Source organism: Nocardioides eburneiflavus, assembly GCF_004785795.1.
GTDB lineage: Bacteria > Actinomycetota > Actinomycetes > Propionibacteriales > Nocardioidaceae > Nocardioides > Nocardioides eburneiflavus.
Map to the genome: position 1 here is coordinate 392,756 of NZ_SRRO01000001.1, position 453,300 is coordinate 846,055.

Genomic DNA, 453,300 nt, shown 5'->3' on the forward strand with positions numbered 1-453,300 from the left:
GCACGACGTGCTGGTCGAGACCGCCTCGTCCTACACCGGACGCTGAGCCTCAGCTCGTCGAGCCGAAGCGCCACTCCAGCCGCGAGACGTACGCCTCCCCGGGCCGCAGCACCGCAGAGGGCCACTCGGGGCGGTTGGGCGAGTCGGGGAAGAGCTGGGGCTCGAGCGCGACGCCGTCGCCCTGGCGGTAGCGCCCGCCGCTGGTGGCGCGGCGGGAGCCGTCGAGGAAGTTGCCGGTGTAGACCTGCAGGCCCGGCTGGTCGGTCCACACCTCGGCGCTGGTCCGGGTGGCCGGCGAGGTGAGCACCGCGGCCCGGCGCAGCCCACTGCCGCGCACGACGTAGTTGTGGTCGATGCCGCGGGCGTCGGCGACCTGCGGGTGCTCTGTGCGCACCGCGGGCCCGATCAGCGTCGGCACCCGGAGGTCGAACGGCGTGCCGGCGACCGGGGCGTGGCCGCCGAGCGGGATCCCGGTCGCGTCGACCGGCGTGAGCTCGTCGGCCTCGACGAGCAGCTCGTGGCCGTCGACCGTGCCGGAGCCCTCGCCGGCGAGGTTGAGGTAGGCGTGGTTGGTCAGGTTGACCACGGTGGCCGCGTCGGTCGTGGCCTCCATCGTCACGCGCACCGCCTCGCCGTCGACGACGTAGCGGACGGTCGCGGTCACCTCGCCGGGGAAGCCCTGGTCGCCGTCCGGGCTGACCAGCGACAGCACGACCTCGTCGGCGTCGTGGGCGACGACGTCCCAGAGGCGTACGTCGAAGCCGTCCGGGCCGCCGTGCAGGCTGTTGCCCCGGTCGTGGGTGCGCACCTCGACGTCACGGCCGTCGAGGCTGAAGCGGCCGCCGGCGATGCGGTTGGCGTAGCGGCCGATGGTGCCGCCGACGTAGTCGCCGCTCGCCAGCCGCTCCGCGACGTCCGGGTGGCCGAGCACGACGTTGCGCCGCTCGCCGTCGCCGCACGCGACCACCAGCCGGTGGACCGTCGCGCCGAGGGTGAGCACCTCGACGACGGGGCCGGGCTCGGCCCCGATCGTCAGCAGGCGCACGTCGCGCCCGTCGGGCAGCTGGCCGAACGTCTGGTCCTGGGGCACGGCACCATCCTCGGGCATCGCGGCGGGCGGGCGGGCAGGTGGAGCGGCCGGCCGGGGCTGATCCTCACACCCTCCCCGGCCGGCCAGCCTGGGTCAGCGCAGCCTCAGCCGCGCCGAGTCCTTCGAGCCGGAGAGCGTCTCCGAGCGACGCGTCACGACGCGCACCACGTAGGCGCCCGGCCGCTCCGGCGCGACCCGCCACCGGGCGCGCCCGGCGGCGGAGAGGTCGAGCCACCTGGCCTTCAGCACGCGGCCGTTGCGGAGCAGCACGGCGCGCACGCGCTCGGGCGCCTGTCCGGCGGGGTCGGTGACGACCCGCACGCGAGCCGCGAGCCGCGTCCCGCCGGCCGTGCGCTCCACCCGGACCCGGGTGCTCGACCCTGCCCGGACCACGCGCAGCGGCACGGTCGCCGTCGACGCGGCGTGGCTCGCGCTGCCGTCGTACCTCACCTCGAGGTCGTGGCCGCCCACGCCCATCGCGGTGGTGTCGAGGACCAGCCGTACGCGGCCGTCCACGAGCTCGCCGGTGCCGACGAGCCGGTCGCCACTGACGACCCGGACGGCGCCCGCGGGCACCCCGGTCGTGCCGGCGACCCGCACCACCACGGGCACTTCTGAGCCGAAGCGCGCGACCTTGCGCACCGAGGCGGCGACCGAGGTCACCACCTGCTCGCCACCCACGGGCGGGAGCGACAAGGTGTTGGCGGGCTCGACGTTGCCGGCGCGGTCGACGGCGCGGTAGGCCACCGCCCGGGCCGCACCGGCCGCGACCGGGCCGGCGTACGTCGTCCAGGCACCCGACCCGACGCGGGTCTCGACCCGCAGCAGGCCGGAGGTGGCGTCGGCGGCGCGCACGGTCACGCGTCGCTCGGCGTCGTAGGTCGCGCGGCTGACCGGGTCGGTGGCGTCGATGCGCACCTCGAGCGAGGTCGTCGCCGACTCGTTGCCGGTGGTGTCGACCGCACGGGCCCGGACCGTGTGGGTGCCGTCGCCGGCGACCTCGGCGGACGCGGATGCGCCGGCGGTGGTCGCCCACGGGGAGCCGTCGACCGACGTCGACACGCTCTCCACCCCGGAGGCGTCGGTGGCGGTGGCGGTGGCGAGCACCGGGTCGGTGACCCACCATCCGGCCGTCCCGCCGGGCGTGCCGGCGGACAACGTGACCACGGGGTCGTCGGCGTCGGTGACGGTGACCGTCACGACCGGCCGGTCGGCCGACCCGCGCACGACGGTGCCGGTCACGGTGAACGTGCCGGGAGCGGCGTACGACGCAGGGTCGACGTCGTCCCACTGCACCGCGACCTGCTCGGTCGACCCGTCGCCCAGCTCGGCCGAGACCGTGGCGGGCAGCGCGGGCGCGGTGCCCTCACGCGTGGTCACCGCGGCGTCGGCGACCGACTCGACGAGCAGGTCGGGCTGGTAGGCCGCGCGCATCGTGTCGAGCTCGGCCTGCGTCACCGGGATCACCGTGCCGTGGCGCGGGCTGCTCGGCAGGTCGGCGGTCGGCACGGACTGCCAGCTCCCGCTGTCGATGTCGTCGGTGCGGAACGCGAGGTAGCCGCGGCCGCCGTGGTAGCTCGGCTGGTCGATGAACATGTACCACCGGTCGGCGACCTCGTTGTCGGCGAAGACCGTCGGGCCCTCACCCTGGGTGTAGGTGCCGCCCCACGGGTTGGGCTGGCCGACGCCGACCTGGTCGCGCACCAGCTGCCAGCCGGGCGTCGACGTGGTGGTCGGGAGCGAGCCGCTGACGGTGGCGCGCAGGTCGGTCGAGCGCTCCTGGCGCGGCGTCATCACGGCCTCGTCCTTGACGAAGCGGTGGAAGGTGTCACCGTCCTGGACGATCGTGGCGTCGATCATGCCGCGGCCGGTGCCGCGCTTGACGTCGATCCACGGCCGCGGCTCGCTGAAGGTCACGAAGTCGCGGGTCGTGGCATAGACCATCCGCTGGTAGGACGTGTTGATGTCGCGGTTCGTCGTGTCGGCGGTGGGATAGAACGCGGACGCCCAGTAGACGACGTACTCCCCCGCCTCCTCGTCGTAGAACGCCTCCGGTGCCCAGGTGTTGCCGGCGAGGTCGGAGGAGACCTTGACGTGGCGCTGGTCGGACCAGTTCACGAGGTCGGTGGACTCCCAGACCTCGAGGTACTTCGAGCCCGTCTCCTGCGCCTCGCCGAAGTCGACGGCCGGGTAGGCCTTGAGGTCGGTGGCCAGCAGGAAGAACCGGTCGCCCTCGGCGGAGCGGATGATGAACGGGTCGCGAAGGCCCTTCGTGCCGAGCTGCGACTCCAGCACGGGCCTGCCGTCGTTGAGCACGTCGTAGTCGAGCGGGTCGTTGCCGCGGCTCGCGCCGAGGAAGATCTTCTCGCCGTCGTCGGTGCTCTCACCGGCGAAGTAGGCGAAGGCGTACGCCTCGTAGTCCGCCGGCGCGGGCAGGGGGCGTACGCGCACGGTGATCGAGCGCGTGGCGGTGGCGTCGCCGAGGGTGCCGGTGACGGTGAGGGCCACGTCGACCGGGGCGCTGCCGTGGGCGGGGCGGGTGACCTCGCCGGTGGCGGTGACGACCGCCGGGGCGCTGCTCGCCCAGGTGAACGTCGTGCCGTGCAGGCCGGAGGCGGGCAGGGTCAGGTTGCCACGCACGTCGTCCGGGTGGACGAGCGCGACGGCGTCGACCGCGGCCTGCGCCTTGCCGGCGTCGTCCTGCTCCTCGGCGAGCACGGTCACCGCGAAGGGTCCGGCGGCGCGGGAGACGTCGCCGCGGGTGACGGTCGCGGTCAGCGTCGCCGCGCCGTCAGGGGCGCCGTACGCCGGGCGGTGCACGGTGCCGTCCGCCTCCACCACGGAGGCGTCGCTCGTGGCCCAGGAGATCGTGGTGCCGCGGGTGCCCGTCGTCGGGAGCACGAGGTCGGACGTGACGGCGGTGGTGTCGCCGAGGTCGAGGTCGGCGGCGTCCGCCTCTGCCGCGGCGGTGTTGGTGTCGGCAGCGCTGGCCGAGGCCTCCTCGCCGGTCAGGGCGCGGGAGTAGAGGCGGAAGTCGCGCAGCCGGCCCTTGAAGGACAGGTCGCCGCTGTAGGCGGAGCGGCCCAGCACGTTGCGGGTGGTGGTGCCGTCGGGCTCCCCGAGCAGGCCGGGGTTGGTGGTGAGGTTCGTGTTCGAGGCGACCAGGACGCCGTCCTCGTACACCCGGGCAGCTCCCGGTGCGCCCGGCGTGCCGCCGTCGATGCTGAAGGTGATGTGGCGCCACTGCCCCGTCGGGACCCGCCCGGGCCGAGACGCGCTCTGCTCGGTGGCGAAGCCGCCCTCGGCGATCGTCGAGCGCAGCCGGTTGGAGCTGTCGTTGGTGGTGAAGAGGTACCCCGTGCCGTTGGGGAAGGTCGCGGAGTTGCCGAAGTTGTACATGAACCAGTTGCCGCTGGTCAGGCTCGGGTCGACCCACACGTCGAAGTCGACGGTGACGTCCTCGAGCCCGGACAGCAGGTTGTTCGGCAGGGTGATCGCGTTGCCCGAGCTGTTGCTCCCGCCGCTGAAGACGAAGCCGTCGCCGCCGTTCCACGTGGCTGCGCCGGTGACGGTGCCGTCACGGCCGTTGCCCGACGAGTCGGCCGCGACGGTGCCGGACGTCTCGTCGAGGTTCCACCAGCCGACGAGGCCGGTCTCCAGGTCGGCCGCGGCGCTGGACGCCGGGGCCGTCCCGGCGACCAGGCCGGCCGTCGACGCTGCCAGCGCGAGGGCCCCGGCGATCCACGTGCTCGTCATGTCAGTTCTTCCCTTCGAGGCGGGTGACCCGCAGGACGGTGCTCGCCCGCGAGGGTGCGACGCCCGGCGAGCCGGCGTACGCGACGGTGATGCGGTGGGTGCCCGGGGCGAGGCCGCGCAGGACGAGCCGAGCCTTCCCCTCGCGGAGCGCGACGGTCCTGGCCCGCGACGTCCCGGCGCTGCGGACCGTGACCCGCACCCTGCCGGGGGCGGCGACGGCAGCACGGACCTTGGCCACGACGACGGCCTTGCGGGCGGACGGCGAGCGGTGCTTGACGACGACGTCGGTCCGCGTCCTCGCCCTCGCGACCTCGAGGGCCACCGTGTCCTGCGACGACGCGTGGGTGGCGTCGCCGGCGTAGCGGACGGTCAGCGGGTGGCTGCCGACCCCGAGGTCCGCGGTGTCGACGCGAAGGGTCGCGCGGCCGTCGACGAGGGTGCGGCTGGCGAGCGCGCCCGACCCGTCGGCGATCGTGACCGCCCCGGTCGGGGTGGAGCCGTCGGCGGTGACCGTCACGGCGACGGTCGCCGTGCGGCCGAGCCGTACGCCCTCGTCGTCCGTCACGGCGGCGGTGGCGGTCGCGGCGAGCTGCGCGCCGGCCGCGGGGACCCGCAGCTCACCGGCCTGCTCGACGTTGCCGAGGCGGTCGACGGCCCGGAAGCCGACCACGGTCGCGGAGCCACCGACCTGCACGCGCGCGGCGTACGCCGTCCACGGGCCGTCGCCGAGGCGGTAGTCGACCCGGTCCACGCCGGAGCCGGCGTCGGCCGCGGCGAGGGTGACGGCGCGGCCGTCGAGGGTGGCCCGGGTGACCGGGGCCCTGGCGTCGATGCCCACCGCGAGCGGGCGGACCTCGCCGACGTTGCCGGCGGCGTCGACCGCGCGGACGGCGACCGTGTGCAGCCCGTCGCCCGACACGGTGACCTCGCCGCTCGCGCCCTCGACGGTGGTCCAGGGGCCGTCGTCGACAGAGACCTCGAGCCGCGCGACGCGACGGTCGTCGGTGGCGCCGACCAGCACGGTCGCGGGCTCGGCATGCCAACCGTTGACGCCCTCGCCGGCCACCTCAAGGCGGTCGACCACGGGGGCGACCGCGTCGGCGGTGTGCATCCGGATGAAGGTCACCGAGGAGGCGGGGAACTCGTAGTCGAACGACTCGCCGATCCCCTCGATCTCACGCACCCGCGGCTTGATCGCGTTCGGGTTCGCCTTGGTGTTGGTGGCCCCGGGTGCGCCGCTCAGCGTGGTGACGGTGGCGGTGCCCTCGATGCCGGCGTCGCCGATGTCGATGCGGGTGCGGGCGGGCCGGGTCGAGGTGTTGACCACCTTGGCGACGAGGTCGCCGGTCCTCACGTCGCGGGTGACGACCTGGTGCACGTCGGCCGGCGGCGCGGGCTGGTCGTACTCCATCTGCAGCTCGCCGTCGAGCCAGAGCTCGACGTGGGTGCCGTCGACGACGACCTTGACCCGGTAGGTCTGCCCGGTGGTGACGCTGCGGCCCTCGAGCGCCTTGACCTCGCCGGCCGCGCCACCCGTGGCGCGCTGGAGCACCGAGCGGGTGTTGTTCCAGCCGCCGAGGTTCCACCAGTAGAAGTCGTTGGTGCCGGTGGCACCGAAGCCGACGAGAAAGCCCTCGGAGCCGGCGGTCTTGGTGGCGTCGAGCTCGAGCGTGTAGTTGCTCCAGTCCTGGTCGTAGGCGCCGGTCGGGATCGACCGCGCGTCGGTGACCGAGGTGCTGGTCTGCGCGTAGCGGTCGCCGTCCACCGCCCACGTGCCGGCCTGGGGCGACCACTGCCCGGCGTCGGCGAACTCGTCGGAGAAGAGCGTCTCACCGGTGTCGTTTGAGGTGACCGTCACGTTGTCGTACGCCGCGGCGGTCGCCCACGTCGAGAGGAAGACGCCACCGGTGATGGGCTGCACGGCGTCGGCCGGCCCGTCGTACGTGCTCGGCACGACCTCGTCGCCGACGTTGGTGCCGAAGAGCTTCTGCACCTCCCAGTTGGGCGTCTCCCACGACTCGTCGTTGTCGAACCAGATGGCGTCGGGGTTCCACTGCACGTGCGACTCGTTGGCGAGCAGCGGGGCGTACGACGCGAGCCGCACGACGTCGGCGTTGCGCTGGAGCGCGGTGATGTACGACGCCTCGGCGAGCGCGTTGTAGAGCGTGTTGCCGCGCGAGGCGTACTCGCCGAGGAACACCAGCGGGTCCTCGCGGTCGTAGGAGTCGTAGCGGAAGTGGTTCTCCAGGAACCACTGCGGGTCGCGGTAGTAGTGCTCGTCGACGAGGTCGACGTCCTGCTCGCGGTTGAAGTCCCACAGGGTGTCGAAGCGGGCGCCGGAGGAGTCCGGGCCGGAGTTGGAGATGATCTGGATGTCGGGGTACCTCGCCTCGATGGCGTCGCGGAAGGCCGGGAAGTTGGCCTCGAAGGTCGTGGTGTTCTCCTCGTTGCCGAGGCCGATCATGTCGAGGCCGAAGGGCTCCGGGTGGCCGAGCTCGGCGCGCCTGGCGCCCCACTCGGTGTCGGTGCCGCCGTTGGCGAACTCGATGAGGTCCACGGTGTCGTCGACCCAGCGCTCGATCAGCTCGGGGTCCTTCATCTCCGGGATCCCGGCGCCGCCGCAGCCGTTGGCGCCGACCGAGACGACGGGCAGCGGCTCGGCACCGAGGTCCTCGGCCATCTGGAAGTACTCCAGGTAGCCGATGCCGTAGGACTGGTTGTAGCCCCAGAAGTTCCAGTTGGTGGGTCGCTCCTCGACCGGCCCGATGGTCTCCTTCCACTGGTAGGTGCGGCGGCGGTCGGTGAAGCCGCTCTCCTCGTAGGTGCGGAAGGTGCCGACGTTGGTGACGCAGCCGCCGGGGAAGCGGAGGAAGCCGGGCTCCATCGCCGCGACCTTCTCCATCAGGTCCTTGCGGAGCACGCTCCTGCCGTTGACCGGGCCGACCCAGCGGTCGGTCGGCATCAGCGAGACCATGTCGAGCCCGACGACGGACGGGGCGCCGGCGAGCACGGCGAGCCGGCCCGCGTCGGTGGTGGTCGCGGCGGTCAGTGTGAAGGGGTGCTTCTTCCACGTGCCCGACCCGTCGAGCGCGATCACCGCGGAGGCGATGGTGGCGTCGCCGGCGGCGTTCTCCAGGCGCACGGTCAGCTGCTGGGCGGTCGTGCTGCGCGCCCAGACGTAGCCCTCGTACGTCTCGCCCGCCTTGACGGCGAAGCCGTTGTTGTACCCGACGTTGCGGATGCCGTCGCCGGCCGCGGCGGCGGTCAGCCGCAGGTGGTTGCGGTTCATCGCGTTGAGGCGGGTGGCGTCGTCGACCACCGCGGCGGTGGTGCCGGAGCCGCTGCGGTCGAGCACCTGCCAGGCGGTCATCCCGGTGAAGGAGCCGTTGTCGGAGGAGTTGAACTCGAAGGACCGGTTGCGCACCAGCTCGGCGTAGAGCCCGCCGTCGGCGGCGTAGTTGATGTCCTCGTAGAAGATGCCGAACATGTCGTCGTTGATCTCGGCGCCGGTGCCGTCGCCGTCGACGGTGAGCGTCGCGGTGCCCTCGCCGACCTCCGACAGGAGGAACCGCACGGCGTCCGCCTCCGCTCCGGTGACCAGCGCGCCGTCGTCGCTCGAGGTGACGTACGCCGCGGGGTCGGCCGCGTCGCGCAGCACGACCTTGCCTCCGCCCGCGTCGGTCAGGCGCAGCGGCGTGGGCTCGTCGTCGACGGCGCCGACCTCCAACGCTCCGTCGCGCAGCACGACGGGACCGTCGTCGGTGGTGAGCCCGGCATCGGCGGCCCGCATCCGCAGGCTGGCGGTGGGCTGCTCGGCGCTCAGGCGCAGCGCGGTGCCGTCGAGGACGACGTACGGCTCCTCGCCGTCGGCCTGCAGCACGAACGGGCCCGACGGCGTGACGTCGGCGCCGGCGCCGTGCTCGATGGTGAAGGAGTCGAAGGCGGCCGGCAGGACGGTGCCGTCCTGCGCGGCCAGCGCGTAGAGGCCGACCTGGGTGGTGTCGAAGGAGACGTCGGTGGTGGCGGCGGTGACCCACGCCGCCCCGTCCCAGAAGCTCGAGGTGAGGGTGTCGCCCACGCGCTGGAGGCGCAGCCGCTCGGCGCTGGAGGCAGGGCGGTCGGCGAAGGCGACGGCGCTGAAGACCGCCCCGGTCTCGAGGTCGGTCTCGACCGCGATGCCGGACGGCGAGAGGTTGCCGACGAAGGTGAGCCCGGAGCGGAGGTAGTTGTCCATGTCCTGCCAGGCGATGAGGCCGGCGCCCTGGTAGACCTTCGCGACCGCGGCGGACACCTCCGCGGTGGCGGTGAAGTCGCCGGCCGGGACGTCGAGGACGACGACGTTCTTCGCGGTGTTGTTGCCCTGCCAGGTGTCGCCCGGCTGACCGGCGATGCGCAGCGCGCCGCCCGTGACGGACAGGTGCGCGGGGTCCGGGTTCACCACGCTCCACCGCCCGTCGAGCGACGATCCGTCGAAGGTGTCGGTCCAGCTCACGTCGCCCTCGGCGGCCGACGCGGGGAGCGTCGCGCCGGTCGTGGCGGCCAGTCCGGCGACGAGCAGTACGGCGGCGGTGAGGGCGGCGGCCGGGCGGTGGAGCAGGGTCATGGCGGTCCTCGAGGTCCAGGGCCGTCACGCGGATGTGACGGGCACCACAGCGAGAGTGTTAGCGCTCACAATCGGTTCGTCAAGGGTCCGTCCCGCTTTCGGATGGCACCGTTGACGAATTGGGGTGACCGTGGTCACACTGCGTCTGTTAACGCTCACATGCCGAAGAGGACCCCATGACCGACGTCGACCAGTCCCGCACCCCATGCCCGCTCGTCCCGTCCGCCGTCGCCGTCGTGCTGGCGGTGCTGGCCGGCCTCCTGCTCGTCCTGCCGTCGGCCCCCGCCACCGCGGCCGACCCGGACGACGTCACCGACGGGCTGCTCCTGCGCTACGACCTGACCCAGGAGTCCGGCACGACCGTGGTCGACTCCTCGGGCAACGGCCGCGACGGCACGCTGAGCGGCGGCGGCACCTGGACCGGCACCAACGGGCTGGTCCTGGACGGCGTCGACGACCACGTCAAGCTGCCGAACGACCTGATGGCGGGACTCAGCTCGATCACGGTGTCGACCGACGTCTACATCGAGCCGAGCCAGGCGGGCAACTACTTCATCTGGGGACTCGGCAACCCGGCGACGACGGCGCCCTCCGGCAGCGGCTACCTCATGGCGACGGGCAACACCTTCCGCGCCTCGATCACCAACCAGTGGTGGAACAACGAGCGCAACACCGCACCCTCTCCGGGCCGAGCCCTGGCCCGCGGCGTGTGGAAGACCGTCACCTACACCCAGACCGGCACCACCGGCACCCTCTACGAGGACGGTGTGCAGGTCGGGCAGAACACCGCCGTCAGCTGGCTGCCCAGCGCGATCGGCAACGGCACCACGACCAACAACGTGCTCGGCGAGTCCAACTACGCCGTCGACAACAGCCTCAAGGGCAAGGTCAAGAACTTCCGGATCTACGACCGCGCCCTGACCTCCGAGGAGGTCGCGGCAATCTCGCTGACCGACGCCGACCGCCTCGCCTCCGACACGGCTGCCCTGTCGCTCGGCGACCTGTCCGGCGTGACCGACGACCTCACCCTCCCGGCCGCCGGCCCCTACGGCTCCAGCATCGCGTGGGCATCCAGCGACCCCGCCGTCATCAACGGCAGCGGTGCCGTCACCCGCCCCGGCCCCGGGGAGGACCCGGTCGTCGTGACGCTGACCGCCACCCTCACTCGCGGCTCGGAGACGACGACGAAGTCCTTCGACGCGACCGTCCTGCCCGACGAGGGCGACCAGGCCAAGGCCGACGAGGCGGCGGCCGCGATCGAGCTCGTCCACCCCGACGACGTGCGCGGCCACCTCACCCTGCCCACCGAGGGCGAGATGGGCGCGAGCATCAGCTGGGCGTCCTCCGCGCCCGCCATCGTGGCGCCCGACGGCATCGTCGACCGCCCCGCGCCCGGCGCCGGTGACGCGAACGTCACCCTCACCGCCACGGTCACCGTCGGCGCGGCCACGGCGACCCGCGACTTCCCGCTCACCGTGCGCGAGGCGCCTGCCCCCGCGCCGTACGCGGGCTATGCCTTCAGCTACTTCACCGGCAACTCGATCGCCGGGGAGAAGATCTACTTCGCGGCCAGCCGCGGCAACGACGCGCTGCGCTGGGACGAGCTCAACAACGGCGAGCCGGTTCTCGAGTCGACGTACGGCGAGCTCGGCCTGCGCGACCCGTTCCTCATCCGCTCCCCCGAGGGCGACCGCTTCTTCCTGATCGCCACCGACCTCTCGATCGGCCGCAACGGCAACTGGGACCGCGCCCAGCGCCAGGGCAGCCGCTACCTCGAGATCTGGGAGTCGACGGACCTCAGGAACTGGTCCGAGCAGCGCCACGTGCTGGTCTCCCCGCCGACCGCGGGCAACACCTGGGCGCCGGAGGCGTACTGGGACGAGGACCTGCAGCAGTACGTCGTGTTCTGGGCCTCGAAGCTCTACGCCGAGGACGACCCGAACCACACGGGCGGCACCTACAACCGGATGCTCTACGCCACGACGCGCGACTTCGTGACCTTCAGCGAGGCGAAGATCTGGCAGGACATCGGGTCCTCCCGCATCGACTCGACCGTCATCAAGGAGGACGGGACCTACTACCGCTTCACCAAGGACGAGGGCGCCGGCACCACCGGCTGCTCCGACATCATCCAGGAGAAGAACGACTCGCTCACCGAGCCCGACCTCGTCGGGTCCAAGGCGTGGGCCTTCCAGGACGGCTGCATCGGCCGCGACGCCGGCACGTCCGCGGTCGAGGGCCCGACGGTCTTCAAGCGCAACCCCGGCGACACCTCCGGCGGGCAGTACTACCTGTTCGTCGACGAGTACGGCGGCCGCGGCTACATCCCGCTCACCACCGACGACCTGGACGCCCCCGACTGGAAGGTGCCGGCCGACTACAAGCTGCCGGCCAGCCCGCGCCACGGCACGGTGCTCCCGGTGACGCAGGCCGAGCTCGACGCACTGCGCGCCGACCTGCCCGCTCCCCCGCCGCCGGTGCAGAGCGACGAGGACGGCCTGGTCGCACACCTGCCGCTGACCGGCGACGCCGAGGACGTGAGCGGCCACGGCTACGACGGCACCGTCACCGGTGACGCGACCTTCGCCGACGGTGCGCTCACGCTGGGCGGCTCGACCGGCCACGTGGAGCTGCCCGACAACATGATGACCGGCCTCGACGACATCACCGTGTCGACCGAGGTGTGGGTCGACCCGGCCCAGTCCGGCAACTACTTCGTGTGGAACCTGGGCAACACCGGCACCGACGGCGTCGGCAAGGGCTACCTCTTCACGACCGGCAACAGCACCTATCGCGCGGCGATCGCGTCCGGCAACTGGACGACCGAGCAGGGCATGAGCGCGGGCTCGGCGCTGCAGCGCGGCGCGTGGAAGACGCTGACCTACACGCTGGGCGACGGCGTCTCGACGCTCTACCTCGACGGCCGGCAGGTCGCCCGCAACGCCAACGTCACCCACCGTCCCGGCGACATCGGCGACGGCGTGACGACCGCCAACTACATCGGCCGCTCGGCCTACGCCGGCGACAACCGGCTGCGCGGCAAGGTGCGCGACTTCCGGATCTGGTCCCGCGCGCTGTCGGGCGCCGAGGTGGCCGAGCTCGCCGCCGGCCCGACCGACGTGCTCGGCGTCGAGCTCGACTCCCTCAAGGTGCCGGCGATCATCGACGCTGCCGCCGGGGAGATCACCCTCCCCGTGCAGCCCGGCACGAACCTGACCGCCCTCGCCCCGGCGTACGCCGTGGCGGCGGGTGCGACGGTGACGCCGGACGGCCCGGCCGACCACAGCTCCCCGGTGTCGCTGACCGTCACCAACGGCGCGGAGAGCCGGGTCTGGACGGTGACGGCGGTCGAGATGCGCTCGCCGGTGCTGCCGGGTCTCTACGCCGACCCCAACATCGCGGTCTTCGACGGCACCTACTACATCTACGCCACCTCCGACGGCTACCCCGGCTGGGGCGGCAAGGAGTTCTACGTCTGGAGCTCGACCGACCTCGTCGACTGGACGCGCTCGGAGGAGCCGATCCTCACCCTCGACGGCGCCAACGGCGACGTCCCGTGGGCGAGCGGCAACGCGTGGGCGCCGACGATCATCGAGCGCGACGGGAGGTTCTACTTCTACTTCTCCGGCCACAACACCGCGCTCAACCGCAAGACGATCGGCGTCGCGGTCGCGGACAGCCCGACGGGCCCGTTCACGGCGCAGCCGCAGGCGATGATCCTCAACAACGAGGCCGTCACCTCGGGCCAGGCCATCGACCCGGCCGCCTTCCGCGACCCGGTGTCGGGCAAGCACTACCTCTACTGGGGCAACGGCTCCCCGGTGATGGCGGAGCTGGCCGACGACATGGTCTCGCTGAAGCCGGGGACGATCTCGGCGATGTCCGGTCTCACCGGCTATCGCGAGGGCTCGTTCATGAACTACCGCGACGGGACCTACCACCTGACCTACGCGATCGACGACACCGGTTCGCCGAACTACCGCGTCGGCTACGCCACCTCGACGTCACCGACCGGGCCGTGGACCTACCGCGGGCTGATCCTGGAGAAGGACGAGTCGCAGGGCATCCTCGGCACCGGCCACAGCTCGATCGTGCAGGTGCCGGGAACCGACGAGTGGTACATCGCCTACCACCGCTTCGCGGTCCCCACCTTCGACACGCCCGGCGGTGACGGGACCCACCGGGAGACCACGATCGACAGGCTCACCTTCGGTGCGGACGGGTTGATCGAGAAGGTCGTGCCGACGCTCGCGTCGGTGGACCCGCTGGCCTACACCGACGGCCCGGTCACGGCGTCGGTCTCCGACGAGGGTGCTGACGGGTGGCACGGCGCGGACGCCGCGCTGACTCTGGCGGGCTCGGCCCCGACCACGCAGTACCGCCTCGGCGACGGCTCGTGGACGGCGTACGACGGCCCGGTGCAGCTGCCGGCCGGCTCGTACGACGTGGCGTGGCGCGCGCGCTCGGCCAACGGCGTCTGGAGCGAGGTCTGGACGCGCTCGGTCAAGGTCGACGACACTCCGCCGGTGGCGTCGGGGTCGGTGTCGGGTGAGCGAAAGCTTTCACTCACGGCCACGGACGACTCGTCCGGCGTCGCGGTGCGCGAGTACCGCCTCGACGGCGGCGTCTGGGCCGCGTGGACCTCGGCCGTCCAGCTGGACGGTGCCGCGCACGCCATCGACGTACGGGCGAGCGACGTCGCGGGCAACACGTCGGCGGTCACCTCGTTGTCGGTGGCGGCGGCGCCCACCACGCCCACCGACCCGAGCCCGGTGCCCGCGGCTCCGGTCTCGACGGCGCCCCCGATCGTCGCCGGCAACCCGGTCGTCGGCCGGACGCTCACCGCCGTCGCCGGCGGCTGGGACCAGGGCGGCCTGACGTACGCCTACCAGTGGCTGCGCGACGGCGTGCCCGTCGCGGGTGCGACCTCGGCGTCCTTCCCCCTGGGGGCGGACGACGTGCGGCACCGGCTGTCGGTGCAGGTCACGGCCTCACGTCACGGCGGTGCCGCAGGGGTGGCCCGGTCGGCGGAGACGCGGGCCGTGGTGAAGGCACCGTCCCGCGTGAAGGTCTCGCTCGACCGCACCCCCAGCGCTGGCGACCGCACCAAGGTCGTCGTACGGGTGCCCGTGGTCCCCGCCTCCGTCGAGGCGACCGGCCGCGTGGTGGTCCGGGTCGACGGCAAGGTCGTGCGTCGCGTCCGGCTCGACGACGGGAAGGCCGTGCTCCGCCTGGCCTTCACGGCCGGGAGGCACACGCTGAAGGTGTCGTACGGCGGGTCGGACTCGGTGACGGCAGCCGCCCGCAAGGCCACTGTGCGCGCCGGCCGCTGATCAGACCAGTCGTCGCGCGGCGATGACGGCGACGTCGTCGTCGCGCGACGGGTCACCCACCCGCTCCACCACTGACGGGACGAGGCCGGGCAGCGGTGTGCCCGCCAGGGCCGCGGCTGCACCGGCCAGGCGTTCCTGGCCGTCGGTGATGTCCTCCCCGCGGCGCTCGATCAAGCCGTCGGTGAACGCGACGACGGCCTCGCCGACGCCGAGGCGCATGTGCTCCTCGGTGCGGCTCCGGGCACCGACGCCGAGGGGCGGCCCGTCGGCGAAGGCGAGCTGGTGGGCGGACCCGTCCGCGCGCAGCAGCACGGGCGGCGGGTGTCCCGCGTTGGCGACCGTCAGGGTGTCGGTGCGCGGGTCGGCGAGCAGGTAGAGGAGGGTGACCAGCTGATCGGAGCCGTGCTGCTCGAACATCGCGTCGAGCCGGTCGAGGACCAGCGCAGGGCGGGGGTCCAGCACTGCGTACGCCCGCACCGCGGCGCGGACCTGCGCCATGGCCGCGGCCGCGCCGACGCCCCGGCCCATCACGTCGCCGATGAACAGCACGAGCCGACCGTCGTCCAGCTCGACGACGTCGTAGAAGTCGCCGCCGACCTCGGTGCGACCGGCGGGGCTGTAGTGGTGAGCGACCTCCCACCGCGACGAGGTGTCGAGGGCGTCGGGGAGCACCGCACGCTGGAGCTGCACGGCAGCCGCGAGCGTCTGGCTGTGCAGCTCGGCGTTGTCCAGGGACACGGCTGCCCGCTTCGCCAGCTGCTCGGCCAGCACGAGGTCGTCGAGCGTGAAGTGGCGCTCCGACTCGGCCGTCACCCAGGTGATCACCCCGAGCACGCGGCCGCGTGCCACGAGCGGCACGGTGACGGCGCTGCGGAGGTGGAGGGCGCGAGCGATGGCCGCGTGCTCCTCGTCGACCGCCGCGGCCGCAATCATCTCGTCGGTGATCTCGGCGATGAGCTCGCTGCGCCCGGTGCGCAGGACCTGCCACGGACCGTGCGGCCCGTCGGGGTCTGGGGGATAGCGCTCGGCGAGCTCGTGCGCGAGCTGCACCTTGTCGGGGTCGACGTGGGCCACGGCCAGCCGCCGCAGCCGACCGTCGTCGACGACGTCGATCGCGCACCAGTCGGCGAACATCGGGACGGCCAGGCGGGCGACGTTGCCGAGGGTGACCTGGTAGTCGAGGCTGCTGGCCAGCTCCGTGGCCGCCTCGGCCAGGAACGCGAGCTTGGCAGCCTGCCGACCTGCGTCCTCCTGCGCGTTGATCCGGCCGATGCTCTGGGCGCAGGCGCTGGCCAGGATGTCGAGGAGCTCGACCTCGGCCTCGTCGAGGTGGCGTGCGTCGGCGAAGGCCAGCCCGATGGCACCGATCACGGAGCCGCCGGCAGTCAGCGGCAGGGCCACGACGGTCTGGGTACCGCGGTCCGGCATGTCGGTGAAGCGTCGCGTGATCGCCTGCCGGCCGGTGACGACCAGGCGGGTCCCCGTCCGGATGGCCTCGGCCGACGGCGTGCGGACGGTGAGCGGGAAGGTGCTCCACGTCTCCTCGTCACCGGCGCGACCTCCGTTGAGGGCCATCAGCCGGACGGTCCGCCCGTCCGGGCTGAGCAGGGTCACCGAGGCGACGTCCGCCCCGACGGCCTCTGCGCCGTGCGTGACGACGGCCTTGCAGACCCCTTCGACGGTGTCGGCGTCGACCAGCTCGCCGGTGACGCGCGCAAGGCGGGTCAGCCGTTCGGACAGGGGCGCGGGGCCGTCGGGGCCGATCACCGGGTCATCATCGCGCCATCGGCGTCCCTCGGGGCAGGATTCGCGAACACCTCACCCCCACGGGGTACGTCCCCGCCGTACGCTCGGCAGGTGAACGCTGCAGCCGGGTCCGATCCGGCGGTCGCAGGGCCCACCCACGCGTGGGCCGAGCAGGCGCTGGACGCACTCACCTCGCTGCCCGGCGTACGGCGGGCCGGGCTCGCCCTGCTCGAGGGCGGCGGCCGGCGCCTGAACTTCACCTCGGCCGAGCACACGGGACAGCGCCCCGCGACCTGGTGCCGGGTGGACGCCTACGACGACGTGCCCCTCAACACCGCGGTGCGCACCGGCCGCGCCGTCGTCGGCGACCTCGAGCAGCTCGGGACCAGCCACCCCACCTTCGTCGAGCGCCAGCACGGGACGGAGACGGTGGCGCTCGCGGCCGTGCCGATCGTGGCGGGCGGGCACACCCTCGGCGCGTACGTCCTGTTCTACCGACGGTCCCCCGGCTTCGAGGACCACACGGTCGGCGAGCTGGTGGAGCTGGGCGCCCGGCTGGGCGAGGCGCTCCGCAGCACGCGGGTCACCCCGAGCGCCGGCCTCGACGGCGACCCCCGCGCCGGGATGCGTACGCCGCCGGCGGGCGCACGGGTCGCGCTGTTCAAGGTCGCCAGCGACCCGGCGGCCGTCGGTCCGGCACGTGAGGAGCTCCGGGCGACGCTGTCCGCGTGGGGGGTCGACGAGGAGCTGGTCGACACAGCCGTCCTCTGCTTGTCGGAGCTCGTCACCAACGCCGTGGTCCACGCCGACTCCGGGTGTCACGTGCAGGTCACGTGGGACGCGGGCACGCTCACGGTGGAGGTCCGCAACCCCGGCAGCCCGCCCGACCTGCCCGAGCCGGACGCGAGCGATCCCCTGCAGGTCCACGGCCGCGGGCTCCAGCTGGTCGACGCCCTCTCCAGCCGGCGCGGGGCCGAGCGGGACGCCGACGGCTTCAGCGCGTGGTTCGTGATGGAGCGGTGAGGGGGACGCCGCCGAGAGAGCTCCACGAGAGGGGGGCGTGCGAGGCTTGTGCTTCGAACACTTGTTCGATAGACTGAAGCATGTCCATCACCAGCCCCGCACGTCAGCCGCTTCCCGCGGCCGATGAGGCGTCTGCGACCCAGGTGCTGGCGCTGGCTACCGGAGCGCTCCGCTCGCGCCGCCTCGCCGAGGTGGAGGAGCTCCGGCTCGGGATCCGGTGGGCGGAGGTCAACGGCCACCCTCGCGACCACCGCGACCCGATGGTCACTCCGGGCGGCGACGGCACTCCCCCGGTCCGCGAGCACGCGATCCCGGAGCTGGCCATGGCGCGCGAGACGCACCCCGCGACCACCCGGGCGCTCGTCGCCGACGGGCTCGACCTCGTCCACCGCCTCCCCCTGACGTGGGCGGTGGTCGAGGCCGGCCAGTGCGAGCCGTGGGTGGCGCGCAAGGTCGCGGTCCTCTCGCGCGCACTGCTCGACGACCAGGTGGCGAAGGTCGACCGGGCCGTCGCCAGGGCCATCGCCGGGCACGCGCCGTCCACCGTGCTCGAGATCGCCCGGGCGAAGGTCATCGAGGCCGACCCCGAGACCCACCGGGCGGAGCGCGAGCGCTCGCGCCACGAGCGCTACGTACGCCTGTCCCGCTCGGACGAGTTCGGCTACCGCCACCTGATCGCGCGGGTGACCGCCGGCGACGCCGCCTGGCTCGACGCCATGGTCGACCGCGTCGCGGACATCCTGGGCACCACGATGGGCGCCGACCACAACCACGACGAGCTGCGGTCGATCGCCCTGGGCTGGCTGGCCCGGCCGGTGGACCTGCTCAAGCTCCTGCTGGAGCACACCGACACGGAGACCGACAGCCCTTCCGCGGCCGCACCCGCATGGGCGATCGACGACCTCGCCGACACCGTCGGCCGGCTCGCAGCGATGCCCGCGCGGCGCCTCGCCCGGCTCCGGGGTCGCGGGCAGCTGTTCGTCCACCTCACCGACGAGGCGCTCCGCACCGGGACCGGCGTGGCGCGCGTCGAGGGCGTCGGCCCCATCGACGTACGCCAGCTGCACGAGGTCCTGGGCCACGCGGACGTCACGGTCACCCCGGTCCTCGACCTGCGGCTGCGCCGTCGCGTCGACGCCTACGAGCACCCCGAGGTGGTCAAGGACCACGTCTGGCTGCAGACGGGCGGCGACTGCTTCCCGTTCACCCCGCGCTCGGCCACGCGCGACCGCGTCGACTTCGACCACGCCGTCCCCTACGACGACACCGGCCCACCGGGGCAGACCGGCCCCCAGAACTCCGGCCCGCTGCGCCGGCGCCACCACCGCACCAAGACCCACGGCGGCCTCACCACCCGCGTCGTCGGTCCCGGCCGACACCTCTGGCGTACGCCCCACGGGCAGGCGTTCCTCGTCGACCACACGGGCACGAGACGGGTGACCGGTGATGAGGCAGCGGCCCTGGCCGGGGCCATCGAGGATGGTGTCGAGCTCTACTTCGGCGCGGCGTCGGTGCGAGAGTGGAGCGGTGATCAGTGACGAGCGGTTCGACGGATTGATGGAGCTGGTGGTCCACGGCTTCGAGCTCGCTGGCGTGGCAGTCCTCGTGCTCGGAGCCCTCGGGGCCTTCGTCCACGCAGCGCTCGTGGCACGCCATCAGAGCGCGACGACTGCCTACGAGACTGCCCGCCGGAACGTCGGTCGTGCCATCCTGCTCGGACTGGAGCTGCTGATCATCGCGGACATCGTCCTGACCATCACGGTCGACGCCACGCTCGACAGCGCGCTCGCCCTCGGCCTCATCGTGGTCGTCCGGACCTTCCTCAGCTTCTCGCTGGAGGTCGAGCTCGAGGGCACCCTTCCGTGGCGTCGGCGGTCGCCCACGAGTGGCAAGGAGCCCGCCAGCAGCGCCGGCGCCCAGGAAGGTCATCAGCCCGCCCGCGGTGCTGGGCCGCGGTGACGCCGTGTCTCAGGTCCGTTCCACCAGGTCGAAGAAGGTGGCGAGCTCGTCAGCAAGGAGCTCCGGCTCCTCCATCGCAGCGAAGTGTCCGCCGCGCGGCATGACGGTGTAGCGGGTCAGGTTGAAACGTCGCTCGATCCATCTGCGGGGCGGCAACGCGCCGATGTCGGCAGGGAACCACGTGAACGCTGTAGGCACCTCCACCCACGCAAGGCGAGGTGAGAAGCAAGTTCTCGCGTTCGTAGTAGTCACGAAACGACGTCGAGATGGTGTTGGTGAACCAGTACAGCGATGCCTGGGTGATCAGGAAGTCGTCGCTGAACCGTGCTGACACATCGCCGTCGCAGTCACTCCACGCCTGGTACTTCTCCAAGATCCAGGCCAGCAGTCCGCTCGGGGAGTCACCCAGACCTTGGGCCAAGGTGAGCGGACGAGTGCGTTGCTGGTGCGCGTAGCCGCCTTCACGCGACTGCCAGTCCGCCTCAGCGGCGAGGAAGTCGCGCTCCTCGTCGGTCACGTCGACGTCGCCATCCTGCAGCGCATTCTCGACGTCACACAGATGCAGTCCGATCACGTGCTCCGGGTGCGCTTGGGCCAGCCACGACACATGCCGTGATGAGAGATCGCCACCATGCACGCCGTAGCGCTCGACACCCAGCACATCGTGCATCAGGCGGTGCCACAGCTCATGGGTAGGCGGCGAGTTCTCGAGGCTGACACGTACATCGGAGAAGGCGAACCCGGGCAGCGACGGAACGACCACCGTGAGACCCCGCGCCGCCAACCGCTGCGCCAGGTCGACCATCTCCAAGAACGTGCTCGGCCACCCGTTGCCCAACAGGAGCGGCCGCGACGTCGACGCACCTTCACTCTCGAAGTACAGGTAGTGGACTCGACCACCCTCGATCTCGGCGAAGCGGTGTGGAAGCCGGTTGATGACGTCCTCCTGCGCACGCCAGTCATAGCCGTCGATCCAGTACCCGACCAGCCGTCGGAGCACCGAGCCGTCAACGCCCGCCTGCCAGCCAGCCACGGGCCATGACCGCGGCCACCGCGTGTGCATAGACGAGCGTGCAGATCCTCGAGGTCGGCCTGCGGCACGTTCAACACCTGTCCCGCCACCCCGCCACCACGGCCCTTCTCTACCATCGCGCCAACGTAGCCGACACGCGCGCGGACCAGCCGCTGACGGTGTACGGGCCTGCCGAGATCCGCACCCACGCGACCAGCGGCCGCGAATTACACCCTTGTTCTTCACTCATCGGCGTGGCGCACTTGACATCAGCCCCATACGATCACCCGGTGCAACAACAGCCCCATTCGTCACAGACGTCACACCGCGTACGCGCAGCACTGCCGGCACTGCTGCTGCGAGCCGTACGCGGTGCGGGTCGTGCGACCACGTTGCTCACCGGCGTGCTCGCGCTGGTCCTGCTCGTCGTGCCGACCACCGTCGACAGGATCAGCCTGACCACGTCGACCTACCTGTGCTCCGGGTACGCCAACTGCCAGGCGGCCGGGTACGGGCACGCCGGCTACCGCCAGGCGGCGTCCACGTCGTACTGGCGCATGTACACCGGGCACAACTGCACCAACTACGTCGCCTATCGGCTGATCCAGTCCGGCATGCCGGACGTCAGGCCGTGGGAGGGCAGCGGCAACGCGTCGAACTGGGGCGCGGCGATGGCGAGCATCACCGACCAGACGCCGACGGTCGGGTCCATCGCCTGGTACAGGTCGAACGTCTCACCGGCGGGATCGAACGGCCACGTCGCCTACGTCGAGCAGGTCATCTCCGACACCGAGATCATCGTCTCGGAGGACTACTGGGGCGGGGACTTCCACTGGCGGCGCGTCACGAAGTCCGGCGGAGGCTGGCCCTCGGGGTTCATCCACTTCAACGACCGCGTGCTCGCGCCGACGACGGCCCCTGCCATCGTCGGGACCCCCGCCGTGGGTGCGCCCCTCGAGGTGGCTGCCGGCGCGTGGACGCCCACGCCGAGCAGCATCACCGTCCGCTGGCTCGCCGACGGGGCCGCCATCCCGGGCGCCACCACGGCCACCTACGTCCCGACGCCCGACGTGAAGGGCAAGGCCCTCACCGCCGAGGTGACGGCGGAGCTGAGTGGCTACTCGGCTGGACGAGCGGTCCTCGCCACTGCTCCCGTCGCCCCCGGCAGGTTCCAGCCCACCGTGCTGCCCACGATCCAGGGCGTCGCGGAGGTCGGTCAGACGCTGACGCTCACGCCGCCGTCGTGGTCGCCGCAGCCCAAGAAGTACAAGACCCAGTGGTACGCCGACGGAGCTGCCGTCCCGGAGGCCACGGGGGCGTCCCTCGTCCTCACCCGGGCCCACCTCGGGAAGAGCATCAGCGCACGCACGGTGGCGAGCGCGAGCGGCTACAAGAAGTCGAGGGCGACCGCGGCCCCGACCACGCCCGTGCTGGCCAAGCCGGTCACGCTCACCAGCCCGTCCCGGGTGAAGGGCCGGCCCGTGGTGGGGCAGAAGCTGGTCGCCCGGGCCGGGACCACGAAGCCCGGGGACGCAACCGCGACGTACGCCTGGTTCCGGGACGGCCAGCGCATCGCCAGGACCACGAAGCCCACCTACACGGTCCGCCGCGCGGACCTCGGCCGCACCCTGTCGGTCCAGGTCACCCTGTCCCGACGGCACTTCCGCAGCACCACGGAGTCGGTCACCGTCGCAGCGGTGACGACCAGGCCCGAGGTGAAGGTGCGCGCCGACGCCACGCGCAAGCGGGTCGCGGTGGACGTTCGCGTACGCGCTCCCGGTGCGTCGAAGCCGGACGGGGCGATGACGGTCAGCGTCGGCGGCCGCACCGTCGAGATCCAGGTCGTCGGTGGAGCGGCGCGGGTCGTCCTGCGCGACCTCCGTCCCGGCGTGAAGCCGGTGGTCGTGCGCTACGCGGGGACCGACATCGTACGGCCTGCCGTCGCGCGTGCGACCGTCACGGTTCCGAAGGGCGGCAAGCGGTGAGGCAGAGGAGCGACCCGTGATCGAGCTGGCCGAGGGCCAGGAGCTCACCCTCGCCACTGCGGACGGCGAGCCCCTGACCACGGTGCAGATGGCCGTCGGCTGGGACCACTCCCCGACGGCAGGCTTCATCGGCAGTGGAGCGGCACCCATCGACCTCGACGCCTCGGCCGTGCAGTTCGCCGGCGACCAGTTCTTCGACCTCGCCTTCTTCAACCACCTCGCGACGCGCGACGGCTCGGTGGTCCACCTCGGCGACAACACCACCGGCAAGGGCACGGGTGACGACGAGGTGATCACCGTGGACCTGGGTCGGGTCTACCCCAAGGTCGACTCGATCCTGTTCCTGGTCACCAGCTACCAGGGGCACTCGCTGGAGTACATCCGCAACGCCTACTGCCGGCTGGTCGACGACGACGGCACCGAGCTGGCGCGCTTCACCCTCACGCTCGGGGTCCGGGAGACGGGGCTCGTCATGGCGAGGCTGTTCCGCGACGGCTCGAGCTGGAAGCTCGGCGCGATCGGGACCGGCATCGCCCTGAGGACGCCGACGGACTCGATCGAGGCGCTCCTGCCGTTCGTCCAGGGCTGACGGTCCGCTCGCCCGTCTCCGATCTCGGGATACGTGCCCCCGGCCGCTGACGCCGCGTCAAGGAAAATCGTTTTGGCGATCCTCTTGACATGAGTGAGTGTGGTCACCCACACTCGAGGTCACCACGCTGGCAAAACGATTGGGCACATGATGGCGAAGCGGATCTCGATCAAGGACGTGGCGCAGCGCGCCGGCGTCTCGGTGACCACCGTGTCGCACGTGCTCAACGACACGCCGGGCAAGCGCATCAGCGACGACACCCGCTCCCGGGTCCGCCGAGCCGCTGACGAGCTCAGCTACCAACCCAACGGCGTGGCCCGCAGCCTGCGTCTCCAGCGCTCCCAGATCCTGGCGATGGTCAGCGACCAGATCGCCACCACCCCCCACGCCGGGCTGATCATCCTCGGGGCCCAGGAGGCGGCGTCCAAGCACGGGTGGCTGCTGATGCTCGTCAACAGCGGCGGGGACCGCGAGACCGAGCGTGCCGAGATCCAGGCGCTCCAGCAGCGTCAGGTCGACGGGTTCCTCTACGCGTCGATGTACCACCAGGTCGTCGATGTGCCGCCCGAGCTCGGCGACTCTCCCCTGACGTTGCTCGACGCACGGTGCGACGACCAGCGCATTCCCTCGGTCGCACCCGACGAGGTGCAGGGCGGGCAAGCGGCGACCCAGCTGCTCCTCGACATGGGGCACCGCCGGATCGGGCTGATCAACAACGTCGACGACATCCCTGCGACGGAGGGCCGCCTCGAGGGATACCTCCGCGCGCTCCGTGAGGCGGGCCTCGAGCCGGACGACGACTTGGTGGTGCGTGATCTCAGCGAAGCCTCGGGCGGCTACCGCGCCGGCCTGGCCCTCCTCGACCGCGCCCCTCGCCCGACCGCGATCTTCTGCTTCAACGACCGCATGGCGATGGGCCTCTACCAGGCCGCCGCCGAGCGTGGCCTCCGCATCCCGGAGGACCTGTCCGTCGTCGGCTTCGACAACCAGGAGCTGATCGCCGACGGGCTGCGCCCGGGGCTCACCACCGTGGCCCTGCCGCACTACGAGATGGGTGCCTGGGCGGTGGAGACCCTCATCCGCCGCCTCGGGGATCCCGACATCGCTCCGGAGCAGGTCCTGCTCCGATGTCCCGTCGTCGCACGGGCCTCGGTCGGCCCGCCCGCCGCGAGCACCAGCAGCCTGACGACGTAGGTCGCTCGACAAGCTCCACAGCCCGCAGCGCAGCCCGGCAGCCCCCGGGCCGGACGGGTGCGCCCGCACCCGCCCGAACCATCCTGAGAGGAACACCCATGTCCCACACATCCACGTCCCGGTCCCGCCACATCGCCCTGACCACGGCAGTGGTCGCGGGGCTCGCCCTCACGGCCTGCTCCGCCGAGAGCGAGGGCAGCGGCGCCACCACCAAGGACGGTGTCACCACCCTCAGCCTCTGGACCCACAACGGTGGCAACGAGGCCGAGCTGGCGATCAACGAACGCGTCGTCGAGGAGTTCAACGCCAGCCACGACGACATCAAGGTCGAGATCGAGTCGTTCCCCCAGGACGCCTACAACGACGCCGTCACCGCTGCCGCTGCCGCCGACAAGCTGCCGTGCGTCCTCGACATCGACGCGCCCAACGTGCCCAACTGGGCGTGGGCCGGCTACCTCGAGCCGCTCGGTCTCTCCGACGACCTCTTCGACGGCCAGCTGGAGAGCACGCTCGGCGTCGTCGACGACGAGGTCTACTCCTTCGGCCACTACGACGTGGCCCTCAACCTCGTCACCCGGCGCTCGACCCTCGAGAAGTACGACATCCGCGTGCCCGACATGGACCAGCCCTGGACGGCTGAGGAGTTCGACGAGGCACTGGCGAAGATCAAGGCAGGCGGCGAGTACGCCTATCCGTTCGACCTCGGCACCGCAGGTGGCGGCGAGTGGATCCCGTACGCCTACTCCCCGATGCTCCAGAGCTTCGGCGGGGACCTCATCGACCGGGACGGCTACACCACGGCCGAGGGCGTCCTCAACGGACCGGAGGCCCTGGACTGGGCCACCTGGACCACGGGCGTCGTCGAGAAGGGGTACGCGGCCAGGAAGTCCGGCGCTGACGCCACCCTCGACTTCGTCAACGGGAAGACCGCGATCATGTGGTCCGGCAGCTGGGCCGCCGTGCCCGTCACCGAGAAGTACGGCGACGACGCGCTCTTCCTGCCTCCGGTCGACTTCGGCAACGGCCCGAAGATCGGCGGCGGATCGTGGCAGTGGGGCCTGAGCTCGGACTGCCCGGCCCTCGACGCCGCCCGCGAGTACCTCGAGTTCTCCGCGAAGACGGAGTACTACGTCGACTACGCCACGGAGCTCAGCCTGATCCCGGCGAAGGAAGAGGCCGCCGCCGAGGTCCCTGACTTCGCACCGGACGGCCGGTTCCGCGACTTCTACGACTACGCCTCGGAGTACGCCGTCCTCCGCCCGGTGACGCCCGCCTACCCGTTCATCTCCTCGACGTTCCAGAAGGCCTACGCCGACATCCTGGCCGGCGGTGACCCGCAGCAGGTCCTCGACAAGGCCGTCAGCGACATCGACACCAACATCCAGCAGAACGGCGACTACGAGTTCTGATGTCCGAGACCATTCCCCACGCCGCCCCCGACACCTCGCCGCCCAGCCGGCACCGTGCCACCACCGCCCGCCGACAGGCGACACCGACCGCCCCGCGGGGGCGGGGTCGACGCCGACACCGGGGTGAGACGCTGGTCGGTCTGGCGATGACCACTCCGGCGGTCGTCCTCCTGCTCGTGTTCTTCGTCGTCCCGGTCGCCCTGATGTTCGGACTCGCGTTCACCAACGCGCGCCTGATCTCACCGCGTCCAGCGGAGTTCACCGGCACGGAGAACTTCACGACGCTCTTCGGTGACTCCCTGTTCTGGGCCTCGTTGCGCAACACCGCGTACTTCGCCGTCGTCGTGGTCCCCGTCCAGGCGGGCCTCGCCCTCGTGCTGGCGCTGCTCGTCAACGCGAAGGTCCGGGGACGCAACTTCTTCCGAACGGTGTACTTCCTCCCGGTGGTCACCTCGATGGTGGTGGTGTCGCTGCTCTGGCGGTTCATCTACGAGCCGGACGGCCTGCTCAACCAGCTCATCAGCGCGATGTCCCTCGGGGCGTGGGACGGCACCGACTGGCTCAACAACCCCTCCACGGCGATGCCCGCGATCATGCTCATGTCGGTCTGGCAGGCCGTCGGCTTCCACATGGTGATCTGGCTGGCCGGCCTGCAGACCATCTCCGCCGATCTCTACGAGGCCGCCGCGCTGGACGGTGCGTCCGGCTGGCGGCTCTTCCGCCACGTGACGTGGCCCGGACTCCTGCAGACGCGGACCTTCGTCCTGATCACGATCACCATCGCGGCGTTCAGCCTCTTCACGCAGATCAGCGTCATGACGCAGGGCGGGCCGCTGGACAGCACCACGACCGTGGTGTTCATGGCCGTGCGCACCGGCTACGAGCAGCACGCCACCGGGTACGCGGCTGCGGTCTCACTCGTCTTCTTCGTCATCGTGCTGACCATCTCCCTGGTGCAGCGCTTCCTCACCCGAGAGAAGGACTGACCCATGGCCGTCGCGAATCCGAGCACCCAGCCCCTCGGGCGGACGCTCTCCCTCCAGGCCGTGCGGGTGCTGCTCCTGCTGGTCTTCGCCTTCCCGATCGTGTTCATGTTCGTCTCGTCCTTCAAGCCGGACGCCCAGATCTTCGCCGACCTCACCTCCTGGCGCGCCTTCGCGCCGGTGGGCGACATCTCCCTCGACAACTACCGTGGCGTCTTCGACCGGGTGCCGGCCGGCAGGATGCTGATGAACTCGGTCGGGATCTCGACGATCACCGTGGTCCTCGGCATCTTCATCAACTCCCTCGCAGCCTTCGCGCTCTCCCGGATGCAGTGGCGCGGGCAGCGGGTGGTCCTCACCGGCATCATCGCCACCCTGATCGTGCCGTTCGAGACCTTCGCCCTGCCGCTGGTGTGGTGGGTCAACAAGTTGCCCTGGCTGGAGGTGCAGGGATTCAGCCTGGTGCTGACCGACGGCTGGCTCGACACCTACCAGGTGCAGGTCCTGCCGTTCGTCGCCAACGCCTTCTCGATCTTCCTGTTCTACCAGTACTTCTCGAGCATCCCGAAGGAGCTGGACGAAGCGGCCCGCGTCGACGGCGCGAGCTGGTTCGGCATCTACCGCCGGATCATCATGCCGTTGTCCGGCCCGGCCGTGGCGACCGTCGCGATCCTCACCTTCCTGCCTGCCTGGAACTCCTACCTCTGGCCCCTCATGGTGGTGCAGAGCGAGGAGTACCGGCCGGTGATGGTGGGCATCCAGTACTTCTTCCAGCTCAACGTGGCGTGGGGCCAGGTCATGGCGTACGCCTCGATGATCACGGTCCCGGTCCTCGCCCTCTTCCTCGCCTTCCAGCGTGCCTTCATCGGCAGCATCGCGTCAGCCGGGGTCAAGGGTTGAGCGCGCGACCACACCTTCAACGTCCCCTCCCCATGCGTCAGGAGCTCTTCGTGTCCGACGAGGCCGTGCGGCCCGCCTTCCACTTCACCCCGGCCCGCAACTGGATGAACGACCCCAACGGGCTCGTCTGGTACGACGGCGAGTACCACCTGTTCTTCCAGTACAACCCGTTGGGCAGCGGCTGGGGCAACATGTCCTGGGGTCACGCTGTCAGCCGCGATCTACTCGACTGGGAGGAGCTCCCGGTCGCACTGGAGCACACGCCGACCGAGGCCGTGTTCTCCGGCAGCGTGGTCGTCGACCGCGCCGACACCTCCGGCCTCGGCGGCGACGACTCCCCGGCGATGGTGGCGGTCTACACCAGCCACGACCTCCTCACCGGGCACCAGGGGCAGTCGGTCGCGTGGAGCACCGACAAGGGGAGGACGTGGACGCGCCACCCGAAGAACCCGGTGCTCGACATCGGCTCCACGGACTTCAGGGACCCGAAGGTGTCGTGGTACGCCGAGGGTGGCTACTGGGTCATGGCAGTCGCGCTCGCGATCGAACGCGTCGTACGCCTCTACCGCTCGGACGACCTGCTCGTCTGGACCCACCTCAGCGACTTCGGTCCGGCCGGCTCCGTGGACGGCGTCTGGGAGTGCCCAGACCTCTTCCCGGTCGCCGTCGACGGAGATCCCGCCCGCACGCGCTGGCTGCTGGTCGTGAGCGTGCAGGAAGGCGCGCCAGCCGGAGGATCGGGTACGCAGTACTTCGTCGGCGACTTCGACGGCACCACCTTCACCGCCGATCCGTCGACAGAGGACGTGTCGTGGGTCGACCACGGCGCCGACTACTACGCCGCGGTCTCGTTCAACGACGAGCCGCACGGCCGTCGGCTGCTCATCGCCTGGATGAGCAACTGGGACTACGCCAGGCAGGTACCCACCCACCCGCACCGGGGCGCGATGTCGACGCCCCGCGCCTACGAGCTGCGCACCGCAGGGGGTCGGCTCGTCCTGGCGCAGACACCGGTCGTCGAGGGGCTGCCGGGCCCGGTCCACCAGGTCACGTCGCAGCCCGTGTGCGACGGCGTGCATCCCCTGCCTGAGGACTTCCGCGCCACCAGCACCGTGCTCACCCTGGAGCTGGACCCCGGCACGGCCTCCCGGTGCGGGCTCCACGTGCGCGCCGGCGACGGCGAGCGCACGGTGGTCGGGTACGACGCCGGCGAGCGCACGCTGTACGTCGACCGGACCAGGTCGGGCGACACCGGCTTCCATCCCGGCTTCGGCGCCGTCCACAGCGCTCCGCTCGACCTCGCCGCCGGAGAGCCGCTGGTGCTCGAGATCCACGTCGACACGACGTCGGTCGAGGTCTACGCCGACGGTGGACGCGTCGTGATCACCGACCAGGTGTTCCCCTCACCCGGCAGCGACGGTATCGCGCTCTTCGCCGAGGGCGGCAACGCCCACCTGCGCCGCCTCACCAGCGCGCGTGCACCTGCTCCCGGACCCGCCGGTCGTACAGGTCGCGCACGCCCTCGATGAACGAGGAGGGCAGCTCCCCGACCGACCCGGCAGCGGCGTTGGCCGACGCCTGCGAGACGTTGCGCGCCCCCGGGATCACCGTCGAGACGCCGGGCTGCCGGATGATCCACGCGATGGCGGCCTGCGCGGGCGTGACGTCGGCGAGGCCGGCGTCGGCGACCAGGGCCGAGAACTCCCGCGCCGCCTCCACGCCCGTGGCGTAGTCGACGCCGGAGAAGGTCTCGCCGACGTCGAAGGCGCTGCCGTCGCGGTTGTAGGTGCGGTGGTCGTCCTCGGCGAAGGCGGTGTCGAGGTCGTAGTTGCCGGAGAGCAGGCCCGAGGCCAGCGGCACGCGGGCGATGATGCCGACCCCGGCGGCCTCGGCCGCGGCCAGCACCTCGTCGAGGGGCTTCATCCGGAAGGCGTTGAGGATGATCTGGATGCTCGCGACATGGGGCCGGGCGATCGCGCTCAGCGCCTGGGCGCAGGTCTCGACGCTGACGCCGTAGGCCGCGATCACGCCCTCGTCGACGAGGCGGTCGAGCACGTCGTACGTCGCGTCGTCGTCGATGACCTCGCTCGGCGGGCAGTGCAGCTGCACCAGGTCGATCGTGTCGACGCCGAGGTTCTTCCGTGAGCGGTCGAGCCACTGGCGGAAGTTGGCCTCGACGTAGTTCGCCGGGACCTGGTCCATCCGGCGCCCCATCTTGGTCGCGACGGTGAACCCGGCGTCCGGGTGGGCCGCGACGAAGCGTCCGACGAGCTGCTCGCTGCGGCCGTCGCCGTAGACGTCGGCGGTGTCGTAGAACGTCACGCCGGCCTCGGCGGACGCCTCCAGCACGGCCAGGGCGTCCGCCTCGCTGACGTCGCCCCAGTCGGCGCCGAGCTGCCAGGTGCCGAGGCCGACGACCGAGACCTCGCGGCCGGTCCTTCCGAGGATGCGGTGCTCCATCTGCGACATGACCACAGTCCTACAGTCCCTCGGCAAGCCGGTGGTAGGCGGCGTTCCACCGCAGCTCGCGCTTGAAGGTGCGCGGGGTGGTGTCGTCGTCGATCACGACCAGCTCGACGCCGGTCATCTCGGCGAAGTCCTCGAAGACCTCCACGCCGACCGCCTTGGACAGCACCGTGTGGTGCGGCGCCCCGGCCATCAGCCACGCCTCGGCCGACGTCGACAGCGACGGGCGCGGCTCCCACACCGCGCACGCGACGGGGAGGTTCGGGAGGTCGGCGTCGGGCTCGACGACGTCGATGTCGTTGACGGTCAGGCGGAACCGGTCGCCCAGGTCGGACAGGCCGGCCACGACCCCGCGGCCCGGGTCGGCGGTGAAGCGGAGGCGTACGGGGTCCTCGCGGCCACCGATCGACAGCGGGTGCACCTCGAGCGAGGGCTGCTTCGTCGTGATGGTCGGGCACACCTCGAGCATGTGCGCGCCGAGGATCTTCTCCTGCCCCGGGACCAGGTGGTAGGTGTAGTCCTCCATGAACGACGTGCCACCGGGCAGGCCCGCGGCCATCGTCTTGGTCGCCCGCAACAGCACCGACGTCTTCCAGTCGCCCTCGCCGCCGAAGCCGTAGCCGTCCGCCATCAGCCGCTGGACCGCGAGGCCCGGCAGCTGGCGCAGCCCGCCCAGGTCCTCGAAGTTCGTCGTGAAGGCTCCGAAGCCGCCCGCGGTGAGGAACTCGCGCAGCCCCAGCTCGATCCGCGCGCCGTAGCGCAGCGAGTCCTCCCGCTCCGCGCCCGGCAGCAGCTCGGGCGCCACGGCGTAGGTGTCGGCGTACTCCTGGACCAGCTTGTCGATGTCGGCGTCGGCGACGTCGTCGACCAGCTCGACGAGGTCGTTGACGCCGTAGGTGTTGACCGAGACGCCGAAGCGCAGCTGCGCCTCGACCTTGTCGCCCTCGGTGACCGCGACGTCGCGCATGTTGTCGCCAAAGCGGGCGAGCCTGAGGTGCGACAGCTCGTGACGGCCCAGCGCGGCGCGCGCCCACAGCGCGACCCGCTGCACGACGACCGGCGAGTCGACGTGGCCGGCGACGGTCTTGCGGGCGACGCCGAGGCGCGACTGGATGTAGCCGAACTCCCGGTCTCCGTGCGCGGCCTGGTTGAGGTTCATGAAGTCCATGTCGATGGTCGACCACGGCAGCTCCATGCCGGCCTGCGTGTGCAGGTGCAGCAGCGGCTTGCGCAGCGCGTCGAGCCCGGCGATCCACATCTTCGCGGGGGAGAAGGTGTGCATCCACGCGATCACGCCCACGCACGCCGGGTCGGAGTTGGCGTCGAGCATCTGCCGGTGGATCGACGCCGCGTCGAGCAGCACCGGCTTCCACACCACCCTCACCGGCAGGTCGCTGCCACCCAGGCGGTCGGCGATGGCTTGCGACTGCGACGCCACCTGGTCCAGGGTCTCCGGACCGTAGAGGCCCTGGCTCCCGGTCAGGAACCAGACCTCGGGGGTGGGTGCGGACGTCATGCTCATGAGGGCTTCCTTCGTGTGTGAGGGACCGGCACGATCAGCGCTGGCCGTAGACGTTCTGGTAGCGGTCGAACAGTGCGTCGACGTGGTGCTGCCCGATGGCCACGGGCTCGCCGAGCTGACGGGAGATGTGGACGGTGCGGGCGACGTCCTCGCACATCACGGCCGCCTTGACCGCCGCGCGGGCGGTCGGGCCGATCGAGAAGACGCCGTGGTTCTGCATCAGCACCGCCGCGGAGCGGCTGCCGCGCAGGGTGTCGACGATCCCGCGGCCGATGGAGTCGTCGCCGATGATCGCGAACGGTCCGACCGGGATCTCCCCGCCGAACTCGTCGGCTCCCATCGTCAGCACGCACGGCACCGGCTCGGCGCGTGCGGCCCAGGCCGTGGCGTAGGTCGAGTGGGTGTGCACCACCCCGCCGACCTCGGGCATCTCGCGGTAGACGTACGCCTGCGCCTCGGTGTCCGAGGAGGGGGCGTGCTCGCCCTCGACCACCTTGCCGGCAAGGTCGCAGACCACCATGTTGTCGGGCGTGAGGTCGTCGTACGACACCCCGCTGGGCTTGATCACGAGCAGGTCGTGGCCGGGCACCCTCGCGGAGACGTTGCCCGCGGTCCACACCACGAGCTGGTAGCGGGTGAGCTGCTCGTGGAGCGCACACACCTCCTGGCGCAGCGCGCGGATCGTGTCGGTCACGTCGGCGACGACGGTCATCTCAGGCACCCTTCCTCGCAACAGCGTCCCGGCGGATCGCCTTGAGCCGCCGCATGGTCGTGGTCGCGCGGCCGAAGTGGTCGTGCAGCGCGACGTACTGCTCGAACAGCGGGTCGTACGCCGCGGCGCGCGCCTCGTCGGGCACGAAGACGTGGCGCCGCACCTTGCCCATCTGCTTGGCAGCGGCAGGCACGTCGTCGTACGCCCCGGCGGCCACCGCGGCGTGGATCGCGGAGCCGAGCGCGGGGCCCTGCTCGGAGTCGATGACCGACAGCGGCAGCCGGGTGACGTCGGCGTAGACCTGCATGAGCAGTGCGTTCTTCTGCAGCCCGCCGGCCACGATGAACTCCTCGACCGGCACCCCGCTGTCGCGGAAGGTCTCGACGATGACGCGGGTGCCGAAGGCGGTGGCCTCCAGCAGCGCGCGGTAGACGTCCTCGGCACGGGTGGCGAGGGTCTGCCCGACGACGAGCCCGGAGAGCTCGTGGTCGACGAGCACCGAGCGGTTGCCGGAGTGCCAGTCGAGCGCGACCAGGCCGTGCTCCCCGATCTCCTGCTGCGAGGCGAGGCGGGTCAGGTGCTCGTGCACCGACTCCCCGGCGGCCGCGGCCGCCTCGACGTAGGACGCGGGCACGCCGTGGTCGACGAACCAGCCGAAGATGTCGCCGACCCCGCTCTGGCCTGCCTCGTAGCCCCAGAGCCCGTCGACGATGCCGCCGTCGACGACGCCGCACATGCCGGGCACCTCGCGCAGCACCTCGGCGTTCATCACGTGGCACGTCGAGGTGCCCATGATCGCGACCATCTGGCCGGACCCGACGGCCTGCGCAGCGGGCGCGGTGACGTGGGCGTCGACGTTGCCGACGGCGACCGCGATGCCCTCGGGCAGACCGGTCCACGCGGCCGCCTCGGCAGTCAGCGTGCCGGCCTTCTCGCCGAGCGCGCCGATGCTGTGCTCGAGCTTGTCGGTGACGAAGTCACCGAAGCCCGGCGAGAGGGCGGCGAGGAACTCCGGCGACGGGTACGCCCCGTCCTGACGGATGCCTTTGTAGCCGGCCGTGCACGCGTTGCGGACGTACGTCCCGCAGAGCTGCCACACGATCCAGTCGGCGGCCTCGACCCAGTGCTCCATCCGGTCGTAGAGGTCGCGGTCCTCCTCGAAGAGCTGGAGCCCCTTGGCGAACTCCCACTCCGAGGAGATCAGCCCGCCGTAGCGCGGCAGCCACGGCTCGGCGCGGTCGCGCGCAAGCTGGTTGATGCGGTCGGCCTGGCCCTGGGCGGCGTGGTGCTTCCACAGCTTGACGTAGGCGTGCGGCCGGTCGGCGAGGCCGTCGACCTCGTTGAGCGGGGTGCCGTCGGCGAGCGTCGGCACCATCGTGCAGGCGGTGAAGTCGGTGGCGATGCCGATCACCTGCGCCGGGTCGATGCCGGCCGCCTCCACGGCGGCCGGGACGGCGACGCGCAGCACCTCGCGGTAGTCCTCGGGCACCTGCAGCGCCCACTCCGGCGGCAGCAGCACCTCGGTGCCCGGCAGGGCCCGCTCGAGCACGGCGTGCGGGTAGGGGTGCACGCCGGTGCCGAGCTCGGCGCCGTCGGAGACGCGTACGACGACCGCGCGTCCGGACAGCGTGCCGTAGTCGACGCCGACGACGTACTGCTCAGATGACATCAGGAGGTCCTCTCGACGGGTGCGGCGCTGCTGGCGCGCACCACGAGCTCGGGCTTGATCAGTCGGTCGGGGCCGGCCTCGCCGGCGAGGGCGGCGCGCAGGATCTCGATCGCGCGGCGGCCGACGGCCTCGAAGTCCTGGCGGACCGTGGTCAGCGGCGGGATCAGGTACGCCGCCTCGGGGATGTCGTCGAAGCCGACGACGCTGACGCCGCGGGGGCCGGTCGGCACGGCGCGGCCGGCCTCGCTGAGCGCGCGCAGCAGGCCCAGCGCCATCTGGTCGTTGGCGCAGAAGACGGCCGTGACGTCCTGGCGCTCCGCGATCCCGCGGCCGAGCTCGAAGCCGCTGGCGGCCGACCAGTCGCCGGTCACGTGCTGCGAGGGCCGCAGCCCCGCGGCGTACATGGCGTCCTGCCAGCCCCGGAGGCGGGCCCGCGCCTCGGTCCACTCCTGAGGACCGGCGAGGTGGACGATGTCGGTGTGGCCGAGCTCGATCAGGTGCCGGGTGCCGAGCTCGGCGCCGGCGACCTGGTCGACGCCGACGGTCCAGCGGGCGTTGGCGGGGTCACCCTCGACGACGATCACCGGGACGCCCCACTGCTCCTGGGCCCGCGCGACCTCGACGGCGTCGTTGGTCGCGTGGATGAGGACGATGCCCTCGACGCCCTGGTTGCGCAGGTGGTCGATGGCGTCGACGAGCTCTTCGCGCGTCATGCTCTGGAGGTTGACCGAGCTGACGAAGTAGCCCGCGTCGCGCCCGGCCGCCTGGATGGTGCGGTGCACCGTCGACGGTCCCCAGTAGCCGCTCTTGGAGCCGATCACGCCGATCGTCGCGGACTTGCGGGTGACCAGCGCGCGGGCCGCGGTGTTGGGACGGTAGCCGAGCTGCCGGATCGCCTCCTCGACCTTCTCGCGGGTGGCGGGGCGCAGGTTGTCCTGCCCGTTGATGACCCGCGACACGGTCTGGTGCGACACCCCGGCCAGCCGGGCGACGTCGGCCATCACGGGAGTACGCCGGACGGTGGGCTCGGCCTCGATCATGCGCGTCGCCTGGTGGCGAAGCGCTGCACGATCACGAAGGCCAGGAGCAGCACGCCGGTGATGATGCGGATCCAGTAGGAGCTGAGGGTGCCGTCGAAGGAGATGAGGGTCTTGATGATGCCGAGCACCAGCACGCCGAGCAGCGAGCCGATCACGTAGCCGCGACCGCCGGTGAGGAGCGTGCCGCCGATGACGACCGCGGCGATGGCGTCGAGCTCCATGCCGATCGCGTGCAGGCTGTTGCCCGAGAGGATGTAGAGGGAGAACAGCAGCCCGGCCAGCGCGGCGCAGAAGCCGCTGATGACGTAGACGCCGACCTTGGTCGCCGCGACCCGCAGGCCCATCAGCATCGCCGAGGCCTCGTTGCCGCCGATGGCGTAGACCGTGCGGCCGAAGCGGGTGCGCGCCAGCACGTACGCCGCGACGGCGACCGTGGCGAGCGCGATGATCGCGGTCCAGCGGACGTAGTAGTCGCCGAGGTAGACGGTCCTGAACGCGAGCTCGGTGAAGGTGGGGTCCTTGATCGAGATCGACTCGACGCTGATCAGGTAGGTGATGCCGCGGGCGAGGAACAGCCCGGCGAGCGTCGCGATGAACGGCTGGATGTCGAAGTAGTGGATGAGCAGGCCCATCAGCAGCCCGAGCAGCGTGCCGGTCGCGAGCACGGCGGCCATCGAGGCGTACGGCGACCAGCCGAGCTCGAGCGTCTTCGCCGCGATCATCGTCGACAGCGCCACGACCGAGCCGACCGACAGGTCGATGCCGCCGGTGAGGATGACGAAGGTCATGCCCACGCCGAGCACGATGAGGAAGGCGTTGTCGATCAGCAGGCTGAGGAGGACCTGGGGGTCGGTGAGGCCGTCATAGCGCATCCCGCCGACGCCGAAGAGACCGACGAAGAGCGCCGCGGTCGCGATGATCGGCAGGTAGCGGTTCGGTGGACGGTAGGTCCGCACCCGGTCCCAGGTCGAGGCACGATCCGAGGAAGGGGGGACGGTGATGGCGCTCATGCGGTGACTCCGTTCGCGAGTGTTGGGGCGCCCGGCCGGCGTACGCGCAGCAGGGCGCGCGCCTTCGGCGACTGCAGGAGGCACACGGCGATCACGACGACCGCCTTGAAGAGGTAGTTGACCTCCGAGGGGATCCCGATGTTGGGGATGGTGCGGGCCAGGGCGGCGATGAACAGCGCCCCGACGAAGGTGCCGGCCAGGGAGAACCGGCCGCCCATCAGCGAGGTGCCGCCGATGACCACCGCGAGGATCGCGTCGAGCTCGATCCACAGGCCGAGGCTGTTGGCGTTGACGGAGTTGGTGTTGGCCGCGATCACCAGGCCGGCCAGTCCGGCGCACAGCCCGGAGAAGGCGTAGACGGTCCAGATGATGGTGCGCGCCCGGACGCCGGCGAGCCGGCTGGCCTCGGGGTTGATGCCGACCGCCTCGATGAGCATGCCCAGGGCCGTACGCCGGGTGAGCAGGGCGGTGAACACCACCATGCCGACCGCGACGAGGAACGCCAGCGGGAGCGTGAGGACGAAGCCGGAGGCGAGGTCGCTGAACCACGGGTTGTTGACCGTCGTGATCTGGCCATCGGTGATCGCCATCGAGATGCCGCGCCCGGCGACCATGAGGATCAGCGTGGCGATGATCGGCTGGATCCCGAGGACGGAGACGAGCAGGCCGTTCCAGGCGCCGAGGACGATGCAGACGACGATCGCGTAGGTCATGGCCATGACGGCGGTGCTCAGGGCGGCCTCGTCGGCGGCGCCGATGATCCGGGTGCAGGCGACGGCTGCGGCGATGGCGGCGATCGCGCCGACGGAGAGGTCGATGCCGCGGGTGGCGATGACCAGGGTCATGCCGAGCGCGACGAGCATCACCGGCGCGCTGTTGCGCATGATGTCGATGACGTTGCCGTAGAGGTGACCGTCCTGCATGCGCACGTCGAGGAACGCCGGCTTGGCGATGACGTTGACAGCCAGCAGCACCAGCAGCGCGAGGACGGGCCACAGGAGCTGGTGGCGAAGCACGCGCTGGGCGAGGGTCGGGTTCTCAGGCACGGGTCTCTCCCTCCCGGGCCTCGCCCGCGATGATCTCGAGGACGTCGCGGACGCTGACGTCGTCGTTGGTCTGCTCGTGGATCTTGCGGCGGTCGCGCATCACGACGAGCCGGTCGCTGAGGCGTAGTACCTCCTCGAGCTCGGCGGAGATGAAGACGACCGAGAGGCCCTGCGCCGCGAGCTCGGCGACCTTGGCCTGGATCTGCGCCTTGGCGCCGATGTCGATGCCGCGGGTGGGCTCGTCGAGGATGAGGATCTCCGGCTCGGTGATCAGCCACCGGGCGAGCAGGACCTTCTGCTGGTTGCCGCCGGACAGGTGGCGCATGAGCGCGTGGGGGTCGGCTGGCCGGATGTCGAGGGCCTCGATGTAGTCCTTGACCAGGCGGGTGCGCGTCGCCTGCGGGATCGGCCGCAGCCAGCCCCGCGACGCCTGGAGCGCGAGGAGCATGTTGTCGGCGACGGTGAGGTCGCCGACGACGCCCTCGGCCTTGCGGTCCTCGCTGGAGAAGGCGATGTTGCGGTCGATCGCGTGGCGGGGGCTGCGCAGCTTGCGGCGGTGCGAGCGGACCGCGAGCTCCCCGCTGTCGGCGGTGTCGGCGCCGAAGAGCAGGCGCGCGAGCTCGGTGCGGCCCGAGCCGAGCAGGCCGGCGATGCCGACGACCTCGCCCTCGAAGAGCTCGAGGTCGGTGGCCTCGAGGCTGTTCCTGCGGCCGAGGCCGACCGCCTTCAGCAGCGGGGTGCCGGACCCGGACTCCGTGTGGGGTGCCTCGCGGTCGAGACGGTCGAGGACCTCCAGCTCGCGGCCGATCATGAGGCGTACGAGCTCGAGCTGCGTCGTGTCGGCGACCATCCGCTCCTCGACGAGCCTGCCGTTGCGCAGGATGGTCATCCGGTCGGCGATCTCGTAGATCTGGTCGAGGAAGTGGGAGACGAAGACGATCGCCACGCCCTCGTCGCGCAGGCGGCGCATGACGGTGAAGAGCTTCTCCACCTCATCCGCGTCGAGGCTCGAGGTGGGCTCGTCGAGGATCAGCACCTTGGCCTCGACGTCGACGGCGCGGGCGATCGCGACCAGCTGCTGCACCGCGATGGGGTGCTCGTCGAGGACCGTACGGGGGTCGATGTCGATGCCGAGGTGCAGGAGGGTGCGGCGGGCGCGACGGTTCATCTCGCGCACGTTGATCGAGCCGAACCGGCGGGGCTCGCGGCCGAGCAGCATGTTCTCCGCGACCGTCAGGTTCGGGACCAGGTTGACCTCCTGGTAGACGGTGCTGATGCCGGCGGCCTGCGAGGCGGCCGGCGAGTGGAACTCGTGCTGCTCACCGCCGACGAGCACGGTGCCCGCGTCGATCGTGTAGACGCCGGTGAGCGCCTTGATGAGGGTCGACTTGCCGGCGCCGTTCTCGCCCATGAGGGCGTGCACCTCGCCGGGGAACAGCCGCACCGAGACGCCGTCGAGGGCGCGCACGGCTCCGAAGGTGATGGAGATGTCGCGCATCTCGATCACCGGCTGCGCCTGCGCCTCGGGCCGGGCGACGGTGTCGGGCTGCGTCCTCATCTGGGTCATCTCGTTCCTCTCTGGGTGGTGCCGTGCTCCCGAGGCCGCACCCCCGGGGTGCGGCCCGGGGGTGCGGCTGATCCGTGGATCAGTACTGCCGGTCGGGCAGGACCTCCTTGGCCTGCTCCTGGGTGAAGGCGCTCTCCTCGGTCACGACGCGCTCGGGGACCTCCTCGCCGTCGAGGACCTTCTTGGCCAGGTCCATCAGCTGGGGACCGAGCAGCGGGTTGCACTCGACGATGTAGTTGATCTTGCCGTCGGCGAGGGCCTGCATGCCGTCCTTGACCGCGTCGATCGTGATGATCTGGATGTCCTTGCCGGGCTCGAGGCCGGCGGCCTCGATGGCCTCGATGGCACCCAGGCCCATGTCGTCGTTGTGGGCGAAGACCACGTCGATCGAGTCGTCGGACTGCAGGAAGGACTCCATGACCTGCTTGCCGCCGTCGCGGGTGAAGTCGCCGGTCTGCGACGCGGTGACCTCGATGGTGTCGTCCGCGGCGATCTTGTCGGCGAAGCCCTCTGCGCGGTCGATCGCGGGAGCGGCACCGGTGGTGCCCTCGAGCTGGACCACGTTGACGGTGCCGTCACCGTCGACGTCGGCCTCCTTGGCGTTCTCGACGAGCCACTCGCCGGCCTTCTCGCCCTCGAGGACGAAGTCGGAGCCGAGGAAGGTCTCGTAGAGGGAGGTGTCCTCCACGTCGACCGCGCGGTCGGTGAGGATGACCGGGATGCCGGCCGCCTTGGCCTCCTGGAGGACGGCGTCGAAGCCGGTCTCCACCACCGGGCTGAAGGCGATGACGTCGACCTTCTGCTGGATGTAGGAGCGGATCGCCTGGATCTGGTTCTCCTGCTTGCCCTGGGCGTCGGTGAACTTGAGGTCGATGCCCTCGGCCTCAGCCGTCTCCTGGATGGACTTCGTGTTGGCCGTGCGCCAGCCGCTCTCCGCGCCGACCTGCGCGAAGCCCATCGTGATCGTGCCGTCGTCGTCGCCGCCGGAGCCCGACTCGGCGTTGCTGCTGCCGCAGCTGGTGAGAGCGAAGGTGCTCAGAGAGATCGCCGTTGCGGCGACCAGGGTCTTCTTCACCACTGTCTTTCCTCCACATCAAAGGGGCTGTCTCGCCCGTGTGACCGGTGTCACGTGCCACGAGTGTGAGCGCTAACATTCCGCTCGTCAAGCCTTCTCAACAGAATCTCTCACACCAGATGTGAACGTTCACCCAGAACGGGCACGAGGCAGGAGCCGTGATGGAGACGCTCGCCCCGGACGTACGCGGCCACGGCCTGCGCCCGCTGCGGCGCGGCGCCGGGCTGCCGGTCAGGCGCATCGCGCAGCACCTCGGCGTGCGCGAGTCGACGGTCTACAACTGGGAGTCAGGCCGCGTCCGGATCCCCGGCGACCACCTGCCCGGGCTGGCGTCGCTGCTCGGCACCTCGCCCCCCGTCCTCGTCCCGGTGCTGCGCTCCTCTCCCCCGCCCGTCGCGCGCGGACCGGTGCCGCCGCTGCGGCGGCTGCGGCGGCGTACCGCGTGCCGGTCGCGCGGGTGGCCGCCCTCGCCGGGGTGCCGAGCAGGCGTTCGCGCGAGCGGCTGGAGCGCCTCCACGGCCTGTCGGCCGGTGCGTTGCTGGCGGCCTACCCGGGCGGTTGAGGGCGGGCGGCGGTGGACCGGCGGACCGTCAGCGTCGGCATGATCGGGTCGAGCGTGGCCTCGTCCTCACCGCGCACGGCGCCGAGCGCCAGGCTCAGGGCCCGGCGGCCGAGCTCGGCGAAGTCCTGGGAGACCGTGGTGAGCGCCGGCCAGTAGTAGGCCGACTCCGGCACGTCGTCGAAGCCCACGACGCTCACGTCGTCGGGCACCCGGCGACCGCGCTCGTGGAGGGCGTTGAGGAGACCGAGCGCCATCGGGTCGTTGCCGGCGAAGACCGCCGTGACGTCGGGGTCGTCGGCGATGAGGAGCCCCGCGCGGTGGCCGCTCTCCGGTGACCAGTCGCCCTCGAGCTCGGGGCCCGGCAGCAGCCCGCGCTCCTCGTGCGCGCGGCGCCAGCCGGCCCGGCGCTGCTCGGCCTCCACCCAGTCGGCCGGGCCGGCGACGTGGGCGACGTGGCGGTGGCCGAGGTCGAGCAGGTGGCCCACGGCGAGCTCGGCGCCCGCCTGCTGGTCGATGCCCGCGGACAGGGGCGTCCCGGCCACGACGCCCTGCACCGTCACGATGGGGATGGAGAGCTGGAGGGACTGCGTCATCTCGGCGGCCTCGCGGTGCGCGACCGCGACGACGATCGCCTCGACGGCCTGGTCGAGCAGCCGCTCGACGGCGTTGTCGAGCATCTCGGCGGAGAACTCGGGCAGCCCGACGAGCGAGACGTCCCAGCCCTCGGCGTAGCCCGCCTCCTGCACGCCCAGCGCGATCATGCTCGGCCCGTGCAGGCCGAGGTGCGCGGTGACCATGCCGATGCGGCGGGACCGGTTGGTGGCGAGGAGCCGCGCCGCGAAGTTGCGCCGGTAGCCGAGCTCCTCGATCGCGGCGAGCACCCGCAGGCGCGTCTCCTCCTTGACCAGCGAGGCGTCGTTGAGCACGCGCGACACCGTCTGGTGCGAGACGCCAGCGACCGCGGCTACCTGCGCCATGCTCGGCGACCTGCCTGCTCCTCGACGGCTGCCGTTGTCCCCCATGCGCGCATCCTAGGGCGAGGGACGAGTCGTTCGGGTCAGTCCTTCTCGAGGGCGAACTCGACGGTGCCGTTCCAGCCGTCGACCTTCCACTGGCCGTCGACCTCCTTGAGCCAGAACTCCTGCGTTCGGTCTGCACGACTGACCGCGGGCGTGCCCTTGTTGACGAAGTTGAACCTGGCGCCGGTCTTCATGGTCACCCAGACCCGACCATCGGTGGACAGGTCGATGTCCAGGCTCTTGACGGTCCGGTCGAACATCAGCGGCACCGTCGGGTCGGTGGGCCGCATGGCCTTGTCGTACATCCCGTACGTGGTCCAGGACATCATGTCGTTCCACGCCTCAGTGCCGTCGGCCTTCTTCTCCCGGAAGTAGGTCTTCACGGTGCTCGTCCAGTCGCGGGCCGCGTCGGCGGTCATGTCCCTGCGGGCCGACAGCATCCACCGCGTCGACTCGGCGCGTCCCTTCTTGCCGTCGTGGACGAAGCTCCGCTCGTTGAAGGTGTGGTCCCGCGCGATCCGCAGCATCAGGTCGCGGACCTCCTCGCCGGCTCCAGGCCCCTTGAGACCGTCGACGCGGTCCTCGATGACGACCTTCCTGACCTTCCACTCCCCTGCCGACAGGACCGGAGCCTCGGGCTCGGGTGATGGGGGCGTGCTCGCCGCGCCTGCGGCGGGCCCTCCGTCTCGAGCGTCGCTCTCCGACACGTCGGGGCTGCACGCGGACGCCCCGGCGAGCACTCCCACCACCAGCACGGCGGCGAGCCGCCTCCGCGCTGCCCCTCGTCGTACTGCCCGGTTCACAACTTTGGCGCGCGCAAGCACAGCGGAGTCCCCCACTCGACATGGTCGCGCGAGTCGCGACCGGCGAACGGATGTCTACCTGAGGACGTCGGTTCCGCGAGGAGAAACGAGAGTGTTGGAACCCGGCCGAGACCCGGGCGCCTCGCCTTTCCGCCGATCGGCGGAAAGGAGAAGGGCCCCATCGAGGTCGAGGACCCGTGCCCTGGAAACGGCCCCCGTGCAGCCTCTGCTAGCGTCACTGCCGTCCACACGGGAGTCCGCGGAAGCGGGCTGAGAGGGAGCTGGAACCGCTCCGACCGTCGTACCTGATCCGGGTCATGCCGGCGAAGGAAGTGAGTTCCACATGGCTCTGCCACGCATCTTCTGCCTGGTCTCCTCGAGAGACGACCTGTCGCTGCTGTCCGACCTCGCCGAGGCGGGGGTCGACGGCTTCCAGGTCCGCGACAAGGACGTCACCACCCGCGAGCTCGTCGAGCTGACCCGCGTCGTGCAGGCGGCCGTACGCCCCGCCGGAGCGACGGTGGTGGTCGACGACCGGCTCGACGTGGCGCTCGCCACCGGGGCCGACGGCGTGCACCTCGGCGCCGACGACCTCCCCGTCGGGCTCGCGACGCGGGCGGCGCCGCACCTGCTGGTCGGCGCGACCTGTCGCGACCGGTCGGACGTCGAGCGCGCCGCGGCGGCCGGGGCGGCGTACGCCGGCTTCGGCCCGGTCTTCGCGACCTCGAGCAAGTCGGGCCTGCCGGACCCGCTGGGACCGGGCGCGGTGGCGGCCGCCTGCGGCGTGCTGCCGCTGGTGGCCATCGGCGGCATCGACGCCGGCCGGGTGGCTCCGGTCCTCGACGCGGGTGCGCACGGCGTCGCGGTCCTGGGCGCGATCTGGCGCGAACCCGATCCCGTGGCAGTGGCGAAGGAGCTGGTGCGGGAGCTCGGCTGATGCGCGTGCACGTCCTCGGCGCCGGCATCGTCGGGCTCGCTTGCGCCGACGAGCTCGTCGCCCGCGGCCACGACGTCGCGGTCGTCGACCCCGCACCCGGCAGCGGTGCGTCGGCCGTCGCGGCCGGGATGCTCTCGCCCGGCGGGGAGGCCTGGCACGGCGAGCCCGACGTCCACCGGCTCGGCGCCGCGAGCGCCCGCCTGTGGCCGGCGTACGCCGCGCGGCTGGGCGTGCCGCTGCACGACCACGGGACCCTCGTGGTGGGCCACGATGCGGCGGACCGGCTCGACGTCGAGGAACAGGCCGAGGTGCTGGGAACTCTGGGCGTCGACGCCGCCGTGCTGACGTCGGCCCAGGTGCGTCGGCTCGAGCCTGCGCTGGGGCGGGTCGCCGGAGGACTGGTGCTCGACGACCGCGCCGTCGACCCGCGGGCCGTGGTCGCCGCTCTCCTCCGCCGGCTGCGTGAGCGGGTCCACGCCCGTCCCCCGCTCACCGCCGCGGACGCCGTCGTCGTCGCCACCGGCTCCCGCCTCCCGGCGCCCTGGACGGGGCTGGTGCGAGGCGTGCGCGGCGAGGTCGTGCGGCTGCGGACCGATGACCCGCCGCGTCACGTCGTGCGGGGCTGGGTGGCTGGCGAGCCGGTCTACGTGGTGCCACGCGCCGGCGGCGAGGTGGTCGTCGGCGCGACGGTCGAGGAGCACGACGCGGGTCCGGTGCCGACGGCCGGCGGCGTGCTGCGGCTGCTGCGGGCCGCCCGAGTCCTGCTGCCGTCGCTCGACCGCGCGGAGGTGCTGGGCTGCGACGCCCGCGACCGCCCGGCGACGGCGGACCACCTGCCGCTCGTCGGCCCCACCCCTGACCCCCGGACCTTCCTCGCCGCCGGGCACTTCCGCCACGGCGTGCTCCTCGCTCCCCTCACCGCGCGGCTCCTCGCCGACGCGGTCGAGGGCGCCGACCCCGATCCCGCCGTCGACCCGCGACGGCTGCTCGACCCAGGAGGACCGCAGTGCACCTGACCCTCAACGGCGTCGCCCGCGACACCGACGCCGTCACCCTGCTCGACCTCGTCGGACCCCTCCCCGACGGCCAAGCCGTCGCGGTCAACCACGAGGTCGTCCCGCGCAGCGAGCACGGCACCCGGCTGCTGGTCGACGGCGACGTCGTCGACGTGGTGACGGCGGTGGCCGGCGGATGACCGCCCCGACGAGCGACCTGGTGATCGCCGGCCGACCTCTGTCCTCGCGGCTCCTTCTCGGCACGGGCGGGCTCCCCCGCCCCGACCTCGTCCAGCCCGTGCTGGAGGCTGCGCGGCCCGGACTGGTGACGGTCAGCGTGCGGCGTACGTCGAGCTCCGCCCCCGGCGGGCTGCTGGCCCTGGTGCGCGAGGCCGGGGTCCCCGTCCTGCCCAACACGGCCGGCTGCCTCTCGGCGCGCGAGGCGGTGACGACCGCCGAGCTGGCGCGTGAGGCGCTGGGCACCGACTGGGTGAAGCTCGAGGTGATCGGCGACGAGACCAGCCTCCTGCCCGACGCCGTCGAGCTGCTCGAGGCCGCGGCCGAGCTCGTCGGGCGGGGCTTCACCGTGCTGCCGTACACGACGGCCGACCCGGTCCTCGCCCGCCGTCTCGCCGACGCCGGCTGCGCGGCGGTGATGCCCCTCGGGTCCCCGATCGGGTCCGGGCTGGGCATCCTCGACCCGTACGCGATCGAGGCCGTCGTCGCTGCAGTCGACGTGCCGGTCGTCCTCGACGCCGGGATCGGCTCCGCCTCCGACGCGGCGCGCGCGATGGAGCTCGGCTGCGACGCGGTCCTCGCCGCCACCGCGGTGACGCGGGCGGTGGACCCTGTGGCGATGGCGCGCGCCCTCCGCCTGGCCGTCGAGTCGGGCACCGCGGCCCGTGGCGCCGGCCGGATCCCGCGGCGCACCACGGCCCGCTCGGCCAGTCCGCTCGAGGGGAGGATCGCGTGATCCCGCGGCTGGTGCTGCTGACCGACCGGTCCCAGCTCCGGCTCGGCCGCGGGCTCGTCCGCACCGTGCGGGAGTGCGTCGACGCCGGCCTGCGCGCCGTGGTGGTCCGCGAGCACGACCTCGAACCCGGTCAGCGGCACGCCCTCCTCAGCACCCTCGCGGCGATCGACGGCCTCACCGTGGTCTCGTCACGGATCCCCGACGACTGCGCCCACGGCCTGCACCTCGCGGCCCACCAGCCCGCACCGGCCGACGGCTGCTGGGGCAGGTCGTGCCACTCCCGCGCCGACGTCGCCCGTGCCGCCGGGCAGGGCGCGTCCTGGACGACCCTCTCGCCGTACGCCGTCAGCGCCAGCAAGCCGGGCCACGGCCCCGCGCTCCCCGCCTCCGCCTGGGCCGGGCACGCGCTGCCAGTGCTCGCCCTGGCCGGGATCGACGCGACCAACGCGGCGGCTGCCGTCGCGGCCGGTGCCCACGGCGTCGCGGTCATGGGAGCGGTCATGCGGGCCGAGGACCCGGCCGCCGTCGTCGCCGCCCTGCTGCGGGAGCTGCCGAACACCCCACGACGTTCTTCTCCTCCGCTGCGCTCCCCCGAACAACGCCGCAGGGACCCCGGGTGCTGACCCCGCCCGTGGTGCTCGCCGTCGCCGGCACCGACAGCGGCGGGGCCGCCGGACTGGCCGCCGACCTCGCGACGATCGGGCACCTCGGCTGCCACGCCGCGTGCGCGGTCACCGCGGTGACCGCGCAGGACACCACCGGCGTCCAGGCGGTCCACGAGGTGCCCGTCCGGGTCGTCGCGCAGCAGGTCGGCGCGGTCCTCGGCGACCTCCCGGTCGCGGTCGTGAAGACCGGCATGCTCGGCACCCCCGCCGTCGTCCGCCTGGTCGCCGACCGCCTCCGCCACCTCCGGATCGTGGTGGACCCGGTCCTCGCCGCCACCAGCGGCGCGGTGCTCGGCGACGCCGGCGTCGCGGCGGCGTACGTCGAGCACCTCCTCCCGGCCGCGCTGGTCGCCACCCCCAACCTCGACGAGGCCCGCACCCTCACGGGCCACGACGCACCGGCGCCCGAGCTCGCCGCGCGGCTCGCCGACCTCGGCTGCGCGGTCGTGCTGACCGGCGGGCCCGAGTGGCGTCCCGGGTCGACCACCGCCACGTGCACCGACTGGCTGTGCGAGGCCGGCCGCACCGCGACGGCGCTGCGGCACCCGGCCGTCACCACGACCGCCGACCACGGCACCGGCTGCACCCACGCCAGCGCGCTCGCCGCGCGGATCGCCCACGGCGACGCCCTCGAGGACGCCGCGCGCGCCGCCGCGGCGTACGTCTCGGACCGCCTCGCCGACAGCAGCAGCTGGCGCCTCGGGCGCGGCCGCGGCCCCGTCTCCCACCTCTCCCCAACCCTTCCAGGAGGAACCCGCATGACCGTCCACCCCGCCCACGAGCGCGTGCTCACCGGCCACCTCGGCGTGCCCGTCACCCGCGTCCGGCTCACCAACGGCGAGACCTTCGACCGCTACTGCACCTCCGGGCCCGGCGCCGCCCCCGAGGTGGGCCTGCCCCCGCTGCGCGCCGACTGGATCGCCGCGCGCGACGACACCGAGGCGTACGCCGGCCGCGAGCCCGAGCTGCTCGACAACGGCCGCTCCGCCGTACGCCGCGGCGGCGCCCGCGAGGAGTGGCCGGGCGGCCGGCGCCCGCCGCTCCGGGCGCGCGCCGGACGCACCGTCACCCAGCTCCACTACGCCCGTCAGGGGATCGTGACGCCGGAGATGGCGTACGTCGCCGCACGCGAGGGCTGCGACGTCGAGCTGGTGCGCAGCGAGGTCGCCGCCGGGCGGGCGATCATCCCCGCCAACGTCAACCACCCCGAGAGCGAGCCGATGGTCATCGGCCGGCGCTTCCTGGTGAAGGTCAACGCGAACATCGGCAACAGCGCCGTCACCTCCTCGATCGCCGAGGAGGTCGACAAGCTCACCTGGGCGACGACGTGGGGCGCGGACACCGTCATGGACCTCTCCACCGGCGAGGACATCCACACCACGCGGGAGTGGATCCTGCGCAGCTCGCCCGTCCCGATCGGCACGGTCCCGCTCTACCAGGCGCTGGAGAAGGTCGGCGGCGAGGCGGACCGGCTGACGTGGGAGGTCTTCCGCGACACCGTGGTGGAGCAGTGCGAGCAGGGTGTCGACTACATGACGATCCACGCCGGCGTGCTGCTGCGGCACGTGCCGCTCACGGCCCAGCGGGTCACCGGGATCGTCTCGCGCGGCGGGTCGATCATGGCCGGCTGGTGCCTGGCGCACCACGAGGAGAACTTCCTCTTCACCCACTTCGACGAGCTGTGCGAGATCTTCGCGGCCTACGACGTGGCGTTCTCCCTCGGCGACGGCCTGCGGCCCGGCAGCGTCGCCGACGCCAACGACGCCGCTCAGATGGCCGAGCTGCGCACCCTCGCCGAGCTCACCGTGCGCGCGTGGGAGCACGACGTCCAGGTGATGGTCGAGGGCCCCGGGCACGTGCCGCTCGACCTGGTGGAGGAGAACGTACGCCTCCAGCAGGAGTGGTGCCACGGCGCGCCGTTCTACACGCTCGGGCCCCTCGCCACCGACGTCGCGCCGGGCTACGACCACATCACCAGCGCCATCGGTGCCGCCGCGATCGCCATGCACGGCACGGCGATGCTCTGCTACGTCACGCCCAAGGAGCACCTGGGCCTGCCGAACCGCGACGACGTGAAGACCGGGGTCATCACCTACAAGCTGGCCGCGCACGCCGCCGACGTCGCCAAGGGCCACCCCGGCGCGCGCGAGTGGGACGACGCGCTGAGCCGGGCGCGCTTCGAGTTCCGCTGGCACGACCAGTTCGCGCTGTCGCTGGACCCCCCGACCGCGGAGTCGTTCCACGACGAGACGCTCCCGGCCGAGGGCGCCAAGACCGCGCACTTCTGCTCGATGTGCGGCCCGAAGTTCTGCTCGATGCGGATCAGCCAGGACGTGCGCGAGCGCTTCGCCGAGAAGTCGGCGGAGTTCCTGGAGCTGGGCGGGACGGTGTACGTCGACGGCGCTCGATGAGGGGCCTACGCCTGGCCCACCAGCACCACGTGGAGCGTCCGCGGGCCGTGCACGCCCTCGACCCGGTCGAGCTCGATGTCGCTGGTGGCCGACGGGCCGCTGATCCAGGTGAGCGGCCGGGCCGGGTCGAGGAGCGCGATCGCGTCGGGGACGTCGGCGACGACTCGGCTGGCGTCGACGATGCACACGTGCAGGTCGGGGACCAGCGTGATCGCGCGGCGGCCCTGGTCGGGGCCGTGGTCAAGGACGATGGTGCCGGTCTCCGCGATGCCGACGGCCGCGCGGGTCACGACGGCGTCGAGGTCGTCGAGCTCGGCTGCGGTGAGGCCCTGGCGCCGTCCTGAGCCTGTCGAAGGGTCGACGACCGCGCCCGTCACGTGCAGGCCGAGCCCGGGAGGCACGACCGCGCGCGCCGAACCGAGCACGTCGCGGACCACCTGCTCGACCTCGTCGGCGGCGCACCGGGTCACGACCGCGCGGTAGTCGGCGACCCGCTCGGCGAAGAGGCCGGCGAGGTCGCCGCGGTCCGGCACGCGAGGGGCCGGAGGCACCTCGACCACGGGCGACACGCCGTCGAGGGCCGAGCGGACACGCCGCAGGATGTCGTCGCGGGCGCTGGTTTCGGGGTCCCCGCGGCGTTGTTCGACGGAGGAGCGAAGCGGGGGAGGAGAAGAACGTCGTGGGGTGTTCAACTCCGGCCCCCGTCCGTGCGGTCCCACCACGCGCGGAACGACTCGGTCGGCGGCACGGGCAGGTCACGGGCCCCGGTCCACCCGGCCGCGGGACCGGGGAGGCGGCCGGTGGCCGCGCGCCCGCCCGGGAGGGTCGTACGGGAGAAGCGGCCGATGACCCGACCGGCCAGGCCGGAGACGCGCTCGGCCCACGCGAGGCGGCGCGAGTCGGAGAACGCCCAGGCAGCGGCCTTCATCGCCACGGCCTCGGGCGTGAGCACGCGGTCGCCGCGGTGCGAGTCGACGACCGCGGCACGCTGGTCGACCAGCACCGACGGGATGTCGATGCGCACCGGGCAGACCTCGAAGCACGCCCCGCACAGCGAGGAGGCGTACGGCAGGGAGGCGGTCTGCTCGTCGGAGACGCCGTGGAGCAGCGGGTTGAGGATCGCGCCGATCGGGCCGGGGTAGACCGAGCCGTACGCGTGCCCGCCGACCCGCTCGTAGACCGGGCACACGTTGAGGCACGCCGAGCAGCGGATGCAGCGCAGCGCCTGGCGTCCGACGTCGTCGGCCAGCGCGCGGGTGCGGCCGTTGTCGAGGAGCACGACGTGCACCTCCCGCGGTCCGTCGCCGGACGTGACCCCGGACCAGGTCGAGGTGTAGGGGTTCATCCGCTCGCCGGTCGACGAGCGCGGCAGCAGCCGCAGCAGCGGGTCGAGGTCGGACCAGGTCGCCACGACCTTCTCGATCCCGACCACGCTGATGAGCACCTCGGGCAGGGTCAGGCACATCCGCCCGTTGCCCTCGGACTCGACGACCACGAGGGTGCCGGTGTCGGCGACGGCGAAGTTGGCACCGGACACGGCGACCTTCGCGCGGAGGAACTTCTCGCGCAGGTGCTCGCGCGCCGCGGCGGCGAGGACGGCCGGCTCGTCGGTCAGGGCGGGCGGGGCGGGGCGGCCGACATCGCCCATCCGGCGCAGGAAGACCTCGCGGATCTCCGCGCGGTTGCGGTGGATCGCCGGCACCAGGATGTGGGAGGGCAGGTCGTCGCCGAGCTGCACGATGAGCTCGGCCAGGTCGGTCTCCCAGGCCGCGATGCCCTCGGCCTCGAGCGCCTCGTTGAGGCCGATCTCGGCGGTGGCCATCGACTTGACCTTGACCACCTCGTCGGCACCGTGGGCCTTCGTGACCGCGGCGACGATCGCGCACGCCTCCTCCGCGTCGCGCGCCCAGTGCACGGTCGCGCCGGCGCGGGTGAGTGACTCCTCCAGGGTCTCGAGGTGGGTGGCGAGGTCACGGAGGGCAGCCTCCTTCACGCCGGCACCGGCGAGCCGCAGCTCCTCCCAGTCCTCGACCTCAGCGACGACCGCGGCTCGCTTGTCGCGGATGACGTGGGTGGCGTGGGCGAGGTTGCGGCGCAGCTGGGTGTCGCCGAGCGCCTCGCGGGCGGCGGCCGGGAAGGCGGGCATCCCGACGAAGGTGCCGCTCATCCCTCGTCCTCCTCGGTGGATGCCAGCACCTCGGCCAGGTGCATGACCCGTACGCCCGCGCGCTGGCGCGACAGCATCCCGCCGACGTGCATCAGGCACGAGCTGTCGCCCGCCACCAGCACCTCCGCGCCGGTGTCGCGGACGTGGCGGGCCTTGTCGGCGCCCATCGCGATCGACGTGTCCGCGTTCTTGAGGGCGAACGTGCCGCCGAAGCCGCAGCACTCGCTCGCGTGCGGCAGGTCGGCCAGCTCGATCCCGCGTACGGCCTCCAGCAGCCGGCGCGGCCGGTCGCCCACGCCGAGCATCCGCAGGCTGTGGCACGTCGGGTGGTAGGTCACGCGGTGCGGGAAGTAGGCGCCCGCGTCGGTCACGCCCAGCACGTCGACGAGGAACTCGCTCAGCTCATACGTCCGTGGCGTCGTCTGCGCGACCGCCGCCACCAGCGCCGGATCACCCGACCGCTCGGCCACGATGGAGTGCTGGTGGCGAGCCGACCCCGCGCACGAGCCCGACGGCGTCACGATCGCGTCGTAGCCCGCGAACGCGTCGACGAACGTCCGCACCACCGGGACCGCCTCGTCGAGGTAGCCCGTGTTGACCATCGGCTGCCCGCAGCACGTCTGCGCCCGCGGGAAGTCGACCTCGACGCCGAGACGGCGCAGCAGCCGCACGACGGCCTTCCCCGTGTCGGGGAACATGGCGTCGTTGACGCAGGTGACCTGGAGGGCGACCCTCACGCGCTCGATCCTTCCACGCGCGGGTCGGCGGACGTGCTGCCCCGCCTCACCGGTGCGCGGCGCGCCACTCCCGCCACCGACGGTCGAGGTCCCGTGAGTTCTCCTGCACGAACCGGAAGTAGTCGCGGGTCTCCTCGACCCGCTCGCGCCCGGCGGACCCCTCCGGCAGCAGGTCGACGGCCTCCTGGACGGACTCGATGATGACGTCCAGGACGGGCAGCCGGGCGGCCTGGATCGTGCTCCAGATGTCGCCGTCGCGGACGCGGAACAGGTCGCCTCGACCGGCCGGGTTCCGTTCGCGCACCACCAGGTGGGTGTCGGCGAGGTACCGGACGGCACCGGAGATGGCGGCCGGGGACACGTCGAGCCCCTGCGCCAGCTCCGCAGCGGTGTAGGCGGACTGGTCGTCGGCCAGGATGTAGGCGAAGACCCGTGCGGGCATGCGTGGCAGACCCATCGTCTCCAGGGTCTGGCCGAGCCGTTCGACGGCACGCGCGAGGTCGCTCACGGGCCTCACTATATAGCCTTCACAAGTTTGTGAAAGTTGTGCGACACTCGGGACATGGCTGTCATCGAGCTCCACGACGTCGTCAAGACCTTCGGCACCACCCACGCACTCGACCACCTCGACCTCACCGTCGAGCAGGGCGAGGTGCACGGGTTCCTCGGCCCCAACGGCGCCGGGAAGTCCACCACCATCCGGGTCCTCCTCGGCCTGCTGCGGACCGACTCCGGCACCGCCAGCATGCTGGGCGGCGACCCGTGGCGCGACGCCGCGACGCTGCACCGCCGGCTCGCGTACGTGCCGGGCGACGTGTCGCTGTGGCCGAACCTGAGCGGAGGAGAGGTCATCGACGTGCTCGCCCGGATGCGCGGCGGGCTGGACGAGGCCCGGCGCGCCGAGATGCTCGAGCGCTTCGACCTCGACCCGACGAAGAAGGCGCGCACCTACTCCAAGGGCAACCGGCAGAAGGTCGCGCTGGTCGCCGCGCTCGCCAGCCGCGCCGACCTCTACCTGCTCGACGAGCCCACGTCCGGCCTGGACCCGCTGATGGAGGCCGAGTTCCAGGAGGCGATCCTCGAGCTCAAGGACGAGGGCGCCACCATCCTGCTCAGCTCCCACATCCTGGCCGAGGCCGAGGCCCTCGCCGACCGCATCAGCATCATCCGCGCCGGACGGGTCGTGCAGTCCGGCACGCTGGCCGAGCTGCGCCACCTGACCCGCACCACCGTCATCGCCGAGACCGACCGGCCGGCCACGGACATCGCAGCGGTGCCGGGCGTCCACGAGCCCGAGCTGCACGGCAACCGGGTCACCTTCGACGTCGACTCCGACCACCTCGACGCGGCGGTGACCGCGCTCGCCGCGCTCGGCGTACGCTCCCTCGCCGCCCACCCGCCCACGCTGGAGGAGCTCTTCCTGCGCCAGTACGGCGACGAGGTGACCGTATGACCACCCTGGCCACGAGCCCACCCACCAGCTCGGTCACCGGCGTCGGTCACCTGCTGCGCCTCGTCCTGCGCCGCGACCGGGTGCGCCTGCCGCTGTGGGTCGTCGGCCTCGGCGGGACGATCGTCGCGAGCGCCCTGGCCGTGCCCCCGCTCTACGACACCCCGGAGAAGATCGCGGGGTACGCCCGGACCGTCGGCGCCAGCCCGGTGAGCTACCTGATGTCGGGGCGCCAGGTCGGCCTGGACACCCTCGGCGGCATCGTCGCCAACGAGATCTCCCAGGTCGCCCAGCTCGGCGTGTGCCTGATGGTCGTGTTCCTCGTGGTGCGCCACACCCGCGCCGAGGAGGAGTCGGGGCGCGCCGAGCTGCTCCGCTCCACCGTGCTGGGTCGCCACGCCGCCACCCTCGCGGGGCTGGTCTACGGCGTCGCGGCCGCGCTGCTCATCGGCGCCGTCACGACGACCTCGATGCTGGCGGCCGGGCTGGACACCTCCGGCAGCCTCACGTACGGCACCGGGCTCGCCCTGCTCGGCGTGGCGTACACCGCCGTCACGCTGGTCGCCGTCCAGCTGTCCACCTCGGCCCGCGGGGCGCTCGGCCTGGCCGGCGCGGCCGTCGCCGTCGGCTACCTGGTGCGCGGCCTCGGGGCGATGGAGGACAACGCCCTGGTCTGGCTCTCGCCGTTCGGGTGGGCGCAGGGCATGGACGCCTTCGGCGACGAGCGCTGGTGGCCGGCCGCGCTCCTGCTCGCCCTCACCGCGCTCCTGCTGGGCCTCGCAGCCCGGCTGATGGCGCACCGCGACTTCGGCGGAGGGCTCCTCCAGACCCGGCCCGGCCCGGCCCGGGCCGGCTGGCAGCTGAGCACGCCGTTCGGCGTGGCGACCCGGCTCCAGCGCGGCCTGCTGATCGGCTGGGCGGTCGGGCTGTTCCTGCTGGGCCTGCTCTACGGCGCGGTCATCCCCACCGTCCCCGACCTCATCGCCTCCAACCCGGAGATGGCCGACGTGGTCGGTGCGGGAGGACAGGACGCCGAGGACGCGATCGTCGACGCCTTCCTCGCCTACATCTTCCTGTTCATGGCCGTCATCGCGTGCGGTTTCGTCGTCGCCTCCGTCCTGCGCCTGCGCGCCGAGGAGGAGGCCGGACGTACGGAGTCCGTGCTCGCGACGCCGGTCAGCCGGACGTCCTGGATGGCCGCGACCACCGCGCTCGCGCTGGTCGCCGCGGCCAAGCTGACCGTGATCATGGGGCTCGGCCTCGCCGTCGGCTACGGCCTCGGCAGCGGCGAGTGGGACCGGGTCCTCCCGCAGGTCGGCGGGCAGCTCGCCTACCTGCCCGGCACCCTCGTCGTCGGCGCGCTCGCGGTGGCGCTCTTCGGCCTGCGCCCCCGCGCGACCGGGCTCGCCTGGGCGGCCGTCGCGCTGATCGCCCTGCAGGTCATCCTCGGCCAGCTCCTCGGACTGCCCGACGCCGTCCAGGCGATCTCGCCGTTCTGGCACCTGGCCGCGGTGCCGGTCGAGGACTTCGAGGTCGTCCCGTACGTCTCCCTGCTCCTGCTCGCCGGCGCCCTCGTCGCAGCGGGGCTGTGGGGCTACCGGCGGCGGGACGCGGTCGCGGGCTGACGCTGCGCCGAGGCTGCTGACGCGCAGCCGTGGCCCTGCACGCGCCCCCTGAGGAGCCGGTCGCCGGTTCGTATACGGTGCCGCTCGTGGAACTCTCGTTGTGGATCATCGTCGGGCTGCTTCTCCTCGTCGGCGCGGCGCTCCTCGCTCGGGCCGGCCGACGCGCCGAAGCCGCGATCGCCCTGGGGGTCCTCGCAGCCATGGTCGTCTGGCTGATCGCGTTCGGCTGACGCCCTCGCCGAGAACTTCGGATCAGCCCTCAACGAAACGACCTGCCTCGCCGTCAATGTCGTAACGGCAAGCAAGGAGGGCGCGTGCGTCAGAGCAGATCAGGCTCGGACTTCGAGGAGTTCGCGAGGCAACAGACCCCGCAGCTCCTCGTGCTGGCTCGAGCCATGACGGGCAACAACGACGAGGCATGGGACCTCGTCCAGGAGTCGTTGGTCCGCATGGCCGAACGCTGGGAGAAGTCGTCCTTCGATGTCCCGGAGGCCTATGTGCGCACCGTGATGGCACGACTCAACGTCGACCGGTTCCGGCGACTCAGGCGAGAGATCCTGCGTACGCCCCACAGCCACCGCGACGAGGTCGAGGTGGTCGTGTCCGACACCCCCTTGGCAGGGTGGCTGGTGGAGAGCCTTTCCGACCTGTCGCCCAACCAGCGCACGGTGATCGCCCTGCGCTTCGTCGAGGACCTCCCGGTGTCCGACATCGCCGAGCGGCTGGGCTGCTCGGAGGGAACGGCCAAGAGCCACCTGTCGAGGGCCCTCGCCCGTCTTCGAGCATCGCTGCCCGAGCAGCGCCCCGAACATGTCCGACCGAGAGGGAGTGTCCAGTGAGTGACCGCGACGTGCAGGACCGGATCGTGCTCCAGGCGTTCGACGAGCTGCGCCAGTCCCCGACCTTCTCCCCGGACCCCGTCCCCTCGGTGCGCCGGTCGGTGTCGACGCGGCGACGTACGCGTCGGCTCGCCGCGGGTGCCACCGTCCTCGCGGCCGCGAGCGCCGCCTTCGCCGTTGCGGGGCCGTTCGCGCTCCGAGGGGACGTCCCGGTCCCCGTTGCGACCCAGCCGCCGAGCCCCGCGTCACCCGTCGACACCTCGGTGGAGCTGTCGCACCCCGGCGCGCCGAGCGCGCTCATCAGCGACGTCTCGGCAACCTGTGAGTCGTCGAAGTCCCAAGGCCGCGCCATCGCGCTCCTCGTCGTCCAGTCGCACGGTGCCGACGATGCGGTCCTGCGCCTCCAGGGCGACGCGACCGGGCTGGTCGGTGGAACCCGGCTGGCGCTCCCGCTGGACGACACGGGTTCGTCGGCCGGGGAGCCGCCTGCCCTGTTCGAGCTCTTCGCCGCACTCCCCCGAGCCACGGCCGGCCCCGTCGAGGCGAGCAGCACGAGCCCGGCGTCACGAGGAACGGTCGAGGTGGTCACGGCCTCATGCGTCGTCGGCGAACCGGTGGAGCTCAAGTTCGACGTGTGGCTCGGAGCGGAGTCGGGCGGCGAGCGGATCCATGTCGAAGGTCGTGCAGTCGGATCGGTGACGCAGTAGCAGGGACCCCCTCTCGACGTGTCGCGCGGCGAGTCCTTGACTTTCTCGAGAAAGAACAAGATGCTCCGATCGCTGCTTCGACCCAGGGTCGGGGAGGCACTTGTTGCGCAAACCCCACGGGGGGGTCTCGGGTTCCGACGCGACTCTCAATTCTTCATCTCGGGCTTGTTCGACCGCGCCTTGATCCGGGTCGATGCCGCATTCAACGAAACGGCAGGGGAGACCCTGCGTGACCGAAGAAGGTGGCTACTTGAAGCAAGTACGGAGAGTGACGGGCAGTGCGCTGCTCATCGCCAGCCTGCTCACCGCAGGCGCCATGATCCCGGCCGACGCGGCTGGGAACGGCAAACCAGAGATCACCTCTGCCGACGCCTCTGAGATCCAGCAGGCGGCACGCCAGCAGAAGTCGAAGAAGGCCAAGGACGTCGAGGACGCATTCATCCTCGAGCAGTCTCGCCAGGGCAACGCCGTGGATGCGGCAAGCCTCAGCACGGCCGAGGTGGACGGTGCCGTGGTGGTGTGGGAGGACGGCGTCGACGTGACGGCTCTCCAGACCGCCACCACGGAGGCGGAGTCCGGACCGACGGTCGAGATGGCCGTGGAATCGGCTCCCGCAGACCTCGCACCCGCGTCGAAGGTGTCGGGCAACGGCCTGGGTGTCGAGGCCATGACCGGCCGTAGCGGCGGCTCGTGGAACGGCGGCTACTGCACGACCACCGTCGTGTCGTCGCAGACCCTGACGCAGTGCTTCGAGCGTCTGGAGATCGTCAACGACGGCACCTCCACCCGTCAGACGTACTTCTACAACCGGTGGGCGACCGCCACCGGCCAAGCGGTCGACTGGAGCACCGACTGGAAGCCTCGCAAGATCGACATCCAGTCCCGTCCCTGGGCCGGCAAGCGCGGGGACTTTGCCACCCTGCTCAACTACTGGCCGAAGTCCGGCCAGAACACCTGCTCCACCAACTCCTTCAGCGTCGGCGTGGGCAACTTCAGCGCGACCGTCCCTGTGTGGAACTGCGAGGGCATCACACCCGAGCCGAACGCGACCAACATCAAGATGGGGGTCATCTGGTCGGGCGGCGCCGTGTTCGACCAGCGCTCAGAAGGCGCGGACTTCGCCATGGCGATGACGACCTTCAACAAGCCGGCACCGATGGGCGACTACGGCTACGCCAAGTTCTGCAAGAACACGGATGCCAACTGCGAGGGCGTCCTCCGCAAGGATGGCTGGTGACCTGACGTGATGTCCCGGTGGCGACGAACCATCGTCAGGACGGCTCTCGTCACCGTCGTCACGACGGGAGGCGTCGCGTGCACGGCCGACAAGGCCGAGCGCGCGGCGCCTCCCTCCCCGGCGGAGGAGTCGACGACGGACGCGTGCGCGGGTGTGCGCGCCCAGGCCGCGTGCCGCTCGATCACCCTGTCCGACGGACGCGTGGTGCGCTACGCCGTCGTGCGGCCGAGCACGACGGCTGAGGGCGACCTCACCCAGGGCACCGTCATGGACCTCGGCGGCCCCGGGGTCGCACTCTTCGGCGCCGACTGGCCCGGGGAGGCGCTCCAGGCCGTCACCGACCGCCTCGGCACACCGGTCGTCATCCTGGACGAGCCGTGGACGCGGACCCCGTACCCAGCGGGCTGCCGCCAGGCAGCGAGGGCCTGGTACGAGACGCTCCACTCCGGCTCGTCGAGCTCGGGCGCCGAACTGGCAGACGCGTGCGACCTGGGGAAGGGCTTGTGGGGGTGGACCCCTGCGGCCTACGACGAGGCGATGCAGGCCGCGCTGGAGGAGGAGGGTCTGACCTTCGAGCGGTTCGTCGGTGCGTCGTTCGCGGGAGTCCGGCTCGGCTACCTCAGCCGCCAGCCCGACGAGGTCGTCCTCGTCAGCCCGTACCCGTCGGAACAGTCCGCGACCGAGTACCTCACGACGCGCCTCGAGGCCGTGCAGGCGTTCTGCTCCGCCGCACCCGCCGGCGAGACCTGCCGAGGACAGGTGCCCACCGGCGAGGCGGCCAAGCGGTCGATCGAGGTGACACCGTTCGACGTCGGCGCGGCCTGGCTGGGCACCAACTACCAGCGTCGGCCCGTCGCCTTCAAGAAGATGATGGCCGACGAACCCACCGCCGAGGTGCTCGGCGCATTGTCCGACGCCGTCACCGGCCGTTTCGGCGTCACCGACGTCTCACCGGCCACGTTCGCGTACTTCGACGAGGCCTGCGCCTCCTTCGCGCCGTGGGAACCCGAGGTGACGAGCCGGCTCGCGGCAGCGACCTTCCTGCAGCAGTGGCACGCGGTCTGCGCGCAGGTGGACCCCGCGCCCGGGCCCACGAGCACCGCCGCGCCGGCCGCCGACCAGGTGTGCGTGGTCTCCTACCGTGGGGACGCGGTCGTTCCCTCCGGCCGGAGCCAAAAGTCCTGGCAGGGTCGGGCAGACCAACGACGCGTCCTCCCCGGCGTCAACCACGGCGTGATCGACACAGGCGCCCTGGACGCGTGCACCTGAGCATCACCACCGTGCCTCGTCGGGCGTCTGGGTGGCGCGTGCCGGTCGGAACAGGAGACTCCCCCGGGGTCTCGGGTCCCCGGGGGAGTCAGAGCCGCCTGTCGGAATCGAACCGACGACCTAGTCATTACGAGTGACTCGCTCTACCGACTGAGCTAAGGCGGCGTGGCCTGCCGAGCACGCTCGGTGGACCGCGGGCGAGTATACGGAGCGCCTCGGCCCGGACCGAAATCACGGGTGTCCCGGGACGCGCTACGTTCGGGGGCGACCCCATCGCACACCCAGGAGGCACCATGCCCACTCGCACAGCACGCACCGCATGGAACGGCGGGATCCAGGACGGGTCCGGCCAGGTCGAGCTCTCCAGCTCGGGCGTCGGCACGTTCGAGGTGAGCTTTCCCAAGCGCGCCGCCGAGGACGCGGACGGGACCACCAGCCCCGAGGAGCTCGTCGCGGCGGCGCACTCCTCCTGCTACGCGATGTCGCTGTCGGGCATCCTCGGCCGAGCCGGCACGCCGCCGCAGTCGCTGGAGATCCGCGCGGACGTCTCGGTGGGCCAGGACCCCGCCGGCGGGCTGAAGCTCACCGGCATCGCGCTCACGGTACGGGCCGAGGTCGAGGGCATCGACGAGGCCGCGTTCCAGGAGGCCGCCCAGCAGGCCAAGGTCGGGTGCCCGATCAGCAAGGCGCTCGCTGCCGTCGACATCACGCTCGACGCGGCGCTGGAGGCCTGAGCCCCCGAAGGCCGGGCTGACGAGCCGACGACCTCGGTACCATCCGAGGCATGAAGCTCTCGGCGCGCAAGGCTCTCACCAAGGCCCAGACGCAGCTCCTGCTCCACCGCCGCTGGGCCTAACTGCGCTACCTGCACCTCCGAGCGGGCCTCGTCGAGGCCAACCGGGACCAGAGCATCGAGACGGTGCTCGCAGTCGGATGTGGGCGCGGCGTGGCCGAGACAGCGCTCGCCATCGACTTCCCGCACCTGCACTTCCACCTCACCGACGTCGCCTCGGACCGCACTCCGAACTACCAGATGGCGCAACGCATGGTGACCGAGTGGGAGGTCCCCAACGTCACCTTCGGCGTCATGGACATCTTCGCGCCCGCCGACAGGCGATACGACCTGGTCACCACGATCGAGGTGCTCGAGCACCTCGAGGACGACGACACCGCCGCGAAGGCACTGGAGGGCCTCGCCAACCGGGCCGTGTTCACCCTCGTGCCCTTCGCCGACGCGGCCGCCAACGCCGACGAGAACAGGTTGCGCCGCGTCTGGGAGAACAACGAGCACTTCCGAGTGGGGTACGACGAGGCGCGGTTGCGCGAGCTCTTCCACGGCGTCGCCACCGTCCGGGGCACCTACTGGGCAGACGCCGGCCTGGGACTTCGGCTCTACCTGCAGGACGCGAGCGTGGAGGAGATCCGCGAACGTGCCGCGGAGCTCGTGCGTCAGGCCCGCGAGGACGTCAGGTCGACCATCCCCACCAAGGTCTCCCAAGCCGCCGGCATCTGGTCCCTGTCGTATCCCTGAGGCAGCGCCTTGCGCGCGGAGGCCGGGGCTCAGCAGGCGGTGCCGTCGGCGGGCACGTCACCGTCGAGGAGGTAGTCCTCGACGATCGAGTCGACGCACTCGTTGCCGGCGTTGTAGGCCGTGTGGCCGTCGCCGTCGCGCTCGACGAGCACCCCGGAGTCGAGCTGCGCCGACAGGGCTCGGGCCCACTTCAGCGGAGTGGCAGGGTCGCGGCTGGTGCCGAGGACCAGGATCGGCGCGGCGCCCTCGGCGCGGATGTCGAGCGGCTCCTCGCTGGAGGTCACGCCGATGCCGCGGCAGCCGGCCATGCCCCAGGCGAAGATCCGGCCGAAGGTCGGCGAGGCCTCCTCGAACTCGGCGAAGAGCGACGGCACCCGGCCGAACGACACCGAGGTCGGGTCGTCCAGGCAGTTGATGGAGTAGTTGGCCTCGATCGAGTTGTCGGCGTAGGAGCCGTCGGGGTTGCGCGAGGCGTACGCGTCGGCGAGGTCCATCAGCGCCGAGCCCTTGCCCTCGAGCGCCGAGGCCAGCGCCAGGCTGAGCAGGGACCAGTAGTCGCGGTTGTAGAGCGGGGTGATGATCCCGTAGAACGCGTTGCCGACCGTCAGGTCGCGGTCGCCGGCGGGCAGCGGCTCGTCCTCGATGTCGGCGAGCAGGCCGTCGATCGTGGCGAGGCCCTCGTCGACGGTGTCGCCGAGGAAGCAGTTGTCGGTGGAGTCGAGGCAGTTCTGCACGTAGGCCCGGAGTGCGGTCTCGAAGCCGGCGGCCTGCTCCAGCGCGAGCGACTGCGGGTCGAGTCCGACGTCGACGGCGCCGTCGAGGACGAAGCGGCCGACCTTGTCGGGGAACAGCTCGGCGTAGGTCGCGCCGAGCTTGGTGCCGTAGGAGGCGCCGAAGTAGCTCAGCTGCTCCTCCCCCAGCGCCGAGCGCAGCACGTCCATGTCGCGCGCGGCCTCGGCGGTCGTCACGTGCCCGACGACCGGCCCGGAGCCGGCGACGCACTTCTCGCCGAACGACAGCACGGACGCGCGGTAGGCCGCCTGCTCCTCGGCCGTGTCGGGAGTCGGGTCCCCGCCGAGGTAGGCGTCGAGCTCGGCGTCGCTGAGGCAGTCGACCGGCGCCGACCGCCCGACGCCGCGCGGGTCGAAGCCGACGATGTCGAAGCCGTCGAGCAGCGGCTCGCGGAACACCTGGCTGCCGGCAGCGGCGTACGTGGTGCCGCGCGCGCCGGGACCGCCGGGGTTGACCACGAGGGAGCCGACGCGGGCGCCGCGCGCGGGGATCCGCAGCAGCGCCAGCTCGATGCTCTCGCCCGCGGGCTCCGCGTAGTCGACCGGCACGGTGAGGAAGCCACAGTCCTGGTCGCCGTCGGCCTCGCAGGGCTGCCAGTCGATGCGCTGGGAGTAGAGGTCGGCGAGGGCGGGGTCGGGCGCCTCGGTGACCGTCGCCGGCGGCGGGGTGGTCGGCGACGGCGTCGGACGGGCGGGCGGCTCGTCGGGCGTGGCGCCCCGGATCGCGAGACCGACCGCGACGAACGTGGTGAGCGCCAGCGCCAGCACGGCGAGCACCGCGACGACCCGGCGCATCAGCGACCCCCGGGCAGCCGCAGGGCGACCGTCATGGACTCGAGGGCCAGCTGTGGGGGCACGTTGAACTCCAGCATCTGCTCGCGGGCGGTGAAGATCGCGTCGATCATCTGCAACAGCTGCTCGGGCGACGCGGCTCGGGCAACGAGGGCGACGTCGCCGCGCAGCTCCTCGTTGACCAGCATGCCCGGGGCCCCGACGGACAGCGCGATGGCGTCGCGGTAGACCGAGACGAGGTCCATCAGGGCACGGTCGATCACGTCGAGCACCCGTCGCTTGGCCTTCTGCTTCTGCAGCTTCTCCAGGCCGCTCAGGGCGGCACGGTAGGACCGGCTCGTGGTGTCCTTGCGCTCGCTGCCGAAGATCGCCTGGAGCTCCTCGAGCTCGCGCCTCTCCGCCGTGGCGGTGATCGCCTCGGTCTCCTCCTTGGCAAGCTCGGCGAGGTTGGTCGCGGCGGTCATGCACGAGCCCAGCGACGTCAGGCGGGCCGGGATGCTGATCACCTCGCGACGGCGCGTACGCGTCTCCTCGTCGAGCGCCAGCGCGCGGGCTCGGCCGATGTGGCCCTGGCTGGCGCGGGCGGCGAAGCCGGCCATCGTCTCGGAGATGCCGTCGTTGCGGTGGAGGAAGGCGGCCACGTCGTCGGTGCCGGGCGTCGAGAGGGTGAGGGTGCGGCAGCGGGAGCGGATGGTCGGCAGCACGTCCTGGACCGTCGGCGCGCACAGCAGCCAGACCGTCTTGGGGGTCGGCTCCTCGATCGCCTTGAGCAGCGCGTTGCCGGTGCGAGGGTTCTCCGGGGTGCCGAGGCGGTCGGCGTCCTCGATGACGACGATCTGCCAACGCCCGATCGCGGGGAACTTCGCCGCCGACTGGACGAGGTCGCGCATGTCGTCGACGTAGAGGACGGAGGTCTCGGACTTCACCCAGGTGATGTCGGGGTGGGAGCCGCTGATGCCGAGCCGGCAGGCCTCGCACGCGCCGCAGCCCGTCCGCTGCTCGCACTGGAGCGCGGCCGCGAAGGCGCGGGCGACGTTGGACCGGCCCGAGCCGGGCGGGCCCGTGAACAGCCAGGCGTGGGTCATGCCGTGGCCGCCTGCGGCCTGCTGGAGGACCTCGATGGTGGGCCGCTGGCCGACGAGGTCGGACCAGACGGAGCGGGTCGGCTGCGTGGTCGGCGTGGTCATCGGCGCTCCAGCATCGGCTCGATCCGCTCGCGGATCGCCGCGGCGATGTCGTCGATCGCCGCCCGCGCGTCGAGGACGACGTAGTGGTCGGGGTCGGCGGCGGCGAGGTCGAGGAACCCCTGCCGCACCCGCTGGTGGAACTCCAGCGACTGGCCCTCGATGCGGTCGCGCTCGTCGAAGCGGCCGAGCCCCGCCTCCGGCTCGAGGTCGAGGACGACCGTGAGGTGCGGACGCAGGTCGCCAGTGGCCCACCGCGCGACGGCCTCGACCTCGGCGACGTCGAGGGTGCGGCCGGCGCCCTGGTAGGCCAGGGTCGAGTCGACGTAGCGGTCGGTGATCACGACCTCGCCGCGCGCCAGCGCCGGCACCACGACGTGGTCGACGTGCTCGGCCTTGTCGGCGGCGTAGAGCAGCGCCTCGGTGCGGTCGGACAGCTCGCCGGTGGCCGGGTCGAGGACGATGCGGCGCAGCTCCTTGCCGACCGGGGTGTCGCCGGGCTCGAAGGTGAGCAGCACGGTCTCGCCGCGCTCGACGAGCCAGTCGTGCAGCAGGCGCGACTGGGTGGACTTGCCGGCCCCCTCGCCGCCCTCGAAGCACACGAAGAGCCCGGTCTCCGAGTACGCACCTGGGTTCACGTCGCACACCCTACGGGCGGGCGCCCACAGTGGGCGCTGTCCGTACGACGGTCAGCCGCCGTGGGCCTCGCGCCAGCCCGCGAACAGGCTGCGCTCGCACCTCAACCACCCAGAGCTGGATCAGGCCTTCTTCGCCGTCTTCTTGGCCGGGGCCTTCTTGGCAGCGGTCTTCTTCGCGGCCGCCTTCTTGGCAGGAGCCTTCTTCGCACCCTTCTTGGCAGCCTTCTTGGCCGGACCGCGCTCGCGACGCTCGGCGAGCAGCTCGGCGGCGCGCTCGAGGGTGATCGACTCGACCGTGTCGTCCTTGCGGAGGGTGGCGTTGTACTCGCCGTCGGTGACGTACTCCCCGAAGCGGCCGGCCTTCACGATGACCGGCTGCCCGGACACGGGGTCGTTGCCGAGCTCCTTGAGCGGCGGGGTGGCCGCGCCGCGGCCGCGCTGCTTGGGCTGGGCGTAGATCGCCTTGGCCTGGTCGAGGGTGATGTCGAAGATCTGGTCCTCGGAGGTGAGGCTCCGGGAGTCGGTGCCCTTCTTGAGGTAGGGCCCGTAGCGGCCGTTCTGCGCGGTGATCTCGGTGCCGTCCTCGTCGGTGCCGACGATGCGGGGCAGGTCGAGCAGCTTGACCGCCTGCTCGAGCGTGACCGTGTCGAGGGTCATCGACTTGAAGAGCGAGCCCGTGCGCGGCTTGGCGCTCTTGGGGGCGTCGTCGGGCAGCACCTCGGTCACGTAGGGGCCGAAACGACCGTTCTTGGCGACGATCTGCAGGCCGGTGTCGGGGTGGTTGCCGACGACCTGCTCCTCGCCGGCGGGGTTGGCCAGCAGCTCCTTGGCCTTGGCGACGGTGAGCTCGTCGGGCGGGAGGTCGTCGGGGACGTTGGCGCGCACCGGTGAGGCGTCGCCGCCGTCGGGGCCGGGACCCTCGACGTACGGCCCGTAGCGACCGACCCGCAGGTCGATCCCGTCACCGATGGGGAAGGTGGCCATCTCCTTGGCGTCGATCTCGCCGAGGTCGGTGACCAGCGTCTTGAGGCCGACGACGTCGCCGGAGCCGTAGTAGAACTCGCCGAGCTCGGTGGCGCGGTCCTTGCGACCACCGGCGATCTCGTCGAGGACGTCCTCCATCGAGGCGGTGAACTCGTAGGACACCTGCCGCGGGAAGTGCTCCTCCAGCAGCCGGACCACCGAGAACGCCAGCCATGCCGGCACCAGAGCGGTGCCCTTCTTGTAGACGTAGCCGCGGTTGAGGATCGTGCCGATGATCGACGCATAGGTCGACGGGCGGCCGATCTCGCGGTCCTCGAGCTCCTTGATGAGCGTGGCCTCGGTGTAGCGCGACGGCGGCTTGGTCTCGTGACCCTCGGGGCTCAGCGTCGCGGCCGAGACGGCCGCGCCCTGGGTGAGGTTGGGCAGGCGGGTCTCGGCGTCGTCGCGACGCTTCGAGGCGTCGTCGATGTCCTCGACGTAGGCCTTGAGGAAGCCGTGGAAGGTGATCGTGCGGCCGCTCGCGCTGAAGACCACGTCGCGACCGTCGGCGGCGGCACCGCCGATGCGGATCGTGACCGAGTTGCCGACGGCGTCCTTCATCTGGGACGCGACGGTGCGCATCCAGATCAGCTCGTAGAGACGGAACTGCTCGCCGGACAGGCCGGTCTGGGCAGGCGTACGGAACGTGTCGCCGGCCGGCCGGATCGCCTCGTGCGCCTCCTGGGCGTTCTTGACCTTGGACGCGTAGGTGCGGGGCGAGTCGGGCAGGTACTCGGCGCCGTACAGCTCACGCACCTGGTCGCGCGCGGCACCGACCGCGGCGTCCGAGAGCGTCGTGGAGTCCGTACGCATGTAGGTGATGAAGCCGTTCTCGTAGAGCCGCTGCGCAACCGACATCGTCACGCTCGCGCTCATGCCGAGCTTGCGGCTCGCCTCCTGCTGCAGCGTCGTGGTGCGGAAGGGGGCGTACGGGGAGCGGCGGTAGGGCTTGGACTCGACCGAGCGGACGTCGTACGTCGTGTCGCCGAGGCCGGACGCCAGCGCCTCGGCGTCGGCGCGGGAGAGGTGGACGCGTCGCTTCGCGCCGGTTGAGCCCGTCGAAACCAGCTCGCCGGTGTTGTCGAAGTCGGCGCCGCGGGCCACGCGCACGTCGTCGATGCTGTAGAGCTTGGCGGGGAACATCCGCGGGTCGTGGCCGGTGCCGGCGTCGAAGGTGGCGTCGAGGTCCCAGTAGGAGGCGACGCGGAACTTCATCCGCTCGCGCTCGCGGTCGACGACCAGGCGGGTCGCCACCGACTGCACGCGGCCGGCGGAGAGGCCCGACATGACCTTCTTCCACAGCACCGGGGAGACCTCGTAGCCGTAGAGGCGGTCGAGGATGCGGCGCGCCTCCTGGGCCTCGACGAGGTCGTCGTTGATCTCGCGCGGGTTCTCGACCGCGGCGAGGATCGCCGGCTTGGTGATCTCGTGGAAGACCATCCGGTGGACCGGCAGGCCCTTCGGCGGCTTCAGCTCGTCGAGGAGGTGCCACGCGATGGCCTCACCCTCGCGGTCCTCATCGGTGGCGAGGTAGAGGGCGTCGGCGTCCTTGACCAGCTTCTTCAGCTTGGCGATGTGGCTCTTCTTGTCGCGGGGCACGACGTAGTAGGGCTCGAAGCCGTTGTCGACGTCGACGGCCAGCCGCCCCCAGGGCTTGTCCTTGATCTTGGCCGGGGTGTCCGCGGCGTTGTTGGGCAGGTCGCGGATGTGACCGATCGAGGACTCGACGACGTAGTCCGAGCCCAGGTAGCCGCCGATGGTGCGGGCCTTGGCCGGGGACTCGACGATGACGAGCTTTGCCACTTCTGTTTGCTCCCTCTTCTGCTGCTGCGATGTTGCTCAGCGCCGCAACGGTAGCGCCACATCCCGATAACGCCACTCCGCGGACCAGATCGTCCACGCCCACCGACCAGCGCGGCGCACCTCCGTACGGCGCCCGGATCGGGCCGCCAACCGTCCACAGGCGCGGCGCAGGCGCCGCTCTCCACAAGGTCTCGCGGATGCCGCGGCCCGCTGTCGGCCCGCCCGACGACCGTGGGTGGCGCGATCCCACTTCCCGGCACCACCCACCGACCCCAGGAGCACGAGATGTACGACGACCGCTGGTCTCCCACGACCCACCACGACCAGGACCTCTGGGGCGGACGCCCCTGGGGTGGACCGTCGCTGCTCGCCGACGGCGGTCGGGTCAGCCACCTCGTCTTCCTCGACGGGAGGCTGGTGGACGCCTGGACGGAGAGCCCGGGCGACGGCCCGTACGCCTCCCTCGCCCGCGAGCACGACGCCGAGCGCCGGCCGCAGGTCGTCCAGGCCCCACCTGCGCCCCCGCGGCACGAGCAGGTGCTCGGGTGGCTCGACGGCCTGGTGGGCGGCCGCGACGCCCTGCTCTCCCCCGACCTCGAGCCGCCACTGCGTCGCTGCCTGCTGCTGCTCCGCGACCGAGCGCCCTGGCTGCCGGAGCGCACCACCGCCGCACGGATCGCCGCCGGTGTCGTCTGGCTCGTCGGCAAGGCCAATGCGGCGATCGGCCCCGCGGGACCGGTGACCCAGTCCAGCATCGCCACCCATCTCGGCGTCTCGTCCCTCGGGTCCCACGGCGGCACGGTGTCCGGGCACGTACGCCGGCTCGGCTGGGCGTCGCCCCAGCCCTGACCGGGCTGACCGGGCGGTTCCTGGACATCACTGGGGTGGAACCGCCCGGTCCGGCTGGTCCGTCAGAAGTCGAGACCCTCCAAGTAGCGGAAGCCCGTGTTGGCGGTCGACGCGGGCCGGAAGTCCGGGGTGTCGTTCTCGACGATGTACTCCTCGACCTGGTGCTTCTTGAAGATGGCCCGGAAGTCGATCACGCCCAGGCCGAGGTCGGCCATGTCGCCGGGCGTCTGGCCGTAGAGCGCGGACGCGTCGACACCGTGACGGTCCTTGACGTGGTACTGCCGGACCTCCTGGGGAGCCGACCGGATCACGTCGTTCGAGAAGGCGACCGGGTCCGGGACGCCGAGGTTGACACCCGCGGCGTAGACCCAGTAGAGGTCGACCTCGAGGTGCACGACCTCGGGGTCGAGCTCGGAGGTGAGCACGTCCCAGGGGGTCGTGCCGTCTTCGAACTCGGTCGTGAACTCGTGGGCGTGGTTGTGGTAGCCGTAGCGCAGGCCACGGCTCCGTGCCTCCACCGCCTCGGAGTTCATCTGGTCGGCGAGGTCCTGCCAGGCCGCCTTGTCGGGAGAGTCGAAGTAGGGCACGTTGATGAACTTCTGCCCGAACGTGTTGGCGTCGTCGAGCTTCTTGTCGAGCGCGGCGGCGTCGCGGTTGCTGACGCCGTCGTGGCTGGACGAGGCCCAGATGCCGCGGGCGTCGAGCTCGGCCTTGAGCTTGGCGGCCGTGTCGAGACCGGCCGCCGGGTAGAGGCCGGCCCGCTCGACGCGCTCGTAGCCGAACTTCTCGAGCTGGTCGAGCATCAGCCTGACGTTGACGTCGGAGGTCATCGCCGAGCGCAACGTGTAGAGCTGGATGCTGATCCGGTCCGCCCGTACGCCGTGGCGCGGGCCCTTGCCCGGGTGCTCGTCGCGACCCGTGCGCGCTGCGAGTGCCGGTGCGCCGGCACCCAGCACGGTGGCTCCCGCCACGCCCGCCACGGCGCCGCGCAGCAGGCCGCGCCGACTGGCGCCCTTCCTCTCGAGCGACTCGCGCAGGGCGGCGTCGCCGTCATGTCCGAAACACATGTGCTGCCTACTTTCTGGGGGTTTCTCGGGGTGGGGGGTGTCCGGCTCAGCCGGCCGGCTCGAGGACGACCTCGGCGGACCCGCTGAGCGGGGGCTCGGAGCCGGCGTCGGTGTACTCGGCGACGAAGACGGTTGCGAGGTCGTCGGTCGCCGGGTCGTGGCCCTCGGGCACGGTCGTGGTGAGCGAGCCCGTGCAGCCGAAGGCGGTGGACTGCGGGTGGCCGTGCGTGTCGTGGCCCAGCACATAGGTCACGCTGACCCGGCTGCAGTCGACGTCCTGGTCGTCGGTGACCCGGACCTCGTACGTCACGGTGTCGCCGAAGCTGAACTCCTGGCCCGCCACTGGGGTGACGAGCTCGACGACCGGGGCCTGGTTGCCCACGACGATGTCGACGTCGGCCGAGGCGCGACGCCCACCGCGGTCGGTGACGGTGAGCGTGGCGCGGTAGCTGCCGTCCTCGGCGTAGGTGTGGGTCGCGTCAGCCCTGCGGCTGTCCACCTTGCCGTCGCCGTCGAAGTCCCAGGCGTACGTCAGCCGGGTGTCGCCGTCCGGGTCGGTGGTGTCGTCACTGGAGAACTCGACCGTCAGGGGCGATTCGCCGGCCGTCGGCTCGGCCTCGATGGCCGGGACGGGGCTCCGGTTGCCGCCCGCGCCGAGGAAGTCGATGCGGGACAGCTGCGCGTCGGGATTCTCGGCGAAGTAGCCGTCGCCGTACTCCAGGACGTAGAGCGCGCCGTCGGGCCCGAACTCCATGTCGATCGGGTTGTCGGTGACGACGTCGGCGACGACGTCCTCGATGGCCGCGACCTCGCCGTCGTCGACGTGGAGGCCCTTGATGTAGTCACGGGTCCACTCGTAGAACAGCGGGGTGTCGTCGTAGCGCTTCGGCCAAGCGACGGGGTTGCGGCCCTTGGTCGCCTTGCGGTCGTACTGGTAGGCCGGGCCGGCCATCGGGCCGATGCCGCCGGTCTCGAGCTCGGGGAACTCCTCGGAGAGCCCGTACGTGTACCAGACCTCCGGCTGCTCGACCGGGGGCAGCTCGCGCAGTCCGGTGTTGTGGACCGAGTCGTTGACCGGGGCGGCGCAGTCGAACTTCTCGCCGCTGGTGCGGGTGGCGAAGTCGAAGTCGTCGTAGGCCAGCTCGGCGGTGGCGCAGTAGGGCCAGCCGTAGTTGCCCGGCTCGTCCACGATCGCCCACTTGCCGTGGCCGGCGGGCCCGCGGTCGGGGTTCGCCGCACGGGCGTCGGGCGAGTAGTCGGCGACCCAGAGGTCGTCGGTGTCGGGGTCGATCTCGATGCGGAACGGGTTGCGCCAGCCCATCGAGTAGATCTCGGGCCGGGTGTCCGGGGTGCCGGGCTCGAAGAGGTTGCCGTCGGGGATCGTGTAGCCACCGCCGGGCTCGGGCGTGATGCGCAGGATCTTGCCGCGCAGGTCGTCTGTGTTGGCCGCCGTGCGCTGGGCGTCGAAGGCGGGGTTGCGGTCGGCGCGCTCGTCCAGCGGCACGAAGCCGTCGGACTGGAACGGGTTGGTGTCGTCGCCGGTCGAGAGGATCAGGTTGCCGTCGGAGTCGAAGACGATGTCGCCGCCCACGTGGCAGCAGATGCCGCGGTCGACGGGGACGTCGAGCACCTTCTGCTCGGAGCCCAGGTCGACCCGGCCGCCGGAGTAGCGGAACCGCGCGACGGTCAGGTGGCCCTCGAAGGGCGCGAAGTCCGCCGCGGTGCCGGTCTCCGGCGCGTCGCCCTCGTTGATCGAGGCGGTGGCGGGGTCGTCGGCGGGGGTGTCGAGCGGCGGCGAGTAGTAGAGGTAGATCCACGTGTTCTTCTTGCCGTCGTAGCCCGGGTCGAGGGCGATGCTCTGCAGGCCCTCCTCGTCGTGGAGGTAGACCGGGATGCGGCCGGCGATGCTGTTGACGCCGGTCTCGGCGTCGTTGTGCCAGATGACGCCGGCGCGCGTGGTGTGCAGGACGTCGCCGTCGGGCAGGACCGCGAGGTCCACCGGCTCGCCGGGACGGTCGTTGAGCGTGACCTTCTCGAACGCGTCCGCGGGCGGTGGGGGCGGCGTGTCGTCGTGGCCCTCGTGGGCGGTGGCCGACGTGGTCACGGCGAGGAGCGGCAGGCAGAGGGCGGCGCCGACGGCGCCCGTGAGCCCTGCGCGAAGGGGGTGCGACATGGGGTTCTCCTGTTCCCGAGTGGCGAGGAGGTGGCCGGAGGGCCGACAAGCAACGTAGGCACGTGACCCCCGTCACGTCAACGATCAGGCGTCTTTTGCTCGCCTGTCGACACAAGTCACCCGGTGCGTCGGATCAACCGAGCCGGAGGAAGCCCTCCCCCACCAGCTCGCGCACGACCGGGACGTACGCCGCCCGCAGCGCCTCCTCGTCGCGCTGCAGCAGCGTGGCGAGCGCGCCGAGAAGCTGCCCCAGCGTGAGGTCGCCGTCGCTCGCGCCGACGAGGGCGGCCTCGACCGTGTCGGCCGTGCGCGCGCGGCGGAAGCCGCGCTGCTGGCGCAGCACGATCGCCTCGGGGTCCTCCGCACCCGGCCGCCCGACGGTCTCCTGCTGGACGTCCTCGCGGGCGTGCAGCGTGGTCGCGAGCAGGGCGTCGTCGTCGAGGCCGCGCAGGCCCGACGCCGCGTCGCCCCAGGCGTGGATGGCCGGCCCGATCGGCTGCTCGACGTCGTACGGCCACTCGAGGAGCTCGTGCCGTCCCGCCAGTCCGGACCCGCCGCGGCGGACGTTGATCCAGCCGAACCCGATCCCCTCGATGCCCGTCTGCTCCAGCCACGACAGCCACGTGTCGTAGCGCGCGGCGTAGTCCGGGCCGCCGTGGTGCCCGCTGTCCTTGAGCCAGAGCTCGACGTAGGCCGCGGGGTCGAGCACCTCGCGCTGCACGACCAGGGCGTCGCAGTCCTCGCGCAGCCAGGAGCCGAGCCGCTCGTCCCACGGCCGCCCCTCGACGATCGCCCAGTTGGCCAGCACCTGCAGCCAGCCGTCCTCGGCGAGGTGGTCGGGACCGGTGCGCACGATGTGCTCGACGACGCGGTCGCCGGGCAGCCCGGAGTCGCGGTAGACGAGCCGCTCGCCCGTCGCCGGCGAGATGACGAAGGGCGGGTTGGTGGCGACGAGGTCGAACCGCTCCCCCGCCACCGGCTCGAAGAACGACCCGTCGCGCACGTCGACCGCGATGTCGTTGAGGGCGCCGTTGAGCCGCGTCATCCAGAGCGCCCGGGCGTTGACGTCGGTCGCGACGACCGTGTCGGCGTGGGTGGCGAGGTGGAGGGCCTGGACCCCGCACCCGGTGCCGAGGTCGAGCGCGCGCTCCACCGGCTCACGCATCGTCAGCTGGGCGAGGCTGGTCGACGCGCTCGAGATGCCGAGGACGTGGTCGGGACCGACCGCGACCGGCGCCCCGTCGAGGCCAGGCGTGAGGTCCGAGACCACCCACAGGTCGCGCTCGACGCCGGCCTCCGAGACGGCGTACGGACGGCAGTCGGTGCGGGCGGCGACCTCGCCGACGCTCTGCTCCAGCAGCCCGGCGTTGCAGAGGCGGTCGACCAGGCCGGGCAGCGCCCGCTCGGCGTCCTCGCGCGGCACCGGCGCCTGGAGGAGGAAGAGCCGGACCAGCGTGTCGAGCGGCCCGCCGGAGGTCGTACGCCGCAGCGCGGGGAGCGTCTCGTTGCGCCCGAGCGCGCGGTGGGCGTCGTCGCCGATCGCCTCGGCGACCGCGTCGTAGGTGAAGTCGGCGGCGAGCAGGGCATCGCGCAGCGGGCCGGTGAAGTCGAGGTCGGACGACATGGGGCCAGCCTCCCACCCGACCGGACGCCGACGGCCCGTCACCTCGAGGGTGACGGGCCGTCGGTGTCGACCGGGTCGTACGGGGTCAGGCGTGGTGCGGGCTGAACGACGACGAGCCGGTGTTGTCGCCGTCGTCGGCGATCACGACCTCGCGGCGCTTCGAGACGACCACCGCGCCCGCGATGATCGCGACCGCGACGAGCGCGATCACGATGCGCAGGACGTCGTTCTGGTCCTCGCCCACGCTCATCGACACGATGGCGCTGGCGATGAGCAGCGAGACCAGGTTCATCACCTTGATGAGCGGGTTGATGGCCGGGCCGGCGGTGTCCTTGAACGGGTCGCCGACGGTGTCGCCGATGATCGTGGCGTCGTGGGCGTCGGAGCCCTTGCCGCCGTGGTGGCCGTCCTCGACGAGCTTCTTGGCGTTGTCCCAGGCGCCGCCCGCGTTGGCCAGGAAGACGGCCATCAGGGTGCCGGCGCCGATGGCACCGGCGAGGAAGCCGGCCAGCGCGGTCACGCCGAGGCCGAAGCCGACGGCGACGGGGGCCAGGACGGCCAGGATGCCGGGGGTGACCAGCTCGCGCAGCGAGTCGCGGGTGACGATGTCGACGACCTTGCCGTACTCCGGACGACCGGTGCCCTCCATGATCCCGGGGATCTCGCGGAACTGGCGGCGCACCTCGAAGACGACCGCACCGGCGGCGCGGGCGACCGCGTTGATCGCGAGGCCGGAGAAGAGGAACACCACGGCCGCACCGAGCAGCACGCCGACGAGGACCGAGGGGTTGAAGACCTCGAAGCTGAGCAGGCCCACCTCCTCGGCGGTCGGGCTGGCCTCGGCGAGGGCCTCGGCGACCGACGTGGCGTACGACCCGAACAGCGCGGTCGCGGCCAGCACGGCCGTCGCGATCGCGATGCCCTTGGTGATGGCCTTGGTGGTGTTGCCGACGGCGTCGAGCTCGGTGAGGATCTGCGCGCCCTCGGGGCTGACGTCGCCCGACATCTCGGCGATGCCCTGCGCGTTGTCGGAGACCGGGCCGAAGGTGTCCATCGCGACGATGACGCCGACGGTGGTCAGCAGGCCACAGCCGGCGAGCGCGACGGCGAACAGCGACACCGTGAGGGTCGCGCCGCCGAGGAGGTAGGCACCGAAGACGGCAGCGCCGATGACCAGCGTGGTGTAGACGGCCGACTCGAAGCCGACGCTCAGGCCGGACAGGATGACGGTCGCGGGACCGGTGAGCGAGGTCTTGCCGACGTCCTTGACGGGCCGGTACTCGGTGCCGGTGTAGTAGCCGGTGAGGGCGAGGATGCCCGCGGCCATGACGATGCCGATGACCACCGCGGCGCTGGCGATGAAGCGCGGGTCGCCGTCGATGTCGCCGAAGGCGGGTCCGAACTCGGCGAAGTCGCCGGGCAGGTAGACGTAGGAGAGGACCACCGACGCCAGGGCACCGACCGCGGCCGAGATGTAGAAGGCCCGGTTGATGGTGGTGAGGCCGTTCTCCTCGGCCTTCGGCTTGGTGATGTAGATGCCGAGCACCGCGGTGAGCGCACCGATCGCGGGGATGAGCAGCGGGAAGACGAGGCCCTTGTCGCCGAAGGCGGCCGCGCCGAGGATCAGCGCGGCGACCAGCGTGACGGCGTACGACTCGAACAGGTCGGCGGCCATGCCGGCGCAGTCACCGACGTTGTCGCCGACGTTGTCGGCGATGGTCGCGGCGTTGCGGGGGTCGTCCTCGGGGATGCCCTGCTCGACCTTGCCGACGAGGTCGGCGCCGACGTCGGCGGCCTTGGTGAAGATGCCGCCGCCGACACGCATGAACATGGCGAGGAGGGCGGCACCGAAGCCGAACCCCTCGAGCACGACGGGCGCCTCGTCCTTGAAGAGCAGGACGACGACGCTCGCGCCGAGCAGGCCCAGGCCGACGGTGGCCATGCCGACGAAGGCGCCCGTGCGGAAGCCGATCGTCATGGCCGGGTCGCGGCCCTCGGACTCGGCCGCCGCGGCCACGCGCAGGTTGGCGCGCACCGCCAGGCTCATGCCGAGGTAGCCGATCGCGGCGGAGAAGCCCGCGCCGACGAGGAAGAAGATGGAGCGCCCGACGCGGACGGCCATGTCGTCGGCGGGCAGCGCGAACAGGACCACGAACGCCACCGCGGCGAAGATCCCGAGCGTACGGAACTGGCGCTGCAGGTAGGCGTTGGCGCCCTCCTGCACGGCCTGGGCGATGGTCTTCATGTTGTCGGTGCCCTCACCCGCGGCCAGCACCTGCGACCTGAACATCGCGGCCATCCCGAGCGCGCCGAGCGCGATCAGGGCGACGACGACGACCAGGACGAGGTTGCCACCTTCGAGCTCCGGCTGCGCAACGACCGCGGGCAAGATCCCCGTCATTCGTGTCCTCCTCGGACTTTGAGCTAAGCACTGGAAACAGATCCGTGAACGCGCCGGAGTCTACGCAGACGTGACCCAGATCACGGGGCAGGGTGACCGACACCACACCGGACATCTGGTCCAGCTCCGGGTTCGAACGTGACAAATCCCCTCCGTGCACGTCCAGAGGGGTGACCCGCCGACCTGGGCGGAGGGAACGCGGTCAGGCGCTGGGGGCCGAGCCGACGGTGTCGTGGATGGTGAACACCTTGGCCAGTCCGGTGATCCGGAAGATCTTGAGCAGGCGCTCCTGGGTGCACACGAGGTCGAGCGAGCCGTCGTGGGCGCGCACCTTCTTGAGCCCGCCGACCAGCACGCCGAGGCCGGTGGAGTCGAGGAACTCGACAGCCTCGAGGTCGATGACGATGTCGTAGGTGCCGGCGCTCACCAGGTCGGTGATGCAGTCCCGCAGCTTGGGTGCGGTGTAGACGTCGATCTCGCCGCCGACGGCCACGACGGCACGACCGTCCACCTCGCGTGTCGCAAGGGTGAGATCCACGACTGCTCCCCGGTCCCCGAACTCGTTCGGACAGTGCGGTGCGGGCACGCCTGTGCCCCTGTTCCATTCCGGGTGGTATCAAACCACGAGTCACAAGTGTTCCGCAGGACTCCTCTCCACATCCCCGCACGATGGCCGTCCCCGGCCTTTGCCAGACTGCGTCGGTGAGCCCCTCCCGTCCCGGCGCCGTGCCCGCGGTGGACGCCCTGGTCCGTCGCCTCGTCGGCGTGCCCGGGCGCGAGGACCGGCTGCGCCACCTGGAGGTGCTGCCCGCGCGAGAGGCGGTCCACGAGGACTGGCCCGCCTGGGTGCCCGACGACGTCCGCGGGGCGTACGCCGCCCACGGCGTGGCGCGCCCGTGGCGGCACCAGGTGGTGGCTGCCGACGCGGCCCACGCGGGCGACCACGTGATCGTGGCGACCGGCACGGCCTCGGGGAAGTCGCTCGCCTACCAGCTGCCGGCACTCTCCGCGATCCGCGCGGCGCGCGGGCCGCGCGGGGAGCGCGGTGCCTCCGTGCTCTACCTCGCGCCGACGAAGGCGCTCGCCCACGACCAGCTCGCCGGCCTCGAGTCGCTCGGCCTCGACGTACGCCTCTCCGCGCACGACGGCGACTCCTCGCGCGAGGAGCGGGACTGGACGCGCGACTTCGGGGAGTACGTCCTCACCAACCCCGACATGCTCCACCGCTCCCTGCTGCCGTCGCACCACCGGTGGGCGCGGCTGCTCGGCTCGGTGCAGTACGTCGTGGTCGACGAGTGCCACCACTACCGCGGGGTCTTCGGGGCGCACGTCTCTCACGTCCTGCGCCGGCTGCGCCGGGTGTGCGCGATCTACGGCGCGCACCCGACCTTCGTGCTCGCCTCGGCGACGGTTGCCGAGCCCGAGGTGACCGCCGCCCGGCTCACCGGGCTCGACGTGGTCGCGCTGACCCGCGACGACTCGCCCCGCGGCGAGGTGTCGCTGCTGCTCTGGGAGCCGCCGTTCACCTCGCACGCGGGTGAGAACGGGGCGCCCGTGCGACGGGCCGCGTCGTCCGAGGTCGCCGACCTCCTGGCCGACCTGGTCGCCGAGGACGTACGCACCCTCGCCTTCGTCCGGTCCCGGCGCGGCGCCGAGCAGGTGGCGCTGACCGCCGCCGACCTGCTCGCCGAGGTCGACCCGTCACTGCCCGGGCGGATCGCGGCCTACCGCGGGGGCTACCTGCCCGAGGAACGCCGAGCCCTCGAGGCGGCGCTGCGGCGCGGGGACCTCATCGGGCTCGCGGCCACCAACGCGCTCGAGCTCGGCATCGACATCAGCGGCCTCGACGCCGTCCTGGTCGCGGGGTTCCCCGGGACGCGCGCGGCCTTCTGGCAGCAGGTCGGGCGCGCCGGGCGCGGGGCGCAGGACGCGCTCGGGATCCTGGTCGCCAAGGACGACCCGCTCGACACCTACCTGGTGACGCACCCGGAGATGCTCATCGGCGCCCCGGTCGAGGCGTCGGTCTTCGACCCGTCGAACCCCCACGTCATGGGTCCGCACCTCTGCGCCGCGGCGCAGGAGCAGCCGCTCACCGAGGCCGACCTGCCGTTGTTCGGGCCGACCGCGCGCGAGGTGGTCGACGAGCTGGTCTCGCTGGGGCTGCTGCGCCGCCGACCGCGCGGGTGGTTCTGGACGGACCGCTCGCGCGCCGCGGACCTCGCCGACATCCGCTCGGCCGGCGGGTCGCCCGTGCAGCTCATCGAGGCCGACACCGGGCGCGTGGTCGGCACCGTCGACGCCGGCGGCGCCCACAACCAGGCCCACCCGGGCGCGGTGTACGTCCACCAGGGGGAGACCTGGCTCGTCGAGGACCTCGACCTCGAGCACCACGTGGCCGTGATGCGCCGCGACGACCCGGCGTACAGCACGACCGCCCGAGAGGTCACCGACATCAGCATCGTCGCCACCCGCGAGCGCCGGTCGTGGGCAGGCTGCGAACTCGCGCTCGGTGAGGTCGACGTGTCACACCAGGTGGTCTCCTTCCTCAGACGGCGCCAGCCCGGCGGCGAGGTGCTCTCGGAGGAGCCGCTCGACCTGCCCGAACGGACGCTGCGCACCACCGCGGTGTGGTGGACCATGCCGGACGACGTCGTCGCCGAGGCCGGACTGGCCGCTCTCGACGTGCCGGGGGCCGCCCACGCCGCCGAGCACTGCTCGATCGGGCTGCTCCCCCTCTTCGCGACCTGCGACCGGTGGGACATCGGTGGCGTCTCCACCGCCCGGCACGCCGACACCGGCCTGCTCACCGTCTTCGTGTACGACGGCCACCCGGGCGGGGCCGGCTTCTCCGAGCGCGGCTTCCACACGGCCGCCACCTGGCTGTCCGCGACCCGTGAGGCCATCGCGAGCTGCGAGTGCACGAGCGGGTGCCCGTCGTGCATCCAGTCGCCCAAGTGCGGCAACCAGAACAACCCGCTCGACAAGGCCGGGGCCATCTCTTTGCTCGACGCCCTCCTCGCGGGTGCACCCCGCGAGGACGGAGGGGGCTAGATTCGGACCCATGGTGATCCTCGGTCTTGGCCTCATGATCCTCGGCGCGATCGCCGTGCTGTCCGCGCTCTTCGTCAGCGAGCCCGGCACCGGCGGCGAGCTCCTCGGCTTCGAGGTCACGACGCTGGAGTCGTTCCTCGTGGGTGTCGCAGCGGGCGCCGCCATCCTGTGGGGCTTCGCGCTCCTCAAGTGGGGCACCAAGCGGACCATCGCCCACCGCAAGGAGCGCAAGGAGCTCACGAAGCTCAACGAGAAGCTCGATCGGGTCGAGGCCGAGCGCCGCGACGAGGACCCCGAGCGCCGCGACACGGTCTGAGGCTCACCCGGGACCGGCACGCGCCTCGGCGCTCACCCGGACCTGCGACCACCCCGACGCCCACGGCAGATCCGGACCACGGACGGACACGACGACGCTGACCACGTCGGCGTCGAGCCGGCACAGGTCGACCGCGGCCTGATTGGCTGCGGCCACGCGGACCGCCTCCGCGCAGGCGTCACCGGTGACCGTCGCGCCTGCGAGCGCCGAGAGGTCGGCGGCCGCCTGGGCACGGCGCTGGGCCACGACCAGCCCCCCGGCCGCGCCGAGTCCGACCATCACGAACATCAGCACCCCGGCCATCGCCACCACCACGACCGTCGCCGCACCCGAGTCGTCGTGCCGGCTCACGACTGCTCCACCACCGCGACGGACTCCGAGGAGACCGTGACGCCCGGCAGGGCGCCCAGGAGCCCGCCCGGCCCGGTGACGCGCGCGGAGGTCGTCACCACGACCTCCGCGTCGCCGACGTGGACGGTGACCCGGGCCGACTCGGGAGCGATCCGCAGGGCCACCGCCTCGGCCGAGGCGACGTCGTCGCCCCGGGCCACGATGCGGGCGGCCTCCCGGGACGCGTCGACCACGCGCACCTGGGCCGCGCCGACCGCCAGCATCCACACGAGGCCGGCGGTCAGCGCGACGAGCAGCGGGATGCCCAGCGCGAGCTCGGCGGTCGCCGCACCCCGCTCCTCCCGACAACGCCTGTGCATCAGCCGATGCCGAGCAGACCCATGACGTGCTTGAACAACCGCTCCAGCAGCTGGTCGCCGAACGCCCCGGTGAGCAGCGTGTAGAGGAGGCCGGCGAATCCCGCCCCCGCCGCGGTGCCCACGGCGTACTCGGCGGTGGTGATGCCGGACTCCGGCCTGTCGTGACGCTGGACCTTCATCGATTCCCCTGTCGTCGCGGGGCTCCCGACGAGCCCCGTTCGTCACCACCATGGGGCCGCTGGCCACCATCCGCAGCCACGGCCGCCGCGCCCTGTGGAGGACCGGTGGGTCAGGGTTGCTGTGGACGGAAAGTGGTCGGGTCAGCGTCACGCGGCACTAGCCTCGCCGTCGTGGACGAGGTGCAGATCGTGCGGATCGGGCCGGACGAGTGGTGCGAGTTCCGAGAGGTGCGGCTGGCTGCCCTCCGCGATGCGCCGGGTGCGTTCGGGGCGAGCTACGCCGACTGGGTCGAGGCAGACGAGAGCCGGTGGCGCCAACGGCTGTCCGACGTGCCGTTCACCCTGGTCGCGCGCAGCACCGACGCGCCGGTGGGAGTGGTCTCCGGCGCCGAGTCCGGGGACGCCGTCGAGCTGATCTCGATGTGGGTGGCGCCCGACCACCGCGGCACCGGGCTGGCCGGCCGCCTTGTCGGGCAGGTCGTCGCGTGGGCCGCGGGCAGGGGGCGCGACACCTTCCTGATGGTCCGCGACGACAACGAGGCCGCGATCCGTTCGTATGCTCGCGCCGGGTTCGTGGACCTCGGCATCCCCGACGGATGGCCGCCGGACGCGCCGCCCGAACGCCGCATGCGGCACAGCAGCTCCTGAGCAGCGACCGCGCACACGGTCATGGAGCGACACTCCCGAACAACGAGGCCACCGTCGGCACCACGCCGAGCAGCATGAAGGCCGGGAGGAGGCAGACGCCGAGCGGCACGGCGGCCGCCACACCGACCCGGCGGGCTGCGTCCTCGGCCCGGGCCAGCGACTCGCGCTCGAGCTCGTCGGCGAGGCGCTCGACGGCCTGGACCACCGAGGCGCCGGAGACCTGCGAGCGCACGAGGACTCGTGCCAGCGGCGCCAGGCTCGCGTCCTCGGCGACCGCCGCCCACGCGTCGGTGCCGGAGCCCCAGCGGGCACGCTCGACCACCAGGGCGAGCCGGTCCGCGGCCGGGCCGGGGAGGGCAGTGCAGACCTGTGCCAGGCCAGCGACCGGCTCGGCCCCGGCACGCAGGGTCGAGGCGAACAGGTCGACGAGGTGGGGAAGGGTCCGCTCGACCTCCTCGCGCTCGCGTCGGGCGGGCGTGGTCTCCGCCCCGGCGAGCATCCGGCGGGCGACCACCGTCGCGACGACCCCCACGACGAGTCCGGCGACCCCTCCCACGAGGAGCCACGCGCCGATCGCGACGCCGACGACTGCCAGCGGGCGCAACCCGGGGCCCGACGAGCCCCGGGTGCGCACCGACCTCGGAGGTGAGGGGACGAGCACGGTGACGGCCGCAGTCGCAAGGGCCACGCTGAGCCAGGTCACGGTGCGGCCGCCCGGTCGGCCAACCGCTCGATCCACCAGAGCCCGGCGCCGTTGAGGCCGACGCCCACAGCAACGCAGACCCAGCCGACCGGGGTGCCGAGCAGGAAGGACCACGGGTCGGACCCTGCGCCGGAGCCCATCAGCAGCACGACCAGCGGCAGGCAGGCGACGAGGCGGGCGGTCGCCCGCGCAGACGCCAGCTCGGAGTCGACGAGACGACGCGTGCGTCGTCGGCCCCGCAGGCCGCGGGCCGTGCGCTCGAGCGCGGCCGCCAGTCCGCGTCCCGAGTGCTGGGAGACCTGCCACGCGCCGGCGACCCAGCGCAGGTCTGCGGCACCGCGTCGCTCCGCCGCCACGCGTCGCATCGCCTCGGGGACGTCGGCGCCGAGCCGCAGCGCGTCGACGACCCGACCGAGCGGCGGCCACCGCTCGGCCGCGGCGGACAGGGCGGCATCGGGCGGACGCCCGGCGGCGAGGTCGGCGGCGAGGAGGTCGCACACCTCCAGCACCGCTGCTTGGTCGGCGACAGCGCGCCTCCGGGCGGCGTACGGGGAGGGCGGCCGCCGCGGTGGCGGTGGCCGCCGCGTGGAGCTCGACCGGACCGGCGGCAGGAGGGTCGCGACTGCGGCGGCAGCCAGCAGGGCCGCGACCACCGCCGCCGGCGACTCGCTCACCGCGTCACCGAGCCCAGACGAGTGGCCAGGGTGCCGGCGGCCGGGCCGCGCACCACGCGGTCCGGCTCGAAGGTCGCCGCCGTCCGCAGCACCACCAGGCCGGAGTCGTCGCGCTCGGGGACGCCGAGCTCGAGGATGCGGCGGCGCCCCTCGCGACCGCGGCCGAGGTGGATCACCACGTCGAGGGCCGAGGCGAGCTGGCTGTGCGCGGCCGCTCGCGGCAGGCCCGCGGCGAGGGCCAGGGCCTCGATCCGGGCCGGCACGTCGGCGGCGGAGTTGGCGTGGAGGGTGCCGCAGCCGCCGCCGTGGCCGGTGTTGAGGGCGGCGAGCAGGTCGACGACCTCCGCGCCGCGCACCTCCCCGACGACCAGGCGGTCGGGCCGCATCCGCAGCGCCTGTCGGACCAGGGTCTGCAGCGAGACCTCACCGGCACCCTCGATGTTGGCGGGGCGACCCTCGAGGGCGACCACGTGCGCGTGCTCGGGCCGCAGCTCACTGGCGTCCTCGACCAGCACGATCCGCTCGCCGGGGTCGACGAGCGACAGCAGCGCCGACAGCACCGAGGTCTTGCCGGTGCCGGTGCCACCCGTGACGAGGAACGCGCAGCGCGAGTCGACGACCTCCTCCAGGAGGAAGGCGCCGTCCGGTGGCAGAGCTCCCGCCGACACCAGCTCGGGCAACGTCCACACCCGGCCCCGCGGCACCCGCAGCGACAGCACCGTCCCCGAGCGGGCGACCGGCGCCAGCACGGCGTGGAACCGGGTGCCGTCGGGGAGGCGTACGTCGGCGTGCGGCGTGGCGTCGTCGAGCCGCCGCCCCGCCGAGGCGGCCAGCCGCTGCGCGAGGCGGCGCACGGAGGCGTCGTCGGGGAAGGTCACCGACACCCGCTCGAGCCCGACGCCGCGGTCGATCCAGACCTCGTCGGGGCCGTTGACCAGGACGTCGGTGACGTCGGGCAGGCGGAGCAGGTCCTCCAGCGGGCCGGCTCCGAGCACGTCGCGCCGGAGCAGGTCGTGGACGGCGAGCACCGTCGCGTCGCCAACCGGGGACCCCGACGCCCGGAGCGCCTCCGCGACCCGGTGCGGGGTCAGCTCGCCCGCGGTGCCGGCCAGGCGTCGGCGCACGTCGTCGAGCACCGCCGTCGGGACGGGGGCGCTCATGCTGCCTCCGCCAGCAGGTCGCGGGCCGCCCTCGCGAGCGGACCTCGCGCGGCGAGCGGGCCGAGGCCACGGTCGACCGACGCGGCGAGGCCGCGCTGGTCGGCCACGGCGGCGACGACCGGCAGGCCCGTCACGCGCTCGGCGTCGGCGTCGCCGAGCCCTCCCGGGCGGACCACCAGTCCCGCCCTCCCGGCTCGGCCGACCTCGGCGACCAGGCGGGCCGTGGCCGCCAGCCCGGGCACCGTGGCTGGGGTGACGACCAGGAGGTCGTCGCACCGGTCGACCAGCTCGACGAGGTCGGGTCCGCCCTGGCGGGCGAGGTCGAGCACGACGAGGCCGTGGCCCCGCACCGCGGCCGGCAGGATCCTGCGGGCGGTGGGCACGTCGAGACGTCGCCGTGGACCCGACCAGGTGAGGACGCCGAGGTCGTCGCACCGGGGAACGCCCTCCCGCAGCGCCCCGGCGCCCAGCCGCCCCGACGTCTCGGCGAGCGCCTCCCACCGCACCCCGCGCACGTCCTCCATCCCGACGAGACGGTCGAGGCCCGGCCCCAGCGGATCACCGTCGATGAGCAGCGTCGGCGCCCGGCGCGCGTGCCACTGCGCGAGCGCGCACGCCAGTGTGGTCGCTCCGGCGCCGCCCGTCCCGCCCACCACTCCCACCAGGCGGCCCGGCGAGCATCGCTCGCCCACGTCGGCGAGCGCGTCGGACAGCCACGGCGCCCCGTCGGGCAGCTCGACCACCGAGTCGGCGCCCAGCGCCACGGCATGGCGAAAGGCTGCCTCGTCGGGCGGTGCCCCGACGAGGTGGACCCCTGGCCGCCTGGGCGGCCCGAGGGCGGCGACAGGCTCGGCGAGGTCGGACCCCACGAGGACCAGGTCGGCCTCGCGCCAGGTCGCGAGCGACAGGCCCGGCTCGGCGCAGACCTCCGCGCCGATCCCCGCCGCCGCGCAGAGCGCGACGACGGACTCGTGGACGGACGGGGATCGGGTGATCAGCAGGACTGCCATGCGAGGAGCGTCCGTGCCGGCACCGACGGCGGGCAGCACCGACGGCCCGCGGCTGTGGAGAAGTGCCTACGGGGGCGGCCTGTGGACGCCTGATGGCCCACGACGGCGGCCGTCCGGCGCCTACGATGGCCGCATGACCCGCCCGACAGCGGCCTTCTTCGACCTCGACAAGACGATCATCGCCAAGTCGAGCACGTTGGCCTTCAGCCGCGAGTTCCAGGCAGGCGGACTCATCTCGAGGCGAGCGATGCTGCGCTCGGCGTACGCGCAGTTCATGTTCTTCACCGGCGGCGCCGACCACGACCAGATGGACAAGATGCGGGAGTTCATGTCGCAGCTGTGTGCCGGCTGGGACGTGGCGACGGTGCGCGAGATCGTCCACGAGACCATCACCACCATCGTGGAGCCGCTGGTCTACGACGAGGCGGTCACCCTCATCGAGGAGCACCGGGCCGCCGGTCGCGACATCGTCATCGTCTCCGCGTCCGGCGCAGAGGTCGTCGAGCCGATCGGGCAGCTGCTCGGCGCGGACCGGGTCATCGCGACGCGGATGGAGATCGTCGACGGGAAGTACACCGGCACCATCGACTACTACGCCTACGCCGAGGAGAAGGCGCGCGCGATCGAGCACCTCGCCGAGACAGTCGGCTACGACCTCGACGCCTGCTACGCCTACAGCGACTCGGTCACCGACGTGCACATGCTCGAGGTCGTCGGGCACCCCTTCGCGGTGAACCCCGACAAGGAGCTGCGCCGCATCGCCGACTCCCGGGAGTGGCCGGTCCTGCTGTTCGTGCGCCCCGTGGCGCTGCGCCGCCGCCTGCCCGCTCCACCCACCGGGCCGACCCTGGCCGCGCTCGCCGTCGGTGGCGCCGTCGCCGCGGGCGGCGTGCTGTGGGCCAACCGGCGCAGGCGGATCGCCGACGCCTGAGCGACACCCACCGTCCCCCGGCAAAGTCAAGGCTTGAAGGTGCCACCGGGCCGGACTAGAACTGGAGGTAGAACTCCACAGCAGCACGTGGTCCAGGTACCCACGCGGCGATCCACCCATCCGATGGGGTGCTTGCCGATCGGGATCTGCCCGAGGCAGCAATTAGACAATGCACGCTTGGTAGCCAGGCATCACGTGTCAGCGGCGGCACCCGATCCTTCGTGAGCGGGTGCCGCTCGCATGTCCGGGGTTACCGCCGCAGGGGCGAGGCCTCGGCCCCCGCCGCGAACGCCTCGGCGCCGTAGAGCGCCCAGGCGTGCACCCCGCGCGGACCGCCGTCGGCGTAGGCGCGCAGGTTCGACTCGTACGCCGCGCGCTGCGCCAGGTGCCCGGCCTCGGGCACCACGAGGGACTTGGCGTCCACGCCGCGGGAGACGAGGACGAGGCGCTCGAGGGCGCGGGCGACGATCCCGTTGTGCGAGGCGAACGGCGCCGCCGTGGCGACGTCGGCGTGGGCCACCGCCGCGACCAGCAGTGCAGGGGCCTGCGTGCCCGACAGCAGGAGCTCCGAGACCCCGCGCAGCCGGTCGGCGGAGGCGGCGTCGCGCGGGCGGCCCAGCTCCTCGGGCGACAGCGACGAGGAGGCGACCACCGTGTGGAGCCGCGCGATCGCCTGGAGCGGCGCGGTCTTGAGCAGCGGCGCCAGCGCGAGCATCGAGGCGGACAGCCGGACGGCGTCGGCGGCGATCTCGTCGGCCTCCCCCACCCGTACGTCGTCCAGCGTCGACGTCGACCCCTCGAGCACCGCGCTCGCCTGCGCGCCGCGCAGCAGCGACTCGGCGGTCAGCTCGGGGGACGTACGCCGCAGGCCGCGGTCGCGCAGCATCACGTCGATCCCGTCGCGGGTGGCGGCGTAGGCCGAGCTGACGCCCTCGAGGTCGGTGAGCCAGGCGAGCGGGTCGGTCATGGGAGGAAACGGTAGCCGCGACAACCATTGCGGCCCGAACGGCGTCGTACCGGCGAACACACGTGCACGACACGACAACGGGGGAACACATGAACCGCACCATCGCGCTGACGGCTGCGACCGGACTCGGCCTGACCCTGCTCGCGCCGTCCGGCGCCGTCGCGACCGCCGCTGCCGGCACCTGCCAGGGCATGCCGGTCACGCTGACCGGCACCCCCGGGCAGTCGCTGACCGGCACCGACGGGCCCGACGTGGTCGTGACCAACGGCGCGATGATCGTGAGGACCCTCGGCGGCGACGACGTCATCTGCGTGACCGGCGGGCCCTCGCAGGTGTACGCCGGGGCGGGCGACGACAGCGTCGACGCGTCCACCTCCACGAGGTTCGGTGCGCAGGTGCGCCTCGGCCCGGGCAGCGACCGGTTCCGGGGCTCGACAGGCTTCGACGTGGTCCACGCCGGCGACGAGGCGGTCCCGGGCGTCGCGCCGGCCGCGGACACGGAGCGGGACGTCATCGACACCGGACCGGCCGGCCGGATCCGCGACCACGTCGACTCGGGCCAGCCGGGAGCGCCCAACGACGACCAGGTCCGGATGGGTGACGGCTGGCTCAGCTGGGCGGGGATCCCGACCGCTGCGACGTACGTCGACGGCGGCCGCGGCAGCGGCCTCGGCATCCAGCCGGCCGCCACCGAGTCGGTCACGATCGACAGCGCCGTCGGCACGCTCGCCGTCGACGCCCAGCCCGTCCTGTCCTTCGACGGCTTCACCGAGTACACCGTGAACGCATCCCTCGGCCTGGCGGACCTCACCTTCCGCGGCGGCCGCCGCGCGGAGACCCTGAACCTCGACCTGGGCGACGACACCCCGCACCGCGTGCGGATGGGCTCGGGCGCCGACCACCTGCGCTTCATCCGGACCGACGCCCTACCGGACGGCGGGCTCTACGACGGCGGCCCCGGCCGCGACGAGCTGACCCTCGCCCTGCCCGACGAACGGGACCTCGACCTCGACCTGCGCAAGGGCACCCTCTCGACCGGACAGCGGTCCGCCGAGGTCACGGTCCCGGCACGACGCTTCGAGGACGCCACGATCATGGCCCGCCACGTCGAGCTCCTCGGCACCCCGGCCCGCAACAGGCTCGTCGTCGGCGCGTGCCGGTCGCGCGTGGACGGTCGTGACGGCCGCGACGTGCTCTCGACGTTCGAGCAGTTCGACGAGGACGCAGAGCTGGCGTGCAAGCCGCGCGCCCGGCTGCTCGGCGGACGCGGCAACGACCGGCTCACCGGCAGTCGCGGACCCGACGTGCTCCTGGGCGGCCCCGGCCGCGACCGCGCCGACGGCGGCAAGGGGCGCGACGTGTGCCGGGCCGAGGTGCGCAAGCGGTGCGAGGTGCGCCGCTGAGCGTCGCTTGTAGCCTTGCGGCGATGAGCGACGAACCCACCTCCGGCCCCGCCCCCGTCGACCGCGCGCGGTCCTTCGGCACCGTCGCCGAGGCGTACGACCGCGGCCGGCCGGCGTACCCCGCCGACGCGGTCGCGTGGCTGGCCGGGGGCGAGGCGCGGGTCGTCCTCGAGCTCGGCGCGGGCACCGGCAAGCTGACCCGCGAGCTGGTCGACCAGGGGCACGCGGTCTTCGCGACCGACCCCGACGAGGCGATGCTGGCGGTGCTCCGCGAGCGGGTGCCCGAGGTGAGCGCCAAGGTCGCCACGGCCGAGGAGATCCCCGCCAACGACCGGTCGGTCGACGTGGTGGTGGTCGCGCAGGCGTTCCACTGGTTCGACCACGACGTCGCGCTACCCGAGATCGCGCGCGTGCTCAAGCCGGGCGGGCACGTCGCGCTCGTGTGGAACAGCCGCGACGAGCGGATCCCGTGGGTGCGGCGGATGGGCGCGATCCTGGGCCGCCAGGACCTCGACACGTCGTCGGCCGAGCGCCTCGTGCACAGCGACCTCTTCGGCTTCATGGAGGAGGCGACCTTCAAGCACTGGCAGGAGATCGACCGCGAGACGATCCAGGACATGGCGCGCTCGCGATCGAGCTTCGCGGTGATGGACGACGGGGAGCGCGAGCGCCACCTCGCCGAGGTGCTCGCGTTCTACGACGACTACGGCCGCGGCATGGACGGGATGCGGATCCCCTACGTCACGCGGTGCTACCGCGCCGTCGTGGTCGACCGGGACGAGCAGACAACTTCGGCCACCGACGAGCCGTCACAGGAGGGACCGGTCGTGAGCGACGGCACCGACACCGACATGTTGCTCATCGACTTCCGCTGACTGAACCGCTCCGCTCGGGGGAAACCATGCGCCGTACGACGACACTGACCGCTGCCGGCCTCATCGGACTGGCCCTGCTCACCCCCACGGCCGGGAGCGCCGCAGACGAGTCCTGCCTGTGGGAGCCGGCCACCCTCGTCGGCACGCCGGACCACCCGCTCGTCGGCACCGACGGCCGCGACGTCATCGTCACCAACGGCGCCACCGAGGTCACCGCGCTGGGCGGCGACGACCGGATCTGCGTGACCGGCAAGCGGCACCCGTGGATCGCTGTCGACGCCGGCGCGGGCAACGACGTCGTCGACGGCCAGCACCGGTCGGGCCAGCCTGTCTTCGCCGACCTCGGCACGGGCACCGACGTGTTCGTCGGCGGCGACGACGACGACCGCGTCACCCTGGCCTACCCCGACGCGGGTGGCGGCCCAGACGTCGTGACAGGCGGCGACGGGGACGACACGATCCAGCTCCAGACGGGGCCGGGCGACGCGCGCGTCGACAACGCCCTCGGGACCTTCTCCTCCTCGGGCGCGGCCCTCGCGCGCTGGTCGGGCGTGGAGGAGTTCTGGCTGGCGGAGCCGCCGAGCCCACGCGCCCTCACCTTCGTCGGCTCGCGCCGGCGCGACACCGTGGTCGACGACGCTCGGACTCCCAGCGTCGTCCACGTCACCCTCGACGTGGGCGCCGACGCGTACCGGTCGCGCACCGCCCCGCTGCCCGGCAGCTCGATCAGCGGCGGGGTCGGGTCGGACCTCATCGAGGTCGCCTCGCCGACCTCCGGCCTCCATCTCGACCTGCAGCGCCAGCGGATGGTCGTGGACGACACGACGGCGTACACCGGTCGACGACAGGCTTCGAGGACGCCAACCTGTTCGCGCGGCAGGTCCTGCTCGAGGGCGACTCCGGGCGCAACGAGCTCGGCTTCACGGCCTGCCGAGCGGTCGTCAAGGGACGGAAGGGTTCCGACACGGTCCGTCGCGAGCACGACAGCACCTTCGACACCGATTTCGACTGCCGGGAGTCCGCGCGCATCCACGGCGGTCCCGGCAGGGACATGTTGAGCGGCACACGCGGCGCCGACACCCTCATCGGCGGCCCGGGGCGCGACCGGGCCGACGGCGGCACCGGGCGCGACCGCTGCAGGGCGGAGCGCATGGAGCGCTGCGAGCGTTGAGGCGCCTCCGCGACTAGTGTCGCGGACGTGGTGAGGTGGAGGTGGCGGCGCACGTCGCTGGGCGGCGAGGCCGACCGTGCCGCCTTCCGCGCGCTGCACAACGCCTCGCTCGCCAGTCCGGCGCTGCGCGAGGGTCTGACCACTGCCAGCGCCGAGAAGTCGGTCGGCCACCTGCGTGCGCTGCTCGGCACGCCGGCGGCGGGGCTGGGCGACACCAGCGGGCTGCTCGCGTGGGACGGGCTCGGCGCGCACCACCGCTCGCAGCTCGCCACCACGATCGGGCAGGTCGCGGAGACCGGGCGCACGATGATCGTCGACGAACGGACGCTGGTCTGCGACAACAGCGGCTGCGAGGTGCGCCAGGCGATCGTGAGCCCGCTCGTCGTGGAGGACACGCTCGTCGGCGCGCTCGTGGTCGGCGCCCCGCACACCACCGGCGGGCTCGTGCGCGCCGCCGACGAGGTCGCCTCCTGGGTGAGTGGACAGCTCGAGCTCGCCGAGCTCGACGCGTCGCGGACCCGGCTCATGGAGGCCGAGGTGCGGGCACTGCGGGCGCAGATCAGCCCGCACTTCGTCTACAACTCGCTCGGCGCGATCGCCAGCTTCGTGCGGACCGACCCCGACCGTGCCCGCGAGCTGCTGCTGGAGTTCGCCGACTTCACCCGCTACTCCTTCCGCCGCCACGGCGAGTACACGACGCTCGCCGAGGAGCTGCGCTCCGTCGAGCGCTACCTCCTGCTCGAGCAGGCCCGCTTCGGCGATCGCCTCCAGGTGACCCTCCAGATCGCCCCGGAGGTGCTGCCGGTGGCGGTGCCCTTCCTGTGCATCCAGCCACTCGTGGAGAACGCCGTGCGCCACGGCCTCGAGGCCAGCGCCGACAAGGTCGACGGCGTCGGGCGGCTCTCCATCACCGCGCGCGACCTCGACCAGGAGTGCGTGCTCGAGGTCGAGGACGACGGCACCGGCGAGGATCCCGAGCGGGTGCGGCAGGCGCTGGCCGGCGACGCCTCGATGGACTCGGTCGGCCTCGGCAACGTGGACGCGCGGCTGCGCAACGCGTACGGCGACGACTACGGTCTGGTCGTCGAGACCGCACCCGGCGCCGGCACGAAGGTGATCGTGCGGGTGCCCAAGTTCGCCCCGGGGGTTCACGCATGACGCAGCTCAAGGTGCTGGTCATCGACGACGAGCGCCCCGCCCTCGACGAGCTCACCTTCCTGCTCGGCCGCGACCCCCGCATCGGCGAGGTCCGCGGCACCGACTCCGCCACCGAGGCGCTGCGGGTGCTGCAGGCCGAGGAGGTCGACGCGGTCTTCCTCGACATCCAGATGCCCGGCCTGACCGGGCTCGACCTCGCGCAGGTCCTGTCGCGCTTCCGGACGCCGCCGCCGGTGGTGTTCGTGACCGCTCACGAGGAGCACGCCGTCGCGGCCTTCGAGCTCCGTGCCGTCGACTACGTCCTCAAGCCGGTGCGCGAGGAGCGCCTCGCCGAGGCCGTACGCCGCGTGGTCGAGGCGGGCGGCCCGGCACCGTCCGGCGACGTCCAGATCCCGGTCGAGCGGGGCGGCGTCACCCGCTTCATCAACCGCTCCGAGATCACCCACGTCGAGGCGCAGGGCGACTACGCCCGCCTGCACACCGCCGAGGGCTCGCACCTGGTCCGTACGCCCCTCTCCTCGCTCGCCGAGCAGTGGGCGTCGGCCGGCTTCGTGCGGATCCACCGCTCGGTGCTGGTCGCGCTCCCCCACGTCGAGGAGGTGCGCAGCGAGGGCGGTCGCGTCAGCGTGGTCGTCGGCGGGACCGAGCTGCCGGTCAGCCGCCGCCACACCCGCGAGCTGCGCTCGGTGCTGACGAGGCGAGACGCGACAGGCTCGCCGTGAGCGACCAGCCGCCCCCGCGCGTACGCGTCACCGGCCCACCGCGGCGCCGCGCCCAAGGCGTACGCTCCGCCGGCACCCGCGAGATCGACGCGGAGACCGCGCTGGGCGAGGTGTTCATGCGCTCCCTGCTGCGCGAGCAGCTGTTCCTCGCGTTGCGGGTCCTCGCGGCACTGACCGTGACGGTGGGCCTGCTGCCGCTGCTGTTCCACCTGTTCCCGTCGCTCGGCGACGAGCGGGTCGGGCAGGTGCCGCTCGCCTGGCTGCTGCTGGGAGTGCTGACCTATCCGTGGCTGGTGCTGCTCGGCTGGTTCTACATCCGGCGCTCCGAGGGCCACGAGCGCGACTTCGCCGACCTCGTCGGGTCGGTGGACGAGCGGGACCAGGGCGCCCCGAGGTGACCACCGACGTCGTGCCGGGCCTCGTCGCCGTCACGCTCGTGTCGCTGGCCACGCTGGTCATCGGCACGTGGGGGCTGCGGATCTCGCGCACCACCAGCGACTTCTTCGTCGCCTCGCGCACCGTGCGGCCCCGGCTCAACGCGAGCGCGATCGGCGGGGAGTACCTCTCCGCCGCGTCCTTCCTCGGCGTCGCCGGGCTGCTGCTGACCTTCGGCGCCGAGATGCTCTGGTACCCCGTCGGCTGGACCGCGGGCTACCTCGTCCTGCTGGTGCTCGTCGCCGCACCGCTGCGACGCTCCGGGGCCTACACGCTGCCCGACTTCGCCGAGGCGCGGCTGGGCTCGCGCGGGGTGCGCAAGCTCTGCTCGGTGCTGGTCGTCGGCATCGGCTGGCTCTACCTCCTGCCGCAGTTCCAGGGCGCGGGCGTCACGCTGCGCTCGACGATCGGGGCGCCGCCGTGGGCCGGCTCGCTGGTCGTCGCGGTGGTCGTGCTGGCGTCGGTGAGCCCGGGCGGGATGCGGTCCATCACCTTCGTGCAGGCCTTCCAGTACTGGCTGAAGCTCACCGCGCTGCTCATCCCGGTCTTCGTGCTGCTCGCCGTCTGGCTGGCCGACGGCGCCGCCGACCCCACGGCGTCCGCCCCCGCCTCGTGGTCCGTCCCCCTCGCCTCGCCGGGCGGTGGCATCGGCCTCTACACGACGTACTCCCTCATCGTCGCGACGTTCCTCGGCACGATGGGCCTGCCGCACGTGGTGGTGCGGTTCTACACCAACCCCGACGGCCGCGCGGCCCGCCGTACGACCCTCGCGGTGCTCGCGCTGCTGGGCATCTTCTACGTCCTGCCACCCGTGTACGCCGCGCTCGGCCGCATCTACGCACCCGACCTCGTCGAGGGGCGCTCCGACGTGCTGGTGCTCGAGCTGCCGAACCTGATGGTCGGCGGGGCCGTGGGTGCCGTGCTGACCGGGCTCGTCACCGCCGGCGCGTTCGCGGCGTTCCTCTCGACCAGCTCGGGGCTGACGATCGCCGTGGCCGGCGTGCTGTCGCAGGACGTGACGGGGCGGCGGTGGGGGTCCTTCCGCCTCGGCGGGGTCACGGCCTTCCGGGTGGCCGCGGCCATCGCGGTGGTCGTGCCGCTGCTGATGTCGCTGCCGGCCCAGGACGTCGCGGTCGCGCGGACCGTCGGCCTGGCCTTCGCCGTGACGGCCTCGACCTTCGGCCCGCTGCTGATGCTGGGGATCTGGTGGCGCGGACTGACGCCCGCGGGTGCCATCGCAGGGCTGCTGGTCGGGGGGCTGGGGTCGGGGTTCGCCGTCGCCTGGACCCTCGCCACCTCGGCTTCGTCGGGCTGGGCGTCCGCCCTGCTCGGGCAGCCGGCGGCGTGGTCGGTGCCTGCGTCGCTCGCGACGATGGTGGTGGTCTCGCGACTGACCCGCGCCTCGGTCCCCGCCCACGCGGGTCGGTTCATGGTGCGGCTGCACACGCCCGAGGTGGTCGACCTCCAGCGCTGACCGCCACACGTGTCCGGGTTGTGGCCCTCGACCGGGCAGATCCGGGGCGACATCTCGGACACGTGTGCGGGAGAGTGGCCTCAGAACACCTGCTGACGTAGGCGGAACTCGTTGCCGTCCGGGTCGGTCATCCCGATCTCACCCTCACGTCGCTCCACCACCGCCGCGCCGAGGTGCACGAGACGCTCGACCTCGGCGTCCAGGTCGTCGGCGACCAGGACGACGTACATCCGGCTCCGCCCGTGCCGCTCGTTGAGCGGGGGGCCACCCCAGGCGATCTTGACACCCCCGCCGGGGGGCGAGATCGCCGTCTCCCCGTCCTCGTCCCACACGAGCGGCCAGCCGATCGCCTCGCTCCAGAACACCCCCACCTCACGGGTCCCGTCGCAGGCGAGCTCGCCCAGGAACCCGGTCCCGGCCAGCCAGCTGTTGCCTTCCTCGATGACGCAGAACTCGTTGCCGTCCGGGTCGGCCAGCACCACGTGGTCCTCCTCGGGCGCCTGCCCGACGTCGAGGTGCGTCGCACCGAGCTCGCGGGCCCGCACCACCGTCGCCGCCTGCGGTGCCGAGTTGCTGGTCAGGTGGACGTGGATCTGGTTCAACCCCTGCCTGGGCTCGTGGCTCGCCTCGAAGACCAGCCGGAACGCTCCCTCCTGCCCCGGGTCCAGCTCGGCACCCTGGCGCGACCACCCGAGAAGATCCTCCCAGAAGGTCAGCGACGCCTCAGGGGTCGAGGTACGGATGGCGAGCGCGTGCAACCTGGCAGCCATCCCGGCAGCCTAGGCGGACGTGGGCCGAGGGAGCCCGGGCACGGAATCGAGACAGCGCCCACCAGCCGCCGGCGTGGGGAAGGATCCCCCCATGGCCACCCTGCTCGAGACCCGACTCACCACGCTGGCAGGCGAGCCGACCACGTTCGGCGAGCTGACGCAGGGCGCGGTCGCCCTCGTGGTCAACGTCGCCAGCAAGTGCGGACACACCTACCAGTACGAGTACCTCGAGGCGCTCCACCGGGCGCTCGGTCCGCGCGGGTTCACCGTCATCGGCGTCCCGTGCAACCAGTTCGGCGCCGAGGAGCCGGGCACGGCGGCGCAGATCCAGCAGTTCTGTTCCCGCACCTACGGCGTCACCTTCCCCATGACAGAGAAGGTCAAGGTGCACGGCAAGGGCCGCAGCCCGCTGTACGCGACCCTGGAGAACGCCCGGGATGCGAGCGGCTACTCGGGGAAGGTGCGCTGGAACTTCGAGAAGTTCCTCGTGGCACCGGACGGCAGGGTCGTCGCACGCTTCGACCCCGAGACGCCTCCGGACGCCCCCGAGGTCGTCGACGCGATCGAGGCCCTGCTGCCCGGTTGATCCGGGGCAGCACCCGGTTCCCCGCGTTCCCCGAGTGGCACTTCGACGTGCTCCGGGGCTCAGGGGCGGCTCAGCCGTCGCCAGCCGCCCTGCCGGTTGTGCGCGACGATCTCGGTCAGGATGCCGATCACCGCGTCCCGGTCGATCTCGTCGTGCTCGTAGATCTGGATCGCCCGGCCGGTCGCGTTGCCGTGGCCCTGGTTGATGACGCCGTGGGGGTCGCGGACGGTCGGGTCGTAGAGGAACAGGTTGACGTGGTCCTTCGTCGCGAGCAGGGCGCAGACGTTGCCGTCGAGGACGAAGTAGGGCTGCACCGTCCGCTTGATCGTCTCCTCGATGTCGGGATCGGTGGCCCAGATCATCTCGCGCAGCTGCTCGCAGATCGACCGCTGCCACGCAGGCAGCTGCGCCAGGTAGGCGTCGACTCCGGGATGCGCTCGTCCCGCCATGGGTCGATGGTGGCACGGATGTGCACGATGGCGCGTCAGCCCGGTGACGGGCTCTCTCCGGGGGCGAGCGCGGCGAGGCCGGTCCGGGAGTACTCCGAGCAGGCGGGGCAGCGCCGCATGAGGGAGTGGCGGCACGACCGGACGTGCTCCAGGAACAAGGTCGTCCGGGCCAGTCGGCTGATCTGCTCCTGCAGCGCGGCCAGCTCACCGTCGATCACGGCCCGGCGGCCGTCGGCATGACGATCGAGCAGCGCCGCGATCGTGGCGAGGCCCAGACCCGTGCTGCGACAGTTGCGGATCACGTGCGCCCGCGTGACCTGCTCCTGGTCGTAGGTCCGGTAGCCGCGGGCGGTGCGATCCGGTCTGAGCAGGCCGGCGTCCTCCCAGTGCCGCAACACGTGGGTGTCCACCCCGAGCTCAGCCGCCAGATCCCCGATCAGCATGGGCACAGCATGCACCCGACCCTTGCCTTCAGGCCCACCTGAACCCCTACGTTCGCGAGCATGGACCGCAACCAGCACTGGCATGCGTACGAGTGGGAAGGTCGCGAGATCGCCTGGCGGCGGCTCGGCGAGGGACCGCCGGTGGTGATGTGCCACGGCACCCCCTGGTCCTCGGTGGTGTGGGAGGACGTGGCGGGGGCGCTCGCCGCCACGCGCACCGTCTACCTGTGGGACATGCCCGGCTACGGTCGCTCGTCCAAAGCGCCGCACCACCGCGTCGACCTCGACGTCCAGGGCCGTGCGCTGACCGCGCTGGTCGACGAGTGGGGCCTCGCCGCGCCCGACGTCGTGGCGCACGACTTCGGGGGCGCGGTGGCGCTGCGCGCGCACCTCCTCCACGACGTGCCTGTCCGTTCCCTCGCCCTCGCGGACATCGTGCTGCTCCAGCCCTGGGGCTCGGACTTCTTCAACCTGGTCCGCGACCACAGCGACGTCTTCAGTCGGCTGCCCGCGGGCCTCCACCGGGCGCTGCTGGAGACCTACATCCAGGGGGCATGCCACCAACGCCTCGACCCGCAGGTGCTCGGCTCCCTCAGCGAGCCGTGGCTCTCGGACGAGGGGCAGTCCGCGTTCTACGCACAGATCGCGCAGGCGGACTGCCGCTTCACCGACGAGGTCGTCGAGAGACTGGACTCTATCGCCGTGCCGACCCTGGTCCTGTGGGGCGAGCGCGACGCCTGGCTCCCCGTGGAGCAGGCCCATCGGCTCCACCGGCTGATCCCCTCCTCCCGCTGCCGGACCATCCCGGACGCGGGTCACCTCGTCCAGTACGACGCGCCGCAGGAGCTCGCGGGCCATCTCCTGGCCTGGCTCGCCGCGAGGTCAGTCCCCCACGCCCCGGGCCGCCAGGGCTTCGCCCAGCTCGTCGGCGCGCCGGAGGGTGCGTACGAGCAGGGGCACGACGAGAGCGCGGGGGCTGGACTCCAGGCCGCGGGCGCGCTGGGCGTCGCGCACCTCTGCGGCGAGCTCGATGACCAGCGGTACGCAGCGGATGGCGAGGCTGAGCAGCAGGCCCACCCGGACGGGGTCGACGCCGACGACGCGCAGGGGCCGGCACAGGGTGACGACGACGTCGACGAGGTCGGTGGTGCGGGTGGTCAGCGTGACGAGGTTGGCCAGCAGGACCAGGGCGAGGATGACGCCGACGAGGACGGTGGTGCGGGCCCACCCGATGACGAGGAGCTGGAAGACCGAGAGCGGGACGAGCATCCACAGCAGGGGCCGCAGCATGTCGGTGACCACGCGTGCCGGGACCCTGCCGAGGGGGTGGAGGGCCAGGACGGTCACGAGCGCCGCCGCGGTCTGGGCGGGTGTGTCGACCCAGACCGACCCGGCACCGGCGACGGCGAGCGCACCGAGCTTGGCCCCGGCGGGCAGCCGGTGCAGCGGCGAGGTCCCCGGGAGGTAGAGCCCGAGCGTCCCGACCGTCGCGGTCATGCCATCAGCTCCCGGTAGACCTTCACGGCTTCCTCCGGCGGGCCGTCGTGCACCAGGCGCGTCTCGTCGAAGACCAGGACACGGTCGAAGTCCGTGAGCAGGTCGAGGTGGTGGGTCACGAGGACGACCTGCTGGGGCCGGTGTTCAGGTGAACACCGTTCAGGTCAAGGGTCGGAGGCCCGATGCGGAAATCGTCTCGGAGGGTGGTCCTCGCCGCACGAGGGCGTCGAGCGCGGTCGAGGGCGCCGTCCGGCGTCTACCCTGCGAGGGTGCAGGCCCCGCGTGCGTCCCGTGGTCGGATCCGTGGTCGGGCCTGGTGGCTGCCGCTTGCCGCGCTCGTGGTCGCGGGTGCGGTCGCCGGAGTCGTCACCGCGGCCCGGGGTGAGGTCTTCGGCGGGTTCCAGGACCTGCTGGTCTACCAGTACGCGGGCGGGGCATTGCTCGACGGCCGCTCGCCCTACGCCCACGACGACCCGGCCAGCGGCCTGCCGTTCACCTACCCACCGTTCGCGGCCGTGCTGATGGCGCCGCTGGCCCTCCTGCCGGGGTGGCTCGCCGCGTCCCTGTGGACCGGCGCCTCGGTCGGGGCGCTCAGCGGTTCGGTCGTGCTCGTGCGCCGCGCCCTGGGACGTACGTCCCCCGCAGGACTCGTCGTGCTGCTGACCGTCGCAGCCCTGGCCCTCGAACCGGTGTGGCAGAACCTCACCTTCGGACAGGTCAACCTGCTGCTCATGCTGGCGGTGCTGGTGGACCTGCTCGGCCCGGAGCGACGCCTGTCGGGGGTCGCGCTCGGCATCGCTGCGGGGGTGAAGCTGACCCCGCTCGTCCTGGTCGTGCTGCTCGCGGTCGCGGGACAGCGGGCCGCTGCCACTCGCGCGGCGCTCACGTTCGCAGCCACCGTGGCGATCGGGATCCTCGCGGTGCCGGGCGCGGCGGCGTACTGGGCCGACGGTCTGCTCGCTCCCGGCCGGGTGGGGCCGCCGGCCCTGGCCCACAACCAGTCGGTGTACGGCGCCCTGACCCGGATGCTGGACTCCGGTCCACCGACCCTCCTGTGGCTGCTGGTCGCCGGCCCGCTCGCTGCCGCGGTGGTGCTCGTCGCCGCGGCGTGGTGGCGGCGGGGCGACCGGGCGCTCGGCACGTGTCTGGGCGCGGTGGCCATGCTGCTCGCGTCGCCGGTCGCCTGGTCGCACCACTGGGTCTGGGCCGTGCCCGTGGCCCTCGTGCTGTGGGAACGCCACCGATGGGCGGCAGTCGCGTGGGCCGCCGTGTTCGTCACGCGGCCCATCGTGTGGCCTCCCTGGGGCGCGGGACGCGAGCTCGACTGGGGCGCACAGGAGCACGTGGTCGGCAACGCCTACGTGGTCGCCGCGCTGGCGCTGGCCGCCTGGGCGGGCTGCGGCCAGGTTGCCCGTTCAACCATGGTTGCGCAGCGGCGACAGGTGGACTAGAACGAGGGATGTCCAACGAGGCGCCTCGCACCAGCCCCTTACGCAGCCGGCTCTCCGAGGCGCCTCGGCACGTCACCGGACGGCGGTGATCGAGACGCCTGACGACCTGGTCCGGGCGCGGCAGGCCCACGAGGCGCACGACTGGGCCACCGCCGCGGCACGCTTCGACGCCGTCGGTGCCGAGCGACTCACCGCCGACGACCTCACCGCCTACGCGGACGCCCTGTGGTGGCTCGGCCGCGTCGAGGACAACCTCCGGGTCGAGGCCGCCGCCCACGACGCCCTGCTGGCCCACTCCAGGACGGCCGAGGCGGGATGGGCGGCGATGCAGCTCGGGATCTTCCACCTCGGGTGGGGCGACGTGCCGCAGGCCATGGGCTGGATCGGACGCGCCGCGCGCCTGCTCGAGGGTGCCCCTGAGTGTCCCGCGCACGGGCTGCTGATCCAGGTGACAGAGGTCGAGCCCGCACTGCAGGCTGGTCAGTCGGCCGTGGCGGTCGAGGCGGCCCGCCGGATGCGGGAGCTCGCGGTCCGGATCGACGAGCCCGGCCTGGTGCTCCTGGGTGTCAGCTGCGAGGGGCGTGCCCTGTTCAGGGCGGGCCAGGTGCTCGACGGCCTGGCGCTGCTCGACGAGGCGATGCTCGCCGCCCTGGACGGCCGGCTCGCACCGTTCACGACGGGCGTCCTCTACTGCCACACGATCGCGGCGTGCCACGACGTCGCCGACCTGCGTCGGATGACTCGCTGGACCGACCTGGCCGAGGACTGGCTGTCCTCGCTGTCCGCCGTGGGCGTGTTCGGCGGCCTGTGCGCGGTCCACCGGGCCCAGCTCCACCTGCTGCAGGGGACCTGGGCGGAGGCCGAGCGGTCGGCGCTGCGCGTGGTGGCAGACCTCGACGCGATGCGGGTCGACTACGCGGCGGAGGCCTGGTACGTCGTCGGTGAGGCGCGCCGGCTGCTCGGCGACCCGACCGCCGCGAAGGCCTACGACGAGGCGCACACGCGTGGGCGGGACCCACAGCCCGGGCGAGCGCTCCTCCAGTTCCACCGGGGGTGACGCGGCCGGCGCCGCGACGTCGATCCGCACCGCCGTGGCGGCCGTGGGCGAGGACCCTCTCCGGCGGGCGCCGCTGTGCGCGACCGCGGTCGAGATCGCGCTCGCCGCGGGGCAGCCGGACGTCGCGAGGAGCGCCGCGGCCGAGCTCGCCGAGACCGCGGCGACGTACGGCACCTCGGGGCTGGCGGCGATGGCTGCGACGGCTCGCGGCGCGGTGCTGCTGGCCGAGGACCGCGCCGAGGAGGCGCTCCCGCTGCTCCGCGACACCTACCGGCGCTGGCACGAGCTGGGTGCGGAGTACGACGCCGCCGGCACCTGTGCCCTCCTCGCCGGGGCCTATCGATCACTCGGCGACGAGACGTCGGCGGCGGTGGAGGAGGCCCACGCGGAGGCGGCCTACCTCCGACTGGGCGCGCACCGGCCCGCGCGGCCACCCGACGGCCTGAGCCGCCGCGAGTGCGAGGTGCTGGCCCTCGTGGCCGACGGCCGCTCGAACCGCGAGATCGGCGAGGTGCTCTTCATCAGCGACCGCACCGTCGCCCGGCACCTGAGCAACATCTTCCACAAGATCGGGGTCACCTCCCGGACCCAGGCCGTTCGCTACGCCATCGACCACGAGCTGACCCTCACCAGGTGAGGCCACCACCACGCAGAACCGCGTAGCGGCCTCCCCGAGGTTGGCCGGTCGCACCGATGCCGGCGGCACGCCGGTCGGACGAGCATCCCCTGTGGACGCGCCGAACAGCGGCGCCTCGATCGGAGGGATCACCATGAGCGAGACGAGGATCCATAGGGCGGTGTCCGGCGACGGCACCGAGATCGCAGGACGCGTGATGGGCGCCGGTCCCGCGCTGGTCCTGGTGCACGGCGCCATCGGCGACGGCGAGAACGCGTGGGAGGCGATGCTGCCCCACCTCGTCGACCGGTTCACCTGCTACGTGCCGAGCACCCGTGGGCGCGGGCTGTCGGCCGATCACCCGGACCACTCGCCGCCGCGCCTCGAGGACGACGTGACGGCGTTCGTGGACAGCATCGGCGAGCCGGCGTACGTCGTCGGGTGGTCCGGCAGCGGGGCGTGGGTCCTGGGCGCGGCGGCGCGCAGCGACGCCGTCGCGGCCGTGGCGGCCTACGAGCCGACGGTGATCCCGGTCATGGCCGAGGGCGATCTCGCCGAGGCGATGGGCGCCATGGCGGAGATCGGGGCGGCGGCCGCCGACGACAGGCTGGTCGACGCGATCCGCACCTTCACCTCGTGGATCTGCACCGAGAGGGAGGTGGCCGCGCTCGCGCGGACCGGCTTCGAGGACGTGTGGGCCAGACAGGTGCCGGCGATGCTCCGGCTGGTGCAGCAGGACGGGGCCTACGACGGACCCCGGGCCACCGACCCCGAGGCACTCGCCCGGGTCGCAGTGCCCGTCCTGGTCCTGGCGGGGGAGCAGACCCGGCTGCGGCCGTTCTTCTCCGCCGTGGCGGACCTCATCACCGGGCACGTCGCCGACTCCCAGGTCTGGCGGCTGCCGGGAGCCGGCCACTTCGCTCCCGTGCTCGAGCCGGAGTCGGTCTCGGACGAGCTGATCACGTTCTTCGAGTCCGCCCGGCAGCCAGAAGCGGGTCGGGCGCTCACCCCACCGCCAGCCGGTACCCCCGCTTCACGACCGTGAGCACCGCCTTGGTCCCGATGGCCGCGCGCAGCCGCGCGACCGCCATCTCCACCGCGTGCTCGGAGCCGGCCTGGCCGGAGGGCAGCGCGGACAGGAGCGCCCGCCGCGAGACCACGTGGCCGGGGTTGACCAGGAGCGCCATCAGGACCGACAGCGGCGCAGGCGAGAGCTCGACCGGTACGCCGTCGAGGAGCAGCGAGTCGGAGTGGACGATGAGCGTGCGCCCGTCCGCGAGGCGTACGTCGACGCCGTCGCGCCGGGTCGGCAGCTCGCACTCGAGCTGCTTGACCATCCCGGCCAGGCGGGAGCGCTCGGGGACGATCGTCGGGACGCCCCACAGCTCGAAGGCGGCCGCGGTGACCGGCCCGACGCAGGAGGCGACGACGTCGGACTGGAAGGCCGAGACGATGTCGTCGCGCCGGCCGACGGAGTAGGCCGCCTCCATCAGCGCCCCCACGGCCGGGGCGGAGGTGAAGGTGACGGCGTCGAGCTCGCGGTCGGCGATGAGGTCGATCATGTGGAACATCGGCGACGGGTCGTCGGCCGAGGCGACGCGATAGATCGGCACGGTGACCACCGAGGCCCCCTGCCGGCGCAGCGCGTGCGCGGCCATCGACAGCGACTGGCCGTGCTCCTGCACCACGATCCGCTTGCCGGTGAGGTCGCGGCCCCGCAGGTGCGCGAGGACGTCCTCGAAGCACTCCGACTCCGGCGCCCACAGCTCGCGCAGGCCGTTGGCCCGCAGCACCCCGACGCTCTTCGGGCCGCGCGCGAGGATCTCCGCGGCGCCGAGCGCGGCGACCAGCTCGTCGTACAGGCCTGCGTCGGACGCGGCCGAGAGCCAGGTCTTCATGCCGACGCCGGTCGTCGCGAGGAAGAGGTCGACCGGGCCGACCAGCACCTCCTTGGTGGCGGCGAGCAGCTCGGCGAGGTCGACGTGGTTGGGCTCGAGCGACAGCGCCGCGGCCCACTCGACGGTGGCCCCGCGACGCTCGAGCAGGGCCACCTGCTCCTCGGCCTTGCGAGCAGCGGTGACCCCGATCCGGAAGCCCTCCAGCGGGCGGGCGCTCACGTGGCCTCCTCCACGGGCCCGACGTGCACGACGCCGTCGACCACCGACACGGCGTACGCCGGCACCCGCACGCTGTCGTCGTCGAGGCACTGCCCCGTGCGCAGGTCGAACGCCTGCTTGTACATCGGCGAGCTCACCACCGGCGCGTCGCCGCGGTTGCCGACGATCCCGCGCGAGAGCACGGAGGCCCCGCTGAACGGGTCGACGTTGCCGATCGCGAAGACCGAGCCGTCGTGGGTGCGGAAGACCGCGACCGCGGCGCCGGCGACCAGGGCCGCCACGCCGCCCTCGAGGGGGATGGCCTCGATGGAGCAGACGGCGGTGAGGGACTCGGGGAGCATGGAGTCGGGGGTCATGGCGGGGGTGGACTCGGTGACGGTGCTCACGCGGGCGCTCCGACGGGGATCAGGGCCGGTGCGATCGGCTGGATCTGGTCGCGCTCGGTCGTGAAGGCGATCGACGGGTCCGGGGTGCCGGGGGCGTTGACGAAGGACACGAAGCGCTCGAGCTTGGACGGGTCCTCGAGCGTCGCGCGCCACTCGTCCTCGTAGCCGCCGACGTGCCGTGCCATCTCGGCCTCGAGCTCCGCACCCAGGCCGAGCGAGTCCTCGACGACGACCTCGCGCACCCGGTCGAGCCCGCCCTCGAGCTGGTCGATCCAGGTCGAGGTGCGCTGGAGCCGGTCGGCGGTGCGGACGTAGTACATGAGGAAGCGGTCGAGGTAGGCCACCAGGGTGGCGGTGTCGAGGTCGCCGGCGAGCAGCCGCGCGTGGGCCGGGGTGGCGCCGCCGTTGCCGCCGACGTACAGGTTCCACCCCTTCTCGGTCGCGATGACGCCGAAGTCCTTGCCGCGCGCCTCGGCGCACTCGCGGGCACACCCGCTGACGCCGCCCTTGAGCTTGTGGGGGCTGCGGAGCCCGCGATAGCGCAGCTCCAGCGCGATCGCGAGGCCTACCGAGTCCTGCACGCCGTAGCGGCACCAGGTCGAGCCGACGCACGACTTCACCGTGCGCAGCGACTTGCCGTAGGCGTGCCCGGACTCGAAGCCGGCGTCGACGAGCCGCTTCCAGATCACCGGCAGCTGCTCCATCCGGGCCCCGAACAGGTCGATGCGCTGGCCGCCGGTGATCTTGGTGTAGAGCCCGAAGTCGCGGGCCACCTCGCCGATGACGATGAGCTTCTCCGGGGTGATCTCGCCGCCGGGGATGCGCGGGACGACGGAGTAGGTGCCGTTGCGCTGGATGTTGCCGAGGTACTTGTCGTTGGTGTCCTGCAGCTCGGCGGTCGCCGGCTCGAGGATGTGGGTGCTGGTCTGGCTGGCCAGGATGCTGGCGATGGCGGGCTTGCAGATGTCGCAGCCGCGACCTGTGCCGTGGGCCTCGACGATGTCGTCGAAGCGGCGGTAGCCGTGCACGGCGACGACGTCGAAGAGCTCCTGCCGGGTGAGCCGGAAGTGCTCGCACAGGCCCTTGTCCACGACCTTCCCGACGCTCGCGAAGTGGTCCTCGATGATGTTCTTGACCGTCGAGACGCACGACCCGCAGGTCGATCCGGCCCGCGTGCACTGCTTGACGTCGGCGACGCTCTCGCAGCCCTCGTCGGTCAGCGCGTGCAGGATGTCGGCCTTCGTCACGTCGTTGCACGAGCAGACCTGCGCCTCGTCCGGCATCCCGATCTGCACGCCGCTGGAGGCCGGGAGGATCAGCTGCTCGGGGTTGTCGGGCAGCGCGATCCCGCTGCTGACCATCGGCCGCAGCACGCCGTACGCCGACGCGTCGCCGACGAGGATCCCGCCGAGGAGCCGGGTCCCTTCCTCGGTCACGACCAGCTTCTTGTAGACGCCGGCCACCGCGTCGGAGTAGGTCAGCTCGAGCGCGCCGTCGGTCGTGGCGAAGGCGTCGCCGAAGCTCGCCACGTCGACGCCGAGGAGCTTGAGCTTGGTGGACATGTCGGCGCCGGTGAAGGTTCCCGGCCCGTCGAGCAGGGCGTCGACGACGACCTCTGCCATGGCGTAGCCCGGCGCGACCAGGCCGTACATGGTGCCGCCCGGCGCGGCGCACTCACCGATCGCGAAGATGTGCGGGTCGGCGCTCCGGCACTGCTCGTCGACCAGCACGCCGCCGCGCGGCGCCACCTCGAGGTCGCACTCGCGGGCCAGGGCGTCGCGGGGGCGGATGCCGGCGGAGAAGACGACGACCTGCGCGTCGACGACCTCGGTGGGGGCGCCCTCGTCGGTGCCGGCCTGCCTCACACGCAGGCCGGTGACCGCCTCCCCGCCCTCGATCTCCTCGGTGAGGACACCGGTGTGGACCTTCACGCCGAGCTTCTCGATGTGGCGCACCAGCGTGGAGCCGGCCGAGCCGTCGAGCTGGACCGGCATCAGCCGCGGCGCCATCTCGACGACGTGGGTCTCGAGCCCCAGCTGGACGAGCGCGTTGGCCGCCTCCAGGCCGAGGAGGCCACCGCCGATGACGACACCGCTGGTCGCGCTCGCGCTGGCGGCCTTGATGGCCTCGAGGTCCTCGATCGTGCGATAGACGAAGCAGCCGTCCTTGCCGCGACCCTCGACCGGCGGGACGAACGGCGCCGCACCGGTGGCCAGCACCAGGACGTCGTACTCGTGCACAGTGACCGCACCCGGGTTCGACAGCAGGTCGGCCACCGCCGACGGCGGCGAGACGACGGTGACGGTCTGCGCGACCCGGTCGACCTCCGTCACCACGCTGTCGACGACCAGCCGCACCCGCGGGTCGTCGTACGTGCCGCCGGGAAGCAGCGACAGCGCCTCGGAGCCCTGGCCGAACCAGCTGGTGAGCGCGACCCGGTCGTACGCCTCGCGCGGCTCCTCGCCGAAGACCACGATGTCGTGGGTCTCGGTGAGTCCGCGCTCGACGGCGGCCTGGGCGAACCGGTGGCCCACCATGCCGTGCCCGACGACGACGATCCGCTGACGCTTGCCTGTACCCATGCCGAGGACGGTAGGAAGCGGATGTTCCCGGACCGTCGCCCGAATGTTTCCGGGAGGAAAACTGGGCGGCACGTCCTCACGCCCAACGGGGGGTGGGAGGCGTCGACAGCGGGCCCGCGCGGTGCGAGCGTGGGCGGGTGAGCGAGTGGTTCCTGCCGGAGTCGGAGCGTCCGTGGACCTCCGGCAACCTGGTGGTCCCGCGCGTGCACGGCGCCGTCTACTTCGCCCGGCTGGTCGAGCTGGTGGAGGCCACGGAGGCCGGCGACCGCATCTTCTTCACCGACTGGCGCGGCGACTCCGACGAGCGGCTCACCGAGGACGGACCGACCGTCGCCGAGCTGCTGCGAGCAGCGGCGGCGCGCGACGTCGAGGTGCGGGCGCTGATGTGGCGCTCACACCCGGGGCGCCTCAACAGCGAGGAGAACAGCCACCTCGGACGGATCATCAACGAGTGCGGCGGCGAGGCACTGCTCGACGAGCGGGTGCGCAAGGGCGGCTCGCACCACCAGAAGCTGCTCGTCGTGCGCCACAGGGGCCGGCCGGAGGCGGACGTGGCCTTCGTCGGCGGGATCGACCTCTGCTACAGCCGGCGTGACGACGCCGCCCACGCCGGCGACCCGCAGGCGGCACCGCTGGACGACCGCTACGGCGACGCCCCGCCCTGGCACGACGCGATGGCCGAGATCCGCGGGCCGGCCGTCGCGCACGTGCTCGACACCTTCGCCGAGCGGTGGGACGACCCGACGCCCCTCGACCACCGCAACCCCTACCGCGCCGTCGCGCACCGGGTCGCCCGGATGCCGCGCCGCCCCGAGCAGCTGCCCGAGCGGTGGGACCCCCCGCCCCCGGCTGGCACGCACCTCGTCCAGATCCTGCGTACCTACCCCTTCAAGCGGCCCCGCTACCCGTTCGCGCCTGACGGCGAGCGGTCGATCGCGCGGGCGTACTCACGGGCCTTCGACCGCGCACGGCGCCTGGTCTACGTGGAGGACCAGTACTTCTGGTCGGACGTCGTCGCCACCACCCTCGCCGACGCGCTGCGCCGCGAGCCCGGCCTCCAGGTCATCGCCGTCGTGCCGCGCTTCCCCGAGGAGGACGGCAGGGTCGCCGGTCCTCCGATGAAGCACGGGCAGCGCATCGCGTGGGAGCGGCTGAAGGAGGCCGGCGGTGACCGCTTCGCGATGTTCGACCTGCACAACGCCGCCGGCACGCCGGTCTACGTCCACGCCAAGGTCTGCGTCGTCGACGACGAGTGGATGACGATCGGCTCCGACAACCTCAACCTCCGCTCGTGGACCCACGACTCCGAGCTGACCTGCGCCGTCGTCGACCCCGACGGCGAGCTCGCGCGCGACCTCCGCACGTCGCTGTGGGCCGAGCACCTCGGCCTGCCGGAGGACGATGCACGGCTCACCGACCTCGACGACCCGTTGAGCCTGTGGGCCTCGCGCGTCGGTGCCTCCGGGAGCCGCATCGAGGTGCACGAGCCGCCCCAGCTGTCCCGTCGTACGGCTCGGTGGGCCGCGCCGGTCTACCGCTGGCTCTACGACCCCGACGGCCGGCCCCGGCGGTTGCGGGGCACGTCCGAGTTCTAGGTCGGGCGAGTCTTGACAGTGGTCAGCGTCACTGACCATTATGGTCAGAGAAACTGACCACTTGGGAGCCGTCATGACCAGATCTCGTCCCGTGCGAGCGGCGTGATGGACCTCCTCGCCCAGGTCTGCACGGCCGTGGCCTCCGTCGTGCTGATCGCGGTCTTCCCGTTCGAGGCGTTCCTCGTCGACCGGCCGTGGGTCCAGCGCTTCCTCGGGATCGAACCGCACGGGATCGCCCACGTGCACCTCTGGTCGTTCTGCATCGGCGCCCGCAACGCGCTGGCCGGCGTCGGCGGGCTGGTCGGGCTCTGGATCGTCAACCGCGGCGACGAGACCGTCGGCACGGCCGTGGTCGTCACCGTGCTGGTCTACATGCTGCTGTCGTCGCTCGCGATGGGGATCGCCGACCTGTTCGGCTACTGGCTTCCCCGTGGCGGCAGCGTCCGCGGGACGATCGCGTCGTCCGTGCTGCCGGCGGTCGCCCTCGTCGTGCTGGCACTCTGACGAGGGACCAGGAGCACGCGGCTCGCCACGACGAGCCAGGCGGTCGCGAGGACGACGCTGGCGAGCACGTCGGTGAGGTGGTGCGCACCCTGGTAGAGCCGCGAGGGGGCGACGACCAGCGGCACCAGGAACAGGGGCCAGGTCCAGCGCCGCCATCCCGGCCGCACCCGGCCGGTCCAGAGCGCGATGCCGCCGTACACGAGGATCGCCGTCGCCATGTGCCCGGATGGATAGCTGTGGTCGGGGACCAGGCCCGGGTCGAGGATCTCCACGGGCGGACGGTCGCGCGGCACGAGGTGGGTCACGAGCACGTAGAGCGCGAGGTAGCCGCCGACCAGGACGGTGAAGTAGACGACCGGGCGCCACGACCTCCGCCTCCTGGCGGCGACGAGCGCGACGACGAGCGCCAGGCCCACGCCGACGATCGTGTCTGCCACATGGCTGCCCACGGCCGCGGCGGTGTCGAGAACGGGCGTGCGGTGGGAGGCCAGCCACCGGACGAACCGGTCGTCGCGGGGCTCGACCGCCGACGACAGCGGCCCGGTGATCAGCCACCCCAGTGCCAGCGCGCCGGTGACGAGGACGGCCCACGCGATCCCCAGGGTGCGGGCAGCGGAACGACGGTCCTCGGTGGTCACCGCCAGAGAGTGCACCGGAACCCCTGCCGTCGTCCTCACCCCTGACGCACAATTCGTCGAGAAAAGTGCGTTGGTCCGGCCGCCGTCGGCGCGATCAGTGGTCATCCACGCACCCGAGGAGACCACGTGACCGGCATCCCGCACCCGACGCCCCCGATCTGGACGAGCGCCCAACGGACCCGTCTCGTACGCCTGTGCGCCGCCGTCGTCGGCCCGGGGGCGGCCGAGGACGTGGCCCAGGAGGCGCTGCTGGAGGCCTGGCGGCACCGCGAGCGGCTCCTGGAGCCGGACGGCGCCGACGCCTGGCTCGGTGCGATCGCGCGCAACGTCTGCCGTCGGTGGCTGCGCGCGCAGGGGGCCGACCGGTCCGTCCCGGCCGCGTCGGTGCCCGACCAGGGGGTCGGGCTGGACGACGTCCTCGAGCGCGCGGACGTGGTGGACCTGCTCGAGCGTGCCCTCGGCCGGCTACCGGCGGCGACCGCGGCGGCGCTGGTCGGCCACTACGTCGACGAGCTGAGCCACGCCGAGATCGCGGCCGGCCTCGGGACGACGACCGACGCGGTCTCGATGCGGGTCAGCCGCGGACGGGCGCGGCTGCGGCACCTGCTGGAGACCGAGTACGCCGACGACACCGCCGACTGGAGCCACCCGGACGCGGGCTGGCGGACGACCCGGCTGCCGTGCGCCGACTGCGGCCGGCCCGGCATGGAGATGCGGCGCGACGCCACCGAGGTCGCGTTCCGCTGCCGGCGTTGCGACGACGGCGGCCTCTCCTCCCGCCTGGCGCTCGACGCGCCCGCCTTCGCGGCGCTGATCGGCGACCTGCGGCGACCGACGGCCCTCCAGGCCCGGCTGGCGGCGTGGACGCACTCCTACTGGGCGCAGGTCGCCCCGCGCTGCGTGCGCTGCGACCGACCCGTGGCGGCCAGGGCGTACGCCCGCGACACCGCCGAGCCCTGGCCGGTGCGGCACGGCCTGCTCATCGAGTGCACCGCCTGCGGCGAGGCGGTCAACAGCTCCGTCGCCGGGGCCGTCCTGGCGCTGCCCGAGGTGCGGGCGGCCCGCCGCCGGGATCCGTCGCTGCGCGCGCTGCCGGTGCGCGACGTCGTGCGGGACGGGCAGGAGGCGAAGGTGGTCGCCCTCGGCACCGCCGACGGCACGGCCCGCGTCGGGGTCGTCGTGCTCGAGCAGACGTTGCGCGTCGTCCACGTCGACGCCCCCGCGTACGGCTAGCCGGTGCTGGCCGTCCTTCGACGGCGCGACTTCGGCCTCCTGTGGCTCGCCGGGCTCGTCTCGGTGGCGGGCGACTGGGTGCTCGCGACCGCGCTCCCCTATGTCATCTACGTCCAGACCGGCTCGGTCCTCGCGACGGCCGGGATGGTCGCCGCCGAGCTGGTCCCGTCCATCGTGCTCGGCTCGTTCGCGGGGGTGTTCGTCGACCGCTGGGACCGCCGCCGGGTGCTCGTCGTGTCCAACCTCCTGCAGGCCGCAGTGGTCGTCACCCTGCTGCTGGCGGCCGACGGCGCGCTCGCGGTCGTGTACGTCGTGGCGGCCGCGCAGTCGGCGCTGGCCGCCTTCGCACAGCCCGCCGAGTCGGCGCTGCTGCCGAGCCTCGTCGGCGAGGACGAGCTGGTGCCGGCCAACGCGTTGAACGTGCTCAACAACCGACTGGGCCGGCTGGTCGGCACGCCCGTGGGTGCCGTCCTCCTCAGCCTGCTCGGGCTGGAGGCGGTGGTCGTGGCCGACGCGCTGACGTTCGTGCTGGCCGCCGGGCTGGTCGCGTCGATGACCCCGACCTCCGGGGCCCGGGCCGCCGGTCACGCCCTCGCGGAGGCGGAGTCGGCGCTCGCCCGCTTCTGGGCGGAGTGGCTGGCCGGGCTGCGCACGGTCCGGGAGGACCGGACCGTCGCGGTGCTGTTCGTCGTCTTCGGGCTGATGACCTTCGGCGGCACGATGCTCGACCCGCTGTTCGTCCCGTGGGTCACCGACGTGCTCGGGCAGGGCGTCGGGGCCGTCGCGGTGCTCACGACGACGTCGTCCCTGGCCGGGATCGTCGGCTCGCTCCTGGTCGGCGGCCTCGGTCGGCGGGCGTCCGCCCGGAGCCTGATCGGGTGGGGGTCGCTCGTCGCGGGCATCGTCCTCCTGCTCCGCGCCAACCTCCCGTTCCTCTGGGTGGCGGTCGCGCTGTCAGCGGTCGGAGGTGTCACCGCGGTGGCCTCGTCCGTCGGGGTCGAGACGCTGGCCCAGGAGCGCACGCCCGAGCACCTCCGCGGCCGGGTGTTCGGCTCGCTCCAGGCCACGGTGTGGCTGGCCAGTCTCCTCGGTGCGGTCGTCGGAGGCGTGGTCGGCGAGCTGGTCGGGCTGCTGCCGGCGCTCGACGTGGCGTCGGTGCTCGTGGGCCTGTCCGGCGTGGTCGTCCTGCTGGTCCTGCGACCCCGAGGGGACGCCGGCGCGCGCGAGGTGGTCACCAGGGCCGGCCGGGGCTCCTCCGCTCGGTGCGCGGACCCGCGTCGTACTCGAGGGCGCAGAAGCGCTCGACCGCGTCCTTGGGGCCCGAGACGATGATCTGGGCGCCCTCGCGCAGGACCGTGCTCGGGGTGGCGTAGGTGAAGTCCTCGCCGGACGGCTTCACCCCGACCACCGTGATCCCGTACTCCTGCCGCACGCCGAACCCGCCGAGGCTCCGGCCGATGAGCGCGCGCGGGGGCCGCGTCTTGGCGAAGGCGTACCCGTCGTCGAACTCGATGTACTCGATCATCCGGCCGGTGACCAGGTGCGCGACGCGCTTGCCCATGTCGTGCTCGGGCCGGACGACGTGGTGCACCCCGATCTGGTCCAGGATCCGCGCGTGCGACTGGCTGATCGCCTTGGCCCACACGTTGCCGACGCCGAGCTCGAGGACCACCGACGCCGACAGGATGCTCGCCTCGAGGTTGGTGCCGACTCCCACGACGGCACGGTCGAACTCAGCCACGCCCAGCTCACGCATCGCCTCGAGGTCGGTGGAGTCGGCCTCCACCACGTGGGTCAGCCGGCCGGCGAGCGAGCGGACGACCCGGGGGTCGGAGTCGACGCCCAGGACCTCGACGCCCTCCTTGGTGAGCTCGAGCGCCAGCGACCGGCCGAAGCGGCCGAGACCGACCACGACGACGCCCTGGGAGTCGTTCCTAGCCAATGAGGGGCCTTCCTTCGGGGAGTCGGTGCAGGTGCGAGCGGTCCCGCATCGCGAGCGCCGAGACCAGTGTGATGGGTCCCAGCCGCCCGACGAACATGAGGACGACGAGGACGAGGTGGACGGGCGTCGGGAGGTCGGCGGTGATGCCGGTCGAGAGCCCGACCGTGGCGAACGCGGAGACCACCTCGAACAGGGCGTCCTCGGTGGAGACCGCGGCGAGCTGGAGGATGACGAGCGTCGAGGCGACCACGGCGCCCACCGCGAGCAACGCCACGGTGAGCGCCTGGCGGACCGCACGCGGGTCGATCCGGCGACCGAAGGCCGTGGCGTCGGACTCGCCGCGCACCTCGGCCAGGATCGCGAAGAACAGGAGGACGAAGGTCGTGACCTTGATGCCGCCGGCAGTGCCCGCCGACCCGCCGCCGATGAACATGAGGATCACCGTCCCCAGCAGCGTGCCCTCGCGCATCTGACCGTAGTCGAGGCTGTTGAAGCCCGCCGTGCGCGGCATCACGGACTGGAAGAAGCCCGCCAGCAGACGGTCCGGGGCGCTCAGCGCCCCGAGGGTGGCGGGGTTGTCCCACTCGCTGGCCGTCACGAAGACTGTGCCGAGGACCAGGAGGACGGCCGTGGCGCTGAGCGTCATCCGGGTGTGCATGCTCCACGCCCACGTCGGGTGGAAGCGGCGGTAGAGCTCGAGCCACACCGGGAAGCCGAGCCCGCCGGCGATCACCGCGAAGGCGATGGGCAGACAGATCCACGGGTCCGACACGAACCCCATCAGGCTGTCGCTGTAGAGCGCGAACCCGGCGTTGTTGAAGGCCGAGATCGCGTGGAAGACGCCGAGGTAGGCCGCGTGGCCCCACTCCTCGTCGTACCCCCAGGCGAACCGGAGCGTGAGGATCACCGCCGTGACGGCCTCGAAGAGCAGGCTGATCGCCACGACGCCCTTCACCACCGTCCGGACGTCACCCAGGCCGGTCGCCTTGGTCTCCGTCGCCGCGGTCAGGCGCGAGCGCAGGCCGAGGCGACGGAAGACCAGCAGCCCCAGGAGGGACGCGAGCGTCATGATCCCGAAGCCGCCGACCTGGATCAGGGCGAGGATGACAACCTCGCCGAAGGTCGACCAGTAGGACGGCGTGTCCACGACGACCAGGCCCGTGACGCACACGGCGCTCGTGGAGGTGAACAGCGCGACGACGAACGGCGCCCCGACCTGCTCCGTCCGCGCCTGCGGCAGCATCAGCAGGACGGTGCCGGCCAGGACGGCCAGGGCGAAGGCGACCACCACGACCTGCGCGGGGTGCCGCAGCCAGGGGCCACCGTCGCGGCGCCGGACCCGTACGAGGGAAGTCGTCACGTGCCGAGGCTAGGCCACGCCCGGACCTCACGCCCCGGTGAGGGCGCCCGACTCCTCGACGCCGTGCGCCAGCTCGACCCGCGCGACCTCCGCGAAGGACTTCCCGGCGGTGAAGGACGTGCGCAGGAGCGTCACGTGGGACGGCGACCACCGGGCACCCTGGTGGGGGAGCTCCCTGCCCGCGAGGCCGTCAGGCAGTGAGGCTCCGTCCTCGAGGTCGAGCGAGCCGAGGGGGAGCTCGCTGCGGAAGCTGCGCCGGTCGAGGAAGAACCGTTGCAGCCGAGCGACCTCGTTGACGTTGCGGTAGATGTCCCGGAGTGCGTCGACGTCGCCGTCGAGCTGGGCCGTGACGTCGAACGGGTGGGCTTCCGCCACCCGCACCCTGCTCACGCGCAGCACGGGCGCCGGCCACGTGCCGGCCACGGCGTCGAGCGCGGCGGCCAGGCCCTCGGCGTCGTCCGCGGTGACGTTGCCGAACTTCGCCAGGCGCACGAACACGGCCTCCGGTGCGGCGGGCAGCACGGCGACGACGGGCGCGGGGGGAGGCTCGGGCTGCCGCCGGGCGAGGAGCCGGCCCAGGAGCCCCGGCCTCGGCTCCTCGGGCGCAGCCGGCGCCGGCGGGCACAGGCCACCCGCTGCCTCGAGCGCGCCCCGCACCACCTCGGGCGGCGGGATGATCACCGCGTACAGCTGCATCGTCGACCTCCTTGCCCCACCACCCTAGGCCCGGGTCGCCCCCGCATCCCACCGCGACCGGAGGGCAGCGCACGTCCAGGAACCTGACCGAACCTGCGGCGGGACTGGTCTCGACCACCCTGTCGGCGACGCGCGGGCGGCAGTAGCGTCCGAGGACGGCGACGCTCTGCCGGTGCCGAGTTGGGGGAGGTGCCGATGGCGAAGCCCGCCATCCTCGCGGTCGACGACGACGTCGCCGTGGTGGCCGCCGTCGTGCGGGACCTGCGCCAGCGCTACGGCGGGGACTACCGCGTCCTGCGGGCGACGTCCGGGCCGGAGGCGCTCGAGGTCCTCGCCGACCTGGTGCTCAAGGACCGGCCCGTCGCCGCGGTCGTCTCCGATCAGAGGATGCCCGGGATGACCGGGATCGAGGTCCTGCAGGCGGTGCGGCAGCAGGCGCCCGACGCCAAGCTGCTGCTCCTGACGGCGTACGCCGACACCGACGTCGCCATCCGGGCGATCAACGACATCGCGCTCGACTACTACCTGATGAAGCCGTGGGACCCGCCCGAGGACCGGCTCTACCCCGTGCTCGACGACCTGCTGCGCGACTGGGCGCACGGGCATCCCGACCGCGACGCCGAGGTGCGGGTCGTCGGCCACCGCTGGTCCGACCGGACCCACGAGGCGAAGACCTTCCTCACCCACAACCACGTGCCCTACCGCTGGCTCGAGGTAGACCAGTCCGAGGAGGCGACGCGGCTGCTCGAGGTCGCCGGCGAGGGCGAGCTCCCGGTGGTGGCCCTGCCCGACGGGTCGGTGCTCCGCTCCCCCACCTCCACCGAGCTCGCCGCCGCACTGGGCCTGAGCACCCAGGCGACCAAGCCGCTCTACGACCTCTGCGTCGTCGGCGCCGGGCCGGCCGGCCTCGCGGCTGCGGTGTACGCCGCCTCCGAGGGGCTGCAGGTCGTCGTCGTCGAGCGCGACGCACCGGGCGGACAGGCCGGGCAGAGCGCCTCGATCGAGAACTACCTCGGCTTCCCCAAGGGCCTCTCCGGCGCCGACCTCACGCACCGCGCGGTGGCGCAGGCGTCGCGGTTCGGTGCCGAGATGGTGCTGGCGCGCGACGTCGTCGGTTTCGAGACGCGCGGCCCTGTGCGCGCCGTGCTGCTCGAGGGCTCGGCCGACATCGAGGCCCGCGCGGTCCTGGTGGCCAGCGGCGTGTCGTACCGCCGCCTCGACGCCCCCGGGCTCGACGACTTCGTCGGACGTGGGATCTACTACGGCGCCAGCGCGAGCGAGGCGACGCAGACGGTCGGGGAGGACGTGTACGTCGTGGGTGCGGCCAACTCGGCCGGGCAGGCCGTGCTCAACTTCGCCAAGTACGCCAGGAAGGTGGTGCTCGTCGTGCGCGGCACGTCGCTCGAGGCGTCCATGTCGCAGTACCTCGTCACCCGCATCCTGACCACGCCCAACGTCGAGGTCCGGCTGCGGACGGAGGTCGTCGGCACGCGCGGCGACGGACACCTCGAGGGCATCACCCTGTGCGACAGGAGCGCCGGCAGCGTCGACGACGTCGACACCAACGGGGTCTACGTCTTCATCGGCGCGGCCCCTCGCACCGAGTGGCTCGGTTCGTCGGTGGAACGGGACGAACGCGGCTACGTGCTGACCGGTCCCGACCTGCCCGCCGACCTCGCCTGGCCGCTGGAGCGTGGCCCGTTCGCGCTGGAGACCAGCGTGCCCGGCGTCTTCGCCGCGGGCGACGTGCGCCGCGACTCGATGAAGCGGGTCGCGTCCGCCGTGGGCGAGGGCGCGATGTCGGTCTACCTCGTCCACCGCTACCTGGCGACGACCTGATGCTTTACGACGAGCTGCGCGCGATCGCGATCCTGGACGGCTTCACCGACGAGCAGGTGGCCGAGCTGGCCGGCGCCGGTGACGAGATGACGTACGCCCCCGGCGACCGTGTCTTCGACGAGGGTCGCCCCGCCGAGCACTGGTGGGTGATGCTCGAGGGCCGGATCGACGTCGTGCGCCGGGTCGGCCACGAGGAGGTCGTGATGGTGACCATCGAGAACCCCGGCCAGTGGGCCGGCGGATTCCGCGCGTGGGACGAGAACGGCGTCTACATGGGGTCTGCTCGCGTGATGGAGCCCAGCCGGGTCTTCCGGCTCTCGGCGAGCGACCTGGCGCGCTTCGGCCAGGAGTGGTTCCCGTTCGCCGTCCACCTCCTCTGCGGCCTCATCGCGACCGCCCGGCGCATCGAGGGCAACGCCCGCCAGCGCGAGGCGCTCGTCGCACTGGGCACCCTGGCCGCCGGGCTCGCGCACGAGATCAACAACCCGGCCTCGGCCGCGGTCCGCTCGGTCGGGGCGCTCCAGCAGTCGAGCGACGACGTCCTCGCCTCGCTCCAGCGGCTCGCCGGCGAGGGGATCTCGGCGGAGCAGTTCGTCGTCCTCGACGAGCTCCGGCGCTCGATCGATCCCACCTCGGCGCCCACCGGCGTCGCCCTCGCCGACCTCGAGGAGCAGCTCACCGACTGGCTCGACGAGCACGACGTCGACCGGGGTTGGGTGATCGCGCCCGCCCTCGCCGGTGCCGGGGTCCCGCCCGCGTGGCTCGACCGCGCCGCCGCGTCCCTGCCGGGCGACGCGCTCCAGGCCGGGCTGGAGTGGGTGGCGAGCTCGGTGACGACGACCGCGCTCATCTCGGAGGCGCAGGACGCCACCCGCCGCATCTCCGAGCTCGTGTCCGCCGTGAAGTCCTACTCCCAGCTCGACCGCGCCGCCGTCCAGGACGTGCGCGTGGTCGACGGCCTGGAGAGCACGCTGATCATGCTCGGCCACAAGCTGCGCGACGGCGTTACCGTCGTGCGCGACTACGACCACTCCGTCCCCACCGTCACCGCCAACCCCGGCGAGCTCAACCAGGTGTGGACGAACCTCGTCGACAACGCGGTCGACGCGATGGGCGGGTCCGGCACGCTCACCGTGCGGACGTACGCCGACGAGCACCACGTCGTCGTCGAGGTCGGGGACACCGGGTCGGGCATGACCGAGGAGGTCGCCGCCCACGCCTTCGAGCCGTTCTTCACCACGAAGGAGGTCGGCAAGGGCACGGGCCTGGGGCTCGACATCTCGCGGCGGGTGGTGGTCGAGCGGCACAGCGGCGCGATCGAGGTCGACTCCGAGCCCGGTCGTACCGTGATCAGGGTGCGGCTGCCCCGCGACGCGCCGGGCTGATGCGGACAGGGCGCGGCGGGCGTACGCCGGGGTCAGGGCCTGGGCGTGTGCAGCCGGACGTGCGTGCCGCTGTCGTCTCCACCGACGTCCACCGCGGCGACGAGCTGGCGGGCGAGCCAGAGACCGTAGCCGTGGTCGGCGGGCTCGGCGGGCGGCACCACCCCGGACAGCAGGTCGAACGGCAGCCCGCCGCCGTCCTGCACGTGGCAGACCCACATCCCGCCCTCGTCGTAGAGGTGGACCAGCGAGGGCGGAGAGCCGTGCAGGAGCGCATTGGTCAGCACCTCGGTCAGGGCCAGCTCGAGGTCGGCGACGGCGTCGCGAGCCAGGCCGATCTCGGCGCCGCGTGCGCGGACCGACCGGCGCGCCAGCGCGACGTCGGAGAGGCGGGAGCAGTCGAGGGTCGTCGACCCCGGCGGCGGGAGCGCCACGGCGGACAGGCCCGTGAGCACGGAGAACGGGTCCCGGTAGCCCGGGTTGGCCGCCACCGCGCCACCGCCGCGCAGCCCCTCGTGGGAGTGCACGGCGATGTCGAGCAGGTCGCCGGGCAGCGCCGTGTCGTAGGGGCACAGCAGGTCGACCGGGTGCTCGGCGAAGACGAGGTTGATCGCTGACTCGAGCCGGCGGTAGTCGACCACCTCGGCCGCGGTCCGCCGCCCGAGTCGTTGCTCGGCGATCACGCACGACCGCACGCCGGGGGCCTCGGCGGCGAAGTCGAGCAGCACGCGGTAGGCGTTCCACTGCGGCGCGTAGGCGACCGAGTCGTCGACGAAGGTGACCGCACCGGCGTCCCCGCCCAGCTCGGAGCGGATCAGTCGCGTCCGCGACGGCGGCGCCATCACGAGGGTGCGGTGTCCGCGCTCGAGTCCGTCGCGCAGGAAGTCGCCGGCCTCCGTGGCGTACTGGCGGTCGCTCCCGTAGAGCAGGCTCGTGTGCGTCGCGGGTGCACTCATGGCTCCAGCCTCAGCCTGTCGTGCCCGAGTCCGGTGGCGTCGAGGATGCGGCGTAGGACGGCGGGCACCCGCGTGAGCTCGAGGTATCCGCTGTCGGGCAGCGTAGCGGCGATCGAACGGAGCCGGGCGACGGTGCCGACGTCGGCGAACGTCATCTCGCCCAGGTCCAGCCGCAGGCGCGGCGTGATGGCCGCACGGGACGCGACCATCCGGCCCAGGAGGTCGCGGTTGGACACGTCGACCTCTCCCGTCACCCGCAGCCCCCACGGCTCGTCGACGGCGAGGAACGTGGCGATCGGCGGCACGTCGAGGTGGGGCGCCAGGCCGTCGTGCTCGAGCGCGAGGACCGCGCCCTGCCCTTCGTCGAGCCCGCCGGCGTCGTAGAGGCAGACCGAGCTGACGCCGAGCTCGCGCTGCAGGACCCCCGCCGCCCGCTCCCACCGCACGACCTCGTCGAACGAGCCCAGCAGGCCGGCCAGCGGATCCATCCGGGCCGCCACCCGCAGCGCCGGGAAGCCTCGCTTGCGCGCCTGCGCGGCTGCCGCCCGGAAGCCGTCGGCGACGGTCGCCAGGTCCTCTGGGGGCGACGAGCCGTAGGCATCGTCGAACGAGCTCGTCAGCAGCTGACCGGTCCCGGACGCGTGGCGGGCGTCCAGGCTGCCGGGAAGCAGGCGCAGCAGGTCGTCGACCTGACCGTCGGAGGCGATGTAGAGCACCTGATCGCCGGCCGCCAGGCTCTGGGCGACGAACGTGGCGGCGACGTGGTCGAGCCGGGCAGCACCCTGCTCGAGCGCGCAGAGGTGCGTGCCGGGCTCCAGCGATCCGAGGTCGGAACTCGCGCGGTGCGTCCCGAGAATCATCTGCTCACTGTAGGCCCGGACGCGGCCGCGGAATCCGCAGTTTCCCCACAGATTCTCGCGCCCCGGCTCCCCGAGGCGGGTGTCGGCGACCGCATCGGCGAGATCTGGGTACTGGGCGCAGGTGACCCAGTCCACCCACCTGATCCTCGTCCGCCACGGCCAGTCGGAGGGCAACGTCGCCGCCGAAGCAGCTCAGCGCGACGGCCTCGAGCGCATCGACGTGCCCGCACGGGACCCCGACGTCACCCTGTCGGAGACCGGCCGCGAGCAGGCCTCTGCCGTCGGTCGCTGGCTGGCCGCGCTGCCCGGGGACCAACGGCCCGAGGTGGTGTGGAGCAGTCCTTACCGGCGTGCGCGGGAGACCGCCGAGGTCGCCCTCGAGGTCGCCGGCCTCGACATCGACCAGCGCGTCGACGAGCGACTGCGCGACCGCGACATGGGGGTCACCGACAAGCTGACGGCGGCGGGCATCCGAGCCGCGTACCCCGAGGAGGCCGAGCGACGCGACTGGATGGGGAAGTTCTACTACCGCCCGCTCGGCGGAGAGTCCTGGGCAGACGTCGCGCTGCGCGTGCGCGCCGTGCTGACCGACCTGGCCGGCACGGAGCGGCACCGACGCGTCCTCGTCAGCGGGCACGACGTCGTGCTGCTGCTCTTCTGCTACGTGGCCGAGGGGCTCGACGAGGAGCAGGTGCTCGCTCGCGCGCGCGACAACCCCCTCGGCAACGCGGCCATCTGCCGTCTCCGGAGCAACCCGGACTCCGCGACCGGCTGGGACGTGACGGACTACAACCTCGACGAGCACCTCAGCGACGACGACGTGCGGGTGACGGAGGAGCCGGGTGCCGACGCCGAGGTGGAGGACGACGATGCCTGACTCCCGCGATGCCGCCGCGACGGGCGGAAGCCCCGACGCACCGCGCGTGGTCACCGCGGACCTGCTCCGCTCCTGGCCGCTGCCGGAGCCGGTGGGCACCAAGTACGCCCGGGGCCAGGTGCTGGTGGTCGGAGGATCCTGCACGACGCCGGGCGCGGCCATCCTCGCGGGCACGGCGGCACTGCGGATGGGTGCGGGGCGGTTGACCGTGGCGACGGCAGAGGGGGTCGCGGCGCAGCTGGCCGTCGCCCTGCCCGTCTGCGGCACCCTTCCCCTCCCCCAGGACGAGCGCGGCTCCGTCACCGGCGAACGGGTCGCCGCGCTGCTCGAGGACGAGATCGGTCGGGCGGACGCCGTCCTGGTGGGTCCGGGACTCCTGGGCGGAGGGGGAACCGTGCGCCTGCTGGCGGAGGTCGCCCGCGTGCTCCCCGACGACGTCCCCGTCGTGCTGGACGCCGCGGCCGCCACCGCGCTGCCCGACCTCGACCGTGCGTCGGCCGAGGCGTTCGGCGGACGCCTGGTCCTGGCCCCCAACACCCACGAGCTCGCTCGTCTCCTCGACGTGGACGAGGTCGACGACGAGGACGTCGCCGGGGCCACGGTCCGCGCCGCCCGGGAGCTCGACGCCGTCGTCACCTGTGGGTCCTGGGTCGCGGCGGACGGGGGCTTGTGGCACGTCTCGACGGGCGACAGCGGCCTGGGCACCTCCGGCAGCGGGGACGTGCTCTCGGGAGCGCTGGTGGGACTGGTCGGCCGTGGGGCGACCCCCGTGCAGGCGACGGTCTGGGCCACCCACGTCCACGCGGCGGCAGGCGACGTGCTGGCGGCGCGGTGGGGCCGCATCGGCTACCTCGCCGACGAGATCACGGCCGAGCTCCCGCACGTGCTGCGGTCGCTCGGCGGGGACTGAGACCGCTGCCCCTACGGTGTCGGCATGAAGGCACTGGTCCTGGAGAACATCCATCCGACGGCCGTGGACGTCCTGAGGTCACGGGGCTACGAGGTCGAGGTGCGCACGGGAGCCTTGCCCGAGGCTGAGCTGGTCGCGGCGCTCGACGACGTCCAGCTGCTCGGGATCCGGTCCAACACGACGGTGACCGAGCGGGTGCTGGAGGCAGCCCCGGCCCTCGAGGCGATCGGCTGCTTCTGCATCGGCACGAACCAGGTCGACCTGCGCGCCGCTGCGGAACGGGGCATCGGTGTGTTCAACGCGCCGTACTCGAACACCCGGAGCGTGGTCGAGCTGGTGATCGGTGAGATCATTGCGCTGGCGCGGCGGCTCCCGGAGAAGACCCGACGGATGCACGACGGAGTGTGGGACAAGTCGGCACGAGGGAGCCACGAGGTTCGGGGCCGGACGCTGGGGATCGTGGGGTACGGCAACATCGGCACCCAGCTGTCGAACGTCGCCGAGGCGCTCGGGATGCGGGTGGTCTTCTACGACAAGGCGGACCGTCCGGCCCACGGGAACGCCCGCCGGATGGCGTCGCTCGCAGAGCTGCTCGAGGTCGCCGACGTGGTCAGCCTCCACGTCGACGGCCGGCCCGGGAACGCAGGCCTCTTCGGCGCCGCCGAGTTCGCCGCCATGAAACCCCGGGCCCTGTTCATCAACGCCTCCCGCGGCATGGTGGTGGACTACGACTCGCTGCGCAGCCACGTCCTGTCCGGCCACGTCGCGGGCGCCGCGGTCGACGTCTTCCCGGTCGAGCCGAAGGCTCAGGGCGACGCGTTCGAGTCGGTGCTGCGCGGCCTCGACAACGTCATCCTGACCCCTCACGTGGGCGGGTCGACCCAGGAGGCGCAGGAGGAGATCGGACGGTTCGTGGCGGAGAAGCTCACCGGGTTCGCCCTGCAGGGGAGCACGGCGCTGTCGGTCAACCTCCCGCAGGTGCTCACGCCCCCGTTGGACGGCGAGCACCGGCTGGGTCTCCTCCACCACAACGTCCCCGGCGTGCTGGCCAGGCTCAACGCCGTGTTCGCCGACGCCGGCGACAACGTGATCGGCCAGCACCTGTCGACCCGGGACCACCTGGGCTACGTGGTCACCGACGCGTCGGAGCCCTTGCCCGCCGAGGCCATCGCGGACCTGCGGCGCTCGGAGCACTGCGTGTGGGTGCGCTCCTGGTGACACCGGTCGCCCCGCCGAGCCGAGGACGCGCCCACGCTCGCACTTGCCTCACCGATCGATCGGGTGAACAGTGAGCGGACACCTCGCACCGTCGTAGCCAGGGGGAGGAGTCGTCGCGGTGAGCAAGGAGGCCGGTGGCAGTGTCGGTCGGACTGGTCCTCCGGTCGCGAACCGGCCGGAGGCGATCCGCAACGTCCTGGTCGTGGGTGCGTCCGGGGGTGGGAAGACCACGCTCGTCGAACGGCTGCTGGTCGAGGCCGGCCTGCTGAACCGGATGGGGAGCGTCGAGGACGGCACCACGGTCTGCGACTTCGAGGAGATCGAGCACCGTCAGCGACGCTCGATCGCGCTCGCCCTCGCCCCGCTGGTGCACGACGGCGTGAAGGTGAACCTGCTGGACGCGCCCGGGTACGTCGACTTCGTGGGCGAGGTGCGAGCAGGCCTGCGGGCGGCCGACTGTGCCCTCTTCGCGATCGCCGCGAACGAGGGCGTCGACGAGCCGACACTGGCGCTCTGGCGCGAGTGCGCCGACGTGGCCATGCCCCGCGTGGTCGTCATCACCAAGCTCGACCACGCCCGCGCCGACGTCGACGGCGTGGTGGCCCAGGCGCGCAACGCCTTCGGCGACCGGGTGCTGCCGGTGTACCTGCGCGAGGGCGGTCGTCTCCTCGGCCTGCTCACCGACGACCACGGGCACGCAGCGCAGCGAGCGGCACTCGTCGAGGGCATCATCGAGGAGTCCGAGGACGAGACCCTGATGGAGCGCTACCTCAGCGGCGAGCAGGTCGACACCGAGCTGCTCGTCCGAGACCTCGAGCTGGCAGTCGCCAGGGGCTCGCTGCACCCGGTCGTCCCCGTCGACTCGACCAGCGGCGTGGGAGCCCGGGAGCTGCTCGACCTCATCGTGTCCGCCTTCCCCTCGCCGCTCGAGCACCCCCTGCCGACGGTCTACACCCCCGCCGGCGGTCCGGGGCCGGCGATCGAGTGCGACCCGTCCGGTCCGCTGGTCGCGGAGGTGGTCAGGACGACCACCGATCCCTATCTGGGGCGGGTCAGCCTGGTCCGGGTGTTCTCCGGGACCCTGCTGCCCGACGCCACCGTCCACGTGTCCGGGCACCGCTCGGCCTGGTCCGCCGACGGTGACACGGCGTCGAGCCACCCGGACCACGACGAGGTGGAGCGGATCGGGACCCTGTCGGTGCCGTTGGGGGACACCCAGCGACCGGCCCCGGCCGTGACGGCGGGTGACATCTGCGCCATCGGCCGGCTGAGGCGGGCCGAGACCAGCGACACCCTCGCCCCGGTCGACCTGCCGCTGGTGCTGCAACCGTGGCAGGTGCCCGAACCCTCGTTGCCGATGGCCATCCAGGTCCTCAGCAGGAGCGACGAGGACAAGCTCGGCCCGGGACTCCAGCGCCTTGCTGCCGAGGACCCCACCCTGCGCGTCGAGCACCACCCCGAGACCCACCAGGTCGTGCTGTGGACGATGGGCGAGGCCCACGCCGACGTGCTGCTCGACCGGCTCGCGCACCGCTACGGCGTGGAGGTCGAGGAGGTCGAGCTCCTCGTGCCGTTGCGGGAGACCTTGGCGCGGCCGGCCACCGGGCACGGCCGGCACGTGAAGCAGAGCGGAGGGCACGGTCAGTACGCGGTGTGCACCATCGAGGTCGAGCCGCTCCCGCAGGGCAGCGGGTTCCAGTTCGTCGACCGCGTCGTCGGTGGTGCGGTCCCCCGGCAGTTCATCCCCTCGGTCGAGAAGGGCGTCCGGTCCCAGATGGGTCGCGGGGTCGACACCGGGCGCCCGATGGTCGACCTCAGGGTGACCCTGACCGACGGCAAGGCCCACAGCGTCGACTCCTCCGACATGGCGTTCCAGACGGCCGGCGCGCTGGCGCTGCGCGACGCTGCGACGCGAGGAGGGACGTGCATCCTCGAACCGGTCGACGAGGTGGAGGTGCTGGTCGCCGACGCCCTGATCGGCACGGTCATGGGCGACCTGTCCGCGCGACGGGGACGGGTCCTCGGCAGCGAACCAGCCGGCCAGCCGGGCCTGGTGGCGGTCAGGGCGCACGTGCCACAGCTCGAGCTGCGCCGCTACTCCGTCGAGCTGCGCTCCCTCACGCACGGGTCCGCGTCCTTCACGCGCACCTTCGCCCACTACGAGCGAGCCCCGGACAGCGTCGCCTGACCCCTCCCCCGCGGTCGCTCACCGCCGCAGGAGCAGCGCGGAGTCCCCGAACTCGTGCCAGAGGTAGCCCTGCGCCACCGCCGCGTCGTACGCCGCCTGGGTGAGGCGGGGGCCGGCGACCGACTCGACGAGGAGGAGGTGCGAGGCCATCGGGTCGTGCCAGCCGGTGACCAGGCCGTCGATGACGCGGGGCGGCTGGGACGGGGAGACCACGCGCGAGGTCCAGCCGCGGCTGGCGACGACGTGCCGGCCGAGGACGGACGACTCGATCGCGCGGGTGGCGGTCGTGCCGACGGCGACGACGCGGCCGCCGTTGTCCCGCGCCTGGTCGACGACGCGCGCGCTCGTCGCCGGCACCTCGAACCACTCCGGCCCGGGCGCCTCCCCCGCCTCCTGGGACGAGACGCCGGTGTGGAGCGTGACGGGTGCGAGCTGCACCCCGGCGGTCACCAGCCGGGTCACGAGGGCAGCGGTGAACGGCCGTCCCGCCGACGCCATCTCGGCGCTTCCCGGATGGGTCGCGAAGACGGTCTGGTAGTCCGCGAGCGGGTAGCGGCGGTCGAGGTAGCCGTACGCGATCGGCCGCCCGTTCCACGCGAGCTGCCGGTCCAGGTCGCCGCGCACCGACGCGCGCCAGAGGCGGTTGCCGGCGCCGGTCGGCGACGACGCCTCCGCGGGCCACGGCGAGCGGAGGGTGAGGCGTACGTCCCCCACGCGGACGACCTCCCCCGCGCCCGCGTCGAGCACTGCCCGCGCGGCGTCGGGAGCCGTACGCAGCTCGACCACGCTGTCACCGTCGTCCAGGCGGTGGGCGACGTGCAGCACCACGGGGCGGCCCGCCAGGTCGGCGTCGACCTCGGCGGCGACGGTGGCGGAGGTGTTCACGACCAGCACGTCCCCCGCACGCAGGTGGTCGGGGAGGTCGCGGAACCGTCCGTGCGAGATGCCGTCCGGGGTCGCGACCAGCAGGCGCACCTCGTCGCGGGCGAGGCCTCGCGCCTCGGCCGGCTGCGGCGCGAACGACGATGCCTCGAAGCGGGTGCGCGGGGTCTCGTGGAGGAGCGTCATCGGACGTCACCCCCGACGTCGACGGGGAGGTCGACGGCACGGTAGCGGCCCGACTGGGGCCGCGCCGCCAGCAACGCCAGCAGATGCGGCACCACGGTCTCCGGCAGCGGCCGGTCGGAGATGTCCTCCCCCGGGAAGGCGTCCTGGTGCATCGCCGTCCGCATGTCGCCGGGGTCGACGGCGTAGGCCCGCAGCCCGGTCTCGGCGCCATAGGTCAGCGTCACGTGGTCGAGCGCCGCCTTGCTCGCGCCGTAGAGGCCCCACCCCTCGTAGTGATGGACCGCGGCGTCGGAGCTGATCGAGAGGAGCACGCCGTCCGCCTTGCGCAGCCACGGCAGGAGGGCCGAGGTGAGCACCAGCGGTCCGCCGATGTTGGTCCGCCAGACCTGCTGGAGGTCGGCGACGTCCACCTCGGCCAGCGACCGCATCGGGAGCGGGCCGAGCGTGCTGGCGTTGTGCACCAGCAGGTCGAGCCGGTCCTGCGCCGACACGGCGGCGACGAGCGCCTCCCGGTGGTCGGCGTCGGTGAGGTCGCCGACCACGGCGGTCACCCGGTCGGGGAGGTCGGCGCGCTGGAACCTCTCCTCGCTCCGTCCATCGGTGACAACCGTCCACCCGCTCCGTGCGAGCTCCCTGCCCAGGGCCAGGCCCAGGCCGGCCGATCCCCCGGTGACGAGTGCCACCCGTGCTTCCGTGTTCTCAGTCATGGCACTATGCTTCAAGCTGAAGTGAACTTGAGTTCAAGGGGTGGAGCCGAATGGATGCCAGGGACCTCCTGCCGATGGGGGAGATCACGCGCCGCAGCGGCTTCGCGGCATCGGCCATCCGCTACTACGAGGCCGAGGGACTCATCACGGCCCACCGCTCCGGCGGCGGACAGCGACGCTTCGAGCGCAGCGTGCTGCGCCGCCTCGCCTTCATCCGGGCGGCGTCCAACGTCGGGCTCAGCATCGAGGAGATCCGCGACGAGCTCGGTCGCCTGCCCGGCAGCCGTACGCCGACCAAGGCCGACTGGCACCGCATCTCGCGCCACTGGGGCCGTCGGCTCGACGAGCAGATCGCCGCCCTCCAGCGGCTCAAGGGCGGCCTCGACGGCTGCATCGGCTGCGGGTGCCTGAGCCTGCGGTCGTGCACCTTCTCCAACCCCGACGACGTCCACGGCGAGGACGGCGCCGGGGCGCGCCTGCTGCCCGACTCACTGCGGCGCCCCCACCCGACGAAGCGGGCCTCCCGCTAGGAGGCGGACGACGCGAAGGGACCTGACCAGCGCATCGAGGGTGGCCGGGCAAGGGCGGTCCAGCCACAGACCGCGAGCACCACAGCAGGCAGTTCGCGCCAAGGTGGGCCCGGCTGAGCGTACGGACCTGCCTCTGGCGCGCGAACTGCCTACGTGGTGCGGGCGATGACCGGGTCAGGGCTCGTTGCCCAGCGTGAACAGGGTCAGCTGCATCCCGTCCGGGGCCGCCACGCGGGCGTTGCGGTCACCCCAGGGCGTGTCGACGCCAGGCGCGACCGGGGTCGCACCGGCAGCGACGAGGGAGGTGGCGGCGGCGTCCGCGTCCGGCACCTGGAGCGCGAATCGCACCTTCCCCGAGACCCGGTGCCCGACCTCCAGGTCGTCGACCATCCCGGCCTGCGCCTCGTCGAAGAGCTCGAGGGTCGCGCGGCCCGCGTCGAGCAGCAGCACGCGCCCCTGCTCGCTGCTCCAGTCGGCGACCTCGGGCAGCCCGAGCGCGTCGCGGTAGAGACGTACGGCGGCCTCGAAGTCGTCGACGGTGAGCGTGATCCGGAACTCCTGCACCTCGGTCATGGGGACGATCGTCGCGGCTCAGGTGCACCTGAGGTCAAGGCCTACCGCTGCGGAACGTGCCGATCACCGTCACGCCGTCCTGCGCGTAGAGCGGCACGGGACGGCCGTCCGGGCCGGGGCTCGCGCGCACCTCGGCCAGGGTCGTCCCCGGCCGGGGACGGTCGGTGGCGCGGACGAAGCCGCACCGGCCGCTGGAGCCGTACGCGGCCACGAGGTCCGGACCCGGGTCGTCCTCGTCGATCCCGGCGCCCGAGCCGTAGGTCATGCCGTTCTCGTTGACCGGGTAGGGCGGCGCGGCGGGGAGGCGCGGGCAGTCCTCGCGGACGACCTCGTCGGCCCGGGCGCTCGGGTCGATCGCCCGGACCACCGGCTCGGGCTCCCCGGACGCGGCCACCACCTGCTCCACCTGCACCCCGCCGAGGAACCCGAGCAGGACCGCGGCGGCGCCGAGCACGGTCCGGGCAAGCATGGGGGTGGGACGAGGGAGGGCGCCCGGAAGTTGTCAGCCGACGGCGACGGGCGTCGGGCTGCTCTCGATGAGCCGGCGCACGACGTCGGCGCAGCCGCCGCACCCGGTCGTCGCGCGCGTCCGGTCGATGCACTCCCCCACCGTGCCGCAGGCGCGGATCTCCCCGGCGCTGACCCCGGCGCAGGCGCAGACCTCGGCCTCGTCGGGCAGCGGGGTCGGCAGGTCCGCCGCCTCGGGCAGGAGCAGCTGGCCGGGCTCGTCGGGGCCGAGCAGGGTCCCGCGGTCGTAGAGCTGGGTGATCAGCCCCACGCGGGAGAGGTCGCCGACGAGCGCCGCCGCGACGATCCGGCCGCCGTGCACGACGAGCCGGCGGTGCGAGCCGGCGATGGGGTTGGTCACCTCGACGACCTCCCCCTCGGCGTGCTCGGGGTCGCCCAGCACGGCGACCTCCAGCCCGGTGGCCCGCAGCCGCGCGACACTGCGCCTGCCGTCGTACGCCGCGTCCTCGCCGCGCAGCACGCGGGCGAGCACCTCGCTCTGCTCCCACGCCGGCGGGACGAACCCGGTCGTGCGGCGGCGGTGCTCGGCGCAGTCGCCGATCGCGTGGACGCGGTCGTCGGTGACGCTGGTGAGGGTGGCATCGACGACCACGCCCCGTCCGACCATCAGCCCGGCACGCCGGGCGAGCGCGGTGGACGGCCGGCCGCCGGCGGTGAGCACGACAAGCTCCGTGGGCAGGACGTAGCCGTTGTCGAGGCGCAGCCCCTCGTCGGTGAGGCGTACGGCGCGGGCGCCGGTGTAGACCTCGGTGCCGAGGCGCCTGAGGTCTCGCGCGAGGACCCGGCCCGCGCCGGGGCCGACCTGGCTCGCGAGCAGGTGGTCGGCGCCCTCGACGACCTCGGTCCGCAGCCCGCGGACCGACAGCGCGCGGGCGACCTGGAGGCCGAGCAGGCCGCCGCCGACGACGACCGCGCGGGTGCCGGTGGCGAGGGACGCCTCGAGGCGCCGGCAGTCCGCGAGCGAGCGGAAGGCGTGGACCTTCGGGTGCAGGGTGCCGTCGCGGCGCACGAGCCCCCGGATCGGCGGCAGGGTGGGGATCGATCCGGTCGCCAGGACGAGTCGGTCGAAGCCCAGCCGTTCCCCGTCGACGAGGACGACCTCGCGGGTGTCGCGGTCGATCTCGAGCACCCGCGCCCCGAGGCGCAGCTCGATGCCGTGGTCGGCGAACCACGCCTCCGAGCGCAGCGTCAGGGCGGACGGGGAGTGGGTCCCCTCGAGGACGGCCGAGAGCAGGATCCGGTTGTAGGGCGCGTGCGGCTCGTCGGCGAGCACGGTCACCGCGAACCGGTCGTCGCCCGCGAGGTGCTCGGCGAGGCGGACCGCGGCCATGCCGCCGCCGACGACGACGATCCGCTGAGGGCGCTCAGGCATGGGCCACCGAGGCTGCGCAGACCTTGAACTCGGGCATCCTGGAGGCCGGGTCGAGGGCGTCGTTGGTGAGCCGGTTGGCCCCGACCCAGTGGAACGGCACGAACACGGTGTCCGGCCGGATCGTGGCCACCACCCGGGCCGGGGCGGTCATCTCGCCGCGGCGGGTCGCGACGCGTACGGGCTCCCCCGTCGTCACGCCGAGGCGCCCGGCCAGCAGCGGGTGCAGCTCGACGAAGGGGCCGTCGTCGGGCAGCGACCGCACGCGCCGGGTCTGGGCGCCGGACTGGTACTGGGCGAGCACCCGACCGGTCGTGAGGTGGATCGGGTAGTCCGGGCACGGCTGCTCGGCGGCACCCCGGTGCTCGACCGCGAGCATCCGCGCACGGCCGTCGGGGTGCGCGAAGGACTCCGCGAAGAGCCGCTCGCCTCCCCAGAAGACCCCGTGCTCGGCACGGATCCGGTCGTAGGTGATCGCGGAGTAGTCGGCGGGGCCGCCCTCCGAGGCCCGGCCGAGCTCGGCGAAGACCTCCTCCGGGTCGGTCGGGAAGGACGCCTCCGACCCCAGCCTCGCGGCGAGCTCGGCGATCACCTCCAGGTCCGAGCGCACGCCCGGCGGTGGCGTGATGGCGCGTTGCCGCAGCACGACGCGGCCCTCGAGGTTGGTCATGGTGCCGGTCTCCTCGGCCCACTGCGTCACGGGCAGCACGACGTCGGCGATGGCGGCGGTCTCCGACATCACGATGTCGCACACGACCAGCAGGTCGAGCGCCTCCAGCCGCTGCGTGACCTGAGTGGCGTGGGGTGCGCTGACCACGATGTTGGACCCCAGGACCAGCATGGCCGAGGGCCCGTCGGGCGCGCCGAGGGCGTCGAGGAGCTCGTACGCCGACCGGCCCGGGCCGGGAAGCGACTCGGGGTCGACGCCCCACACCCCCGCCACGTGGGCGCGGGCCGCGGGGTCGTCGATGCGGCGGTAGCCCGGCAGCTGGTCCGCCTTCTGGCCGTGCTCGCGGCCGCCCTGGCCGTTGCCCTGCCCGGTGAGGCAGCCGTAGCCCGCGCCCCGCTTGCCGACCATGCCCAGCGCCAGCGCGACGTTGATCCAGGAGAGCACGGTGTCGGAGCCGGTCGCGTGCTGCTCGGCGCCGCGGGCGGTGAGGACCATGACCCGCGGCGAGCCGCCGAGCATCGCCGCGAGCGCCCGCACCTCGTGCGCGTCGATCCCGGTCACCCGCTCGACCCGCTCGGGCCACCAGGCCGCGGCGGAGTCGCGGACCTGCTCCCAACCGGTCGTCCGCTCGGTGAGGTACGCCTCGTCGACCGCGCCGCCGGCCACGAGCAGGTGCAGCACACCGAGCGCCAGCGCGAGGTCGGTGCCCGGCACCGGCTGGAGGTGGAGGTCGGCCCGGTCGGCGGTGGGCGTGCGCCGCGGGTCGATCACCACGACGCGGCCACCGCGCTCCCGCAGCCGGTCGAGGTGTCGGACGGCGGGTGGCATCGTCTCGGCGAGGTTGGAGCCGACGAGCACCAGGACGTCCGCCTCCTCGACGTCGGCCAGCGGGAACGGCAGCCCGCGGTCGAGGCCGAAGGAACGGATCACCGCGGACGCGGCCGACGACATGCACCAACGCCCGTTGTAGTCGATCTGCGAGGTGCCGAGGGCGACCCGGGCGAGCTTGCCGAGGGCGTACGCCTTCTCGTTGGTCAGGCCGCCACCGCCGAAGACCGCGACACCGTCCGGCCCCTTCGCCGCCTGCGCCGCCCGGATCCCGGCGACGACCCGGTCGAGCGCGTCGTCCCAGGACACCGCGGACCACTCGCCGGTCTCCCGGTCGCGCACGAGCGGCGACGTGAGCCGCTCACGACCGCCGTACAGCCCGGCCGCGGACCAGCCCTTGCGGCACAGCGCGCCCTGGTTGACCGGGAACTCCTCCCACGCCGACACCTCCGGCGCGCGCCGTCCGGCGAGGCGCATCCCGCACTGCAGCGAGCAGTAGGGGCAGTGGGTGTCGGTCGCCATCAGGTCAGTCTCCGCTCAGATCCCGGCGCCGGCCAGGCTGTGGGCGCGGACCTCGGCGGGCCGTCGCAGGTAGACCGCCCAGGTCACCGCGCCGCAGACCACGTAGAAGGCGGTGAAGACCACGAAGGCGCCCTTGGTGGCGGACATGGGGTCGGCCACCCACGGTGCGCTGAAGGCCATCGGGATGAGGAAGCCGCCGATGGCGCCCACCGCGCCGATCACGCCGATCGCGGCGGAGGCCTGCTTGGTGCCGGCCAGCAGGGCGGCGGTGCGCTCGGGGGTGCCGGGCGTCGTGGCCCGCTCGGCCTCGGTGCGCCAGATCGCCGGGATCATCTTGTAGGTCGAGCCGTTGCCGATGCCGGTGGCGGCGAAGACGCAGAGGAAGAAGCCCAGGAACCACGGGAACCACGACTGGTTGGCGGACGCGATCGCCGGGTCCGCGGTCGGGTTGGGGGTGAGCTGCACGAGCGTCCACAGCACGGCCAGAGTGAAGACGACCATCGCGCCGAACGCACCCAGCGTCACCTTCGCGCCGCCGAGCCGGTCGGCCAGCCAGCCGCCGAACGGCCGCGTCGCCGAGCCGACGAGGGCGCCGAGGAACGCGAAGTAGGCGAAGTAGATGCCGGTCCCCAGCGGCGCCGGCTCCGGCACCCAGAAGTTCAGCTTGATGAGCAGCGGCATGGCGGCGGAGTAGCCGATGAACGAGCCGAACGTGCCGATGTAGAGGAACGCCATGATCCACGTCTGCCGCTTGCGCACGACCTGCAGCTGCTCGCGGGGGGAGGACTTCGCGGTGCTCAGGTTGTCCATGAAGAAGTACGCCGCGAGCGTCGCGACGATCGCGAGGCCGGCGTACACCCAGGCCGCGCGCTGCAGGTCGATCCCGCCCTCGGACGCCTTGACCAGGCCGAAGATCCCGGCGCCGCCCACGATGACCGGCAGGAAGAGCTGGATCAGCGAGACACCGAGGTTGCCGCCCGCGGCGTTGAGGCCCAGCGCGGCGCCCTTCTTGGCCGAGGGGTAGAAGAAGTTGATGTTGGCCATCGAGCTGGCGAAGTTGCCGCCGCCGAGGCCGGCCGTGGCGGCGATCAGGCAGAACACCCAGTACGGCGTCTCCGGCCGCTGCACGGCGTACGCGAACCCGAGCGTGGGGATGAGCAGGAGCGCCGCGCTCGCCATCGTGAAGTTGCGGCCACCGAACTTCGGCACCGCGAAGGTGTAGGGCAGGCGCAGCAACGAGCCGACGAGGTTGGGCAGTGCCACCAGCACGAAGAGCTGCTGCGGGGTGTAGTCGAACCCGGTCGCGACCAGGAAGGCCGAGCTCACGCTCCAGATCAGCCACACCGAGAAGCCGAGGTGCTCGGCGAAGATCGACCAGATCAGGTTGCGCCGGGCGACCCGGCGTCCGGTCGTCTCCCAGAACTCGGCGTCCTCGGGACGCCAGTCCTCGATCCAGCGGCGGCTACGGCGGGCTGCGGGGGCAGTCGCCTCGCCGGGGGGAGTCGCGGTAGTGGTCATGGGGTGCCTCCGGGGCATGCGAGGGGATCCGGTCGAGCCCCAGCGTGGGCCGCGGGTGTGACGGCCGCTTCAGACTGCGGTGGCAGCGCCGTCACATTCTCCTCACGGCCTCACGAGACGGTGTGCGCTGTGGTCTGGTCCGCCAACGAGGTCTGTTGACGCCGCGCACGGGCGGGAGTACAGCTCGTACGAGGTCGGGAACGCACCAGGTTCGTCACGCGCACACGCAGGCGCGATCCGCTACGAGCACGGGAGTTTCCAATGCACGCAAGAACGCAGGGAAGAAGGCTGTCCAGGGTCGCAGGGGCCCTGCTGGCGGTGGGGGTGCTGTTCGTCGCACCCGCCGCGATCGGCGCACAGGCAGGCTGGCCGAGCGCCGGCCACGATCTCGGGAACACGAGGAACGGTGACAGCACCATCGGCGTCGGTGGTGCCGCGAAGCTCGCGCTGAAGTGGAAGGTGGCGACCGCGGGCAACGTCTCGGCGACCCCGGCCGTGGAGAACGGCATCGTCTACGTGCCCGACGACCAGGGCAACCTCTACGCGATCGACGCCACGACAGGCGTCGTCATCTGGCAGAAGAACCTGAGCACCCACTACGGGGCTCCCTTCGGCGACTACTCCCGGGCGACCCCGGCCATCTCCGGGAACACCCTGGTCTTCGGCGACCAGTCCGGCAAGGTCTTCAGCCCGGACGGCTGGGTGTTCGCCGTCGACAAGCGCGACGGCTCGCTGCTGTGGAAGACCACCGTTCCGGGCGGCTACCCGATCCTCACGCAGTCGGCGACCATCGCCGGCGGCACCGTCTACCTCGGCGCGGCCTCCTACGAGGAGGTCCTCGTGCGGTTCGGGGTGCCGCTGACCTTCCGGGGCTTCTTCATGGCACTGGACCTCGCCACGGGCCAGGTGAAGTGGAAGACCTTCATGACTCCCCCGGGATACACCGGCGCAGCAGTGTGGGGCAGTGCCCCGGCGGTGGACCTCAAGCGCGGCACGGTCTACATCGCCACCGGCAACAACTACTCGATCCCCGACGACGTGACCGACTGCGTGGCCGCGGCCACCACGGACGAGGCCCGCGCGGCCTGCGTGCCGGCCGACAACATGTTCGACGCCATCGTCGCGCTCGACACGACCACCGGCGCGGTCAAGTGGTCCACGCGGGCCCTGCCCGTGGACGCCTGGAACGTGTCGTGCGGCATCCCCGTGCCCGGCTTCGAGGACCCGGTCGAGGGGTGCCCGGAGAACGCCGGCCCCGACTACGACTTCGGCCAGGCGCCGATGCTGTGGAAGACGGGCGGCAAGGAGTTCGTGGGCGCCGGCCAGAAGTCCGGCATCTTCTGGGCCCTGGACCCGGACACCGGTGCCGTGATCTGGAAGACCCAGGCGGCTCCCGGCGGACTGGCGGGCGGCCTGCAGTGGGGCTCGGCCACCGACGGGTCGCGGATCTACGTGGCCTCGGCCAACACCGACCGGAAGCCGTGGACGCTGAGAGACGGGACCACCATCAACCACGGTCACTGGGCGGCACTCGACGCAGCCACCGGTCAGCTGGTCTGGGACCGTGCCAACCCGGCAGCAGCCACCGCGTCCGGGGCGGTGACCGTGGCGCGCGGCGTGGTCTACGCGTGCTCCGGTGACGCGGCGGGCCACATGTACGCCCTCAAGGCCAGCGACGGCACCCAGCTGTGGGACTACCCGTCGGGGGACTTCTGCTACAGCGGTGCTGCCGCCGTGGACGGAGCCCTCTACTGGGGCAGCGGCTACAACCTCGGCGTCGAGCTGCCCGGTCAGGCGGTCCACGCCTTCACCGTGAACGGGAGGTAGCAGGGACGTGCCGCTCTCCCCAACCTGGGGACTACGTGGGCGCCGTCGGCGCGCGTAGCGTGACCGAGGTGGAGCGTCGCGCCTGACGCTGCGCCACCCGACCTTCTCGTCAGGCGCGACCATCCGCCCACGGACGCACGGAGGGCCCCGACCGCAGCTGCGGTCGGGGCCCTCCGGTGACGATCAGATCGCGCGGACGTTCTCGGCCTGCGGGCCCTTGGGGCCGGCGGTCACGTCGAACTCCACCTTCTGGTTGTCGTCGAGCGACTTGTAGCCGTTGGTCTGGATCGCGGAGAAGTGGACGAACACGTCCTCGCCGCCGCCGTCCTGCGCGATGAAGCCGAAGCCCTTGTCAGCGTTGAACCACTTGACGGTGCCCTGAGCCATGATGATTTCCTTTGTTTCGAGTCGGGACTGTCTGCCCCTGAACTGCTGAAGACATCCATGCGTACTGATGTCCAGCGAACCGAAACCAGGAGTACGAGATACGAGCCGCGCATCGTGTGCGGCCAGGACGGCTGGGTGCTCCGTCCCTTCAACACGCTCAAGCCTACGGCACGGGTCCCGATGCGACGACTCCTCGATGGCCCCGAGGCTGCGCGGACCGCTCGTCGTACGACAGCGACCGCCGGGCGACCGGCGCCGGCCACCGGTCGCCCGGTCCGTACGCGCCCCTCCCGGACGGGAGGTGAGCGGTGTCACGGTGACGGCGGTCACACAGGGTGGCCGCCAGCCAGAGTGTGAGAGGACGAAGCCGTGACCATCGAGGCACCCGACCAGGCCGCGCGCCACGATCCGGTCTATGACCGGCTCCACGAGACCAGCGAGTACACCGAGCTGAGGAAGCGCTACCGCGGCTTCGTCATCCCGGCCACCGCCGCCTTCCTGGCGTGGTACCTGCTCTACGTGGTCATGTCGAACTGGGCAGGCGGCTTCATGGCCACCCAGGTCATCGGCAACATCAACGTCGCCCTGATCTTCGGGCTCCTCCAGTTCGTCACGACCTTCGGGCTGGCCTACACGTACAGCCGCTACTCCAACGCCAAGCTCGACCCGCTGGCCCGCAACCTCGAGCAGGCCTACCGCGACCAGGCCGGCACCGACGCGAAGCGAGGCCAGGCATGAGCGACCAGTTCCTCACCACGTTCCTGTTCCTGTCGGTCGTCGCGCTGACGGTCGGCATCACCTTCTGGGCCAGCCGCCAGACCAAGACGGCCACCGACTTCTACTCCGGCGGCCGCTCCTTCTCCGGCTTCCAGAACGGCTTGGCGATCGGCGGCGACTACATGTCGGCCGCCTCGTTCCTCGGCATCTCCGGCGCCATCGCGGTCTACGGCTACGACGGCTTCCTCTACTCCATCGGCTTCCTCGTCGCGTGGCTCGTGGCACTGCTGCTGGTGGCCGAGATGCTCCGCAACGCCGGTCGCTACACGATGGCCGACCAGCTCGCGTTCCGGATGAACCAGCGGAAGGTCCGCACCGCGGCGTCGGTCTCGACCGTCGTGGTCTCGATCTTCTACTTGCTCGCCCAGATGGTCGGCGCCGGCACGCTGGTGGCGCTGCTGCTCGGCGTCGAGAGCGAGGCGATCAAGAACATCACCATCATCGGCGTCGGTGTCCTGATGATCTTCTACGTCGTCGTCGGCGGCATGAAGGGCACGACCTACGTCCAGATCGTCAAGGCCGTGCTGCTCATGCTCGGCTCGGCGCTGATCGTGGTGCTGGTGCTCGCGGAGTTCAACTTCAACCTGTCCTCGCTGCTCGGCGCCGCTGCCGAGAACTCGGGCAAGGGCGAGGCCTTCCTGCAGCCCGGCCTCCAGTACGGCAGCACGCTGACGTCGCAGATCGACTTCCTGTCACTCGGTCTCGCGCTCGTGCTGGGCACCGCCGGCCTGCCGCACATCCTCATCCGCTTCTACACCGTCCCGACCGCGCGTGACGCGCGCAAGTCGGTGCTGTGGGCGATCGGCCTGATCGGCGCGTTCTACCTGATGACGCTCATCCTCGGCTTCGGTGCGGCTGCGCTGCTCGACCGTGAGGTCGTCGACCCGGCAGCGGGCGGCAACCAGAACCTGGCCTCCCCGCTCCTCGCCGAGGCCGTCGGCGGCGGCGACGGGTCCACGGGTGGCGCGATCCTGCTCGCCCTCATCGCGGCGGTCGCCTTCGCGACGATCCTCGCCGTGGTGGCCGGCCTCACCCTGGCCAGCTCCTCGTCGGTCGCCCACGACCTCTACAAGGGAGTGATCAAGAAGGACCAGCCGGTCAGCGAGAACGACGAGGTGCGGGTCGCCCGCATCGCGGCCTTCGCGATCGGCGCCATCGCGATCGCGCTGTCCATCCCGGCGCAGCGCCTCAACATCGCCTTCCTCGTGGCGCTGGCCTTCGCGGTGGCCGCCTCGGCCAACCTGCCGGCGATCATCTACAACATGTTCTGGCGCCGCTTCAACACCCGAGGTGCGACGTGGAGCATCTACGGCGGCCTCATCTCCGCCGTCGGCCTGGTGCTGCTCTCCCCCGTCATGTCGGGCCTGCCGACCTCGATGTTCCCCGACTCCGACTGGGCGATCTTCCCGCTCAACAACCCGGGCATCGTCTCGATCCCGCTGGGCTTCCTGCTCGGCTACATCGGGACGGTCACCAGCCGGGAGCCGGCCGCGGAGGACCGCTTCACCGAGCTCGAGGTCCGCGCGCTGACCGGCGCCGGCGCCGAGGGCGCGACGCACCACTGAACCACCCGCACCCCGTGAGGTGCACCCCGTGAGGTGCACCCCGTGACCCCCTCGCCGAGCCGGAGTAGGTTCGGCGAGGGGGCCGCCACAACACCCCCGCACCACCACGTGATCCCGCACGTCGACGCCGTTCGCGTCCCGACCGAGGAGAGACCTTGTCCGAGCAGACCCTGTCCAACCTGATGTCCGAGGACCGACGCTTCGAGCCCCCCGCGGACCTCGCGGCCGACGCCAACGTGAAGGAGGAGGCGTACGACCGTGCCGACTCCGACCGCGAGGCCTTCTGGGGGGAGGCCGCCGAGCGCCTCGACTGGGGGCAGAAGTGGGACCAGGTCCTCGACTGGTCGAACCCGCCGTTCGCCAAGTGGTTCGTCGGCGGCACCCTCAACGCGTCGGTCAACTGCGTCGACCGCCACGTCGAGGCCGGCAACGGCGACAAGGTCGCGATCCACTGGGTCGGTGAGCCCCACGACGACACCCGCGACATCACCTACGCCCAGCTCAAGGACGAGGTGTCACGGGCCGCCAACGCGCTGACCGAGCTCGGTGTGAGGAAGGGCGACCGCGTCGCGATCTACATGCCGATGATCCCCGAGGTCGTCGTCGCGATGCTCGCCTGCGCCCGCCTCGGCGCCCCGCACACCGTCGTCTTCGGCGGCTTCTCCGCCGACGCCCTCGCCTCGCGCATCACCGACTGCGAGGCGCACGTCGTGATCACCTCCGACGGTGGCTACCGCCGCGGCGCGGCCAGCGCGCTCAAGCCGGCCGTCGACGAGGCCGTCGAGAAGACCGGCGACCTGGTCCGCCACGTGCTCGTCGTCCGCCGTACGGGGCAGGACATCGAGTGGAACGGCCGGGAAGAGGGTGGGCGCGACGTGTGGTGGCACGACGCCGTCGACGGCGCCTCGGCCGAGCACGAGCCCGAGATGCACGACTCCGAGCACCCGCTCTACGTCATGTACACCTCCGGCACGACCGGCAAGCCCAAGGGCATCCTGCACACCACCGGCGGCTACCTCACCGGCACGTCGTACACCCACTGGGCGGTCTTCGACCTCAAGGACGACGACGTCTACTGGTGCACCGCCGACGTCGGCTGGGTGACCGGCCACTCCTACATGGCCTACGGGCCGCTCGCCAACGGTGCGACCCAGGTGATGTACGAGGGCACGCCCGAGAAGGGCCGGTGGTGGCAGATCGTCCAGGACTACAAGGTGACGATCCTCTACACCGCCCCGACCGCGATCCGCACCTTCATGAAGCAGGGCCGTGAGATCCCCGACGGCTACGACATGTCGTCGCTGCGCCTCCTCGGGTCGGTCGGCGAGCCGATCAACCCGGAGGCGTACGTCTGGTACCGCGAGGTCATCGGCGGCGACCGCTGCCCGGTCGTCGACACCTGGTGGCAGACCGAGACGGGCCAGATCATGATCAGCCCGCTGCCCGGCGTCACCGCCGGCAAGCCCGGCTCGGCGATGAAGGCCCTCCCCGGCATCTCCGCCGACGTGGTCGACGACGACGCCAAGCCGGTCGGCAACGGCAACGGCGGCTACCTCGTCCTCAAGGAGCCGTGGCCCGCGATGCTCCGCACGCTCTGGGGCGACGACCAGCGGTTCAAGGACACCTACTGGTCGCGCTGGGAGGGCCTCTACTTCGCCGGCGACGGCGCGAAGCTCGACGACGACGGCGACATCTGGCTGCTCGGCCGCGTCGACGACGTGATGAACGTGTCGGGCCACCGCCTGTCCACCACCGAGATCGAGTCCGCGCTCGTCTCGCACCCCAAGGTCGCCGAGGCCGCCGTCGTCGGTGCCGCCGACGAGACGACCGGCCAGGCCGTGTGCGCCTTCGTCATCCTGCGTGACTCCGCGGGTGACGGCGGCGAGGACATCGTCGAGGAGCTGCGCAAGCACGTCGCCAAGGAGATCGGCGCGATCGCCAAGCCGCGCCAGATCATGGTCGTGCCCGAGCTGCCCAAGACCCGCTCGGGCAAGATCATGCGCCGCCTGCTCAAGGACGTCGCCGAGCACCGCGAGGTCGGCGACGTGACCACCCTCGCCGACTCGACGGTGATGGACCTGATCAAGACCAAGGAGGGCTCGGCTCCCTCCGAGGACTGACCTCCACCCCGCCTGCGTCATACGAACCCGTACCGACAGGTGCGTGCCGACAGGTGCGGGTTCGTATGACGCCCGGGGCCGGAACATGGGTCCGCTAGTTTCGAGTGGTGACTGACTCCCCGCGAGCCGACGTCGCCGTCATCGGCGGCTCCGGCTTCTACTCGTTCCTCCCCGACGCGACCGAGCACGCGGTCACCACCCCGTACGGCGACCCGTCCGCACCCATCGCGATCGGCGAGGTGGCGGGCCGGTCGGTCGCCTTCCTGCCCCGGCACGGCCGCCACCACGACCACCCGCCGCACGCCATCCCCTACCGCGCCAACGCGTGGGCGCTGCGCTCCCTCGGCGTACGCCAGGTGCTGGCGCCCTGCGCCGTCGGCGGGCTCCGCGTCACCGTGGCCCCCGGCGACCTCGTCGTGCCGGACCAGCTCGTCGACCGCACCCACCGACGGGTCGGCTCCTTCGTCGAGTCGGGTGCGGTGCACCTGCCGTTCGCCGACCCCTACTGCGCGGGCGTCTCCGCTGCCCTGACCGGCGCGGACCCGGACGTCCGGGAGGGCGGCACCATGGTCGTGGTCGAGGGCCCGCGCTTCTCCACGCGTGCCGAGTCGCGCCACTACGCCGACCAGGGCTGGGACCTGATCAACATGACGGGGGCGCCCGAGGCGGCCCTGGCCCGCGAGATGGGCCAGTGCTACGCCCCGCTCGCGCTCGTCACCGACATGGACGCGGGCGCCGAGTCCGGCGAGGGCGTGGGGCAGGAGGAGGTCTTCGCCCTCTTCCGCGCCAACCTCGACCGGCTCACCGGCCTCCTGGGCTCCGCCATCGAGGCCCTGCCCGACCCCGACGGCTGCGCCTGCGGCACCTGGTGGGACGGCGTGGACCTGACCTACGAGGTGCCGGCCCGGTGAGGGTCCTGCTGACCGGATCGGCCGGCTTCATCGGCTCGGCGATCGGCCGGCAGCTGGCGGACGCCGGGCACGAGGTCGTCGGCGTCGACCTGATGCTCGCCTCGGCGCACGGCGCGTCGGTGCCACCGGACGGGACGCTCCAGCTCGACGTCCGCGACGCGGCCGACACCACGTGGGCAGGACTGCTGCGCGGCACCGACGTGGTGTGCCACCAGGCGGCGCTGGTCGGCGCGGGCGTCCGCGTCGGCGACCTCCCGGCGTACGCCTCCCACAACGACCTCGGCACCGCCGCGCTCCTCGCGGCCATGCACGACGCCGGGGTGGACCGCCTGGTCCTCGCCTCGTCGATGGTCGTCTACGGCGAGGGCCGCTACACCTGTCCCGACCACGGCGACCAGCTCCCTCCGCCGCGGGAGGTCGCCGCGCTGGAGGCCGGTGACTTCGAGAACCACTGCCCCACCTGCGGCCGCGCCCTCGACTGGGACCTCGTCCCCGAGGACGCCCGGCTCGACCCCCGCAGCACCTATGCCGCGAGCAAGCTCGCCCAGGAGCACTACGCCTCGTCGTGGGTGCGGCAGGCCGGTGCGGCCGCGGTCGCGCTGCGCTACCACAACGTGTACGGCCCCGGCATGCCTCGCGACACGCCCTACTCGGGGGTGGCGGCGATGTTCCGGTCGTCGCTCGAGCGGGGCGAGCGGCCCCAGGTCTACGAGGACGGAGGCCAGACGCGCGACTTCGTCCACGTCGACGACGTCGCCCGCGCCAACGTGCTCGCGATCGAGCAGGTCGCCGCGGAGCCGGCGCCGAGGTTCGCTGCCTACAACGTCTGCTCCGGCGCCCCGGTCACGATCCTCGACGTGGCGAGCCGGGTCAGCGCGGGGAGCGCGAGCCGGCTCGAGCCCGAGGTGACGGGCGGCTTCCGTCCCGGCGACGTGCGGCACGTCGTGGCGTCGCCCGAGCTGGCCCGGCGCGAGCTCGGCTTCACCGCAGCCGTGGGACCCGACACCGGTCTCGCCGACTTCGCGACGGCCCCGCTGCGGGCGTGAGGGTCACCAGCTGGTGTAGAGCAGGTGCTGCACCACCAGCGCGGCGACGACCTGGAGGGCGAGGCCCCACCGGCGCCAGCCGCCGGGAAGCAGAGCCAGCGACAGGGTCAGCCACGGCACGAACGGCAGCCAGATCCGCTCCACCTCGGCCTTCGACATCCGGCTCAGGTCGGCGACCGTGACGGCCGCGAGGGCGGCGAGCGCGAGCACGGCGACGGTCCTCGCCCCGCCGGTGTGGCGACGCACTGCGACGGCGACGCCGGCGCCGAGCAGGGGGCCGGCGGAGACCAGCAGCGCCCCGACGTTGCCCCAGATCCAGTACGCCGCGGGGCGGGTAGCCGCGATCCCGTCCCAGTAACGCTCGACGAGCACCGGGTAGGCCTCCCACCACGCGAACCCGAGCCCGGCGAAGACCAGCACCACGAGCAGTGCCGACACGGCCGCGACCGGCAGCGGCCACCAGCTGCGCGCCAGCCGCAGCACGGCGAGGGCGATCACCCCCAGCAGCGGCAGGCCGTACGAGCTCATCACGCAGCAGCTGAGCAGCAGGCCCGCCAGCACGCCCCACGCGACCATCGACGCCCGGCGGGAGGCCGTCGCGGAGGCGGCGAGGGCCGCGAGCCCCCACGCCGCCACGGCGGCGAAGACCGCGTCGGCCGACACCGCCAGGTAGACCGCGGCGGGGCTGAGCACCAGGAACGGCGCCGCCAGCCGGCCGAGGTCCTCGGCCCCCAGCGAGCGCGCGGTCAGCAGGACCGCGGCGGGGATGCTGGCCGCGACCACGCACACGGTGAGGGCGGCCGCGAGGTCCCCGCCGAGCCCCACGCCCACCAGAGCGACGAAGAACAGCAGCGCGCCCGGCGGATGGCCGGCCACGTGCGTGGGCCAGTTGTCCGGGTGCGCGGCGGGGATCCGGTCGACGTACTCCCGCAGCATCGCCGGCACGTCGGTGACCTCGCGCGCGGTGACCAGGTACTCGTGGTGGTTGGCCATCACCCTCGTGAGGCCCGAGGTGCCGTCGACCAGCGCCAGTGCGAGCAGCCACGCCAACGATGCGCCGTACGCCACCACGAGCAGGCGCCGCCACGGCCAGGTCCGCGCCCACGCCTCGCCCCGCCACACGCCCACCACCGCCAGGAGGAGCGCCGGCAGGGTGCCGGGCCCGACCTTGGCTCGCCAGAGGCCGTGGGTCGGCGGTGCGCCCAGGGAGTCGCTGCGGGCGTCGACGTCCCACCCGGTGAGGACCGGCACCGCGAACGACGCGAGCAGCACCAGCGTTGCCACTCCCAGGCCCACCCACGCGCGGGCGGACGTGCTGAGGGAGGGCATGGCGACGAGCCTAGGCGCGTCGGGACGCGCGGCCGGACCGGTCGGCCAGCCGTCACAGTCACGTAATCACTTGGGGGGTCCGGCGCCCCGGACGGCTGGCTAGGTTCGCAGCATGACCAGCGACGCAGCCGTCTGCGACCTCGTCCTCCCGTGTCGCGACGAGGGGCCGGCTCTGCCCGCCCTGCTGTCCCGGGTGCCCGGGGAGTTCGCCGTGGTGGTCGTCGACAACGGCTCGCGCGACGACACGGCCGAGGTGGCCGAGCGGCTGGGCGCGCGCGTCGTCGTGGAGCCCGTCCCGGGGTACGGCTCCGCCGTGCACGCCGGCCTCCTCGCCGCGACCCGCGACTTCGTCGCCGTGATGGACGGTGACGGGTCGTTCGACCCCACCGACCTGCTGGCGCTGCTGGCGGACGTGCGCGAGGGTCGCGCGGACCTCGCGGTCGGGCGCCGTCGCCCCACCCGGCGGGGGACGTGGCCCTGGCACGCCCGCGCCGGCAACGCGCTCATCGTGGCGTGGCTGCGGCGGAGCATCGGCATGACCGCCCATGACATCGCGCCGATGCGGGTGGCCCGACGGCAGGCGATGCTCGACCTCGGGCTGCGCGACCGTCGCTTCGGCTACCCCGTCGAGCTGCTCCAGGCGGTGACCCGGGCAGGGTGGCGCGTGGTCGAGCACGACGTCGACTACCACCCCCGCGCCGAGGGCACCCGCTCCAAGGTCTCGGGTTCGGTCTGCGGCACGGTCCGTACGGCCCGCGACTTCTGGCGGGTGCTGTCGTGACCGGCCTGACCGTGCTGGTGATGGCCAAGGCTCCCGTGCCGGGGCGGGCCAAGACCCGCCTCGCCGTCGCGACCGGCGACGAGGTCGCCGCCGACCTGGCCGCGGCGGCGCTGCTCGACACCATCGCCGCGGTCGCCGCGCTCCCCGGTGCGCGCGGCCACCTGGCGCTCGCCGGCGACCTGCCGACCGCCAGTCGCGGCCCCGAGCTGGTGGCCGCGGTCGAGGGCTGGCGGGTCACCGCGCAGCGCGGCGCCTCGTTCGCCGACCGGCTGGCCGCCGCCCACCTCGATGCGGGCCCCGGCCCTGTGGTGCAGGTCGGCATGGACACGCCCCAGCTCACCCCGGAGCTGCTCGCGGGGGTGCTCGACGACCTCGCCGGCCACGACGCCTGCCTGGGCCCTGCCCCCGATGGCGGCTGGTGGGTGCTCGCCCGGCACGACCCCTCGGTGGCGGCACCGCTGGGCGGGGTGGCGATGTCGACGACGTCGACGTACGACGACACCCGGGCCGCCCTCGTCGGCGCCGGGTACCGGGTCTCCTCGACGACGCCACTCGGGGACGTCGACACGGTCGAGGACGCGGCCGAGGTGGCGCGGCTGGCGCCGCACACCCGGTTCGCGGCCGCCTTCCGGGCCTGGGAGGAGAGGTCGTGACGGCCGACCTGTCCTTCACCGAGGCGTTCACGTGGGCGCTGCGCGGTGCCACGACGCGGGTCGCGCACTCCACGGGCGAGTCCGCGGTGCTGCCGGTCGAGTCGTGGACCGGGCACGCCGACGCGGCCGACCACGCCCTGCTGGACCTGTGCGAGGGCGACACCCTCGACATCGGGTGCGGCCCGGGTCGACTCACCCACGAGCTGACCCGGCGCGGCCACCTGGCCCTCGGGGTCGACGTGGTCGAGGAGGCCGTCCACCTCACCCGGCGGCGCGGCGCTCCGGCGGTGGTCGCGGACGTCTTCGACGCCGTGCCGGAGGAGGGCCGGTGGGGCACCGCCCTGCTCGCCGACGGCAACGTCGGCATCTCCGGTGACCCCGCCCACCTGCTGCGCCGGGTGCGCGAGCTGCTGCGTCCCGGCGGCCGGGCCGTCGTCGAGGTCTCCCGCCCCGGCGCCGGGTCGTCCGCGGGCTGGTCGCGGCTCGAGCTGCCCCACGGCCGCAGCCGGCCGTTCCGGTGGGCCTTCCTCGCCGTGGACGACGTCGCGGCCGTCGCGGTCGCAGCCGGGCTGCTGGTGGCCTCGGTCCACCGGCTCACTCCGCACGACGACGGCCGCTGGGCGGCCGTGCTGGACAGGCCGCGATGAGGGCGCCGCACCCCGACGACTTCTCCTCACGGCTGCGCAGCCCGGCGGTCGCCGCGCGGGTGGGCGTGTGGCTCGGCGTCTCGTTCGTCCTCTGCTTCCTGACCGGCCTGGTCAGCCACTGGGCGCAGCTGCCCTCACCGGCGATCCCCTTCCCGACCGGACCCGTCTGGGGCTACCGGGCGACGCAGGGGCTCCACGTCGTCTCGGGGTGCGCCGCCGTCCCGCTCCTGCTGGTCAAGCTCTGGGCGGTCTACCCGCGACTGTTCGAGCGGGTCGACCTACGGGCCGGGCGACAGGCGGCGCTCGTCGGCCTCGAGCGTGCCTCCATCGGCGTGCTCGTGGCCTCGGCGGTCTTCCAGCTGACCACCGGCCTCGCCAACGCCGCCCAGTGGTACCCCTGGCGCGAGTTCTCCTTCCGCACCGCCCACTACGCACTCGCCTGGGTCGCCATCGGCGCGCTCGTCCTGCACGTCGCGGTCAAGCTGCCGGTGGTCCGGGCAGCGCTGGCCGCGGACGTCGACGACACGGCGCTCGACCGCCCGGGCGCCCAGGAGGCTGGGGCGGTGTCGAGGCGCGTGCTGCTGCGCGGCACCTGGGCGGCCGCCGGCGTCGCGGTGCTGGCCACGGCGGGTGGCACCGTGCCGTGGCTGCGCCGGGTCAGCGTGCTCGCCGTCCGGACGGGCGAAGGCCCCGGGGGCGTACCGATCAACAAGACGGCAGCCGCCGCCGGCGTGCTCGCCACCGCCACGGACCCGGGCTGGGCGCTGGACGTACGCGTCGACGGCGCTGTCGCGGCGCGGCTGACCCTGGCCGACCTCCGCGCCCTGCCCCAGCACACGGTCGACCTCCCCATCGCCTGCGTCGAGGGGTGGAGCGCGCAGGGGCGCTGGTCCGGCGTCCGGGTCCGCGACGTGCTGGCCGCGGCCGGCGCGGCGGGTGGCACCGACGTCGCCGTCACCTCCCTGCAAGGTCGCGGCCCCTTCATCCGTACGGTGCTGCCGGCCGCGTTCGCGGACGACGAGCGCAGCCTGCTAGCCCTCGACCTGGCCGGCGAGCCGCTGGACCTCGACCACGGCTTCCCGTGCCGCGTGATCGCCCCCAACCGGCCCGGGGTGCTCCAGACCAAGTGGGTCGCCTCGCTGGAGGTGACGACGTGAGCGCCGCGCGCTGGCTGATCGGCGGGCTGGGAGTGGTGCTCGGCGCGTACGGCGCGTGGCTGGCGCTGACCCGGCAGGACGCCGGCCAGCTCGTCGAGATCGCCGTCTGGCTCGCCGCGGGTGTCGTGCTGCACGACGTCGTCGTCGCCGGGGTGGTGCTCGCCGTGGTGGCCCTCGCGCGCCGCGTCCTCCCCGAGCCGTGGCACGCACCTGCGACACTCGGCCTCGTGGTGTGGGGCGGTGTGACGCTGATGGCGGTGCCCGTGCTGGGCAGGTTCGGCGCGCGGCCGGACAACCCGACGCTGCTCGACCGCCCCTACCTCGGCGCGTGGGCCGCGCTCACGGTCGCGTCCGTGCTGGTCGTCGCCGTCGCCGGGCTGGTGCGCGCGCGTCGTGGGACGGGGGCCTGAGGTGTCGCGGGTGCTGGTCGTCGACGACGACGAGACGGTCCGCGAGGTGGTCGTGTCCTACCTGCGAGCCGCCGGGCACGAGGTCGCCGAGGCCCCCGACGGGGCGTCCGGGCTCGCGGCCCACCAGGACCGTCGCGCCGACCTGGTCGTCCTCGACGTGATGATGCCCGGCCTCGACGGGCTCGAGGTGTGCCGCCGGCTCCGGCTCGCCGGCGACGTGCCGGTCATCCTGCTCACCGCGCTCGGCGCGGAGCAGGACCGGGTCGTCGGCCTGGAGACCGGCGCCGACGACTACGTCACCAAGCCGTTCAGCCCCCGCGAGCTGGTCCTGCGGGTCGAGTCGGTGCTGCGCCGCAGCGGCAGCGACCCAGCGGCAGCGATGCCCGACACCACCATCGACGGCGACCTCGTCGTCGACCACCTCCGCCGGACCGTCACGGTCGGCGGCACGCAGCGGTCCTTCACGGCGCGGGAGTTCGACCTGCTCGCCCACCTGGTCACCCACCCCGGGCAGGCGTTCAGCCGGGAGGAGCTGATGAGCCAGGTGTGGGGCTGGTCGTTCGGCGACTCCTCGACCGTGACCGTCCACGTGCGCCGGGTCCGCTCCAAGGTCGAGGCCGACCCCGCCGAGCCCGTCCGGCTGGTCACGGTGTGGGGCATCGGCTACCGGTGGGAGCCGGCCTCGTGAGCGAGCAGGTGCAGGTCGTCCTGGTCGCCGCGGCGGGCGGCGCGGTCGTGGGCGTGCTGGGGCTGCTGGCGGGCTGGCTGCTGCGCAGCAGGTCGCTGCGCTGGCAGCTCGCCCTCGTCGCGGTGGTCTCGGTGACCACCGTGCTGGTCGGGGTCGTCGCGATCGCGCAGCTGATGTTCCTCTCCCGCCACGACCTCCAGGTCGTCATGCTCGTGACGCTCGCCGGTGCCGTGGTGTCGCTCGGGGTGGCCGCGATCCTCTCCGAGGCGCTCGTGCGCTGGTCGCGCCGTATGCGGGAGCACGTACGCCGCATCGGGGGCGGGCTGCCCGACGAGCCCGCCCCGCAGGCGCCGGCCGAGCTCAGCGAGCTGGCCCGCGAGCTGGCGGCGGCGCGCAGGCGACTGGAGGAGGCCGCCGACCGCGAGCAGCGCCTCGAGGAGTCCCGGCGGGAGCTGGTCTCGTGGGTCTCCCACGACCTCCGTACGCCGCTGGCGGGCATCCGGGCGATGGCCGAGGCGCTGGAGGACGGCCTGGCCAACGACCCGGTGCGCTACCACAGCCAGATCCGCGGCGAGGTCGACCGGATGGTGAGCATGGTCGACGACCTCTTCGAGCTGTCCCGCATCCACGCGGGGGTCCTGCGCCTCCAGCCCGAGCTGGTCCTGCTCGGCGACCTCGTCAGCGAGGCCGTCGCGGCCGCGGACCCGGTCGCCCGGATGCACCGCGTGCAGGTCGGCGGCGAGGTCCAGTCGGGCCTCGAGGTCACCGTCGACCCCGCCGGCCTCAGCCGGGTGCTCGGCAACCTGATCGTGAACGGTGTGCGGCACACACCGGCCGACGGCTCGGTCCACGTCAGCGCCCGGGTGGTGGGCGACGAGGTCGAGCTCGCCGTCGCGGACCAGTGCGGCGGCATCGAGGCCGGCACCATCGACCGGGTCTTCGAGGTCGCCTTCCGCGGGGCCGAGGCACGCACGCCCGAGGACCCCGCCGACCCGTCGGCCGCCTCGCGAGCCGGTCTCGGGCTGGCCATCGTCAAGGGGATCGTCGAGGCGCACCGCGGGCGGGTGGAGGTGAGCAACACCGGTCCCGACGGAGCGGTGACCGGGTGCCGCTTCGTCGTACGGCTCCCGCTCAGCGGGCCCCTCACCCCGTCCGCGGGCTGACCCGTCCGGGTTCAGCTGTCGAGGACCTCGCGCACCGGGTCGGGCTCGTCCGCGGCCTCCTCGTCGTAGGTGCGACCGCGCGTGCTCGCCAGCAGCATGACGACACCGATCACCGCGGCGAGGAGGGAGGCCAGCAGGATCGCGATCTTCGCCTCCTCGGTGAGCAGGTCGGAGCCCGGGAACGACAGCCCGGCGATGAAGATCGAGACGGTGAAGCCGATGCCGGCGACCGCGCCGAGGCCGAGCACCATCGACCACGACGTGTGCTCCGGCAGCTTCGCGATGCCGAGGCGCACGGCCAGGTAGGACGTGAGGAAGATGCCGACCGGCTTGCCGACCACGAGGCCGAGGATGATGCCGAGGCCCACCGGCTCGGTGAAGACCTCGCTGATCGCGCCCAGCTCGACGCCGGCGTTGGCGAGCGCGAAGATCGGCAGCACGACGTACGCCGAGACCGGGTGCAGCGTGCTGATCAGCCGCTCCACCACCGACACCGACTCCTTGAGCAGGAACCGCAGCCGCGCCAGCTCGTCGGGGTTGAGGTGGCGGTCACGCAGCGCCCGGGTGGCGTACTCCCGGGCCACCTCCTCGTTGAGCAGCGGCCTCGCGGGAGCCAGCATGCCGATCGCGACCCCGGCCAGGGTGGCGTGCACGCCGGACTCGAGCAGGGCGAACCAGACGCCGACGCCGAGGATCGCGTAGACGACGACCGTCCAGATCCGCAGCACCCGGGCGACGACCATCGCGGCGAGCAGGCCGAGCGCGATCGCGAGCCAGGTCAGCGACAGGTCGCTGGTGTAGAACACCGCGATCACCAGGATCGCGCCGATGTCGTCGACGATCGCCAAGGTCAGCAGGAACAGCCGGGCGGCCGACGGGATCCGGCGACCGAGGATGCCGAGGACGCCGACGGCGAACGCGATGTCGGTCGCCATCGGGATGCCCCAGCCCGCACCGCCGTCGCTGCCGGGCGGGTTGAGCGCGAGGTAGAGGCCGGCCGGGAGGACCATGCCGCCGACGGCGGCGACGATCGGCAGGGCCGCCGTCTTGGGGTCGCGCAGGTCGCCGTTGACCAGCTCGTACTTGATCTCCAGCCCGACGACGAAGAAGAAGATCACCATCAGCGCGTCGTTGACCCAGTGCTGGATCGACTCGTCGAGGTGCAGCGGTCCGACGTCGAGGGTGAGGTGGGCGTGCCAGAGCGCGTCGTAGGACGAGGCCCACGGGCTGTTGGCCCACAGGAGCGCGGCCGCCGCGGCGAGCAGCAGCAGGATCGACCCGGCCGCCTCGACGCGGAGGAACTCGCGCAACGGTCGGGCGACCAGCCGGGCGAGCGGCTTGTCGCTCGCGATGTAGACCGGGCCGGACTGCCAGACCTCGTCGTCGGGTCGAGGGTCCTGGGGCTTGCGGGTCGATGCCATGCGGCGGCGCATCCTTCGGGGGTCGTCGGGGAACCGTCACCGCGATGATCCACCACGGGCCGACCAGACTTCCCGGCTCACCTGCAGCTCAGTCTAGACGGAGCGGTGATGCGCGCCGACCCGTTGGTAGGGTCGCAGCGTCAAGCTCCCCGGCGTACACCGAAGGACCGCACCACATGGCCAACGAACCGATCCAGGATGGCGATCCGACGCTCGGCAAGCTCGTCATGGACGCGCAGCGGGACCTCTCGACCCTGATCTCCAAGGAGATCCAGCTCGCGAAGAGCGAGATCAAGGTCAGCGTCAAGCACGGCGGGGTCGGCATCGGCCTGTTCGCGGGGGCGGCCTTCCTCGGGCTGCTCGCGATCATCATGCTCTCGGTCGCGATCGCCTACTTCATCCACTGGAACGGCCAGGGCCTCGACCTGCACTGGGCATTCCTGATCGTGTTCGCGCTCTACGTGCTCATCGCCGGCCTCCTCGCGCTGGTGGGCATCAAGCAGGTCAAGCAGGTCAAGGCGCCCGAGCGCGCGATCGAGCAGGGCCGGCAGATCCCGCAGGCCCTCAAGGGCCGCGGCTGACCCAGCACCACCCTCGACGTGGGGGCGGTGGCCCAGCCACATTCCCGCCTCAGCAAGTGTGGGTCACGCACCGCCAAGCCGCCCCGCACCCGTACGCCGGCCCCGGGCGGTGGCCCAGCCACATTCCCGCCTCAGCGAATGTGGGTCACGCACCGCTCGGCCGATGAGCGGGTCGTACGGGCTGGCGAGGTCTAGCGCACGCAGGTGCCGGTGTCGACCGGCGAGCCCCGGGTGAGCCCTGCGGCGGCGGACTCGGCGACCTGGTCGGCGGTCAGCGCGTAGCCGGTCTCGGGGTCGCTGACCGAGGCGGCGAAGACCATCCCGGCGACGTCGCCGGCCGAGGTCACGATCGGTCCGCCGGAGTTGCCCGGGCGGATGAGCGCGCGCAGCGAGTAGACCTGCCGGATGACCGTCCCGTCGCCGTAGATGTCGGGTGAGCGCAGCCGCTGCTCGGCACGGATGCGCCCGGACTCGACGGAGTAGGGCCCGTCCTCGGGGTAGCCGAGGACCGCGACCGGGTCGCGCGGCGCGGCCTCGGTGTCGAAGGCGAGCTGCGGCACCCCGGTGTCGGGCAGCGCGAGCACGGCGATGTCGAGGTCGGCGTCGTAGAGCACGACGGACGCGGTGACCGAGGTCCCGGCGACCTCCACCTCGGGTCGGGTCACGCCGGCCACGACGTGGGCGTTGGTCATGAGGCGGCCGGGTGCGTAGAAGAACCCGGTGCCCTCCACCCCCGAGCCGCAGCCGTTGGCGCCGCGGACCTTGACGACGCTGGCCTCGGCGGCGAGCACGTCGGGGTCGGTGAGCATGCGCGGGTCGCCCGGTCGGACCGCGACGATCCGCTCGGGCGCGAACGGCTCGAGGTAGCGCGGGAAGAAGGTCGTCCCGACGACGTTGTTGAAGGCCTGCAGCACCTTGTCGGAGTCGGTCGGGAGCGTCTGGTCGACCTTGGCGAGGATCGCGGAGTCGCGCACCATCGGCGTGATCGCGCCGATGCGCGTGCCGGAGACAGCGACGCCGAGGGCCCACGCGACCAGCAGCACGGCCACGGCGCTGAGGGCCGAGCCGCCCACGGCGTCGACGGCGCGGATCGGCTGCCAGGTGATGGAGTCGCGGATCCGCGCGCCGGCGTACTGGAAGAGCGCCTGGCCGAGCGAGGCGGAGATGATCACGATGAACAGCGCACCCAGCGACACCCACAGCGACGGGGCCGCGTCACCGAGCGCGAGAGGAGCCACCCAGATGCCGGCGAGACCGCCGAGCAGCAGGCCGGCGGTCGCGCTCGCGCCGGTGATGAAGCCCTGCCAGTAGCCCGAGAGGGCATAGATCCCCACGAGTGCGACGAGGCACCAGTCGAGGACGTTCATGGACTACTCCTCGAGCCTGGTGTTCTGCGGCGTGTTGGGAGCGAGGTCCGTTCCCTTGGGGACACCTTGCAGCATGTGGTCGGGCAGGTCACGCACCCGCGCCCGGTCCCAGTCCTCGGCCCAGCCGAGGTAGGTGAACAGCCGGGCGATGATCCCGGCGGTGAAGCCCCACAGCACGACGTCGCGCTCGGGGCCAATCAGGAAGCCGGGCCCGAGCCAGCCGCTGGGGTGGCGCACGGTGATCCGGTTGTCGGGGTCGAGCAGGTCGGCGATCGCGACGTGGTGGATCTCGTGGACCTCCTCGGGGCTCTCGATCCGCACCTCGCCGCGGTCGCGCCAGTAGCCGAGGATCGGCGTCACCGCGAAGTTGCTCGGCGGCAGCCACAGCTCGGGCAGCTCGCCGAAGACCTCGACCTCGGTGGGCTCGAGGCCGATCTCCTCGTACGCCTCGCGCAGCGCCGCCTCCTCGGGCGTCTCCCCTTCGTCGAGCGAACCGCCCGGGAAGGACACCTGGCCGGGGTGGGAGCGCATGTGGTGGTTGCGCTCGGTGAGCAGGAGCTCGCCGCGGTGCGCGAGGTCGTCGGGGGCTGGATGAGGGTGACTGGGGTCGGACTCGCGGTCGGCGAACACCATGAGCACGGCTCCGCGGCGGGGGTCGCTGCCCTCGGGCGGCATGAACCGCGTGAGCTCGTGGACCGTGATGCTGGAGGCGGCCTCGACCACCGGCGCCAGCCAGCCCGGCAGGCCGACGGGGTCGCTCACAGCGCGCTCTCCAGACTGATCACAGCGCGATCCCCAGGTGCTCGGCGACCTTGGCCTTGATCTCCGCCACGGAGTCCACGCCGCCGGAGTCCTGCGCCACGACCGTGCCGTCGGCGTCGACGAACACGAAGGCGGGCAGCCCGCGACGGCCGATGGCGAACGCCTCCTCGGCCATCAGCTCGCCACCGGGGTCGGCGACCGAGGGATAGGTCGCGCCGGTCTCCTCGGCCAGCGCGAGCGCGCGGTCGGGATGGACGTCGTTGAAGTCGACGCCCAGCAGCGCCACGCGGTCGCCGTACTGCTGGTGGAACTCCTCGAGCGCCGGCATCTCCTCGCGGCAGGGCTCGCAGTTGGCCTGCCACAGGTTGATCACCATCGGCCCGCGCAGCGAAGACAGCTCGACGGCCTGCCCGCCGCCGAGGCAGGGGAGCGTCAGGTCGGGCAGGCCGCCCTCGACCGCCTCCCCCGCGCCGGACTCGCAGTCCTCCATGCCGATGCGGGCCTTGACCTCCCGCAGCGCCGGGGTGTCGACGTCGACGTCGGGAGGACGTACGTCGATGCGGGCGCCGCCGTCGGAGGTGCAGGCGCTGAGCACGGCCACGAGGAGCAGCGCGAGGAGAGCCTTCCTCATGCGGGGCCCTGGGTGGTGACCAGCTTCTCCGCCTCGACGGGGTCGGTCGGGCCGATGCCGAAGGACGGGCACAGCTTCGCGACCGGGCAGGCGCCGCAGGCGGGCTTCTTGGCGTGGCAACGACGGCGGCCGTGCCAGATGAGGTGGTGGGACAGCATCGTCCAGTCGCGCTTGGGGAACAGCGCGCCGACCGCGTGCTCGACCTTGACCGGGTCGGTCTCCTCGGTCCAGCCGAGGCGGCGCGCGAGCCGGCCGAAGTGCGTGTCGACCGTGATGCCCGGCTTGTCGAAGGCGTTGCCTAGCACGACGTTGGCGGTCTTGCGGCCCACGCCGGGGAGCGTGACGAGGTCCTCGAGCCGGTCGGGCACCTGCCCGTCGTAGCGCTCCACGAGCGCCTGGCTGAGCTTGAGCAACGAGTCGGTCTTGGCGCGGAAGAAGCCGAGCGGGCCGAGGAGCTGCTCCATGTGCTCGCGCGGAGCGGCCGCCATCGCCTCGGGCGTCGGGTAGGCGGCGAAGAGGGCCGGGCTGGCGGCGTTGACCCGCCGGTCGGTGGTCTGCGCCGAGACGACGGTGACGACCAGGCACTCGAACGGGTTCGTGAAGTCGAGCTCCGCGCGGGCGTCGGGATAGGTCTCGGCGAGGATCCTGTCGACCTTGCGCGCCCGGCGCACCAGAGAGGTGTCGGGCTTGACGAGAGCGGCCTGGGCGGCCTTCGAGACCTTGGCTGCGGCCTTCTTGGCGGGGGCGGGCACGGGCCCAGCGTACGGTCCGGCTCCGACACCGCCACACGGGAGAGCAGCCGGCAGAGTGCCGACATGTGCCTGCACGTGGCGCGGAGTCGCGGTTGTGAGCCGGACCACGGCTAGGATCGTGCCGGATCCCGAGCACCACCGGGCGGGACGCACCCCAATGAGAGGTTTGACGTGGACAACGACGTGCTCCGGCAGGCACCGCTGTTCAGCTCGCTCGACGACGAGGCGGCGACGGCGCTGGGCGGCTCGATGGCCGAGACCAAGCTCCGTCGCGGCGAGGTGCTCTTCCACGAGGGCGACTCGGGCGACAAGCTCTACATCGTCACCGAGGGCAAGGTGAAGCTCGGCCGGTCCTCCTCCGACGGCCGCGAGAACCTGCTCGCCATCATGGGCCCCGGCCAGATGTTCGGCGAGCTCTCCCTCTTCGACCCCGGCCCGCGCTCGGCGACGGTCACCGCGGTCACCGACGCCTCCTTCGGCTCGCTGTCCCACGACGACCTGCTCCGCTGGCTCGACGGCCGCCCGCAGGTGGCGCGCGGCCTGCTGTCGCAGCTCGCCTCGCGGCTGCGCAAGTCCAACGACGTGGTGGCCGACCTCGTCTTCTCCGACGTGCCGGGCCGTGTCGCCAAGGCGCTGCTCGACCTCGCCGACCGCTTCGGCCGCACCGCCGACGACGGCGTCCACGTCCACCACGACCTCACCCAGGAGGAGCTCGCCCAGCTGGTCGGCGCCTCCCGCGAGACGGTCAACAAGGCGCTCGCCGACTTCGCCTCGCGCGGCTGGCTGCGCCTGGAGCCCCGCTCCGTCGTGATCATGGACCTCGAGCGCCTCTCGCGCCGCGCCCGCTGACACATCCGGCGCCGGCACGCGTAGACGCGCGGACACAACCCGACTGCGGCCGCCCCGCCGAGCGTGACCCAGCTCCGCCCGCAGGACTTCTGTCCGCGCGTCTACGGCGGTCGTCAGGCCCGCGGGTCCCGCCCCGCGAACGCCACCAGCCGCTCGTACGCCGACGCGTCGTCGGGCACGGGCACCGCGGGCCCGAAGGCGTCGCCGCGGTTCTCCTCGGTCAGACCCTGCTGGATGAAGGCCAGGCCTCGCTCGGCCACCTCGTCGTCCAGCGGCACCGGGCGGCCGGTCGCGCGCAGCAGGTCCCAGGTGTGGACGCCGAGCTCGGCGCTCTGCCAGTCGGCCTGGGCGACCTGCTCGTCGGGCTGGCCGTGCCAGTGGTGGATCAGGTCGTCGGCGTACGCACGGAAGTGGGCGGTGAGGCCGGTGGGCTCGACGCCGGTGCCGGCCCTCCAGTCGACCTCCTCGCCGCGCGCCATCGCCAGGAAGTGCTCGGGCGCAGCGGCGAGGTGGTCGGCGAGCTCGCGCACGGTCCACCCGTGGCACGGGGTCGGCTTGTCGAGGTCCTCGGCGCGTACGGCTGCGAGGGCGTCACCGGCCTGGTCGAGGGCGCGGGACAGGACGACGACGGGCTGGTGCGGGCTGCTCATGGCTCCATGTCACTCCTCACGCGCAGCGCGCGCAAGGGTCAATCGCCCGTGAGGTAGGCCAGCTGGGCGCGCACCGACAGCTCGGCCGCGCCCCACAGCACGGGGTCGACGTCGGCGTAGACGATCTCGACGATCGCACGCGGCAGCGTCTCGTGGGGGAAGTCTCCGCCCTCCCGGGCGACGGCGTGCAGGTCGCGCAGCGCGTCGCGCACCTGGTCGAGCCGCTGCCGGCGGTGGGCGAGGTAGAAGTCGAGCGCGCGGAGCGCGTCGTCGATGACCGGGCCGTGCCCGGGCCAGACGTTGCTGATGCCCTGCTCGCCGCAGAGCGCGTGGAGTCGCTGGAGGGAGGAGAGGTACGCGCCGAGCTGGCCGTCTGGGTGCGCGACGACGGTGGTGCCACGGCCCAGCACGGTGTCACCGGTGAGGACGGCGCGGTCCTGGGGCACGACGAAGGACAGCGAGTCGGACGTGTGCCCCGGCGTCGCCACGACGTGCACCTCGACGGCGCCGACGGCGACGACGTCGCCCTCGCCGAGTCCCTCGGAGCCGAGCCGGTAGGCCGGGTCGAGGGCGCGTACGCCGCAGCCGTGCCGCTCCGCGTACTCGCGGGCCGCCTCGCTGTGGTCGGCGTGGTGGTGGGTCAGCAGCACCACGGCGACGTCGCCGGCGGCGGCGTCGATGGCATCGAGGTGCGCGGCGATGGAGGGGCCGGGGTCGACCACGACCGAGCGCGAGGAGTCGGGGTCGCGCAGCACCCAGGTGTTGGTGCCGTCGAGGGTCATCACGTCGGCGTTGGGCGCCAGCACGCAGGTGCCGGTCTCGCCGAAGGAGCCCCCGGTCCAGCTCATCCGGGGCCCCCGCGGCGTTGTTCGGGGGAGCGCAGCGGAGGAGAAGAAGGCCGTGGGGTGGTATTCACCGGGCGGCCATCAGCTCGGTGTAGTGCGGCGGCGTGGAGAGGATGAACTCGTCGCCGTCGGCGACGACCTCCGGCATGAACATCTCGACCGTGCGCTCCCGCGCCGCCGCCAGGACGGCGTCGGGGTCGGCGTGCTGGCCGACCTCGAGGCAGGTCAGCCAGGTCGGTGGCAGCATGAGGATCTGCTCCTGCTCGACCTGCGCGACCGCGTCCAGGGCGCCGGTCCACGTCACCGACGACGACTCGGTCGACACGTCGCGGGTGACCTGGCCCTCGGGCAGCCGCGCCACGAAGAACCACGTGCGGTAGCGACGCGGCTCGAAGACCGGCGTCAGCCAGCCCGACCACGCGCCGAGCAGGTCGGTGCGGAGCACGAGCGACCGCTTCTCGAGGACGTCGGTCAGCGACACCTCGCGCGACTCGAGCGCGATCCGGTCGGCCTCCCAGTCCTCGCCGGTGGTGTCGGCGACGACGGACTCGGCGTCCGCGCCGGCGAGCAGGACGCCCGACTCCTCGTACGTCTCGCGCACGGCCGCGCACACGAGCGCGCGGGCCTTCGGCTCGTCGCACCCGAGGCGGGCCGCCCACTCGGCCGGGGGCGGACCGGCCCAGAGGCCGCGCTCGACGAGGTCGTCGGAGTAGTCGCGCAGGTCGACACCGCCGCCGGGGAACACGCACATCCCGCCGGCAAAGGCCATCGACGTCTGGCGCCGCAAGAGGTAGATCTCAGGACCGGAAGCCCCCGGGCGCAGCAGCACGACCGTGGCAGCATCGCGCGGCTCGGCAGGCGTCGCACCGCCCTCGCCGTAGGACCTGGCCTGGGCGACGAGGGCCTCGGGGAGGGGCAGTCGTTGCACGGTCAGACTTCGACGGTGATCTCGACCTCGACGGGCACGTCGAGCGGCAGCACGGCGACTCCCACGGCGGACCGCGCGTGCTTGCCGGCGTCGCCGAAGACCTCGCCGAGCAGCTCGGACGCGCCGTTGGCGACCTTGGGCTGGCCGGTGAAGTCGGGGGTGGAGGCGACGAAGACGACGACCTTGACCACGCGCTTCACGTCGTCGAGCGAGCCGATCTCGGCCTTCACCGCAGCGAGCGCGTTGAGGGCGCACTGGCGGGCGCACTCGTAGCCCTGCTCCTCGCTGACCTCGCCGCCGAGCTTGCCGACCGCGATCATCTCGCCGTCGCGGGCGGGCAGCTGGCCGGCGGTGAAGACGAGGTTGCCGGTGCGGGCGGTGGGCTGGTAGGCCGCGACCGGCGGCACGACCTCGGGGACCGTGATGCCCAGCGCGGCGAGCTTGGCCTCGGCGCCCACGTCAGGCCTTCGGCTTCTTGAGGAAGGCGACGAGGCCACCCTGCGCGTTGGTGTGGATGGCCACCAGCTCCCAGCCGTCCTGGCCGAAGTTGTTGAGCATGAGCGCTTCGTTGTGGAGCGGAATCGGCGCCACCTGGTATTCCCACTGGGTCATGTCGGCACCCTACTCGGGCGCCACTGGGGTCGCACCGGCGTCCTCCCGTGGTCTGACGTGCCCCGACGCGCGCGGCGTCTAGGGTCCGCACCATGGACTCGCACCCCTGGCGGCTCGGCGCACGCGGCCGGTGGTGGTTCGACGCGTCCCTCACGCTCGGGCTGCTCGTCCCGGGCTTCGTGGGGCACCTGCTGGTGGGGCAGCCGCTCGCCGCCCTCCTGACCGCAGCGCAGGTGGCGCCGCTGTGGTGGCGCCGGTCCCACCCCAGCACGGTCTTCGCGGTCGTCGCCCTCGCGAGCGCCGCCCAGGCGCCCCTCCACGACCTGCCGATCGTCGGGCAGCTGGCCTTCCCCGTCGCCACCTACTCCGTGGCCCGGTGGAGCCCCCGCGGGCACGGCCTCGGGGCGCTGGTCGTCGGCTACGCCGGCGCGGTCGTGGCCGCGTGGAGCTGGATCGGCGGCTTCGGCGCCCCCGCGATCACCCTGTCGGCCGTCACGCCGTACCTCGTGACGATCGCGGCTATCGTCACCGCCGCGTGGGCGCTCGGGTTCGCCGCGCAGCAGCGGGAGAGGTACGTCGCCTCGCTGGTCGCCCGCGCCGAGCAGGCCGAGCGGATGGCCGAGCGCGAGGTCGAGCTGGCGGCCCGGGACGAACGCTCGCGCATCGCGCGCGAGATGCACGACGTGGTCGCGCACGGCCTGTCGGTGATCGTGGTGCAGGCCGACGGCGCCCGCTACGCCGCCACCAAGGACCCCGACGTCGCCGTGGGCACGCTGGAGACGATCTCGACCACCGGGCGTGAGTCGCTCACGGAGATGCGACGGCTCCTGGGGCTGCTGCGTGACGGCGACACCGGCGTCGCCCCGCAGCCCGGTCTCGACGACGTACGCCACCTCGTCGACGAGGCCCGCGCGGCCGGGACGCGGGTCGAGGCCGACCTCCCGACGACCGCGCCGGACGTCCCGGACGGCGTCGGGCTGGCGGCGTACCGCATCGTGCAGGAGTCGCTCACCAACGTCCGCAAGCACGCCGGCCCCGGAGCCGCCGTGGCGCTGCGCCTCAGCGTCGGCCGCGCCGTCGAGGTGGAGGTGCGCGACGACGGGCGCGGTGCAGCCGCGGGCTCGGACGGACGGGGCCTGGGCCTGACCGGGATGCGCGAGCGGGCCGCGGTGCACGGCGGCACGCTGGAGGCCGGCCCCGCCCCGGGCGGCGGGTTCGCGGTGTCTGCGAGGCTGCCGCTGTGAACGAGCCCGACGTGACGACGCCGATCCGCGTCTTCCTGGTCGACGACCAGCAGATGGTGCGCGCCGGCTTCCGGATGCTCGTGGAGAGCCAGGACGACATGGTCGTCGTGGGCGAGGCGGGAGACGGCGGCGAGGCGCTGGATCGGCTCGCGGTCACCGCCGCCGACGTGGTGCTGATGGACGTGCGGATGCCGCGGCTCGACGGCGTCGAGGCCACCCGGCGGTTGCTGGCGACGCCCGGCGCGCCGCGGGTCATCGTGCTGACGACCTTCGACCTCGACGAGCACGCCTTCGCCGCGATCCGCGCCGGCGCCTCGGCCTTCCTGCTCAAGGACGCCGCACCGCCCGACCTGCTGGGCGCGATCCGGCTGGTCGTGGACGGCGACGCCGTCGTCGCCCCCAGCACGACCCGCCGGCTGCTCGACCACTTCGCCGCCCTGCCGGACCCGGCCGTGCCGGTCGTGTCCGACGACCGGCTCGACCTGCTCACCGAGCGCGAGGTCGAGGTGCTGACGCTCATCGCGCGCGGGCGCACCAACACCGAGATCGCCGCCGACCTCGTGGTCGCCGAGACGACGGTGAAGACGCACGTCGGCCGGATCCTGGCCAAGACCGGCTCGCGCGACCGCGTGCAGCTCGTGGTGCTGGGCTACGAGTCCGGCCTCGTCGCTCCCTGACCGTCCTCCCCAGGTCGTACGCCGCCCGCCGCCGTACGACCGCGGACCGACCGCAGGTCCGTGCCCGGGGCCGACGATCGAGGAGCGTTCGACGACGAGCGTTGTCCCCATGACGACGACACTCGGCACCAGCACCGAAACCGACACACCGACCGGCACCGCGGCCGCGGCGAGCGCGCGCGGCCTGACCCGCACCTACGGCGACGGCGACAGCACCGTCCACGCCCTGCGCGGCGTCGACCTCGACCTGCCGGCCGGCCGCTTCACCGCCATCATGGGGCCGAGCGGCTCCGGCAAGTCGACCCTCATGCACTGCCTCGCGGGCCTCGACGTGGCCACCTCCGGCACCGTCAGCGTCGCCGGCCGTGACCTCGCCGGGCTCGACGACACCGCGCTGACCCTGTTCCGCCGCGAGCACATCGGCTTCGTCTTCCAGGCCTTCAACCTCCTCCCGATGCTCACCGCCGGGCAGAACATCGTGCTGCCGCTCGAGCTCGCCGGCCGCGACGTCGACCGGGACCGCTACGACCAGGTGGTCGGTGTCCTCGGCCTCGCCGACAGGCTCGGACACCTGCCGAGCCAGCTCTCCGGCGGCCAGCAGCAGCGCGTCGCGATCGCCCGTGCGCTCGTCACCCAGCCGGACATCGTCTTCGCCGACGAGCCCACCGGCAACCTCGACAGCGAGGCCAGCGCCGAGGTGCTCGGCCACCTGCGCCGCTCGGTCCGCGAGCTCGGCATGACCGTGGTGATGGTGACCCACGAGCTCGATGCCGCGGCGTACGCCGACGACGTCGTCGTCATCCACGACGGCGCCCTCACCGCCCACCTCACCGACCCCGGCCAGGACGAGCTGGTCGCCGCGCTGCGCGGGCGGGTCGCCTGATGCGCACCGTGCTCGTGGCGTCGATGAGCCACCACACCCGCAGGTACGTCGCCGCCTCCGTCGCGGTCGCGATCGGCGTGGCCTTCATCGTGGCCGTCGGGATGCTCACCGGCGCCACCCGCTCCGGCCTGACCGCCGACGTCGGCGCGCCCGTACGGGGCGTCGACCACGTCGTGACGACGTCCACCACCGCGGACGTGACCAGCCTCGTCGAGGCGGCCGCCGACAGCGGCGTCCCTGCGCTGACCCTCGGCCACGCCATGGAGCCGGTCACCCGCGACGGCGTCCAGCTGGCCGCGACCGCCGACGTCGCGGAGGCGTCGCTCGACCCGCGCCTGCAGTGGCAGCAGCTCGAGGACGGGCGCTTCCCCACCGCTGCCGGCGAGGCCTTGGCCGACGTCAACCGCGCCAAGAGCAACGGCGTCCGGCTCGGCGACGTCGTCCGTGTCGGCACCGGCGACACGGCAGTCGACCTGGAGGTCGTCGGCATGGTCGACAGCCCTGCCGCGATGGGCGCCGCGCTCTACGTGCCGTGGGCCGACCTGCGCCGCTTCGAGGACACCACGCTCTGGGTCCACGCGGTCGCGTGGGGCGGGTCGGCCGGGCAGGCCCGTACGGCCGCCCCCGACGCCACGGTCGAGCCCGCCGCCGACTGGGTCGCGGCCCGCCAGGCGGAGATCTCGCGCGGCGTCGACGTCATCGCCGTCATGGCGCTGCTCTTCGTCGCGATCGCGCTCTTCGTCGGCGTGCTGGTCATCACCAACACCTTCTCCATCCTCTTCGCCCAGCGGATGCGTGACTTCGCGCTGCTGCGCTGCGTCGGCGTCACCCGGCGACAGCTGCGCCGCGCGATCCGGCTCGAGGCGCTCGCACTGGGCCTGGTGGCGGCCGCCGCCGGAGTCGTCCTCGGCGCGCTGGCCGGCGCCGGGCTGGTGGCCCTCGTCCGGCGCTGGTTCGCCGACATGGGTCCGGCCGCGCTCGACCCGGCGTGGACCGCCACGGCCTTCGCCGTCGGCACGCTCGTCACGCTCGGGGCCGCCTGGCTGCCGACGCGTACGGCGACACGGGTCGCCCCGCTGGCCGCGCTCCGCCCCGACACGGGCGTGGACGTCCGCTCCGCCGCGGGGCGTTGGCGTCTCGGCCTCGCCACGCTCTGCCTCACGGGTGGCAGCGCCCTGCTCGCCGTCGCCGTGGCCGACAGCTCGCTGCCCGCGATGCTCGCCGGCGGTGTCGGGTCCTTCGTCGGCGTGCTGCTCGTGGGACCGGTGCTCGTGCCGTGGCTGATCCGGCTCGCCGGCCGCCTGCCCGGGGCCGGCCCCGTACGCCGCCTCGCCACCGGCAACGCCGTGCGCAACCCGCGTCGCACGGCAACCACTGCGGCGTCGCTGCTCGTCGGCGTCACCCTCACCACGGCCATCCTCACCGGGCTGGCGTCGTCGCGGACCGCGATCGACCGCGACATGGACGAGTCCTATCCCCTCGATGCCACGATCACCGCCGTCGACGCGCCGCTCGAGGCCTCACTCGTCGACCGGGTCGCCGGGACCGCCGGGGTGACCGACGCGCGCGGCCTCGACGGCACGGTGGCAAAGGTCGGCCGGGTGCCGCTGCCGATGCTCGGTGTCGGTGGCGACACCGGGGTCGTGCGCGGCCCCGCCGACCTGGCCCCCGCGGACGGCGTCGTGCGGCTGCCGTACGCGGTGGTCGAGGAGCTGCCGACGCGGCTGGCCGACCGGGTGTGGGAGGACGCCGAGCTCACCGTCGTGGTCGCCGGTCGCGAGCGCACGCTGCGGGTCGAGACCGGCGACGGCTGGGGCCGGGCGGGTCTGGTCTCGCTGCCCACGCTGGCGGCGCTCGACCCCGACCCGCGTCCGATGGCGGTCTGGGCACGAGCGAAGGACGGCACGGACGCCGAGGACCTCTCGGGCGACCTCGCGGCCCTCGCCGGAGCGGCCGGCGCCGACCTGGACGGCGGCTTCGGCAACCGGAGCTGGGTCGACCTGCAGGTCGACATCCTGACGGGCGCGGTGGTGGGACTGATGGCCGTCGCGATCGTGATCGCCCTGGTCGGCATCGCCAACACCCTCGGCCTCTCGGTGCTCGAGCGGGCACGGGAGAACGCGCTGCTGCGAGCGATGGGCCTGACTCGCCAGCAGCTGCGGAGGGCGATGGCGGCCGAGGGCCTGCTGCTGTCGTCGGTCGCGGCGGTGCTCGGCACCGCGATCGGCCTCGTGTTCGCGTGGGTGGGGGTGCAGGTGATGGTGGCGGGCGTCGTGGACGGAGCCGGGTTCACCGTGCCGGTGTGGCAGGTCCTCGCGGTGGCCGCCGTCGCCGGGCTGGCCGGCCTGGCCGCGTGCGTCGTCCCCGCCCGGCGGGCAGCGCTCGTCACGCCCGCGGCCGGCCTCGCCCTGGACTGACTGTGCGCGGTCTCCGACGGGCGCCCGGGGATGAGGACGCGGGGCGCCCGTCGGGTCTAGATTCCGCTCATGGAGCGCACCGACGCGGCCGAGAGCCGCGAGAAGAGCAGCGGGCTCGACCCGTTCGAGAGGTTCGTCGAGCTGTCGACCAAGGCGATCAGCCGGGCGCCGTTCTTCGCGGTGGTCGTCGCGGTCGTCGTCATCTGGGCGGCGAGCTACCCGCTGTGGAAGTCCACCACCAAGTGGGAGCTGGCGATCCACACGTTCGGCGCGGTGCTGTCGCTGCTGCTGCTGGTGCTGCTCGAGAACGCGGCGCGCCGCAACACCGAGGCGATGCAGGAGAAGCTCAACGTGATCGCCGAGGCCCTCGCCGCGCTGATGGACTCACGCGCCGCCGACGACCCGGCACTGCGCGACGCAGCCGACGACCTGCGCGCGGCGGTCGGGCTGGAGGAGCGGCACTGAGGAGTGACGTCACCTCACTCCGCGAGCAGGCGCAGCGTCTCCTCGCGCGCCGGCGAGGTGCGTACGTCGGTCCCGGCCGCCGCGCCCGCCACCGGGTGCACCATCACCTCGTCGACGCCGTGCTCCTGCGCGAGCTCCTCGAGCCGCGTCCGCGCCTGGTCGGGCGAGCCGACGATCCAGCGGGCGGCCATGGCGTGGCCCAGGGAGCGCTGGTCGGGGGTCATCTCGACCGCCTCGGCCTGCTCGACGAGGCGCTGCGGGTGGAGCGGCGCCCCGGTGCGGAGCGCGATCATCTGCTGCACGTTGGGCAGCGCCCGGCGGCGCGCCTCCTCCTCGGTCTCGGCCACGACGGCATTGACGGTGAGGAAGGTGCGCGGCTCGGGGTGCTCGGGCGAGGGCCGGTAGGACGAGCGGTAGAGGTCCAGCGCGACGCCGGTGCCCTCGCCGGAGAAGTGGTGCGCGAAGACGTACGGCAGACCCTTCTCCGCGGCGAGCCGGGCGGAGTAGTCGGACGAGCCGAGGAGCCACATCTCGGCGACCGTGCGGGCCGACGGCGTCGCGCGCAGCGGCTGGCGGCGCGGGCCGATCTGGAGCTCGACGCCCTCGGTCGTCATCAGCGTGCGGACGTCCTCGACGTAGTCGGCGAACCTCGCCACCGCCTCGTCCGCGGACTCCGCGCTGCCGCCGCGCAGGACGTACCTCGTCAGCGGGTCGGTCCCGGGCGCGCGGCCGATGCCGAGGTCGATGCGGCCGGGGTGGGCCGCCTCCAGCAGCGCGAACTGCTCGGCCACCACGAGCGGCGCGTGGTTGGGGAGCATGACGCCGCCCGAGCCGACCCTGATCCGCTCGGTCGCCGCCGCCAGCATCGCGATGAGGACCGGCGGGTTGGTGGCGGCGACGGCCGGCATGTTGTGGTGCTCGGCGACCCAGTAGCGGCGGTAGCCGAGGCCGTCGGCCACCTGCGCCAGGCTGCGGGAGGCGGCGATCGCGTCGCCGGTGGTCTGGTCGCTGCGGACGGGCACGAGGTCGAGCACGGACAGGTCGACGGAGAGGGCGGTCACTGTCTGCCCAGCGCCGCCGGGGGTGCCGATATTCCGGATTGACCTCAGGTGCACCTGAGGTCCTACCGTCTCGACAGTGAGCACGACCACGACCGAGCCGCGCGAGCGGATCCTCTCCCCCGCCTATGCCGCGACGACGATCGCGATGTTCGCCCTGATCGCCTTCGCCGCCTTCGAGGCGATGGCCGTCACCACGGTGATGCCGACGGTCGCGCGCGACCTCGGCGGGCTCGACCTGTACGCCCTCGCGTTCGCCGCGCCGCTCGCGAGCGGGGTCGTCGGCATGGTCGCCGCCGGCATGTGGAGCGACCGCACCGGTCCGGTGGTGCCGCTGCTGGCGTCACTGGCGCTGTTCTCCGCCGGCCTGCTGGTGTGCGGCCTCGCGCCGTCGATGGAGGTGCTGCTGGTCGGGCGGGTGCTGCAGGGCCTGGGCAGCGGCGCGATGGTCGTCGGCCTCTACGTGATCGTCGGTCTGGTCTTCCCCGCGGCGCTGCGGCCGGCGGTCTTCGCGTCGTTCGCCGCGGCCTGGGTGCTGCCGTCGCTCTTCGGCCCGGGGCTCGCGGCGCTGGTCACGGACGTGTGGTCGTGGCGCTGGGTCTTCCTCGGCATCGTCGGCCTCGTGGTCGTCGCGCTCGTGCTGCTCGCCCCGGCGTTGCGCGGGCTCGAGCCGCACACGGAGGGCGTGACGACCCCGTCCGTACGGCTGTGGTGGGCCGTGCTCGGCGCGGTGGCCGTGCTGGTGCTGGAGCTCGTCGGCTCGGCGAGCGGCGTGACCGCCCTCGGTGCGCTGGTGGCGCTGGCTGGGGTGTGGGTCTCGCTCGGCCGGCTGCTGCCGCCCGGCAGCCGTACGCTCCGCCGCGGCCTCCCGGCCGTGATCGCCACGCGCGGGCTCCTGGCCGCGACCTTCTTCTGCGCCGAGGCCTACCTCGTCTACGTCCTGCAGGAGCACTGGGACCTGTCACCCGGCCGCGCCGGCATCGCGCTGACCTGCGTGGGGGTGGTGTGGGCCACCTCGAGCCAGGTGCAGGCCCGGCTCGGCGAGCGGCTCTCGCACACCCGCGCGATGCTGGTCGGCACCGTCCTGGTGCTCACCGGCCTGGCCGTGCTCGCCGCACTCGTCCTCGCCCACGACCTCGGCGCGCGGCCGTCCGCCGTGCTCCCGGCAGCGGCGTACGTGCTGGCCGGCGCGGGCATGGGCTTCGCCTACCCGCGCACCGGGGTGGCGATGCTCGAGGCGTCGACCGACCGCGACCGGGGCTTCAACTCCTCCGCCCTGACGGTGGCCGACTCGCTCGGCGCCGCATTGGCGCTGTCCGTGGCCGGAGCCGCGTTCGCGGCCGCGGAGCGGCAGGACCTCGACCCGTTCCTGACGGTCTTCGCCTTCGCGGCCGTCGCGGCGGTGCTCGGGGTGCTGGCGGCGTCGCGGACGCGTACGGCCTGAGCCCTCGGGCCCGGACTCAGGAGGCCTGCTCCAGGGTGGGGTAGTCGGTGTAGCCCTCCGCGCCGCCGCCGTAGAACGTGTCGGGGTTCGGCGCGTTGAGCTCCGCCCCGACCCGCCAGCGCTCGACGAGGTCTGGGTTGGCGAGGAACTGACGACCCACGACGACCGCGTCGGCGAGCCCGGTGGCGAGGAGCTGCTCGACCGAGTCGAGGGAGGTGAGGTCGCCGAAGCCGTCGTTGAGGAGCACCACGCCGTCGAAGCGCTCGCGCAGGTCCCGGACCAGCGCCTCGAGCGGCTCGAGCGGGCTGGCGAGCAGGCTCAGGTAGGCCAGGCCGAGCGGCGCGACGGCGTCGACCACGGCGCGGTAGGTGGCCGTGAGGTCGGCGCCGACCTCCTCGCCGATGCCGTTGAACCGGTGGCCCGGGCTCAGCCGCAGGCCGACCCGCTCGGCCCCGATCGCGTCGGCGACGGCGGTGACGACCTCGATGACGAGACGGGCACGGTTCTCCGGGGTCCCGCCGTAGACGTCGTCGCGCAGGTTGACCGTCGGGTCGAGGAACTGGTGCAGCAGGTAGCCGTTGGCGGCGTGCACCTCGACGCCGTCGAGGCCGGCGGCGACGGCGTTGCGGGCTGCGGTGACGAAGTCGGCGACCAGGCCGGCGACCTCGTCGGTCTCCGGGGCGCGCGGCAGGTCGTGGGGCTTCGGCCCGGACTCGGTGATCATCTCGCCGGGAGCCTGGACCGCGCTCGGCGCGATCGTCTCGACGCCGTCCTTGTTGTCGGCGTGGGCGATCCGGCCGGCGTGCATCAGCTGCGCGACGATCACGCCGTCGCGGGCGTGCACAGCGTCGGCAACCTGGCGCCAGCCGGCGACCTGCGCGTCGGTGTAGAGGCCGGGCACGTCGAGGTAGCCCTGGCCGACGTGGCTGGGCGCGGTCCCCTCGGTCACGATCAGCCCGGCGCCGGCACGCTGTGCGTAGTACTCCGCGTTGAGGGCGGTCGGGGCGTTGCCCTCACCGGCACGGTTGCGGGTCAGCGGGGCCATCACGAAGCGCTGCGGGAGCGTCCAGGGGCCGACGGCGAGGGGCTCGAATGCACGGGACATGGAAGGTCTGCCTCCAGAGGGGGGTCGAGGACGGTACGTCTCCCCCAGCCACCCCACGGCGGTCGATGTTCCCCGACGAGAGGATGCTCACACGCTGGAGCGCCACCATCCCGTCGGCCTTGCGGACAGTGGGTGACCTGTTTGCCGCCTAACGTCGGAGGCATGGACATGAAGCTCGAGCTGGTGATGGTGCCCGTGACCGACGTCGACCGGGCCAAGGAGTTCTACGAGAGGGTCGGCTTCGTCGTCGACCACGACCAGACCGTCAGCGACGACGTGCGGTTCGTGCAGCTCACCCCACCGGGTTCGGCCTGTTCGATCGCGATCGGCCGCGGCCTGACCCGCATGGAGCCGGGCTCGCTCGACAACCTGCAGATGGTCGTCGCGGACGCCGACGCGACCCACGCCGACCTCGTGGCCCGCGGCATCGAGGTCAGCGACGTGGACGAGCTCGCCTGGGGCCGGTTCGTCTTCTTCGCCGACCCCGACGGCAACGGCTGGTCCCTCCAGCAGCTCCCGGACTGGTCAGCGGGCGCCTCGGGGGTCGAGTAGCACGCTCCTCTGTGGTTGAGGGCGAGCGCCGTCGTCGGTGGTTGAGGTGCGAGCGCGGCGAGCCTCGATACCACTCCACCCTCGCTGGTCGAGTGGCCCGCGAGGGACGAGCGGGCGTATCGAGACCCACCACGAACCCGTCCACAGCCGTCGCTCGGCCAGGCGAACTCAAGCGGTTGTTGCAACTCGGATGGTGAGTGAGAGGTTGCGGCGCGTGCCGGGAGTGAGGTTGACCGCTGATCAGCGGTTGGTGATTGAGCGGGCGTACTTGGCGGGGCTGCCGCAGGCGACGATTGCGGCGTTGGTGGGCAAGCATCCCTCGACGATCTCGAGGGAGCTACGTCGGGCAGGCTCGTTCGGCACGCGGTCACCGCGTGCTCGCACGGCACGTGATCGGGGGCGGGGGTATCGGATGAAGTACTCCGCGAAGTGGTCCCAGCGGGAGGCCGCCAGGAAGGCGCGCCGGCCCAAGGCGCGACGGCTCGACCACGCCCCGTTGCGGGACAAGGTGTGGGAGCTGTTGCGAGACGACTGGTCGCCCGAACAGATCGCGGCGATGCTGCCGGTGTTGTTCCCACGCGATCAGAGGATGCGGGTGTCGCACGAGACGATCTACCAGTCGCTGTTCGTCCAGACCAAGGGCGAGCTCAAGCGGGAGCTGACCGCGCACCTGCGCAGCCGCCGGCAGCGACGCAAGGCCCAGACCGGTGGGGCGAAACGGGTCACGCTCGGGATCACCGACGACATCAGGATCTCGCAGCGTCCGGCCGAGGTCGAGGACCGGGCTGTGCCCGGGCACTGGGAGGGCGACCTCCTCCTCGGCGGCACCGGCAAGGGCGCAGTGCTCACGCTGGTCGAACGGTCATCGAGGTTCGTGCTCCTCGCGCCGCTGCCGGGCCAGCACCGCGCCGACCAGGCCCGGTGGACGTTGAACGAGATGATTGCGACCCTGCCGCTGGAGCTGCGCAAGTCGATCACGTGGGACCGAGGCAGTGAGATGGCTCAGCACGCCCAGTTCAGCATCGAGTCCGGGATCCCGATCTACTTCTGCGACCCGTACTCGCCCTGGCAGCGCGGCACCAACGAGAACACCAACGGTCTGCTGCGCCAGTACTGGCCCAAGGGCGCAGACCTACGACGCCTCACCATGGCCGAGTGCGATCGAGTCGCACTGAAGCTGAACACCAGGCCCCGCAAGACCCTCGAGTGGCAGACTCCCGGGCAGGCCCTCAATCAAAGGCTCGTTGCAACAACCGGTTGAACTCGCCCCATGGTCACTGTCGGACCCCGCGACTACAATCAAACACATGATCGACGGACGGGCAGCACCGGCGCGAGGGGTCACAGACGACCTCTCACCCGCCGACCTGCTCGCCACGATCAAGGCCTCCCGCGACCTCGAGAACACCGAGGCCGCCCGCCAGCTCGACCTCGCCGCCCGGTGGGCCGACCTGCACCCGCCCGAGTCGATCCACGACGCGGCGTCGTTCACGGTGCCCGGGTCCCAGCACGAGGAACCCATCGCCGGTGAGGGTGCCCCGCTGGTGGCGGAGTTCTGTTGCGCCGAGCTCGGCACCGTCCTCGGCATCACCGTCGACCGCGGCGAAGAAGCTCATCGGTCACGCCCTCGAGCTGCGCCACCGCCTGCCGCGGTTGTGGGAGCAGGTCCACGCAGGTGCGGTGCCCGCCTGGCGGGCGAGGCTCGTCGCGGACACCACGATCCACTCCTCGCCCGCGTTGACTCGTGAGGCGGCGGGGTTCGTCGACGCGCAGGTCGCCGCCGTCGCCGGACGGGTCGGGTCCGCGCAGCTCGACCGGCTCGTCGCGGAGACGATCAGGCGCTACGACCTCGCGACCGCCGACCCGGCCGCGGACCCGGAGGACGGCTACCTGCACGTCGACCCGCGTCACGTCACCGTGGACACCGAGGACGTGCACTACGCCGGCACCCTGCGGATCGAGGCCGAGGTCGACATCGCCGACGCCCTCGACCTCGACCGCGCCCTCGCCCACAAGGCCGAGACCCTGAAGGCCCTCGGATCGCTGCTGCCGCTCGACGCCCGCCGGGCGAAGGCCCTCGGGGAGCTGGCACGGACCCAGACGGCGCTCGAGCTCCTGACCGGGGGGCCGGGAACGGACCGCGCCAGCGGGCCGGACCCGGACACCCGGAGACAGGACCGGGTGAACCCCGACACCGACACCGACACCGACGCCGATGCCGATGGCGACGACCCGCGCCTGCCGGCCGCCCGCGCGGTCGTGATCCACGCCCACTTCGACGCCTCCGTCTCCGGCGACACCACGGTGTTCGGGCCCACCGGGCGGATGGAGAACGGCCACCGCCTGGTCCTGCTCGAGCAGGTCCAGTCCTGGTGCGCCGACACCCGCACCGAGGTCACCATCACGCCCGTCATCGACCTCAACACCACGCTGACCGCGCAGACGCGGAAGGTCCCGGCAACGATCCGCGAGCAAGTGATCCTGAGGGATCGCACGTGCGTGTTCCCGTTCTGCTCCCGCCCGGCCAGGCGCTGCGACGTCGACCACGTCATCCTGTGGGACGACGACGCCGAGGCCGAGGGCAGACCGCAACCAGGTCCGACGACCACGAGCAACCTCGCCTGCCTGTGCCGGTTCCACCACCGCCTCAAGACCCACTCACCCTGGCGCTACGAGATGACCACCCCAGGAGTGTTCGCGTGGACCTCACCCCACGGGCACCGCTACCGCCGCGACCACACCGGCACCACCGACATCCAGCCGCTCGCCCCGGAGAGGTCGACGGCTCCGCCCGGCATTCCACGACCACGCCGACGATGACCCCGCCCCACACCCCGCCGACCTTGACGCCGGCGGGGGCGTTGGCGCGCCAATCCTGTCTCCGCTGAGAGATCGCAGTGGTCCGCCGCGCAGGCACGCGGGAGGCGACACGTCCGGGTCTCTAGGTGGCGCTGTTGGGGTCCACCCCGAGCAGGCGTACGAGTCCGCACCTCCGATCGTCGCGCTGCTCCACGTAGAGGACGAACGTCCGGTCCGGCTGTGCCTCATCGCGCGCCCACGCGAGGACCTCGTCGACGTCGACTGCGTCGCTCACCCGGTACTCGTCGCAGTGCCACATGGCGTGCTCGTGGACGACGCCAGGAGGTGCGGGTGGCTGATGCCAGAAGTGGACGCGGTAGACCGGACGGTCGACCTCCCACTGGGTGTCGCGAGGATCTACACCTTCGATGATCACGCGGGCGACCCTAGGGGCGGTGATCCGGCCTTCGGCAGATCCGCGCGCACCGCACGGTCGGCGTCAGCGACGATGAGTCGACCCCTCGGAGTGGAGGTGAGGACGACGCCACCAGTTCTGTTCCTGACAGTAGGACTGCCAGGTACCGGAAAGACCACAGAGGCACGGCGCATCGAAGTCGAGCAGAACGCCCTTCGCCTCACGAAGGACGAGTGGATCAAGGCCCTCTACGGGCTGACGAACCCGCCGGCGGCCTCGGACGTCATCGAAGGACGGCTCATCGAGATCGGGTTGCGCGCTCTGCAGCTTGGCATCAACGTCGTCATCGACTACGGCCTCTGGGGTCGTGATGAGCGCTCCGCGCTACGGAAGGCAGCAGCGGACCTCGGAGCGACGGTGCAGATGCGCTACTTCGACCTGACACCGGCCGAGCAACGACGTCGGATTGACCGGCGTCAAGCCGCAGAACCGCACACGACCTGGCACATGACCGACGAGGAGCTCGCCACATGGTCTGCCACCATCCGCGTCCCCACGCCAGGCGAGCTGGACGGCAGTGAACCCATCGACGAGCCACCGGCAGGGTTCGCGTCATGGGACCAGTGGCGCGGCCATCGCCGGCCGGCGTCGATCTCCTAGGGGCAGGTCCGCACCAGCCTCAGACCAGCTCCGGCTGCGTCTTCTCCCGCACCTCGTCCTCGGAGACCCCCGGGGCGAGCTCGACGAGCCTGAGCGCCCGGTCCCCGAGCGTGCCCGACGGGGCGACCTCACCGGTGGCGGGGTCGATCACGTCGATGACCGCGAGGTCGGTGATGATCCGCTGGACCACGCGCTTGCCGGTGTAGGGCAGGTCGCACTCGTCCAGGATCTTCAGCGAGCCGTCCTTGGCGGTGTGCTCCATCAGCACGATCACCCGCTTGGCACCGTGGACCAGGTCCATCGCGCCGCCCATGCCCTTGACCATCTTGCCGGGGATCATCCAGTTCGCGATGTCGCCCACCGCGGAGACCTGCATCGCGCCGAGGATCGCGGCGTCGATCTTGCCGCCGCGGATCATCCCGAAGGACTGCGCGGAGTCGAAGAACGACGCACCCTTGCGCAGGGTGACCGTCTCCTTGCCCGCGTTGATCAGGTCCGGGTCCTCCTCGCCCTCGAAGGGGTACGCCCCCACGCCGAGGATGCCGTTCTCGCTCTGCAGCACCAGCTCGACGTCGTCGGCGACGTAGTTCGGCACCAGCGTCGGCAGCCCGATCCCGAGGTTGACGTACGACCCGTCCTTGAGCTCCGAGGCCGCCCGCGCAGCCATCTCCTCACGCGTCCAGCTCATGTCAGCCTCCCAGTCCGTGCGTCGCAGCGTCATCAGCGGGAGCAGCACCCGCCCCGTCAGAGGTGGGCCGCGGCCGCGTCGTGACCCGCTCGATCCTCTTGTCGGCCGCCTGCTCCGGGGTCAGCGCGACCACGCGCTGCACGTACACCCCCGGGGTGTGGATGTCGTTGGGGTCGAGCTCGCCGGGCTCGACGAGCTCCTCGACCTCCGCGATCGTCAGCCGGCCGCACATCGCAGCCAGCGGGTTGAAGTTGCGCGCGGACTGCCGGTAGATCAGGTTGCCGTGCCGGTCGCCCTTCCAGGCCCGTACGAGCCCGAAGTCGGCCACGATCGCCTCCTCCAGGACGTACTCCCGATCAACATGGCCGCCCTCACCATCACGGACAGCGAAGACCTTCGTCTCCTTCGGCGGCGAGGAGACGATGACGTTGCCCTCGGAGTCGTACTTCCACGGCAGCCCGCCCTCGGCGACCTGCGTGCCGACACCGGTCGCGGTGTAGAACCCCGGGATCCCCGAGCCGCCCGCGCGCATCCGCTCGGCCAGCGTGCCCTGCGGGGTGAGCTCGACCTCGAGCTCACCGGAGAGGTACTGCCGGGCGAACTCCTTGTTCTCCCCGACGTAGGAGGAGATCATCCGCCGGATCCGCTTCGCGAACAGGAGCTTGCCGAGGCCCCACTCGTCCACGCCGCAGTTGTTCGAGACCGCCTCGAGGTCGGTCGTGCCGGCCTCGAGGATCGCGTCGATGAGCACCGACGGGATGCCCGACAGGCCGAAGCCGCCGACGGCGAGGGTCGCACCGTCCGGGATGTCAGCGACCGCTTCGGCCGCGGAAGAGACCACTTTGTCCATGCCGAGACCCTAGCGGCCGTGTGACCGTCGCCACCGTGTGGGCGGGAACCACAGTTCGACCGTCCCGATGTGTGGATCAGCCGGGCCCGAGGGGAGGCACCCTCCTCGGACCCGGCTGAGTCGTGCACCGGTCGCAGCGACCGGTCAGAGCTGACGCAGGCGTTCCCTCACCTGGGCCAGCAGGGCCGCGCGCAGCTCCCCGTCCAGCTTGGTGCGGACCAGCTTGCGCAGCTGCTTCAGCTCCTTCCTCGCCGCCTTCCGGTCGCCGGAACGCTCGGCCTTGCGAGCGTCCTTGTCGGCCTGGAGCAGCTTGGTGGCGAGCTTCGGCCCGACCTCCTCGTCGGCGGCCAGCGCCTTCACCACCTTGGTGACCGACTTCCCGGTCGCCTGCACGGTGAAGACCACCGTCTGCGAGCTGGTGTGGCCGGCCACGTCCGCCGCGGTGACGGTCAGGACGTGGCGTCCGGTGGAGAGCGTCCACATGGACCACTCGCCCGCCTCGACCGCCTCGCCGTCGAGCGTCGCCCGCACGCCGCGGACCCCGGACGTCGCGTCCGTCGCCGTCCACGCCACCGCCGCCTGCTGGTGGCTGGGGTAGGTGCGTGCCCGGATCCCCGAGATCGCGACCTCCGGCTCACCGGTGTCGACCGCGATCTCGCGCGACTGCGCCGTCTCGACGTTGCCGTCCCGGTCCACCGACCGCACCTCCAGGACCTGGCGGCCCTGCGCGGTGATGGTGAACGGAGCCGTGTACGCCGTCCACGCGCCGCTGCCGATGCGGTACTCGGTGCGTGCCACCCCGGACTCGGCGTCGGTCGCGCCGAGCGTGACCTTCGGAGCCGTGGTGAACCAGCCGGCGCTGCCGTCGGGCGACGCCGGGGCGGTCCGCACGGTGGTCACCGGCGCCGTGGTGTCGGCTGGCGGGCCGCCGACGGTGACGTCGATCGACTGCGCCTCCTCCACGTTGCCAGCGACGTCGGTCGAGCGGAACTCGACCGTGTGCTCGCCTGCCCCGGTCACGAGGACCGGCTCGACGTACGTCTCCCAGTCGCCACCGTCGACGCGGTACTCGGTCGACGCGACGCCGGAGGTGGCGTCGCTGGCTTCGAGCACCACCGAGTCGCCGCCGTCGTCGGCCTTCTCGTGCGTCGCACTCGTCGCCGGGGTGACGGTGTCGACCTCGACCTCCGAGGACTGCACCTCCTCCTGGTTGCCGGCCTCGTCGGTCGAGCGGAACTCGATGACGTGCGTCCCGTCGGGGACCGCGACCGCGGCGTCGTACGTCGTCCACGGGCCGCCGTCGACGCTGTACTCCGTCGACGCGACGCCCGAGCCGTCGTCCTCGGCGTCGAGGGTGAAGCTCGGACCGGTGACGTACCAGCCCTCCTCACCGTCGGCCTCGGCCGGCGACCAGGTGATGGTCGTGGTCGGTGCGTCGGTGTCGGCGGCCTCGACGACGACCTCGATGCTCTTCGTCGCCTCCTCGTTGCCGGCCACGTCGGTCGAGCGGAACTCGACCGTGTGAGTACCCGGCTCGGTCAGGGTGAACGGACCCGTGTAGTCGGTCCACTCCCCCTCGTCGACGCGGTACTCGATGGACGCGACGCCCGACCCGCCGGACTCGTCGGTCGCGGTCAGCGTGACCCGCACGCCGTCCTCGACCACGGCCTGACCGGCGGTGGTGACCGGCGCGGTCGTGTCGGCCGGCGGCTCGTCGCCGTCGAGGTGGAAGTGGTCGAACTCGACCGTCACCGGCTCCTCCTGCTCGGGACCGATCGCCATCAGGCCGATGGAGTTGAGCGGTCCGTCATAGGTGATGCCGTCGCCGATGGGCGTCCACGACGCACCCGCGGTCGACTTCACCGCGGCGGTGTACGTCGTGCCGGTCTTGGTCACCTGCACCCACCAGTAGCCGCTCTCGGTGGTGTCGGCGATGTTGACCTGGTCCCCGCCGCTGACGCCGGCGCCTCCCTTCTCCGCGGCCAGCTCGGCCCGCAGGTCGAGCGCAGCACCCGGTGCGTTGAAGGCCACGATGTCGGCCTTGGCGTAGTTGTCGTCGTCGCCGTACATCAGCAGACCGGCCAGCTGGTAGCGGTGCTCGAGCGGGGCCTTGAGCTTGGTCTCGGCCACCCAGTCACCGTCGGGCGCGTCCTGCAGGATGAAGTTGCGCGGCTGGATCGGGTTGTTGCCGTTGATGTCGCCCGGCTCTGTCGCGATCCTCAGGTGGCCGTCGGCCACCGACTCGGTGTTCGAGTTGTAGCGCACCGACTCCGCCCAGCGGCAGCCGTCGAGCGCGCTGCCGTCGAACTCGTCGTCGGCCTCGACCGCGGGAGCCGTACGGTCCGGGGTCACCCGGAACCAGTCGACCTGCGCGACCCGCGGCGTGGTGCCGAGGTCACCGGCCGCCATCAGCCCGACCCGCGCAGCCGACCCGGTCTTGAGGTCGAGCGTGCCGGCCAGCGCGGTCCAGTCGGACCCGTCGGCGGAGTACACCCCGCTGAGCTTGCCCGCGACGTGGGTGAGCCGCAGGTGGATCGTGCTCGGGAAGTCCGCGGCCACGACCGGCGCGGCAGGCGTGGTGCGCGAGCCGTTGGTCTCGGACTGGAACTCCACGAGCCGGGTCCCGTTCTGGTGCCGCACGAACGCGAGCTTGTTGTACTCGTCGTCCGACTGGTGCACGACCAGGCCGGCCCACTGCCAGTGCGAGCTGTGCTCCAGCGTGATCTTCGTGGTGGCGGTCCAGTCACCGGCGGGCACCGGCTGGCCGGCGAAGCTCACCGGTCCGGGGCTCGCCTCGTTGATGTCACCGGTCGTGACGGGCAGGCGGAGCGAGCCGCCGGCCTGCGTGATCGGCGCACCGGGAGCGTTGCGCAGGGCCCACTTGGGCAGCAGCGCCGGGGAGTCGAACTCGTCGGAGACGGGTCCGGTGACGCAGCTCAGCGGCTCGCTCGGGGTCTCCGGCTCGGGCTCGGGCTCCTGCGGGTCGCTGTCGATCGCGAACTGCGAGAAGTCGGCCGTCCGGACGGCGGACTCGTGGGCCATGATGAACATGCCGACGTCCTGCGTCGCGCCGATGCCGGCCAGGGTGACTGCTGCGCCGACCTGGGTCCACGACGTGCCGTTGTTGGACCAGTACGCCGACACCTGGTTGCCGCGGCGGCTGAGCTTCAGCCACTTGGGCACCGTGCTGGTGCCGCCGGCGACGGACGCGTTGAGCTGTCCGTTGCCGTCGGGGTCGGTGAGGAACTCCATCCCGCTGGCGCGGCGCCACGCGAGAATGGCGTAGCCGGGCGAGACGCCGGGCTGCGTCATGTCGTTGCGGACGAGGAGGCCGGCCTTGCCCGAGTTGTGGTTGAGCGTGCTGGCGTCGACCCGCACGATGGCGTCGTACTCGTCGTCACCGCCGCCGGGCTTGAACAGCGTCGTGTACTGGTCGGTGCCCTGCCACGCGTTGGCGCCCGCGCCGGAGATCCGGAACGCGCCGGCGCCGAGGCGCTCGAACTCACCGTTGACGTTGCTGAACGGGACCAGGTCGCCGAACAGCTCGCCCACCTGCACCTGCACGAGGCGTGAGGTGGTGACGTTCCCCTCGTCGTCGGTCGCCTTCGCGGTCAGCTCGTAGAGCCCCTCCTCGGCGGGAGCGGTCCACGTCGCGGCGTACGGCGCCGTGTCGTCCTCGCCGATCTTGGTGTCCCCGGCGAAGAACTCGACCTTCGAGACCGAGCCGTCGGCGTCGGACGCGTCGGCGGCCACGGCCACCTCGGCGCCGGGGTCGAGCTCGTCCCCGTCGACGGGCGCGGTGATGGCGACGACCGGCTTGGCGGTGGGGGAGATGCCCTGGCCGACGGCCTCGAAGAAGTTGAGCTTGATGTCGCCCGGGCCGGTGAAGACCAGGTGCAGGTCCATCGTCTCGTTGCCGAGAGCGCTCACGTCGACCGCGACGTCGCGGAACTGCTGGCCGGTCGCCGGGACCTCGGCGCTGCCGACGAGCTCACCGGTCGGGCTGCCCTTGCGCAGCTCGATGGTGCCGCCGGCCGAAGCGGCCTGGACCCGCAGGTGGAAGTCGTCGATCCGGTGGAAGTTCACCGGCTCGAAGCTCACCCACGCGCCGTCCTTGCCGACCACGACCTGGCCGCCGCCGGCGGGGTCGCGTCCCGGTGCCACGGTGGCGGTGTCCGACTTGGCGTCGAACCACTCGGCCTGCCGCAGCTTGGGGAAGATCACCGACGTGTCGGAGCCCAGCAGCGGGTTCTCCCCGCCGGCCCCTCCGGTGTCGGTGTAGCGGGCGTCGATGGCGTAGAAGATGTTCTCGTCGGCCGCGTGGCCGCCGACGCTCGTCACGGTGCTGCCGGTCAGGCCGCGGGAGGCGACCAGCGGGTGCGCGTGGTCGTCGTGGCCGAGGGCGGGCTGCACCTCGACGGCCTGCGGGTCGACCGTCTCCTCCTCCGGGTCGGTCACCCGGACCTGCCAGCCGACCTCGTCGCCGAAGTCGAAGAAGGAGCCGTCCGGCGGGGTCTCGAGCTCGACCACCGGGCGGGTGTTGCCGACCGTGATCGGCACCGTCGTCGTACCTGTCTTGCCGGCCGGGTCGGTGACGGTCAGACGGGCGTCGAAGACACCCTCGTCCTCGAAGACGTGCGTGGCGGTCACACCGGTCTCGTCGGTGGTGCCGTCAGCGTCGAAGTCCCACTCGTAGGTGAGCGCCTCGTCCTCGGGGTCGGTCGAGCCACTGCCGTCGAAGGCCACCTCGAGGGGCGCCTGGCCGGAGTCGGGCTCGGCGTCGATGCGGGCGACCGGCGAGCGGGAGCCGCTGATGTAGTCGATGCGGTAGAGCCCGGACGTGGGGTTGTCGCGCCCGTAGCCGCCGCCCCAGTCGAGGACGTACATGGAGCCGTCGGGGCCGAACTTGGAGTCGATGGGCGCCAGGAAGGGCACGTCGGGCAGGAACGGGTTGACCTTCTCCACCTGCGAGCCCTGCGCGGCGGCGGGGTCCTTCAGCTGGATGTTGTACATCTTGTTGCGGGCCCAGTCGTAGAAGAACGGCTTGCCGTCGTACGACTCGGGGAACTTCGTGTCGGACTCGAGGGTCTCGTCGTAGCGGTAGATCGGGCCGCCCATCGGGGCCAGGCCGCCGCCCTGCGGGATCGCGCCCACGGAGGAGCGGCGGTAGCCGTAGTACATGTCCGCGGCGCGCGCCGGGGGCAGGTTGGTCAGGCCGGTGTTGCGCACCGAGTCGTTGACCGGGTTGGCGCAGTCGAAGTAGTCACCCACGACCGGCGGGTTCAGCGGGGTGGTGCTGCCGTAGTCGACGTCGCGGAACGGCTCGCCGTTGGGGTTCTGTCCGTTGTGGTTGCCACCCATGCAGAGCGGCCAGCCGTAGTTGCCGGCGCTCTTGATGAGGTTCCACTCCGCGATGCCCGCGGGGCCGCGGGTGTCGGGGGCGTCGGTGCCGTTGTCGGGCGAGTAGTCGGCCATGCTCAGCCAGCCGGTCTCGCTGTCGATGGAGAAGCGGAACGGGTTGCGGAAGCCCATCGCGTAGATCTCGGGGAGCGTCTTGTCGCGCCCGACGTCCTCGGACTCGGGGAACAGGTTGCCCTCGGGGATGGTGTAGCTGGAGCCGGCGCCCGGCTGACCCGGCTCGTCGAGCGGCGTGATGCGCAGGATCTTGCCGCGCAGGTCGTTGGTGTTGGCCGAGGTCTCGCGGGCGTCGTGGAAGGTGCCGGCGCGCTCGGACAGCGGGGCGTACCCGCCGGACGGCTCGGAGTGGGGGTTGACGTCGTCACCCACGCCGATGAAGAGGGTGCCGTCGTCGTCGATGTCGAGGCCGCCGCCGGTGTGGCCGGGCTCGTCGGGAAGGCGCCGCGCCGGGATCCGGATGATGACCTTCTCCGTGGCGGGGTCGACCGCCCCGTTCTCGAAGGTGAAGCGGGAGACGGTGGACCAGAAGTTGTCCGGGGAGGAGTCGTTGGGCGAGGCCGCCGACCGGTAGAGGAAGATGTGCCCGTTGGTCGCGAAGTCGGGGTCGAGCGCGACGCCGAGGAGACCGTCCTCGCCGCCGGAGTAGACCGGCAGCGTCAGCACCGTCGTGACCGCCTGGGTGACCGGGTCGTACATCCGCAGCTGGCCGCGGACGAGCTCGGTGTAGAAGACCTTGCCGTCGTCGGCGACGTCGATCGCGAAGGGCGCCGAGGTGTTCTGGTCGAGCGGGATGCGCTCGAAGTTGCTCCACACGGTGCCGCCGCAGTCACCCTCGACCATGCCCGCGACGTACTTCACGCCGCCGATGATCATGTCCATGAACTCGGGCTCGTCGTAGTTCTTGGGGAAGTGGCCGAGCGCGGTGCTCCAGAAGCGGCCGCCGTCGTAGGGCTTGCACCAGGTGATCGGGTGGTCGTAGCCCTGGGCGTTGGAGCCGGGGTTGTAGGTCGACTCGTCCATCGTCTGCAGCACGTGGGCCTCGCCGCGGACGTTGCGGTTGAAGTTGTACCACTCGTCGTTGCGCATCCACCGGGTCACCTCGTCGGTGCCCTGGAAGTGCTCGGTGGAGGGGTGGGTGACGTCCTCGTTGCGCACGACCGCCGGGATGTCCTGGGCCGAGTGACCGGGCATCAGCGCGCCGATCATGCTGTCCCACCACGGGTAGTTGCCGCGCATGTCGGTGGCGTTGTGGATCGCCGCGATGCCACCGCCGGCCTGCATCCACCGCTCCATCGCAGCCTTCTCCGCCGCGGTCCACGGGTCGCCGTTGATCTGGAAGGCGACCATCGCGTCGAATTGCGCGAGGTTCTCGTCGGTGAAGACCGAGGAGTCGGAGGAGACCGTCACGGTCATCCCCTCCGCCTCCAGCGCCGCCTTGATCTTGGGCGTGCCGTAGGCGATCGCCTCGTCGTGCCACGGACCGGCCGGTGCCTCGTTGAAGAGCAGCACGTGGCCGTGGCCGGGGTGCGCCTGGGCGGGCGCGGCGACGACGGCGCCGAGCAGCACGCTGCCGACGAGGGCCAGTACGGCGAGCAGGGCGGTGCCGGCGCGCGAGCGACGGGCAGTTGATCCTCGCGGGATCGAGCGCGGGGTGGTGGACATCCCAGGGCCTCCAGGGGGCGAGCGGAGTGGCAACGGACGGCGGCGAGTGAGGTCGCGCTGTGACATGGGTCACGAATGGTCTGACGCGACGCTCCCAGACTTTTGTCTGCTGGTCAAGCAAAAGGTGTCCGTCAACATCTAGAAGACGCGTGAGCGGCCGTCGAACGCTCGGAAGGTCCTCCACCCCCGCTGGCTATCCTCGGCTCGTGACCGCCCCCGCCGACCGCCCCGTCGACTGGCCGAAGGTCCGTCTGCACGTCGTCACCGGCAAGGGCGGCACCGGCAAGTCCACGGTCGCCGCCGCCCTCGCGCTGGCACTCGCCGGATCGGGGCGCAACGTGCTGCTGTGCGAGGTGGAGGGCCGGCAGGGGATCGCCCGGATGTTCGACGTCGACCCCCTCCCCTACGAGGAACGCCGCATCGCCAAGGGCGCGCCCGACGTCGACGGCCGGGCCGGGCAGGTGCACGCCCTGCACGTCGATGCCGAGTCGGCGCTGCTGGAGTACCTCGCGATGTACTACAAGCTCGGCCGGGCCGGGAAGGCGCTCGACCGCTTCGGCGTCATCGACTTCGCCACGACCATCGCCCCCGGTGTGCGGGACGTGCTGCTGACCGGCAAGGTCTACGAGGCGGTCCAGCGGCCCCGCGGCGGGCGCACCCGGGAGCAGATCACGTACGACGCCGTGGTGCTCGACGCGCCGCCCACCGGGCGGATCTGCCAGTTCCTCGGGGTCAACTCCGAGCTGGCCGGGCTCGCCAAGGTCGGCCCGATCAAGTCGCAGGCCGACAAGGTGATGGAGCTGCTGCGCTCGACGCGCACCGCCGTGCACCTCGTCACGATCCTCGAGGAGATGCCCGTGCAGGAGACCTCCGACGGGATCGCCGAGCTGCGCGCCGCGGGGTTGCCGGTCGGCGGCATCGTGGTCAACCTCGTCCGCCCGCAGGCGCTCAGCCCGGGGGCGCTCGCGCAGGTGCGCGACGACGCGGTCGACCCCACCGCAATCACCTCCGAGCTCAGTCGCGCGCGGGTCGACGTCGACGCGGCCCTGGTCCGCGCGCTCGTCGCCGAGGCCCGCGACCACGCCGTACGCCGGCAGCTCGAGGACGAGCAGCGCGCCCTCGTGGCGGCCGAGGGCCTGCCGACCTACGAGCTGCCCCGCATCGCCGCCGGCATCGACCACGGCGCGCTCGTCGAGCTCGCCCAGCTCCTGCGCCACCAGGCCATGGCATGAATCCCACCCCGACGTTGGACATCGACGCCCTCCTCGACGACCGGACCACCGAGATCATCGTGTGCTGCGGGTCGGGCGGCGTCGGCAAGACCACCACGTCGGCCGCCCTCGCGCTGCGCGCGGCCGAGCGCGGCCGCAAGGTCGTCGTGCTGACGATCGACCCGGCCCGCCGGCTCGCGCAGTCGATGGGCATCGAACAGCTCGACAACACCCCGCGGCCGGTGCCGGGCGTCGGGGCCGAGGCCGGCGGCTCGCTCGACGCGATGATGCTCGACATGAAGCGGACCTTCGACGAGGTCGTCGAGTCCCAGGCCAGCCCCGAGAAGGCTCGGCAGATCCTGGAGAACCCGTTCTACGTCGCACTCTCGAGCTCGTTCGCCGGGACCCAGGAGTACATGGCGATGGAGAAGCTCGGCCAGCTCCACCGGCAGGCGCTCGAGGACGGCAGCCACGACCTGATCGTCGTCGACACGCCGCCGTCGCGCTCCGCGCTCGACTTCCTCGACGCGCCCGAGCGGCTGTCGAGCTTCCTCGACGGACGATTCATCCGGCTGCTGCTTGCCCCCGCCCGCGGTCCGGCGCGACTGATGACAGCCGGCTTCTCGGTCGTCACCAACGCCCTGACCAAGGTCCTCGGCGCCCAGGTGCTGCGCGACATGCAGACCTTCGTGGCGGCGTTCGACACGCTCTTCGGCGGATTCCGCCAGCGGGCCGACCAGACCTTCGCCCTGCTCCAGGCCGACGGGACCGCGTTCGTCGTGGTCGCCGCACCCGAGCCCGACGCGCTCCGCGAGGCCGCCTACTTCGTCGACCGGCTCACCGACGACGAGATGCCGCTGGCCGGTCTCGTCGTCAACCGGGTCAGTCCGGCGGCGCGTACGGACCTCTCGGCCGAGGCGGCGATCACCGCCGCCGACCGGTTGCGGTCCGGCGACTCCTCGTCACTCACGGCCGGGCTGCTGCAGCTCCACGCGGACCGGGTCCGCATCGTCGAGCGCGAGCAGCACCTGTGCGAGCGGTTCGCCGCCTCGCACCCCCAGGTGCCGACGGCGTTCGTCCCGGCGCTCGCCGAGGACGTCCACGACCTCGACGGCCTGCGCACGATCGGCGAGGGGCTCGCCGACCAGGCATAGGCCAGGCCGAGACCTCGTCAGACGGTGACGGAGGGAGACTCGACCTTGGTGCGGGCGGTCTCCAGGATGGAGCGCCACGACGAGTCGGGCCGGCGGCGGAGCAGCGCACGGCGCTCACGCTCGGTCATGCCGCCCCACACGCCCCACTCGATCTGGTTGTCGAGCGCCTCGGCCAGGCACTCCGTACGCACGGGGCAACCGGCGCAGACCTGCTTGGCCTTGTTCTGCTCCGCACCTCGCACGAAGAGTGCGTCCGGCGTGTCGCCCTTGCATGCGGCGCGTGCCGCCCAGTCCTCGACCCACATGATCTGTACCCCACGGTGTGTGTCGAGCCGGTCAGCCGCCCCCATAGCGGCCATCCCCGACTCCGCATGAAAAGTAAACGAAATGCCCCCGGTCCAGACAGGGGCCGAGTGGCTCAATTCGCATAGTCCAATGTGACTACTCCGCTGCGCGGTTGGAATTGAAGGTGCTATGCGTCCGCCACGTACTCTGGTGCCCATGCCAACCCGCTCGTCCTCCCGTTCCGAGCGTCCGCACGGACGCCCCGACGCCGGTCGTGTCGCCTCCCACCTCGCGGTGATGGGTGCCGTCGCGGTGGTCATGGGTGTGCTCGTGGCCTGCCTCGCCATCCCGTTCGCGGGCCTGGTGGGAGTCGCGGCCAAGGACGTCAGCAAGGGCATGGTCAACCTCCCGGAGTCCCTCGAGGCCAAGGACCTGTCGCAGAAGACGCGCATCTACGACGTCAACGGCAACCTCATCGCCTCGCTCTACGACCAGAACCGGATCAACGTCCCGCTGAGCTCGATCTCGCGGCCGATGGTCAAGGCGATCGTCGCGATCGAGGACTACCGCTTCTACGACCACGGGGCGCTCGACCTCAAGGGCACGCTGCGCGCCTTCATCACCAACCAGGCCAACGGCGGCTCCGTGCAGGGTGGCTCCTCGATCACCCAGCAGATGGTGAAGCAGACGCTGCTCTACCAGGCCGAGACCGACGAGGAGCGCAAGGCCGCGACCGAGGAGACGTACGCCCGCAAGGTCCGCGAGCTGCGCTACGCGATCGCGTTCGAGAAGAACCACACGAAGGACTGGATCCTCGAGCGCTACCTCAACATCGCCTACTTCGGCGACGGCGCCTTCGGCGTCCAGGCGGCCGCGCGCCACTTCTTCTCCAAGAACGCCAAGGACCTCAACCTGCTCGAGTCGGCCACGCTCGCGGGCCTGGTGAAGAACCCCGTCGGCTACGACCCGGTCGACAACCCCGAGCGCGCCGAGAGCCGGCGCAACGTCGTGCTCGACCGGATGGCGCAGCTCGGGGTCCTCACCGAGAAGAAGGCTGACCGCCTCAAGAACAAGCCGATCGGCGAGACGCTCAAGATCGAGACGTCCCCCAACGGCTGCCAGCAGTCGCGGGCGCCGTTCTTCTGCGACTACGTCGTCAACTGGCTGCTCAAGGACCCCGTGCTCGGCGACACGCCCAAGGAGCGCCGCCGCACCCTCAACAACGGCGGCCTGACGATCAACACCACGATCGACCTCGACATGCAGAAGGCCGCCGACGACTCGGTCTCGAGCCACGTGTTCCAGACCGATCAGGCCATCGGCGGGCTCGCCATGGTCGAGCCCGGCTCCGGCGACGTCCGCGCGATCGCGCAGTCGCGCCCGATGGGCAAGGACAAGAAGGGCGGCGAGACCTACCTCAACTACGTCGTCCCGAAGAAGTACGGCGACGCCAACGGCTTCCAGGCAGGCTCGACCTTCAAGGTGTTCGTCCTCGCCGAGGCGATCAACCAGGGCATCCCCCTGAGCACGAACATCTACTCGCCGCAGGAGATGCAGATCGAGGACGAGGAGTTCGAGAACTGCGACGGCCCCTATGCCGGCGACGGCGAGGGCTGGAACGTCAGCAACTCGACCGGCGGTGACCAGGACTACAACCTCTACACCGGCACCCAGCAGTCGGTGAACACCTTCTTCGCCCAGCTCGAGATGCAGACCGGCATGTGCGAGCCGCTGCAGCTCGCCGCCGACATGGGCGTCAAGGTGCCGCTGGCACAGAAGGTGCCGTCGTGGATCCTCGGCGTCTCCGACAGCAACCCGCTCGAGATCGCCCAGGCCTACGCCACCTTCGCCGCCCGCGGCCTGCACTGCGAGCCGCGCCCGGTCACCCAGGTGCTCGACTCCTCGGGCGGGGTCCTCAAGGACTTCCCGACCGAGTGCGAGCAGGTCATGCCCGGCGCCACCGCCGACGCGGTCAACGACATCCTGCGCGGCGTGATGGAGCCCGGCGGGTTCGGCCAGAACATCGCCATCGACAAGCCGTCGGCCGGCAAGACCGGCACCAACCAGAACAACATGTCGGTGTGGTTCGCCGGCTACACGCCCAGCATCTCGACCGCCGCGATGGTCGCCGGTGCCAACGAGTTCGGCGAGTGGGTCAGCCTCAACGGCCAGGTCGTGGGCGGCAGCCCGATCTACGAAGCCTTCGGCTCGACCGTCGCCGGCCCGATCTGGGGCGACGCGATGGCGGCCATCTCGGCCAAGCTGCCCTACGAGGACTTCCAGGCCCCGCCTGGCGACGAGATCGCCGGTGTGCTGAGCACGGTGCCCGACGTCGCCGGCCAGAGCGTCGAGGCAGCCACGGCCACCCTGCAGGGCGCCGGCTTCGCCGTTGCCGACGGCGGCCAGGTCAACTCCGAGGTCGCCGCCGGCACCGTGGCGTACACGTCCCCGGCTGGCGGCACCGCCCTCAGCAGCGGCGACACCGTCACGCTCTACACCTCGACCGGGACCGTCCCGCCGCCCGAGAACAGCGGCGGCGGTGGCGGAGGCGGAGGCGGAGGCCGTGGCAACAACGGCAACGGCAACGGCAACGGCGGAGGCCGGGGCAACGGCTGACCGGGCAGTGCCCGTCAGCCGAGCTGGCGCCGCACCTCCGCGGCGACGGCACCGCCGTCGGCGCGACCCTTGACCTGCGGCGTGACGACGCCCATCACCTTGCCCATGGCGCGCATCCCCTCGTCGGCGGCACCCGTCTGCGCGATCGCTGCGCTGACCAGGTCGGCGATCTCGGCCTCGCTGAGCTGGGCCGGGAGGTACTCGGCGATGACCACGCCCTCGGCGGCCTCCTTGGCGGCCATCTCGGTGCGCCCGCCCTCCTCGAACGCGACAGCCGCCTCGCGACGCCGCTTGGCCTCGGTGGACAGCACGCCGATGATGTCGTCGTCGGAGAGCTCGCGGGCCTCCTTGCCGGCGACCTCCTGGTTGGTGATCGCGGTCAGCACCATCCGCAGGGTCGAGGAGCGCAGCTCGTCGCGCGCCTTGATGGCGGTGGTGAGGTCGGCGCGGAGACGGTCCTTCAGGTCACTCATGGAACCCATTGTGGCAGCCTTGGCGAATGCCTTTCCTCCCCGCCGTACGCCGCTCCCTCGCGCTCGGCGCCCTCGCCGGCGCGGGCGTCGCGACGTACGCCGCGTGGGAGGCGCGGCAGTACACCCTCCGCCGCGTCACGCTGCCGCTGCTGCCGCCCGGGCACGCGCCGCTGAAGGTGCTGCACCTCAGCGACATCCACATGGCCCCCGACCAGCGCGCCAAGCAGGAGTGGCTGCGCGGCCTGGCCGCCCTCGAGCCAGACCTGGTCATCGACACCGGTGACAACCTCGCCGACAAGCGGTCGGTCCCGGTCGTCGTCGACGCCCTGGGCGGCCTGCTCGACGTGCCGGGCGCCTACGTCCTGGGGTCCAACGACTACTACGCCCCCGGGTGGCGCAACCCGCTGCGCTACCTGCTGCCCGACGACGGCGAGCGCAACACCTCGACCCCGCAGCTGCCGTGGCCCGAGCTCAAGGACCGCTTCGCCGCCGCCGGCTGGCTCGACCTGACCAACGGGTTCGGCTCGCTGAAGGTCGGCGGGACCCGGATCGCCTTCGCGGGGGTCGACGACCCGCACCTGAAGTACGACGACCTCGAGCGCGTCGCCGGGCCTGCGGACCCGGGCGCCGACGTACGCCTCGCGGTCGCGCACGCGCCCTACCTCCGCGTCCTGGACCAGTTCGCCGCCGACGGCTACGACGCGATCATCGCCGGGCACACCCACGGCGGGCAGGTGTGCCTGCCCACCCCGACCGGCGGTCGGGCCCTCACCACCAACTGCGACCTCGAGCCGGCCCGCGCCCGCGGCCTGCACCGCCACCCCGCCGACTCCGCACCCGGGGACGACGGCTCGGCCTGGCTGCACGTCTCCGCCGGGCTCGGCACCAACCCCTACATCCGCCTCCGCGTCGCCTGCCGCCCCGAGGCGACCCTGATGACGCTCGTCCCGACCACCTGACCCACAGCCACCCAGGAGCCCTCGTGCCACTCGTCCGGGTCCACAACTTCTCCATCTCGCTCGACGGCTTCGGCGCCGGGGCGCCGCAGTCGCTCGAGTCGCCCTTCGGCCACGCCGGCGAGCGCCTCCACGAATGGATGTTCGCGACGCGCTTCTGGGACCCCGAGGCCGGTCACCAGGGCGTCGACGACGCGTTCGCCGTGCGTCACGGCGACGGCTTCGGTGCCGAGATCATGGGCGCCAACAAGTTCGGCCCGCCCGGGTGGCAGGACGACCCCGACTGGCGCGGCTGGTGGGGCGAGGACCCACCGTTCCACACCCCGACGTACGTCCTCACGCACCGGCCGCGGCCGCCGCTCGAGATGCAGGGTGGCACCACCTTCCACTTCCTCGACGCGTCGCCGGAGGAGGCTCTGGGCGTGGCGCAGGAGGCTGCCGGCGACCTCGACGTACGCCTCGGCGGCGGCGCCAGCTCGATCCGCTCGTTCGTCTCCGCCGGGCTCGTCGACCACCTGCACCTCGTGGTGGTGCCGATCGTGCTGGGCCGCGGCACCCGCATCTGGGACGGTCTCGACGGCGTGGAGTCGGCGTACGACATCGAGTCGGTGGCCTCGCCCAGCGGCGTCGTGCACCTGACCCTCACTCGTCGCTCCCGCACCTGAGTCCACGGCTCCGGGGCGATTTCGGGAGGCCCAGACCGCTCCGGTATGCTCGCCCGCGTTGCCCTGACGAGTCCTCTCGATCGGGGCGGCGGGCTGTGGCGCAGCTTGGTAGCGCGCCTCGTTCGGGACGAGGAGGCCGCAGGTTCAAATCCTGTCAGCCCGACATTGTGATGTCGCAGGACATCGCGGACACCCGGACCTACGGAAACGTAGGTTCGGGTGTTCTTCATTTGGGGTTGCGTGGTTGGTAGTCCTTGCTGGTGTCGATGGTGAGCTCGCGGAGGAGTTCGCCGGTGATGGCGTTGACGATGCGGACGTCGAGGTCGTGGACGAGCAGGATGATGTGGGTTCGGGCGTGGGTTCGTCCGACGCCGATGTGGCGGAGTTTGTCGGCGATGCGCAGCGTGACGCTGCCGGACTTGTCGACGCGGTCGTGCCGGATTCGGTCGTGGGTGTCGGGTTCGCGGCTGGGGCCGGGTAGGGCCTTTGGCATGGTGTCGTAGAGCGCGGCCGGGGTGGCGCGGTGCGGCAGGGATCGGTGTGGTCGCTGCTGGTTGTATTCGCGCTGGAACCGGTCCAGCAGCGTCTGTAGTGCTGCGATGGTGGCGGGCTGGGTGGGCTGGGCGCGTAGCCAGTTCTTCATGGTCTGCTGGAAGCGTTCGACCTTCCCGCAGGTGGTGGGGTGGTTGGGCCGGCTGTTCTTCTGCACGACGTGCCAGTCGCGGAGTTGTTGCTCGAAGCCGTTGCGGCCGCCGCGGCGACCGATGCCGGCCAGGCGGACGGTGTAGACCATCCCGTTGTCGGTCAATGTCGAGGCGGGGATGCCGTGCTGACCTGCGGCTTCGCGGAAGGTGGCCTTCACGATCGGGGTGTGATCGCCCGGTGTGCGGAGATGTGCAGGGCGTAGCGGGTGCAGTCGTCGAGCCAGGTGATGATCTCCACGCCCTTGGGGAAGGTTGCTGTGTCGGTGAGGGGGTAGTGGGTGAAGTCGGACTGCCAGCACTCGTTCGGCATTGCTGCTTCGAACCGGATGTAGGACGACTTGGGTCGCTTCCGCGGCTCGGGGGTGACGGCGCCGTGGCGGGTCAGGATCCGGTGGATCGTGGCCCGCGCCAGCCTCACCTCGTGGTGCTGGAGCAGGTGCCAGCAGATCGTTTCCGCGCCAGCATCGTGGCCGGCCTCGAGGAGTTGCTTGCGCAGCGTGAGGACCAGGTCGACGGTCGCGGGCGGGGTTGCTCTCGGCGAGGTCTTCGGGGCCTTGGAGCGGGGTTCGAAGGCGGCTTCGCCCTCGTCTCGGTAGCGGGCGAGGAGCTCGTAGAGCCTCGAGCGGGACACGCCGTAGGTCGCGACGACCTCGGCGACGGGTCGCCCCTCCACGACAACGGCGGTGATGACCAAGCGTGCCTTTGACATGGCTGAGCATCAGCGCGGTATCGCGGATGTCTTGAGACATCTGTCCGGGATGTCGTGAGACATGTGTCCGGGATGTCCTGAACCAGGACACTGTCGGTTCGTCATCCGGTGCCCCGGACCCAGATCACTGGGTCCGGGGCACCTTTCATGTGGCACCCTGCCCCCATGGCAGACGGCTCGAGGACAGACGGCACGCCCGACGAGGGACCCTCGCTGGAGATGCCCTCCTTCCCGCGACGGCGGCGGAGGGAGAAGCCCGAGGCGGCTCCCGAGACTGCCTCTGGACCTGTCCCGCGGGCCGCGGCGTCGGATCCCGCTGCCACCGAGCCCGCCCGCGTACGCCGCCCGTTGCCCAGCGTCTCGCTCGCGGGCCTGCCGGCCGCGGCCGTGACGGGCGTGGTGGTGGGCGCCCTGGGCGTGCTGCTCGTCTGGCTGGCCGGTGTGGGCTGCGAGGCCGTACGCGGCACCTCGTCGTGCGGAGGCGGTCCCGGCCTGCTGGTGCTCGTCGTCGTCCTGGGCGTGCTCGCGTGGGCGGGCAGCCTGCTGCTGCGGGTGTTCGCCGTGCCCGACGCCGGGTCGACGAGCCTGCTGGGCGTCGGGATCCTTGCGGTGCTGGTGATGGTCTTCCTGCTCGGCTCGCTCGACCAGTGGTGGACCGCCGTCGCCGTCCCCGTCGCGGCGGCGGCCGCGTTCGCGGCGTCGTGGTGGGTCACCACGACGGTGGTCGGCGAAGACGCCGAGGCCGAGGCCTCGGCGCCGCACGACGTGCGCTGAGCACGGGGTTGTCAGGCACTCGCTGACATGGCCGACCTCAGCGAGCGGCCGCGATCAGCTCCGCGATCTGCACCGTGTTGAGGGCGGCGCCCTTGCGGAGGTTGTCGTTGCTGATGAAGAGCGCGAGCCCGCGGTCGTCCGGCACGCCGGCGTCCTGCCGCAGCCGGCCGACGTAGGACGGGTCCTTGCCCGCGGCCTTCAGCGGCGTGGGCACCTCGTCGAGCTCGACACCCTCGGCCGAGGCCAGGATCTCCCGCGCCCGGTCGGGCGTCATCGACCGCTCGAACTCGGCGTTGACCGCGAGCGAGTGACCGGTGAAGACCGGCACCCGCACGCAGATGCCGGAGACCAGCAGGTCGGGCAGGCCCAGGATCTTGCGGGACTCGTTGCGGAGCTTCTGCTCCTCGTCGGTCTCGTTGAGCCCGTCGTCCACGATCGAGCCGGCCATCGGGAGCACGTTGTAGGCGATCGGCTCGACGTACTTCACCGGCTCGGGGAAGGAGATCGCCGTGCCGTCGTACGCCAGCTCGCGGGCCTTGTCGCCCGCCTCGGCCACACCGTTGGCGAGCTCGTCGACGCCGGCGACGCCGGAGCCGGAGACCGCCTGGTAGGTCGAGACGATGAGCCGGGTCAGGCCGGCCTCGTCGTGCAGCGGCTTGAGGACCGGCATCGCGGCCATCGTGGTGCAGTTGGGGTTGGCGATGATGCCGCGCCCGGCCTCGATCACCTGCGCCATCGCGTCGGCGTTGACCTCGGCGACGACGAGCGGGATCTCCGGGTCCTTGCGGAAGGCGCTGGAGTTGTCGACCACGATCACGCCCGCGTCGACGAACTTCTGGGCGAGCGCCCGCGACGTCGTGGCGCCCGCGGAGAACAGGGCGATGTCGAGACCGGCCGGGTCGGCGGTCTCGGCGTCCTCGACGGTGATCTCACGGTCGCCGAAGGGCAGCACGGTCCCGGCCGAGCGGGAGGAGGCGAAGAAGCGGACCTGGTCGGCCGGGAACTCCCGCTCGAGCAGGATCTGGCGCATCGCGACGCCGACCTGCCCGGTGGCACCGACGATGCCGATGTTCACGGGGCTCATCGTCCGGTGCCTCCGTAGACCACGGCCTCGACCTCGTCGGCGTCGAGGTCGAACGCCGTGTGGGTCGCGCGCACGGCGTCGTCGACCGCGTTCTCGTCGACGATCACCGAGATCCGGATCTCCGAGGTCGAGATCATCCCGATGTTGACCCCCGCGGAGGCGAGGGCGGCGAAGAACTTCGAGGTGATGCCGGGGTGCGAGCGCATGCCCGCGCCGATCAGCGAGACCTTGCCGATCTTGTCGTCGTAGAGGAGCTTGTCGTAGCCGACCTCGGCCTGGATCCGGGCCAGCGCCGTCATCGCGACCTGGCCGTCGGTGCGCGGCAGGGTGAAGGAGATGTCGGTGAGGCTCGTGGCGGCCGCGGAGACGTTCTGCACGATCATGTCGAGGTTGACCTGCGCCTCGGCCAGCGCCTCGAAGATCCGCGCTGCCTCGCCGACCTTGTCGGGCACGCCGACCACGGTGATCTTGGCCTCGCTGCGGTCGTGGGCCACGCCGGCGATGATGGGCTGTTCCATGGTGTCTTCCTCGCTGGGTCCGCTGGTCTGGGGGTCACTGACGACCCAGGTGCCTTCGAGCTGGCTGAACGACGAGCGCACGTGGATCGGGATGCCGTAGCGGCGGCCGTACTCCACGCACCGCAGGTGCAGGATCTTGGCGCCGCACGCAGCGAGCTCGAGCATCTCCTCGTAGGAGACCTTGGTGAGCTTGCGGGCGCTCGGCACGATCCGCGGGTCGGCGGTGAAGACGCCGTCGACGTCGGTGTAGATCTCGCAGACATCGGCCTCGAGCGCCGCGGCCAGCGCGACCGCCGTGGTGTCGGTGCCGCCGCGGCCGAGGGTGGTGATCTCCTTGGTGTCCGCGGAGACGCCCTGGAAGCCCGCCACGATGACGATGTGGCCCTCGCCGATGGCCTGGGTGATGCGTCCCGGGGTCACGTCGATGATCTTGGCCTTGCCGTGCACCGAGTCGGTGATCACGCCCGCCTGCGACCCGGTGAAGGAGCGAGCGGTGTAGCCCAGGTCGCTGATCGCCATCGCGACCAGCGCCATCGAGATCCGCTCACCGGCCGTGAGCAGCATGTCCATCTCGCGCGCGGGAGGCAGCGGCGAGACGCCGTTGGCCAGGTCGAGCAGGTCGTCGGTCGTGTCGCCCATGGCGGACACGGCGACGACGACGTCATGGCCGGACTTCTTGATGTCCACGATGCGCCGCGCGACGCGCTTGATGGCGTCGGCGTCGGCGAGCGAGGAGCCGCCGTACTTCTGCACGACAATGCCCACGATTGGTCCTCGGGATCGGGGTGCGGCCGTCAGCGGCCGCGGTGCTCTGGCGTGCCTGCCGGCGCCGTTGCCGCCAGGCCACCGACGATTCTACGGGCGCGCGGCCGGAGCGTCCTCGAGCATCTCATCCGCGACCGCGACGGCCTCGGCGTCGGCCTCGAAGTCGGTGTCGAAACGGTCGTGGGCCACGACGGTGAGGAGCGCGTTGAGCGCCGCCCCCGCGAGGTTGCCCCAGTTGTTGACGTAGGAGAACTGCCACCACCACAGCGCCTCGTCGACGTTGCCGCCGCGGAAGTGCCGCAGGCCGTTCTCGAGGTCGATGGCGATCGAGGCGAGGTCGTCGGACAGCCGGCTCTCCACGAGCTCGGGTATGTAGGGGTCGAAGACGAAGGTGTAGGCGTCGACGCCCTCGAGCATGTCCGCGAGCCGCAGGCGCAGCTCGTCGATGTCCGCCTCCGGCCCCACGTCGGGCTGGAACTCCTCGCGCGGGGTGAAGTCGGTCTGGGCTCCGAGCCGGGCGCCCGCGAGGAGCACCTGGCTGATCTCGAGCAGCAGCAGCGAGACCGCCTGGGCGCCGTTGCCCTCGCGCGCGATCGCGCGCAGCGCGAGCAGGAAGCTCTCCACGGAGTCGGCGATCTGCTCACCGAAACGGCTCTGGTCGGCGTCTGTCATGTGGCTGCTCTCCTTCCGGCGAATGCACGGCCGAGCGTGACCTCGTCGGCGTACTCGAGGTCACCGCCCACCGGCAGTCCACTCGCCAAGCGGGTGACGCGCAAGCCCATCGGACCGAGCAGGCGCGTGAGATAGGTCGCGGTGGCCTCGCCCTCGAGGTTGGGGTCGGTGGCGAGGATGACCTCGGTGACCGTCCCGTCCGCCAGGCGCGGCATCAGCTCCTTGACGTGGAGTTGGTCGGGCCCGATGCCGTCGATGGGCGAGATCGCGCCGCCGAGGACGTGGTAGCGGCCGCGGAACTCGCGGGTGCGCTCGATCGCGACGACGTCCTTGTACTCCTCGACGACGCACAGCACGCTCGGGTCACGCCGCTCGTCGCGGCAGATCCGGCACTGCTCGTCCTCGCTGACGTTGAAGCAGGTGGAGCAGAACTTCACCTTGGCCTTCACCTCGATCAGCACGTCGGCGAGGCGGCGTACGTCGGTGGGCTCGGCCTGCAGCAGGTGGAAGGCGATCCGCTGCGCGCTCTTCGGGCCCACGCCGGGCAGCCGACCGAGCTCGTCGATCAGGTCCTGGACCACACCCTCGTACAAGGAAGCCCCTCAGCCCAGGCCGGGAGGCTGGAAGCCGAGGCCACCGCCGGCACCGCCACCACCGAGGCCGTCGGTGAGCGGGCCGAGCGACTCGCCGGCCAGCGCCTCGGACTTGGCACGGGCGTCACGGTAGGCGGCGACGATCAGGTCGGAGAGGTCCGACAGGTCGTCGGGGTCGCTGCCGTCGAACTCGCCCGCGCGGATCGTGACACCGACGAGCTCGCCCACGCCGTTGGCGGTCACGGTGACGGCGCCGCCGGCGACCGTGCCGTCGACGGTCTGCTCGGCGAGGGCGGCCTGGGCCTCCTCGAGCTGCTGCTGCATCTGCTGGGCCTGCTGCAGCAGGGCGTTCATGTCGAAGCCGCCGCCACCGAGGGCGTCGAAGGGGTTCTGGGTCATCGGGTCTCCCGCAGGGTGGTCGTCGAGGTCGGGCTCGTCGTGGTGGTCATCGGGTCAGTCGTTCCTGATCTCCTCGATCAGCCTGGCGCCGAGCGTCTGGCTGAGCAGGGACTCGGTGTCGAGGGCCGCCGACTCGGCGTCGGGGTCGTCGGGGTCGGCGTCGTCGTCGGGCGAGCGGACCGGGGCAGCGGGCTCCGCCGGACCGCCGCCCGCGCGCGCCGCCTCGAGGGCCTCGCGGGCGGGCGCGGCGGAGACCGGTGGTGCGGCCGGCGGCGCGGGCTCGGAGGTGGGCACGACCGCGTCGCCGGTGACCCAGGCGGGAGGACCGTCGGGGGTCTCCGGCGTCGGCGCGGCAGCCGGCGCAGCGGACGGGTGGGCGGACGGGTGGGGGGCCGGGTCGGTCGCCGCCTGGCGTACGACGGGCGCCTCGGCGGCCGCACCGGACGGGTCGACGATGGACTCCACCCGCCAGTCCATCCCGACGACGTCGATCGCGGACTGCCGCAGGATCTCGTCACAGCCGCCGTTGACGAAGGAGTCGCGCGCACCGGCGTTGGCGAAGCCGACGGTCAGCCGCACGCCGTCGACGTCGACCACGTGGGCGTGCTGCGAGAGCACCATCCACGCGAGGCGGCGGCGGTTCTTGGTCTGCTCGAGGATGTCGGGCCACAGGCGGCGTACGTCGACGAGGCTCAGGCCGCCCCGGGGACCGGCGGGCTGCTCGGCCACGTGCGCGTCAGGGCCTGCCGCTGCGGCCGGGGCGGACGTCGGCTCGGCGACGACGGGCGGTGCCTGCGGCGCGGGTGACGCTTCTGGCGCAGGTGCTCCGGTCGGCATCGGCGGCGGGGGCGGTGGGCCGTCCTGCGCGGGCATCGGCGGCGGAGGTGCCGGCTCGTCGCGCACCGGCGCGGGCGCGGGGGGCTCGGTCCGCGGCGAGCCCGCCTGTGCTGCCGGTGGTGCAGCCTGCGGCTGCGCCGCGCGGGTAGGCACTGCCTGGGTCGGCGCCGGCGCTGGGACGGATGGCGCGGTGGCGGACGGGGTCGGTGCGCCGGTGACGTCCATCCGGCGCTCGAGCCGCTCGAGGCGGGCCATCACCCCGTCGGAGGTGTGGTCGGCGCCCGGCAGCAGCACCCGGGCGCACAGCAGCTCGAGGAGCAGCCTCGGCGCCGTGGCGCCGCGCATCTCGGTGAGGCCGGCGGCCACGATGTCGGCGGCGCGGCTCAGCTCGATCGCGCCGAAGCGTGCCGCCTGGGCCACCAGCCGCTCCCCGGCGTCCTCGGAGACGTCGATGAGGCCGGTGGCGGGTGCGTCGGGCACGGCGGTGACGATCACGAGGTCGCGCAGCCGGCGCAGCAGGTCCTCGGTGAAGCGACGCGGGTCCTGGCCGGTCTCGACGACCTTGTCGACGACCGAGAAGACCGCGGCGCCGTCGCGGGTGGCGAACGCCTCGATCACCTCGTCGAGGAGCGAGTCGGGCGTGAAGCCGAGCAGGTCGCTCGCCAGCTTGTGGGTCACGCCGTCGGGTCCGGCACCGCCGAGCAGCTGGTCGAGGACCGAGAGCGTGTCGCGGGCCGAGCCGGCTCCGGCACGCACCACCAGCGGCAGCGCTGCCGACTCGATCGCGACACCCTCCTCGCCGGCGAGCTGGGTGAGGTAGTCGCTGAGCAGGCGCGGCGGGATCAGCCGGAACGGGTAGTGGTGGGTGCGCGAGCGGATCGTGGGCAGCACCTTGTCGGGCTCGGTGGTGGCGAAGATGAAGCGCAGGTGGGGCGGGGGCTCCTCGACCAGCTTGAGCAGGGCGTTGAAGCCCTGCGTCGTCACCATGTGGGCCTCGTCGATGATGTAGACCTTGTAGCGGTCGCGCACCGGGGCGAAGAACGCCTTCTCCCGCAGGTCGCGGGCGTCGTCCACGCCGCCGTGCGAGGCCGCGTCGATCTCGATGACGTCGATCGACCCCGGGCCGCCGCGGGCGAGGTCGCGGCAGCTGTCGCACTCGCCGCACGGGTCGGAGATCGGCGCCTGCGCGCAGTTGAGCGCGCGGGCGAGGATGCGCGCGGACGTGGTCTTGCCGCAGCCGCGCGGACCGGAGAACAGGTAGGCGTGGTTGACGCGGTTGGCCGCCAGCGCGGCCCGCAGCGGCTCGGTCACGTGGTCCTGCCCGATGACCTCCTGGAAGGTCTCGGGCCGGTAGCGGCGATAGAGCGCGAGCGGTGACTCCACGTCGTGAACCCTAACCGTGCCCACCCACAGCGACCACCGGCAGCATGGGCCTCGGTCCCGACGCGCTCGCCGCGCTCGCCGCGCTCGCTGCTCGACCAGCGGAGGGCGACCACCGGGCAGGGTCCGGACATGAAGAGGCCCCCCACGCACCCGTCAGAGCTCACTTACCCTTGCTGCCTTCCGGCCCTGGGGGAGTTGGGCGAGGTGACGCCGCGTGGGGGGTTGTCGGGGAGTCTAGGCGAGCCCGCGACGGCCACCCAAACCCAGGGCCCGCACGGAGGCCGGGACGGACGCCAGGACGGACGCAGGACGCGATTTCACCGCCCACCGGACCGACCGGTACTCTCCTCGGCGGAGGTATCGCCTAGTGGCCTATGGCGCTCGCTTGGAAAGCGGGTTGGGTTAACAGCCCTCGGGGGTTCGAATCCCCCTACCTCCGCTGACGAAGGCCCCGCACCTCACCCGGTGCGGGGCCTTCGGCGTACGACGGGGTCGGCGCGGCGGGCTCAGAGCAGCTGTGCGGTCTGGAGCTCGATGGTCGGGTGCACCGTCACGTCGAGGCTGGACGGCTTCGCACCGTCGCGGACGAGCAGGTCCCCGATCGCGGCGATCATCGCGCCGTTGTCGGTGCACAGGCTCATGCGCGGCACCCGGAGCTCGATGCCGGCCGTGTCGCAGCGCTCCTGCGCGAGCGAGCGCACCCGGCTGTTGGCCGCGACCCCGCCGACGATCACGAGCGTGTCGACGCGCTGGTCCTGGCAGGCCAGGAGGGCCTTGCGGGTCAGCACGTCGGCCACGGCTTCCTGGAAGCTCGCCGCCGTGTCGGCGACGTCGAGGTCCGGGGTGCGCTCGACGTAGCGCGCGACCGCGGTCTTGAGCCCGGAGAACGAGAACCCCAGCCGGGAGTCGTTGCGCCCGGTCAGCGGGCGCGGGAAGCGTACGGCCGTCGGGTCGCCCGTCGCGGCGACCCGATCGATCACCGGGCCGCCCGGGTAGGGCAGTCCCAGCAGGCGCGCCACCTTGTCGAACGCCTCGCCGGCGGCGTCGTCGAGGGTGTCGGACAGGTGCTCGATGGGCGTACGGGTCAGGTCGCGCACGTGCAGCAGCGAGGTGTGCCCGCCGGACACGATCAGGCCGACGCTGCGCTCCGGGAGCGGGCCGTGGTCGAGCGTGTCCGCCGCGGCGTGGCCGGCGAGGTGGTGCACGCCGTAGAGCGGCAGCCCCGTCGCGGCGGCGATCGCCTTGGCCGCGGCGACGCCGACGTGCAGGGCCGTGGCGAGCCCGGGGCCGGTGGTGACGGCGATGGCGCCGACGTCGTCGAGGGTCAGGCCGGCGTCGTCGAGCGCCGCCCGGATGGTGGGCACGATGGCGTGGACGTGGGCACGGGCGGCGATCTCGGGCACCACGCCCCCGAAGCGCACGTGCTCCTCCATGCTCGACGCGAGCGCCTGGCCGAGCAGGACGCCGTCACGGACCAGGCCGACGCCGGTCTCGTCGCACGAGGTCTCGATTCCGAGGACGATGGTCATGGCTCAGCGCAGCCTCGCCTTGAGCCCGTAGCGCCACTCCTCGGAGATCAGCAGGCTGCCCTCGTCGAGGCGGCGCTCGACCGCGTCGACGAGCATCGCCGAGGCCTTCTCGGGGTAGACGCGCTCCCACGACAGCTCGGCGCGGTGCTCGAAGACGTGGTGGATGACACTGGTCATCAGGTCCTTGTCGACGGGCGGGGCGAGGAAGTTGCTGCCGGCGAGGAAGGTCTCCGAGCGGTCGGAGCCGAATCGCAGGGTCACGCACGGCACCTCGAGGACGTTGGCCTCCTCGACGATGGAGCCGGAGTCGGTCACGATCACCGCGCACATCGACATGGCGGCGACGACGTCGAGGTAGCTGTCCCACACGGGCGTCGAGATCAGCGCGTCGCCGTACCTCGCCTCGAGGTCCTCGAGCCACTGCCGGCGGCCGAAGTTGTCGATGGCCGACTCGGTGCCCAGCAGCCGGATGAACAGCACGTGGTGGCCCTGCTCGAGCAGCGACTCCATCGCGTCCATGAGCAGGTTGAAGCGCTCGCGGTTGGTGGTGTTCTCGCGGCGGTGCACGCAGAACCGCAGGAACGAGCCGTCGCCCATCTGCGGGAACTTCTGGAGCACCTGGTTCTTGTCGCTGCCGGCGATCGCCTGCGCGAGGGCGTCGACGACCGAGTTGCCGACGACGTCGATCGCCGCGGGGGCGAACCCCTCGTCGAGGAGGAACTCGCGGTTGAGCTCGACCGGCGCGGCGTGCAGGTCGGACCCGGCGTCGGCGACGCGGGTGTTGAACTGCTCGGGGGACGGCTCGCGGCTGCCCCTGGACCAGCTGGCGCGGTCGACCGACTGGTCGCGGAACGACGCCCAGTCGAGGTCGGCGCCCTGCTCGATCCACCCGCGCAGCACCTCGGGGCGCGGCGAGAGCGTACGGAGCCCTGCCTCCACGTGCACGAGCGCCTGGCGCTCCCCGAAGGTGGCCAGCGCGCCGGCCATGGCGGTCGTGGTGTCGCCGTGGACGTAGGTGATGGGGAAGCCGCCCCGCTCGGCGAAGCCGCGCAGGTACTGGGCGAGCTTGGCCGTGATGCCCGACACGAGGTCGTTCACGCCGCCGCGGACCTCGAGGTTGATGTCCTCCTGCACCCCGAACTCGTCGAGCATCGACTGCGACAGGTTGTGGTCGTAGTGCTGACCGGTGTGGCAGAGCACGACGTCGTGACCGCGCTCGCGCAGCTCGTGGTAGATCGGCGCCTGCTTGATGATGTCGGGCTTGGTGCCGACGACGACGATGTGCTGGCAGTTCTCGTGGGACATGGGTTCCTTCGACGGGGCGACCGGGGATGGTGCGCGCTTCAGAGGAGATCTTCGCGCGTGCTGGCCGCCAGGAGCGAACGGAGGCGGTCCAGGGTGCCCGTGTCCAGCGCCTTCTGCTTGTCCAGCACGTAGACCGCGTCCTCGTGCGTGACGATGATCAGCCCGCGCGCGCCCAGGGTGACCACCGGGCGTCCGTCCATGCTGGCGACCAGGGTGTCCTCGGCGTCGAGCTGGAGCGCCGGGCCGATCGAGGTGACCCGCTGGTCGTGCAGCACCCCCTCCAGCCGGGTCCAGGTGCCGACGTCGGTCCACCCCAGGCGGCGCGGCACGACCAGGCACTCCATGCCCGCCCACATGAGGGGATAGATCTCGTGGCCGCCGATCGCGGCGCCGCGGTAGCCCTGGTCGGAGGTGTGGCCGCGCGCGAACCGCTCGATCGAGTCGAAGATCAGCGGCAGCGCCGTCCGGTAGGCGTCGCACGCCCGCCCGACCCGTACGCCGTAGCAGGCGGTGTTCCAGTAGAGGGAGCCGGTCTCGCCGAGCTCCTCGACCGTCTCGAGCTCGGGCTTCTCGTGGAAGGACTCGATGACCTCGACGGCGCCGTCGCCACCCTTGGTGTGGATGTAGCCCAGGCTCGGGTCGTAGCGCGTGGGCTCCGCGCCCAGCACGACCATCGACTCGGGTGACTGCTCGAGCTGTGCGAGCATCTCGCGGGAGGCGGCGTTGAACGCCTCCTCCTCGTTGATCAGGTGGTCCGACGGCGCGATCAGCGCGGGCGCGTTGCCGTAGCGGTGCGACAGGGTCGCGACGCTGAGCGCGAAGGCGGTCGCGGGCCCGGCGGGGTCCTCCTCGAGGATCAGGTTGTCCGCGGGCACCGGACCGAGGTTGGCGCGGGCGGCGTCGGCGAAGCGGGCCCGGGTGGAGACGTGGATCCGGCTCGGGTCGACGATCTCGCTGAGGCGCTCGATCGTGCCGGTGAGGAGCGGCCGGTCGCGGACCACGGGCTGGAACTGCTTGGGCGCGCGGTCACGGCTGATCGGCCACAGCCGTGAACCCTGGCCGCCGGCCAGGATGACGGCGATCGGCTCGCCCGAGGTGTCGGTCATGCCACGATTCCACCACGCCGTACCCACCGGTGTCGGGGCAACGGCTCAGGTACGTCGCAGCAGCGGGCGCAGCATCACGACCAGCGCCAGCAGCGCCCCGGCGACCAGCCCGGACCAGAGCAGGATGGCGCGCGGGGTGCTGAACAGGTCGATCCGCTGCGGTGCCGGCGGCGCCTCGGCGTCGGCGCGGGTCTCCCGCTCGGTCGTCTCGACCCGGCCCTGCCGACCCACGGTGACCTCGCGCGTCAGCGCGTCGCGCGCCTGCACGACACCCGCTCCCGACCACGGGTTGTCGAGGGTGCGGTCCTCCCCTCCCCTTGCGACGGCGCCCTCGGTGGTCGCCTCGAGCCGCGCGACGAGCTGGGCGGGGGTGGCCCGGGGGAACCGCTGCCGCAGCAGGGCCATGATCCCGCTGACCTCGGCGGTCGCCCACGACGTCGCGATCTCGCCGACCTCGCAGACCTGGCCGTTGGCGTTGGCGGAGATCGCACCGAGGGTCGGGGCGGCGACGTCGGTGTCGCGGTTGGGCAGGACGTAGGTGCTGGGGTTCTCGTCGCCCGGAGGGGAGGCGCTCACCGCCAGCACACCGGGGTAGTCGGCGGGGAAGACGTCGGCGTCGCTGTCGGGGGTGCCCTTGAATCCCGTGTCGGAGTCGCTCCCCGGCTCCGCGTTGCCCGCCGCGGCGACGACCACCACGTCGAGGGCGACGAGCCGGGCGACGGCGGCCTCGAGCTTCGGGTCCGCCGTGGGCACCGCGAGGGAGATGTTGACGATGTCGACCTGCTGCTGGGGCTGGGCGGCGATGACGGCGTCGATCCCGGCCACGATGCCGGCGGACGTCAGCGCCCGCTCGCCCTGCGTGGTGTCGGCGTCGTCGGCGTCGTAGACCTTGACGTCGAACACCTCCGCGTCGGGGGCGACGCCGCGCGGCCCTGCGATCAGCCCGGCGACGATCGTGCCGTGCCCGGACAGGAACCCGCTGGCCACACCGGGGATCGCCGTCCGCCCGGTCACCGCCAGGCCTTCGACACCCACGACGCCGCTGTCGATGACGGCGACCTTCACCCCCCGACCGGTGGCGAGCTCCTGGGCACGCTCGACGTGCATCCGCTCGAAGGCGAGGTTGTCCTTGGTGTGGGTGTCGGCGAGGCGCTCGGACTCGGGGACCTCACCGGGCAGGCAGGGCGCGTCGTGGTCGGCGGCAGCCGGTGCTGCACCCAGGGACACCACCGAGGCGGCGAGCAGGCCGCCCGCCAGCGACGTACGCAGCAGCGAGCGAGCCATCAGCCGGCGTCCGCCGTCGCGTCCTCGGGCGGCGGTGCGTCGTCGGGCACGCGCCTCGCGCGGTTGGTCGAGAGCACGACACCGGGCTCGAAGAACCGCAGCCACGAGCTCGGGACGACCGCCGGGTCCACGGAGGAGTAGCCGATGTAGTCGGGCACCTCCGGACCGTAGAGGGCGTACTTCTGGCCCTTCGTGTCGATGACGTAGGGGGTGCCGCTGTCGGTCGACTCGTCGGAGCCGGAGAGGACGTAGGCGCCGGCGCTGGGCTCGACGTCGACGGCGTGGCGACCCCGTCGCACCTCGGCCTCGACGGGGTCGGCGGCTCCGGTCGGGTTGGTCGCCAGGCTGACCATGGGGGCGGCGCCGGGCTCGGGGTGCAGCACGGCGCACATCGCGCCGGTGCCCACGGCCTGGGGCAGGCCGGAGGGCCACTCCTCGGGGATCTTCGCGTCACCGAAGGAGGCGTAGAGCCGGTCGGGGATCTCGGTGGCGGGCTCACCGACCACGTCGTAGACCATCGCCGCGAAGTCGTTCAGCCGCTCGGGCTTCTCGTCGCCGAGGAGGTAGTAGGTGCCCTCGCTGGACACCAGCAGGTCGCCGATGCGGTAGCGCGACAGGTCGGTGCCGGTGTCACCGTAGGGCACTCGCTCGCCGCCCCGGGTCACCCCGAACGAGGACTCCTCGAGCGGCTCGCCGATCCGGAAGAGGTCGAGCCACTCCTCGTCGACCTCGGTCGCGGTCGCCGCGAAGCCGAGCCGATCGCCCACGGTGGAGGCCTGGGTCTCGTCGGCGGGCATCGGGATGCGGTAGGCGGTGCCCTGATCGCTGCCGACGCCGGGCGCGGTGGCGATCAGCCACTGCTGCCCCTTGCTGGAGACCAGGAAGGCAGAGGCCGTGAGGTCCTCGACGGTGGGGGTCTGCTGCAGCGCGACCTTGATGCCGGTGTCGGCGGCGGTGCACGCGGTCCAGCCGTCGTCGACGAGCTCGCCGGCGGAGGGCAGGCCGGCGGGCGCGCCCTCGATGCCGAGGTCCTCGCCGAGCTGGACGGTGCGGATGTACTTGTCGCGCACGGTGTAGGGCGTCAGCTCGTCCTCGCCGAGCAGGAGCTGCGCCGAGACGTAGTTGGGGACCCTCTGGAGCACTGGGTCGTCGCCGCCGCGCAGCACGACGTACTGCTCGCCGGTGTCCTTGGAGATGACGAAGCTGCCCTTGTCGAGCCACTGCGCCGGAGGACGACCGAGCAGGAACCCGGCGATCGCCGCCCCGGCCAGGAGCAGCACCGACAGGGCGACACCACCGATCAGCACCCGTCCGGGGCGGACGGGCTCGACCTCGCGGCCACCCGGGGCGCCCGAGACGAAGGCGGTGACCAGGCGGCGGCGGCTGAAGGCGTGGGCCTCGACGAGGTCCTTCTTGGTCGCCATCGCTCAGCCCGCCACCGCGGAGACGAACCCGGCCGCCAGGACCATCAGCGGCAGCAGCGCCAGGAGCGTCATCGTCTCGACGACGTCGCCCATCCGGCCGCGGCGTACGGATGCGGACGCCGGCACCAGGGTCAGGGACAGCAGCACGGCGCCGATGCCGGCCAGGCCGATGGCGGCTCCCGCGCGCCACCCGTCGTGGTTGAGCAGCATCGACACGGCGACCGAGACCAGGCCGAGGATGCCCGAGACGAGCCCCGCGAGCACCTCCGCTCCGGTGCGGTACTGGCGGGTGCGGAACATGACGGCGAGGCAGCACACGGCAGCCAGGATCGTGCCGTAGACCCCGCGGCCGACCGCGAAGGGCGCGAGGAGGACGAGCAGGGTGCCGACCGTGGCGGAGACCGCGAGCAGGATCTCGTGGCCCGTGCGGGCGTCGCCGGCCACCTCGTCGGGGTCGATCTCGTCAGGGTCGGCAGTGATGTCGTGCAGGGAGTAGAGCTGGTCGACGCTGGTGCCGGTGACCCCGAGCGCGAGCCACGGGAAGATGCTGCCGGCCAGCACGACGAGGGTCAGCAGCACCGTGAAGACGGTGTCCGGCTCCAGCGACGCCACCTGGACCAGGACGGAGCTGGCGACCAGGACCGCACCCACGACGATGGCGGGGATGACCAGCGGCCGGCCGTCCTGCAGGCCGACGACAGCGACGAGGCCGACGGCGAGGATGCCGAGCCCGGCGAAGAGCAGAGGAGCGGTGAAGAAGGCGTCGTCCAGGGGCCAGCTCCAGTCGGGCAGGTCGCCCGGGGCCAGCAGGAGGCCCGCGGCGCCGGCGTAGACCGCGGCGAGCAACGAGACCACCACGCCGGCCTCGGGCTCACCCTGGGCGCGGGCCAGCACGATGCCGCCGACGACCAGCAGCGCTGCGATGACGGCAGCGGCGACGCCGCCGAGCAGGCTCTCGCCCTGGAGCAGGAGGGCCAGGGCGCCGAGGCCGAGCAGGATGCTGCCGGCACCGAGGGCCGTACGCCGCCCGGCCGCGGCCTCCCACGGCTTGAGCTCGTTCTCGACGACGTCGGCCATCGCCTCGACCACGTCGTCGTAGACGCGGGGCGCCTTGTCGTCGACACCGGCGGTGACGGTCAGCAGGCCGCCGTCCTCGATGCCCTGCATCGTCAGGCCCGCGTCGTTGGCCAGGGTCCGGCCCTCCTGCGTCACCAAGCGGTAGCCGCCATAGACGGTGGAGGCGTCGAGGAGCCCGACCGACCGGGCGAGCTCGGGGACGAGCTCGGCGACCGGGATCGAGCCCGGCAGCACCAGATCGACGCGGCGCGACCCCGAGGCGATGGTCACCCGGACCAGGCCGGAGGCGACCGAGGACCCCTGACTCATTGGTGTTCCCCCTGTGTGTGCTGCACCTGCGCCCGCCCGAGGGGCCGGAGCACTGAACGGGGAGCAGCCTAGGCGAAAGCGGCTCCCGAGACGCCGCGAGGCCGATCATCCCCGGAGGGACGACCGGCCTCGAACGATGCGCGTGGCTCAGAAGCGGTTGGCACCGCGAGCGTCGGCGGCCTTGTACTCGGCGTTGGACGCGTCGACGCCCTGGCTGGCCTGCTGGAGCAGGAGGGTCATCTCCTGCATGGCCTGGTCCCACTTGGCCTTGGCCTGGTCGTACGCCATCTTGGCGTTACCGTTCCAGTCCGACTTCAGGGGGTTGAGGTCGTTCTCGAGCTGGTCGAGGCGGGCCTCGATGTCCTTGGCGGCCTTCATCACGTCGGCGGCGCCGGTCTCGAGGCTGCCGTGCTGGACCTTGATTCCGTCGAAAGTCATTGTCTCGATCTCCTAGATCTCAGGTGTCGGGTGCCGGCGTCAGCCGAGACGGCCCTGGAGGTTGGCGTGGGTGGAGGACTGGGCCTCGTCGGTCGAGACGTTGTCGCGCTCGGTCTCCTTCATCGAGGCCGAGAGCTGGTCGAGGGCCTTGAGGATGGTCTCCTGCTTCTGGTCCCAGGCGATCATGAGGTTGTTGAACGCGGTGGCACCCTGGCCGCCCCATCCACCCATCATCGTCTGGATGTTGCCGGAGAGGACGCCGCACTTGTTCTTGACGTCGCCGCGGGCCTGGTCAACGAAGTCGGCGCCCTTGGAGAGGGCCTTCTCTGTCTGGCCGTACATCTCGCTCATGGAAAGATCCTTCTCCCTCGGCGGCCGAGCCGACCGAGATTCTCGTGTGTTGGGTGATCCACTGGACTGGTGGTCCGGTGCTCGGGGAGACGTCCCGGCCCCCCGCGCTGACGAGCATCTACCCGACGAAATCGGGGCTAAACATCACGACGTCATTTCCCACAGGCGGCGGAAGACGCCGGCCGCGACGACCGCCGCGGCGAAGGCGAAGCTGCCGCAGAGCGACTCGGCGACCTCGGCCCGGCGCGACCACCACACCGAGCGCCAGCCGCGACCGGTCGCGACGGCCGCGACGAGGGCGATGACGCCGAGCCCGACCGCGACGTAGATGAACGTGTCGACGTGTCCGGCACCCGCGCCCGCGACCAGGTGGATCGCGAGCGCCGCCAGCGCGCCGAGCCCGGCCAGCCGCAGCAGCGCCCGCGCCACGGAGTGCCGGTAGGAGCGGGCGGCCAGCAGCAGCGAGCAGCCCGCGAAGAAGACCAGGCAGCGGGCGCCGATGCGGTCGAGGTCGATGCTCGCGCTGTGGAGCAGGAGCGGGCTGGCGACGACCACGGACACCAGGATCGCGGCGGCCGCGGCGGTGACGGTGCGGGAGGCCCGGCGCACGAGTCGCTCCATCGCGGCGGCGGACACCACGATCCGCCCCCGCCGTCCCGAGCGCTGGCTGTCGCGGGCCGACCAGGCCGTCACGGCGAGCCGGTCGAGGTCGAGGAGCGCGTCGTCGGGCACGTCGACGGCGAGCGACGGCGCGAAGCGTGCCGCCATCATCGAGCCGAAGACGAGCAGCGTCCAGGCGACGCGGGCGTCCCACCCGAGCAGGGCCGGCACGGCGCAGCAGGCGAAGACGGTGAGCCCGCCGACGATCCACACCGTGCTCACCTCGTCGCCCACCACCGCGAGCGCCCGCCCGATCCCGGCGACCACGGCCGCGGACATGGCGGCGGCGCCGAGGATCGCGGGGAGGAGGTGCACGCCGGGCTCGTAGAGGGCGGCGAAGGCGGCCGCTGCGGCGAAGGCAGGCGCGGCGGCCGCGCGCTGGCGGGCGTGGCGCCCGTAGGGCAGCGCGCCGACGAGGGCGCAGGCGAGCAGGACCCCGACCGCGGCGGTCCGCACGGTCTCCTCGCCCGAGCGCCCGGCGTACCAGCCGGCGAGCGCGGCGACGACCGCGCCCACCGCGGCGACCAGCGAGGCCAGCTCGGGGGTCTCGGGCGCGTTCTTGGCGGCCTCGAGCATCGTCACCCTGCGCGGACGGTGCACCCCGGTGGTCGCGACGAGGACGTCACCGGGCTGGACGCCGGCCTCCCCCAGCGGGACGGCGGCGTTGAGCCGCTCGCCGAGCGCGGTCTGCAGGAGCGGGATGCCCGCCACGTCCCCCACCTCGGCGGCCTGCCTGGCGTACTCGCGAGCGACGTCGACCGGGGTCGCGCCGGTGGGCACGACGAGGTCGAGCACACCGGCCGGGCCGTGGATGCTCAGCGGGATGGTCGCACCAGCGTTGCTGGGCATCGCGACGTCCGACACGGATTCCCCCTTCGCGTGCATCGGGCGGGCGCTTCTGCGTGCACGATAGTCGCGGCGGTGCAGGAGCACACCTATCATCGTCGCGACTTCATCGGGTGAGGCAACGGGGGATGCGTGAGCACGACACTGCGGGGCGGACAGCGGCTCGACGAGCCGGAGATGCCGGGCGGCCAGATCGTCCTGCAGCCACCGCCGGAGCTCCAGGAGGGCGAGGGCGCCGGCGGCGTGCTGATGAACGCCATCCCGATGCTGGGCAGCCTCGGCTCGATCGTGCTCGTCGCCACGATGGGCGGCGCCAACCGCAGCCGCAGCTTCCTCGCGGCCGGCATGTTCCTCTTCGCCACGCTCGGCTTCATCATCGTGCAGATCGACCGCCAGCGTAAGCAGCGCGCGCAGCAGGTCACCGGCTCGCGGACCGAGTACCTCCGCTACCTCAGCAACATCCGCAAGGTGGCCCGCGACGCGGCCGACCAGCAGCGCCGCGCGCTGAACTGGCACCACCCCGAGCCGTCCGCCCTGCCCTCGCTCGCCGAGGACCGGACGCGGCTGTGGGAGCACACCGCCTCCGACGACAACTTCCTGCACGTGCGCTACGGCCTGTGCTCGCAGCCCCTGTCGCTCGAGCTGGTCCCCCCGGAGAGCGCGCCGGTGGACCAGGTCGACCCTGCCGCGGCGTCCGCCCTGCACCGGCTGCTGGTCGTCCACCGCCTCCAGCCCAACCTGCCGGCCTCGATCGACCTGCGCGCCTTCGACCGGATCGAGCTGTGCGGCGGCGCCGAGGAGGTCCGCTCGACCGCCCGCGCGATGATCTGCTCGGCGACGGCCTTCCAGAACCCCGACCAGCTGATCGTCGCCGTGCTCAGCTCCGAGCAGAACCTGACCCACTGGGACTGGGTCAAGTGGCTGCCCCACGCCCAGAGCACCCGCGAGGCCGACGCGGTCGGCCCGATGCGGCTGGTGTCGACCTCGCTCGACGACCTGGGCAACCTGCTGCCGCCCGACCTCAGCGACCGGCCCCGGTTCGGCGCCGACGAGCGCGCGGCGACGCCGCACATCCTGCTCGTCATCGACGGCGGTCACCTGCCTCCCGGCAACCACATCGTCCCGCCCGACGGCCTCCACGGCGTGACGCTCCTCGACCTGCCGAGCCGCTGGGACGAGCTCGAGGACTCCACGCGCCTGCGCCTCGAGTTCGCCGACGCCCCCGACGAGCTCGGCAAGCGCCCCGTGCAGGCACTGCGGCTGCGCGGCGAGCCGGTCAAGGCGCTCGCCGACCAGTGCGACGTCGCCACCGCGGAGGCGTTCGCCCGACGCATCGCCCCGCTCAAGACCGCGAGCGCCGAGTCCGCCTCGGCCGGCGGCGTCGTCGACATCACGTCCACGACGCCCGACCACATGGACCTGCTCGGCCTCGGCGACATCTTCGCCTACGACCCCGCGACGGCGTGGCGCCCGCGTCCGGTCCGCGACCGGCTGCGCGTACCGATCGGCATCGGCGACTCCGGCGGGCTGATCCACCTCGACATCAAGGAGTCCGCCCAGCAGGGCATGGGTCCCCACGGCCTCGTGATCGGTGCGACCGGCTCCGGGAAGTCGGAGTTCCTCCGCACGCTGGTGCTCGGCCTGGTGATGACCCACTCCTCCGAGCAGCTCAACCTCGTGCTCGTCGACTTCAAGGGTGGCGCCACCTTCGCCGGCATGGCCGACATGCCGCACGTGTCGGCCGTCATCACCAACCTCGCCAACGAGCTCACCCTCGTCGACCGCATGCAGGACGCCCTGTCCGGCGAGATGACCCGACGCCAGGAGCTGCTGCGCGACGCCGGCAACTACGCCTCGGTCCGCGACTACGAGAAGGCCCGCGCCAACGGCGAGCCGCTCGAGCCGATGCCGTCGCTGTTCATCGTGGTCGACGAGTTCTCCGAGATGCTCTCGGCCAAGCCGGAGTTCATCGACCTCTTCGTCGCCATCGGCCGCCTCGGCCGCTCGCTCGGCCTGCACCTTCTCCTCGCCTCGCAGCGGCTCGAGGAGGGGCGCCTGCGCGGCCTCGAGTCCCACCTGTCCTACCGGGTCGGCCTGCGCACCTTCTCGGCCGGCGAGTCTCGCGCGGTGCTCGGCGTCCCGGACGCCTACGAGCTCCCCGCCGTGCCGGGCCTCGGCTACCTCAAGCCCGACCAGTCCACGCTGCTGCGGTTCAAGGCGGCGTACGTCTCGGGGCCGCCGTCGAGCCGCACCCGGGTCACGCGCGACGAGGGCGGCGCGATTCGCGGCATCCTGCCGTTCACCATCTCCGAGGTGCAGGCCCTCGAGCCGACCGAGGAGGTCACCGAGGTCGCGACACCGCAGCCGCAGCAGGGCGAGCAGCCGTCGCTGCTCGACATCGCCGTGCAGCGGATGGTCGGCAAGGGCCCGGAGGCGCACCAGGTGTGGCTGCCGCCGCTCGACGTGCCCGACACCCTCGACGAGCTCATGCCCGACCTCGTCGAGAGCCCCGACCTCGGGCTCACCTCGCCGCAGTGGCGCAACGTGCCCGGCCTGGTCATCCCGCTCGGCACCGTCGACCGCCCGCGCGAGCAGCGCCGCGACACCATGACGCTCAACCTCACCGGCGCCGCCGGCCACGTCGCCGTCGTCGGCGGGCCGCGCTCGGGCAAGAGCACCCTCCTGCGCAGCATCGTCACGAGCATGGCGCTGGTGACGACCCCGCTGGAGTCGCAGTTCTTCGTCCTCGACTTCGGTGGCGGCACGTTCGCCCCGCTGACCCGGCTGCCGCACGTCTCGGGCGTCGCGACGCGCTCCGAGCCCGACGTCGTACGCCGGGTGATGGCCGAGGTCGAGGGCATCGTCGACCGGCGTGAGGCCTACTTCCGCGAGAACGGCATCGACTCCATCGAGACCTACCGCTCGCGGCGCACCCAGGGGCGCGCCGACGACGGCTGGGGCGACGTCTTCCTCGTCATCGACGGCTGGAGCACGTTGCGCGCGGAGTTCGACAACCTCGAGATGGAGATCCAGCAGCTCGCCGCGCGCGGCCTCACCTTCGGCCTGCACATCGTCACCGCGTCCACCCGCTGGGCCGACTTCCGCGCCGCGATGCGCGACGTCTTCGGCTCCAAGCTGGAGCTGCGCCTCGGCGACCCGCTCGACTCCGAGGTCGACCGGAAGGTCGCCGCCCTCGTGCCGGTCGGCCGCCCCGGACGCGGCCTGGTGCCGTCCAAGCTGCACTTCCTCGGCGCGCTCCCGCGCATCGACGGCGACGGCAGCGCCGACACGCTCGGCGACGGCGTCGACGACCTCATCGACCGGATGGCGGCGGCCTGGAAGGGCCCGCAGGGTCCCAAGCTGCGCCTGCTGCCCGAGCTGGTCACCCTCGAGGCGATCCGCGAGGACGCGGTGCGCCGCCAGGTCCCCGAGAAGCAGATCCTGCTCGGCATCAACGAGAAGGAGCTCGCGCCCATCGGCCTCGACGTCGACGCCGAGCCGCACATGCTCATCTTCGGCGACGGCCAGTCGGGCAAGAGCGCCCTGCTGCGCACGTACGTCCACGAGATCATGCGCACGCGCACCCCCAAGGAGGCGCAGATCGTCCTCGTCGACTACCGCCGCTCGATGCTCGGCGAGGTCCCCGACGAGTACCTGCTCAACTACCTCACCTCCGCCACCCAGGCCACGCCGACGCTCAAGGACATCGCGAGCTACCTCGAGGGCCGGATCCCGGGCCCCGACGTGACGCCCGAGCAGCTGCGCAACAGGTCGTGGTGGACCGGGGCCGAGGTGTTCGTCGTGGTCGACGACTACGACCTGGTCGCGACGGCGCAGTCCTCGCCCGTCTCGTCGCTGCAGCCGCTGATGGCGCAGGCGCGCGACGTCGGGCTGCACGTCGTCGTGGCGCGGCGTACGGGTGGTGCGTCCCGCGCGCTCTACGAGCCCGTCATCCAGTCGCTGCGCGACCTCGCGATGCCCGGCGTGATGCTGTCGGGCCCGCGCGACGAGGGCGTCCTCATCGGCAACCTCCGCCCGCAGCCGGCCCCCGAGGGCCGCGCGCGCGTCGTGACCCGCGACGGGGGGACGCAGACCGCGCAGCTGGCCTGGCTCGAGCCGACGATGTGAGCGTCAGCGGCGCCCGCTCTTGAACATCCCGCGCGCGATCTCGCGGGCGGCGGTGCGCATGAAGTCCTTGAACGCCGTCGACTTCACGACGGTCTCCATCATCGAGTCCGGTTCCGCGGCGGGCTTGCGCGTCGACCTCTGCGTCGACTTCTCGGTGACGCGCGCGTTCTTCTGCTCGCGCGCCATCTCCTTGATCCGGGCGTCCTCGGCGGCCTTGCGCGCACCCTCCTCGAGCTTCTTGGCGAGGAGCTCGCGGGCGGACTCGCGGTCGATGGCCCCGGCGTACCTCGCGGTGAGCGGGGACGCCGCGACGGCGGCCTCCATCGCGGACGCCTCCGCCGCGTCCATCAGCGACTCGGGCGCCCGCAACCGGGTCCAGGCGACCGGGGTGGGTGCCCCGCGCTCGTTCATGACCGTCACGACGGCCTCGCCGATCCCCAGCGACGTGATCACCTCGCCGAGGTCGTCGTAGGCGCTGGTCGGATAGGTGTTCACGGTCGCCTTCAGCGCCTTGGCGTCGTTGGGGGTGTGCGCCCGGAGCTGGTGCTGGATCCGCGAGCCGAGCTGGGCGAGCACCTCGTCGGGGACGTCGGTGGGCGACTGCGTCACGAAGAAGACGCCCACGCCCTTGGAGCGGATGAGCCGTACGGTCTGGGCGATCTGGTCGAGGAAGGCGTCGGAGGCGTCGTCGAAGAGCAGGTGCGCCTCGTCGAAGAAGAAGACCAGCTTGGGCTTGTCGAGGTCGCCCTCCTCGGGCAGGTCGTGGAACAGGTCCGCGAGCAGCCACATGAGGAAGGTCGAGAACAGGGCGGGGCGGTCCTGGAGGTTCGGCAGCTCGAGGAGGCTGACGATGCCGCGGCCGTCCTCGGTCGTGCGCAGGAACTCCTTCGTCTCGAACTCGGGCTCGCCGAAGAACACGTCGGCGCCCTGTGCCTCGAACGCGACCAGCTCGCGCAGGATCACCCCGGCCGTCTGCGGCGAGAGCCCGCCGATCGTCTTGAGCTCGGCCTTCCCGGCCTCGTCGCCGGTGAGGTACTGCAGGACGGCACGCAGGTCGGCGAGGTCGAGCAGGGGCAGGCCCTGCTTGTCGCAGTAGTAGAAGACCAGGCTGAGCGAGGACTCCTGGGTCTCGTTGAGGCCGAGCACCTTGGCCAGCAGCGTCGGGCCGAACGCGCTCATCGTGACCCGGACCGGCACGCCGATGCCCTCGCCGCCGATGGCGTAGAACTCCGTCGGGAAGCCGGTCGCGGTCCACTGCTGGCCGACGCTGGACGTACGCGCAGTGAGCTTGTCGCTCGGCTCGCCGGGGACGCTGATGCCGGACAGGTCGCCCTTGATGTCGGCGGCGAAGACCGGGACGCCGTGGGCGCTGAGCTGCTCGGCGAGCAGCTGGAGGGTCTTCGTCTTGCCGGTGCCGGTGGCGCCCGCGACGAGGCCGTGGCGGTTGAGCATGCCGAGCGGGATCCGGACCCGTACGTCGGCGAGGTTCTCCGCGTCGAGCATCAGGCCGCCGAGCTCGAGGGCCGGGCCCTCGAAGCGGTAGCCGGCGGCGACCGCCTCCGAGATCGGGTCGGCCGGAGCTGCCGGCTCCGGCGCGGCCTCGGTCGGCGTCGGCTCTGCCTCAGGGGTCTCGGTCATGTCGCGAGCCTAGCTGCGAGCGACGGAGTCGCGCGGAGCGTGGCGAGGGAGGTCGAGTAGCCCCGCGCACGAGGCACGAGGTCGCGACGGGCGTATCGAGACCCGGAGCCTGGCCAGCGCGTGGGGCGACGACGAGGGCGTCGATATAGTCACCGGCGTGATCTTCAAGCGGGTGGGCGACGGCCGGCCCTACCCCGACCACGGGCTGGACTCGCGCGGCTGGGCGGACCTGCCCCCGCGCCAGGTGCGGCTCGACGAGCTGGTGACCACCAAGGACACCCTCCGCCTCGACGCCCTGCTCGACGAGGACTCGACGTTCTACGGCGACCTGTTCGCCCACGTCGTGGAGTGGCGCGGCGACCTCTACCTCGAGGACGGCCTGCACCGCGCGCTGCGGGCCGCGCTCCAGCAGCGCAGCGTGCTGCACGCCCGCGTGCACCAGGCGGACGGCTGATGAGCGGCGCCCTCCGGTCCGCCCTCACGCTCGCGGTGCTCGCCGTGCTGGTGCTCATCGCCGCGGTGTGGGGCTGGGCCGCGCTGACGGCGCCGCTCCCCCGGGAGGAGCCCGTCGCGATCTGCGAGGACGAGACCGTCACCGCCGGCTCGGAGGTGCGCCGCGACCAGGTCGTGGTCAGCGTCTTCAACGGGAGCGGGCGCAGCGGCCTGGCGGGCGCGACGAGCGCGCAGCTCGCCGAGCGGGGCTTCGTGGAGGGCGACATCGGCGACTCCCCCCTGCCTGCGACCACCACCCAGATCTGGTCCGCCGACCCGACGAACCCCGCGGTCCTGCTCGTCAAGAGGCAGTTCAGGAGGGCCGAGGTCGTGCAGGGCGAGGCCCTCGGCCCGGGCATCGTCGTCGTGGTCGGCGAGAACTTCCAGGCGCTGCGCAAGAAGCAGGTCGAGTCCGTCGTCACCAAGGCCGACGCCACCTACTGCCGGGCCACCGGCTCGGAGTGACCCGCGCGGCCCGGCCGGTCGACGGTCCGACGGGTCGGCGGGCCGACGTCCGTACGGGTCAGTCGCGGTCGCGGTCGCGCCGTGACGGGTCGCCCAGCCACAGGGCGAGACGCCCGCTCTCCGAGACCTGTCGCATCCGGGCCTCGGTGGCCTCGCGCAGCTTGCGGGGCGTGACCACCACGAGGTCGTCGCCGTGGCGCAGGACCGTACGACGCTCCGGGACGAGCACCTCCCCTGAGCGGATCACCAGCGAGACCGACGCCCCCTGGGGCAGCCGCAGCTCGCCGACCTCGACGCCGTGCATCTTCGACGTCGGCGCGATGGTGACCTGCAGGAGGTCGGCGGCCACCTTGTCGAGCGGCGCGGCCTCCACGTCGAGACCGCGCGGTTCGGAGCGTCGCGCCACCCCGAGCCGGCGCGCCACCCACGGCAGGGTCGGACCGGTCAGGAGGGTGTAGACGACGACCATCACGAAGACGATGTCGAACAGGTCGTCGGCACCCTCGACGCCCTCCGACAGCGGGATGGTGGCCAGCACGATCGGCACCGCGCCGCGCAGGCCGGCCCACGAGATGAAGGCGAGGTCGCGCGAGCCCATCGGCTGGACGACGCTGCTGACCAGCACCGACAGGGGTCGCGCGACGAGCGTGAGGACGAGGCCTGTCACGAGCGCCTGCACGACGGTGTCGAGGTCGATCCTGCTCGGGGAGAGCAGGAGCCCGAGCATCACGAACAGCCCGATCTGCGCCAGCCACGCGACGCCCTCCGCGAACGAGCGCGTCGCCACCCGGTGCGGCAGCTCGCTGTTGCCGAGGATGAGCGCGGCGACGTAGATCGCGGCGAACCCGGAGGCGTGCAGGGCGGAGGACGCGCCGTACGCGGTGAACGCCAGGCACAGCACCGCGAGCGGGTACAGACCGGAGGACGGCAGAGCGACCCGGCGCATCACCCAGGCGCCGGCGAAGCCGCAGGCGACGCCGACGAGACCACCGGCGAGGAGCTCGAAGACGATGATGCCGCTGGTGGCGAGCAGCCCCGACTCCCCCACCGCGCCGGTGGAGATGATGCCCACCAGCACGACGGTGGGCGCGTCGTTGAGCCCGGACTCCGCCTCGAGCGCGCCGGTGAGGCGCTTGGGCAGCGGCAGCGCACGCAGCACCGAGAAGACGGCCGCCGCGTCGGTCGGCGAGCAGATCGCGCCGAGCAGGACGGCGAGCTCCCACGGCAGCCCGAGGAGGTAGTGGGCGCCGACCGAGACCACGGCGACCGAGACCGCCACGCCGACCGTCGCCAGGGACATGCCGAGCCGGACGCTCGACCTCATCTGCCGCCAGTCGGTGGTAAGGCCACCCTCGGCGAGGATCACGGCGAGGGCGCCGAACCCGAGCGCGTGGGCCAGCTGGGCGTCCTCGAACTGGATCCCGAACGGGCCGCCCTCCCCCAGCAGCACCCCGATGAACAGGTAGAAGAGCAGCGAGGGGAGCCCGACACCCGCGGACACCCGGACGGCCAGGATCGCCGCCAGCGTCACGACCGCGCCGACCAGCACGAACACGTCGAGCTGGTGGACGTCGAACGTCATGCACACCTCGTGTCGCTCGCGGGTTCGGGACCGTGCCGATCCTATCGGCCACCAGGTGCCCGGGCGGCGGCCTTCACCGGCCGTGGACGCCTCGGGCGTGGACCTGCCCGGAGCCTCGTTGGGGCAGAATCAAGCCGCCGGAAGGACGTTTGACGGACCGGGTCCGCGGGTAGGCATGCACCGACGAAAGGGTGTGATCGATGTACGGCGACACCGCCGCCGGGCGCAAGCGCGTCGCGCAGCTGCGGGAGCAGGGTGGCGACATCCGCGCCCTCGCCGCTCGACTCGTCGCGCAGGCCGAGGCCGTCCCGTGGCACGGCAAGGCGGCCGACGCGATGCGCGAGCGCATCAAGGAGCGCGCCGACCACCTGCGTGCCGCGGCCGGCCACCACGAGACCGCAGCCGACTCCCTGGCCCGGCACCTGCAGGAGGTCGACACGCTCAAGGAGGCGATCGACACCCGCGCCCACAAGGCCACCGCCCTCGTCGAGGACGCCCGCACGCGCGCCAGCGAGGCCGCGGGTCCGGACGGGACCCCGGCCGAGGCGGACCCGACCGACGCCTCCCTGCTCGCCTTCGACCCTCCGCCCGCCGGTCACAAGGACTGGCTGACCGTCACGCTCCCGGGGCTCTGACATGGTGACCATCGACCTGACCACGCCGCCCCCGCCGCCGACCAGCCTCCTGGACGGCATGGCGCGGCGCCTCGCCCTCACCCTGCCCGAGCTGCGCCTGGTAGCCGAGCTCGCCGGCGGCGCCCCACTACCCTTCGACGTGCTGCCCGACGCCGACGAGGCCAGCGGCGCCGGGTCGCTCTCGGGGCGTCTCGGCCGCGGTCGCGGTGCCGTCGAGGACACCGCCTACTCCGATGCCCTCGGCACGCTCCACGACCCGCACGACACGCTGCGCCGCCGCGGCCTGCTGACCGACGACGGAGCCGACCCGGGCGTCGTGGGCGCCGTCGGCCTGCTGGCGACGCCGCGGCTCGCGCTCGACATCGACGTCGCCGCGGGCACCACCCAGGTCAAGGCCTGGCACCGCCAGACCGGCCACGCGGTCGCGAGCCTGTCCACCTGCGACGGCATCGTCTTCGAGCTCGCCTGGTTCCCGGTCGAGCAGTGGACCACCGAGCTGGCCCGCGTCACCGCACCTCCGGAGGACCTGCCCGTCGGCGCCTCCCAGGTGCCGGAGGTCCTCGACGTCCCCTACGCCCTCGCCGACGCCGTCGGCGAGGCGCTCAGGTCGGGCCGCTCCGACCTCGTCCCGGTGCTCGTCGGCCAGTCCGGCGGTCCGGTCGTCGCCGACGGCGACGAGCTCGGCGACGCCGAGGCGGCCGCGGCCGTGTCGGCCGTGCACGCCGAGAGCCGCGGGCGCCTCCGGATCCTCGCCGCGGAGGTCTCCGAGCGCGCCACGACGTCGGTCGGCGTGGTGTCCTGGGTCCTGCTCAAGGACGGCTGGCACTCCCTGACCCCCGCCACGACGACGGTGCGCGCGTCGCGGTCGTACGGGTGGACCCCGACGACCTGGCCACCGAGCTCGCACCCGTGCTGGCCCAGGTCTCCCTCCGAGAGGACCCGTCGACGTGAAGCCACCCCACGGTCTTCTCGGCCTCCTCCGCTGCGCTCCCCCGTCCGACAACACCGCAGGGACCCCGACGTGAGCGACCTCGACATCCCCCGCACCCACGCCACCGACACCCCCGAGGAGGCCTCGGCGAGCGTCGCGGCCGACAAGTACGACCAGATGCTCGCGCTGGCCGACCTCTTCGACACCTCCGGCAACGAGATGCGCACCAGGGCCCGGCTCGGCACCGAGATCCTCGGCGACGACGACGTGGTGGACTCGGGCGAGCTCTCGAGGGCGACGTGGGGCCAGGCAGAGGAGGACATCCGCGCCACCACCACCGGCAAGCACGGCCTCCTCACCCGGTCCGTCGAGCTCGACGCGGACGCCCTCGTCGTACGCGCCACGGTGCTGACCTACCGCTGGATCGACGAGCTCCAGGAGGCGGCCTACAAGACCCTCGGCTCCATCGCCGGTCGTGCCATCGGCTACCTCGCCCCCGAGGTGGCGCTCGGCGGTGCGATCGTCAGCGCCGGCCTCATCGAGACCGACACGCTGGACCGCGACGGCGTCACGGCCTACCTCAACGAGCTCGCCGAGAACAACCCCGACCTGATGGACCACCTGTCGGGCGGGGGCGGCCTGCTCGACGGCCTGCACATGCGCTCGCTGCTCACCGCGGGCGTGCTGGCCTCCGACCAGGGCGCCCATGCCGCTCGCGGCGGACTGCGGGCGATCGGCGTGGAGCCGTTCGGCACCGACGCCGTCTCCGCCTTCCGCGACTCCGCCGGCTCCTTCGTCGAGGCCAGCGAGCCCGAGCCGCAGGTCGGCACGCTCACCGGCGCCGCGCCGCGCTCGCTCGAGGAGCTGATGGCCAACCTGCTGGCCGAGGACCGCAAGATCAGCGTCCAGCGGGTCGGCGCCGGCCGCTACATCGCCTACCTGCCCGGCACCCTGGGCCACGAGCCCGGACGACTGCGCCTCGTGGGGGCCGACCCGACGACGTCGGCCGACCACGTCATCAGGGCGATCGAGCAGGCAGTGACCGAGGACGACGCCCGCGTGATGCTCGTCGGCTCGGCGACCGGCGGCACGATCGCCGCCGAGATCGCGGCCAGCGCCTCGTCCGAGCGGTTCGTCGTCGACCAGGTCGTCACCGCCGGCGCCCCGTCGGCGCAGGTGCCACGCATCCCGGAGGCGACCCGCGTCCTGTCGCTGGAGGACCGCTCCGACCCCGTGGCACTGCTCGGCTCCCTGATCAACGCCCGGACCGCCAACCGGCTCACCGTGGTCTTCGACGGCGGCGACGCCGAGGGCACCCCGCTCTACGTCGCCGGGGCGAAGGCCGCCGACGTCGCGGAGCACCCCGAGCTGCGCGCCGAGATCACCCGGATGCAGGACCTCGGCTACCTGGTCGGGTGAGGCTGCACCACCTCGTGCACGAACTCGCCGAGCTGGGCGAGGTTGCGACACTCGACCATCGGCACCACCTCGCCGTAGCGGTCCGCCGCGCTGTCGCCCGTGCCCCAGTGCCGGGGGTGCTCGGGGTTGAGCCACCAGGCGTGCCGGGCCCGGCCGGCGAGGTCCGCCAGGACGGGAAGGGCGAGGTCGCTGTAGTTCGACCGTCCGTCCCCGAGCACGAGCAGGGACGACCGCGGCCCGACCGCGTCGCCGTGCTCCTCCGCGAAGCGGGTCAGCGCCCTGCCGTAGTTGGTGCGGCCCCACAGCGCAGCCTGCGAGATGCTCGACGCCAGGGACTCCATCACCTCGACCACGTCGGCGCCCTGCCGGAAGGTGTCGCTCACCTCGACGACGTCGTCGACGAAGGTGAACGCGCGGACGCCGCTGAAGGCCTCCCGCAGCGCGTACACCAGCATCAGCGTGAACTGCGCGAAGTTGGCGACCGACCCGCTCACGTCGCACAGCACCACGAGGTCGGTGCGGTGCGGCCGGCGCGGCCGGTGGTGGGTCTCGAGCGGCACCCCGCCCGTCGCGATCGAGGCGCGCACGGTGCGGCGTACGTCCAGCGGTCCCCGGCGCCGCGCGTGCTGCTCCTTGGTGAGCCGGGCCGCGAGCCGGCGCGCGAGGGGATAGATCTCGCGCCGCATCTCGTCGAGGTCGCTGCGCCGGGCCGCGGTGAAGTCGAGTCGGTCGATGGTCGGGCGGACGGTCACGCCGGCCACGTGCTCGGGGCCCTTCTCCTCCGCGATCCGCCGACGCGCGTCGCCCTCGACGAGCCGGGTGAAGTCACCGATGCGCCGCCCCGCGGTGCGCTCGGCCTGCTCGGGCTCCATCCCGGCGGCCAGCAGGCCGCGCACGAGCCGGTCCATCAGCTCACCCGGCGAGACCCGCTGGAGCGAGGTGTAGGCCGACCAGCTCGACAGCCCCGGCCCCCGGCCCGGCATCGCGCCGAACCGCGCCACCGCCTCGACTGCAAGGTCCTGCAACGCCTGCGCGTCAGCGGACGCGAGGGCGGCGGCGAGCGCCTCGCGGAAGCGCTCGAGCTGCGGCCCGGCGTCCTGCGGGCCGTCGACGGGCTCGAGTCCGTCACCGGCGACCCCGCCGCCGATCAGCCGCGGGTAGTAGATGTCGAAGACGGCATCGAAGGTGACCCGCTGGGGCTGTCGCTTCACCAGCGTCGCGGCGTACGCGGCGCGTACGGTCTCGCGGTCGTGCCACTGCACCCTCTCCAGCGCGCTGATGGCGTCGAGGCCCTCGGCGAGCGACACCGACAACCCCGCGGAGCGCAGCGCCTCCACGAAGCCGATGTGGGTGTCGAGCAGGGTCATGACGTCACCGCACCGCCAGCTTGAGCTCCTTGACGGCCCGCTGCTGGTCGGAGGCGTGCTTGAGCACGACCCCCAGGGTGCGGGAGACCGTGTCCTCGTCGAGGTCGCCGACCTGGAGGGCGATCAGGGTGCGCGCCCAGTCGACCGACTCGGCGATCGACGGCGCCTTCTTGAGCTCGAGCTCACGCAGGCGTACGACGACGTCGACGAGCTGGGCGGCGACCCGGTGGTCGAGGCCCGGCACCTGGCTGATGACGATCGCCCGCTCGCGCTCGGCGTCGGGATAGCCGAGGTGGAGGAACAGGCAGCGGCGCTTCACCGCCTCCGAGAGCTCGCGGCTGGCGTTGGAGGTGAGCACGACGAAGGGTCGCCGGGTGGCGCTGACGGTGCCGAGCTCCGGGATGGTCACCTGGAAGTCGCTCAGCACCTCGAGCAGCAGGCCCTCGACCTCGACGTCGGTCTTGTCGACCTCGTCGACCAGCAGCACCGTCGGCTCGTCGCGCCGGATGGCGCTGAGCAGCGGCCGGGTGAGCAGGAACTCCTCGGTGAAGATGTCGTCGTGCACCTCGCTCCAGGCGGCGTCGTCACCCTGGGACGCCTGGATGCGCAGCAGCTGCTTCTTGTAGTTCCACTCGTAGAGCGCCCGTGCCTCGTCGAGGCCCTCGTAGCACTGCAGTCGCACCAGCTCCGCGCCCGTCGCCCGCGCCACCGCCTTGGCCAGCTCCGTCTTGCCGACGCCGGCCGGTCCCTCGACGAGCAGCGGCTTCTCCAGCGCGCCCGCGAGGTACGTCGTCAGCGCCGTCGCGTCGTCGGTGAGGTAGCCGGCCGCGCGGAGGCGGGTGGTCGCGTCGTCGGGGGACTCGAACCAGGAGGTCACGTGGTCGAGCGTAGTGCGCGGGCCAACGCCTTCTGACACGGGAGGATGCCGGTACGTGCGCTCGCTTCGCTCACGCTCTTGCGTTCAAGACGCCTCTGCTGAGCCCTTGGCTCCGCCAAGGGCTCAGCAGAGGGGGCGGGATTCGAACCCGCGGTAGGTCTCCCTACGACCGCTTTCAAGGCGGTTCCGATCGGCCGCTCCGGCACCCCTCCTCGTACGACGCCGGGGCGCCGCACACCGCGGGACTCTACCCAACCGGGCCGACCGCGCCCACGCGTGATGAAATCGCCTGCGTGACGACCGAGCCCGCCACCGTCCACCGCCTCGCGCCGGCCATCGCCGCGCGCCTCCTGGGCGTGGTGCTGGTCGCCGTCGCCGCACTGATCCTCCTGAGCACGTTGGCGATCGCCGTCCTCGACCTGCACACCCTCTTCCTGCTCGTGCCGGTGCTCCTCACGGTGGCGGTGCTGACCGCCACCTGGTGGGCCTGGCGGCGCAAGGGCTGGGTCGTCCGGATGACCACCGAGGGCTACCGGGTGCAGTGGGTACGCGGGGTCGGCACGGCCACGGGCCGCTGGAAGGACGTCGAGGACGCCGTCACCACGACCGTCGCCGACGCACCGGTCGTGGTGCTGCGCCTGCGCGACGGCCGCACCACGACGATCCCCGTCGAGATGCTCGCCGTCGACCGCGAGGCGTTCGTGAGGGACGTCCAGGAGCACCTCCAGCGAGGACACGGCCTGCGCAAGTGGGGCTGATTCGGCGCGGACCCGCCGCGCCTTGTAACCTTCTGTGCGCCCGGCCACTCGTCGGGCATGGAGGCGTCGCCTAGTCCGGTCTATGGCGCCCGCCTGCTAAGCGGGTTTGGGGCTAAAACCCCATCGAGGGTTCAAATCCCTCCGCCTCCGCCGCGCTCGGCCCCCTCCTGCGGGAGGGGGCCGGCTCCGGCTTCCCTGCGTGCATTTGCAGGAACCTGCAATGCACAGACCTGCAATCGCATCGACGCGACGCGGCTGCGAGGGGTGGGAGACAATGGTCCAGTCATCCCCTGTGACACAAACTGAGGTGAAGAGCAATGACCCCTGTACGCCGCATCGCCGCCGCCGCCCTCGTGGCCGCGCTCGGGCTCGGATTCGCCGGCATCGGGGCCGCCCCCGCCAACGCCGTCGACACCACGTGGGGCTACAAGGTCAAGGGTGGCAGCACCCAGTCCCTCGACACGACCTGGGGCTACAAGAAGAACTTCCGCTGATCGGACGTGCCATGATGTGCACGCAGTGAAAGAGCCGGGACCCGGACCCCTCAACCCCCCACGAGTTTGGTCCGGCAGCCTCCCCCACAGGCGAGTTCCGGCAGCGAGGGCAGCAACTTCTTCGGAGTTGCTGCCCTCGTGCATGTCCGGGGGCGTGCTCCGGCGTCAGTCCGCCGCGGCCTCGGTCTCGCGGCCGGAGATGCCGCGCTTGCCCATCTCGTAGCCCAGCTGGAACCGCGTCTCCACCTCGAACTCGTTCTTGAGGTCGGCGACGTAGGCCGCGTAGGTCCGCGGGCTGACCCCGAGGCGCTTGGCGCCCGCCGGATCGGCGCGCCCCTCGAGGAGCATCCGGATCGTCATCGCACGCTGCTCGGCGGCGATGTCGCGCATCAGGGAGGTCTCGCTGCTCGTGAACGGCCTCGCGCGCTCCCAGTGCCGCTCGAACATGTCGACCAGGTAGGCCACCATGGACGGCTCGCTGATCACCATGGCCGTGTCGAGTCCCTTGTGGCTGGGGATGATGGCGATCCGCCGGTCGACCACGATGAGCCGGTTGAAGAACTCGTCGAGCGTGCGGACCTCGGCGCCCTCCGCGGTCACCGCGGAGACGTACTTGCGGGTGTCGGCGCCACGCCGGGCGGCGTGCTGGTAGAGCGTACGCATGCGGACGCCGCGCCGGAGGGCTGCGATCTCGCGGGCACCTGCCTCGCCGAGCTGCTTCACGCCGCGCCGGTCCTGGGGCTGCGCCGTGAGCAGCTCCTCCTCGGCGTCACTCACCATCGAGGCGAGGAAGTTGGCGATGGTCTCACCGCGGATCTCCGCGAACGGCCCGCCGACGGCGCTCGGCGAACGCCGCCACGCGTGCGACAGCGTGATGAACGCCTGCGCCCAGTGGGCCGACTCGGCGATCAGCTCGGCACCCTGCTGGCCGAGCGGGGCCACCACCTGCGCCTGGACGGCCGCCGGGTCCACGCCGCGCCAGGTGAGGCCGTCCTCGCTGCGGGTCACCAGGCCGACGTCGACGAGCAGCGCGAAGGCAGCGTGCAGGTCACCGCCCGCGCCGATCCGCCCGTCCGTCGCCTCGATGCCCCCGGAAGCGACGATCTCCTCGTAGAGGGGCGTCGACTGCTCCTCGAAGACGACCCGCTCCTGCGGCCCCAAGGGCATGGCACATCCTCCGCTCGACCGATGTCCCCGTGGGGAGGATGGTGCCACACGCACCCATGTCGTCCGGCCCGGAAGCCGCAGGACCCGCCCCCCGTACGACCGGCGGGGCGGGTCCTGGCAGGCGAGGTGCCGGCGATCAGACGCCGAGGCGGGCCTTCAGCGTGTCGAGCTCGCTCCAGAGCACGGCCGGGAGGTCGTCGCCGAACTTCTCGAACCACTCCTGGATCTGCGGCAGCTCGGCCTTCCACTCCTCGGCGTCGACCGCGAGGGCCTGCGCCAGCTCGGCCTCGGTCAGGTCGAGACCGTCGACGTCCAGCGAGCCGGGCGCCGGGACGTGGCCGATCGGCGTCTCGACCGCGGCCGCCTGGCCGTCGATGCGCTCGATGACCCACTTGAGGACGCGGCTGTTCTCGCCGAAGCCCGGCCACAGGAAGCCGCCGTCGTCACCGCGGCGGAACCAGTTGACGTAGAAGATCTTCGGCAGCTTCGCCGCGTCGTTGTCCTTGCCGATGCCGACCCAGTGCCCGAAGTAGTCGCCGGCGTTGTAGCCGATGAACGGCAGCATCGCCATCGGGTCGCGACGCACCACGCCGACCGCGCCGACCGCGGCCGCGGTGGTCTCCGAGGACAGGGTGGCGCCCATGAAGGTGCCGTGGTTCCAGTCGCGGGCCTCGGTCACCAGCGGGATGGTGGTCTTGCGGCGGCCACCGAAGAGGATCGCGTCGATCGGCACGCCGCGCGGGTCGTCGTACTCGTCGGCGAGGATCGAGCACTGCTTGATCGGGGTGCAGTAGCGGCTGTTGGCGTGGCTGGAGAGCTCGCCGGTCTGCTCGGCGATCTCGGGCGTCCAGCGCTCGCCCTTCCAGCTCGTGGCCTCGGCCGGGGTGTTCTCCAGACCCTCCCACCACACGTTGCCGTCGGGCGTGAGCGCGACGTTGGTGAAGACCGAGTTGCCCTTGCGGATGGTCTCCATCGCGTGGGGGTTGGTGTGCTCGTTGGTGCCGGGGGCGACGCCGAAGAAGCCGAACTCCGGGTTGACCGCCCACAGGCGCCCGTCCTCGCCGATCCGCATCCAGGCGATGTCGTCGCCGATGGCCTCGACCGTCCACCCGGGGATGGTCGGCTTGAGCATCGCGAGGTTGGTCTTGCCGCACGCGCTCGGGAAGGCGGCGGCGACGTACTTGGTGACGCCCTGCGGCGAGGTGAGCTTGAGGATCAGCATGTGCTCGGCGAGCCAGCCCTCGTCGCGCGCCATCACCGAGGCGATGCGCAGCGCGTAGCACTTCTTGCCGAGCAGCGCGTTGCCGCCGTAGCCGGAGCCGAAGCTCCAGATCATCCGCTCCTCAGGGAACTGGACGATGTACTTGGTGTCGTTGCACGGCCACGCGACGTCGGCCTGGCCGTCCTCGAGCGGCATGCCGACCGAGTGGAGGGCAGGCACCCACTGGGGGTCCTCGCCGGCGGCCTCGAGCTCCTCGATGCGCCGCAGCACGTCGGTGCCCATGCGGGCCATGACACGCATCGAGACGGTCACGTAGGCGGAGTCGGTGATCTCGATGCCGAACATCGGGTGGGCGGCGTCGAGGTGGCCCATCACGAACGGGATGACGTACATCGTGCGCCCGCGCATGCAGCCCGCGTAGAGCCCGCGCATGAGCTCCTTCATCTGCTCGGGGTCCATCCAGTTGTTGGTGGGCCCGGCATCGCGCTCGGCGACGGAGCAGATGTAGGTGCGGTCCTCGACGCGCGCCACGTCGGTGGGGTCGGAGGCCGCGTGGAACGAGTTGGGCATGACCTCGGGGTTGAGGCGGGTGAACGTCCCGGTCGCCTCGAGGGAGGCGGTGAGCTGGGCCCACTCCTCGTCGGACCCGGTGCACCAGTGGACCGAGTCGGGCTGGGTCAGCTCGGCGACCTCGGTGACCCAGGCGAGGATGCCCGGGTGGGTGGTCGGCGGGGTCGTCTGGGTGTCGATCGTTGCGGTCATGACCGTTTCCTTCAGCGTGCGTAGCGGCTGGTTCGCGCGGCCTCGTTGTCGGCGACTTGCCGGGACGCTAGCCCGTGTGAATGGCCGCTCATATTGGATCGATCACAGACCTGTGACGCGGGTCTCGCTACCTTCCGGTACCCCCCACTTCCGTCATTTCTCGGCGAAAGTCGGGGTCCCGATCAGTGATCCCCGGCCGGCCGGGGATCACTTGACGTTGTCGGCCTGTGCACCGCCTGACAAGTGCAACGAAAGCCTCACAGCCCCCCGCCCGAGTCCGGGCGAGGGGCTGCGTGGGACGAGTCGACCGGTCAGGCAGCGACGCTCTCGCGCAACTCTGCGGGCTCCGCGCTCTCGGCCTTGTGGGCGCGCCACGAGTGGCGGATCGCGAAGGCCCACACTGCCGCGATCGCGACGTAGAGGCCGATCGCGACGCCGGCGGGCACGGCCACCAGGTCGGCGTTGACGAGCGTCCGGGTGTTGGTCAGCACGATCAGGCCGCCGACCAGGGAGCCGAGCATGCGTGCCGGGATGACCTTGACCAGCATCGCGGCGAACGGAGCGACGATCATGCCGCCGACGAGCAGGCCCACGACGATCTGCCACTGGATGTCGGCGAAGCCGAGCGCGGTGAGGAAGCCGACCGAGGCGGCGAGGGTGACCACGAACTCCGAGGTGCTGACCGAGCCGATGACCTTGCGGGGCTCCATCCGGCCGTTCGCGAGCAGCGCCGGGGTGCCGATCGGCCCCCAGCCACCGCCGGCGGTCGCGTCGACGAAGCCGGCCACCCCGCCGAGCGGCACGAGGAACCGGCGGCCGACGGGCTGGCCCACGCGACTGGAGTCGAAGCCCTTCACCGTGAAGCGGACCAGGAGGTAGGAGCCGAGGCCGAGCAGCAGCACCGACATCACGACCTTGGCCAGGTCGACCGGCATGTTCACGAGGAGCGTGGCGCCGACGAAGGCACCGATCGCTCCCGGGAGCGCGATGGTGCGCACCACGCGCCAGTCGACGTTGCCGAAGGAGTGGTGGGCGATGCCCGAGGCGGCCGTGGTGCCGAGCTGCGCGAGCTGCACCATCGCCGAGGCCATCGCCGGGTTCGTGCCGATCATGAGCAGCAGCGTCGTGGAGGTGACGCCGTACGCCATCCCGAGGCTGCCGTCCACGAGCTGGGCGGCGATGCCGACGAGGGCGAACATGACGAGCTTCTGCACGGGTGACTCCTCCACAGCGGAACAAGACGATGTCACTAAAGTACAGTGTGTTGATAGGTATTACCTAATCGCTTGTCGGCGTGTCCTTTCAGGAGCGGGGCCCGGCACGGGTCAGACCGGCGCGTCCGGGTCGATGCTGCGCGTCTCCGAACGACGGTTGCGGGCGCTGAGGTGGTCGCGGAGGTAGAGCTTGGGCAGGATCTTCGCCACCGCGAGCGTCACGTAGACGATCGTGTTGATGGCCACGAAGGCCGCGAGGACCGCGATGAGCTCGTTGCGGAGGATGCTGTCGGGGAGCAGCACGCCCATGGGGACGACGGCCGGCTGGACGGTGACCACCTCAGGCTCCTGTCCGTACGCCGGAGTCAGGCTGCACGATGTGCTTCCAGTCCGCCTGCCGGGCCAGGGTGAGGTCCCAGACGCCCTTGACGTAGACGGTGTTGAGGAACATCGCGTAGAAGAGCTCCGGGAAGAGCGAGAGCCCGAGCAGCCGGGCCTTCCACCCCCCGCGCCACACCGTGACCACGCGTTCGAGGGTGAAGACCAGCCCGATGCCGATCCAGAACGGGAACCACACCCACGTCGACGTCGCCAGGACCATCAGGATGATGAGGAGCAGGTAGGACCCGAGCGCGATGACGCCGTAGCCGATGCCGAGCTGCTGCATCCAGTAGCGGAAGGTCTGCGGACGCAGGCCGTACGCGCCGAGGTTCTCCAGGGCGCCGCGCTGCCACCGCAGGCGCTGGGCCCAGAGCGCTCTCCACGTCGGCATCACCTCGGTGACGACCGTGCACTCGCGCGGGGACACCATGAGCGCGCCGAGGGTCTTCAGCGCGATGGTGAGCTCGTTGTCCTCGGTGAGGGCGACCGTGTCGTAGACGTCGCCGGGGATGCCCGGCAGGATCTTGCCCCGCTCGTCGGCGACGGCCCGCAGCGCGCCCGGTCGGAACACCGACGCCGTGCCGGTCAGCACGAAGACGCGACCCCGTCGGCGGCGCAGGTCGCGCTGGTAGCGGGTGTACTCGTTGCGCTGGAACTGGCCGATCAGGCCGAAGCCGTCCTCGCCGTAGAAGAGGCCGCCGACCGCCATCAGCGCGCGGTCCTCGGTGAGGCGCCGCGTCGCACCCGCGAGGAACCCCGGGTCCAGCGTCGTGTCGGCGTCCATCACCATCACGCAGTCGTTGTCACCCTGGCCCGGCAGGATCTCCCGCAGCGCCTGGTTGAGCCCGCCGGCCTTCTTGTGCCGGTTGTCCACGGTCTCGAAGACCTCGACACCGGCCTCGCGGGCAAGGCGTACGGTGCCGTCGGTGCAGTTGTCGGCGACGACGACGATGCGGGCCGGCGGCGGCTCCTGCGCGAGGAGCGAGTCGAGGGTCTGGGAGATGCAGCCCTCCTCGTTGTGCGCCGGGATGAGGACGGTGATCGTGACGGGGCCGGCGTACTGGCCACGGGTCTCGGCCATCACGATCTTGGGGGCGAGCGGCATCCGGTTGCCGTCCTCGCTGCGGCGGGCCCGGGTCAGCAGGCGCCGCTCGAGCCCGGCCACGGCGGCGGCTAGCAGCAGGGCCACGCCCACGGCGGCGAGCAGCACCCGCGGGGCCGGCATCTCGGTGTCGTAGAAGACCTGCCAGATCCCGAGGAGGAGACCCTCGTCGGGCGCCTGGCCGGCCTGCGGGTCGCCGGCCGCCACAGCCACCCACAGCGCCGCCGCGCCCAGCCCGGCCGCACCGATGATCGCCAACCCCACGGATCGCTGCAGCCACTGCATGTCGTCCCGAGCCTCCTTGGTCGCGCGGCAGCACGTGCCGCCGTTCAGTCCTTCGGCGCCGTCCCGACGACGGACGGCAGGAACAGGTCCACGAACTGGTCGTAGGGCACCGGCTTGCCGATCAGGTAGCCCTGGGCGAAGTCGACGCCCTCCTCGCGGCACACCTCGAGGATCTGGGGGTCGGACACGAACTCGGCGACCGTGCGCTTGCCGAGGTCGCGGGCGATGCCGACGATGGAACGCATGATGGTGCGGTCGACGGCCGACTCGTGGACGTGCGCGACGAACTCGCCGTCGATCTTCACGTAGTCGAAGAACAGGTGCTTGAGGTAGTAGAACGACCCGAACCCCGCGCCGAAGTCGTCGAGGGCGAAGGCACAGCCCAGGTCGGTCATCCGCTCGGCGAAGGCGCGCGCCAGGGCCACGTCGCCGACCGCTGCGGTCTCGGTGATCTCCAGGATCAGCGCAGAGGGGTCGACGTCGTGCACGGTCAGGGAGTCGCAGATGGCCTGCTCGACGTCCGGCCTGCCGATGGAGTGCCCGGAGAGGTTGACCTCGAGCTCGAACGAGGGGTCGATCCGGCGCAGCCTCGCGAGCAGCTCGACGCTGTGCTCGACCACCCACGCGTCGACCATCGGCATCAGTCCCACGCGTTCGGCGATGTAGACGAACCGGGACGGCGGGACCAGCTCGTCCTCCTCCCTGAGCCGGAGCAGAACCTCGGCCGAGGTGATGCGCCCGTCGGAGATGTCCATGATCGGCTGGAGGTGCAGCTCGAAGCGGTCGTGCTCGAGCGCGTCCTCGATGCGGCTCTGCCACTGCAGGCGTGCGGCCGCTCGCGGACCCCGGGTGTCGCCCTCCGGCAGGACGGCGACCTGGTTGCGGCCGGCCTCCTTGGCGTCGTACATCGTCATGTCGGCGAGGGCGAGGATGTCGGCGGCGTGCTCGGACGCGGCCTGGAAGGTGACGGCGCCGACACTCGCGGTGACCCGGCGCGCCACGCCGTCGAGGGTCGAGGCGTGGGCGGCGATGCGCTCGACGACGAGGTCGGCGACCCGCTCGGCAGCCATCTGGTCGCCGTCGGTGATCATGATCGCGAACTCGTCGCCGCCGAGGCGTGCCACCACGTCGGTGGAGCGGATGGAACGGCGCAGCAGACCGGCGATGTTGACGAGCAGCTCGTCGCCGGCGTTGTGCCCGAGCGAGTCGTTGACCTGCTTGAAGTTGTCGAGGTCGAGGAGCAGCAGCGCCCCGGCGGGCCCGTGGCGCCGACACCTGTCGAGATGGCGCTGCAGCTCGGTGTCGAAGCGTCGCCGGTTGGCCAGGCCGGTGAGGACGTCGTGGTCAGCGAGGTGGGCGAGCCGGTCGAGGTAACGACGCCGGTCGGACATGTCGACCACGTTGACCATCACGATCTGGCCGATCTCGGGATCTGCCACGATCGTGCTGCTGAGCGCGACATGGACGTCGTTGCCGCCCGAGTCGCGCAGCAGGCACTCGGCGTCCAACGAGTCACCACGGTTGGTCTCGAGGCGACCGAGGTGGTCCTCGATGCGTTCCTCGCCAGGCGTCTCGAAGGCCGCGAAACGGTGACCGACCATCTCGGGCGGCTCGAGCCCGAGGAGGACAGCCATCGAGATGTTGACCCGGATGATCGAGCCGGTGGAGTCGAGGAGCGCCACCCCGTGCGGGGCGTCGTCGAAGAGCTTCTCGACCCGCTCGCTCGCCGTACGTGCGCGCCGGGTCTGTCGCGCGAGGTCGCGGACGATGCGCTGGAGCACCGGGGCGATGACGACGGCGATCGCGCCCCACATGAGAGCACGGCGCCAGTCACCGAGCGTGTAGGCGGGCGGACCGATCACCACGACCGGGAGGACGAGGGTGGCCACCGACAGGGCGCTCGCGATCCAGAGCTGGCGCGGGGTGCCGGTGATCGCCAGCCACAGGATGGGCAGGAGGAGCAGCACCGTCATGCCCGAGCTCGATCCGCCGGCTCCCGCCCCGGCGGCGTCGTTGACGAGACCGGCGAAGGGGAACAGCAGGTAGGCGGCCAGCGGGTCCAGCCAGGTGCGCTCGCCCCGGCGACGGCTCGCGACGAAGACGAGGGCGGAGGACGCCAGGACGACGGCAGCCAGGGCGGCCACCCACCACGGTCGCTCGTAGGGCGGCAGGAGCACCGCGAAGAGGCCGAGGACGGCCACGACACCGAACGGCCAGGCGAGCGCGGGCGTGCCGCGCCGCAGGTCGGGGAGGGCAGACCCTCGTGCGGGGGTCTCCGAGACAGGACGTCGCACCCGGCCAGCCTACTGGCGGCCGGGCTGCGACGGGGCGGATCAGTCCTCTGTATCGAGGGCGGCCGCCACGCGCCGGTGCGCCTCCCAGATCTCCTCGGGCATCCGCTCGAACTGCGACAGGTGCTCCTCGCGGAACCCCATCTCCTGCTGCCAGCGCTCCTTGTCGATGGTGAGGATGCGCTCGAGGTCCGCGGCGGGGACGTCCATGCCGGTGAGGTCCAGCTCGTCCTCGGTCGGGATGATGCCGACCGCCGTACGGCGACCGCTGACCTCGCCGTTCCTGAGCTGGAGCAGCCAGAGCAGCGGCCGCAGGTTGTCGCGGTAGCCGGGCCACAGGAAGTGCCCGTCGTCGGGGTCCTTCTGGAACCAGTTGACGTGGGCGAAGATCGGCTGCTCCTCCGCCGCGCCGACGACGTCGAGGTAGTGGCGCGCGTAGTCGCCCTCGCCGTAGGCCATGAACGGACGGTTCGACATCGGGTCGTAGCGCAGCTGGCCGTCGACGCCCTCCGCGGCGAACGTCGCCTCCGCGCCCAGGGTGAGGCCGTCGTACACGCCCTCGGCGAGGTCGGTGATCGCGCGGATCAGCGGCTCGCGGTCGCGCGTACGGCCCCCGAAGATGATCGCGTCGATCGGCACGCCCGCCGGCGCGTCGTAGTCGGGCGCGATGTTGGGCACGTTGGCCAGCGTGGTGGTGAAGCGGCTGTTGGGGTGCGCCCACGCGGCGGTGTCGTTGTCCTTGCGGTCGGCGAGCGGGGCGCCGGTCCAGTCGAGCCAGCCCTTGACGTCGGTGGGCGGCTTCGGCGTACGGCCCTCCCACCACACCTCGCCGGTCGTCGGGTTGTGGGCGACGTTGGTGAAGATCGCCTGCGTGCCCTCCTCGATCGAGGCCAGGGCGTTGGGGTTGGTCGTCTCGTTGGTGTCCTTGGCGACGCCGAAGACGCCGTACTCGGGGTTCATCCCCATCAGCCGGCCGGTCTCCTCGTCGACCCACAGCCAAGCGATGTCGTCGCCGTAGAACGACACGTGGTAGCGGTCGCCGAGCGCGTCGGGCGCGGCCATCATCGCGAGGTTGGTCTTGCCGGAGGCGCTCGGGAAGCCGCCGCAGACGTGGTAGGTCCGGCCCGTCTCCTTGTCGTGGATGCCGATGAGCATGTACTGCTCGGCGAGGAACTTCCGGCTCGCCCACCCGTCGTACGCCCCCTGCCGCAGGCCGTGCGCGATCTTGCCGAGGAGCGCGTTGCCGCCGTAGGAGGAGCCGAAGTGCAGGATCGTGCGCTCGTCGGCGACGGTGACGAAGTAGCGCTGGTCGTCGGGTGTGCCCTGGCCGAGGTGCTCGAGGTCTCCGGTGACGTGGACCGCGCGGACGAACGAGTCGGGGTCCTCGAGGTCGTTGACGAACTGCACGCCGACGCGCGCCATGCGGATCATGTGGAGCGCGACGGTGCGGGTGTCGGTGAGCTCGACGCCAGTGGCCCACGGCTCGAGCGGGTTGCCGGGGGGTGCCATCAGGTAGGGGATGACGTACATCGTCTTCCCCTCGGACGCACCGCGCATCCGGTCGTGGAGCATGGGCTTCATCTCGCTGGCGGGGTGCCAGTTGTTGTAGACACCGCGGTCCTTCTCGTCGTTGGTCGCGACGATCGTCCGCTCCTCGGAGCGGGCGGTGTCCTTGTGGTAGCTGCGGGAGTAGTAGCGACCCTCGCCGGCCCGCTGCAGCTCGCCGGCGGCGACCGCCTCCTCGAGCAGCCGCGCGTCGTCGGAGGCGTTGACCACCTCGACGTGCTCCGCACCCGTCAGCTCGGCGTACTCCTCGACGAACTCACGGACCTGCTGGTTGGTCAGCCCGGCTTCGTCCAGGACTGCCTCGAGATCTGCCATCGCGCTGCCTCTCGTCGTGCGGCGGTGCCTCGCCGCGGTGCGGGTGCTTGGCACCCTAGGGCACCGTGTCCGGCACGGGACCGGCCCTCAGGGGTGCTGATTTCACTGGTCCGGAGTACGTCGGCTATTCTCGACCAGTCCTCGCAGGCCGATCGGCTTGCACGGACGGGCGCCTGTAGCTCAACGGATAGAGCATCTGACTACGGATCAGAAGGTTTGGGGTTCGAATCCCTACAGGCGCGCAGATGGACCCCGGCTGACCTGCAGGTTTGCCGGGGTCCGCGTCATTTTCGGGCCGAGGATTAGATTCACTCGACATCTACTCGTCATTTTGACTCGCACCTGCGGGTCAGTTGGGGATGTCTCGGACTGGCGCGGAGCGTTGCGTGAGCTCGACATCGCGAGAAGAAGCAAGCCAGGGCGAGTGCTCGGTGCCCCTCATGGTCTCGTGGCTCCGGACCGACCCTCCTTCCGCGGCGACACGACCCGATGCCAGATCGAACATTTGGGATACGCCGCGAGCCTGCTCGGGGCATGCTGGCCATCGACACAGCTGGTCAGGGAGACTCTTGAAGCTCAAGCACGTGGCCGTCGGCGCTTTCCTGTGCGTCGTGATAGGTCAGTGCGCCAACACGGACGCCACGACCAATGCCCAGGACGCGACTTCACGGAGCACCTCCGCTGGCTCCACCCCAAGAGCGGACGCGACCGGGGCGAAGTCCCGCCGCAAGCACCAGGCGCCTACTCAGAGATCTGATACGTCAACTCCCCCCACCTCCACCAGCGCCCCGGGGGTAGGCAGCGGGACGGCGCTTGCGACGCTCGGCCTGCTGACAGTCAAGGGTCGCGCTCCTATGACGGGCTACGACCGTGATCGGTTCGGCCCGGCCTGGCTCGACGCGGACCGGAACGGGTGCGACACCCGTAACGACATCCTCAGCGAGTACCTGCGGGCGATCACTCTCGAGGACAACGGCTGCGTCGTCGCCGCCGGCGACTACGACGACCCGTATACGGGCGTCTGGATCGACTACTGGCAAGGCAATGGAGCCCTCATCGATATCGACCACGTTGTGTCCTTGGGCAACGCATGGGCCACTGGTGCCTTCAGCTGGGAGATCAAGAAGCGCGCCGCTTTCGCGAACGATCCGCTCAACCTGCTGCCCGCCGACGCCGGCGCAAACCGGCAGAAGGGCGACGGCGACGCCGCGACTTGGCTTCCCGCCAACAAGCCCTTCCGCTGCGTCTACGTCTCACGCCAAGTCGCGGTGAAGGCCAAGTACAACCTCGCCGTGACTGCGCCTGAGAAGGCCGCCATCGAACAGGTGCTGACCACCTGCCTCGATCAGGCTCTCCCACATGACGCGTGGGGCGCCTCGACAGTCGTTGATCACAACATCAAGGACCCGGCCGACGCTGGACGAGGCGCGGGTACAGAGTCCTCACCAACGCCGTCTGCACCCGTCCCCTCAGCGGTGGATCATTCGGTGTACTTCCAAAATTGCGACGCCGCGCGAGCCGCCGGAGCAGCGCCGGTTCACCTCGGTGACCCGGGCTACGGAACTCATCTGGACGGCGATGGGGACGGCACTGCCTGCGAGTGAGGACCCGACACAGGTGGCGCTGACGAGGTCGATGGGTCAGCCCGTCGACTTGGGGGCCTCTGGCGCAACCGCGCCCGAGGCCCCATCGGGCCTAACTCAAGCCTTCTCGCAAGCGATGCCATCGTTATCGCGGTCGAGCGTGCCGTTGTGGGCGTCTGCCAGGTTGTACTGCTTCGTGTTCCGGTAGAAGTTCGTTACCCGCTTGCCTGACGACTTGTCGACGGCCTTCGCACGCCCCACCCCGTGAGGCCACTGCTTGTTCAAGTTCGTGCAGTTGTCGTGAATCCCAGTGGTGTGGGCCTGTACCGGTACGACGAGACCAAGCCCGCCAACGGCAAGGGCGACGCCAGTAACCGCGACTCTGACTCCGAACGTTTTCATGGATTCTCCCCGTAATTGAGTGAGTCGCCACCGTAAAGGAAGAGTTAACTCGTCGGGATCGAATTGGTTAATTTGATAGCCGTGGGGGTACTTGGTCGTGGCGTCAACGCGCACATGCGAGATTCGACAGGTCGGACTTTGGCGGATCCGGACTTCGGCACGGGCCGCTTACCAGTGCGCCACAGGCGCAAATCATGATGGCGCCACCCAGGTGGTGGAGCGCCTAGATTGCTCGTAAATCGCCTCGACCTGGTCGTCGGAGAGCCGCGTCGCCTGCTGGCCGAGCCATCGGACGGCCTGGCGGCGGTACTTCACGTGGACAGTGCTGCCATCCTTCTCGCCTGGCTGGGTCTTGATGGTGATGTCCTCGACGCCGAAAAGGATGACGAGGGCGTCAACGACCACCTCGAATCCGACGGCGGCGGAGAGTATCCGAGACGCGCGCTTGGCCTCAAAACGGCTATTGCGGATGTAGGGCTCGACGTGGCCGTTGACTCGAAGCTGGTCCTTTCCGACCCAGATCTTCGCGCCCGGGTGGTGCTTGGCGTTGATGGTGAAGATGCCGGCCGGGCCGATGACGAGGTGGTCGATGTCGGAGCCCCGCTCCCCGACAGGCACCGCGTGCAGCACGTGCCACCGCGGGTTCTTGCGTGCCATCTTCTCCAGCTGGTCGCCGACGGCTTCCTCGCCGTCGGCGCCGATGCGCCAGGCCCGCTCGTCGGTATGCACGTTCAACAGGCGGCCGAGGCGGGACCGGACCGGGTGAGCCTCTTTCCGGACCTCCCACTCCTCCTCGGCGCGCTCACGTGCAAGCTGGCCGGGCCGGTGAGCGGCAAGATCCGTCCAACCGACCTCCGCGGCCGGTGTCGTGGCAACGGTCTCGGTTCGGCCTACTTGTTCAAGCGGCAATTGCGCAGGCGGCGCGGCCGAGGCGGAGTCGTGGCGCAGGTGTGCTTCGACGAGCTCGGTCAAGAGCGTGGCGTCGGCGGGATCGGCTGGGTGGTCGACCCCGGTGGCGTGGTCCCGGTATCCGAGCTTCCTGTCGTTGACCGTCACGTATAGACGGTCGTGGCCGTAGCGCTTCCACGGCGTGAAGGCGACGCTCACTGCTCGCAGGCCACTCCGTCGCCGTCTCGATCGAGGTCGCCGCTGTAGCCGGGGTCGCCGGTGTAGATCGGGGCCGCACCAGCCGCTTCGACCTCCGTGCAGTTCGCGTAGTAGGCCTGCTGGGACTGCTGCTGCTGGGCCAGTTGCGCTTGGCGCTCCCTTTCCGCCTTCGCGGCAGCGGCCCTGCGCCGGGCGGCCACCCGGGCGTCGGCCTTGCGCTTCTGCTCGACCTGCTTGGTGTGGGTCTTGGCAACGTCGGGGCAGACGTTCTCGGCGACCACTGTGAGGACCACGATCGCCTGGTCTGGGCTGGCGGACCAGCGGGTCGCGGCGTTCTTCACGCGCTTCGCCAGAGGTCGGCCGTCAGCGATTTCGTCGCAGCTGGCGAGCGACTCGTTCACGGCCTCCATCGGCTGCTGGTAGGCGGGGAGTCGTCGCGTGAGCGCCTTCTGGATGCGCTTGTTGCGGTCCTCGTAGTGGTTGACCCACACGTCATGCTGGGTGGGCTCGCTCTCTTCGGCCGCCGTGCCGTCGTCACCGTCGGCCTTGCTCTCGGCTTTGGAGTCGGTCTTGGACGGTCCTGCGGATGCCTTTTCGGAGCCTGCGTCGTCGTCGGTGCCGCCGAGGCAGGCGCCGATGAGGAAGAGTGACCCCAGGCCGATGCCGGCCGTCTTGATGAACCCCATGATTTCCCCCGTGCTCGCGGTGCGTCATAAAGATCCTGACGGACGTGCAAGCGTCGTGGAGCAGAATGGAAGAAGTCAGCAGCCCGGGTTACCAGATTGCGTCTCCAGACCCGGAGCGATCCGGATGGTGCGCCTCCGATGCTCGTCAGTCGCGGCGCAATGTCGCGCCCCGGACGGTACGCGGCGCATTGACGCACAATGGGCGGGGGTGTCTATTGGGGGGATCCGGCTGGGCGGCCGGATGCGAGGGAGCAGACGATGACTGCAGCAGCGAAGTATCTCGACGGCAACTTCGCGCCGGTTGCCGCTGAGGTGACCGCTACGGATCTCGAGGTCACGGGGGCGGTGCCGCCGGGCCTGGCGGGCAGGTACATCCGCACCGGGCCCAACCCGTTCGCAGCCCAGGTCGACACGTACCACTGGTTCGCAGGCGACGGGATGGTGCACGGCGTCGACCTGCACGGCGGCCGGCCACGCTGGTACCGCAACCGCTGGGTGCGCAGCCCCGAGGCAAGCGCGCACTTCGATGAACCACCGGTGCCCCGCGAGGACGGCGGGTGGTACGCCGGCTCGGGCAACACCAATGTGTTCGCCCATGCCGGCCGGATCCTGGCGGTGACCGAGGGGTCGCTGCCCTACGAGCTGACAGGTGACCTGGACACGGTCGCGACGCGCAACTTCGGCGGCCCTCTCCCCGGAGGCATCAACGCTCACCCCAAGTTCGATCCGAGCACCGGCGAGATGCACGTGATGAGCTACGGCTTCGACAACCCCGCGTTGCGCTACCACGTGATGGACCCGGCCGGCGAGCTCGTCAGCACGGTCGACATCGACCTCCCGGCCCCGGTCATGCTCCACGACATGGGCCTGACCGCGTCGCGGGTCGTGCTCTTCGACCTGCCTGTGCTCTTCGACCTGGAGCTTGCCCTCCAGGGTGTCGCCCTGCCCTTCCGCTGGCGCCCCGACAACGGGGCCCGGGTCGGGCTCCTGCCCCGGGACGGCACCGCGTCCGACGCCGTGTGGATCGACGTCGAGCCGTGCTTCGTCTACCACCCGCTCAACGCCTTCGACGACGGTGATCGAGTGGTCATCGACCTGGTGGTGCACGACCATGCCTTCGCCGAGGACGGCGAGCCCGTGTCCGATCGCCCGCGTCTGGAGCGATGGACGATCGACCCGCGGGCACGCGAGGTCCTCACCGAGACGGTCGACGACCGCGGCACGGAGTTCCCTCGCGGGGACGAACGACTCACGGGCAGCCGCCACCGCTACGGCTTCACGATCGGCCAGTCCTCGGTGCTCGACCTGGGCGCCCTGGGCGATGACCCCCGGACTGCCATTCGCAAGCACGACCTCGTCGGCGGCACCACCGTCGAGATGGACCTGGGCCCCGGCTGCATCGCCAGCGAGATGGTGTTCGTCCCGGCCGACAGCGCGGCCGGCGAGGACGACGGTTGGCTCATGGGCTACGTGTACGACGCCACGCGCGGCGCCAGCGACCTGGTGATCATCGATGCCCACGACTTCGGACAACCGGTGGCCACGGTCCACCTTCCGGTCCGGGTGCCGCAGGGATTCCACGGGAACTGGATCCCCGACTCCGCCCTCGCCTGAACCGAAACTTCGGGGTCCGCCGGGCATTCGTTGGGGCGCATCGCAATCTCTTGCGGTCCACCGTCAGATCAGCGTGCGGAGCTATCGACGTGCGCCGATAGGCGGCGGAATGTGGCACCTCCGGACCGGCCCGGATCACGTGCATAACAGGCAAGAGCGGATATTTGGGGCCGCGCCGACAGGCGGCTATGACGCGCTACTGGCGGCACGCCTCGCCCAGCCACGGAAGGTTGCTCGTTGGCGGCCAGGACGACCTGCAATGCACTTACAGGGCGATGCGGTTCGAACGATTAGCGGTCCACGGCCGTCTAACACCCAGTTCGGTCAGGAGTAGGTCGTGGGCATCCAGTACCCGCAGTCAGCCTCTTTGAAGGGGTCGGAAATCGCGTCGTTGAAGGGCGCGAGGTCCGCATTGAGCGCATTCGCGCGCTCCCAACCGTCGACGCCGTCAAGGGCATCGCCCGCCGTGATGGCTTCTAGTGCAACCTCAGAACTAGGCTCTTCGAGGAGGAGGCCCGCGGCGTAGCCATGAATATCGGCCTTGTGTGACTGCAGTTGGTCCGTCCACGCATCCGGGTCATCGTTGAGGAGCTCGACGTTGTCGAACAAATCCTCTACCTCCGACATAGAGGAGCAGAAGTCGACGTCGTCGACGATCGTCACTTCAGCGTCATCCAGAGTCAACTCAGGATCAAAGTCCTGTGCGGCAAGCTCCTTGGCCGACCAGGCTGGACCCGCATGGGTTCCGATCTTGATCGTGTAGAACTTTGCTTCCGGAACCTCACTGATCGAGAAGTCCACCACGCACGGCGCCGTCAACGGGGCGACGCGATTGCTCGTCGTAGTTGCCGTACCGATGATCTCGTCAGACTCGTCGCGCAGGGTGACCTGCGCGTCCTCTAAGTCGTATCCTCCGCCGCACTCAGGAGCGATGAGCCGTCCGTCCATGGCGGGCGCCGGAACCGACTCGTCGTCTCCATTGCCACATGCAGCCAGCCCGCCGGCCAAAGCCAACGCGACGGCCAGCGTCCTACCGACGAATGCCATAAGTCCCCCTTGTCCTAAGGAGGTTAAGAGAGAGACATGGAAAGCGCAGCGGAACGGCGAGACTTCAGGTCCTGCACGTCCCGTGGCGCCCTCTACCTAGCCGCTCGACCTTCATGCGCTAGACGGGCGCATCGACGCACGCCAAGCGAAGTCCACCTCTGATTTGCAGATCGCGCTGGCTCGCAGCTTCGCGCGCCTAGGGTTCGGTCATGACACCGGTAGCACGCTGGGAGAAGCGAGCAGAGATTCCGCTTCTGTTGCTGGCCCTCGCGTTCTTGATTGCATATGCCTGGCCCGTCCTCGATCCCAGTCTCGACACGGACGTCCGTACCGTGCTCGAGGTCGCGAGCTGGACCGTGTGGGCGGCGTTCTTCATCGACTTCGCAGCGCGTCTGTACCTGACGACCGAACGGCGAAGCTACGCTTTCGCGCACTGGTACGACGTTGCACTGATCTTGCTACCGATGCTCCGTCCTCTACGGCTGCTTCGGCTTCTCGCCTTTGCACGGATTCTCAACCGATCGGCTGTCGGATCCCTTGTCGGCAAGGTGTCGACGTATGTGGCCGGGACCGCCCTGATGGCGCTCGGACTCGGCGCAATCGCGGTGTTGGATGCCGAGCAGGACGCTCCCGACGCGAACATCGCCACCTTCGGCGACGCCCTGTGGTGGTCAGCGACAACTGTCACTACGGTCGGTTACGGCGATCGCTTCCCGATCACCACCACTGGCCGGTTGGTTGCCGTTGCACTCATGCTCGTCGGCATTGCTTGTATCGGCGCCATTACTGCCGGTGTGGCTGCGTGGTTGGTTGCACAGGTCGAGGCGGACGCCAGAGACAGCGTCGACCAGAGTGAGTGATCGTGACGGACTGAGTGAGTAGTCAGTGCCAAGGTTCTTTTCGCGGCTCGCCGCGAGTCACGAATCCTCCGCGGAACCGGTCGGTCTTCGTTAGCGTCGCCACCACGCAGGCCCGCAACAGCTCTGCGATGCGACGATTCGATGGGGGAACATCATGGCCGAGGAGTCATGGCACGAAGCACGACTTATTCCGACCTCGGGCATCAACGGCGCTGAGGAGCAGGAGCGGCGAGCGACGTCGGCTCTTCTTGCCGTTCTGTCAGCCGTCAAGGAGTTCGGGCGTGGCTTCGTCCGACCGTTTGGTGCGCCAGCCGGCACGCTCGAGTGCTTCATCGAAGTGCCATTCATGCTGGGAGAGCAGCGGCTCTTCCCGGACGGACTCATCCGGGTGTCTCGTGGCTCGAAGTCGTGGACCGCGCTCGTCGAAGTCAAGACCGGCCCCAACCAGCTCGCCGCTGAGCAGCTTGAGAACTACCTCGACATCGCCCGCGAGAACGGCTTCGACGCCGTCATCACCATCTCGAACCAGATCCCTGCCGTCGCGGGACAGCACCCGACGAAGGTGGACAAGCGAAAGCTGAAGAAGGTGTCCCTGCACCACGTGTCGTGGTCGCAGGTCCTCGCCGAGGCCGTGATGCAGAAAGAATTCCGCGGTGTCGCCGATCCCGAACAAGCGTGGATCCTCGGTGAGCTCATCCGTTACCTCGAGCACCGCAAGTCGGGAGCCCTCGAGTTCGACGACATGGGCGAGTCCTGGGTCGGAGTGAGGGACCAGGTGGCGACCGGCACTCTGCGTACGTCCGACAAAGGCATCGCAGAAGTCGTTGCTCGCTTCGACGCGCTCCTCAGATTCGCGAGCCTGCAGCTGGGCCGCCAGCTCGGCACGGAGGTCGTGCCTGTCTTGTCCCGCAAGGAAGCCGCTGACCCCGTGGTGCGCGCACAGGCCCTCGCCCAGTCGTTGTGCGCGACGGGCGAACTTTCCGGCGCCATCCGCATTCCCGACACGGTCGGACACCTCGTTGTCACCGCAGACCTCCGCGCAGGCAAGGTCACGTGCCACGTCGACGTCGATGCCCCGCGCGAGGGTAGGCCCACGACACGAGTGAACTGGCTGGTCCGGCAGCTCAAGAACGCACCAGACGCGACCAGGGTCGAGGCGTTCGTCGCGCATGCCCGCGGCTCACACGCAGCCGAGTTGCTCTCGACCGTGCGCGAGAACCCCGCCAGCCTGGTCCTGGACCCAACCAAGGAGCTCCGGTCGTTCCGCCTCGCCAGCACCAGCACCCTCGGCACCAAGCGAGGCCGAGGGCGTGGATCCTTCATCGACTCCGTCCTCACCTCGGTAGACGACTTCTACGCGGAGGTCCTGGGCACATTGCGCGCCTGGTCCGCAGCGCCTCCCAAGCTTCGCCCCGCCACCGTCATCCCGCCTGAGCTCGACGACAGCGTCCCCGCTGCGCTGGCGTCGACCGACTATTCCTCTCAGGACGGAGTCGAGGTCGCTAACGCATCGAGCGCCGGAGAGCGAGCGGATGCCGACACTGCGGTCGAGACGTCCTGAGCCACGTCGACCGAGCATTGCCACGATCGCAGCCGAGGTCATAAGGGGCTGACGCCGCAAGGCGGCGGAATGACCTACTTTTCGTGCACAGCCACTTAAGCCAGCACTCATAGTCGGCCCGCTCCGCATAGAACGCGCTGAAGAGGTGGGCGGAAGTCCGAGAACCTTGGTCATCAGCGACCCTCGCGCCCGCTGGATACCGGGTACGAGGTGCACGCTAGGAGTCGTCGTCGGCATCCACTATGAGTTGACGTGTTCCGCCCGGGGAGTCTTGGTCGGTGGAGAAGGTGTAGTCGATGTCGAGCAGAAGGCGCCTGAACGGCTCCCGGCGATCCGGATCGAGCGCACCCCATTCAGATTCGACGTCCAGCGCAGGGTGGGTGAGTAGGAGTGCTTCGCCGCTGTGCAGCCGCTTTGGTAGTTCCCAATCGGCGTCAATCGGCACCAGCTCTTCGCCTAAGAGCTCGCTCTTATTGCGCTCCGTGCTCGACGCTCGCCGGAACGCCCGGCGGATCCGCACGCGCTGGACGACGACGGCGTCACCGGCCGAATCAATTTTGATCGACGGAATGTGCTCGCTGACGTCGTCGTCCCACACCAGGATCAAGCGACCCTTGAAACTGGGCTTGATCTGCGACTGAGCCACGGTTGCGGCGTCGCGGGCGGCGGTCGCCGCCTTCTCGGCAGCGGAGGCGGCGCGGGCGCTCTCCTTCGCCATCTCCTTGGTCGTCCGGGCGTACCAGAAGGTAACGAAAAGCAGCCCTACCGTCGCAGCGAGACTCACCAGCGGAGCACTGTCGTTCGACCAATCCATGCCGCGGAGTCTTCCATCAACGAGCGGGCGCGCGCGGCTAGAGTGCGATCCCAACGAACAAGGGACGGGGGCTGCTGTGGCCGAGGATGTCGTTGCGGAGTTCACCATCGTGGTGCGGCGGGAGGTCGACACCCTCCCCGACATCGCGCACCAGCTGACGGTGCTCGACTCGACCTGGGTCGTCGCCACGGCCTTCACGTCCTACCAGCAGGGCCTCACCGCATGGATGGAGAAGGCCGACAGGGGATACACCCCTCGCCCCTACGGCATCCGCCTGACTAAGCAGTCCCCAATGGTCCTCGACATCGCGGTGAACGACATCTTGCCGTGGGGTCTGACGTCGGGCGTCGCGGGTCTCTTCGTCTACTTCATCCGGAACCCCGACAAGTTGGGCTCGTTCTTCCACGAGGTCGTCGGCGCTTGGCACAACGCTGCTGCGGATTCCGAGGAAGCCAAGCGCGGCGCCTGGGTGCAGCGTCAGATCAACAAGGAACTGCTGGGTGGGGCGCCGCCAGATCCCGACATGTCCGACATGGTGCGGACGTCTCACATTGTGCGCCGACTCGGAGACGACCTCGCGTCCCTTAACGCCGAGGTCATCGAGCGCAACGAGTCGGAATAGCCATCAGCAAATTGGCCTAGAACCCAAGCGGCGGTTTGACGCAACCGCAGTGGCCCTTGGCCACGCTGTTCTAGGCTCGCGCCTCCACTGGAAGGAGTCGGCGATGACCATGAAGCCGATTGATGGGCCCGGCTTAGGGGCGACGCCGAGCGCTGTTTCCTGGCCTGCCGGCCCGCACTACTTTGACCTCACTGGAAGCGAAGGTGCGATCGCCTGGGTGCGATATCGAGTGTGGTCGGCCGACTGGTACGTGCGGACTCTTCAACGCGTCGCGGGCCAGGAGCAGAACTACGACCGCTTCGTGGGCATCGAGATGGCACTCGACGGCTCCCTCAACAGTCTCTCCAGCGCATTCGACGCTGGAACGGCGCTGATAATCAAAGGTGCTGAAAACGCACTCGATGTGGCGGAGGCCGATCGTCTGCCGATGCATTGGTACTCCTGGAACAACGCTCGCGACCTTCTTAAGACCCCTGCCATCGGCACCGATGCGGACGGCACAACCAACGACTTGGTGTGGCGCGTCATCCTCGACGTCGACAACGCACTTGCCGGCGAGAAGGACTTCGAACCCTCCGGCTGGCTGGCGAAGATCCGGCGGCTTCGAAACCGAGTCGCCCACCAAGACACGCTGGCTCGACGTCACCAACTCGGTGGACCGAGCGCGGTGCATGCGTTCGGTCAAGAGGTCCAAGATGCCTTCAGTTACCTGGCCGCAGCCTGCGACCAGGTTCATGACCTCACTGAGCAGATCGTCTCCTTGGCCGTGCATCTCGGTGCCCACGAGGCGACTGCCGGCTGGGAGCGGCCTCGATGGTTCGCCGAGGAGACGTAGCCGATCAACATACTGATCGACCTCGCCACGCGATGAGCGAGACGAGTCTTGCCGACAAGCGGCGCAATGTCGCGCCCCCGGACAGTACGCGGCGCAATGACGTACGTCCCCGCGGCCAAGGCTCGCCCTGTCCCAGAATGGTGGGATGCGCATCGGTTCCCCGCTAGGTCTGCCTCTGCAGGTCACTGCATTGGCGATTGGTGCTCCAGAGCTCGGCATGTCCGGCACGGAGGAATCCGTGCAGTCAGGGCTCAGGAGGATGCGCCCCGGTCCTGTTCTTGCGGGTGTCGCCTATCTGCTCGCGGGCGCCGAGGGGCGTGGCGGCGCCGATGAACACTGGGCCTTCGTGCACCGTCTGTACGCGGGAACGCCTCTTGCACATCGACTGCCTCAGCTTGAGAGTGAGAGCGGCGCGCCACGTCGCCTCATCGTCCCTCGTCCGCTCCTTCGCCTCGCCCAGTTAGCTGTCGGCCAGGCAGAGTCAAACGTCATCGTGACGCCGTCGTCACTGGCGCGAGAGGACCTGTTGAAACTCGTTGAGTGGTCGCTCGTTATCGCAGAGCATCACCGCGAGGCCGCGGAGCGCCGGCGTTCCGTCAGGTTGGCAAGCGACGACATTGCCTTGGAGATGGCCCGGTTTCTATGGCTCAGCCATCCACCGTCGATTGGAGACGTTGATCGCTCCCACGATGTGCTTCTGAGGCATCTGTCACCGCTCGCACGCGAGCGGGTCGATCTGGCGCTCAAGGATGCTTTCGGCGTCACGCTGGATGAACTCTGGAATGCACTCGTTCTCAACTGGCTCCTTGCGAGTGCGGGAAGCGGGACCATCCCGCCTGTTCGGGGCCCCTGGCCGGGCCACGCGATGAACAAAGCTCAGTTCCAACTGGCGACCGACTCGGTCCGGCAAGACGTCGCACAGTTGAGGGGCGCGGTGAACGCGGACATCGGATCGGGCTCGCTGTGGGGGTACACCGCCTTTCGGAACCGGCCAATAACACGTACTACGAACGGGGTTGATCTTGCAATCCGTCCAGCTTTCGTTGGAGAGAAGGCGACGCTGACGGGGATGTTTCACCTGATCGCAGAGGCATATCGACAGAGATATGGCGCTGCCCAGTATGGCTACTTTGCTGGCGAAGTTGGGATGGCAGTCGACCGGCGTTGTAGGGAGCTAATTACTGAGGCCACTCGGGGGAGGGCAAGGGTGATCTGGGAGGACGAGCTATCCACCACCGTTACAACTGACTCCCGGAAGAGCTGCGATGCAATCTGGATGCAGGATCGTCGCTGGATCGCTATGGACTTTGTCCATCGGCAGCCATCACTAGCGGCTCAATCGACGGGCGGCGTCGACGCCCTAGACAGCGAGATGCGGGTAAGTGTCGTTGACAAGTTGCATCAGATCGACGAGACGCTCGACCGGATGATGTCGGGGGCACAGCACGTGAAGTACGGCCGCCCCAACCAAGTTCTGCCACTGATCGTCAACGGGGCAGGCTCCCCCGTGATGGGCGCGGTGGAGCAGGAGTTGTTGGAGTCGCTCAACGACGAGACGTGGCGCTGCATGGGGCAGGACCCACGTGTGCTCAGTCCAGCCGTCATCGGGTTGGACGATCTTGAGCGCGCTGCAAGCCTGGCCTCCACTGGGAAGACGAACCTTGGCTCCCTCTTGTTTCGGTGGCGGCGATCCGCTTCGGCGAGCGCGTCATTCTCATTCTGGCTTTGGTCTCAACGCGACCGAGGTGCGGTTCCGCGGGTACCCGCTCCTGAGTCGCCCTCGCACGCGCTGATACGCGGCACCTCGGCAATCGAGTGAATGAATCGGTAGGTGTGCCTTAGCTAATCGGATGGCGGTTTAGGGCTCGCCATCAGTTCCCGGAAGCATCGCGCCGGATAGCGGGAGTACCGCGAACGCCACCGAATCGCAGACCCCATGCACTGGGCGTTGACGACCACATGGGGTGGTTCCGTCAGGAGCGAGGTACTCCCGGGTCGACCGGGCCGCGCTGGTAGATGACCTCCGGCCAGGTCTTCACCACGTCCACACCAGCCGCTCGGGCGGACTCGTACACAGCGGGCGCCATCTCCTCGGCTCGAGCCATAGCCGTGTTCAGCAACTCGTTGGCAAGGTCGGCGAGTTTAGCCATGGTCTCGTCATTGACAGCAGTTTCGATGCTGTATATCGCTGCCATGCCAGTGACGTCCTCGTCGTCGGTTGGCCGGAGCCGTCCCACCATCGCGCCGATCTTTATCGTCTCCATGCCGTTCACCGAGTGGGCGATGTGCTTGTCGCGAATCTTGATCATGTCGCGGTGGAAACGCAAGCTCTGCTCACCGTTCGGGGTCCGGAGGACGTCGTCCTCGGTGAGCTTGGTGCGCTTACCACCCTTGCCAAAGCAGCGGGCGTACGTGATCAGCGCGGCTGTCCAGAGTGCGCGGGTCACGACGAGGGTGAAGTCGCGCCGATCGCGCGGCAGGTCTTGCACCATGTCGAGCGACTCCCACACGAACTCGAGGTCGCGCTGAACGGCCAGCAGGTCAGCCGCTTGCTTGGCCTCAGGCGTCTGCATCTCGTAGACCAGCTGCGGCGGGGGCGGTTCCCCGTTGTAGTCCGCAGACGTGATGGTCGGTCTCAACACGTGCGGCTCCAGGTACGAGTCCTCGCGCTTGCTCACGGTTACCTCTTCGCAGTGTTGTGATCCTGAGATTGACGCTAGCAACAGATCCATCTCGGCATGAGCGGCTGCTGGGTGAAGCCTTCAGGCGGCGGATGACTGTGAGGATCGCCAACGCAGCCTGATGGTGCTGGGCTGTGGTTGGTGACCGCGAGTGTGACCCCCGGAACGACTGGCTTTATGCCTTGTTGGGGACTGCCGCGGGAACGGGTGACAGTTTGATCTGACCCACATTTTCGGTGGGGCCACCTGGGTCGCGGCAGGCTTCATGATCAACTCGCATTCGACCGGGGTCAAAAACGCCCGAGAGCGGCGTGTCGACGGCGGCGACGCACGACCTCACGTGCGGTCGGATCACTAGGCTGCCTTCGTGACCATCGAGAAGCGCGAGCAAGTGTTCATCAGTTCCACATTTCAGGACCTCATAGATGAGCGTCGAGCGGTCCTTCAGACGCTGCTCGAGGCCGACTGCCTGCCCGCTGGGATGGAACTCTTCCCTGCGTCAGACAACGACAAGTTCGACCTGATCAAGGGTGTCATCGAACTCAGCGACTACTACGTAGTCATCGTCGGCGGCCGATACGGAAGCGTGGACGAGGTAGAGCAGCTCTCGTATACGGAGATGGAGTTCGACTACGCAGTGAAGCAAAAGAAGCCTGTCATGGGGTTTCTCCATGGGGAGCCGGGCAAGATCATTGCGGACAAGACTGATCTCGACGGCGAGATGCGCAAGAAGCTTGATGCCTTCCGTGCGAAGGTCGAGACCAGGATGGTGAAGTACTGGACCACGCCCGACGACTTGGCAGGAAAAGTCGCGCTGGCTCTTATGCAGACCAGGAAGAGCCATCCGGCTGCCGGGTGGGTCCGCGGTGAGAACGCGATGACGTCTGAAGTCGTCATCGAACTGGCCGAACTTAGGGCCAAGGTGGCAGAACTGACTGCGGAACTGAGCGCTGAGAAGAGCGTCCACCAGGCTCTCGCCCTGGACGACCTCGCCGAGGGCGACGAGGAGTATGCGATCGCGCTCTCCTTCGAGTACTGGCCGACAGGTAGCGCGCAAATCTATGGAAGCGAGCGCGCCGCTCGCGGGAGTTTCGAAGCAACTTGGGATCGAATTTTCGCATACCTAGCTCCGAGCATGATGGACGAGGCGAATGAACATGGGTTGCACAATCGACTGTCCAGCCTGGGCAGAGAGATCGTCCAGGAGTGGTACGACGAGCAACCTGAGGGACACGAATGGGGTGTCCTTCGGAGCGCGAAGGCTGACATCAACTCATTGGAAGATGTGCTGGTCCAGCTCAAGGCACTCGGCCTGATTGATGTGAGTGACAAGAAGCACGGTGTCGCCGACAAGGCGACCTATTGGCGACTCACCGCTAAAGGCACCTCGCACATGATGAAGCTCCGGACGATCACGAGGTTCGCAGACAACCACGACGCCGAAGATCTCGAGGAGCCGGAAGCCTAGCTACTTCCACAAATCTCTGCGTCATTCTGGGCGCACTGACCCACGCTCGAGACCAATTCGTCACACCGTCGGAGCGAACAGGCGGACGCGCCAGGGGTGAGCTGCGGAGTTAGCACGATCGGGGGCCATCGCCCGACCTCTCGGACCAGTCGGCGTGATCCGCCTCAGTGTGATCGGCGCTAACCCGCGCGAATCGGCCAAGGCGCGAGCCAGCTTGTCTGACTGGCGGCGGGTCCCGCAATCGCGCAGGCGCGGCTTGGCGGGCGTGGCCCTTCAACAGCAGGTGATTGACGCCGGCGGAGTCGACCAACGCTGGGGCCCTGTCGTGGTCAAACTCCATGGGGTATCCCTGGCCCCGGCAGTCGTCGTTGGCCTGGATAGTTGGGTTGCTCAGCGGCATGATCCTCCTCATTCCCGTCGCCCCGTCACTGCACAGGTGTCGCACGCCGCCCGTCCTGTCCGCGTCTTGACTGCGATTTCTCATCCCCGTCTCGTAGAGGCGTGGGGCGCGGCCGCCCGCTTCACCTCGTTCTGCAAGAGGTGTATGTCGAAATGGGGTGAGGACGGGCGGAGGGTCTGTGACACCTACGAGATGTGTGGAGGCTGCGGTTCCCAATCGGAGACCATGACGGCGGGCGCAGTGCTTGAATGCGAGCGTGCATGCGGTCGTCGCCGTCACGGACAAGCGGTGGTCCGACTTCCTCAGCGCGCGGCCGCACCTCACGGAGGCGAACTTCTGGACGCCATCGAGCATCGGTTTCCGTGCACTCACGACCGGCGAACCCATGCTGTTCAAGACGCACGCACCCCACGACCGCATCGTCGGCGGTGGGTTCCTCAGCGGCTTCGTGACCCTACGGGTCAGCGAGGCATGGCGCTTCTTCGGAGAGGGAAACGGCCGCGCCACGGAGGCCCAGGTCCTCGAAGACGTCAATGGCTACCGCAAGGGCCAGGGAAAGGCTTGGGACCCGGATCCGGTCATCGGCTGCATCCTGCTGCGGAACATCTTCTTCGCGCCGAGCGGAGCCGACCTCCCAGCGCCCCCGGAGTTCTCCCGAGGCGGGATCCAGCGGTACAAGCGATACGACCTGACCGAGCCGACCAACGACCACATTGCCTCGGCTCTCGGGCAGCTCGAGACGACTGCTCGACCAGACCTCGTGTGGCCAGACGACCTGCAGCTCGACGTCGCGGGGCCCGTCGTCGGGATTCCTCGGTTGACCACGCCACGAGTGGGCCAGTCAGCATTCAAGGCCCTCGTTCTCGGCGCCTATCAGCGCCACTGCGCGATCACCGGATCACGGATAGAGCCGGTGCTGGAGGCGGCCCACATCAGACCTGTCAGGGATGGTGGCATCCACCGAGTCGACAACGGCATGCTGCTACGCAGCGACGTACACAAGCTGTTCGACGATGGGTACCTCGGCGTCGACGACCGCTTCCGACTGCGCGTGAGTCCTCGCCTCAAGTCGGAGTTCGGCAACGGGGTCGAGTTCTATGAACAGGAACGCGTCGGGCACACGATCTCGGTGCCCGCGTACCGCAAGTTGCGACCCGAGCGCGAAGCCCTGACGTGGCACATGGACACGGTGTTCAAGTCGGCCTGAACCGAGGGCATCAACTTTGGCGGCCCCCGCGGATCTGCGCGAATGCTCTCGGCGCTCCTGCGCCCGTCTGGGGACGGGCGCACAGGACGGGCGCACAGGACGGGCGAGAAATGGTGCCCTCGTCGCGCACACTGGCTACATGAACGCTGCCGCGATTGCGCTCCGCGCTCGAGCGGCATGAGTCCGAGCGTTCGGCAACAGGTCCAAAGCATCAACCCCGCAGGTCACGCTGGTCATGCTGAATCAGCAGGACCGTAGAACGCTTTGGATTGCAGGTAGTACCCACCCTCAGAGCCCGGGACCGGGACCGGGACCGGGACCCTCAGGCTCCTGTGGCCGCAGCGACTCGAGAATCGCCGCCGTCCTCGGGTCGACCAGCTTCCTGGGCTGAACGTAGTGCGCGCGAGTCACAGCAGTAGACGAGTGACCAAGGAGCTCGGCGGCCAAGTCCGTTCCCGCCGCCGTGTCGAGCGTGGTGGCAACGGTCTTGCGAAGCGTGTGAGGCACGACCGATGCGAGGTCCATGCCCTCGGGCAACAGGTCCGCGTTCGCGTCGCGGATCGAGCGCCACAAGCGCCGTACATTGGCGGGACTCAGGGGCGCGCCGGCCTTAGTGTGGAAGATCGTCTGCTCGGGATCCATCTCGCCGGTCACGGCGAGGCGGTCACGGAGCGCGTCGGCGGTGAAGCTCGGGACGGTGACGGTGCGCCAGTACCTCGAGTGCTTGGGATGCGGCTGGCGTAGGAAGCCCTGGCCGCGGACGTAGACGATCGTGCCCGTGATCGATACGAGGGGTTGACCGCCATCGAGGTCCACGTCGCAGCGGCGGACCGCCAAGGCTTCCCCGATTCGCGCTGACGTGCCAAGCATGAGCTCGAACAGCTGGGCGAGCTGACCATCCGGGGGCGGGCCTGGAAGCCCGGAATCGGTTCGATGCGAGCGAACGATGCGGCGAATCTCGGCCAGCTCGTCGAGTGTCAGCGATCGGATCTCCGACCGCGACCGGCGCAGCGGCGCGGTGGATCGCACCGGGTTCCGCGGCAACGCATCGTGGCGGACCGCCAGGTCGATGATCTGCGCGAGCACGACCCTGGCGTGGCGTCCGCGCGAATAGCCACGGGCGGCTTCTGCCTTGAGGAAGCGATCGAGGATGCCGACCGTGAGCTCACTGAGCCGCAGCTCGCCCACCGCCGGCAGGATGATCCGCCGGACGATGTCGCGATAGACCTCGATCGTCTGCGGCGCGTGCTCCTGGCGTTGCTCGATCTCCTCGAGCCAGACTTCGGCAACCTCCGTGAGCTTGGTCTGGCCGTTGAGATCACCCGCTTCCGCCGATGGCAGCCCGCGCGCGATCTTCACCTTGAGCTCGTTCTCCGCCGTCGTGGCTGTCAGGGCACTGGCGCTCACCCGCCGGTAGGCACCGGTCAACTCTCGGAAGCGAGTGCTGGCGACATACCCACTCTTCGTGCGCCTCACAGTGATCACGCCGTAGGTGCCGAGCGGCTGGATCGGCCTAACCACGGAGCTTCCCCTCGATCCAAGAGCGGACGCAGGACTCGGGATAACGCAGGGAGCGGCCGAGCTTGACCGCTTGGGGGCCGACCCCGTCGACGCGCCAGTCGTACAGGGTGGCGACGGGGATGCCCAGATAGTCGGACAGCTCGGCGACAGTGAGGAGTCGCTCGAGTCCGGAGTGGTTGGGAGTGATGGTCATGGCCACCAGGTGGGCACGGCTCCCCGCGGAGACCAGGCCGCACCTCTGGAACGAGGTGGAGTGCCTGGCACCTACCCGCCAGACGCCTGTCGTTGAGCGGACCATCCAGCCATCATGCTTGACATTTACTCGACATAAACCCCACCCCAGAACGCTCCAAACCATCCCGCAGCGACCCGCACTGGAAGCACTGTTTCCGCAGGTCAGAGCGGGTTTTGGCACTTCCCGGTGTCGCGCTCGACAGAGCCCGAAATCGCACCAGAAGGTTTGGGGTTCGAATCCCTACAGGCGCGCAGGTCCAGCAGCCCGGTCGTCCCGACCGGGCTGTTGTGCGTCCCGGGGCGCGTGGCGCGCGGTGAAGCCGCGCAGCTCGCGGTTGGCGCCGATCAGGAACACGCCCATGCCGATGACGACGAACACCGCCATGGCCAGGAGCATGAGCGGGAAGACGGCGGGCGGCCAGTCGTGCTGGATGTACTGGTCGGTGCGCATCGGGACCTCCGGGTCTCTCGTCGATGTCACCCACGATCGCCCTGCCGGCGTGACCGCGACAGGTCCGTACGGCCCGTGGCGGGTGGGCCGGAAGGCCCGGTGCGCGCGCGGAGTCCGTTCCGCTGTGAGCGGAACGGGTGGGCCCGGGCACACCGGGGTGGCTAGGTTCGGCACATGGGCGAGATCCTGCGGTTCCCCGACCGACCTGCCGGCGAGCCCGCCGAGGCTCCGCAGCCGCTGTGGCGCGAGCTCGTCGGCCGCGAGCTGCACCGCGAGCGTACGAAGCGCGGCGAGCGGCTGGTCGACGTCGCCGGGCGGGCGGGGGTCTCCATGCAGTACCTCTCCGAGGTCGAGCGCGGGCTCAAGGACCCCTCGTCCGAGATGCTCCACGCCATCGCCGGCGCCCTCGACCTGGGCGTCCGCGAGCTCGCCACCCGCGTCGCGCGGCCGGACGCGCTGGCCCTGGCCGCCTGAGCCCCGCGCAACGTAGGCAGTTGGCCGAGGGCGTCTGCGCCATTGAGCGTGGATCAGCAGGTCTCGGCCGCGAACTGCCTACGTTGGTGACTCACGCGAGCGCCGGCGCCTGCTCGCGCAGCACGGTGTCGACGATCCCGTAGTCGACGGCCGCCTGTCCCGGGAGGACGAGCGTGCGGTCGGTGTCCTGGCGGACCTGCTCGGCGGTGCGCCCGGTGTGCTCGGCGAGGATCTCCTCGAGCACCAGCCGCACCCGGGCGACCTCGTCGGCCTCGAGGATGAGGTCCGGGACCGTGCCGCGGCCCTGGGTCGCGGGCTGGTGGAGCACCACCCGCCCGTGCGGGAGGATCGCGCGGCTGCCGGGCGCGCCTCCGGCCAGAAGCACGGCCGCGGTCCACGCCGCCTGGCCCACGCACACCGTCTCCACGCGCGGCTTCACGAACTGCATCGCGTCGTAGATCGCGAGCATCGCGGAGATCGAGCCGCCCGGGGAGTTGAGGTAGAGGCTCATCGGCAGCTCGGGGTTCTCCGAGGACAGGTGCAGCATCTGCGCGATCACCGCGTTGGCCACGCCGTCGTCGATCTCGGTGCCCAGGTAGATGATGCGCTCGGACAGCAGCCGGGAGTAGAGGTCGAGGGTGCGCTCGCCGCGCGGGGTCTGCTGGACGACGTACGGGATCGTGTAGCCACTCATCGCGCACCTGCCAGGCCCAGGGAGTGCGTCCGCCCCGGTGCGACGTGGTCGATGCTGCTGACCAGCTGGTCGACGAAGCCGTACGCCAGCGCCTGCTCGGCGCTGAACCACCGGTCGCGGCGGGAGTCGCGCTCGACGGTGTCGCGGTCCTGGCCGGTGTGCTCGGCGATCAGGCCGAGGACGGTGTCGCGCGTGTGCCGCAGGTCGTCGGCCTGGATCTCGATGTCGACGGCCGTCCCGCCGATCCCGGCCGAGCCCTGGTGGAGGAGGACGCGCGCGTGCGGGAGGGCGTACCTCTTGCCGGGGGTGCCGGCGGAGAGGAGGAACTGCCCGGCGCTGGCGGCCATGCCCATCGCGATCGTGCTCACGTCGTTGGGCACCAGGCGCATCACGTCGTGGATGGCCAGCATCGCCGAGACGGACCCGCCCGGGGAGTTGATCCAGAGGCTGATGTCGGCGCGGGGGTCCTCGGCGGACAGCAGCAGCAGCTGGTGCATGAGCCGGTTGCCGTTGCGCTCGCCGAGCTCCTCCCCCAGCACGATGATGCGTTGGTGCATGAGGCGGCGGACGAGCTCGTCCTCGATGCGGTCGGAGGTGGTGATCGTCATGCGGCCAGCGTGACCCGCTCCGCCCCCGCACCACAGGGCATTCTGCTGGCGGCGGATCTGCTGGCGGCGGAGGACGTACGGTGAGCAGGTGGTGCGACCGACGCGGGTGGTCCTCGACGTGGACACCGGCATCGACGACGCCCTGGCGCTGCTGTACGCCGTCGCCAGCCCGACGCTCGACCTCTGCGGGGTGACGACGGTCGCGGGCAACGTGCCCGTCGAGGTGGCGGCCCGCAACTCCGCGGCCGTGCTCGCCCTCGCGGGTGCCGCCGGCGTTCCGGTCGCGGTGGGTGCGTCGCGGACCACGGCCGGCGAGGGTCCGCGCACTGCGCCGTCCGACCACGGCCCGGACGGGCTGGGCGGCGTCGCCGTGCCGCCCGGTGCCGCCCCGGCCGCCGATGTCGAGTCGCTCGTGCGGGACGTCCGCGCAGCCGGTCCCTTCACCCTGGTGGGACTGGCGCCGATGACGAACCTGCCGGGCCTGGCGCCGTCGGCCGCCGGGGTCGTCCTGGTCGGCGGCACGCTGGCCGTCGAGGACCCGCCCGAGGTCAACGCCGGCCACGACCCGGAGGCCACCGCGCGGACCCTGGCGTCGGGGCGCCCGACGACGCTCTACGTGCGCGACGTCTTCGAGCAGGTCTCGGTGCTCCCGGGCGACGTCGAGCGGCTCGGGTCGTCGGACCGGGCCGCCGCCCGACTGGCGGGCGAGCTGCTGGCCGCGCGGAGGTCGCACCTCGTCGGTGACGCCGGCGCGCTGGTGCTCCTCACCTGTCCCGAGCTCTTCGGCGTCGAGGCCCGACGGATCGGACCGGCCGGCGGCCACCTCGTCCAGACGCCGGGCGGTCAGCTCGTCGACGTGGTGGTCGACGTGGATGCCGGGTCCGTGGCGCGGACCTTCGTCGAGGTCTTGCTCGCGACGTGAGCCCTCAGCGGTCGAGCAGCGGCCGGGCCGGGTCCCAGGTCGTGCCGTCCCGCTCGTCGCGGCGCTTGCGGGCGATCGCCGAGAGGGCCTCGAGGACGACGCGGTTGGCCAGCGCCGCGGTGATGTCGGCGTGGTCGTACGGCGGGCTCACCTCGACCACGTCGACACCGACCACGGGCAGCTCGAGGCAGATGCGGCGTACGGAGTCGAGCAGCTGGCGGGCGGTCAGGCCGCCGGGCTCGGGCGTCCCGGTGCCGGGTGCGTGGCCGGGGTCGCAGACGTCGATGTCGACGGAGAGGAAGACCCCGTCGCACTCGTCGGTCGCGATGCCGAAGGCCTCGGTGAGGCACTCCTCCAGGCCCCGGTGGACGATCTCGGTCATCTCGTAGGACCGCATCCGCTCGGAGGCCATCCAGTCGAGCGTCTCCGGCCCGGGCCAGTAGCCGCGCAGCCCCATCTGGAGGAACCGGTCGCCGCGCAGCGCGCCCGACTCGATCAGGCGCCGCATCGGCTGGCCGTGGCCCCACAGCGAGCCGAACTCGATGTCGCCGGTGTCGGCGTGCGCGTCGAAGTGGATCATCGAGACGCGCCCGTGGCCGAGCACGTTGGCGACGCCCTTGGCATCGGGGTATGCGATGGAGTGGTCGCCGCCGAGCACGACGGGGATGGCACCGGCGCGGGCGACCTTCTCGACCGCGGCCTCGAGCCGGCCGAGGGTGGTCGCGATGTCGCCGGGCGGCAGCTCGACGTCGCCGGCGTCGACCACGCGCAGGTCCCGGAGCCCGTCGGTGCGCAGCGCGAGCGAGGGCCGCGACCCGTCGTGGGGCAGGTAGTCGGTCATCCGGATCGCCTGCGGCCCGAACCGCGTGCCGGGCCGGTGGGACGTGCCACCGTCGAACGGCGCACCCACGACCACCACGTCGGCGCCGGCGTACGTCGACTCGTCGTCGAGGTCGCAGGCGGGCACGCCGAGGAACGTGACGTCGGGACCGAACTGTGCGCCGTAGCGGGCCATGCGCCGACTCTAGGGGTCGCGGTCCGCCCCGGTCAGCGCTTGAGGGAGGCCTTGCGCGCGGCGTACTTGGCATACCGCCCCTAGGTGGGTGCTGCGCTGTCGGGGAGGTGGCTAGCGTCCACGCCATGCCGTCCATCACCCGCACCTTCGCCACCTCCGCGCCGCCGGAGGTGGCGCACGCCTACCTCGCCGACTTCCGCAACGCCGAGGCCTGGGACCCGGGCACGAAGTCCTGCGAGCGGACCGGCGGCGACGGCGGCGTCGGCACGACGTACCGCAACGTCTCGTCCTTCCTCGGCCGCGAGGTCGTGGTGACCTACACGACCGCCGAGCTCGCCCCTCCCACCCGCGTGCACCTGCGCGGCACCAACGAGCAATTCGAGGGCCACGACATCTTCGAGATCAGAGCCGCCGGCGCCGGGTCCGAGGTCACGTACACCGCCCGGATGAGCTTCTCCGGGCTGTCGCGCCTCGCCTCGCCGCTGGTGCAGGCCTACCTGCCGGTCCTGGCGAGGATGACGGTCGACCAGCTGCGCGACTGCCTGGACCGGCAGCCGCGCTAGCTCCGGGCCACCTGTCGCGGCACCAGCACCAGCAGCACGACCAGGACGAGCACCGCGGCGACCCCCATCGCCGCTGCCCACGTGCGGTCGTACACCACGTCGACGACCAGGAAGAGGATGCCGCCCAGCAGGACGGCGATGAGCACCAGCGCCAGCACGGTCAGGCGGTGGCCCGCCCGGACGAGCTCGGGCTTGGAGTCCTCCTGGAACACGCGGCGGTGGATCGCCACCGGCGCGAGCATGACCGCCACGGTGCCGAGCGCCAGCGCGAGCAGCCCGACGTACCACCCACGCTGGAAGGCGTCGAGGGCCTCGAAGCGGGACTGGAACGGCAGCGTCGCCAGGAAGCCGGCCAGGAGCTGCACGCCGGTCTGGCTGACCCGGAGCTCCTGCAGCAGCTCGTTCCAGTTGCGGTCCGCCCGCTCCTGGGGCGTCTCGTCGCGCGCTCGTGCAGCCACGTCCGGGACGCTACTCGGAACCGTCGGCGCGCCCACCCCCTGACGGGTGAGCAGCCCACGCCCGCGGCGGTGGCACCGTGGGGGGATGGCCGAGAAGAAGACGAAGAAGGACCCGGGGCCGTCGGTGAAGGACCCCGAGGTGTACGAGGCGCTGCGCGACGACGGGGCCAGCAAGGAGAAGGCGGCACGGATCGCCAACGCCTCCGCCGCACAGGGCAGGTCGGAGGTCGGCGAGCGTGGCGGCGAGGCGGCCGACTACGAGGACCGCACGGTCGAGGAGCTGCGCAAGCGTGCCGCGGAGCTCGACATCGACGGCCGGTCGTCGATGTCGAAGGCCGAGCTGATCGACGCGCTCCGCAACCACTGAGCCCCGCCTCCGCCGCGGCCCGTCGGTCTCGAGCGGCCGGCGTCCCCCAGGCCCACGGTCGATCGGCTCCTGAGGGCCCTGGGTCCACCCGCTCGGGTGTCCTCCACCCACCCGTCGCGTGGCAGGTTGGAGAACGGGCCACCCGGTCCGCACCGACCTCACACAGGAGGAACGACGATGGGTCTGGACGACAAGTTCGACAACAAGGCCGACGAGATGAAGGGCAAGGCGAAGGAGGCCACCGGCAAGGCCACCGACGACGAGCAGCTCGAGGCGGAGGGCAAGACCGACCAGGCCGGCGCCAACCTCAAGCAGGCCGGTGAGAAGGTCAAGGACGCCTTCAAGGGCTGAGCCACCTTCTCCCGCCCACCCTCGCCGGCGCATGCCGTCGCCGGCGAGGGGTACGGGCAACGCATGACGCACAGCCATGACCCCCTGCACGAGCCGGACGACATCGACCCGACCGACCAGAGCGGCCGTCCGGTGATGGTGACGGGCGCAGTCATCGGCATCATCCTGGCGCTCGCGCTCCTGGCAGCCGTCTACTTCTACGTCCGCTGACCGCCGCGCCCCCGCGGCCCGTCCTCGACGGGGGTGTCGGTCCGCGCTCATAGGGTGGGCGCCGTGAGCCTCCACCTGCACACCGCCGAGCGCACCGACGCGCTCGCCGACGGCCTGGCGGACCTGCTCGTGACACCGCTGCGCGACCCGTTCGCCCGCGAGGTCGTCGTCGTGCCCGCCCGTGGCGTGGAGCGCTGGCTCACGCAGCGGCTCTCCCACCGCCTCGGCGTCGGGCCCCGCGCCGGGGACGGCGTGTGCGCCGGTGTCGACTTCGTGACACCCCACTCGCTGGTCTCGATGCTGCTCGACCGCGACGCCGAGGACCCGTGGAGCCCGGACCGCCTGGCGTGGCCGCTCCTCGCGGTGATCGACGACGTGATGGGCACCGCCGGCTTCGAGGACCTCACCCGCCACCTCGGCGGCGGCGACCCCGGCGACGACCGCTCGGCCCGCCGCTACGCCGTCGCGCGGCGCCTGGCCGGGCTCTTCTCCTCCTACGCCGTCCAGCGTCCGGCCCTGCTCACCGACTGGCGCGAGGGGCGTGACACCGACGGCGCCGGCGCCGGCCTCGACCCCGACCTGGTGTGGCAGGCCGGGCTGTGGCGGCGCCTGCTGGACGAGGTGCCCGCCCCACCACCCGACGTCCGTCACGCGCAGACGGTCGACCGGCTGCGCGGCGGCGGTGACGACCTCGACCTGCCCCCACGCCTGTCGCTGTTCGGCCACACGCGGCTGCCGGAGACCGAGGTGTCGCTCCTCACCGCGCTGGGCGCGCTCCGCGACGTGCACCTGTGGCTGCCGCAGGCCTCCAGCGCACTGTGGACGGCTCTCGCGCCGGCTGCGCGCGAGGGGCAGGTGCCGCGGTCCCGCGACACCTCCGCCGACGTGGTCGGCCACCCGCTGCTCGGCTCGCTCGGTCGTGACTCGCGGGAGCTGCGCCGGACCCTCGGCGACCTGCCCACCGAGTCCACCGGCCGGGTCCCGGCGTCCCCCGGGACGCTGCTCGGCCTGCTCCAGCACGACCTCCGCGCCAACCACGCACCCGACGCCGGTGAGCGCGCCGCCCGCGGGGAGCCCGACGCCCGCGACGACTCGGTCCAGGTGCACGCCTGCCACGGCGCTGCACGGCAGGTCGACGTGCTTCGCGAGGTGCTGGTCGGGCTGCTGGAGGACGACGCGTCGCTCGAGCCGCGCGACATCCTCGTGATGGTGCCCGACATCGAGACGTACGCCCCGCTGATCTCGGCGTCCTTCGGCATGGCCGAGGTCCCGGGTGACGGCGCCGGGCACCCCGGCCACCAGCTGCGCGTACGCCTCGCGGATCGTTCCCTCGCCGCGACCAACCCGCTGCTCGCGCTCGCCGCCCAGCTCGTCGAGCTCGTGCGGGGCCGGATGACGGCCAGCCAGGTGCTCGACGTCGCCGGCGCCGACCCGGTGCGGGCTCGGTTCGGCCTCGGCGACGAGGAGCTCGAGCGGATCACCCACTGGGTCGACGTGAGCGGGGTGCGGTGGGGCTACGACGCCGACCAGCGCGGCACCTTCGGGCTCGGCGGCCTCGACGCCAACACGTGGGTCACCGGCATGCGTCGGGTCCTGCTGGGCGCGGCCATGTCCGGCCTGGACCACCGCCATGTGTCCGGCACGGTTCCCGTCGACGACGTGAGCGACGGCGATCTCGACCTCGTCGGGCGCTTCGCCGAGCTCGTCGAGCGCATCCATGCCTTCGTCGAGTCCGCCGAGCGCGCGCGGACCGTGACCGACTGGACCACCGCCCTCTCCGACGCCGTGCACCGGCTGACGTCGACGTCGCTGCCCGAGGTCTGGCAGGTCGCCCAGTTCGACCGCGAGGTGGCGCGGATCGCCGCCGGCGCCGGGGAGTCCGGCACGCTGCTGCGCCAGGCCGACGTACGCGCCCTCCTCCAGCAGCGGCTACGCGGCCGGCCCACCCGCGCCAACTTCCGCACCGGCACGCTCACGGTCTGCACGATGGTGCCGATGCGGTCGGTGCCGCACCGCGTCGTGTGCCTGGTGGGCCTCGACGACGGCGTGTTCCCGCGGGTGTCCACCGTCGACGGCGACGACGTGCTGGCCCGTCGACCCCGCACCGGCGAGCGCGACCTGCGTGCCGAGGACCGGCAGCTGTTCCTCGACGCGATCGCCGCGGCCACCGACAAGCTCGTGATCACCTACACCGGCCGGGGCGAGCACACCGGTGCCGAGCGCCCGCCGGCCGTGCCGCTGGGTGAGCTGCTCGACGCGCTCGACCGCACGCTCGCCGCGCCGGTGCGCGACCACGTGCTGACCCACCACCCGCTGCAGCCGTTCGACGAGGCCAACTTCGTCGTCGGCGCCCTCCGCACCTCCGAGCCGTTCACCTTCGACCGCCTCGCGCTGGCCGGCGCGAGCGCGGCACGCGGTCACCGGGAGCCGGTGACGGTGCTCGTCCCGACGCCGCTGCCGGCTCCCGACCCGGCACCGCAGGACGTCTCGCTCGCCGACCTCCAGGACTTCTTCGCCCACCCGGTGCGCGGCTTCTTCCGGCGGCTGCGCATCGCACGCCCCTACGACGCCGACGAGGTCAAGGACGCGATCCCGATCAGTCTCGACGGGCTGGAGAAGTGGGCGATCGGCGACCGCATCGTCGGCAACGTGATGTCCGGGGCCAACCCGCAGGACGCCATGCTGGTCGAGCAGCTCAGCGGGTCGCTGCCACCCGCGGCCCTCGGCGTCGGCGTGCTGCGCGACATCGTCGGCAACGTCAAGCCACTGGTCGAGGCGGCCCAGGCGCTGCGCAGCGGACCGCCGCGCACACTCGACGTCGACATCGACCTCGGCGGCGGCCGCCGGCTCTCCGGCACCGTCGGCGACGTGTGGGGCAACCGCGCGGTCGCCGTGTCGTTCTCCAACCTCGGCGCCAAGCACCGGCTCGCCTCCTGGATCAACGCCCTCGCCCTGGGCGCGGGCCTGCCCGACGAGAACTGGACCGTGCACACCATCGGCAAGCACCGCTCCGGCGGGCAGGCGCAGCAGATCGGCCCCCTCGCCCAGCACGAGGCCGAGCAGTGGCTGCGCGACCTGGTCGCCCTCTACGACGCGGGCCGCTGCGAGCCGCTGCCGCTCCCGGTCAAGGCTTCCCTGGCGTGGGCCGAGGAGTCGCGACGCGTACGGGCGGGCAGCGACGGCGACCCCGACGTCAGGGCGCGCGGGGAGTGGGAGACCCCACGCTTCAACGACTCGGGGTTCCCCAAGGAGGACGCCGACGTGTGGCACGTGCGCGCCTTCGGCCACGCCGCCGACTACGACCTCCTCGCCTGCGACGTGCGGCCCGGCGAGGACGGGCCGCACCGCCTCGGCCACTTCGCCTGGCGGCTCTGGGCGCCCCTCATCGACGGCGGCCACGAGACGATCAGGGGCCTGTGATGGACACCTTCGACATCGACGTCGACCTGAACCCCGGCACCACGCTGCTCGAGGCCAGCGCCGGCACCGGCAAGACCTGGACCATCGCGGCCCTCGTCGCCAAGCAGGTCGCGTCCGGCGAGGTGCGCCTCGACGAGATGCTCGTCGTCACCTTCACCCGCGCCGCGAGCCAGGAGCTGCGCGAGCGCGTACGCCGCCAGCTCGACGAGGCGGTCCAGCTGCTGGCCGACCCGGGGCTCCGCGACCCCGCCAACCGGCTGCACGACTGGCTGCTCGACGCGGCCGACGACGAGGTCGCACGACGCCTCGACCGGTTGACCGCCGCGCTCGTCTCGTTCGACGCCGCGACGATCGCGACCATCCACCAGTTCTGCCAGCTCGTGCTGCGCAGCCTCGGGGTCGCGGGCGACACCGATGCCTCCGCCACCCTCGTCGAGGACCTCGAGCAGCTGACCACCGAGGTCGTCGACGACCTCTACCTCGCGCGGTTCGGGCAGGACGAGAAGCCGCCCTGGACGCGTGCCGCGGCGCTCGAGCTGGCGCGTACGGTCGTCGGGGACCCGCGCGCCGTCGTGGAGCCTGCGGCTGCGGTCACGGCCGCACCGGACTCGCCCGCCGCGATGCGGGTGCAGTTCGCCTGCGCCGTGCTCGAGGAGGTCGAGCGCCGCAAGCGCCGCCTCGGGATCCTCAGCTACGACGACCTGCTGAGCCAGCTGGCCGACGCGCTCGAGCACGAGCGCGCCCCGGCCCGTCTCCGCATGCAGCACCGGTGGAAGTTCGTGCTGATCGACGAGTTCCAGGACACCGACCCGGTGCAGTGGCAGGTCTTCCGGCGGGCCTTCTCCGAGACCACCACGATGGTCCTGATCGGCGATCCCAAGCAGGCGATCTACGCCTTCCGCGGCGGCGACATCGTCACCTACCTCCAGGCCGCGGAGACCGCGACGACCGTCCAGACCCTCGGCGTCAACTGGCGCTCGGACGGACCGCTCCTCGACGCGGTGCACGCGGTGCTCCGGGGGGCGCGCCTCGGCGACGAGCGGATCGTGGTCCACCCCGTCGATGCGCACCGCACGTCCTCCCGGCTGGAGGGGGCCGGCGCGCCCTTCCGGCTGCGGGTCGTGAGGCGGTCCGAGATCGGCAAGGGCCCGCGCTCGAAGCCGCCGGTGGCGCTGTGGCGCGACCACGTCATCGCCGACACCGCCCACGACATCAAGCGCCTCGTCGAGTCGCGCCCGACCTTCGACGACCGGGTCCTGCGACCGGGTGACATCGCGGTCCTCGCCGCCCGCCGCAACGAGCTCGAGGCCGTCCAGCACGCCCTCGCCCAGGTGGGGGTGCCGGCGGTGGTCAACGCCGGAGGATCCGTCTTCCACACCCCGGCCGCCGGCGAGTGGGTCGCCCTCCTGGAGGCGCTCGAGCAGCCCCACCGCGCCGACCGCGTACGTGCTGCCGCGCTCACCTCCTTCTTCGGCCACGACGCCGCGTCGCTCGACGCCGGCGGGGACGACCTGACCGACCGGCTGGCCGACCGGGTGCGGCAGCTGGCCGACGTCTTCACGCAGCGCGGCGTCGCCGCCGTCGTCGAGGTCGCCGCGGCCGAGGGCCTGACCGCACGCGTGCTGGCCCGGGTCGGTGGCGAGCGGACCCTGACCGACCTGCGCCACATCGGCGAGTCGCTGCTGCGGGTCTCGACCGAGGAGCGCCTGGGCCTGGTCGGCCTGCTCGCGTGGCTGCGCGAGCAGGTCGCCGACGACAAGCTCGAGGTCGCCTCCGAGCGCACCCGGCGCCTCGACTCCGACGCCGAAGCGGTCCAGCTGGTCACCATCCACGGCAGCAAGGGACTCCAGTACCCCGTCGTGTACCTCCCGACCCTCTGGAACCGCTACACCGGTCGCGAGCCCGTCGTCCCGCTCTACCACGACGACGCGGGCCGGCGCTGCCGCGACGTCGGCGGGCCGAGCGCGTTCCGGCGCGAGGCCGTGGCCCGGCACTGGCGTGAGGACGCCGGCGAGTCGCTGCGGCTGCTCTACGTCGCGATGACCCGCGCGCAGTCGCAGGTGGTCGCCTGGTACGCCGCAGCCGAGCGCAACACCCCCGACTCGCCGCTGCACCGGGTGCTGTTCGGCAGGCGGCCCGGCATGGCTGCCGTGCCCGACAGCCAGGCGCTGGTCGACGAGGAGCGCCTGATGACGATCCTGGCCGCCTGGCAGGACGCCGGCGGCCCGAGCATCGAGCTCGCGCCGCTCGTGCCGCCCGACCCGACCCCGCTCCGACGCTCGACCGACGCCCTCGCCGTGCGCGAGTTCACCCGGTCGGTCGACACCGCCTGGCGCCGGACGTCCTACTCCTCCCTCTCCGCAGCCAGCGCGTCCCACGCCGCGGCGGCGCTCTCCGAGCCCGAGGACGTGCCCGACGAGGACTCCACCGTCTCGGCGGACGACCTCGTCGACGCCGCGGCCGCGGCCGCACCCTCGCCGGCCGCGTCGGTGCCCTCGCCGATGGCCACGCTGCCGGTCGGGGCGACGTTCGGCTCGCTGGTGCACGCCGTGCTCGAGCACGCCGACCCCGCGGTCGAGGACTTCCGCGGCGAGCTGCTCCGCCTCATCGAGGAGCAGCTCGTGTGGTGGCCGGTCGCGCTCGACCCGACGGAGCTCGCCGACGCGCTGGTCGCGGTGTGCAGCAGCCCGCTCGGGCCACTCGCCGCCGATCGCACGCTGCTGTCCCTGGGGCTGGCCGACCGGCTGCGCGAGCTCGACTTCGAGGTGCCGCTGGCGGGCGGCGACACCGGGACCCCGGCCGCCGACGTACGCCTCGGCGACCTCGCGCCGCTGCTGCGGCGCCACCTCCCCGAGGGCGACGCGGTGCGCGTCTACGCCGACGCCCTCGACGCCGACCCCGACCTGGCGGCACAGTCGCTGCGCGGCTACCTCACCGGGTCGATCGACGTCGTGCTGCGCCTGGACGTGGACGGCGCGCAGCGGTTCCTCACCGTCGACTACAAGACCAACTGGCTGGGTCCGCTCGACCAGCCGCTGACCGCCCACGACTACCGGCCCGAGATGCTGGACGAGGCCATGGCCCACTCCGACTACCCGTTGCAGGCGCTGCTCTACACCGTGGTGCTGCACCGCTTCCTGCGGTGGCGGCTCCCGGCCTACGACCCGGCGACGCACCTCGGTGGCGTGCTCTACCTCTACCTGCGCGGCATGTGCGGGCCGCAGACGCCGGTCGTCGACGGCATGCCATGCGGCGTCTTCTCGTGGCGCCCGCCCGTGGCCCTGGTCGAGGAGCTGTCCGACCTGCTCGACGGCGTACGCGAGCGGGTGACGGTGTCGTGAGCGACCTCTTCGAGCCGGTCGACGCCCACGACCGCGACCTCGCCCTCGCGGCGACCGGCCTCCTCGCCACCTTCAACGCCGCGGGCGTCCTCACTGCCGCGGACGTCCACATCGCGGCCGCCCTCGGCAGGCTGGTGGGCGAGCGCGACGAGGCAGTGCTCCTCGCAGTGGCGCTGGCCGTGCGCGCCGTACGCCACGGCTCGGTCTGCCTCGACCTGGCGGCGGTGCCCGGCTCGCTGCCCGACCTCGACCTCCCCTGGCCAGCCCCTACCGGCTGGGCGGGCGCCGTCTCGGGGAGCCCGCTGGTCGTCGCCGAGGTGGTGCACCTCGAGCACGGGCTGGTCTACCTCGACCGCTACCACGAGCAGGAGACGCAGGTCCTCGACGACCTGCGCAGCCGCGCCCTGGCGGCGCACGTGGTCGACCCCGACCTGCTGGACGAGTCCCTCGCCCGGGTCTTCCCGGGGGCCGAGGCCGACGAGCAGCGCGAGGCCTGCCGGCGTGCGGCCACCCGCGCCACGACCGTGGTCACCGGAGGTCCGGGCACGGGCAAGACCACCGCCGTGGCCGGGCTGCTGGCCGCGCTCGTCGAGCAGGCGGAGGCCTCCGGCGCGGTGCTGCGCGTCGCGCTCGCGGCCCCGACCGGCAAGGCCGCGGCGCGCCTCGAGCAGTCCGTCCGCGCCTCCGCCGCCCGGTTCGGCGACGCCGACCGGGCCCGCCTGGCCGACGTGTCGGCGATGACCCTGCACCGGTTGCTGCGCCAGGACCCAGGCAACAGCACCCGCTTCCGCCACCACCGCGGCAACCGGCTCCCCCACGACCTCGTGGTCGTCGACGAGGCCTCGATGGTGTCGCTGACGATGATGGCGCGGCTGCTGGAGGCCGTACGCCCCGAGGCGCGGCTGGTGCTCGTGGGCGACCCCGACCAGCTCAGCTCGGTCGACGCCGGTGCGGTCCTCACCGACCTGGTCCGCGGCTACGAGCACCGCGCCGACAGCCCGGTCGCCGCACTCCGGACCGCCCACCGCTACGGCGCCGAGATCGGCCGGCTCGCCGAGGCGCTGCGGCTCGGCGACGCCGACGGAGCCCTCGACGCACTCAGGTCAGGTGGCGAGGCGGTCGAGTGGGTGGCCGACGGCGACCCCGCCGGCCCGATCCGGTCGGCCGTGCTGCCCCACGCCCTCGCCGTGCACGACGCCGCGGCAGCGGGCGACGCGGCGCGGGCGCTCGCCGCGCTGGACCGGCACCGCCTGCTCTGCGCGCACCGCGACGGTCCGTTCGGCGTACGCCACTGGAACCGTCGCATCGAGCAGTGGTTCACCGCCGAGACCGGCGTGCCCACGTTCGACGCGTCCTATCCCGGCCGCCCGATCCTGGTGTCGTCCAACGACTACTCCCTCGGCGTCTACAACGGCGACACCGGCGTCGTCGTCGCCGGCGCCTCGGGCCCGCGTGCCGCGATCGCCACCGGGGTGGGCTCGCTCGACCTCGCCCCCTCCCGCCTCGGCGACGTGGAGACGATGCACGCGATGACGATCCACAAGTCCCAGGGCAGCCAGGCCGACGAGGTCACCGTCCTGCTCCCCGACGAGGAGTCCCGCCTGCTGACGCGCGAGCTCTTCTACACCGCGGTGACACGCGCGCAGCGCAAGGTGCGCGTGATCGGCTCGGAGTCCGCGGTCCGCGCGGCCATCGCGCGGCAGGCGCTGCGCGCCAGCGGGCTGCGCGCCCGCCTGTCGGATGCCTGAAACGTGCCCGACACGCGCGCCCGCTAGCCTCGTGGCATGCCGTACCTGATGCGTGTCGAGCTCCCCGATGTCCCGGGGTCGCTGGGCCGCGTCGCGAGCGCGATCGGTGAGGCGGGCGGCGACATCGAGGCGATCGAGATCGTCGAGAAGCGCGACGGCTTCGCAGTCGACGACGTCCTGCTCGAGATCCCGCCCGGCACCATGCCCGACTCGATCATCTCCGCCTGCTCCGTGCTCGACGGGGTGAGCGTGCTGTGGATCAGCCGCTACGCCGCCGGCGGCAACCTCTTCCTCGACCTCGAGGTCGTCGAGGCCCTCACCGAGGACCCCTCCACCGCTCGCGACCGGCTCGTCGAGCTGCTGCCGATCGCCTTCCGCGTCGACTGGGCCGCGCGGGTCACGCCGGGCGAGAACGGCGGCACCGTCGTGCACGCGACCGACGCGGCCCCCTCGGCGTATGACGTCCAGCCGGTCGCGGCGCCCACCCGGCTGCCGGGCGACGAGGTCTACGTCGAGTGCGCCGCCCCGTTCGGCAACGACCTCGTGCTGATGGGCCGCCGCGGCGGACCGGAGTTCCTCGACTCCGAGCTCGCCCGCCTCGAGCACCTGCTCGGCCTGGCCATCACGATCAGCCACGGCTGAGGTTGTCCGCCCGCCTCGCCCGCGGGCGGTGCCAGAGCCACATTCCGTCCGCGCGAATTGTGGCTGACGCACCGCTCCACGAAGTCCGGCGTACGACGCGCCCGCGGGCGGTGCCAGAGCCACATTCCGTCCGCGCGAGATGTGGCTGGCGCACCGCTCGACCGGAGGTCAGGCCACCGACCGGATCCGTGTCACGAAGACCGACCCCAGCACGCAGAACGCGAACCCGACGAGGTAGACCACGCCGTAGCCCAGCGACCAGGACTCGCCCTGCGTGGCCACCGACCCGCCCAGCTCGCGTACGGCGACCAGTAGCGCGCCGGCGATGGCCGGCGCCAGCACCTGCGGCAGGGCGGAGGCGATGTTGATGACGCCGAGGTCCTTCGCGCGGTCCCCGGCGCCGGGCAGTACCTGCGTGATCAGCGCGAAGTCGACGGCCTGGTAGACGCCGAACCCGGCCCCCAGCACGGCCGCAGCGAGCAGCGCTCCGGGCCACGCCTGCCAGAGCCCGAGGACGAGCGAGCTGGCGCCGATCAGTGCGCCGGACCAGATCACGAAGACCTTGCGCCGGCCGATGCGGTCGCTCCAGTGGCCGACGACGACGGTCGTCGCGACGGTGCACCCGCCGTAGATCAGGACGAGGACGCCCAGCCTGGCGGTGGCGTCGTCGTCGCCGAACCCGAGGCCGTCGGTGAGGAAGTAGTAGAGGTAGTTGAGGGCGATCCAGTTGCCGAGGTTGACCAGGAACCGGGTCAGCCACGCCCAGGCGAAGTCGGGGTGCTCGCGCGGCGAGACCCAGAACGAGCGGACCAGGCGCTTCCAGTCCATCGGAGCCAGCTGGTGGTCCGGCGGCAGCGGGATGTCGCGCGACCCGACGAGGTAGGGCACGGACAGCAGCAGCATCACCACTGCGATCGCGACGTAGCCCTGGGCGATCGAGCCGGTGACCTCGGCGATCTTGATGCCGAGCAGCACCCCGACCGTGCCGGCGATGGCGATCAGGCCGCCGATGAGCCCGCGCCGCGGGACCGGCACCTGGTCGGGCACGGCCGCGACGCCGCCGGCCCAGGCGGCGTTGAGGGAGAGCTGGACCAGGCTCCAGGCGACGACCATCCACAGCGCGCCCTCGGCCACCGACAGCAGCAGCAGGGACGCGGCGCCGAGGACCACGCCGCCGAGGATCCACGGCACCCGGCGCCCGAGGCGCGAGCGCGTACGGTCGCTGAACGCGCCCCACACGGGGTTCGCGACGAGCGACACCGACGCACCGGCGAACAGGACTACCGCGAGCAGCCCCTCCTTGCTCATCCCGCCGGGCTCGGCGGCGGCGACGTCGGCCGCCTGCTGGGCGAGCAGGACCTGGATCGGGCCGAACCAGCCCGCCATCAGGCCGAGGTTGAGCAGCACGAGGGCGCCGACCCACCTAGCCGGTGGCGCGTCGACGGGGTCGTCGAAGGCCGAGCGGGTCGGCACCGTGGTCGTCACGGCGTCATTGTGGGGCCGGGAGACGTCGACCGGAAGGGCGCCCGGCCGTTGCGCGTGCCCGCACGACGCGGTCGGATGGAGGTACGCACACCCGACGCGACGAGAAGGACACGGTCATGAGCGAGCAGGCGCCACTCCCAGACGACGCGACTGAACCGGAGGACCCGTTCGAGCCGGAGGCGCCGGCCCACGTGGACCCCGACGAGGAGACGATCGTGCACGACGAGGACCTCGACGACGAGGCGGTCGTCGACGAGGTCGAGCCGGAGTCCGAGCAGCCGATCTGAGGTCAGGCGCGCTCGAGCAGGAAGAGCGGGATCTCCCGGTCGGTCTTCTCCTGGTAGGAGGCGTACGTCGGCCAGGTCGCGACGGCGTGCCGCCACCAGTCGGTGCGCTCCTCCCCCTCGAGGATCCGAGCGGTGTAGACGTGCTTCTCCGCACCGTCCTGGAGCTCGGCCTCGGGGTGGGCGACGAGGTTGTGGTACCACTCGGGGTTCTGAGGGGCCCCGCCCAGCGACGCGACCGCGAGGTAGGCCCCGTCGCGCTCGACCTTCATCACCGGGTTCTTGCGGAGGTGGCCGGACTTCGCGCCGACCGAGGTGATGACCACGATCGGGTAGCCGGTGTCGCGCAGGGTGTTCGCCCTCTCGCCGTTGCTGGCCTCGTACTCCGCCACCTGGTCGCGGACCCACTGGGCGGCGCTCGGGACATAGGTTCCAGTCAGTGCCATGCCCGGCACAACACCACGGGCCGCGACGATCTTCCACCGTCGTGGTGGATACGGTTCGACCATGAGTGAGCGCAGCGAACGAATCATCCAACGCTGGGTGCCCAGTGCCTCGTGCGCGCACGGAGCGAAGCGAGTACGGGCATGAGTGCCCTCGAGGGCGTCAGCGAGATCTTCGACCCCGAGGCGTGGGACGCCGTGCCCGGCTTCGACGACCTCACCGACCTGACCTACCACCGCGCCCGCGAGCACGGCACCGTACGCATCGCCTTCGACCGCCCCGACGTGCTCAACGCGTTCCGGCCGCACACCGTCGACGAGCTGCTCCGCACGCTGGAGCACGCGCGACAGTCGGCCGACGTCGGCTGCGTGATCCTCACCGGCAACGGACCGAGCGCCAAGAACGGCAAGTGGGCCTTCTGCACCGGCGGCGACCAGCGCATCCGCGGCCGGGCCGGCTACCTGTACGAGACCGACGGGCACGTCGATGCCGGTGCCGAGCCCAACCCGATCGACAAGGCCAAGCTCGCCCGCCTCCACATCCTGGAGTGCCAGCGACTGATCCGCTTCATGCCGAAGGTCGTCATCTGCGTGGTCCCCGGGTGGGCCGCGGGCGGCGGGCACAGCCTGCACGTCGTCGCCGACCTCACCCTCGCCAGCCGCGAGCACGCGCGCTTCAAGCAGACCGACGCCGACGTCGGGTCCTTCGACGGCGGCTACGGCTCGGCCTACCTCGCGCGCCAGGTCGGGCAGAAGTTCGCCCGCGAGATCTTCTTCCTCGCCGACGAGTACGACGCCGAGGAGATGCACCGGATGGGTGCGGTCAACCGCGTTGTCGAGCACGCCGACCTCGAGAGGGTCGCGCTCGACTGGGGACGGAAGATCAACGGCAAGTCCCCCACCGCCCAGCGGATGCTGAAGTACTCCTTCAACCTGCTCGACGACGGGCTCGTCGGCCAGCAGCTCTTCGCCGGTGAGGCGACCCGCCTGGCCTACATGACCGACGAGGCGCAGGAGGGTCGCGACCAGTTCCTCGAGAAGCGCGACCCCGACTGGTCGCCCTTCCCCTGGTACTTCTGAGTTGCTTCGTTTGTGCAGGTCACGGGCCGCGATTCCCGCGGCAGTCCGCACCCGGTCCGCAGAACACTTGCCTGAGGTTTCACACACGGTCACAGCCACATGCGCTTGATGGTTCCGTCGCCATACACGTGCCAGAAACCGGTCGCCTGCCGAGAGACGGCTCGGCCAATCGCGGGCATCGCCCGCAGCAGAGTTGCGGAGATCGTGTCCAGGTTCGCGTTGCCGTCGGCCAAGCAGACGAGGAGGCCGTCCTGGAGTGCGGCTAGTTCCTGCGCTCTGTAGCGAATCCGGCGGTCCGTGGAGAGTAGTACCCACCCGCGGCGACAGCCCTCTGAGATCCAGTCCTCATCGGCGATTTCTTGAGCATCGTCTGGATAGTGGTCGGCGATGAGGTGGACGATCTGTCCCTCTTCACGAAGTTTGCGCGCCGAGACATTCCCCAGACTGCGGTCGAGAGAGAACTCAGGCTGCATGTCGGAGGACATCCCCGACAGCAGACTCGGTCAGGTCGTACTCGTCAGCCACCTGCTTGATGGACTCACCTGCACGCCAGAGCGCCACGACGTCGTCGATCTTCACCTTGTTCCGATCGAGGACCGGCGCACCCCAACCGAACCACGGGTCGATCACGACGTCGGCACCAACGGCGTACCGGAGAGCCTGAGTCGTTTTGGCGACCCATCTTCGGACCACTCGATGTAGCGGAGGTTTCTCGCGAGCGTGCACGAGCGAGTCGTCAGCAAAGGCGTACGAAGACGGTGACACCGTCGGTGGCGATGCGCTTGCTGGCGAGGGCGTACGGGTCATCGAACTCGGCACGAACGATCGCAGCTGCCTTCTTGATGTCGGCCAGAGACATGCCTAGGTCACGCAGCGCGCGCAGGACGTAGGCTTCGATGATCCCGACGAACGGCACACGCGGCCATCGACGTCGCTCTGGCGTAACCGCATGGACCAGCGGTTCTCCGGACCTTGACGCGGCGACCCAGTTGTCCAGGGTGCCTTCTGGCATCCACATGTGCCGGGCTGCTTCGCGGGCAGCCAGGAGCGGAGCGGTATAGATGTCGATCGCAACTCGACTCCTCCCAACGTCCCGCGGTCGTCCGAAGAGCAGCCCCACGACGCTGGCTTGGTCTCGTTGCTCAGTATGGCGCGCCGGAAGTAGCGGTCGCGAGGCTGTGGTCGGATCGCCAGTGGATGAGATCGTGCGAGTCAACGACTGCCATGAGCCATCAACCGTTCGCGGCGCTTCGAGCTGGCTTGGTTGCGGGAGATGTCGATCGGGGTATGGCTGAGCTAGTAATCCTCGACTCCCCAACGGAGTCGAACTAGAGATCAGCAGCCAGCCTGCGCTGATTACGGCGTCCGACGCCCTGGGCTCGGCTGGAGCGGACGCCAACACCCATCGGCGCTTCCGGGGCGATGAGCGCCTCTTCGGCTTTCGCGGCGCCGGTGAGTTCGGCGAGCAGGAACGCCGTGACGTAGTGCCGCACGACGGCCCTTGCTCGTTCGCGGTCCCAGCCGGGGTCGTCGCAGAAGCCGGTGCGGAGAAGCCGGACGATGCGCCTCGCGCGATCGCAGTCGCCGGTGAAGATGAAGTGTTCAGCGCCCTCGAGCGCGACCTCCACCTTACGGGGGCTGGAGCTGCTGTCGAAGGCCAGCCGTGAGGTCCAGGCGAACGGCGAGTCGCGGTCGGCGGTTCCGCCCATCACCAAGAGCGGCGCGGTGACCTCGGCGAGCCCCGACTCTCCGAACATGGCAGCGTCGCCGGCCAGGGACACGATCGCGTCCACCGGGGCCGGCGGGGTGGTGCTAGCGGCGGCGACGTCGTCGATGCGTGGCTCCAGGGCGTCGCAGAGGAACACGATCGGGTCGTCGTCCCCGCGGGCGCGGTCACAGCTGGCGGTGAACGCGTCCGGATCGACCCGCGCGCCTCCCGCCGCGAGTGCGGTGTAGCCCCCGTAGGAGTGGCCGAGTATCCCGACGGTGTTCGGGTCGACGAGTCCCGCAAGGTCTCCGCCGGGGTCGGCCGCCATCTTGACGTAGGTGCGGGTCGCAGCGACGGCTGCGGGCCGGTCGACGGCAGAGCGCCACAAGTCCGACGGGTTGAGCGTCTCCTCGTGCTGGGGCGCGACCACGACGAAGCCGTGAGAGGCGAGGTGCTCGGCGAGCCAGGCGTAGCTGTCGGGGGTGATGGCGAACCCAGCCGAGAGCACCACCAGCGGGTAGGGTCCACCGTCGAGATCGGCCTCGGCTCCGAGCCGCGCTGTCCCGGGGTACGTCGCCAGGGCTGTCGTGGCGCGCGGGCCGAGCACGGTGAGGGAGTAGGAGTACCGCATCGCCGGTTCCTCAGCGGCGGTGTCGACCGCGGGGTACCACGCGGTCATCGCGACAGGAGCTTCGTCGGCTCCGATGCGGCGTACACCGACCCGGTGGGGGCCGGCAGCGGCGTGGCCGATGGCCTGGTCGGGCGGCTCGGCCGCCCCGGCGACGTCGGGGACGTCGAATCCGAAGAGGTAGGACCCGGCGTGGCCCACCAGCCCGACCATCACGACCCCGACCAGGGCCCCGATGAGCAGCATCGAGCGAACGGCTCGGCGCATGGCGTTCATGGCGCGCTCCCTTCAGTAGCGGCGGTCAGAGCTGGGATTGCTGGGCGCGGGCGGTGGCGGCCGCCCAACGGTCGTTGTCGATGCCCTTGACGAGCAGCCAGACGGCGAAGACCAGCTCGCCCGGGACGGCGAGGACGAGGACCACGAACTCCCACGTGCCGGCCAGACCGGGTGCCAGGAAGGTACCGAAGCTCTGCGCGAGGTAGCCGGCGCCGGCCAGTGCGAGCAGGATGCCAGTGATGCGCGGTAGGAAGCCGGAGCGGTGGACCAGCCAACCGGTGAGCAGCAACGAGAGGGCGAAGAAGAAGCCCCAGATCAACACGATGTGCTCGTTGGCCTCCTGGAAGAAGAGTGCGAGCGCGTCGCGCTGGTCGGCGTCGAACGCGGCGAGGTAGCCGTTGTCGCTGACCGCGATCATCGTGAACACGCCGGTGACCAGACAGCCGGCGGCCATCACGACGGCCTCGGCGACGCGTGCCAGGGCTCCAGCGAGCGACAGCGACCGGCTGACGGGACGCAGCAGCGTGTAGAGCACGCCGGCCAGGACGACCTCGACGAGCACGATCGCGGCCTCACCGGCCAGCCCCCACCGGAAGAAGGTCTCCTGTGCACGGATGTTGTCCGCGGTTGCCGCGGCGTCTCCCGGGACGACCAGGCTGGACCGGACGAAGGTGGCGAGCGGGTAGATCACGAAGATCGTGAGGTAGAGGACGCCCGCGACCCTGGTGAGCCGGCGTAGCCGCGGACGCTGTAACGCGCTCGGTGACACCTCGGTCGGACCAGTAGCGGTGATGGTTGACATGACTTCTCCTGATGGGTTGTGGATGGGCATTCACGGGACGAGCACGACCCGGCCGCGTGCCTTGCCGAGGCCGACGAACTCGATGGCGTCGGCGGCGTCTCGCAGGGCGTAGGCCGCTTCGATGGCCGAGTGCACCTGTCCGCTCGCGAGGAGCGAGAGGACGGTCGCGAGGTCGGTGCGCTTCGGCGTCGCGAACAGCGGCCGCAGCCGTTGAGACACGAACGGGGAGAGGAGGGTCGCGGCAGCGAACCGGCGCATCCCCGTGACTGAGCGAGCCGTACCGCCCCCGACGACGACGTAGCGGCCGCCGGGGGTGGCCAGCCGGCGGGCGTGCAGCAGTGGCAGGTGGCCGACGAGATCCACCACGAGGTCGTGACCGGTACACGTGGTGAGGTCCTGGGTCAGGTAGTCGACGACGTGGTCGGCGCCGAACGAGCGGACGAGCTCGACGTTGCGGGTCGAGCAGACGGCGGTCACCTCTGTGCGGTACGCCTTGGCGAGCTGGACCGCGAACGAGCCGACGCCGCCCGATGCGCCGATCACCAACACCCGCCTGGCGGTGTCGATGCCGCCGGCGCGGAGTGCCTGGAGTGCGGTCACGCCGGCCGAGGGTGTCGCTGCAGCCTCCTCGAACGAGACTGCGTCCGGCTTCGCTAGCAGCGACGCCTGCGAGGCGGCCGCGTACGACGCGAAGGCGCCGTCGGCCCAGCCGACCACGGCGTCACCGTGCCGCCAGCCGGTCACACCCGGGCCGACGGCGACGACGGTGCCGGCGACATCGGTGCCGGGCACGGGACGCTTCGGGCGAGGCAGTCCGTAGGAGAGGCGGGCGGCGTAGGGCAGGCCCTCGACTGCGAGCGCGTCGCCGCGATTGATGCCGGCGGCGCGAACGCGGAGCACGACCTGGTCGTCGGCCGGAGCGGGCATGGTGGCCATGCGCTGCCCGAGGTCGGCGGGCGGTCCGTAGCGGGTGTGGGAGACGACGTGAACGGTGTCAGGGAGCTGTGTGGTCATGTCGTCGACGCTAGGAATCGTGGTAGGTCCGTGGCTTGGCATCGCGGGCCGTTCCGTTGACCGTTGCGGCCACGGGGTCAGTAAGGTGAGGTGGCGTGAGCAGCGTGCGGAGCTCCGTGGTGAGAGTGGTCGCGCGCGTGGCCAGCGCCCCGGCGAGTCCCATGGAACTGTTGGCGAGCATCGGGCTCACTGCCGACGTGGACCCGATGCGTGCGTCGCAGGAGGAGGTCGCGGCCGAGGACTACTACGACTTCCTCGAACGGGCCGCTCTTCCCGACGACCACGGTCTGCCCTACCGGTATGCCGACGAGCTGAGGCTCGACGACTTCAGCGCCCTGGGGCTGAGCCTGAAGACGGCGCAGACCCTTCGCGACGCCCTGCGCCGACTGGTGCGCTACATCCTGCTGCTCAGCGACACGCTCGAGTACGACCTGGTGGACCGGCACGACGGCGTTGCGACCTTGACCCTCACGCGCCCGGCGTCGCGTCGCGGCGCACGGCTGGCCAACGAGTGCGCACTCGCGGCGGTGGTCGGCGTGATGAGTGAGGCGTCCGGCAGCCGGGTGGTGCCCCGCGCGGTGTCGTTCACCCATCCCCGTCCCGCGTCGATCGCGGAGGCGCACTCGTGGTTCGGTTGCCCGGTCACCTACGAAGGTCGTCGGAATGCCCTTGAGTTCGACGCCGCGACGCTGGCGGTCCCGGCCAGGTTGGCCGACCAAGGTCTGTCGTCCTTCCTGCTCGCCCACCTGGAGCAGCTCCGGTCCGAGCAGGCTGAACGCACGCTGGTCGACGTCGTCCACGCGTCGATCACCGACCTGCTCCCCGATGGGCTTCCCACGAAGTCGGTGATCGCCCGGCGTGTGGGGATGAGTGAGCGCACCCTCCACCGACGCCTGGCAGCAGAAGGAGAGACGTTCCAGTCGCTCACGACGCGCGCTCGTCGCGAAGCGGCCGAGGCGTTGCTCACCGACTCCCGTCACTCGCTCGCGGAGGTGGCGTTCCTCGTCGGGTTCTCCGACCAGAGCTCGTTCCAGCGCGCGTTCAGGGGGTGGACGGGGCAGACTCCTCGGAGCTTCAGGTGCGCTTGAGGCTGATCCGGTCGACCTACAGCCCCGACGAAGGCTGTCCGCGACCGGAACCCTAGGTCCGGGCGTCTGTTCGATGGGACATTCCAGCGGGAGCGTGGAGTGGCTGTCGTCCATCGGGCCGGTCGGTCCCGCGGGTGTGGAACAGCGCGAGCCTGAACGCAGCCCACAGGACACCGGTTGCCGCGGTGGCCGTGAGGGCGAAGCCGAGGTCGGGCTGGAACAGCGTGATGGTGCTGAGCGGAGTGCCGTACATCTCCGGCACCAGGACGACGATCACCCCCGCTGCGGCGACCGTGGTGAGGAGCGGGAACCAGAGGCTGAACAGGCCGAAGGCGCCCGACTTCGCGCGGAGGTCGGCACGGTGACGCCAGGCCCAGGCCATGCTGAGCGTGTAGGCGCCAGGTAGGAGCAGCAAGCCGATGAACAGGGCCTTTTGAGCCAGGTGTGACCCTTCGCCGGCGTAGTCGAGCCCCAGCGCCTGGGCCGTGATGGCGTTGCGGAGCTGGGTCGTCTCCCCGAAGCCGAGGCCGCTTCCGGCGTTGACCAGGACAACCACAGCCTTGTTCTCGGACGGGAGCATTGTCGCCAGCGTCTCGTAGCCGGGACTGGCCCCCGAGTGCCAGACGGTCCCGTTGCCCGCGTCGACGAACCAGCCCAGGCCGTAGAACGGCGAGGCCGTGCTCGCGGGGCGCATCATCTCGGCCTTGACCTCCGCGCTCAGCACGTCGGCTCGGCCGTTCACCATCGTCTGGAGGAAGCGGGCGACGTCGTTCGCGCTCGCGACGATGCCTCCTTGCGGGGCCGTGCCGAGCTGCGTGCGCATTCCGGAGAGTGGCCGCTTGGTGCCGAACCACGGCCGGTGGCCGGTCGCCATGTCCGCGTGGAACCGACCATCGGCGACGAAGCTGTCCCGCATGCCCAGGGGCTCGAGGACGTGCTCCGTGACGTAGGCCTGGTACGACTGCCCGCTGACGACCTCGACCACGCGTCCGAGGACCTGGTAGTTCGCATTCGAGTACTCCCACCGTTCCCCGTCGGCGTGGGCCGGGCCGGCCTCTGCCAGCCGGGCGACCCGCTCCGCGAGCTCGTCATCCTCGCCGGTCATGTCAGTGTGCGAGATGTTGCCCTGCAGGGTGGAGAAGCCGCTGGTGTGGCTGAGGAGCTGACGGAGCGTGACGTCCCCCGCAGGGCTGTCCGTGAAGTCCTCGAGGTAGCGCAGGACCGCGGCGTCCAGATCGACCCTGCCCGCCTCGACGAGCTGCATGACCGACAGCGCGGTAAAGCTCTTGGAGATCGAGCCGGTCAGGAACGGAGTGTCCGGGGTGACCTCCTCGTCACTGCCGAGCTCGACCACGCCTCGCGCGCCGGCTGAGGTGATCTCCCCGTCGGCCACGACTGCGTAGGCGAGGCCCGGTGCGCCCGAAGCGCCCATCTGGCCGTCGATGACGTCCTCGACGGAGTCGTCCGGCGCGCTCACTGGCAACGCGGTCGCCAGCCCGACGACGAGCATCGTCACCAGGGTCTTCACCACCATCACTCGCCGGCCGAGGCCCTGGCTCCCTCGACAGGTGCGGCCGGGGTCACACGGCGGCCGGTGGCGACGAGCAGGAGCCAGACGGCGAAGCTCATCTCGCCGATCACCGATGGCACTGCGACGATGGCGAGGAAGAGGTCGGCGGAGGCCTCGTAGTCGGCCAGCAGCAGGTGGGCGACCGTGTCGACGGCGTACGCCGCGCCGGCGGCCAGCAGCAGCCAGGCAATCCACCTCGGTCCGCGGGCCCTGAGCAGCAGCACACCCAGGACCACCAGGTGGGCGCCAAAAGCGGCCAGACCCGCGACCCAGGTGAAGTCGAAGGTCTGCAGCGCCAAGAGCACGGCGTCGTCGGTCGCCTCTCCGAAGGCGTCCGGTGTGCCGGCCAGCCAGATCGCGGCGTAGAGGAAGCCGAGTGCGGCCCCGAGTACGACGGTGTAGGTCAGCCGGAACCAGGCCGAGAGCAGGGACAGGTCGCGGTGGACGGGGCGGAAGAGCACCCACAGGGCCCAGGCGACGACGACGTCGATGATGAAGATGCCGACGAAGGCGACGGCGCCGAGGCGGAAGGAGGTCTCGGAGTCCTGCAGCGCGGCCGCGGTGCCTGCGGCGTCGCCAGGGTGGATGACGGGGCTGAGGGCCAGGAAGTTGGCGAAGATGGCCAGGACGAAGATGGCGAGGTAGCCGCCTGCCGCCCAGACGGCGGCGGTGCGCGGGGCGGTCGTCGGACCGGTCGTCGCGGTCGTCGTGGCGGGGGTGTTCGTGGTGGTGCTGGCTGTCGTGGCGTTCATCGGTGCTGCTCCTGTTGGGGGTTAGCTGGCGGGTGTCGGAGGGTGTGAGGCGCTCGTGGTGGGTCAGGGGATGACGGCGACCTTGCCGCGGGCGTGTCCGGACGCGACGTGGTCGATGGCCTTCGCCGCCTCGTGCAGCGCGTAGGTGCGTTCGAGTGCCGGTCGGAGGTGGCCGTCGTCGACCAGCTGGGCCAGGGTGCCGAGGTCGTCGGCGTTCTCCTTGCTCATCAGGGCAGTGAGCCGCTGGCGGATGAACGGTGAGAGCGCCAGGGCGGCGAGCTGGCGGTGGGTGCCGCCGAGCCAGCGGTCGCCGCCCTCGCCGCCGACGATGACCAGGGTGCCGGTGTCGGTGAGGAGTCGGCGCAGCTGGCGGAGCGGGCGGAGGCCGCCGATGTCGAGGACTACGTCATAGCGGGTGCCGTCGTCGAGGTCGTCGCGGGTGTAGTCGATGACGCGAGTGGCGCCGAGCGAGCGGACCAGGTCGGCCTTGGCGCCGCTGGCCACGCCGGTGACCTCGGCTCCCTGCGCGACCGCGATCTGGACGGCGTACGACCCGACCCCACCGGACGCGCCGATGACCAGCACCCGGTCCTCGGACCGGACCCCGCCAGCGGCGCGGATCGCCTGGAGCGCGGTGAGCCCGGACACCGGCAGCACGGCGGCTTCCTCGAACGAGAGAGCGGCCGGCTTGCGGCCCACCCGCGCCTCCTGCACCACGGCCAACTCGGCGAAGGACCCGTCGGCCGTGCCGATGACCTCGTCCCCGACGGCCACGGCGGTGACCTGCTCGCCGACCTCGGTGACGACGCCGGCCACGTCTCGGCCCGGTACCGGGTACTTGGGGCGCCGCAGGCCGAACGCCAGGCGCACAGCGTAGGGACGTCCCGCCATGAGGTGCCACGTGCCGCGGTCCACACCGGCGGCGCGGACGCTCACGAGGACGTCGCGCGGGCCGGGGACCGGCGCGGGCGCGTCGGTGAGGGACAGCTGCTCACTTCCGCCGTAGCGGTGCTGGTGGACGGCTCGCATGACATGCTCCTTTGCTTACGGTGTAAGTTATTAACCGCGACGATAAAAGTACGGTGTATGTTTTGTCAACGACCGTTGCATGACGGTCACCAGACGGTCATGAAGGGGACACGAATGGCAGGCAGACCACGCTCGGGCGCGGAGCGACTCACGCGCGAAGCAATCGTGATCGCGGCCGTCGCCCTGGCCGACGCGGAGGACCTCGCAGCGCTGTCCATGCGTTCGGTCGCACGCCAGCTCGGCGTGATGCCGATGTCGCTGTACAACCACGTCGCGAACAAGGAGGACCTGCTCGACGGCATGGTCGACGTCGTGTTCGCCGAGTTCTACGCCCCCGTGCCCGGAGCCGAGTGGCGCAGCGAGCTGCGACGACGGGTCGTCACCGCCCGCATGGCCCTCAAGCGACACCCGTGGGCGGTCGGGCTGATGGACTCCCGCCGCAACCCCGGCTTCGCGACGTTGCTGCACCACGATGCGGTGATCGGCTGCCTGCGCGAGGCCGGCTTCTCGCTGAAGCTCACCGGACACGCCTTTGCCGTCCTCGACGCCTACCTCTATGGCTTCCTGCTCCAGGAGGTGAGCATGCCGTTCGAGCCCGGACAGGACCTCGCCGAGCTCGGCACCCAGATGGTGGCTGCGCTACCGGAGGGCCAGCTGCCCTACTTCCGCGAGTTCACCCTGGAGCACGCCCTCAAGCCCGGCTACGACTTCGGCGACGAGTTCGAGGTCGGGCTCGACCTCGTCCTGGACGGACTCGCCGAGCGCCTGGCCGAGCAGCAGCAGAGCCGGGCATCCTGACCGTCGGCTGCCGGCACAACGGGTCTACGCGGGTCGGCCGCCGTCCACACGTCCGCTCTCGTAGGCCCAGATCACGAGCTCGACGCGGTTACGTGCCGACAGCTTGGTCATCAGTGCGCCGACGTGGGTCTTGACGGTGCTCATCGAGAGGTGCAGGTCCTCGGCGATCTCTGAGTTGGTCCGACCGTCGGCAACCAGGGCGAGGACCGCTTCCTCTCGCGGTGTCAGCGGGTCGACGGGCTCGGCCACCGAGCCGACCCGCGACGAGGCGAAAGTGGCGAGGAGTCGTGCCGTCACCGCTGGTGCGATGAGCGCCTCGCCGTCCGCTGCGGACCGTACGGCGCGGGCCAGCAGGTCGGGATCGGCGTCCTTGAGGAGAAAGCCCTTCGCGCCGGCGCGCAGGGCGTCGTAGACGTACTCGTCCTGGTCGAACGTGGTGATCACGATCACGGGGACCGGATCGTCGACGTCGGGGCCAGCAACCTGGCGGGTGGCCTCGATGCCGTCCAGGACCGGCATCCGGATGTCGAAGATGCACACGTCGGGACGGAGCGTCCGGACCAGCTCCACGGCCTCACCGCCGTCTCGTGCTTGACCGACGACCTCGATCGAGGGCTCTGCGTCGAGGATGGTGGCCAGCCCGACGCGGACCATGTCTTGGTCGTCTGCGATCAGGAGCCGCACGGGAGTCGTCATCTGGTCACTTCCTGGCGCTCGGTGTGACCGGAACGATCGCCTCGACCGTCCACCCGCCGGCTGGATCCGGCCCGGCCTGCACTGCTCCGCCGACGAGTGAGACGCGCTCTCGCATGCCTGCCAGCCCGTAGGAGGGAGTGGTCCGTCGTCCACGTGCGGGCGCGGCCGGCCGCCCGTCATCATGCACGCGCAGCCGCACCAGGTCCTTGTCCCGCGCGAGGTCGATCGCGACCACGGTGGGCTCCACGGCGTGACGCCGAGCGTTGGTCACGGCCTCCTGCGCGGCACGGAAGAGCGCCGACCCGATCGCCGCCGGCAGCCGTTCGACGTCCCCTGAGGTGTGGACGACCACCTGCGGGCCTTCGCCATGGTGCTGGGCCAGCATGGGGATGTCCTTCACCCCGTACGTCGGTGTCCGGGCGTGCCCGTCGTCCTCCCCCTCACGCAGCACCGCCACCATGGAACGCATGTCCTCGAGGGTCTGGGTCGCGGCTTCCTCCACTCCGTCCATCGCCTCGACGGCGGCGGTCGGGTCGGTCCGGCCTCTGACTTTCGCCGCTCGCGCCTGCATCAAGATGCCCGACACGTGGTGCGCAACGGTGTCGTGCAGGTCGCGCGCCAGTCGCTCCCGCTCCCGCAACCGGACCTCCTCGCGCGCCCGCACCTGCGAAGCAGCCCAGAACCGCGCCAGGGCGCCGAGGGCGACCGGCAGCATCAACGCCCCGACCCCGAGCAGCATCGACGCGCCGCTGGAGTCGTACTGCGGCTCCCGGCCCAGATGTGCCCCGAGCAGGAAGACGCAGCCCGCCACCACACCCCGGCCGCTGGCCCACCGGCCCAACGAGTAGGCGAGCAACAGCACCACGGCGGTGACGTTGAGGACGCTGTACGGCTCTCCTGCCAGCGCAGGGACCACTCCCGCCACCGTCTGCGCCCCGTAGGCAACGACGAGCATCGCCAGCGGATGACGGGCACGCCACCACAGCGCAGCGACACAGACCAGCGCCCACCCCGCGTCCCAGACCGGCCACACCACATCAGTACGGAGGCCAGCCTCCAACACCGTCAGCGGGACCAGGCCAGCCACCAACGCCCGGTCCCACCACGCCGTGCCCGGCGGCGCAACCGCCCGCGGTTCGTCCCACAATGCTCGCAGCGGACCTCGGCCCATCACCTCAGCGTAGAGGCAGAACCCGCTCGGCCGGACGGTACCTGGGGCCACTCCGGGCTGTCCTCGAGGACGAGACGAAGACGGCCTCAGCTCCGATGTGGCCGCGCGCCGATCCGAGCAGGGTGAAGAACATGACACGACTCACCTCCACCACCCGTCCCTCCGCATCCACCACGACCGCCCCCACCACGACCGCCCCCACCGCGGTCACGCCGGCGCCCACCTCGACGTCGGCAGCGCTGATCCGCACCGCCGGCGTTGCAGCCCAAGTGGTCGCCGGCACCTACGTCATCGGCTTCCTCGCGATGGTCGCCTACCTCGTTCCCCGCGGCTTCACGTCTCCCGTGGACGACCCCGCAGCGTCGCTGGGATTCCTCCGAGACCACCAGGGCGAGCTGGGCGCCTGGTACTTCGTGCTCTACCTCCTCGGCGGAGCCGCGATGGCGCTGGTCTCGCTCGGAGTCGCTCAACGCCTCGCGCCAGCACCCGCACTGGCCCGAGTCTCCGCAGCACTCGGACTCATCTGGTCCGGCCTGCTCATCGCCAGCGGAAGCATCGCCCTGGTCGGCCAGCACGCCGCCGTGACCCTGCACGCGCAGGACCCCGACCTCGCCCTCACCACCTGGGTCTCGACCAGCGTCATCCAGGACGCCCTCGGCGGCGGCATCGAGGTCGCCGGCGCACTCTGGGCAGCCGCAGTCGGAGTCGCCGTCCTCCGGTCCCGCGCGCTCTCCGCCCCGCTCGGAGGTCTCGCGCTCGGTCTCGCGGCGGTGGGGATGGCCACCGTCGTCCCGGCTGCGGCCGATGCTGCGACCTCCATCTTCGGGCTCGGGCTCATCGTCTGGTTCACCTGGCTCGGCCTCGCCCTCCGACGCCGCTGACCACGTACAACCGACAGCAGCCCCCGCCGACCGCGGGGGCTCTGACGGCTGACAGGAGACAGGCGGAAGGGCTGGGGTCTGGACGGCGATGGCCCTGTTGCAGGACCACCAGGACGGCAGACACCGGTCCACAGTTGGTCCGCAAGCAGTCCAATCTGGTCCAACTGCTGCCGACATTCCCAGCGGTCTCACCCCGACGTTTCGCAGGCCAGATGAGGTTCTTGGCAAGCTGCCAATGTTGACCGTGGGGACCACAACCCCCGTGGTCCCTTCCCCTGGTACTTCTGAGCCCGCACAATGCGCGGATGAAGGTCGACCTCACCGTCGCGGCGATCCCCGCGTTCATCGGCGCGATGGCCGCCGAGCACGCCTGGCAGCGCGCGCACCCGGTGGAGCCGGGCACCCGGGCCGGTGACTACCAGCTCGCCGACACCGTCGCGAGCCTCAGCATGGGGGTCGGCAGCCTCGCCGCGCCGTACGTCGCGCGCCGCCTGCTGGACCCCCTCACCCCGGGTGTCGGCCGCCACGGGCGCACGCTGCTGGCGGTGGGCGCCGCGGCAGCCGTGCTGACCACGGTCGGTGACGTCGTACGCCGCCGCCTGCGCGACGGTCGGCTGCCGGACCCGCAGACCGTCCCGGCGCAGGTCCGCGAGGTGCAGGAGGAGCTCGCCGACATCCGTCAGGGCCCCGCGGTTCCCCCGGAGGAGCGGACGAGACCGGTGCTGCGTCGCGCGCACGGCGCCCTCGCCGTCAGCGCCGTCGCGTCGACCGCCCTCGTGACGTCGACGACCTGGGCGGCGATGACCTCGGGCAAGCGCCTCTTCGCGCGCTCACCCCTCGACGTCGGCGGCGGCCGGTGGGCGCTGCTGGCCGCGGTCCTCGGCTGGGACTTCATCTACTACTGGAACCACCGCCTCAGCCACGAGAGCCGCTGGCTCTGGGCGGTGCACGTCGTGCACCACTCGAGCGAGCGCTACAACCTCTCGACCGCCCTGCGGCAGCCGGTGGCCGAGGGCGTCACGCTGACCGTGCCCTACGGCCTGCTCGCGCTGGCCGGCGTACGCCCCGCGCTGATCGAGCAGGCCCGCGGCATCAACCTGATCTACCAGTTCTGGATCCACACCGAGGCGATCCAGCGCCTTGGCTGGGTGGAGAAGGTCTTCAACACCCCTTCTCACCACCGCGTGCACCACGGCTCCAACCGCGACTACCTCGACCGCAACCACGGCAGCATCCTCATCCTCTGGGACCGCCTGTTCGGGACCTTCGAGGAGGAGGACGAGCCGGTGGTCTACGGCCTCACGTCCAACATCGAGTCCTACGACCCGCTGCGGATCGCGACCCACGAGTGGCGCGACATCGCCGCCGACGTGGCCGCCGCCGACAGCTGGCACGACCGGTGGTCGTTCCTGCTCCGACGGCCGGGATGGGCGTACGCCCGGCGTGCGACGGCCGGCGTGGCCTGAACGCTCGTCCACAACCCGCCGGGTGGTCCGCTGCGAAAGGCCGGTCGGACGGCGGCGGCACCGGCATTTCGCAGCGGACTATCGAGAGGGGGTGGGGACGGAGCGCACTCAGCTGGTCGCGAGCGTGTGGTTGTCGATCTCCGGGTAGTGCTTGCGGATGTTCACCTTGCGCTCGAGCTCGCCGATGATCGCGGGCGCGAAGTTGACCTCGTAGAGCGCCTGGGCGCTGCCGAGCCCGCCGGGGCTGAACACGTTGATCTCCATCAGCTTGTCGCCGACGATGTCGAGGCCGACGAGGAACATCCCGTCTGACACGAGCTTGGGCCGCACGACCTCGACCATCTGCAGCATCTCGTCGGTGACCGCGACCTTCACGGCCTTGCCGCCGGCCGACATGTTGGAGCGGATGTCCTTGGTGGACGGCGTTCGCCGGAACGCGGCGTACTCGCCGTCGACCATGAGCGGCTGGCCGTTCATCACGAACATGCGCACGTCGCCCTTGGCCGCCTCGGGGAGGTACTCCTGGGCGACGACGTAGCCGTCGCGGGAGATCGCCTCGATGATCTGCTTGAGGTTGGGCGCCTCCTTGCGGTCGACCAGGAACACCCCCGCCCCGCCGGACCCCTGGAGCGGCTTGAGCACCGCCTTGCCGCCGAGGTCCTTGATGAACTCCTCGATCATGTCCTCGTCGCGCGAGATGAGCGTGCGCGGGCGGACGATCTCGGGGAAGTGCTGGAAGTAGGCCTTCGACAGCGCGTTGGCGAGGCTCGTCGGGTCGTTGACGACGAGCACCCCGCTGGAGGCGATGAGCTGCCCGAACGCGACGCCGGCGTTGTTGCGCCACGGGTCGGACTCCGCGTCGTCGGCCGGGTCGTTGCGCAGCATCACCACGTCGAACTCGTCCATGCCGATGAGCTGCTCCACGTCCGGCTTCTTCACGTCCGACAGGTGCCGCTCGAGCGAGCGGTACGACTTGGCCTGGCCGGCGCGGGCCTTGGTGCTCAGCGACCCGTCGGGCTCGTAGGCGAAGTCGCCGATCCCCATGTACCAGGCCTCGTGGCCCATCTCCTTCGCGGCCATGGCGAGGCGGTTGGTGGTGTACTCCGCCTTCTCCGTGGCGATGTCGTTGACGACGAATCCGATCTTCATGCTGGTCCCTCCAGGAGCGTGCTGAGGTCGTCGGTGCCGGCCGCCCGGGCGAGGTTGTCGTGGGCGGCCGGGTCGAGCAGGTAGCGCGGCAGCACCCGGGCGGGGCGCAGCAGCCCGCGCTCCTCCAGGTCGCCGATGAGCGGCAGGTCGCGCAGCGAGAACTTGCCGAGCCACAGCTGGTCGAGCGAGCCGCCCGACCCGAGGTGCTCGAGGAGCTCGACGAGCCCGCGCAGGTAGATCGCGTCCTTGGTCATCCCGCCCGAGCGGTAGACGCGCATGACGGTGGTCCACGCGCTCCCGCTCGGGAAGTCGTCGGCCACCAGCGCCTCATGCGCCTCGGCGAACGAGGCGCCGGAGACGAGCCGGTGGACGGTCACGACACGACCGGCCAGCTGCCGCAGCCGGAAGGCGGTGAGGCCACCGCAGGCGATCTCGGCGAGCACGGCCAGGCCCTCCTGCGTCTCGTCGTAGCCGGCCAGCCCCACTCCGAGCACCTTGATCGGCTGGTGGCTGCCGTTGGCCTGCGTGACCAGGTGGGTGCCGACCTCGTGGTGCAGCAGTGCCTGCGCCCGCGGCCGCTGGACCTTGGTCTCCGGGCCGATGAGCAGCACGTCGCCGGAGACCATGACGCCGTTGACGTCGGAGCGGATCTCGGCGTGCATGTCGAGGTCGGGGTCCTCGTCGCGGTAGCGCGCGATCTCGGCCTCCGCCAGGGCGAGGAACTCGTCGGCGTCGAGGGCCTCGTCGGTCGGCTCGGTGCGGGTGATGGTGGCGAGCAGGCCCTCGGCCTGCTTGCGCAGCGACGGCGACACCCCGCCGTACAGCTCCACGCTCAGCGGCAGGAAGTCGTCGGTGTCGCGCGCCTCCAGCATGTCGAGCTGGAGCTCCATCTCGCGGTGCTTGGCGCGCAGCAGCTGCCCGAGGACCGGGTCCTCGACCTCACCGGGGTCGATGTCGTCGAGCTCCGTACGGACGACCGCCGGATCGGTCTCGAGCTCGCGGTAGGTGAAGGGCGGGTCGGTGTCCCGGCCCTCGAGGAAGTCGTCACGCAGGTCGTCGGCGTCGACCGGCGTGATGTCGAGCAGGAAGCGGTAGCTCTGGGCGAGCAGCGAGAGCCGGTGGTCGACGGCGAGGTCCCTGGCGCTCAGCTCGCCGACGGGCCGCGGAGGGTCGGCGTCGCCGCTCATCGCAGCCGCTCCAGCTCGTCGAGCAGACCGGGCACGGCCGCTGCGAGGCCCTCCTGGGCGCAGCGGAACCGGTCGGCGTGCAGCTCGCCGGTCCACTCGTCCATGAAGGTCTTCTTGAACTCGAGTGCCAGCACGCAGCCCACCCGCGGGTAGCGGTCGTGCACCCACCAGGCGAGGTTGCGCCCCTCGAACGCGACGTTCTCCCGGGCGTCGAGCGGCCCGCACCCCAGTCTGGCGTCGCGCAGGTCGCCCATGAAGCGCTCGACCAGCGGACCGAACAGGTCGTGGTCGAGGCTGCCGGTGCCGACGTTGACCTCGGGGTTGTCCTCCGCCGGGGCGGGTGGCTCCTCGGCGCCGTCACGGCGGTGGTTGTAGGAGTGCACGTCGAGCAGCACGAACGGACCGCGCTCGGCCACCGCGTCGAGCCGCGGCGCGAGCGCGTCGTAGAAGGCGTCGTACGTCGCGAGGCTGCCCTCGAAGAGCTCGTCGGAGAGCTCGCCGCCGCGCCACACCTCGAGCCCCCAGCAGTCGTCGGGCGTGCGGTAGACCGCCTCGCGACGCGGCCGGTTGAGGTCGGCCTCGAAGCGCGAGCGCGAGGTCAGCACGTGGTCGGGCACGACCGCGGCGAGCCGGTCGGTGAACGGGTCCTCCTCACGGAACCGCTCGGCCTCGTCGAGCACCATCGCCTCCGCGATCTCGGGCCGCAGGCCGTGGCCGGCGTGCACCGACGTCGCCACCAGCTGACCGCTCCAGTCACCGACGAACGTGACCACGTCCGACGTCCCTCCCAAGTCAGTCATGCCCGCCTGTCTACCGGAGTCGCGACGCCACCTCCACGCGCGCGCACCCCTACGGGTGACGGGCTGGTAGGACTGGTGACATGGGTCGTCACCAGAAGGTCGTCGTGCTCACCGGAGCCGGCATCTCCGCCGAGAGCGGGCTCACCACCTTCCGCGACTCCGGGGGCCTGTGGGAGGGCCACGACCCCATGCAGGTCGCCACCCCTGAGGCGTACGCGCACGACCCGCACCTGGTGCAGCGGTTCTACGACGCGCGGCGCGCGGCCCTGTCCCGCGTCGAGCCCAACGCCGCCCATCACGCGCTCGTACGCCTCGAGGAGGTCCTCGGCGACGACCTGCTCGTCGTCACCCAGAACGTCGACGACCTCCACGAGCGCGCCGGCTCGCGACGGGTCCACCACCTCCACGGCCGGCTGCGGTCGGCGTGGTGCACGGCCTGCGACGCCCGCCACGCCTGGGAGGGTCCGCTGGTCGACGGGCCGCCCTGCCCCGGGTGCGGGTCGGCGACCCTGCGCCCCGACGTCGTGTGGTTCGGAGAGGTCCCCTACGGCATGGACGTCGTCGAGGAGGCCCTCTGGGAGTGCGACCTGTTCGTCTCGATCGGTACGTCGGGCACGGTCTACCCGGCCGCCGCGTTCGTGCACTGGGCGCGGGGCGACACGCTCGAGCTGAACCTCGAGCCGAGCGCCGGTGCCACCGACTTCGCCGAGTCGCGGCACGGCCCGGCCGGGCGGCTCGTGCCGGCGTGGGTCGAGGAGCTGCTCGGCTGAGTTGCGTCGATCGCCTGCGGTGCGGCCCCGTCCGTGATGGGATCGAGCGGCTCAGGACGAGGGGGACCCATGCGCACGATCCGCGGGTTGGCGGCGACCGCCGCACTGGTGGCGGCCGCCACCGGGTGCGGCGTGTACGAGGACTTCACCACGAGCGACTTCGCCCAGCAGGACGGGGACGCCATCGTCGCCGCTGCCAGCGAGGCGATGCTCGAGGTGACGAGCCTGCGGATGACGGGGCAGGTGCGCGACGGTGGGGAGCAGTTCTTCGTCGACCTCAGCATGGACCGCGATGACCGCTGCACCGGCACGCTGCGGGTCGGGGGCAGCCACCTCGACATCCGCCGCATCGGGGACCGTGCCTGGATCAAGGGTGAGGCCGGTGCGTTCAACCGCCTCGGCGGCGGGTCCGTCCCGCGCCAGGTGCTCGACCGTCTCAGCAGGTCCTGGCTCCGGGTCGACACCAGCACCGCCCGGCAGCTGTGCGACTTCGACGCTCTGCTCGAGAGCTTCGAGGTCGTCGACCTCGGCCAGGAGCAGGACGACGGCAAGGACGACGGCAAGGGCGCCGGCAAGGGCGCCGGCAAGGGAGCCGGCGGCGGGTCCGCGCAGCAGGACGAGGACGACGCCGTGGCCCCCGCCACCGTCGTGGAGGAGACCACGATCGACGGCGACAAGGCCGTGCAGCTCACCGCGTCCCCCGGCGGCGCGCACGACGAGACCGCCTGGGTGCTCAGCGAGGCGCCCCACCACGTCGTGAAGCTGGAGTCCACCTCGATGAAGGACGGCGGCACCCTGTCGTTCTCCGAGTTCGACGTGCCCGTCGAGGTAGAGGCGCCTGCGCGCAAGGACGTCATCCGCTCCTGAGCGGCCGGAAGTGCAGGCGTACGCAGGTGCCACGACCGAGCGTCGACTCCACCTCGACGGTCCCGCCGTGGCGCTGCATGATCTCCCGCACGATGCCGAGGCCGAGCCCGGTGCCCGGACGCATCAGCGCCTCCTCGTTGGTCGAGCGGAACAGCGGCGAGAACAGGTCGTTCTGGTCGGAGTCGGAGATGCCGATGCCCTCGTCCTTGCAGGCGAAGGACAGCCCCCCGTCTGCGCGCCGCTCGACGCCGAGCCAGATCTCGTCGCCCGGGTCGGAGTACTTGACGGCGTTGTCGACGAGGTTGGTGACGGCGCTGGCGATCTCACGGGGGTCGGCGAGGACGACGGCCTCACCGAGGTCGCCGACGAGGTGGAGGGTGACCCCGACACGCTCGGCGACGGCGGTCATCGCCGACAGGGTCTCCTCGACGATCGGGACGAGGTCGGTGTGCTCCATGGCCGGCGGGTGCCGCGGGTCGCTCACGCGGGAGAGCATCGCGAGCCCCTGGAGCAGGTCTCCCAGGCGCTCGCTGCCCCTCAGGATGGCCTGCGCTCGCTTGCGGTCGCGCTCGTCGACGAACTTGCTCGACGCGAGGAACTCGGCGTTGGCGGCGATCACGGTCATCGGGTTGTTGATCTCGTGGGTGAGCTCGCGCAGGAAGCGGTGCCGCGACTCCTCGAGCTCGCGCAGCTCGGTCAGCAGCCGACGCTCGCGCTGGGTGGCGTGGGCGTTGGCGATGGCGCGGCCCAGGTCGTGCCCGAGCTCGAGGGCGGCGACCCCCTCGCCGTCGGTCCAGCGCCGCGACCCGGTGCGCCGCGCGCACATCAGCATGCCGAGGACCTCGTCGTCGACGCCGACGGGCGCCACGACGACCGCCTCGAAGCCGGCGGCGCGCAGGGCGTCGCTGAACCACGGGGCGTACGCCGCCAGCCCGGCGTCGCCCCAGACGTTCTCCGGCTCGATGACCAGCACGTGCTGGCCCTTCCACGCCCGCGCTGCGGCCTCGTCGAGCGCACGCCGCACCTCGGGCGCCAGCTGGAGGCCGAGGCTGTCGGGGGCGTCGGCGTCCTCGTCGATGAACACGCGGATCTCGAGCTCGTCGACCGACAGCGCCCCGAGCAGCGTCGAGCGGGCTTCGCGCAGCAGGTGCCCGACGTCGTGCCGCGCCGGGCCGGACCGGGCCAGGCGCCGCGTGGCCCGGATGACCCGCATGTGGTCGGCGTACTCCTCGCGCTCGATCGCGGTGAGCACCGAGTTGAGCGTCATCGCGAGCTCGTCGGAGATCTCGAGGAGCCGCTCCTTGTCGGGGCGCCGCGAGTCGACGGGGACGTCGAGGTAGAGCAGGGCACGGAGGTCGCCGCGCTCGTCGAGGATCCGGGCGACCAGCATGTCCATCGGGTGCCAGTCGCCGACCTGGCCGGTGACCGGGATGTCGGGCACGACGATCACGCCGTCCATCTGCTCGCGCAGCTCCTCGGAGAAGTTCTCCTCGGGGACCCAGATGAAGAGTCCGAACGGCTCGCCGGCGGCGAAGACCTGCTGCATGTCCGAGAGCCGCGAGGCGGTGCCGAGCCGCTCCTCGGCGCTGGTCAGGTCGCCGTAGATCGCCACGAGCTCCAGCAGGCCCTTGGGGCGGACCACCTCGATCGCGCACACGCGGAAGCCGGCGCGGGTGGCGGCGTCGCGGGCGAGGGCGTGCATCAGCGCCCGGGCACGTGCATCACCCCAGCTCAGGTCGCGCGTCCTGCGCTCCCCCTTCGGCCCCTGTTCCATGGCGCACTCGCCCTCCCCACCCGCCACTGGGATGGTAGGCGCGGGCCCGAGCGTCCGGGCACGTTTCCGCAGGTCTTGACCCCGGCTGTGGACGAACTGTTGCCCAGTGCCGCACTCACCCCACCTCGTCGGGTGGAGCGAGCGGCAGCCACACGGTGAAGGTCGTCCCCTCGCCGATGTCCGAGGCGAGCCGGATCGTGCCCTGGTGTCCGGTCACCACCCGCTCGATGATCGCGAGGCCCAGACCGGTGCCGGGGCGGCGGCGCGCCTCCGGGCTGCTGGAGCGGAAGAAGGGCGTGAAGACCTTGTCGACCTCGTCGGAGGGGATCCCGATGCCCGTGTCGGCGCAGGTGATCCGCACGCCCTCGACCCCGTCGACGCTCGCCCGTGCCACGTCCATGCTCACCCGGCCACCGGCCTCGGTGTACTTGAAGGCGTTGGAGAGCAGGTTGGCGACCATCCGCTCGAGAGCGGCCTGCTCGCCCACGAGGACGAGGTCGTCGGCCACCGCGAGGTGCAGCTCGACGCCGGCCAGCGACGCCGTGGGCGCGAGGAACGCCGCACACTCGTGGACGAGGGCGGAGAGGTCGACGTCCTGGGTCGTGGCGCCGCGCTCGGGATCGCTGACGGAGGCCAGGGTCATCAGGTCGTCCACCATGTCCTCGATGCGCCGGGCCGCGCGAAGGAGTGCGTCGAGCGACTCGCGCGCCTCCCCGTCAGGCTGCTCCAGGGCGAGCAGCTCGAGGCGCGTGAAGAGCACGCTGACCGGGTTGCGCAGCTCATGGGCGAGGGTCAGGACCATGTCGCGCCGGTAGTCGTCGACCCCGCGCAGCTCGGCGTTGAGCGCGCGCTCGCGCTCGGCCAGGCGGGCCTCGAGGAGCAGCCGGGCGAGGTCGGCGGCCACGATCGTCGCCGCGTTGATCTCCGAGGCGATCCAGCGCGGGGCGTCGGGTGCACGGCCCATCGCCAGGGTGCCGAGGTACTCCTCGCCCGACCCGATCGGCACGAGGAGGCCGGACCCGAGGCCGTACGTGTCGAGCAGGCGGGTGAGCGACGGCGGGGTCTCGACCGCCTCCTCCTTCATGCTCCAGGTCCGGTCCCGCTCGACGACGACGTGACCACGCCGCTCCCACTGGCGGCGCATCACCTCGGTCATGTGGGGTCCGTCGTCCCCGAGGCCCGCGACGACCGAACCGGCCTCGACGACGTCGACGGTGGCCACCTCGAGCGCCTCCTCCAGGCCGCGCGACAGCTCCGCCACCAGCTCCGCGACGCCGAGGCCGGGTCGCACCTTCTCGATCGCGCGCCGGGCCTGGGTGACCATGCGGACCTGCTCGCCGTAGAGCTCGCGCTCGACGATGCTGACGATCGCGTCGAACAGCACGGAGGCCTCGGTGTTGATCGCCGCCACGACCTCGGGCGTCGGGCGCACGCCGGACAGCGGCTCGTCGAGGTAGAGCATCCCGCGGAGCTCACCGTCCTCGTTCTCCAGCAGGCGCAGCAGCTGGTCGTCGGGGTCCCACCCGTGGGGCAGCTCCGAGGCAGGCACGTCCGGCTTGTGGCCGTACTCGTCGAGGAACGCACGGGTCACGTCGTCGAGGCGCTCGCCGGGGATGTGCCACCAGCCGTGCATCTCCTGCCCGAGGGCGTGGATGTGGTCGAGCGCCAGCGGCGAGGCCTGCCCGAGCATCTTGTCGCGGGCCGCGTCGTCGCCCGCGATCGCGACGAACTCGAGGAAGCCGTCGGAGCGCAGGGCCTCGATCGCCACCACCTTGTGCTCGGTGCGCTTGGCGATGTCCTCGGCGACGGCGTGCAGCACGGCACGCTGGGACTCGTTGCCCCACGCCTGCCCTCGTGGACGTACCCACGCCTGGTCGTCGTCACCCACCTGTGCTCTCGCCCCCTCACGCGCGTCCGACGCCGCGACGGTACGCCGAAACCGCCGCTCAGGGGACTGACTTGGGAATGATGGCGGCGGCTTGGTGACTCGCGGGTAACATAGGGGCATGAAGCGTGAGATCTACGACGAGGACCACGAGGCCTTCCGCGCCTCGGTCAAGCAGTTCCTGGACCGCGAGGTCACCCCGCACCTCGAGACCTATGCCGACCGCCACGGCCTCGACCGCGACTTCTGGCTGGCCGCCGGCAAGCAGGGCTTCCTCGGCCTCGAGATCCCCGACGAGTTCGGCGGCTCCGAGGCCGGCGACTACCGCTTCAACGCGGTGCTGACCGAGGAGCTGGCCAAGGTCAACATGACCCTGCCCAGCTGCGTCGGCATCCACGCCGACATCACGGTGCCCTACCTGGTCCACCTCACCGACGACGAGCAGAAGGCGCGGTGGCTGCCGGGCTGTGCGTCCGGCGAGATCATCACCGCCATCGGCATGACCGAGCCCGGCGGCGGCTCGGACCTCGCCAACCTCAAGACCACCGCCGTGCGTGATGGCGACGACTGGATCATCAACGGGTCCAAGACCTTCATCACCAACGGCGGCTCCGCCGACATCGTCCTCGTCGCGGCGCGCACCGCCCCGGAGAAGAAGGCCAAGGGCATCTCGCTCTTCGCCATCGACACCACCCTCGAGGGCTTCAGCGTCGGGCGCGTGCTCGACAAGGTCGGCCAGGACGAGTCCGACACCGCCGAGCTCGCCTTCGAGGACGTGCGCGTCTCGGGTGCCGACCTCGTCGGTCCGCTCGACACCGGCTTCATCTCGATGATGCAGTTCCTGCCGCAGGAGCGACTCGGCTCGGCCATCACCAACCTGGCCCACGCCAAGCAGATCCTCGAGGAGACGGTCCAGTACGCCAAGGACCGCCAGGCCTTCGGCCAGCCGATCGGCGCCTTCCAGAACACCCAGTTCCTGCTCGCCGACCTGGTCACCCGCGTGGACGTGACCCAGGCCTTCGTCGACCAGTGCGTCATCGCGCACACCAAGAAGGAGCTGACCCCGGTCGACGCGGCGAAGGCCAAGTGGTGGACCTCGCAGGTCCAGAACGACGTCATCGACCACTGCGTCCAGGTCCACGGCGGCTACGGCTACATGAACGAGTACCGCGTGGCCCGCGCCTGGCGCGACGCCCGGGTCACCAAGATCTGGGCCGGCTCCAACGAGATCATGAAGATGCTGATCGGGCGCGACCTGGGTCTGTAGGCACGACGTCGATGACGCGCATGTTCGTAGCGGCGGTGCCGCCGGAGGACGCCGTCGCCGACCTCGACGGGTTCCTGGCGGTGCGCCGCGACGCGGCGGCGTACCGCTGGACCGTGCCGGAGCAGTGGCACCTGACCCTCGCCTTCACCGAGGACGTCCCCGACCGGTCGCTCGACGACCTCGAGGTGCGGCTCGAGCGGGCTGCCCGCAGACGCCGCCCGGTGCGGTTGCGACTCGCCGGCGGCGGCGCCTTCCCGCACCCGGACCGGGCGCGCGTGCTCTTCGCACGGCTCGACACCGACGACGCCGGCCGCACCGAGCTCGACCGGCTGGCCACCGGTTGCCGCGCTGCGATGGCGAAGGCCGGCGCGCGGGTCGACGGGCAGCGCTTCCGCGCGCACCTCACGCTCGCCCGGCTCGGGGGCCCTGACAACGTCACGTCGTGGGTGCGGCTCCTCGACGGCTACGAGGGACCCGAGTGGGAGCTCGACGAGGTCGCCCTGGTGGCGTCCCACCTCGGCGAGGGACCGCGTCGACGACCGCGCCACGAGGTGGTCGGGACGTACGCCCTCGGCTGAGGCAGCTGAGCGCAGCCTCACCTTCGTTGCACGGCGTACGGGCGCGCGCGACGATCGTGGAGTGAGCATGGAGATCGGTACGGACGAGGAGCCCCAGCACTTCCACGACGAGCTGGGCGACCACGTCGGCACGCGCCTCAACTGGCTGCGCGCCGCGGTCCTGGGAGCCAACGACGGCATCGTGTCGACGGCGGGCGTGGTCATGGGAGTCGCGGGCGCGACGGACGACGGCGGCACGATCGTGCTCGCCGGCATCGCGGCCCTGACCGCCGGCGCGCTGAGCATGGGCGCCGGGGAGTACGTCTCGGTCAGCACCCAGCGCGACTCCGAGAAGTCGATCCTCCACCTCGAGGCGACCGAGCTGCGGCAGATGCCGCAGACCGAGGAGCGCGAGCTCGCCGAGATGTACGTCCAGAAGGGCCTCTCCCGGGAGACGGCCGAGCAGGTCGCGCGCGAGCTCACCGAGCACGACGCGCTGCGCGCCCACGCCGACATCGAGTTCGGCATCGACCCCGACAACCTCACCAACCCCTGGCACGCGGCGTGGGCCTCGATGCTCGCCTTCACCGTGGGCGCGCTCCTGCCGCTGCTCGTCGTGGCGTTCGTCCCCGACGGTCTGCGCGTGCTCGTCACGGTGCTCAGCGTGGTCCTTGCCCTGGCGCTCACCGGCTTCGTCAGCGCCCGGATCGGGCTGAGCCCCCGGCTGCCCGCGGTCCTGCGCAACGTCGGCGGCGGTGTGCTCGCGATGGGCGTGACGTACCTCATCGGCATGTACGCCGGGGTGCACCTCTGACGGTCGGGCCTCCGGGAGTCGCACCTCACGGGCGCCGGCCCCGTACACGTGTCCGAGATGTCGCCCTCGATCGGTCAGTCCAAGGGCAAGAACCCGGACACGTGTCGTGTGCTGCGCACGTATCAGGCGCCCGCCCACGTCTCGATCAGGTCCAGGCACCAGTCGAGGTGCCGGCCCGGGTGACCGGCCAGGCAGCTCGCCGTGACGAGGCCGTACGCCGCGCGGTAGAGCACCAGCACCGCGGGGTCGTGGCCGAAGCGGCGTACGACGAGGTCGTCGAGGGCCGCCGTCGCCGCGGCCGCGCCGGGGCCGAACATGTCCTGGAGGCAGGCGGTCACCGCCGCGTCGAAGGCCGGGTCGCCGAGCGTGGAGACGTAGCCGAAGTCGAGCAGCCCCACCGGCCGGCCGCCGTCGAGCAGGACGTGCACCGGACCGAGGTCGCCGTGCACGAGGCGCGGCGGCACGGGCGGCACCGACCGCAGCGCCTCCGCCATCCGGTCGGCGACCCCGTCGGGCAGCAGGTCACCCAGGAGCACCGCACGACGCAGGACCAGCTCGGCCATCGAGACCCCGAACGGCACCGCGGGGTCGAACGGTCGCTCGCCGTCCGGCACCGGCAGCAGCGCCATGTCGGGGTGGACGGGGACCTGCGACAGGCCCGCCAGGACCTCCACGACCGGCCCCGGACCGGCGGCGACCTCCGCGCGTCCGGGCAGCAGGGGGTGGACGGTCACCACGAGCCCCTCGACCTCCCCGACGTCGAGGATGCGCGGCACGGCGAGCCGTACGCCGGCCGCCACCAGGCCGTCGTGGACCGCGTCGTAGAAGGCGCGCAGCCGGTCCACCTCGGCGCGCGGGCGTCGGTCCCAGACCTTGACCACCCGCTCCTCGTCGAGCGCGGCCACGACGCCCTCCATCCCGCGCCCGACCTCGTGCGTGACCAGGTAGCCGGCGGCGCGCAGCCGCTCGAGCGAGTGGGTGCTCACCCGACGACGTGGACGGAGACGCCGGGCTCGCCGGGGAGGGTGAGCGTGCCGTCGCGCACCTCGGCCGCGACCCCCGCGAGCGTGGTGAGAACGGCCTCGGGGCCCAGGGCGTGCGCGGGGAGGTCGACCGGCGCGCACGGGCGGCGTACGGCGTGCACCAGCAGCGTCTGGTCGGGGTGCTCGCGCAGGAAGGTCATCGCGTCCTCGCCGGCGTGCAGCCAGCGCATCCCGCCGCGGCGCAGCGCGACGTGCTCGCGACGCAGCGCGATCCAGTGCCGGTAGGCGTCGAGCGTCGGCCGGTCCCACGTCTCGGAGTGGTCCCACGGGTAGGGCGTACGGGCGTGCTCGCCGTCGACCGCGGTCAGGCCGAGCTCGTCGCCCATGAAGACCACCGGCACGCCGGGCATCGTCATCTGCAGCGCCAGCCCGACCAGGTGCAGGTCGCGTCCACGACCGTCGCGGTCGACGCCGCCGTCGGTGCCGCCGCCCGTGACCGTGCGGAACCGCGGGGTGTCGTGGGAGTCGAGGTGCATCGTGGAGCCCTGCCAGGCCGTCCACGGGATCGACCCGTGCACCTCGCGCATGGTGGCGACCGCCGCCGATGCGGGCAGGACGGGGATGTCGACCGGGAGGCCGAGGTAGTCGAGCCCGTGCGGCAGGCCCTCGCCGTCGGGGGCGCCGCCGTTGAGCCAGCACCACAGCGGGCGGGTGAACCCGGCGTAGTCCATCGTCCCGTGCCAGCCGGGGCCGGTGAGGTCGGCGGTCGCGTCGTGGCCGTGCTCGGCGAGCAGCCAGGCGTCGGGCGACACGTCGTGGATGGTGCGCCGGATCTCCTGCGCGACCTGGTGGGCGAGGTCGTCGCCACCGAAGCGGCCCGTCATGTTGGCGACGTCGACGCGCCAGCCGTCGAGGCCGCGACGCAGCCAGTGGGCCACCACCGAGTCGGGGCCGGCATAGAGCCGGCGCGCCATCTCGGCCGACGTGTGGTCGAGCTTGGGCAGGCTCGGGATGTCGAGCCACGCGGCATAGCCGTGCTCGTAGTCGTCGGAGAAGCGGTAGAAGTCGCGCTCCGGCGACGACGGGTCGGCGAGCGCGCGCTCGAACCAGTCGTGGTGCTCGCCGGTGTGGTTGGTGGTGAGGTCGCCGACCAGGCGCAGGCCGTGGTCGTGGACGGCCTTCGCCAGGCGCTCGAGCGCCTCGTCGCCGCCGAGGAGCGGGTCGACGCGGTCGAAGGAGACGGCGTCGTAGCGGTGGGTGGACCAGGCCTCGAAGACGGGGGTGAGGTAGAGCAGGGTCGCGCCCAGCAGGTCGAGCAGGTCGAGGTGCTCGGCGACGCCGTCGAGGGTGCCGCCATACCACTGGAACGGGACGTCTGGACCCTTGTGCACCACCGGCTGGTCCCACTCGCACGGGATGGCCCAGTCCGGGACGGAGGCGCCGGTCTCGGTGCGGCCGAAGCGGTCGGGGAAGACCTGGTAGCCGATCTCGTCGGCGACCCAATCGGGCAGCAGGTGGTCGGTGCTGATGCGGAAGTCGCCGGCGTCGGCGACGTCGCGCGCGTGCACGCCGGTCGCGGTGAGCCAGCGGTAGTCCGACGGGCCGCGGGAGACCAGGAAGCGGTAGGACGTCACCCGGTTGACCAGCCGCAGGCGGACCTCCCACCACGTCCCGGCCGCGTCCTCGGAGACCTGCTCGGCGTTGCTGACCGCGGGCTCGCCGTCGCGCACGGCGCGCAGCACCACCCGGCTCGCGCCGGGCGAGCCGTCGGCCGTGCGTGGCACGCGTACGCGCAGGGTCACCTCGTCGCCGAGGCGGGCGCCGGCGCCGTCGACGTACGTCGGGGAGCCGTCGTGGTGTGGGTCGAGCGGGTGCGGGGCACTGGCCACGCGCGATCAGCCCTTCACGCCGCCGGCGGTGATGCCGCCGACGATGAAGCGCTGGAGGTAGAGGAAGAGGAGAACCACCGGGATCGCGGTGAGGATCGAGCCGGCGGCGAAGACGCCGAGGTTGTTGGACCGGTCGGCGTCGATCAGTCCGTAGAGGCCGGTCGCGAGGGTCTTGTTGCCGGAGTCGCGCAGGAAGATGGACGCCATCAGGAACTCGCCGATCGTGCCGACGAAGACCAGCAGTCCGCAGACCGCGAGGATCGGCCGCACGAGCGGCAGGATGATGCGGAAGAAGACCTGCACGTGGCTGGCGCCGTCGATCATCGCCGCCTCGTCGAGCGACATCGGGATCGAGTCGAAGAAGCCCTTGATGAGCCACACCTGGCCCAGCGAGCCGCCGCACATCATCAGGATGTAGCCGGCCAGGGTGTCCAGGCCGATCGCGGGGATGACCGCCCCGAGGTCGGTGAACATCAGGTAGAGCGCGACCGCGGCGAGGAACTGCGGGAACATCTGGATCAGCAGCAGCGCCAGCAGGCCGCCCCGGCGGCCCTTGAAGCGGAACCGGCTGAAGGCGTACGCCGCCAGCGCGCTGAACAGCAGCTGGACGAAGACCACGACCACGCACACGATGATGCTGTTGCGGGCCCACGTGCCGTAGGGCTGCTCGTCGAGGAGCTGGGTGAAGTTGGTCAGGCTGAACGTCTGCGGGACGAGCGTGGAGGTGACCACGTTGCCCAGCGGGTTGAGCGCGGCCGAGATCAGGTAGGAGACCGGGAAGAGCGCCCACACCACCGCGAGGACGCCGACGAGGTGGCGCCAGCCGATCTCGCGGAACCAGCGTCCGGCGCTCATCTTGACCTTCGGCGCGGGGTCGCCGCGTCGTCGACGCCTGCGGTCGGTCACGACGGTGGCGCCGGCGAGCGGTCCCTGGACATCGGTCATGTCAGTTCACATCCTCGAGCGAGCGGGTGGCACGGAACTGCAGCGCGGCGATCAGTCCGGTGACGACGAACAGCACCACCGAGACGGCGGCGGCGAACCCGATCTGCACGCCGCCGGCACCGAACGCGAGGCGGTAGGTGTAGCTGATCAGGATGTCGGTGCCGCCCGCGCTCGGGTTGTCGGGGGTGAAGGGACCACCACCGGTGAGCAGGAAGATGGCGCCGAAGTTGTTGAAGTTGAAGGCGAACGTGGCGACCAGCAGGGGGGCCACCGTGACGAGCAGCAGCGGGAGCGTGATCCGCCGGAACCCGGCCACGCCACCCGCACCATCGATCGTCGCCGCCTCCTTCAGCTCCTCCGGGATGGCCTGGAGGGCGCCGGTGCTGACGAGGAACATGTAGGGGAAGCCCATCCAGAGGTTGGTCAGCAGCACCGCGATCTTGGCTGTCGTCGCCCCGCCGAACCAGTTGACATTGAGGCCGGTGATGTCGTTGATGAGGCCGAAGTCCTGGTTGTAGAAGCTCGACCAGAGCAGCAACGAGATGAAGCCCGGGATCGCGTAGGGGAGGATCAGCAGCGCCCGGTAGACCTTCTGGCCCCGGACCCGCGGGTCGTTGAGCGCGATGGCGAAGAACAGGCCGAGCAGGAAGGTGCCGACCACGGAGAACGTCGCGAAGACCACCGTCCACACGAAGATGCCGAAGAAGCTGCTGCTGATGCGGCTGTCGGTGAAGATCCGCTCGTAGTTGCGCGTCCCGACGTTGGCCGTCCACGACTGGTCGGACAGGCGCTGGCCGTCCTCGTCGACGAAGAACTCCCGGTCACCCTGCTGCTCGGCCGTGTAGACGGTGTCGCTGGTGGTGTCGGTGATCGTGTCGGCGTCCTCGTCGTAGACGAGCGTGGGGGCACCCTCGAAGGCCTCGCTCGTGCCGTCGCGGACGATGAAGCTGCCGCTGTCGGTGGGGACGGCGATCTCGTCGAGGGCGTCGGCGGCGGCACTGATCTGGCGGATGTCGAGCACGGTGTAGCCCTCGACCGCGGTGACCCGGCCGTTGTCGACGGTGACGCCGCCGGGATCCTCCTCAAGACCCTCCTCGGTGCCCTCGAAGACGGTCTCCGGGTCGTCCTGCGGGACCAGGAAGTAGGTGAAGGGTCCCGACGCGGGGTCGCCGTCGGTGGCGATGGTGAGGTTGTACTGCGGGGAGTCGTCGGACCGCACGACCGACGAGCCGACGATGCGGTCGACCGTCGTCTGCTTGTCGTTGCGCGTGCCGTCGCCGTAGTTGGTGAAGGAGGTCTGGGCCGTCAGGACGATCGGGTAGACCACGAACAGCGCCAGCATCAAGGTGCCGGGCACGAGGTACTTGGCGGGAAGCGCACGACCGGTGGCGTAGGTCGCGACCAGGACGGCGGTGATCAGCCAGATGCCGGTCAGGAACGTCCAGGAGCGCTCGCCGACCAGGGCCGGCGTGAGGGCGATCGCGGTGCCGATGACGACGCCGAGGAAGAGGACCTTGACGAGGAGCGCGGGGATCCCGTCGCGGCCTGGCTTGGTGAAGCCGAAGCGGGACGGCCCGTCCGCGTCGGGGTCCTTCTGGCTGTTGATCGTGTCGCGCAGGTCCGCCATGTCAGCTGCCCTTCAGGGTCCGAGCGGGGCCGGGTGGGACTGGCCTCGTCGAGGCCGGTGGAGCACGGAGGCTTGGCAGGGTCCCGGTGGGCGGCGACGGCCGCCCACCGGGAGTCCCCCTGGGATCAGCCTGCGTCGGCGATGTTCTTGTTGATGGTGTCGCCGGCGGACTTGATCGTGGTGACCGGGTCCTTGCCGCTGACGATGGCGGAGTACGCCTTGCCGAGCGGCTCCCACACCGACGCCATGGCCGGGATGGCGGGCATCGGGGCGGCCGCGTTGGCGGCCTCGGTGAAGACGGTCAGGTCGGGGTCGTCGACCTGGTCCTGCACGGCGGTCATGGCGGGCGGGAGCTGGGTGCCCTCGAAGAGGGTCATCATCGACTCCTCGCTGTTGACGCCGTTGTTGACGAACTCCTGCGCGATGTCCTTGTTCTTGCCGTTGGCGGCGACCATGAACGCCTGCGCCCCCATGAACGGCTCAGCGGCCTCCTGGCCTTCGAAGCCGGGCACCGGCTGGATGGCGTACTCGAAACCGGCCTTCTTGACGTCGGCGAGGGCCCACGGACCCGAGACGAGGAACGCGGCCTTGCCGCTGGTGAACAGCGCGATCGAGTTGTCACCGCTGATGGAGGTGCGCAGCACCTTGGCCTTCGCGAGGCGGGAGATCTCCTGGGCGGCCTTGACCGAGCCCTCCTTGCCGATGCCGACGTCCTGGGCGTCGTAGCCGGTGCCCTCGTCGTAGGCGAAGATGTAGCCGCCGAACGAGGTCAGGATCGGCTCCATGTGGTACGCGTCGCCGAGCTCGCCGACCGGGAGGTTGAGCGCGGAGTCGACGTCCCCGGCCTGGACGGCCTTCTCGCCGGCCGCGATGGCCTCGTCCATGCTGGCCGGCTCGTCGGGGACGACGTCGGCGTTGCGGTAGAGGGCGAGGGCCTCGATGCCGTAGGGCACGCCGTAGAGCTTGCCGTCGTACGTCGTGGCCTGCACGGCCTTCTCGGAGTAGCCGGACAGCTCGTCGGGGGTCAGGTTGAGCGGCTCGATGGCGCCGTTCTGGACGAGGTTCCCGATCCAGTCGTGGGCTCCGACGACCACGTCGGGCCCGTTGCCGGCCGCGTCCGCGGTCACGAAGTTGCCCTGGAGGTCCTCGGAGATGGCCTGCACCTTGACGGTGATGCCGTTGGACTCGCCGAAGGCCTCGGCGACCTCCTTGACGGCGTCGATCTTGAGCGAGTCGGTCCAGACCAGGAGGTCGGCGTCACCGCCGCCGTCCCCGCCCTCGGCGCTCGGGCTCGAGGTGGACTCGGATCCTGACGACTCGGAGCTCGAGCCGGAGCCACCGCCGCAGCCAGCGGCGGTGAGGGCGAGCACGGCAACGGCCACCGGGCCGAGGGTGCGGGCGAATCTGCGCATAGGGGAAACCTCTTCGGTGTGCGGCAGGTGTGAGGGTCGCCACACCGTAGCAGCGTCCTTGCAGGAACGGGAGAGGGCTGCAAGTTTTTTCATGACCTGCTCCCACGAAGTGGTCCTCGTCACTAGGGTGTGGACGTGACCATCAGGCTGAGCGAGATCGCCGAGCGCTCCGGAGTGAGCATCAGCACCGTCAGCCGCGTCCTCAACGAGCGGCCCGGCGTGAGCCAGCAGACCCGCCGCCAGGTCCTGACCGCGATCGACGTGCTCGGCTACGACCGGCCCGTACGCCTGCGCGCGCGGGCCGGCGGTCTGGTCGGGCTGGTGCTCCCGGAGCTCGAGAACCCGTTCTTCCCGCGCCTGGCGCACCACCTCGAGGTCAACCTGTCCCGGACGGGACTGTCGCCGGTGCTGTGCAGCCAGACCCTCGGAGGCGTGCACGAGGACGACTACGTGGCGATCCTGATGGAGCACTCCGTCGCCGGCATCGTCTTCGTCTCGGGGGTGCACGCCCTGGTCGACAGCGATCCCGCGCGCTACCAGCGCCTGATGGACCTCGGCCTGCCGATCGTCCTGGTCAACGGAGCGCTCGCCGGCCTGGATGCTCCCTGCGTGTCGACCGACGACGTGGCCGCGATCGAGCTGGCGGTGCAGCACCTCGAGCACATGGGCCACCGCCGCATCGGCGCGGCCCTCGGCCAGATGCGCTACCTCCCCGCCCAGCGCAAGCGGCAGGCCTTCATCGACGCCGTGACGCGGCGCGGCCTGGTGCCCGCGGGCCTCGACGCGGCGGACCTGGTCGAGTCGACGACCTACAACGTCCAGGGCGGGCAGCAGGCGGCCGAACGCCTTCTCGACCTGGGCGTCACCGGCATCGTGTGCGGCTCGGACGTGATGGCGCTCGGCGTGGTCCGGGCCGCACGGGCCCGCGGCCTGCGGGTGCCCGAGGACCTGTCGGTGGTCGGCAGCGACGACAGCCAGATGATGGAGTTCGCCGACCCGCCGCTGACCACCGTGCGACAGCCGGCCGAGGCGCTCGCCCAGGCGGCGAGCCAGGAGATCGCCGAGCAGATCGCCGGGTCCCGGCCGCGCGCGGGCGAGGTGCTCCACCGTCCCGAGCTGGTGGTGCGCGGCTCGACCGCCGCCGCGCCACCCGGGTCCGGGAGCCCCGGTCCCGGCTGACGACCGTGCCGTGCCCGCTCAGCCCAGGGCGGCGACGATCTCGTTGACCTTGTCCTTGGCGTCGCCGAAGAGCATCTGGGTGTTGTCCTTGAAGAACAGCGGGTTCTGCACGCCGGCGTAGCCGGTGGCCATCGAGCGCTTGAAGACGATGACGTCCTTGGCGTTCCAGACCTCGAGGACCGGCATGCCCGCGATCGGGGAGCCGGGCTCCTCCTGGGCGGCGGGGTTGACGGTGTCGTTGGCGCCGATCACGAGCACCACGTCGGTCTCGGGGAGGTCGCCGTTGACCTCGTCCATCTCGAGCACGATGTCGTAGGGCACCTTGGCCTCGGCGAGGAGCACGTTCATGTGGCCGGGCAGGCGGCCCGCGACGGGGTGGATGCCGAACCGGACGTCGACTCCCTTGTCGCGCAGCCTCTTCGTCATCTCGGCGACGGGGTACTGCGCCTGGGCGACCGCCATGCCGTAGCCGGGCGTGATCACGACCGACGACGCGTGGGCCAGGAGGTCGGCGACGTCCTCGGCCTGGATCTCGCGGTGGTCGCCGTAGTCGCGGTCCTCGCCCGCCGATCCGCCGCCGGAGCCGAAGCCGCCGGCGATGACGCTCACGAAGGAGCGGTTCATCGCCTTGCACATGATGTAGCTGAGGATCGCACCCGAGGAGCCGACCAGCGCGCCGGTGATGATGAGCAGGTCGTTGCCGAGCATGAAGCCGGCCGCGGCCGCGGCCCAGCCGGAGTAGCTGTTGAGCATCGACACGACCACCGGCATGTCCCCGCCGCCGATCGCGGCGACCAGGTGGAAGCCGAGGACCAGGGCGAGCACGGTCATGGCCAGCAGCGGGACGATGCCTGTCCCGTCACCGTCGTCGCCGTCGACGAGCGCGAACCACACACCCAGGGCCACCGAGGTGGCGATGATCGCCAGGTTGAGCCAGTGGCGGCCGGGCAGCGTCAGCGGTGCGGACTTCATCCGCGCGCTGAGCTTGAGGTTGGCCACGATCGAGCCGGTGAAGGTGATGGCGCCGATGAAGACGCCGACGAAGACCTCGACGTCGTGGACGGTGTCGTGGCCGGCGCCGTGCTGGAGGTAGGAGTTGACGCCGACCAGCACGGCGGCGAGGCCGACGAAGGAGTGCAGCAGCGCGACGAGCTCGGGCATGCCGGTCATCTCGACCGTGCGCGCGCGCCACGCGCCGATGACGGCGCCGGTGCCCATCATGGCGGCGACCACCAGCACGGCCACACCGAGCGAGGGCGCGTCGGTGGTCAGCTCGTTCTGCTGCGCCATCAGGAGGATGGTGGCGACCAGGGCGAGTGCCATGCCCGCCATGCCGAGGATGTTGCCCTGCTTGGCGCTCTCGTGCCGCGCGAGGCCGGCGAGCGCGCCGATGAAGCACAGCGCCGCGATGATGTAGGCACCCTGGATGAAGCCGTAGAGGTGCTCCGAGGTGAGGAAGTCGGTCACGGGTCAGCCCTTCCTGAACATCTGGAGCATCCGCAGCGTCACCAGGAAGCCACCGAAGATGTTGATGCTGGCGACGAGCACGGCGATCGCCGCGAGGACCAGGATCACCGTGTTGCTGGCGGTGCCGACCTGGAGGATCCCGCCGACCAGGATGATCCCGGAGATGGCGTTGGTCTCCGCCATCAGCGGAGTGTGGAGGGCGTGGGCGACGTTGGAGATGACGTAGTAGCCGGCGACCACCGCGAGCGCGAACACCGTGAAGTGACCGAGGAACTCCCCGGGCGAGAAGGCCGCGAGCAGCGCGAAGAGCACGCTCGCCAGGCCGGCGGCGTACCACCTGCGGCGCGGGTCCGGCGGCACCTTCTCCGCCGCCGGCTCCTTCTCGTGGGGTGCAGCGGCGGGCGCGGCCGGCGCCGCGGAGACCTGCACGGGCGGCGGCGGCCACATGACCTCCCCGTCCCGGGTGACCGCGATGCCGCGCTGCACCACGTCGTCCAGGTCGAGCACCAGCTCGCCGTCCTTCTCCGGCGTGAGCAGCGTGAGCAGGTTGACGATGTTGGTGCCGTAGAGCTGGCTGGTCTGCGCGGCCAGGCGGCCGGCGAGGTCGGTGTAGCCCAGCACGGTGACGCCATTGTCGGTGACGACCCGCTCGTCCTTGACCGTGGCCGCGACGTTGCCGCCGTTGGCCGCGGCCATGTCGACGATGACCGAGCCGGGCCGCATCGCGGCGACCGTCTCGGCGGAGATGAGCTGCGGGGCGGGGCGCCCGGGGATCAGGGCGGTGGTGATGACGATGTCGGCGGCGCGCGCCTCCTCGTCGTACATCGCGGCGGTGGCGGCCTCCTGCTCGGCGGTCATCTCCTTGGCGTAGCCGTCGGAGCTGACCTCCTGCTCCATGTCGACCGTGACGAACTGCGCGCCCATCGACTCGACCTGCTCGGCCACCTCGGGGCGTACGTCGAACGCGCGGACGATCGCGCCCAGCGAACCCGCGGCGCCGATCGCGGCGAGGCCGGCCACACCCGCGCCGACGACGAAGACCCGCGCCGGCGGGACCTTGCCGGCCGCGGTGACCTGGCCGGTGAAGAGCCGGCCGAACTCGTGGGCTGCCTCGATGACGGCGCGGTAGCCCGCGACGTTGGCCATCGACGACAGCACGTCCATCGACTGCGCGCGCGAGATGCGGGGCACCGCGTCCATCGCGAGCCCGGTCACGCCTGCGGCGGCCAGCCGCTCGACCAGTTCGGGGCTGCGCGCCGGTGCCATCAGGCCGATGACCGTGGCCCCGGGGCGCAGGCGCGAGATCTCCTCGTCCGTCGGGGCGTTGACCTTGACCACGACGTCGCTCGACCACACCTCGTCGGGGCTGCCGAGCGCGACGCCCGCGTCGGCGTACGCCGTGTCGGGCTGGTCGGCAGCCGCACCGGCGCCCTGCTCGACGACCACGTCGTAGCCCAGCGCGGCGAGCTGCGACGCCGTCTTCGCCGTCGCTGCGACGAGGGTCTCGCCGGGACGTGACTCGCGTGGGATGCCGATGCGCACTGCTTGCCTCCTGGGTGGGGGCTCGGGTCGGGTCGGGACCTGAGCGGCGTGCGGGCCGGGCCACAACGTACCGAAACCGCGGGCCTTGTCACCGGTGTCTCAGGTGAGGCGCGTCACGTGGCGGCGGGGACACCGGGCCGCGCCTCCCTCCACACCCCCGCTGGTGGTCCGCTGCGAAAAGCCGGTGGCAGGCGTCGCAAGGCGGCGGAACGCAGCGGACTGTCGTCAGGCGGGACGGGAAGCTGTGGACGAGTACGGCGCCGGCGTCAGTGCGCGACGCCGTAGAGCCGGTCCCCGGCGTCGCCGAGGCCCGGGACGATGTAGCCCTTGTCGTTGAGCTTCTCGTCGAGGGCCGCGGTCACGACGGCGACGGGCACGTCCAGGTCCTCGAGGTCCTTCTCCAGGTTCGCGACGCCCTCGGGCGCGGCGAGCAGGCAGATCGCGGTGATGTCGTCGGCGCCGCGGTCGGTGAGGAAGCGGATCGCGGCGGCGAGCGTGCCGCCGGTCGCGAGCATCGGGTCGAGGACGTAGCACTGGCGTCCGGACAGGTCCTCGGGCAGTCGCTCGGCATAGGTGGACGCCGCGAGCGTCTCCTCGTTGCGGACCATGCCGAGGAAGCCGACCTCGGCCGTCGGCAGGAGCCGCATCATGCCGTCGAGCATGCCGAGCCCGGCGCGGAGGATCGGGACCACCATCGGCTTGGGCTGGGCGAGGTAGACCCCCGTGGTCGGGCCGACCGGCGTGATGATGTCCAGCGGGGCGACGCGCACCTCGCGGGTCGCCTCGTAGGCCAGCAGGGTGACCAGCTCGTCGGTGAGTCGCCGGAAGGTCGGCGAGTCGGTGTCCTGGTCGCGGAGGACCGTGAGCTTGTGGGAGACGAGGGGGTGGTTCACCACGTGCAGGCGCATGGGGGTCACCCTAGTGGTGAGGCCGCGCGCCGATCGAGACGACGAAGAGGGTTGGCGCACCCGGGGCTTTCTGCGACATTGGGTGGGAGGAGGTCCGATGTCCGAGCCGCACGGCGAGATCGACTTCGCGCTTGCCGCCTTCCTCGACGACGGGGACTGGCAGGTGCAGCAGATCGCCGCGCCCGCGTTCGACTCGATCGACGCGCTGAGCCACGCGCTCCGCCAGGTCGCCGGCGACGAGGGAGCCGTCGGGATGGTCGCCGTCGACGAGGACTTCTTCGTGCTCGTCCGGGTCACCGGGGCACGCACGCGGGTGCTGCTCTCCGACGTCACCGCCGCCGACCAGTGGGAGCTGGCCCAGTCGGCGATCGACTTCCTCGGCCTGCCGCCCCCCGAGGACGAGGACGTCGAGGTGCCCGCCGGCGACCTCGACCTGCTCGGCGACCTCGGGCTGCACGCCATCGACCTCGGCGCCCTGCTCGACGACGTCGAGCTCTACCCCGACGAGATGCTCTCCGACATCGCCCGTCGCCTCGGGTTCGGCGAGCTCTTCGACGACGCCGTGGGGCTCACCTCGGCATGACCTGGGAAGCACCGATGCGCCTGGCCCTCGCCGAGGCGCAGGCCGCGCTGGCCGCCGACGACGTCCCTGTCGGTGCCGTCGTGCTCGACGAGACCGGGGCCGTCATCGGCACCGGCCACAACACCCGCGAGGCCGACGCCGACCCCACCGGGCACGCCGAGGTGGTCGCCCTGCGCGCCGCCGCGACCGCCCGCGGCGAGTGGCGGCTGACCGGCTGCACGCTCGTCGTCACCCTCGAGCCGTGCACGATGTGCGCCGGCGCGCTCGTCCTCGCCCGGGTGGACCGGCTCGTCTTCGGCGCGTACGACGACAAGCTGGGCGCGGTCGGCTCGCTGTGGGACGTCGTACGAGACCGCCGCCTCAACCACCGGCCCGAGGTCGTGGCCGGCGTGCTCGCCGACGAGTCGGCGGCCCTGCTCGACGACTTCTTCGCTCGTCACCGCTCGCAGGAGGTCAGGTGACGACCGTACGGCGCGCAGGCGTGCTCGACGCAGAGGTCCTCGGCCGGCTGCTGTGGGACTTCAACACCGAGTTCGACACCGAGACCGACGACGCCGACGTGCTTGCCGCCCGGTTCGCCCGGCTGCTGGACCTCCCCGAGATCTTCGCCGTGCTGGCCGAGGGCGACACGGGAGACCCCGTGGGCTTCGCGCTGGTCAGCCTCCGCCCGGCCATCTGGTTCGACGGCCCGGTCGCGCAGCTCGAGGAGCTCTACGTGGTGCCGGCGCTCCGCTCGCACGGCATCGGCACCGAGGTGCTCGACCTGTGCAGGAGCCTGGCGCGCGAGCAGGGGTCGCCCGAGATGCACATCGGCGTCGACGAGGTCGACGTGGACACCCGGCGGTTCTACGAGCGGCACGGCTTCGTCAACGTCGAGGAGGGCGTCGACTACCGGATGCTCTACTACGTCGGGCCGACCTCCGACGCCGAACCGCCAGCGTAGGCAGTTCAGACCACCGGCCCGGCTGACCACGCTCAGCCCGCCGATTCCGGCCCGCGAACTGCCTACGTCAGTGCGGGCCGACCCCCCTCAGCCGCCGAAGGCTGCGATCTCCTCGGCCAGGCACTCCTCGAGCTCGGCGAGGTCCGCGACCGCGCTCGCGTCGACGTTGACGCCGATGCAGGCGGTGTCGCCGCAGGTCACCAGGCAGGCGGTCAGCGCCGCGCCGGGCAGCGGCCCGAGGACGTACATCCCCCGGACCTCGGCGCCGGCCATGAACCGCTTGCGCGGCGGGCCGGGCAGCGTCAGCACGAACGCGTCGGGGGCGGCGGCCGTACGGAGTGCGGAGGCGCCGACGAAGGAGGGCATCCGGTTCATCAGCGGCGCCGCCGCGTCGAGCACCTCGAGGGCACGCTCGGTGTGCAGCGACAGCACCTCCCCGCGCACGGCGGCCACGCGGTCGACCGGGTCGTCGATCGAGAGCGGGCCGGAGATGATCGCCTGCGCGAAGCGGTTGCCGAGGTCGTCGGCGCGGTCGAGGGAGACGCGTACGCCGACGGGGATCTCGCCGACGGGGCTGTCGCGCCGCAGGTGGTAGCGGCGCAGACCGCCGAGGACGAGCGCGACGGCGGCGTCGTCGAGGGTGCCGCCACCCTGCCGGGCGACGGTGCGGATCGGGTCGAGGGCGGTGTCGAAGGTGAGGAACGACCACTGCTTGCCGGTGCGTGGTGACAGCTCCGGCGACGGCGCCGCGGTCTGGGTGAGCAGGCGGCGGACCGAGGCTCCGTATCGCAGCGTCGAGGCGAGCACGGCCTGCGGCCGGGTGGCGGCGAGCCCGAGCGCGCGTGCCGTTGCCCGGGCCGCCCCGGGCAGCGTCGCCACGTCGGTGCGCAGGCCGCCCACGGCGAGGTCCACCGGATCGGCGGCAGCCGGGGCGACCTGGTCCTCGCCCACGGGCTTGCGCGCGGTGTGCGCGCGCCGGCCGGACTGGAGCATCGACAGCAGCTGCACGGTGCCGAGCGGGTCGGCGAGCGCGTGGTGGATCTTGAGGACGTACGCCGCGCCGTCCGGCAGTCCCTCGAAGAGCACGGCCTCCCACAGCGGTCGGGACCGGTCGAAGGGACGCAGCGCCACCTGGGCGGCGGCGGCGAGCATCTCCTCGCGGCTGGCCACCCGCTCGCGCCGCAGGTGGTAGGCGAGGTCGAAGGTGGGGTCGTCGGCCCAGGTCGGGGCAGCGGTGGGGACCACGGGCTCGACGACGCGCTGGCGCAGCCGGCGCACGAGCCCGGTGCCCCACTCGGTGGCGGCGACGAAGCGCTTCCAGTCAGGGATGCGGTCGAGGTCGATGACGACGGTCGTGGTCGACGACTGCACCGGGTGCCGCTCGGCGCGCCAGAGCAGGGTCTGCATCGGGGTGAGCTCGGTGCCGGCGGACCACGCGGCCGCACCGCCCCAGCGCTCGAAGTCCTCGGAGCTCGAGGGGGACGAGGTGTCGCTCATGCCGGCCACCTCGCGAGCGTCTCCTCGAACCTGGTGTGCAGGGCGGCGATCCGCTCGCTCATGTCGTCGGTGCTCCAGTCGGTCTCGGGCTCGAGCACGCAGACGTCGACCACGCCCGGGTTGAGCACCAGGGAGCTGCGCCGCATCAGCTCGCCGGTGTTGCGCAGCACGATCGGCACGACCGGCACGCCGGCCTGCGCGGCGAGGTGGAAGGCGCCCTTGCGGAACGGGCCGAGCACCGGGGTCGCCGACCGCGTGCCCTCGGGGAAGATCATCAGCGACGTGCCGGCGCGGATCCGCTCGACCACGCCGTCGAGCGTCGCCCGGGCGGACTCGGAGTCGCCGCGGTCGATCCACGCCGGGTCGATGACGATCGAGCCGACCATCGCCCGCGGGTCCCACCGCGCCTCCTTCTTGGCGACGATCGTGAAGTCCCGCTCGAGCAGCCAGCCGAGCACCGGGATGTCGAGCGCGCTCTGGTGGTTGGCCACGAAGATCGCCGGCCGGTGCGTCCAGAGCCGCTCCTGGTGCAGCACGTCGAGAGACACGCCGGCCAGCGCCATCGGCACCTGGGTCGCGAGGCGCACGGCGGCGTTGCGTCCCTCCTGCAGGTTGCCGCGGGCGACGCCCCAGGCCAGCCCAGCGCCGACGCCGGCGTTCATCCCGGCGAGCGCGGCGAGCGTACGGCCGGCGGCGACGAGCGAGCCGCCGACCGGGTCGCTGAGGTCGAGCACCGCCCAGCCGAGCCGCGCGGCTGCGGCGCGCAGGTCGCGGTGCGGGTTGAGCGCGGTGGGGTGGCCCACGGAGGAGAGGAAGGCGACGTCCTCGTAGCCGTTGCCGTAGGCGTAGGACTCGGCGAGGTCGATGCCGTGCTCGCGGGCGAAGGCGCGCACTCCGCTGGCCTTGTGCCGGCCCCACAGCATCGGTCCGTCGGTGGCGCCGGTGAACTGGCCGTCCTCGACGACGAGCTGCGTGCAGACGAGGTGCTCGACGCCGAGGTCGCGGGCGACCGGCGCGATCTGGTACTTCGTGGCGGCCGAGGCGACGGCGACGGTGTGGCCGGCCCGCTGGTGCGCCATGACGAGCGCACGGGACTCGCGGCGGATCGTGCCGGCGATCTTGGACCGGAACAGCCGCTCGCCGAGGTCGGCGAACGCCTCCTCGGACTCGCCGCGCATCGCGGAGAACGCGACGTGGGCGATGCGGGTCGGGTCGCCGCCGAGCTCGCCGTCGACGGCGGTGACGACCGTACGCAGGAACTCAGCCGGAGACACGTCGCGGCCCTTGAGCCGGTCGCCGTAGAAGGTGGCGGCGGTGTAGCCCGCGACGAGCGTGCCGTCGAGGTCGAAGAACGCCCCGACCGACGGGCCCTGGGGGCCGGCCTCGATGGCGTCGATGGCCTCCTGGGCCGCGGTCGAGAGCCCGCTCACACGCGCTCCTCCTGCTCGCGCGGCTCGGGCTCGGGGTGGCCGACCGTCACGGTGTCGCCGGCGATCTCGCCGATGATGTTGACCCGGCGCAAGGTGTCGCGCAGCTCGGCGGCGAAGGCCTCACGGGCCGAGCCGACGCCGTCGCCGGCCTCGAGCAGGCCCTTGTGGCGGGCCAGCGCCAGCGCGGTGCGGAAGAGCTCCAGCGAGATCGACTCCTCGCTGGCGACGCGGCGCTGCAGCACCCACTGCTGCCCCACGGCGAGGGAGTCGGCGAGCAGGTCCTTCTCGTCGACCGGACCGTCACCACGATCGGCGAGCCGGTCGGCGACGACGAGGTAGGCGTCGAGGAAGGGCCGCAGCACGAGGTGGGCGAGGTGCGGGCGGGCGGTCACGAGCAGCTCGCGCGCCCGCACCGGCGTCATCTCGGTGACGCCCTCGCCGACGAGGAGCCGGAGCTCGGTGCGCAGGTCGTCCTCGAAGCCGGCGCGCGAGGGGAAGAAGAACTCGAACTTGAGGAGGTCGCGCATCCGCTTGGCCTCCTCCCAGCCCACCTGCAGCTCGCCGCCGGCGGGCAGGTCGGCTCCGGGCTCGAGCTCGCTGACGGTGAGCAGCGCGAGCTCACCGATCGCCCGCTCGACGAGGATGTGGATCACGGTGTTGCGGTAGAACGCGGCGACGAGGTGCTGGTCGTCGCCGATCTTCCAGATCGGCTCGGTTCCCCGGTCGTACGCCGTGAGCACCCCGCTCTGCGTCAGCTCGGCGAGCGCACGGCGGATGGTCGAGCGGTCCCGGAGGTCGGCGGCGCCGGCGACCGGCCACTGCCGAGCGTCGATGTAGGTCGCGAGCGGCTCGACGGTCTCGAGCACCTCGTCGACGGTCAGGGCGCGGTCAGCGCCGAGCAGCGCGAGCGACACGATCGCGGTGGTGGTCACCGGGGTGGCCCTGTTGAGGCGGTGGGAGATGTCGAGCGCGACGCGCTCGACGGCCTGGTGGCCGGTGACGCCCTCGGCGGCGAGCTCGTCCATCCGCTCGCGCAACGAGAACGGCTCGCCGACGGTCAGGTAGGCCCGGCCGAGCCGGTTGCGCTGCAGCCGGGCGAAGCGGACCAGCCAGCGCCAGTCCTCCGGCGTCTTGTTGGCCCCCCGGGCCTCCTCGGTCATCAGCGACACCTCGTGCAGCTGGTCGTAGACCACCGAGACCGGCACGACCTGCACGTCAGGGGCGTCCTGGCCGAAGGGGTCGCCCGCACCGTCGGCCTGCACGGTGTCGGTGAGGTACTTGAGGATGCCGTGCACCGGCGGGCGCAGCTTGCCGGTGCGCGTACGGCCGCCCTCGATCGACCAGGCGAGGTTGCGCTTGTTGACCACCATCTGGCGGATGTAGGAGCGCAGCGCCAGCCGGTAGACCGGGATCTCCTGGGTCGAGCGCCGGATGAAGATGAGCCCGGTGCGGCTCGCGAACGACCCGATGACCGGAAGGTTGAGGTTGGCCCCGCCGAACGTGTAGGTCGGGGAGAAGCGCCGCGCCATCAGCGCGTTGGGGATGACCATGCCGTCGAGGTAGGACCGATGGCTGAAGGCCAGGGCCAGGCTGTGCTCGCGGTCGACCTTGCGCAGCTGCTGCATCTGGTCCTCGTCGACCAGCACGTCGTAGGCCCGCAGGAACCACTCGCCCATCCGGGCCCAGCCCTGCGAGGCGCGCTCGTCGTGCGCGGCCGACATCTCGTGGAGGTAGCCCTTGACCTCCGCCCAGACCTCCTCCTCCACCCGACCCTGCTCCTCGGCGGCCTGCGCGACCGCACGCTGGAACCGCTTGTCGTGGAGCAGCTCGGTGACCTCCTGCGGCGGCGCGGCCGGCAGCCGCTCCCCCACGCTCCTCGGGAGCGCGGCGCGGGCGAGGTCGCGGACACGGCGTACGGCGGCCATGGACCCCTCCTTCCCGCTCGCGTGGGGCGCGAGCACAGGCGTGCGCCGCAAGTTACCGGTCGGGAGGTCCGCTGGCCATGGCTTCGCCGGATGTGTGGGACGGGTGCACCCGCGCCGGTTTCCGGCCTGCGCGGCCCCTCCGGTAACGTTCGGCGCGGTGACGTGTCCGAGCGGCCTAAGGAGAACGCCTCGAAAGCGTTTGTGGGCGCAAGTCCACCGAGGGTTCAAATCCCTCCGTCACCGCCACCCGATCGGGCCGGTCCTCCGCGGACCGGCCCGATCGTCGTCACCGGCCGGGGCGTGGCGCGGAGGGATATACCCCATCTGGGGGACGCCTGGCGTTTGACAGGGACGGACGTCGTACGGAGCCTTGAGATTTGCTCAAGAGACATCCCCGAAATCCCCCGCATCGAAACACGGAGCACATGCACCTCTTCCACTCCCGCACGTCCACGTCCCGCCCCCGCCGTTCCCTGATCGCCACCGCGCTGACCGGTGCCGCCGTCCTCCTCGCCGGAGCGACCGCCCAGGCCGGCCTCGCCACGGCGTCCTCCGCAGCCACCGGCGACACCGCCGCCGTGGCAGGCACTGCGGACAAGGCCCCCGCGAACGCCCGGTCGCGCCCGTGGCCCCCCACCCCGACCAACGTCGGCGTCCCGGCCGGCACGAACCTCCGGGCGTACAACGGCCCCTGCACCATCACCAAGGCCGGCAAGGTGATCACGAACCGGGCGATCACCTGCGCGCCGCTCGAGATCAAGACCACCGGCGTCGTGATCCAGGGCTCCAGGATCAACGGCGCGATCTTCGTCGGCGCCCAGGACGACAGCGACCCGTCCGGCAAGGGCGCGACCCGCGTGACCGTCGTCGACTCGGAGATCGACGCCTCCAGCACCCCCGACCTCCGCCCGATCAGCTCGTCGCACTTCGTGGTCAAGCGCTCCTACCTGCACGGCAGCTACTCCGGCGCCGAGTGCCACAACGCCTGCAAGATCAAGCGCTCCTACGTCACCGGCTCCGGCACGCACGCCTCGGGCATGCGGATCCTGCGCAACGGCAAGCTCAAGCACAACACCATCTGGTGCGAGCCCCTCCCCGGCCTCGTGGACGGTGGGTGCTCCGGCAACCTCACGATGTACGAGGAGTTCGGCACGCCGGAGAACAACGTCGTCAAGCACAACTACTTCCCCGGCGGCAGCTTCTACTTCTCGCTCAAGTTCAACGGCGAGGACAACGGCCGCATCCGCATCCTCGACAACGTCTTCGGCAAGTCCCAGGCCGGCAACACCGACGACTGGGACCCCAAGGCGAGCAACGTGTGGACCGGCAACACGATGACCACCGGACGCACCGCGCGCCCCTGACGCACCGCCACTGGTCCAGACCACCCGAGGACCTCCGTCACACCCCCGGGTGGGCGCCGTCCCACTCACGGTAGGGCCGGACGGTCGCGTTCCGTCCAGCCCGCCCGCCATCCCCCGTACGCCGTCACTCCCGCCGACGTACGGATCCCCCCAGTGGTGGCGGACCGCTCCACCCGACAACGCAGTCGCGGCACGGCCCTCGCAGGGGCCGTGCCGCTGCGTCTGTCGGGGGCTACCCGGTCGCACGGATGCCCGAACTCTTTGCACTGAGTGCAACAATGGGCCGGTGACCACGACCCCACCGCCCGACGGACGCAGCGCCCTGCGCGCCGAGCGCCGGCTCGCGATCCTCGACGCGGCACGTGCGCTCGCCACCGAGCACGGCTCGGACGGGTTCACGGTCGACCAGGTGGCCGCCCGCGCCGCGGTGTCGCGGCGGACCGTGTTCAACCACTTCGCCGGCCTCGACCAGCTCCTCGTCGCCGTGTGCGAGCAGCTCCTCGCCGAGACCACCACCGAGCTGCTCGACGAGGTCGACCGCCGCATCGCCGCCCTCCGCGAGGGCGCCCGGCCGGCACCTGCCGGGCGTACGGTCCTGGCCGCGATCGCCGGAGCCGCACGCGGCGTCGACCTGGCGACGGCGATCGCGTCGATTCACCGCGTGCTCGGCGCCCCCGCCCCGGCCGACGAGCGCGCCCAGCACATCTCGCGCACCGCCTTCGAGCACGTGGGGGGCCGCCTGCGCGAGCACCTCCAGCAGCGGGCGCCCGACCTCGACGCCCTCGACCTCGAGCTGACCCTGGCGCTGATGTTCAGCGGCATCACCACGCTCGCCGACCGCTGGCTCGAGCAGCACCCGGACCTCCCGCCCGACGTGCCGGCCGCCGCGCGCGCCGACTGGGAGCGCCTCCTCGACCGCCTCCTCGGACACCTCCGCGTGGGCGACGCCGACTGACGGCGACACCCCCAGCCCCCTCTTCTCGTCCACCCCGAAAGGCCCGCCGACATGGCTGAGCTCCTCTACCGCATCGGTCGCCTCGCGGCCCGCCGCCACTGGACCGTGGTCGGCGCCTGGCTGGCCCTCCTCGCCGTCACGGCGGTGACGTACGTGTCGTTCGCCGGCGTCCTGTCGTCGTCGATCTCGCTGCCGGACACCCCGACCACGCAGGTCTCCCAGCAGCTGCAGGACGACTTCGAGGGCACCGGCGCCGGCAACGGCTCGATCGTCGCCGAGACCACCGACGGCGAGGCGTTCACCGCCGAGCAGGAGCGGGCCCTTGTCGACCTGTTCGACCGGATCGCCGAGGTCGACGGCATCGAGGACGTCACCGACCCGTTCGCGACCCAGGCCCGGGTCGACGAGTCGGCCGAGCAGGTGGCGGACGGCCAGCAGCAGCTCGAGGACGGGCTCGCCCAGCTCGACGGCGCGCAGGCGCAGATCGACGCTGGCCGCGACGCGCTCGAGCAGCAGCGCCAGGAGGCTCGCGAGGCCGGCACCCTCGCGGCCGTACGCTCCCAGCTCGAGGCCGCCGAGCAGCAGCTCGACGACGGTCAGGCCGAGCTCGACCGCCAGCGCGCCCGGGTCGAGGAGCAGCAGCCCCGGCTCGAGGTGGGTGCCACGCTGTCCGGGCTGTCGTCGGGGTTCCGCACGGTCTCCGAGGACGGCTCCGCCGCGGTGGCCACCGTGGTCTTCTCGCTGCCGGTCAACGAGGTCGAGGTCGAGACCAAGACCGCGATCGAGGACCTCGTCGCCGACTCGGAGGTCGACGGCGTCGACGTCCACCCGTCCCAGGAGATCGCCCAGACGGTCCCCTCGATCCTCGGGCCGGGTGAGATCGCGGGCGTCGTGATCGCGGCGCTCGTGCTCGCCGTCATGCTCGGCACCCTCGTCGGCGCGGCGCTCCCTCTCGTCACGGCACTGCTCGGCGTCGGGGTCGCGTCGCTGGCCTCGCTCTCGTTCTCGGGCGTGGTCCAGTTCGTCTCGGTCACGCCGGTCCTCGGGGTGATGCTCGGCCTGGCGGTGGGCATCGACTACTCCCTCTTCATCATCAACCGCCATCGTCGCCAGCTGAAGCAGGGCGCCGGGCTCCAGGAGTCGATCGGGCTCGCCAACGGCACCTCGGGCAACGCGGTCGTCTTCGCCGGCGTCACGGTGATCGTCGCGCTGCTGGCCCTCAACGTGACCGGCGTCGGGTTCCTCGGCCTGATGGGCACGGTCGGCGCGGTCGCCGTCCTCGTCGCGATCCTGATGGCCGTCACCCTGACGCCGGCGATCCTCTCGCTGGTCGGCACGAGGATCCTGCGGCGCCGCGAGCGGGAGCGGCTCGCCGCCGGCGAGCGTGCCGACGACGACGCGATCACCGAGCATGACCGGCCGATGGACACCGGCAGGGCCTGGGCGGTCCTCGGCTTCGGCATCGCGGCCCTGCTGGTCGTCGCCGCCCCGGCGACCCAGATGCGGCTCGGCCTGCCCGACGGCTCGACCCAGCCGCCGGACTCCTCCGGCTTCCGGGCCTACGAGGTGCAGGCGGAGAAGTTCGGCGACGGCTTCAACGGGCCCCTGCTCGTCGTGGCCGACCTGCCCGCGCCCGTCGGCGGTGAGGACGAGCTCCTCGCCGAGCAGGCCGCCATCGGCACGGCCATCGACGAGCTCGGCGACGTCGTGGCCGTGGTGCCGATCGGCGCGTCCACGGACCGCACGTCCCTCGCCTTCCAGGTCGTGCCCGACCGGTGGCCCTCCAGCGAGTCGACGGAGGCGCTCGTCCACCAGCTGCGCGAGCTCACCCCGCAGACCGTCGCCGGCGGTGAGGCGACCCTCGGCGTGGCCGGCAACGCGAGCGCCAACATCGACATCTCCGGCCAGCTCGCCGACGTGCTGCCGACCTATCTCGCGCTGGTCGTCGGGCTCTCGCTGCTGATCCTGGTCGTGGTGTTCCGCTCGATCCTCGTGCCGCTCACCGCCACGCTCGGCTTCGTGCTGTCGCTGCTCGCGGCCTTCGGCGGCATCACCGCGATCTTCCAGCTCGGGTTCCTCGCCGACCTGTTCGGCGTCCACGCCCCCGGACCGGTCCTGAGCTTCCTGCCGATCATCGCCACCGGCATCCTCTTCGGCCTGGCCATGGACTACCAGCTGTTCCTGGTCTCGGGGATGCGCGAGGCGTACGCCCACGGCGCGCCGGCGCGCGTCGCGGTGCAGCACGGCCTCCACGCCGGGCGCGCGGTCGTGACGGCCGCTGCGATCATCATGATCTCGGTCTTCGCCGGCTTCGTGTTCTCCCACGACGCGACGATCAAGCCCATCGGGTTCGGCCTCGCCTTCGGCGTGCTGCTCGACGCGTTCGTCGTACGGATGCTGCTGATCCCGGCCGCCATGCACCTGCTGGGCGAGAAGGCGTGGTGGCTGCCGCGCTGGCTCGACCGGATCCTGCCCGACGTGGACGTCGAGGGCGCCAGGCTGGAGCGCAGCCACCCGGTGCGGTGAGGATGCACGACACGATGGACGAGAATGGCCCCGTGACTGAATCCCGCTCCGTCCGCACCTGGCTCACCGACATGGACGGGGTCCTGGTGCGCGAGGAGGACCCGATCCCGGGCGCGAAGGAGTTCATCGCCGCCCTGCGCGAGCACGACGTGCCGTTCCTGGTGCTGACCAACAACTCGATCTTCACCCCGCGCGACCTGCGGGTGCGGCTGCTGCGCAGCAGCGGCATCGACGTGCCCGAGGAGTCGATCTGGACCTCGGCACTGGCGACCGCGCAGTTCCTCGACGACCAGCGCCCCGGCGGCTCGGCCTACGTCGTCGGCGAGAGCGGCCTGACCGCGGCGGTCCACGACATCGGCTACGTGATGACCGACCGGGACCCCGACTACGTCGTGCTCGGCGAGACCCGTACGTACTCCTTCGAGGCCATCACCCGCGCCATCCGCCTCATCGCGGGCGGCGCCCGCTTCATCGCCACCAACCCCGACCCGAGCGGTCCGAGCGCGCAGGGGATGCTTCCCGCGACGGGGTCGGTCGCCGCGCTCATCAGCACCGCCACGGGACGCCAGCCCTACTACATCGGCAAGCCCAACCCGCTGATGATGCGCAGCGCGCTCAACCGGCTCGAGGCCCACTCCGAGACGACGGTGATGATCGGCGACCGGATGGACACCGACATCATCAGCGGACTCGAGGCCGGGATGCGCACCATCCTCGTGGCCACGGGCGCCACGGAGCGGCACCAGGTCGAGGACTTCCCCTACCGCCCGACGCGGGTGGTGGAGTCCATCGCGGACGTCGTCCCGTTCGTCAGCCGGATGTCGATGCCCGAGGACGCCTGACTCGCGTCCTCCGCGGCGTCGCGCGGCGAGTCAGCGCCCGTACGGCGTGAGCAGCTGGTCGACCGGCGCGTAGTCGTCGGTCAGCACCGGCGCGTCCGCCGACCACGCGGCCAGCTCGTCGCCGGACATCGTGCTCCAGCCCAGGTCGCGCCCCGCGAACGACGCCGTCACAGCGTCGAGGTCGACCGGCTCGTCGGAGGCGACCAGCACGAGGTTGCCACCGTCGTCGCCGGCCAGCACGTCCGGCGCGGCCAGCAGGACCACCTCGTCGAACACCTCCCCCGACGTGCGGACGTAGGCGCGGGCGAAGTCGAGCGGGCCGTGGTCGATGATGTTGGCGACGTAGACACCGTCTCCGGCCAGGCTCCGCCCGATCCCCGCGAGCGCCTCGACCGTGGCGAGGTGCCACGGGACGCTGACGCCGCCGAACGCATCGCCGACGACCAGGTCGAGGGTGCCGGGGCCGAGGTCGTCGATGGCAAGGCGGCCGTCCTCGACGTCGACGTCGACCCCGTCGGGGAGGGAGCCGAGCAGCTCCAGGTCCGCCGCGACGACGCCGGCGTCGATCTCGGAGACCGTGCTCGTGGTGCCCGGCCGGGTCGCGGCGAGGTATCGCGGCAGCGTCAGCCCGCCCGCACCGAGGTGGTGCGCGGCGAGCGGCTCGCCGGCCGGGAAGGCGGTGTCGAGCACCGACGCCATCGCCTGGACGTAGGCGAAGTCGAGGTGGGTGGGGTCGTCGAGGTCGACGTAGGAGTGCCGCAGCCCGTCGAGCACCAGGACCCGGCCGTCGGGCCGGTCGGGGTCCGCGGCGACCGCGAGGCAGTGGTAGGTCGTCTCCACGTCACACCCGCTCGGCGCGGCGGCCGCGCCGAGCCCGGCGAGCGCCACCACGAGGCCGAGCACCGCGTCACCGCGCCCGCGTCGCCCCGCGACCTGGACCAGCACCGACGTCACCAGCAGCACGACGCCGAGACCCACGAGGATGCCGCTGACCGGCACCCGCGAGACGAGCACGAAGCCGGTCGCCACGGTGCCGACGATCGCCCCCACGGTGCCGAGCCCCGACAGGTGCCCCACGACGGTGCCGGTCTCGGCGAGGCTGGTGAGCCGCAGCTTGATGACCACCGGGCTGACCGCCGACAGCAGCACGCCCGGCACGAGGATCGACAGGGTGGCCGCGAGGAGGAGCAGGCCGGCGTCGCCCGAGGCGGCCGCCCCGCGTACGACGGCGGGCGTCAGCGCCACGGCGGCACCCGAGATCCCGAGGAGCGGCCCGAGCAGCGGCTGCGGCGCGACCCGGTCCGCGGTCCACCCGCCGGCCCACGTGCCGGCTGCGATGGCGGTGAGGGCCATCCCGATGACCAGCGTGTTGGTCTCGAGGGTCAGCCCGTAGTGCGGCGCGAGCAGTCGGAGGGCCACCAGCTCGACCACCAGCACGGCCGCCGACGAGCCGAACACCAGCGCGCCCGCGACCCACGCCGACAACCCGTGCCCGTGCGCCGCGTCGTCCGCCATGGCGCCGATCCTGTCAGTCGGCCCCCAGCGCGGGCGCCTCCACCTCCGTCCCGTCCGGGGACGGCCGGTCTCAGGCCGCCAGCGCCAGCCCGACCACGACCCCGGCCAGAGCGCAGGCACCCAGCGTGCGCAGGACCGACCAGCCGCGCCAGAAGACCAGTGCCGCGCCGAGGCCGGTGATCGCCAGCGCGGCCCAGTCGACCGAGGAGAGCACGGGGTACTCGGCGTCGAGCGGTCCGGCCACGAGGTGCCGGGTCTGGCCGAAGAGCGTGTGGAGGGCGAAGAAGAGCGCCAGGTTCGCGATCACGCCGACCACTGCGGCTGTGATCCCGGCCAGCGCTGCGGCCAGGTCGCGGTTGCCGCGCAGGCGCTCGACGTAGGGAGCGCCGAGGAGGATGAACAGGAAGCAGGGCACGAACGTCACCCACGTCGTCAGGCCCGCGGCGAGCACGGCGGCCACCCACGGATCGAGATCGCCGGGAGCGCGGTACGCGCCGACGAACGCGACGAACTGCACGACCATGATGAGTGGTCCGGGCGTGGTCTCGGCCAGCGCGAGCCCGCGCACCATCTCGCCCGGTGCCAGCCAGCCGTACACCTCGACCGCCTGCTGGGCCACGTAGGCGAGGACGGCGTACGCGCCGCCGAAGGTGACCAGGGCGGCTCCCGAGAAGAAGACGCCCTGGTCGACGAAGATGCTCGAGCGGCCGAACATCGCGGCGACGAGCACGACCGGCGCGAACCACACGACCAGGCCGACGACGAGGACGATCGCGACACGCCTGGTCGACGGCCGTTCCGTGTGCAGCGCGTCGTCACTGACCAGCGGGGGCGGGCCGTCGACGGCAGCCGCGGCCGGCGGCCGGGTGAACCCCGGGATGCGCCGCCCGAGCACCCAGCCCGCGACCGCCGCTGCCAGCACCACCGCCGGGAACGGCACGTCGAAGAAGGTCAGGGCGAGGAACGACAGGGCGGCGAGCCCGACCAGCGCCGGGTGGCCCAGCCCCTTGCGGCCCACCCGTACGACCGCCTGGACGACGATCGCGATGACGGCCGGGGCCAGGCCCAGGAAGAGCGACTCCACGAGGGTCGTCTCGCCGTAGGCGACGTACACGCCCGAGAGGACGAGCAGGGCCACCACACCGGGAAGGATGAACAGTGTCCCCGCGACGAGGGCGCCCCTGACGCCGTTGAGCAGCCAGCCGACGTACGTCGCGAACTGCTGCGCCTCCGGCCCGGGCAGGAGCGTGCAGTAGGACAGGGCGAAGAGGAACCGCTGCTGGCCGATCCAGCGCTTCTCCTCCACCAGCGTGCGCTGCATGACGGCGATCTGCCCCGCCGGGCCGCCGAAGGTCTGCAGCGAGATCGCGAACCACGTCCTCGCCGCCTCACGGAGCGGGACGACGTCGTGCGTGACGGGCAGCGGCTCGGGCATGGGTGCACCGAACCGCGTGGCGACCCGTTAAGTCAAGTTGTCAGATCGACAAAGCACGCATCGACCTCAGGCGGCGGTCTTGTTCCTGCCCGCGACCGACTCGGCCACGCCGATGAGCAGGACGGCAGCGATGACCGCGAAGATGAAGCCGAGGACGTTGAGCTCGCCGATGTCGCCCGTCCCGATCATGGAGGCGAGCAGCCCGCCGATCACGGAGCCGACGATGCCGAGGCCGAGGGTGGCGAGGAGGCCGAGGTTCTGACGACCGGGCTTGATGAGCCGGGCGAGGGCGCCGATGATGAGGCCGGCGACGAGGAAGCCGATGATTCCGAACATGTGTGCTCCTGCGGCTCGAGGGGGTGGGGACGGTGGTCCCGTCCTTCGAGCATAGACACCCTCAGGTCAGCGGCCGGGGATCCCGCAGCCGCCCCCGGCGCCAGGAGCGGTGGATCACGACGGCCGCCACCACCGCACCCGCGGTGCCGAGGGTCAGGTCGCCCAGGGTGTCGGCGTAGGCGAACTCCCGCTCGGTGGAGCGGCTGATGAAGGCGAAGAACTCCGCCACCTCCCAGGCGATGGCCGCCGTCGCGCCGAAGGCGAGGGCCCGCTCCAGCACACGGCCGAACCCGACGTCGCGCGGCAGGGTCAGCAGGACGAACGCGGCGGCCAGGAGGCCGGTGTTCATGAGGTGCATCCAGTCGTCGAACCACACGACCGTGTCGTAGAGGTCCATCCGGTTGCCGAGGATGTCGGTGAAGCAGGTGATGGTGATCAGCAGGTCGGGCAGCCACGGGAACGAGATGCGGTCGCGCCAGAGCGCCCACCACAGGACGGGCACGGTGAAGGAGACCAGCGGGTAGCCGATCGCCCGCATCCCGGCGGCCTTGTCGCGCATGTGGGCCTGGTCGGGATAGACGACCGCGAAGAGCAGCAGGAGCACGAGCGCACCCTTGGCGAGCACGTTGGCGGTCTTGGCGAGGGTGGGCGTCGCCGCCCGCTCGATCGCTGCCTCAGTCACGCGGACCCCTGTCCCCCGGCTTCGCGTCGGTCGCGCGCCCGGCCCAGTGTCTCACCCCCGGTTGGCGAGATGTCGGAGGATGGGACGACATGACCCCGCACCGAGGAGACTCGCTCGCCATGAGCACGTACGCCACCACCGGCGAGCCGCAGGAACGACCCCTTGCCATCGGCCTCCTCGTGGGCGGCCTCGTCGGCCTGGTCGCCGCGGCCGTGCTGCTGATCGAGCGGATCCGCCTCGCCGAGGACAGCGGCTACGTCCCGACGTGCAGCATCAACCCCGTCCTGAGCTGCGGCAGCGTGATGGAGTCCGCGCAGGCGTCGCTGCTCGGCTTCCCCAACCCGGTGATCGGCGTGGCGGCCTTCCCGGTCGTCATCGCGACCGGAGCCGCGATGCTGGCCGGGGCGCGGCTGGCCCGGTGGTACTGGGCCGGCCTGCAGGCGGGCGTCACCGCGGCGATGGTCTTCGTCGCCTGGCTCGTCTTCCAGAGCCTGTACCGCATCGGCGCGCTGTGTCCCTACTGCATGGTGGTGTGGGCGGTGGTCATCCCGCTGTTCTGGTACGTCACGGCGCGCAACGCGGCCGCCGGCGTCCTCGGGTCGCCGCCGGGCGGGCGGCTGGCGACCGGGCTGCTGGACTGGCGGGCCCCGCTCGTGTTCGGCACGTTCCTGCTCGTCGTGCTGCTGGTCCTCGAGCGGTTCTGGACCTACTGGTCCACGCTGCTCTGAGGCGGGCCCCGGGACGCCGCCTCCGCAGGCCGTCACCTAGCCTGCGCAGGTGGAGAAGCGGCTGCTGGCGGACACCCGTCCGCTCGCCAACCCGCACTTCAAGCGCCTCTGGCGGGCCAACATCGTCACGGTGATCGGCGCCCAGCTGACCGTCGTGGCCGTGCCCGCCCAGATCTATTCGATGACCGGCTCCTCGGCGTACGTCGGGCTCACCGGTGTCTTCGGGCTCGTCCCGCTCGTGGTCTTCGGTCTCTGGGGCGGCGCGCTCGCCGACGTCTTCGACAGGCGCACCCTGCTGCTCATCACCACTGCCGGCCTGATCGCCACCAGCGCCGGGTTCTGGCTCCAGGCGGCGCTCGGCGCCGAGGACGTGTGGCTGCTGCTGTCCCTCTTCGCGGTGCAGCAGGCGTTCTTCGCGGTCAACCAGCCGACGCGCTCCGCCCTCCTGCCACGGATCATCGACAAGGAGCTGCTGCCGGCGGCCAACTCCCTCAACATGACCGTCATGCAGGCCGGCGGCATCGCCGGACCCCTCGTCGGCGGCGCGCTGATCCCGCTGATCGGGTTCTCCTGGCTCTACCTGCTGGACACGATCACCCTCTTCGCGACCCTCGGCGCCGTCGTACGCCTGCCGCCCCTGCCCGTCATCGGCGCGACCGTGACGCCGGGGATCCGCGCAGTGGTCGACGGCTTCCGCTACCTGCGCACCCAGCCGGTGCTGATGATGTCGTTCGTCGTCGACCTCATCGCGATGGTCTTCGGGATGCCGCGAGCGCTGTTCCCCGAGATGGCGGACGTCGACTTCGGCGGTCCGAGCGAGGGCGGTCTGGCCTTCGCGCTGCTCTTCGCCGCGATCCCGGCCGGGGCCGTCGTCGGCGGGGTGCTCTCCGGGTGGGTGTCGCGGGTCGAGCGCCAGGGTCTCGCGGTGATCGTGTGCATCCTCGTGTGGGGCCTGGCGATGGTCGGCTTCGGCGTCGCCGCGATGCTCGCCCCCTTCGCACCTGCGCTCCTCCTGGTCGTCGCCGTGCTGATGCTCGCTGTCGGCGGTGCCGCCGACATGGCCTCGGCTGCCTTCCGTACGTCCATGCTGCAGGCCGCTGCCGACGATGCCGTCCGCGGCCGGCTCCAGGGCATCTTCATCGTGGTCGTCGCCGGCGGGCCGCGCGTCGCGGACGTCGCGCACGGTGCCGCCGCGGCCGCCACCGGAGCAGCGGTCACCGCGGCCGGGGGCGGCGTGCTGGTCGTGGTCCTCACGGTCGTCGCGGCGCTCGCCGTGCCGGCCTTCGTGCGCTACCGGGTGACGCGGGTCGCCTGACCCGCGCCGCCGGATCGCGGCGCGGACCTGCGTCGCCTGGGCCCGCGCAGCGTAGGGGTTGTCAGGCGCCCGCTCAGACGACGCGGGTCTTCGGCATGCCCTCCGCGGTCTTGGCCGGGTCGCGCACCACGACGTCGCCGAGCGCCTCGTCGATGCGCTTCATGACGTCGACGTCGAGCCTCACGCCGGCCGCCTTGACGTTGTCGGCGACCTGCTCGGGGCGCGAGGCGCCGACGAGGGCGGCGGCGACGTTGTCGTTCTGCAGGACCCACGCGATGGCGAGCTGCGCCATCGTGAGGTCGCAGTCCTTCGCGATCGGCTCGAGGTCCTGGACGGCGGAGAGAACCTCGTCGCGCATGAAGCGCGAGATCATGTCGGCGCCGCCCTTGGTGTCGGTCGCGCGCGAGCCCTCGGGCGGGGCCTGGCCGGGCTTGTACTTGCCGGTGAGCACGCCCTGCGCGATCGGGCTCCACACGATCTGCGAGACACCGAGCTCGGCCGACGTCGGCACGACCTCGTCCTCGATGACGCGCCAGAGCATGGAGTACTGGGGCTGGCTGGAGATCAGCTGGAAGCCGAGCTCCTTCGAGAGCTCCACGCCGGCGCGGATCTGGTCGGCGGTCCACTCGCTGACGCCGATGTAGAGCGCCTTGCCCTGGCGCACGATGTCGGCGAAGGCCTGCATCGTCTCCTCGAGCGGCGTCTCCACGTCGTAGCGGTGGGCCTGGTAGAGGTCGACGTAGTCGGTCTGCAGCCGCTCCAGCGAGCCGTTGATCGACTCCATGATGTGCTTGCGGGACAGGCCGGTGTCGTTCTTGCCCTTGGGTCCGGTCGGCCAGTAGACCTTCGTGAAGATCTCCAGCGACTCGCGGCGCTCGCCCTTCAGCGCCTCGCCGAGGACGGTCTCGGCGGCGGTGTTGGCGTAGACGTCCGCGGTGTCGAAGGTCGAGATGCCCTCGTCGAGCGCGGCCCGCACGCACTGCGTGGCGACGTCGTTCTCGACCTGGGAGCCGTGGGTGAGCCAGTTGCCGTAGGTGATCTCGGAGATCTTCAGTCCGCTGTTGCCGAGGTATCGGAATTCCATGCTCCCGACCCTAGCGAGGGGCCGGGCGCAGCCTCCGGTCGAGCCAGCCGTGGAGCGCGAGGACGGCGAGGAACAGCACCGTGATCCCCACGCAGGCGACCGCCACCTGGCCCCAGCCCTCCTCAGAGGGGTCGAGGAACGGGTACGGCACCCAGCCGTCGAGCTGCCCGACGGCCAGCGTCCAGGCCGTCCACGCGAGCGGCCAGACGAGGGCGTACGCCGACTCCCGCCGCGAGGTCCGCGGACGCGGTCCGGCGGCCGCCCAGGCCGCGACCGCGAGGACGGGCACCACGATGTGGAGGAGCTTGTCGGCGGCCCAGCCGGCGCCGTCGAGGTCCAGGAGGGGACGCAGCAGGAAGAAGTGCACGACCCCGGTGACCGTGATCCCGACGAGGGCGGCGATGCGCGCCACGCGCCACCACGGCCGGTCCGCCTCGGGGTCGCGGGCGAGCACCGTCGAGGTGACGGCGACCAGGAGGTTGCTCTGGATCGTGAAGTAGGCGAAGTAGCGGTAGGTCCTGGCCGCCAGCCCGGGCGGGTCCTCCTCGACCAGGACCGCCTCGCCCGTGACGACGAGAACCAGCTGGAACACCAGCGCGAACCACGCCACGGCGGCCACGACCAGGTGCGCCGTGCGGGCGCGCGCGGGAGTCATGGCAGGAGCGTAGGGCTCCGCCTCTGCCGCGAGGTGTCGTCAGTCCAGGACGACGAGGACGTCGCCGTCCTGCACGACGTCGCCGGCGGTCACCTTGATCGCGGTGACGGTGCCGCCGCGCTCGGCGAGCACCGGGATCTCCATCTTCATCGACTCCAGCAGCACGACCGTGTCGCCGGCCTCGACGCGGTCGCCCTCGGCGACCTCGATGGTCAGCACGTTGGCGACCAGCTCGGAGACGATCTCGACGGACGAGGTGCGGGCCATGCGGTCGACGCTAGCGGTTACCCGGGCGTACGCCGGGGCCGGGCGAGCCCGCCCGCTCAGAGCTCGGCGAAGCGGCGGGGCTCGGGACGGTGCGGCCCGGCCTCCTCGGCACGGCGCCCGCGCTTGCCCTTCGGGCCGGTGAGGGCGAGGTCGGCGCGGATCACCAGGAAGCCGACGACCAGGCCGAGCACGATGGAGTACGCCGAGCGCAGGCCGGCCTCGAGGTACGAGCTGTCCGGGGCGACGAGGCCCGTCGCGAGCGGCACCGTGGCCGCGACCCCGAAGGCGCAGAACCACCAGCCCTGCCGGCGGCGCGCGCGGACGTGGGTGCCCCAGACCAGCGCCGGGATGCCGAGCAGGACGACCAGCGGCCGCGGGAAGGCGCCGATGCGCTCGGCGGTCCAGTCGGCGAAGTCGAGCACCGAGGAGACGAAGGTCTGGGCGCCGTAGCGGCGCAGGAGCTCGGCATAGGCGAGCGTCGCGAACAGCACGCCGAGCCCGATCGCGACGACGATCATCCCGCGCCGGCCGAGGCCGTGGAGGCCCGCGCCGAGCCGGTAGACGATCGCGAGGACGAGGGCCAGTGCCAGGAGGAGGGCGACGATCTCGAAGCGCTCGGTGGCGACGGTCGGCTCGAAGCCCACCGCAGCGAAGGCGGTGACCGTGGCGACGAGCGCCGCGATGAGCGCCTCACGCATCGCCTTGAGCCCGGTGACCGCGGGGACGGTCACCATCACCGCGTAGACACTGCCGACGACGCAGGTCATCACGGCGGCACCGGTGGGCAGCACGCGGCCCCCGACCACGAGGCTGGTGACCCCGAGGGCCAGGGCCAGCCCGGCGGAGATGAGCGCGCGGCCGGCGGTGCGGGTCGCGAGGAGCCAGGACAGGGACGTGACGACGGCGACCGCACCGGCGCCGTCGAGCCACTCCGGCACCGCAGGGAGCTCGTCGATCGGCGCGCTGTCGCCGATGACCCCGGTGACCGCCGACCAGCCCAGCGCAGCGGCGCCGAGCACGAGGACGAAGAACCAGATGGCGAGCACCGACCGACGTGGACCGTCGGGGAAGACCTCGACCGGCTCGGCCGCGGCCGGCGCGGCGACAGCGGGCGTGGACTCCGGCGTCGGTCCCGGCGCGGGCTCGCGCGGCGGCGCGACGGCAGGCGGGGGCGCGGGGGCGACCGGGGTCTCACGGTCGCGGGAGGTCGCGGCCTTCCTGCGGCGCAGCCGGGAGGGCGGCCGCTCGGCAGCCCGCTTGCCGCGGGAGGACCCGCGGGGGCTGTCGGAGGAAGGGGAAGACACGACGCAGGAGGTTACAGCCGACGGTTGGACAGGGACGGATTGGTGCGGCGGGCCGCGTCGAGGTCAACGCGCTCCAGCACCGCCTCGAGGACCTGCTCTCGGCCGTCGGCCTCGACGAGGGTGTCGCCCAGCGGGCCGAACACCGCCGAGTGCCCGACGTAGCGCGGCTCGGGCTGGCCCGCACCCACGACGAAGCAGGTGTTCTCGATGGCGCGGGCGGCGAGCAGCGTGCGCCAGTGGGCGACCTTGCGCTCACCCGGCAGCCAGGCGGCCGGCACGACGAGCACCTCGGCCCCCGCGTCCACCAGGCGCCTCGCGAGCTCGGGGAACCGGAGGTCGTAGCAGGTCATCAGGCCGACCTGCCAGCCCGCCACCTCGACCACGGCGGGCTCGAGCGGGCCCCCCGTCAGACGGTCGGACTCGCGGTAGCCGAACGAGTCGTAGAGGTGGATCTTGCGGTAGGCGGCCGTGGTGGGACCGCCCACGACGAGGGTGTTGTAGGGCCGGTCGGGATCTGCGGAGGTCTCGAACATGCCAGCCACGACAGTCGACCCGGTGGCGGCGGCCACGCGGGCGACCTCCTCGGCGAAGGGACCGTCGAGCGCCTCGGCGAAACCGCTCACGTCCGAGCCCGCCTCGCCGAAGTCCCGCGCGAAGGCCTCCGGCAGGACGACGAGGTCGGCGCCGGGCCCGACGCCCTGCGAGAGGCGTACGCGGTTGTCGGCGGGCTCGAGCCCGCTCGCCCACTGGTGGACGCGCACCCGCAGCTGGTCGGCCATGCGTCCACCCTAGGACCCCGGCTGGGACACTCGATCCATGGACTTCGACCTCACCGCCGGCGGCTTCTGCGGGGTCGTCCTCGCCGGGGGCACGGCGGCGCGGATGGACGGCGTCGACAAGGCGGGCGTCGAGCTGGCCGGGCGCACGTTCCTGGCGTACGCCGTCGACGCGTTCCTCGACGCCGACGAGGTGGTGGTCGTCGGGCCGGCCGGCGTCCGCACCGAGCGCCCGGTCACCTTCGTCTGCGAGGACCCGCCGCGCGGTGGCCCGGTCGCGGGGCTGCTGACCGGCGTCGACGCGCTGCTGCGCGCGCCTCGCCTCGTCGGGGTGCTGGCGGTGGACATGCCCCGGGTCACCGCGGGGACGATGCGGCGGCTGCGCGACGCCGCGGTCGGCCACGACGGGGCGTTCCTCGTCGACGGTGACGGTCGCCGGCAGCTCGCCGGCGTGCTCGACGCGGCCCGGCTCGCGGCCGTACGCCCGGACCTGGAGGGGCAGCACGGGATGGCGCTGCACCGGCTCCTCGAGCCGCTCGACCTGGCGGGGGTGGCCGCGGCCGGCGAGGAGGCGGTCGACGTCGACTCGTGGGCGGACCTGCGCGACCTGGGTCGCTGAGCCCCGGCTCCCTTGCCGCACCCGGGTGGGGTGCGAGACATTGGGATCGTGAACCTCCACGACTGGATCGACGAGCTCAGCGACGTCCTGGACGTCGAGACCGAGGTCGACGAGGGGCTGATCCTCGACATCGCCCGCACGGCGGCCCAGAACGTGCAGAAGACCGCAGCGCCCATCACGACGTACCTCCTCGGCGTCGCCGCCGGCGCGCGCGACGCCGACCCCGAGACCATCGAGCGGCTCGCCGCCAAGGCGCAGCTGCTCGCCGAGAGCTGGGACCGACCGGCTGACGCGCCGGACCCCGACGACATCGACGACGAGGTGCCCGACGACTCGACCGTCGACCACACCGGCGACGAGTTCGAGGACTGACCCGTGCGCGCGGTCGTCTCCACCGGCGACGGTGGCCCCGAGGTCCTGTCCGTCGGTGAGGTCGAGGACCCGCGTCCGGGCGCCGGCGAGGTCCTCGTCGACGTGGTCGCGACGGCGGTCAACCGCGCGGACACCCTGCAGCGGATGGGCTTCTACCCGCCGCCACCCGGCGCCTCCGACGTCATCGGCCTCGAGTGCAGCGGCCGGATTGCCGGGCTCGGCGAGGGCGTCGAGGGCTGGGCGGTCGGCGACGAGGTGTGTGCGCTGCTCGCCGGTGGCGGGTACGCCTCCCGCGTCGTCGTGCCGGTCGGCCAGGTCATGCCGGTGCCGGTCGGCGTCTCCCTGGTGGAGGCGGCCTGCCTGCCGGAGGTCGCGGCCACGGTGTGGTCCAACGTCTTCATGACCGCCCACCTCGACAAGGGCGAGCGGTTCCTGGTCCACGGTGGTGGCGGCGGCATCGGCACGATGGCCATCCAGCTGGCGGCGGCGCGGGGGGCCGAGGTCTTCACGACGGCGGGCTCGCCCGAGACGCTCGAGCTGTGCCGCTCGCTCGGTGCCACGCGGGCGATCAGCTATCGCGACGAGGACTTCGTCGAGGTGCTCACCGAGGTCGGCGGCGCCGACGTCATCCTCGACAACATGGGCGCGAAGTACCTCGGCCGCAACGTCTCCGCGCTCGCCACCAACGGGCGCCTGGTCATCATCGGGATGCAGGGCGGCACCAAGGGCGAGCTCGACATCAACGCCCTGCTCCGCAAGCGGGGCTCCGTCACCGCGACCTCGCTCCGGGCGCGGCCGCTCGCGGAGAAGGCGAAGATCTGCTGCGAGGTCGTGGAGAACGTCTGGCCCCTCGTCGCGGCCGGACGCGTACGCCCCATCGTCGAGACCACGATGCCGCTCGAGGACGTCGCCCGCGCCCACCAGCTGATGGAGGACGGCGGGCGCGCGGGGAAGATCGTCCTGACCCTCTGACGGACCGCTCGAGCGGTGTCCCAGCCACATTCCCGGCGTCGGGGATGTGGGTCAGCCACCGCCCGCCGGCGTGTCGGGGAGGGACACCTCCTTGAGCGGTGAGCCAGCCACATTCGCAGTCCCTGGGATGTGGCTCAGCCACCGCTCGGGCCGGCCTCGAGCGCGCGACTAGGGTTGGGGCCATGACCGAGCAGCCGCAGCCCGAGCCCGCGTCCGGCCCCGACGGCGAGGACCACGTCGTGGTCGTCGGCCCCGACGGCCAGCCGATCGGCACGATCCCGGCCAGCGCACTGCCGGCGATGACCCAGGCCGCCGACGGCGGCGACGAGGCCGACGACGACGACGGCGAGCGCCACATCACCGAGCTCGTCGAGCAGCCGGCCAAGGTGATGCGCATCGGCAGCATGATCCGCCAGCTCCTCGAGGAGGTGAAGGCGGCGCCCCTCGACGAGGCCAGCCGCAACCGGCTCAAGGACATCCACGCCGCCTCGATCAAGGAGCTCGAGACCGGGCTCGCGCCCGAGCTGGTCGAGGAGCTCGAGCGGCTCTCGCTGCCCTTCACCGAGGACGGCACCCCCTCCGAGGGCGAGCTGCGCATCGCGCAGGCCCAGCTCGTCGGCTGGCTCGAGGGTCTCTTCCACGGCATCCAGACCGCGATCTACGCCCAGCAGATGGCCTCGCGCGCCCAGCTCGAGCAGATGCGCCGCGCGCTGCCGGCCGGGCACTCCGGGCACACCCAGCAGGCACCGCCCGGCATGCCCACCATGCCCACCGAGGATGCCGACGACCACACCGGCGGCCGCGGCGGAGGCATGTACCTCTGAGGGTCAGCGGCGCCCGAGGCGGCGTACGACGACCAGGCCGAGCAGGCCGATGATCGCGGCGGCTGCGCCCGGCGCGGCCGTACGGGCGAAGCCGGCGGGCGGGGAGTCCTCGACGAGCGTGCGCTCGGCCGTGGGCGGCGGGGGCGGCTCCACGGGGGTGCCCTCGCCGAGGAGCTTCTCGACCTTGGCCACCTTGGTCGGGTTGGCCACGCTCGTGCCGCTGCAGCTGTCGGCCTCGAACGGCGCCTCGGTGCCGGTGGCGAGGAAGACGTAGGACGTGCCGACGGCCAGCTCACCGAGGCCGCACGCGTTGCGACCGCCGGCGGAGAAGACCTGGGTCGAGCGTTCCGGCGAGCCCGCGTAGGCGCGAGAGGCAGTGACGTCGTAGGTGTGGTCGTTGCCGGCGACCTCGACGTTGTCGACCGTGGCGATGAAGACCGCCTCGGCGCGCCCGACCTGCTGCTCGAGCGTGCCCGGCTTGCAGGTGCACTCCGCGGACGCGGGCGCCTGGACCGTGACGACCAGGCCCAGGCACGCGAACAGCAGTGCGGCGGCGAGGCGTACGGCGCGGATCATGGCGGGCAGCCTATCGAGAGGGACCGGACGGGAGGCCGAAGAGGTCGGCCAGCACCGTCGCGACGCCGTCCTCGTCGTGGTGCGGCGCGAGGCGGTCGGCGAGGTCGCGCACCGACGGGTGCGCGTTGGCCATCGCGTAGGACGTGCCCGCCCACTCCAGCATCGGCAGGTCGTTGGGCATGTCGCCGAAGGCGACCACGTCCGCGGGGCCGAGGCCCATCTCCGCGGCGACTGTGGCGAGCGTGGTGGCCTTGGTGACGCCCGCGGCGCTGATCTCGACCAGTGCGAAGGTCGACGACCAGGTCGTGGTCACCAGGTCGCCCACGGCGGCGTCGACGCGCCGCCAGAAGTCCTCCGCGTCGAGCTCGCGGTGCGTCGCCAGCACCTTCACCACGTCGTCGGTGTAGATCGACTCCCACGCGCCGCGCCGTGAGTCGCGGTCGTCGGGGTGCCGGGGGAAGGCGTCCTCGCTGGCCCACCCCGCCAGGTGCTCGATCGCGAAGGTGGTCCCCGGGACGGCCGCACGGATCGTCTCGGCGATCGCGACACCCACCTCCCGTGGCACCGCACGGAAGTCACGCACCTCGCGGCGCGCCACGTCGTACACGATCCCCCCGTTGCTGCAGATCGCGAGGCCGTGCCCGCCGACGGCCTCCCAGAGCTCCTCCATCCACCGGATCGGCCGGCCGGTGGTGAAGACGACGGGCACGCCGGCGGCGTCGAGCTCGTCGAGCACCGCGCGGGTGCGGGCCGAGACCCGGCCCCCGGAGTCGAGCAGCGTCCCGTCGAGGTCCGTCGCCACCAGCCGCGGGGCCGGGGTGTCGCTCATGCGCCGTCCCGGAGGGTGAGGGTGACAGTGAGCTCGTCGCCCTCGGTCACCCCGGCGGCCGTGCGGACGGCCTTCTTCACCGGCAGCACGAAGCTGCCGGACGCCGCGTCGGGGAAGACGCTCGTGTCCCACTCCGTCCCGCCCACCCGCGCCCGTACGCGCACGGAGCCGAAGCCGCGCGGCTCGCCGGCGCGCTCGCGCACGTCGTCGGCGAGGTCGGCGGGGAGGGTGACGAAGCACCAGGCACCGGAGTCGGCGGACTCCTTGCGCGCGGTCCACCGCCACAGCTCGGCAGTGAAGGTGAGGCCCGCGTCCACGACTCAGGTGTCCTGCGGGAACCAGCGCGACATCTCGACCGCCGCGCCCTCGTCGTTGACCGAGGCAGTCACGTGGTCGGCGGCGGCCTTCACCTCGTCGACGGACTGGCCCATCGCCACGCCGCGACCGGCCCACCGCAGCATCTCGATGTCGTTGCGCCCGTCGCCGATCGCGAGGACGTCAGCGGCGGAGAGACCCAGCTTGGCGCAGACGTGCTGCAGGCCCGAGGCCTTGGAGACCCCGACCGGGGAGAGGTCGAGCCAGGCGGTCCACCCCACGACGTAGTCGGTGCCGTGCAGGCCGAGGTTGGCGGCGAGCTCGATGAAGTCGTCGGCGGTGGCGTCGGGGTCGCGCACGATCACGCGGCTGACCGGCTCGCCGACGATGTCGTCGACATGGGTGATGAGCTGCTCGCCGGAGAGCTCGCCCTCGGGAAAGACGCGGTTGACGCGGTAGCCGCCGACCTCGCGCTCCTCGACCGCGACGAGCGCACCGGGGTGGTGCTCCAGCACCGCCGCGACGGCGGGTGCCGCGTCGAAGGTCTCCTCGTGGACCACCTCCATCGGCGGGTAGCGGAACACGACGGCGCCGTTGGACGCCACGACCCACAGCTGGTCGGCCTCCTCGCGCGGGATGTCGAGCAGGTCGGCGATGCGCGTCATGCCGTGGGGCGAGCGCCCGCTCGACAGCACGATGTGGGCGCCCGCGTCGAGGGCGCGGTGCACCGCGTCGTAGACCGGCTCTGTGATGGTCTCGTAGTCCTCGGTCTGCCCGTCGACCCACTTGAGCAGGGTGCCGTCGATGTCGAGGGCGACGACCTTGGGGGTCCAGTCGGTCATGCGAGCGGCTTCATCACTTCCAGGCCACCGAGGTAGGGCCGCAGCGCCTGGGGCACCGTGACCGACCCGTCGGCGTTCTGGTGGGTCTCCAGGATCGCCACGATCGCCCGGGTCACCGCGGTGAGGGTGCCGTTGAGCGTGGCGACCGGGGTCGTACGCCCCTCGACGCGGGTGCGGATGTCGAGGCGGCGAGCCTGGAACTCGGTGCAGTTGGAGGTCGAGGTGAGCTCGCCCCAGCCCTGGCGGGTCGGGATCCAGGCCTCGCAGTCGAACTTGCGCGACGCGCTGAGCCCGAGGTCGCCGGCGGCGGTGTCGATCACGCGGTAGCAGAGCTCGAGCTTGTCGAGGAACTCCTTCTCCCACTCCAGCAGGCGCTGGTGCTCGGCGTAGGACTCCTCGACGGTCGTGTAGACGAACATCTCGACCTTGTCGAACCAGTGCACGCGCCAGATGCCGCGGGTGTCCTTGCCGTGCGAGCCGGCCTCCTTGCGGAAGCACGGGCTGAACGCGGCGTAGCGCAGCGGCAGCGCGGCGGAGTCGAGGATCTCGTCGGAGTGGAAGGCCGCCATCGGCACCTCCGAGGTGCCGACGAGGTAGAGCTCCTCGCCCTCGATCCGGTAGACGTCGTCGGCGGCCTGGCCGAGGAAACCGGTGCCCTCCATCGCGCGCGGACGTACGAGCGACGGCGCCGCCGCCTGGACGAAGCCCGCGGCGCGGGCCTGGTCCATCGCCATGTTGACGAGCGCGAGCTGGAGCTGGGCGCCGATGCCGGTGAGGAAGTAGAAGCGCGAGCCGCTGACCTTGGCGCCGCGCTCGAGGTCGAAGGCACCGAGCAGCTGGCCGAGCTCGACGTGGTCGCGCGGCTCGAAGTCGAACTCGCGCGGCGTGCCGACCTGCTCGACGACCGTGTAGTCCTCCTCGCCGCCGGCCGGGGCGGCGTCGTCGGCGATGTTGGGGATCGCCCTGATCGCATCGTCCCACGCGGCCTCGGCGCTCGTACGGGCCGCCTCGGCCTCCTTGACGCCGGCGGCGAGCTCCTTGACCTGCGCGAGCAGGGCCTGCTTCTCCTCGCCCTGCGCCTTGGCGACGAGCGCGCCGCTGGCCTTCTGCTCGGCGCGGCGGGCCTCGAAGTCGGCGATCGCCTGCCGGCGGGCGGAGTCGGCCGCCAGCGCCCGGTCCACCACGTCGTCGGACAGGCCGCGCTTGGCCTGGGCGGCGCGTACGCGGTCGGGGTCGTCACGGAGCAGGCGAGGGTCGATCACACAGGAAGGCTAGCCGGATGGGCGTGGGTCCCAGCAATTGGTTTGGGCATACTGCGCGGGTGACTCCCGCCTCCCGCAACCGCGCCCTCGGCGGGGCAGCCCTCGCGGCAGCCCTGTTCGCGGTCCTCGGCTACATGGTGACCCGCGACAGGTCGCCCCTCGACACCTTCGACGTCGAGGGCCGCCGGCTCGAGGACTGGGCCGACGACCAGTCGGTGCTGATCGACGTGCTGCGAGTCGTCGAGGTCGCCTTCGGCACCATCGGGATGACGATCCTGACGGTGCTGCTCGCGGGCGCGCTGCTGCTGCGCCGCCAGCGCTGGGCCGCGGTGCTGGCCGTCGTGGTGATGTCCGTGACGGCCGTGGCGACCACCGGTCTCAAGCTCTGGCTCGGCCGTGACCGTCCGGACTGGCAGGACGCCCTGGGGAGCCACGTCAACAACAGCTACCCGTCCGGGCACGCGTCCTCGGTCGCGGCCTTCTCGGTGCTCCTCGTCATGCTGCTGGTGCTGTTCGTACGCCGGGCGAGCCTGCGTCGCCTCGGCATCGCGGTGGTCGTGGTCTGGTGGCTGCTGGTGGGAGTGGACCGCGTGCTGCTCGGGCGCCACTTCCCGACCGACGTCATCGGCGGGACGCTGCTCGCGCTGGCGATCTTCTTCCTGGCCCTGGCCTTCATCGACCCGCGACCGCGCTCGACCGCAGCCAGGTCGGAGCCGTTGCCCGAGGTCTACGCCTCGGAGAAGCGGCTGGCGGTCATCCTCAACCCGATCAAGGTCGAGGACGTGGGCCAGTTCCGCGCGATCGTGGGCGCGATGGCCAAGGAGTCCGGCTGGTCCGAGCCCACCTGGCAGTACACGACCGTCGAGGACCCGGGCACCGGCATGGCCGAGCGGGCCGCCGTCTCCGGCGCCGACCTGGTGCTGGTCTGCGGCGGGGACGGCACCGTGCGCGAGGTCTGCGCCGAGCTCGCCGGCACGGGCATCCCGGTCGGGATCGTCCCCGCCGGCACGGGCAACCTGCTCGCGCGCAACCTCGACATCCCGCTCTACATCCGCTCGGCGATCGACGTCGCGCTCAACGGCCAGGACCGGGCGATCGACCTGGTCAAGGTCGGTGGTGACGGCATCGAGGACACCCACTTCATGGTCATGGCCGGGATGGGCTTCGACGCCGCGATCATGGAGGGCGTCAACGAGGACATCAAGAAGAAGATCGGCTGGGTGGCCTACGTCGTCTCCGGCCTGAAGTCGCTGATGTTCCCCGCGATCAAGGTCGAGATCCAGATCGACGACGACGAGCCCACCGTCCACCGGGCCCGTACGGTCGTGGTCGGCAACGTCGGCTTCCTCCAGGCCGGCATGCCGCTGCTGCCCGACGCGACCATCGACGACGGCATCCTGGACGTGGTGATCATCCACCCGCGGCAGTTCCTGTCCTGGATCACGGTGGCGATGCGCGTGCTGGCCAAGAGCACGATCGTCGACGAGACGCTCGATCGCCGCACCGGCTCCCGCGTCCGGGTCAAGGCGTCCTCCGACACCCCCCGCCAGCTCGACGGTGACTCCATCGGCGAGGGCCGCGAGCTCTGGATGGAGTGCATCCACGGGCGGCTGCTGGTCCGCGTGCCGCGCTGAGCCACCCGGCCGCCCGCTCAGGCGCGGGCGTGCTCGATCGCCTCCTCCTCCTCTGGCGAGAGCTGCTGCTCGCACGACCACGAGGAGATCGACTTGGCGTAGGTCCGGGCCTCGCTGCGGCCGTGGATCGAGGTCAGCACCACCCCGTGCCCGGCGTCGTCGAGCACGGCGAGGCTCCAGCTCAGGTGACCGCCGACGTCGCCGAACGCGTCGTAGCGCACGACCGAGAGGTGCCGCAGCGCGTCGGCGTTCTCGGCCTTGAGGGCCGCGACCTCCTGCCGGAGGCCGTGGACGTCCTCGGGCAGGGCGTCCACGCCGTCCGCGGCGGGGCGCGACGGCGTACGACGGAGCGCGAGGCCCGCGGCCGCGAGGGCCACGGCGGCGAGGACGACAGCAACCAGATCGAGCATGGGGCGACCCTATGTTCGGCGACTGGTCACGGCCGGTCGGACACGGCCGGAGGTGACACACTCGCGGACGTGACTGCCCGACGGATCGCCTACCAGGGAGAGCCCGGCGCCAACTCCCACCTGGTCTGCCAGCAGGCCTATCCCGAGTGGGAGCCGCTGCCGTGCGCGTCGTTCGAGGACGCCTTCGCCGCCGTGGAGGGCGGCGAGGCCGACCTCGCGATGATCCCGATCGACAACTCGATCGCCGGCCGGGTGGCCGACATCCACCACTTCCTCCCGACCTCCGACCTCCACATCGTGGGCGAGCGGTTCCTGCGCATCCAGTTCTCCCTGATGGCGCTGCCGGAGGCGAGCATCGACACGCTGCGGACCGTGCACAGCCACGTCCACGCCCTCGGCCAGTGCCGCGGCGTCATCCGCGAGCTCGGCCTCACCCCGGTCGTCGCCGGTGACACCGCCGGCGCTGCGCGCGAGGTGGCCGAGTCGGGCGACCCGACCCAGGCCGCGATCGCGCCCCCGCTGGCCGCGGACATCTACGGCCTGAGGGTGCTGCGTGAGGAGATCGAGGACGAGGACCACAACACCACCCGGTTCGTGGTGCTCTCCCGCGACTTCGAGCAGGCGCCCGCCGGCGACGGTCCGGTCGTGACGACTTTCATCTTCAACGTGCGCAACCTGCCGGCCGCGCTCTACAAGGCGCTCGGCGGCTTCGCCACCAACGGCGTCAACATGACCAAGCTGGAGTCCTACATGGTCGGCGGCCACTTCACCGCCACCCAGTTCCTCGCCGAGGTCGACGGTCACCCCGACGACCCGCCGGTGCGCAACGCGCTCGAGGAGCTGGCGTTCTTCACCACCGAGGTCAAGGTGCTCGGCGTCTACCCCGCCGACGCGTTCCGGGCCGAGTAGTTCGCGATCGATCGCCCCTGACAGACTCCCCCGGTGATCGATCTCCTGGTGGTCGCCCTCGCCTTCGGCGCCATCTTCGTCGTCGAGCTCCCCGACAAGACCTTCATCGCCACCTTGGTGATGTCGACGAAGATGCGCCCGCTGTTCGTCTGGATCGGCGTCGCGCTCGCCTTCCTGGTGCAGACCGGCGTGGCGGTCGGGCTCGGCACGGCCGCGTCCTTCCTGCCCGACCTTCTCGTCCACGTCGTCGCCGCCGTGATGTTCCTGGTCGGCGCGATCATCCTGTTCCGCGCCGCCCGCACCGCCGACGCCGAGGAGGGCGCCCAGGAGGACGAGTACGCCGCGAAGGCGGACACGGGCGCGCACGGCTTCAAGGTCGTGGCGACATCCTTCCTGGTGCTCTTCGCCGCCGAGTGGGGCGACCTGTCGCAGCTGCTGACGATCTCCCTCGTCGCCAAGTACGACGACCCGCTGTCCGTCTTCCTCGGCGCGTGGGGCGCCCTGCTCGCGGTCTCCGGCCTCGCCGTGATCGTGGGCCGCCTGCTGCTCCAGCGCGTACGCCTGTCGGTCCTCCACCATGTCGGTGCCGCGGTCTGCGTCTTCATGGCAGCCTTGACGGTGTGGGAGATGACACGCTGACGCAGTCCGTCCACGACCGCTACGTCGCCGTCAACGGCGACCACCCGATGACCGCGGAGGACGACGCGTACGTCCGGGAGCTCTTCCTTCCCGCGACGCCCCAGGCGATGGAGCTGATGCTGGCCGACCGCCTGCCGCTCCCGTCCTACGTGCTCTCCGACGGGACGCCGATGGTGCCGGCCGACCACGGCAGGCCGGCCGAGATCGCCGGCGGCGTCGAGCGGCTGCACGACTGGTTCGTGGCGTTCTGGGAGGGCGACCCCGAGAGCGGGGAGCAGGAGTGGGCGGCGTACCTGTCCGGGCAGCACGTCTGCCTGCGCGAGGTGCTCCCGACCCGCATCAAGCAGAAGGCCGAGCGGATCGCGGAGGCCGCGGCCGCCGTCGACCTGCTGCGCCGCGACCCCCACGACCCCGTGGCGCGCGGCATGCTCGGCGAGGCCGTCGACGGTGTGCTGGCGGTGCCCGGCCTCGACTCGCTGCTGCGACGGATGACGGCGTACGACCGGCTCCGCTTCGGCGGACCGACCGTGCGTGAGCAGTGGGTCGACGCGCCGCGCGCGGAGTTCCTCACGCCGGTCCCGCCGACGTGGCCGCTGCGCACCGAGCGGCTCGTGCTGCGGCCCTTCGAGCCGGGCGACGCCGAGGCGTTCGCGATCGGGTGGGCGTCGGAGGAATGGACCAGCCTGCTGCTGAGCCGGCCGATGAACCGCGCCGAGGTCGGCGAGATGGTCCGCCGCCGGATGGAGCCCGGCGACGGCACGTTCATCGGGCTCGCGGTCGCCACCCACGACGGCACCGTGGTCGGCGACTCGATGCTCCACCTCCAGGGCACCGGGCTCTCCGAGGGCGAGATCGGCTGGACGGTCCTGCCCGGGCTCGGCGGCAGGGGCTACGCGACCGAGGCCGCGCGGGCCGTGCTGCGCCTGGGCTTCGAGCACTTCGGCCTGCGGCGCATCGTCGCCAACCTCGACGCCCGCAACGACCGCTCGGCCGCGCTCTGCGAGCGGCTCGGGATGCGGCGCGAGGTCGACCGCGTCGGGGACTTCTGGTCCAAGGGCACCTGGACCAGCTCCTACGAGTACGCGCTCCTGCGCGAGGAGTGGGTCGCGGCGCAGGCGTGAGGCCCTGTGGAGGACGTCGACGGCCTCGGGCGCGATCCGTGCTGCCCGAGCCAGTCGTCAACCTCGAGGTGCGCGACGAGTCGGGCGAGGTGCTCCGCAAGTACGACCTGAGCTGTCCGGCGGTCAAGGTGGCCGTCGAGTTCAACGGCAAGGTCCACGTGCTCGTGCCGGGGGCGTGGGAGGCCGTCCTCGAGCGTCGCGACGCGATCGACGACTCGAAGTGGCGGCTGCTGCCTGTCATCAGCTCGGGCATCTACGCCACGCCCGAGGAGACCCTCAGCCGCGTCCGCCGTGTGTTGTTCGCGCGCTCGCTGCCCGGCGTACCGCTCCGGCTGGACGACGCGTGGCGCGCCCACTTCCCCGGCCACGCCGAGGCGGCGTGAGCACGTGCGGCGGTTCCGGCCCCCGCAGGACCGGATCGAGGGCGACATCCGCCGCACGTGTACGCCGCCCGACGAGCGATAGAGTCCGCGCATGCCCACCCCGAACAGCACCGGCACCCCTCACGGAGCCGACAGCGAGGTCGGCCGCCTGGCCACCGTCATGCTCCACCGCCCCGGCAACGAGCTGAAGCGGCTGACGCCCCGCAACAACGACCGCCTGCTCTTCGACGGCATCCCGTGGGTGAGCCGGGCGCAGGAGGAGCACGACGCCTTCGCCGAGACGCTGCGCGACCGCGGTGTCGAGGTCCTCTACCTGACCGAGCTGCTGACCGAGACGCTCGAGAGCGAGATCGCCCGCAACCACGCGATCACGAGCGCCCTGTCGGGGCTGCACCTCGGCGACACCATGCGCCGCTACCTCGCCCTAGCGCTGCGCGACTGCTCGCCCGCCGAGCTCACTGACGTGCTCACCGCCGGCATCCGCAACGACGAGGTCCGCGGCGGCCACGGCCTGGTGACCAGCCTGCTCGACCCGCACGACTTCCTCATCGACCCGCTGCCCAACCTGCTCTTCACCCGCGACTCCAGCGTGTGGGTCCGCGACCGGGTCGCCGTCACCAGCCTCGCGATGCCGGCCCGCAAGCGCGAGACGCAGCTGACCGAGCTGATCTACACCGAGCACCCGCGGTTCGCGGGCACCCGCAAGATCCACGGCTGGCACAACGAGCACGTCGAGGGCGGCGACGTGCTGCTGCTCGCACCCGGCGTGATCGCCGTCGGCGTCGGCGAGCGTACGACTCCCGCGGGCGTCGAGCGGCTCGCCCGCCAGGTGTTCCACGCCGACCTCGCCCACACCGTGCTGGCCGTGCCGATCGCGCAGGAGCGGGCCACGATGCACCTCGACACGGTCTGCACCATGGTCGACGTCGACAAGGTCGTGATGTACCCCAACGTCGCCCACACGCTCCGGGCGGTCACGGTCACCCTCGACGACCCGGGGTCGGGCGAGTCCGACCTGTCGCTGAGCGTCAGCGACTCCGAGCCGTTCCTGGTGGCGGCGGCCAAGGCGATGCAGATCGACACCCTGCACCAGATCGACACCGGCCTCGACCCGGTCACGGCCGAGCGCGAGCAGTGGGACGACGGCAACAACACGCTGGCCCTCGCGCCGCGGATCGCCGTGGCCTACGAGCGCAACGACGAGACCAACGACCGGCTCGAGGACGCCGGCATCGAGGTCGTCCGGATCGCCGGCTCCGAGCTCGGCTCGGGGCGTGGCGGCCCGCGCTGCATGAGCTGCCCGATCTCCCGCGAGCCGCTGCACACCGACTGAGGGCGGGTCGCGGGCGAGAGCCAGTGCACAACTGTTGACCGAATCCTCCCAGCGGGCATCACGTTCGCCCCGGTGGATCGTTGAGGTGGCATGACTGAGTCCATCCTCGAGGCCCTGCCGCCTGAGGACGCCGAGCGCGTCCTGGCCGCGGGTCGTGCGCTGACGCTCCCCCAGGGCTGGTCGCCCATCGCGGAGAGCACCCCCGCCGACAAGGCGTACCTCATCACAGCCGGTCGGGTGTCGGTCCGCAAGGGGGGCGTCGAGATCGCCACCCTCGGCCCCGGCTCCGTGGTGGGCGAGACCGCGATCGTCAACCGTACGCTCCGCTCGGCCACCGTGGTGGCGCTGACGCCGCTGAGCGTCGTGCACTTCACCAGCGAGAGGATCGAGGAGCTCGCCGACGAGATCCCGTCCTTCGGTGCCGCACTGCGGGCAGCCGCGGCGGGACGCGTCGGGCGGGGCTGACTCCTTGGACGTCCCGGCCGGGGTCGCGGCGGCGATGGAGGCGTACCTGCTCGGGCAGGAGCCGACCCTGACGCGGGTCGAGGTGGCCGAGCGGGCCGGCGTGCCGCTGGAGCTCGCCGTCACGCTGTGGCACCAGCTCGGCTTCCCGCACCACGCCGACGACGACGTGGCCTTCACCGAGAGCGACGTCGAGGCGCTGCGCCTGTCGGCCGAGCTGGTCCGGATCGGCATCCTGTCCCCGGAGTCGCAGGCGGCGCTCGTGCGCACCTGGGGACGCAGCTTCGCCCGGCTCGCCGAGTGGCAGACCACGCTGCTCGCCGGCGTGGCCGTGGAGGCCGGCGACCCCGGGGAGGGACTCACCGACCTCGCGACCGACGTGCTCCCGCGCGTGGAGGCGCTCCAGGCGTACGTCTGGCGACGGCACCTCGCCAGCGCGACCCAGCACCTGCTCGGGGACGCCGGCTCCCTCACCTCCGGCGAGGCGCAGCTGTCGGTGTGCTTCGTCGACATCGTCGGCTACACCACGCAGAGCCGCAGCCTCGACGGCGCCGAGCTGGTGGCGTGGGTCGACGGCTTCGAGCAGGACACCACGACGCTCGTCGTCGACCGCGGCGGTCAGGTCATCAAGACCATCGGCGACGAGGTGCTCTTCACCGTCGCCGACCCGGCCGCCGCCGTCGAGGTCGCGCTGGCGCTGACCGCCCGCGGTGCCGACGAGGACGACCCGTTCCCGGCGGTGCGGGCCGGGGTCGCGCACGGCGCGGTCGTACGCCGGCTCGGTGACGTCTTCGGCTCGACCGTCAACGCCGCCTCGCGGCTGACCTCGGCCGCCCGTCCCGGCAGCGTGCTCGTCGATGCGGGGGTGCACGCCGCCCTGGCGTCGAACGAGGAGGACGAGGAGGGCGAGGAGGGCTCGCCCTGGCGCTGGCGACGCGTGCGCCGGGTCTCCGCGAAGGGCTTCACGCACCTCGAGGCGTGGCGTGTGCGAGCCCGGCACGAGGCCGGCTGACTCGTCCAGCACCTCCTTGTCGCCCCCGCCGGACGAGGAGCACACTGGTGCTCATCGTCTTCAGGAGCGCCGTCATGAGCATGTTGCGAACCATCGGGTGCGCGGTCGGGCTGCACAGCTGGGAGCCGCCCGTGGGTGACGTCGGTGGAGACCACCACACCTGTCTCTACTGCGGCCGGACGAAGCCGGTCAACACCGGCCGCCCGCCGGACGCGCACGACAAGTCGGGCATCCACTCCTAGGTCTGTCCCCCTCGGTCGCCGGCCGTTCGACGGCAGGTGCAACGCTGCACCTGTCTGCGACGACTGAGGGGTGTGACGACGATCGAGGAGCAGGGTCCGGGCGTGGACTTCGAGGATGCCTACCGCGAGCACCGGCTTGCGCTCCTGCGGCTGGCCTACCTCGTGTCGGGCTCGGTGGAGGTCAGCGAGGACGTCGTGCAGTCGGTGTTCACCTCCGTGCACCCGCGGTGGGACCAGATCGACACGCCGCTCCCCTACCTGAAGCGGGCGGTGGTCAACGCCGTCAAGGACGGCCAGCGCCGCCGCCTGCGGCTGGCGGCGAAGCCGGTCGAGCGGCCCCCGGTCGTCCTTCCTCCAGAGGTCGACGAGACGTGGGAGCACGTGCGGGGGCTGTCATGGGTCCAGCGCGCCGTCGTGGTCCTGCACTACTACGAGGACCTGCCCCTGAACGAGGTCGCCGCCATCCTCGGCCGTCCTGCGCCAACGGTGCGCTCCGACCACCGCCGCGCACTGGCCAAGCTCCGAAAGGCACTCGCATGAACACCACAGCAGACCGCCGTACACGGGACCCGCGAGACGTGGAGACCCGGCTCCGTCGCGACCTCGGTGTCGTGGCCGGCACCCTCGCGGTGGAGCACTTCGTCGCCTCGGACCGGCAGGCGGTCCCCGCCGGGCGACGCCGCAGGTGGCGCCTCGCGCTCGGCGTGGGTGCGATCGCCGTGCCGGCGGCGCTCGCCGCTGGTGCTCTCGTCCAGGAGGGACCGGAGTACGTCGACACGATCGACCCGGACCGGATCGTGGCGACCGGGAGCGTGGACGGCAGCCGCTACCTGCTCGTCGAGTCCGACCGGACCGACGCGTGCGGCAACCCCGTCACAGGCGTGGAGTTGGTGGAGGAGGACGAGAACCTGCTCGGCAGCGAGTGGAACACGTCCGGCTACGAGTACGGCGAGGTGGTCGAGCAGGCGTGCGGCTCCGTCAACGACGTCTCGCGGTTCCTCGAGGACCCGTCCCTGTTCACCGACTCGGGCGTCGAGGTGGGTGACTCGTTCGTGTGGGTCTACGCCGTTCACCCCGACGTGGACACGGTGCGCATCACCTCAGGCGACTTCACCGAGGACCTGCGCGTCCACACGGTCGACGGGGCCGGGTACGCCCCGTTCGAGATCCCGAAGGGGATGGACTCCTACACCTCCGAGCTCGTCATCGACGGGCAGCCCGTCCCCGGCTCCGTCGAGGAGCAGCAGGTGCCGCGACCGTGAGGGTCCACGATGACCACGGGCGCCCGCGGAAATGCAGGAGCCCGGTCGTTGTTGACGGGGGAAACAACAACGACCGGGCAGGAGCGAATCTACTCCGCTCGTGAGCGCCCGCACAACCGTTGGCCCGGTTGTGTTCGCCCCGTGGGCGGACGGTGGGCGCGTGGTGGAGCGAGTCTTACCGAATCGTCACCTGACGATTGGCGAGTCCTGCCCGAGCCGACCGCTCGGCGGCGGTCAGGTCGCCGCCCTCCATCGCCTCCTCGAGGTCGGCGGCGAACCGCGCCGCCGGTTCCTCGAGGACCTCGGCGCCCGTGCCGAGCGGGAGGTCCCACACCGGCGCCAGCAGGCCGTGGGCACGGAACATCCCGACGAAGCGCGAGCCCTCGGCGACCGAGTCCTGCCCGGCGGCGTGCAGGCGGGCGAGGGCGTCGAGCAGCTGGTCCTCGGGGTGGGGCATGACCCAGCGCAGGTGCTCCTTGGTGCCGACGTCGGTCCAGTACGCCGCCTCGACCGAGGCGAGCCGGCTGGTCGGCATCACGCCGCCGTTGGCCTGCTCGAGCGCGGCCTCCATGCTCGCGTCGCGCTCGGGGATGTCGTCGATCCAGTACTCGAAGCCGTCGTGGACGGTGATGTCGAGGGTCGTGTCGGTGATCAGGTCCTGGAGGCTGGGGCCCTCACCGGGCGCCGACATCAGACCTACGATGCCGGGCTCCTCGGTGGCGAGCGCCGCCTCGAGGACGGCGCCGAGGTCGCGGGCGGGGTTGCCGTAGGAGTGCTGGACCTGGAGGCCGAGCCAGACGTCGCCCGACTCGCGCACCATCGCCGGCGCTGCGCCGGGCAGGAGCGTCGCGAGGCGTACGGTGCGCCCGCCGTCCTTCAGCGTCAGCGGGGCCGTCGCCGCGGGCACCAGCTCACGCAGGGCGATCACGTCGCACTCGCTCGGCATCCCCTCGAACGGGCGGGCGACGAAGGACGGCGCGGCGCCGCCGGCCGCGCCGTGGCACGCCTTGTAGCGCTTCCCCGAGCCGCACGGGCAGGGCTGACGGGGTCCGACCTCGCCGGCGGCTGGGGCGGACTGGGTGCGGGTGCGGGACTTCTTGGCCATGCCCGAACCCTAGTCCGGCACGAGGAACGAGTGCCCGGCGTGGGTGAGGGGGTTGAGCGAGCCCGCGTCCGAGCCTGCGAGGACGCGTCAGGCGCGTCGAAACCAGCGATGCGCTATCGGCCCAGCAGCTCCAGCATGTGGGCCGGCCGGTCGCTGATGACCGCGGTGACCCCGAGGTCGAGGCAGATCTGGAGGTCCTCGGCGGTGTTGACGGTCCACACGTGGATCTCGCGGCCGGCCTTCACCAGGTGCCGGCCGAGGCCCGGGTGGGCACGCAGCTCGTCGATGCCGGGTCCGATGATCCAGTCGTCCCCGACGACGGGCCGCAGGACGGGCCAGTGGTGCGCCTTGTCCACCAGCATCACCACGTCGAGGTCGGGCGCCAGCCGGCGGACCCGGTTGACCGCGTTGAGCGAGAAGCTCATCACCCGGACCGGCGACCCGGCGCCGTCCCACCCGAAGTCGCCCAGCGTCTCCACGAGCCGCCGCTCGACCAGCCCGCCGTAGCGGGTGGGGTGCTTGGTCTCGATGGCCAGCTCGACGTGCCGGTCGTAGTCGGCGGCCGTCTCCAGCAGCTTGCGCAGCGTGAGCACCTTGCCGTGCTCGGGATCGCGGTCGGGCGCCTCGTCGTCGAGCTCGGACCATGGGTTCTTCCACGAGGCGAAGTCGAGCTCGTCGAGCTCGGCGAGGTTCATCGTCGACACCAGCCCCGGGGTGGCGGCCGTACGCCGGAGGTCCCGGTCGTGGACGCACACCAGGTGTCCGTCGGCCGTCAGCCGGACGTCGCACTCGAGTGCGTCGGCACCCTCGTCGAGGGCCTTCACGTAGGCCGCGAGCGTGTGCTCGGCCGTCTCGTGGCTGCTCCCGCGGTGGGCGACCACCTGCGGCCGGGTGGGACGCTGGGGGCGGCGGCGGATGCGCGGCGTACGACGCATGCGCTGAGCATGGCACGTCCACAGGTGCGTCGGCGGGAGGTCCTCGCGCCTGCCCAGATCTCGTGAGTGGTCTGGACCGGAGGGCTACGAAAGTCGGATTTCGACCACGATCCGTCCCCGTCCCTCCCATTCGACCCACGCGGCGCAGCGACGTGCGTAGCCTGCCGGGAGAACGGCACCCGATCGTGTGCGTGTGGGGACACGCCGGGGTGCTGCGCGGGAGAAGAGGACAGTCATGAGCACCACCGTGTCGTCGAACATGCCGTCGCGCCGCAACGTCGTGCGCTCCGCCGCCTGGACCGTCCCGGTCGTCGCGGCGAGCACGGCCGTCCCGGCGTACGCCGCGTCCTGCGGCAGCACGACCTACCCCTACACGCTGACCTGGCGGACCGTCACGTACGCGACGACCACGACGGGCTCGGGGTCGACGCTGACCAAGACCGGGACCGCCACCATCCCGGGGCCGGCCGGTTCGTCCCCGGTCATCGCCACCTTCACCAGCACGCAGGTCGGCATCGACAGCCGGACGTCGGGCAACCTGACCGTCCAGGCCAACAACTACCCCAACGTCGGCGCGACCGGCGGGACCGGCCTGCTGCTGCAGCACCAGGGGATCGTGGCCGGCCGCAACGCGAGCCGTCAGGTGGTCCGCATCCAGTTCGACCGGCCGGTGACCGGCCTGCGCTTCACCATCACCGACATCGACGCCAACAACGCAGCCGGCGGCAACCAGTCGGCCGACTTCTGGGACCGCGTCGAGCTCACCGGCAACCGCACCTTCACCGCCACCCCACGGGGCGGCGGGAACGTCTACGTGATCGGCACGGGCGTCGCCGGTTCGGAGAACAACGCCGGCGAAGGGCCGTGGCGCATGTACAACAACAGCACCGTGGCCTCGGACAACGGCGACAGCGCCGGCAACATCGCCGTGACCTATGCCGGCGCCGTCCAGGACATCACGCTCACCTACTGGAACGCCCGAGGGACCGGCAACCAGGCCATCTTCCTCTCCGGCTTCACCTTCGACGCGCTCGGCTGCTGACCCACATCGGCCCGAGCCCCGCGTGTCCCCACGGCACGCCAGAGGAGCGGTGCGTGAGGCACGTGCACAGCACAACCCCACCCACGCCTCACGCACCGCTCTCCACCCGCGACTCGCCGCCCGCTCGGGCGCGTAGCACCCGAGCCGGCCTTGTCGAGCTCAGTGGACGTGGTCGCGCCAGTCGTCCGGCACCCGGCCGGCCGGCCCGGGGACGGGCTGGTCCTCCGGGCGGCTCTGGGGGTCGGCGAGCCGCGGCCCGACCACACCGACGGAGCGGCTGAAGTCCCAGAACCAGTCCTCGCCGGGCTCGAAGCTCTGCACCACCGGGTGCCCGGTGGAGCTGAAGTGCGCGGTCGCGTGCTGCGACGGGCTGGAGTCGCAGCACCCGACATGGCCGCACTGCGCGCAACGACGCAGGTGCACCCACCAGCCGCCGGCCTCCTCGCACTCCACGCAGCCCGGGCCGGACGGGGCGACGCCGGGGTCGATGCCTGCTGTCATCGCACCAGCGTGCTCCCTCTGGACCGGATGTGCCAGAGCCCGGTCAGCCAGGGCTGGCGAGGAACCCGGGCAGCCAGTACGCCTCCCGCGCACCACGCGGGTTGACCCCGAGGGAGGGATCAGGTCGGGTGGTGGGAGCTGCGAGCCTCGCACGCGGTCACCAAGCTGACCGACGCCCAGGCCAGCAGCCAGCTCACCGCGGTCGGGATCACCCGCGTCTCGACGGGCGGCTGCACCGACCGCTACACCTCGACCTGCACCTCCTACGAGCAGATCAACCAGGAGTCGGTCAGCGGCATCAAGACGTTCAGGTCGGTCAGCGGCTGCGCGCTCACCATCACCGGCGGCACCGAGATCGGCCACACCTCCGGCACCTACAGCCACTGGAACGGCTACAAGGTCGACGTCCGGCCGACGACCTGCGTGTCCAACTACATCAGCAGCCGCTACGCGTACTACGGCGTGCGAGCCGACGGCGCCACGATGTACCGCGCGGCCTCGGGCAACATCTACGCGCGCGAGAGCAGCCACTGGGACATCACCTACTACACCTGCGGCTGCTGACGCTCCTCGAAACACCGCGACACCGACGGCGGCGTGGTCCCACACTGGGGCCATGCCGTCGTCGAGCCAGTGGGTGACGTTCCTCGTCGCCTCCATCCTCTTCATCCAGGTCCCCGGACCAAGCCTGCTCTTCACCATCGGCCGCGCGCTGACCGTCGGTCGCCGCGAGGCCCTGCTGTCGGTGGTCGGCAACAGTCTGGGCCTGGTCGTCCAGGCGGCCCTCGTCGCCGTCGGGCTCGGCGCGGTCGTCGCGGCCAGCGCCACGGCGTACACCGCGGTCAAGGTGGTCGGGGCGGCGTACGTCATCTGGCTCGGCGTGCAGGCCATCCGGCACCGCAGCGACGCGCGCCTGGCGATGGCGGCGTCGGTGCCGGTACGCCGTGGGCACCCGGTCCGGATCGGCTTCACCGTGGGCGCGACCAACCCCAAGACCATCGTGTTCTTCGTGGCGTTCCTTCCGCAGTTCACCGACCCCGGCGGCCCGGTCGCGCTGCAGACCATGCTGCTCGGCCTGGTATTCGGCGCGATGGCCGTCGCCTCCGACACGGCCTGGGCGCTCGCCGCCGGCACGGCGCGCCAGTGGTTCGCCCGCCGGCCGGAGCGGCTCGACACCCTCAGCGCCTCCGGCGGCACGATGATGATCGGCCTCGGGGCGACGATGCTGACCGTCGACTGACCCTCGACCGCCCTGAGGAACGGGGTCGAGACGGCCGGTCAGCCGGCGATCGGCGCGACGGGCAGGGCGCGCAGGGCGCGAAGCGTGCGCTCGAGCAGGTCCACCGTCGGCGGCGCGAACTCGGTCCGCGGGACCCCGTCGGGCCACCACGTGGCGTTGTCGAGGGGCAGTCCGACGGTCCCACGCAGGCGGGCGAACATCGGCACCTCCGTGTCCGCGATGGCCGTGCCGGAGATCGTGCGGTCGAGATCGGTGCAGACCGGACAGATGAGGAGGATGCAGCGATGGGTCAGGACGTCATCTGTTGGACCGAGCACATTTCGAAGCATCGTGCCACCCCCCACAGGGCCGTTGATTCCGCCGTGTCGCTCCCACGCGCGTACGGATTCCAGTGATATGGAGCCTAGGTCGCCGGGTGGTCGCGGGGATCGTTTGTTACCGGGCCGTGGGCGCCCCGTGGGCCAGGTGGGCACGTGGCGGTCGACACGCGCGGGTGCGGTCCAGACCGGCGGGACGTCCCGAGCAGCCGGTCAGGGGACGGCGACCTTGTCGTCGTCCGGATCTGCGGCCTTCGCGCGCCGGTTGGCGTACAGGCTCGTGGTGATCGTCGTGGCGAGGATGCCGAGGATCACGAAGAGCGAGGTGAGGGTCGGCACGTCGGGCACCGACGGCCACACCAGGTGCGCCCAGTGCAGGACCAGCTTGACGCCGATGAAGCCCAGGATCGCTGCCAGGCCGTAGCTCAGGTGCGCCAGGGCACCGAGCGCGCCCTCGAGCACGAAGTAGAGGGCGCGGAGGCCGAGCAGCGCGAACGCGTTGGTCACGAAGACCAGGTAGGGGTCGCCGGTGATGCCGTAGACCGCGGGCACCGAGTCGACGGCGAAGACGACGTCGGTGGCGAGCACGGCGACGGTGACCAGCGCGAACGGGGTCAGGGCGCGGGTGCCCTGCTGCACGACGGTGAGCCTCGTGCCCTCGTAGTCGTCGCTGACCGGCATGAAGCGCCGCAGCACCTTCACGACCCGCAGCTGCGCCACGTCGACCTCGTGGTCGTGGCCACTGATCGCGTCGCGCAGCAGCTTGATGCCCGTGAGGACGAGGATCGCGCCGAAGACCAGGAACACCCAGTCGAAGCGGGACAGCGCGGCGGCGCCGAGCGCGATGAAGATGCCGCGCAGCACCAGCGCTCCGACGATGCCGTAGAGCAGCACCCGCTGCTTGAGCACCTCGGGCACGGCGAACGCCGCGAGCAGCAGCATGAACACGAACAGGTTGTCCACGCTCAACGTCTTCTCGACGAGGTAGCCGGTGTAGTACTCGAGCCCGCGGTCGCCGCCGTGGGCGCTCCACACGTACAGGCCGAAGGCCAGCGGCAGGGCGACGTAGAAGGCCGACCAGGCGATGGCCTCCTTCATCGAGACCTCGTGGGGGCGACGCGTGGCGGCGAAGTCGACGACGAGCAGGGCGAGCACCACGCCGATGGTGATGAACCACAGGGTGGGGGACGCGATGGACGACATGGGTCTCCTCAGGATGGATGTCCTGAGGTCTCCCCCGCCGCCCTGACAGACGGCCGCTCGCCGGGGCGCCTGCTGAGGCGCCGTAGTGGCCGACGAGCGTTGGTGGGGTACTCCCCTCGGTGATCAGTCTAGGTGAAGGCGCAAGCGACCTCACCATCGGCCGCGGGTCGTAGTCTCGCGGGCATGGACGAGCTGGAGTACGACGTCGTCGTCGTCGGCGGGGGCCCGGCTGGGGAGAACGCCGCCCAGTACGCCGTCGAGGGCACCGTGGTGGACGGCCGGGCGATGACCGCCGCGATCGTCGAGGGCGAGCTGCTCGGCGGCGAGTGCAGCTACTGGGCGTGCATCCCGAGCAAGGCGCTGCTGCGCCCGGTCTCCGTCGCCGGACTGACGGCCGACCTCCCCGGGGTCTCGACGGCGCACGTCGCCGCGAAGGCGCTGCTCGAGCGCCGCGACGCCTGGGTGTCGCACTACGACGACTCCGGGCAGCAGGACTGGGCCGAGGGCGCGGGGCTGACCGTGCTGCGCGGCACCGGCCGCCTCGCGGGCGAGCGCACCGTACGGGTCGCGTCCGCCGACGGCGACCGGCTGGTCCGGGCCCGCCGGGCCGTGGTGATCGCGACGGGCAGTGCCGCGCGCGTGCCGGAGACGTACGCAGACGCACTCCCCTGGGACTCGCGGGACGCGACCGGCGTGGTCGAGGTGCCCGAGCGCCTGGTCGTCGTCGGCGGCGGCGTCGTCGCCTGCGAGGCGGCGACGTGGATGGCCGCGCTGGGCTCGACGGTGACCCTGGTGGTGCGGGGCCATCGGCTGCTCTCCCGCACGGAGCCGTTCGCCGGCGAGGCCGTCCTGGCGAGCCTGCGCGAGCGCGGGGTCACCGTGCGGCTCGGCACGTCGGTGGAGTCCGTACGCCGGGACTCCCCCGGCGCGACCGGCACCGGTCGCATCCACGGCGGCACGGTCACGCTGGCGACGTCGCACGGCGACCTCGAGGCCGACGAGGTGCTCCTCGCGATCGGCCGCGAGCCGCGGCTCGACGACCTCGGTCTCTCCTCGGTGGACCTGACCGCCGAGGACGTCACCTCCGGTCGCCTGCCCGAGTGGCTGCACGTGGTCGGCGACGCCAGCGGCGGTCCACCGCTGACCCACTGGGGCAAGCACCAAGGGCGGGTCGTCGGCGCGCGCATCGCCGCCGCGTCCGCCGGCGAGGTCGCATGGGAGCCCGACCGCGAGGCGCCGGTGCCGCAGGTCGTCTTCACCGACCCCGAGGTCGCGAGCGTCGGGCTGACCGAGGCCGAGGCCCGCGAGGCCGGCCACGACGTCGTGGTCACCCGGGTGCCCACCTCCTCGGCCGCCGGCACCGGGCTGCTCCGCGACCACGTCGTCGGTGACGCCCAGCTGGTCGTCGACGCCCGGTCGCGCCTGCTGCTCGGCGCGACGTTCGTCGGCGTCGAGGCCGGCGAGCTGCTCCACGCGGCGACCGTCGCGATCACCGGGGGCGTGCCGGTCCACGTGCTGCGACACGCCGTGGCGTCCTACCCGACCGCCGCCGAGCTGTGGCTGCGGCTGCTGGAGGAGCTGCCGCGGGAGCTCCGTACGCCGCCCGCCTGAGCGCTCGGCCGAGCTGTGCTGCCCGAGCGGTGGCTGAGCCACATTCTCGTGCGGCCGAATGTGGGTGGGCCACCGCCCGAGGCGCTACCCGCGCTCGCGGAGGTAGCGCCCGAAGTGGGGGACCGTGAAGGCGATCCGACCCCGCTCCCCGGAGTAGACGAGGCCCTTCTTGAGGAGTGAGTCGCGGGCGGGTGAGAGGGACTGCGGCTTCTTGCCGAGCGCGGCCGCGACGTCGGAGCTGAGCACGGCGTCGCCATCGATGTCGCTGCCCGCCTCGGCCTGGGCGACCGCGACGTCGGCCATCGCCATCAGGTAGTCGCGCTCACCCGGGGTCGCGCGCTCGTAGCGCGAGCCGAAGAACCCGACGGCCAGCTCCGACTCCGCCTCCGGAGCCGCGACCGCGACGTCGGCGGCGGTGATGGGAGACCGGGGGGCGAGGTCCCACACGGCCTTGCCGTAGGCCTGGATGAAGTAGGGGTAGCCGCCGGTGGCGTCGTACATCGCGGCGAGGGCGTCGGGCTCGTAGGCCGCGTCCTCGTCCGCGGCGGGCGCCTCGAGCGCACGATCGGCGGCCTCGCGGGCGAGCCGGTCGATGCGCTGGTAGCGGAAGAGCCGCTCGCTGTAGGACTTGCTGGCGCTCAGCACGGCGGGCAGGTGCGGCAGGCCGGCCCCGACGACGATCACGGGCAGGCCGGACTGGCTGAGCTCGTGGCAGGCCGCACACAGCGCCGAGACGTCGTCGGCGCCGAGGTCCTGCATCTCGTCGATGAAGATGCCGACTCCCTTGCCGACGTCAGCGGCGAGCCCGCCGAGGTCGGTGAAGAGCTCGACGAGATCGATCTCGATGTCACCGGAGTCTGCGCGGCCGCGGACCACTGGGACGTCGATGCCGGGGCTCCACTGGTCCTTGAGCCTGGCCCCCGCACCGGCGTCACGATGGGCGAAGGACTTGATCACGCCGAGGACGTGGTCGACCGAGTCCTCGTCACGGTGGCCGAGCTCGCGTACGGCCTGGTGCAGCGCGCTGCTCAGCGGTCGGCGCAGCCCCTGGCCCGGCCGCGCCTCGAGCTTGCCGGTGCCCCAGCCCTTGCGTACGGCGGTGCCGCGCAGCGCGTTGAGCAGGACCGTCTTGCCGACGCCGCGCAGCCCCGTCAGCACCAGGCTGCGCTCCGGGCGTCCCTTGGCCACCCGCTCGAGGACGACCTCGAACGCGGCGAGCTGCTCGTCACGACCGGCGAGCTCGGGCGGGCGCTGGCCCGCGCCGGGGGCGTACGGGTTCCGGATCGGGTCCACGATCAGAACGTATCGGGGAATCTAGGGCGGTCGCTAGATTGACGGATAGTGGGCGAGTCGCAACCACCGGCTACCCGGTGATTCCTCGGGTTGTCACCCGTTGCAGCGGGTCAGAACCTCAGGAACCACCGGGTAACCGGTGGTTCCCGCCTCGGCGAGTCAGCCGACCTCGCTGGGCCGCTCGACCCGCGCGACCCGCTCGCGCGCGGCGTCGTACGCCTCGTCGAGGCCTCGGCGCAGGAGCGCGATGAGGTCCGGGACCTCGTCGGCGGAGAGCCGGAAGGTGCCGGCGCAGACGTTGTCGCGCCACAACGACAGGACGACGAGCTGCGACTCCTGGTGCCAGGTCACGCGCAGCGACCGGTCGTCGCCGCGGGGGTCGAGGAAGACCGCCCCGGTGCGAGGAAGGGTGCGCGGCTGGACCATGAGCCATTGTGACCCGGCCCACACGGCGGTGCCAAGCAAGGGCCGAGCCTAGACTCGGCACCGTGCCCGAGCTGCCCGAGGTCGAAGCCCTCGTCCAGGACCTGCGCGGCCGCCTCGTTGGCCGCGCGATCAGCCGCGTCGACCTGACCGCGTTCAGCGCGCTCAAGACCTTCGACCCGCCGCTCCAGGCCCTGCACGGCACGCTCGTCGACGACGTCACCCGCCACGGCAAGTTCCTCGACATCGACGCCAGCGGTGTGCACGTGGTCATCCACCTCGCCCGGGCCGGGTGGATCAGGTGGCGCGACGAGGTGCCCGCCACGCCGGCGCGACCGAACCCCAAGAACCCGCTCGCGGCGCGCATCGTGATCGACGACCCCGACCTCGAGGCGCAGCCCGGGCTCGACATCACGGAGGCGGGCACCAAGAAGGGCCTGGCGATCTACGTCGTGCGCGACCCGCAGCAGGTGGAGGGCGTCGCGCGGCTCGGCCCCGACCCGCTCTCCGACGACTTCACGATCGACGCGCTGCGCCGGATCCTCGAGGCCGAGGGGCGCAAGCAGATCAAGGGCGTGATGCGGATGCAGTCGATCATCGCCGGCATCGGCAACGCCTACTCCGACGAGATCCTGCACGCCGCGCGGATGTCGCCGTTCAAGCCGGCCAGCAGCCTCGACGACGAGGACCTGCAGACGTTGTACGACGCCATCCGCCGCACGCTCGGCGACGCCGTCGAGCGATCGAGCGGTCTCGCCGCCAGCGAGCTCAAGGGCGAGAAGAAGAGCAACCTCGCCGTCCACGGCCGCACCGGCCAGGCGTGCCCGGTGTGCGGCGACGTGGTGCGCGAGGTGTCCTTCGCGGACTCGAGCCTGCAGTACTGCGCGACCTGCCAGACCGGCGGGAAACCGCTCGCCGACCGTCGGATGTCGAAGCTGCTGAAGTAGCCGCCTCGGGGCCCGGGCCGGGACGTGGCAGAGGTGTCGGTCGGACTCACCCCCGTGCAGCCCGACCGACACCTCGCAGCGTCAAGACTACCCTGACGTCGCAGATCGTCTCACGCAGTGGCGCCCTTGTCGCCCGATTTGCGGGCGAATCTCTCCCACGCGGCCTGTCGCGACACCCCGAGCGCGCGACCGATCTCCGCCCACGACACCCGGCGGGTGCGAAGCATGTCGACCCACTCGTGGGCGAAGGCGGTGGTCTGCTCGGCGGAGGACATGATCATCGGCAAGGTGGCGAGCACCTCGGCGTCGGTCATCGAGTCCCACGGCAACGTGCTGCGGGCGGCCGCGAGGAGCTCCTCGTCGTGGATCGTCTCGTGGAAGTCGTCGATGCAGCGCGCGCACACCTGCGCACCCAGGCCGCCGATCAACGGCAGGTCCGTCCCGGGGCCCCCGGGCTCGCCGCAGAAGGAGCAGATCCTGCCCTCGCGCGTGATCGCCATGCCGCACCCTCCCTCTCGCCGGCCGCTGCGTCGATCGTACGGCCCGGTCCGCTTCCCTGATCGCGGACCGTGGATTTGGCCCGGTCGGTGAGTCGTACAGTCCGTCAGAGGTCGAGCCGGAACACGTCGGGGATCGGCGTGTCCAGGCAGCGCCGCAGGCACTCGAGGTAGTCCGCGCGCGGGCGGCGTACGACTCCGAGCGAGGCCAGGTGCGGGGTCTGCCACTGCACGTCGAGCACACGGTGGCGTGCGTGCTCGTCGCGGAGCAGGTCGACGAGGGCGACGAGGGCGACCTTGGAGGCGTCACGCTCACGGTGGAACATCGACTCCCCGGCGAACAGCCCGCCGACGGCGACGCCGTACAGCCCGCCGGCCAGCCGGCCGTCGCGCCACGCCTCGACCGAGTGCGCCCAGCCGAGCCGGTGCAGGCGCCCGTAGGCCCGGCGGAACGGCTGGGTGATCCAGCCGTCGGGCCGGTCGGGGCTGCCGCACGCCGCCATGACCTCGTCGAACGCGGTGTCGACGCGGATCTCGAAGTCGCGCACCGAGCGGCGCAGCGACCGCGAGACGCGGAGTCCGTCGAGCGGCAGGACGCCCCGCTCCACGGGGGAGAACCAGCCGAGGTGCTCCTCGACGTCCAGCGTCACCGGCATCGGGAAGAGCCCCTGGGCGTACGCCGTGACGAGGGTGCCCGGCTCGAGGTCCGCGCCGAGGGCGACCAGGTCGTCGTCGGGGTCCCACGTCGAGGGCGGGGGGAAGGCCCACGGCGTCGGAGCGGGGGCGATGGGCACGATTCGCACGGTAGCGAACAACCTTTCACGCCGGGGCGTCGTCTATCCGTCGACGTGCGCCCGCTGGCCTCGGCTCACGTGCGCTGCGGTGCGACACCGGAACGTACGATCGGGGCATGGGCTTGAAGCAGACCGTCGGGCGCCAGCTCGCGCCGAAGATCCAGGAGCTCACCCCGGGGCTGAGCGCGGGGTTCGTCCGCGAGGCGCTCAACCGCGCGATCGACGGCATCGGACCGCTGGCGCCTGCGGCCGTGGCCGCCGACAAGCAGCTGCGCGAGCAGCGCGGCAACGTCGAGCGGGCGATCCACGAGGTCATCGAGAACAACGTGCGCATCGCCGGCGCCCAGGGCTTCGCCACCAACGTCGGCGGCCTGGTGACGATGGCGGTCGCGATCCCGGCCAACGTGACGGGCCTCGCGGTCATCCAGTGCCGGATGGTGGCCGGCATCGCACACCTGCGCGGTCACGACCTGACCGATCCCCGCGTCCGCAACGCGATCCTCGCGCTGCTCCTCGGCGAGGAGCACGTCACCGAGATGGTGAGGAAGAAGAAGCTCCCCGCGACCCCGATGGCGCTGGCGACCGCGCCCGTGCACGACCCGTCGATCGACGGCACCATCTCTGCCGTCGTCGCCTCCGACATCTTGACCCGGGTCGTGGGCAAGCGGCTCGCGACCACCGTCGGCCGCCGGGTGCCGATCATCGGCGGCGTCGTCGGCATGGGCGCCGACGGCTTCGCGACGTGGAAGGTCGGGAGGTACGCCGACCGCGAGCTGCTGCCACGCCGGCGCTGACGGTCTCCCGCCCGGTCAGGGCTGGTCTCAGCCCCGGCTGCGGCCCCGCACACGCCGGTAGGCGTCGAGGGTGCCGCGTCCGGCGGGGCTGTTCTCGAGCGTGGTGACGACCTTGCGCCTCGCCCGGTACGCCGGGGTGAGGCGGGCCCGGTCCCGCTCCTCGCGCGCCTCCCGCAGCTCCTCGTGCAGCCGCTCCTCCACCCCACGCAGCCGCGCGGCCTCGACCAGCAGGGCGCTGATCGCGTCGAGCGCGGGCGGCAGCAGCTCCTCGGCGCCCACCGCGTCGGGGTCGGCGAAGGGGCCCTGGTCGGGGCCGAGGAGGTCGTCGAGCGAGCCGACCACGTCGTAGCCGCGCTCGGCGAGCACGTCGATCCAGCCCTGGGACAACGCGCGCGCCCAGGCGTGGTCGTCGGGCGCGAGGCCCAGCCGGGCCGAGGCCACGCCGCGCGAGAGGGTCTGGTGGGCGAGGGTCTCGCGCACGAGCGGTCGGTAGTCGGGGGGCGCGATGATCGAGGTGACGCGCTCGTTGACCGTGCGCAGCAGCGCCGTCTCAGGCACGCCGAGCGACGGGTTCTCCCGCTCTGCGGTCAGGTCGAGCGGCAGGTCGTCGAGGCCGAAGGTCCGCGAGAACCGGCGCCACAGCTCGCCCCGGTCTGACCCGGACGGCGGCAGCGTGACCAGGTGCACGTGCTCGGGCGGGAGGGAGGACCCCCACCGCTCGAGGATGTCGGGGACCTCCTGGACCGCCCAGAACCACGACCCGATGCGCGAGTCCCGCTCGGGGTCGCGGATGGTGCGCAGGAACCGGCCGTAGGTGATGTGGCTGCGGTGCTTGACGTTCTCCTGCCACTCGGCCGGGATCTGGCGCACGAGGTCGCGCGCCGACAGCACGAGGTGCACCTCGGTGTCGCCCAGGGAGGCGAGCGCACGCTCGACCTGGGTGGGGGTCGCGCGGGCGAAGATCTCGTGGCTGACGATCGCCGTACCGTGCCAGTCGCGCACCTGCGCGGCGAGCCGGTCCCACGCCCCGACGGCCTCGGTCTCGATGCCGCCCCAGGGCAGCGTCATCAGGTCGAGCGCGGCCAGGAAGTGGGCGTCGAAGCGGTCCGCCGGGTAGAGGATGTCGTGCTCGCGCAGCACGGACTGGTTGCGGAAGAGGACGTCCTGGAGGTAGGACGTGCCGGTCTTCGGGCAGCCCACGTGCAGCAGCACCCGCCTGCTCACCGCTCCACCTGCCCTTCGGTCGTGCCGCCCGGCGTGCGCCAGGTCGGGTCGACGATCATCGTGATCGCCAGGTCCAGCACCTGCTGGTCGTCAGCCCCCGCCGCTGCGTCCCGCGCGGCGCGGGGCCCGAGATCGGCGAGGTCGCCGACGACAGGGTAGCCAGCGCGCGACACCTGCCGGCCAAGCCGGGCTGCGGAGGCAGCGACCCACTCCTGCTCACCGACCGGCACCCCGACGGGCGCGACACCGGTGTCGGGGATCCGACGCTGCAGCGTCCGCATCAGCGCCGGGCGCTCGGCGGCCGGGGCCCGCAGCCCGACCACCGCGGCGATCCGGCGCGCCAGCTCGGCCTGGTCGGCGCCCGGCGTCCGCACGTCCGGCAGGCGGCGTACGCCGACCTGGCCCGGCAGCAGGTCGAGGTCGGTGACGACCCGCACGAACGGGCGACGCCCGCCCCAGCGGCGTACGGAGTCGACGAGGTCGACGCGCGCCGGGAGCTGGTCGCGCTCGCGCCAGAACCGCAGCCAGTCGCCCCACGGCCTGCTGCCGTGCTCGAAGCAACGCTGCGTCCAGGTGTGGGCGAGGAGGTCGTCGAGCGGGGCACCGACGGCGACGACGAACGGTCGCGGACCGCCCTCTGGGCGGCCGCGGGCGAGCAGGTGCTCACGGGCGGCGGCGGTGACGAGCGGGTCGCCGACCAGCCGGAACCGTCGTCGCCACGGGCGCGCCCAGCTCGTCCGCACGGGGTCGGGCCCGAGGTCGACGAGGTCGTCGGCGAGCAGGACGCTCGCCACCCGCAGGAGCTCGCGCGGGTCGATCGTGGAGGGGTCGACCGGCCGCGGTCCGTACGACGGGGCGGGCAGCCCGGCGAGCGGCAGGTCGGCCTTGCCGCGGCCGGCGGCCGGGGCGGTCAGCACCCGGTCGACGAGCGCCGTCGGGATCGGCGCCGCTGCGGCCGAGTTGATCCGGCGGAGCAGCTCGAGCTGCTGGGCACCGGGCACCGCTCGCGTCGCCGGCTCGGCCTCGGCGGTCCAGACCCGCCACGGGGTCGTGCCACCTGCGCGGAGGTGGGCGACCCAGCCGTGCGCCCTGCCGGTCACCGGTCGCGCAGCCGGCGCGCGGTGTCGCGCAGCCGGCCACTGACGGACTCGGCCGACGCGCGGTTGGCCGCCTCCTGGGTCATCACGGTGAGCGCGTCGAGCGCGGCCCCGAGCTCGAGCTTGGCGCGGACGCGGTCAGGGTCCTTCCACTCCTCGCCCTCGGCGGGACGGCGTGGTCGCAGGTCCTCCACGTCGCCGATGACGTCGACACCGGAGCCCTTGATCCAGTCGATCCAGAGGGCGGCCTGCTGCTCGGCGAACTCGTAGCGGTCGGGTGGCAGCCGCACCGGCACGGCCTTGCGGGAGACGAGCACCTGCTGGGCGAGCAGCTCGCGGATGAGGGCGTCGTACGCCGGGTCGCGCCACACACCGAGCTCGAGGCGGCGGTTGAGCTTGCGCAGCAGGGAGGTCTCCGCGATGCCGAGCGAGCGGTTGTCGCGCTCGGAGTCGAGCGGCGCCCAGGCGGGGTCGATGCCGAAGGCGCGACAGAACCGCAGCCACAGCTCGTCGCCGTTGGGACCGCGGTCGTGCGGGACGGTGACGACGTGGACCCGCTCCGGGGGCACCTTGGCGCCCCACCGCGCGAGGACGGTGGGCAGGTCCATCGCGTTGAAGAACCAGGTCTGGCCGCGCTCGACCTTGGTGAGGAAGCGCTTGAACGGCCACTTGCGTCCCTGCTTGATCGACTCCTGCCACGCGGCCGGCAGCTGGCGGCCGAGATCGCGCGCGGAGTAGACGACGTGGACCTCGTCGCCGGCGAGGTCGTTCATCGCCTTGGCGACCTTCTCGGGCTTGGCCCCGGCGAGGATCTCGTGGCTGATGACGACGTTGCCGTCGGCGCGTCGGACCTTGCGCATCATCGCGTCCCACGCCCCGGAGGCGTGCCCGGGCGCACCGCCCCAGTCCTGCTCGAGGAGGTCGAGCGCGGCCCGGAAGTGGAACATGTCGGACCGTCCGCCGCGGCGGCTGGGGATCGTCACGCCGTGCCGGGCGAGGGTCGGGCTGTTGAGCAGGAGCCGGTCCTGGAGGTAGGTGGTGCCGGTCTTCGGGGCGCCGATGTGCAGGTGGACGACTCGGCTCATGGCGCTGATTGTGCCCGAGTCGGGGTAGTCCAGTGGGAAGTGGCTGCCGAACACCGTCCGGGACGACCGTTCGTCACTGGACTACCCCGCCGACCCGGAGAGGGCGCGTACGACGGCGCTGGGGCTCGGGCGGCCCAGGTGGCCGGCCATCCAGGTGCTGGTCGCCACCACGGCGTCGAGGTCGACCCCGTGGTCGATGCCCAGCCCGGTCAGCATCCAGACGAGGTCCTCGGTGGCGAGGTTGCCGGTCGCCGACCTCGCGTAGGGGCAGCCGCCGAGGCCGCCGGCGCTGGCGTCGAAGGTGGTGATCCCCTCCTGCAGCGCGGCGTACGTGTTGGCGAGCGCCTGGCCGTAGGTGTCGTGGAAGTGCATCGCGAGACGGTCGGTGCCGACGCCCGCGGCGGCGAAGGCGGCGACGAGCGCCTTCACGTGCCCGGCGGTCGCGACGCCGATGGTGTCGCCCAGGCTCAGCTGGCTGGCACCGAGGTCGAGCAGGCGGGTGCCGGCGGCGACGACCTGCTCGATCCCGACCGCCCCCTCCCACGGGTCGCCGAAGCACATCGAGACGTACGCCCGCACGTCCATGCCCGCCTCCCGGGCGCGCGCGACCGTCGGCTCGAACATCGCGAACTGCTCGTCGAACGTGCGGTTGAGGTTCTTGCTCGCGAAGGTCTCGGTCGCGCTGCCGAAGATCGCGACGTGCTCCAGGCCGAGCTCCAGCGCCCGGTCGAGGCCGCGCTCGTTGGGCACCAGCACCGGCAGGTGGCGGCCCGCCTCGCCGAGCTCGGCCATCAGCTCCGCGGCGTCGGCGAGCTGCGGCACCCACCGCGGGTGCACGAAGCTGGTGGCCTCGACGACCGGGAGGCCGGCGGCGACGAGGCGGCGCACGAACTCGGCCTTGACCTCGACCGGGACGATCGCCTGCTCGTTCTGCAGCCCGTCGCGCGGGCCGACCTCGTAGATCGTGACGTGCGCGGGGAGGCCGTCGGCGGGCACCGTCATCGGAAGGTTCACTGCTTGGCTCCTTGGTTTCGACACTCTCGTACCTCGCTGCTCAACCAGCGGGGTCCGGCTCCACCACGAAGAGCAGGGCGCCGAGCTTGACCAGGTCGCCCGTCGCGGCCCCGACCGAGGTCACGGTGCCGGCGAAGGGTGCCTTGAGCGCGAGCTCCATCTTCATCGCTTCCATCACGCCCAGCGTCTCACCCTCGGCCACGTGCTGGCCCTCGGTGACGTCGACCGCGAGCACGGTGCCGGGCATCGGCGCGAGCAGGGTGCCGTCGCCGGCGGCCACGGCGTGGTCGCCGAACGGGTCGGGCCGCTCCCACAGCCATCTCTGGCCGCGGTGCACCACGTCGACGAAGCCGCGCTGGACGTTGAGGACCGCGTGCTCGGGGCGGCCGTCGACGAGGAGGTGCACGGTGTGGTCCGCCGCCGACACGAGGCGTACGTCGTGGGTGGTGCCGTCGAGCGTGACCCGGCCGCGGTGCCGGTCGACCACCACCAGGTCGTCGCCGAGCATCACGGTGTCGGGCGCGGGGTCGCCGCCCATCCGCCAGCCGTCGGCGCGCCACGGGCCGCTGCCCGCCCCGGCGGTGTCGAGAAGCACCTCGGTCCACGCGCCGAGGACCCGGGCGAGCGAGGAGTCGGGTGCGGGGACCTCGTGGCGGTCGAGCCAGGCGGTGTCGATGGTCGCGTCGCGGAACTCCTCCGACGCGGCGAGCGCGCGGAGGAAGCCGGTGTTGGTGGTGATGCCGAGGATCGCGGTCTCACCCAGCGCGTCGACGAGTGCCGCGCGGGCGGCCTCGCGGTCGGCGCCCCACGCGATGACCTTGCCCAGCATGGGGTCGTAGGAGGTGGAGACCTCCTGGTTCGCCTCGAGCGCGTGGTCGACGCGCACCCCTTCACGAGAACCCCACCGCACGAGGGAGGTGCGACCGGCCTGGGGCAGGAAGCCGTTGAACGAGTCCTCGGCGTAGACGCGGGCCTCGATGGCGTGGCCATCGAGCGTCACCTCGTCCTGCGTGAAGTCCAGCGCCTCGCCCGCCGCCACGCGCAGCTGCTGCTCGACCAGGTCGACGCGCTCGCCGCGCACCCGGGTGACCTCCTCGGTCACCGGGTGCTCGACCTGGAGGCGGGTGTTCATCTCGAGGAAGTAGAACTCGCCGGTCGCGGTGTCGAGCAGGAACTCGACCGTTCCGGCGTTGGTGTAGCCCACCTCCCGGGCCAGGTCGACGCCCGCCCGGGCGACCGCGGCGCGCTGGTCCGGCGACAGCGTCGGGGCCGGAGCCTCCTCCAGGACCTTCTGGTGCCGGCGCTGGGTGGAGCAGTCGCGCTCGAAGAAGTGGCGCACGTTGCCGTGGGCGTCGCCCATGACCTGCACCTCGATGTGCCGGCCGGACTCGACATACTTCTCGATGAGCAGGGTGTCGTCCCCGAAGGAGCTGGCCGCCTCGCGGGCCGCGGACGCCTTCGCCTCGGGGAGCTCGGCCGCGGACCGCACGACCCGCATGCCCTTCCCGCCGCCACCGGCGGCCGCCTTGACCAGCACCGGGTAGGCCAAGGTGGCGGGGTCGTCGTCGAGGGAGTACGACGGCACGACCGGCACCCCGGCAGCGACGGCGACCTCGCGGGCGGCGTCCTTGCGACCCATCGCGTCCATCACCTCGGCGCTGGGCCCGACGAGGGTGATGCCCGCCTCGGCCAGCGCCCGGGCGAACGGCGCCCGCTCGGACAGGAAGCCGTAGCCGGGGTGCACGAACCCGGCGCCGGACTCGCGCGCGGCGGCGACGACCTCGTCGATGTCGAGGTAGGACCCCACCCGGACCGTGCGGTCGGCCGCCCGCACGTGGGGCGCGTCCGCGTCGAGGTCGGTGTGGATCGCGACCGTGCGCCAGCCGAGGCGGCGCGCCGTACGCATGACCCGCAGGGCGATCTCGCCGCGGTTGGCGATCAGCAACGTCTTCATTGGTTCTCCTTCGAGCTTCACCAGCCTCGGTGTCGACACGGGCCCTCGCGGCCCTGCTCGACCAGCGGCCGCGCCGCTGGTCGAGCAGCGAGGGACGAGCGTGTCGAGACCGAGGCGGTCACATGCGGAAGATGCCGTAGGTCGGTTCGGGGATCGGGGTGTACGCCGTGGCCGCGAGCGCCATCCCGAGCACGCGTCGCGTGTCGGCGGGGTCGATGATCCCGTCGTCCCACAGCCGCGCGCTGGCGTAGTAGGGCGAGCCCTGGGTCTCGTACTGCTCGCGGATGGGCGCCTTGAACGCCTCGACCGCCGCCTCGTCCTCGAGGTCGGTGCGGACCGTGGCGAGGACCGACGCGGCCTGCTCGCCGCCCATCACGGAGATCCGGGCGTTGGGCCACATCCAGAGGAAGCGGGGGTCGTACGCGCGCCCGCACATGCCGTAGTTGCCGGCACCGAACGAGCCGCCGATGACGACGGTGAACTTCGGCACGACGCTGCACGCGACCGCGGTGACGAGCTTGGCGCCGTCGCGGGCGATGCCCTTGTTCTCGTACTCGCGCCCGACCATGAAGCCGGTGATGTTCTGCAGGAACACCAGCGGGATCTTGCGCTGGTTGCACAGCTCGATGAAGTGGGCGCCCTTGAGCGCCGACTCGCTGAACAGGATGCCGTTGTTGGCGACGATGCCGACCTCGTGCCCGTGGATCCGGGCGAAGCCGCAGACCAGGGTGTCGCCGTAGAGCTTCTTGAACTCGTGGAACCGGCTGCCGTCGACGACGCGTCGGATCACCTCGCGCACGTCGTAGGGCGTGCGGGTGTCGGTCGGCACCACGTCGTAGAGCGACTCCGGAGGCTCGTGCGGCTCCTCGACGTCCGCGACGGGCGCGCGCACCGGGGTGGCCGCGGGCAGGGTGTCGACGATCGAGCGCACGATCGCGAGCGCGTGGGCGTCGTCCTCGGCGAGGTGGTCGACCACCCCCGACGTACGGGCGTGCACGTCGCCGCCGCCGAGGTCCTCAGCCGAGACCACCTCGCCGGTGGCGGCCTTCACCAGCGGCGGCCCGCCGAGGAAGATCGTGCCCTGGTTGCGCACGATCACCGTCTCGTCCGACATCGCCGGGACGTACGCCCCACCGGCGGTGCACGAGCCCATGACGCTGGCGATCTGCGGGATCCCGGCCGCGGACAGGTTGGCCTGGTTGAAGAAGATCCGCCCGAAGTGCTCGCGGTCGGGGAACACCTCGTCCTGCATCGGCAGGAACGCGCCGCCCGAGTCGACGAGGTAGATGCAGGGGAGGTGGTTCTCCGCGGCGATGGTCTGCGCGCGGAGGTGCTTCTTGACCGTCATCGGGTAGTAGGTGCCGCCCTTGACCGTGGCGTCGTTGGCGACGATGACGCACTCGCGGCCCGACACCCGGCCGATCCCCGCCACCACACCCGCCGACGGGACGGCGTACTCGTCACCGTCCTTCCCGTACATCCCGTGCGCAGCCAGCGGAGCGAGCTCCAGGAACGGGCTGCCCGGGTCGAGGAGCCGGTCGACGCGGTCGCGGACCAGCAGCTTGCCGCGGTCGGTGTGCTTCTGCCGGGCGGCGTCCGACCCGCCCCGCCGCACCCGGGCGAGCCGGGCGCGCAGGTCGTCGACGAGCTCGCGCATGGTCGGGGAGGCAGTCAGTGGCTCGGGCACCGCCTCAGGTTAGCGATCGTTAACCTGCGCTGTCCATCAGACCGGTCGGTCCTCCGGGAACTCGCCGCGCAGCACGGTGCCCCGGCCGGGTCCGGTCTCGAGCGTGAGCCGGCCGCCAGCGGCCGCGACGCGCGCCTCCATGCCGAGCAGTCCGCCGGTGACCACCCGGTCCCGCTCGAAGCCGCGCCCGTCGTCGGACACGCTGAACTGCAGGTGCGGGCGACCGCGCAGGGTCACCAGCACCTCGGTGGCGTCCGCGTGCTTCGCGCTGTTGGTCAGTGCCTCGAGGATGCAGAAGTACGCCGCCGCCTCGACCTGGCGACCGGTGCGCTCGACGTCGGCGATGTCGAGCGTGACCGGGACCGTCGAGCGGCGTGCGGTGGACTGCAACGCTGCGACGAGCCCGCGCTCGGCGAGCAGCGGGGGGTAGATGCCGCGAGCCAGCTCGCGCAGCTCGGTGACGACCTCGCGGTTGTCGGACGCCAGCTGGCCGAGCAGCGCGGCAGCTCCCTCGTGCCGGCCGGCCAGCAGCTCCTTGCGGGCACGCTCGATGGTCACGCTCATCGCGAGCAGGCGCTGCTGCGCGCCGTCGTGCAGGTCGCGCTCGAGGCTGCGGCGAGCCGCGTCGGCCACGTCGACGATCCGCGTACGGGACTCCACGAGCTGGGCCGACTGGTCCTGCAGGCGGGTGTAGGCGTCGCGGACGAGGAACACCACCACGGCCACGCCGGCCGGCAGCGACGCCGCGATCACGATGGCGTTGACCCACCACAGCTCGTTGATCGCCTCGACCCGCCGCCACTCGGCCAGGGCCGCGACCGCCGCGCTGCCGACGACCGCCACCACGCTCAGCGCCTGGATCCAGCGCCGGCCGAGGTAGGGGAAGCCAACCAGCAGCGGGACCATCGTCAGCAGCACCGTCAGCGGGCTCAGGTTGGGCGTCGCCCACGTGCCGCCCACGGCGAAGAGCAGCGCGGAGAGCGTCAGCCCGACGATCGCGGCCGGCGCTCCGTGGCGACGGCACAGCGGGGGCGTGGCGAGCATCAGCAGGATCGAGGTGGCCATCACGGCGAGGTCGATCTCCACCGCGGTGTGCTGGAAGCCGAGCAGGTACGCCGCGCCGAGCAGGACGGTGGCGGTGGTGAGGGCGGTCAGGTTGATCCGCAGCAGCCACCGCAGCGCCGGGTCGAGGCTGTCCCAGCCCGACAGGATCCCGCTCATCGGCGGGGTGCGACCCCGCCGCCGACACCGGCCTCGCTGAGGAAGACCAGCGTCGCCGCGACCCGCCGGTGCACCGGGGCGTTCGCGGGCAGGTCGAGCTTGGTCAGGATCGAGTTGATGTGCTTCTCCACGGCCCGGTCCGTGATCACCAGCTCCCCCGCGATCGCCGCGTTGGTCATCCCGCGCGCGACCATCGAGAGCACCTCGAGCTCGCGTGGGGTGAGCCGGTCGAGCAGGGAGTCGTGGCGCCGCGTGCCGGTCGCCACCAGGGCGTCGACGACGATCTGGTCGATCACCGATCCGCCGGCCGCGACCGTACGGAGCGCCGCCACGAGCTCGTCGACGTCGGCGACGCGCTCCTTGAGGAGGTAGCCGCGACCGTCACTGCCCTCGCGCACGAGGTCGAGCGCGTACTCCACGTCGGCGTACTGCGTCAGCGCCACGACGCCCACGTCCGGGTGCGTACGCCGCAGCTCGCCCGCCGCGCGGACCCCCTCGTCGGTGAAGTCCGGCGGCATCCGGATGTCGGTGAGCAGCACGTCGGGACGGTGCTCGTCCACGGCGGCCAGCAGCTCCGGGAGGCTGGTGGCCGTGGCGACGACGTCGATGTCGTCATAGGGGTCGAGCAACGCGAGGACGCCCGCGCGGAGCAGGTCTCCGTCCTCGGCGAGGACCACCCGGATCTGCGACATGGGCGCACTGTAGTCACGCGTCGGGATCCTCGTCGGTAGAGCAGGCACCACTGCGGTGTGACGCCGCTGAGTCTCCTGGACGAGCGATTCCGCTGCCCACGGGCGCTCGGGCGAGGTTTCTTTACACCATGGTGGTGCTGGCACCACTCATTCCTAGGGGTGTTGCGGGTAATATCTGGTCTTGCACCACGGGGGTGCGCTGATCGTGGGGATCAGTGGGCCGCTGCGGGGGTGCGGCCCACTGGCAGCATCCCGGCAGCGCCGGCACGGGGGCAGTGATGGGGAGACACGCGTGATTCCGCTGGCAGTCTGGGAGGGGCCGGAGCGTCTGATGGCGCTCCCGACACCGCGCGCAGCGCGTGACGGGTTAGCAGGCACTAACCTCGAGGTCGTGACCCCACGCCGCCAGCAGATCCTGGACATCGCTGCCGAGCTGTTCGCCACCCGCGGGTTCCACGGCGTCTCGGTGGCCGAGCTCGGCTCGGCGTGCGGGATCTCCGGTCCCGCGCTCTACAAGCACTTCGAGTCCAAGGACGCGATGCTCGCCGAGATGCTGGTGACCATCAGCGAGACGCTGCTCGCGGAGGGCCGGACACGCGTCGCCGGTGCCACCGGGCCGCGTGAGGCGCTGGAGGCGCTCGTCGAGTGGCACATCGAGTTCGCCCTCGAGCACCGCGCCCTGATCGTGGTGCAGGACCGCGACTGGAGCAACCTGCCCGACGAGGCGCGCGAACGGGTCCGTGCCCTCCAGCGCGCCTACGTCGACGTCTGGGCCACCGAGGTGCGCCGCCTCGAGCCCGGCCTGAGCCCCGAGGCATCGCGCACCCGCGCCCACGTCCTCTTCGGCCTGCTCAACTCCACGCCGCACAGCGGCCGCCTGCCCGACCCGCAGATGCACGACGTGCTGCGCGACATGGCCCACGGCGCGCTCGGTCTCGCCTGAGTCGAGGTCCTCACCCCGGCAGCGACGAACGTGGTTGGCAACGGCCCGGCCCGGGTGCACGCTGTGCTGAGGCAACCGTTTCCGCCTCCCAGCGCGTACGAATCCTCGCGGAGTGTCCGTGCGGGACAACCTGCGCGGAGACAGGGGCGGGAGGTGGGCGTCGTGGCGGATCCCGAGCTGTTCGACGCGTTCGTGGTCGCCCGGTCGCCATCCCTGCTCCGAACGGCGTACCTGCTGACCCACGACCGGGGGCTGGCCGAGGACCTCGTGCAGACGACGCTGACGAAGACGTGGTTCGCCTGGGGACGCCTCAACGACGACGACCCGGTGCGCTACGTGCGTCGCGTGCTGGTCGCGACGTCGGTGTCGTGGCACCGCAGGCTGTGGGTGCGCGAGCGACCCACTGCCGAGCTGCCCGAGCAGACGGCCGAGGTGGGGGACTCCCCGGAGGCGCACGACCTCTGGGTCGCGATCGGGCACCTGCCGCCACGCCAGAGGGCCGTCGTGGTGCTGCGCTACTACGAGGACCTGTCCGAGGCGGAGACCGCGCAGCTGCTGGGCTGCTCGGTCGGCACCGTCAAGAGCCAGTGCTCCAAGGCGATGTCCAAGTTGAGGGTCGACGCGGCACTGGTGCCGCTCGTGGACGACGGGAGCCGCTCGTGAACACGGACCGGGAGGTGCGAGAGCTGTTGTCCCGCCACGCAGAGGCGCTCGACACGACGCAGCCCGACCAGCTGGCACGGGTCCACGCACGGATCCGCACCGCACGACGTCGTCGTGCCGCAGCCGTCCTCGCCGCCGGCGTCCTGACCACGGTCACGGCCGTGGCGGTGACGGCGGTGGCGTGGCCCCCGGGGACGACCGGGCCCGACCGTCGCGCGGTCCCCGCGGCCGGTGAGACGGAGCCCCGTCGGTGGACCCTGCGCGCGGACGGGGCCAGCGCCGACACGGTTCTCGTCCGGCTCGAGGCGCCCTCCGACTACGAGGGCACCACCTGGTTCGTGGGGTCGGACGAGGTCACCGTCGGCTACTGGCTCGTCTCCGAGGTGCCCAGGGACCCCTGCCGGGAGAAGGGTCGCCGCGACCCCGGCCCCACGGTCGAGGACCTCGTCCGGGCCCTCGACCGCCAGCGGGTCACCACCATCACCGACCAGGAGCCCGTCACCGTCGGCGGGCACGACGGCACCTACCTCGAGCTCCGCGCACCCGACGTCGACTACACCGCCTGCCAGGAAGGCCAGCTCTGGCTCTGGGAGACCCCCACCAACGGCGCCCGTCACGCCAGCTGGACCCCCCAGCAGCTCGAACGGGTCTGGATCATCGACGTCGACGGCCAGCGGGTCGTCCTCAACGCCTTCCTCGAGCCGCAGGGCGACCCCGGCGACGCCCTGGCCGAGCTCCAGACACTGATCGACACCGTCCAGTTCGTCCAGCCGGAGTGAGGCGACCCCGCTCCCGGGCAACCCCAGCGGTGACTCGCAGCGTACGCATCCTGCATGAAGACCTTCTTGACGACGACTGCCACGACCACCGCCCTCCTCCTGTCCTCGACGGCGTGCGCGTCGGACGCGGGGCAGGACGGAGCCGAGGCGAGCACCGCTGCCGCCACGACGCCGGGGAGGACAGGTCCCCAGCTCGTCCCGAACACCGAGGGCGGCACTGATCTCGAGCCCGGGCGGTGGGCACTGGCCGCCAACGGCCACGCGCCGGACACCGTTCTCGCCACGCTCGAGGTCCCGGAGGGATACGGCGGGGTGGAGTGGTTCGTGGGGTCGGACGAGGTCACCGTCGGCTACTGGCTGGTCTCCGAGGTGCCCAGGGACCCCTGCCGGGAGAAGGGTCGCCGCGACCCCGGCCCCACGGTCGAGGACCTCGTCCGGGCCCTCGACCGCCAGCGGGTCACCACCATCACCGACCAGGAGCCCGTCACCGTCGGCGGGCACGACGGCACCTACCTCGAGCTCCGCGCACCCGACGTCGACTACACCGCCTGCCAGGAAGGCCAGCTCTGGCTCTGGGAGACCCCCACCAACGGCGCCCGTCACGCCAGCTGGACCCCCCAGCAGCTCGAACGGGTCTGGATCATCGACGTCGACGGCCAGCGGGTCGTCCTCAACGCCTTCCTCGAGCCGCAGGGCGACCCCGGCGACGCCCTGGCCGAGCTCCAGACACTGATCGACACCGTTCAGTTCGTCCAGCCGTGACGACCCCCGCCGCAGCGTGATGGCGACCGTCCCTGCCCGGCGCCTGCCGATAGGGTGAGCCCATGCAGCTGAGCGATGCCCTCGAGAACGCCTTCAACGCCCAGATCACGCTCGAGTTCCAGGCATCGTTGGTCTACCGCCAGCTCGCCATCGAGCTCGAGCTCATGGACCTCCCCGGCATGGCCGCGTGGTTGCGGCACCAGGCCGACGAGGAGATCGTCCACGCCAACAAGTTCATCGACCACGTCGCCGACCGCGACAACCACCCGCGCATCGGCGCCACCTCGGCGCCCACCCCGACAGTGGGCTCCGTCCTCGACGCCTTCGCCGCGGCGCTGGCCCACGAGGAGAGGGTGTCGGCCTCGATCCGTGACCTCTACCGCCTCGCCGAGTCCGAGGGCGACCTCGACTCGCGCCCCCTGCTCAACTGGTTCCTCGAGGAGCAGGTCGAGGAGGAGGCCACCGTCAAGGAGATCGTCGGCCGGCTCAGGATGATCGACGACGACGGCCCCGGCCTGCTCCGCCTCGACGACGAGCTCGGCGCCCGCCCGGTCACCACCACCGAGGCCCGCTGACGGCTCGGCGTCGGCACTCACCAGGAGTCGAACGGGTCCTCGCGGTGCAGCAGCCGCGCAGCGCGTACGGCGGCGTCCTCGGCCACGACCAGGTCGTCCAGCGCCTCGCTCGACACTGAGTCTCCTGGAGACTCGGCTGCCGGCGCCGCCGCGGAGGGCCGCGCGAGGCGGTGCAGGTCGCGCAGCAACCGGTCGCGCGAGAGCCCGCGCAGGTGGGTCAGCACGAAGGGGTCGGCCTGGATCAGCCACGCCAGCTGCGTGAGCACCGCCAGCGCGTGCGGGCACGGGTCCGGCCAGGCGTCGCACGTGCATGCCGAGCCCAGCTCGCCGCGGTAGGGCAGGAGCTCGACGCCCGCCTCCTCGATCGCCTCGACGAACGCGTGCGGCAGCTGCCCAGCGAGCAGCGCCGCGACCCGTCCGGACTCGGCGGCGACGAGCTCGGCGAAGACTGCGGCGTCCCCCTCGTCGAGGACCGGGACGGTGACCTCCACGGTGAAGGCGTCGTCGCCGTCGGTCACCGCGGCCACGGCGCCGCCGTCGGAGACGGTGATGGCGCCCACCGCTCCGGCGCGGGCGAGCGTACGGGCCTTCCGCAGGTCCTGCACGCTGAAGGCCGCCTCCTCCACCGCGCGGACCACCGCCTTGCTCCACCACGTGCCGGCCCCGCCGCCACGGCGGGCGGGCAGCCGGGGATGGGTGACGCCGGTGCTCGTCGGACCGGTCATCGCCGCAACGCCACGAGGTCGCGCAGCTCGTCGTCGGACAGCTCCGTGAGCGCCGTGTCGCCGCGGGCGAGCACCGAGTCGGCGAGCGAGCGCTTGCGGGTGAGCAGCTGGGCGATCTTCTCCTCGATCGTGCCCTGCGTGACGAAGCGGTGGACCTGGACGGGGCGGGTCTGCCCGATCCGGTAGGCCCGGTCGGTGGCCTGGTCCTCGACCGCGGGGTTCCACCAGCGGTCGAAGTGGATGACGTGGTCGGCCCGGGTCAGGTTGAGCCCGGTGCCGCCGGCCTTGAGCGACAGCAGGAAGACCGGCACCTCGCCGGCCTGGAAGCGCGCCACCATCTCGTCGCGGCCGCGCACCGGCGTGCCGCCGTGCAGGAACTGGTGTGGCACGCCCGCCGTGGCGAGGTGGCGCACGAGGAGGTCGGCCATCGCGACGTACTGGGTGAAGACGAGGACGGCGCCGTCCTCGGCCATCACGGTGCCCACGAGCTCGTCGAGGAGCTCGAGCTTCTCCGAGCGGCCGCGGAGCCGGGGGTTGGGCTGGCGCAGGAAGTGGGCGGGATGGTTGCAGATCTGCTTCAGCCCGGTGAGGAGCTTGAGCACGAGGCCCCGGCGGGTCTCCTCGTCGGCCTCCTCGATGCGCCGCATCGAGTCGCGCACGAGCGTCTCGTAGAGGACGACCTGCTCGCGGGTGAGTCCGAGGAGGTGGTCGGTCTCCGTCTTGGGTGGCAGCTCGGGTGCGACACCGGGGTCGGACTTGCGCCGGCGCAGCAGGAAGGGCCCGATCAGGTCGGCGAACTGGCGCGCCTTGGTCGGCTCGAGCCCGGACTCGATGGGACCGGCCCAGACCTTGCGGAAGGCGTTGCGGCTGCCGAGCAGGCCGGGGACAGCCCAGTCGAGGATCGACCACAGCTCGGTGAGGTCGTTCTCCACGGGGGTGCCGGTGAGGGCGACGCGGGCGGTGCTCGGGATCGTGCGCAGCGCCCGGGCGGCGGCCGAGCGGGAGTTCTTGACGTGCTGCGCCTCGTCGGCGACCACCAGGTCCCACGGCACCTCGGCGAGCAGGGCGGCGTCGTTGCGCATCGTGCCGTAGGTCGTGAGGACGAAGCCGCTCGTGACGCCGTCGAGGTCGCGGGCGCTGCCGTGGTGGCGGCGTACGCCGACCCCCGGCGCGAACCGTCGGATCTCGGCCTCCCAGTTGCCGAGCAGCGAGGCGGGGCAGACCACCAGGGTCGGCCCGCCGTGGTCGGTGGTCGAGTACCCCGCGAGGGACGAGCGGGGTGTATCGAGACCCGCGCGGTGGAGGTGCAGCGCGATCACGGTGATCGTCTTGCCCAACCCCATGTCGTCGGCGAGGCAGGCGCCGAGCCCGAGCGAGGTGAGCTCGGCGAGCCAGGTCAGCCCGCGGCGCTGGTAGTCGCGGAGCTCGGCCCGGAGGGCCGACGGCACGTCGACCAGCTCCCTGGTCGCTGCGTCGCGCACCCGGTCGCGGACCTTGAGCAGGCTGGCCCCGACGACGGCTTCGTAGGGCGCGTCCTCGATGTCCACGACCCCGGTGAGCGAGGCGGCGAGCGCCTGCACGGGGGTCACGGTGCGCACGAGCCGCTTGCGCGCCCGCTTGATGATCGCGGAGTCGACCGCGACCCAGTTGTCGCGCAGCTTGATGATCGGGCTGGTGGTGCGGGCCAGCTCGTCCATCTCGTCGTCGGTGAGCTCCTCGCCGTGCAGCGAGAGCTGCCACTCGAACCCGAACAGCGCCTGCGGGCCGAACAGGCCGTCCTGCAACGCCTCCTCGCGCGTGCCGGTCGACCTCTGCTGGCCGAGCTCGACGCGCTGGGTGACCTCGCGGTCGAGGTACTTCGGCCACATGACCGGGTGACCGGCCTCGGTCAGCGCGGCCGCGCCGCCGTCGAGGAGGGAGAGGATCTCGTCGGTGTCGAGGACGATCTCGTCGGGCACCCGCAGGTCGAGCAGCCGGTCGAGGACCGGCCACGCGTCGGCCGCGGAGCGCAGCGCGATCGCCGCGTGCGTGCGGGCGCGCTCGCCGAACCCGTGGCCGGCCTCGGGGCCGGGGTCGGCCCACAGCTCGGACGCGTCCGCCACGTGCGCGGCGTTGTCGACGGCGTGCACCTGGAGCACGAGGCGTACGGCTCCGGCGACGAGCTCCTCCTCGTCGGCCTCGATCCGGAACGAGATCGAGACCAGGTGCGGCCGGTCGTCGCGCCCGCGCGCGCGGATGCGGGCGATGCGCTGCTGGAGCTGGTCGCTGAAGTCGTCCGGGCTGCGGGTCTCCGGCCCGCGGGCAGGAGCGGACGGCCCCCGGTGCCGGGACCGGCCCGGTGCGGTGCGCGGCACCGTGTCGACCACCGCGTCGAGCACCGCGCGTACGGTGCCCTCCGCGGTCGCCTCGTCGAAGCCGTCCCAGGCACGGGCGCGGGCGAGCTCGCTGATGCGGCGCTCGTCGTCGGCATCGAGGCCGGCGACCTGCCAGTGCCGGCCGTCGGGGTCGGGCGCGAACCGTCCCGAGGCCACGAGCTGGAGGCCCAGGAGGGCGGCTCCCGCCAGGAGCGAGACCGACGGGTGCGCGTCGGGCTGGTCGCGGGCCTTGCCGAGCACCGGCAGGGCGCCGCGGATCGGCAGCACGATCGTGCGCCGGTCGTCGGTGAACTCGACCGAGCCGTCCCGGGGCCGCTCACCCGCCAGCAACCTGGCGGGACCGGTGACCGGGACGAAGCTCATGCAACCTCCAGATCGACCTCGGTTCCGACACGCTCGTTCCTCGCTGCTCGACCAGCGGTGGAGCGGACGACAGGACGCTAACGCCTCGGACCGACAGGGAGTTCCCACGGGCTACGGTCGAGCCCATGGACCTCACCGGCCTGCTGGCCGCCCACCCCGTGATCGACGGGCACAACGACCTGCTCTGGACCGCGCGCGTCGAGGTGGCGTACGACTTCTCCCGCCTCGACGTCGGTGCCGGCGGCACGCCGACCCACACCGACCTGCCCCGCATGCGTGCCGGCGGGATGGGCGCCCAGTTCTGGTCCGTCTACGTCCCGACGCGGCTGACGGGCGACGCCGCCGTGAGCGCCACGCTCGAGCAGGTCGACGCCGCCCGGATGCTGACCAGCCGGTACGCCGACGAGCTGGCGTGGGCGACGACCGCCGACGAGGTGGAGGACGCCTGGGCGGGGGACCGGATGGCGTCGCTGGTGGGAGCGGAGGGCGGGCACTCGATCGACTGCTCGCTGGGCACGCTGCGCCAGCTGCACGATCTCGGCGTGCGCTACCTGACCCTGACCCACAACGCGAACACCCCGTGGGCCGACTCGGCGACCGATGCCCCCGTCGCGGGCGGGCTGACGGCCTTCGGTCGCGAGGTCGTGCGGGAGATGAACCGGCTGGGCATGATGGTCGACCTCTCCCACGTCTCCGCCGACACGATGCGCGCCGCCCTCGACGTCGCGGAGGCACCGGCGATCTTCAGCCACAGCTCGGCCCGCGTCGTGACCGACAGCCCCCGCAACGCCCCCGACGACGTGCTCGAGGCGTTGGCCCGCGGCGGCGGCGTGTGCATGGTGACCTTCGTGCCGAAGTTCGTGAACGCCGCCTGCGCCGACGCGCACCGCGAGCTGGTGGCGGCCGCTGCTGCGGAGGGGGTCCCCGAGGCCGACGGCGTACGGTTCGCCGAGCTCGAGCGCGCCTGGGTGCTCGACCACCCCCAGCCGACGGCGACGCTGGCCGACGTGGTAGCGCACGTCGAGCACGTACGCGAGGTCGCGGGCATCGACCACGTCGGGCTCGGCGGCGACTACGACGGCGTCGAGACGCTGCCGGCCGGCCTCGAGGACGTGTCGACCTATCCGGCACTGCTCGCGGCCCTCGCCGAGCGTGGATGGTCCTCCGACGACCTCGCCCGGCTCACCTGCCGCAACACGCTGCGGGTGATGCGCGAGGTCGAGGAGCGGGCCGAGGAGATCCAGTTGACGCGCGGACCGAGCCTGGCCCGGATCGAGGACCTCGACGGAACCTCGCCGGCCCACCCCTGAGGGTGATGCAGGCCACCGTGAAAACAATTGCGTCGTTGTCCGACGTGCCCCCTACCGTTGTCGGGTGACCGACACCCAGACCTCACCCGGCGACACCACGCCGGAGACCTCCGACAAGCTCGACAAGGGCGTCCTGCTGGTGGCCGGCGTGGTCGTCCTCGGCGCCATCATGTCGATCCTCGACATCACCGTCGTCTCCGTCGCGCTCAACACGTTCCAGGAGGAGTTCGACGCCACCGCGGCCGAGGTCGCCTGGACGATGACCGGCTACACCCTCGCCCTCGCCAGCGTGATCCCGTTGACCGGCTGGGCCGCCGACCGCTTCGGCACCAAGCGCCTCTACCTCCTCGCGGTCCTGCTCTTCACTCTCGGATCGGTGCTCTGCGCCGCAGCCACCTCGCTGGAGATGCTCGTGCTCTTCCGCGTCCTCCAGGGGCTCGGCGGCGGCATGCTGATGCCGCTCGGCATGACCATCCTGACCCGCGCCGCCGGCCCCGAGCGGGTCGGTCGCGTGATGGCCGTGCTCGGCATCCCGATGCTCCTCGGCCCGATCTTCGGCCCGATCATCGGCGGCGCGCTGATCGAGAGCGCGTCGTGGCACTGGATCTTCCTCATCAACCTGCCGATCGGCATCGCTGCGATCGCCTACGCCTGGGTCGTGCTGCCCCGCGACCACGTCGAGCCGTCGGAGACCTTCGACTGGCTGGGCATGGTGCTGCTCTCGCCCGGCCTCGCCGCCTTCCTCTACGGCGTCAGCTCGATCCCCGAGGAGGGCACGGTCATGGCGGGCCGCGTGCTGGTGCCGATGGTCATCGGCCTCGCACTGATCGTCGCGTTCGTCCCGTGGGCCCTGGCCCGGCGCAACATCCACCCGCTGGTGGAGCTGCGCCTGTTCAAGAACAAGAACATGACGGTCGCGATCATCGCGATGACCCTCTTCGCGATCGCCTTCTTCGGCGCCTCGCTGCTCTTCCCGCTCTACTTCATCCAGGTCCGCGGCGAGGGCACCCTGTTCACCGGGTGGCTGCTGGCCCCGCAGGGCGTCGGCGCGATGCTGACCATGCCGATCGCCGGCATCCTCGCGGACAGGATCGGCCCCGGGAAGATCGTCCTCACCGGCATCACGGTGATCACCGTCGGCATGGCGATGTTCACCCAGATCGGCGCGGACACCTCGTACGCCTACATCCTCGGCGCGCTGTTCGTCATGGGCCTCGGCATGGGCGCGACGATGATGCCGATCATGACGGCCGCGCTCGCCACCCTCACCTCGCACAACGTGGCCCGCGGCTCCACCCTGCTCAACATCACCCAGCAGGTGGCCGCGTCGATCGGCACGGCCCTGTTCTCGGTGATCCTCACCAACGAGCTGAAGGGCAGCGATGCGGTCGCCCAGGCCGGTGCGGTCCGAGGCGCGGCCGGCAGCGACGACCCCTCCGCGCTCGCGGAGGCAGCCCAGCAGCTCGGTATCGACCCGGCGTCGTTGCCGCAGCTGTTCGCCCGGGCGACGGAGGACATGGCCGACTCGTTCGCGACGGTCTTCATCGTCGCGGCCGTCCTGGTCGCGTGCTGCCTGGTCCCCGCCGCGTTCCTCCCGCGCAAGAAGGTCGCACCGGTCGACCCGACGGCGATGGTGGGTCACTGACCCCTCGCGCGGTCCACGAGCGGCCCGTCCTCCGGCTGGAGGGCGGGCCGCTGTCGTTGCGGTCGTCTGGCGCCCGTACAGGCGGGCTGCCGCGCGAGCGTCATACCGACCGGGACGCAGGGTGCTGGTTCGTATGACGCCCGGGGCGGTGGCCGGGGCCCGGTGGCCAGCCCCGGGGTGGTCAGCCCGGGCCGGCGGTCAGCCCTGCGCGGCCAGGGCCAGCGGGAGCACGGCGGCGGCACCGGCGGCGCGGATCGCGGTCGCGGCGACCGTCAGCGTCCAGCCGGTCGCGACCTGGTCGTCGACGAGCAGGACCGTCGCACCGGGCGGGACCTCGGCGTCCAGCCCGCCCCGGCGACGTACGGCGGCGACGCGCTGCGCGGAGTTGGACGCACCGGCTCGCGGGGGCACCGAGGGGTCGCGGATCGCCCACGTGCCGACGACGGGGACTTGCATCACCCGCGACAGGCCCTCGGCCAGGTCACCGACCAGCGTCGGCCGGGTGGCGGACTCGACGACGACGATCGCGTCCGGGCGCGAGGCCCACTCCGGCGACCAGTCCTTCATCACGTCCATCACGGCCTGCGCCAGTCCCGGCGGGACCGGGCCGTCGGGGGTGTCCTCGCGGAACAGCGCGCGCAGCGCCTGGCCGTGGCCGAGGTCGGTGAGCCGCGCGACCGTGCGGCCCGGCTCGGCGCCGGCGGCGATCTTGCCCTTGAGGTCGAGGCCGAGGTTGGCCAGGGCGGTCGGCCACATCCGGCGCGGCTCGAGGACGACACCGGGGCGCGACAGCCGCTGGCCGGCCTCGGCGACCGCCGCGTCGCTCACCGAGGACGACAGCGTCACACCGCCACAGTTGTCGCAGCGACCGCAGTCGGCTGCCTCTGGATCGTCGAGCTGCTCGCGGAGGTAGCGCATCCGGCACTCGGTGGTCCGCAGGTAGCCGAGCATCGCCTGCTGCTCGCGCTCGCGGGCCTCGGCGACACGGGCGTAACGCTCGGCGTCGTAGGTCCACGGTCGCCCAGTGGCGACCCAGCCGCCCTGCACCCGCTGCACCGCGCCGTCGACGTCGAGGACCTTGAGCATCGACTCGAGGCGGTTGCGGCCCAGCTCGACGCGGGTCTCGAGGGTCGCGGTCGACATCGGTCGGTCGGAGGCGGCGAGCGCGGCGAGCGTCTCGCGCACCTGCTCCTCACGGGGGAAGCCGAGGGAGGCGAAGTAGGCCCAGATGTCGCGGTCCTCGACCTGGGGCAGCAGCACGACGGTGGCGTCGTCGGTGCCGCGGCCGGCGCGGCCGACCTGCTGGTAGTAGGCGACGGGGGACTGCGGTGCGCCGAGGTTGATCACGAAGCCCAGGCTGGCGTCGAAGCCCATGCCGAGCGCGCTCGTGGCGATGAGTGCCTTGACCCGGCCGTCGACGAGCGCCTGCTCGAGGGCGTGCCGCTCGTCCGGCTCGGTCTGGCCGGAGTAGGCCGCGACCTCGAGGCCGCGGTCACGGAGGTAGCCCGCGACCTCTTGGGTCGCGGCGACCGTGAGGCAGTAGACGATGCCAGAGCCGGGCTGCTCCGCGAGGTGGTCGGCCAGCCACGCCAGCCGCTGCTCGGGGGTCTTCAGCCGGACGACGCCCAGCCGCAGCGACTCGCGGTCGAGGGTGCCGCGCTGGACCAGCACGGCCGCGTCGGACGTGCCGTCGGCATGCACGCCGAGCTGCTCGGCGACGTCGTCGGTGACCCGCTGGTTGGCGGTCGCCGTCGTGGCGAGGACCGGGATGCCCGACGGCAGCTCGGCCAGGAGCGTACGGAGGCGGCGGTAGTCGGGGCGGAAGTCGTGGCCCCAGTCGGAGATGCAGTGGGCCTCGTCGACGACGAGCAGGCCGCAGGTCGCTGCGAGCCGTGGGAGCACCTCGTCGCGGAAGCCGGGGTTGTTGAGCCGCTCGGGGCTCACGAGCAGCACGTCGACCTCACCGGCGTGGATCTGGTCGTGGATGGGCTGCCACTGGTCGATGTTGGTCGAGTTGATCGTGACCGCCCGGATGCCCGCGCGCTCGGCGGCGGCGATCTGGTTGCGCATGAGCGCGAGCAGGGGGCTGACGATCACGGTGGGCCCGGCCCCGCCCTCGCGCAGCAGCTTGGTGGCGACGAAGTAGACCGCCGACTTGCCCCAGCCCGTGCGCTGCACGACGAGCGCGCGCCGCCGGTCGACCGCCAGCGCCTCGATGGCGGCCCACTGGTCCTCGCGCAGGACGGCGTCGCCCTGCCCCTCCCTGGGGCCGACCAGGGCACGCAGGTGCCGCTCGGCCGCCTCCCGCGCGGAGAGGCGTACGTCGTCGGTGACGGTGGGGGCGGTGCTCATGCCACCTGTCTACCAACCGCCACCGACGGCCGCACCGGCGCATCCACAGGCACCCGCGCCGCGTCGCGGACCAGGGCCGGAGCCCGGGTGGGGTAGTCCAGCGGCCATCGGCTGGGAATCCGGCCTCCGGCCGACCGTTCGCCACTGGACTACCCCTCGCGGCAACCGTTCGCCACTGGACTACCCCACCTCGACGACTGCTCAGCCAGCGGCCCGCTGGCTGCGGGCGATGAAGCGGTCGATGTCGATCCCGGCCCGGCGCGCCGCCCGGCGCGCCTCGGGCGTGGTCAGGTCGGGAGCCACGAAGGTCTCCTGCTCGATGCTGCGGTCCGCGTCCGCGTACTGGCGCTGGAGCGCGGCCTGCTCCTCGCCGCTGGCGGACGACTCGGCGACGACCGCGGCGGTCACGGTGACGGCGGCACCGGTCAGCAGCGGGCTCACGGTCGGGGTGTAGCCGCCCGAGTGCCCGGTGGCCTTGGGGTGGTAGCTCTCGCTGATCGGGTTGGACAGGCCGTTGATCCACTCGTCGGCATCGCACACGGCGTGGCCGATGAAGCGGCTGGTCGGGTTGCCGAAGGAGAAGCCGGCCGCGGACGCTGCGGTCGACAGGCGCGAGTTGAGCAGGTCGGCCGTCTGGTTGAGGCGGGTCTGCTCGGCCGGGGAGAACCAGGTGAACGCGTTGCAGTCCTCGCCCATGAAGATCCGCGGGTAGCCGACCACGACCACCCGGGCGTACGGCGCGCGGCTGCGGATGGCGGCGTAGAGCGTGCTGAGGCGGGACGGCAGGGTGTTGTTGATGTAGGACTGGGCGGTGTTGATCGCGCCGTCGCAGTTGCTCGACCACCACGGCTGGGCGCACTCGGTCAGCACGTCGGCGAAGCCCGCGTCGTTGCCGCCGACTGAGATCGAGACATAGCTCGTCGACGCCGTCAGCGCCGAGAGCTGGGTGTTGGTGACGTCGGTGACGGTCGCGCCGGAGCACGCGCGGAAGTTGAGCGCGTAGCCGCGTGCGGCGGCGATCAGGCTGGGGTAGGCCGACGTCGAGCGCTGGCAGCTGGTGCCGTCGGCGATGTAGGAGCGGGTGCCGGTGCCCGAGGAGTAGGAGTCACCGAGGGCGACGTAGGACGGGGCGGCAGCCTGGGCCGGCTGGAGCAGGAGCGGCGTGAGCAGACCGGCGAGGGCGGTGCCGAGCACGGCGAGACGGGACGTGCGATTCATCTGTGGTCCTCCGAGACAGGGGCCACCCGAGTGTGGCCCCGATCACAGTAGGGACACCGACACGCTCCGCACCAGACCGAACGGTCAGTATCTCCCTCGTCCGTCAGTCGCCGACGCGGCGCAGCCGTGGCGCCGGAGGGGCGGGGTCGGCGGCGTCGCGGAACGACTCCCCCACCAGCACCGGCACGACCTCGCTCACGTCGCTCCGGGCGGCGATCTCGACGTCGGCGACGAACCCCGCCCCACCGAGCTCGCGCCCACCTGCGCAGTGCAGCAGGTCGTGAGGCAGCACCGCCGCCTGCCAGGCCGCCATCGCCATGCGGGCCTCGGGGCTGGCGCTGGCCTCGGCCTCTGCGTCGAGGGCGGTGAGCACGGCGCCGGCGCCCCACAGGTCCTCGACGGCCGGGCGCAGCGTGTCGTCGTGCCACCGCTCACCCGCGGGCACGACCACGACGCTGGCCCCGTCGGCGACCTGGGGAGCGAGCCAGCGGGCGACGGCGGCGGCGTTGCGCAGGCAGGCGCCGACGACCTGCGCGCCGGAGTCGGCGAGGGCGAAGGAGATCGCGGAACCGTTGGGCGAGGGCAGGACCAGCCGCTCGATCCCGTCGACCTCCGCGAGGCTGGCCGGCGACAGCGACACGTGCCGGGCGTCACCGCGCGAGAGCGCCTCGAACCGGCCGACCGCGAGGGTCGCGCCGTGGCGCATCGCGTGCTCGGCCGCGCGGGAGTCCTTCCACCGGAACGGGAACACCTCGATCGCGCGCTCGACCGCGACGCTCAGGGTCGTGGTGAAGGACAGCACGTCGACGACGACGGCGTAGTCCGCGGGCACCACCTCCGCACCCGTCGGTCCCCACTCCATGCGGAGCCGGTAGGTGGACTGGTCGTGTCCCGGCAGCGTCACCCGGCCATTGAACAACCCCGGAGCCGTGATCGCGGAAATCGCGAAAGGCCCGACCCGCCGCACCAGGGCGTCCTACTCTCCGGACCAACTGATCGTGCACGCGCACCATCCACGCAGAGTCCTCACGAGAACCACCGCAGGAGACCCGATGAAGCCCACCGCCCGCACCGCGCTCGCCGTCATCGTCGCCGTCGTCGCCCTTGTCGTCTCTGCCGGCGCGGGCGCGACCGCCGCCCGCCTGATCACCGGCAAGGACATCAGGGACGGCACCGTCACCAGCGCCGACGTCAAGAACAGGTCGCTCAAGGCCAAGGACTTCTCGGCCCGTGCCAAGTCGAAGCTGCGCGGGCCCGCCGGCGCGACCGGAGCGACGGGCGCGACCGGACCGCAGGGTGCGCCGGGCCTCAGCGGGTTCGAGGTCGTCACCCGCACGGTCAGCATCCCCGCCCTCGGTGGGACCGCCTCGGTCAGTGCCGCGTGCCCTGCCGGCAAGAAGGCGATCTCCGCCACCGCCGGCTACGCCGCCCCGCTCGCCGGCCTGCTCAGCCAGGTGACCCGCACGAGTGACACCGCGTTCGAGGCCACGGGGCTCAGCGCGGCCGGCATCCTCGTCGACCAGGTCCTCACCCTCGACGTGGTCTGCGCGACGGTCCCGGGCTGAGCCCGGCCGGACTCGGGTCCCGTCACTCCGGGGGGTTGGGGACCACCAGGACGGGGACGGACGAGTGGCGTACGACCTGGGTGGCCGTGGAGCCGAAGAGCAGGCCCTTGAACCCGCCGGCGCCACGGGTGCCGACGACGAGCATCTCGGCACCGGCCGCGGCGTCGATGAGGCGCTCGGTCGCCTGCCCGCGCAGCGCGTAGAGCTGGACGTCGACGTCGTCGCCCAGGCCGGCGGCGGTGCAGTCGGCCTTGAGGTCGGCGATGACGGCCTGCTCGAACTCGGCGAAGGGAGGGACGTAGCCGCCGACCATCGAGTCGGGCCGGGGCGCGGTCGCGAGGTTCCACGCGCGTACGACGTGGAGGGTGACGCCCAGCCGGCGTGCGAGGTCGCCGGCGCGGCGTACGACGGCGGCAGCGGCGCGTGACCCGTCGTGCCCCACGACGATGCCGCCGGTGATGTGGGCTTCCTTCTTCACCATGCCCTCAGCGTAGGCAGGCGCGGACCCCCTGTCAGGGGGCCGAAGGTCACCAGATGCGGACGCGTCCCTCGGGCTCGAGCCACAGGCCGTCGCCGGGCTGGGTCTCGAAGACCTCGTGGAACTCGTCGAGGTTGCGCACGATGTTGGCGCGGAACTCGGCCGGGCTGTGGGGGTCGATGGTGAGGTACTGGAGCTCCTGCTCCTTGCGGCGCTTGGTGCGCCAGACGTGGCTCCAGTTGAGGAAGAGCGTGCGCCGGTCCTCGACCGAGGCCGCGCCGCCCTGACTGATGACGTAGGCCTTGTGCGCGATCGTCAGGCCGCCCAGGTCGCCGATGTTCTCGCCGACGGTGAGGCTGCCGTTGACGTGCTCGCCCGGGAGGTTGCGCGGCTCGAAGGCGTCGTACTGGGCGATCAGCGCCTCGGACTTGGCCTCGAAGGCCGCCTTGTCGTCGGCGGTCCACCAGTCGTGCAGGTTGCCGTCCCCGTCGTACTGCGCGCCCTGGTCGTCGAACCCGTGCCCGATCTCGTGGCCGATGACGGCGCCGATGCCGCCGTAGTTCTCGGCGTCGTCGGCGTCGGGGCTGAAGAACGGCGGCTGCAGGATCGCCGCCGGGAAGCAGATCTCGTTGGTGCCGGGGTGGTAGTAGGCGTTGACCGTCTGGGGCAGCATGAGCCACTCGTCGCGGTCGACCGGCTGGCCGACCTTCTCGAGCTGGCGATCGGTCTCGAAGGCCGACGCCGAGGCGACGTTGCCCATCAGGTCGTCGGCGGAGATCGTCAGCGCGGAGTAGTCGCGGAACTCGGTCGGGTAGCCGATCTTGGGGTAGAAGCGATCGAGCTTGTCGTACGCCTTCTGCTTGGTGTCCTCGCCCATCCAGTCGAGCGCCTCGATCGAGCGGCGGTAGGCCGTGACGAGGTTGGCGACCAGGTCGTCCATCATCTGCTTGGAGGTCGGCGGGAAGTGGCGCGCGACGTAGACCTTGCCGACGGACTCGCCGATGGCGCCCTCGACGAAGTCGACGCCGCGCTTCCAGCGTGCGCGCAGCTCGGGGGTGCCGTTGAGGGTGCGGCCGTAGAAGTCGAAGTTGGCCTCGACGAACGCGTCGGGCAGGTAGGGCGCGCTGCTGCGCACGACCCGCACGTGGAGGATGTCGCGCCAGGTCTCGATCGGCGTCTCCTCGAGCACCGTGGACAGGTGGGAGAAGAAGTCGGGCTGCATCACGATGGAGCGGCGCAGCGTCTCCTCGGTGCCGCCGAGACCGGTGACGTAGGTGGTCCAGTCGAAGGCCGGGCAGAGCTCGCGCAGCTCCTCGAGGCTCTTGTGGTTGGTGGTCTTCTGCACGTCGCGGGTCTCGGCGGCCTCCCAGTGGCCCTCGGCGAGGCGGGACTCGTACGCCAGCACGCGCGCGGCCGCGCCTGCCGGGTCGTCGTGGTCGCTGAGGGTGAGCAGCGTGGTGAGGTAGGCGAGGTACTTCTCGCGGATCTCGGCGAACTTGTCCTCGCGGTAGTAGGACTCGTCGGGCAGGCCGAGGCCGCCCTGGGCGAGGTAGACGATGTTGCGGGACGCGTCGGCGCGGTCGGGGGTGATGTAGGAGCCGAACAGTCCCGGGCCTCCGGTGCGCTCGAAGACACCGAGGAAGGCAGCGAGCTGGGTGAGGTCGGCGACGGAGTGGGCGCGGTCGAGCAGGCCCCGGATCGGCTCGAGTCCCTTGGCGGCGATCGTCTCGGTGTCCATGAAGGAGGCGTAGAGGTCGCCGATCTTGCGCTCGTCCTCGTCGAGGTCCTCGGCGGGCCGGTCGGCGAGCTCGGTGATGATGTCGCGCACCTGCTGCTCCGCGGCGTCGGCGAGCGCGATGAACGCGCCCCAGCTCGACTTGTCGGCCGGGATCTCGGTCTCGTCGAGCCAGCGCCCGTTGACGTGGCCGAACAGGTCGTCCTGCGGGCGGATGTCGGGGTTCATGCCGTCGCGTGCAGCGTCGAGGATCGTCACGCGCCGACCCTAACCCCGAGGCCCAGACCGGCGGCCGACACCCGCCTCGCCCCACTGGTCCAGACCACGTGCTGGCACCCGTGGCAAACCCGCCCGGATGGGTGAGGCTGAGCAGCCCTGGACGGATTCGATCGGGAGGACCCATGTTCCGACGCACGCGCACGCTCGCCCTGTTCGCTGCCGGCGGCCTCGTCGCCACTGCCCTGACCGCCCCGCCGGGGAGTGCCGGGACCGCCGAGCGGGTCGGCACTCGGTCGTGGAGCGCGCTGACGGCGAGCGCCTCCCCCAACTTCGCCCAGGCTGCGGTCGCCCGCACGGCTGACGGCACCCAGCACGTCGTGTGGATCGTCGACAACCCCGATCGCACCCACAACTACGAGCACACCACGATCTCGCCGAGCGGCCGGCAGGGCCCGGTGACCCGCGTCCTCACCACCAGCTGGGCGCAGCTGAGCACGCCTGTCGACCTCGGGGTCGACGCCGACGGCAGCCTCCGGCTGGCGTTCCGCGGCTCGATCGACGGCAGCACGGCCAACTTCTTCAGCTACAAGGGCGTCTACACCGCCGTCTCCGTCGACGGGGGATCCTCCTGGGCCGTGCCCCGCGAGGTGCTCGCGCCGAGCAACAGCGACGGCGGTGTCACGATGGCGTACACCCCGGACGGCACACCGATCACGGGCTACGGCGACACCGGCGGGTTCCACTGGAACGTCGGGACGATCCCGGAGGCCGCGGTGCCGGCGGCGACGGTTCAGGAGTTCACCGACCACGACGTCTACGGGGCGTCCCTGGTCAGGTCCGGGTCGGCCGTCCACGTCGTCTACCAGTCCATCCGCGGTGCGGGGATCTACGCGCGGCAGGTCTGGCCGTCCCTCGGCGCGCCGGTCAAGGCCCCCGGCGCCTACACCAACCCGGGCCAGCCGATGGCCGTCGTGGACCGGCCCGGCGTCGGCGTGGTCGCGGCCTACACGATCGACTCGCGGGTCGTGCTGTGGGACGTCTTCGCCAACCGCGTACGCCGCGTGCGTGGGATGGACGGTCCCAACAACGTCTCGCTGGCGGTGCTGCCGGACGGGCACCTCTGGGTGGCAGCGCAGGGGCCCATCGGCTACACGCCCCGCGTGTCGCGGGTCTCGGCGCGCGGCTGGACCGTCGACCGCACGCCGATCCGTCTCGACGACCTCTACAGCACGTTCGGGCTCGAGGTGAGCAGCGCGGGGGCGCTGCGCGCCGAGCTGCTGCTGACCGGCAACGACGCCGGCGACCCGAGCCGCGTCCACGCGATGTCGGCCCTGGCCCAGATGACCCTCCGCACCACGCCCCGCCGGTGGCGTGTCAACCGGGCGCAGCGGGTCGTCGTCAAGGTCACCGACGTCGACGGCGGGGTGGCCCGGGTGAAGGTCCGCGCCGGCGCACGCCGCTGCACCACCAACGGTGCCGGACGCTGCGTGATCCGGTTCCCCGGCCAGTCGCGTCCCGGCCGGATCACCGTCAAGGCGACCAAGCGCAGCTACTACCCGGTGAAGGCCAGGCTGCGGGTGGTGCGCTGAGGTCAGCGCACCCGTACGACCGACTTGCCGAGGGTGCGGCGCTCGTCCATGTCGACGAGCGCCCGCCCGAAGTCGGCGAGCTCGTAGGTCGCGCCGATCGGCGGCCTCACCACGCCGGACTCGATCATCGGAGCGAGGCGGTGCCACTGCTGCTGCATGTAGCTGGGCCGGGTCATGGCGTACGCCCCCCAGCCGACGCCGCGGACGTCGGTGTTGCCGAGCAGCAGCCGGTTGACCTTGACCTCGGGGATGCCCTGGCCCGCGGCGAAGCCGACCACCAGCACGCGTCCCTGCTCGGCCAGGCAGCGCAGCGAGTCGGTGAAGGCATCGCCCCCGACGACGTCGAGCACCACGTCGACGCCCTTGCCGCCGGTGAGCTGCTTGACCGCGTCCTTGAAGTCCGGGCCGATCACGACCTCGTCGGCGCCGGCCGCCCGGGCGAAGTCAGCCTTCGCCTCGGTGCTCACGACCGCGATCGTGCGGGCGCCGAGACCCTTGGCGACCTGGAGGGTGGCGGTGCCGACGCCGCCGGCAGCGCCGTGCACGAGGACCGTCTCGCCCTCCCGCAGGCACCCGCGCTCGTCGAGCGCGAACAGGGCGGTCAGGTAGTTCATCGGCAGTGCCGCACCCTCGTCGTACGACAGCGCGTCGGGCAGCGCGAACGTGAAGATCGCCGGGTTGGCGACCTGCTCGGCGGCGCCGCCGTTGAGGTTCACGCCGGCGACCCGCTGGCCCACCTCGAAGCCACTGGACTCCGGGGAGCCGGGGTCGAGGACCACGCCGGCGAAGTCGACGCCGAGGGTGAACGGCGGCTCGGGCTTGAACTGGTACTCCCCGCGGCTCAGCAGCAGGTCGGGGAACGCCACCCCGACGCTGTGCACCTCGACGAGGACGTCGTGGGGTCCGGGGGTCGGCGGGTCGACCTCGCGCACCTCGACGTCGGCGGGACCGGTGGGCGTGACGACCTGGACTGCGCGCATGCGAAGGAGGGTAGCGAGCAGGGGTGTCAGGCCCGCTTCCACATCAGGGTGAGCACCGCGAGGTCGATGACGATGACGGGGAGGGCCACCGCCCACATCACCGGGTCCGACCACTTGCGGGCGAGCCCGGTCCACGGCAGCACCATCCCGGCGAGCCCGACCACGACGCCGATGGCGATCCACGCCGGCTGCTTGGTGATCACCCCCGCGACGAGCACGATGAGCGACAGGAACACCGCTCCGTTGGTGGCGGCGTCGAGAACGAAGCCCTGGATGAACCGGGCGATGAAACCGCCTGCGCTCATGTCGTCGGAACGTCCTCCGTCGCTCACCCGTCGTCCTCCTGGTCGAGCATCTCGGCCTCCACGGTCCTCGGGTCGAACGTCGGGTCGTCCTCCAGGGCCTGCTTCCAGTCCTCGGCGTAGCGCTGCTCCATCGTCTCGAGGTGCGAGTGCAGCAGCCCTGCGTGCGGCGAGCTTCCCTCGAACACCTCGCCCCAGCTCGTCTCGCCGTCCTCGACCAGTCGGGCCAGGCGCTCCATGTCGGGGCCGAGCCTGCCGTCGAGTGCGTCGCGGTGCAACTGGTGGCGTTCGTCGGGCGTGTGGACAGGGGTCGCGGCCACCCGCGCCAGGTGTCCGCGGGCCATCTCGAGCGTCGCCTGGAAGGCGACCATGGCGGCGGCCACCTGCTCCTCCGGCGTCGGCTCGCTCACGCGGGGACTCGCGGGGCGTCGGGCAGGGACTCGATCGTGACCATGTGGACGAGGCTGATGATGAGGTTCTTGATGGTGGTGATGATCTGCCAGAACGCCATGATCGCCTTGCGTGCGGTCTTGAAGAGCTCCCAGCCCTCCTTGATCGTCTTGACGGCCTTCCACTGCCCCCACACCGGGATGTAGGAGGACGAGATGGCGGCACTGCAGATCGAGATGATCATGCGGATGACGTCGACGACGTTCTGGGCGAGGTCGACCGAGGAGCGGATCATGTCTCGCAGGTGCCCGCTGACCCTGCGCATCGCGCTCGACTGGCTGGACAGCTCGGTGATCCACCGCTCGACGTGGTCGGCGGACCGTGTCGCCGCGCCGCCGCGCCAGGTGCGCGAGATGGCGGCCTGGCCGTGGGAGAGGTTGTCGGTGACCCGGTCGAGGCAGTCGCTCACGTGCTGCCAGGCGGACGCCTGCAGCGCAGCCTTCTCGATGTCCCCGGCGATCCACCGGGTGACGTACTCGCGGGGGTCGATGCCGACGATCCACTCGGTGAGGTCACAGATCTTGTCGAGGACGAATCCGAACGAGACCTCGGGCAGCGCAGCGGTGTCGCAGCTGGGCGCGCCCACCGGGAGCACGCCGGCCACGTCGTAGAAGCCGTCGGCGCGGAGGTCGTCGGTGATGGCCCGGCCGACACCGAAGTCCTGGGCGACGCGCGCGTCGGTCTCCTGGAAGTCGTCGGCCGTCTCTCCCAGCGACGTTGCCGTGGCGCCGAGCCGCACACCCTCCTCGCCGAGCACCGCCGTGAAGGCGGGGACGAGGCCTTCGTACTCGTAGGTCACCAGCTCGAGGATGGCGCCGAAGTCCCCGTCGGGGACGTGCGTGGAGAGGTAGGACGACAGCCCCGTGCAGTCGGTACCGGCCCGGCCGACCTGTCGGGACCAACCGCGCAGGTCGGACAGTTCGACGGCGAGCTGGCTCATCGGAGCCTCCTTCGTGGGCGGGGATGCGTCCTTGATGCCCGTGACCGCGGCCGGCAAGACCTAGCCGACTGCCTTGACCTCGCTGAGCTCGAAGTGCATCGGGTCGGTCCAGCGCCAGTCGCCGCCCCAGGCGAAGCCCCAGGCCTTGAAGATCGCCACGACGTCGCGGTCGATCTCGCCAACGGTGCCGCGCTGGTTGCCCGCGGTGTTGAGGTCGAGGGCGAGGCCGAAGGAGTGGTTGGACAGCGTGGTCGTGTTGGCGATGAAGCGCGGGTAGTAGCACCCGGCGTACTGGCGCGGGTCGATCGCGCCGGCCAGGCCCCGCTGCTCCACCTCCAGCAGCGCGGCGCGCAGCTGCGGGAACAGGTCCTTGTGGCAGGTGACGCTGCCGAGGACGGGCACCGCCTCGGTGCGGATGTTGGCCCTGACCCAGGCCGGGTCGGGCGCGATCCGCCCACCGCCGAGCACGGTGTAGCGGAACGTGCCGACGAGGTCCCCGAGCGTGCCTCCGGTCGGGATCGCGGTGAGCTTCGCGTCGGGGTCGAGCCCGAGGCGCGAGGCGACGTCGAGCATCTGGACCGACGCGTCCTTGCCCACGAGGCGTTCCAGAGGCCCGCGGATCGTGGCGGGGGTGGTGCCGTCGGTCGAGATGAGCAGCCCGTTGTCGGTGGCCATCTCGATGTCGGCGGCCCACGCGGTGTTGACGACCATGTCGATCGTCGGGATCTGGGGGGTGTACGCCCCCACGTGCAGGGTGGGGGCGTCGTCGTCAGTGCCGAGCCGGATCATCCCGTTGGGGTCGGCGAGGCGGCGGACTGCCCTGGAGTCCGCGACGGCCATCTCGCCGCCTGCGACGCGGTCCCAGATCTCCTGGAGGTCGGCGACGTCCGCCTGGGTGAAGTGGCGGAAGCCGCCGGGGTCCACCGCGGCGACGGTCAGCACGCGGTTCTCGAGGCTGACCTGGCCGAGACCGATGCGCTCGGTGTGGGCCACGCCGCGCAGCCGCTCGATCCGCTTCAGCAGCTCGTCGTCGATCGGCTGGTCCCACTGCACGAGGATGTCCGCGCTCCACAACCGGCCGTCACGCTCGCCGGGCGGGTCGACGGCGTGGGCCGGGTCGGCCACGGGCACGGTGGAGGACTTCTCCGTCGGCTCGCTCACCGGCGAGGTGGGTTCGGAGGTGGGCGAGGCGTCCGGCTCCTCGCGGGCGGCGGGATCGCTGCACGCCACGACCAGCAGCGCGAGGGCAGCGGTCGCCGCGACCCCGGCTCCCCGTCGTACGCGCATGCCCAGACCCTAGGCAGTGGGTGTCTGGACGCGGCGCGGAATGGTGAACCACGAGACCAGGCCGCCCACGACGAGCAGGGCGGCGCAGGCGAGCACCGCGGAGCCGTACGCCGTGTCGAAGCGCGCCGGGTCGCGGTAGTCGTCGCCGGCCAGGCCGACCGCCATCGGGAGGGCAGCGATCGCGAGCAGGGACCCGGCGCGTGCCAGCGCGTTGTTGATGCCGCTGGCGACGCCCGCGACCTCGTCGGGGGCGGCCGCGAGGACCGTGGCCGTCAGCGGCGCGACCATCAGCGCCAGCCCGAGGCCGAAGACGGTGAGGCCGGGTGCGACGTCGCGCCACCAGGTCACGTCGGGGCCGACGCGCAGCAGCAGGAGCGTCCCTGCCGCCATCACCAGCGGGCCGAACGTCATCGGGACCCGCGGTCCGATGCGCTCGCCGAGCGCCCCGCCGCGTGCCGCGAGCAGCAGCATGCAGGCGGTGATCGGCAGCGTCGACAGGCCTGCCTGGAGGGCGTTGTAGCCACCGACCGTCTGCAGCTGGAGGACGAGGAAGAACAGGATCGCGCCGAGGGCGGCGTACACCACGAGGGTCATCAGGTTGGCGGCGCTGAAGGTCCGGTCGGCGAAGAGGCCGAGCGGCACCATCGGCCCACGGGAGCGACGCTCGACGGCGACGAAGACCACCGCGGCGACGAGGCCGCACCCCGCGGCCCAGAGGGTCACGGCCCCGCCGGCGTCGGTCAGCGCCCACGTGGTGCCGGCCAGGGCGAGGGCCGCCAGCACGGCGCCGGCGACGTCGAAGCGGCCCTGGGTCCGCGGGTCGCGGCTCTCGGGGACCCACGTCTGCGCCAGCCACACCGTCACTGCGGCGATCGGCAGGTTGATGAGGAAGATCCACCGCCACGACGCGTGGTCCACCAGCAGTCCGCCGACGAGCGGCCCGAGCGCAGCCGCGATCCCGCCGAGGCCCGACCAGGCGCCGATCGCCCGGCTGCGGTCCTCCGCGCGGAACGCACCCTGGATCATCGCCAGGCTCCCCGGGGTGAGCAGCGCGCCGCCGATGCCCTGCAGGACCCGCGCCACGACCAGCACCTCCGCGGTGGGCGCGAGCCCGCACAGCAGCGAGGCCAGCGCGAACCAGACGGTGCCGATCACGAAGACCCTCCGTCGGCCGAGCCGGTCGCCCAGCGAGCCGCCGAGCAGGATCAGGGAGGCGAGGGAGAGGAAGTAGCCGTTGGTGATCCACTGCAGCTGCGCGAGCGAGGCGTCGAGGTCCTCGCCCATCGTGCGGAGCGCGACGTTGACGACCGTGCCGTCCAGCAGCGTCATCCCCGACCCGAGGGTCGCGGCCGCCACCACCGCGCGCGCCGACGGCGTACCCCAGGAGACTCCGCTCACGCGCCCAAGGCTAGGCGTCGACGGTGCCCTGACCGGCGGTCTAGAGCGACTCGCTCCGTCCTTGACCGGGACCGGGCGCAGTCGTTTGATCGCGAGAGACGTCCGCCACCCCCAACCCCCCACCCCCCGACGGGCGCACGACAGGTCAGGAGACCCCATGAACCTCTCGACGCCATCGCCTCGGCGCGCCTCGCGCGCCGCGGGCTCGATCGCGCTGGCGCTCGTCGCCGGCGCCCTCACCTGGGCAGGCACGGCAGTGCCCGCCGAGGCCGCACCGCCGTCGTGCCTCAAGCGCACCAACAACACCCACGCGAAGCTCCTCGAGTGCGTCACCCTCGACGGCGTGCGCGGGCACCAGGCCGCGTTCCAGCGCATCGCCGACGCCAACGACGACGAGTTCTACCCCGGCACCCGGGTCGCCGGCACCGAGGGCTACGCGGCGAGCGTCGACTACGTCGCCGGCAAGCTCCGCGCCGCCGGCTACACGGTCACCCTCGACCCGTTCGACTTCCAGTTCGTCTTCCCCGCGCTGCTGCGCCAGCTCACCCCCGTGTCGGCGGACTACGCGACCGGCACCTACACCGGCTCCGGCAACGGCGACGTCACCGGCTCCGTCGTCCCGGTCGACCTCGCCCTGACGCCGCCGCGCGACAGCACCAGCGGGTGCGAGGCCGCCGACTTCGCCGGCCTCGACTTCAGCGGCCCCAACGACATCGCACTGGTCCAGCGCGGGACGTGCGCGTTCGCGATCAAGGCCGTCAACGCCCAGGCCGCCGGCGCCGAGGCCGTCGTCATCTTCAACCAGGGCAACGACCCGACCCGCGAGGGTCTCATCGTGGGCACCCTCAACCCGTCGTCGGTGCCGGTCACCATCCCGGTCGTCGGTGCCAGCTTCGCCGACGGCGCCGCCCTGGCGCAGGCCGGCTCCACCGCTCGCGTCCGCGTCCTGCCCAGCGAGACCCGTACGGACTACAACGTGCTGGCCGAGAAGCGCGGCGTCCTGAACCCGGACAACGTCGTGATGAGCGGTGCTCACCTCGACAGCGTGGCGGCCGGCCCCGGCATCAACGACAACGGCTCCGGATCCGCCGCGCTGCTCGAGACCGCCCTCCAGATGGCGAAGGTCAAGCCGCTCAACACCGTGCGCTACGCCTGGTGGGGTGCGGAGGAGGCCGGCCTGCTCGGCTCGACGGCGTACGTCACCGGCCTGTCCCAGGCCGAGCGTGACCGCATCGCGCTCTACCTCAACTACGACATGGTGGGCTCGCCCAACCACGTCCTGATGACGTACGACGCCGACGAGTCGACCTTCCCGGCGCCCGCCGGCGTGCCGATCCCGGCCGGGTCCGAGGCGATCGAGGAGCTGTACGAGGGGGTCTACACGTCCCTGGGCCGGCCCTACGACGACACGCAGTTCTCCGGTCGCAGCGACTACCAGGCGTTCATCGTCGCCGGGATCCCGTCCGGCGGCCTGTTCACCGGCGCGGAGGTCGTCAAGACCCCGACGCAGCAGGCCATCTGGGGCGGCACGGCCGGCCAGCAGTTCGACCCGTGCTACCACCTCGCCTGCGACACCTTCGCGAACAACAACAACGCGGCGCTCGACGTCAACAGCGACCTCATCGCCTACGCCGCGCTGACGTACGCGTACTCGACCGAGGCCGTCAACGGCGTCGTGGGCGAGCCCGTGCCGGAGTCGGTCCCGCTCCCCGAGCCGACCGGCCCGGAGGGCACGTTCTGCACCACGGCCGGGTGCCCGTCCGGTGGTCTCCACGACGACCACGAGGGCGAGAGCGAGTGACCGGAGGCGCGTGACATCACGCGAGTGAGAGGGGGACGGCCGCCGGCAGCACCGGCGGCCGCTCCTCCGCTCAGCCCCCGAGGACCTGTCCCGCGAGCCACGCAATGTCGGCGCCGGTCTGCTCCGGCGAGCCGGACGGCTGCATGACGTGGCTGAGCACGACCCGGACGACCATGTCGATCGCCGGGTCGAGGTGGTCGGGGTCGATGCCCGGTGCGTACGGCGCGACCCGCGCGCTGATGACCTCCTTGGCCACGCCCAGCAGCCCGGCGGCGTTGGTCGTCAGCAGCGGGAGCAGCTCGGTGTCGGCGCCGTGGGTCGCGCTGACCACGGCGTGCAGCAGCTTGTTGGCGCTGGCGTGGGTGAGCACGTCGGTGACGGCCTTCTCGATGGCGGCGGCCAGGTCGTCGGGGCGGGCGTCGAAGGCCTGCTCCACCACCTGGAGGAAGCGGGCCAGCTCCTCGAGGATCATCGTCTCGGCGAGCGCCGGCTTGGAGCCCACCTCGTTGTAGACGGTCTGCCGGCTCACCCCGGCCGCCTCGGCGAGGCGCGCCATCGTCACCGACGCCCACCCCGACGAGGTCGTCATCTCGACGGCCGCCGCGACGATGCGGTCGCGGGTCGTCTCGGGCATGCGCCGAGTCTAGGAGCCCCCGGCGTACGCACCGATCGTCAGGCGACCGACCGCTCGGGCTCGCAGGGCACGAAGTCGACCTTCTCGCGCACGCCGCAGTCGGGGCAGCACCAGTCGTCGGGGATGTCGGCCCAGGCGGTGCCGGCGGCGAAGCCCTCGTGCTCGTCGCCCGCCGCGACCTCGTAGACGTACTCGCAGCTCGGGCAGCGCGCGGCGAGCACCTCCTTCTGCGTCTGCCGCTCCTGGGTCTCGACACGGGCTCGTTCCTCGCCCTGCTCAACCGGCGGAGGTGCGGCGGCGTAGCGGCGGAGGTAGGTCTCGCGCTTGCGCGGGCTGATGTTGGCGAGCGACACGTCGCCGCCGAAGTGGTCGACCACGCGCTGGTCCATCACCCGGCGCCAGACGGCGGGCACGATGGCCAGGACGATCATCCCGGCGTACCCCGTCGGGAGCACCGGGCTCTCCTCGAAGTCGCGCAGCGTCTGGTAGCGCCGCGTCGGGTTGGCATGGTGGTCGCTGTGCCGCTGGAGGTGGTAGAGCAACACGTTGGTCGCGATGTTGTTGGAGTTCCAGCTGTGGCTGGGCAGCACCCGCTCGTAGCGCTGGCGCTCGCCCTCGCCGACCTTCTGCCGCAGCATCCCGTAGTGCTCCATGTAGTTGACGACCTCGAGCAGGGAGAACCCGACGACCGCCTGGATGACGAGGAAGGGCAGCACCTCGACGCCGAAGGCGGCGATGATCGCGGCCCACAGCACGACCGTCATCAGCCACGCGTTGAGCACGTCGTTGTCCAGGCGCCAGGGGCTCTGCTTGCGGCGGGCCAGGCGACGCTTCTCCAGGCGCCAGGCAGACCTCAGGGAGCCACCGACCGTACGGGGCCAGAACTGGTAGAAGTTCTCGCCCAGCCGGGCGCTCGCCGGGTCCTCCGGGGTCGCGACGCGGACGTGGTGGCCGCGGTTGTGCTCGATGTAGAAGTGGCCGTAGAAGACCTGCGCGAGCGCGATCTTGGACAGCCAGCGCTCGTTGGCCTCCTTCTTGTGGCCGAGCTCGTGCGCGGTGTTGATGCCGATGCCGCCGATGCAGCCGATGGAGACGGCCAGTCCGATCTTGTCGAGCGTCGACAGCGGCTGGTCGGCGAGCAGGCCGAAGCCGTCCCAGCCGCCGACCACTGCCATGGCGCCGAGGAAGCCGGCGTACTGGATCGGGAGGAAGAGATAGGTGATCCAGCGGTAGTAGCGGTCCTGCTCCAGCGCCTCGATGACGTCGTCCGGCGGGTTGGAGCGGTCGAGCCCCGCGACGAGGTCGATCGCCGGGACGACGCCGAGGATCACGATCGGCCCGATCCAGAACCAGACGCTCCAACCGGTCGCGAGGTGGCCGCCGAAGGCGACGAACGCCAGGCTCGGCACCACCAGGCCGATCAGCCAGAGGTAGCGCTTGCGGTCCTTCCAGAGCTCCGTCGTGCCGTCGGGCACCGTGCCGCTGGGGGCGAGTCGCGTGGGCATCCGGGTGGGGTAGCCGGCCATGGTCGTGACCTCCTGCCGTGGGGTTTACAAGACCATACGATCTGTAAACTCCTTTGACAAGAGCCATTGATCTGTCAACAGCCGTCTCGTCGGGTGTTGCCCCCGTCACACCTCCCGAGCGCTGGCGATAGGTTGTGTGCCATGGAACACCCCTTCGGCATCGACTTCGGCGGCACCGGCATCAAGGGCGCCCCTGTCGACCTCGAGGTCGGCGACTTCGCCCACGACCGGGTCCGGATCGACACCCCCAAGCCGGCGACGCCGCAGGCCGTCGCCAAGGTCTTCGGCGAGATCGTCGGCAGCTTCCCCGCCTCGACCAGGCCCGTCGGGGTGACCGTGCCCGGCATCGTGCGCCGCGGCGTCGTGCTGTCGGCCGCCAACATCGACAAGTCGTGGATCGGCGAGGACGCCGACGCCATCTTCACCGAGGCGCTCGGCCGCGAGGTCCACGTCGTCAACGACGCGGACGCCGCCGGGCTCGCCGAGGCCGAGTACGGCGCGGCGAAGGGCCGCGGCGGTCTCGTCATGGTCATCACGCTCGGCACCGGCATCGGCTCGGCGATGATCTGGGACGGCCAGCTCGTGCCCAACTCCGAGATGGGCCACCTCGAGCTCGACGGCGCGGTCGCCGAGGTCACCACCGCCACCAGCGCGCGCGAGCGCGAGGGGCTGACCTGGGAGGCGTGGGCGAAGCGGCTCACCGCCTACTTCCGCCACCTCGACCGGCTGTTCTCCCCCGACCTGTTCGTGATCGGCGGCGGGGTCAGCAAGTCGTGGGACAAGTTCGGCCACCTGATCGAGGTCGAGACCGAGATGGTCCCCGCCACGCTCCAGAACCGCGCTGGCATCGTCGGCGCCGCGCTCGTCGCGCACCGCAAGGCCGGCAGCTCCGACTGAGCTGCCTCCTGGTCGCAACCACCGGCTACCCGGTGGTTGCCGCGCTTCCTGCCCGCTGCAACGGCCGACAACCGTACGAAAGGGACTGGAACCCCTGCCCTACGGCTCGAGGACCCGCTCGAAGGCCGCGGCGGCCCCGCGCAGGTAGCGCTCGACCACGGCCTTCTCCTCCTCGGTGAAGGAGGCGTCGTGCCGGTCGAGCGCGGCGAACATCGGCATCAGGTGCCCGACGACCTCGCCGCGCCCGGAGTCGGTGATGTGGAGGTCGGTGCGCCGGCGGTCCAGCTCGTGGGGGCGGCGCTCGACGTGGCCGCGGGCGACCAGTCGGTCGACGATGCCGGTGGCGGCCGCCGTCGACACCTCGAGGCGTCGTGCCACCTCGGCCGGCCCGATCTGCTCACGGCTGAGGTGCTCGAGCGTGACCAGCTCGGTCTCGCTGAGCCCGGCGCGGCGGGCCACCACGTGGGTGACGCGGCTGCCCGCGGCGACGAGGTCACGCAGCGCCAGGAGCGTCGGCGGCTGCGTCCGCTCCCGACCGCGCTCGACCCACGGAGGGACCGCGTCGGGCTGGTGCTGGTCGGTCACGCGAGGGCTCCGGTGTCGTGGTCGTGCCTGCAGGCGGCGGCGCGGGTGGCGGTGCTGGTGGCTTGCCAGCGTAACCACGCTACCGTTAACTTGATAAGTAACTTGGTTAGCAATCACCTTGCCTAGCGACCTCCCCGACCTGAGGATCCTCCGTGTCCCACCACCGCATCCCCGCGCCTGCCCGTGCCCTCACCGGTCCCCGACTCGCGTGGCTCGTGGCCCTCGGGCCCCTCCTGATGGCACTCGCCGTGATCGCCTTCCTGCCCGAGGGCGAGCGGGAGGCATCCCCGGTCGACACCCGCCCCGCGGGTGCCGACAGCACGCTCGCGGTCGAGCTCGCCGAGCAGCTGCCCGAGGACGAGGGCCAGGTCGCCATCGTCCTGTGGACGGCCGGGTCCGGGGAGCTCGACGAGTCCGTACGCGGCCAGCTCACCGAGCAGGGTGTCGCCCTGCTCGCCGCCGCCGGCGACGAGGGCCGGGGCGGGAATCCCGACGGACCCCCCCGAGGCGCAGAGGGCCAGCAGTCCCCCGTCGTCGTGGCCGAGGACGGGACGGCCGCCTTCGTCGCGGTCCCGGTGACCTCCACGTCGGCCACCGACAACATCGACCGGGTCGAGGAGCTGCGCGACCGGCTGCGCGAGGACGCCCCGGACGACGTCGAGGTCCAGGTGACCGGGCCGGCCGGCATCCAGGCCGACATCGGGCAGGTCTTCGACGGCGCCGACATCCGACTGCTCGCCACCACGGCCGCGATCGTGGCGCTCCTGTTGATCATCACCTACCGCAGCCCGGTTCTCTGGCTGGTGCCGCTGGCCGTCGTGGGCATCGCCGACCGCTTCGCGGCCATCGTCGCCACCAACGTGCTCGAGGTGGCGGGCGTCGCGTGGGACGAGTCGACCGTCGGCATCCTGAGCGTGCTGGTCTTCGGCGCCGGCACCGACTACGCCCTGCTGCTCATCTCCCGCTACCGCGACGAGCTCAAGACCACCGACTCGCGCCACGAGGCGATGGCGCGGGCGCTGTCGCGGACCTTCGAGGCCGTGCTCTCCAGCGCGACGACCGTCGTGCTCGGCCTGCTGACCCTGCTGCTCTCCGCGATCCCGACCACTCGCGGCCTCGGCCTCGCCTGTGCGGTCGGCGTGGTGATCGCCGCGACCTTCGCCCTCGTCGTGCTGCCGGCGGCACTCGTGCTGTTCGGCCGCTGGGTGTTCTGGCCGCGGGTGCCGCACGTCGGCGACGCGGTGCTGGTCGACTCGCGCGGCGTGTGGCGCCGGGTCGGCGACGCCGTGGCCCGTCGCCCGCGCACGTTCGTGGCCGGCACGGTGGCCGGTCTCGCCCTGCTCGCCGTCGGCACCACCTCGATCATCACGGGCCTCGACCCGGCCGACCAGTTCCTCCAGCGACCCGAGGCCATCGCGGCCGCCGAGCGCCTCGGCGAGTCCTTCCCCGCCGGCACCTCCGACCCCGTCCAGGTCGTCACCCGCGCCGAGCCCGAGCAGGTGCTCGCCGCGGTGGAGACCGTCGACGGGGTCGACTCCGCCCGCATCACGACGAACGCCGACGGCATCGCGCTCATCGACGCCGTCCCCGACGCGGCGCCGGGCAGCGACGCCGCCGAGGCGGTCGTGCTCGACGTCCGAGACGCGGTCGCCGGCTTCGACGACACCCACGTGGGCGGAGGGGACGCGGAGTCGATCGACGCGGCCGACCACGCCGCGCAGGACCGCCTGCTCATCCTCCCGCTCATCCTCCTGCTGGTGCTGGGGGCGCTCGTGCTGCTGCTGCGCTCGCTGGTCGCACCGCTCCTGCTCGTCGCGACCGTGCTGGCGACGTACGCCGCGAGCATGGGCGCGTCCTGGTGGCTGTTCCAGTGGGTCTTCGACTTCCCGGCGATGGACACCGGGGTGCCGCTCCTGGCGTTCCTGTTCCTGGTCGCGCTGGGCGTGGACTACAACATCTTCCTCGTCACCCGGGCCCGCGAGGAGGCGCGCGAGCACGGCACCCGTACGGGCATGCTCCGCGCGCTGACCGCGACCGGAGGCGTCATCACGAGCGCCGGCATCCTGCTCGCCGCGGTCTTCGCCGTCCTCGGCGTGCTGCCACTGGTCGTGCTCGCCCAGCTCGGCGCGATCATCTTCGTCGGCGTGCTGCTCGACACCCTCGTCGTGCGCACGGTGCTGGTCCCGGCGCTCGCGCTGACCCTCGGCGAGACGTTCTGGTGGCCGCGGAAGGTCGGGCCCGCCTGACCCGGCGCGAGAGCGAGCGCGGGTCAGCCCTCGCGACCGCTGATCGCGGCGGCGACCCGCTTGGTCACGTCGGGGTGGAAGACGCTCGGGATGATGAAGGCGGCGTGCAGCTCCTCGGCGCTGACCGTGTCGGCGATCGCCTGGGCCGCGCGCAGCAGCATGTCGGTCGTCACCTCGGTGGCACCCGCGTCGAGCAGGCCGCGGAAGACGCCGGGGAAGGCCAGCACGTTGTTGATCTGGTTGGGGTAGTCGGAGCGGCCCGAGGCGACCACCGCGGCGTACTTGTCGGCCTCGGCGGGATCGACCTCCGGGTCGGGGTTGGCCAGGGCGAAGACGACCGGCTTCGGCGCCATCGTGGGGATCCACTCCGGGTCGAGGATGCGGGGTGCCGAGACGCCGACGAACACGTCGGCGTCGACGAGGACCTCCTGCAGCGAGCCGCGGGCGCGGCGCGGGTTGGTCGCGCCGGCCAGCTCGGCGTGGGCCAGCGAGAGCGACTCGTCTCCTGAGGCCAGCGCGCCCTCGCGGTCGACCACGACCACGTCGTGGGCCCCGGCGGCGAGCAGCAGGGTGACGATGGCCGTGCCCGCGGCACCGGCGCCGGACACCACGATGCGTACGTCGGCGAGCTGCTTCTCCACGCAGCGCAGCGCGTTGGTCAGCGCGGCGAGCACCACGATCGCGGTGCCGTGCTGGTCGTCGTGGAACACGGGGATGTCGAGGGACTCGCGCAGCCGGGCCTCGATCTCGAAGCAGCGCGGCGCGGCGATGTCCTCGAGGTTGATGCCGCCGAAGCCGGGGGCGATCATCTCGACGGCCTTCACGATCTCGTCGGTGTCCTGGCTGGCCAGGCAGATCGGCCACGCGTCGATGTCGGCGAACCGCTTGAACAGCGCGGCCTTGCCCTCCATCACCGGCATCGCGGCGCCCGGGCCGATGTTGCCGAGGCCGAGCACGGCGGAGCCGTCGGTGACGACGGCGACGGAGTTGCCCTTGATCGTGAGCTTGCGGACGTCCTCGGGGTTGTCGTGGATCGCCATGGACACCCGGCCCACGCCGGGGGTGTAGGCCATCGACAGGTCGTCACGGGTGCGCAGCGGCACCTTGGACTGGACCCCGATCTTGCCGCCGAGGTGGAGCAGGAAGGTCCGGTCGCTGACCTTGTGGACCGTCACCCCCTCGACGCCGGAGACCGCGGTGACCAGCTCCTGGGAGTGCTCCGCGTCGGCGGCCGAGCACGTCACGTCGACGGTGAGGCGGTCGTGCCGCGACTCCGCCACGTCGATCGCGGTGACGACGCCCCCGTTGTGCGCGATGGTGGTCGCGACGGCGCCGACGACGCTGTGGTCGGCCGCGGTGTACAACCGCATGGTGATCGAGTACGACGATGCGGTTGCTGCCATGCCCCAGACCCTCCACCTCGCACGGGGTTACGGGCAAGTCACGTCGGTCTAGGCTCGGGTTGTGGACACAGAGTTCATCGACGCCCCCGACCACCACCGCTACGAGCTGCGTGCCGGCGAGGAGGTCGTCGGCTTCATCGACTACCGCCTCCGTGGCGAGCTGATCCACCTCGTGCACACCGAGGTGCTGCCCGCCTTCACCGGCCAGGGCCACGCCGCCACCCTCGCCCGCGCAGCGCTCGACGACGCGCGCTCACGCGGCCTGAGGGTGCACCCCGACTGCCCCTACGTCGCGGCGTACGTCGCCAAGCACCCGGAGTACGCCGACCTCGTCGCCTGAGGCACCAGGGCGCCCGCGGGGGTTCGACCGGTCGGAGGCGGGGGAAGCGCTATGGTCGCCGCGACGACACGGGGGAACGGGGAGTGCACATGGCCGATCGGGTCACGGACGTCGACAGGGTCGAGCACGTGGTCGCCCGGCGGATCGGTTTCGTCTCCCGGCCCGTCCGCGGACTGGTCAACGCGCCGCACCTGCTGGTGCTGGTCGTCATCGGGATCTGGATCGTCTGCTCGCTCGTCTACGCGCTGCTCGAGGACAAGGGCCCGATCGAGGGCCTCTGGTGGGGCATCGTCACCGGGTCGACCGTCGGCTACGGCGACTTCTACCCCTCCTCCACCGCGGGCCGCGCGGTCGGCGCGTTCCTCATCGTGTCGATGCTGGTGCTGGTGCCGATCGCGATCGGCCACGTGATCGCCAACCTCGTCTTCGACAAGGAGTCGCTCGCCGTGGCGACCGTCCTCGAGGACGTGCACGAGCGCATCGACCGCCTCGAGCACCTGACGCTCGCCTCGCTCGAGGCCCAGCACGGTCGCGAGTGGCTCGACGCGCGGCTGGCGGAGCACGAGGCCGCGGACGCGGCCACCACCGACGTCGCCGAGCGGATGCTCGCGATGTTCGCCGAGAAGAACGCCCCACCGACGAACGCCGCTCAGGACCCGCCCGGAGGCTCCCGATGACCACACCCACCCGCCGCCGCATGCGCTCGTCCAGCATCTCGCTGGGCATCACGGCGCTGATGGCCAGCAGCCTCACCGGGTGCTCCTCCAGCGCCGACTACGCCGCAGTCTGTGTCGACCCCGACACCCAGGAGCGCGTCGACGACGACCAGTGCGACGACGACTCCGACTACAACGGCGGCGGCTCCGGGTTCTTCTGGTACTACCTCGGCGCCAGCTCGCGGATCCCCGCGGTCGGACAGACCACGTCGGGCGGCACCTTCAGCGGCAGCTCGCTCAACGGCACCGTCCAGCGCGGCGGCCTGCCCTCGACCGGCGGCTCCACCGTCAAGTCCGCCACCACCAAGGGCGGGTTCGGCGGCAGCTCGCGCGGCTTCGGCTGAGCCTGCCTGCCCCGTCCCGACCCACCACGTCAGCCCCGCTCCCAGGAGACACCGTGACCGACCTGATCAACGCCCTGCTGCACGCCGTCGCCTACGCCCTCGTCGGCGGGGCGATGCTCGTGGTCGCCTACTACGTCCTCGACCTGGCCACCCCGGGGCACCTCGGCACCCACCTGCGGGGCGTCGACGAGAACGGCAACGAGTCGGTGCACGCCCACTCCAAGGGTGCCGCCGTGGTCACGTCGGCGTGGCTGGTCTCCAACGCAGCGGTGCTGTTCACCGCGATCTGGACCAACGGCGCGACCTCCCTCGGCTGGGCGCTGGGGTGGACGGTGTCCTTCGGCGTCGTCGGCATCGCCCTCAACACGCTGATGTTCTTCGCCGTGGAGGCGATGACGCCGGGCAACCTGCGCCAGATCGTCACCGAGCCCGGCCCCGTACGCCCCCTCGCCCACGTCGCGGCCGCCGTGGCCCTCTCGGTCGGCGCCATCGTGTGCGCCAGCATCGCCTGAGCGGGCGGGCACCGACAGATGTGGCGGCACCGGTCGCGGGCGCGTGAGGGCTGGCGCGACACCGTCGTGGAGCAGGGGCTGGTCTTCCCCGTCACGAAGATGCCCGACGGCGCCGAGCTGCCCTACTGGAACGAGGACGCCTGGTACGAGGTGACCATGGAGGAGGTCGAGGCCCTCGAGGCCGCGACCGAGGAGCTGTGGGCGATGTGCCTGCAGGCGGTCACCCACATGGCCACGACGATGACCGACGAGCGTCTCGGCCTGCCGCCGGGCTCGCTGGAGGTCGTACGCCGCTCCGTCGAGGCGGGCGACCCGGCGCTCTACGCGCGCTTCGACCTGGCGTACGGCGCCGACGGGTCGATCAAGATGCTGGAGATCAACGGCGACACCCCCACCGGCCTCGTGGAGACCGGGATCATCCAGTGGAACTGGATGGAGGACGTGATGCCGGAGATGGACCAGTGGAACTCCGTCCACGACCGCCTCATCGCCGGGTGGCGCAAGCTGCGCCGCTCCGGCCACTTCGACGGCGACCGCCTGCACTTCCTCTACGACCTCGGAGAGGAGGACTCCTACGACGGCGGCGAGATGGAGATGACGGTCCACTACCTGATGGACACCGCCGTCCAGGCCGGCTGGGTCGCCCTCGCCCACCCGGTCGCCGAGGTCGGCTGGAACCCCGACACCCGCGACTTCCGCGACGTCCACGACGAGCCGCTGCGCAACGCGTTCAAGCTGTACGCCTGGGAGGAGATGCTGGCCGAGCCGTTCGGTCGCTTCGTCGTCGACCGGGCCGAGGCGCGGCCCACGAGGTGGATCGAGCCCGCGTGGAAGGTGCTGCTCAGCACCAAGGCGCTGCTGCCGGTGCTGTGGGAGCTGTTCCCCCGCCACCGGCTGCTGCTGCCGGCCTACTTCGACGAGCCGCGCGACCTCGAGCGCTGGGTCGCCAAGCCCCTGCACGGGCGCGAGGGCGACAACATCCGCATCCACCTCGACGACATGCTCGAGGACGTCGTGATGCCCGGCGGCTACGGCGCGGAGGGCTGGGTCTACCAGGCCTACACCGAGCTCCCGAGCTTCGAGGGCAACCGCGTGGTGCTCGGGTCGTGGATCGTCGACGGCGAGGCCGCCGGGATGCTGGTGCGCGAGTCGGACAGCATGGTCACCGACTACTTCTCCCGCGTCGCGCCCCACGTGATCAGCGACGGCCTGGCGCCCTCGGAGGAGCAGGTCGCGCAGTGGCTCGCCGAGCGGGTCGGCCCGGACGCGCCCTCACTCGCCTGACCCGACGCAGGTTTAGAGGCTCGTCGCTGGCGCTCCTCGCACCTCGACCAGCGAAGGAGTCGGTGGTCGAGGTGCGAGCGCAGCGAGCCTCGAAACCACGCCCGCTCTAGCGCACCACCGAGTCGGTGATCGTCCGGCTCGCACCGAGGAAGAAGATCCCGGGCAGCGTCTCGAACCCGTCGCTGGGGTTGTCGACGAGCCGCGAGCCCCGGATCGTCATCGTGCCGGAGCGGTCGTTGGAGACGAAGAAGATCGCGCCGCCGCCCTCGCGGGCGCGGTTGCCGGTGATCTCGGAGTCCTCCACGGTGAGGTGGATGTCGTTCCCGTCGACGTAGATCGCGCCGCCGGAACCGCCGCCGGGCGTGCCGGGCCGCGCGGGGTTGGCGCCGCGTCCGATCGCGCGGTTGCCGGCGAAGGTCGAGCCGGTGATCCGCCACGAGACGCCGATGCTGCTGAGCGCCGAGCCGTTGCTGCAGCGCCCGCCGGTGAAGGTGGAGCGGCGTACGACGACAGGCCGGTCGCGGTGCTGGTCGAGCACCCGGACCGCTGCCCCGCCGACGTCGGGACCCGTACGGTCGCAGCGGTTGTCGGCGAACGTCGAGCCGACGATCCGCAGGCGGCCGCCGCGCACGAAGATCGCGCCGCCGCCCCCGCCGTCGACCCGCTCGCCGGTGCTGTTGCCGCGGACGAAGCCCATCCGCTTGACCACCAGCCGCGGCTCGGCCTGGTCGTTGCAGTGCGACGTGGTCCAGGTCTGCGCCCGGTCGCAGGTGTTCATGTAGAGGATCCGCCGCTCACCCTGCCCGCTCAGGGTGACGAGCCCGCCGCCGTCGAGGACGACGCGGCTCGAGGTGTTGACGACCTTCGCGGTCCTCGTCATCGCGACCGTGACCGGTGCCGGTCCGCAGGAGAAGGTGATGGTGCCACCCCGCGCCACCGCCCGTACGACCGCGCGCGAGGTGCAGGACGCGGGGGTTCCCGTCCCGACCACGGTTCCCGTCGCCCGCTCCGCCGTCGCTGGTTGAGCAGGTCGCGCAGCGACCGTGTCGAAACCCTCCGCACCACCCGCCCCCGCCGGAGCAGCCGACACCCCCATCACGACGAGCACCGCCGCGGCGAGGACGCCGGCGCGCATCAGAGCGCCTTCTCGATGTCCTTGCTGAGCTTCTCGGGCTCGATCGTCGGCGCGTACCGGTCGATGACCTGGCCGTCGCGACCGACGAGGAACTTGGTGAAGTTCCACTTGATCTTGCTGCCGAGCATCCCGCCTCTGGAGTCCTTGAGCCACTCGAAGAGCGGGTGCGCCTGGTCGCCGTTGACGTCGACCTTGGAGAACAGCGGGAAGGTCACGCCGAAGTTGCGCTCGCAGAAGTCCGAGATCTCCGCCTCGCTGCCGGGCTCCTGGTTGCCGAACTGGTCGCACGGGAAGCCGAGCACCACCAGGCCTTGGTCGGCGTAGGTGTCGTGGAGCTCCTGGAGACCCTTGTACTGGCCGGTGAAGCCGCACTGCGAGGCGGTGTTGACGACCAGCACGACCTTGCCGTCGTACTGCGAGAGGTCGGTGTCGGTGCCGTCGATCGCCGTTGCCGAGAATTCGGAGAGAGTGGTCATGGCGCAGATTCTGCCAGCGGGGACGTCACGCCTCGTCCCACCGGCCGTGGCGCACCCACTCCCCGAACGGCTTGCGCACGCGGTCGCGGTGGTCGCGGGCGGCGGTCCGCTCGTCCACGTCGGCCGGGTCGCCCGGCACCCCGACCGCGATGCCGGTGAGCAGCTGGTGGGTGGCAGGTACGCCGAGGGCGTCGGCCAGCGCGTCGTGGTCGAAGCCGGCGAACTGGTGGGCGTGCAGGCCCATCGCCCTCGCCTGGAGGGTGAGGTGGGCCGCGGCCTGGCCCACGTCGTACAGGGCGTAGTCGCTGAAGGCCGGCGCGTCCGCCTCGTCGCCGGAGCGCACGTGCGCGGCGGTGACGAAGACGACCGAGGCGCGCGGCACCCAGCCGGAGTTGCCGCGGCTCAGCGTCGCGACCAGCCGGTCGTGGTTGGCCGTGCCCGGCACGCAGACGAAGACCAGCCACGGCTGGCTGTTGCCCGCGCTCGGCGCCCACTGGGCGGCACGCAGCAGGGTCTCGACCTCGGCGTCGCCCAGGCGGTGCGCGTCGTCGTACACGCTCGCGCTCCACCGCGACCGCATCGGCTCGGCGAGGTGCTCGGCGGAGGGCTGCGGTGCTTGCGGGCTCACGCAGGGCAGTATCGCCGGGCCCCCTCGAGCGTGGAGCGGCCGGGCGGTTCGGCGACCGTCCACCGCTCCAGACCACTGAACCTCCGTCGCCGCCGACCCAACCCACAGGGGGTCGATGTGGCGTTCCAGTCATGGAGACACATCTGCGGAGGAGGGGCCCATGGCGTGGAGGAGCGCACTGCGGTCGGCGACGACCTGGTCGAGCACCACGTCGACCTCGTGCTCGACCCTCGGCTGCAGGAGGGCACGCGGTTGCGCGGTCTCGCGCGCGGCGTACCTGCTCGCTGTGGCGGCGTCCCTGCTCCTGGGCGGCTGTGGGGCCGACCGTGACACCCAGCCTGCTCCGGCGCGCGCCACCCCACCGGCGCTGGGGTCCTCGAGCCAGCCGACCAGCGCCGCCCCGACGGGGGTGCCCGAGCTCGAGGACGGTCCCGTGACCCCGGGGCGCTACCGGATGGCGGTGCTGAACACCTGTGACCTGGACTGCCCAGCGGACGAGAAACCGGCCCTGCCGACCCTGGAGGTGACCGTTCCCGCGGGCTGGACCGCCGCGACGGAGCTCGTCTCCCTCTTCCCGGCCGCGGGCCGGGACACCTCGAGTCCCAGCGATCCGGCCCTCGTGCTGGGTTGGACCAACTGGTGGGTGGGCCTGAACTCGCAGCCCTGCTCCCAAGTCTCGCACCAGGAGACCGACACCCCGATCGGCCCGTCGGTCGACGACTTCGTCGACGCCGTGACGGCGCACCCGCTGATCGACAGCGGCGAGCCCTCGCCCGTCAGGCTCGGGAAGCACCGCGGCACCTTCTTCTCACTGCTCGGACCGGAGGACCTGAACGATTGCGAGGAGTGGCGCCCCTGGGAGCCCTCGCCCTACGCGCAGGGTCCGTCGAACCGGTGGGACCTCTGGGTCATGGACGTCGACGGCGTTCGCGTGGTCGTCATGACCCAGTACTTCCCGGAGACACCGACGGACATCGAGGCCGAGCTGCGTGCCATGGCCCGGTCCGTCCGGTTCACACGGTGACGAAGCCAGGAGGAGCCATGCACCGAGCAGCCACATCCATCGTCGTCAGCGTCCTGATCGTTGCCCTCGCTGGGTGCACCGACTCCGCGCCCCGCACCGCGCCCACGGACTCGCCGACCGACTCGTCCGCGACGAGTGAGCCGAGCACGACGGTGACGGCCGATCCTTCGCCGAGCACGGTGATCACCGGGGACGTGCCGTTCCCGATGGACGCCACCATCGCGGAGCTGCAACGTGCCATGCGGAACGGTCGGGTCAGCTCGGTCGACCTGGTCGACCACTTCCTCGCGCGGATCGAGGCATACGACGACGACGGACCCCAGCTGAACGCCCTGATCTCGATCAACCCACGGGCGCGCGCCGAGGCCGTGGCGCTCGACTCCGAGCGCGCCGCCTCGGGGCCACGCGGGCCGCTGCACGGCATCCCCCTGGTGGTGAAGGACAACATCGACACCGTCGAGATGCCGACGACGTCCGGCAGCCCCGTCCTCGAGCACTTCCGGCCGGCCCGGGACGCCTTCCAGGTCCGCAAGCTGCGCGAGGCGGGCGCGATCATCCTCGCCAAGACGAACCTCGCCGAGCTGACCCAGAGCTCCAACTCCTACTCGACGCTCGGCGGCCAGACCCTGAGCCCGTACGACACCAGCCGGGAGCCCGGCGGATCGAGCGGCGGCACCGCGGTCGCGGTGGCGGCGAACTTCGCCGCGGCGGGTCTCGGGCAGGACACCTGCGGGTCCGTCCGCCACCCCGCGGGCCTGAACAACGTCTACGGCCTGCGCCCGACGCACGGCCTGTCGTCGCGTGCAGGGGCGCTTCCCTTCTCGACATCCCTCGACGAGCTGGGTCCGATGGCGCGCACCGTGGGGGACCTGGCGATCCTCGTCGACATCACCGCCGGCGAGGACCCCGAGGACCCGGCGACCGTGCCCACGACGACGTCCCTCGTCGACGCGCTCGACCCGGCAGGACTGGAGGGTCGGCGGGTCGGCATCCTCGAGTTCGACTACCGCACCGAGTTGGACGGCGTCCTTCAGGACGCGCTCGACGTGATGGTCGCCCACGGCGCGGAGCTGGTCCCCATCACGCTGCCCGAGCCGGCCCAGGACATGGATCCGCTGCTGGAGGAGTTCCCGTCGAGCCTTGCCGACTACCTGGCGAAGGAGCCCACCGCGCCCCGAGGGGCGTGGACCCGGCTCGTGGGCGACCCAGGGGCCAGTCGCGAGAAGCCCACCACCCGGGCCTACCGGAAGGCGGTCGCCGGCCGGATGGGGTATCGACGGGACCTCGAGGCGGTCATGGACCGGCACCGGGTCGACGCTGTCGCCTACCCCGTCAGCGCGACGACCGCGAGTGTCATCGTGAGGCCCGACCAGGATGACGACTCCGGGCACTTCGCCTGCGGTCCCGCGACCATCGCGGGCCTGCCGGCGCTGGCGATGCCGGCCGGCTTCGCGTCCGACGGCCTGCCGGTCGGCCTGGAGCTGCTCGGTCGCGCGTTCGACGAGGCCACGCTGATCTCGATCGCGTCCGGCTTCGAGGCGCACACCGACCACCGCGGGCTGCCGGCCGCGGTGCCGCCACTGTCCCCCGCAGGCTGAGGACGCTGCGCGAGGGGAGCTCGCCCCCCGGACCTGTGCGGCCGACGGCCTCACTCGTCGAGGGCGTCCAGCTCCGCCAGCGCCGACTCCCACCGCTCCCTCCGCTCGGCTTCGGTCTGCTCCCACCACGGCGTGCCCCGCTCGCCGAGGCCGACCTTGGCCAGCTGGGTCCGGTGCCGGGTCGCCTCCAGCTCGGCGTCGGAGGCCGCGGTGCGTACGCCCGACCGGCCGCGTCCGAGGTGGGACTTCAGCCGCGCAAGGGCGTCGGGCGGGATCGCCGGGTCCGTGCGCCGCCAGCGCCGGCCGTCGACCACCAGCCATCGCACGTCCTCCGTCGGGGAGTCGCTCGCCTCGGCCACCCCTCGATCATGCGCCAACAGCCCCGCACCACGGGCCGGGGTGGTCTGGTCAGCCCAACCTCCAGCGACGGCGCCCGGGTTCAGACTGTGTGACAAGTCCTGCGAGGAGGTAGCCATGAGGTGGACGGCCGATCTCAGGAGGTCCGCGGTGCCGGCCTGGGCGACGCTGGTCGCCGCGGCGTTGCTGGCCGGTTGTGCGAGTGACGACGTCTCCTCGGACACCGCGGATACACCGGCGACCAGCGGGGAAGGGTCGCCGGCACCGACCGGCGCGGTCCCGCTCCCGGACGGCCCGCTCGACCCGGGGCGCTACGAGTTCGTCGTGAGCGTGGACTGCGAAGGAGTGGAGGACGACCCGATCGCCTGCCCCGCCGGCGTACCGGCTCCGCCGCCGATCGCCCTCGAGGTGACCGTGCCGGAGGGGTGGGCGCGCATGGCCGGCTTCCCGGTGATCACTCCCACCACCACAGGCACCGAGGATGCTGCTCTCGTCCTGGGCTGGACGAGCAACACCGTCGGTGTGCAGACCGACCCGTGCCTGTCGACGTCCCACCAGCTCCCCGACGTCGCGGTCGGGCCCGGGGTGGACGACTTCGTCGACGCGGTCACCGCCCAGGAGTGGTACCGCGGCCCAGCTCCGGTGGACACGGAGGTCGGCGGTGCGCGTGGGCGCTACTTCACGGTCCGGGCACCGGCCGACCTCGGCCGCTGCCACGAGTGGCGCCCGTGGGACCCCGGCTTCTTCGCCCAGGGTCCCAGCAACACCTGGGAGGTGTGGGTCCTCGACGTCGACGGCCACCGCGTGGTGGTCGTGACCGAGTACTTCCCCGACACCTCGCCGGGCACCGTCTCCCAGCTCACCCGGATGGTGGAGTCCATCAGCTTCCCCGGGGCGTGACGTCGCAACTGACCGCCACGAGATGCGCGAAGGCCCCGGACGGTGTCCGGGGCCTTCGAGGTGGTGCGCGAGGGGGGAGTTGAACCCCCACGTCCTTTCGGACACACGGACCTGAACCGTGCGCGTCTGCCTATTCCGCCACTCGCGCCAGAAGCGGGCTCAGGCTACCCCACGCCCGACGCGCCCTCCCAATCGCCCGGTCGCCCTCACCCCGACGACGGGGCGGCACCCGCGCGCACGGACCGGCGGCCGGTACGCTCGGCGGCACCGGCCGGGCGGTCTGTGCAGCCTGCCCACCACGACGGTGCGACCCCAGCGCGACGAGAGGAGGCCTGACGATGAACCCGCTGCAGCGATTCGAGCACCGGCTGGAGACCGTCATCTCCGGCGTCTTCGCCCGCGCGTTCCGCAGCGCCGTGCAACCCGTCGAGATCGCCGCGGCCCTCCAGCGCGAGTGCGACAACAACGCCCAGGTGCTCAGCCGCCAGCGCCGGCTGGTGCCCAACGACTTCCACGTCGAGCTGTCCAGCACCGACCTCGACCGCATCGTCGGCCTCGGCCGCGCGCTCGAGCAGGACCTCGTCGACCAGCTCCAGGACCACGCCGACGCCCAGGGCTACGTCTTCACCGGTCCGGTCAGCATCGCGTTCGAGTCGGCCGACGACCTCACCACCGGTCGATTCCGGATCCGCTCCAAGGCGCAGGCGAGCGTGACCGACAACGACCAGCGCACCCGTACGCGCTCCTCCCACGCCACGCTCGAGGTCAACGGCACCCGCCACCCGCTCCGGCCACCGGGCCTGGTGATCGGCCGCGGCACCGAGGCCGACCTGCGGATCAACGACCCCGGCGTCAGCCGGCGTCACCTCGAGCTCGAGGTCAGCATCGACGGCGTCGAGGCGGTCGACCTCGGCTCCACCAACGGCATCCTGGTCGACGGCACCAAGGTGCCCCGCGCGCGGCTGCGCGACGGGTCGACCATCAAGATCGGCCACACCGAGATGACGGTGCGCATCGACGGCGGACGCGACGAGGCCGGGGGCTGGAATGTCTGAGCTCACCCTGTTCCTGATCCGGGTGGCCTTCCTGGCCATCCTCTGGATCTTCGTGCTGTCAGCGATCTCGGTGATCCGCTCCGACATGTTCGGCGCGCGGGTCCCCGAGACCGCCCGCGGCGGCGCCCCGGCACCGACCGGTCGCAAGGCCAACGCCAAGCCCCGCAAGCCCCGGCGCGGCGCGCCCACCCACCTGCTGGTGGTCGAGGGCGCCGAGGCCGGCACCCGCGCCGAGCTCGCCGACGCCCCGCTCCTGATCGGCCGTGGCAGCGACGCGGCGATCAAGCTCGACGACGACTACGTCTCCACCCGGCACGCGCGGGTCGCGGCCAGCGGGGACGAGTGGTTCGTGGAGGACCTCGGCTCCACCAACGGCACCTACGTCGGCCCGGTTCGCATCACCCAGCCCACCACCATCGGCCTCGGCGTCCAGGTCCGCGTCGGCAAGACCATCCTGGAGCTGCGGAAGTGATGTACCTCCACTACTCCGCGATCTCCGACGTCGGTCGGGTGCGCCGCGAGAACCAGGACAGCGGCTACGCCGGACCCTGGCTGCTCACGGTGTGCGACGGCGTCGGCGGCGCCGTGCGCGGCGACCTCGCCTCGAGCACCGCCGTGCAGGCGCTGCGCAAGCTCGACCAGGAGCCCGACGACGACATCCTCGGCCAGGTCGCGGGCGCCGTGCACCGCGCCGACGACCGCATCGCCGAGCTCGTCGAGGAGGACCCCGACCTCAACGGCACGTCCACCACGGCGACGGTCGCGCTCTTCGACGGCACCCGCTTCGGCATCGGCCACATCGGCGACAGCCGGGCCTACCTCTACCGTCGCGGCGAGCTGCGCCAGCTCACCCACGACCACACCTTCGTCCAGTCGCTGATAGACGAGGGCCGCATCACCGAGGAGCAGTCGCGGACCCACCCGCACCGCAACCTCATCCTCAAGGCCCTCGACGGCGTACGCCACGAGGAGCCCGACCTCTTCGAGTTCCCCGCCGAGGCCGGCGACCGCGTCTTCGTGTGCAGCGACGGCGCGTGCGGCACCCTCAGCCACGAGCAGATGGCCGACATCCTCTCCAGCGGCACTCCCGACTTCGCCGCCGTCGAGCTCGTACGCGCGAGCCTCGAGGCCGGCAGCACCGACAACGTCACCTGCATCGTCGCCGACGTCTCCGACGAGGCGCCGCCCGAGGACCTGCAGCCGCTGCTCGTGGGCGCGGCCGCCGACCTGCCGCGGCGGATGCCGCTCGGCGGCGGGGTGGGCGGCGCTGTCGGCGGGCTGTTCCGCGGCCACCGCTCCGGCGACACCGGCGAGCTCCCCGCGGTGCCCGACGACGTCCCGCCCGGCGCCTACGTCGCCGACCCGATCGACCCCGAGACCGCCCGCTACGCCCCGCGCGAGCCGGGCCGCCACCCGGTGCTGCGCCGGCTGCTGATCGCGGCGGTGCTGCTCGGGCTGGCGTGGGTGGTCCTCGCCGCGGGCTGGTCGTGGAGCCAGCAGCAGTTCTACGTCGGCGAGCACGAGGGCCGGGTCGCGATCTTCCGCGGTGTCGACGCCGACCTCCCCGGCATCTCCCTCTCCCACCCCTACGAGACCACCGACGTCGACCTCGACCGGCTCAGCGACATCGACGCCGAGGCCGTCCGCGAGGGCATCGAGGCCGGCGACCTCGACGAGGCCCGCGTGACCGTCGACCTCTACGCCGGCCGCCAGGACGTCAGCTCAGAGTGACGGGGGCGAGACGATGAGTCAGACCGGGTCCCTGATGGGCTTCGTGCACCGGCGGCGCCGGGGCGCGGAGCTGTTCCTGCTCGTGCTCGCCCTGATGGTCGGCATCGGCGCCTACGCCGCCGTCGGGCTCGGGGTCGAGGGTGTGGTGCCCGCCGACCTCGTCGGCTACGGCGGGTGGCTGACCGCCCTCATCGTCGCCGCGCACGTCACGGTCCGCCTCGTGGCGCCGTACGCCGACCCGGTCCTGCTGCCCCTCGTGGCGGCCCTCAACGGCCTGGGGCTCGCGGTGCTGCGGCGCCTGGACCTCACCTACGAGGCGAAGGGCTTCGACCAGCACACCTTCGCCCGCCAGCAGCTCACCTGGATGACGCTCGGCGTGCTGCTGTTCATCGGCGCACTGTTCCTGCTGCGCGACCACCGCTCGCTGCAGCGGTTCACCTACACGTCCGGGCTCGCCGGCATCGTCCTGCTGCTGCTGCCCTTCCTTCCGGTGATCGGCACGCCCATCAACGGCGCCAACATCTGGATCCGCGTCGCCGGCTTCAGCTTCCAGCCCGGCGAGGTCGCCAAGGTGCTGCTGGTCGTCGCGTTCTCCGGCTACCTCGTGCTCCACCGCGACGCCCTCGCCCTCGCCGGCCGGAGGGTCGTCTTCGTCGACCTGCCGCGCGGCCGCGACCTCGGCCCGATCCTGGCGATGTTCGGCGTCTCGATGATGATCCTCGTCGCGCAGAACGACCTCGGCTCGTCGCTGCTCTTCTTCGGCCTGTTCCTCGTGATGCTCTACGTCGCCACCGAGCGGCCGGGCTGGCTCGTCGTCGGGGCGGTGCTCTTCGCGGCCGGCGCGTTCGCGGCGTACACGTTCGTCGGCAACGTGCAGAACCGCTTCAACTTCTGGCTCCGCCCGATGGACTACTACGACGCGAGCCCCGGCAGCGGCCAGCTCGTCGAGGCGATGTTCGGGATGGGCTGGGGCGGGCTGATCGGCCGCGGGTTCGGCAACGGGCTGCCCGAGCGGGTCCCGTTCGCCTACTCCGACTTCATCGTCTCCACCATCGGCGAGGAGCTCGGACTGACCGCGGTGATGGCGATCATCCTCTGCTACGGCCTCATCGTGGAGCGGGCGCTGCGCATCGCGCTGATCTCGCGCGACGGCTTCGGCAAGCTGCTGGCGGTGGGCCTCGGGGCGATCTTCGCCCTGCAGGTGTTCGTCGTCATCGGCGGCGTGACCGGCCTCATCCCGCTGACCGGCCTGACCACGCCGTTCCTGTCCTACGGCGGCTCCTCGCTCGTGGCCAACTGGGTCGTGGTGGCGCTGCTGCTGCGCGTCTCCGACCAGGCCCGCCGCCCCGCCCCCCGCCTCGAGCCCGTCGACGACTCCAGCGCCGACAGCGAGAGCACCCAGGTGGTGAAGCTGAGATGAACAAGCCCATCCGCGTCGTCTCGGTCTTCTGCCTGGTCCTCTTCATGGCGCTGCTCGTCAACGCCACCTACCTGATGTACGTCCGCGCGGACAGCCTGTCCGACGACCCGCGCAACAACCGGATCATCACCGCCGCCTACTCCCGCGAGCGCGGCGCGATCCTGGTCGGCAAGGAGGCGATCGCGCGCAGCGTGCCGTCCGACGACCAGTACAAGTTCCAGCGCACCTACTCCCAGCCCCTCAAGTACGCCCCGATCACCGGATACTTCTCCCGCTTCACGCAGACGGGCGTGGAGCGCTCGCAGAACGCCGTCCTCTCCGGCGACGACTCGCGCCTGTTCGTCACGCGTCTGGTCGACATGCTGAGCAACACCGACCCCAAGGGCGGCAACGTCCAGCTCACCGTCGACGCCGCGGCGCAGGACGCAGCGTGGGCGGGCCTGGACGCGCTCCCCGGTGACGCGCAGGGCGCCGTGGTCGCACTCGAGCCCACCACAGGCCGGGTGCTCGCGATGGTGTCGACGCCGACCTTCGACCCCAACAACTTCGCCTCCCACGACTTCGAGGCCGTGGGCGAGCTGGGCGAGCAGCTCAACGCCGACCCGCGCGAGCCGCTCATCAACCGCGGGATCGGTACGACCCTCCCGCCGGGGTCGACGTTCAAGCTCGTGACCGCGGCCGCGGCGATCGAGTCCGGCAACTACGACGCCGAGTCGATGGTCCCCGGCGGCTTCCGCTTCCAGCTGCCGCAGTCCGAGACGACCATCGGCAACTACGACGGCGGCAACTGCGGCGGTCGACGGATCACGATGACGCAGGCCCTGCAGGTGTCCTGCAACGTGACCTTCCTCAGCCTGGCCAACGAGCTCGGCACCGAGGCGATGGCCGAGCAGGCCGAGGCGTTCGGCTTCAACTCCACCTCGCTGGAGGACCTCGGCGGCCAGGCCGAGTCGCTCTACCCCCGCGACATGGACGCCCCGCAGACGGCGATGTCCGGCATCGGCCAGTCGAGCGTCACCGCGACGCCGCTGCAGATGGCGATGGTGGCCGCGGCGATCGCCAACGACGGCGACGTGATGCGCCCCTACGTCGTCGACGAGGTGCGTGCGCCCAACCTGTCGGTCCTCGACCGGACCGATCCGCAGAGCATCAGCAAGGCCATCTCGAGCAGCACCGCCGACGAGCTCACCGAGATGATGGTCGCCACCGTCGCGTCGGGGACAGCCACGCCGGCGCAGATCCCCGGGATGGACGTCGCCGGCAAGACCGGCACCGCCCAGTCCAGCGGCGACCGGCCGCCGTACGCCTGGTTCGTCTCCTTCGCGCCGGCCGACGACCCCCAGGTCGCCGTCGCCGTCCTCGTCCAGTCGAGCGACACCTCGCCGGACGAGATCGGTGGCGGGCGCCTCGGCGGCCCGATCGCCAAGTCCGTCATGGAGGCGGTGATCGGCCAGTGACCGCCCTCGCTCCCGGCGGCCACGTCGACGATGCCCGTCGCTACGTCCTCGAGTCCCGCATCGCCACCGGCGGCATGGGCGAGGTGTGGTCCGCGCGCGACACCGTCCTCGACCGGTCGGTCGCGGTCAAGGTGCTCAAGAGCGAGTACGCCGACGACGCCCTCTTCCGCACCCGCTTCGAGACCGAGGCCCGGCACGCCGCCGCGCTCCACCACCCGGGAATCGCCGCGGTCTTCGACTACGGCCAGGGCACCCTCGACGACGGTTCCGCCACGCCGCGGCCCTACCTGGTCATGGAGCTCGTGGAGGGCCAGCCGCTGTCGGCGCTCCTGCGTCCGTCCGCCCCGCTCGACCCCGCGGCCACGCAGGCGCTCCTCGCCCAGGCCGCGGACGCGCTCGGGGTCGCCCACGCGGCCGGCATCGTGCACCGCGACGTCAAGCCCGCCAACCTCCTCGTCACCCCGGACCGCCGGGTCAAGGTCACCGACTTCGGCATCGCCCGCGCGGCCGAGGGCATGGCGCTCACGCAGACCGGCGAGGTGATGGGCACCCCCGCCTACATCTCGCCCGAGCAGGCCGAGGGCGGCAGGGCGACCGCCGCGTCCGACGTCTACTCCCTCGCCGTCGTGGCCTACGAGTGCCTGGCCGGGCGCAAGCCCTACGTCGCGGACAGCGCGGTCGCGACCGCCATCGCGCACCTGCGCAACCCTGTCCCCGAGCTGCCCGAGGCCGTGCCCGCGGACCTCGCGGCCGTCGTACGCCGGGGTCTGGCCAAGGCTCCCGAGGACCGCTTCGCCGACGGCACGGCCTTCGCCCGGGCCCTCCGCGACCCCACTTCCGCTGCCGGGAGCGCAGCGGGCGCAGCCACCGTCGCGGCACCGGCGGTCGCCGCCGCGGCGAGCTCGACGCAGGTCATGCCCGCGGCTCGCCCGGCTCCCGCGCCTCCCCCCGCGCCGACTCCTGCATCGACGTCGCGCCGTACGACGCCCTGGCCGCTGGTCCTCGGCCTCGCCGCCGTGCTGGTCGCGGTGCTGGTCGCGGTCTGGCTGGGCACCCGTGGCGACACCGACCCGGCCGCGTCGAGCGACGACGAGACCTCGTCCCCGAGCCAGTCCCCGTCGGAGACCCCCAGCGACACGCCCACCGAGACACCCACCGAGACGCCGACCGAGACACCCACGGAGACGCCCACGGAGACCGAGCCGGAAGCCGGCACGGTGGAGGTCGACCCGGCGGCCTACGTGGGTCGCGACCGCAAGGACGTCGAGAAGGAGCTGCGCGACCTCGGCCTCGAGCCGGTCGGCGTCAAGCTCGACAACCCGGGCGACCAGCCCGACGACGTCGTGGAGTCGGTGGAGCCCAGTGGCACCCTGCAGGAGGGCGACCAGGTGACGGTCAGCTACTGGGGGAAGGTCCCGCCGGGGCAGCAGGACGACGAGGAAGGTGGCAGCGAGGGATGACGCAGTCGGAGCCGACACTGATCGGCGGCCGCTACGAGCTCGGCGAGCTCCTCGGACGTGGCGGCATGGCCGAGGTCCGCAAGGGCAAGGACCAGCGCCTGGGCCGTACGGTCGCGGTCAAGCGCCTGCGCACCGACCTCGCCAGCGACGCCACCTTCCAGGCCCGGTTCCGCCGCGAGGCCCAGTCCTCGGCGTCCCTCAACCACCCCGCGATCGTGTCGACCTACGACACCGGCGAGGAGATGGCCACCGACGGCTCGGGCGTCGCCCAGCCCTACATCGTGATGGAGTGCGTCGAGGGCCGTACGCTCCGCGACATCCTCCGCGAGGGCCGCAAGATCCTGCCCGAGCGGGCGCTGGAGATCACCGCCGGCGTGCTGTCGGCGCTCGACTACAGCCACCGCGCGGGCATCATCCACCGCGACATCAAGCCCGGCAACGTGATGCTCACGCCGTCGGGCGACGTGAAGGTGATGGACTTCGGCATCGCCCGGGCCATCTCCGACGCCTCCTCCACGATGACCCAGACCGCGGCCGTCGTCGGCACCGCGCAGTACCTCTCGCCCGAGCAGGCCCGCGGCGAGACCGTCGACTCCCGCTCCGACGTGTACTCGACCGGCTGCCTGCTCTACGAGCTCCTCACCGGCCGGCCGCCGTTCGTCGGCGACAGCCCCGTGGCCGTGGCCTACCAGCACGTGCGCGAGCAGGCCTCGCCACCGTCCGACCTCGACGACCAGCTCGACCCCGAGATCGACGCGATCGTGATGAAGTCGCTCGCCAAGCGCGTCGAGGACCGCTACCAGAGCGCCGCGGCGATGAAGGCCGACATCGAGCGCTACCTGTCCGGCCACCCGATCCAGGCCCCGGCGGTCGTGCCGCCGCCCGCGGACACCCAGTACGTACCCCCGGTCCCGCCGACCGACGCGACCTCGACGATGGCGGCGTCCCCGCCCCCGCGACGCGACGAGCCCTCCCGCAGCCGTACGGCGCTCTGGATCGTCGGCGGCCTCCTGCTGCTCGCACTCCTGGCCGGCGGCGCCTACCTGCTCAACGGGATGCTCTTCGAGGAGGCGCCCGAGCGTGACCAGGTTCCCAACCTCGTCGGCCTCACCGAGGAGGAGGCACGCCTCGAGATCGCCGACGCGGGCTTCCGGGTCGGCCGGATCACCCGCGAGACGTCCGAGACCGTCGAGGCGGACACGGTCATCTCGCAGGACCCCGCCCGTGACGTCTTCATCGACCCCGGCAGCTCGATCGACTTCGTGCTCTCGCTGGGCCGGCCCGAGGTCGAGGTCCCGTTCGTCGTCGGCACGCTCCGCAAGGAGGCCCGCGCCGCGATGCTCGACCAGGGGCTGAAGGTGCGGTTCCAGGAGGAGGACTCCGACGAGCCGCGCTTCCAGGTCCTGAGCACGGCCCCCGCCGCCGGGACCTCGGTGGCCGAGGGCACCACCGTGACCATCGTGTTCTCCGACGGCCCCGAACAGGTCCCCGACGTCCGCGGGCTCCAGCAGCGCGAGGCCGAGCGGGCCATCCGCGAGGCGGGCTTCGTCCCCGACGTACGCACCGACCCGGCGTCCACGGAGCCCAAGGGGACGGTCGTGGACCAGATCATCCCGTCCGGCGGCACCGCCGACCAGGGCAGCACGATCACCATCTTCGTCTCCGCCTACGAGGAGCCCGAGGTGCCCGAGGTCCCGACCGAGACGCCGACCGAGACCCTCCCCACCGAGACGCCCACCGAGACCCCGACCGAGACTCCGGTCCCGTGACGCCGGTGGCCGGTCAGTCGGTCATCGGGGTGGCGTACGTGAGGTCGAGCAGGCCGGTGTAGGCCGGCGCGACCGCCGTGTCGAGCGCGACCATGTCCCACGACACGCTGCCGCCGGGGATCTGGGTGTAGTCGCGGTAGGTCGCGAGGATCGGGTCGGTGGTCAGCTCGGCCTCGAGGCGGGCCGGGTCGCCGATGCCGACGATGACGTAGGGCGGTGAGTAGGGCAGGCCATGGAGGGTGACCTGGTTGCCCTCGCACTTGATGCCGGTCGTGGAGATCAGCCGCTGGCCCTGGATGGTGACGGCCTCCGCGCCGGCGTTCCACATCGCGTTGGCGACCGCCTGGATGTCCTGCTGGTGCACGACGAGGTCGTTGGGGTTGCCCTCGTAGGCCAGGCGCGCCTCCTCGGAGGCGTCGTCGAGCGTGACCTGGACGGCCGTGCCGGCCTTCTCGGTCAGGCCTGCGGGGTCGACGAGGGTCGCGATCTCGTCCTGGACCCGCCCGACGGAGCGGTCGCCGAGCTGGGTGCTGAGCTCCTCGACCTCGGCGTTGAGGGTGGCGACCTGCTCGGTGAGGTCGCCCGCCTCGTCGCGCTCGGCGCGGACGACGGACGCGAGGTCGGTGAGCCGGCCGCCGCGCAGGTCGAGGCCGTCGCTCTGCTCCGCGCTGACCGCGAAGAGCACCCCGATGAGCAGCACGACGACGGGTGTCGCGAACTGCCAGGCGCGGCGACGCGCGGGGGACGAGTGGGACGGGGGCGGCATGGCGACTACGCTAACCCCCCGGCGGGCGCTCCGGCGCCCGTGGCCGGCGCCGTGACTCGCCGGGTCCGACCATCCGAGCCACAGGAGCAGCAGTGTCGAAGTCCAAGACGATCACCACCGAGGAGAAGAGCAGCCTCTTCACTCCCAGGTTCCTGATCGCCCTGCTGCTCATCGTGGCCGGTATCGCCTGGCTCGCCTTCTACTACGCACAGGCGCGCGGCAACCCGCTCGCGTTCCCGCCGGTCGAGGGCTCGCCCAAGGCCGTCGCCGACCTGGGTCGCTGGAACTACGTGATCGGCTTCGGGCTCCTCATGGTCGGCCTGATGGTCTCCGCCCACCCCTCGACCCCACTGGGTCGCGGTCGCGGGGTCGTGGCAGGCATGCTGGGCTGCTTCCTGGTGGGCCTGATCTGGATCTGCACCTTCTACGTCTTCTCCGACGACCTCTCCAGCCTGTGGATCTTCAACGACCTCGGCCAGTGGAACCTCGTCGTCGGCATCGCTTTCATGGCGGTCGGCTTCAGCTTCGCCACCAAGTGGGAGTAGGTTCATCCCCGGCCCGGTGATCGGGCCGGATCCATTCGTCGCCTCGAGCGGTGAGTGAGGCGCCTTCCTGGGGAAGGGAAGGCGTCTCTCTCACCGCTCGAGTCGATTTCGGGCGCGTGGCGGGCCCCGCCGTACGCGCCCCGGATCGTTCGACCACCTGCTCGGATTTCCACACTGGGGATAACTCCTGTGGAGAATTACACCGGTGTAGTTGTCCACAGCTGTGTGCACACCTGTGGGTAAAGCTCGGCCCCCGCCACCACGTCGTACGACGGGGGACGGGGGCCGCTGACGTGCGTCTCAGGCCAGGGACATGGCCCGCACGACCGCGAGCACGACGAGGACGACGGCGAGGGCGCCCAGCCCTACCCACTGCACGAGGGAGCGTCGCGCCTGCGGGGCGTACGCGATGATCGCCGCCGCGGCGACGCCTCCGAGGAAGCCGCCGAGGTGCCCCTGCCACGAGATGAAGCGCCAGCCGACCACGGTGATGACCACACCGAGGACGAGGTTCTGGACGAGCCACTGCGCGTTGAGCCGCGCCTTGCGGGCGGCGACGAGCAGCGCGCCGAGGATGCCGAAGATCGCGCCCGACGCGCCGACCGTCGCGCCGTACTCGAAGCTGAGCCACATCACCAGCGACGACGAGGCAAGCCCGCTGACGAGGTAGACCGCGAGGAACCGGGTCCGGCCGACGATGCCCTCGAGCATCGGCCCGAGGATGAACACGGCGAGCATGTTGAGCGCCAGGTGCCAGATCTCGACGTGCGTGAAGACACTCGTCATCAGCTGCCACCAGGCACCGTCGGCCACGCCGGCCGCCTCGCGGACGCCCGGAGTCGTGCAGAGCGGGTGGGTCAGGTCGTAGACGAAGCCGTCGCCCGGGGCGCAGTAGCCGTTGGGCCGCAGCGCCAGCAGCTCCACGAGACGGGAGCGGCTGCCGCCGGTCGCGGTGATCGCCAGCCAGACGAGGGCGTTGAGGCCGATGATGACGTAGGTCGTCAGCCGCGGGTCCACGCTGCGCTCGCCGCCGTAGAGGGCGCGGTTCTGGCGCGAGCCCTTGTTGGCCTGCTTGACGCAGTCGGGGCACTGGAAGCCCACCGCGGCGTCGCGCATGCAGTCGGGGCAGATCGGCTTGTCACAGCGCTGGCAGCGGATCCAGGTCTCGCGGTCGGGGTGCCGGTAGCACGTGGGCACCCCGGCCGCGGCCGGGTCCGCCTGCGGCCTCTCGGGCGGCTGGGTCATCGGGTCGGCGGGTCGGTCAGGTCGGGCAGGTGTCAGCGCTCGATGGTGACCGACTCGATGACGACGGGCTCCGCCGGGCGGTCCATCGCACCGGTGGGGGTCGTGGCGATCGCGTCGACGACGTCGCGGCTGGACTGGTCGGCGACCTCGCCGAAGATGGTGTGCTTGCGGTTGAGCCACGGGGTGGCGCCGACGGTGATGAAGAACTGCGAGCCGTTGGTGCCGGGGCCGGCGTTGGCCATCGCGAGCAGGTAGGGCTTGTCGAAGACGAGCTCGGGGTGGATCTCGTCCTTGAAGGTGTAGCCCGGGCCGCCGGTGCCGGTGCCGAGCGGGCAACCGCCCTGGATCATGAAGCCGTCGATGACCCGGTGGAAGCCGAGGCCGTCGTAGTACTTCTCCCCGGTGCGGCCCGCGTCGTCGCGGTAGTCCTTGGTGCCCTCGGCGAGACCGACGAAGTTGTCGACCGTCTCGGGCGCGTGGTGGGGGAACAGGTTGATGACGATGTCGCCCCGGTTGGTCTTCAGGGTCGCCTTGGGCTCAGCCATGGGATGTTGCCTCTCGAGTGATGTCTGTGTGCGACACGATCCTGCCACGCGCCGCCCACACCCGGACGGGGCTGGTCGCGTCAGGGTGCCCGTGGTGAGATGGGACCACACTGACTGAGGAGGTCACGCATGCCGTTCGGCCGCAAGAAGTCCCTGATGGACCGGGCCCACGACTATGTCGAGCAGGTCACCGGGACCGTCACCGACACCGTCATCCCCCAGCTGGAGTCTGCGTGGGAGCAGGCCGTCGACAAGGCCGGGCCCGCCCTCTCCGACGCTCGCGACAAGGCGCAGCCGTTGTTCGAGGAGGGCCGTACGCGCGCCGCCGAGGCGGCCACCGCGGGTGCCGCGGTGACGGCGGCCAAGGCGGCCGAGGCCCGCGAGAAGGCCGCCCCGCTGCTGGCCGAGGCGCGAGCCAACGCCGCCGACAAGGCCGCCGTGGCCGCAGCACTCGCCTCCGAGCGCGCCGCCGAGGGGCGTGACCTCGCCGCGGCCAAGGTCAACGAGCTGCGCGGCGTCGAGCCCGAGCCCAAGGGCGGGAAGCTCAAGAAGCTGCTGCTGTTCGGCGGCCTCCTGGCGCTCGCCGGCGTCATCGCCAACAAGCTCAAGGCCAAGCAGGACGCCGAGGCCAACTGGCAGTCGACCTACGTGCCGCCGGCGGCGCCGAAGCCGGCCACGGCCGCCGCTCCGACCCCGCCCCCGACGCCCGCCTCGCCGGCGACCACCAGCGCGGCCCCCGGCGGCGACCCGCTCACCGACCCGCTGCCGCCCGAGGTCACCGCGGACGACGTGGTGACCGTCGACCCGCCGACGACCGACGACACCGGCGGCGGCGAGCCGGGCGAGGCGATCAGCGACTCGGTCGAGGAGGCGCACGAGGCCACCACGCCCGACGCCCCGGCAGACGTCATCGACATCGACGACGTGCCCAAGAAGAAGTAGCGACCCACGTACGCCGCTCCGGGCGGTGTCCCACCCACGTTCCGCACGTCGCGGAGGTGGCTGGGACACCGCCCGGAGCCATGTCCTGAGGACGTACGGCCTCAGGCCGGCCGGTGCTCCTCGACCCACGCGTCGATCCGCTCCCACCAGCCGTAGAGCCAGTCGATGCGCTCCTCCCGGTCGGCGGGGATGTCCTGCCGCGCGACCTGCCACCAGCGCATGGTGATCTGCTTGTCCATGGGCAGCTCGCGCCAGAGGTCGCCGACGGTGAGCAGGTGGTCGAGCCCGGTGTGCGCCACCATCAGCACGTCGGCCTCGGGAGCGGCCTCGAGCGCCGCCAGCACGCCGCCGGGGCGGGGGGCAAGCACGTGCACCATCTCCTCCGCGCGCACCGCCATCCGCTCCAGGCCGAGCTTGCGGAGCCGGGCGATGGCCCGGTCGCGGCGCGCGGGCGTGAAGTTGCCGCCCTCGGGGAAGATCACGAACGCGTCGTTGGCGTCCAGGCCCGTGGCGAGGGACGCGATCTGCGCCTCCAGGTCCTCGCCCGCGGCCGGGTTCGGCGAGATGAAGCGCGCCGGGACGCGGTTGAGGATCACGTCGATGGCCGGGTCCCAGGCAAGGGTGTTCTTGAGGACCACGCGCGGCTCGCGGTGGTACCAGTGCAGCAGCGCGTACATCAGCATGAACGAGTCGCCGGGTCCGGCGTGGCGGCACATCACGATCACCGGACCGTCCGGGGTCCGCGACGGGTGCGGGCCGTCGGTGCGGATGCGCAGCGCGAGCACGCGCCTGGCCTCGCGGAAGAACACGATGAGCGTGCCCTGCACGAGGTCGTAGTGGATCCCGGCGAAGTAGGGCGAGCGGATCCGCCAGCCGAAGCCGCTCGCCAGCCACAGGCCGAGCAGCACCGCGAGCAGCAGGGTCTCGAGGGTGGCGTACAGCAGCACCAGCCACAGCACACGCAGGGCCCGCCACCGGCCGGGCAGGACGGGCGAGAGGGCCGCGGCCACGAGCAGCCAGCCGGGGAGGGTCAGCCACATGAGCGCGGTCAGGGCGACCACCGCGGGCGCGACGACCACCCGGCGGAAGGCCCAGACGGCGGGGGAGCTCATGCCCGGCCGAGGTGCTCGTCGAGGTAGGCCCGCGAGGAGGCGTACGTCGCGTCGATCCGGCCCTGGACGCTGGCGAAGGCGCGGTGGGCGCGCAGCGAGTCGTCTCTCGCCGAGGTGCCGGCGGCCGGGAGGACGTGCGCCTCGACGCCGGCAGGGATGGACGCCATCTCCCGCATGAAGCGGTGCCGCCGGGCGACCTCGAAGCTCACCCGCGCGACCTGCCAGGGACGCGTCGGCGCCTTCAGGGGCCGGTCGATCCGCCCGACCTGCAGCACGAAGATGCGCGTCGCACCGAGCTCGACCGCCCGACCGACCGGGATCGAGTTGACCAGGCCCCCGTCGAGGAAGTGCTCGCCGTCGACCTCGGCGGGCGGCAGGAGGCCGGGCACGGCGGCGCTGGCGAGGACCGCCGGCACGATCGGGCCGCTGGTGAACCAGTGCTCGGCGGCGCGCTCGATGCTCGCGGCGCAGACCTCGAGCCGGACCGGGAGGTCCTCGAAGCGGGTCGCGCCGAACTCGGCCTCCAGGCGCGTGCGCAGCGGCTGGGAGGAGTAGATGTGGGTGCCGGTGGACACCGCGCGGCGGACCGTGCGCAGCGGGCGGTCGCGGTAGACGTCGCGGCTCTCGGCGGTCGCGGCCCACAGCTCGGTGAGCCGGTCGACGACCCCGAGGTCGGGCTGGCGGGCCACCATCGCGCCGTTGAGCGCACCGACGCTGGTGCCGAGGACCAGGTCCGGGACGAGGTCACGCTCGAGCAGCGCGCGCAGCATGCCGACCTCGACGGCGCCGAGGACACCGCCGCCGCCGAGGACGTACGCGGTGACCATGGCGTCGACTCTAGGGGCGGTGCCCCGGGGCGCGGCTCAGGCGAGCTCGGGGTGCTCGACCCGTACGCGCCGGGTCGCGCGGCGTTCGGCCCAGAACGACAGCAGCGGGACGGTCCCGCACACCAGCGTGACCAGGGTGAAGGGCAGGTCCCAGCCGGCGCGACGCGACAGCAGGAACGCGCTGAAGAGGAAGATCATGTAGAGCCAGCCGTGCGCGACACCGAGGTAGGTCGTGATCAGCTCGCCCACGTGCTGGGCGTCGGACCCGGTGGCGACCCAGGTCGGCGTGCTGTCGAAGACGCCCCACATCGGGGATCCGTCGAAGTTGGCCAGCGGGACTCCGACCAGGCAGAGCACCACGAGCAGGACGCCGACGATCGAGGCCATCACGCGGTAGGCGGTGAGGTTGCGGGACACGGCGCCCAAGGTATCCGGCGTCGCCTACCCGGCCGCCGGCGAGGGCAGCTGCGGTGCCGTGGCGTCGCGGCGCCACCGCCACCAGATGAAGGCGGCGAAGGCGCCGAAGATCCACCACTCGACGGCGTAGAGCAGGTTGCGGAGCCCGGTCGTCCGGCTCGGGGTCGGCAGCGCCTCCAGCTCGGCCTCCTCCAGTCCCGGCGCGGGCTCCTGGCTGATCACGTAGGCGGACCAGAGGTCGACGTCGACGCGCTGCACGGCGTCGGCGACGCGGATCTCGGGGAAGACGTCGTCGTCCGGGTCGTCGTCGGTGACCAGGGTGCCCTCGGGTGCCTGGAGCCAGCCGGTGACGTCGGCGTCGCCGCTCACGGTGAGGAGGTCGGCGTCGGGCTGCGGCGCCCACCCGCGTACGACGAGGACGGCCGCGTCACCGGTATGCAGCGGCGCGACGGCCCAGTAGCCCGGCTCGTCGCCGCGGTCGCGGTCGGCGACCCAGAACCCGCCGTCCAGCCACTCGCCGGCGACCTCGACGGGGCGCCCGAGGTCGGGGGCGGGGAACGGGTCGTCGTTGCCCATCACCTCGTCCAGCGGCACCGGCGCGATGCCGGTCAGGTCGCGCGCCTCGGCCGCGCGCGACGCCTGCCAGGCGTCGTACTGCCACATCCCGAGCATGCCCGCGATGCCGACCAGCACGAGCGTCAGGGCCGCCGCGCCGAGGTCGGTCAGCAGGCCGGGTCGGCGGGGCGCGGTCACGGGCTCGATTGTCCCAGCCGGGCGGTGACCGCCCTCACGCGCCTGCGAGCTCGGTCCTCCTGCGTGTGAGGTACGCCATCTCCGCCGCGTTGCCGGTCAGGTGGATCGCCCGGTCGTACGCCTCCCGCGCGTCGTCGCTGCGGCCCAGCCGGCGCAGCAGGTCGGCCCGGGTGGCGTGGAACGCGTGGTAGTCCGCGAGGGGTGCGGCCAGCTCGTCCACCAGCGCGAGCGCGACCTGGGGGCCGTCGAGCTCGGCGATCGCTATGGCGCGGTTGAGCGCCACCACCGGGCTCGGGTCGAGGCGTACGAGCTGGTCGTAGAGGGCGGCGACCTGCGACCAGTCGGTGTCGCGCGCGTCGGCCGCATCGGTGTGCACCGCGTTGATGGCGGCCAGGACCTGGTAGCGCCCGGGTGCCTCGGTCGACGTGAGTCGCTCGCGGACGAGGGCGTGCCCCTCGGCGATCAGTCCGCGGTCCCACGCGCCACGGTCCTGCTGGTCGAGGGTGACCAGCTCGCCGTGCGCGGAGACCCGGGCGCTGCGCCGCGCCTCGATGAGCAGCATCAGGGCCAGGAGTCCGACGACCTCGCCGTCCTCGGGCATCAGCTCGCGCACGAGGCGGGTGAGGCGTACGGCCTCCCCGGTCAGGTCGGCGCGGATCGGGTTCGTGTCCGCGCTGCTGGCGAGGTAGCCCTCGTTGAAGACGAGGTAGAGCACGGCCAGCACACCGTCGACCCGAGCCGGCAGGTCCTCGGCGTCAGGTACGCGATAGGGGATGCGGGCTGCCGTGACCTTCGCCTTCGCGCGGGTGATGCGCTGCGCCATCGTCGTCTCCCGGACCAGGAAGGCGCGCGCGATCTCGGGCACGGTCAGGCCGCCGACCATGCGCAGCGTGAGCGCGACCCGCGCCTCCATCGCCAGCGCTGGGTGGGCACACGTGAAGACGAGTCGGAGGCGCTCGTCGGCCACTGCGGACGGCGGCTCGCGGAAACCGGCAGTCTGTTCGCTGAGCATGTGGGCCTGCCTGTGCTTGTCGTCGCGCTTGCTCTCCCGGCGCAGGCGGTCCAGCGCCTTGTTGCCGGCCGTGGTGGTCAGCCAGCCGCCGGGGTTGGGAGGTACGCTGTCGGCCGGCCATCGCTCGACGGCGACGGCGAACGCCTCGGCGGCTGCCTCCTCAGCGATGTCGAGGTCGCCGAAGCGCCTGGTGAGGGTGGCCACCACCCGGGCCCACTCCTCGTGGTGGACCCGGGTGAGGACCTCGCCGACGTCCACGGCTGGGTCAGGCGATGCCGTCGAACGGCCGGACCTCGATCTTGCGGTTGCACGCCTTCGACGCGCCGGCCGACAGCTCGAGCGCTGCGTCGAGGTCGTCGGCCTCGACCACCCAGAAGCCGGCGAGGTACTCCTTCGACTCGACGAAGGGGCCATCGCTGAACACCGGCGCACTGCCCCGGTTGTCGGTGACGGTCGCGTGGTCGGGCGACGTGAGGCCGCCCCCGAACACCCAGCGGCCGTCGGTCTTGAGCTGCTCGTTGAAGGCGTCGACCGCCCCCGGCTCGGAGTCGTCGACCTCGTTGGTGGTGTCGCCGATGACGGTGAGGAGGTAGTGCATGTCAGATCATCTCCAGCGGTTGTGGGCCACCCCGTCCGGGCGGCCGCTCACCCCTACCACGAACACGATGATCCCGATACGACACCTTCTCCCGAGTTCTTCCGTTGGATCTCGACTCCGACGAGGGGACGTTCAGGCAGGAGCGCCGGCGGCGCGGCGGCTGACCTCGCCCACGACCGCCTCGATGCCCATCTGCCGGACGTCCCCGACGCGGTCACCGTCGATCAGGAGCGACCCGGCTGTGGTGGCGCGATTCGCCTCCATCAGCGCCGCCCACGTGCCCCGGCGGCGGCGTACGGCCCGGAACACGCTCGGCAGGAGGTAGGCGGTGTTGTCCACGCCGACGACCTGTACGTCGGCCTCCGGCACCTCCGCCCGGAGCCGGAGGTAGGCCGCGGCGAGGGTTGCCACCTCCGGGTCGTGCTCGCGCGGACCGTCGACCCGACCCTCGAAGCAGATGCCGTCGCGGGCGTCCCCGCCGCAGCACCCGGTGCCGCCGTGGGCATCGGCCCACGGCCGCACGAGCACGACTCGGACCGTCATCGCGTGCTCACGTCCGAGTCGTCGCCCACCGGGCTGCCGGCCTCGTCGTACTCACGGCGGCTGCCACGGCGCAACGCCGCGACTGCCTCGACGATCAGCCACACCGCCAGGACGAAGATGACCGCGTCGAGCGGGGCGAGCACCCACCGCTCGCTCCACGACTCACCCTGGATGAAGTCCCAGAACTGGCTGAACAGCGCCCACGTGGTCATCGCCACCAGGAAGACCAGCGGGACCACGGCGGGAAGCGGGTTGCGCTTCATCCGGAGCACCCACACCGCCACGACGGTGAGTGCGAGCCCTGCCGTGAGCTGGTTGGTGGTGCCGAACAGTCGCCAGAGCACACCGAACGTGTAGCCGGCGTCGCCTCCGCCCGGGATCAGCGCCATGGCCATCGGAACGGCGACCGCCACGAGGCCCGCCAACGTCAGGTTGCGCGCGAGCGTGTGCCAGCCGGCCAGCTCCGCGATCTCCTGGACGATGTAGCGCTGGAGGCGGACGCCGGTGTCCATGGTCGTCGCGGCGAAGGAGATGACCACGACGGCCGCGAAGATGACGGCCAGGACGAGTGGGACGCCGAGGTTGTTGGCGAACACGGCGACGCCGTTGACGAAGTTGCCCACCGCGCCGCCGGAGGCGGTGGCGAAGTCGGGGTACAGGGCGTCCCACTCGCTGCGGGTCGCGACCACTCCGGCCGTCACCGCGAGGACGGCCCCGGTCGCGAGGCTGCCCTCGCCCACGGCGCCCATGTAGCCGACGTAGCGGGCGTCAGTCTCCTTGTCGATCTGCTTGGCCGTCGTACCCGACGAGACCAGGGAGTGGAACCCGGAGATCGCGCCGCAGGCGATCGTGATGAACAGGAACGGGAAGATCGACGGCGAGTCGGCGGGGACGTCGTTGACCAGCGGGGCGACGATCTCGTTCCAGCCGACCAGCATGCCCAGGCCGATCACGCCGAGCGCGATGAACAGCTGGTGGGAGTTGATGTAGTCACGCGGCTGGAGCAGCATCCACACCGGGAGCCTCGAGGCCACGAAGGTGTAGACGAACAGGATGACCACCCACAGGGTGCGCGCCTCCACCCCGAACGCCTCGGCGACCGGAGCGATGTCGATCGGGTACTGCTGGCCGACCCAGATCAGCAGGTAGAGCCCGATCACCCCGAGGATCGAGGGCACCAGGGCCGCCGAGCGCGTCTTGTAGATGTACTGGCCGATGACCATCGCGAGCGGGATCTCGACGAAGATCGGGATCACGGCACCCGGGTTGGCGACGAAGAGGCTCGCGATCACCACCGCGAACACCGCGTTCACGAGCGTCAGCAGGAAGAAGATGATCAGCAGGAAGAGCGTCCGGGCCCGCTTGCTGATCACGTCCTGCGCGATCGTGCCGATGTTCTTGGCACGGTGGCGCAGCGAGACGGCGAGCGACCCGAAGTCGTGGACACCGGCGGCGAAGATCGTGCCCAGCACGATCCAGGCGAGGGCCGGCCCCCAGCCCCAGAAGACCGCGATCGCCGGACCGACGATCGGCGCGGCCCCCGCGACGGAGGTGAAGTGGTGGCCGAAGACCACGTGCTTGTTGGTGGGGACGAAGTCGATCCCGTCCTTGAACTGGTGCGCAGGCGTCAGGAACGCCGGGTCCAGGGCGTACACGCGATCGGCGAGGTAGGCGGAGTAGTAGCGGTAGCCGAGGAAGAACAGCACTCCCACGACGGCGGCGACGGCAATGGCAGGCATCGGTCGAGCTCCTTCCAAACGGTCCCCGGGCCGGCGTGGCGGCCGACCTCAGGAGGCGGCGACGCCTCCATCATGCTCCTGGACGGGCCGTGACCTCATCACCCCGATGGAGGCGCGATCCGGTTGTGACAGGGTGGGTGGCTGTGACCACGGACGAGATCGCGGCGGCGTCGCTGGCCGAGGTCAGCTGGGTGGCGGCCGGTCTGCCGCGGATCTGCGGGGTCGTCCCGCTCGCACGCGGCGACGTGCCCGTGCTGGCGTTCACCTATGCCGACGAGGACCTGGCGAGGGCGGTCGCCGGGGCCCCGGTGGTCACCCTCAGCCTGACCGAGCCGCGCTCGACCGGCACGGCCTTCCGCCCCCTCGTCCTGGTCGGCAGGCCTCGGCTGGTCGAGGACCCGTCGGGTGACCTGTTCGCGACCGACCTCCTGCCCCAGGAGCTCCGCCGCTACCCGCCCTCGCGCCTCCTGGCCGACTCGCCGCTCCTGCAGCGCGAGCACTGGTGGTACCTCGCTCGCCTCCTCGTCGAGATCGACGTGGACGCGGTGATGCCGGTGGTGGCCCGCGAGGACCCTGCGCGCGACCACCTCCTCGTCGTGGCGGGTACCGACGGACCGATCGTGCAGGTCGCGCGCCTCTCCGACGGCGATCCTTGCCGGGTCGCCCTTCGTTCCCACGGCACGCCTCCGCCCGGCCCGGCGGTGCTGTTCGGGCAGGACGCATCGTTCCCCGACCTCGAGCAGTGGGCCCAGTGGAGCTACCGCGGCCGGTGGGACGGTGCCGCCCTGCAGGTCGATCAGGCACCGGACCGGGTCGGTCTGGGACGTCCCCCCGGCCTGCTCCAGAGATGGCGGCGCCAGCGCGACCTCGAGCGACGATGCGTCGCCGCCATCCCCAGATCCGTCCGCTGAAGGCGCAGCGCGACCCGAGGCGCCTCGCTCAGGCGGAGGCGAGCGCGAGCTTGACCGCGAACCCGACGAACACAGCCCCGACAGCCGACGTCGCGCCCGCGGACAGAGCCTTGCGCCTGCGGAAGGCGGCCGCGAGGTGGGTGCCGCCGAAGATCAGGATGCTGAGGTACGCCGCGCTGGCGAGCGTGGCCAGGGTGCCGAGCACGAGGAAGGACAGGGCCGGGTGGGCGTACGCCGGGTCGACGAACTGCACGAAGAACGCCACGAAGAACAGGATCGCCTTGGGGTTGAGCAGGCTGATGACCAGGGCGCGGCGGTACGGCCGCTCGCCGCGCGCCTGCGGCTCCACGCCGGCCTCGACGGCCGCGTCGGCGAGCTGGTCGGCGACGGGCACGCGCGAGCGCCACATGCCCCACGCCGCGCGGAGCATGCCGATCGCGAGCCAGAGCAGGTACGACGCGCCCGCCCACTTCACGACCGCGAACGCGGCCGGGTTGGCCTGGAGCAGCGAGGCGACGCCGGCCGCGGACAGTGTCATGAGCACCGCGTCGCCCGTCCACACGCCCGCCGCCCCGGCGTACCCGCTGCGCACCCCGCGTCGCGCGGCGACGGAGAGGACGTAGAGCGAGTTCGGGCCCGGAAGCAGGATGATCAGGACCAGGCCGACGAGGTAGGTCGGGAGGTCGGTGATGCCCAGCATGGGACCAGTGTGGGGCCGCCACCTCGGCAGCGAAGACCGATTTCGAGGGATGGGCCCGACGTCACAGCCCGGCGCTGGCGGTCGCGACCACCTCGCCGGTGAGGCCGTCGATCAGCTGGGTGCCCTCGGCAGCGGAGTGGAGGGCACGCACGGCGATGGCGCGCCGGTCGAACGACTGCAGCTCGGCGCGGGGGCTCGGGTCGGCGAGGATCCAGCGGCGCGGCGGTCGGGCACCCCGGGCGGGCCGCGTGGGTCGCGGGTCCCGCTCGAGGGGTGCGACGTAGTCCCCGTGGAGCGCCTCGGCCAGTCGTGCGGCGCGCACGCGGCCGATGCCAGGATGTCGGCGCAGGCCCTCAGGCGCGGCTGCGGCGACCTCGGCGAGGGTGCCGTACGCAGCCAGCAGGCTGCGGGCCATGGTGGTGCTGATGCCAGGGACCACGGAGAGCATGGCTTCCGCCTGTGCGGACGGGTGCCGCGGTGACCGGCGGGGTCCGTGGGTGGGGGTCGTGGGCCCGGCGCGGCGGACTCGTTTGGCGAGCCGGATGATCCAGGCGGCGCTGTCGTCGGCGTCCAGGCTGTGCAGCACCGTGAAGCCGTCCTCGACGAGGCGGCACACCGCGCCACGCCACGCGTCCTCGGCGATCCCTTGTGGCTCCCCCTCCACCAGGAGCACCGCCTGGGTGGAGGCCGACTGCAGTCGCACCGCCTGGTCGAAGATCCTCCCGTCGCGGATCGACGCCCCCAGGTCGGCGGGGCCCTTGCGCTCGACCGCGAGACCGGCCCCGAGGACGTAGTCGCCCACCGGCAGGTCGGTCAGCCGGACGTCGAGACCAGCGGCGGCGAGAGCCTCCGGGATCACGCTGTTGCGCTCGCGGTGGTCGACCAGGACCGGCCCGGCAACGACGGCAGCCGCGCTCGAGGAGTCGCCCACGACGATCAGTTGGCGTGGCCTTCCGGATCCTCCTCCGGCTCGAAGGTGCTTCCTTCGCCGTCGGAGCTGCCGACCTCCACGCCGGGTGCGCCTCGGTCGGGCTCGGCCGCATCCTCAGGACGGTCGACAGCGGGATCGTTCGACGGGTTGCTCATGGACGTCTCCTTGCCTCTGCGTGCCTCCTGGAGGCAGTACCCGTCACAGCGCCCGCGGATGCGCGGCAGGGTCGAGGTCAGCTCGGCCGCGATCCGTCCCGCCACTCGGACCAGGGAGTCGGGGGTTCCCCCCGTTCGGCCTGCGCCACGATCTCGTGCGTCATCCAGGCGCGCAGCTCGCGCACCTGCGGCGGGGACGCCAGCGTCAGCAGCAGGCCGTCCTCGCACAGCTCGTCCGCCCGCACGACGGCACTCTGCAACCGCACGATGAGGGCGCTGAACTCGCTCGGCATCGCCATCTCGACGTCCACCGCGGCCTTCCCCTCGTCGCGGGCACGCTCGGCGGTCCGGCGCCCCACGACGCGGGCGTGCGCCGGGGAGACCAGCAGGTCCCGGATCTCGTGCGCCAGGGCTGTCGACTCCGCCCGTCCCTCGTCGGCGCCCAGCAGCTGCAGCTCGCGCACCAGCTCGTCGAGGTGACGGTCCTGCTCGAGGCTCAGCGCGACCGGGCACCCGGCCAGCCGCACCAGCGTCCAGCCCGGCGGCAGCTCTTCGTCCATCGCAGCGTCGTGCGTGAGGGACCTCCGAGGCTCTCGCGTGCCGGAGACGGCACCGGGTCCGGCCAGGTCTGCCCACACGCGCTTGCCCCGTGGGGTCTCCTCCACGCCCCACGCCGCGGCGAGCGTCGCCACGATGGCCAGTCCCCGACCCGTGGCCGGCAGGTCGGCCCACTCGAGGGGGTCGTCTGCGAGGGCCGGCGTCCGGACGTGGAGTGCGTCCGCACCGACCGGCCCGTCGTCCTCGACGGCGACCCGCACCACCGCCGCCTGGTCGCTCCGTTCCACGGTGACGTACATGAAGCGGGCACCCGCGTGCAGCGCGGCGTTGCCGGTCAGCTCGCTCGTGACCAGCTCGGCGTCCTCGGCGTGACGCCCTTCGCCCCAGGCGGCGAGCGTGTCGACGACGAAGCGGCGCGCTGCCGGGACGCTGACCGGGTCCGCGGCCAGCTGCACGTTCCGCCTGCCCGGCGCACCCTCCATACGACGTGAGGCTAGACCCCTGCGCGACACCTGCGTGCCAACCGACACCGAGATCGAGGCGTACGACATGCTCCCTCTCTGAGCCCGTTCGTGCACACTGGTCAGTAGCGCCGCACTCACATTGGGGAACAGACATGCCGAGCCTTGATCAACCCTCGAGCGAGACCGTCACGCCGACGAGGGACCACGACGACGTCCCCGCCTCCGACCTCGGTGTCGAGTCCGGCGATCTGCGCTCGACGGCGGATGCCCCGACGAACCCCTCACGGATGCTGGAGGTCGCCGCCCGTACGGCCGACGAGCTCGTGGCCAACGCACGGACCGAGGCCGAGTCGCTGGTGTCGACGGCGCAGGCCACTGCCCACCAGATCGGGGAGGCCAGCCGCAACGAGGCCGCGACCATGGCGGACGAGCTGTCCCGCACGCGAGCGGAGCAGCTCGCGGAGATCGAGAGCGAGCGAGCGGCGGCGATGGGTCAGCTGGCCGAGGACAAGGCGAGCCTCGAGGCCCAGATCGCCGCGCTCCGCGACATGGAGGCCGACCAGCGTGCGCGGATGCGACAGCTCCTCACCGAGCAGCTCGCGCAGCTCGACGCAGAGCGTCCCGTCGAGCCGCCTGACGGCACCGACTGACGGTCAGCACCGAGCGGCGCGCGCCACTTGAGCAACGGGAGCAGCAGCCATGCCGGACGTGTACGCCACCATCACTGAAGCACCTGCGAGCGTCGTTGGAGTCGTGGGCGATGCGATGGAGTTGCGTGCCACCGAACCCCAGCAACAACGAATGCTCGCCGACTACCTCTCGCGTGTCCGGTTCCCGAACGCCGCCCGGGTGCTCGAAGTCGGGTGCGGAACAGGAGCGATCAGTCGGCGACTCGTCCAGGTCGCTGGGGTCGCCGAAGTGGTCGGGGTGGACCCCTCGCCCGACCTGCTCGATCGCGCCAGGCAGCTGGCTGCGTCCACCCCCGGCCTGTCGTTCGAGGAGGCCGATGGCCGTGACTTGCCGTTCGATGCTGAGTCGTTCGACGTGGTCGTCACGCACACGGTGATCAGCCACGTCCCGACTCCCGAACGGCTGGTGGACGAGGCCTTCCGGGTGCTGCGTGCCGGTGGCACAGCGGCCGTCTTCGACGGGGACTACTCCACGATGTCCGTGGCCACCGCTGATCATGACCCACTCCAGGCCTGTGTGGGAGCGTTCGCCTCCGGCTTCGTCAACGACCCCTGGGTGGTGCGCCGACTACCGTCGATGCTGCGCGAAGCGGGGTTCGACGAGCTCGACTTCCGCAGCCACGGATACGCACAGATCACCGAGCCTGCGTACATGCTCAGTGTGGTCGATCGTGGTGCCTCGGTCTTGGCCGCCGCCGGACTCATCGGCGAGGGCCTGGCCAGCGCCTTGAGTGCCGAAGCACGACGCCGGGAGAACGAGGGAGTGTTCTTCGGACACATCGCCTACGCCAGTCTGCTCGCCCTCAAGCCGGGTGTGAGATAGGCGAGGCTCGACCGCTCATCGACGGCTTCGTTCCTAAACCTCTCATTGATGTTAGTATCATTGATGCGAGTATCGCGGAGGTGAGCAATGTTCGTTGGTCGTCAAGCGCAATTGGCGCGGCTAGAGGCGTTGCTCCAGCAGGTTCGTGCCGACAAGGACTCCAAGCCCGGCCGGGCGCTCCTCATTCGCGGGCGCCGGCGCGTCGGCAAGTCCCGCCTGGTGGAGGAGTTCGTCGATCGCGCCGACGTACCCCACGTGTTCTTCGCGGCGTCAGGGCGACCGGTACGGGACGAGCTGCACCTGTTCGCGCAGGAGGTCGCCGCCTCGAACCTGCCCGGAGCTGAGCTCTTCAGTGGTGTCGAGCTGGCCGGTTGGGACGCCGCACTGCGCTTGCTGGCGACCGCCCTCCCCGATGACGGCAGTGTCGTCGTCCTCGACGAGATCCCCTACCTCGTCGCGTCGGACGAGAGCTTCGAGGGAACACTCCAACGGGCGTTCGACAGAGAACTGGCGCGCAAGCGCGTCGTAGTGATCGGCATCGGTTCCGACCTGGGGATGATGGAGGCACTCAACGAGTACGGGCGGCCCTTCCACCAGCGCGCGACGGAAATGGTCGTCCCGCCCCTCACCCCATCTGAGGTCGGCGACCTGCTGGACCTTCCGGCAGCGGACGCCTTCGACGCGCACATCGTCACCGGCGGCCTACCGCTGATCTGCAACGAGTGGCCCACAGCCATGCCGCTGATGGACTACCTCGGCCAAGCCGTCAGCGATCCGACCTCGGCACTACTCGTCTCGGGGGAGCGCTCGCTCGCCGCCGAGTTCCCCTCCGACGCACAGGCACGCACGGTGCTGACCGCCATCGGCAGTGGAGAACGCACCTTCACCAATATCGGTCGCGCGGCGGACATCCCGCAGGGCTCACTGAACCGATCCTTGACGACCCTCGTGGCCAAGCGCGTCGTCGCCGCCGACGAGCCGCTCTCGACCAAGCCCGGGTCGAAGGACAAGCGCTACCGCGTCGCTGACCCGTACCTCCGATTCTGGCTTGCCTTCCTCGGCCCGCACCTCGACGAGATCGAGCGGGGACGCGGAGATCGCGTCCTCGCGCGCATTCGCGCGTCATGGGCCTCGTGGCGTGGGCGCACGATCGAGCCGGTCATCCGCGAAGCCTTGGAACGTCTGGCGCCACCCGTGCTCACGGGCGAGGACGGCGTGCCGGGCGTCGTCGGCGGCTACTGGACGCGCACCAACAACCCCGAGATCGACCTCGTGGTCGGCGACCGCGCGCCGGTCGCGAAGCGCGTCCTCGCGCTCGGCTCGATCAAGTGGCTCGAGAATGCTCCCTTTGATCGACACGATCTCGGTGAGCTCCACGCGCACAGGACTCAGTTGCCGGGCGCGGCGGTCGATACGCCGCTCATCGCCGTAGCCAGATCCGGCTGCTCGGTCGACGGTGTCGAGCACTTCGGGCCCGACGAGCTCCTCGCCCACGACTGACATCGACGGCATCACCGGCCGCGTCACGAGTAGACATCTCCGCCTACGATCGGGCCGTGCCTGCAAGTGACGCCGATGACCTCCGCCGTCAGTTCGACGCCCTGATCTCGGGCGCTGAGTTGGGCGACCTGCGCACGCTCGCCGACCAGATGTCGGTGGTCTCGGGCGGTGGCTTCGCGAAGCGGACGAGCAACCCGCACCTGCGACACCCAAAGCGGGACGAGCCGGCAATCTTCCGTGTCCGGGTTGACCTCAACGACGCACGTCCGCCGATCTGGCGGCAACTCGAGCTGCGCTCCGACCTCACCCTCGCCGCGGTCCACCAGGTGTTGCAGGCGGCGTACGACTGGACCGACTCCCACCTGCATCGCTTCTCCGTCGGCGGCGACGCGTTCGACATGGGCGCTGAGTGGTTCCTCTGCGAGTACGACGTCGAGGAGGGCGAGGACGAAGGCACGCCTGACGCCGACGTGACGCTCGACGAGACCCTGGTCGAGCCGGGCGACGTCTTGCACTACGTCTACGACTACGGCGACAACTGGGATCTGACGATTCGCCTCGAAGAGGTCCTCCCGCTGACGAACGACGCGCCCCAAGCTAGGTGCGGCGACGGACAACGGGCCGCACCCCCGGACGACTGCGGCGGACTGCGCGATGCCGAAGATCTCCCCCAGGTCGTCGACGACCCCGCTGCCTTCGATGTCGCCGAGCTCAACCAACGCCTCGTCTCACCTGCCGGCGGACTCACCGAGTGGGGAGTTCGCCCGGACCTCGTCCACCTGCTGAACCAGCTTCAGCGGACGCCGGTCGGCGACGACTTCATCGCCCGCACCCTCGCCATCGGGAATCCCCAGCACCCGGACGTGCCGACCCTGAGGGCGAACCTTCGCGCGTACCAGTGGTTCCTCGATCGTGCGGCTGGCGACGGCATCACTCTGACTGCGGCCGGCTATCTCAAGCCCGCCGACGTCGAGGCCGCGTCGGAGGTTGTTCCCGTAGTCGGGGACTGGATTGGGAAGCGCAATCGTGAAGACCTCACGATCCCGATGCTCGAGTTCCGCCAGTCGCTCCAGCAGATCGGGCTGCTTCGGAAGTACAAGGGCAAGCTCCTGCTCACCAAGCTCGGCAAGGCCGCTCAGGCCGACCCGGTCGTCTTGTGGCGCCACCTCGCCGACCGCCTCGTCGACGGCAACGAGGACACCTTCACGACCCAGGCTCGACTGCTGGCCCTTCTGTGCCTTGCGTCTGAACCGGAGGGACGGCACGACAAGCGATTGGCCGAAGCTCTGACCTACCTCGGCTGGAGACAGCGCGATGGACGACCCGTCAGCGTCGACCAGTCCCGATGGGCCATCAGGGAAGCCATCCACGCACTGGCAAACGTCGCCTCAGAGCAGCGTGATCGTGGGCTTCCTCGAATCGATCGTCGGGCACTCACGCCACTCGCCGTGCTGATGGCAAGGACCGCTCTCTCGACCCAGGCCACGTTAGACGGAACACCCTCGAGCAGTTAGACGGATCGACGCCGTGAGGCCCTATGTCATCCCGCCCAGAATGCAGCGGACCCGGGGGGACTTACCCTGGCGATGTCGCGCTGAAGTCGACTTCGGCTCTCGTCGCAGTTGCGACCGAGGGGAGCAACACCCGTAGGTCGAGTGGAACGCAGCGGCGGCTCGTCTCGACCGCTAGTGAATGCCGTCGAAGAACTCCTGCAACGCACCGACGGCACGGCGCTCTAGCAGGGCTTCTTCATCCACATTGGCCCCCAAGAACCGCGCGAAACTGCGCGAGCCAACCGAGTCCGTACTTGAGAAGGCAGCCCTGAGCCTGTCGAAAGTCTCAGCGACCTCCGGCCGCGAGAATGCCGGACGCTCCCTAAAGGCCGCGGCGGCCGCGGCGGGACCATCCGGCCAGTTCTCGATGAGCCACACGATGTCGTAGGCGTCCTTGGGCTTGTCACGCTCATGCAGCGCTTGCGTCTTGGCGACCAGGAAGGCAACCGGTCCGGTGACGTTCAGACTGATTGTGATCGTGCCCTTGCTGTTGGGCAGTGCAACCTCGCGCTCGACCAGCACTACGTCCGCCGAGATGATGTCGCCCGCCTCCAGGGCGAGCGCGGACAGACTAGACCCCATGTTGTGCTTGGCAGTCGGATTCTCCGCTGCCTTCGGTCTCCATGCGTAGCCTGGAGGGCGCGCGGGACCGGATGCGCAGAAGAACTCGACCGTCATCGGGACGTCGCCGCCGCGCACCCAACGGAACGATGCGTCCCCGACCTCGAAGCCTAGAGCCTTCAATTCGGCTTCGATACGGCTGTAGGTCTCCGTGTCACCTTCGATGAGCGCCATGCTTAGACAGAGGTCGACGTCAGCGGTCCCGACGTGCGGCTCCATGCCGGGGTCGAGCACGGGTACGAGCAGCGTCGGGACCAACCCACCGATCAGGATGATGTGTTGTGCAGCAAACCCGGTTGCGCGCACGACGTCGGCTGCGTGGGCCAGCATGAAGTCGGCGGACGCGGCGTCGTACTGGGAATGATGCTGACCGTCAGGGTCGCTCAAGTGCTTGCTCCTTGAAGAGGGCGGCGGCGTCGGCCTCGCGACCACCAGCGCGATACATGTCCAACCAGACCCGTACTGGTGGTGCCACCATGACGAGGCGGGATCGGTTAGGGGCCGGGCGCGCGTCGAACGTGCCCAGTTCCCCGGTGTCGGTGATGAGTTCCAAGTTCATGCCGCGGCCGGCGTCCTCCGCCTCCAATCGCTCCAGTCCGAGAAGGTCGACTGTCTGAGCGGCGTCCACAGGCGAAACCCGAACTTGAACAACAATGAGGTTCGTTAAGAGTCGATGTCCTAGTGCGTAGGCACCGCTCACTCCAGTCAACGCGTAGGTGACTCCGCTCTTTTCGGCGCGCGCAGCGAATCGATCGATGAGATCGTCAAAATTCCGCGCGTACAGGTACGTTGCCGCGGTGTCAGGCCGTCGGCGGTCGCGCTCAATGTTGGCCAGCCAGCTGAGCGCCTCATTGCGGTCGATGAGGTAGCGGCGCTGTTGCGGTCCACTTCCTTGCGTTAACAGCAGGCGTTCTTCGTTCATGACTAGCAGGATCTTGTGAGCTTGTCCCGATGAGATGGCGGCGGCCTGTGCCAACCTCCCAACGCTCCAACCTTGGTGAGGATCGGCCAAGATTGCTTGCACGCCGCGGATGCTGGCAACGCCTAGCGTTTGTTTGTCAACCCTTGAAGGTCGGGTGCTGCTGCGGCCTGTGCGCTCGATGTGTAAGTAGAAGCCCGGCCAAGTGATGTGGATGGCTCCTCGACCGTCGCACCATGACAGCCCGGCTGCTTCGATGGCAGCGCGTTCTTGCTGCGTGATTTCGCGTGCCACGACTAGCCCGACGGTGTTTGGTGCGGGGCGAAGGGTTGGCGGGTGCCATGGTTCTTCGGTTGCCGGTGATGCGGTCGGTTTGGGCAGTAGTGCCAAGGGCCGTTCATGCCCGTCGAGCTCGAGGCGCAACGTGCGACCGGTGGTGACGGTGAGTTCAGGGATGCTTGCAAGGGCAGCCCGGACGTACGCAGGCACGTCGGGTGAGAGTTCGACATTACCCTTCACTACAGTGCTACTTTCACTCAACGATGAAGTGTGCATCTGAGTGAAGAGTAGTGAGCGTTGGGGTATGTGTCTAGCGGTGAGTGCCACGAAGTGCATGGCTGCTCGGCGAGGGGCATCGTGAGGCTCCCTCCGCCGCCGTCTCAGCCTTCCTTCTCGTCCTCATCCTCGTCCTCGTCGTCGTCCTCTCCGAGGTGCCCGAAGCGCTCGAAGTGGCTCTCCAAGTCCTCGATCGTGGCCTGCTCGTCCTCGATACGCGCAACCGAGTACTGAAAGAAGGATTCGGCCGGCGGCCGAATGGCCTCGACTGCCTCGCCGAGCAGCGGAAGCTCTTGATGGGTGTAGTACGTCAGGCAATCGAGCGTCTTCGCGACCCAGCGCGCTTTGTCGTACAGCCGGAATGCCACCGCAGTCGAGAGCTCTGAGAGATAGGGATCCAAGGATTCCAGCAGGGCGTACGCCGAGCCTTCGAGATGCCCGTGAGTGCTAAGCAGCCGCATGCGTTCGACCACAAGGTTTCGCAACGAGATCAACTCGCGTACCCGCTCGGAAGGAACGACGCGGCCACACAGCTCAGTCCACGTCTTCAGCGTGGCTACATCTGCCTTCTGGTCCCACAGCGAGTCCAAGTGTTCGTAGCGCCCAGCGCCATTGGCAAAGCGTTCGAGAGCCTCAGTGAGCGTCGGGTCGAGATCGTCGTTAGGACGCGCAGGCACGGTTCTAACGTCCTGGGGCAGGATCCGTAGGTCTAGGCTTTCGACCGCGTCCAACAGGCCGCCGATCCTGTGGCCATACTTCTTCATCGATGAAAAGCCGCCAGTAACGAGGAACCCATGACAAGCGATCGTGAGCTTGCAGAGTCGTTCCAGGCCGGTCACGTAGGAGTGAAGACCTACGTGCAGCGAATACATCCGGTCGTTTCCCACGGGCCAGCTGTCGTCACGGATTGGGACGGTACAAAGCCTGCTTACGCCAGACTCCACGAGTTCGCTGGCAAAGAGCGTCTCGGACACGAGATAGTTCCAGCGGGACGGCATCAGGCGTCCTGATCGAGACACGCACACATCGGCATGACGCGAGTTTAGAAGCGCTACCCCCGTGGAGCGTGGGAAGCCAGGCACGCGGTTCCATGGCCAATGGGTCGCGGCTGAGTTGAGTCCATGGGCGTGGTGTACGACGGGCCCGACGTGAGCGTGGCGTCCTGACATAGCGACGGCCACCGCGTGATCCTTCAGAAGACCTGCGAAAGCACGACTGAAGGAGTCACCACGATGACCGTCGACCCCAACTCTATTGACCTGCCCACGTTCATGACCGAGCACCTGGCGCGTGCCGAGCCCGACCTACTCCGGACCATGTTGTCCACGTTCGTGCAGGCGTTGATGTCGGCCGAGGCCGACGCGATCTGCGGCGCCGGCTACGGCGAACGCAGCCCGGAGCGGACCAACTCCCGCAACGGCTACCGGACCCGGGACTTCGACACCCGCACCGGCACGATGGAGGTTGCAATCCCCAAGCTGCGCGAGGGCTCGTACTTCCCCGACTGGCTCCTCGAGCGCCGCCGTCGGGCCGAGCGGGCCCTGACCACAGTGGTGGCAACCTGCTACCTCCTCGGGGTGTCGACGCGGCGGATGGAGAAGCTCGTCGAGACCCTCGGCATCACCAGGTTGTCGAAGTCGCAAGTCAGCGTGATGGCCAAGGAGCTCGACGCGCACGTGGAGGACTTCCGCACCCGGCCACTCGACGCCGGGCCGTACACGTTCCTGGCCGCGGACGCGTTGACGATGAAGGTCCGCGAGGGCGGGCGGGTCGTGAACACCCACGTCCTGGTCGCGACCGGCGTCAACGCCGATGGGCACCGCGAGATCCTCGGCGTGGACATCTGCTCGGCCGAGTCCGAGGCCGGCTGGCTGACCCTGTTCCGCGGCCTGAACGCCCGCGGCCTGAGCGGCGTCAAGCTCGTCACGTCCGATGCCCACAGTGGCCTGGTGGCCGCGATGACGGCGACCCTGGACGGTGCCGCCTGGCAGCGATGCCGCACCCACTACGCGGCGAACCTGATGTCCGCGACACCAAAGTCGTCGTGGGGCTGGGTCAAGGCGATGCTGCACTCGATCTACGACCAGCCCGACACCAAGGCCGTGCACGCCCAGTTCGACCGCGTCATCGACACCCTGGACGAGAAGCTCCCCGCCGTGGCCGAGCACCTCGAGGAAGCCCGCGCCGACATCCTGGCCTTCACCGCGTTCCCGAAAGAGATCTGGCGCCAGATCTGGTCCAACAATCCCAACGAGCGCCTCAACCGCGAGATCCGCCGACGCACCGACGTCGTCGGGATCTTCCCCGACCGCAACTCCGCCATCCGACTCATCGGAGCCGTCCTAGCCGAGCAGCACGACGACTGGGCCGAGGGCCGCCGCTACCTCGGACTCGACGTCCTGGCACGCTCCCGCATCGCACTCATCAACACCAACGAGACCACCGACCAGAAGGAGGACCTGACACCCGCCGCACTCACTGCCTAGAGTGCAGCCACCGGATCACGCGGTGGCCCCTTCATCCACCACGACCGTGGACTCGACCCGCGGCTGCCCTCGTTTCGTGCGGTCCTGAACCCACGTCCTTTCGCCGCCTGTCGGGAACGTCCGGGTCCGATGTCCGGACGCTGGCGCTACACGGCTGGCATGCTCGGCTCATGTCCCTGGAGCGAGACCGTGGCCTGCTGGAGCAAGTGGTCAACGACGCTGTGGGGGGTGCGGCGCAGGTCAAGTGGGAGACACCCGAGCGGAGTTGGTCTGCTCAGGTGCGTCTTCGTGGTGCCACCGGGCTCGTGAGTCATCTGCTCACCTCGCCGGAGTGGCAGGAAGCCCGCTTCGAGGAGCCCCGGTGCAGCGTGTTCATCACCACGACCACTGATGAGGACGACGTGCGCGACTCCTTGGCGAAACTCGCTCGGGCAGCCGTCGAATACCTCGCTGGCGGCGGTCGCGTCGAGAAGAGTCGAGGACTCTTCGGCACGCGTCCCGTCCTTGTCCTGCGGACCGACGACGGCGAGTGGCGCATCGGAAATCAAAGCGCACGACACCCGGTTTGATGCCCGCTGAAACGCACGCTCATGCGCCAATCCACTCGCTTCCCTGAGTGCGTCATAGCGCCGCGAAACGGCCACGTCACACCGCCGCGAAGCGGCTGTCCTGTGGCCGCAAGGCGGCGAGCGTCATGCCGCCAAGTGGCGTGGGACCGGGAGTGTCGGACTTGCGACGGCACGACATGGCCCGTGCGTCGATCTAACGTTGGATTCATGTCTGACGCTTGGAACGTCTCCGAAGCCGAGCTCGATGCCTTCCTTGATGAGTGGGAGGCCGTGGATCGCGCCGCAGCCGAATATCTTGCCGAGCGAGTGCCCGGCGTTCGCGACAGCCTTGCTGACGACGACGCCCGCTGGGTCGGCCACCTCGCCGAGACCATCTCGCCTTCTGAGGAGCCCGAGGAGCATGAGGTCGAGGCGGTGTCGGCGGTGATGGCGCTCCAACATGCCGACTGGCTCGGACTGGCGCTCGGCGCCGTACGCCGTGGGCCAGGCGCTGTCCTAGATCCTCGACGCGTGCAGACGGACGTCGACCTGCTAGATGACATGGAGGGAGAGATCGAAGACCGCGAAGGTCACCTGGGCGTGCTCGAGATGGCCCTGCTCCACCTGACACCGCTATGGCAGGACCTCGGCGTGCTGGACGAGGATGACCGGCTCACAGAACGCGGTGTATGGGGGTTGCCAAGGGCCCTCCACCGGGCATGGAGCGAGTGAAGTGTCGTTGCGCCGCCATTGCGCGCCGCATCCGGGGTCTACTGACCTGGCCGCAGGTCACCAGTCCTTCGCGGACGGCACGGGACGCATCATCGCCTCCAGGTCGTCGGTCTTGATTCGGATCGTCTTGCCGCAGCGGTAGGCGCGCAGTTCACCGGCGGCGATCTTGCGGCGGATGGTCTTGGCGGACAGGCTCACCCAGACCGCGGCGCCGGTGATGCTCAGCCACCGGGGTCGCTCGTCGGGCAGTCCGGCGGTCGCGGCCACCTCACTCACCGGCCTTGAGGGAGCGGCGGAGCTCGGCGACAGTCGTGTAGAGGCGGCCGTTGCCGTTGAAGCGCCACCAGCGCGGCCCGCGCTTGAGGCGGCGCCATTCGCGGACGGTCCGGGGCGGCGTGCGGATGAAGGCGCAGGACTCCTCGAACAGGAGGATGCCGTTGTCGTCCCAGTCGTCGGGAACGCTGATCGGTGCGATGGTCATCGTGACTCCTCGGTCATCGGAGCGCCGGGTTGCGCTCATGCCCGGAGAAACAACAGCCGTCGCCTCGGATCGGACGGCAGCCGTCGGGTTCTCTCAGTCACCTACGTCCCGGATCACCCTCCGAGCGATCACATCCGACGAGAACTGTCAGAAGCCGATTCCCGGTCCGACCGGACGCGGTGCGACCGGCGGCAGCTCCTCCGGTCGCCGCCGACGCTCGGCCAGGGCGGCGGCCTGCAGCGATGCCGAGCGTCGCGGCGCCTGTGCGCCGTACCGCTCGATGTCCTCATCGACCCGGGTCGCGGCGTGGCCGGGGCCGAGGTCGGCGCGGTCGCGGCTGAAGACCTCGATCCATTGCTGGCGTGCGTCGTCGACCGAGTCGGCGACCAGGTGAGCGACGTTGCGATGGCGGCCGCGGGTCATGCCGACGTACGCAGCTGCTGCGCCGGTCGCCTCGCCGACGACGAGGTGGGCGGAGTGGACTGTCTCCCCCTGGGCGCCGTACGCGGTCGAGGCGAAGGCGAGCTCGACGTGTCGGTTGACGTAGTCGGCGGGCAGCTCGCGTTGGCCGGCGCGGCCGGTGACAATGAGGCTTCCGTCGCCTCCGATGCCGGCAACGGTCCAGACGTCGCGGTTGGCGACGCCGAGGTCGCGGTCGTTGCGGCGCGTGGCGACGCGATCACCGAGGCCGATCCGTTCACCACGGCGGGTGACGGGCTCACCTTCTCGCTCACCAGTGTCGTGGCGGCGGTCGCCGATGGCTGCGTTGATGGATCCGACCAGCTCGCGGGTGTCGGCGACGATCAGCTCGTCACCGGCTGCGCCGATGGCGGCGAGTGCGTCGGCGCGCTCGACCTCGCTGGTGTGGACGACGATCTCGCCGCGCGCAGCAAGGGCGTCGAAGACCTCACCGGGACGCTCACCTCCGCGCATGAGCAGGCTGACGTCGGCGTACGCCGGGTCGCCGAAGCGGTGCACCGCCTCGAGCTCGAGGTGGGCCTCGGGCCGTACCCACCGTGCGGCGAGGTCGAGGACCCCGCCACGGCCGACGGCGGGCAGCTGGTGGCGGTCACCGAGCAGCGCGATGGTCGCGTGGGCTCGGTCGGCGATCGCGAACAGCGCGCGGGCGGTGTCCTGGTCGAGCATGCCGGCCTCGTCGACCAGGAGTACGTCGCCGGGCAGCAGCCGTGCGCGGGCGTCGGGACTGGCGTCGACCTGCGACCAGTGGCCGTCCTCGTCCCACCGGAACCCGTGCTGGTGGATGAGCCACGCTGCCGAGAACGCGTCGGTGCCGACCTGTTGCCGGGCTGCCTGCGCGGCCTTGAGGGTGGGGGTGAGGACGATGAGTCGTCGGTCGTGGGCGTCGAGTACGTCGCGCGCGGCGGCCAGCGTCGTGGTCTTGCCGCTGCCGGCGGCACCTTCGATGACGAGCAGACCGGCCTCGCCGGCCAGGGCGGCGACGACCTTCCGCTGGTCGACGTCGAGGTGGTCGGTCCCGTGGACGCGGGCGGCGTGCTCGACCGGTGCCATCGAACGCGCGGCGAGGCTGTCGATCAGCTCTGCCTCGACGGCGAGGACTCGATCGGAGGTGAGGTTCCGGATGTGGTCGGGTACGTCGCTGCGTTCGCGCAGTGATCGGCACTCGCGCAGCGCACGCGCGGTGAGGTCCTCGGCCAGTTCCGCGCGTGCGGCGGGTCCAGCGACGATGCCGACCGCAGCGATGATCTTCTCGGCCTCGCCACGGATGTCCGCCGCGTTCCACGCCGAGCGTCTCGTTCCGAGGCGGGTGAGAACGAGGTCGACGGCGGCGTCGCGGCGCAGCCGACCGATGGAGGTTGAGTCGACCTGGACCGCCTCGATCGGCGGTCGGACGCCGAGGTCGTGCAGCTCGTTGTTCCATCGGGTGACCAGGTCGGCGCCGTGGGCCGGCATGACCTTGTCGGGTCGCGCGTCCGCCCACGCTCGTCGGTCCCATGCTCGTCGCAGCGTCGGTCCCGGTTCGTCGCCGGGATTGTCGGCTCGCCACTCGGCCTCGTAACGGTCGACGTTGCGCATGATCTGCGACGCGCGCTGACTGAACCGCCCGACGTACGACGCGAGCTCCTTGATCTCGCCGGAGTCGTCGAGTGTGTAGCCGTGCGAGGCGAGCACGTCGCGGAACTCCGGGTCGCACATGACGGCGGCGTGACCGATCCCGTTGATCGCCTCGATGGAGTCGACGACGCCGACCGAGTGGAGGCCACGCCACGCACCGGAGGCGAACACACGCGCGTTGATCTGGAGGTGAAGGTGACGGTGCGGGTCACCGGCACGCGAGGTGTAGTGCCGTACGACGGCAGCCTCGATCTTCTCGACGGGCACCTGGACCTGTCGGCCGCGCGGTCCCACGCGCGTGGTCGCGTGCTGTGCGACCCAGTCGATGATCTCCCCTGCCGCGCGCGTCTGCGCGGCCTCATAAGCAGCTGCGACGTCGGGGTGGAGCGCAGCCACGAGCGACCAGGTCTTGGGACCGTTGACGACCACCTCGACGAACCGCAGCGCGTGGTCGTCGTCGCGCAGTCGTCCCTTCGCCTGACCGGTGGTGACGTCGTAGCCGGCGACCCAGCGCTCGTACGCCGGGCCGTCGAGGTCGGGCCGCCGTTCGGCGGCGACACCGTCGTCGCTGACGACCACGGCGTAGTGCTCGGCGACGCCGCTCCCCTCGGCCAGGTAGTAGTCGTCGGCGCGGGAGTGGTCGGCCTCGACGTAGGAGCGGGCGGCGGCTGCGGAGCCGCGGTAGAACTTCACTCCACCGTGCATGATGTGCTCGTCACCGCCCGTCACGTCTCGTCAAAGACCCCTGAAATGACGCTGGCCCGTCCCCGGGGGGACGGGCCTTCTACGGACCTTCGTAGCATGCGTGCCGCCGAATGCTGGCGCCGAATGCTGGGCTTCGAATCGCGCTTTGGAGTGCCGTCTTCCGGAACTCGTCACGGCCCGTCAAGGCGAGACGGCAAGACCCGTTCGGCGACAGACGTGAGGTCAGGTTGGGCGTCTGGTTTGTTGGCTGAATGCTCTGGAGTCATCGCTGGCGACCCACTCGACGGCATACAAGGACACCCAGATCGTCACGTAAGCCCGAAGTAGCGGTCGAAGAACTCCTCGAGCCTGTCGAGCACCCGCTGCTTCTTAACCCCGTGCTCGCCGCCCGGCGCGAACCTAGACGCAGGCGGAAGGATCCGGGTGATCGCAGTGCCGGCCGTCGGGACCGCGCCGTCGCGGAAGGCGTTGGCGACGAAGGTCTTGGTCTCGTCTGCCTTGAGGGCCTCGTCCGCGATGAGGGTGTCGAGATCCGCGTCGCGTTTGGCGTTGACGAATATCTTCCAGTCCTCGCCCGTGTTGCCTGTGACAGAGACCGAATCGACGAACTGCAGAATTAGGTCCTTCTTGTTCCGCAGGCTCGGGCTCGAGTCTACGGCCCGCTGGATCGTCATGAGGGCGTCCAACTCTTTGTCGGAATTTCCGATCGCGTCGCGGAACGCCTGCACGAGGGTGAGGATGTAGTCGACGTTGACCTCGACCTGCTTGATCAGCTCGATCTCGAAGACGACATCGTCGTTAATGGACTCCCTCTCGGCTCCCCTGGAACCCCGCCAGTCGGCGTAGAGGTTGAGGTAGACGCTCTGGAAGTCCTGGAAGTCGCGCGGGTTGATCAGCTCGTGACCGGCGAACTCGTCGAATGACGTCAGGATGTTGCGCAGTCGCAGGATCGCGCTGAAGAGCGCAATGAAGGCCTTCTGGTTGGCCTCGCCGACGTACGGTGCGTCATCAAGCGGGAAGCGCCGCAGCAGCTCGCCAACCTGCTTCTCGTACTCGCCGTAGTACTCGTCGTAAGGCTTGAGAATGACGACGCCGCGAGCGTCCTTGTTGCCGAAGAGTGTGAGAGCGTCGTTGGTGGCCTCCTCCAGATCGCGGAAGGAGACGATCGTGCCGTAGGTCTTGACTGAGTTCAGGATGCGGTTGGTCCGCGAGTAGGCCTGGATGAGCCCGTGCGAGCGCAGGTTCTTGTCGACCCACAGCGTGTTCAGCGTGGTCGCGTCGAACCCGGTCAAGAACATGTTGACCACGATGACCATGTCGAGCTCGCGGTTCTTGAGCCGCAGCGAGAGGTCCTTGTAGTAGTTCTGGAACTTGTCGGCCGAGGTGCCGAAGGAGGTGCCGAAGGTGCCGTTGTAGTCCTTGATCGCCGACTCGAGGAAGTCCCGCGAGCTCCCGTCGAGGGCCCCCGTCTCGAAGTCCTCCTCTCCCAGGAACCCACTGCTGTCGTCCTCGGCTTCGTTGACGGCAAAGCTGTAGATGAGGCCGACCTTTAGCCGCTGTGCAGCTGGCAGCTCAACTTGTTGCTTGCGGAACTCCTCGTAGTAGAGCTTGGCCGCCGTTATTGAGGCCGTGGCGAAGATCGAATTGAAGCCCGCGACCCGCTTCTCCCCCAGTGTGTACGTCGAGTTGCGCCTGGTCTTCTGGTCGAAGTGCTCCCTGATGTAGGACACGACCTGGCTGAGCCGCTCGGGTGCCAGCAGCGCCCTCTCCGTGTCGATCGCGGCGACCTGCTTGTCGGTGAGTCCGTCGGGCACCTTGATGGTGTTGACGTAGTCGATTCGGAAGGGCAGGACGTTCTTGTCGTTGATCGCGTGGACGATCGTGTAGGTGTGCAAGCGCTCGCCGAACGCCTGCTCGGTCGTGCGTAGGTTGACGTTGCCCGACGTGCCCGCGTTCTCCGCGAAGATCGGCGTGCCGGTAAAGCCGAACAGATGGTAGTTCTTGAACGCCTTGGTGATCGCGGTGTGCATGTCGCCGAACTGGCTGCGGTGGCACTCGTCGAAGATCAGCACAATGTGCCCGCCGTAGATCTCGTGGCCCTTGTTGGCCTCGATGAAACGGACGAGCTTCTGGATCGTCGTGACCACGATCCGTGCTGACGACTTCTCAAGCTGCCGCTTGAGCTCGGCAGTGTTCTTGGAGCCGTTGACCGAGTCCTTCTCGAAGCGGTTGTACTCCCGCATCGTCTGGTAGTCGAGGTCCTTGCGGTCGACGACGAACATCACCTTGTCGACGTGCGGCAGCTTCGATGCCAGCTGAGCCGCCTTGAAGCTGGTGAGCGTCTTACCGGAGCCCGTGGTGTGCCAGACGTAGCCGCCGGCTGCCAGCGAGCCTGTCTTCTTGTAGTTGGTGGAGGTCTCGATCCGCTGCAGGATCTTCTCCGCCGCGACGATCTGGTACGGCCGCATCACCAAGAGCTTGCGGTCGACGTCGAAGACGCAGTACTTCGTCAGTAGGTTCAGCAGGGTGTGCTTGGCGAAGAAGGTGGCGGTGAAGCCGGTCAACCCGGTGATCGGCTTGTTGGACTCGTCAGCCCACCACGAGGTGAACTCGAACGAGTTCGATGTTCGCCGCTTCGCCGGCTTGGCGCCACTGAGCTCCGCATGCGCGGCAGCAGCGGTGGTGTTCGAGTAGTACTTCGTGAGCGTACCGTTGCTGATGACGAAGAGCTGGACGTAGTTGAAGAGCCCGGAGTCTGCCCAAAAGCTGTCGCGCTGGTAACGGTTGATCTGGTTGAACGCCTCGCGGATGTCCACGCCCCGCCGCTTGAGCTCGACGTGGACCATCGGCAGTCCGTTCACGAGGATTGTGACGTCGTAGCGGTTCTTGTAGGCGCCGGCGACCTCGTACTGGTTGATCACCTGGAGCCGGTTGTTGTGGATGTTCTGCTTGTCGATCAGGTAGACGTTCTTGCTGGTTCCATCGTCGCGTTTGAGGACCTGGACATGGTCCTCCTGGATTCGGGCGGTCTTCTCTACGATGCCCTCGTTCGCGCCGGCGATGATCTCGAAGAACCCCTTCCACTCCGCGTCGGTGAACTCAAACTTGTTCAGCACTTCGAGCTGCGTGCGCAGGTTCGCGACCAGAGCCACGCTGCTGGTGATCGTGAGCCGCTCGTACGCCTGGCCCTCGAGCTGCTTGATGAGAGCCGCCTCCAGCTCAGCTTCGGACTGGTAGGTCGCCTCGTTGGCCGAGCCGCCGGGTCCGTTGGTTGAGCCTGTCGAAACCCACTCCGAAACGACGGTGCTCTCGTCGCTGACCGAGATGGTCTCGAACTGCGTTGCCGTCCCGGGCTCCCCGAGTTCCTCGAAGCTCATGCCGCAAGCTCCTCGAACGTCACCAGCATGTCGCGGTAGTACTCATACTGCGCCTGCCGAACCCTGATCTCCGCGGGAAGGCCCATAGAGGGGTCGTTCGTGAGCGCTTCAAACCGATCGAGCAGCGCGGCCAGTCGAACTTGCTCATCTGGCGCGGGAATCGGGATCTCGATTTTCCGGAAGCGTTCTTTGGAGATATTGATTCGCGTGACGCCGTTCGCAGTCTTGATGATCTGGCTCCTGATCGGGGCGCTGCGGAACAGATGTTTGGTGAACTCAGGGTTCAACTCGCCCGAATCGTTAGGGCGGAAACCGAAACAGAAGCTGTTGAGGTACAGCGGCTCGATCGGATCGGTCGTGACGGCGGATGCCATCCCGACCTCTTTAGCGCTCTCGGAGGACGCCGTGAAGAGCACGTCCCCGAAGCGCACGCGGTTCTGACGCTCGTTCGCTCCCACCTTCACAAGCGTCGCAGGCGCAACGTCGGTTGCCAGGTTGTTAAAGACGTTGACATAGGTCACGAAGCGAGCGTTGCCGTCCTGAAAGTCGGCCTTAGCCTTGCCCGTGAGACCGCTGTAGAGGGATCCGAGCTTGTCCAGGGTTTCCCGCGCGATCGACCCCGGCTCGGAGAACGCAAGCAGCGAGTCGCGGTAGTAGGCGTACTGCTGGAGCCGTGCCTGGTGCTCGTCCCGCAGGGCGATGTTGAGGTCGGTAAAGACGTCGAGGATCCGCACCAGTTCTCGCTGTACGGCCATCGGCGGCAGAGGAACCCGAAGACGGACGAGCTCCTTCTTGTTCAGTGCGGGGATGCTGCCGGTTTGCTGCAGGGCGACCACTGCGTCCTGATTCGCCTTCAGGAAGAAGTAGAGGAACCGCGTCAGCAGATCGGGGCGGGCGCTCCGGATCCTGTAACAGAGTGGTCCGCACCAAAAGGGCTCTGCTTGGTAACCCACAACGCCCACGCTCCCTCGCGACGGGATCGTGACAGTGTCACCATCGGTATTGGCGGCATCGACCATGCCAGACGGCTGCGTCCCGCCGTTCCACAGTCGATGGGTCGTGCCGCCCAGCAAGTCCGGTCCCGGCCGCGTTCCAACACTGACGCTCGCAGCGTCGCCCAGCGCGAGGTACGGCACGCCGTCGGCGCAGTAGTCCGCCAACAGCTCGTCGATGTGGCTCATCGTTCACCTCCCAGGGACTGTCCGAACAACGGTGTAAGTGGCTCGACACGCTGACCAGCTGGTTGGCGAGATGGAGTCACGATGACCGAAACACTGAGTTCTGTGAGCCCACCCGAGGATGTGGCGGTGTCACCGCCGGACGTTGCGCAGGAAGGTGACCCTGGCTTCGAGGGGTCTGCTCAGCCATCTGCTGAGGAGCTCGAGATCGCCCGCGAGCTGGTCCGCACGGCGCGGTCTCGTGGGGTCGCGTTGACCGGCCCGGATGGCATGTTGAAGGCCCTGACCAAGACCGTGATCGAGACGGCGCTGGACGAGGAGATGTCTGAGCACCTGGGCTATGGCAAGCACGAGGCCGCCGGCCGCAACAGCGGGAACTCCCGCAACGGGGTTCGGACCAAGACGGTGCTGACCGACAACGTCGGACCGATCAAGATCACCGTCCCGCGTGATCGCGATGGCACCTTCAGCCCGGTGATCGTGGCCAAGCGCCAACGACGCCTCGGTGATGTCGACACGATCGTGTTGTCGCTGGCAGCCAAGGGCCTCACGACCGGTGAGATCAGCGCTCACTTCGCCGAGATCTACGGGGCCTCGCTGTCGAAGGACACAATCTCGAGGATCACCGACAAGGTCGTGGCCGAGATGGCCGAGTGGACCTCGCGGCCCCTGGAGAAGGTCTATGCCGCGGTGTTCATCGACGCGATCTACGTCAAGATCCGCGACGGCCAGGTCGGGAACCGTCCGATCTACGCCGCGATCGGTGTCGACCTCGCCGGCCACAAGGACATCCTCGGCATCTGGGCCGGCACCGGTGGCGGGGAGTCAGCGAAGTTCTGGCTTCAGGTCCTGACCGAGCTGAAGAACCGCGGCGTGGAGGACATCTTCTTCGTCATCTGCGACGGCCTCAAGGGCCTGCCCGACTCCGTCGGAGCGGTGTACGGCCAAGCCGTTGTGCAGACGTGCGTGATCCACCTGATCCGCAACACCTTCCGCTACGCCTCGAAGAAGTACTGGGGACAGATCGCCACCGATCTGAAGCCGATCTACGGTGCCCCGACCCGGGAGGCGGCCTGGCGGGCGTTCGAGGAGTTCGACGAGAAGTGGGGCAAGCCCTACCCCGCGATCAGTGGCCTGTGGCGATCGGCGTGGGAGCAGTTCACCCCGTTCCTCGACTACGACGCCGAGATCCGCAAGGTGCTGTGCTCGACCAACGCGATCGAGTCGTTGAACGCCCGCTACCGTCGCGCGGTCACGGTGCGGGGCCACTTCCCGACCGAGCAGGCAGCGATGAAGTGCCTCTACATGGTCACCAGGTCGCTGGACCCCAAGGGCACCGGTCAGACACGATGGACGATGAGGTGGAAGCCAGCACTCAACGCCTTCGCCATCACCTTCGCCGATCGGATGCCGGCCCCGGAGAACCTCTAACAATGGAACCGCTGCTTACACCGTTAGTCGGACAGACCCACCTCCCACGTCGAGGTCGGCGATGATGGCGTCGATCTCGGTGCGCAGCTCGGCTTGGCGTGCAACGATGCGGGCGATCTCGGCGTTGAGCTCGACGATGTCGACGGCGACGCTGGTGTCCTCGGCCTCGACGTACGAGCTCACGGCGATGTTGTAGTTGTTGGCCGCGATATCGGCGTTGTCAACAAGCGTGGCGAAGTGCGCGATGTCCTCGCGAGCTGTGAACGCGTCGAGGATCTTCTGCTGATGCTCGGCGGTGAGCTTGTTCTTGTTTCCTTGGCGGACGAACTCAGCCGACGCGTCGATGAACAGCGTCTTGTTGTCGGCCTTGGACTTCTTTAGCACGATGATGCAGGTCGCAATCGTCGTACCGAAGAAGAGATCTGGCGGCAGCTGGATGACGGTGTCGACGAAGTTGTTGTCGACGAGGTACTGGCGGATCTTCTGCTCCGCCCCACCACGGTAGAGCACGCCCGGGAACTCGACGATCGCCGCGGTGCCGTTCACGGCCAACCACGACAGCATGTGCATCGTGAAGGCGAGGTCCGCCTTGCTCTTGGGCGCCAGCACGCCCGCCGGGGCATAACGCGGGTCGTTTATCAGCAGCGGGTTCGCGTCACCCTCCCACTTGGTGGAGTAGGGCGGGTTGGACACGATCGCCTCGAACGGCTCGTTGTCCCAGTGAGCCGGGTCGATCAGCGTGTCGCCGTGGGCGATGTCGAAGTGCTCGAAATTCACGTCGTGTAGGAACATGTTGATCCGACACAGGTTGTAGGTGGTCAGGTTGATTTCCTGACCGAAGAACCCCTGCCGCACCCCACCGGGGAGCACCTTGGCGAACTTGAGCAGCAGGGATCCGGAGCCGCAGGCAGGGTCATAGACCTTGTTCACCTCGATCTTGCCGACCACCGTGATCCGAGCCAAGAGCTCGGAGACTTCCTGGGGCGTGTAGTACTCACCGCCGGACTTGCCGGCGCTGGAGGCGTACATCCCCATGAGGTATTCGTACGCGTCGCCGAACGCGTCGATGGTGTTCTCGGTGAAGCCGCCGTTGCCGAAGTTTAGGTCGCCGATGGCGTCGAGCAGCTTGACGAGCTTCTCGTTGCGCTTGGCAACGGTCGGTCCCAGCTTGTAGCTGTTTACGTCGAGGTCGTCGAAGAGGCCCTTGATGTCGTCCTCGGACTCCGCTCCGATCGCGGAGGCCTCGATGCTGGTGAAAGCCTTGGACAGCGTCTCGTTGAGGTTCGCGTTGTCGCGAGCCTTGGCTCGGACATTGGCGAAGAGGTCTTGAGGAAGGATGTAGAAGCCCTTCTCCTTCACCGTCTCCTCCCGGCCGAACTCCGCCTCCGCGTTCGACAGCCGGAGGTAGTCAAAGTCGGTGTTGCCGGCGCTTCGCTCCGCCTCGTTGAGGTAGTAGGTCAGGTTCTCCGAGATGAATCGGTAGAACAGCATGCCGAGCACGTAGCTCTTGAAGTCCCAGCCGTCGACACTCCCTCGCAGGTCGTTGGCGATCCTCCAGATCGCCTTGTGCAGCTCGCTTCGCTCAGTCTGACTCGATGTCGTGGCGCCCATGTGCTTGCCGGGCGTCGGCGGATTGGGTTTGGGCATAGTCGGTTGCCCGGCAGGTACCCATACCTCATCCTTGTCGCGCCGTCGCACCGATCCTCCGCGCCCACGACCCACCGCGATCTCATCGGTTGCGAGTAGCAGGGCCTTGGCGGCGTCGTAACGCCGCTCGCTCTTCCAGCCGAGCTCAGTTCGAGCCTTTTGGTTTCCCATTGTGGCGCCGTCGTCGGGTAGAACCTCCCAGAGCGCCGCAGCATCGACCGAGACCGTGCTGCGGGCCACGCGGCCACCGTCGGCGACGAGGTGACCTGACGCCAGGAGCGTGGAGACCGCCTCGTCGCCCCAGCGGTCCTTGAGAGGCCCCAGATTCTTCAGTTCACCGGGCTCGAGGTCGGTCAGGTCATTCCACACGTCGTCCGAGATCGGCATGGGGCACATCCTTGCTTATCGCATCCGGCCAGTCAGGGCAACGGGTAGGTGTAAGGGTCGGCCGCGGTGCATTCCAACGGGTTCCTGTCAGCATCAGCGCGTCCTATCTACCGCTTCGGCGCAGCCATCAATTGAAGACGCTTCCCCCACCAGTCCCCCTAGCGCCTGCTCCCGAACCAAACCAGGCCGCTCTACAAGTGACAGAAACCGCAGGCTGACCCTGCGGTTTCCCTAGTGGAGCCTAGGGGACTCGAACCCCTAACCCCCTGCTTGCAAAGCAGGTGCGCTACCAATTGCGCCAAGGCCCCGTGATGGTCTCGAGACGGTCGCTGCGCGACCTCCTCGATCAGCGGACAAGAGCGTCAGGCCTTCTCGACGGTGTCGGTGGCCTCGGCCCAGAGGGCCTGCTCGTTCTTGCCCTCGTCCAGCTTCTTCTTCGCGAGCACCGCGCCGGCGGCGGCGAGGACGACCAGCAGGAGCTTCTTCATGGACTCTCCTCGGATGCTGTGCACAGGTGGGACGAAGAACCGGAGTGGGCCTAACAGGACTTGAACCTGTGACCTCTTCCTTATCAGGGAAGCGCTCTAACCGTCTGAGCTATAGGCCCGCACTCGCCGCAAGCGGCGACGCCGAAGATTACCTGACCGCGGTCAGGCGGTGCCAATCGGGGAGTGGTTTCGAGGCTCGCTGCGCTCGCACCTCAACCAACGACCACCAGGATCACTTCTCGTCCTCGGCGAGGGTCACCTCGATGCCGCCGAGCAGGGCGGCCGCGAGGTTGTAGAGGAACGCCGTCAGCGTGGCGATCGCGGTGATCAGGATGACGTCGAGCACCGAGACGAGGAGCGTGAAGCCGAGCACCCGCGACATCCCGACGTAGTCGGTCACGTCGAACGTCGAGTTGCCGCTGTCGCCCTCGACGATGCTCGCCACGGCGGAGTTGATCGACTCCCACACGCCGGCTGCGCCCAGCACCGACCACACCATGAAGATCGCCACGAAGGTGACGACACCGAACGCGACCGAGAGCAGGAACGACGTCTTCATCACCGACCACGGGTCGATGCGGGTCAGCCGGAGGCGGGCGCGACGCGGCTGGCGGCCAGGCGTACGGCGGGCGCGGCTGCCCTTCGGCTCGCGGGGAGCGGCGTTGGCGCGGTGCTCCTCAGCGGCGCTGGAGAACGTGTCCTGCAGGCGGTCGGTCAGTGACCGCTTGGCGGGCTCGTCCCCGGACGTACGACGGGGAGCTGCGGTGCGTTCCGACATGGATCACTCACTCCTCGGTGGTGTCGGCAGGGGCGTCCTTCCCGTCGATTGTTGCACCGTCGTCGACAACCGGCGATTCCTCGTCCTCATCGGGCGCCTCCACCGAGCGTGCCACGACCGCGACCGTGTCGCCCTTCTTGGGCGTCACGAACTTCACGCCCTGGCTGTCGCGACCGGTGGCCCGGAAGTTGGCGTCGATGGGGCTGCGCACG

Annotated in this window: 422 protein-coding genes, 10 tRNA genes, 1 other RNA gene, 2 pseudogenes and 1 riboswitch (2 of these 436 only partly in view); of the genes and pseudogenes, 201 read left to right on the forward strand and 234 right to left on the reverse strand. The window is 71.6% G+C overall.

Annotated features, from left to right (window positions below; genetic code table 11):
- Nucleotides 1–46 carry the 3' portion of a LysR family transcriptional regulator gene (locus EXE59_RS01905; RefSeq protein WP_135837382.1) on the forward strand. It extends 863 nt beyond the left edge of the window, so the window shows 46 of its 909 coding nt (coding positions 864–909); the start codon falls outside the window, past its left edge; its stop codon occupies nt 44–46.
- A 3-nt stretch (nt 47–49) separates the two neighbouring features.
- On the opposite strand, the gene EXE59_RS01910 is transcribed toward EXE59_RS01905, so the two are convergent.
- From EXE59_RS01910 to EXE59_RS01920, 3 genes are all read right to left on the reverse strand, one after another.
- Nucleotides 50–1,090, reverse strand: coding sequence for an aldose epimerase family protein (locus EXE59_RS01910; RefSeq protein WP_210428852.1), 1,041 nt, complete (start codon nt 1,088–1,090; stop codon nt 50–52).
- 93 nt (nt 1,091–1,183) lie between these two features.
- Nucleotides 1,184–4,846: an immunoglobulin-like domain-containing protein gene (locus EXE59_RS01915; RefSeq protein WP_135837384.1), complete on the reverse strand. Its 3,663-nt coding sequence runs from the start codon at nt 4,844–4,846 to the stop codon at nt 1,184–1,186.
- A 1-nt stretch (nt 4,847) separates the two neighbouring features.
- The gene (locus EXE59_RS01920) at nt 4,848–9,449 is read right to left on the reverse strand and encodes an alpha-L-arabinofuranosidase C-terminal domain-containing protein (RefSeq protein ID WP_135837385.1); all 4,602 of its coding nucleotides are present in this window, start codon (nt 9,447–9,449) and stop codon (nt 4,848–4,850) included.
- A 176-nt stretch (nt 9,450–9,625) separates the two neighbouring features.
- Here EXE59_RS01920 and EXE59_RS01925 point away from each other — a divergent pair, with 176 nt between their 5' ends.
- Nucleotides 9,626–14,782, forward strand: a complete 5,157-nt coding sequence (locus EXE59_RS01925; RefSeq protein WP_135837386.1) for a family 43 glycosylhydrolase — start codon at nt 9,626–9,628, stop codon at nt 14,780–14,782.
- Here the strand turns inward: EXE59_RS01925 and EXE59_RS01930 are convergent, their stop codons facing one another.
- Complete coding sequence (locus EXE59_RS01930; protein WP_135837387.1) at nt 14,783–16,549, reverse strand: SpoIIE family protein phosphatase; 1,767 nt, start codon at nt 16,547–16,549, stop codon at nt 14,783–14,785.
- A 90-nt stretch (nt 16,550–16,639) separates the two neighbouring features.
- Between EXE59_RS01930 and EXE59_RS01935 the strand changes: the two genes are divergently transcribed.
- From EXE59_RS01935 to EXE59_RS01945, 3 genes are all read left to right on the forward strand, one after another.
- Nucleotides 16,640–17,551, forward strand: a complete 912-nt coding sequence (locus tag EXE59_RS01935) for an ATP-binding protein (protein WP_168218364.1) — start codon at nt 16,640–16,642, stop codon at nt 17,549–17,551.
- Nucleotides 17,552–17,631: 80 nt separating this feature from the next.
- Nucleotides 17,632–19,089, forward strand: coding sequence for a hypothetical protein (locus tag EXE59_RS01940; protein ID WP_135837389.1), 1,458 nt, complete (start codon nt 17,632–17,634; stop codon nt 19,087–19,089).
- A complete protein-coding gene (locus EXE59_RS01945; RefSeq protein ID WP_210428853.1) occupies nt 19,079–19,510 on the forward strand; it encodes a DUF1622 domain-containing protein in 432 nt (143 codons plus the stop codon). The genes EXE59_RS01940 and EXE59_RS01945 overlap by 11 nt, the downstream gene beginning before the upstream one ends.
- Nucleotides 19,511–19,559: 49 nt before the next feature.
- On the opposite strand, the gene EXE59_RS01950 is transcribed toward EXE59_RS01945, so the two are convergent.
- A complete protein-coding gene (locus EXE59_RS01950) occupies nt 19,560–20,543 on the reverse strand; it encodes an epoxide hydrolase family protein (RefSeq protein ID WP_246056437.1) in 984 nt (327 codons plus the stop codon).
- Between the two features lie 269 nt (nt 20,544–20,812).
- On the opposite strand from EXE59_RS01950, the gene EXE59_RS01955 reads away from it, so the two are divergent.
- The 7 genes from EXE59_RS01955 to EXE59_RS01985 all read left to right on the forward strand — a co-directional run bounded on the left by EXE59_RS01955 (nt 20,813) and on the right by EXE59_RS01985 (nt 29,111).
- Nucleotides 20,813–22,507 carry a CHAP domain-containing protein gene (locus tag EXE59_RS01955; RefSeq protein WP_135837390.1) on the forward strand — a complete coding sequence of 565 codons (1,695 nt, stop codon included), beginning with the start codon at nt 20,813–20,815 and terminating at the stop codon, nt 22,505–22,507.
- Nucleotides 22,508–22,523: 16 nt separating this feature from the next.
- Nucleotides 22,524–23,096 (forward strand): TerD family protein, encoded by a 573-nt coding sequence (locus EXE59_RS01960; protein ID WP_168218365.1) that lies wholly within the window; start codon nt 22,524–22,526, stop codon nt 23,094–23,096.
- Nucleotides 23,097–23,243: 147 nt separating this feature from the next.
- On the forward strand, nt 23,244–24,290 hold the full coding sequence (locus tag EXE59_RS01965) for a LacI family DNA-binding transcriptional regulator (RefSeq protein WP_168218366.1): 1,047 nt from the start codon (nt 23,244–23,246) through the stop codon (nt 24,288–24,290).
- A gap of 98 nt (nt 24,291–24,388) precedes the next feature.
- The gene (locus tag EXE59_RS01970) at nt 24,389–25,699 is read left to right on the forward strand and encodes an ABC transporter substrate-binding protein (RefSeq protein ID WP_135837392.1); all 1,311 of its coding nucleotides are present in this window, start codon (nt 24,389–24,391) and stop codon (nt 25,697–25,699) included.
- Complete coding sequence (locus EXE59_RS01975; protein ID WP_135837393.1) at nt 25,699–26,685, forward strand: carbohydrate ABC transporter permease; 987 nt, start codon at nt 25,699–25,701, stop codon at nt 26,683–26,685. The genes EXE59_RS01970 and EXE59_RS01975 overlap by 1 nt, the downstream gene beginning before the upstream one ends.
- A 3-nt stretch (nt 26,686–26,688) precedes the next feature.
- Nucleotides 26,689–27,582 (forward strand): carbohydrate ABC transporter permease, encoded by an 894-nt coding sequence (locus tag EXE59_RS01980; protein WP_135837394.1) that lies wholly within the window; start codon nt 26,689–26,691, stop codon nt 27,580–27,582.
- A gap of 50 nt (nt 27,583–27,632) precedes the next feature.
- Complete coding sequence (locus EXE59_RS01985) at nt 27,633–29,111, forward strand: glycoside hydrolase family 32 protein (RefSeq protein WP_210428854.1); 1,479 nt, start codon at nt 27,633–27,635, stop codon at nt 29,109–29,111.
- On the opposite strand, the gene EXE59_RS01990 is transcribed toward EXE59_RS01985, so the two are convergent.
- The 9 genes from EXE59_RS01990 to EXE59_RS02030 form a co-directional block, all read right to left on the reverse strand.
- Nucleotides 29,047–30,051: an aldo/keto reductase gene (locus EXE59_RS01990; protein WP_246056439.1), complete on the reverse strand. Its 1,005-nt coding sequence runs from the start codon at nt 30,049–30,051 to the stop codon at nt 29,047–29,049. The two genes, EXE59_RS01985 and EXE59_RS01990, sit on opposite strands and share 65 nt — an antisense overlap.
- A gap of 10 nt (nt 30,052–30,061) precedes the next feature.
- Entirely contained in the window at nt 30,062–31,570 is a 1,509-nt protein-coding gene (gene araA, locus EXE59_RS01995) for an L-arabinose isomerase (protein ID WP_425464503.1), read from the reverse strand.
- Between the two features lie 34 nt (nt 31,571–31,604).
- Nucleotides 31,605–32,282 carry an L-ribulose-5-phosphate 4-epimerase gene (locus EXE59_RS02000; RefSeq protein ID WP_135837396.1) on the reverse strand — a complete coding sequence of 226 codons (678 nt, stop codon included), beginning with the start codon at nt 32,280–32,282 and terminating at the stop codon, nt 31,605–31,607.
- Between the two features lies 1 nt (nt 32,283).
- Nucleotides 32,284–33,951, reverse strand: a complete 1,668-nt coding sequence (gene araB / locus EXE59_RS02005; protein WP_135837397.1) for a ribulokinase — start codon at nt 33,949–33,951, stop codon at nt 32,284–32,286.
- Complete coding sequence (locus EXE59_RS02010; protein ID WP_210428855.1) at nt 33,951–34,991, reverse strand: LacI family DNA-binding transcriptional regulator; 1,041 nt, start codon at nt 34,989–34,991, stop codon at nt 33,951–33,953. Before EXE59_RS02010 ends, araB begins: the two co-directional genes overlap by 1 nt.
- Entirely contained in the window at nt 34,988–36,001 is a 1,014-nt protein-coding gene (gene yjfF, locus EXE59_RS02015) for a galactofuranose ABC transporter, permease protein YjfF (RefSeq protein ID WP_135837398.1), read from the reverse strand. Before yjfF ends, EXE59_RS02010 begins: the two co-directional genes overlap by 4 nt.
- The gene (locus EXE59_RS02020; protein ID WP_210428856.1) at nt 35,998–37,047 is read right to left on the reverse strand and encodes an ABC transporter permease; all 1,050 of its coding nucleotides are present in this window, start codon (nt 37,045–37,047) and stop codon (nt 35,998–36,000) included. Before EXE59_RS02020 ends, yjfF begins: the two co-directional genes overlap by 4 nt.
- Entirely contained in the window at nt 37,040–38,614 is a 1,575-nt protein-coding gene (locus EXE59_RS02025; RefSeq protein WP_246056441.1) for a sugar ABC transporter ATP-binding protein, read from the reverse strand. Before EXE59_RS02025 ends, EXE59_RS02020 begins: the two co-directional genes overlap by 8 nt.
- 79 nt (nt 38,615–38,693) lie before the next feature.
- A complete protein-coding gene (locus EXE59_RS02030; RefSeq protein ID WP_210428857.1) occupies nt 38,694–39,689 on the reverse strand; it encodes an ABC transporter substrate-binding protein in 996 nt (331 codons plus the stop codon).
- 161 nt (nt 39,690–39,850) lie between these two features.
- On the opposite strand from EXE59_RS02030, the pseudogene EXE59_RS25050 reads away from it, so the two are divergent.
- Nucleotides 39,851–40,036 (forward strand): annotated as a pseudogene (locus EXE59_RS25050) (helix-turn-helix domain-containing protein); the annotation flags it as partial.
- Nucleotides 40,037–40,235: 199 nt separating this feature from the next.
- Here the strand turns inward: EXE59_RS25050 and EXE59_RS02040 are convergent.
- Both EXE59_RS02040 and EXE59_RS02045 read right to left on the reverse strand, forming a co-directional pair.
- Nucleotides 40,236–41,228, reverse strand: coding sequence for a LacI family DNA-binding transcriptional regulator (locus EXE59_RS02040; RefSeq protein WP_210428858.1), 993 nt, complete (start codon nt 41,226–41,228; stop codon nt 40,236–40,238).
- An 80-nt stretch (nt 41,229–41,308) separates the two neighbouring features.
- Nucleotides 41,309–42,025, reverse strand: coding sequence for a hypothetical protein (locus EXE59_RS02045; RefSeq protein WP_135837402.1), 717 nt, complete (start codon nt 42,023–42,025; stop codon nt 41,309–41,311).
- A gap of 287 nt (nt 42,026–42,312) precedes the next feature.
- A riboswitch (TPP riboswitch) is annotated at nt 42,313–42,422 on the forward strand.
- Here EXE59_RS02045 and thiE point away from each other — a divergent pair.
- The 6 genes from thiE (at nt 42,417) to thiC (ending at nt 48,054) form a co-directional block, all read left to right on the forward strand.
- On the forward strand, nt 42,417–43,010 hold the full coding sequence (gene thiE, locus EXE59_RS02050; RefSeq protein ID WP_135837403.1) for a thiamine phosphate synthase: 594 nt from the start codon (nt 42,417–42,419) through the stop codon (nt 43,008–43,010). (Overlaps the previous riboswitch by 6 nt.)
- Complete coding sequence (locus EXE59_RS02055; protein WP_210428859.1) at nt 43,010–44,026, forward strand: FAD-dependent oxidoreductase; 1,017 nt, start codon at nt 43,010–43,012, stop codon at nt 44,024–44,026. Before thiE ends, EXE59_RS02055 begins: the two co-directional genes overlap by 1 nt.
- Nucleotides 44,017–44,205, forward strand: a complete 189-nt coding sequence (gene thiS, locus EXE59_RS02060) for a sulfur carrier protein ThiS (protein ID WP_135837404.1) — start codon at nt 44,017–44,019, stop codon at nt 44,203–44,205. The genes EXE59_RS02055 and thiS overlap by 10 nt, the downstream gene beginning before the upstream one ends.
- The gene (locus tag EXE59_RS02065) at nt 44,202–44,978 is read left to right on the forward strand and encodes a thiazole synthase (RefSeq protein ID WP_135837405.1); all 777 of its coding nucleotides are present in this window, start codon (nt 44,202–44,204) and stop codon (nt 44,976–44,978) included. Before thiS ends, EXE59_RS02065 begins: the two co-directional genes overlap by 4 nt.
- Nucleotides 44,975–45,601 (forward strand): thiamine phosphate synthase, encoded by a 627-nt coding sequence (locus EXE59_RS02070; protein ID WP_135837406.1) that lies wholly within the window; start codon nt 44,975–44,977, stop codon nt 45,599–45,601. Before EXE59_RS02065 ends, EXE59_RS02070 begins: the two co-directional genes overlap by 4 nt.
- Nucleotides 45,595–48,054 carry a phosphomethylpyrimidine synthase ThiC gene (thiC, locus tag EXE59_RS02075; protein ID WP_425464504.1) on the forward strand — a complete coding sequence of 820 codons (2,460 nt, stop codon included), beginning with the start codon at nt 45,595–45,597 and terminating at the stop codon, nt 48,052–48,054. The genes EXE59_RS02070 and thiC overlap by 7 nt, the downstream gene beginning before the upstream one ends.
- Before the next feature lie 5 nt (nt 48,055–48,059).
- Here the strand turns inward: thiC and EXE59_RS02080 are convergent, their stop codons facing one another.
- The 4 genes from EXE59_RS02080 to EXE59_RS02095 form a co-directional block, all read right to left on the reverse strand.
- Complete coding sequence (locus EXE59_RS02080; RefSeq protein WP_246056443.1) at nt 48,060–48,623, reverse strand: LutC/YkgG family protein; 564 nt, start codon at nt 48,621–48,623, stop codon at nt 48,060–48,062.
- Nucleotides 48,624–48,742: 119 nt separating this feature from the next.
- Nucleotides 48,743–50,221, reverse strand: a complete 1,479-nt coding sequence (locus EXE59_RS02085; protein WP_135837409.1) for a lactate utilization protein B — start codon at nt 50,219–50,221, stop codon at nt 48,743–48,745.
- A complete protein-coding gene (locus EXE59_RS02090) occupies nt 50,218–50,958 on the reverse strand; it encodes a (Fe-S)-binding protein (protein ID WP_135837410.1) in 741 nt (246 codons plus the stop codon). Before EXE59_RS02090 ends, EXE59_RS02085 begins: the two co-directional genes overlap by 4 nt.
- Nucleotides 50,959–51,004: 46 nt before the next feature.
- The gene (locus EXE59_RS02095; protein ID WP_135837411.1) at nt 51,005–51,466 is read right to left on the reverse strand and encodes a GbsR/MarR family transcriptional regulator; all 462 of its coding nucleotides are present in this window, start codon (nt 51,464–51,466) and stop codon (nt 51,005–51,007) included.
- Between the two features lie 54 nt (nt 51,467–51,520).
- Between EXE59_RS02095 and EXE59_RS02100 the strand changes: the two genes are divergently transcribed.
- The 7 genes from EXE59_RS02100 (at nt 51,521) to EXE59_RS02125 (ending at nt 58,085) form a co-directional block, all read left to right on the forward strand.
- Nucleotides 51,521–52,411, forward strand: a complete 891-nt coding sequence (locus EXE59_RS02100; RefSeq protein WP_135837412.1) for an ABC transporter ATP-binding protein — start codon at nt 51,521–51,523, stop codon at nt 52,409–52,411.
- Nucleotides 52,408–54,033 (forward strand): ABC transporter permease, encoded by a 1,626-nt coding sequence (locus EXE59_RS02105; RefSeq protein WP_135837413.1) that lies wholly within the window; start codon nt 52,408–52,410, stop codon nt 54,031–54,033. Before EXE59_RS02100 ends, EXE59_RS02105 begins: the two co-directional genes overlap by 4 nt.
- A gap of 86 nt (nt 54,034–54,119) precedes the next feature.
- Nucleotides 54,120–54,263, forward strand: coding sequence for a hypothetical protein (locus EXE59_RS23575; RefSeq protein WP_168218367.1), 144 nt, complete (start codon nt 54,120–54,122; stop codon nt 54,261–54,263).
- Nucleotides 54,264–54,347: 84 nt separating this feature from the next.
- On the forward strand, nt 54,348–54,872 hold the full coding sequence (locus EXE59_RS02110) for a SigE family RNA polymerase sigma factor (RefSeq protein ID WP_168218368.1): 525 nt from the start codon (nt 54,348–54,350) through the stop codon (nt 54,870–54,872).
- Complete coding sequence (locus tag EXE59_RS02115; protein ID WP_135837415.1) at nt 54,869–55,579, forward strand: hypothetical protein; 711 nt, start codon at nt 54,869–54,871, stop codon at nt 55,577–55,579. Before EXE59_RS02110 ends, EXE59_RS02115 begins: the two co-directional genes overlap by 4 nt.
- Before the next feature lie 268 nt (nt 55,580–55,847).
- A complete protein-coding gene (locus tag EXE59_RS02120; RefSeq protein WP_135837416.1) occupies nt 55,848–56,816 on the forward strand; it encodes a hypothetical protein in 969 nt (322 codons plus the stop codon).
- Nucleotides 56,817–56,822: 6 nt separating this feature from the next.
- On the forward strand, nt 56,823–58,085 hold the full coding sequence (locus EXE59_RS02125) for a hypothetical protein (RefSeq protein ID WP_168218369.1): 1,263 nt from the start codon (nt 56,823–56,825) through the stop codon (nt 58,083–58,085).
- 92 nt (nt 58,086–58,177) lie between these two features.
- Here the strand turns inward: EXE59_RS02125 and EXE59_RS02130 are convergent.
- Nucleotides 58,178–58,250, reverse strand: a tRNA-Thr gene (locus EXE59_RS02130).
- 128 nt (nt 58,251–58,378) lie between these two features.
- Between EXE59_RS02130 and EXE59_RS02135 the strand changes: the two genes are divergently transcribed.
- Both EXE59_RS02135 and EXE59_RS02140 read left to right on the forward strand, forming a co-directional pair.
- The gene (locus EXE59_RS02135; protein ID WP_135837418.1) at nt 58,379–58,819 is read left to right on the forward strand and encodes an OsmC family peroxiredoxin; all 441 of its coding nucleotides are present in this window, start codon (nt 58,379–58,381) and stop codon (nt 58,817–58,819) included.
- A gap of 176 nt (nt 58,820–58,995) precedes the next feature.
- Complete coding sequence (locus EXE59_RS02140; protein WP_342777223.1) at nt 58,996–59,616, forward strand: methyltransferase; 621 nt, start codon at nt 58,996–58,998, stop codon at nt 59,614–59,616.
- A 29-nt stretch (nt 59,617–59,645) separates the two neighbouring features.
- Here the strand turns inward: EXE59_RS02140 and EXE59_RS02145 are convergent, their stop codons facing one another.
- The 4 genes from EXE59_RS02145 to topA all read right to left on the reverse strand — a co-directional run bounded on the left by EXE59_RS02145 (nt 59,646) and on the right by topA (nt 65,847).
- Nucleotides 59,646–61,202 (reverse strand): alpha/beta hydrolase, encoded by a 1,557-nt coding sequence (locus tag EXE59_RS02145; RefSeq protein ID WP_135837420.1) that lies wholly within the window; start codon nt 61,200–61,202, stop codon nt 59,646–59,648.
- Nucleotides 61,202–62,386, reverse strand: coding sequence for a DNA polymerase III subunit delta' (locus EXE59_RS02150; RefSeq protein WP_135837421.1), 1,185 nt, complete (start codon nt 62,384–62,386; stop codon nt 61,202–61,204). The genes EXE59_RS02145 and EXE59_RS02150 overlap by 1 nt, the downstream gene beginning before the upstream one ends.
- Entirely contained in the window at nt 62,383–63,021 is a 639-nt protein-coding gene (gene tmk / locus EXE59_RS02155; RefSeq protein WP_210428860.1) for a dTMP kinase, read from the reverse strand. Before tmk ends, EXE59_RS02150 begins: the two co-directional genes overlap by 4 nt.
- Before the next feature lie 120 nt (nt 63,022–63,141).
- Nucleotides 63,142–65,847, reverse strand: a complete 2,706-nt coding sequence (gene topA / locus EXE59_RS02160; protein ID WP_135837423.1) for a type I DNA topoisomerase — start codon at nt 65,845–65,847, stop codon at nt 63,142–63,144.
- 285 nt (nt 65,848–66,132) lie between these two features.
- Between topA and EXE59_RS02165 the strand changes: the two genes are divergently transcribed.
- Complete coding sequence (locus EXE59_RS02165; RefSeq protein WP_135837424.1) at nt 66,133–66,696, forward strand: hypothetical protein; 564 nt, start codon at nt 66,133–66,135, stop codon at nt 66,694–66,696.
- A gap of 62 nt (nt 66,697–66,758) precedes the next feature.
- Here the strand turns inward: EXE59_RS02165 and EXE59_RS02170 are convergent, their stop codons facing one another.
- From EXE59_RS02170 to EXE59_RS02190, 5 genes are all read right to left on the reverse strand, one after another.
- A complete protein-coding gene (locus EXE59_RS02170) occupies nt 66,759–67,763 on the reverse strand; it encodes a sugar phosphate isomerase/epimerase family protein (protein WP_135837425.1) in 1,005 nt (334 codons plus the stop codon).
- Between the two features lie 46 nt (nt 67,764–67,809).
- Nucleotides 67,810–69,936 (reverse strand): PQQ-dependent sugar dehydrogenase, encoded by a 2,127-nt coding sequence (locus EXE59_RS02175; RefSeq protein WP_135837426.1) that lies wholly within the window; start codon nt 69,934–69,936, stop codon nt 67,810–67,812.
- 133 nt (nt 69,937–70,069) lie between these two features.
- Nucleotides 70,070–71,560 (reverse strand): DUF7059 domain-containing protein, encoded by a 1,491-nt coding sequence (locus EXE59_RS02180; protein ID WP_135837427.1) that lies wholly within the window; start codon nt 71,558–71,560, stop codon nt 70,070–70,072.
- A gap of 85 nt (nt 71,561–71,645) precedes the next feature.
- On the reverse strand, nt 71,646–73,961 hold the full coding sequence (locus EXE59_RS02185) for a sodium-translocating pyrophosphatase (RefSeq protein WP_135837428.1): 2,316 nt from the start codon (nt 73,959–73,961) through the stop codon (nt 71,646–71,648).
- 202 nt (nt 73,962–74,163) lie between these two features.
- On the reverse strand, nt 74,164–74,499 hold the full coding sequence (locus EXE59_RS02190; protein ID WP_135837429.1) for an anti-sigma factor antagonist: 336 nt from the start codon (nt 74,497–74,499) through the stop codon (nt 74,164–74,166).
- A 164-nt stretch (nt 74,500–74,663) separates the two neighbouring features.
- Between EXE59_RS02190 and EXE59_RS02195 the strand changes: the two genes are divergently transcribed.
- Nucleotides 74,664–77,012, forward strand: a complete 2,349-nt coding sequence (locus EXE59_RS02195) for a DEAD/DEAH box helicase (RefSeq protein ID WP_246056444.1) — start codon at nt 74,664–74,666, stop codon at nt 77,010–77,012.
- Nucleotides 77,013–77,022: 10 nt separating this feature from the next.
- Nucleotides 77,023–77,328, forward strand: coding sequence for a hypothetical protein (locus EXE59_RS02200; RefSeq protein WP_135837431.1), 306 nt, complete (start codon nt 77,023–77,025; stop codon nt 77,326–77,328).
- Nucleotides 77,329–77,331: 3 nt separating this feature from the next.
- On the opposite strand, the gene EXE59_RS02205 is transcribed toward EXE59_RS02200, so the two are convergent.
- From EXE59_RS02205 to EXE59_RS02215, 3 genes are read right to left on the reverse strand one after another with little or no spacing between them, the layout of a single operon-like run.
- On the reverse strand, nt 77,332–77,679 hold the full coding sequence (locus EXE59_RS02205; RefSeq protein ID WP_246056446.1) for an Rv3654c family TadE-like protein: 348 nt from the start codon (nt 77,677–77,679) through the stop codon (nt 77,332–77,334).
- Nucleotides 77,676–78,038, reverse strand: a complete 363-nt coding sequence (locus tag EXE59_RS02210) for a TadE family protein (protein WP_135837432.1) — start codon at nt 78,036–78,038, stop codon at nt 77,676–77,678. The genes EXE59_RS02205 and EXE59_RS02210 overlap by 4 nt, the downstream gene beginning before the upstream one ends.
- Nucleotides 78,038–78,217 (reverse strand): DUF4244 domain-containing protein, encoded by a 180-nt coding sequence (locus tag EXE59_RS02215; RefSeq protein ID WP_135837433.1) that lies wholly within the window; start codon nt 78,215–78,217, stop codon nt 78,038–78,040. Before EXE59_RS02215 ends, EXE59_RS02210 begins: the two co-directional genes overlap by 1 nt.
- Nucleotides 78,218–78,388: 171 nt before the next feature.
- Between EXE59_RS02215 and EXE59_RS02220 the strand changes: the two genes are divergently transcribed.
- A complete protein-coding gene (locus EXE59_RS02220) occupies nt 78,389–78,865 on the forward strand; it encodes a GNAT family N-acetyltransferase (protein ID WP_168218371.1) in 477 nt (158 codons plus the stop codon).
- A 19-nt stretch (nt 78,866–78,884) separates the two neighbouring features.
- Here EXE59_RS02220 and EXE59_RS02225 read toward each other — a convergent pair whose 3' ends face one another.
- Genes EXE59_RS02225 through ssd form a run of 4 tightly spaced genes read right to left on the reverse strand, consistent with a single transcriptional unit; the run spans nt 78,885 to nt 82,412 of the window.
- Nucleotides 78,885–79,568 (reverse strand): type II secretion system F family protein, encoded by a 684-nt coding sequence (locus EXE59_RS02225; protein ID WP_135837435.1) that lies wholly within the window; start codon nt 79,566–79,568, stop codon nt 78,885–78,887.
- Entirely contained in the window at nt 79,565–80,242 is a 678-nt protein-coding gene (locus EXE59_RS02230; protein WP_135837436.1) for a type II secretion system F family protein, read from the reverse strand. The genes EXE59_RS02225 and EXE59_RS02230 overlap by 4 nt, the downstream gene beginning before the upstream one ends.
- A complete protein-coding gene (locus tag EXE59_RS02235; protein WP_135837437.1) occupies nt 80,239–81,402 on the reverse strand; it encodes a TadA family conjugal transfer-associated ATPase in 1,164 nt (387 codons plus the stop codon). Before EXE59_RS02235 ends, EXE59_RS02230 begins: the two co-directional genes overlap by 4 nt.
- Nucleotides 81,399–82,412 (reverse strand): septum site-determining protein Ssd, encoded by a 1,014-nt coding sequence (ssd, locus tag EXE59_RS02240; protein WP_135837438.1) that lies wholly within the window; start codon nt 82,410–82,412, stop codon nt 81,399–81,401. The genes EXE59_RS02235 and ssd overlap by 4 nt, the downstream gene beginning before the upstream one ends.
- Nucleotides 82,413–82,545: 133 nt before the next feature.
- Between ssd and EXE59_RS02245 the strand changes: the two genes are divergently transcribed.
- Nucleotides 82,546–83,343 carry an HAD family hydrolase gene (locus EXE59_RS02245; RefSeq protein ID WP_135837439.1) on the forward strand — a complete coding sequence of 266 codons (798 nt, stop codon included), beginning with the start codon at nt 82,546–82,548 and terminating at the stop codon, nt 83,341–83,343.
- A 250-nt stretch (nt 83,344–83,593) separates the two neighbouring features.
- Here EXE59_RS02245 and EXE59_RS02250 read toward each other — a convergent pair whose 3' ends face one another.
- Nucleotides 83,594–84,310 carry a Fic family protein gene (locus EXE59_RS02250; protein WP_135837440.1) on the reverse strand — a complete coding sequence of 239 codons (717 nt, stop codon included), beginning with the start codon at nt 84,308–84,310 and terminating at the stop codon, nt 83,594–83,596.
- An 89-nt stretch (nt 84,311–84,399) separates the two neighbouring features.
- On the opposite strand from EXE59_RS02250, the gene EXE59_RS02255 reads away from it, so the two are divergent.
- From EXE59_RS02255 to EXE59_RS02285, 8 genes are read left to right on the forward strand one after another with little or no spacing between them, the layout of a single operon-like run.
- Entirely contained in the window at nt 84,400–85,713 is a 1,314-nt protein-coding gene (locus tag EXE59_RS02255) for a hypothetical protein (RefSeq protein WP_135837441.1), read from the forward strand.
- A gap of 23 nt (nt 85,714–85,736) precedes the next feature.
- On the forward strand, nt 85,737–86,588 hold the full coding sequence (locus EXE59_RS02260; protein ID WP_135837442.1) for a class I SAM-dependent methyltransferase: 852 nt from the start codon (nt 85,737–85,739) through the stop codon (nt 86,586–86,588).
- Between the two features lie 26 nt (nt 86,589–86,614).
- Entirely contained in the window at nt 86,615–87,646 is a 1,032-nt protein-coding gene (locus EXE59_RS02265) for a hypothetical protein (RefSeq protein WP_135837443.1), read from the forward strand.
- The gene (locus EXE59_RS25055) at nt 87,640–87,759 is read left to right on the forward strand and encodes a hypothetical protein (protein WP_168218372.1); all 120 of its coding nucleotides are present in this window, start codon (nt 87,640–87,642) and stop codon (nt 87,757–87,759) included. The genes EXE59_RS02265 and EXE59_RS25055 overlap by 7 nt, the downstream gene beginning before the upstream one ends.
- 27 nt (nt 87,760–87,786) lie before the next feature.
- Nucleotides 87,787–88,917 (forward strand): sensor histidine kinase, encoded by a 1,131-nt coding sequence (locus EXE59_RS02270; protein WP_135837444.1) that lies wholly within the window; start codon nt 87,787–87,789, stop codon nt 88,915–88,917.
- On the forward strand, nt 88,914–89,639 hold the full coding sequence (locus EXE59_RS02275) for a LytR/AlgR family response regulator transcription factor (RefSeq protein WP_135837445.1): 726 nt from the start codon (nt 88,914–88,916) through the stop codon (nt 89,637–89,639). Before EXE59_RS02270 ends, EXE59_RS02275 begins: the two co-directional genes overlap by 4 nt.
- Complete coding sequence (locus tag EXE59_RS02280; protein WP_135837446.1) at nt 89,636–90,037, forward strand: hypothetical protein; 402 nt, start codon at nt 89,636–89,638, stop codon at nt 90,035–90,037. Before EXE59_RS02275 ends, EXE59_RS02280 begins: the two co-directional genes overlap by 4 nt.
- On the forward strand, nt 90,034–91,548 hold the full coding sequence (locus EXE59_RS02285) for a sodium/solute symporter (RefSeq protein WP_135837447.1): 1,515 nt from the start codon (nt 90,034–90,036) through the stop codon (nt 91,546–91,548). Before EXE59_RS02280 ends, EXE59_RS02285 begins: the two co-directional genes overlap by 4 nt.
- 80 nt (nt 91,549–91,628) lie before the next feature.
- Here the strand turns inward: EXE59_RS02285 and EXE59_RS02290 are convergent, their stop codons facing one another.
- Complete coding sequence (locus EXE59_RS02290) at nt 91,629–92,318, reverse strand: VOC family protein (RefSeq protein ID WP_135837448.1); 690 nt, start codon at nt 92,316–92,318, stop codon at nt 91,629–91,631.
- Between the two features lie 91 nt (nt 92,319–92,409).
- Between EXE59_RS02290 and EXE59_RS02295 the strand changes: the two genes are divergently transcribed.
- Complete coding sequence (locus EXE59_RS02295) at nt 92,410–92,904, forward strand: glutathione peroxidase (RefSeq protein ID WP_135837449.1); 495 nt, start codon at nt 92,410–92,412, stop codon at nt 92,902–92,904.
- A 59-nt stretch (nt 92,905–92,963) separates the two neighbouring features.
- Here the strand turns inward: EXE59_RS02295 and EXE59_RS02300 are convergent, their stop codons facing one another.
- Both EXE59_RS02300 and EXE59_RS02305 read right to left on the reverse strand, forming a co-directional pair.
- On the reverse strand, nt 92,964–93,353 hold the full coding sequence (locus EXE59_RS02300; protein ID WP_135837450.1) for a DUF1801 domain-containing protein: 390 nt from the start codon (nt 93,351–93,353) through the stop codon (nt 92,964–92,966).
- 35 nt (nt 93,354–93,388) lie between these two features.
- On the reverse strand, nt 93,389–93,796 hold the full coding sequence (locus tag EXE59_RS02305; protein ID WP_168218373.1) for a MerR family transcriptional regulator: 408 nt from the start codon (nt 93,794–93,796) through the stop codon (nt 93,389–93,391).
- 147 nt (nt 93,797–93,943) lie between these two features.
- On the opposite strand from EXE59_RS02305, the pseudogene EXE59_RS24335 reads away from it, so the two are divergent.
- Nucleotides 93,944–94,636: pseudogene (locus tag EXE59_RS24335) on the forward strand (alpha/beta fold hydrolase); the annotation flags it as partial.
- Nucleotides 94,637–94,678: 42 nt separating this feature from the next.
- Here the strand turns inward: EXE59_RS24335 and EXE59_RS24050 are convergent.
- On the reverse strand, nt 94,679–95,293 hold the full coding sequence (locus tag EXE59_RS24050) for an energy-coupling factor transporter transmembrane component T family protein (RefSeq protein ID WP_210429128.1): 615 nt from the start codon (nt 95,291–95,293) through the stop codon (nt 94,679–94,681).
- Nucleotides 95,290–95,412, reverse strand: a complete 123-nt coding sequence (locus EXE59_RS24740; protein ID WP_281280283.1) for a hypothetical protein — start codon at nt 95,410–95,412, stop codon at nt 95,290–95,292. Before EXE59_RS24740 ends, EXE59_RS24050 begins: the two co-directional genes overlap by 4 nt.
- Nucleotides 95,413–95,562: 150 nt before the next feature.
- Here EXE59_RS24740 and EXE59_RS02320 point away from each other — a divergent pair, with 150 nt between their 5' ends.
- The 4 genes from EXE59_RS02320 (at nt 95,563) to EXE59_RS02335 (ending at nt 99,462) form a co-directional block, all read left to right on the forward strand.
- On the forward strand, nt 95,563–96,744 hold the full coding sequence (locus tag EXE59_RS02320; RefSeq protein ID WP_168218374.1) for a glycosyltransferase 87 family protein: 1,182 nt from the start codon (nt 95,563–95,565) through the stop codon (nt 96,742–96,744).
- Nucleotides 96,745–96,829: 85 nt separating this feature from the next.
- Nucleotides 96,830–97,801: a hypothetical protein gene (locus EXE59_RS02325; RefSeq protein ID WP_135837454.1), complete on the forward strand. Its 972-nt coding sequence runs from the start codon at nt 96,830–96,832 to the stop codon at nt 97,799–97,801.
- Nucleotides 97,749–98,438, forward strand: a complete 690-nt coding sequence (locus EXE59_RS24745; protein ID WP_135837455.1) for a helix-turn-helix transcriptional regulator — start codon at nt 97,749–97,751, stop codon at nt 98,436–98,438. The genes EXE59_RS02325 and EXE59_RS24745 overlap by 53 nt, the downstream gene beginning before the upstream one ends.
- Nucleotides 98,439–98,571: 133 nt before the next feature.
- Nucleotides 98,572–99,462 carry an alpha/beta fold hydrolase gene (locus EXE59_RS02335; protein WP_135837456.1) on the forward strand — a complete coding sequence of 297 codons (891 nt, stop codon included), beginning with the start codon at nt 98,572–98,574 and terminating at the stop codon, nt 99,460–99,462.
- Here EXE59_RS02335 and EXE59_RS02340 read toward each other — a convergent pair.
- The 3 genes from EXE59_RS02340 to nirB are packed head-to-tail and all read right to left on the reverse strand — an operon-like array spanning nt 99,422 to nt 103,502.
- Nucleotides 99,422–100,534, reverse strand: coding sequence for a uroporphyrinogen-III synthase (locus EXE59_RS02340; protein WP_135837457.1), 1,113 nt, complete (start codon nt 100,532–100,534; stop codon nt 99,422–99,424). The genes EXE59_RS02335 and EXE59_RS02340 overlap by 41 nt on opposite strands.
- The gene (gene nirD, locus EXE59_RS02345; RefSeq protein ID WP_342777185.1) at nt 100,531–100,920 is read right to left on the reverse strand and encodes a nitrite reductase small subunit NirD; all 390 of its coding nucleotides are present in this window, start codon (nt 100,918–100,920) and stop codon (nt 100,531–100,533) included. The genes EXE59_RS02340 and nirD overlap by 4 nt, the downstream gene beginning before the upstream one ends.
- Nucleotides 100,917–103,502, reverse strand: a complete 2,586-nt coding sequence (nirB, locus tag EXE59_RS02350) for a nitrite reductase large subunit NirB (protein ID WP_135837458.1) — start codon at nt 103,500–103,502, stop codon at nt 100,917–100,919. The genes nirD and nirB overlap by 4 nt, the downstream gene beginning before the upstream one ends.
- Nucleotides 103,503–103,639: 137 nt before the next feature.
- On the opposite strand from nirB, the gene EXE59_RS02355 reads away from it, so the two are divergent.
- Both EXE59_RS02355 and EXE59_RS02360 read left to right on the forward strand, forming a co-directional pair.
- Nucleotides 103,640–105,097 carry a phospholipase D family protein gene (locus tag EXE59_RS02355; protein WP_168218375.1) on the forward strand — a complete coding sequence of 486 codons (1,458 nt, stop codon included), beginning with the start codon at nt 103,640–103,642 and terminating at the stop codon, nt 105,095–105,097.
- Nucleotides 105,098–105,202: 105 nt separating this feature from the next.
- On the forward strand, nt 105,203–105,601 hold the full coding sequence (locus EXE59_RS02360) for a DUF1304 family protein (protein WP_135837459.1): 399 nt from the start codon (nt 105,203–105,205) through the stop codon (nt 105,599–105,601).
- Here the strand turns inward: EXE59_RS02360 and EXE59_RS02365 are convergent.
- The gene (locus tag EXE59_RS02365; RefSeq protein ID WP_168218376.1) at nt 105,514–106,239 is read right to left on the reverse strand and encodes a phosphatase PAP2 family protein; all 726 of its coding nucleotides are present in this window, start codon (nt 106,237–106,239) and stop codon (nt 105,514–105,516) included. The two genes, EXE59_RS02360 and EXE59_RS02365, sit on opposite strands and share 88 nt — an antisense overlap.
- A 126-nt stretch (nt 106,240–106,365) precedes the next feature.
- On the opposite strand from EXE59_RS02365, the gene EXE59_RS02370 reads away from it, so the two are divergent.
- Complete coding sequence (locus EXE59_RS02370; protein WP_135837461.1) at nt 106,366–107,472, forward strand: RNA polymerase sigma factor; 1,107 nt, start codon at nt 106,366–106,368, stop codon at nt 107,470–107,472.
- A gap of 3 nt (nt 107,473–107,475) precedes the next feature.
- On the forward strand, nt 107,476–108,804 hold the full coding sequence (locus EXE59_RS02375; protein WP_135837462.1) for an MFS transporter: 1,329 nt from the start codon (nt 107,476–107,478) through the stop codon (nt 108,802–108,804).
- On the opposite strand, the gene EXE59_RS02380 is transcribed toward EXE59_RS02375, so the two are convergent.
- Genes EXE59_RS02380 through EXE59_RS02390 form a run of 3 tightly spaced genes read right to left on the reverse strand, consistent with a single transcriptional unit; the run spans nt 108,704 to nt 111,470 of the window.
- Nucleotides 108,704–109,414, reverse strand: a complete 711-nt coding sequence (locus EXE59_RS02380) for a potassium channel family protein (protein WP_135837463.1) — start codon at nt 109,412–109,414, stop codon at nt 108,704–108,706. The two genes, EXE59_RS02375 and EXE59_RS02380, sit on opposite strands and share 101 nt — an antisense overlap.
- Nucleotides 109,407–110,774: a TrkH family potassium uptake protein gene (locus tag EXE59_RS02385; protein WP_210428862.1), complete on the reverse strand. Its 1,368-nt coding sequence runs from the start codon at nt 110,772–110,774 to the stop codon at nt 109,407–109,409. Before EXE59_RS02385 ends, EXE59_RS02380 begins: the two co-directional genes overlap by 8 nt.
- A gap of 27 nt (nt 110,775–110,801) precedes the next feature.
- Entirely contained in the window at nt 110,802–111,470 is a 669-nt protein-coding gene (locus tag EXE59_RS02390; RefSeq protein WP_135837464.1) for a hypothetical protein, read from the reverse strand.
- A 195-nt stretch (nt 111,471–111,665) separates the two neighbouring features.
- Between EXE59_RS02390 and EXE59_RS24750 the strand changes: the two genes are divergently transcribed.
- A complete protein-coding gene (locus tag EXE59_RS24750; RefSeq protein ID WP_135837465.1) occupies nt 111,666–113,309 on the forward strand; it encodes an FAD-dependent oxidoreductase in 1,644 nt (547 codons plus the stop codon).
- Nucleotides 113,309–114,694 carry a sensor histidine kinase gene (locus EXE59_RS02400; RefSeq protein ID WP_135837466.1) on the forward strand — a complete coding sequence of 462 codons (1,386 nt, stop codon included), beginning with the start codon at nt 113,309–113,311 and terminating at the stop codon, nt 114,692–114,694. Before EXE59_RS24750 ends, EXE59_RS02400 begins: the two co-directional genes overlap by 1 nt.
- Nucleotides 114,695–114,726: 32 nt before the next feature.
- Here the strand turns inward: EXE59_RS02400 and EXE59_RS02405 are convergent, their stop codons facing one another.
- Both EXE59_RS02405 and EXE59_RS02410 read right to left on the reverse strand, forming a co-directional pair.
- Nucleotides 114,727–115,647, reverse strand: a complete 921-nt coding sequence (locus tag EXE59_RS02405) for a sensor histidine kinase (RefSeq protein ID WP_135837467.1) — start codon at nt 115,645–115,647, stop codon at nt 114,727–114,729.
- Complete coding sequence (locus EXE59_RS02410) at nt 115,644–116,507, reverse strand: MEDS domain-containing protein (RefSeq protein ID WP_135837468.1); 864 nt, start codon at nt 116,505–116,507, stop codon at nt 115,644–115,646. The genes EXE59_RS02405 and EXE59_RS02410 overlap by 4 nt, the downstream gene beginning before the upstream one ends.
- 121 nt (nt 116,508–116,628) lie before the next feature.
- Here EXE59_RS02410 and EXE59_RS02415 point away from each other — a divergent pair, with 121 nt between their 5' ends.
- The 4 genes from EXE59_RS02415 (at nt 116,629) to EXE59_RS02430 (ending at nt 121,700) form a co-directional block, all read left to right on the forward strand.
- Nucleotides 116,629–117,384 carry a histidine phosphatase family protein gene (locus tag EXE59_RS02415; RefSeq protein ID WP_210428863.1) on the forward strand — a complete coding sequence of 252 codons (756 nt, stop codon included), beginning with the start codon at nt 116,629–116,631 and terminating at the stop codon, nt 117,382–117,384.
- Nucleotides 117,377–118,294, forward strand: a complete 918-nt coding sequence (locus EXE59_RS02420; RefSeq protein WP_135837470.1) for an NAD(P)H-hydrate dehydratase — start codon at nt 117,377–117,379, stop codon at nt 118,292–118,294. The genes EXE59_RS02415 and EXE59_RS02420 overlap by 8 nt, the downstream gene beginning before the upstream one ends.
- Nucleotides 118,295–118,318: 24 nt before the next feature.
- Complete coding sequence (gene serA, locus EXE59_RS02425; protein WP_135837471.1) at nt 118,319–119,512, forward strand: phosphoglycerate dehydrogenase; 1,194 nt, start codon at nt 118,319–118,321, stop codon at nt 119,510–119,512.
- A 118-nt stretch (nt 119,513–119,630) separates the two neighbouring features.
- Nucleotides 119,631–121,700 carry an elongation factor G gene (locus tag EXE59_RS02430; protein ID WP_135837472.1) on the forward strand — a complete coding sequence of 690 codons (2,070 nt, stop codon included), beginning with the start codon at nt 119,631–119,633 and terminating at the stop codon, nt 121,698–121,700.
- An 18-nt stretch (nt 121,701–121,718) separates the two neighbouring features.
- Here EXE59_RS02430 and EXE59_RS02435 read toward each other — a convergent pair whose 3' ends face one another.
- Together EXE59_RS02435 and EXE59_RS02440 are read right to left on the reverse strand one after the other, a co-directional pair.
- A complete protein-coding gene (locus EXE59_RS02435) occupies nt 121,719–122,768 on the reverse strand; it encodes an S-adenosylmethionine:tRNA ribosyltransferase-isomerase (protein ID WP_135837473.1) in 1,050 nt (349 codons plus the stop codon).
- Nucleotides 122,765–123,475: an SDR family oxidoreductase gene (locus EXE59_RS02440; protein WP_135837474.1), complete on the reverse strand. Its 711-nt coding sequence runs from the start codon at nt 123,473–123,475 to the stop codon at nt 122,765–122,767. Before EXE59_RS02440 ends, EXE59_RS02435 begins: the two co-directional genes overlap by 4 nt.
- Nucleotides 123,476–123,525: 50 nt before the next feature.
- Between EXE59_RS02440 and soxR the strand changes: the two genes are divergently transcribed.
- Entirely contained in the window at nt 123,526–124,005 is a 480-nt protein-coding gene (gene soxR / locus EXE59_RS02445) for a redox-sensitive transcriptional activator SoxR (RefSeq protein ID WP_135837475.1), read from the forward strand.
- 174 nt (nt 124,006–124,179) lie between these two features.
- Here soxR and EXE59_RS02450 read toward each other — a convergent pair whose 3' ends face one another.
- From EXE59_RS02450 to EXE59_RS02470, 5 genes are read right to left on the reverse strand one after another with little or no spacing between them, the layout of a single operon-like run.
- Nucleotides 124,180–124,578 (reverse strand): VOC family protein, encoded by a 399-nt coding sequence (locus tag EXE59_RS02450; protein ID WP_135837476.1) that lies wholly within the window; start codon nt 124,576–124,578, stop codon nt 124,180–124,182.
- 34 nt (nt 124,579–124,612) lie between these two features.
- Complete coding sequence (locus EXE59_RS02455; protein WP_135837477.1) at nt 124,613–125,047, reverse strand: hypothetical protein; 435 nt, start codon at nt 125,045–125,047, stop codon at nt 124,613–124,615.
- Nucleotides 125,048–125,080: 33 nt separating this feature from the next.
- Nucleotides 125,081–126,478, reverse strand: a complete 1,398-nt coding sequence (locus EXE59_RS02460; RefSeq protein WP_135837478.1) for an FAD-dependent oxidoreductase — start codon at nt 126,476–126,478, stop codon at nt 125,081–125,083.
- A complete protein-coding gene (locus EXE59_RS02465) occupies nt 126,471–128,495 on the reverse strand; it encodes a molybdopterin oxidoreductase family protein (RefSeq protein WP_135837479.1) in 2,025 nt (674 codons plus the stop codon). Before EXE59_RS02465 ends, EXE59_RS02460 begins: the two co-directional genes overlap by 8 nt.
- 15 nt (nt 128,496–128,510) lie before the next feature.
- On the reverse strand, nt 128,511–130,013 hold the full coding sequence (locus tag EXE59_RS02470) for an MFS transporter (protein WP_135837480.1): 1,503 nt from the start codon (nt 130,011–130,013) through the stop codon (nt 128,511–128,513).
- A gap of 324 nt (nt 130,014–130,337) precedes the next feature.
- Between EXE59_RS02470 and EXE59_RS02475 the strand changes: the two genes are divergently transcribed.
- A complete protein-coding gene (locus EXE59_RS02475) occupies nt 130,338–131,840 on the forward strand; it encodes an outer membrane protein assembly factor BamB family protein (protein ID WP_210428864.1) in 1,503 nt (500 codons plus the stop codon).
- A 183-nt stretch (nt 131,841–132,023) separates the two neighbouring features.
- Here the strand turns inward: EXE59_RS02475 and EXE59_RS02480 are convergent, their stop codons facing one another.
- On the reverse strand, nt 132,024–132,227 hold the full coding sequence (locus tag EXE59_RS02480; protein WP_135837482.1) for a cold-shock protein: 204 nt from the start codon (nt 132,225–132,227) through the stop codon (nt 132,024–132,026).
- Nucleotides 132,228–132,596: 369 nt separating this feature from the next.
- Between EXE59_RS02480 and EXE59_RS02485 the strand changes: the two genes are divergently transcribed.
- The 5 genes from EXE59_RS02485 (at nt 132,597) to EXE59_RS02505 (ending at nt 138,646) form a co-directional block, all read left to right on the forward strand.
- The gene (locus tag EXE59_RS02485) at nt 132,597–132,965 is read left to right on the forward strand and encodes a DUF485 domain-containing protein (protein WP_135837483.1); all 369 of its coding nucleotides are present in this window, start codon (nt 132,597–132,599) and stop codon (nt 132,963–132,965) included.
- On the forward strand, nt 132,962–134,569 hold the full coding sequence (locus EXE59_RS02490; protein WP_135837484.1) for a solute symporter family protein: 1,608 nt from the start codon (nt 132,962–132,964) through the stop codon (nt 134,567–134,569). Before EXE59_RS02485 ends, EXE59_RS02490 begins: the two co-directional genes overlap by 4 nt.
- A 182-nt stretch (nt 134,570–134,751) precedes the next feature.
- Nucleotides 134,752–136,689: an acetate--CoA ligase gene (gene acs / locus EXE59_RS02495; RefSeq protein ID WP_210429129.1), complete on the forward strand. Its 1,938-nt coding sequence runs from the start codon at nt 134,752–134,754 to the stop codon at nt 136,687–136,689.
- Nucleotides 136,690–136,796: 107 nt separating this feature from the next.
- Nucleotides 136,797–137,600 (forward strand): S-methyl-5'-thioadenosine phosphorylase, encoded by an 804-nt coding sequence (locus tag EXE59_RS02500; protein WP_210428865.1) that lies wholly within the window; start codon nt 136,797–136,799, stop codon nt 137,598–137,600.
- Nucleotides 137,597–138,646 (forward strand): NAD-dependent epimerase/dehydratase family protein, encoded by a 1,050-nt coding sequence (locus EXE59_RS02505; RefSeq protein WP_135837487.1) that lies wholly within the window; start codon nt 137,597–137,599, stop codon nt 138,644–138,646. Before EXE59_RS02500 ends, EXE59_RS02505 begins: the two co-directional genes overlap by 4 nt.
- 3 nt (nt 138,647–138,649) lie before the next feature.
- Here the strand turns inward: EXE59_RS02505 and EXE59_RS02510 are convergent, their stop codons facing one another.
- Nucleotides 138,650–139,975 (reverse strand): hypothetical protein, encoded by a 1,326-nt coding sequence (locus EXE59_RS02510; RefSeq protein WP_135837488.1) that lies wholly within the window; start codon nt 139,973–139,975, stop codon nt 138,650–138,652.
- Between the two features lie 112 nt (nt 139,976–140,087).
- On the opposite strand from EXE59_RS02510, the gene EXE59_RS02515 reads away from it, so the two are divergent.
- From EXE59_RS02515 to EXE59_RS02545, 7 genes are read left to right on the forward strand one after another with little or no spacing between them, the layout of a single operon-like run.
- The gene (locus tag EXE59_RS02515; RefSeq protein WP_135837489.1) at nt 140,088–140,756 is read left to right on the forward strand and encodes a glycosyltransferase family 2 protein; all 669 of its coding nucleotides are present in this window, start codon (nt 140,088–140,090) and stop codon (nt 140,754–140,756) included.
- Nucleotides 140,753–141,409 carry a TIGR04282 family arsenosugar biosynthesis glycosyltransferase gene (locus EXE59_RS02520; RefSeq protein WP_246056447.1) on the forward strand — a complete coding sequence of 219 codons (657 nt, stop codon included), beginning with the start codon at nt 140,753–140,755 and terminating at the stop codon, nt 141,407–141,409. Before EXE59_RS02515 ends, EXE59_RS02520 begins: the two co-directional genes overlap by 4 nt.
- Nucleotides 141,406–142,056, forward strand: coding sequence for a class I SAM-dependent methyltransferase (locus tag EXE59_RS02525; RefSeq protein WP_210428866.1), 651 nt, complete (start codon nt 141,406–141,408; stop codon nt 142,054–142,056). Before EXE59_RS02520 ends, EXE59_RS02525 begins: the two co-directional genes overlap by 4 nt.
- On the forward strand, nt 142,053–143,213 hold the full coding sequence (locus EXE59_RS02530; RefSeq protein ID WP_135837490.1) for a molybdopterin-dependent oxidoreductase: 1,161 nt from the start codon (nt 142,053–142,055) through the stop codon (nt 143,211–143,213). Before EXE59_RS02525 ends, EXE59_RS02530 begins: the two co-directional genes overlap by 4 nt.
- Nucleotides 143,210–143,623, forward strand: coding sequence for a hypothetical protein (locus EXE59_RS02535; RefSeq protein WP_135837491.1), 414 nt, complete (start codon nt 143,210–143,212; stop codon nt 143,621–143,623). The genes EXE59_RS02530 and EXE59_RS02535 overlap by 4 nt, the downstream gene beginning before the upstream one ends.
- A gap of 10 nt (nt 143,624–143,633) precedes the next feature.
- Nucleotides 143,634–144,311, forward strand: coding sequence for a response regulator transcription factor (locus tag EXE59_RS02540; RefSeq protein WP_342777186.1), 678 nt, complete (start codon nt 143,634–143,636; stop codon nt 144,309–144,311).
- The gene (locus tag EXE59_RS02545; protein ID WP_135837492.1) at nt 144,308–145,474 is read left to right on the forward strand and encodes a sensor histidine kinase; all 1,167 of its coding nucleotides are present in this window, start codon (nt 144,308–144,310) and stop codon (nt 145,472–145,474) included. The genes EXE59_RS02540 and EXE59_RS02545 overlap by 4 nt, the downstream gene beginning before the upstream one ends.
- A gap of 11 nt (nt 145,475–145,485) precedes the next feature.
- Here EXE59_RS02545 and nhaA read toward each other — a convergent pair whose 3' ends face one another.
- Nucleotides 145,486–146,895 (reverse strand): Na+/H+ antiporter NhaA, encoded by a 1,410-nt coding sequence (gene nhaA / locus EXE59_RS02550; protein ID WP_135837493.1) that lies wholly within the window; start codon nt 146,893–146,895, stop codon nt 145,486–145,488.
- Nucleotides 146,896–147,071: 176 nt separating this feature from the next.
- On the opposite strand from nhaA, the gene EXE59_RS02555 reads away from it, so the two are divergent.
- A complete protein-coding gene (locus tag EXE59_RS02555) occupies nt 147,072–147,476 on the forward strand; it encodes a phage holin family protein (RefSeq protein ID WP_135837494.1) in 405 nt (134 codons plus the stop codon).
- A gap of 191 nt (nt 147,477–147,667) precedes the next feature.
- On the opposite strand, the gene EXE59_RS02560 is transcribed toward EXE59_RS02555, so the two are convergent.
- Genes EXE59_RS02560 through nth form a run of 4 tightly spaced genes read right to left on the reverse strand, consistent with a single transcriptional unit; the run spans nt 147,668 to nt 150,910 of the window.
- Nucleotides 147,668–148,843 carry a MarP family serine protease gene (locus EXE59_RS02560; RefSeq protein ID WP_135837495.1) on the reverse strand — a complete coding sequence of 392 codons (1,176 nt, stop codon included), beginning with the start codon at nt 148,841–148,843 and terminating at the stop codon, nt 147,668–147,670.
- 3 nt (nt 148,844–148,846) lie between these two features.
- Entirely contained in the window at nt 148,847–149,605 is a 759-nt protein-coding gene (locus tag EXE59_RS02565) for an NUDIX hydrolase (RefSeq protein WP_246056448.1), read from the reverse strand.
- 19 nt (nt 149,606–149,624) lie between these two features.
- Nucleotides 149,625–150,236: a TlpA family protein disulfide reductase gene (locus EXE59_RS02570; RefSeq protein ID WP_135837496.1), complete on the reverse strand. Its 612-nt coding sequence runs from the start codon at nt 150,234–150,236 to the stop codon at nt 149,625–149,627.
- The gene (gene nth, locus EXE59_RS02575) at nt 150,233–150,910 is read right to left on the reverse strand and encodes an endonuclease III (protein ID WP_135841076.1); all 678 of its coding nucleotides are present in this window, start codon (nt 150,908–150,910) and stop codon (nt 150,233–150,235) included. The genes EXE59_RS02570 and nth overlap by 4 nt, the downstream gene beginning before the upstream one ends.
- A 249-nt stretch (nt 150,911–151,159) precedes the next feature.
- Between nth and EXE59_RS02580 the strand changes: the two genes are divergently transcribed.
- Nucleotides 151,160–151,837 carry a Crp/Fnr family transcriptional regulator gene (locus EXE59_RS02580; RefSeq protein WP_129454159.1) on the forward strand — a complete coding sequence of 226 codons (678 nt, stop codon included), beginning with the start codon at nt 151,160–151,162 and terminating at the stop codon, nt 151,835–151,837.
- Between the two features lie 113 nt (nt 151,838–151,950).
- On the opposite strand, the gene EXE59_RS02585 is transcribed toward EXE59_RS02580, so the two are convergent.
- The 5 genes from EXE59_RS02585 to sp36 form a co-directional block, all read right to left on the reverse strand.
- A complete protein-coding gene (locus EXE59_RS02585; protein ID WP_135837497.1) occupies nt 151,951–152,487 on the reverse strand; it encodes a TIGR03086 family metal-binding protein in 537 nt (178 codons plus the stop codon).
- A gap of 38 nt (nt 152,488–152,525) precedes the next feature.
- Nucleotides 152,526–153,335, reverse strand: a complete 810-nt coding sequence (locus EXE59_RS02590) for an MBL fold metallo-hydrolase (protein ID WP_135837498.1) — start codon at nt 153,333–153,335, stop codon at nt 152,526–152,528.
- Between the two features lie 64 nt (nt 153,336–153,399).
- Nucleotides 153,400–154,260 (reverse strand): NUDIX hydrolase, encoded by an 861-nt coding sequence (locus tag EXE59_RS02595; RefSeq protein WP_135837499.1) that lies wholly within the window; start codon nt 154,258–154,260, stop codon nt 153,400–153,402.
- Between the two features lie 2 nt (nt 154,261–154,262).
- The gene (locus EXE59_RS02600; protein ID WP_135837500.1) at nt 154,263–154,718 is read right to left on the reverse strand and encodes a RidA family protein; all 456 of its coding nucleotides are present in this window, start codon (nt 154,716–154,718) and stop codon (nt 154,263–154,265) included.
- Nucleotide 154,719: 1 nt separating this feature from the next.
- Nucleotides 154,720–154,872 carry a Sp36 family protein gene (gene sp36, locus EXE59_RS23590; RefSeq protein WP_168218378.1) on the reverse strand — a complete coding sequence of 51 codons (153 nt, stop codon included), beginning with the start codon at nt 154,870–154,872 and terminating at the stop codon, nt 154,720–154,722.
- Between the two features lie 92 nt (nt 154,873–154,964).
- On the opposite strand from sp36, the gene EXE59_RS02605 reads away from it, so the two are divergent.
- From EXE59_RS02605 to EXE59_RS02625, 5 genes are all read left to right on the forward strand, one after another.
- Nucleotides 154,965–156,116, forward strand: a complete 1,152-nt coding sequence (locus EXE59_RS02605) for a sensor histidine kinase (protein WP_135837501.1) — start codon at nt 154,965–154,967, stop codon at nt 156,114–156,116.
- A gap of 11 nt (nt 156,117–156,127) precedes the next feature.
- A complete protein-coding gene (locus tag EXE59_RS02610) occupies nt 156,128–156,793 on the forward strand; it encodes a response regulator (protein ID WP_210429131.1) in 666 nt (221 codons plus the stop codon).
- 109 nt (nt 156,794–156,902) lie between these two features.
- Nucleotides 156,903–157,676: an ABC transporter ATP-binding protein gene (locus EXE59_RS02615; protein WP_135837503.1), complete on the forward strand. Its 774-nt coding sequence runs from the start codon at nt 156,903–156,905 to the stop codon at nt 157,674–157,676.
- The gene (locus tag EXE59_RS02620; protein ID WP_135837504.1) at nt 157,676–160,093 is read left to right on the forward strand and encodes an ABC transporter permease; all 2,418 of its coding nucleotides are present in this window, start codon (nt 157,676–157,678) and stop codon (nt 160,091–160,093) included. The genes EXE59_RS02615 and EXE59_RS02620 overlap by 1 nt, the downstream gene beginning before the upstream one ends.
- A gap of 69 nt (nt 160,094–160,162) precedes the next feature.
- Nucleotides 160,163–160,558: a low affinity iron permease family protein gene (locus tag EXE59_RS02625; protein WP_135837505.1), complete on the forward strand. Its 396-nt coding sequence runs from the start codon at nt 160,163–160,165 to the stop codon at nt 160,556–160,558.
- 14 nt (nt 160,559–160,572) lie between these two features.
- Here EXE59_RS02625 and EXE59_RS02630 read toward each other — a convergent pair whose 3' ends face one another.
- The gene (locus EXE59_RS02630; protein ID WP_135837506.1) at nt 160,573–161,619 is read right to left on the reverse strand and encodes an LLM class flavin-dependent oxidoreductase; all 1,047 of its coding nucleotides are present in this window, start codon (nt 161,617–161,619) and stop codon (nt 160,573–160,575) included.
- 76 nt (nt 161,620–161,695) lie between these two features.
- Between EXE59_RS02630 and EXE59_RS02635 the strand changes: the two genes are divergently transcribed.
- Nucleotides 161,696–163,060 (forward strand): MFS transporter, encoded by a 1,365-nt coding sequence (locus tag EXE59_RS02635; protein WP_135837507.1) that lies wholly within the window; start codon nt 161,696–161,698, stop codon nt 163,058–163,060.
- A gap of 16 nt (nt 163,061–163,076) precedes the next feature.
- Here EXE59_RS02635 and EXE59_RS02640 read toward each other — a convergent pair whose 3' ends face one another.
- Entirely contained in the window at nt 163,077–164,165 is a 1,089-nt protein-coding gene (locus EXE59_RS02640; protein ID WP_135837508.1) for an alkene reductase, read from the reverse strand.
- A gap of 162 nt (nt 164,166–164,327) precedes the next feature.
- On the opposite strand from EXE59_RS02640, the gene EXE59_RS02645 reads away from it, so the two are divergent.
- The 4 genes from EXE59_RS02645 (at nt 164,328) to EXE59_RS02660 (ending at nt 167,537) form a co-directional block, all read left to right on the forward strand.
- Nucleotides 164,328–164,717, forward strand: coding sequence for a VOC family protein (locus tag EXE59_RS02645; RefSeq protein WP_135837509.1), 390 nt, complete (start codon nt 164,328–164,330; stop codon nt 164,715–164,717).
- 214 nt (nt 164,718–164,931) lie between these two features.
- Entirely contained in the window at nt 164,932–165,978 is a 1,047-nt protein-coding gene (locus EXE59_RS02650) for an IS30 family transposase (RefSeq protein ID WP_425464505.1), read from the forward strand.
- A 46-nt stretch (nt 165,979–166,024) separates the two neighbouring features.
- On the forward strand, nt 166,025–166,465 hold the full coding sequence (locus EXE59_RS02655) for a hypothetical protein (protein WP_135837511.1): 441 nt from the start codon (nt 166,025–166,027) through the stop codon (nt 166,463–166,465).
- Entirely contained in the window at nt 166,398–167,537 is a 1,140-nt protein-coding gene (locus EXE59_RS02660; RefSeq protein WP_135837512.1) for an HNH endonuclease signature motif containing protein, read from the forward strand. Before EXE59_RS02655 ends, EXE59_RS02660 begins: the two co-directional genes overlap by 68 nt.
- Nucleotides 167,538–167,658: 121 nt before the next feature.
- Here EXE59_RS02660 and EXE59_RS24055 read toward each other — a convergent pair whose 3' ends face one another.
- Complete coding sequence (locus tag EXE59_RS24055) at nt 167,659–167,811, reverse strand: hypothetical protein (protein ID WP_210428867.1); 153 nt, start codon at nt 167,809–167,811, stop codon at nt 167,659–167,661.
- A 33-nt stretch (nt 167,812–167,844) separates the two neighbouring features.
- On the opposite strand from EXE59_RS24055, the gene EXE59_RS02670 reads away from it, so the two are divergent.
- A complete protein-coding gene (locus EXE59_RS02670; RefSeq protein ID WP_210428868.1) occupies nt 167,845–168,591 on the forward strand; it encodes a P-loop nucleotide/nucleoside kinase family protein in 747 nt (248 codons plus the stop codon).
- A 19-nt stretch (nt 168,592–168,610) separates the two neighbouring features.
- Here the strand turns inward: EXE59_RS02670 and EXE59_RS02675 are convergent, their stop codons facing one another.
- The 3 genes from EXE59_RS02675 to EXE59_RS02685 form a co-directional block, all read right to left on the reverse strand.
- Nucleotides 168,611–169,279, reverse strand: a complete 669-nt coding sequence (locus EXE59_RS02675) for a 3-oxoacid CoA-transferase subunit B (protein WP_135837515.1) — start codon at nt 169,277–169,279, stop codon at nt 168,611–168,613.
- A gap of 1 nt (nt 169,280) precedes the next feature.
- Nucleotides 169,281–170,129, reverse strand: coding sequence for a CoA transferase subunit A (locus tag EXE59_RS02680; protein ID WP_135837516.1), 849 nt, complete (start codon nt 170,127–170,129; stop codon nt 169,281–169,283).
- A gap of 144 nt (nt 170,130–170,273) precedes the next feature.
- Nucleotides 170,274–177,209, reverse strand: coding sequence for an OmpL47-type beta-barrel domain-containing protein (locus EXE59_RS02685; RefSeq protein ID WP_168218380.1), 6,936 nt, complete (start codon nt 177,207–177,209; stop codon nt 170,274–170,276).
- A 206-nt stretch (nt 177,210–177,415) separates the two neighbouring features.
- Between EXE59_RS02685 and bagA the strand changes: the two genes are divergently transcribed.
- A complete protein-coding gene (gene bagA / locus EXE59_RS02690) occupies nt 177,416–178,441 on the forward strand; it encodes an ATPase BagA (protein WP_210428869.1) in 1,026 nt (341 codons plus the stop codon).
- Nucleotides 178,438–179,574 (forward strand): ArsA family ATPase, encoded by a 1,137-nt coding sequence (bagB, locus tag EXE59_RS02695; protein WP_135837518.1) that lies wholly within the window; start codon nt 178,438–178,440, stop codon nt 179,572–179,574. The genes bagA and bagB overlap by 4 nt, the downstream gene beginning before the upstream one ends.
- 17 nt (nt 179,575–179,591) lie before the next feature.
- Here bagB and EXE59_RS02700 read toward each other — a convergent pair whose 3' ends face one another.
- A complete protein-coding gene (locus tag EXE59_RS02700) occupies nt 179,592–179,879 on the reverse strand; it encodes a WhiB family transcriptional regulator (RefSeq protein ID WP_135837519.1) in 288 nt (95 codons plus the stop codon).
- Nucleotides 179,880–180,075: 196 nt separating this feature from the next.
- On the opposite strand from EXE59_RS02700, the gene EXE59_RS02705 reads away from it, so the two are divergent.
- Nucleotides 180,076–182,475: a penicillin-binding protein gene (locus EXE59_RS02705; RefSeq protein WP_168218381.1), complete on the forward strand. Its 2,400-nt coding sequence runs from the start codon at nt 180,076–180,078 to the stop codon at nt 182,473–182,475.
- 14 nt (nt 182,476–182,489) lie between these two features.
- On the opposite strand, the gene EXE59_RS02710 is transcribed toward EXE59_RS02705, so the two are convergent.
- Entirely contained in the window at nt 182,490–182,948 is a 459-nt protein-coding gene (locus tag EXE59_RS02710; RefSeq protein ID WP_135837520.1) for a GatB/YqeY domain-containing protein, read from the reverse strand.
- A gap of 26 nt (nt 182,949–182,974) precedes the next feature.
- Between EXE59_RS02710 and EXE59_RS02715 the strand changes: the two genes are divergently transcribed.
- The 3 genes from EXE59_RS02715 to EXE59_RS02725 all read left to right on the forward strand — a co-directional run bounded on the left by EXE59_RS02715 (nt 182,975) and on the right by EXE59_RS02725 (nt 184,732).
- Nucleotides 182,975–183,907 (forward strand): metallophosphoesterase, encoded by a 933-nt coding sequence (locus EXE59_RS02715; RefSeq protein ID WP_135837521.1) that lies wholly within the window; start codon nt 182,975–182,977, stop codon nt 183,905–183,907.
- 23 nt (nt 183,908–183,930) lie between these two features.
- Complete coding sequence (locus EXE59_RS02720; protein WP_135837522.1) at nt 183,931–184,569, forward strand: dihydrofolate reductase family protein; 639 nt, start codon at nt 183,931–183,933, stop codon at nt 184,567–184,569.
- An 89-nt stretch (nt 184,570–184,658) separates the two neighbouring features.
- Nucleotides 184,659–184,732 (forward strand) — tRNA-Pro (locus tag EXE59_RS02725).
- A gap of 63 nt (nt 184,733–184,795) precedes the next feature.
- On the opposite strand, the gene EXE59_RS24060 is transcribed toward EXE59_RS02725, so the two are convergent.
- Nucleotides 184,796–185,431, reverse strand: a complete 636-nt coding sequence (locus EXE59_RS24060; protein ID WP_210428870.1) for an integrase core domain-containing protein — start codon at nt 185,429–185,431, stop codon at nt 184,796–184,798.
- Nucleotides 185,428–185,982: a helix-turn-helix domain-containing protein gene (locus tag EXE59_RS24065; protein WP_210428871.1), complete on the reverse strand. Its 555-nt coding sequence runs from the start codon at nt 185,980–185,982 to the stop codon at nt 185,428–185,430. The genes EXE59_RS24060 and EXE59_RS24065 overlap by 4 nt, the downstream gene beginning before the upstream one ends.
- 165 nt (nt 185,983–186,147) lie before the next feature.
- Between EXE59_RS24065 and EXE59_RS02735 the strand changes: the two genes are divergently transcribed.
- Nucleotides 186,148–186,756 (forward strand): hypothetical protein, encoded by a 609-nt coding sequence (locus EXE59_RS02735; RefSeq protein WP_135837523.1) that lies wholly within the window; start codon nt 186,148–186,150, stop codon nt 186,754–186,756.
- Nucleotides 186,757–186,793: 37 nt separating this feature from the next.
- Here the strand turns inward: EXE59_RS02735 and EXE59_RS02740 are convergent, their stop codons facing one another.
- The 7 genes from EXE59_RS02740 to ffs all read right to left on the reverse strand — a co-directional run bounded on the left by EXE59_RS02740 (nt 186,794) and on the right by ffs (nt 193,231).
- Nucleotides 186,794–187,840 carry an aspartate-semialdehyde dehydrogenase gene (locus tag EXE59_RS02740; protein ID WP_135837524.1) on the reverse strand — a complete coding sequence of 349 codons (1,047 nt, stop codon included), beginning with the start codon at nt 187,838–187,840 and terminating at the stop codon, nt 186,794–186,796.
- Nucleotides 187,837–189,123, reverse strand: coding sequence for an aspartate kinase (locus EXE59_RS02745; RefSeq protein ID WP_135837525.1), 1,287 nt, complete (start codon nt 189,121–189,123; stop codon nt 187,837–187,839). The genes EXE59_RS02740 and EXE59_RS02745 overlap by 4 nt, the downstream gene beginning before the upstream one ends.
- Before the next feature lie 90 nt (nt 189,124–189,213).
- Nucleotides 189,214–189,795 (reverse strand): DUF5063 domain-containing protein, encoded by a 582-nt coding sequence (locus EXE59_RS02750; RefSeq protein WP_135837526.1) that lies wholly within the window; start codon nt 189,793–189,795, stop codon nt 189,214–189,216.
- A complete protein-coding gene (gene recR, locus EXE59_RS02755) occupies nt 189,792–190,388 on the reverse strand; it encodes a recombination mediator RecR (protein WP_135837527.1) in 597 nt (198 codons plus the stop codon). The genes EXE59_RS02750 and recR overlap by 4 nt, the downstream gene beginning before the upstream one ends.
- A gap of 9 nt (nt 190,389–190,397) precedes the next feature.
- Entirely contained in the window at nt 190,398–190,787 is a 390-nt protein-coding gene (locus EXE59_RS02760) for a YbaB/EbfC family nucleoid-associated protein (protein WP_135837528.1), read from the reverse strand.
- A 54-nt stretch (nt 190,788–190,841) separates the two neighbouring features.
- Nucleotides 190,842–193,007, reverse strand: coding sequence for a DNA polymerase III subunit gamma and tau (locus tag EXE59_RS02765; RefSeq protein ID WP_135837529.1), 2,166 nt, complete (start codon nt 193,005–193,007; stop codon nt 190,842–190,844).
- 133 nt (nt 193,008–193,140) lie between these two features.
- An RNA gene (gene ffs / locus EXE59_RS02770) (signal recognition particle sRNA small type) lies at nt 193,141–193,231 on the reverse strand.
- Nucleotides 193,232–193,360: 129 nt separating this feature from the next.
- Here ffs and EXE59_RS02775 point away from each other — a divergent pair.
- Nucleotides 193,361–193,446: transfer RNA gene (locus EXE59_RS02775), tRNA-Ser, on the forward strand.
- Nucleotides 193,447–193,513: 67 nt separating this feature from the next.
- Here the strand turns inward: EXE59_RS02775 and tsaD are convergent.
- The 9 genes from tsaD to EXE59_RS02820 form a co-directional block, all read right to left on the reverse strand.
- Nucleotides 193,514–194,536: a tRNA (adenosine(37)-N6)-threonylcarbamoyltransferase complex transferase subunit TsaD gene (gene tsaD, locus EXE59_RS02780; RefSeq protein ID WP_135837530.1), complete on the reverse strand. Its 1,023-nt coding sequence runs from the start codon at nt 194,534–194,536 to the stop codon at nt 193,514–193,516.
- Nucleotides 194,537–194,539: 3 nt separating this feature from the next.
- Entirely contained in the window at nt 194,540–195,841 is a 1,302-nt protein-coding gene (locus EXE59_RS02785; RefSeq protein ID WP_135837531.1) for a UDP-N-acetyl glucosamine 2-epimerase, read from the reverse strand.
- Nucleotides 195,842–195,879: 38 nt separating this feature from the next.
- Nucleotides 195,880–196,947 carry a sugar phosphate nucleotidyltransferase gene (locus EXE59_RS02790; protein ID WP_135837532.1) on the reverse strand — a complete coding sequence of 356 codons (1,068 nt, stop codon included), beginning with the start codon at nt 196,945–196,947 and terminating at the stop codon, nt 195,880–195,882.
- Between the two features lie 45 nt (nt 196,948–196,992).
- A complete protein-coding gene (locus EXE59_RS02795) occupies nt 196,993–198,231 on the reverse strand; it encodes a S8 family serine peptidase (protein ID WP_135837533.1) in 1,239 nt (412 codons plus the stop codon).
- A complete protein-coding gene (locus EXE59_RS02800) occupies nt 198,231–199,655 on the reverse strand; it encodes a type VII secretion protein EccB (protein ID WP_135837534.1) in 1,425 nt (474 codons plus the stop codon). The genes EXE59_RS02795 and EXE59_RS02800 overlap by 1 nt, the downstream gene beginning before the upstream one ends.
- 3 nt (nt 199,656–199,658) lie before the next feature.
- Entirely contained in the window at nt 199,659–201,041 is a 1,383-nt protein-coding gene (gene eccD / locus EXE59_RS02805; protein ID WP_135837535.1) for a type VII secretion integral membrane protein EccD, read from the reverse strand.
- 147 nt (nt 201,042–201,188) lie between these two features.
- The gene (locus tag EXE59_RS02810; RefSeq protein ID WP_135837536.1) at nt 201,189–201,479 is read right to left on the reverse strand and encodes a WXG100 family type VII secretion target; all 291 of its coding nucleotides are present in this window, start codon (nt 201,477–201,479) and stop codon (nt 201,189–201,191) included.
- 39 nt (nt 201,480–201,518) lie between these two features.
- Nucleotides 201,519–201,830: a WXG100 family type VII secretion target gene (locus tag EXE59_RS02815; protein WP_135837537.1), complete on the reverse strand. Its 312-nt coding sequence runs from the start codon at nt 201,828–201,830 to the stop codon at nt 201,519–201,521.
- Between the two features lie 144 nt (nt 201,831–201,974).
- Complete coding sequence (locus tag EXE59_RS02820) at nt 201,975–203,354, reverse strand: hypothetical protein (protein ID WP_135837538.1); 1,380 nt, start codon at nt 203,352–203,354, stop codon at nt 201,975–201,977.
- 114 nt (nt 203,355–203,468) lie between these two features.
- Between EXE59_RS02820 and eccCa the strand changes: the two genes are divergently transcribed.
- Nucleotides 203,469–207,464, forward strand: a complete 3,996-nt coding sequence (gene eccCa, locus EXE59_RS02825) for a type VII secretion protein EccCa (protein WP_246056451.1) — start codon at nt 203,469–203,471, stop codon at nt 207,462–207,464.
- Nucleotides 207,465–207,467: 3 nt separating this feature from the next.
- Here the strand turns inward: eccCa and EXE59_RS02830 are convergent, their stop codons facing one another.
- Nucleotides 207,468–209,102, reverse strand: a complete 1,635-nt coding sequence (locus tag EXE59_RS02830) for a helicase HerA-like domain-containing protein (protein ID WP_135837539.1) — start codon at nt 209,100–209,102, stop codon at nt 207,468–207,470.
- A gap of 157 nt (nt 209,103–209,259) precedes the next feature.
- Between EXE59_RS02830 and EXE59_RS02835 the strand changes: the two genes are divergently transcribed.
- Both EXE59_RS02835 and EXE59_RS02840 read left to right on the forward strand, forming a co-directional pair.
- Complete coding sequence (locus EXE59_RS02835; protein ID WP_135837540.1) at nt 209,260–209,556, forward strand: type II toxin-antitoxin system VapB family antitoxin; 297 nt, start codon at nt 209,260–209,262, stop codon at nt 209,554–209,556.
- The gene (locus tag EXE59_RS02840; protein WP_135837541.1) at nt 209,556–210,059 is read left to right on the forward strand and encodes a LytR C-terminal domain-containing protein; all 504 of its coding nucleotides are present in this window, start codon (nt 209,556–209,558) and stop codon (nt 210,057–210,059) included. Before EXE59_RS02835 ends, EXE59_RS02840 begins: the two co-directional genes overlap by 1 nt.
- Nucleotides 210,060–210,117: 58 nt before the next feature.
- Here EXE59_RS02840 and EXE59_RS02845 read toward each other — a convergent pair whose 3' ends face one another.
- Nucleotides 210,118–211,641, reverse strand: coding sequence for a potassium/proton antiporter (locus EXE59_RS02845; RefSeq protein ID WP_135837542.1), 1,524 nt, complete (start codon nt 211,639–211,641; stop codon nt 210,118–210,120).
- A 200-nt stretch (nt 211,642–211,841) separates the two neighbouring features.
- Here EXE59_RS02845 and EXE59_RS02850 point away from each other — a divergent pair, with 200 nt between their 5' ends.
- Nucleotides 211,842–212,276 (forward strand): hypothetical protein, encoded by a 435-nt coding sequence (locus EXE59_RS02850; RefSeq protein WP_135837543.1) that lies wholly within the window; start codon nt 211,842–211,844, stop codon nt 212,274–212,276.
- Nucleotide 212,277: 1 nt separating this feature from the next.
- Entirely contained in the window at nt 212,278–214,626 is a 2,349-nt protein-coding gene (locus EXE59_RS02855) for a hypothetical protein (RefSeq protein WP_135837544.1), read from the forward strand.
- Here EXE59_RS02855 and EXE59_RS02860 read toward each other — a convergent pair.
- The 3 genes from EXE59_RS02860 to EXE59_RS02870 all read right to left on the reverse strand — a co-directional run bounded on the left by EXE59_RS02860 (nt 214,611) and on the right by EXE59_RS02870 (nt 217,082).
- The gene (locus EXE59_RS02860) at nt 214,611–215,993 is read right to left on the reverse strand and encodes a vWA domain-containing protein (protein ID WP_135837545.1); all 1,383 of its coding nucleotides are present in this window, start codon (nt 215,991–215,993) and stop codon (nt 214,611–214,613) included. The two genes, EXE59_RS02855 and EXE59_RS02860, sit on opposite strands and share 16 nt — an antisense overlap.
- Before the next feature lie 4 nt (nt 215,994–215,997).
- A complete protein-coding gene (locus EXE59_RS02865) occupies nt 215,998–216,870 on the reverse strand; it encodes an AAA family ATPase (protein ID WP_135837546.1) in 873 nt (290 codons plus the stop codon).
- Between the two features lie 127 nt (nt 216,871–216,997).
- Nucleotides 216,998–217,082: transfer RNA gene (locus tag EXE59_RS02870), tRNA-Ser, on the reverse strand.
- An 81-nt stretch (nt 217,083–217,163) separates the two neighbouring features.
- Here EXE59_RS02870 and EXE59_RS02875 point away from each other — a divergent pair.
- The 3 genes from EXE59_RS02875 (at nt 217,164) to EXE59_RS23595 (ending at nt 218,122) form a co-directional block, all read left to right on the forward strand.
- Complete coding sequence (locus tag EXE59_RS02875; protein WP_135837547.1) at nt 217,164–217,628, forward strand: hypothetical protein; 465 nt, start codon at nt 217,164–217,166, stop codon at nt 217,626–217,628.
- A 59-nt stretch (nt 217,629–217,687) separates the two neighbouring features.
- Nucleotides 217,688–217,778: transfer RNA gene (locus EXE59_RS02880), tRNA-Ser, on the forward strand.
- A gap of 167 nt (nt 217,779–217,945) precedes the next feature.
- On the forward strand, nt 217,946–218,122 hold the full coding sequence (locus EXE59_RS23595; protein ID WP_168218383.1) for a hypothetical protein: 177 nt from the start codon (nt 217,946–217,948) through the stop codon (nt 218,120–218,122).
- Nucleotides 218,123–218,287: 165 nt separating this feature from the next.
- On the opposite strand, the gene EXE59_RS02885 is transcribed toward EXE59_RS23595, so the two are convergent.
- The 7 genes from EXE59_RS02885 to EXE59_RS02915 form a co-directional block, all read right to left on the reverse strand.
- Nucleotides 218,288–219,289, reverse strand: coding sequence for a TrmB family transcriptional regulator (locus tag EXE59_RS02885; RefSeq protein WP_135837548.1), 1,002 nt, complete (start codon nt 219,287–219,289; stop codon nt 218,288–218,290).
- Nucleotides 219,290–219,425: 136 nt separating this feature from the next.
- On the reverse strand, nt 219,426–221,273 hold the full coding sequence (locus EXE59_RS02890) for a phosphoenolpyruvate carboxykinase (GTP) (protein ID WP_135837549.1): 1,848 nt from the start codon (nt 221,271–221,273) through the stop codon (nt 219,426–219,428).
- Between the two features lie 311 nt (nt 221,274–221,584).
- The gene (locus EXE59_RS02895; RefSeq protein ID WP_135837550.1) at nt 221,585–222,487 is read right to left on the reverse strand and encodes a sulfite exporter TauE/SafE family protein; all 903 of its coding nucleotides are present in this window, start codon (nt 222,485–222,487) and stop codon (nt 221,585–221,587) included.
- 111 nt (nt 222,488–222,598) lie between these two features.
- Nucleotides 222,599–222,826: a hypothetical protein gene (locus EXE59_RS02900; RefSeq protein WP_210428872.1), complete on the reverse strand. Its 228-nt coding sequence runs from the start codon at nt 222,824–222,826 to the stop codon at nt 222,599–222,601.
- Nucleotide 222,827: 1 nt separating this feature from the next.
- Nucleotides 222,828–224,255, reverse strand: coding sequence for a glycosyltransferase family 2 protein (locus EXE59_RS02905; protein ID WP_135837551.1), 1,428 nt, complete (start codon nt 224,253–224,255; stop codon nt 222,828–222,830).
- A 44-nt stretch (nt 224,256–224,299) separates the two neighbouring features.
- Nucleotides 224,300–226,549 carry a putative bifunctional diguanylate cyclase/phosphodiesterase gene (locus EXE59_RS02910; protein WP_135837552.1) on the reverse strand — a complete coding sequence of 750 codons (2,250 nt, stop codon included), beginning with the start codon at nt 226,547–226,549 and terminating at the stop codon, nt 224,300–224,302.
- Between the two features lie 39 nt (nt 226,550–226,588).
- Nucleotides 226,589–228,427 carry a phosphoenolpyruvate carboxykinase (GTP) gene (locus EXE59_RS02915; protein WP_135837553.1) on the reverse strand — a complete coding sequence of 613 codons (1,839 nt, stop codon included), beginning with the start codon at nt 228,425–228,427 and terminating at the stop codon, nt 226,589–226,591.
- Between the two features lie 169 nt (nt 228,428–228,596).
- On the opposite strand from EXE59_RS02915, the gene EXE59_RS02920 reads away from it, so the two are divergent.
- Both EXE59_RS02920 and EXE59_RS24355 read left to right on the forward strand, forming a co-directional pair.
- Nucleotides 228,597–228,669: transfer RNA gene (locus EXE59_RS02920), tRNA-Arg, on the forward strand.
- 612 nt (nt 228,670–229,281) lie between these two features.
- On the forward strand, nt 229,282–230,031 hold the full coding sequence (locus tag EXE59_RS24355) for an excalibur calcium-binding domain-containing protein (protein WP_168218384.1): 750 nt from the start codon (nt 229,282–229,284) through the stop codon (nt 230,029–230,031).
- Nucleotides 230,032–230,127: 96 nt separating this feature from the next.
- Here the strand turns inward: EXE59_RS24355 and EXE59_RS02930 are convergent, their stop codons facing one another.
- From EXE59_RS02930 to EXE59_RS24360, 3 genes are all read right to left on the reverse strand, one after another.
- Nucleotides 230,128–230,526, reverse strand: a complete 399-nt coding sequence (locus EXE59_RS02930; RefSeq protein WP_210428873.1) for an excalibur calcium-binding domain-containing protein — start codon at nt 230,524–230,526, stop codon at nt 230,128–230,130.
- Between the two features lie 78 nt (nt 230,527–230,604).
- Entirely contained in the window at nt 230,605–231,519 is a 915-nt protein-coding gene (locus EXE59_RS24075) for a nuclease-related domain-containing protein (RefSeq protein ID WP_210428874.1), read from the reverse strand.
- On the reverse strand, nt 231,516–232,205 hold the full coding sequence (locus tag EXE59_RS24360; RefSeq protein ID WP_135837555.1) for an excalibur calcium-binding domain-containing protein: 690 nt from the start codon (nt 232,203–232,205) through the stop codon (nt 231,516–231,518). Before EXE59_RS24360 ends, EXE59_RS24075 begins: the two co-directional genes overlap by 4 nt.
- A 258-nt stretch (nt 232,206–232,463) precedes the next feature.
- On the opposite strand from EXE59_RS24360, the gene EXE59_RS02945 reads away from it, so the two are divergent.
- Nucleotides 232,464–233,819 carry a carotenoid oxygenase family protein gene (locus EXE59_RS02945; RefSeq protein ID WP_135837556.1) on the forward strand — a complete coding sequence of 452 codons (1,356 nt, stop codon included), beginning with the start codon at nt 232,464–232,466 and terminating at the stop codon, nt 233,817–233,819.
- 324 nt (nt 233,820–234,143) lie between these two features.
- Here EXE59_RS02945 and EXE59_RS02950 read toward each other — a convergent pair whose 3' ends face one another.
- A complete protein-coding gene (locus EXE59_RS02950; RefSeq protein WP_135837557.1) occupies nt 234,144–234,866 on the reverse strand; it encodes a hypothetical protein in 723 nt (240 codons plus the stop codon).
- Between the two features lie 209 nt (nt 234,867–235,075).
- Here EXE59_RS02950 and EXE59_RS02955 point away from each other — a divergent pair, with 209 nt between their 5' ends.
- On the forward strand, nt 235,076–235,726 hold the full coding sequence (locus EXE59_RS02955) for a potassium channel family protein (RefSeq protein WP_135837558.1): 651 nt from the start codon (nt 235,076–235,078) through the stop codon (nt 235,724–235,726).
- 154 nt (nt 235,727–235,880) lie between these two features.
- Nucleotides 235,881–237,287, forward strand: a complete 1,407-nt coding sequence (locus EXE59_RS02960) for a hypothetical protein (RefSeq protein ID WP_135837559.1) — start codon at nt 235,881–235,883, stop codon at nt 237,285–237,287.
- A 217-nt stretch (nt 237,288–237,504) separates the two neighbouring features.
- On the opposite strand, the gene EXE59_RS02965 is transcribed toward EXE59_RS02960, so the two are convergent.
- Nucleotides 237,505–238,101 carry a hypothetical protein gene (locus tag EXE59_RS02965; protein ID WP_135837560.1) on the reverse strand — a complete coding sequence of 199 codons (597 nt, stop codon included), beginning with the start codon at nt 238,099–238,101 and terminating at the stop codon, nt 237,505–237,507.
- Between the two features lie 76 nt (nt 238,102–238,177).
- Here EXE59_RS02965 and EXE59_RS02970 point away from each other — a divergent pair, with 76 nt between their 5' ends.
- The 3 genes from EXE59_RS02970 to EXE59_RS02980 all read left to right on the forward strand — a co-directional run bounded on the left by EXE59_RS02970 (nt 238,178) and on the right by EXE59_RS02980 (nt 241,377).
- The gene (locus EXE59_RS02970) at nt 238,178–238,723 is read left to right on the forward strand and encodes a hypothetical protein (RefSeq protein WP_135837561.1); all 546 of its coding nucleotides are present in this window, start codon (nt 238,178–238,180) and stop codon (nt 238,721–238,723) included.
- A gap of 103 nt (nt 238,724–238,826) precedes the next feature.
- Nucleotides 238,827–239,558 carry a hypothetical protein gene (locus EXE59_RS02975; protein WP_135837562.1) on the forward strand — a complete coding sequence of 244 codons (732 nt, stop codon included), beginning with the start codon at nt 238,827–238,829 and terminating at the stop codon, nt 239,556–239,558.
- Between the two features lie 145 nt (nt 239,559–239,703).
- Nucleotides 239,704–241,377, forward strand: a complete 1,674-nt coding sequence (locus EXE59_RS02980) for a hypothetical protein (RefSeq protein ID WP_135837563.1) — start codon at nt 239,704–239,706, stop codon at nt 241,375–241,377.
- Between the two features lie 154 nt (nt 241,378–241,531).
- On the opposite strand, the gene EXE59_RS02985 is transcribed toward EXE59_RS02980, so the two are convergent.
- Nucleotides 241,532–242,236 carry a phage tail tape measure protein gene (locus tag EXE59_RS02985; protein WP_135837564.1) on the reverse strand — a complete coding sequence of 235 codons (705 nt, stop codon included), beginning with the start codon at nt 242,234–242,236 and terminating at the stop codon, nt 241,532–241,534.
- Nucleotides 242,237–242,606: 370 nt separating this feature from the next.
- On the opposite strand from EXE59_RS02985, the gene EXE59_RS02990 reads away from it, so the two are divergent.
- Complete coding sequence (locus EXE59_RS02990; protein WP_135837565.1) at nt 242,607–243,707, forward strand: DUF4062 domain-containing protein; 1,101 nt, start codon at nt 242,607–242,609, stop codon at nt 243,705–243,707.
- Between the two features lie 656 nt (nt 243,708–244,363).
- On the forward strand, nt 244,364–245,314 hold the full coding sequence (locus tag EXE59_RS02995) for an HNH endonuclease (RefSeq protein ID WP_135837566.1): 951 nt from the start codon (nt 244,364–244,366) through the stop codon (nt 245,312–245,314).
- Nucleotides 245,315–245,602: 288 nt separating this feature from the next.
- Here EXE59_RS02995 and EXE59_RS03000 read toward each other — a convergent pair whose 3' ends face one another.
- From EXE59_RS03000 to EXE59_RS03010, 3 genes are all read right to left on the reverse strand, one after another.
- A complete protein-coding gene (locus EXE59_RS03000; protein WP_135837567.1) occupies nt 245,603–246,835 on the reverse strand; it encodes a tyrosine-type recombinase/integrase in 1,233 nt (410 codons plus the stop codon).
- Complete coding sequence (locus tag EXE59_RS03005; protein WP_135837568.1) at nt 246,828–247,028, reverse strand: helix-turn-helix transcriptional regulator; 201 nt, start codon at nt 247,026–247,028, stop codon at nt 246,828–246,830. Before EXE59_RS03005 ends, EXE59_RS03000 begins: the two co-directional genes overlap by 8 nt.
- 282 nt (nt 247,029–247,310) lie before the next feature.
- Nucleotides 247,311–247,520: a hypothetical protein gene (locus tag EXE59_RS03010; protein ID WP_135837569.1), complete on the reverse strand. Its 210-nt coding sequence runs from the start codon at nt 247,518–247,520 to the stop codon at nt 247,311–247,313.
- A 174-nt stretch (nt 247,521–247,694) separates the two neighbouring features.
- Here EXE59_RS03010 and EXE59_RS03015 point away from each other — a divergent pair, with 174 nt between their 5' ends.
- On the forward strand, nt 247,695–247,994 hold the full coding sequence (locus EXE59_RS03015) for a helix-turn-helix domain-containing protein (protein ID WP_135837570.1): 300 nt from the start codon (nt 247,695–247,697) through the stop codon (nt 247,992–247,994).
- Between the two features lie 91 nt (nt 247,995–248,085).
- On the opposite strand, the gene EXE59_RS03020 is transcribed toward EXE59_RS03015, so the two are convergent.
- Complete coding sequence (locus EXE59_RS03020; protein WP_135837571.1) at nt 248,086–248,688, reverse strand: ClpP family protease; 603 nt, start codon at nt 248,686–248,688, stop codon at nt 248,086–248,088.
- On the reverse strand, nt 248,685–249,296 hold the full coding sequence (locus EXE59_RS03025; RefSeq protein WP_135837572.1) for a ClpP family protease: 612 nt from the start codon (nt 249,294–249,296) through the stop codon (nt 248,685–248,687). The genes EXE59_RS03020 and EXE59_RS03025 overlap by 4 nt, the downstream gene beginning before the upstream one ends.
- Before the next feature lie 88 nt (nt 249,297–249,384).
- Between EXE59_RS03025 and EXE59_RS03030 the strand changes: the two genes are divergently transcribed.
- Complete coding sequence (locus EXE59_RS03030; RefSeq protein WP_168218385.1) at nt 249,385–250,218, forward strand: nucleoside hydrolase; 834 nt, start codon at nt 249,385–249,387, stop codon at nt 250,216–250,218.
- Between the two features lie 4 nt (nt 250,219–250,222).
- Here the strand turns inward: EXE59_RS03030 and speB are convergent, their stop codons facing one another.
- Nucleotides 250,223–251,233, reverse strand: coding sequence for an agmatinase (speB, locus tag EXE59_RS03035; RefSeq protein WP_135837574.1), 1,011 nt, complete (start codon nt 251,231–251,233; stop codon nt 250,223–250,225).
- Nucleotides 251,234–251,358: 125 nt separating this feature from the next.
- On the opposite strand from speB, the gene EXE59_RS03040 reads away from it, so the two are divergent.
- The gene (locus EXE59_RS03040; protein WP_135837575.1) at nt 251,359–251,796 is read left to right on the forward strand and encodes an SRPBCC family protein; all 438 of its coding nucleotides are present in this window, start codon (nt 251,359–251,361) and stop codon (nt 251,794–251,796) included.
- Here EXE59_RS03040 and EXE59_RS03045 read toward each other — a convergent pair.
- Nucleotides 251,793–252,254 carry a DUF6328 family protein gene (locus EXE59_RS03045; RefSeq protein WP_135837576.1) on the reverse strand — a complete coding sequence of 154 codons (462 nt, stop codon included), beginning with the start codon at nt 252,252–252,254 and terminating at the stop codon, nt 251,793–251,795. The genes EXE59_RS03040 and EXE59_RS03045 overlap by 4 nt on opposite strands.
- 85 nt (nt 252,255–252,339) lie before the next feature.
- Here EXE59_RS03045 and EXE59_RS03050 point away from each other — a divergent pair, with 85 nt between their 5' ends.
- From EXE59_RS03050 to EXE59_RS03075, 7 genes are all read left to right on the forward strand, one after another.
- Entirely contained in the window at nt 252,340–252,621 is a 282-nt protein-coding gene (locus EXE59_RS03050; protein ID WP_135837577.1) for a DUF7218 family protein, read from the forward strand.
- A gap of 177 nt (nt 252,622–252,798) precedes the next feature.
- Nucleotides 252,799–252,972 carry a CsbD family protein gene (locus tag EXE59_RS03055; RefSeq protein WP_135837578.1) on the forward strand — a complete coding sequence of 58 codons (174 nt, stop codon included), beginning with the start codon at nt 252,799–252,801 and terminating at the stop codon, nt 252,970–252,972.
- 63 nt (nt 252,973–253,035) lie between these two features.
- Nucleotides 253,036–253,182 carry a hypothetical protein gene (locus tag EXE59_RS23605; RefSeq protein ID WP_168218386.1) on the forward strand — a complete coding sequence of 49 codons (147 nt, stop codon included), beginning with the start codon at nt 253,036–253,038 and terminating at the stop codon, nt 253,180–253,182.
- Nucleotides 253,183–253,245: 63 nt separating this feature from the next.
- On the forward strand, nt 253,246–256,602 hold the full coding sequence (recC, locus tag EXE59_RS03060; protein WP_135837579.1) for an exodeoxyribonuclease V subunit gamma: 3,357 nt from the start codon (nt 253,246–253,248) through the stop codon (nt 256,600–256,602).
- Nucleotides 256,602–259,943, forward strand: coding sequence for a UvrD-helicase domain-containing protein (locus tag EXE59_RS03065; protein ID WP_135837580.1), 3,342 nt, complete (start codon nt 256,602–256,604; stop codon nt 259,941–259,943). Before recC ends, EXE59_RS03065 begins: the two co-directional genes overlap by 1 nt.
- On the forward strand, nt 259,940–261,691 hold the full coding sequence (gene recD, locus EXE59_RS03070; RefSeq protein ID WP_246056453.1) for an exodeoxyribonuclease V subunit alpha: 1,752 nt from the start codon (nt 259,940–259,942) through the stop codon (nt 261,689–261,691). The genes EXE59_RS03065 and recD overlap by 4 nt, the downstream gene beginning before the upstream one ends.
- A gap of 45 nt (nt 261,692–261,736) precedes the next feature.
- Nucleotides 261,737–262,333 carry an ACT domain-containing protein gene (locus EXE59_RS03075; protein ID WP_425464530.1) on the forward strand — a complete coding sequence of 199 codons (597 nt, stop codon included), beginning with the start codon at nt 261,737–261,739 and terminating at the stop codon, nt 262,331–262,333.
- A 168-nt stretch (nt 262,334–262,501) separates the two neighbouring features.
- Here EXE59_RS03075 and EXE59_RS03080 read toward each other — a convergent pair whose 3' ends face one another.
- Nucleotides 262,502–263,818: an MFS transporter gene (locus EXE59_RS03080; RefSeq protein ID WP_246056456.1), complete on the reverse strand. Its 1,317-nt coding sequence runs from the start codon at nt 263,816–263,818 to the stop codon at nt 262,502–262,504.
- A gap of 116 nt (nt 263,819–263,934) precedes the next feature.
- On the opposite strand from EXE59_RS03080, the gene EXE59_RS23610 reads away from it, so the two are divergent.
- Nucleotides 263,935–264,105, forward strand: a complete 171-nt coding sequence (locus EXE59_RS23610; protein ID WP_168218387.1) for a hypothetical protein — start codon at nt 263,935–263,937, stop codon at nt 264,103–264,105.
- 2 nt (nt 264,106–264,107) lie between these two features.
- Here the strand turns inward: EXE59_RS23610 and EXE59_RS03085 are convergent, their stop codons facing one another.
- Nucleotides 264,108–264,548 carry a nitroreductase family deazaflavin-dependent oxidoreductase gene (locus EXE59_RS03085; RefSeq protein WP_135837583.1) on the reverse strand — a complete coding sequence of 147 codons (441 nt, stop codon included), beginning with the start codon at nt 264,546–264,548 and terminating at the stop codon, nt 264,108–264,110.
- A 141-nt stretch (nt 264,549–264,689) separates the two neighbouring features.
- On the opposite strand from EXE59_RS03085, the gene EXE59_RS03090 reads away from it, so the two are divergent.
- The gene (locus EXE59_RS03090) at nt 264,690–265,625 is read left to right on the forward strand and encodes a 1,4-dihydroxy-2-naphthoyl-CoA synthase (RefSeq protein ID WP_135837584.1); all 936 of its coding nucleotides are present in this window, start codon (nt 264,690–264,692) and stop codon (nt 265,623–265,625) included.
- A gap of 89 nt (nt 265,626–265,714) precedes the next feature.
- Here EXE59_RS03090 and EXE59_RS03095 read toward each other — a convergent pair whose 3' ends face one another.
- The 6 genes from EXE59_RS03095 to EXE59_RS03120 all read right to left on the reverse strand — a co-directional run bounded on the left by EXE59_RS03095 (nt 265,715) and on the right by EXE59_RS03120 (nt 270,053).
- Nucleotides 265,715–266,110, reverse strand: coding sequence for a PIN-like domain-containing protein (locus tag EXE59_RS03095; RefSeq protein WP_135837585.1), 396 nt, complete (start codon nt 266,108–266,110; stop codon nt 265,715–265,717).
- Nucleotides 266,088–266,255, reverse strand: a complete 168-nt coding sequence (locus tag EXE59_RS23615) for a DUF433 domain-containing protein (RefSeq protein WP_168218388.1) — start codon at nt 266,253–266,255, stop codon at nt 266,088–266,090. The genes EXE59_RS03095 and EXE59_RS23615 overlap by 23 nt, the downstream gene beginning before the upstream one ends.
- 106 nt (nt 266,256–266,361) lie before the next feature.
- Complete coding sequence (locus EXE59_RS24985; RefSeq protein WP_342777187.1) at nt 266,362–267,027, reverse strand: hypothetical protein; 666 nt, start codon at nt 267,025–267,027, stop codon at nt 266,362–266,364.
- Nucleotides 266,954–268,237, reverse strand: coding sequence for an alpha/beta hydrolase family protein (locus EXE59_RS03110; protein ID WP_135837588.1), 1,284 nt, complete (start codon nt 268,235–268,237; stop codon nt 266,954–266,956). The genes EXE59_RS24985 and EXE59_RS03110 overlap by 74 nt, the downstream gene beginning before the upstream one ends.
- 25 nt (nt 268,238–268,262) lie before the next feature.
- Nucleotides 268,263–269,039 (reverse strand): DUF4386 domain-containing protein, encoded by a 777-nt coding sequence (locus EXE59_RS03115; RefSeq protein ID WP_168218390.1) that lies wholly within the window; start codon nt 269,037–269,039, stop codon nt 268,263–268,265.
- A gap of 30 nt (nt 269,040–269,069) precedes the next feature.
- Entirely contained in the window at nt 269,070–270,053 is a 984-nt protein-coding gene (locus EXE59_RS03120) for an NAD(P)-dependent alcohol dehydrogenase (RefSeq protein ID WP_168218391.1), read from the reverse strand.
- A gap of 161 nt (nt 270,054–270,214) precedes the next feature.
- Between EXE59_RS03120 and EXE59_RS03125 the strand changes: the two genes are divergently transcribed.
- Nucleotides 270,215–271,141: an AraC family transcriptional regulator gene (locus tag EXE59_RS03125; protein WP_135837591.1), complete on the forward strand. Its 927-nt coding sequence runs from the start codon at nt 270,215–270,217 to the stop codon at nt 271,139–271,141.
- Nucleotides 271,142–271,193: 52 nt separating this feature from the next.
- Here EXE59_RS03125 and EXE59_RS03130 read toward each other — a convergent pair whose 3' ends face one another.
- The 3 genes from EXE59_RS03130 to EXE59_RS03140 all read right to left on the reverse strand — a co-directional run bounded on the left by EXE59_RS03130 (nt 271,194) and on the right by EXE59_RS03140 (nt 274,492).
- Nucleotides 271,194–272,669 (reverse strand): serine hydrolase domain-containing protein, encoded by a 1,476-nt coding sequence (locus EXE59_RS03130; protein WP_135837592.1) that lies wholly within the window; start codon nt 272,667–272,669, stop codon nt 271,194–271,196.
- A gap of 5 nt (nt 272,670–272,674) precedes the next feature.
- A complete protein-coding gene (locus EXE59_RS03135; RefSeq protein ID WP_135837593.1) occupies nt 272,675–273,463 on the reverse strand; it encodes a DUF4386 domain-containing protein in 789 nt (262 codons plus the stop codon).
- A 63-nt stretch (nt 273,464–273,526) separates the two neighbouring features.
- On the reverse strand, nt 273,527–274,492 hold the full coding sequence (locus tag EXE59_RS03140; RefSeq protein WP_135837594.1) for an NAD(P)-dependent alcohol dehydrogenase: 966 nt from the start codon (nt 274,490–274,492) through the stop codon (nt 273,527–273,529).
- Nucleotides 274,493–274,606: 114 nt separating this feature from the next.
- Between EXE59_RS03140 and EXE59_RS03145 the strand changes: the two genes are divergently transcribed.
- A complete protein-coding gene (locus tag EXE59_RS03145; RefSeq protein WP_135837595.1) occupies nt 274,607–275,290 on the forward strand; it encodes a TetR/AcrR family transcriptional regulator C-terminal domain-containing protein in 684 nt (227 codons plus the stop codon).
- Between the two features lie 24 nt (nt 275,291–275,314).
- On the opposite strand, the gene EXE59_RS03150 is transcribed toward EXE59_RS03145, so the two are convergent.
- Nucleotides 275,315–275,986: a response regulator gene (locus EXE59_RS03150; protein WP_135837596.1), complete on the reverse strand. Its 672-nt coding sequence runs from the start codon at nt 275,984–275,986 to the stop codon at nt 275,315–275,317.
- Nucleotides 275,987–275,990: 4 nt separating this feature from the next.
- A complete protein-coding gene (locus tag EXE59_RS03155; RefSeq protein ID WP_135837597.1) occupies nt 275,991–277,157 on the reverse strand; it encodes a sensor histidine kinase in 1,167 nt (388 codons plus the stop codon).
- 131 nt (nt 277,158–277,288) lie between these two features.
- On the opposite strand from EXE59_RS03155, the gene EXE59_RS03160 reads away from it, so the two are divergent.
- Entirely contained in the window at nt 277,289–278,038 is a 750-nt protein-coding gene (locus EXE59_RS03160; RefSeq protein WP_135837598.1) for a hypothetical protein, read from the forward strand.
- Nucleotides 278,039–278,343: 305 nt separating this feature from the next.
- The gene (locus EXE59_RS03165) at nt 278,344–279,504 is read left to right on the forward strand and encodes a sterol desaturase family protein (RefSeq protein WP_135837599.1); all 1,161 of its coding nucleotides are present in this window, start codon (nt 278,344–278,346) and stop codon (nt 279,502–279,504) included.
- 108 nt (nt 279,505–279,612) lie between these two features.
- Here EXE59_RS03165 and EXE59_RS03170 read toward each other — a convergent pair whose 3' ends face one another.
- From EXE59_RS03170 to EXE59_RS03180, 3 genes are read right to left on the reverse strand one after another with little or no spacing between them, the layout of a single operon-like run.
- Entirely contained in the window at nt 279,613–280,653 is a 1,041-nt protein-coding gene (locus tag EXE59_RS03170; protein WP_135837600.1) for a glutathione synthetase, read from the reverse strand.
- Entirely contained in the window at nt 280,650–281,840 is a 1,191-nt protein-coding gene (locus tag EXE59_RS03175) for a peptidase MATCAP family protein (RefSeq protein ID WP_135837601.1), read from the reverse strand. The genes EXE59_RS03170 and EXE59_RS03175 overlap by 4 nt, the downstream gene beginning before the upstream one ends.
- Nucleotides 281,837–282,640, reverse strand: coding sequence for an N-formylglutamate amidohydrolase (locus EXE59_RS03180; protein ID WP_210428877.1), 804 nt, complete (start codon nt 282,638–282,640; stop codon nt 281,837–281,839). Before EXE59_RS03180 ends, EXE59_RS03175 begins: the two co-directional genes overlap by 4 nt.
- Before the next feature lie 80 nt (nt 282,641–282,720).
- Between EXE59_RS03180 and EXE59_RS03185 the strand changes: the two genes are divergently transcribed.
- Nucleotides 282,721–283,410 (forward strand): NAD-dependent deacylase, encoded by a 690-nt coding sequence (locus EXE59_RS03185; protein ID WP_135837602.1) that lies wholly within the window; start codon nt 282,721–282,723, stop codon nt 283,408–283,410.
- A gap of 69 nt (nt 283,411–283,479) precedes the next feature.
- Nucleotides 283,480–284,277 (forward strand): hypothetical protein, encoded by a 798-nt coding sequence (locus EXE59_RS23625; RefSeq protein ID WP_168218393.1) that lies wholly within the window; start codon nt 283,480–283,482, stop codon nt 284,275–284,277.
- Here EXE59_RS23625 and EXE59_RS03195 read toward each other — a convergent pair.
- Entirely contained in the window at nt 284,264–286,051 is a 1,788-nt protein-coding gene (locus EXE59_RS03195) for a sensor histidine kinase (protein WP_135837603.1), read from the reverse strand. The genes EXE59_RS23625 and EXE59_RS03195 overlap by 14 nt on opposite strands.
- 115 nt (nt 286,052–286,166) lie before the next feature.
- Nucleotides 286,167–287,939: a sensor histidine kinase gene (locus tag EXE59_RS03200; RefSeq protein WP_135837604.1), complete on the reverse strand. Its 1,773-nt coding sequence runs from the start codon at nt 287,937–287,939 to the stop codon at nt 286,167–286,169.
- Between the two features lie 118 nt (nt 287,940–288,057).
- Between EXE59_RS03200 and EXE59_RS03205 the strand changes: the two genes are divergently transcribed.
- The 3 genes from EXE59_RS03205 to EXE59_RS03215 all read left to right on the forward strand — a co-directional run bounded on the left by EXE59_RS03205 (nt 288,058) and on the right by EXE59_RS03215 (nt 290,574).
- On the forward strand, nt 288,058–289,203 hold the full coding sequence (locus EXE59_RS03205; RefSeq protein WP_135837605.1) for an acyl-CoA dehydrogenase family protein: 1,146 nt from the start codon (nt 288,058–288,060) through the stop codon (nt 289,201–289,203).
- 11 nt (nt 289,204–289,214) lie between these two features.
- Entirely contained in the window at nt 289,215–289,781 is a 567-nt protein-coding gene (thpR, locus tag EXE59_RS03210) for an RNA 2',3'-cyclic phosphodiesterase (RefSeq protein ID WP_135837606.1), read from the forward strand.
- 67 nt (nt 289,782–289,848) lie between these two features.
- The gene (locus EXE59_RS03215) at nt 289,849–290,574 is read left to right on the forward strand and encodes a VIT1/CCC1 transporter family protein (RefSeq protein ID WP_135837607.1); all 726 of its coding nucleotides are present in this window, start codon (nt 289,849–289,851) and stop codon (nt 290,572–290,574) included.
- A gap of 122 nt (nt 290,575–290,696) precedes the next feature.
- Here the strand turns inward: EXE59_RS03215 and EXE59_RS03220 are convergent, their stop codons facing one another.
- The 5 genes from EXE59_RS03220 to EXE59_RS03240 form a co-directional block, all read right to left on the reverse strand.
- Complete coding sequence (locus EXE59_RS03220) at nt 290,697–291,560, reverse strand: phosphotransferase family protein (RefSeq protein ID WP_135837608.1); 864 nt, start codon at nt 291,558–291,560, stop codon at nt 290,697–290,699.
- Nucleotides 291,557–293,446, reverse strand: a complete 1,890-nt coding sequence (locus EXE59_RS03225) for an alpha-amylase family glycosyl hydrolase (RefSeq protein ID WP_135837609.1) — start codon at nt 293,444–293,446, stop codon at nt 291,557–291,559. The genes EXE59_RS03220 and EXE59_RS03225 overlap by 4 nt, the downstream gene beginning before the upstream one ends.
- Before the next feature lie 6 nt (nt 293,447–293,452).
- Complete coding sequence (locus tag EXE59_RS03230; protein WP_246056458.1) at nt 293,453–294,391, reverse strand: sugar ABC transporter permease; 939 nt, start codon at nt 294,389–294,391, stop codon at nt 293,453–293,455.
- A 1-nt stretch (nt 294,392) separates the two neighbouring features.
- Nucleotides 294,393–296,018 carry an ABC transporter permease subunit gene (locus EXE59_RS03235; protein ID WP_135837610.1) on the reverse strand — a complete coding sequence of 542 codons (1,626 nt, stop codon included), beginning with the start codon at nt 296,016–296,018 and terminating at the stop codon, nt 294,393–294,395.
- A gap of 125 nt (nt 296,019–296,143) precedes the next feature.
- The gene (locus EXE59_RS03240) at nt 296,144–297,430 is read right to left on the reverse strand and encodes a sugar ABC transporter substrate-binding protein (RefSeq protein WP_135837611.1); all 1,287 of its coding nucleotides are present in this window, start codon (nt 297,428–297,430) and stop codon (nt 296,144–296,146) included.
- A gap of 135 nt (nt 297,431–297,565) precedes the next feature.
- Here EXE59_RS03240 and EXE59_RS03245 point away from each other — a divergent pair, with 135 nt between their 5' ends.
- Nucleotides 297,566–298,609 carry a LacI family DNA-binding transcriptional regulator gene (locus EXE59_RS03245; RefSeq protein ID WP_135837612.1) on the forward strand — a complete coding sequence of 348 codons (1,044 nt, stop codon included), beginning with the start codon at nt 297,566–297,568 and terminating at the stop codon, nt 298,607–298,609.
- 18 nt (nt 298,610–298,627) lie between these two features.
- On the opposite strand, the gene pntB is transcribed toward EXE59_RS03245, so the two are convergent.
- From pntB to upp, 3 genes are all read right to left on the reverse strand, one after another.
- On the reverse strand, nt 298,628–300,076 hold the full coding sequence (gene pntB / locus EXE59_RS03250) for a Re/Si-specific NAD(P)(+) transhydrogenase subunit beta (protein ID WP_210428878.1): 1,449 nt from the start codon (nt 300,074–300,076) through the stop codon (nt 298,628–298,630).
- Between the two features lie 3 nt (nt 300,077–300,079).
- Nucleotides 300,080–301,618, reverse strand: coding sequence for a Re/Si-specific NAD(P)(+) transhydrogenase subunit alpha (locus tag EXE59_RS03255; RefSeq protein ID WP_135837613.1), 1,539 nt, complete (start codon nt 301,616–301,618; stop codon nt 300,080–300,082).
- Between the two features lie 266 nt (nt 301,619–301,884).
- Nucleotides 301,885–302,526 (reverse strand): uracil phosphoribosyltransferase, encoded by a 642-nt coding sequence (gene upp / locus EXE59_RS03260; protein WP_135837614.1) that lies wholly within the window; start codon nt 302,524–302,526, stop codon nt 301,885–301,887.
- Nucleotides 302,527–302,623: 97 nt separating this feature from the next.
- On the opposite strand from upp, the gene EXE59_RS03265 reads away from it, so the two are divergent.
- Genes EXE59_RS03265 through EXE59_RS03275 form a run of 3 tightly spaced genes read left to right on the forward strand, consistent with a single transcriptional unit; the run spans nt 302,624 to nt 304,052 of the window.
- A complete protein-coding gene (locus EXE59_RS03265; protein WP_135837615.1) occupies nt 302,624–303,109 on the forward strand; it encodes a tRNA adenosine deaminase-associated protein in 486 nt (161 codons plus the stop codon).
- Nucleotides 303,106–303,570 carry a tRNA adenosine(34) deaminase TadA gene (tadA, locus tag EXE59_RS03270; protein ID WP_135837616.1) on the forward strand — a complete coding sequence of 155 codons (465 nt, stop codon included), beginning with the start codon at nt 303,106–303,108 and terminating at the stop codon, nt 303,568–303,570. Before EXE59_RS03265 ends, tadA begins: the two co-directional genes overlap by 4 nt.
- Nucleotides 303,567–304,052: a GNAT family N-acetyltransferase gene (locus EXE59_RS03275; RefSeq protein ID WP_135837617.1), complete on the forward strand. Its 486-nt coding sequence runs from the start codon at nt 303,567–303,569 to the stop codon at nt 304,050–304,052. The genes tadA and EXE59_RS03275 overlap by 4 nt, the downstream gene beginning before the upstream one ends.
- Before the next feature lie 87 nt (nt 304,053–304,139).
- Here the strand turns inward: EXE59_RS03275 and EXE59_RS03280 are convergent, their stop codons facing one another.
- From EXE59_RS03280 to EXE59_RS03290, 3 genes are read right to left on the reverse strand one after another with little or no spacing between them, the layout of a single operon-like run.
- Nucleotides 304,140–305,549, reverse strand: coding sequence for a wax ester/triacylglycerol synthase domain-containing protein (locus tag EXE59_RS03280; RefSeq protein WP_135837618.1), 1,410 nt, complete (start codon nt 305,547–305,549; stop codon nt 304,140–304,142).
- Nucleotides 305,546–306,979 (reverse strand): HAD-IB family hydrolase, encoded by a 1,434-nt coding sequence (locus EXE59_RS03285; RefSeq protein ID WP_135837619.1) that lies wholly within the window; start codon nt 306,977–306,979, stop codon nt 305,546–305,548. Before EXE59_RS03285 ends, EXE59_RS03280 begins: the two co-directional genes overlap by 4 nt.
- Entirely contained in the window at nt 306,976–308,904 is a 1,929-nt protein-coding gene (locus EXE59_RS03290) for a lysophospholipid acyltransferase (protein WP_135837620.1), read from the reverse strand. Before EXE59_RS03290 ends, EXE59_RS03285 begins: the two co-directional genes overlap by 4 nt.
- 156 nt (nt 308,905–309,060) lie before the next feature.
- Here EXE59_RS03290 and EXE59_RS03295 point away from each other — a divergent pair.
- The 5 genes from EXE59_RS03295 (at nt 309,061) to EXE59_RS03315 (ending at nt 314,591) form a co-directional block, all read left to right on the forward strand.
- Nucleotides 309,061–309,150, forward strand: a tRNA-Ser gene (locus EXE59_RS03295).
- A 179-nt stretch (nt 309,151–309,329) separates the two neighbouring features.
- A complete protein-coding gene (locus EXE59_RS03300) occupies nt 309,330–310,268 on the forward strand; it encodes a hypothetical protein (RefSeq protein WP_135837621.1) in 939 nt (312 codons plus the stop codon).
- A 286-nt stretch (nt 310,269–310,554) separates the two neighbouring features.
- On the forward strand, nt 310,555–311,223 hold the full coding sequence (locus EXE59_RS03305; protein ID WP_168218394.1) for a TetR/AcrR family transcriptional regulator: 669 nt from the start codon (nt 310,555–310,557) through the stop codon (nt 311,221–311,223).
- A 51-nt stretch (nt 311,224–311,274) separates the two neighbouring features.
- The gene (locus tag EXE59_RS03310; protein ID WP_135837623.1) at nt 311,275–313,749 is read left to right on the forward strand and encodes an MMPL family transporter; all 2,475 of its coding nucleotides are present in this window, start codon (nt 311,275–311,277) and stop codon (nt 313,747–313,749) included.
- Nucleotides 313,750–313,751: 2 nt separating this feature from the next.
- Nucleotides 313,752–314,591 (forward strand): HAD-IIA family hydrolase, encoded by an 840-nt coding sequence (locus tag EXE59_RS03315; protein ID WP_168218395.1) that lies wholly within the window; start codon nt 313,752–313,754, stop codon nt 314,589–314,591.
- Nucleotides 314,592–314,621: 30 nt separating this feature from the next.
- Here EXE59_RS03315 and EXE59_RS03320 read toward each other — a convergent pair whose 3' ends face one another.
- The 4 genes from EXE59_RS03320 to EXE59_RS03335 form a co-directional block, all read right to left on the reverse strand.
- Nucleotides 314,622–316,106: a fused MFS/spermidine synthase gene (locus EXE59_RS03320; RefSeq protein ID WP_168218396.1), complete on the reverse strand. Its 1,485-nt coding sequence runs from the start codon at nt 316,104–316,106 to the stop codon at nt 314,622–314,624.
- A 70-nt stretch (nt 316,107–316,176) separates the two neighbouring features.
- Nucleotides 316,177–317,541, reverse strand: a complete 1,365-nt coding sequence (chrA, locus tag EXE59_RS03325; RefSeq protein ID WP_135837625.1) for a chromate efflux transporter — start codon at nt 317,539–317,541, stop codon at nt 316,177–316,179.
- Nucleotides 317,542–317,607: 66 nt separating this feature from the next.
- Nucleotides 317,608–317,877: a GlsB/YeaQ/YmgE family stress response membrane protein gene (locus tag EXE59_RS03330; protein WP_246056460.1), complete on the reverse strand. Its 270-nt coding sequence runs from the start codon at nt 317,875–317,877 to the stop codon at nt 317,608–317,610.
- Between the two features lie 61 nt (nt 317,878–317,938).
- A complete protein-coding gene (locus EXE59_RS03335; protein WP_135837626.1) occupies nt 317,939–318,559 on the reverse strand; it encodes a DUF2238 domain-containing protein in 621 nt (206 codons plus the stop codon).
- Between the two features lie 89 nt (nt 318,560–318,648).
- On the opposite strand from EXE59_RS03335, the gene EXE59_RS03340 reads away from it, so the two are divergent.
- Nucleotides 318,649–319,287, forward strand: coding sequence for a vitamin K epoxide reductase family protein (locus EXE59_RS03340; protein ID WP_246056462.1), 639 nt, complete (start codon nt 318,649–318,651; stop codon nt 319,285–319,287).
- A 49-nt stretch (nt 319,288–319,336) separates the two neighbouring features.
- Nucleotides 319,337–320,602 carry an MFS transporter gene (locus EXE59_RS03345; RefSeq protein ID WP_135837627.1) on the forward strand — a complete coding sequence of 422 codons (1,266 nt, stop codon included), beginning with the start codon at nt 319,337–319,339 and terminating at the stop codon, nt 320,600–320,602.
- Between the two features lie 73 nt (nt 320,603–320,675).
- On the opposite strand, the gene EXE59_RS03350 is transcribed toward EXE59_RS03345, so the two are convergent.
- The 5 genes from EXE59_RS03350 to EXE59_RS03370 are packed head-to-tail and all read right to left on the reverse strand — an operon-like array spanning nt 320,676 to nt 324,691.
- Entirely contained in the window at nt 320,676–321,686 is a 1,011-nt protein-coding gene (locus EXE59_RS03350; protein ID WP_135837628.1) for an aldo/keto reductase family protein, read from the reverse strand.
- Nucleotides 321,687–321,696: 10 nt separating this feature from the next.
- Nucleotides 321,697–322,341, reverse strand: a complete 645-nt coding sequence (locus EXE59_RS03355; RefSeq protein ID WP_135837629.1) for a Pr6Pr family membrane protein — start codon at nt 322,339–322,341, stop codon at nt 321,697–321,699.
- 39 nt (nt 322,342–322,380) lie between these two features.
- Nucleotides 322,381–322,608 (reverse strand): biotin/lipoyl-binding carrier protein, encoded by a 228-nt coding sequence (locus EXE59_RS03360; protein ID WP_135837630.1) that lies wholly within the window; start codon nt 322,606–322,608, stop codon nt 322,381–322,383.
- Between the two features lie 56 nt (nt 322,609–322,664).
- On the reverse strand, nt 322,665–323,912 hold the full coding sequence (locus EXE59_RS03365; protein WP_135837631.1) for a hypothetical protein: 1,248 nt from the start codon (nt 323,910–323,912) through the stop codon (nt 322,665–322,667).
- Between the two features lie 11 nt (nt 323,913–323,923).
- Entirely contained in the window at nt 323,924–324,691 is a 768-nt protein-coding gene (locus EXE59_RS03370) for a carbon-nitrogen hydrolase family protein (RefSeq protein WP_135837632.1), read from the reverse strand.
- A 37-nt stretch (nt 324,692–324,728) separates the two neighbouring features.
- Here EXE59_RS03370 and mobA point away from each other — a divergent pair, with 37 nt between their 5' ends.
- From mobA to EXE59_RS03390, 4 genes are all read left to right on the forward strand, one after another.
- Nucleotides 324,729–325,307 carry a molybdenum cofactor guanylyltransferase gene (gene mobA / locus EXE59_RS03375; protein ID WP_135837633.1) on the forward strand — a complete coding sequence of 193 codons (579 nt, stop codon included), beginning with the start codon at nt 324,729–324,731 and terminating at the stop codon, nt 325,305–325,307.
- 48 nt (nt 325,308–325,355) lie between these two features.
- Entirely contained in the window at nt 325,356–325,679 is a 324-nt protein-coding gene (locus tag EXE59_RS03380) for a DUF6457 domain-containing protein (protein ID WP_135837634.1), read from the forward strand.
- A 3-nt stretch (nt 325,680–325,682) separates the two neighbouring features.
- Complete coding sequence (locus EXE59_RS03385) at nt 325,683–326,651, forward strand: NAD(P)H-quinone oxidoreductase (protein WP_135837635.1); 969 nt, start codon at nt 325,683–325,685, stop codon at nt 326,649–326,651.
- 182 nt (nt 326,652–326,833) lie between these two features.
- Complete coding sequence (locus EXE59_RS03390; RefSeq protein WP_425464506.1) at nt 326,834–327,475, forward strand: bacterial proteasome activator family protein; 642 nt, start codon at nt 326,834–326,836, stop codon at nt 327,473–327,475.
- A 3-nt stretch (nt 327,476–327,478) separates the two neighbouring features.
- On the opposite strand, the gene EXE59_RS03395 is transcribed toward EXE59_RS03390, so the two are convergent.
- The 5 genes from EXE59_RS03395 to serS are packed head-to-tail and all read right to left on the reverse strand — an operon-like array spanning nt 327,479 to nt 331,299.
- Complete coding sequence (locus EXE59_RS03395) at nt 327,479–328,051, reverse strand: hypothetical protein (protein WP_135837636.1); 573 nt, start codon at nt 328,049–328,051, stop codon at nt 327,479–327,481.
- 10 nt (nt 328,052–328,061) lie between these two features.
- Nucleotides 328,062–328,880 (reverse strand): HAD family hydrolase, encoded by an 819-nt coding sequence (locus EXE59_RS03400; protein WP_135837637.1) that lies wholly within the window; start codon nt 328,878–328,880, stop codon nt 328,062–328,064.
- Nucleotides 328,877–329,197, reverse strand: coding sequence for a DUF1905 domain-containing protein (locus EXE59_RS03405; RefSeq protein WP_135837638.1), 321 nt, complete (start codon nt 329,195–329,197; stop codon nt 328,877–328,879). The genes EXE59_RS03400 and EXE59_RS03405 overlap by 4 nt, the downstream gene beginning before the upstream one ends.
- Before the next feature lie 3 nt (nt 329,198–329,200).
- Nucleotides 329,201–330,037: an HAD family hydrolase gene (locus EXE59_RS03410; protein ID WP_135837639.1), complete on the reverse strand. Its 837-nt coding sequence runs from the start codon at nt 330,035–330,037 to the stop codon at nt 329,201–329,203.
- Nucleotides 330,034–331,299: a serine--tRNA ligase gene (serS, locus tag EXE59_RS03415; RefSeq protein ID WP_135837640.1), complete on the reverse strand. Its 1,266-nt coding sequence runs from the start codon at nt 331,297–331,299 to the stop codon at nt 330,034–330,036. The genes EXE59_RS03410 and serS overlap by 4 nt, the downstream gene beginning before the upstream one ends.
- A 59-nt stretch (nt 331,300–331,358) precedes the next feature.
- Between serS and EXE59_RS03420 the strand changes: the two genes are divergently transcribed.
- Nucleotides 331,359–332,933, forward strand: a complete 1,575-nt coding sequence (locus EXE59_RS03420) for a bifunctional phosphatase PAP2/diacylglycerol kinase family protein (RefSeq protein WP_246056464.1) — start codon at nt 331,359–331,361, stop codon at nt 332,931–332,933.
- A 17-nt stretch (nt 332,934–332,950) separates the two neighbouring features.
- On the opposite strand, the gene EXE59_RS03425 is transcribed toward EXE59_RS03420, so the two are convergent.
- Nucleotides 332,951–333,343, reverse strand: coding sequence for a DUF4446 family protein (locus EXE59_RS03425; protein WP_135837641.1), 393 nt, complete (start codon nt 333,341–333,343; stop codon nt 332,951–332,953).
- A 69-nt stretch (nt 333,344–333,412) separates the two neighbouring features.
- On the opposite strand from EXE59_RS03425, the gene EXE59_RS03430 reads away from it, so the two are divergent.
- From EXE59_RS03430 to EXE59_RS03470, 10 genes are all read left to right on the forward strand, one after another.
- Complete coding sequence (locus tag EXE59_RS03430; protein ID WP_135837642.1) at nt 333,413–334,252, forward strand: prephenate dehydratase; 840 nt, start codon at nt 333,413–333,415, stop codon at nt 334,250–334,252.
- Between the two features lie 33 nt (nt 334,253–334,285).
- The gene (locus tag EXE59_RS03435) at nt 334,286–334,891 is read left to right on the forward strand and encodes a TMEM165/GDT1 family protein (RefSeq protein WP_246056465.1); all 606 of its coding nucleotides are present in this window, start codon (nt 334,286–334,288) and stop codon (nt 334,889–334,891) included.
- Nucleotides 334,873–336,012, forward strand: a complete 1,140-nt coding sequence (locus EXE59_RS24085; protein WP_210428879.1) for a GNAT family N-acetyltransferase — start codon at nt 334,873–334,875, stop codon at nt 336,010–336,012. Before EXE59_RS03435 ends, EXE59_RS24085 begins: the two co-directional genes overlap by 19 nt.
- A gap of 38 nt (nt 336,013–336,050) precedes the next feature.
- The gene (locus tag EXE59_RS03445; protein WP_135837643.1) at nt 336,051–336,395 is read left to right on the forward strand and encodes a hypothetical protein; all 345 of its coding nucleotides are present in this window, start codon (nt 336,051–336,053) and stop codon (nt 336,393–336,395) included.
- A 91-nt stretch (nt 336,396–336,486) separates the two neighbouring features.
- The gene (locus EXE59_RS03450; protein ID WP_135837644.1) at nt 336,487–337,728 is read left to right on the forward strand and encodes an arginine deiminase; all 1,242 of its coding nucleotides are present in this window, start codon (nt 336,487–336,489) and stop codon (nt 337,726–337,728) included.
- A 90-nt stretch (nt 337,729–337,818) separates the two neighbouring features.
- A complete protein-coding gene (locus tag EXE59_RS03455; RefSeq protein WP_135837645.1) occupies nt 337,819–338,193 on the forward strand; it encodes a cyclic nucleotide-binding domain-containing protein in 375 nt (124 codons plus the stop codon).
- 4 nt (nt 338,194–338,197) lie between these two features.
- On the forward strand, nt 338,198–339,202 hold the full coding sequence (locus EXE59_RS03460) for an adenylate/guanylate cyclase domain-containing protein (protein WP_246056468.1): 1,005 nt from the start codon (nt 338,198–338,200) through the stop codon (nt 339,200–339,202).
- A 74-nt stretch (nt 339,203–339,276) separates the two neighbouring features.
- Nucleotides 339,277–339,444, forward strand: a complete 168-nt coding sequence (locus EXE59_RS23630; RefSeq protein WP_168218397.1) for a hypothetical protein — start codon at nt 339,277–339,279, stop codon at nt 339,442–339,444.
- A 102-nt stretch (nt 339,445–339,546) separates the two neighbouring features.
- Nucleotides 339,547–339,984: a sigma-70 family RNA polymerase sigma factor gene (locus EXE59_RS03465; protein WP_168218398.1), complete on the forward strand. Its 438-nt coding sequence runs from the start codon at nt 339,547–339,549 to the stop codon at nt 339,982–339,984.
- Nucleotides 339,981–340,706, forward strand: a complete 726-nt coding sequence (locus EXE59_RS03470; protein WP_135837647.1) for a hypothetical protein — start codon at nt 339,981–339,983, stop codon at nt 340,704–340,706. Before EXE59_RS03465 ends, EXE59_RS03470 begins: the two co-directional genes overlap by 4 nt.
- A 175-nt stretch (nt 340,707–340,881) precedes the next feature.
- Here EXE59_RS03470 and EXE59_RS03475 read toward each other — a convergent pair whose 3' ends face one another.
- Nucleotides 340,882–341,811, reverse strand: a complete 930-nt coding sequence (locus EXE59_RS03475; protein ID WP_135837648.1) for a DUF5926 family protein — start codon at nt 341,809–341,811, stop codon at nt 340,882–340,884.
- 113 nt (nt 341,812–341,924) lie between these two features.
- On the reverse strand, nt 341,925–342,746 hold the full coding sequence (locus EXE59_RS03480) for a glycerophosphodiester phosphodiesterase family protein (protein WP_135837649.1): 822 nt from the start codon (nt 342,744–342,746) through the stop codon (nt 341,925–341,927).
- A 235-nt stretch (nt 342,747–342,981) separates the two neighbouring features.
- Here EXE59_RS03480 and EXE59_RS03485 point away from each other — a divergent pair, with 235 nt between their 5' ends.
- Nucleotides 342,982–343,788 (forward strand): hypothetical protein, encoded by an 807-nt coding sequence (locus EXE59_RS03485; RefSeq protein ID WP_135837650.1) that lies wholly within the window; start codon nt 342,982–342,984, stop codon nt 343,786–343,788.
- 159 nt (nt 343,789–343,947) lie between these two features.
- Here the strand turns inward: EXE59_RS03485 and EXE59_RS03490 are convergent, their stop codons facing one another.
- Nucleotides 343,948–344,289, reverse strand: a complete 342-nt coding sequence (locus tag EXE59_RS03490) for a UBP-type zinc finger domain-containing protein (RefSeq protein WP_135837651.1) — start codon at nt 344,287–344,289, stop codon at nt 343,948–343,950.
- A 423-nt stretch (nt 344,290–344,712) separates the two neighbouring features.
- Between EXE59_RS03490 and EXE59_RS24090 the strand changes: the two genes are divergently transcribed.
- Both EXE59_RS24090 and EXE59_RS03500 read left to right on the forward strand, forming a co-directional pair.
- Nucleotides 344,713–344,853 carry a hypothetical protein gene (locus EXE59_RS24090; RefSeq protein WP_210428880.1) on the forward strand — a complete coding sequence of 47 codons (141 nt, stop codon included), beginning with the start codon at nt 344,713–344,715 and terminating at the stop codon, nt 344,851–344,853.
- Between the two features lie 52 nt (nt 344,854–344,905).
- Complete coding sequence (locus tag EXE59_RS03500) at nt 344,906–345,529, forward strand: LysE family translocator (protein WP_135837653.1); 624 nt, start codon at nt 344,906–344,908, stop codon at nt 345,527–345,529.
- 38 nt (nt 345,530–345,567) lie between these two features.
- Here EXE59_RS03500 and EXE59_RS03505 read toward each other — a convergent pair whose 3' ends face one another.
- Both EXE59_RS03505 and EXE59_RS03510 read right to left on the reverse strand, forming a co-directional pair.
- Nucleotides 345,568–345,846: a hypothetical protein gene (locus EXE59_RS03505; RefSeq protein ID WP_135837654.1), complete on the reverse strand. Its 279-nt coding sequence runs from the start codon at nt 345,844–345,846 to the stop codon at nt 345,568–345,570.
- Between the two features lie 213 nt (nt 345,847–346,059).
- Nucleotides 346,060–347,049, reverse strand: a complete 990-nt coding sequence (locus tag EXE59_RS03510; RefSeq protein WP_135837655.1) for a TerC family protein — start codon at nt 347,047–347,049, stop codon at nt 346,060–346,062.
- A gap of 183 nt (nt 347,050–347,232) precedes the next feature.
- On the opposite strand from EXE59_RS03510, the gene EXE59_RS03515 reads away from it, so the two are divergent.
- Nucleotides 347,233–348,660 carry a dihydrolipoyl dehydrogenase family protein gene (locus EXE59_RS03515; protein WP_135837656.1) on the forward strand — a complete coding sequence of 476 codons (1,428 nt, stop codon included), beginning with the start codon at nt 347,233–347,235 and terminating at the stop codon, nt 348,658–348,660.
- Nucleotides 348,661–348,744: 84 nt separating this feature from the next.
- Here the strand turns inward: EXE59_RS03515 and EXE59_RS03520 are convergent, their stop codons facing one another.
- The gene (locus EXE59_RS03520; protein WP_135837657.1) at nt 348,745–349,953 is read right to left on the reverse strand and encodes an ATP-binding protein; all 1,209 of its coding nucleotides are present in this window, start codon (nt 349,951–349,953) and stop codon (nt 348,745–348,747) included.
- Between the two features lie 159 nt (nt 349,954–350,112).
- Nucleotides 350,113–350,379 carry a hypothetical protein gene (locus EXE59_RS03525; RefSeq protein WP_135837658.1) on the reverse strand — a complete coding sequence of 89 codons (267 nt, stop codon included), beginning with the start codon at nt 350,377–350,379 and terminating at the stop codon, nt 350,113–350,115.
- A gap of 62 nt (nt 350,380–350,441) precedes the next feature.
- On the opposite strand from EXE59_RS03525, the gene EXE59_RS03530 reads away from it, so the two are divergent.
- A complete protein-coding gene (locus tag EXE59_RS03530; RefSeq protein ID WP_135837659.1) occupies nt 350,442–351,323 on the forward strand; it encodes an Fpg/Nei family DNA glycosylase in 882 nt (293 codons plus the stop codon).
- Between the two features lie 110 nt (nt 351,324–351,433).
- On the opposite strand, the gene EXE59_RS03535 is transcribed toward EXE59_RS03530, so the two are convergent.
- Together EXE59_RS03535 and aat are read right to left on the reverse strand one after the other, a co-directional pair.
- Nucleotides 351,434–351,823 carry a hypothetical protein gene (locus tag EXE59_RS03535; RefSeq protein ID WP_135837660.1) on the reverse strand — a complete coding sequence of 130 codons (390 nt, stop codon included), beginning with the start codon at nt 351,821–351,823 and terminating at the stop codon, nt 351,434–351,436.
- 104 nt (nt 351,824–351,927) lie between these two features.
- Nucleotides 351,928–352,614: a leucyl/phenylalanyl-tRNA--protein transferase gene (gene aat / locus EXE59_RS03540; RefSeq protein WP_135837661.1), complete on the reverse strand. Its 687-nt coding sequence runs from the start codon at nt 352,612–352,614 to the stop codon at nt 351,928–351,930.
- Nucleotides 352,615–352,730: 116 nt separating this feature from the next.
- On the opposite strand from aat, the gene EXE59_RS03545 reads away from it, so the two are divergent.
- Nucleotides 352,731–353,408, forward strand: a complete 678-nt coding sequence (locus EXE59_RS03545) for an EcsC family protein (RefSeq protein ID WP_135837662.1) — start codon at nt 352,731–352,733, stop codon at nt 353,406–353,408.
- A 27-nt stretch (nt 353,409–353,435) separates the two neighbouring features.
- Here the strand turns inward: EXE59_RS03545 and EXE59_RS03550 are convergent, their stop codons facing one another.
- From EXE59_RS03550 to EXE59_RS03585, 8 genes are all read right to left on the reverse strand, one after another.
- Entirely contained in the window at nt 353,436–354,632 is a 1,197-nt protein-coding gene (locus tag EXE59_RS03550; RefSeq protein WP_135837663.1) for a hypothetical protein, read from the reverse strand.
- The gene (locus EXE59_RS03555; RefSeq protein WP_135837664.1) at nt 354,629–355,732 is read right to left on the reverse strand and encodes a hypothetical protein; all 1,104 of its coding nucleotides are present in this window, start codon (nt 355,730–355,732) and stop codon (nt 354,629–354,631) included. Before EXE59_RS03555 ends, EXE59_RS03550 begins: the two co-directional genes overlap by 4 nt.
- Entirely contained in the window at nt 355,729–356,814 is a 1,086-nt protein-coding gene (locus tag EXE59_RS03560) for a hypothetical protein (RefSeq protein ID WP_135837665.1), read from the reverse strand. Before EXE59_RS03560 ends, EXE59_RS03555 begins: the two co-directional genes overlap by 4 nt.
- A gap of 81 nt (nt 356,815–356,895) precedes the next feature.
- Entirely contained in the window at nt 356,896–357,828 is a 933-nt protein-coding gene (locus EXE59_RS03565) for a hydroxymethylglutaryl-CoA lyase (RefSeq protein ID WP_246056470.1), read from the reverse strand.
- 40 nt (nt 357,829–357,868) lie between these two features.
- On the reverse strand, nt 357,869–359,782 hold the full coding sequence (locus tag EXE59_RS03570) for an ATP-binding protein (protein ID WP_135837666.1): 1,914 nt from the start codon (nt 359,780–359,782) through the stop codon (nt 357,869–357,871).
- 118 nt (nt 359,783–359,900) lie between these two features.
- Entirely contained in the window at nt 359,901–361,439 is a 1,539-nt protein-coding gene (locus tag EXE59_RS03575) for a carboxyl transferase domain-containing protein (protein WP_135841096.1), read from the reverse strand.
- A gap of 66 nt (nt 361,440–361,505) precedes the next feature.
- Nucleotides 361,506–362,690 (reverse strand): sensor histidine kinase, encoded by a 1,185-nt coding sequence (locus EXE59_RS03580; protein WP_135837667.1) that lies wholly within the window; start codon nt 362,688–362,690, stop codon nt 361,506–361,508.
- Complete coding sequence (locus tag EXE59_RS03585) at nt 362,687–363,382, reverse strand: response regulator transcription factor (protein WP_135837668.1); 696 nt, start codon at nt 363,380–363,382, stop codon at nt 362,687–362,689. Before EXE59_RS03585 ends, EXE59_RS03580 begins: the two co-directional genes overlap by 4 nt.
- Before the next feature lie 391 nt (nt 363,383–363,773).
- On the opposite strand from EXE59_RS03585, the gene EXE59_RS03590 reads away from it, so the two are divergent.
- The 5 genes from EXE59_RS03590 to EXE59_RS03610 all read left to right on the forward strand — a co-directional run bounded on the left by EXE59_RS03590 (nt 363,774) and on the right by EXE59_RS03610 (nt 367,104).
- The gene (locus tag EXE59_RS03590; RefSeq protein WP_246056472.1) at nt 363,774–364,325 is read left to right on the forward strand and encodes an SACE_7040 family transcriptional regulator; all 552 of its coding nucleotides are present in this window, start codon (nt 363,774–363,776) and stop codon (nt 364,323–364,325) included.
- Between the two features lie 162 nt (nt 364,326–364,487).
- Nucleotides 364,488–364,988: a SigE family RNA polymerase sigma factor gene (locus EXE59_RS03595; protein WP_135837670.1), complete on the forward strand. Its 501-nt coding sequence runs from the start codon at nt 364,488–364,490 to the stop codon at nt 364,986–364,988.
- On the forward strand, nt 364,985–365,767 hold the full coding sequence (locus tag EXE59_RS03600; RefSeq protein WP_135837671.1) for a hypothetical protein: 783 nt from the start codon (nt 364,985–364,987) through the stop codon (nt 365,765–365,767). The genes EXE59_RS03595 and EXE59_RS03600 overlap by 4 nt, the downstream gene beginning before the upstream one ends.
- 54 nt (nt 365,768–365,821) lie before the next feature.
- Nucleotides 365,822–366,529 (forward strand): hypothetical protein, encoded by a 708-nt coding sequence (locus EXE59_RS03605; RefSeq protein ID WP_135837672.1) that lies wholly within the window; start codon nt 365,822–365,824, stop codon nt 366,527–366,529.
- Between the two features lie 62 nt (nt 366,530–366,591).
- Complete coding sequence (locus EXE59_RS03610) at nt 366,592–367,104, forward strand: ferritin (protein ID WP_135837673.1); 513 nt, start codon at nt 366,592–366,594, stop codon at nt 367,102–367,104.
- A gap of 17 nt (nt 367,105–367,121) precedes the next feature.
- Here EXE59_RS03610 and EXE59_RS03615 read toward each other — a convergent pair whose 3' ends face one another.
- The gene (locus EXE59_RS03615) at nt 367,122–367,829 is read right to left on the reverse strand and encodes an SWIM zinc finger family protein (RefSeq protein WP_135837674.1); all 708 of its coding nucleotides are present in this window, start codon (nt 367,827–367,829) and stop codon (nt 367,122–367,124) included.
- Complete coding sequence (locus tag EXE59_RS03620) at nt 367,826–370,567, reverse strand: DEAD/DEAH box helicase (RefSeq protein WP_135837675.1); 2,742 nt, start codon at nt 370,565–370,567, stop codon at nt 367,826–367,828. Before EXE59_RS03620 ends, EXE59_RS03615 begins: the two co-directional genes overlap by 4 nt.
- 125 nt (nt 370,568–370,692) lie before the next feature.
- Here EXE59_RS03620 and EXE59_RS03625 point away from each other — a divergent pair, with 125 nt between their 5' ends.
- Together EXE59_RS03625 and EXE59_RS03630 are read left to right on the forward strand one after the other, a co-directional pair.
- On the forward strand, nt 370,693–371,877 hold the full coding sequence (locus EXE59_RS03625; protein ID WP_135837676.1) for a dipeptidase: 1,185 nt from the start codon (nt 370,693–370,695) through the stop codon (nt 371,875–371,877).
- A 64-nt stretch (nt 371,878–371,941) separates the two neighbouring features.
- The gene (locus EXE59_RS03630; protein WP_135837677.1) at nt 371,942–373,522 is read left to right on the forward strand and encodes a DHA2 family efflux MFS transporter permease subunit; all 1,581 of its coding nucleotides are present in this window, start codon (nt 371,942–371,944) and stop codon (nt 373,520–373,522) included.
- 198 nt (nt 373,523–373,720) lie between these two features.
- On the opposite strand, the gene EXE59_RS03635 is transcribed toward EXE59_RS03630, so the two are convergent.
- The 3 genes from EXE59_RS03635 to EXE59_RS03645 all read right to left on the reverse strand — a co-directional run bounded on the left by EXE59_RS03635 (nt 373,721) and on the right by EXE59_RS03645 (nt 377,996).
- Entirely contained in the window at nt 373,721–375,874 is a 2,154-nt protein-coding gene (locus EXE59_RS03635) for a RecQ family ATP-dependent DNA helicase (RefSeq protein WP_135837678.1), read from the reverse strand.
- A gap of 201 nt (nt 375,875–376,075) precedes the next feature.
- Entirely contained in the window at nt 376,076–377,092 is a 1,017-nt protein-coding gene (locus tag EXE59_RS03640; RefSeq protein WP_135837679.1) for an SGNH/GDSL hydrolase family protein, read from the reverse strand.
- Nucleotides 377,093–377,195: 103 nt separating this feature from the next.
- A complete protein-coding gene (locus EXE59_RS03645) occupies nt 377,196–377,996 on the reverse strand; it encodes a 2-phosphosulfolactate phosphatase (protein WP_246056474.1) in 801 nt (266 codons plus the stop codon).
- 148 nt (nt 377,997–378,144) lie between these two features.
- Here EXE59_RS03645 and EXE59_RS03650 point away from each other — a divergent pair, with 148 nt between their 5' ends.
- On the forward strand, nt 378,145–378,657 hold the full coding sequence (locus tag EXE59_RS03650) for a hypothetical protein (RefSeq protein WP_135837680.1): 513 nt from the start codon (nt 378,145–378,147) through the stop codon (nt 378,655–378,657).
- A 22-nt stretch (nt 378,658–378,679) separates the two neighbouring features.
- Here the strand turns inward: EXE59_RS03650 and EXE59_RS03655 are convergent, their stop codons facing one another.
- Nucleotides 378,680–379,138, reverse strand: a complete 459-nt coding sequence (locus EXE59_RS03655) for a universal stress protein (protein WP_135837681.1) — start codon at nt 379,136–379,138, stop codon at nt 378,680–378,682.
- 46 nt (nt 379,139–379,184) lie between these two features.
- Entirely contained in the window at nt 379,185–381,128 is a 1,944-nt protein-coding gene (locus EXE59_RS03660; protein WP_135837682.1) for a M13 family metallopeptidase, read from the reverse strand.
- Between the two features lie 143 nt (nt 381,129–381,271).
- On the opposite strand from EXE59_RS03660, the gene EXE59_RS03665 reads away from it, so the two are divergent.
- Nucleotides 381,272–382,678 carry a hypothetical protein gene (locus EXE59_RS03665; RefSeq protein WP_135837683.1) on the forward strand — a complete coding sequence of 469 codons (1,407 nt, stop codon included), beginning with the start codon at nt 381,272–381,274 and terminating at the stop codon, nt 382,676–382,678.
- Nucleotides 382,679–382,680: 2 nt separating this feature from the next.
- Here EXE59_RS03665 and EXE59_RS03670 read toward each other — a convergent pair whose 3' ends face one another.
- Genes EXE59_RS03670 through EXE59_RS03695 form a run of 6 tightly spaced genes read right to left on the reverse strand, consistent with a single transcriptional unit; the run spans nt 382,681 to nt 388,035 of the window.
- Nucleotides 382,681–383,658: an NADPH:quinone oxidoreductase family protein gene (locus EXE59_RS03670; protein WP_135837684.1), complete on the reverse strand. Its 978-nt coding sequence runs from the start codon at nt 383,656–383,658 to the stop codon at nt 382,681–382,683.
- Between the two features lie 26 nt (nt 383,659–383,684).
- Entirely contained in the window at nt 383,685–383,963 is a 279-nt protein-coding gene (locus tag EXE59_RS03675) for a hypothetical protein (protein ID WP_135837685.1), read from the reverse strand.
- A gap of 23 nt (nt 383,964–383,986) precedes the next feature.
- On the reverse strand, nt 383,987–384,370 hold the full coding sequence (locus tag EXE59_RS03680; RefSeq protein WP_135837686.1) for a hypothetical protein: 384 nt from the start codon (nt 384,368–384,370) through the stop codon (nt 383,987–383,989).
- Nucleotides 384,367–385,350 carry a hypothetical protein gene (locus EXE59_RS03685; protein WP_135837687.1) on the reverse strand — a complete coding sequence of 328 codons (984 nt, stop codon included), beginning with the start codon at nt 385,348–385,350 and terminating at the stop codon, nt 384,367–384,369. Before EXE59_RS03685 ends, EXE59_RS03680 begins: the two co-directional genes overlap by 4 nt.
- A gap of 60 nt (nt 385,351–385,410) precedes the next feature.
- A complete protein-coding gene (locus EXE59_RS03690) occupies nt 385,411–386,637 on the reverse strand; it encodes a M15 family metallopeptidase (protein ID WP_135837688.1) in 1,227 nt (408 codons plus the stop codon).
- 9 nt (nt 386,638–386,646) lie between these two features.
- On the reverse strand, nt 386,647–388,035 hold the full coding sequence (locus tag EXE59_RS03695; protein WP_246056476.1) for an MFS transporter: 1,389 nt from the start codon (nt 388,033–388,035) through the stop codon (nt 386,647–386,649).
- A 157-nt stretch (nt 388,036–388,192) separates the two neighbouring features.
- On the opposite strand from EXE59_RS03695, the gene EXE59_RS03700 reads away from it, so the two are divergent.
- Nucleotides 388,193–389,836 (forward strand): M28 family peptidase, encoded by a 1,644-nt coding sequence (locus EXE59_RS03700; protein WP_135837690.1) that lies wholly within the window; start codon nt 388,193–388,195, stop codon nt 389,834–389,836.
- 70 nt (nt 389,837–389,906) lie between these two features.
- On the opposite strand, the gene EXE59_RS03705 is transcribed toward EXE59_RS03700, so the two are convergent.
- Together EXE59_RS03705 and EXE59_RS24755 are read right to left on the reverse strand one after the other, a co-directional pair.
- Nucleotides 389,907–390,470 (reverse strand): TetR/AcrR family transcriptional regulator, encoded by a 564-nt coding sequence (locus EXE59_RS03705; RefSeq protein WP_135837691.1) that lies wholly within the window; start codon nt 390,468–390,470, stop codon nt 389,907–389,909.
- A 38-nt stretch (nt 390,471–390,508) separates the two neighbouring features.
- The gene (locus EXE59_RS24755) at nt 390,509–391,996 is read right to left on the reverse strand and encodes a fatty acid desaturase (RefSeq protein WP_281280285.1); all 1,488 of its coding nucleotides are present in this window, start codon (nt 391,994–391,996) and stop codon (nt 390,509–390,511) included.
- Nucleotides 391,997–392,137: 141 nt separating this feature from the next.
- On the opposite strand from EXE59_RS24755, the gene ppgK reads away from it, so the two are divergent.
- Complete coding sequence (gene ppgK / locus EXE59_RS03715; RefSeq protein WP_135837692.1) at nt 392,138–392,893, forward strand: polyphosphate--glucose phosphotransferase; 756 nt, start codon at nt 392,138–392,140, stop codon at nt 392,891–392,893.
- A gap of 99 nt (nt 392,894–392,992) precedes the next feature.
- Here ppgK and EXE59_RS03720 read toward each other — a convergent pair whose 3' ends face one another.
- Nucleotides 392,993–393,478: a MarR family winged helix-turn-helix transcriptional regulator gene (locus tag EXE59_RS03720; RefSeq protein WP_135837693.1), complete on the reverse strand. Its 486-nt coding sequence runs from the start codon at nt 393,476–393,478 to the stop codon at nt 392,993–392,995.
- Between the two features lie 152 nt (nt 393,479–393,630).
- On the opposite strand from EXE59_RS03720, the gene EXE59_RS03725 reads away from it, so the two are divergent.
- The gene (locus tag EXE59_RS03725) at nt 393,631–395,724 is read left to right on the forward strand and encodes an MMPL family transporter (RefSeq protein WP_246056478.1); all 2,094 of its coding nucleotides are present in this window, start codon (nt 393,631–393,633) and stop codon (nt 395,722–395,724) included.
- 23 nt (nt 395,725–395,747) lie between these two features.
- Here EXE59_RS03725 and EXE59_RS03730 read toward each other — a convergent pair whose 3' ends face one another.
- Nucleotides 395,748–397,127: an NAD-dependent malic enzyme gene (locus tag EXE59_RS03730; RefSeq protein ID WP_135837694.1), complete on the reverse strand. Its 1,380-nt coding sequence runs from the start codon at nt 397,125–397,127 to the stop codon at nt 395,748–395,750.
- Nucleotides 397,128–397,188: 61 nt separating this feature from the next.
- On the opposite strand from EXE59_RS03730, the gene EXE59_RS03735 reads away from it, so the two are divergent.
- The 5 genes from EXE59_RS03735 to EXE59_RS03755 all read left to right on the forward strand — a co-directional run bounded on the left by EXE59_RS03735 (nt 397,189) and on the right by EXE59_RS03755 (nt 400,323).
- The gene (locus EXE59_RS03735; protein ID WP_135837695.1) at nt 397,189–397,467 is read left to right on the forward strand and encodes a GNAT family N-acetyltransferase; all 279 of its coding nucleotides are present in this window, start codon (nt 397,189–397,191) and stop codon (nt 397,465–397,467) included.
- An 89-nt stretch (nt 397,468–397,556) separates the two neighbouring features.
- Nucleotides 397,557–398,144: a potassium channel family protein gene (locus EXE59_RS03740; protein WP_135837696.1), complete on the forward strand. Its 588-nt coding sequence runs from the start codon at nt 397,557–397,559 to the stop codon at nt 398,142–398,144.
- Nucleotides 398,141–398,527, forward strand: coding sequence for a hypothetical protein (locus EXE59_RS03745; protein WP_135837697.1), 387 nt, complete (start codon nt 398,141–398,143; stop codon nt 398,525–398,527). Before EXE59_RS03740 ends, EXE59_RS03745 begins: the two co-directional genes overlap by 4 nt.
- A gap of 53 nt (nt 398,528–398,580) precedes the next feature.
- Complete coding sequence (locus EXE59_RS03750) at nt 398,581–399,039, forward strand: DUF350 domain-containing protein (RefSeq protein ID WP_135837698.1); 459 nt, start codon at nt 398,581–398,583, stop codon at nt 399,037–399,039.
- A gap of 18 nt (nt 399,040–399,057) precedes the next feature.
- Entirely contained in the window at nt 399,058–400,323 is a 1,266-nt protein-coding gene (locus EXE59_RS03755) for a glutathionylspermidine synthase family protein (RefSeq protein ID WP_135837699.1), read from the forward strand.
- Between the two features lie 106 nt (nt 400,324–400,429).
- Here the strand turns inward: EXE59_RS03755 and EXE59_RS03760 are convergent, their stop codons facing one another.
- The 3 genes from EXE59_RS03760 to EXE59_RS03770 are packed head-to-tail and all read right to left on the reverse strand — an operon-like array spanning nt 400,430 to nt 402,562.
- Nucleotides 400,430–401,458, reverse strand: a complete 1,029-nt coding sequence (locus tag EXE59_RS03760; RefSeq protein ID WP_135837700.1) for a right-handed parallel beta-helix repeat-containing protein — start codon at nt 401,456–401,458, stop codon at nt 400,430–400,432.
- Nucleotides 401,458–401,934: a glutathione peroxidase gene (locus tag EXE59_RS03765; protein ID WP_135837701.1), complete on the reverse strand. Its 477-nt coding sequence runs from the start codon at nt 401,932–401,934 to the stop codon at nt 401,458–401,460. The genes EXE59_RS03760 and EXE59_RS03765 overlap by 1 nt, the downstream gene beginning before the upstream one ends.
- 25 nt (nt 401,935–401,959) lie before the next feature.
- The gene (locus tag EXE59_RS03770; protein WP_246056479.1) at nt 401,960–402,562 is read right to left on the reverse strand and encodes a nitroreductase family protein; all 603 of its coding nucleotides are present in this window, start codon (nt 402,560–402,562) and stop codon (nt 401,960–401,962) included.
- Nucleotides 402,563–402,722: 160 nt separating this feature from the next.
- Between EXE59_RS03770 and EXE59_RS03775 the strand changes: the two genes are divergently transcribed.
- Both EXE59_RS03775 and EXE59_RS03780 read left to right on the forward strand, forming a co-directional pair.
- Nucleotides 402,723–403,586 (forward strand): hypothetical protein, encoded by an 864-nt coding sequence (locus EXE59_RS03775; protein ID WP_135837702.1) that lies wholly within the window; start codon nt 402,723–402,725, stop codon nt 403,584–403,586.
- 17 nt (nt 403,587–403,603) lie between these two features.
- Nucleotides 403,604–405,184, forward strand: a complete 1,581-nt coding sequence (locus EXE59_RS03780; RefSeq protein WP_135837703.1) for an amidase — start codon at nt 403,604–403,606, stop codon at nt 405,182–405,184.
- A 50-nt stretch (nt 405,185–405,234) separates the two neighbouring features.
- Here the strand turns inward: EXE59_RS03780 and EXE59_RS03785 are convergent, their stop codons facing one another.
- Nucleotides 405,235–405,543: a biopolymer transporter Tol gene (locus EXE59_RS03785; RefSeq protein WP_135837704.1), complete on the reverse strand. Its 309-nt coding sequence runs from the start codon at nt 405,541–405,543 to the stop codon at nt 405,235–405,237.
- 115 nt (nt 405,544–405,658) lie between these two features.
- Between EXE59_RS03785 and EXE59_RS03790 the strand changes: the two genes are divergently transcribed.
- Nucleotides 405,659–406,441, forward strand: a complete 783-nt coding sequence (locus EXE59_RS03790) for a hypothetical protein (protein ID WP_135837705.1) — start codon at nt 405,659–405,661, stop codon at nt 406,439–406,441.
- A 61-nt stretch (nt 406,442–406,502) separates the two neighbouring features.
- On the opposite strand, the gene EXE59_RS03795 is transcribed toward EXE59_RS03790, so the two are convergent.
- Nucleotides 406,503–406,589, reverse strand: a tRNA-Leu gene (locus EXE59_RS03795).
- A gap of 190 nt (nt 406,590–406,779) precedes the next feature.
- Here EXE59_RS03795 and EXE59_RS03800 point away from each other — a divergent pair.
- From EXE59_RS03800 to pknB, 7 genes are read left to right on the forward strand one after another with little or no spacing between them, the layout of a single operon-like run.
- A complete protein-coding gene (locus tag EXE59_RS03800) occupies nt 406,780–407,496 on the forward strand; it encodes an FHA domain-containing protein (protein WP_129455846.1) in 717 nt (238 codons plus the stop codon).
- Nucleotides 407,489–407,968 (forward strand): FHA domain-containing protein FhaB/FipA, encoded by a 480-nt coding sequence (locus EXE59_RS03805; RefSeq protein ID WP_135837706.1) that lies wholly within the window; start codon nt 407,489–407,491, stop codon nt 407,966–407,968. Before EXE59_RS03800 ends, EXE59_RS03805 begins: the two co-directional genes overlap by 8 nt.
- The gene (locus tag EXE59_RS03810; RefSeq protein WP_135841101.1) at nt 407,968–409,227 is read left to right on the forward strand and encodes a PP2C family protein-serine/threonine phosphatase; all 1,260 of its coding nucleotides are present in this window, start codon (nt 407,968–407,970) and stop codon (nt 409,225–409,227) included. The genes EXE59_RS03805 and EXE59_RS03810 overlap by 1 nt, the downstream gene beginning before the upstream one ends.
- Before the next feature lie 13 nt (nt 409,228–409,240).
- Entirely contained in the window at nt 409,241–410,647 is a 1,407-nt protein-coding gene (locus EXE59_RS03815; RefSeq protein WP_135837707.1) for an FtsW/RodA/SpoVE family cell cycle protein, read from the forward strand.
- A complete protein-coding gene (locus EXE59_RS03820; protein WP_135837708.1) occupies nt 410,644–412,104 on the forward strand; it encodes a peptidoglycan D,D-transpeptidase FtsI family protein in 1,461 nt (486 codons plus the stop codon). The genes EXE59_RS03815 and EXE59_RS03820 overlap by 4 nt, the downstream gene beginning before the upstream one ends.
- Nucleotides 412,101–413,564: a serine/threonine-protein kinase gene (locus tag EXE59_RS03825; RefSeq protein WP_135837709.1), complete on the forward strand. Its 1,464-nt coding sequence runs from the start codon at nt 412,101–412,103 to the stop codon at nt 413,562–413,564. The genes EXE59_RS03820 and EXE59_RS03825 overlap by 4 nt, the downstream gene beginning before the upstream one ends.
- Complete coding sequence (pknB, locus tag EXE59_RS03830) at nt 413,561–415,333, forward strand: Stk1 family PASTA domain-containing Ser/Thr kinase (RefSeq protein ID WP_135837710.1); 1,773 nt, start codon at nt 413,561–413,563, stop codon at nt 415,331–415,333. Before EXE59_RS03825 ends, pknB begins: the two co-directional genes overlap by 4 nt.
- Nucleotides 415,334–415,346: 13 nt before the next feature.
- Here the strand turns inward: pknB and EXE59_RS03835 are convergent, their stop codons facing one another.
- Nucleotides 415,347–416,099: a DUF881 domain-containing protein gene (locus EXE59_RS03835; protein WP_135837711.1), complete on the reverse strand. Its 753-nt coding sequence runs from the start codon at nt 416,097–416,099 to the stop codon at nt 415,347–415,349.
- A gap of 92 nt (nt 416,100–416,191) precedes the next feature.
- Here EXE59_RS03835 and EXE59_RS03840 point away from each other — a divergent pair, with 92 nt between their 5' ends.
- Nucleotides 416,192–416,644, forward strand: a complete 453-nt coding sequence (locus EXE59_RS03840; RefSeq protein WP_135837712.1) for a cell division protein CrgA — start codon at nt 416,192–416,194, stop codon at nt 416,642–416,644.
- Nucleotides 416,645–416,944: 300 nt separating this feature from the next.
- Here the strand turns inward: EXE59_RS03840 and EXE59_RS03845 are convergent, their stop codons facing one another.
- Both EXE59_RS03845 and EXE59_RS03850 read right to left on the reverse strand, forming a co-directional pair.
- Complete coding sequence (locus EXE59_RS03845; RefSeq protein ID WP_135837713.1) at nt 416,945–417,889, reverse strand: rhomboid family intramembrane serine protease; 945 nt, start codon at nt 417,887–417,889, stop codon at nt 416,945–416,947.
- A 32-nt stretch (nt 417,890–417,921) separates the two neighbouring features.
- Nucleotides 417,922–418,434, reverse strand: a complete 513-nt coding sequence (locus EXE59_RS03850) for a peptidylprolyl isomerase (RefSeq protein ID WP_135837714.1) — start codon at nt 418,432–418,434, stop codon at nt 417,922–417,924.
- Nucleotides 418,435–418,563: 129 nt separating this feature from the next.
- Between EXE59_RS03850 and EXE59_RS03855 the strand changes: the two genes are divergently transcribed.
- Nucleotides 418,564–419,376, forward strand: a complete 813-nt coding sequence (locus EXE59_RS03855; protein ID WP_135837715.1) for a hypothetical protein — start codon at nt 418,564–418,566, stop codon at nt 419,374–419,376.
- A gap of 101 nt (nt 419,377–419,477) precedes the next feature.
- Here EXE59_RS03855 and EXE59_RS03860 read toward each other — a convergent pair whose 3' ends face one another.
- The 8 genes from EXE59_RS03860 to EXE59_RS03895 form a co-directional block, all read right to left on the reverse strand.
- Nucleotides 419,478–420,488 carry a 1-acyl-sn-glycerol-3-phosphate acyltransferase gene (locus EXE59_RS03860; protein WP_135837716.1) on the reverse strand — a complete coding sequence of 337 codons (1,011 nt, stop codon included), beginning with the start codon at nt 420,486–420,488 and terminating at the stop codon, nt 419,478–419,480.
- Nucleotides 420,485–421,315: a patatin-like phospholipase family protein gene (locus EXE59_RS03865; protein WP_135837717.1), complete on the reverse strand. Its 831-nt coding sequence runs from the start codon at nt 421,313–421,315 to the stop codon at nt 420,485–420,487. The genes EXE59_RS03860 and EXE59_RS03865 overlap by 4 nt, the downstream gene beginning before the upstream one ends.
- A 36-nt stretch (nt 421,316–421,351) precedes the next feature.
- Nucleotides 421,352–421,732 carry a DUF3817 domain-containing protein gene (locus EXE59_RS03870; protein WP_135837718.1) on the reverse strand — a complete coding sequence of 127 codons (381 nt, stop codon included), beginning with the start codon at nt 421,730–421,732 and terminating at the stop codon, nt 421,352–421,354.
- A 24-nt stretch (nt 421,733–421,756) separates the two neighbouring features.
- The gene (locus EXE59_RS03875) at nt 421,757–422,485 is read right to left on the reverse strand and encodes an SURF1 family protein (protein WP_135837719.1); all 729 of its coding nucleotides are present in this window, start codon (nt 422,483–422,485) and stop codon (nt 421,757–421,759) included.
- A 34-nt stretch (nt 422,486–422,519) separates the two neighbouring features.
- Nucleotides 422,520–423,755 carry an RNA polymerase sigma factor gene (locus tag EXE59_RS03880; RefSeq protein WP_135837720.1) on the reverse strand — a complete coding sequence of 412 codons (1,236 nt, stop codon included), beginning with the start codon at nt 423,753–423,755 and terminating at the stop codon, nt 422,520–422,522.
- A gap of 7 nt (nt 423,756–423,762) precedes the next feature.
- On the reverse strand, nt 423,763–424,095 hold the full coding sequence (locus tag EXE59_RS03885) for a YciI family protein (protein WP_135837721.1): 333 nt from the start codon (nt 424,093–424,095) through the stop codon (nt 423,763–423,765).
- A 132-nt stretch (nt 424,096–424,227) separates the two neighbouring features.
- On the reverse strand, nt 424,228–424,638 hold the full coding sequence (locus EXE59_RS03890) for a hypothetical protein (protein WP_135837722.1): 411 nt from the start codon (nt 424,636–424,638) through the stop codon (nt 424,228–424,230).
- Nucleotides 424,635–426,377, reverse strand: coding sequence for a carbon starvation CstA family protein (locus EXE59_RS03895; RefSeq protein ID WP_135837723.1), 1,743 nt, complete (start codon nt 426,375–426,377; stop codon nt 424,635–424,637). The genes EXE59_RS03890 and EXE59_RS03895 overlap by 4 nt, the downstream gene beginning before the upstream one ends.
- A 143-nt stretch (nt 426,378–426,520) precedes the next feature.
- Between EXE59_RS03895 and EXE59_RS03900 the strand changes: the two genes are divergently transcribed.
- Nucleotides 426,521–427,288, forward strand: coding sequence for a pyridoxamine 5'-phosphate oxidase family protein (locus EXE59_RS03900; RefSeq protein WP_135837724.1), 768 nt, complete (start codon nt 426,521–426,523; stop codon nt 427,286–427,288).
- A gap of 28 nt (nt 427,289–427,316) precedes the next feature.
- Here the strand turns inward: EXE59_RS03900 and leuE are convergent, their stop codons facing one another.
- The 4 genes from leuE to EXE59_RS03915 all read right to left on the reverse strand — a co-directional run bounded on the left by leuE (nt 427,317) and on the right by EXE59_RS03915 (nt 430,114).
- Nucleotides 427,317–427,988: a leucine efflux protein LeuE gene (gene leuE / locus EXE59_RS03905; RefSeq protein ID WP_135837725.1), complete on the reverse strand. Its 672-nt coding sequence runs from the start codon at nt 427,986–427,988 to the stop codon at nt 427,317–427,319.
- A 61-nt stretch (nt 427,989–428,049) separates the two neighbouring features.
- Nucleotides 428,050–428,919 (reverse strand): ERCC4 domain-containing protein, encoded by an 870-nt coding sequence (locus tag EXE59_RS03910; RefSeq protein ID WP_135837726.1) that lies wholly within the window; start codon nt 428,917–428,919, stop codon nt 428,050–428,052.
- Nucleotides 428,920–428,924: 5 nt separating this feature from the next.
- Nucleotides 428,925–429,074, reverse strand: coding sequence for a hypothetical protein (locus tag EXE59_RS23635; RefSeq protein WP_168218399.1), 150 nt, complete (start codon nt 429,072–429,074; stop codon nt 428,925–428,927).
- A 77-nt stretch (nt 429,075–429,151) separates the two neighbouring features.
- The gene (locus EXE59_RS03915; protein WP_168218400.1) at nt 429,152–430,114 is read right to left on the reverse strand and encodes an ATP-binding protein; all 963 of its coding nucleotides are present in this window, start codon (nt 430,112–430,114) and stop codon (nt 429,152–429,154) included.
- Between the two features lie 134 nt (nt 430,115–430,248).
- Here EXE59_RS03915 and EXE59_RS03920 point away from each other — a divergent pair, with 134 nt between their 5' ends.
- From EXE59_RS03920 to EXE59_RS03935, 4 genes are all read left to right on the forward strand, one after another.
- A complete protein-coding gene (locus EXE59_RS03920; RefSeq protein ID WP_135837728.1) occupies nt 430,249–430,746 on the forward strand; it encodes a F0F1 ATP synthase subunit B family protein in 498 nt (165 codons plus the stop codon).
- Nucleotides 430,747–430,795: 49 nt separating this feature from the next.
- Nucleotides 430,796–431,608: a methyltransferase domain-containing protein gene (locus EXE59_RS03925; protein ID WP_135837729.1), complete on the forward strand. Its 813-nt coding sequence runs from the start codon at nt 430,796–430,798 to the stop codon at nt 431,606–431,608.
- A gap of 87 nt (nt 431,609–431,695) precedes the next feature.
- Nucleotides 431,696–433,108 (forward strand): ATP-binding protein, encoded by a 1,413-nt coding sequence (locus EXE59_RS03930; protein WP_135837730.1) that lies wholly within the window; start codon nt 431,696–431,698, stop codon nt 433,106–433,108.
- 56 nt (nt 433,109–433,164) lie between these two features.
- Entirely contained in the window at nt 433,165–434,622 is a 1,458-nt protein-coding gene (locus EXE59_RS03935) for a plasmid pRiA4b ORF-3 family protein (RefSeq protein WP_135837731.1), read from the forward strand.
- A gap of 171 nt (nt 434,623–434,793) precedes the next feature.
- On the opposite strand, the gene EXE59_RS03940 is transcribed toward EXE59_RS03935, so the two are convergent.
- The 3 genes from EXE59_RS03940 to EXE59_RS03950 all read right to left on the reverse strand — a co-directional run bounded on the left by EXE59_RS03940 (nt 434,794) and on the right by EXE59_RS03950 (nt 437,730).
- The gene (locus tag EXE59_RS03940; protein ID WP_135837732.1) at nt 434,794–435,669 is read right to left on the reverse strand and encodes a nucleotidyl transferase AbiEii/AbiGii toxin family protein; all 876 of its coding nucleotides are present in this window, start codon (nt 435,667–435,669) and stop codon (nt 434,794–434,796) included.
- Entirely contained in the window at nt 435,656–436,495 is an 840-nt protein-coding gene (locus tag EXE59_RS03945) for a hypothetical protein (protein ID WP_168218401.1), read from the reverse strand. The genes EXE59_RS03940 and EXE59_RS03945 overlap by 14 nt, the downstream gene beginning before the upstream one ends.
- Nucleotides 436,496–436,860: 365 nt before the next feature.
- Nucleotides 436,861–437,730: a hypothetical protein gene (locus EXE59_RS03950; protein WP_135837734.1), complete on the reverse strand. Its 870-nt coding sequence runs from the start codon at nt 437,728–437,730 to the stop codon at nt 436,861–436,863.
- Between the two features lie 258 nt (nt 437,731–437,988).
- Here EXE59_RS03950 and EXE59_RS03955 point away from each other — a divergent pair, with 258 nt between their 5' ends.
- The 3 genes from EXE59_RS03955 (at nt 437,989) to EXE59_RS03965 (ending at nt 440,522) form a co-directional block, all read left to right on the forward strand.
- Nucleotides 437,989–439,242 (forward strand): IS256 family transposase, encoded by a 1,254-nt coding sequence (locus tag EXE59_RS03955; RefSeq protein ID WP_135837333.1) that lies wholly within the window; start codon nt 437,989–437,991, stop codon nt 439,240–439,242.
- A 170-nt stretch (nt 439,243–439,412) separates the two neighbouring features.
- The gene (locus tag EXE59_RS03960) at nt 439,413–439,811 is read left to right on the forward strand and encodes a hypothetical protein (protein WP_135837735.1); all 399 of its coding nucleotides are present in this window, start codon (nt 439,413–439,415) and stop codon (nt 439,809–439,811) included.
- A 207-nt stretch (nt 439,812–440,018) separates the two neighbouring features.
- Nucleotides 440,019–440,522 carry a hypothetical protein gene (locus EXE59_RS03965; protein ID WP_135837736.1) on the forward strand — a complete coding sequence of 168 codons (504 nt, stop codon included), beginning with the start codon at nt 440,019–440,021 and terminating at the stop codon, nt 440,520–440,522.
- Nucleotides 440,523–440,579: 57 nt separating this feature from the next.
- Here EXE59_RS03965 and EXE59_RS03970 read toward each other — a convergent pair whose 3' ends face one another.
- The 5 genes from EXE59_RS03970 to EXE59_RS03990 form a co-directional block, all read right to left on the reverse strand.
- Nucleotides 440,580–440,789: an excisionase family DNA-binding protein gene (locus EXE59_RS03970; RefSeq protein ID WP_246056481.1), complete on the reverse strand. Its 210-nt coding sequence runs from the start codon at nt 440,787–440,789 to the stop codon at nt 440,580–440,582.
- 1 nt (nt 440,790) lies between these two features.
- Nucleotides 440,791–441,003, reverse strand: coding sequence for a DNA-binding protein (locus tag EXE59_RS03975; RefSeq protein WP_135837737.1), 213 nt, complete (start codon nt 441,001–441,003; stop codon nt 440,791–440,793).
- A 147-nt stretch (nt 441,004–441,150) separates the two neighbouring features.
- Nucleotides 441,151–443,802, reverse strand: a complete 2,652-nt coding sequence (mobF, locus tag EXE59_RS03980) for a MobF family relaxase (protein WP_135837738.1) — start codon at nt 443,800–443,802, stop codon at nt 441,151–441,153.
- A gap of 308 nt (nt 443,803–444,110) precedes the next feature.
- Nucleotides 444,111–447,179: a type I restriction endonuclease subunit R gene (locus tag EXE59_RS03985; RefSeq protein WP_135837739.1), complete on the reverse strand. Its 3,069-nt coding sequence runs from the start codon at nt 447,177–447,179 to the stop codon at nt 444,111–444,113.
- Complete coding sequence (locus tag EXE59_RS03990; RefSeq protein WP_135837740.1) at nt 447,176–448,360, reverse strand: restriction endonuclease subunit S; 1,185 nt, start codon at nt 448,358–448,360, stop codon at nt 447,176–447,178. The genes EXE59_RS03985 and EXE59_RS03990 overlap by 4 nt, the downstream gene beginning before the upstream one ends.
- Before the next feature lie 81 nt (nt 448,361–448,441).
- Between EXE59_RS03990 and EXE59_RS03995 the strand changes: the two genes are divergently transcribed.
- Nucleotides 448,442–449,788, forward strand: a complete 1,347-nt coding sequence (locus EXE59_RS03995; protein WP_425464498.1) for an IS256 family transposase — start codon at nt 448,442–448,444, stop codon at nt 449,786–449,788.
- A 15-nt stretch (nt 449,789–449,803) separates the two neighbouring features.
- On the opposite strand, the gene EXE59_RS04000 is transcribed toward EXE59_RS03995, so the two are convergent.
- The 6 genes from EXE59_RS04000 to gyrA form a co-directional block, all read right to left on the reverse strand.
- Nucleotides 449,804–451,399 carry a type I restriction-modification system subunit M gene (locus tag EXE59_RS04000; RefSeq protein ID WP_135841103.1) on the reverse strand — a complete coding sequence of 532 codons (1,596 nt, stop codon included), beginning with the start codon at nt 451,397–451,399 and terminating at the stop codon, nt 449,804–449,806.
- A 658-nt stretch (nt 451,400–452,057) separates the two neighbouring features.
- Nucleotides 452,058–452,130, reverse strand: a tRNA-Ala gene (locus EXE59_RS04005).
- Between the two features lie 54 nt (nt 452,131–452,184).
- Complete coding sequence (locus EXE59_RS24095) at nt 452,185–452,310, reverse strand: DLW-39 family protein (RefSeq protein ID WP_210428882.1); 126 nt, start codon at nt 452,308–452,310, stop codon at nt 452,185–452,187.
- A 45-nt stretch (nt 452,311–452,355) separates the two neighbouring features.
- Nucleotides 452,356–452,429, reverse strand: a tRNA-Ile gene (locus EXE59_RS04010).
- Between the two features lie 113 nt (nt 452,430–452,542).
- The gene (locus EXE59_RS04015; protein WP_135837741.1) at nt 452,543–453,088 is read right to left on the reverse strand and encodes a DUF3566 domain-containing protein; all 546 of its coding nucleotides are present in this window, start codon (nt 453,086–453,088) and stop codon (nt 452,543–452,545) included.
- 7 nt (nt 453,089–453,095) lie between these two features.
- Nucleotides 453,096–453,300: the 3' portion of a DNA gyrase subunit A gene (gene gyrA, locus EXE59_RS04020; RefSeq protein ID WP_135837742.1), read on the reverse strand. It continues 2,468 nt past the right edge of the window; the window shows 205 of its 2,673 coding nt (coding positions 2,469–2,673); its start codon lies beyond the right edge, outside the window; it ends in the stop codon at nt 453,096–453,098.

What these genes read in the sequence shown, in the direction of transcription:
- EXE59_RS01915 (WP_135837384.1), bottom strand. Translation starts at nt 4,846, where the DNA reads ATGACGAGCACGTGGATCGCCGGGGCCCTCGCGCTGGCAGCGTCGACG.
- EXE59_RS01920 (WP_135837385.1), bottom strand. Translation starts at nt 9,449, where the DNA reads ATGACCCTGCTCCACCGCCCGGCCGCCGCCCTCACCGCCGCCGTACTG.
- EXE59_RS01925 (WP_135837386.1), top strand. Translation starts at nt 9,626, where the DNA reads ATGACCGACGTCGACCAGTCCCGCACCCCATGCCCGCTCGTCCCGTCC.
- EXE59_RS01940 (WP_135837389.1), top strand. Translation starts at nt 17,632, where the DNA reads ATGTCCATCACCAGCCCCGCACGTCAGCCGCTTCCCGCGGCCGATGAG.
- EXE59_RS01965 (WP_168218366.1), top strand. Translation starts at nt 23,244, where the DNA reads ATGATGGCGAAGCGGATCTCGATCAAGGACGTGGCGCAGCGCGCCGGC.
- EXE59_RS01970 (WP_135837392.1), top strand. Translation starts at nt 24,389, where the DNA reads ATGTCCCACACATCCACGTCCCGGTCCCGCCACATCGCCCTGACCACG.
- EXE59_RS01975 (WP_135837393.1), top strand. Translation starts at nt 25,699, where the DNA reads ATGTCCGAGACCATTCCCCACGCCGCCCCCGACACCTCGCCGCCCAGC.
- EXE59_RS01980 (WP_135837394.1), top strand. Translation starts at nt 26,689, where the DNA reads ATGGCCGTCGCGAATCCGAGCACCCAGCCCCTCGGGCGGACGCTCTCC.
- EXE59_RS01990 (WP_246056439.1), bottom strand. Translation starts at nt 30,051, where the DNA reads ATGTCGCAGATGGAGCACCGCATCCTCGGAAGGACCGGCCGCGAGGTC.
- araA (WP_425464503.1), bottom strand. Translation starts at nt 31,570, where the DNA reads ATGAGCATGACGTCCGCACCCACCCCCGAGGTCTGGTTCCTGACCGGG.
- EXE59_RS02000 (WP_135837396.1), bottom strand. Translation starts at nt 32,282, where the DNA reads ATGACCGTCGTCGCCGACGTGACCGACACGATCCGCGCGCTGCGCCAG.
- araB (WP_135837397.1), bottom strand. Translation starts at nt 33,951, where the DNA reads ATGTCATCTGAGCAGTACGTCGTCGGCGTCGACTACGGCACGCTGTCC.
- EXE59_RS02010 (WP_210428855.1), bottom strand. Translation starts at nt 34,991, where the DNA reads ATGATCGAGGCCGAGCCCACCGTCCGGCGTACTCCCGTGATGGCCGAC.
- yjfF (WP_135837398.1), bottom strand. Translation starts at nt 36,001, where the DNA reads ATGAGCGCCATCACCGTCCCCCCTTCCTCGGATCGTGCCTCGACCTGG.
- EXE59_RS02025 (WP_246056441.1), bottom strand. Translation starts at nt 38,614, where the DNA reads ATGACCCAGATGAGGACGCAGCCCGACACCGTCGCCCGGCCCGAGGCG.
- EXE59_RS02040 (WP_210428858.1), bottom strand. Translation starts at nt 41,228, where the DNA reads ATGGCGCAGGTAGCCGCGGTCGCTGGCGTCTCGCACCAGACGGTGTCG.
- thiE (WP_135837403.1), top strand. Translation starts at nt 42,417, where the DNA reads ATGGCTCTGCCACGCATCTTCTGCCTGGTCTCCTCGAGAGACGACCTG.
- EXE59_RS02055 (WP_210428859.1), top strand. Translation starts at nt 43,010, where the DNA reads ATGCGCGTGCACGTCCTCGGCGCCGGCATCGTCGGGCTCGCTTGCGCC.
- EXE59_RS02065 (WP_135837405.1), top strand. Translation starts at nt 44,202, where the DNA reads ATGACCGCCCCGACGAGCGACCTGGTGATCGCCGGCCGACCTCTGTCC.
- EXE59_RS02085 (WP_135837409.1), bottom strand. Translation starts at nt 50,221, where the DNA reads ATGAGCGGCACCTTCGTCGGGATGCCCGCCTTCCCGGCCGCCGCCCGC.
- EXE59_RS02100 (WP_135837412.1), top strand. Translation starts at nt 51,521, where the DNA reads ATGGCTGTCATCGAGCTCCACGACGTCGTCAAGACCTTCGGCACCACC.
- EXE59_RS02105 (WP_135837413.1), top strand. Translation starts at nt 52,408, where the DNA reads ATGACCACCCTGGCCACGAGCCCACCCACCAGCTCGGTCACCGGCGTC.
- EXE59_RS02135 (WP_135837418.1), top strand. Translation starts at nt 58,379, where the DNA reads ATGCCCACTCGCACAGCACGCACCGCATGGAACGGCGGGATCCAGGAC.
- EXE59_RS02145 (WP_135837420.1), bottom strand. Translation starts at nt 61,202, where the DNA reads ATGCGCCGGGTCGTCGCGGTGCTCGCCGTGCTGGCGCTGGCGCTCACC.
- EXE59_RS02150 (WP_135837421.1), bottom strand. Translation starts at nt 62,386, where the DNA reads ATGACCACGCCGACCACGCAGCCGACCCGCTCCGTCTGGTCCGACCTC.
- EXE59_RS02165 (WP_135837424.1), top strand. Translation starts at nt 66,133, where the DNA reads ATGTACGACGACCGCTGGTCTCCCACGACCCACCACGACCAGGACCTC.
- EXE59_RS02170 (WP_135837425.1), bottom strand. Translation starts at nt 67,763, where the DNA reads ATGTGTTTCGGACATGACGGCGACGCCGCCCTGCGCGAGTCGCTCGAG.
- EXE59_RS02175 (WP_135837426.1), bottom strand. Translation starts at nt 69,936, where the DNA reads ATGTCGCACCCCCTTCGCGCAGGGCTCACGGGCGCCGTCGGCGCCGCC.
- EXE59_RS02180 (WP_135837427.1), bottom strand. Translation starts at nt 71,560, where the DNA reads ATGTCGTCCGACCTCGACTTCACCGGCCCGCTGCGCGATGCCCTGCTC.
- EXE59_RS02185 (WP_135837428.1), bottom strand. Translation starts at nt 73,961, where the DNA reads ATGACGGGGATCTTGCCCGCGGTCGTTGCGCAGCCGGAGCTCGAAGGT.
- EXE59_RS02200 (WP_135837431.1), top strand. Translation starts at nt 77,023, where the DNA reads ATGGTGATCCTCGGTCTTGGCCTCATGATCCTCGGCGCGATCGCCGTG.
- EXE59_RS02210 (WP_135837432.1), bottom strand. Translation starts at nt 78,038, where the DNA reads ATGCACAGGCGTTGTCGGGAGGAGCGGGGTGCGGCGACCGCCGAGCTC.
- EXE59_RS02215 (WP_135837433.1), bottom strand. Translation starts at nt 78,217, where the DNA reads ATGAAGGTCCAGCGTCACGACAGGCCGGAGTCCGGCATCACCACCGCC.
- EXE59_RS02235 (WP_135837437.1), bottom strand. Translation starts at nt 81,402, where the DNA reads ATGAGCGCCCCCGTCCCGACGGCGGTGCTCGACGACGTGCGCCGACGC.
- ssd (WP_135837438.1), bottom strand. Translation starts at nt 82,412, where the DNA reads ATGGCAGTCCTGCTGATCACCCGATCCCCGTCCGTCCACGAGTCCGTC.
- EXE59_RS02245 (WP_135837439.1), top strand. Translation starts at nt 82,546, where the DNA reads ATGACCCGCCCGACAGCGGCCTTCTTCGACCTCGACAAGACGATCATC.
- EXE59_RS02250 (WP_135837440.1), bottom strand. Translation starts at nt 84,310, where the DNA reads ATGACCGACCCGCTCGCCTGGCTCACCGACCTCGAGGGCGTCAGCTCG.
- EXE59_RS02255 (WP_135837441.1), top strand. Translation starts at nt 84,400, where the DNA reads ATGAACCGCACCATCGCGCTGACGGCTGCGACCGGACTCGGCCTGACC.
- EXE59_RS02260 (WP_135837442.1), top strand. Translation starts at nt 85,737, where the DNA reads ATGAGCGACGAACCCACCTCCGGCCCCGCCCCCGTCGACCGCGCGCGG.
- EXE59_RS02265 (WP_135837443.1), top strand. Translation starts at nt 86,615, where the DNA reads ATGCGCCGTACGACGACACTGACCGCTGCCGGCCTCATCGGACTGGCC.
- EXE59_RS25055 (WP_168218372.1), top strand. Translation starts at nt 87,640, where the DNA reads ATGTTGAGCGGCACACGCGGCGCCGACACCCTCATCGGCGGCCCGGGG.
- EXE59_RS02275 (WP_135837445.1), top strand. Translation starts at nt 88,914, where the DNA reads ATGACGCAGCTCAAGGTGCTGGTCATCGACGACGAGCGCCCCGCCCTC.
- EXE59_RS02290 (WP_135837448.1), bottom strand. Translation starts at nt 92,318, where the DNA reads ATGGCTGCCAGGTTGCACGCGCTCGCCATCCGTACCTCGACCCCTGAG.
- EXE59_RS02295 (WP_135837449.1), top strand. Translation starts at nt 92,410, where the DNA reads ATGGCCACCCTGCTCGAGACCCGACTCACCACGCTGGCAGGCGAGCCG.
- EXE59_RS02300 (WP_135837450.1), bottom strand. Translation starts at nt 93,353, where the DNA reads ATGGCGGGACGAGCGCATCCCGGAGTCGACGCCTACCTGGCGCAGCTG.
- EXE59_RS02305 (WP_168218373.1), bottom strand. Translation starts at nt 93,796, where the DNA reads ATGCTGATCGGGGATCTGGCGGCTGAGCTCGGGGTGGACACCCACGTG.
- EXE59_RS24050 (WP_210429128.1), bottom strand. Translation starts at nt 95,293, where the DNA reads ATGACCGCGACGGTCGGGACGCTCGGGCTCTACCTCCCGGGGACCTCG.
- EXE59_RS02335 (WP_135837456.1), top strand. Translation starts at nt 98,572, where the DNA reads ATGAGCGAGACGAGGATCCATAGGGCGGTGTCCGGCGACGGCACCGAG.
- nirB (WP_135837458.1), bottom strand. Translation starts at nt 103,502, where the DNA reads ATGGGTACAGGCAAGCGTCAGCGGATCGTCGTCGTCGGGCACGGCATG.
- EXE59_RS02360 (WP_135837459.1), top strand. Translation starts at nt 105,203, where the DNA reads ATGGACCTCCTCGCCCAGGTCTGCACGGCCGTGGCCTCCGTCGTGCTG.
- EXE59_RS02390 (WP_135837464.1), bottom strand. Translation starts at nt 111,470, where the DNA reads ATGCAGCTGTACGCGGTGATCATCCCGCCGCCCGAGGTGGTGCGGGGC.
- EXE59_RS24750 (WP_135837465.1), top strand. Translation starts at nt 111,666, where the DNA reads ATGGCGAAGCCCGCCATCCTCGCGGTCGACGACGACGTCGCCGTGGTG.
- EXE59_RS02400 (WP_135837466.1), top strand. Translation starts at nt 113,309, where the DNA reads ATGCTTTACGACGAGCTGCGCGCGATCGCGATCCTGGACGGCTTCACC.
- EXE59_RS02405 (WP_135837467.1), bottom strand. Translation starts at nt 115,647, where the DNA reads ATGAGTGCACCCGCGACGCACACGAGCCTGCTCTACGGGAGCGACCGC.
- EXE59_RS02410 (WP_135837468.1), bottom strand. Translation starts at nt 116,507, where the DNA reads ATGATTCTCGGGACGCACCGCGCGAGTTCCGACCTCGGATCGCTGGAG.
- EXE59_RS02420 (WP_135837470.1), top strand. Translation starts at nt 117,377, where the DNA reads ATGCCTGACTCCCGCGATGCCGCCGCGACGGGCGGAAGCCCCGACGCA.
- serA (WP_135837471.1), top strand. Translation starts at nt 118,319, where the DNA reads ATGAAGGCACTGGTCCTGGAGAACATCCATCCGACGGCCGTGGACGTC.
- EXE59_RS02435 (WP_135837473.1), bottom strand. Translation starts at nt 122,768, where the DNA reads ATGACGCTCCTCCACGAGACCCCGCGCACCCGCTTCGAGGCATCGTCG.
- EXE59_RS02440 (WP_135837474.1), bottom strand. Translation starts at nt 123,475, where the DNA reads ATGACTGAGAACACGGAAGCACGGGTGGCACTCGTCACCGGGGGATCG.
- soxR (WP_135837475.1), top strand. Translation starts at nt 123,526, where the DNA reads ATGGATGCCAGGGACCTCCTGCCGATGGGGGAGATCACGCGCCGCAGC.
- EXE59_RS02450 (WP_135837476.1), bottom strand. Translation starts at nt 124,578, where the DNA reads ATGACCGAGGTGCAGGAGTTCCGGATCACGCTCACCGTCGACGACTTC.
- EXE59_RS02455 (WP_135837477.1), bottom strand. Translation starts at nt 125,047, where the DNA reads ATGCTTGCCCGGACCGTGCTCGGCGCCGCCGCGGTCCTGCTCGGGTTC.
- EXE59_RS02460 (WP_135837478.1), bottom strand. Translation starts at nt 126,478, where the DNA reads ATGCCTGAGCGCCCTCAGCGGATCGTCGTCGTCGGCGGCGGCATGGCC.
- EXE59_RS02465 (WP_135837479.1), bottom strand. Translation starts at nt 128,495, where the DNA reads ATGGCGACCGACACCCACTGCCCCTACTGCTCGCTGCAGTGCGGGATG.
- EXE59_RS02470 (WP_135837480.1), bottom strand. Translation starts at nt 130,013, where the DNA reads ATGACCACTACCGCGACTCCCCCCGGCGAGGCGACTGCCCCCGCAGCC.
- EXE59_RS02480 (WP_135837482.1), bottom strand. Translation starts at nt 132,227, where the DNA reads ATGGCTCAGGGCACCGTCAAGTGGTTCAACGCTGACAAGGGCTTCGGC.
- EXE59_RS02490 (WP_135837484.1), top strand. Translation starts at nt 132,962, where the DNA reads ATGAGCGACCAGTTCCTCACCACGTTCCTGTTCCTGTCGGTCGTCGCG.
- acs (WP_210429129.1), top strand. Translation starts at nt 134,752, where the DNA reads ATGTCCGAGGACCGACGCTTCGAGCCCCCCGCGGACCTCGCGGCCGAC.
- EXE59_RS02510 (WP_135837488.1), bottom strand. Translation starts at nt 139,975, where the DNA reads ATGCCCTCCCTCAGCACGTCCGCCCGCGCGTGGGTGGGCCTGGGAGTG.
- EXE59_RS02515 (WP_135837489.1), top strand. Translation starts at nt 140,088, where the DNA reads ATGACCAGCGACGCAGCCGTCTGCGACCTCGTCCTCCCGTGTCGCGAC.
- EXE59_RS02530 (WP_135837490.1), top strand. Translation starts at nt 142,053, where the DNA reads ATGAGGGCGCCGCACCCCGACGACTTCTCCTCACGGCTGCGCAGCCCG.
- nhaA (WP_135837493.1), bottom strand. Translation starts at nt 146,895, where the DNA reads ATGGCATCGACCCGCAAGCCCCAGGACCCTCGACCCGACGACGAGGTC.
- EXE59_RS02555 (WP_135837494.1), top strand. Translation starts at nt 147,072, where the DNA reads ATGGCCAACGAACCGATCCAGGATGGCGATCCGACGCTCGGCAAGCTC.
- EXE59_RS02560 (WP_135837495.1), bottom strand. Translation starts at nt 148,843, where the DNA reads ATGAACGTCCTCGACTGGTGCCTCGTCGCACTCGTGGGGATCTATGCC.
- EXE59_RS02570 (WP_135837496.1), bottom strand. Translation starts at nt 150,236, where the DNA reads ATGAGGAAGGCTCTCCTCGCGCTGCTCCTCGTGGCCGTGCTCAGCGCC.
- EXE59_RS02585 (WP_135837497.1), bottom strand. Translation starts at nt 152,487, where the DNA reads ATGAGCAGCCCGCACCAGCCCGTCGTCGTCCTGTCCCGCGCCCTCGAC.
- EXE59_RS02590 (WP_135837498.1), bottom strand. Translation starts at nt 153,335, where the DNA reads ATGAGCTGGACCGGGGGCTCCTTCGGCGAGACCGGCACCTGCGTGCTG.
- sp36 (WP_168218378.1), bottom strand. Translation starts at nt 154,872, where the DNA reads ATGACCCAGTGGGAATACCAGGTGGCGCCGATTCCGCTCCACAACGAA.
- EXE59_RS02605 (WP_135837501.1), top strand. Translation starts at nt 154,965, where the DNA reads ATGGACTCGCACCCCTGGCGGCTCGGCGCACGCGGCCGGTGGTGGTTC.
- EXE59_RS02615 (WP_135837503.1), top strand. Translation starts at nt 156,903, where the DNA reads ATGACGACGACACTCGGCACCAGCACCGAAACCGACACACCGACCGGC.
- EXE59_RS02620 (WP_135837504.1), top strand. Translation starts at nt 157,676, where the DNA reads ATGCGCACCGTGCTCGTGGCGTCGATGAGCCACCACACCCGCAGGTAC.
- EXE59_RS02625 (WP_135837505.1), top strand. Translation starts at nt 160,163, where the DNA reads ATGGAGCGCACCGACGCGGCCGAGAGCCGCGAGAAGAGCAGCGGGCTC.
- EXE59_RS02640 (WP_135837508.1), bottom strand. Translation starts at nt 164,165, where the DNA reads ATGTCCCGTGCATTCGAGCCCCTCGCCGTCGGCCCCTGGACGCTCCCG.
- EXE59_RS02645 (WP_135837509.1), top strand. Translation starts at nt 164,328, where the DNA reads ATGGACATGAAGCTCGAGCTGGTGATGGTGCCCGTGACCGACGTCGAC.
- EXE59_RS02655 (WP_135837511.1), top strand. Translation starts at nt 166,025, where the DNA reads ATGATCGACGGACGGGCAGCACCGGCGCGAGGGGTCACAGACGACCTC.
- EXE59_RS02675 (WP_135837515.1), bottom strand. Translation starts at nt 169,279, where the DNA reads ATGAGCTGGACGCGTGAGGAGATGGCTGCGCGGGCGGCCTCGGAGCTC.
- EXE59_RS02680 (WP_135837516.1), bottom strand. Translation starts at nt 170,129, where the DNA reads ATGGACAAAGTGGTCTCTTCCGCGGCCGAAGCGGTCGCTGACATCCCG.
- EXE59_RS02685 (WP_168218380.1), bottom strand. Translation starts at nt 177,209, where the DNA reads ATGTCCACCACCCCGCGCTCGATCCCGCGAGGATCAACTGCCCGTCGC.
- bagB (WP_135837518.1), top strand. Translation starts at nt 178,438, where the DNA reads ATGAATCCCACCCCGACGTTGGACATCGACGCCCTCCTCGACGACCGG.
- EXE59_RS02700 (WP_135837519.1), bottom strand. Translation starts at nt 179,879, where the DNA reads ATGTGGGTCGAGGACTGGGCGGCACGCGCCGCATGCAAGGGCGACACG.
- EXE59_RS02705 (WP_168218381.1), top strand. Translation starts at nt 180,076, where the DNA reads ATGCCAACCCGCTCGTCCTCCCGTTCCGAGCGTCCGCACGGACGCCCC.
- EXE59_RS02710 (WP_135837520.1), bottom strand. Translation starts at nt 182,948, where the DNA reads ATGAGTGACCTGAAGGACCGTCTCCGCGCCGACCTCACCACCGCCATC.
- EXE59_RS02715 (WP_135837521.1), top strand. Translation starts at nt 182,975, where the DNA reads ATGCCTTTCCTCCCCGCCGTACGCCGCTCCCTCGCGCTCGGCGCCCTC.
- EXE59_RS24065 (WP_210428871.1), bottom strand. Translation starts at nt 185,982, where the DNA reads ATGTCAAAGGCACGCTTGGTCATCACCGCCGTTGTCGTGGAGGGGCGA.
- EXE59_RS02735 (WP_135837523.1), top strand. Translation starts at nt 186,148, where the DNA reads ATGGCAGACGGCTCGAGGACAGACGGCACGCCCGACGAGGGACCCTCG.
- EXE59_RS02740 (WP_135837524.1), bottom strand. Translation starts at nt 187,840, where the DNA reads ATGAGCCCCGTGAACATCGGCATCGTCGGTGCCACCGGGCAGGTCGGC.
- EXE59_RS02750 (WP_135837526.1), bottom strand. Translation starts at nt 189,795, where the DNA reads ATGACAGACGCCGACCAGAGCCGTTTCGGTGAGCAGATCGCCGACTCC.
- EXE59_RS02760 (WP_135837528.1), bottom strand. Translation starts at nt 190,787, where the DNA reads ATGACCCAGAACCCCTTCGACGCCCTCGGTGGCGGCGGCTTCGACATG.
- tsaD (WP_135837530.1), bottom strand. Translation starts at nt 194,536, where the DNA reads ATGACCATCGTCCTCGGAATCGAGACCTCGTGCGACGAGACCGGCGTC.
- EXE59_RS02785 (WP_135837531.1), bottom strand. Translation starts at nt 195,841, where the DNA reads ATGTCCCACGAGAACTGCCAGCACATCGTCGTCGTCGGCACCAAGCCC.
- EXE59_RS02790 (WP_135837532.1), bottom strand. Translation starts at nt 196,947, where the DNA reads ATGACCGACACCTCGGGCGAGCCGATCGCCGTCATCCTGGCCGGCGGC.
- EXE59_RS02795 (WP_135837533.1), bottom strand. Translation starts at nt 198,231, where the DNA reads ATGGCTCGCTCGCTGCTGCGTACGTCGCTGGCGGGCGGCCTGCTCGCC.
- EXE59_RS02800 (WP_135837534.1), bottom strand. Translation starts at nt 199,655, where the DNA reads ATGGCGACCAAGAAGGACCTCGTCGAGGCCCACGCCTTCAGCCGCCGC.
- eccD (WP_135837535.1), bottom strand. Translation starts at nt 201,041, where the DNA reads ATGAGTCAGGGGTCCTCGGTCGCCTCCGGCCTGGTCCGGGTGACCATC.
- EXE59_RS02810 (WP_135837536.1), bottom strand. Translation starts at nt 201,479, where the DNA reads ATGACTTTCGACGGAATCAAGGTCCAGCACGGCAGCCTCGAGACCGGC.
- EXE59_RS02815 (WP_135837537.1), bottom strand. Translation starts at nt 201,830, where the DNA reads ATGAGCGAGATGTACGGCCAGACAGAGAAGGCCCTCTCCAAGGGCGCC.
- EXE59_RS02830 (WP_135837539.1), bottom strand. Translation starts at nt 209,102, where the DNA reads ATGACCGAGACCCCTGAGGCAGAGCCGACGCCGACCGAGGCCGCGCCG.
- EXE59_RS02840 (WP_135837541.1), top strand. Translation starts at nt 209,556, where the DNA reads ATGAGCGGCGCCCTCCGGTCCGCCCTCACGCTCGCGGTGCTCGCCGTG.
- EXE59_RS02845 (WP_135837542.1), bottom strand. Translation starts at nt 211,641, where the DNA reads ATGACGTTCGACGTCCACCAGCTCGACGTGTTCGTGCTGGTCGGCGCG.
- EXE59_RS02850 (WP_135837543.1), top strand. Translation starts at nt 211,842, where the DNA reads ATGTACGGCGACACCGCCGCCGGGCGCAAGCGCGTCGCGCAGCTGCGG.
- EXE59_RS02855 (WP_135837544.1), top strand. Translation starts at nt 212,278, where the DNA reads ATGGTGACCATCGACCTGACCACGCCGCCCCCGCCGCCGACCAGCCTC.
- EXE59_RS02860 (WP_135837545.1), bottom strand. Translation starts at nt 215,993, where the DNA reads ATGACCCTGCTCGACACCCACATCGGCTTCGTGGAGGCGCTGCGCTCC.
- EXE59_RS23595 (WP_168218383.1), top strand. Translation starts at nt 217,946, where the DNA reads ATGACCCCTGTACGCCGCATCGCCGCCGCCGCCCTCGTGGCCGCGCTC.
- EXE59_RS02885 (WP_135837548.1), bottom strand. Translation starts at nt 219,289, where the DNA reads ATGCCCTTGGGGCCGCAGGAGCGGGTCGTCTTCGAGGAGCAGTCGACG.
- EXE59_RS02890 (WP_135837549.1), bottom strand. Translation starts at nt 221,273, where the DNA reads ATGACCGCAACGATCGACACCCAGACGACCCCGCCGACCACCCACCCG.
- EXE59_RS02905 (WP_135837551.1), bottom strand. Translation starts at nt 224,255, where the DNA reads ATGCAGTGGCTGCAGCGATCCGTGGGGTTGGCGATCATCGGTGCGGCC.
- EXE59_RS02915 (WP_135837553.1), bottom strand. Translation starts at nt 228,427, where the DNA reads ATGGCAGATCTCGAGGCAGTCCTGGACGAAGCCGGGCTGACCAACCAG.
- EXE59_RS24355 (WP_168218384.1), top strand. Translation starts at nt 229,282, where the DNA reads ATGACGGGCTACGACCGTGATCGGTTCGGCCCGGCCTGGCTCGACGCG.
- EXE59_RS24360 (WP_135837555.1), bottom strand. Translation starts at nt 232,205, where the DNA reads ATGGGGTTCATCAAGACGGCCGGCATCGGCCTGGGGTCACTCTTCCTC.
- EXE59_RS02945 (WP_135837556.1), top strand. Translation starts at nt 232,464, where the DNA reads ATGACTGCAGCAGCGAAGTATCTCGACGGCAACTTCGCGCCGGTTGCC.
- EXE59_RS02950 (WP_135837557.1), bottom strand. Translation starts at nt 234,866, where the DNA reads ATGGCATTCGTCGGTAGGACGCTGGCCGTCGCGTTGGCTTTGGCCGGC.
- EXE59_RS02955 (WP_135837558.1), top strand. Translation starts at nt 235,076, where the DNA reads ATGACACCGGTAGCACGCTGGGAGAAGCGAGCAGAGATTCCGCTTCTG.
- EXE59_RS02960 (WP_135837559.1), top strand. Translation starts at nt 235,881, where the DNA reads ATGGCCGAGGAGTCATGGCACGAAGCACGACTTATTCCGACCTCGGGC.
- EXE59_RS02965 (WP_135837560.1), bottom strand. Translation starts at nt 238,101, where the DNA reads ATGGATTGGTCGAACGACAGTGCTCCGCTGGTGAGTCTCGCTGCGACG.
- EXE59_RS02975 (WP_135837562.1), top strand. Translation starts at nt 238,827, where the DNA reads ATGACCATGAAGCCGATTGATGGGCCCGGCTTAGGGGCGACGCCGAGC.
- EXE59_RS02980 (WP_135837563.1), top strand. Translation starts at nt 239,704, where the DNA reads ATGCGCATCGGTTCCCCGCTAGGTCTGCCTCTGCAGGTCACTGCATTG.
- EXE59_RS03005 (WP_135837568.1), bottom strand. Translation starts at nt 247,028, where the DNA reads ATGACCATCACTCCCAACCACTCCGGACTCGAGCGACTCCTCACTGTC.
- EXE59_RS03010 (WP_135837569.1), bottom strand. Translation starts at nt 247,520, where the DNA reads ATGCGCACCGACCAGTACATCCAGCACGACTGGCCGCCCGCCGTCTTC.
- EXE59_RS03015 (WP_135837570.1), top strand. Translation starts at nt 247,695, where the DNA reads ATGGGCGAGATCCTGCGGTTCCCCGACCGACCTGCCGGCGAGCCCGCC.
- EXE59_RS03020 (WP_135837571.1), bottom strand. Translation starts at nt 248,688, where the DNA reads ATGAGTGGCTACACGATCCCGTACGTCGTCCAGCAGACCCCGCGCGGC.
- EXE59_RS03025 (WP_135837572.1), bottom strand. Translation starts at nt 249,296, where the DNA reads ATGACGATCACCACCTCCGACCGCATCGAGGACGAGCTCGTCCGCCGC.
- speB (WP_135837574.1), bottom strand. Translation starts at nt 251,233, where the DNA reads ATGGCCCGCTACGGCGCACAGTTCGGTCCCGACGTCACGTTCCTCGGC.
- EXE59_RS03040 (WP_135837575.1), top strand. Translation starts at nt 251,359, where the DNA reads ATGCCGTCCATCACCCGCACCTTCGCCACCTCCGCGCCGCCGGAGGTG.
- EXE59_RS03050 (WP_135837577.1), top strand. Translation starts at nt 252,340, where the DNA reads ATGGCCGAGAAGAAGACGAAGAAGGACCCGGGGCCGTCGGTGAAGGAC.
- EXE59_RS03055 (WP_135837578.1), top strand. Translation starts at nt 252,799, where the DNA reads ATGGGTCTGGACGACAAGTTCGACAACAAGGCCGACGAGATGAAGGGC.
- EXE59_RS23605 (WP_168218386.1), top strand. Translation starts at nt 253,036, where the DNA reads ATGACGCACAGCCATGACCCCCTGCACGAGCCGGACGACATCGACCCG.
- EXE59_RS03065 (WP_135837580.1), top strand. Translation starts at nt 256,602, where the DNA reads ATGGACACCTTCGACATCGACGTCGACCTGAACCCCGGCACCACGCTG.
- EXE59_RS23610 (WP_168218387.1), top strand. Translation starts at nt 263,935, where the DNA reads ATGAGCGAGCAGGCGCCACTCCCAGACGACGCGACTGAACCGGAGGAC.
- EXE59_RS03085 (WP_135837583.1), bottom strand. Translation starts at nt 264,548, where the DNA reads ATGGCACTGACTGGAACCTATGTCCCGAGCGCCGCCCAGTGGGTCCGC.
- EXE59_RS03090 (WP_135837584.1), top strand. Translation starts at nt 264,690, where the DNA reads ATGAGTGCCCTCGAGGGCGTCAGCGAGATCTTCGACCCCGAGGCGTGG.
- EXE59_RS03095 (WP_135837585.1), bottom strand. Translation starts at nt 266,110, where the DNA reads ATGTCCTCCGACATGCAGCCTGAGTTCTCTCTCGACCGCAGTCTGGGG.
- EXE59_RS03110 (WP_135837588.1), bottom strand. Translation starts at nt 268,237, where the DNA reads ATGAACGCCATGCGCCGAGCCGTTCGCTCGATGCTGCTCATCGGGGCC.
- EXE59_RS03115 (WP_168218390.1), bottom strand. Translation starts at nt 269,039, where the DNA reads ATGTCAACCATCACCGCTACTGGTCCGACCGAGGTGTCACCGAGCGCG.
- EXE59_RS03120 (WP_168218391.1), bottom strand. Translation starts at nt 270,053, where the DNA reads ATGACCACACAGCTCCCTGACACCGTTCACGTCGTCTCCCACACCCGC.
- EXE59_RS03125 (WP_135837591.1), top strand. Translation starts at nt 270,215, where the DNA reads ATGGAACTGTTGGCGAGCATCGGGCTCACTGCCGACGTGGACCCGATG.
- EXE59_RS03135 (WP_135837593.1), bottom strand. Translation starts at nt 273,463, where the DNA reads ATGAACGCCACGACAGCCAGCACCACCACGAACACCCCCGCCACGACG.
- EXE59_RS03140 (WP_135837594.1), bottom strand. Translation starts at nt 274,492, where the DNA reads ATGCGAGCCGTCCACCAGCACCGCTACGGCGGAAGTGAGCAGCTGTCC.
- EXE59_RS03145 (WP_135837595.1), top strand. Translation starts at nt 274,607, where the DNA reads ATGGCAGGCAGACCACGCTCGGGCGCGGAGCGACTCACGCGCGAAGCA.
- EXE59_RS03150 (WP_135837596.1), bottom strand. Translation starts at nt 275,986, where the DNA reads ATGACGACTCCCGTGCGGCTCCTGATCGCAGACGACCAAGACATGGTC.
- EXE59_RS03155 (WP_135837597.1), bottom strand. Translation starts at nt 277,157, where the DNA reads ATGGGCCGAGGTCCGCTGCGAGCATTGTGGGACGAACCGCGGGCGGTT.
- EXE59_RS03160 (WP_135837598.1), top strand. Translation starts at nt 277,289, where the DNA reads ATGACACGACTCACCTCCACCACCCGTCCCTCCGCATCCACCACGACC.
- EXE59_RS03165 (WP_135837599.1), top strand. Translation starts at nt 278,344, where the DNA reads ATGAAGGTCGACCTCACCGTCGCGGCGATCCCCGCGTTCATCGGCGCG.
- EXE59_RS03170 (WP_135837600.1), bottom strand. Translation starts at nt 280,653, where the DNA reads ATGAAGATCGGATTCGTCGTCAACGACATCGCCACGGAGAAGGCGGAG.
- EXE59_RS03175 (WP_135837601.1), bottom strand. Translation starts at nt 281,840, where the DNA reads ATGAGCGGCGACGCCGACCCTCCGCGGCCCGTCGGCGAGCTGAGCGCC.
- EXE59_RS03180 (WP_210428877.1), bottom strand. Translation starts at nt 282,640, where the DNA reads ATGACTGACTTGGGAGGGACGTCGGACGTGGTCACGTTCGTCGGTGAC.
- EXE59_RS03185 (WP_135837602.1), top strand. Translation starts at nt 282,721, where the DNA reads ATGGGTCGTCACCAGAAGGTCGTCGTGCTCACCGGAGCCGGCATCTCC.
- EXE59_RS23625 (WP_168218393.1), top strand. Translation starts at nt 283,480, where the DNA reads ATGCGCACGATCCGCGGGTTGGCGGCGACCGCCGCACTGGTGGCGGCC.
- EXE59_RS03195 (WP_135837603.1), bottom strand. Translation starts at nt 286,051, where the DNA reads ATGGAACAGGGGCCGAAGGGGGAGCGCAGGACGCGCGACCTGAGCTGG.
- EXE59_RS03205 (WP_135837605.1), top strand. Translation starts at nt 288,058, where the DNA reads ATGAAGCGTGAGATCTACGACGAGGACCACGAGGCCTTCCGCGCCTCG.
- thpR (WP_135837606.1), top strand. Translation starts at nt 289,215, where the DNA reads ATGACGCGCATGTTCGTAGCGGCGGTGCCGCCGGAGGACGCCGTCGCC.
- EXE59_RS03215 (WP_135837607.1), top strand. Translation starts at nt 289,849, where the DNA reads ATGGAGATCGGTACGGACGAGGAGCCCCAGCACTTCCACGACGAGCTG.
- EXE59_RS03230 (WP_246056458.1), bottom strand. Translation starts at nt 294,391, where the DNA reads ATGACCGATGTCCAGGGACCGCTCGCCGGCGCCACCGTCGTGACCGAC.
- EXE59_RS03235 (WP_135837610.1), bottom strand. Translation starts at nt 296,018, where the DNA reads ATGGCGGACCTGCGCGACACGATCAACAGCCAGAAGGACCCCGACGCG.
- EXE59_RS03240 (WP_135837611.1), bottom strand. Translation starts at nt 297,430, where the DNA reads ATGCGCAGATTCGCCCGCACCCTCGGCCCGGTGGCCGTTGCCGTGCTC.
- upp (WP_135837614.1), bottom strand. Translation starts at nt 302,526, where the DNA reads ATGCGCCTGCACGTGGTGAACCACCCCCTCGTCTCCCACAAGCTCACG.
- EXE59_RS03265 (WP_135837615.1), top strand. Translation starts at nt 302,624, where the DNA reads ATGTCCGAGCCGCACGGCGAGATCGACTTCGCGCTTGCCGCCTTCCTC.
- tadA (WP_135837616.1), top strand. Translation starts at nt 303,106, where the DNA reads ATGACCTGGGAAGCACCGATGCGCCTGGCCCTCGCCGAGGCGCAGGCC.
- EXE59_RS03280 (WP_135837618.1), bottom strand. Translation starts at nt 305,549, where the DNA reads ATGAGCGACACCTCGTCCCCCTCGAGCTCCGAGGACTTCGAGCGCTGG.
- EXE59_RS03290 (WP_135837620.1), bottom strand. Translation starts at nt 308,904, where the DNA reads ATGGCCGCCGTACGCCGTGTCCGCGACCTCGCCCGCGCCGCGCTCCCG.
- EXE59_RS03300 (WP_135837621.1), top strand. Translation starts at nt 309,330, where the DNA reads ATGCACCTCTTCCACTCCCGCACGTCCACGTCCCGCCCCCGCCGTTCC.
- EXE59_RS03310 (WP_135837623.1), top strand. Translation starts at nt 311,275, where the DNA reads ATGGCTGAGCTCCTCTACCGCATCGGTCGCCTCGCGGCCCGCCGCCAC.
- EXE59_RS03315 (WP_168218395.1), top strand. Translation starts at nt 313,752, where the DNA reads ATGCACGACACGATGGACGAGAATGGCCCCGTGACTGAATCCCGCTCC.
- EXE59_RS03320 (WP_168218396.1), bottom strand. Translation starts at nt 316,106, where the DNA reads ATGGCGGACGACGCGGCGCACGGGCACGGGTTGTCGGCGTGGGTCGCG.
- chrA (WP_135837625.1), bottom strand. Translation starts at nt 317,541, where the DNA reads ATGCCCGAGCCGCTGCCCGTCACGCACGACGTCGTCCCGCTCCGTGAG.
- EXE59_RS03330 (WP_246056460.1), bottom strand. Translation starts at nt 317,877, where the DNA reads ATGTTCGGAATCATCGGCTTCCTCGTCGCCGGCCTCATCATCGGCGCC.
- EXE59_RS03340 (WP_246056462.1), top strand. Translation starts at nt 318,649, where the DNA reads ATGACCCCGCACCGAGGAGACTCGCTCGCCATGAGCACGTACGCCACC.
- EXE59_RS03350 (WP_135837628.1), bottom strand. Translation starts at nt 321,686, where the DNA reads ATGGAATTCCGATACCTCGGCAACAGCGGACTGAAGATCTCCGAGATC.
- EXE59_RS03355 (WP_135837629.1), bottom strand. Translation starts at nt 322,341, where the DNA reads ATGACTCCCGCGCGCGCCCGCACGGCGCACCTGGTCGTGGCCGCCGTG.
- EXE59_RS03360 (WP_135837630.1), bottom strand. Translation starts at nt 322,608, where the DNA reads ATGGCCCGCACCTCGTCCGTCGAGATCGTCTCCGAGCTGGTCGCCAAC.
- EXE59_RS03370 (WP_135837632.1), bottom strand. Translation starts at nt 324,691, where the DNA reads ATGGCCGACCAGCTGCGGGTGCGCGTCCACCAGTGGGCGAGCGGGCTC.
- mobA (WP_135837633.1), top strand. Translation starts at nt 324,729, where the DNA reads ATGGACTTCGACCTCACCGCCGGCGGCTTCTGCGGGGTCGTCCTCGCC.
- EXE59_RS03390 (WP_425464506.1), top strand. Translation starts at nt 326,834, where the DNA reads ATGACCGAGCAGCCGCAGCCCGAGCCCGCGTCCGGCCCCGACGGCGAG.
- EXE59_RS03395 (WP_135837636.1), bottom strand. Translation starts at nt 328,051, where the DNA reads ATGATCCGCGCCGTACGCCTCGCCGCCGCACTGCTGTTCGCGTGCCTG.
- EXE59_RS03400 (WP_135837637.1), bottom strand. Translation starts at nt 328,880, where the DNA reads ATGAGCGACACCCCGGCCCCGCGGCTGGTGGCGACGGACCTCGACGGG.
- EXE59_RS03410 (WP_135837639.1), bottom strand. Translation starts at nt 330,037, where the DNA reads ATGACCGACTGGACCCCCAAGGTCGTCGCCCTCGACATCGACGGCACC.
- EXE59_RS03425 (WP_135837641.1), bottom strand. Translation starts at nt 333,343, where the DNA reads ATGCTCGATCTGGTTGCTGTCGTCCTCGCCGCCGTGGCCCTCGCGGCC.
- EXE59_RS03450 (WP_135837644.1), top strand. Translation starts at nt 336,487, where the DNA reads ATGCCCACCCCGAACAGCACCGGCACCCCTCACGGAGCCGACAGCGAG.
- EXE59_RS03455 (WP_135837645.1), top strand. Translation starts at nt 337,819, where the DNA reads ATGACTGAGTCCATCCTCGAGGCCCTGCCGCCTGAGGACGCCGAGCGC.
- EXE59_RS23630 (WP_168218397.1), top strand. Translation starts at nt 339,277, where the DNA reads ATGAGCATGTTGCGAACCATCGGGTGCGCGGTCGGGCTGCACAGCTGG.
- EXE59_RS03470 (WP_135837647.1), top strand. Translation starts at nt 339,981, where the DNA reads ATGAACACCACAGCAGACCGCCGTACACGGGACCCGCGAGACGTGGAG.
- EXE59_RS03475 (WP_135837648.1), bottom strand. Translation starts at nt 341,811, where the DNA reads ATGGCCAAGAAGTCCCGCACCCGCACCCAGTCCGCCCCAGCCGCCGGC.
- EXE59_RS03480 (WP_135837649.1), bottom strand. Translation starts at nt 342,746, where the DNA reads ATGCGTCGTACGCCGCGCATCCGCCGCCGCCCCCAGCGTCCCACCCGG.
- EXE59_RS03485 (WP_135837650.1), top strand. Translation starts at nt 342,982, where the DNA reads ATGAGCACCACCGTGTCGTCGAACATGCCGTCGCGCCGCAACGTCGTG.
- EXE59_RS03490 (WP_135837651.1), bottom strand. Translation starts at nt 344,289, where the DNA reads ATGACAGCAGGCATCGACCCCGGCGTCGCCCCGTCCGGCCCGGGCTGC.
- EXE59_RS03500 (WP_135837653.1), top strand. Translation starts at nt 344,906, where the DNA reads ATGCCGTCGTCGAGCCAGTGGGTGACGTTCCTCGTCGCCTCCATCCTC.
- EXE59_RS03510 (WP_135837655.1), bottom strand. Translation starts at nt 347,049, where the DNA reads ATGTCGTCCATCGCGTCCCCCACCCTGTGGTTCATCACCATCGGCGTG.
- EXE59_RS03515 (WP_135837656.1), top strand. Translation starts at nt 347,233, where the DNA reads ATGGACGAGCTGGAGTACGACGTCGTCGTCGTCGGCGGGGGCCCGGCT.
- EXE59_RS03525 (WP_135837658.1), bottom strand. Translation starts at nt 350,379, where the DNA reads ATGGTCCAGCCGCGCACCCTTCCTCGCACCGGGGCGGTCTTCCTCGAC.
- EXE59_RS03535 (WP_135837660.1), bottom strand. Translation starts at nt 351,823, where the DNA reads ATGGCGATCACGCGCGAGGGCAGGATCTGCTCCTTCTGCGGCGAGCCC.
- EXE59_RS03545 (WP_135837662.1), top strand. Translation starts at nt 352,731, where the DNA reads ATGGGCTTGAAGCAGACCGTCGGGCGCCAGCTCGCGCCGAAGATCCAG.
- EXE59_RS03560 (WP_135837665.1), bottom strand. Translation starts at nt 356,814, where the DNA reads ATGAGCCGAGTCGTCCACCTGCACATCGGCGCCCCGAAGACCGGCACC.
- EXE59_RS03570 (WP_135837666.1), bottom strand. Translation starts at nt 359,782, where the DNA reads ATGAAGACGTTGCTGATCGCCAACCGCGGCGAGATCGCCCTGCGGGTC.
- EXE59_RS03575 (WP_135841096.1), bottom strand. Translation starts at nt 361,439, where the DNA reads ATGCGCGAGCTCGTCGACGACCTGCGCGCCCGGCTCGCCCGGGTGCGG.
- EXE59_RS03580 (WP_135837667.1), bottom strand. Translation starts at nt 362,690, where the DNA reads ATGAGCGGGATCCTGTCGGGCTGGGACAGCCTCGACCCGGCGCTGCGG.
- EXE59_RS03585 (WP_135837668.1), bottom strand. Translation starts at nt 363,382, where the DNA reads ATGTCGCAGATCCGGGTGGTCCTCGCCGAGGACGGAGACCTGCTCCGC.
- EXE59_RS03605 (WP_135837672.1), top strand. Translation starts at nt 365,822, where the DNA reads ATGAAGACCTTCTTGACGACGACTGCCACGACCACCGCCCTCCTCCTG.
- EXE59_RS03610 (WP_135837673.1), top strand. Translation starts at nt 366,592, where the DNA reads ATGCAGCTGAGCGATGCCCTCGAGAACGCCTTCAACGCCCAGATCACG.
- EXE59_RS03615 (WP_135837674.1), bottom strand. Translation starts at nt 367,829, where the DNA reads ATGACCGGTCCGACGAGCACCGGCGTCACCCATCCCCGGCTGCCCGCC.
- EXE59_RS03620 (WP_135837675.1), bottom strand. Translation starts at nt 370,567, where the DNA reads ATGAGCTTCGTCCCGGTCACCGGTCCCGCCAGGTTGCTGGCGGGTGAG.
- EXE59_RS03625 (WP_135837676.1), top strand. Translation starts at nt 370,693, where the DNA reads ATGGACCTCACCGGCCTGCTGGCCGCCCACCCCGTGATCGACGGGCAC.
- EXE59_RS03635 (WP_135837678.1), bottom strand. Translation starts at nt 375,874, where the DNA reads ATGAGCACCGCCCCCACCGTCACCGACGACGTACGCCTCTCCGCGCGG.
- EXE59_RS03640 (WP_135837679.1), bottom strand. Translation starts at nt 377,092, where the DNA reads ATGAATCGCACGTCCCGTCTCGCCGTGCTCGGCACCGCCCTCGCCGGT.
- EXE59_RS03650 (WP_135837680.1), top strand. Translation starts at nt 378,145, where the DNA reads ATGAAGCCCACCGCCCGCACCGCGCTCGCCGTCATCGTCGCCGTCGTC.
- EXE59_RS03655 (WP_135837681.1), bottom strand. Translation starts at nt 379,138, where the DNA reads ATGGTGAAGAAGGAAGCCCACATCACCGGCGGCATCGTCGTGGGGCAC.
- EXE59_RS03665 (WP_135837683.1), top strand. Translation starts at nt 381,272, where the DNA reads ATGTTCCGACGCACGCGCACGCTCGCCCTGTTCGCTGCCGGCGGCCTC.
- EXE59_RS03670 (WP_135837684.1), bottom strand. Translation starts at nt 383,658, where the DNA reads ATGCGCGCAGTCCAGGTCGTCACGCCCACCGGTCCCGCCGACGTCGAG.
- EXE59_RS03675 (WP_135837685.1), bottom strand. Translation starts at nt 383,963, where the DNA reads ATGAGCGCAGGCGGTTTCATCGCCCGGTTCATCCAGGGCTTCGTTCTC.
- EXE59_RS03685 (WP_135837687.1), bottom strand. Translation starts at nt 385,350, where the DNA reads ATGAGCCAGCTCGCCGTCGAACTGTCCGACCTGCGCGGTTGGTCCCGA.
- EXE59_RS03690 (WP_135837688.1), bottom strand. Translation starts at nt 386,637, where the DNA reads ATGCGCGTACGACGGGGAGCCGGGGTCGCGGCGACCGCTGCCCTCGCG.
- EXE59_RS03700 (WP_135837690.1), top strand. Translation starts at nt 388,193, where the DNA reads ATGAACCTCTCGACGCCATCGCCTCGGCGCGCCTCGCGCGCCGCGGGC.
- EXE59_RS03705 (WP_135837691.1), bottom strand. Translation starts at nt 390,470, where the DNA reads ATGCCCGAGACGACCCGCGACCGCATCGTCGCGGCGGCCGTCGAGATG.
- EXE59_RS24755 (WP_281280285.1), bottom strand. Translation starts at nt 391,996, where the DNA reads ATGGCCGGCTACCCCACCCGGATGCCCACGCGACTCGCCCCCAGCGGC.
- ppgK (WP_135837692.1), top strand. Translation starts at nt 392,138, where the DNA reads ATGGAACACCCCTTCGGCATCGACTTCGGCGGCACCGGCATCAAGGGC.
- EXE59_RS03730 (WP_135837694.1), bottom strand. Translation starts at nt 397,127, where the DNA reads ATGGCAGCAACCGCATCGTCGTACTCGATCACCATGCGGTTGTACACC.
- EXE59_RS03740 (WP_135837696.1), top strand. Translation starts at nt 397,557, where the DNA reads ATGGCCGATCGGGTCACGGACGTCGACAGGGTCGAGCACGTGGTCGCC.
- EXE59_RS03745 (WP_135837697.1), top strand. Translation starts at nt 398,141, where the DNA reads ATGACCACACCCACCCGCCGCCGCATGCGCTCGTCCAGCATCTCGCTG.
- EXE59_RS03755 (WP_135837699.1), top strand. Translation starts at nt 399,058, where the DNA reads ATGTGGCGGCACCGGTCGCGGGCGCGTGAGGGCTGGCGCGACACCGTC.
- EXE59_RS03760 (WP_135837700.1), bottom strand. Translation starts at nt 401,458, where the DNA reads ATGCGCGCCGGCGTCCTCGCCGCGGCGGTGCTCGTCGTGATGGGGGTG.
- EXE59_RS03765 (WP_135837701.1), bottom strand. Translation starts at nt 401,934, where the DNA reads ATGACCACTCTCTCCGAATTCTCGGCAACGGCGATCGACGGCACCGAC.
- EXE59_RS03775 (WP_135837702.1), top strand. Translation starts at nt 402,723, where the DNA reads ATGGCGTGGAGGAGCGCACTGCGGTCGGCGACGACCTGGTCGAGCACC.
- EXE59_RS03780 (WP_135837703.1), top strand. Translation starts at nt 403,604, where the DNA reads ATGCACCGAGCAGCCACATCCATCGTCGTCAGCGTCCTGATCGTTGCC.
- EXE59_RS03790 (WP_135837705.1), top strand. Translation starts at nt 405,659, where the DNA reads ATGAGGTGGACGGCCGATCTCAGGAGGTCCGCGGTGCCGGCCTGGGCG.
- EXE59_RS03800 (WP_129455846.1), top strand. Translation starts at nt 406,780, where the DNA reads ATGAACCCGCTGCAGCGATTCGAGCACCGGCTGGAGACCGTCATCTCC.
- EXE59_RS03805 (WP_135837706.1), top strand. Translation starts at nt 407,489, where the DNA reads ATGTCTGAGCTCACCCTGTTCCTGATCCGGGTGGCCTTCCTGGCCATC.
- EXE59_RS03810 (WP_135841101.1), top strand. Translation starts at nt 407,968, where the DNA reads ATGTACCTCCACTACTCCGCGATCTCCGACGTCGGTCGGGTGCGCCGC.
- EXE59_RS03815 (WP_135837707.1), top strand. Translation starts at nt 409,241, where the DNA reads ATGAGTCAGACCGGGTCCCTGATGGGCTTCGTGCACCGGCGGCGCCGG.
- EXE59_RS03820 (WP_135837708.1), top strand. Translation starts at nt 410,644, where the DNA reads ATGAACAAGCCCATCCGCGTCGTCTCGGTCTTCTGCCTGGTCCTCTTC.
- pknB (WP_135837710.1), top strand. Translation starts at nt 413,561, where the DNA reads ATGACGCAGTCGGAGCCGACACTGATCGGCGGCCGCTACGAGCTCGGC.
- EXE59_RS03835 (WP_135837711.1), bottom strand. Translation starts at nt 416,099, where the DNA reads ATGCCGCCCCCGTCCCACTCGTCCCCCGCGCGTCGCCGCGCCTGGCAG.
- EXE59_RS03845 (WP_135837713.1), bottom strand. Translation starts at nt 417,889, where the DNA reads ATGACCCAGCCGCCCGAGAGGCCGCAGGCGGACCCGGCCGCGGCCGGG.
- EXE59_RS03850 (WP_135837714.1), bottom strand. Translation starts at nt 418,434, where the DNA reads ATGGCTGAGCCCAAGGCGACCCTGAAGACCAACCGGGGCGACATCGTC.
- EXE59_RS03855 (WP_135837715.1), top strand. Translation starts at nt 418,564, where the DNA reads ATGCCGTTCGGCCGCAAGAAGTCCCTGATGGACCGGGCCCACGACTAT.
- EXE59_RS03860 (WP_135837716.1), bottom strand. Translation starts at nt 420,488, where the DNA reads ATGAGCTCCCCCGCCGTCTGGGCCTTCCGCCGGGTGGTCGTCGCGCCC.
- EXE59_RS03865 (WP_135837717.1), bottom strand. Translation starts at nt 421,315, where the DNA reads ATGGTCACCGCGTACGTCCTCGGCGGCGGCGGTGTCCTCGGCGCCGTC.
- EXE59_RS03885 (WP_135837721.1), bottom strand. Translation starts at nt 424,095, where the DNA reads ATGCACTACCTCCTCACCGTCATCGGCGACACCACCAACGAGGTCGAC.
- EXE59_RS03890 (WP_135837722.1), bottom strand. Translation starts at nt 424,638, where the DNA reads ATGACGGTCCGAGTCGTGCTCGTGCGGCCGTGGGCCGATGCCCACGGC.
- EXE59_RS03895 (WP_135837723.1), bottom strand. Translation starts at nt 426,377, where the DNA reads ATGCCTGCCATTGCCGTCGCCGCCGTCGTGGGAGTGCTGTTCTTCCTC.
- leuE (WP_135837725.1), bottom strand. Translation starts at nt 427,988, where the DNA reads ATGCTGGGCATCACCGACCTCCCGACCTACCTCGTCGGCCTGGTCCTG.
- EXE59_RS23635 (WP_168218399.1), bottom strand. Translation starts at nt 429,074, where the DNA reads ATGAGCAACCCGTCGAACGATCCCGCTGTCGACCGTCCTGAGGATGCG.
- EXE59_RS03915 (WP_168218400.1), bottom strand. Translation starts at nt 430,114, where the DNA reads ATGGAGGGTGCGCCGGGCAGGCGGAACGTGCAGCTGGCCGCGGACCCG.
- EXE59_RS03920 (WP_135837728.1), top strand. Translation starts at nt 430,249, where the DNA reads ATGCCGAGCCTTGATCAACCCTCGAGCGAGACCGTCACGCCGACGAGG.
- EXE59_RS03925 (WP_135837729.1), top strand. Translation starts at nt 430,796, where the DNA reads ATGCCGGACGTGTACGCCACCATCACTGAAGCACCTGCGAGCGTCGTT.
- EXE59_RS03930 (WP_135837730.1), top strand. Translation starts at nt 431,696, where the DNA reads ATGTTCGTTGGTCGTCAAGCGCAATTGGCGCGGCTAGAGGCGTTGCTC.
- EXE59_RS03955 (WP_135837333.1), top strand. Translation starts at nt 437,989, where the DNA reads ATGACCGTCGACCCCAACTCTATTGACCTGCCCACGTTCATGACCGAG.
- EXE59_RS03960 (WP_135837735.1), top strand. Translation starts at nt 439,413, where the DNA reads ATGTCCCTGGAGCGAGACCGTGGCCTGCTGGAGCAAGTGGTCAACGAC.
- EXE59_RS03965 (WP_135837736.1), top strand. Translation starts at nt 440,019, where the DNA reads ATGTCTGACGCTTGGAACGTCTCCGAAGCCGAGCTCGATGCCTTCCTT.
- EXE59_RS03975 (WP_135837737.1), bottom strand. Translation starts at nt 441,003, where the DNA reads ATGACCATCGCACCGATCAGCGTTCCCGACGACTGGGACGACAACGGC.
- mobF (WP_135837738.1), bottom strand. Translation starts at nt 443,802, where the DNA reads ATGCACGGTGGAGTGAAGTTCTACCGCGGCTCCGCAGCCGCCGCCCGC.
- EXE59_RS03985 (WP_135837739.1), bottom strand. Translation starts at nt 447,179, where the DNA reads ATGAGCTTCGAGGAACTCGGGGAGCCCGGGACGGCAACGCAGTTCGAG.
- EXE59_RS03990 (WP_135837740.1), bottom strand. Translation starts at nt 448,360, where the DNA reads ATGAGCCACATCGACGAGCTGTTGGCGGACTACTGCGCCGACGGCGTG.
- EXE59_RS03995 (WP_425464498.1), top strand. Translation starts at nt 448,442, where the DNA reads ATGACCGAAACACTGAGTTCTGTGAGCCCACCCGAGGATGTGGCGGTG.
- EXE59_RS04000 (WP_135841103.1), bottom strand. Translation starts at nt 451,399, where the DNA reads ATGGGCGCCACGACATCGAGTCAGACTGAGCGAAGCGAGCTGCACAAG.
- EXE59_RS24095 (WP_210428882.1), bottom strand. Translation starts at nt 452,310, where the DNA reads ATGAAGAAGCTCCTGCTGGTCGTCCTCGCCGCCGCCGGCGCGGTGCTC.
- EXE59_RS04015 (WP_135837741.1), bottom strand. Translation starts at nt 453,088, where the DNA reads ATGTCGGAACGCACCGCAGCTCCCCGTCGTACGTCCGGGGACGAGCCC.